Origin of the sequence: Brevundimonas mediterranea, assembly GCF_014196125.1 — a bacterium.
Lineage (GTDB): Bacteria > Pseudomonadota > Alphaproteobacteria > Caulobacterales > Caulobacteraceae > Brevundimonas > Brevundimonas mediterranea.
The window spans coordinates 57,672-383,793 of the sequence record NZ_JACIDA010000003.1 but is presented as its reverse complement, the minus strand read 5'-3'; the positions used below and the strand labels follow the sequence as shown (position 1 = coordinate 383,793).

306 protein-coding genes, 3 tRNA genes, 1 other RNA gene and 2 pseudogenes (1 of these 312 running past the window's edge) are annotated in these 326,122 nt (G+C 67.0%); 164 read left to right on the top strand and 148 right to left on the bottom strand.

Annotated elements, in window-relative coordinates; genetic code table 11:
* Nucleotides 1-17: 17 nt before the first annotated feature.
* Nucleotides 18-94: transfer RNA gene (locus GGR11_RS15570), tRNA-Met, on the top strand.
* Between the two features lie 148 nt (nucleotides 95-242).
* Here the strand turns inward: GGR11_RS15570 and GGR11_RS15565 are convergent.
* Both GGR11_RS15565 and GGR11_RS15560 read right to left on the bottom strand, forming a co-directional pair.
* Nucleotides 243-1,538 (bottom strand): trypsin-like peptidase domain-containing protein, encoded by a 1,296-nt coding sequence (locus tag GGR11_RS15565; RefSeq protein WP_183198471.1) that lies wholly within the window; start codon nucleotides 1,536-1,538, stop codon nucleotides 243-245.
* 4 nt (nucleotides 1,539-1,542) lie between these two features.
* Nucleotides 1,543-2,439, bottom strand: coding sequence for a hypothetical protein (locus tag GGR11_RS15560; protein ID WP_183198469.1), 897 nt, complete (start codon nucleotides 2,437-2,439; stop codon nucleotides 1,543-1,545).
* A 179-nt stretch (nucleotides 2,440-2,618) separates the two neighbouring features.
* Here GGR11_RS15560 and GGR11_RS15555 point away from each other — a divergent pair, with 179 nt between their 5' ends.
* Both GGR11_RS15555 and GGR11_RS15550 read left to right on the top strand, forming a co-directional pair.
* On the top strand, nucleotides 2,619-3,443 hold the full coding sequence (locus GGR11_RS15555; RefSeq protein WP_183198468.1) for an alpha/beta fold hydrolase: 825 nt from the start codon (nucleotides 2,619-2,621) through the stop codon (nucleotides 3,441-3,443).
* Nucleotides 3,440-5,017: a c-type cytochrome gene (locus GGR11_RS15550; RefSeq protein WP_183198466.1), complete on the top strand. Its 1,578-nt coding sequence runs from the start codon at nucleotides 3,440-3,442 to the stop codon at nucleotides 5,015-5,017. Before GGR11_RS15555 ends, GGR11_RS15550 begins: the two co-directional genes overlap by 4 nt.
* A 1-nt stretch (nucleotide 5,018) precedes the next feature.
* On the opposite strand, the gene GGR11_RS15545 is transcribed toward GGR11_RS15550, so the two are convergent.
* From GGR11_RS15545 to GGR11_RS15520, 6 genes are all read right to left on the bottom strand, one after another.
* Nucleotides 5,019-5,987 (bottom strand): nitroreductase family protein, encoded by a 969-nt coding sequence (locus GGR11_RS15545; protein ID WP_183198464.1) that lies wholly within the window; start codon nucleotides 5,985-5,987, stop codon nucleotides 5,019-5,021.
* Nucleotides 5,984-7,108, bottom strand: a complete 1,125-nt coding sequence (locus tag GGR11_RS15540) for a GNAT family N-acetyltransferase (protein ID WP_183198462.1) — start codon at nucleotides 7,106-7,108, stop codon at nucleotides 5,984-5,986. The genes GGR11_RS15545 and GGR11_RS15540 overlap by 4 nt, the downstream gene beginning before the upstream one ends.
* Entirely contained in the window at nucleotides 7,105-8,298 is a 1,194-nt protein-coding gene (locus GGR11_RS15535; protein ID WP_183198459.1) for a hypothetical protein, read from the bottom strand. The genes GGR11_RS15540 and GGR11_RS15535 overlap by 4 nt, the downstream gene beginning before the upstream one ends.
* Nucleotides 8,295-9,185, bottom strand: a complete 891-nt coding sequence (locus tag GGR11_RS15530; protein WP_183198457.1) for a HesA/MoeB/ThiF family protein — start codon at nucleotides 9,183-9,185, stop codon at nucleotides 8,295-8,297. The genes GGR11_RS15535 and GGR11_RS15530 overlap by 4 nt, the downstream gene beginning before the upstream one ends.
* Entirely contained in the window at nucleotides 9,173-10,108 is a 936-nt protein-coding gene (locus GGR11_RS15525; RefSeq protein ID WP_183198454.1) for a hypothetical protein, read from the bottom strand. Before GGR11_RS15525 ends, GGR11_RS15530 begins: the two co-directional genes overlap by 13 nt.
* A gap of 153 nt (nucleotides 10,109-10,261) precedes the next feature.
* A complete protein-coding gene (locus tag GGR11_RS15520; protein ID WP_183198452.1) occupies nucleotides 10,262-11,536 on the bottom strand; it encodes an MFS transporter in 1,275 nt (424 codons plus the stop codon).
* Nucleotides 11,537-11,688: 152 nt separating this feature from the next.
* On the opposite strand from GGR11_RS15520, the gene GGR11_RS15515 reads away from it, so the two are divergent.
* The 3 genes from GGR11_RS15515 to GGR11_RS15505 all read left to right on the top strand — a co-directional run bounded on the left by GGR11_RS15515 (nucleotide 11,689) and on the right by GGR11_RS15505 (nucleotide 16,478).
* Nucleotides 11,689-12,054, top strand: coding sequence for a hypothetical protein (locus GGR11_RS15515; RefSeq protein ID WP_221205341.1), 366 nt, complete (start codon nucleotides 11,689-11,691; stop codon nucleotides 12,052-12,054).
* Between the two features lie 105 nt (nucleotides 12,055-12,159).
* Entirely contained in the window at nucleotides 12,160-13,311 is a 1,152-nt protein-coding gene (locus GGR11_RS15510) for an efflux RND transporter periplasmic adaptor subunit (RefSeq protein ID WP_183198448.1), read from the top strand.
* A 2-nt stretch (nucleotides 13,312-13,313) separates the two neighbouring features.
* On the top strand, nucleotides 13,314-16,478 hold the full coding sequence (locus tag GGR11_RS15505) for an efflux RND transporter permease subunit (RefSeq protein ID WP_183198446.1): 3,165 nt from the start codon (nucleotides 13,314-13,316) through the stop codon (nucleotides 16,476-16,478).
* A 35-nt stretch (nucleotides 16,479-16,513) separates the two neighbouring features.
* On the opposite strand, the gene GGR11_RS15500 is transcribed toward GGR11_RS15505, so the two are convergent.
* The 6 genes from GGR11_RS15500 to GGR11_RS15475 all read right to left on the bottom strand — a co-directional run bounded on the left by GGR11_RS15500 (nucleotide 16,514) and on the right by GGR11_RS15475 (nucleotide 25,162).
* Nucleotides 16,514-19,870: an error-prone DNA polymerase gene (locus GGR11_RS15500; protein ID WP_183198444.1), complete on the bottom strand. Its 3,357-nt coding sequence runs from the start codon at nucleotides 19,868-19,870 to the stop codon at nucleotides 16,514-16,516.
* The gene (locus GGR11_RS15495; RefSeq protein WP_343051158.1) at nucleotides 19,867-21,435 is read right to left on the bottom strand and encodes a Y-family DNA polymerase; all 1,569 of its coding nucleotides are present in this window, start codon (nucleotides 21,433-21,435) and stop codon (nucleotides 19,867-19,869) included. Before GGR11_RS15495 ends, GGR11_RS15500 begins: the two co-directional genes overlap by 4 nt.
* On the bottom strand, nucleotides 21,326-21,970 hold the full coding sequence (locus tag GGR11_RS15490; RefSeq protein WP_343051157.1) for a hypothetical protein: 645 nt from the start codon (nucleotides 21,968-21,970) through the stop codon (nucleotides 21,326-21,328). The genes GGR11_RS15495 and GGR11_RS15490 overlap by 110 nt, the downstream gene beginning before the upstream one ends.
* A 202-nt stretch (nucleotides 21,971-22,172) precedes the next feature.
* On the bottom strand, nucleotides 22,173-22,760 hold the full coding sequence (locus tag GGR11_RS15485; protein ID WP_183198440.1) for a hypothetical protein: 588 nt from the start codon (nucleotides 22,758-22,760) through the stop codon (nucleotides 22,173-22,175).
* Nucleotides 22,761-22,826: 66 nt separating this feature from the next.
* Nucleotides 22,827-23,234: a CBS domain-containing protein gene (locus GGR11_RS15480; RefSeq protein WP_008259009.1), complete on the bottom strand. Its 408-nt coding sequence runs from the start codon at nucleotides 23,232-23,234 to the stop codon at nucleotides 22,827-22,829.
* An 89-nt stretch (nucleotides 23,235-23,323) separates the two neighbouring features.
* Nucleotides 23,324-25,162, bottom strand: coding sequence for a YfbK domain-containing protein (locus GGR11_RS15475; protein ID WP_183198438.1), 1,839 nt, complete (start codon nucleotides 25,160-25,162; stop codon nucleotides 23,324-23,326).
* 161 nt (nucleotides 25,163-25,323) lie between these two features.
* Between GGR11_RS15475 and GGR11_RS15470 the strand changes: the two genes are divergently transcribed.
* Nucleotides 25,324-27,186, top strand: a complete 1,863-nt coding sequence (locus GGR11_RS15470) for a monovalent cation:proton antiporter-2 (CPA2) family protein (RefSeq protein ID WP_183198436.1) — start codon at nucleotides 25,324-25,326, stop codon at nucleotides 27,184-27,186.
* Nucleotides 27,187-27,190: 4 nt separating this feature from the next.
* Here GGR11_RS15470 and GGR11_RS15465 read toward each other — a convergent pair whose 3' ends face one another.
* The gene (locus GGR11_RS15465) at nucleotides 27,191-27,817 is read right to left on the bottom strand and encodes a DUF4168 domain-containing protein (protein ID WP_183198434.1); all 627 of its coding nucleotides are present in this window, start codon (nucleotides 27,815-27,817) and stop codon (nucleotides 27,191-27,193) included.
* Nucleotides 27,818-28,035: 218 nt separating this feature from the next.
* Here GGR11_RS15465 and GGR11_RS15460 point away from each other — a divergent pair, with 218 nt between their 5' ends.
* From GGR11_RS15460 to GGR11_RS15445, 4 genes are read left to right on the top strand one after another with little or no spacing between them, the layout of a single operon-like run.
* Nucleotides 28,036-29,052: a phospholipase C/P1 nuclease family protein gene (locus tag GGR11_RS15460; protein WP_183198432.1), complete on the top strand. Its 1,017-nt coding sequence runs from the start codon at nucleotides 28,036-28,038 to the stop codon at nucleotides 29,050-29,052.
* Complete coding sequence (locus GGR11_RS15455; RefSeq protein WP_183198430.1) at nucleotides 29,052-30,521, top strand: tetratricopeptide repeat-containing sulfotransferase family protein; 1,470 nt, start codon at nucleotides 29,052-29,054, stop codon at nucleotides 30,519-30,521. The genes GGR11_RS15460 and GGR11_RS15455 overlap by 1 nt, the downstream gene beginning before the upstream one ends.
* Nucleotides 30,522-30,531: 10 nt before the next feature.
* Nucleotides 30,532-31,347, top strand: a complete 816-nt coding sequence (locus GGR11_RS15450) for an RNA methyltransferase (RefSeq protein WP_183198428.1) — start codon at nucleotides 30,532-30,534, stop codon at nucleotides 31,345-31,347.
* A complete protein-coding gene (locus tag GGR11_RS15445) occupies nucleotides 31,344-31,670 on the top strand; it encodes a YnfA family protein (protein WP_183198426.1) in 327 nt (108 codons plus the stop codon). Before GGR11_RS15450 ends, GGR11_RS15445 begins: the two co-directional genes overlap by 4 nt.
* 863 nt (nucleotides 31,671-32,533) lie before the next feature.
* Here GGR11_RS15445 and GGR11_RS15440 read toward each other — a convergent pair.
* On the bottom strand, nucleotides 32,534-33,370 hold the full coding sequence (locus GGR11_RS15440; protein ID WP_246331929.1) for a hypothetical protein: 837 nt from the start codon (nucleotides 33,368-33,370) through the stop codon (nucleotides 32,534-32,536).
* Between the two features lie 377 nt (nucleotides 33,371-33,747).
* On the opposite strand from GGR11_RS15440, the gene GGR11_RS15435 reads away from it, so the two are divergent.
* Nucleotides 33,748-34,299, top strand: coding sequence for an OmpA family protein (locus tag GGR11_RS15435; RefSeq protein ID WP_183198425.1), 552 nt, complete (start codon nucleotides 33,748-33,750; stop codon nucleotides 34,297-34,299).
* A 60-nt stretch (nucleotides 34,300-34,359) separates the two neighbouring features.
* On the opposite strand, the gene GGR11_RS15430 is transcribed toward GGR11_RS15435, so the two are convergent.
* Nucleotides 34,360-35,061, bottom strand: coding sequence for an NAD-dependent deacylase (locus tag GGR11_RS15430; protein ID WP_183198423.1), 702 nt, complete (start codon nucleotides 35,059-35,061; stop codon nucleotides 34,360-34,362).
* A gap of 196 nt (nucleotides 35,062-35,257) precedes the next feature.
* Nucleotides 35,258-36,133, bottom strand: a complete 876-nt coding sequence (locus GGR11_RS15425; RefSeq protein ID WP_183198421.1) for a LysR family transcriptional regulator — start codon at nucleotides 36,131-36,133, stop codon at nucleotides 35,258-35,260.
* A 166-nt stretch (nucleotides 36,134-36,299) separates the two neighbouring features.
* On the opposite strand from GGR11_RS15425, the gene GGR11_RS15420 reads away from it, so the two are divergent.
* From GGR11_RS15420 to GGR11_RS15400, 5 genes are read left to right on the top strand one after another with little or no spacing between them, the layout of a single operon-like run.
* Nucleotides 36,300-37,406: an S-(hydroxymethyl)glutathione dehydrogenase/class III alcohol dehydrogenase gene (locus tag GGR11_RS15420; RefSeq protein WP_183198419.1), complete on the top strand. Its 1,107-nt coding sequence runs from the start codon at nucleotides 36,300-36,302 to the stop codon at nucleotides 37,404-37,406.
* An 18-nt stretch (nucleotides 37,407-37,424) separates the two neighbouring features.
* Complete coding sequence (locus tag GGR11_RS15415) at nucleotides 37,425-37,811, top strand: VOC family protein (RefSeq protein WP_183198417.1); 387 nt, start codon at nucleotides 37,425-37,427, stop codon at nucleotides 37,809-37,811.
* Nucleotides 37,811-38,644: an S-formylglutathione hydrolase gene (fghA, locus tag GGR11_RS15410; RefSeq protein ID WP_183198415.1), complete on the top strand. Its 834-nt coding sequence runs from the start codon at nucleotides 37,811-37,813 to the stop codon at nucleotides 38,642-38,644. Before GGR11_RS15415 ends, fghA begins: the two co-directional genes overlap by 1 nt.
* Before the next feature lie 2 nt (nucleotides 38,645-38,646).
* On the top strand, nucleotides 38,647-39,615 hold the full coding sequence (locus GGR11_RS15405) for a DUF4350 domain-containing protein (RefSeq protein ID WP_183198413.1): 969 nt from the start codon (nucleotides 38,647-38,649) through the stop codon (nucleotides 39,613-39,615).
* A gap of 15 nt (nucleotides 39,616-39,630) precedes the next feature.
* The gene (locus GGR11_RS15400) at nucleotides 39,631-39,858 is read left to right on the top strand and encodes a hypothetical protein (RefSeq protein WP_183198411.1); all 228 of its coding nucleotides are present in this window, start codon (nucleotides 39,631-39,633) and stop codon (nucleotides 39,856-39,858) included.
* Nucleotides 39,859-39,867: 9 nt separating this feature from the next.
* Here the strand turns inward: GGR11_RS15400 and GGR11_RS15395 are convergent, their stop codons facing one another.
* Entirely contained in the window at nucleotides 39,868-40,164 is a 297-nt protein-coding gene (locus GGR11_RS15395) for a hypothetical protein (RefSeq protein ID WP_183198409.1), read from the bottom strand.
* Between the two features lie 146 nt (nucleotides 40,165-40,310).
* Here GGR11_RS15395 and GGR11_RS15390 point away from each other — a divergent pair, with 146 nt between their 5' ends.
* A complete protein-coding gene (locus GGR11_RS15390; protein ID WP_183198407.1) occupies nucleotides 40,311-40,922 on the top strand; it encodes a superoxide dismutase in 612 nt (203 codons plus the stop codon).
* 81 nt (nucleotides 40,923-41,003) lie between these two features.
* A complete protein-coding gene (locus GGR11_RS15385; RefSeq protein WP_183198405.1) occupies nucleotides 41,004-41,939 on the top strand; it encodes an MBL fold metallo-hydrolase in 936 nt (311 codons plus the stop codon).
* 21 nt (nucleotides 41,940-41,960) lie between these two features.
* On the opposite strand, the gene GGR11_RS15380 is transcribed toward GGR11_RS15385, so the two are convergent.
* Nucleotides 41,961-42,173, bottom strand: coding sequence for a hypothetical protein (locus GGR11_RS15380; RefSeq protein ID WP_183198403.1), 213 nt, complete (start codon nucleotides 42,171-42,173; stop codon nucleotides 41,961-41,963).
* Between the two features lie 251 nt (nucleotides 42,174-42,424).
* Here GGR11_RS15380 and rpsD point away from each other — a divergent pair, with 251 nt between their 5' ends.
* Together rpsD and GGR11_RS15370 are read left to right on the top strand one after the other, a co-directional pair.
* Nucleotides 42,425-43,042 (top strand): 30S ribosomal protein S4, encoded by a 618-nt coding sequence (gene rpsD / locus GGR11_RS15375; protein WP_008260153.1) that lies wholly within the window; start codon nucleotides 42,425-42,427, stop codon nucleotides 43,040-43,042.
* 182 nt (nucleotides 43,043-43,224) lie between these two features.
* A complete protein-coding gene (locus GGR11_RS15370) occupies nucleotides 43,225-43,599 on the top strand; it encodes a hypothetical protein (RefSeq protein WP_183198401.1) in 375 nt (124 codons plus the stop codon).
* Nucleotides 43,600-43,606: 7 nt separating this feature from the next.
* Here the strand turns inward: GGR11_RS15370 and GGR11_RS15365 are convergent, their stop codons facing one another.
* A complete protein-coding gene (locus GGR11_RS15365; RefSeq protein WP_183198399.1) occupies nucleotides 43,607-44,704 on the bottom strand; it encodes an NADH:flavin oxidoreductase/NADH oxidase in 1,098 nt (365 codons plus the stop codon).
* Between the two features lie 272 nt (nucleotides 44,705-44,976).
* On the opposite strand from GGR11_RS15365, the gene GGR11_RS15360 reads away from it, so the two are divergent.
* Complete coding sequence (locus GGR11_RS15360; RefSeq protein ID WP_183198396.1) at nucleotides 44,977-45,360, top strand: hypothetical protein; 384 nt, start codon at nucleotides 44,977-44,979, stop codon at nucleotides 45,358-45,360.
* On the opposite strand, the gene GGR11_RS15355 is transcribed toward GGR11_RS15360, so the two are convergent.
* The 7 genes from GGR11_RS15355 to map form a co-directional block, all read right to left on the bottom strand.
* On the bottom strand, nucleotides 45,344-45,781 hold the full coding sequence (locus GGR11_RS15355) for an acyl-CoA thioesterase (protein ID WP_183198395.1): 438 nt from the start codon (nucleotides 45,779-45,781) through the stop codon (nucleotides 45,344-45,346). The genes GGR11_RS15360 and GGR11_RS15355 overlap by 17 nt on opposite strands.
* The gene (gene grxD / locus GGR11_RS15350; RefSeq protein WP_183198393.1) at nucleotides 45,781-46,134 is read right to left on the bottom strand and encodes a Grx4 family monothiol glutaredoxin; all 354 of its coding nucleotides are present in this window, start codon (nucleotides 46,132-46,134) and stop codon (nucleotides 45,781-45,783) included. The genes GGR11_RS15355 and grxD overlap by 1 nt, the downstream gene beginning before the upstream one ends.
* Before the next feature lie 81 nt (nucleotides 46,135-46,215).
* A complete protein-coding gene (locus GGR11_RS15345) occupies nucleotides 46,216-47,124 on the bottom strand; it encodes an aldo/keto reductase (RefSeq protein WP_183198391.1) in 909 nt (302 codons plus the stop codon).
* A gap of 4 nt (nucleotides 47,125-47,128) precedes the next feature.
* Nucleotides 47,129-47,371: a BolA family protein gene (locus GGR11_RS15340; protein ID WP_183198389.1), complete on the bottom strand. Its 243-nt coding sequence runs from the start codon at nucleotides 47,369-47,371 to the stop codon at nucleotides 47,129-47,131.
* A gap of 56 nt (nucleotides 47,372-47,427) precedes the next feature.
* Nucleotides 47,428-47,976: a GNAT family N-acetyltransferase gene (locus tag GGR11_RS15335; protein WP_183198387.1), complete on the bottom strand. Its 549-nt coding sequence runs from the start codon at nucleotides 47,974-47,976 to the stop codon at nucleotides 47,428-47,430.
* Nucleotides 47,973-48,704, bottom strand: a complete 732-nt coding sequence (radC, locus tag GGR11_RS15330; RefSeq protein WP_183198386.1) for a RadC family protein — start codon at nucleotides 48,702-48,704, stop codon at nucleotides 47,973-47,975. Before radC ends, GGR11_RS15335 begins: the two co-directional genes overlap by 4 nt.
* 54 nt (nucleotides 48,705-48,758) lie before the next feature.
* The gene (gene map / locus GGR11_RS15325; RefSeq protein WP_008263795.1) at nucleotides 48,759-49,577 is read right to left on the bottom strand and encodes a type I methionyl aminopeptidase; all 819 of its coding nucleotides are present in this window, start codon (nucleotides 49,575-49,577) and stop codon (nucleotides 48,759-48,761) included.
* Nucleotides 49,578-49,902: 325 nt separating this feature from the next.
* Between map and GGR11_RS15320 the strand changes: the two genes are divergently transcribed.
* Nucleotides 49,903-51,249, top strand: a complete 1,347-nt coding sequence (locus GGR11_RS15320; RefSeq protein WP_246331927.1) for an OmpP1/FadL family transporter — start codon at nucleotides 49,903-49,905, stop codon at nucleotides 51,247-51,249.
* 116 nt (nucleotides 51,250-51,365) lie between these two features.
* On the opposite strand, the gene GGR11_RS15315 is transcribed toward GGR11_RS15320, so the two are convergent.
* The 5 genes from GGR11_RS15315 to GGR11_RS15295 all read right to left on the bottom strand — a co-directional run bounded on the left by GGR11_RS15315 (nucleotide 51,366) and on the right by GGR11_RS15295 (nucleotide 56,894).
* Nucleotides 51,366-52,898, bottom strand: a complete 1,533-nt coding sequence (locus tag GGR11_RS15315; RefSeq protein ID WP_221205340.1) for a DEAD/DEAH box helicase — start codon at nucleotides 52,896-52,898, stop codon at nucleotides 51,366-51,368.
* A 233-nt stretch (nucleotides 52,899-53,131) separates the two neighbouring features.
* Nucleotides 53,132-54,769 carry a phosphoglucomutase (alpha-D-glucose-1,6-bisphosphate-dependent) gene (gene pgm / locus GGR11_RS15310; protein WP_183198384.1) on the bottom strand — a complete coding sequence of 546 codons (1,638 nt, stop codon included), beginning with the start codon at nucleotides 54,767-54,769 and terminating at the stop codon, nucleotides 53,132-53,134.
* A gap of 103 nt (nucleotides 54,770-54,872) precedes the next feature.
* Nucleotides 54,873-55,727, bottom strand: a complete 855-nt coding sequence (ypfJ, locus tag GGR11_RS15305) for a KPN_02809 family neutral zinc metallopeptidase (RefSeq protein ID WP_183198382.1) — start codon at nucleotides 55,725-55,727, stop codon at nucleotides 54,873-54,875.
* Between the two features lie 62 nt (nucleotides 55,728-55,789).
* Nucleotides 55,790-56,188, bottom strand: a complete 399-nt coding sequence (locus GGR11_RS15300) for a hypothetical protein (RefSeq protein ID WP_246331925.1) — start codon at nucleotides 56,186-56,188, stop codon at nucleotides 55,790-55,792.
* A 55-nt stretch (nucleotides 56,189-56,243) separates the two neighbouring features.
* Nucleotides 56,244-56,894: a class I SAM-dependent methyltransferase gene (locus GGR11_RS15295; protein ID WP_183198378.1), complete on the bottom strand. Its 651-nt coding sequence runs from the start codon at nucleotides 56,892-56,894 to the stop codon at nucleotides 56,244-56,246.
* Between the two features lie 127 nt (nucleotides 56,895-57,021).
* Between GGR11_RS15295 and GGR11_RS15290 the strand changes: the two genes are divergently transcribed.
* From GGR11_RS15290 to GGR11_RS15280, 3 genes are read left to right on the top strand one after another with little or no spacing between them, the layout of a single operon-like run.
* A complete protein-coding gene (locus GGR11_RS15290; RefSeq protein ID WP_183198376.1) occupies nucleotides 57,022-57,429 on the top strand; it encodes a hypothetical protein in 408 nt (135 codons plus the stop codon).
* On the top strand, nucleotides 57,426-57,626 hold the full coding sequence (locus GGR11_RS15285) for a helix-turn-helix transcriptional regulator (RefSeq protein WP_183198374.1): 201 nt from the start codon (nucleotides 57,426-57,428) through the stop codon (nucleotides 57,624-57,626). The genes GGR11_RS15290 and GGR11_RS15285 overlap by 4 nt, the downstream gene beginning before the upstream one ends.
* Nucleotides 57,627-57,665: 39 nt before the next feature.
* The gene (locus GGR11_RS15280) at nucleotides 57,666-58,595 is read left to right on the top strand and encodes an alpha/beta fold hydrolase (RefSeq protein ID WP_183198372.1); all 930 of its coding nucleotides are present in this window, start codon (nucleotides 57,666-57,668) and stop codon (nucleotides 58,593-58,595) included.
* On the opposite strand, the gene GGR11_RS15275 is transcribed toward GGR11_RS15280, so the two are convergent.
* The 5 genes from GGR11_RS15275 to GGR11_RS15255 form a co-directional block, all read right to left on the bottom strand.
* Nucleotides 58,596-59,429 carry a DUF3298 and DUF4163 domain-containing protein gene (locus tag GGR11_RS15275; protein WP_183198370.1) on the bottom strand — a complete coding sequence of 278 codons (834 nt, stop codon included), beginning with the start codon at nucleotides 59,427-59,429 and terminating at the stop codon, nucleotides 58,596-58,598.
* An 11-nt stretch (nucleotides 59,430-59,440) separates the two neighbouring features.
* Nucleotides 59,441-60,472, bottom strand: coding sequence for a UbiA family prenyltransferase (locus GGR11_RS15270; protein ID WP_183198367.1), 1,032 nt, complete (start codon nucleotides 60,470-60,472; stop codon nucleotides 59,441-59,443).
* 728 nt (nucleotides 60,473-61,200) lie between these two features.
* Nucleotides 61,201-61,983, bottom strand: a complete 783-nt coding sequence (locus GGR11_RS15265; protein ID WP_183198365.1) for a GIN domain-containing protein — start codon at nucleotides 61,981-61,983, stop codon at nucleotides 61,201-61,203.
* Nucleotides 61,980-62,585, bottom strand: coding sequence for a DUF1700 domain-containing protein (locus GGR11_RS15260; RefSeq protein WP_183198363.1), 606 nt, complete (start codon nucleotides 62,583-62,585; stop codon nucleotides 61,980-61,982). Before GGR11_RS15260 ends, GGR11_RS15265 begins: the two co-directional genes overlap by 4 nt.
* Nucleotides 62,582-62,968, bottom strand: a complete 387-nt coding sequence (locus GGR11_RS15255) for a helix-turn-helix transcriptional regulator (RefSeq protein WP_183198361.1) — start codon at nucleotides 62,966-62,968, stop codon at nucleotides 62,582-62,584. The genes GGR11_RS15260 and GGR11_RS15255 overlap by 4 nt, the downstream gene beginning before the upstream one ends.
* A 274-nt stretch (nucleotides 62,969-63,242) precedes the next feature.
* On the opposite strand from GGR11_RS15255, the gene coxB reads away from it, so the two are divergent.
* The 12 genes from coxB to GGR11_RS15195 all read left to right on the top strand — a co-directional run bounded on the left by coxB (nucleotide 63,243) and on the right by GGR11_RS15195 (nucleotide 73,348).
* Complete coding sequence (gene coxB / locus GGR11_RS15250) at nucleotides 63,243-64,289, top strand: cytochrome c oxidase subunit II (protein WP_221205338.1); 1,047 nt, start codon at nucleotides 63,243-63,245, stop codon at nucleotides 64,287-64,289.
* 15 nt (nucleotides 64,290-64,304) lie between these two features.
* Complete coding sequence (gene ctaD, locus GGR11_RS15245) at nucleotides 64,305-65,984, top strand: cytochrome c oxidase subunit I (protein ID WP_183198357.1); 1,680 nt, start codon at nucleotides 64,305-64,307, stop codon at nucleotides 65,982-65,984.
* An 87-nt stretch (nucleotides 65,985-66,071) separates the two neighbouring features.
* Nucleotides 66,072-67,055, top strand: a complete 984-nt coding sequence (cyoE, locus tag GGR11_RS15240) for a heme o synthase (protein WP_183198355.1) — start codon at nucleotides 66,072-66,074, stop codon at nucleotides 67,053-67,055.
* 3 nt (nucleotides 67,056-67,058) lie between these two features.
* Nucleotides 67,059-67,229: a hypothetical protein gene (locus GGR11_RS15235; protein WP_183198353.1), complete on the top strand. Its 171-nt coding sequence runs from the start codon at nucleotides 67,059-67,061 to the stop codon at nucleotides 67,227-67,229.
* Complete coding sequence (locus tag GGR11_RS15230) at nucleotides 67,226-67,774, top strand: cytochrome c oxidase assembly protein (RefSeq protein ID WP_183198351.1); 549 nt, start codon at nucleotides 67,226-67,228, stop codon at nucleotides 67,772-67,774. The genes GGR11_RS15235 and GGR11_RS15230 overlap by 4 nt, the downstream gene beginning before the upstream one ends.
* Before the next feature lie 4 nt (nucleotides 67,775-67,778).
* Complete coding sequence (locus GGR11_RS15225; protein ID WP_183198349.1) at nucleotides 67,779-68,198, top strand: NUDIX domain-containing protein; 420 nt, start codon at nucleotides 67,779-67,781, stop codon at nucleotides 68,196-68,198.
* 264 nt (nucleotides 68,199-68,462) lie between these two features.
* Nucleotides 68,463-69,371 (top strand): cytochrome c oxidase subunit 3, encoded by a 909-nt coding sequence (locus tag GGR11_RS15220; RefSeq protein ID WP_183198347.1) that lies wholly within the window; start codon nucleotides 68,463-68,465, stop codon nucleotides 69,369-69,371.
* The gene (locus tag GGR11_RS15215) at nucleotides 69,368-69,763 is read left to right on the top strand and encodes a DUF983 domain-containing protein (RefSeq protein ID WP_183198345.1); all 396 of its coding nucleotides are present in this window, start codon (nucleotides 69,368-69,370) and stop codon (nucleotides 69,761-69,763) included. The genes GGR11_RS15220 and GGR11_RS15215 overlap by 4 nt, the downstream gene beginning before the upstream one ends.
* Nucleotides 69,760-70,473 (top strand): SURF1 family protein, encoded by a 714-nt coding sequence (locus tag GGR11_RS15210; RefSeq protein WP_183198344.1) that lies wholly within the window; start codon nucleotides 69,760-69,762, stop codon nucleotides 70,471-70,473. Before GGR11_RS15215 ends, GGR11_RS15210 begins: the two co-directional genes overlap by 4 nt.
* 50 nt (nucleotides 70,474-70,523) lie before the next feature.
* Complete coding sequence (locus GGR11_RS15205; RefSeq protein WP_183198342.1) at nucleotides 70,524-71,738, top strand: M16 family metallopeptidase; 1,215 nt, start codon at nucleotides 70,524-70,526, stop codon at nucleotides 71,736-71,738.
* A gap of 63 nt (nucleotides 71,739-71,801) precedes the next feature.
* Complete coding sequence (locus GGR11_RS15200) at nucleotides 71,802-72,359, top strand: NADPH-dependent FMN reductase (RefSeq protein ID WP_183198340.1); 558 nt, start codon at nucleotides 71,802-71,804, stop codon at nucleotides 72,357-72,359.
* Between the two features lie 125 nt (nucleotides 72,360-72,484).
* The gene (locus GGR11_RS15195) at nucleotides 72,485-73,348 is read left to right on the top strand and encodes an alpha/beta hydrolase family protein (protein WP_183198338.1); all 864 of its coding nucleotides are present in this window, start codon (nucleotides 72,485-72,487) and stop codon (nucleotides 73,346-73,348) included.
* Between the two features lie 97 nt (nucleotides 73,349-73,445).
* Here the strand turns inward: GGR11_RS15195 and GGR11_RS15190 are convergent.
* Nucleotides 73,446-73,586 (bottom strand): annotated as a pseudogene (locus GGR11_RS15190) (cold-shock protein); the annotation flags it as partial.
* A 106-nt stretch (nucleotides 73,587-73,692) separates the two neighbouring features.
* On the opposite strand from GGR11_RS15190, the gene GGR11_RS15185 reads away from it, so the two are divergent.
* Nucleotides 73,693-74,154, top strand: a complete 462-nt coding sequence (locus GGR11_RS15185; RefSeq protein WP_183198336.1) for a hypothetical protein — start codon at nucleotides 73,693-73,695, stop codon at nucleotides 74,152-74,154.
* A gap of 115 nt (nucleotides 74,155-74,269) precedes the next feature.
* Here GGR11_RS15185 and GGR11_RS15180 read toward each other — a convergent pair whose 3' ends face one another.
* Complete coding sequence (locus tag GGR11_RS15180) at nucleotides 74,270-74,482, bottom strand: cold-shock protein (protein ID WP_008260410.1); 213 nt, start codon at nucleotides 74,480-74,482, stop codon at nucleotides 74,270-74,272.
* Between the two features lie 237 nt (nucleotides 74,483-74,719).
* Between GGR11_RS15180 and GGR11_RS15175 the strand changes: the two genes are divergently transcribed.
* Entirely contained in the window at nucleotides 74,720-74,914 is a 195-nt protein-coding gene (locus tag GGR11_RS15175) for a hypothetical protein (RefSeq protein WP_008262034.1), read from the top strand.
* 16 nt (nucleotides 74,915-74,930) lie between these two features.
* Here the strand turns inward: GGR11_RS15175 and GGR11_RS15170 are convergent, their stop codons facing one another.
* Both GGR11_RS15170 and GGR11_RS15165 read right to left on the bottom strand, forming a co-directional pair.
* Nucleotides 74,931-76,109 carry a DUF1501 domain-containing protein gene (locus GGR11_RS15170; RefSeq protein ID WP_183198334.1) on the bottom strand — a complete coding sequence of 393 codons (1,179 nt, stop codon included), beginning with the start codon at nucleotides 76,107-76,109 and terminating at the stop codon, nucleotides 74,931-74,933.
* A complete protein-coding gene (locus GGR11_RS15165; protein ID WP_183198332.1) occupies nucleotides 76,106-77,527 on the bottom strand; it encodes a DUF1800 domain-containing protein in 1,422 nt (473 codons plus the stop codon). Before GGR11_RS15165 ends, GGR11_RS15170 begins: the two co-directional genes overlap by 4 nt.
* A gap of 115 nt (nucleotides 77,528-77,642) precedes the next feature.
* Between GGR11_RS15165 and GGR11_RS15160 the strand changes: the two genes are divergently transcribed.
* The 3 genes from GGR11_RS15160 (at nucleotide 77,643) to GGR11_RS15150 (ending at nucleotide 80,448) form a co-directional block, all read left to right on the top strand.
* Nucleotides 77,643-78,245 (top strand): GNAT family N-acetyltransferase, encoded by a 603-nt coding sequence (locus GGR11_RS15160; protein WP_183198329.1) that lies wholly within the window; start codon nucleotides 77,643-77,645, stop codon nucleotides 78,243-78,245.
* 13 nt (nucleotides 78,246-78,258) lie between these two features.
* Nucleotides 78,259-79,926 (top strand): putative bifunctional diguanylate cyclase/phosphodiesterase, encoded by a 1,668-nt coding sequence (locus GGR11_RS15155; RefSeq protein ID WP_183198327.1) that lies wholly within the window; start codon nucleotides 78,259-78,261, stop codon nucleotides 79,924-79,926.
* A gap of 63 nt (nucleotides 79,927-79,989) precedes the next feature.
* Nucleotides 79,990-80,448 (top strand): hypothetical protein, encoded by a 459-nt coding sequence (locus tag GGR11_RS15150; RefSeq protein WP_183198325.1) that lies wholly within the window; start codon nucleotides 79,990-79,992, stop codon nucleotides 80,446-80,448.
* Nucleotides 80,449-80,521: 73 nt separating this feature from the next.
* Here the strand turns inward: GGR11_RS15150 and GGR11_RS15145 are convergent, their stop codons facing one another.
* The gene (locus GGR11_RS15145; protein WP_183198323.1) at nucleotides 80,522-80,875 is read right to left on the bottom strand and encodes a VOC family protein; all 354 of its coding nucleotides are present in this window, start codon (nucleotides 80,873-80,875) and stop codon (nucleotides 80,522-80,524) included.
* A 155-nt stretch (nucleotides 80,876-81,030) separates the two neighbouring features.
* Here GGR11_RS15145 and GGR11_RS15140 point away from each other — a divergent pair, with 155 nt between their 5' ends.
* The 3 genes from GGR11_RS15140 (at nucleotide 81,031) to GGR11_RS15130 (ending at nucleotide 84,261) form a co-directional block, all read left to right on the top strand.
* Nucleotides 81,031-81,552: a TetR/AcrR family transcriptional regulator gene (locus tag GGR11_RS15140; RefSeq protein ID WP_183198321.1), complete on the top strand. Its 522-nt coding sequence runs from the start codon at nucleotides 81,031-81,033 to the stop codon at nucleotides 81,550-81,552.
* 19 nt (nucleotides 81,553-81,571) lie between these two features.
* A complete protein-coding gene (locus GGR11_RS15135) occupies nucleotides 81,572-83,293 on the top strand; it encodes a bifunctional protein-serine/threonine kinase/phosphatase (RefSeq protein WP_183198319.1) in 1,722 nt (573 codons plus the stop codon).
* A gap of 134 nt (nucleotides 83,294-83,427) precedes the next feature.
* The gene (locus GGR11_RS15130) at nucleotides 83,428-84,261 is read left to right on the top strand and encodes an outer membrane protein (RefSeq protein WP_221205337.1); all 834 of its coding nucleotides are present in this window, start codon (nucleotides 83,428-83,430) and stop codon (nucleotides 84,259-84,261) included.
* An 81-nt stretch (nucleotides 84,262-84,342) separates the two neighbouring features.
* On the opposite strand, the gene GGR11_RS15125 is transcribed toward GGR11_RS15130, so the two are convergent.
* Together GGR11_RS15125 and GGR11_RS15120 are read right to left on the bottom strand one after the other, a co-directional pair.
* Nucleotides 84,343-84,795, bottom strand: a complete 453-nt coding sequence (locus GGR11_RS15125; protein WP_035309906.1) for a chemotaxis protein CheW — start codon at nucleotides 84,793-84,795, stop codon at nucleotides 84,343-84,345.
* A 125-nt stretch (nucleotides 84,796-84,920) separates the two neighbouring features.
* Entirely contained in the window at nucleotides 84,921-85,490 is a 570-nt protein-coding gene (locus tag GGR11_RS15120) for a YqgE/AlgH family protein (RefSeq protein ID WP_183198317.1), read from the bottom strand.
* Between the two features lie 115 nt (nucleotides 85,491-85,605).
* Here GGR11_RS15120 and GGR11_RS15115 point away from each other — a divergent pair, with 115 nt between their 5' ends.
* Nucleotides 85,606-86,091 (top strand): peroxiredoxin, encoded by a 486-nt coding sequence (locus tag GGR11_RS15115; protein WP_008263696.1) that lies wholly within the window; start codon nucleotides 85,606-85,608, stop codon nucleotides 86,089-86,091.
* Nucleotides 86,092-86,139: 48 nt separating this feature from the next.
* Nucleotides 86,140-86,574, top strand: a complete 435-nt coding sequence (locus GGR11_RS15110) for a very short patch repair endonuclease (RefSeq protein ID WP_183198315.1) — start codon at nucleotides 86,140-86,142, stop codon at nucleotides 86,572-86,574.
* On the opposite strand, the gene GGR11_RS15105 is transcribed toward GGR11_RS15110, so the two are convergent.
* From GGR11_RS15105 to GGR11_RS15085, 5 genes are all read right to left on the bottom strand, one after another.
* Entirely contained in the window at nucleotides 86,547-88,439 is a 1,893-nt protein-coding gene (locus GGR11_RS15105) for an ATP-binding protein (RefSeq protein WP_183198312.1), read from the bottom strand. The two genes, GGR11_RS15110 and GGR11_RS15105, sit on opposite strands and share 28 nt — an antisense overlap.
* Nucleotides 88,440-88,511: 72 nt before the next feature.
* Complete coding sequence (locus tag GGR11_RS15100) at nucleotides 88,512-89,561, bottom strand: quinone-dependent dihydroorotate dehydrogenase (RefSeq protein ID WP_183198310.1); 1,050 nt, start codon at nucleotides 89,559-89,561, stop codon at nucleotides 88,512-88,514.
* The gene (locus GGR11_RS15095; RefSeq protein WP_183198308.1) at nucleotides 89,558-89,902 is read right to left on the bottom strand and encodes a DUF952 domain-containing protein; all 345 of its coding nucleotides are present in this window, start codon (nucleotides 89,900-89,902) and stop codon (nucleotides 89,558-89,560) included. The genes GGR11_RS15100 and GGR11_RS15095 overlap by 4 nt, the downstream gene beginning before the upstream one ends.
* Nucleotides 89,899-90,402, bottom strand: coding sequence for a SixA phosphatase family protein (locus GGR11_RS15090; RefSeq protein ID WP_183198306.1), 504 nt, complete (start codon nucleotides 90,400-90,402; stop codon nucleotides 89,899-89,901). The genes GGR11_RS15095 and GGR11_RS15090 overlap by 4 nt, the downstream gene beginning before the upstream one ends.
* A 59-nt stretch (nucleotides 90,403-90,461) precedes the next feature.
* On the bottom strand, nucleotides 90,462-91,211 hold the full coding sequence (locus GGR11_RS15085) for a class I SAM-dependent methyltransferase (RefSeq protein ID WP_183198304.1): 750 nt from the start codon (nucleotides 91,209-91,211) through the stop codon (nucleotides 90,462-90,464).
* A gap of 46 nt (nucleotides 91,212-91,257) precedes the next feature.
* On the opposite strand from GGR11_RS15085, the gene gloB reads away from it, so the two are divergent.
* Nucleotides 91,258-91,986, top strand: coding sequence for a hydroxyacylglutathione hydrolase (gene gloB / locus GGR11_RS15080; RefSeq protein WP_183198302.1), 729 nt, complete (start codon nucleotides 91,258-91,260; stop codon nucleotides 91,984-91,986).
* Here gloB and GGR11_RS15075 read toward each other — a convergent pair.
* The 8 genes from GGR11_RS15075 to GGR11_RS15040 all read right to left on the bottom strand — a co-directional run bounded on the left by GGR11_RS15075 (nucleotide 91,976) and on the right by GGR11_RS15040 (nucleotide 100,034).
* Nucleotides 91,976-92,692, bottom strand: a complete 717-nt coding sequence (locus tag GGR11_RS15075) for a DUF4908 domain-containing protein (RefSeq protein ID WP_246331941.1) — start codon at nucleotides 92,690-92,692, stop codon at nucleotides 91,976-91,978. The genes gloB and GGR11_RS15075 overlap by 11 nt on opposite strands.
* A gap of 100 nt (nucleotides 92,693-92,792) precedes the next feature.
* Complete coding sequence (phbB, locus tag GGR11_RS15070; protein WP_035310400.1) at nucleotides 92,793-93,518, bottom strand: acetoacetyl-CoA reductase; 726 nt, start codon at nucleotides 93,516-93,518, stop codon at nucleotides 92,793-92,795.
* 119 nt (nucleotides 93,519-93,637) lie between these two features.
* Nucleotides 93,638-94,699 carry an NAD(P)-dependent alcohol dehydrogenase gene (locus tag GGR11_RS15065; protein ID WP_183198298.1) on the bottom strand — a complete coding sequence of 354 codons (1,062 nt, stop codon included), beginning with the start codon at nucleotides 94,697-94,699 and terminating at the stop codon, nucleotides 93,638-93,640.
* An 84-nt stretch (nucleotides 94,700-94,783) separates the two neighbouring features.
* Complete coding sequence (locus tag GGR11_RS15060) at nucleotides 94,784-95,533, bottom strand: DUF72 domain-containing protein (protein WP_183198296.1); 750 nt, start codon at nucleotides 95,531-95,533, stop codon at nucleotides 94,784-94,786.
* Nucleotides 95,534-95,840: 307 nt separating this feature from the next.
* Nucleotides 95,841-96,290 carry a response regulator gene (locus GGR11_RS15055; protein WP_183198294.1) on the bottom strand — a complete coding sequence of 150 codons (450 nt, stop codon included), beginning with the start codon at nucleotides 96,288-96,290 and terminating at the stop codon, nucleotides 95,841-95,843.
* Nucleotides 96,291-96,557: 267 nt separating this feature from the next.
* Entirely contained in the window at nucleotides 96,558-97,322 is a 765-nt protein-coding gene (locus GGR11_RS15050) for a prephenate dehydrogenase/arogenate dehydrogenase family protein (protein ID WP_183198292.1), read from the bottom strand.
* Between the two features lie 145 nt (nucleotides 97,323-97,467).
* Complete coding sequence (locus tag GGR11_RS15045; protein WP_183198290.1) at nucleotides 97,468-98,799, bottom strand: dihydroorotase; 1,332 nt, start codon at nucleotides 98,797-98,799, stop codon at nucleotides 97,468-97,470.
* A gap of 251 nt (nucleotides 98,800-99,050) precedes the next feature.
* A complete protein-coding gene (locus tag GGR11_RS15040) occupies nucleotides 99,051-100,034 on the bottom strand; it encodes a glycosyltransferase family 9 protein (RefSeq protein ID WP_183198289.1) in 984 nt (327 codons plus the stop codon).
* A gap of 99 nt (nucleotides 100,035-100,133) precedes the next feature.
* On the opposite strand from GGR11_RS15040, the gene GGR11_RS15035 reads away from it, so the two are divergent.
* The 4 genes from GGR11_RS15035 to GGR11_RS15020 all read left to right on the top strand — a co-directional run bounded on the left by GGR11_RS15035 (nucleotide 100,134) and on the right by GGR11_RS15020 (nucleotide 103,413).
* Nucleotides 100,134-100,364, top strand: a complete 231-nt coding sequence (locus tag GGR11_RS15035) for a hypothetical protein (protein ID WP_183198287.1) — start codon at nucleotides 100,134-100,136, stop codon at nucleotides 100,362-100,364.
* Nucleotides 100,365-100,449: 85 nt separating this feature from the next.
* The gene (locus GGR11_RS15030; protein ID WP_183198285.1) at nucleotides 100,450-101,298 is read left to right on the top strand and encodes an aspartyl protease family protein; all 849 of its coding nucleotides are present in this window, start codon (nucleotides 100,450-100,452) and stop codon (nucleotides 101,296-101,298) included.
* A 12-nt stretch (nucleotides 101,299-101,310) separates the two neighbouring features.
* Nucleotides 101,311-101,859 (top strand): hypothetical protein, encoded by a 549-nt coding sequence (locus GGR11_RS15025; protein WP_183198283.1) that lies wholly within the window; start codon nucleotides 101,311-101,313, stop codon nucleotides 101,857-101,859.
* A gap of 123 nt (nucleotides 101,860-101,982) precedes the next feature.
* Nucleotides 101,983-103,413 carry a hybrid sensor histidine kinase/response regulator gene (locus tag GGR11_RS15020; protein WP_183198281.1) on the top strand — a complete coding sequence of 477 codons (1,431 nt, stop codon included), beginning with the start codon at nucleotides 101,983-101,985 and terminating at the stop codon, nucleotides 103,411-103,413.
* A gap of 38 nt (nucleotides 103,414-103,451) precedes the next feature.
* Here GGR11_RS15020 and GGR11_RS15015 read toward each other — a convergent pair whose 3' ends face one another.
* Complete coding sequence (locus tag GGR11_RS15015) at nucleotides 103,452-105,023, bottom strand: ATP-binding protein (RefSeq protein WP_183198279.1); 1,572 nt, start codon at nucleotides 105,021-105,023, stop codon at nucleotides 103,452-103,454.
* A gap of 114 nt (nucleotides 105,024-105,137) precedes the next feature.
* Between GGR11_RS15015 and GGR11_RS15010 the strand changes: the two genes are divergently transcribed.
* Complete coding sequence (locus tag GGR11_RS15010; protein WP_183198277.1) at nucleotides 105,138-105,899, top strand: hypothetical protein; 762 nt, start codon at nucleotides 105,138-105,140, stop codon at nucleotides 105,897-105,899.
* Between the two features lie 2 nt (nucleotides 105,900-105,901).
* On the opposite strand, the gene GGR11_RS15005 is transcribed toward GGR11_RS15010, so the two are convergent.
* Nucleotides 105,902-107,263, bottom strand: a complete 1,362-nt coding sequence (locus GGR11_RS15005) for a glutamate--cysteine ligase (protein ID WP_183198275.1) — start codon at nucleotides 107,261-107,263, stop codon at nucleotides 105,902-105,904.
* Between the two features lie 146 nt (nucleotides 107,264-107,409).
* Here GGR11_RS15005 and GGR11_RS15000 point away from each other — a divergent pair, with 146 nt between their 5' ends.
* Genes GGR11_RS15000 through GGR11_RS14990 form a run of 3 tightly spaced genes read left to right on the top strand, consistent with a single transcriptional unit; the run spans nucleotide 107,410 to nucleotide 108,627 of the window.
* A complete protein-coding gene (locus GGR11_RS15000) occupies nucleotides 107,410-107,763 on the top strand; it encodes a VOC family protein (protein WP_183198273.1) in 354 nt (117 codons plus the stop codon).
* The gene (locus GGR11_RS17040) at nucleotides 107,760-108,047 is read left to right on the top strand and encodes an ArsR/SmtB family transcription factor (RefSeq protein ID WP_183198271.1); all 288 of its coding nucleotides are present in this window, start codon (nucleotides 107,760-107,762) and stop codon (nucleotides 108,045-108,047) included. Before GGR11_RS15000 ends, GGR11_RS17040 begins: the two co-directional genes overlap by 4 nt.
* Complete coding sequence (locus GGR11_RS14990) at nucleotides 108,037-108,627, top strand: hypothetical protein (protein ID WP_183198269.1); 591 nt, start codon at nucleotides 108,037-108,039, stop codon at nucleotides 108,625-108,627. Before GGR11_RS17040 ends, GGR11_RS14990 begins: the two co-directional genes overlap by 11 nt.
* 3 nt (nucleotides 108,628-108,630) lie before the next feature.
* Here the strand turns inward: GGR11_RS14990 and GGR11_RS14985 are convergent, their stop codons facing one another.
* From GGR11_RS14985 to GGR11_RS14935, 11 genes are all read right to left on the bottom strand, one after another.
* Nucleotides 108,631-109,350, bottom strand: coding sequence for a 16S rRNA (uracil(1498)-N(3))-methyltransferase (locus GGR11_RS14985; RefSeq protein WP_183198267.1), 720 nt, complete (start codon nucleotides 109,348-109,350; stop codon nucleotides 108,631-108,633).
* Nucleotides 109,351-109,354: 4 nt separating this feature from the next.
* On the bottom strand, nucleotides 109,355-109,609 hold the full coding sequence (locus tag GGR11_RS14980; RefSeq protein ID WP_183198265.1) for a Txe/YoeB family addiction module toxin: 255 nt from the start codon (nucleotides 109,607-109,609) through the stop codon (nucleotides 109,355-109,357).
* Nucleotides 109,606-109,851 carry a type II toxin-antitoxin system Phd/YefM family antitoxin gene (locus tag GGR11_RS14975; protein WP_246331923.1) on the bottom strand — a complete coding sequence of 82 codons (246 nt, stop codon included), beginning with the start codon at nucleotides 109,849-109,851 and terminating at the stop codon, nucleotides 109,606-109,608. The genes GGR11_RS14980 and GGR11_RS14975 overlap by 4 nt, the downstream gene beginning before the upstream one ends.
* Nucleotides 109,852-109,902: 51 nt before the next feature.
* A complete protein-coding gene (locus tag GGR11_RS14970; protein ID WP_183198263.1) occupies nucleotides 109,903-110,133 on the bottom strand; it encodes a hypothetical protein in 231 nt (76 codons plus the stop codon).
* A 31-nt stretch (nucleotides 110,134-110,164) separates the two neighbouring features.
* Nucleotides 110,165-111,328: an acyl-CoA dehydrogenase family protein gene (locus GGR11_RS14965; protein ID WP_183198261.1), complete on the bottom strand. Its 1,164-nt coding sequence runs from the start codon at nucleotides 111,326-111,328 to the stop codon at nucleotides 110,165-110,167.
* Between the two features lie 98 nt (nucleotides 111,329-111,426).
* Nucleotides 111,427-113,211, bottom strand: coding sequence for an acyl-CoA dehydrogenase C-terminal domain-containing protein (locus GGR11_RS14960; RefSeq protein WP_183198259.1), 1,785 nt, complete (start codon nucleotides 113,209-113,211; stop codon nucleotides 111,427-111,429).
* A gap of 3 nt (nucleotides 113,212-113,214) precedes the next feature.
* The gene (locus GGR11_RS14955) at nucleotides 113,215-113,694 is read right to left on the bottom strand and encodes a MerR family transcriptional regulator (RefSeq protein ID WP_008261152.1); all 480 of its coding nucleotides are present in this window, start codon (nucleotides 113,692-113,694) and stop codon (nucleotides 113,215-113,217) included.
* A gap of 181 nt (nucleotides 113,695-113,875) precedes the next feature.
* Nucleotides 113,876-114,292, bottom strand: coding sequence for a DoxX family protein (locus tag GGR11_RS14950; protein WP_183198257.1), 417 nt, complete (start codon nucleotides 114,290-114,292; stop codon nucleotides 113,876-113,878).
* Nucleotides 114,293-114,511: 219 nt separating this feature from the next.
* On the bottom strand, nucleotides 114,512-114,733 hold the full coding sequence (locus GGR11_RS14945) for a helix-turn-helix domain-containing protein (RefSeq protein WP_183198255.1): 222 nt from the start codon (nucleotides 114,731-114,733) through the stop codon (nucleotides 114,512-114,514).
* Nucleotides 114,734-114,743: 10 nt separating this feature from the next.
* Nucleotides 114,744-115,262 carry a DUF2975 domain-containing protein gene (locus GGR11_RS14940; RefSeq protein WP_035310772.1) on the bottom strand — a complete coding sequence of 173 codons (519 nt, stop codon included), beginning with the start codon at nucleotides 115,260-115,262 and terminating at the stop codon, nucleotides 114,744-114,746.
* A gap of 117 nt (nucleotides 115,263-115,379) precedes the next feature.
* Nucleotides 115,380-116,837 carry a protein adenylyltransferase SelO family protein gene (locus GGR11_RS14935; RefSeq protein WP_183198251.1) on the bottom strand — a complete coding sequence of 486 codons (1,458 nt, stop codon included), beginning with the start codon at nucleotides 116,835-116,837 and terminating at the stop codon, nucleotides 115,380-115,382.
* A gap of 216 nt (nucleotides 116,838-117,053) precedes the next feature.
* Between GGR11_RS14935 and nhaA the strand changes: the two genes are divergently transcribed.
* The 3 genes from nhaA to GGR11_RS14920 all read left to right on the top strand — a co-directional run bounded on the left by nhaA (nucleotide 117,054) and on the right by GGR11_RS14920 (nucleotide 122,135).
* The gene (gene nhaA, locus GGR11_RS14930) at nucleotides 117,054-118,247 is read left to right on the top strand and encodes a Na+/H+ antiporter NhaA (RefSeq protein WP_183198249.1); all 1,194 of its coding nucleotides are present in this window, start codon (nucleotides 117,054-117,056) and stop codon (nucleotides 118,245-118,247) included.
* A 264-nt stretch (nucleotides 118,248-118,511) separates the two neighbouring features.
* Nucleotides 118,512-121,148, top strand: a complete 2,637-nt coding sequence (locus GGR11_RS14925; protein ID WP_183198247.1) for a TonB-dependent receptor — start codon at nucleotides 118,512-118,514, stop codon at nucleotides 121,146-121,148.
* Between the two features lie 504 nt (nucleotides 121,149-121,652).
* Nucleotides 121,653-122,135 carry a hypothetical protein gene (locus GGR11_RS14920; RefSeq protein ID WP_183198245.1) on the top strand — a complete coding sequence of 161 codons (483 nt, stop codon included), beginning with the start codon at nucleotides 121,653-121,655 and terminating at the stop codon, nucleotides 122,133-122,135.
* A 69-nt stretch (nucleotides 122,136-122,204) separates the two neighbouring features.
* On the opposite strand, the gene GGR11_RS14915 is transcribed toward GGR11_RS14920, so the two are convergent.
* Both GGR11_RS14915 and GGR11_RS14910 read right to left on the bottom strand, forming a co-directional pair.
* On the bottom strand, nucleotides 122,205-125,297 hold the full coding sequence (locus tag GGR11_RS14915) for an efflux RND transporter permease subunit (protein WP_183198242.1): 3,093 nt from the start codon (nucleotides 125,295-125,297) through the stop codon (nucleotides 122,205-122,207).
* Nucleotides 125,298-125,306: 9 nt separating this feature from the next.
* Complete coding sequence (locus GGR11_RS14910) at nucleotides 125,307-126,437, bottom strand: efflux RND transporter periplasmic adaptor subunit (protein WP_343051155.1); 1,131 nt, start codon at nucleotides 126,435-126,437, stop codon at nucleotides 125,307-125,309.
* Nucleotides 126,438-126,631: 194 nt separating this feature from the next.
* Between GGR11_RS14910 and lepA the strand changes: the two genes are divergently transcribed.
* Nucleotides 126,632-128,440, top strand: coding sequence for a translation elongation factor 4 (lepA, locus tag GGR11_RS14905; protein WP_183198240.1), 1,809 nt, complete (start codon nucleotides 126,632-126,634; stop codon nucleotides 128,438-128,440).
* A 274-nt stretch (nucleotides 128,441-128,714) separates the two neighbouring features.
* Nucleotides 128,715-129,479 carry a hypothetical protein gene (locus tag GGR11_RS14900; protein WP_183198238.1) on the top strand — a complete coding sequence of 255 codons (765 nt, stop codon included), beginning with the start codon at nucleotides 128,715-128,717 and terminating at the stop codon, nucleotides 129,477-129,479.
* Between the two features lie 228 nt (nucleotides 129,480-129,707).
* On the opposite strand, the pseudogene GGR11_RS17035 reads toward GGR11_RS14900, so the two are convergent.
* Together GGR11_RS17035 and GGR11_RS14890 are read right to left on the bottom strand one after the other, a co-directional pair.
* Nucleotides 129,708-129,924 (bottom strand): annotated as a pseudogene (locus GGR11_RS17035) (DUF559 domain-containing protein); the annotation flags it as partial.
* A gap of 151 nt (nucleotides 129,925-130,075) precedes the next feature.
* Nucleotides 130,076-131,032: an HNH endonuclease gene (locus tag GGR11_RS14890; protein ID WP_221205336.1), complete on the bottom strand. Its 957-nt coding sequence runs from the start codon at nucleotides 131,030-131,032 to the stop codon at nucleotides 130,076-130,078.
* A 238-nt stretch (nucleotides 131,033-131,270) separates the two neighbouring features.
* On the opposite strand from GGR11_RS14890, the gene GGR11_RS14885 reads away from it, so the two are divergent.
* Nucleotides 131,271-131,855: a hypothetical protein gene (locus GGR11_RS14885; protein WP_183198236.1), complete on the top strand. Its 585-nt coding sequence runs from the start codon at nucleotides 131,271-131,273 to the stop codon at nucleotides 131,853-131,855.
* 32 nt (nucleotides 131,856-131,887) lie between these two features.
* Here the strand turns inward: GGR11_RS14885 and uvrB are convergent, their stop codons facing one another.
* The gene (gene uvrB, locus GGR11_RS14880; protein ID WP_183198234.1) at nucleotides 131,888-134,230 is read right to left on the bottom strand and encodes an excinuclease ABC subunit UvrB; all 2,343 of its coding nucleotides are present in this window, start codon (nucleotides 134,228-134,230) and stop codon (nucleotides 131,888-131,890) included.
* 313 nt (nucleotides 134,231-134,543) lie between these two features.
* Between uvrB and GGR11_RS14875 the strand changes: the two genes are divergently transcribed.
* Nucleotides 134,544-137,543 carry a TonB-dependent receptor domain-containing protein gene (locus GGR11_RS14875; protein WP_183198232.1) on the top strand — a complete coding sequence of 1,000 codons (3,000 nt, stop codon included), beginning with the start codon at nucleotides 134,544-134,546 and terminating at the stop codon, nucleotides 137,541-137,543.
* Nucleotides 137,544-137,638: 95 nt separating this feature from the next.
* Here the strand turns inward: GGR11_RS14875 and GGR11_RS14870 are convergent, their stop codons facing one another.
* On the bottom strand, nucleotides 137,639-140,605 hold the full coding sequence (locus GGR11_RS14870) for a DNA methyltransferase (RefSeq protein ID WP_183198230.1): 2,967 nt from the start codon (nucleotides 140,603-140,605) through the stop codon (nucleotides 137,639-137,641).
* 129 nt (nucleotides 140,606-140,734) lie between these two features.
* Between GGR11_RS14870 and GGR11_RS14865 the strand changes: the two genes are divergently transcribed.
* The 3 genes from GGR11_RS14865 to GGR11_RS14855 all read left to right on the top strand — a co-directional run bounded on the left by GGR11_RS14865 (nucleotide 140,735) and on the right by GGR11_RS14855 (nucleotide 144,060).
* Nucleotides 140,735-141,067, top strand: a complete 333-nt coding sequence (locus GGR11_RS14865; RefSeq protein ID WP_008261789.1) for a PadR family transcriptional regulator — start codon at nucleotides 140,735-140,737, stop codon at nucleotides 141,065-141,067.
* Between the two features lie 26 nt (nucleotides 141,068-141,093).
* On the top strand, nucleotides 141,094-142,206 hold the full coding sequence (locus GGR11_RS14860; RefSeq protein ID WP_183198228.1) for an HAAS signaling domain-containing protein: 1,113 nt from the start codon (nucleotides 141,094-141,096) through the stop codon (nucleotides 142,204-142,206).
* A gap of 78 nt (nucleotides 142,207-142,284) precedes the next feature.
* Nucleotides 142,285-144,060, top strand: a complete 1,776-nt coding sequence (locus GGR11_RS14855) for an SLC13 family permease (protein ID WP_183198227.1) — start codon at nucleotides 142,285-142,287, stop codon at nucleotides 144,058-144,060.
* A gap of 37 nt (nucleotides 144,061-144,097) precedes the next feature.
* On the opposite strand, the gene GGR11_RS14850 is transcribed toward GGR11_RS14855, so the two are convergent.
* Both GGR11_RS14850 and GGR11_RS14845 read right to left on the bottom strand, forming a co-directional pair.
* Nucleotides 144,098-144,421, bottom strand: coding sequence for a hypothetical protein (locus GGR11_RS14850; protein WP_183198225.1), 324 nt, complete (start codon nucleotides 144,419-144,421; stop codon nucleotides 144,098-144,100).
* A gap of 103 nt (nucleotides 144,422-144,524) precedes the next feature.
* Nucleotides 144,525-147,155: a M14 family metallopeptidase gene (locus GGR11_RS14845; protein ID WP_183198223.1), complete on the bottom strand. Its 2,631-nt coding sequence runs from the start codon at nucleotides 147,153-147,155 to the stop codon at nucleotides 144,525-144,527.
* A 113-nt stretch (nucleotides 147,156-147,268) separates the two neighbouring features.
* Between GGR11_RS14845 and GGR11_RS14840 the strand changes: the two genes are divergently transcribed.
* The 7 genes from GGR11_RS14840 to GGR11_RS14810 all read left to right on the top strand — a co-directional run bounded on the left by GGR11_RS14840 (nucleotide 147,269) and on the right by GGR11_RS14810 (nucleotide 154,440).
* Nucleotides 147,269-147,970 carry a hypothetical protein gene (locus GGR11_RS14840; protein ID WP_183198221.1) on the top strand — a complete coding sequence of 234 codons (702 nt, stop codon included), beginning with the start codon at nucleotides 147,269-147,271 and terminating at the stop codon, nucleotides 147,968-147,970.
* Between the two features lie 44 nt (nucleotides 147,971-148,014).
* Nucleotides 148,015-148,698, top strand: coding sequence for a hypothetical protein (locus tag GGR11_RS14835; protein WP_183198220.1), 684 nt, complete (start codon nucleotides 148,015-148,017; stop codon nucleotides 148,696-148,698).
* The gene (locus GGR11_RS14830) at nucleotides 148,688-148,897 is read left to right on the top strand and encodes a helix-turn-helix transcriptional regulator (RefSeq protein WP_154726509.1); all 210 of its coding nucleotides are present in this window, start codon (nucleotides 148,688-148,690) and stop codon (nucleotides 148,895-148,897) included. The genes GGR11_RS14835 and GGR11_RS14830 overlap by 11 nt, the downstream gene beginning before the upstream one ends.
* Nucleotides 148,898-148,954: 57 nt before the next feature.
* Nucleotides 148,955-150,037: a bifunctional transcriptional activator/DNA repair enzyme AdaA gene (locus GGR11_RS14825; RefSeq protein WP_183198218.1), complete on the top strand. Its 1,083-nt coding sequence runs from the start codon at nucleotides 148,955-148,957 to the stop codon at nucleotides 150,035-150,037.
* Nucleotides 150,030-150,560: a methylated-DNA--[protein]-cysteine S-methyltransferase gene (locus GGR11_RS14820; RefSeq protein WP_246331921.1), complete on the top strand. Its 531-nt coding sequence runs from the start codon at nucleotides 150,030-150,032 to the stop codon at nucleotides 150,558-150,560. Before GGR11_RS14825 ends, GGR11_RS14820 begins: the two co-directional genes overlap by 8 nt.
* 65 nt (nucleotides 150,561-150,625) lie before the next feature.
* Nucleotides 150,626-151,024, top strand: a complete 399-nt coding sequence (locus GGR11_RS14815; RefSeq protein WP_183198216.1) for a baeRF12 domain-containing protein — start codon at nucleotides 150,626-150,628, stop codon at nucleotides 151,022-151,024.
* A 239-nt stretch (nucleotides 151,025-151,263) separates the two neighbouring features.
* A complete protein-coding gene (locus tag GGR11_RS14810) occupies nucleotides 151,264-154,440 on the top strand; it encodes a TonB-dependent receptor domain-containing protein (protein ID WP_183198214.1) in 3,177 nt (1,058 codons plus the stop codon).
* Between the two features lie 58 nt (nucleotides 154,441-154,498).
* On the opposite strand, the gene ilvA is transcribed toward GGR11_RS14810, so the two are convergent.
* Nucleotides 154,499-156,013, bottom strand: a complete 1,515-nt coding sequence (ilvA, locus tag GGR11_RS14805; RefSeq protein WP_183198212.1) for a threonine ammonia-lyase, biosynthetic — start codon at nucleotides 156,011-156,013, stop codon at nucleotides 154,499-154,501.
* A gap of 209 nt (nucleotides 156,014-156,222) precedes the next feature.
* On the opposite strand from ilvA, the gene nadA reads away from it, so the two are divergent.
* From nadA to nadC, 4 genes are read left to right on the top strand one after another with little or no spacing between them, the layout of a single operon-like run.
* Nucleotides 156,223-157,302 carry a quinolinate synthase NadA gene (nadA, locus tag GGR11_RS14800; protein WP_183198210.1) on the top strand — a complete coding sequence of 360 codons (1,080 nt, stop codon included), beginning with the start codon at nucleotides 156,223-156,225 and terminating at the stop codon, nucleotides 157,300-157,302.
* Nucleotides 157,303-157,324: 22 nt separating this feature from the next.
* Entirely contained in the window at nucleotides 157,325-158,218 is an 894-nt protein-coding gene (locus GGR11_RS14795; RefSeq protein WP_343051153.1) for a metalloprotease, read from the top strand.
* On the top strand, nucleotides 158,215-159,747 hold the full coding sequence (locus GGR11_RS14790) for an L-aspartate oxidase (RefSeq protein WP_183198208.1): 1,533 nt from the start codon (nucleotides 158,215-158,217) through the stop codon (nucleotides 159,745-159,747). Before GGR11_RS14795 ends, GGR11_RS14790 begins: the two co-directional genes overlap by 4 nt.
* Nucleotides 159,744-160,604: a carboxylating nicotinate-nucleotide diphosphorylase gene (nadC, locus tag GGR11_RS14785; protein ID WP_343051152.1), complete on the top strand. Its 861-nt coding sequence runs from the start codon at nucleotides 159,744-159,746 to the stop codon at nucleotides 160,602-160,604. Before GGR11_RS14790 ends, nadC begins: the two co-directional genes overlap by 4 nt.
* Before the next feature lie 45 nt (nucleotides 160,605-160,649).
* Here the strand turns inward: nadC and GGR11_RS14780 are convergent, their stop codons facing one another.
* Nucleotides 160,650-161,810, bottom strand: a complete 1,161-nt coding sequence (locus tag GGR11_RS14780) for a cell wall hydrolase (protein ID WP_246331919.1) — start codon at nucleotides 161,808-161,810, stop codon at nucleotides 160,650-160,652.
* Between the two features lie 443 nt (nucleotides 161,811-162,253).
* Between GGR11_RS14780 and GGR11_RS14775 the strand changes: the two genes are divergently transcribed.
* Together GGR11_RS14775 and GGR11_RS14770 are read left to right on the top strand one after the other, a co-directional pair.
* Entirely contained in the window at nucleotides 162,254-162,439 is a 186-nt protein-coding gene (locus GGR11_RS14775; RefSeq protein WP_035310966.1) for a hypothetical protein, read from the top strand.
* A 232-nt stretch (nucleotides 162,440-162,671) separates the two neighbouring features.
* A complete protein-coding gene (locus tag GGR11_RS14770) occupies nucleotides 162,672-163,028 on the top strand; it encodes a DUF6481 family protein (RefSeq protein WP_183198206.1) in 357 nt (118 codons plus the stop codon).
* A 77-nt stretch (nucleotides 163,029-163,105) separates the two neighbouring features.
* Here the strand turns inward: GGR11_RS14770 and GGR11_RS14765 are convergent, their stop codons facing one another.
* Nucleotides 163,106-166,843 (bottom strand): PAS domain S-box protein, encoded by a 3,738-nt coding sequence (locus GGR11_RS14765; RefSeq protein ID WP_183198204.1) that lies wholly within the window; start codon nucleotides 166,841-166,843, stop codon nucleotides 163,106-163,108.
* Between the two features lie 134 nt (nucleotides 166,844-166,977).
* Here GGR11_RS14765 and GGR11_RS14760 point away from each other — a divergent pair, with 134 nt between their 5' ends.
* The 4 genes from GGR11_RS14760 to GGR11_RS14745 all read left to right on the top strand — a co-directional run bounded on the left by GGR11_RS14760 (nucleotide 166,978) and on the right by GGR11_RS14745 (nucleotide 171,156).
* Nucleotides 166,978-167,457: a Dps family protein gene (locus GGR11_RS14760; RefSeq protein WP_183198202.1), complete on the top strand. Its 480-nt coding sequence runs from the start codon at nucleotides 166,978-166,980 to the stop codon at nucleotides 167,455-167,457.
* Nucleotides 167,458-167,555: 98 nt separating this feature from the next.
* On the top strand, nucleotides 167,556-168,653 hold the full coding sequence (locus GGR11_RS14755; protein ID WP_183198199.1) for a cell wall hydrolase: 1,098 nt from the start codon (nucleotides 167,556-167,558) through the stop codon (nucleotides 168,651-168,653).
* 49 nt (nucleotides 168,654-168,702) lie between these two features.
* Nucleotides 168,703-170,679 carry a PAS domain-containing protein gene (locus tag GGR11_RS14750; RefSeq protein WP_183198197.1) on the top strand — a complete coding sequence of 659 codons (1,977 nt, stop codon included), beginning with the start codon at nucleotides 168,703-168,705 and terminating at the stop codon, nucleotides 170,677-170,679.
* A 69-nt stretch (nucleotides 170,680-170,748) separates the two neighbouring features.
* Nucleotides 170,749-171,156: a response regulator gene (locus tag GGR11_RS14745; RefSeq protein WP_183198195.1), complete on the top strand. Its 408-nt coding sequence runs from the start codon at nucleotides 170,749-170,751 to the stop codon at nucleotides 171,154-171,156.
* Nucleotides 171,157-171,201: 45 nt separating this feature from the next.
* On the opposite strand, the gene trxB is transcribed toward GGR11_RS14745, so the two are convergent.
* Nucleotides 171,202-172,209: a thioredoxin-disulfide reductase gene (trxB, locus tag GGR11_RS14740; RefSeq protein ID WP_183198193.1), complete on the bottom strand. Its 1,008-nt coding sequence runs from the start codon at nucleotides 172,207-172,209 to the stop codon at nucleotides 171,202-171,204.
* A gap of 70 nt (nucleotides 172,210-172,279) precedes the next feature.
* On the opposite strand from trxB, the gene GGR11_RS14735 reads away from it, so the two are divergent.
* The gene (locus GGR11_RS14735; RefSeq protein ID WP_183198192.1) at nucleotides 172,280-172,558 is read left to right on the top strand and encodes a glycine zipper domain-containing protein; all 279 of its coding nucleotides are present in this window, start codon (nucleotides 172,280-172,282) and stop codon (nucleotides 172,556-172,558) included.
* A 151-nt stretch (nucleotides 172,559-172,709) separates the two neighbouring features.
* On the opposite strand, the gene GGR11_RS14730 is transcribed toward GGR11_RS14735, so the two are convergent.
* From GGR11_RS14730 to GGR11_RS14705, 6 genes are all read right to left on the bottom strand, one after another.
* The gene (locus GGR11_RS14730; RefSeq protein WP_343051151.1) at nucleotides 172,710-173,696 is read right to left on the bottom strand and encodes a mitochondrial fission ELM1 family protein; all 987 of its coding nucleotides are present in this window, start codon (nucleotides 173,694-173,696) and stop codon (nucleotides 172,710-172,712) included.
* Nucleotides 173,693-174,115 (bottom strand): VOC family protein, encoded by a 423-nt coding sequence (locus GGR11_RS14725; protein WP_343051150.1) that lies wholly within the window; start codon nucleotides 174,113-174,115, stop codon nucleotides 173,693-173,695. Before GGR11_RS14725 ends, GGR11_RS14730 begins: the two co-directional genes overlap by 4 nt.
* Before the next feature lie 4 nt (nucleotides 174,116-174,119).
* Complete coding sequence (gene greA / locus GGR11_RS14720) at nucleotides 174,120-174,593, bottom strand: transcription elongation factor GreA (protein ID WP_183198187.1); 474 nt, start codon at nucleotides 174,591-174,593, stop codon at nucleotides 174,120-174,122.
* A gap of 146 nt (nucleotides 174,594-174,739) precedes the next feature.
* Entirely contained in the window at nucleotides 174,740-174,940 is a 201-nt protein-coding gene (locus GGR11_RS14715; protein ID WP_183198186.1) for a hypothetical protein, read from the bottom strand.
* 51 nt (nucleotides 174,941-174,991) lie between these two features.
* Nucleotides 174,992-175,657 carry a glutathione S-transferase family protein gene (locus tag GGR11_RS14710; RefSeq protein ID WP_183198183.1) on the bottom strand — a complete coding sequence of 222 codons (666 nt, stop codon included), beginning with the start codon at nucleotides 175,655-175,657 and terminating at the stop codon, nucleotides 174,992-174,994.
* A 59-nt stretch (nucleotides 175,658-175,716) separates the two neighbouring features.
* Nucleotides 175,717-175,917, bottom strand: a complete 201-nt coding sequence (locus GGR11_RS14705) for a cysteine protease (protein WP_183198181.1) — start codon at nucleotides 175,915-175,917, stop codon at nucleotides 175,717-175,719.
* Nucleotides 175,918-176,043: 126 nt separating this feature from the next.
* On the opposite strand from GGR11_RS14705, the gene GGR11_RS14700 reads away from it, so the two are divergent.
* On the top strand, nucleotides 176,044-177,339 hold the full coding sequence (locus GGR11_RS14700; protein ID WP_183198179.1) for a dicarboxylate/amino acid:cation symporter: 1,296 nt from the start codon (nucleotides 176,044-176,046) through the stop codon (nucleotides 177,337-177,339).
* A gap of 7 nt (nucleotides 177,340-177,346) precedes the next feature.
* On the opposite strand, the gene GGR11_RS14695 is transcribed toward GGR11_RS14700, so the two are convergent.
* The 5 genes from GGR11_RS14695 to GGR11_RS14675 all read right to left on the bottom strand — a co-directional run bounded on the left by GGR11_RS14695 (nucleotide 177,347) and on the right by GGR11_RS14675 (nucleotide 184,507).
* Nucleotides 177,347-178,666, bottom strand: a complete 1,320-nt coding sequence (locus GGR11_RS14695) for an amidohydrolase (protein WP_183198177.1) — start codon at nucleotides 178,664-178,666, stop codon at nucleotides 177,347-177,349.
* 76 nt (nucleotides 178,667-178,742) lie between these two features.
* Nucleotides 178,743-180,038 carry a glycosyltransferase gene (locus GGR11_RS14690; RefSeq protein ID WP_183198175.1) on the bottom strand — a complete coding sequence of 432 codons (1,296 nt, stop codon included), beginning with the start codon at nucleotides 180,036-180,038 and terminating at the stop codon, nucleotides 178,743-178,745.
* Nucleotides 180,038-183,337 carry a carbamoyl-phosphate synthase large subunit gene (gene carB / locus GGR11_RS14685; protein WP_183198173.1) on the bottom strand — a complete coding sequence of 1,100 codons (3,300 nt, stop codon included), beginning with the start codon at nucleotides 183,335-183,337 and terminating at the stop codon, nucleotides 180,038-180,040. Before carB ends, GGR11_RS14690 begins: the two co-directional genes overlap by 1 nt.
* A gap of 25 nt (nucleotides 183,338-183,362) precedes the next feature.
* Nucleotides 183,363-183,680 carry a ribonuclease E inhibitor RraB gene (locus GGR11_RS14680; protein ID WP_008261382.1) on the bottom strand — a complete coding sequence of 106 codons (318 nt, stop codon included), beginning with the start codon at nucleotides 183,678-183,680 and terminating at the stop codon, nucleotides 183,363-183,365.
* A 125-nt stretch (nucleotides 183,681-183,805) separates the two neighbouring features.
* Nucleotides 183,806-184,507: an HAD family hydrolase gene (locus GGR11_RS14675; protein ID WP_183198171.1), complete on the bottom strand. Its 702-nt coding sequence runs from the start codon at nucleotides 184,505-184,507 to the stop codon at nucleotides 183,806-183,808.
* A 41-nt stretch (nucleotides 184,508-184,548) separates the two neighbouring features.
* Here GGR11_RS14675 and GGR11_RS14670 point away from each other — a divergent pair, with 41 nt between their 5' ends.
* Together GGR11_RS14670 and GGR11_RS14665 are read left to right on the top strand one after the other, a co-directional pair.
* Complete coding sequence (locus GGR11_RS14670; protein ID WP_183198169.1) at nucleotides 184,549-185,259, top strand: SDR family NAD(P)-dependent oxidoreductase; 711 nt, start codon at nucleotides 184,549-184,551, stop codon at nucleotides 185,257-185,259.
* 50 nt (nucleotides 185,260-185,309) lie between these two features.
* Nucleotides 185,310-186,584, top strand: coding sequence for a S41 family peptidase (locus GGR11_RS14665; protein WP_246331917.1), 1,275 nt, complete (start codon nucleotides 185,310-185,312; stop codon nucleotides 186,582-186,584).
* A 1-nt stretch (nucleotide 186,585) separates the two neighbouring features.
* Here the strand turns inward: GGR11_RS14665 and GGR11_RS14660 are convergent, their stop codons facing one another.
* The gene (locus tag GGR11_RS14660) at nucleotides 186,586-186,819 is read right to left on the bottom strand and encodes a YbdD/YjiX family protein (protein ID WP_425485679.1); all 234 of its coding nucleotides are present in this window, start codon (nucleotides 186,817-186,819) and stop codon (nucleotides 186,586-186,588) included.
* Nucleotides 186,812-188,899, bottom strand: a complete 2,088-nt coding sequence (locus GGR11_RS14655) for a carbon starvation CstA family protein (protein WP_183198165.1) — start codon at nucleotides 188,897-188,899, stop codon at nucleotides 186,812-186,814. The genes GGR11_RS14660 and GGR11_RS14655 overlap by 8 nt, the downstream gene beginning before the upstream one ends.
* 278 nt (nucleotides 188,900-189,177) lie before the next feature.
* Here GGR11_RS14655 and murC point away from each other — a divergent pair, with 278 nt between their 5' ends.
* From murC to lpxC, 10 genes are all read left to right on the top strand, one after another.
* A complete protein-coding gene (gene murC / locus GGR11_RS14650; protein WP_183198163.1) occupies nucleotides 189,178-190,590 on the top strand; it encodes a UDP-N-acetylmuramate--L-alanine ligase in 1,413 nt (470 codons plus the stop codon).
* Nucleotides 190,591-190,655: 65 nt separating this feature from the next.
* Nucleotides 190,656-191,003 (top strand): DMP19 family protein, encoded by a 348-nt coding sequence (locus GGR11_RS14645; protein ID WP_183198161.1) that lies wholly within the window; start codon nucleotides 190,656-190,658, stop codon nucleotides 191,001-191,003.
* The gene (gene murB, locus GGR11_RS14640) at nucleotides 191,000-191,911 is read left to right on the top strand and encodes a UDP-N-acetylmuramate dehydrogenase (RefSeq protein ID WP_183198159.1); all 912 of its coding nucleotides are present in this window, start codon (nucleotides 191,000-191,002) and stop codon (nucleotides 191,909-191,911) included. Before GGR11_RS14645 ends, murB begins: the two co-directional genes overlap by 4 nt.
* Nucleotides 191,904-192,395, top strand: coding sequence for a DUF5946 family protein (locus tag GGR11_RS14635; protein ID WP_183198157.1), 492 nt, complete (start codon nucleotides 191,904-191,906; stop codon nucleotides 192,393-192,395). Before murB ends, GGR11_RS14635 begins: the two co-directional genes overlap by 8 nt.
* A gap of 37 nt (nucleotides 192,396-192,432) precedes the next feature.
* Nucleotides 192,433-193,374 (top strand): D-alanine--D-alanine ligase, encoded by a 942-nt coding sequence (locus tag GGR11_RS14630; protein ID WP_183198155.1) that lies wholly within the window; start codon nucleotides 192,433-192,435, stop codon nucleotides 193,372-193,374.
* Nucleotides 193,362-194,246 carry a cell division protein FtsQ/DivIB gene (locus tag GGR11_RS14625; protein ID WP_221205335.1) on the top strand — a complete coding sequence of 295 codons (885 nt, stop codon included), beginning with the start codon at nucleotides 193,362-193,364 and terminating at the stop codon, nucleotides 194,244-194,246. Before GGR11_RS14630 ends, GGR11_RS14625 begins: the two co-directional genes overlap by 13 nt.
* A gap of 58 nt (nucleotides 194,247-194,304) precedes the next feature.
* The gene (gene ftsA, locus GGR11_RS14620) at nucleotides 194,305-195,597 is read left to right on the top strand and encodes a cell division protein FtsA (RefSeq protein WP_183198498.1); all 1,293 of its coding nucleotides are present in this window, start codon (nucleotides 194,305-194,307) and stop codon (nucleotides 195,595-195,597) included.
* Between the two features lie 365 nt (nucleotides 195,598-195,962).
* Nucleotides 195,963-199,016 carry a TonB-dependent receptor domain-containing protein gene (locus tag GGR11_RS14615; protein ID WP_183198154.1) on the top strand — a complete coding sequence of 1,018 codons (3,054 nt, stop codon included), beginning with the start codon at nucleotides 195,963-195,965 and terminating at the stop codon, nucleotides 199,014-199,016.
* Nucleotides 199,017-199,306: 290 nt separating this feature from the next.
* Nucleotides 199,307-200,902, top strand: a complete 1,596-nt coding sequence (ftsZ, locus tag GGR11_RS14610) for a cell division protein FtsZ (RefSeq protein WP_183198152.1) — start codon at nucleotides 199,307-199,309, stop codon at nucleotides 200,900-200,902.
* A gap of 189 nt (nucleotides 200,903-201,091) precedes the next feature.
* Complete coding sequence (gene lpxC / locus GGR11_RS14605) at nucleotides 201,092-201,991, top strand: UDP-3-O-acyl-N-acetylglucosamine deacetylase (RefSeq protein WP_183198496.1); 900 nt, start codon at nucleotides 201,092-201,094, stop codon at nucleotides 201,989-201,991.
* 58 nt (nucleotides 201,992-202,049) lie between these two features.
* Here the strand turns inward: lpxC and pgeF are convergent, their stop codons facing one another.
* From pgeF to GGR11_RS14585, 4 genes are all read right to left on the bottom strand, one after another.
* Entirely contained in the window at nucleotides 202,050-202,820 is a 771-nt protein-coding gene (gene pgeF, locus GGR11_RS14600) for a peptidoglycan editing factor PgeF (RefSeq protein ID WP_183198150.1), read from the bottom strand.
* Nucleotides 202,817-203,902 carry a class I SAM-dependent methyltransferase gene (locus tag GGR11_RS14595; RefSeq protein WP_183198148.1) on the bottom strand — a complete coding sequence of 362 codons (1,086 nt, stop codon included), beginning with the start codon at nucleotides 203,900-203,902 and terminating at the stop codon, nucleotides 202,817-202,819. Before GGR11_RS14595 ends, pgeF begins: the two co-directional genes overlap by 4 nt.
* The gene (gene lgt, locus GGR11_RS14590) at nucleotides 203,899-204,768 is read right to left on the bottom strand and encodes a prolipoprotein diacylglyceryl transferase (RefSeq protein WP_183198146.1); all 870 of its coding nucleotides are present in this window, start codon (nucleotides 204,766-204,768) and stop codon (nucleotides 203,899-203,901) included. The genes GGR11_RS14595 and lgt overlap by 4 nt, the downstream gene beginning before the upstream one ends.
* A 63-nt stretch (nucleotides 204,769-204,831) precedes the next feature.
* Nucleotides 204,832-205,125, bottom strand: coding sequence for a hypothetical protein (locus GGR11_RS14585; RefSeq protein WP_183198144.1), 294 nt, complete (start codon nucleotides 205,123-205,125; stop codon nucleotides 204,832-204,834).
* A 155-nt stretch (nucleotides 205,126-205,280) separates the two neighbouring features.
* On the opposite strand from GGR11_RS14585, the gene GGR11_RS14580 reads away from it, so the two are divergent.
* From GGR11_RS14580 to GGR11_RS14570, 3 genes are all read left to right on the top strand, one after another.
* Complete coding sequence (locus GGR11_RS14580; protein WP_183198142.1) at nucleotides 205,281-205,580, top strand: accessory factor UbiK family protein; 300 nt, start codon at nucleotides 205,281-205,283, stop codon at nucleotides 205,578-205,580.
* A 76-nt stretch (nucleotides 205,581-205,656) separates the two neighbouring features.
* Nucleotides 205,657-206,160 carry a type III secretion system chaperone family protein gene (locus GGR11_RS14575; RefSeq protein ID WP_008260608.1) on the top strand — a complete coding sequence of 168 codons (504 nt, stop codon included), beginning with the start codon at nucleotides 205,657-205,659 and terminating at the stop codon, nucleotides 206,158-206,160.
* A complete protein-coding gene (locus GGR11_RS14570) occupies nucleotides 206,160-206,966 on the top strand; it encodes a pyrroline-5-carboxylate reductase family protein (protein WP_183198140.1) in 807 nt (268 codons plus the stop codon). The genes GGR11_RS14575 and GGR11_RS14570 overlap by 1 nt, the downstream gene beginning before the upstream one ends.
* 48 nt (nucleotides 206,967-207,014) lie before the next feature.
* On the opposite strand, the gene GGR11_RS14565 is transcribed toward GGR11_RS14570, so the two are convergent.
* From GGR11_RS14565 to GGR11_RS14555, 3 genes are all read right to left on the bottom strand, one after another.
* Nucleotides 207,015-207,491 carry a hypothetical protein gene (locus tag GGR11_RS14565; RefSeq protein WP_183198138.1) on the bottom strand — a complete coding sequence of 159 codons (477 nt, stop codon included), beginning with the start codon at nucleotides 207,489-207,491 and terminating at the stop codon, nucleotides 207,015-207,017.
* A 123-nt stretch (nucleotides 207,492-207,614) separates the two neighbouring features.
* Nucleotides 207,615-208,982 (bottom strand): ATP-binding protein, encoded by a 1,368-nt coding sequence (locus GGR11_RS14560; protein ID WP_183198136.1) that lies wholly within the window; start codon nucleotides 208,980-208,982, stop codon nucleotides 207,615-207,617.
* 16 nt (nucleotides 208,983-208,998) lie between these two features.
* On the bottom strand, nucleotides 208,999-209,730 hold the full coding sequence (locus GGR11_RS14555; protein WP_369733943.1) for a response regulator: 732 nt from the start codon (nucleotides 209,728-209,730) through the stop codon (nucleotides 208,999-209,001).
* Between the two features lie 88 nt (nucleotides 209,731-209,818).
* On the opposite strand from GGR11_RS14555, the gene GGR11_RS14550 reads away from it, so the two are divergent.
* Nucleotides 209,819-210,697: a branched-chain amino acid aminotransferase gene (locus tag GGR11_RS14550; protein WP_008262906.1), complete on the top strand. Its 879-nt coding sequence runs from the start codon at nucleotides 209,819-209,821 to the stop codon at nucleotides 210,695-210,697.
* 7 nt (nucleotides 210,698-210,704) lie between these two features.
* On the opposite strand, the gene GGR11_RS14545 is transcribed toward GGR11_RS14550, so the two are convergent.
* The gene (locus GGR11_RS14545; protein ID WP_183198134.1) at nucleotides 210,705-211,340 is read right to left on the bottom strand and encodes an NrsF family protein; all 636 of its coding nucleotides are present in this window, start codon (nucleotides 211,338-211,340) and stop codon (nucleotides 210,705-210,707) included.
* Complete coding sequence (locus GGR11_RS14540; protein ID WP_035305656.1) at nucleotides 211,330-211,872, bottom strand: sigma-70 family RNA polymerase sigma factor; 543 nt, start codon at nucleotides 211,870-211,872, stop codon at nucleotides 211,330-211,332. The genes GGR11_RS14545 and GGR11_RS14540 overlap by 11 nt, the downstream gene beginning before the upstream one ends.
* Nucleotides 211,873-212,024: 152 nt before the next feature.
* Here GGR11_RS14540 and GGR11_RS14535 point away from each other — a divergent pair, with 152 nt between their 5' ends.
* The 7 genes from GGR11_RS14535 to GGR11_RS14505 all read left to right on the top strand — a co-directional run bounded on the left by GGR11_RS14535 (nucleotide 212,025) and on the right by GGR11_RS14505 (nucleotide 217,008).
* A complete protein-coding gene (locus GGR11_RS14535; RefSeq protein WP_183198133.1) occupies nucleotides 212,025-212,318 on the top strand; it encodes a BufA1 family periplasmic bufferin-type metallophore in 294 nt (97 codons plus the stop codon).
* Nucleotides 212,318-213,166: an MNIO family bufferin maturase gene (gene bufB / locus GGR11_RS14530; protein WP_183198130.1), complete on the top strand. Its 849-nt coding sequence runs from the start codon at nucleotides 212,318-212,320 to the stop codon at nucleotides 213,164-213,166. The genes GGR11_RS14535 and bufB overlap by 1 nt, the downstream gene beginning before the upstream one ends.
* On the top strand, nucleotides 213,163-213,933 hold the full coding sequence (locus GGR11_RS14525) for an HvfC/BufC family peptide modification chaperone (protein WP_183198129.1): 771 nt from the start codon (nucleotides 213,163-213,165) through the stop codon (nucleotides 213,931-213,933). The genes bufB and GGR11_RS14525 overlap by 4 nt, the downstream gene beginning before the upstream one ends.
* Entirely contained in the window at nucleotides 213,930-214,358 is a 429-nt protein-coding gene (locus GGR11_RS14520) for a DoxX family protein (RefSeq protein ID WP_183198127.1), read from the top strand. Before GGR11_RS14525 ends, GGR11_RS14520 begins: the two co-directional genes overlap by 4 nt.
* An 83-nt stretch (nucleotides 214,359-214,441) precedes the next feature.
* Nucleotides 214,442-215,716 carry a NupC/NupG family nucleoside CNT transporter gene (locus GGR11_RS14515; RefSeq protein WP_183198125.1) on the top strand — a complete coding sequence of 425 codons (1,275 nt, stop codon included), beginning with the start codon at nucleotides 214,442-214,444 and terminating at the stop codon, nucleotides 215,714-215,716.
* Between the two features lie 26 nt (nucleotides 215,717-215,742).
* Nucleotides 215,743-216,363, top strand: coding sequence for a glutathione S-transferase family protein (locus GGR11_RS14510; protein ID WP_183198123.1), 621 nt, complete (start codon nucleotides 215,743-215,745; stop codon nucleotides 216,361-216,363).
* Nucleotides 216,364-216,369: 6 nt separating this feature from the next.
* Complete coding sequence (locus GGR11_RS14505; RefSeq protein ID WP_183198122.1) at nucleotides 216,370-217,008, top strand: DUF1275 family protein; 639 nt, start codon at nucleotides 216,370-216,372, stop codon at nucleotides 217,006-217,008.
* On the opposite strand, the gene GGR11_RS14500 is transcribed toward GGR11_RS14505, so the two are convergent.
* Complete coding sequence (locus GGR11_RS14500) at nucleotides 216,992-217,426, bottom strand: PaaI family thioesterase (RefSeq protein ID WP_183198120.1); 435 nt, start codon at nucleotides 217,424-217,426, stop codon at nucleotides 216,992-216,994. The genes GGR11_RS14505 and GGR11_RS14500 overlap by 17 nt on opposite strands.
* A 47-nt stretch (nucleotides 217,427-217,473) precedes the next feature.
* On the opposite strand from GGR11_RS14500, the gene GGR11_RS14495 reads away from it, so the two are divergent.
* The 10 genes from GGR11_RS14495 to flhA all read left to right on the top strand — a co-directional run bounded on the left by GGR11_RS14495 (nucleotide 217,474) and on the right by flhA (nucleotide 227,651).
* Nucleotides 217,474-217,776 (top strand): DUF3253 domain-containing protein, encoded by a 303-nt coding sequence (locus GGR11_RS14495; protein WP_035305639.1) that lies wholly within the window; start codon nucleotides 217,474-217,476, stop codon nucleotides 217,774-217,776.
* Nucleotides 217,766-218,374: a uracil-DNA glycosylase family protein gene (locus GGR11_RS14490; RefSeq protein ID WP_183198118.1), complete on the top strand. Its 609-nt coding sequence runs from the start codon at nucleotides 217,766-217,768 to the stop codon at nucleotides 218,372-218,374. The genes GGR11_RS14495 and GGR11_RS14490 overlap by 11 nt, the downstream gene beginning before the upstream one ends.
* Nucleotides 218,371-219,414, top strand: a complete 1,044-nt coding sequence (locus tag GGR11_RS14485) for an alpha/beta fold hydrolase (protein WP_183198116.1) — start codon at nucleotides 218,371-218,373, stop codon at nucleotides 219,412-219,414. Before GGR11_RS14490 ends, GGR11_RS14485 begins: the two co-directional genes overlap by 4 nt.
* A gap of 96 nt (nucleotides 219,415-219,510) precedes the next feature.
* On the top strand, nucleotides 219,511-221,148 hold the full coding sequence (gene fliF, locus GGR11_RS14480) for a flagellar basal-body MS-ring/collar protein FliF (protein ID WP_183198494.1): 1,638 nt from the start codon (nucleotides 219,511-219,513) through the stop codon (nucleotides 221,146-221,148).
* On the top strand, nucleotides 221,148-222,182 hold the full coding sequence (gene fliG, locus GGR11_RS14475; RefSeq protein WP_008262778.1) for a flagellar motor switch protein FliG: 1,035 nt from the start codon (nucleotides 221,148-221,150) through the stop codon (nucleotides 222,180-222,182). Before fliF ends, fliG begins: the two co-directional genes overlap by 1 nt.
* A 1-nt stretch (nucleotide 222,183) precedes the next feature.
* Entirely contained in the window at nucleotides 222,184-222,831 is a 648-nt protein-coding gene (locus tag GGR11_RS14470) for a FliH/SctL family protein (protein WP_183198114.1), read from the top strand.
* Entirely contained in the window at nucleotides 222,831-223,163 is a 333-nt protein-coding gene (gene fliN, locus GGR11_RS14465; RefSeq protein ID WP_183198112.1) for a flagellar motor switch protein FliN, read from the top strand. Before GGR11_RS14470 ends, fliN begins: the two co-directional genes overlap by 1 nt.
* A 69-nt stretch (nucleotides 223,164-223,232) precedes the next feature.
* Nucleotides 223,233-224,651 carry a sigma-54-dependent transcriptional regulator FlbD gene (gene flbD, locus GGR11_RS14460; RefSeq protein ID WP_035305627.1) on the top strand — a complete coding sequence of 473 codons (1,419 nt, stop codon included), beginning with the start codon at nucleotides 223,233-223,235 and terminating at the stop codon, nucleotides 224,649-224,651.
* Nucleotides 224,652-224,665: 14 nt separating this feature from the next.
* Nucleotides 224,666-225,550, top strand: a complete 885-nt coding sequence (gene bla / locus GGR11_RS14455; protein WP_183198110.1) for a class A beta-lactamase — start codon at nucleotides 224,666-224,668, stop codon at nucleotides 225,548-225,550.
* Nucleotides 225,551-225,557: 7 nt separating this feature from the next.
* Nucleotides 225,558-227,651 carry a flagellar biosynthesis protein FlhA gene (flhA, locus tag GGR11_RS14450; RefSeq protein ID WP_183198492.1) on the top strand — a complete coding sequence of 698 codons (2,094 nt, stop codon included), beginning with the start codon at nucleotides 225,558-225,560 and terminating at the stop codon, nucleotides 227,649-227,651.
* A 9-nt stretch (nucleotides 227,652-227,660) separates the two neighbouring features.
* On the opposite strand, the gene GGR11_RS14445 is transcribed toward flhA, so the two are convergent.
* Nucleotides 227,661-228,416 carry a hypothetical protein gene (locus GGR11_RS14445; protein ID WP_246331915.1) on the bottom strand — a complete coding sequence of 252 codons (756 nt, stop codon included), beginning with the start codon at nucleotides 228,414-228,416 and terminating at the stop codon, nucleotides 227,661-227,663.
* A 93-nt stretch (nucleotides 228,417-228,509) separates the two neighbouring features.
* On the opposite strand from GGR11_RS14445, the gene GGR11_RS14440 reads away from it, so the two are divergent.
* From GGR11_RS14440 to GGR11_RS14420, 5 genes are all read left to right on the top strand, one after another.
* Entirely contained in the window at nucleotides 228,510-230,036 is a 1,527-nt protein-coding gene (locus tag GGR11_RS14440; RefSeq protein WP_183198108.1) for a sensor histidine kinase, read from the top strand.
* Nucleotides 230,033-230,458, top strand: coding sequence for a response regulator (locus GGR11_RS14435; RefSeq protein WP_231492442.1), 426 nt, complete (start codon nucleotides 230,033-230,035; stop codon nucleotides 230,456-230,458). Before GGR11_RS14440 ends, GGR11_RS14435 begins: the two co-directional genes overlap by 4 nt.
* A complete protein-coding gene (locus GGR11_RS14430; protein WP_183198106.1) occupies nucleotides 230,455-231,495 on the top strand; it encodes a histidine kinase dimerization/phosphoacceptor domain -containing protein in 1,041 nt (346 codons plus the stop codon). Before GGR11_RS14435 ends, GGR11_RS14430 begins: the two co-directional genes overlap by 4 nt.
* Nucleotides 231,496-231,508: 13 nt before the next feature.
* The gene (locus tag GGR11_RS14425) at nucleotides 231,509-231,952 is read left to right on the top strand and encodes an NUDIX domain-containing protein (protein WP_183198105.1); all 444 of its coding nucleotides are present in this window, start codon (nucleotides 231,509-231,511) and stop codon (nucleotides 231,950-231,952) included.
* 85 nt (nucleotides 231,953-232,037) lie between these two features.
* The gene (locus GGR11_RS14420) at nucleotides 232,038-232,217 is read left to right on the top strand and encodes a CsbD family protein (protein ID WP_183198103.1); all 180 of its coding nucleotides are present in this window, start codon (nucleotides 232,038-232,040) and stop codon (nucleotides 232,215-232,217) included.
* Between the two features lie 74 nt (nucleotides 232,218-232,291).
* Here the strand turns inward: GGR11_RS14420 and GGR11_RS14415 are convergent, their stop codons facing one another.
* Genes GGR11_RS14415 through GGR11_RS14405 form a run of 3 tightly spaced genes read right to left on the bottom strand, consistent with a single transcriptional unit; the run spans nucleotide 232,292 to nucleotide 234,564 of the window.
* Complete coding sequence (locus GGR11_RS14415; protein ID WP_183198102.1) at nucleotides 232,292-232,792, bottom strand: hypothetical protein; 501 nt, start codon at nucleotides 232,790-232,792, stop codon at nucleotides 232,292-232,294.
* Nucleotides 232,793-232,837: 45 nt separating this feature from the next.
* Nucleotides 232,838-234,016 (bottom strand): vWA domain-containing protein, encoded by a 1,179-nt coding sequence (locus GGR11_RS14410; protein ID WP_183198100.1) that lies wholly within the window; start codon nucleotides 234,014-234,016, stop codon nucleotides 232,838-232,840.
* A gap of 20 nt (nucleotides 234,017-234,036) precedes the next feature.
* Nucleotides 234,037-234,564 carry a GNAT family N-acetyltransferase gene (locus GGR11_RS14405; RefSeq protein WP_183198098.1) on the bottom strand — a complete coding sequence of 176 codons (528 nt, stop codon included), beginning with the start codon at nucleotides 234,562-234,564 and terminating at the stop codon, nucleotides 234,037-234,039.
* A gap of 73 nt (nucleotides 234,565-234,637) precedes the next feature.
* Between GGR11_RS14405 and GGR11_RS14400 the strand changes: the two genes are divergently transcribed.
* Genes GGR11_RS14400 through GGR11_RS14370 form a run of 7 tightly spaced genes read left to right on the top strand, consistent with a single transcriptional unit; the run spans nucleotide 234,638 to nucleotide 241,037 of the window.
* A complete protein-coding gene (locus GGR11_RS14400) occupies nucleotides 234,638-235,558 on the top strand; it encodes a histone deacetylase family protein (protein WP_183198489.1) in 921 nt (306 codons plus the stop codon).
* 40 nt (nucleotides 235,559-235,598) lie between these two features.
* Nucleotides 235,599-236,261: a histidine phosphatase family protein gene (locus tag GGR11_RS14395; RefSeq protein ID WP_183198487.1), complete on the top strand. Its 663-nt coding sequence runs from the start codon at nucleotides 235,599-235,601 to the stop codon at nucleotides 236,259-236,261.
* 48 nt (nucleotides 236,262-236,309) lie between these two features.
* A complete protein-coding gene (locus tag GGR11_RS14390; RefSeq protein WP_035305608.1) occupies nucleotides 236,310-236,561 on the top strand; it encodes an exodeoxyribonuclease VII small subunit in 252 nt (83 codons plus the stop codon).
* Nucleotides 236,558-236,899 carry a tRNA-binding protein gene (locus GGR11_RS14385; protein WP_183198097.1) on the top strand — a complete coding sequence of 114 codons (342 nt, stop codon included), beginning with the start codon at nucleotides 236,558-236,560 and terminating at the stop codon, nucleotides 236,897-236,899. Before GGR11_RS14390 ends, GGR11_RS14385 begins: the two co-directional genes overlap by 4 nt.
* A 5-nt stretch (nucleotides 236,900-236,904) precedes the next feature.
* Nucleotides 236,905-237,810 carry a polyprenyl synthetase family protein gene (locus GGR11_RS14380; RefSeq protein ID WP_183198095.1) on the top strand — a complete coding sequence of 302 codons (906 nt, stop codon included), beginning with the start codon at nucleotides 236,905-236,907 and terminating at the stop codon, nucleotides 237,808-237,810.
* 60 nt (nucleotides 237,811-237,870) lie between these two features.
* On the top strand, nucleotides 237,871-239,781 hold the full coding sequence (dxs, locus tag GGR11_RS14375; RefSeq protein WP_183198093.1) for a 1-deoxy-D-xylulose-5-phosphate synthase: 1,911 nt from the start codon (nucleotides 237,871-237,873) through the stop codon (nucleotides 239,779-239,781).
* 11 nt (nucleotides 239,782-239,792) lie between these two features.
* Complete coding sequence (locus tag GGR11_RS14370; protein ID WP_183198090.1) at nucleotides 239,793-241,037, top strand: MFS transporter; 1,245 nt, start codon at nucleotides 239,793-239,795, stop codon at nucleotides 241,035-241,037.
* Here GGR11_RS14370 and GGR11_RS14365 read toward each other — a convergent pair.
* From GGR11_RS14365 to GGR11_RS14330, 8 genes are all read right to left on the bottom strand, one after another.
* Nucleotides 241,021-242,715: an alkaline phosphatase D family protein gene (locus GGR11_RS14365; RefSeq protein WP_183198088.1), complete on the bottom strand. Its 1,695-nt coding sequence runs from the start codon at nucleotides 242,713-242,715 to the stop codon at nucleotides 241,021-241,023. The genes GGR11_RS14370 and GGR11_RS14365 overlap by 17 nt on opposite strands.
* A 10-nt stretch (nucleotides 242,716-242,725) precedes the next feature.
* The gene (locus GGR11_RS14360) at nucleotides 242,726-245,233 is read right to left on the bottom strand and encodes a TonB-dependent receptor (protein WP_183198086.1); all 2,508 of its coding nucleotides are present in this window, start codon (nucleotides 245,231-245,233) and stop codon (nucleotides 242,726-242,728) included.
* A 184-nt stretch (nucleotides 245,234-245,417) separates the two neighbouring features.
* The gene (locus GGR11_RS14355) at nucleotides 245,418-246,458 is read right to left on the bottom strand and encodes a LacI family DNA-binding transcriptional regulator (protein ID WP_183198084.1); all 1,041 of its coding nucleotides are present in this window, start codon (nucleotides 246,456-246,458) and stop codon (nucleotides 245,418-245,420) included.
* Between the two features lie 66 nt (nucleotides 246,459-246,524).
* Complete coding sequence (locus GGR11_RS14350) at nucleotides 246,525-248,069, bottom strand: tryptophan halogenase family protein (RefSeq protein WP_183198082.1); 1,545 nt, start codon at nucleotides 248,067-248,069, stop codon at nucleotides 246,525-246,527.
* A gap of 8 nt (nucleotides 248,070-248,077) precedes the next feature.
* Nucleotides 248,078-249,622 carry a tryptophan halogenase family protein gene (locus GGR11_RS14345; RefSeq protein ID WP_183198080.1) on the bottom strand — a complete coding sequence of 515 codons (1,545 nt, stop codon included), beginning with the start codon at nucleotides 249,620-249,622 and terminating at the stop codon, nucleotides 248,078-248,080.
* A gap of 72 nt (nucleotides 249,623-249,694) precedes the next feature.
* Complete coding sequence (locus GGR11_RS14340; protein ID WP_246331913.1) at nucleotides 249,695-252,826, bottom strand: TonB-dependent receptor; 3,132 nt, start codon at nucleotides 252,824-252,826, stop codon at nucleotides 249,695-249,697.
* A 49-nt stretch (nucleotides 252,827-252,875) separates the two neighbouring features.
* The gene (locus GGR11_RS14335) at nucleotides 252,876-255,164 is read right to left on the bottom strand and encodes a beta-glucosidase family protein (protein ID WP_183198078.1); all 2,289 of its coding nucleotides are present in this window, start codon (nucleotides 255,162-255,164) and stop codon (nucleotides 252,876-252,878) included.
* A gap of 448 nt (nucleotides 255,165-255,612) precedes the next feature.
* Nucleotides 255,613-256,404, bottom strand: a complete 792-nt coding sequence (locus GGR11_RS14330; RefSeq protein ID WP_183198483.1) for a PhoH family protein — start codon at nucleotides 256,402-256,404, stop codon at nucleotides 255,613-255,615.
* A gap of 311 nt (nucleotides 256,405-256,715) precedes the next feature.
* On the opposite strand from GGR11_RS14330, the gene GGR11_RS14325 reads away from it, so the two are divergent.
* A complete protein-coding gene (locus tag GGR11_RS14325) occupies nucleotides 256,716-257,243 on the top strand; it encodes a gamma carbonic anhydrase family protein (protein ID WP_035305583.1) in 528 nt (175 codons plus the stop codon).
* 18 nt (nucleotides 257,244-257,261) lie between these two features.
* Here the strand turns inward: GGR11_RS14325 and GGR11_RS14320 are convergent, their stop codons facing one another.
* The 4 genes from GGR11_RS14320 to tipF all read right to left on the bottom strand — a co-directional run bounded on the left by GGR11_RS14320 (nucleotide 257,262) and on the right by tipF (nucleotide 260,913).
* A complete protein-coding gene (locus GGR11_RS14320) occupies nucleotides 257,262-258,191 on the bottom strand; it encodes a bifunctional riboflavin kinase/FAD synthetase (protein ID WP_183198076.1) in 930 nt (309 codons plus the stop codon).
* Nucleotides 258,191-258,652: a MaoC family dehydratase gene (locus GGR11_RS14315; protein ID WP_183198074.1), complete on the bottom strand. Its 462-nt coding sequence runs from the start codon at nucleotides 258,650-258,652 to the stop codon at nucleotides 258,191-258,193. The genes GGR11_RS14320 and GGR11_RS14315 overlap by 1 nt, the downstream gene beginning before the upstream one ends.
* 39 nt (nucleotides 258,653-258,691) lie before the next feature.
* The gene (locus GGR11_RS14310) at nucleotides 258,692-259,561 is read right to left on the bottom strand and encodes a TIGR01459 family HAD-type hydrolase (protein ID WP_183198072.1); all 870 of its coding nucleotides are present in this window, start codon (nucleotides 259,559-259,561) and stop codon (nucleotides 258,692-258,694) included.
* A 77-nt stretch (nucleotides 259,562-259,638) separates the two neighbouring features.
* Nucleotides 259,639-260,913 (bottom strand): flagella assembly cyclic-di-GMP phosphodiesterase TipF, encoded by a 1,275-nt coding sequence (gene tipF / locus GGR11_RS14305; protein WP_183198070.1) that lies wholly within the window; start codon nucleotides 260,911-260,913, stop codon nucleotides 259,639-259,641.
* A gap of 108 nt (nucleotides 260,914-261,021) precedes the next feature.
* Here tipF and GGR11_RS14300 point away from each other — a divergent pair, with 108 nt between their 5' ends.
* Together GGR11_RS14300 and GGR11_RS14295 are read left to right on the top strand one after the other, a co-directional pair.
* Nucleotides 261,022-261,792, top strand: coding sequence for an SDR family NAD(P)-dependent oxidoreductase (locus tag GGR11_RS14300; protein WP_183198068.1), 771 nt, complete (start codon nucleotides 261,022-261,024; stop codon nucleotides 261,790-261,792).
* 79 nt (nucleotides 261,793-261,871) lie between these two features.
* Entirely contained in the window at nucleotides 261,872-262,801 is a 930-nt protein-coding gene (locus GGR11_RS14295) for an LpxL/LpxP family acyltransferase (RefSeq protein ID WP_183198066.1), read from the top strand.
* Here the strand turns inward: GGR11_RS14295 and GGR11_RS14290 are convergent.
* From GGR11_RS14290 to GGR11_RS14265, 6 genes are all read right to left on the bottom strand, one after another.
* Entirely contained in the window at nucleotides 262,744-263,253 is a 510-nt protein-coding gene (locus GGR11_RS14290; RefSeq protein ID WP_035305571.1) for a response regulator, read from the bottom strand. The genes GGR11_RS14295 and GGR11_RS14290 overlap by 58 nt on opposite strands.
* A gap of 68 nt (nucleotides 263,254-263,321) precedes the next feature.
* Nucleotides 263,322-264,209, bottom strand: a complete 888-nt coding sequence (locus tag GGR11_RS14285) for a M23 family metallopeptidase (protein ID WP_183198065.1) — start codon at nucleotides 264,207-264,209, stop codon at nucleotides 263,322-263,324.
* The gene (locus GGR11_RS14280) at nucleotides 264,206-264,403 is read right to left on the bottom strand and encodes a DUF2093 domain-containing protein (protein ID WP_008261088.1); all 198 of its coding nucleotides are present in this window, start codon (nucleotides 264,401-264,403) and stop codon (nucleotides 264,206-264,208) included. Before GGR11_RS14280 ends, GGR11_RS14285 begins: the two co-directional genes overlap by 4 nt.
* A gap of 43 nt (nucleotides 264,404-264,446) precedes the next feature.
* On the bottom strand, nucleotides 264,447-265,715 hold the full coding sequence (locus GGR11_RS14275) for a cation:proton antiporter domain-containing protein (protein WP_183198063.1): 1,269 nt from the start codon (nucleotides 265,713-265,715) through the stop codon (nucleotides 264,447-264,449).
* 853 nt (nucleotides 265,716-266,568) lie between these two features.
* Nucleotides 266,569-268,008: a right-handed parallel beta-helix repeat-containing protein gene (locus tag GGR11_RS14270; protein ID WP_183198060.1), complete on the bottom strand. Its 1,440-nt coding sequence runs from the start codon at nucleotides 268,006-268,008 to the stop codon at nucleotides 266,569-266,571.
* A gap of 18 nt (nucleotides 268,009-268,026) precedes the next feature.
* Nucleotides 268,027-269,529 (bottom strand): tetratricopeptide repeat protein, encoded by a 1,503-nt coding sequence (locus tag GGR11_RS14265; RefSeq protein WP_183198058.1) that lies wholly within the window; start codon nucleotides 269,527-269,529, stop codon nucleotides 268,027-268,029.
* A 250-nt stretch (nucleotides 269,530-269,779) separates the two neighbouring features.
* On the opposite strand from GGR11_RS14265, the gene GGR11_RS14260 reads away from it, so the two are divergent.
* The 4 genes from GGR11_RS14260 (at nucleotide 269,780) to GGR11_RS14245 (ending at nucleotide 273,230) form a co-directional block, all read left to right on the top strand.
* Nucleotides 269,780-270,277 carry a GAF domain-containing protein gene (locus GGR11_RS14260; RefSeq protein ID WP_183198056.1) on the top strand — a complete coding sequence of 166 codons (498 nt, stop codon included), beginning with the start codon at nucleotides 269,780-269,782 and terminating at the stop codon, nucleotides 270,275-270,277.
* Nucleotides 270,278-270,313: 36 nt separating this feature from the next.
* Nucleotides 270,314-270,991, top strand: coding sequence for an SDR family NAD(P)-dependent oxidoreductase (locus GGR11_RS14255; RefSeq protein WP_183198054.1), 678 nt, complete (start codon nucleotides 270,314-270,316; stop codon nucleotides 270,989-270,991).
* Nucleotides 270,991-271,836 (top strand): HpcH/HpaI aldolase/citrate lyase family protein, encoded by an 846-nt coding sequence (locus GGR11_RS14250; protein WP_183198051.1) that lies wholly within the window; start codon nucleotides 270,991-270,993, stop codon nucleotides 271,834-271,836. The genes GGR11_RS14255 and GGR11_RS14250 overlap by 1 nt, the downstream gene beginning before the upstream one ends.
* Before the next feature lie 68 nt (nucleotides 271,837-271,904).
* Nucleotides 271,905-273,230, top strand: coding sequence for an Hsp70 family protein (locus GGR11_RS14245; RefSeq protein ID WP_183198050.1), 1,326 nt, complete (start codon nucleotides 271,905-271,907; stop codon nucleotides 273,228-273,230).
* Between the two features lie 21 nt (nucleotides 273,231-273,251).
* On the opposite strand, the gene GGR11_RS14240 is transcribed toward GGR11_RS14245, so the two are convergent.
* Together GGR11_RS14240 and GGR11_RS14235 are read right to left on the bottom strand one after the other, a co-directional pair.
* A complete protein-coding gene (locus tag GGR11_RS14240) occupies nucleotides 273,252-274,127 on the bottom strand; it encodes a hypothetical protein (protein WP_183198048.1) in 876 nt (291 codons plus the stop codon).
* 85 nt (nucleotides 274,128-274,212) lie between these two features.
* A tRNA-Ile gene (locus tag GGR11_RS14235) sits at nucleotides 274,213-274,288 on the bottom strand.
* Nucleotides 274,289-274,522: 234 nt separating this feature from the next.
* Here GGR11_RS14235 and GGR11_RS14230 point away from each other — a divergent pair.
* A complete protein-coding gene (locus GGR11_RS14230; protein WP_183198046.1) occupies nucleotides 274,523-275,272 on the top strand; it encodes an SIMPL domain-containing protein in 750 nt (249 codons plus the stop codon).
* Between the two features lie 99 nt (nucleotides 275,273-275,371).
* Here the strand turns inward: GGR11_RS14230 and panD are convergent, their stop codons facing one another.
* The gene (panD, locus tag GGR11_RS14225) at nucleotides 275,372-275,728 is read right to left on the bottom strand and encodes an aspartate 1-decarboxylase (RefSeq protein ID WP_008263195.1); all 357 of its coding nucleotides are present in this window, start codon (nucleotides 275,726-275,728) and stop codon (nucleotides 275,372-275,374) included.
* A 222-nt stretch (nucleotides 275,729-275,950) separates the two neighbouring features.
* On the opposite strand from panD, the gene sppA reads away from it, so the two are divergent.
* The 3 genes from sppA to GGR11_RS14210 all read left to right on the top strand — a co-directional run bounded on the left by sppA (nucleotide 275,951) and on the right by GGR11_RS14210 (nucleotide 278,941).
* Nucleotides 275,951-277,729: a signal peptide peptidase SppA gene (gene sppA, locus GGR11_RS14220; protein WP_183198044.1), complete on the top strand. Its 1,779-nt coding sequence runs from the start codon at nucleotides 275,951-275,953 to the stop codon at nucleotides 277,727-277,729.
* A 115-nt stretch (nucleotides 277,730-277,844) separates the two neighbouring features.
* Nucleotides 277,845-278,168 (top strand): hypothetical protein, encoded by a 324-nt coding sequence (locus GGR11_RS14215; RefSeq protein ID WP_183198043.1) that lies wholly within the window; start codon nucleotides 277,845-277,847, stop codon nucleotides 278,166-278,168.
* An 11-nt stretch (nucleotides 278,169-278,179) separates the two neighbouring features.
* Entirely contained in the window at nucleotides 278,180-278,941 is a 762-nt protein-coding gene (locus GGR11_RS14210) for a peptidoglycan recognition protein family protein (protein WP_183198041.1), read from the top strand.
* Here the strand turns inward: GGR11_RS14210 and GGR11_RS14205 are convergent.
* Nucleotides 278,922-279,905 (bottom strand): hypothetical protein, encoded by a 984-nt coding sequence (locus GGR11_RS14205; RefSeq protein WP_246331911.1) that lies wholly within the window; start codon nucleotides 279,903-279,905, stop codon nucleotides 278,922-278,924. The genes GGR11_RS14210 and GGR11_RS14205 overlap by 20 nt on opposite strands.
* A gap of 10 nt (nucleotides 279,906-279,915) precedes the next feature.
* Between GGR11_RS14205 and rnpB the strand changes: the two genes are divergently transcribed.
* The 13 genes from rnpB (at nucleotide 279,916) to GGR11_RS14140 (ending at nucleotide 292,515) form a co-directional block, all read left to right on the top strand.
* An RNA gene (gene rnpB / locus GGR11_RS14200) (RNase P RNA component class A) lies at nucleotides 279,916-280,305 on the top strand.
* Nucleotides 280,306-280,734: 429 nt separating this feature from the next.
* Nucleotides 280,735-281,211 carry a division/cell wall cluster transcriptional repressor MraZ gene (locus GGR11_RS14195; RefSeq protein WP_183198039.1) on the top strand — a complete coding sequence of 159 codons (477 nt, stop codon included), beginning with the start codon at nucleotides 280,735-280,737 and terminating at the stop codon, nucleotides 281,209-281,211.
* On the top strand, nucleotides 281,208-282,176 hold the full coding sequence (gene rsmH, locus GGR11_RS14190) for a 16S rRNA (cytosine(1402)-N(4))-methyltransferase RsmH (RefSeq protein ID WP_183198037.1): 969 nt from the start codon (nucleotides 281,208-281,210) through the stop codon (nucleotides 282,174-282,176). Before GGR11_RS14195 ends, rsmH begins: the two co-directional genes overlap by 4 nt.
* Nucleotides 282,173-282,604, top strand: a complete 432-nt coding sequence (ftsL, locus tag GGR11_RS14185) for a cell division protein FtsL (protein WP_050771666.1) — start codon at nucleotides 282,173-282,175, stop codon at nucleotides 282,602-282,604. Before rsmH ends, ftsL begins: the two co-directional genes overlap by 4 nt.
* A gap of 38 nt (nucleotides 282,605-282,642) precedes the next feature.
* Nucleotides 282,643-284,373: a peptidoglycan D,D-transpeptidase FtsI family protein gene (locus tag GGR11_RS14180; protein ID WP_343051159.1), complete on the top strand. Its 1,731-nt coding sequence runs from the start codon at nucleotides 282,643-282,645 to the stop codon at nucleotides 284,371-284,373.
* Nucleotides 284,370-285,827, top strand: a complete 1,458-nt coding sequence (locus tag GGR11_RS14175) for a UDP-N-acetylmuramoyl-L-alanyl-D-glutamate--2,6-diaminopimelate ligase (protein ID WP_183198033.1) — start codon at nucleotides 284,370-284,372, stop codon at nucleotides 285,825-285,827. The genes GGR11_RS14180 and GGR11_RS14175 overlap by 4 nt, the downstream gene beginning before the upstream one ends.
* Nucleotides 285,820-287,250: a UDP-N-acetylmuramoyl-tripeptide--D-alanyl-D-alanine ligase gene (locus tag GGR11_RS14170; protein WP_183198031.1), complete on the top strand. Its 1,431-nt coding sequence runs from the start codon at nucleotides 285,820-285,822 to the stop codon at nucleotides 287,248-287,250. The genes GGR11_RS14175 and GGR11_RS14170 overlap by 8 nt, the downstream gene beginning before the upstream one ends.
* 10 nt (nucleotides 287,251-287,260) lie before the next feature.
* Complete coding sequence (gene mraY / locus GGR11_RS14165) at nucleotides 287,261-288,370, top strand: phospho-N-acetylmuramoyl-pentapeptide-transferase (protein ID WP_183198029.1); 1,110 nt, start codon at nucleotides 287,261-287,263, stop codon at nucleotides 288,368-288,370.
* A 4-nt stretch (nucleotides 288,371-288,374) separates the two neighbouring features.
* A complete protein-coding gene (gene murD / locus GGR11_RS14160; protein WP_183198027.1) occupies nucleotides 288,375-289,778 on the top strand; it encodes a UDP-N-acetylmuramoyl-L-alanine--D-glutamate ligase in 1,404 nt (467 codons plus the stop codon).
* Nucleotides 289,775-290,953, top strand: coding sequence for an FtsW/RodA/SpoVE family cell cycle protein (locus tag GGR11_RS14155; RefSeq protein WP_183198026.1), 1,179 nt, complete (start codon nucleotides 289,775-289,777; stop codon nucleotides 290,951-290,953). The genes murD and GGR11_RS14155 overlap by 4 nt, the downstream gene beginning before the upstream one ends.
* A gap of 120 nt (nucleotides 290,954-291,073) precedes the next feature.
* A complete protein-coding gene (locus GGR11_RS14150; protein WP_183198023.1) occupies nucleotides 291,074-291,775 on the top strand; it encodes a DUF4870 family protein in 702 nt (233 codons plus the stop codon).
* Nucleotides 291,776-291,785: 10 nt separating this feature from the next.
* A complete protein-coding gene (locus GGR11_RS14145) occupies nucleotides 291,786-292,169 on the top strand; it encodes a hypothetical protein (RefSeq protein WP_183198021.1) in 384 nt (127 codons plus the stop codon).
* Between the two features lie 61 nt (nucleotides 292,170-292,230).
* On the top strand, nucleotides 292,231-292,515 hold the full coding sequence (locus GGR11_RS14140; protein WP_183198019.1) for a GNAT family N-acetyltransferase: 285 nt from the start codon (nucleotides 292,231-292,233) through the stop codon (nucleotides 292,513-292,515).
* Between the two features lie 65 nt (nucleotides 292,516-292,580).
* Here GGR11_RS14140 and GGR11_RS14135 read toward each other — a convergent pair whose 3' ends face one another.
* From GGR11_RS14135 to msrA, 6 genes are all read right to left on the bottom strand, one after another.
* Nucleotides 292,581-293,567 (bottom strand): SDR family oxidoreductase, encoded by a 987-nt coding sequence (locus tag GGR11_RS14135; protein ID WP_183198017.1) that lies wholly within the window; start codon nucleotides 293,565-293,567, stop codon nucleotides 292,581-292,583.
* 67 nt (nucleotides 293,568-293,634) lie between these two features.
* A complete protein-coding gene (locus tag GGR11_RS14130) occupies nucleotides 293,635-293,952 on the bottom strand; it encodes a hypothetical protein (protein WP_183198016.1) in 318 nt (105 codons plus the stop codon).
* Between the two features lie 131 nt (nucleotides 293,953-294,083).
* On the bottom strand, nucleotides 294,084-296,048 hold the full coding sequence (gene mdoH / locus GGR11_RS14125; RefSeq protein ID WP_183198014.1) for a glucans biosynthesis glucosyltransferase MdoH: 1,965 nt from the start codon (nucleotides 296,046-296,048) through the stop codon (nucleotides 294,084-294,086).
* Between the two features lie 151 nt (nucleotides 296,049-296,199).
* A complete protein-coding gene (locus tag GGR11_RS14120; protein ID WP_343051148.1) occupies nucleotides 296,200-298,047 on the bottom strand; it encodes an acyltransferase family protein in 1,848 nt (615 codons plus the stop codon).
* An 85-nt stretch (nucleotides 298,048-298,132) separates the two neighbouring features.
* On the bottom strand, nucleotides 298,133-299,458 hold the full coding sequence (locus tag GGR11_RS14115; RefSeq protein ID WP_183198010.1) for a VOC family protein: 1,326 nt from the start codon (nucleotides 299,456-299,458) through the stop codon (nucleotides 298,133-298,135).
* 94 nt (nucleotides 299,459-299,552) lie between these two features.
* A complete protein-coding gene (msrA, locus tag GGR11_RS14110; RefSeq protein ID WP_183198008.1) occupies nucleotides 299,553-300,203 on the bottom strand; it encodes a peptide-methionine (S)-S-oxide reductase MsrA in 651 nt (216 codons plus the stop codon).
* 139 nt (nucleotides 300,204-300,342) lie between these two features.
* Here msrA and GGR11_RS14105 point away from each other — a divergent pair.
* Nucleotides 300,343-300,432: transfer RNA gene (locus tag GGR11_RS14105), tRNA-Ser, on the top strand.
* A gap of 96 nt (nucleotides 300,433-300,528) precedes the next feature.
* On the opposite strand, the gene GGR11_RS14100 is transcribed toward GGR11_RS14105, so the two are convergent.
* From GGR11_RS14100 to GGR11_RS14090, 3 genes are all read right to left on the bottom strand, one after another.
* A complete protein-coding gene (locus tag GGR11_RS14100) occupies nucleotides 300,529-301,392 on the bottom strand; it encodes a tyrosine-type recombinase/integrase (RefSeq protein ID WP_183198005.1) in 864 nt (287 codons plus the stop codon).
* Between the two features lie 143 nt (nucleotides 301,393-301,535).
* Nucleotides 301,536-301,784 (bottom strand): helix-turn-helix transcriptional regulator, encoded by a 249-nt coding sequence (locus GGR11_RS14095; protein WP_183198003.1) that lies wholly within the window; start codon nucleotides 301,782-301,784, stop codon nucleotides 301,536-301,538.
* Nucleotides 301,781-302,431, bottom strand: a complete 651-nt coding sequence (locus tag GGR11_RS14090; RefSeq protein ID WP_183198001.1) for a MerR family transcriptional regulator — start codon at nucleotides 302,429-302,431, stop codon at nucleotides 301,781-301,783. The genes GGR11_RS14095 and GGR11_RS14090 overlap by 4 nt, the downstream gene beginning before the upstream one ends.
* 112 nt (nucleotides 302,432-302,543) lie before the next feature.
* On the opposite strand from GGR11_RS14090, the gene GGR11_RS14085 reads away from it, so the two are divergent.
* The 4 genes from GGR11_RS14085 (at nucleotide 302,544) to GGR11_RS14070 (ending at nucleotide 305,556) form a co-directional block, all read left to right on the top strand.
* The gene (locus GGR11_RS14085; protein ID WP_183197999.1) at nucleotides 302,544-302,993 is read left to right on the top strand and encodes a hypothetical protein; all 450 of its coding nucleotides are present in this window, start codon (nucleotides 302,544-302,546) and stop codon (nucleotides 302,991-302,993) included.
* 2 nt (nucleotides 302,994-302,995) lie between these two features.
* Nucleotides 302,996-303,760 carry a hypothetical protein gene (locus GGR11_RS14080; RefSeq protein WP_183197997.1) on the top strand — a complete coding sequence of 255 codons (765 nt, stop codon included), beginning with the start codon at nucleotides 302,996-302,998 and terminating at the stop codon, nucleotides 303,758-303,760.
* 344 nt (nucleotides 303,761-304,104) lie between these two features.
* Nucleotides 304,105-304,281 carry a hypothetical protein gene (locus GGR11_RS14075; protein ID WP_183197995.1) on the top strand — a complete coding sequence of 59 codons (177 nt, stop codon included), beginning with the start codon at nucleotides 304,105-304,107 and terminating at the stop codon, nucleotides 304,279-304,281.
* A 795-nt stretch (nucleotides 304,282-305,076) separates the two neighbouring features.
* Nucleotides 305,077-305,556 carry a hypothetical protein gene (locus GGR11_RS14070; protein WP_221205330.1) on the top strand — a complete coding sequence of 160 codons (480 nt, stop codon included), beginning with the start codon at nucleotides 305,077-305,079 and terminating at the stop codon, nucleotides 305,554-305,556.
* 220 nt (nucleotides 305,557-305,776) lie between these two features.
* Here GGR11_RS14070 and GGR11_RS14065 read toward each other — a convergent pair whose 3' ends face one another.
* From GGR11_RS14065 to GGR11_RS16920, 7 genes are all read right to left on the bottom strand, one after another.
* Nucleotides 305,777-307,645 carry a DUF262 domain-containing protein gene (locus GGR11_RS14065; RefSeq protein WP_183197991.1) on the bottom strand — a complete coding sequence of 623 codons (1,869 nt, stop codon included), beginning with the start codon at nucleotides 307,643-307,645 and terminating at the stop codon, nucleotides 305,777-305,779.
* Nucleotides 307,646-307,712: 67 nt separating this feature from the next.
* Entirely contained in the window at nucleotides 307,713-309,263 is a 1,551-nt protein-coding gene (locus tag GGR11_RS14060; RefSeq protein WP_183197989.1) for an AAA family ATPase, read from the bottom strand.
* A gap of 57 nt (nucleotides 309,264-309,320) precedes the next feature.
* A complete protein-coding gene (locus tag GGR11_RS14055; RefSeq protein ID WP_183197987.1) occupies nucleotides 309,321-313,337 on the bottom strand; it encodes an Eco57I restriction-modification methylase domain-containing protein in 4,017 nt (1,338 codons plus the stop codon).
* Nucleotides 313,334-316,420, bottom strand: a complete 3,087-nt coding sequence (locus GGR11_RS14050) for a helicase-related protein (RefSeq protein WP_221205329.1) — start codon at nucleotides 316,418-316,420, stop codon at nucleotides 313,334-313,336. The genes GGR11_RS14055 and GGR11_RS14050 overlap by 4 nt, the downstream gene beginning before the upstream one ends.
* A gap of 368 nt (nucleotides 316,421-316,788) precedes the next feature.
* Nucleotides 316,789-317,886: a Fic family protein gene (locus GGR11_RS14045; RefSeq protein WP_183197983.1), complete on the bottom strand. Its 1,098-nt coding sequence runs from the start codon at nucleotides 317,884-317,886 to the stop codon at nucleotides 316,789-316,791.
* 110 nt (nucleotides 317,887-317,996) lie between these two features.
* Nucleotides 317,997-318,671 (bottom strand): helix-turn-helix domain-containing protein, encoded by a 675-nt coding sequence (locus GGR11_RS14040; RefSeq protein ID WP_183197981.1) that lies wholly within the window; start codon nucleotides 318,669-318,671, stop codon nucleotides 317,997-317,999.
* 216 nt (nucleotides 318,672-318,887) lie between these two features.
* Nucleotides 318,888-319,016, bottom strand: a complete 129-nt coding sequence (locus GGR11_RS16920) for a hypothetical protein (RefSeq protein WP_281380245.1) — start codon at nucleotides 319,014-319,016, stop codon at nucleotides 318,888-318,890.
* A gap of 122 nt (nucleotides 319,017-319,138) precedes the next feature.
* Here GGR11_RS16920 and GGR11_RS14035 point away from each other — a divergent pair, with 122 nt between their 5' ends.
* From GGR11_RS14035 to GGR11_RS14020, 4 genes are all read left to right on the top strand, one after another.
* Complete coding sequence (locus tag GGR11_RS14035; RefSeq protein WP_183197979.1) at nucleotides 319,139-320,179, top strand: LacI family DNA-binding transcriptional regulator; 1,041 nt, start codon at nucleotides 319,139-319,141, stop codon at nucleotides 320,177-320,179.
* Between the two features lie 93 nt (nucleotides 320,180-320,272).
* On the top strand, nucleotides 320,273-321,688 hold the full coding sequence (locus GGR11_RS14030; protein WP_183197977.1) for a glycoside hydrolase family 30 protein: 1,416 nt from the start codon (nucleotides 320,273-320,275) through the stop codon (nucleotides 321,686-321,688).
* Nucleotides 321,689-321,809: 121 nt separating this feature from the next.
* Entirely contained in the window at nucleotides 321,810-324,701 is a 2,892-nt protein-coding gene (locus GGR11_RS14025) for a TonB-dependent receptor (protein ID WP_183197975.1), read from the top strand.
* 92 nt (nucleotides 324,702-324,793) lie between these two features.
* Nucleotides 324,794-326,122, top strand: partial view of a glycoside hydrolase family 3 protein gene (locus GGR11_RS14020; protein ID WP_183197973.1) — the 5' portion only. 627 nt of this gene lie beyond the right edge of the window; 1,329 of the gene's 1,956 nt are visible here — the first part of the coding sequence; the start codon lies at nucleotides 324,794-324,796; the stop codon falls past the right edge of the window.

The window sequence follows — 326,122 nt, the reverse complement described above, 5'->3', positions numbered from 1 at the left end:
TCTCGACTACCGCTTGCCGCGGGATGGAGCAGCCCGGTAGCTCGTCAGGCTCATAACCTGAAGGTCGTAGGTTCAAATCCTACTCCCGCACCCAAACAAAAAGGCCGCTGAGCATAACGCTCGGCGGCTTTTTGCTGGGTGAAATCCGCCTGCGAGGATGTCCCCGACGATGAGTTGGGGGTTCGAGCGAGGCTCTACCAGGAGTTTTTTGGCTAAATCCGGGTGATCGATCGCCGTAAAGCTCAGAAAGAGACCGGTGCAGGCGGGGGGCGTCTCTCGAGGACAATCTCGGCGCGCCGATTAAGGGGATCGGGCGTCAAGAGCCCGGCGACCATCGGTTGGGTCACGCCCTTCCCTTCAAGCGAGACGAGCGCGCCATTCACACCCATTGCCACAAGCGCGTCCGCGACGGTGCGCGCACGGCGGTTCGACACGCCCAGCGTATAGGAAGCGGTCCCGTCTCGCGGGTCTCCATGACCGACGATCAAGACCCGCGTCACCGTCGGATCCGCCTTGATCCGATCCGCCAGGGCCCTGACCAGTAGCTGCGCCTCGGCAGTGAGGTCGGTCCGGTCCCAGTCGAAGAAGACAAGGTTGGGCGCCGGCGCGACGGACTTGATGTCCTTGCAATACGGTCGATACGCATCGGGCTCGCAGGCCACCGCTGAGAGATAGGCGCTGGCTTCGATGATGGCGGACAGGGAGACGGCGATATTAACGTCGTTTGGATTGGCGAGACCGCCAGGCGTCCCGGACGAGTGCAAACCCACGGCAATGAAGTTGCGGACGCCTGCGGCCTCACCCTCAGCCTCGCCGTACAACAAGACGGGCGCGCCGGAGCTGCCGCCGCGCGTATCGCAGCGGTGGTAGAGATAGATGTCGAGACCGGAGGGCTGGTCGAACACCCGGCAGGACGCGTCCTTCAGTAACAGTTTGGAGTGACCGTAGGCGTGGTGGATCATGAACAGAGGCGTCCCCGGCGTCGCGCCCCCACCCCGCGCCACCCGGATGACCCCAAGTCGCTCGCCCGGCGCGGGGGCGTTCGCCGCGATCGGGAGCAGTCGCGCCAGAGTGTAGTCGAGGTCCGGGTTGGCTTCGAGCACCTGCCCGACCGTGTACCGGGTGCCTGTGGCGCCGATCTCGTCGAACTGAAAGGTGATTGTGGCCGAGACGTATCTGAACCCGGCTTCCCGCGTCGCGCGTGGAAGGCCGGGAAGGCAGTGCCAGGCGGTCATGATCACATCAGGTCCCACCAGCCAGGCCGTGCAGGGGATGGTCTGCGGGCCCATTGTGAGCGGTCCCCGCGCGATGACCTCAAGATAGCCGACGGGCTGGCCGGCCTCCGCGAACCACGTGCCCTGATAGGCGGGGATTTCCTCGGACTGCATCTGAACGCCGAGGATAAGGGGGCTGTTCGGCAAGGCCACCTGTGGCGTCATCGCCGGCCCTTGCACGGCGAGACCTTGTGGATCTGCCTGAGCCAAGGCAGCGGATGCCAACGTCCAGAAACTAGCCGCAGACGCCAGGGTCAGACGCATCAGCTCAGCGCCGGAGGAGTTTGACGTCGACGACCAACGAGGTCGCATTGTCGACCCCGCCGGTGGTCAGCACCGCCGCCTGGGCGCCCGTGGACGCATTGACCGGTGCGAGCTGGACCTGGGGCCTGCGGAACAGCCCGTCATTCTCGGCGGCCGGATTGAAGGTCCCACTCGGGAATGGGCAGGTGGGCAGGCTGCTGGTCATGGATACGACCGCCGGCGGCGTCTGCGCCGCAACCTGTGCGGCGACATATGCATTGGAGGTGAACTCCAGCGCCTGATTGGAACTGTGACGGCAGGGGAGGAACCTGAGCCGAAGCGTGTCCGTGCCGCCGCTGGTGGTGAATCGATAGAAGCCGTTCCGGGCCTTTTCGGGAAGGGTCAGGGCGCTGGCTGTCGAGCCGCTGAGGAGAACGCCCTCTAGCAGGGTCTCCGAGGTGTCGTCGATCGACCAGATCTGCAGATAGCCCGGAGCGTTATAGGCCATGAAAAGGATGACGCCTTCGTTCTGGGCGTACTGGGTGTCGGGTGTGGCGGCCGTCACCGTCGTCTGCGCGCCGGTCCCGGAGACCTTGAGGATCTTGAACTGGAGGCCGGGCTTGGCGGCGTCCACCCCAGCCTGGGCGGGGAAGGGAGCTGTTCCGCCGGTCGGCGCCGACGCCGCCGGGCAGAGGCCGGCGCTCCTCGCCATCGCGGTCACCGTTGCGGCGGATTGGGGACCCGTCACGGCCTCGATTGCGACCCCGCCCAAGGTGCAGAAGACCTGTCGGAAGTCGATGCCGAGCGCCTGCTCGACCTGTTCCGGCTGCGCTTGCAGAGCGAGCGTTTGAGCGGCCGCCGGAGTAGCGAAGGCCAGTACAAGAAAGGCGATGCAGCGTGAACGCGTCCAGAAATGTCTCATCAGACTCCCCTCCGATAGTCTTGATATATGAGATGGCATTCAGCTTCAGCGCAAGCACTCACGGTTGTCCCTACGTGTTCCGGACTGGAACAGCTGGGGCGTTGGCAACCGGCGTTGGGAGGCGCGGGCTTCACATTCCATCAGCATCGGTGAGCTAGAAGGGGGTGGTGACGCCGAATATGATCAAGCTCGCCAATGGCCTGAAGACGCGGGTGCTCGACACGCGCGGCGACAAGCCGACCCTGGTGCTGATCCACGGCCTCGCCAACGCGATCGAGATCTGGAGCCGGGTCCTGCCTCGGTTGACGGAACGCTTCCGCGTGATCGCCTTCGATCTGCCGGGGTTCGGTCAGGCGGACCGGCCTGTCGCGGCTTATGATTCGGCGTTCTTCGTCGAACAACTGAAGGCCTTGCTCGATACGCTCCAAATAGGCCGTGCGCACCTCGTGGGCAGTTCCCTCGGAGCCAGCGTGATCGTGCGCTTTTCCGACGAGAACCTGGAGCGGATCGACAGGGCCGTGCTGGCCGCGCCCGGCGGTTTCGGGCGTGAGACTCATCCGGTGATGCGATTTCCGGCCTTGCCGGTCGTCGGCGACTGGTTGGGCCGGCCGACCCCCGCCAACAATGCGCTCACCCTGCGTCTTGCGATCCACGACAGGCGCAAGGTAACGCGTGAGTTGATCGAGCAAACCAATCAGTATGCCCGCGTGCGCGGGAGTGATCTATCGTTCGTGCGGACGCTTCAGACGGGGGTGGGCTTGCTTGGGGTACGGGAGCGCGACAGTTTTGAACGGCTGGCCCGCCGGTTCGCCCGTCCGGCCCTCGTCGTCTGGGGACGCCAGGATCGTGTATTCCCGACGCGCCAGAGCGAGCGCGCCGCGATGCTGTTGCCCCTCTCGGAGCGGCTTCTGATCGACCATTGCGGTCATTATCCGCATTGGGAACAGCCCGAGGTGTTTGCAACTGCGGTTGACCGCTTTCTCAGCAAGGGGGCTCAAGCATGAAGGCGCGTATCGGTCTGAGCCTGTGCCTTCTGCTTCTGGCGGCGTCCGCGCCGCTCGAGAGGGCGCCGGTCAGCGGGGCTGAGATCTTCGCTCTGGACGATTTCGGGGCCGTGAACTTCAGGTCGTTGAATACGGTGGCGGTGCCGTGGAAATTGGTCGCGGCGGCCTTGGTGCTGGACGATCCTGAGGGCGGAGACGTCAGTCAGGCGCACCTCAGGGGGCGGCTTCAGACGTTCGGCTTTCTTTGGCCGGACCGGATCGACGGCGCTGATGCGCCGATCATGCCCAGCCGCGATCATCCGCTGGGAATCAGCGTCGGTGAAGTCACGCCGGGCCTGCCGCCCGTAAAGGTGACGGTCGCCAATCTGGGGTGTGCTTCATGCCATGCCGGGCCTGCCTATGCCGCCGACGGTTCGCCGCGACCGGCGATCGCTTGGCTGGGCGCGCCGAACACCAGTCTGGATCTGGAAGCCTACACCCGGGCCGTGACCTCAGCCCTCAAACGCCGGACGGGCGATGACGCCGAGCTTCTCAGGGCGGTTAGGACGCTCTTTCCCGAGACCGATACGTGGGAGATGGCCAGCCTGCGCTGGGCGGTCGTCCCGCTGGCCCGCCATCGACTGGCGACCGTGAAGGAGGGCGGCAGTCCCCTCCCGTTCGTCAACGGCTCGCCGGGTCTGACGAATGGGGTGGCTGCGCTCAAGCTGCAGGGCCACGCGCCATCCCATGAGGTCGAGGCAGGTTTCACCTCGATCCCGGACCTCGCGGACCGGAGTTTCCGCTCGGCGTTGCTCTATGACGGAGCCTATGCGCCTCAGGGGCGGCCGCGCTGGCGGCCGATGGGGCGCAAGGATCTGACGCCGGCGCATCGGGACCGGCTTGCGGCCATCACCAGTTTCTTCACCGTGCCCAGCATGGGGCAGGCACCGCGAGCGGCCCATCGCGAGATTCCGAAAGCGGAGCGCGCCTTCATGTGGCTGGAGACGCGGCGACCACAGGCATTTCCAGGTTTGATCGATCGCGCTGGCGCAGCCAGGGGGGCGGTGGTCTATGCGCGTGCTTGTTCCTCCTGCCACGGCGCCTATTCGGGGCCGGTGGAAAGCCCGCGTCTTACACATTTTCCGAACTGGCACGGCAAGGTGGGTTCCGACGCGGCACGTGCGGCCGCCTTCACGACCGATCTCACGCGCTATGCCTCCACGGGAGGTTATGGTGAGGTCATGGACGCAAGGCCGACCGGCGAATACGCCGCCACGCTCCTTTCCGGCATATGGGCGACCGCACCCTATATGCACAATGGCTCTGTCCCCACCTTGGCGCAGTTCCTGTTGCTGGAACCTCGCTCCGAACGGTTCCTCGTGGGCGGTCATCGGCTGGACTTCGAGGCCGTAGGCATCGCCGGACAGGAGCAAGGCGGGGTCCGCGCCTATCCTGCAGGCTACCAGCCGTGGTCGCAGCCAGCCCTGTTCGACACCCGCATGCCCGGCCGATCCAATCGCGGTCATGAAACCCAGGTCGAAGGCCTGACGGTCGCGGAGCGCCAAGACCTGATCGAATATCTAAAGGGCCTCTAGCTCAGACGATCAGGGCATCCAGTCCAAGGCGGGGCTTGGCCGCCAGGTCGCGAGCCGGCGCGACCCCCAGCCGGAAGGCGGTGATCAGGCGACGCTCGCCGCCGATGCCGAAATCCGCCTGCAGGCTTTCGCGCGCCTTTGTATCGTCCGCCAGAACCGCCATCGGTGCGGCCGACAGTCCGGCCTGGGTGAAGCTGAGCCAGACGCGATGAAACCGTCGCCCTGTGTCGAACGGCGCCTCGTTCGCGGGCCGATGAAACAGGGCGACGGCAGAGGCGCTCCGCACCACCGCCGCTTCGGCGACCAGGGCGCCCGCCAGCCCGATCCGGTCCAGAGTCTCGAACACGCCAGGCCTCAGCACGAGTCCGGCCCCAGTAGCCTCGATGCCGGACATTTCCATGGCCTCGGCGTTCAGTCCATCGAGCGACCAGGAAGGATGACGTCGCGACAGCCGCATCCACGACACCAGTTCCGCCCGATAGGGGACATTGCGGAACCAGCGCAGGCCGGCCTCGTCATAGAGGCGCGCCAGTTCGGCGACGTGGTCTGGGTCTTGAGCGACGATCAGGTCCTCGCTCTGCTCGAATCGCGCCATCGCGGCGTGGGCGACAGCGCCGCCTTCGAACTTCCCACGATAAGTGCGCCGCTGCGTCAGGAACGCCGCCAGCGGATCGGAAACCCCGCCAAGCCGGACAGTCAACTCCGCGACGTGGACGCCGTCATGCCCGACATCGACGACTAGGCCGCGCCGCCCGGCGGCGAGACAGAATCCCTCCACCGCCGAGCCATGGCTGACGTTCAGGTCGCGGCCTTCGGGATCGCCGACGGGCAGCCTGCGGCTTTCGTCCTCAAGCACCTGGACCCGGCCGTCCGGCCCCAGCCGCCATCGCGTCGGTTGAGTATTGTGGACGCTGGGAGAAAGGGAAGCCTCGGTCACCAGCGCCCGGAACGTCTCTGCATCCAGCGTCATCCCAGGCCTTTCCTGAACAACTCCAGTCGCTGCAGCCGTCGCGCGCCCAGCTTTTCCATCTGGCGGAGCGAGGCGGTGTTCTCGTCGGCAATCCAGGTCACGCCGCATCGCCTGTAGCCGCCTGCAAACAGGGCCTTGATCACCCGGTGCAGCATGGCGCCGTTCAAACCCTGACCATGCAGGGCGCGCTTGACTGAATAGAAGATGATGACCGCGCGTCGTCGCCTCAGCCGCTCGCGCATGAAATGGATCAAGGTGAACGGCCCCATCCGACCCCGCGTCGCCTTCTGGAACGGGTTCAGATCCGGGATGCAGATCACCACCCCCGCAGGCTCGCCCTTGTAGTGGACGACGCAGGCGATGCGGGGATCCACGATCCACATCATCTCGCCAGCTTGGAAGTCGAACTCGGCCGGTGTCAGGGGCACGAACATCGGGTTGTCGTTGAAGCCGTCGTTGAGGCATTGTCGGGCCTCATCGAACCGGGCCTTGAAGTCGCTGCGGCTGATGGGCTTCCAGCTCCAGTCGGGATCCGACAGCACCGCGCGCTGCTTGTCGCCCAGCAGGGCATCGGCGGTCTCCGGCCCGACATCGAACTCGAAAGTCGACATCGGAAACACGGGCGCATAGCCGCACGCCTCCAGCAGGCGCGGTAGATGCGGAGCGCCCCAGATCATGTCGGTATAGGGCTGGTTATCGAAACCCTCGGTCAGGATTCCCGCTTGTTGCATGGCCGTCAGATTGAAGGCGCCGACCAGTTCATCGCAGCCCTGGCTTCGGGCGAAGGTCTCGGCCGCATCAAACAGACACCGCGCGGTTTCGAGACTATCCTCGCAGTCGAAATAGCCGAACTGACAGCGTTTCGTGCCGTGACGCGCGTTCGAGGACGGATGGGTGTGGGCTGTCAATCGCCCCACCGGACGGCTGTCACGCCAGGCGGTGAAGAAGGTCAGGCGGCCGTCGTCGTCGCGCATCAGCGGGTTGCGAGCCGAATCTAGATATCGCTCCAGATCCGCGCGCATAGGCGTCACATAGGGGCTGTCGGGAGGATAGATCTCGAACGGAACCCGGAAGAAGCCATCCAGATCGCCCTCGCGAAGGGTCACGGTTGAGGCGGTCATGGACGCCTCTCCGTCGTCAGCCGCGCCATTCGGAAGGCGAGGCCGAGATCGATCTCGGCTTCGGTGTTGCGCAGAAGATCCGGCAACCGGACCAGACCGATCCGAACCGGCGACCGGCTCAGAAGCCCGACGTGGGTGGCGTCCGATCGCGCCAGAAGATCCAGCAGCGGCTCGCGTTCGGCCTCATCGATCGTCCCCACACCGGCCTGCAGGGAGGCGGCGCTCCACAGAGGCTGACGATCCAGTGTCTGCGCCATCGCTGCGGGGCGATAATCGGCAAGATCGTGTTCGGACAGCACCGCCAAGTCCTTCAGCATCGGCTCCTTCGTCAGGTCGCCCAGGAAACCGTCGAGGGATTGGATGTTCGCCGAGGCCATGCGCTGACGCAGACTGGTGCGCCGACCGGCGGCGCCGAACGGCTGGATACGGACCACCAGGGTCATGGTGATCAGCGCCGCGCCCACCAGGGCGAAGAGACGAACCCGGTCATCGAGGGAGTCGACATGAAGCTGTTCGATCACGCCGCAGGTCAGGGCCAGGGTCGTCGCCACGATCACGGCGGCGTCGATCCAGACGTCACGCGCATCGCTGACCCCGTTCGACAGGGCCAGCAGGACGATCACGAGGGCGGCGATGGGGCTGAAACCGATGGGCGAGGCCACCAGTTCGGAAAAGTCCGTGCCGATCAGCGGAATGACGATGGCCAGGCCGACGCCGAGGCGGCGAACAGCGGCGTTCTCCGCCCGCGACAGGGTCTTGCTGTCCCGGGCCCATAGCAAGATCAGTATGGCGACCAGCGAAGAAAGGATGATGACGGCCAGCGCGATGCGGGAGCCGAAGGCGACATGGCTGGTCGTGAAGAGGGCGAAACCCAAACCCAAGGCGGACGCCACGAAGATGGCGATCTTCATCGCACGCGGCGCATGGCGTCGAAGAAGCCCTTCGGCCAGCAGCAGAGCCGCAAGGGGGGCGAGCGATATGGCGGCGTATGTCGCGCCTTCAAAGATCGGCAGCCCCGTCCGGACGGCCAAGCTTCGGACGCCGTAGAACACCGACATGACCCCGAACAGGAACACCAGCCGCGGCGTCAAAGGACCGCCGGCGCGGCGCACGAGCAGGGCTGCGACATAGGCCGCGAGTCCCGCCGCCGCGAAGCCGTCGAGCAGGGCCTGGGTTTCGACGCGGATCATGCGGCGCCCTTCAGCAGCCGGGTCATGAAGGCCCGCACGACCATGCCCTTCATGGCCGCGACGGGCGCCCACAGCGGCCGTTCGGTCCTGCCCGCGAGCGCATTGAGGAACCAGCCTCGGCAATCGGTCCGGGATCGGCGACCCATCAGCAGCCATAGCGCCTCATAGGCCATCAGGCAGCCGGTCGAGATCACCATCGGCGCGAAAGACATTCGCTTGGCCGTACCGGCGGCGAGGGCGGCTGCAGCGCCGAGATCGACGTGACGGGCCGACGACGAATGGACCATGACGTATTCAAGCTCCTTCATGAAGCTCGCTCGCAGATCGTCGGGTTGGATCGCGTCCAGCGCCTTGCCGCGCGTTGGATATTTCAGACGTTCCTCCGGACGCGGGTCGGAAGGGAGCACCACGATCACCGAGGGCAAGGGAGAGGCGTAGGCGTCGATCACGGTCGCGCCCGCAGCCTTGGCCGCGCGATACAGGGCAATGCCGGCGGCGATGTCGTCGGTGCCGTTGACGATCACCGGATAGCGCGCCGCCAGGTCCGCGACCTGATCGACCCACTCTGCGCCCAGGCGCTCGATCTCGACCTCGGGGTTGATGCGCCGCGCCGCCGCGCAGGCGACCTCGGCCTTGTCCTGCCCGACGGTGTCGGTGAAGGCGAAGACCTGACGGTTCATGTTGGAGGTTTCGAAGACGTCGATGTCGCAGACGGCGAACCGTCCGACGCCCGCGCGGACCAGGGCCAGGAAACAGGCGCCCCCCATGCCGCCGACGCCCGCGACGAACACGGCGCCCTCTCGTAGGGCGGCCTGTTCCGCTTCGGTGACGAAGCCCAGATTGCGGGTGGTGAACTCGGCGTAGTCGAAGGCTGTCACGTCTTCCATGCGCGCAAACTTCCCCAGGGTTGAGTGTGGTCGAGCCAGTGCACCAGCGGCAGTAGGGCGGCCTGGATCGTCAGCAGAGCGAATCGACCGAGCAGGCCGGGAACGGTGTCAGGCGAGGCCACCTTGGCGAGATAACGGCTGGCGGCGCGCATATCGATCTGACCGATCTGAAGCAGGTCGTCGCCCCGGCCGTAGTCCAGTTCTGCGGCGCAGAGGTCGTTGTAGATCGCGTCGCGATGTTTGGCGGCGGTCTCCAAGGTCTTCTTCAGCTCGTCCGAACCACCGGTGTAGGCGTCGGTGATCACGAACCGATCCGCGTCGAACCCGGCCTCGTCACCGACCCCGAAGGCGTGACGCCAGCGGCCCATGATCTGCTGGGCCAGTCTCTCGTGCTGGAAAGAGCGTCGAGCGACCGGCCTGCCGGGATAGACGTCGGAAAAGGTCTCGGCGACCATGCCGACGACGGCCGGCACCTGGGTCACGCTGGACACCCAGACGGCTCGGCACTGTCGGCGCACGAACAGCAGGACGCAGGTCAGCCCATAAAGCGTGGCGGACAGGCCTTTTCCACGCACATCCGGGCGCACCATGACCAGGCCCAGGTGCAGGATCTCGACTGACCGCCCGCCCAGGTCGGCGTCCAGAATGGCCAGGGCGTTGAACGCGACCGGGCGTCCGCCTCGCTTCTCATAGACCACGGTCAGCACTGTCCGAGACAGCGTCTCTGGATCGCCGGAGAATATTCCATAGGTCAGGTCGCGATCATCCAGCACGCTGCTGGCGATGGATCTCACGTCCTCGACCAGGGCGACGAGATCGGCCTCCGCCAGACCCATGCCCGGCCGCTCGACAATACGCGAGCGCAGGCCCGGGCCTGCATCCACGGTCGTGTCCAGCAATCGGAGCGTCACAGGCTTGCTCATAGGGGGGCGATCTCGCTTCAGAACTCGCTTCTAAACACGTGCGACCTTCGCCTTTATGAACATCGAACGGACTGGCGACCGCCAACAGTCCTATTCCATGCGGGGCTGGCCGTGGCTCGTCGGGAACCAGGGCGTCAGACCTGATGTGGGCGTTCAGGCGTGGACGACGGCCGCGCTTCGATCCGGACGGCGTGTGGCCCGTTGCGCCAGGATGATCATTCCGATTGACGTCAGGACGGGGCCGGCGGCCATGAAGCCGCGCAGCCGTTCCGCTGTCGCATCCGGATGGATTACAACGGCGACGATCAGCACCCCCAGCGCCAGAGTGATCTTCGCCAAGGCGCTGAAAACGGCGAAAGCCAGGCCTTGGCGGTCGGCCGGAAGACGAGACGCCAGGTCGCTGAAACTGGCCCACTTCGCCATCCCCAAACCGCCGTTGCCCAGGCCGAACAGCCAGGCGCCGACGATGAAGGCGATCGGCGCGTCGAACGGCGCCAGAACGAAGACGACGGCCCCGGCGGCCTGCAGCAGAGCCGAAACCATGAACAGGGCGACACGGCGCGCCGGAGGAAATAACGCGAGCCAGAGCGGCTGGCCGCAGCAGACGCCCGCGGCGGCGGCGGCGATCAGGGCGCCGCCCGTCGTCGATGAGACGAAGGCTCGGGTCGCGAAATAGGGCTCCAGCTTCTGAAACAGAGAGGGGCCCGACATCATCAGGACCATCATGGCGAACAGGGGCCATAAGGCCGCCAGACCGAGGCCCGATCCTTTCAACGGGACCGGCACGTCCAGAACGGCTGTATCCGCCGAGCGCCGCAGGCGCCAGTTCAGCAGAACCGCCGTCGTTACGGCGACCAGGGCGGCGAGCAGCGACAGGCCGATGAGCATGACGCCCCCGCCGCCGCGCCGCTCGGCGGCGATCAAGGGACCGACGACGGCGGCGACGCTGAGATTTCCCAGGCCGCTGGCGAAAATACGCGTGACCGCCACCCGCGACCGCGCCTCGGCTTCCAAGGTCGCATTGGCCATCAGGGAGTTCTGAGAGACGTCGTAGACGGCGAAGGCGAGGCGAAACAGGACGCCGGTCGCCAGGGCCCAGGCGACGCGCATCGGTTCCGGAAGCAGGGCGGTGGCGACCACGCCCACCAGGGCGACGCCGCTGAAGATCGCGCCCAGGGCTTGCAGGCCGGCTGCGCGCCTCATGCCCGCCGGCCGGCGAAGCAAGAGACGGCCCGCCTGAAAGTCAAAGGCTGCGCTGACAAGAAAGCCGGCCGCCAGGACGCCGGCCATATGGATGGGGGGCAGGCCCGCCACCTCGGTCAGGAAAAAGGCGAACAGGATCTCGCCGCCGTACCAGAACAGGCTCTTGCCGTAGTGAGCCGCACCATAGGCGGCGGTCGTGGTCCATCCGTCGCGCCTGCCGAGCACTGAAACGCCCCATCTTCCAGAAGCTTTCCAGAAGCTCTCGCTCTTACCAGCCGCTTGTGACGGTCCAACGTCAGACGGCGGGCGCTAGCCGAAGAAGTGGGCCTTCAGCGGCAGCGATATCCGACCGGCGCAAGGCGGCGACGACTTTGCTGATGATCGGTGATAAGAACACGTCAATGCTCACACCTCTGCGGGTCATGGTCAGTCGATTTGGCTTCGTCAGCGTCCTGCTGCTGACGCTGGCCTTTGCCGTGCCCGCTTTCGAAACCCACGCCTGCGCGCTCCAACCTGCATCCGTCGAAGCCGCATCTCTGGCCGACGGCGCCGGCGATCGCCAGTGCCCCGACTGCGGGCCTGCGTGCGCCAACGGCTGCTGCCACGCGCCGCATTCGGCCGTGTCCAACGACATGGCCACGCCGCGTTTCATTGCGGTCTTCGGCCAGCCCCACGCCTGGAGCGACAGCGTCGCCTCACCGCTTGGGCGGCCTGACGGTCCTGAGCGGCCTCCCAGAATCTGATCCTCGGCCGGACCCGGCGTCCGGCCCTGCTTGAGCCCTGCGCGCGGCGGCGACGCCGCGCGTCCTGAACTCTGGGCCCGGCCGTGCGCCGGGCGAGGATCGATCATGACCTTGAAGAAACACTGGCTGATGAGCGGCGCCGCCGTCGTCATCGCCCTGGGCGCGGGCTTCGGCGCCGCCCGACTTATGGAGCGCCCGCCCGCCGAGGCCGACCACGCAGAGGCGGACGGACATGCCGACCCATCCGCCGAGGCGGCTTTCGTCGCCCTGACGCCCCAGGCGGCCGCGCGGGCCGGCGTCTCCGTCGTCGCCGTTCAGCGGGGCGGCGGGGCCGAGCTGAAACTGCCGGGCCGGGTCGCCTTCGCGCCCGGCGCCGAGGCGGTCGTGGACGCCCCTCTGGGCGGCGCCGTCGTGCGCGTCCACGTCGGCCTGGGCGATCGCGTGGCCGCCGGTTCGCCGCTGATCACCGTGCGCAGCCCGGACGGCGCAGCCTCCCGCGCCGACGCCGACGCGGCCGGGGCGACGGTCGAGGCGGCCCGCGCGGCCGAACGCCGCGACCGCACCCTGTTCGAACAGGGCTGGGTCTCGCAGGCCCGGCTGGACGTCACCGCCGCCGAGACCCGCCGCGCCGAGGCCCAGCATCGCGCCGCCCGCGCCCGCGTCGGCGCTTTCGGCGCGCCGGGGTCCGACGGCCTGACGGTGGTCCGCAGTCCCATCGCCGGCGTCGTCACCCGCCTGAGCGCCGCGCCGGGCCAGGTGCTGCACGAAGAGGCGTTGCAGGTCGCCGCCGTCGCCGATCCGGGGCGCGTCGAACTGCTGTTCGAGGCGCCGCCCGCGGCCGCCGCCATCCTGAAGGTTGGCGACAGGCTGGAAAGCACAGTCGCCGGATCACGCGTCGTGTCGGGCGTCGTCATCGCCATCGCCCCGGCCAATGCGAACGGCGTCGTCATCGTTCGCGCCCGCCCGTCGGGCGACGCGCCGCCGGCGGGATCCGTCGTCTCGGCTCGCGTCTCGGCCGGCGCCGGGACGGGAACGCCCGTCGCGCCGCTGGACGCGGTGCAGACCCTGGAGGGAACGCCGTCCGTCTTCGTGCAGGAGAATGGAGGGTTCCGCGCCCGGCCTGTCGTGACCGGCCGAACATCCGATGGTCGCATCGAGATCGTGTCCGGCCTGACGGACGGCGAGCGTATCGCCGGCGCCGGGGCCTTCCTGCTCAAGGCCGAACTGGCCAAGGGCGAAGCCGAGCACGGACACTGATCATGCTGAACCGGATCATCGACGCCTCGGTGCGTTTCCGCTGGCTGGTCGTCGGACTGGCCGTGGTGCTGGCCATCCTGGGCGGACGCGAACTGCTGCACCTGCCCATCGACGCCGTGCCCGACATCACCAACCGTCAGGTGCAGATCACCACCGTCGCCCCGGCGCTGGGGCCGGAGGAGGTCGAACGCCAGGTCACCTTCCCGCTGGAGACCGCGCTGGCCGGCCTGCCGGGTCTTACAGAGACGCGGTCCCTGTCACGCCACGGCTTTTCCCAGATCACCGCCGTCTTCACCGACGCGACGGACATCTATTTCGCCCGCAACCTGGTCAACGAACGGCTTCAGGCGGCGCGCGAGGACCTGCCCGCAGGGCTTTCACCGTCGATGGGGCCGGTCGTGACGGGCCTGGGCGAGGTCTATATCTGGACGCTGGAACTGACCGGCCCGGCGGCGCGGCCCGGCGCCGCCTATGTCACGCCCGAGGGCGAACGTCTGGTCTCCGATCAGGAGAAGGCCACCTATCTCCGCACGATCCAGGACTGGCTCGTCGCCCCCCAGTTGAAGACCGTTCCCGGCGTCGCCGGCGTGGACGTGCTGGGCGGCTATGTGAAGGAGTATGCGGTCCATCCCGACCCCGGTCGCCTCGCGGCCTACGGCGTGGGTCTGGTGCAACTGGTCGAGGCGCTGGAGCACGCCAACCGCATCGCCGGCGCGGGCTACGTCAACCGCGCGGGAGAAGCCTATATCGTCCGCGCCGACGCCCGGCTGAAGAGCCTGGACGATCTGGCCCAGACGCCCATCCTCAATCGCGGCGGCCAGGTGATCCGCGTCTCCGACGTGGCGACGGTCGAGATCGGCCGCGCGCCCCGCCTGGGCTCGGCCAGCGCCGACGGCCGCGAGACCGTGGTCGGCACGGCGCTGATGCTGCAGGGCGAGAACTCGCGCGAGGTGGCCCGCCGCGTCGGCGCACGCCTTCAGGAAATCACGCCCAGCCTGCCGCCCGGCGTGCGCCTGCGGCCTGAACTGGACCGGACCGAACTGGTCGAGGCGACCGTCCGCACCGTCGAGCACAATCTGCTGCTGGGCGCCCTGCTGGTCGTCGCCGTGCTGTTCTTCGCCTTGGGCAATGTCAGGGCGGCGATCATCACCGCCCTGGTCATTCCGCTCAGCTTCCTGTTCGCCGCCTCGGCGATGAACCGGTTCGGCATCAGCGCCAATCTGCTCAGCCTCGGCGCGCTCGACTTCGGCCTGATCGTCGACGGGGCCGTGGTGGTGATCGAGAACACCCTGCGCCGGCTCGGCCTCAAGAGCGCAGAGAAGGGGCGCGCCCTCACGACCGCCGAACGTCTGTCCATCGCTGCGGCCTCGGCGCGTGAGATGGCCCGGCCGGCCGCCTTCGGCCAGGCGATCATCCTGCTGGTCTACGCCCCCCTGCTGATGTTCGAAGGCGTGGAGGGCAAGATGTTCGGACCGATGGCCGCGACCGTGATGCTGGCCCTGGCCGCCGCCTTCGTTCTCAGCTTCACCTTCGTGCCGGCCATGGCGGCCCTGCTGGTCAGGGAGCCCAGGGCGGATCACGAGGAGACGCGCCTGACACGCGCGGCCAAGGCCCGCTATCAGCCGCTGCTGAAAGGAGCCATCGCCCGGCCCCGGCTGGTGCTGATGGGCGCGGGGATCGCCCTGATCGCGGGTCTGGTCGCCTTCCTGACCCTGGGTCGCGAGTTCGTGCCCCAGCTCGACGAGGGCGACGTGCTGGTCCAGGCCCTGCGCGTGCCCTCGACCTCGCTGGAACAGAGCCAGGCGATGCAGTTCCAGGTCGAACGCACGCTGAAGGCCATGCCGCAGGTCGAGCGGGTCTTCACCCGGACAGGCACCGCCGAGGTCGCGTCGGACCCCATGCCGCCGTCGATCTCGGACACCTTCGTCATCCTGAAGGACCGCCGCGACTGGCCTGAACCGGGACTGGCCAAGGCCGATCTGGTGGCGGACATGGAGGAACGGCTGTCGAGCCTGCTGGGCAACAATTACGAGTTCACCCAGCCCATCGAGATGCGGTTCAACGAGCTGATCGCCGGGGTCCGGTCGGACGTGGCGGTCATGATCTATGGCGACGATTTCGCCGCCATGGACCGCACGGCCCGGCAGGTGGCCGGCGTATTGAACGGCATCGAGGGCGCGGCCGATGTGCGGGTCGAACAGGTGTCTGGCCAGCCGACCATCACCGCCAGTGTCGATCGCACTGTGGCGGCGGCGCAGGGCGTCCATGCGTCCGACGCCGCCGACGCCCTGGCCATCGCCTTCGCCGGCCGCTCCGCCGGCCAGGTCAACGAGGGCGATCGACGCTTCGACGTCGTCGTGAGGCTGGACGACGCCTTGCGCGCAGACCCTACGGTCATGGAGCAACTGCCGGTCATGCCGGAGAACGCCCAGGCCGGCGCCCCGACCGTGCCCCTGTCCTCGGTCGCCCGTTTCGACGTGGCCGAGGGGCCGAACCAGATCAGTCGCGCCGACGGAAAGCGTCGCATGATCGTCCAGGCCAATGTGCGCGGTCGCGACCTGGGCGGCTTCGTCGCCGAGGCGCAAGCCAGGGTCGCCGCTCAGGTCCAGCCGCCGCCGTCCGGCTGGATCGACTGGGGCGGACAGTTCGAGAACCTGCAGCGTGCCTCGGCCCGCCTGGCCCTGATCGTGCCCATCGTCTTCCTGACCATCGGCGGCCTGCTGGTCCTGGCCCTGCGGTCGTGGAAGGACGCGGCCCTGGTCTTCGCGGGCGTGCCCCTGGCCCTGGTCGGGGGGGCGCTGGCGCTTGCGCTGCGCGGCATGCCGCTGTCGATCAGTGCGGCGGTCGGCTTCATCGCCGTGTCAGGCGTTGCGACCCTGAACGGCCTGGTGCTGATGCAGGCCATTCGCCAACGCCTGACGGATGGCGACCCGCCGGGCGAGGCCGCGCTTCACGGCGCCGTCAGCCGTCTGCGCGCCGTCCTGACGACGGCCCTGGTGGCGGTGCTGGGGTTCGTGCCCATGGCGTTCGCGGCGGGGGCGGGGGCCGAGGTGCAGAAGCCGTTGGCCACGGTCGTCATCGGTGGCCTGACCACCGCGACGGTGCTCACACTGATCGTCCTGCCCGTTCTTGCGGCGCTGTGGCGAGAGGTTCCGGAGCACGAATGACCTGAATCGAACGGAGTATGCCTGGGCGGCGGAGCTCAGTGGAAATCTCGCGAGCCCGGCAGGATGCGGACGTCCCGGGGGTGGCTGTGTGGGGCGTGACGGGGCGGTTGGGGATTGGCGACAATGTCCGCGCGGGCCAGTTGGACGGAGGTGTCGTGGTCTTCGGACAGGCGTGACAGTTCGCTGGAGCGGTCGATGACGCGGCGGGCGACCAGGTGGACGACGCCTTCCGGGCTTTTTTCCACGACGCCTTCGACCTCCATCAGCCGGGCGGCCATGACCTCGCGGCGGAACTGTTCGAACATCCGCGCCCACAGGACGACATTGGTGATGCCGGTCTCGTCTTCCAGGGTGACGAAGATGGCGTTGCCCTTGCCCGGCCGCTGACGAACCAAGACCACGCCGGCGACCCGCACCAGGGCGCCGCCGCGTTTCGCCTCGGTCTGGGCGCAGGTCAGCATCCGCTCGGCGTCGAACAGGGGGCGCAGGATGCTCATCGGATGCGCCTTCAGGGACAGGCGCAGGGTCTGATAGTCGGCGGCGACATGCTCGCCCAGCGGCATGGTCGGCAGTCTGGCGTCGGGTTCGGCGCCCAGCTCGCGGGCATCGGCGGCGGCGAACAACGGCAGGGGCGCATCGTCCGGCAGACGGCGCACGGCCCACAGGGCCTCGCGTCGATCCAGGCCCAGCGAGCGGAAGGCGTCGGCGTCCGCCAGCTTGCGCATGGCGGCGGCGGGCAGGGCGGCGCGTCGCGCCAGAGTCTCGACGTCGCAGGGGCGGGCGGCGGCGCGAGCGGCGACCAGCGCCTGGGCCCAGTCCTCGCGGAATCCGTCGATCTGACGCAGGCCGAGCCGCAGCGCCGGCGCGCCCTTCGGGCCTTCCAGGCTGTTGTCCCAATCACTGCAGGAGACATCGACCGGGCGCACCTCGACCCCATGCTCCTGGGCGCCTCGCACGATCTGGGCCGGGGCGTAGAAGCCCATCGGCTGGCTGTTCAGCAGGGCGCAGGCGAAGGCCGCCGCATGGTGGTGTTTGATCCATGATGATACATAGACAAGCTGCGCGAACGAGGCGGCGTGGCTTTCAGGAAAGCCGTAGGATCCAAACCCCTTGATCTGGTCGAAGCAGCGTTGGGCGAAGGTCGGGTCATAGCCACGCTCGATCATGCGGCCGACCATCCGGTCTTCGTAGGTGTGCAGGGTTCCGTCGCCCCGGAAGGTGCCCATGGCCTTCCTCAGGCCGTTGGCCTCTTTCTCGGTGAACTCGGCGGCGACCATGGCGACCTTCATCGCCTGCTCCTGAAACAGAGGCACGCCCAGGGTCTTCTCTAGCACCCTCTCCAACTCGTCCTGTGGGTATTTCGGCCCCGGTTTGGAATAGTCAGGCTGCTCCAGCCCGTTGCGACGGCGCAGATAGGGATGGACCATGTCGCCCTGGATCGGACCGGGCCGGACGATGGCCACCTGAATCACCAGATCATAGAGTTTGCGCGGCTTCAGCCGGGGCAGCATGTTGATCTGCGCGCGGCTCTCGACCTGGAAGACGCCGATTGAGTCGCCCTGGCACAGCATGTCGTAAACGCCGGCGTCATCGGCCGGGATGGTATGCAGCGCCCAGTCCTCCTCCGAATGGGTGCGGATCAGGTCGAAGGCCTTGCGGATGCAGGTCAGCATGCCGAGCGCCAGCACATCGACCTTCATCAGGCGTAGTTCGTCGATGTCGTCCTTGTCCCATTCGATGAAGGTGCGGTCGGCCATGGCGGCGTTGCCGATGGGGACCAGTTCGTCCAGCCGGTCCTGGGTCAGGACGAAGCCGCCGACGTGCTGGGACAGGTGGCGGGGAAAACTCAGCAGCCGCGTCGCCATCGCCACGGCGCGCCGGATCATCGGATTGGTTGGGTCTAGCCCGGCCTGTTCGACATGGCGGTCGCCGATCTCGCTGCCCCAACTGCCCCACTGGCTGGAGGCCAGACGGGCGGTGACGTCCTCGGTCAGGCCCAGGGCCTTGCCCACGTCGCGGATGGCGCTCTTGGGACGATAGCGGATGACGGTGGCGGCGATGCCGGCGCGTTCGCGGCCATAGCGCGTGTAGATGTGCTGGATGACCTCCTCTCGCCGCTCGTGCTCGAAATCGACATCGATGTCGGGCGGTTCGCCTCGGTCCGACGACAGGAAGCGTTCGAACAACAGGTCGGATTCCGCCGGATCCACCGCCGTGATGCCCAGCACATAGCAGACGGCGGAATTGGCCGCCGAACCGCGCCCCTGACACAGGATCCGCTTGTCGCGCGCCACCCTCACGATGTCGTAGATGGTCAGGAAGTAGGGTGCGTAGTCGGCCTTTGCGATGAAGGCCAACTCCTTCTCCAACAGCACCCGCACCTTGTCGGGGACGCCCTGGGAATAGCGTATCTCGGCGTGCAGCCAGGTCAGATGTTCCAGCCAGGCCTGCGGCGTCTGGTCGGGCGGGGTCGTCTCCTCGGGGTACTGATAGCTGATGTCGCTGAGGTCGAAACTGACGCGGGCCAGCAGGTTCGCGGTCTCGGCGACGGCCTCGGGCGCGTTGCGGAACAGGCGGGTCATTTCGGCGGGCGGCTTAAGCCAGCGTTCGCCGTTGGCGTTCAGACGCCGCCCCGCCGCCTCCACCGTGACGCCTTCGCGGATGCAGGTCAGCACGTCCTGCAGGTCGCGCTGGTCGGCGTCGTGATAGAGGACGTCGTTGACCGCCAGCAGCGGGACGCCGCTCTGTTCCGCCAGCGCCTTCAGCCGCGCAAGCCGCCGCCCGTCGTCGCCGCGCCGGCTCATGGCGACGCCCAGCCAGACCGCGCCGGGCGCTGCCTCGGTCACACGCTCAAGCGTCCGGTCCAGACCGTCCAGCCGGGCGTCCGGCATGAGGATCAGCAGCAGATCCTCCGGTGCGGCGAGCAGGTCGCGCAGCCCGATTTCGCACTGGCCCTTCACGGCCCGGCGATTGCCAAGGGTCAGCAGCCGCGTCAGCCGCCCCCAGCCGGCCCTCGTCTCGGGATAGGCGATGATGTCGGGCGTTCCGTCGTTGAACGCCAGACGCGCGCCGGTCGCCAGTTTGAAAGTCGCGGCCCGTCGTCTGACCTCTTCCGACAGGGCCGGATCGTTCAACCGATCCTCGACATAGGTCGCTTCGCCAGGCCCTGCGCCGTCGCGCACGACATCGGGCGGCGACAGGCCGTCTTCGCGCAGGCTACGCAGGGCGCTCCAGGCCCGCACCACCCCGGCGACCGTGTTGCGGTCGGCCAGGCCCAATCCGGAATGACCGCGCAGGATCGCGGTCAGCACCAGATCCTTCGGATGCGACGCCCCGCGCAGGAAGGAGAAGTTGCTGGCGCTGGCCAGTTCGGCATACTCAGGCGTGCTCATGCGAACAGGCCGTGTACGAACCAGCGCGGCTCGTCGGTCTCGCCGTACAGCCCCTGACGGAACAGCCAGAACCGGCGGCCTTCGCGGTCTTCGACGCGATAGTAGTCGCGCGTCTTCTGATCCGGCGCGCGCCACCATTCGCCGCCGATCCGCTCCGGTCCTTCGGCGCAAGCCACCTCATGCAGCACCCGGCGCCAGCGGAAGCGCAAGGGCGAGCCGTCGGGCACCTCGGCCAGGGTCTCGACCGGCTGGGGCGGGTCGAACATCTGCAAGGGGCGTAACGGCGGATCGTCAGGCGTCAGATCCGGCCAGTCCTGGGCCGCTCGCCCGACCTTCATTGTCGCCGGGACCATCCGTACGGCGCGCTCGGGAATGTGCGACCCCAGAGGTTCGAATCGCAGCACGGCTTCAGGCCCCAGCCGCGCCGTCAGCCGGTCGATCAGGCGGCTGAAATCCTCGCCGTCCGGTCTGTCGCCGTCCAGGCTTCGCTGGTCGGGTTTCAGCGTCTGGGTCTCGAGAACAGACAGCCTGATCTGATCGAAGCCGAAGCCGGGGTCCAGAGGATTGGCCAGGGCCGCGAGCCTTTCACGGAACAGACGAAGCACCGCGATCCGGTCGCGCGTGGCCCGGCCGGTCCGCACGACGATACGTCGGATCTCGCCATCGACGCGGTAGAAGCCCGCCTCAAAGGCCCGGCCGCCCTGGCTTGCCTGATCCAGTCGATCCGCAGTCTCGATCAACAGATCGGACAGGACGCGTTCCATATCCGCGTCATCGACGATGGGTTCGAAGAAGATGCGGTCGACGGTGATGGGCGGCGGCGGCCGGTGCGGCGTGATGCGCATGTCCTCGTCACCCAGGATCCGCGCCAGCCGGGCGGAAAAGTCGGCCCCGAAGCGCGCGGCTAGCGGCGCGCGCGGACGATCGTCCAGATCGGCGATCCGCTTCAGACCCGCGCGCTGCAGGGCCTGGGTCTCGCGTTGCGAAAGTTCCAGCGCCGCGACCGGAAGCCGACGCACCTCCTGTCGATCCTGTCCCGCTTCGAACCGTCCGCCCGGCCCGAAACGGGCCAGAGCGCGCGCCGCCTGGGGCGTGGACGCCAGGGCGCTGCGGATCCCCAGGCCGATACGCCCCGCACGCTCATGCGCCGCGCGGACCAGTCCGGGTTCGTCGCCGAACAGATGGGCGCAGCCGGTCACGTCCAGCATAAGCCCGTGTGGCGCATCCTCGGCGATCATGGGCGTGAAGCGGCCGAAATCCTCCATCACCTGCAGCAGCAGGGCCGCGTCCATATCCGGTCGATGAACGATGGTGCGCAAGGCGGGCGTTCGGGCGCGGGCGTCGGCCAGCGTCAGGCCGGGGACCAGTCCCGCCGCAGACGCCGCCGGATCGACGGCGGCCAGCCGCAGCGCGCCGCCGATCTTCTCGACCAGGACCACAGGCCTCGGATCGGGCTCAGGCGACCCGTCTGCGGAACGGGTGCGACGCTTCAGCCGGTCGCTGGGCAGCCAGGGGAACCACAGCGCCAGATAGCGGCGCCGGTTCGCGGAACGATCGCGCGTCACGATCCCACTCCATGATCCAGGTTCTGGGCCCGCCCCCGCCGCGTCGCCGAAGCAGGGTGGCGGAAAAAGACGGTCTGCCCGGCGCTCCGCCCTCGAGCGGCGCGGACGCCACGGCGCGCACCGACCATCGGCTTTCGGCGGCGCTGGGCGCCGGGGCGGCGCCGGCCCTCGCCAGGAACAGCGTCCCGTGACCTCCCCCGGCCGCAAGCGCCAGCCGCCGACTGGCCGTCAGGGACAAGGCCCTGGCCTCGCCCCAGGCGCTGAGCAGCACGGCGCCCACCGCCGGTGTCCGTAACGCCTCCTCGCCGATAATGAGCAGCGTCTGAATGTCGGGCGCTCGCACCAGCAGCATGTCCGACGGCGCCAGCCCCATCTCATGCAGCCCCGGTCCATGCGGCCGCCCCGCCTCCAGCCCCATCATGTCGTGAAGCCCCCAGACGATGGCGCGTCCGTCCGCCGCCTGAAGCGCGGCGCCCAGGCCGAAGGCGTTGATCGCCACAGCGTCGGCCGGTGTTTCGGCGTACAGGTCATGCACTGCCCCGCGCGCCCAGCAGGATGGAAAGACGCTGGCGTCCCGTGTGTGGCGGGGAGCAAGCGAAAGGGTGCAGGCATTGAGTGATTCAAGCCGCGTCCTCAAGGCGGCCAAACGGTCATCAGGTCCAATGTTCTCCATTTGTTCCAAATGGCGCGCGATGCCGTGCGGAGTCAAGCGGGGCGATCTGAGCCTGCGCTCCTGTTCAGCGTTCCGCCAGGCTGGCTTCCGCACCCGGCATGACGCCGCTCGCCCGGGCCGGCGCCGCTTCCAGAATTTCCGTCACAGGTTGAAGCGTGTCGCGGGCCTGGCGCGCCAGGGCCAGAACGGCGGGCGGCGCGTCGTCGGGGCTCTCGGCCACGAGGTCCATCAGGCTTTCAGCCAACTGCATCAGACGCGGCGCGGCGGCGATCAGCCGGGACTGGAATTCAATGCGCTGGGGGTCGCGGTCATATTCCGCCCCGGGCACGCGCCAACCGCCCCAATCGGCGGTGTCAGTGACGACGACCGGATAGGTGCCGGGCTGGGGGTGGTGCAGGCAGTCCTCCTCCGCCTGCCACTTGTTGCGGGCCCGCAGAACGCGCCAGTCGCCGACCTCGGCCCCGGCGGCGTCCGCGGCGGCCATCATCAGTTCGGCGGCCGCGAACTCACGTCCCAGGCCGACGTCGTAGGTGACGCGCACCGGCTCGTCGAAACCCTTGGCCCAGACCGGCTGAACCTTCTCGATGGTCGCCCAGGCGCCCACGCACTCGACCCAGACCTTCTGACCCTTCTGGAACTGCGCGCGCGCCATTCTGATCTCCCACCGTTCAGGGTGCAGGATGACGGACGCCGGTTAGCGCGTGGTGAGGGGGGAGGGTTAACGCGAGATGCTCTCCAGCGTCTCGCCGGCGTATTTCTCCTTCACCCGGGTCGACAGGTCGCCCAGCGAGATGACACCGACGATGCGGCCATGCTTGTCCACCACCGGAGCACGGCGGATCTGGCGCGACCCCATCAGGTCCAGCACGGATTTCAGGTCGTCGGTGTCCAGCACCGTCTGCGGGTCGCGGGTGATGTATTCGACCACGGGCGCGGACGGGGCGGCGCCGGCCGCCAGGGCGCGCACGACGATGTCGCGGTCGGTGATGGCGCCGATCAACTGGTCGCCATCGGCCACGGGCACGAAGCCGAAATCCCCCTTGGCCATCCGGGCGGCGACCTCCTGGAGCGTGTCGCCGGGGCGGGCGAGGTGGACATCCTTGGTCATGACGTCGCGGATCTTCATGGCGGTCTCCTGGGGTGTAGCGTCACCGTGAAAACCCGCCGCGCACGGCGGGGTTCCGCCGCCGTGCGCCCGCTTGGCGCCGCTCGGCTTTAAGGCGCGCGGCGTTCAGGCAGGTCCTTGGCCGCGCGCACCAACTGGACGAACTCGGCCCGGTCGCCCCATGGATCCTCGCCCCGCGCGCCCTGGGCCTGGGCCAGCACCTGGTCCCAGCCATAGTCGGCGTTCATCCACGGGTCGTTGCGCAGCTTCTGGCCGAAGGCGGCCACAGCCAGGGCCCAGCGTGTGGCCTCGGGCGGTTGGGCGCTGACGGGGCCGGCGGCGCGATTGGTCAGAGGCTGCTGGATCAGGTCCGACCGGCTGCCGCCCGGCTGTTTGTAGCGGACCTGGATGAAGCCGATCTCACCGTTCGGATCGCCGCCCCCCACGCCGATCCGGTTGTCGGGATAGCGGCGCTCGGGAACCTGGGTCGGACCGCCGACCGGGGTGATCTCGTACAGGGCCGTGACGCTGGCCCCCGATCCGACCTCGCCCGCGTCGATCCGGTCGTTGGCGAAGTCCGCCTCGTTCAGAAGCCGGGTCTCGTAGCCGATCAACCGCCATTCGGCGACGCGGGCGGGATTGAACTCGACCTGGATCTTGACGTCGTCGGCGATGGGGAAGGCGCCCTTGTCGAACATCGGGCCGAACAGGCGCCGCGCGTCGCGCAGGTCGCCCACATAGGCCGCCACCCCATTGCCCGCCTGGGCGATGCTCTGCATCCGGGCGTCCTGGTAGTTGCCGCGCCCGAAGCCATAGACCGACAGATAGACGCCGGTCCCGCGCTTTTCGGCGACATAGTCTTCCAGCCGCTTGTTGTCGGTCACGCCGACGTTGAAGTCGCCGTCGGTGAACATCAGGATGCGATTGACCTTGTCGCGGGCGAAACTGGCCTGGGCCTGGTCATAGGCGTTGGTCATCCCGGTCGCCCCGGCCGTGCCGCCCGAGGCGCGAAGGCTGGCGACGGCGCAGCGCATCTTCAGCTTCTGATCGCCGGGCGTGGGCTGCAGGGTCGTGCCCGCGCCCTCGGCGTAATAGGTCACGGCCAGGCTGTCCTGCGGCCGCAGCCGGTCAATGGCCAGGTTCATCGCCTGTTTGGCCAGGTCCAGCTTATCCGGGCTGCGCATCGAGCCCGATACATCGACCAGGAAGGTCAGGTTCAGCGGCCGCTGCTCGCCCTGCGGCAGCTCATAGCCCTGCAAGCCGATGTGGACGATCTGGCGGCCGTCCGCCCAGGGCGAAGCGGCGACCGCGGTGGTGACGGCAAAAGGTCGAGCCTGGGAGGTCGGGCGGGCGTAGCCATAGTCGAAGGCGTTGATCAGCTCCTCGACCCGCACCGCGTCCGCCGGGGGGCTGCGGCCCTCGTCGATGAAGCGGCGGACATTCGAATAGGCGGCTGTGTCCACGTCGATCGAGAAGGTGGAGACCGGCTGGTCCGCCGTCCGCTTGACCGGATTGGGCGTGGCGTCGGGATAGGTTTCGGTGTCGGACGGGACCGGGGCGCCGGGCATGATGCGCGATCCGGTCACGACCACGGCGTTGAGTGGAGCCTGCTCCGGTGCGGCGGCGACCACCGCCGGCCGCATGGGTGCTGGCGGGGCCGGCGGCGGCGGGGGAGGAGGGGGCGGAGGGGGCGGAGGCGCGCCGCCCTCGACGCGGCTCTGGGACGGGGCCGTGATCGGCGTCGGTCGGGCTGGAGTGGTCAGACGTCGCATCGGTTCGGCCGGTGGCGACAGGACAAAGCCCAAGGGCGCACAGGCGGCCGGCGTGGCTTCTCCGTCCAATGACGGGCTTTGGGGCTGGGCCGAGGCGAAGGTGGGAACCGCGACGGGCGGCGCCGCGACGGACAGGCCCAGGGTGGCGGCGACGGCGATCTTGACGAGACGCGACATGGCTTCCTCCGGTTGTTCTAGACGCTACTCCGCTTGTCGGCTGAGGCGAAACTGTGGCGATCCAGTTGCTTGTTTCTGCTACATTCGCGATCGCGTCGTCGGCGCCATCTCGCAATCCGACGGCTTCGCCCCCACAATGGAGGTCGAGCGAAGGGGTGACGATGGCCGAGGCGACGACGGGACTGGATCTGGGCGCGGCTGCGGCCCTGCTGGCGGCGGGCGTTATCGCGGTGCCGGTGTTCAAACGGGTCGGTCTGGGCTCGGTGCTCGGCTATCTGGCGGCGGGTCTGGCCATCGGGCCGTTCGGCCTGAAACTGTTTCAGGAACCCGAGACCATCCTGCATGTCGCCGAGTTCGGCGTGGTCATCTTCCTGTTCATCATCGGGCTGGAGATGCGGCCCAAACGCCTGTGGGGGCTTAGGAAAGAGATCTTCGGCCTGGGCGCGGCCCAGGTTCTGTTCTGCGGCCTGATCCTGACCCTGACGGCCATGTTGGCGGGCTTTTCGGCGCCGGTCGCCTTTGTCGGCGCCATGGGCTTCGTCCTGTCATCGACGGCCGTCATCATGCAGATGCTGGAGGAGCGGGGCGAGATCGCAGGCGGGCCTGGCCAACGGTCGGTGTCTATCCTGCTGCTGGAAGATCTGGCCATCGTACCCCTGCTGGCGATCGTCGCCATCCTGGCCTCCGTCCTGGGTGTGGCGAACGAACAGGCGCCGCCCCTATGGCAGACCATCGGGTTTGCGGTGGCGGCGGTCGCCGGGGTGCTGACGGCCGGCAAATATCTGGTCAATCCGATCTTCCGCCTATTGGCGCGGTACGGCGGTCGCGAGGTGATGACGGCGGCGGCCCTGCTCGTCGTGGTCGGCGCCGCCTGGGCCATGTCGCTGGGCGGACTGTCGATGGCCATGGGCGCCTTCCTGGCCGGGGTGCTGCTGTCTGAATCCACCTTCCGTCACCAGCTGGAAGCGGATGTGGAGCCTTTCCGCGCCATCCTTCTGGGCCTGTTCTTCCTCAGCGTCGGCATGTCGCTGGATCTGTCGGTGGTGGTCGCCGACTGGCGTCTGGTCGTCGGCGGCGTGGTCGCCTTCATGGCGGTCAAGGCGCTGGGCATCTATGCCGTCGCTCGCCTGTTCAAGGCCTCGCACCACGAGGCGGTCGAGCGGGCGGCCCTGTTCGCGCAAGGCGGCGAGTTTGCTTTCGTCCTTTACGGTGCGGCGGTGACGGCGGGTCTGTTCGACGCCCAGGTCGGCGCCATGCTATCGGCCATCGTCATTCTGTCCATGGCCCTGACGCCGCTGACCAGTCTGTTGACCCAACGCCTCCTGCCCAAGCCGACGCTGTCGGCCGAGGACGCCGAGGGGGTGGACTTCGCCAAGGACCTGCGCGGTCAGGTGCTGATCATCGGCTTCGGCCGGTTCGCCCAAGTCGTGTCCCAGCCCTTGCTGGCGCGGGATGTGGACGTCTCGATCATCGAGAACGACGTGGAGATGATCCAGGCCGCCTCGCAGTTCGGGTTCAAGGTCTATTATGGCGACGGCGCCCAGCTGCACACGCTGCGGGCCTCGGGTGCGGACGAGGCCGAGATCGTCCTGGTCTGCGTCGACAAGCCCGAGGTCGCCGACCGCATCGTCGAACTGGTCAAGTCCGAGTTTCCGACCACCAAGATCATGGCCCGGGCCTTCGACCGGGGGCATTCCATGCGGCTGATCCAGGCCGGCGTCGACTACCAGATCCGCGAGACCTTCGAGTCGGCGCTGAAGTTCGGCGAGCGCGCCTTGATCGAACTGGGCATGGACGAGGGTCAGGCGGAAGAGGCCATCGGCGACGTCCGCCGCCGCGACGAGGCGCGTCTGGATTTGCAACTGACGGGCGGAATCAAGGCCGGGCGCCAGCTGATGCGCGGCAATATGCCGACGCCGCAACCCGCTCCCTATGTGAAGCCGCGTCGCGAAGGCCGACTGCTGAACGAGGACGAGGCGGGTCCGGCCGCACCGGACACACGGCGCGAACCCGCCGAGACCTGACGCCCTATTGGGCGCCGGCCTCCTGTTGTCGGGCGCCGATCAACTCGGCTCGGGCCCGCAGGCCGACGTCCTGGGACACGGCGGTGGCGACGGCGTTGAAACGGTCCACCGCCAGGCCGGACCCCTCGACGGCCGCCGTCAGCTGGGCGCTCTGTTCCGGGGTGGCCTGGCCGTTCTGGACATTGGCGGTGACGGCGCGAATCTGGGTCATGGCTTCGACGAACTGGCGCAGTTCCGCATCGCTGACGCCGGCCGCGACCGATCCGGGGGCGGGCTTCGGCGCCTTCATGGCGTTGATGCGGGCGTTGATCACCGGGCTCTCGGCGGCAGCGGTGGAGATGGCGTTGAAGCGCAAGACCTCCAGCCCGGAGTCCTGGACTGCAGCCGCCATTTCGGCCTGTTGTTCCGGCGTCGGCTGGGCGCCGTTCAGGGTGTCGCTGACCGCGCGGACGCGGGTGATGGCGGCATCGTATTTGCGCAATTCTTCGTCGGTGAAGTCGGCTGCGCCCGGGGCAGGCGCCGCAGTCGGGGCGGTCTGGCCCGAGGCTTCATAAGGGGTTTGGGCGTGTGCGCCGGCGGCGGTCAACAGAGCGGCGGCGGAAGCAAAAAGAGCGAGGCGGGGCGCGCGCATGGTGCGTGGTCCTTTCGATCTGGCGTCCACTTATGCCGTGCAAGGACGGCGACGACGCAATCACGTCATCGCTCCCCGATGGCTGTGGCGCCTGCAAGGATAAAGGGGCGGGGAGCCCGCTTAATCTAGGCGTTCGCGGCGTGATCGCCACCCCGGCGGGCTGGAGAGCCGATCAAGGATACGTTAGACGGGCGTGATCTCACTGAGGTTTGTCCGTCATGAAACGTCTCGTCATCGCCGCCCTGGCCCTCGTCGCCGTCGCAACCCCCGCCGTGGTCGACGCCTGGGGCAATACCGGCCACCGGCTGATCGGGATCGCCGCGATGCGCGCCCTGCCGGCCGACATGCCGGGCTTTCTGAAGACGCCCGGCGCCATCGCCGATGTCGGCGAGCTGGCCCGAGAGCCCGACCGCTGGAAGGGCGCCGGTCAGCCGCATGACCGTGAACGCGACACCGCCCATTTCATTGACCTGGACGACGACGGCCATGTCTTCGACACGCGCGGCATGCCCCTGGCCGAACTGCCGCGTCTGAAGTCGGAATATGACGCCGCCCTGACCAAGGCCGGTCTGGACGTCGACGACGCCGGCTATCTGCCCTACGCCATGATCGACGCCTGGCAGAACCTGGGCCGCGATTTCGCCTACTGGCGCGTGCTGAACGCGGCCGAGAGGCGCGAGACCAATATGGAGCGCCAGGCCTGGTACAGGGCCGACCGCCTGCGCCGCGAGGTCCTGATCCTGCGCGACATCGGGGTCATGGGCCACTATGTCGGCGACGGGTCGCAACCCCATCACACGACGATCCACTACAACGGCTGGGGCGAGTTCCCGAACCCCGAAGGCTTCACCAATTCGCGCCAGACCCACGGCCTGTTCGAAGGCGCCTTCACCAGCCGCGTCGCCCGCCTGGACGCGGTCGAGGCCGCCATGCCGGCCGCCGATTTGGACGGCTTCGACGTCAAGGCGCGCACCGTCTCCTATCTGACCACCACCTTGGGCACGGTCATCCCCTTCTACCGGCTGGAGAAAGCCGGGGCTTTCCGCGACAGCGATCCGCGCGGCGCCGCATTCGTCAATGAGCGTCTGGCGGCCGGCGCCGCCGAGCTGCGCGACTTCATCGCCACCGCCTGGACCGCCTCGGGCAGCGCCTCCATCGGCTGGCCTGCCGTCAAGGTGGCCGAGGTCGAGGCCGGGACCGCCGATCCCTGGATCGCCATGGTCGGTGAAGACTGATGTCCGACGCGGGCCAGGTCCGCCTGGCGCAAGGCGCCGCCCTCGAGCGCCTGGGGCGTATCCCCGAGGCCGTGACCCTCTATCAATCCGTCGTGGCCGAGCGACCGGAACTGGGCGACGTTTGGTACGATCTGGGGCGGCTTCTGCGGCGCATGCGTCGCCTGGACGACGCCCTGGCCGCCTATGACCAAGCCCTGGCCCAGCGCGCACGCGATCCGCAGGAAATCCACCTGAACCGCGCCGTGATCTTCGCCGAGGATCTGAACCGGCCCGATGCGGCCGAAACCGAGCTGAAGACGGCGCTCGCCCTGGCGCCCGCCTATGCGCCCGCCTGGCTCAACCTGGGCAATCTGCACGAGGACGCCGGGCGGCGGGACCAGGCTCGAGAGGCCTACGAGGCCGTCCTGGCTATCGATCCATGCCATGTAATGGCCTTGGCGCGGCTGGCGGGTTTGCAGACGGCGACGCCGCCGGATGATCCCCTGATCGGTCGGTTGAGGTCCGCCCTGGCCGCCACCCCGGAAGGGCTGGAACAGGCGGACCTGGGTTTCGCCCTGGGGCGGATTCTGGATGCGGCGGGCGAGTATGACGCCGCCTTCCAAGCCTATGTCGCCGCCAACCAGACCAGCGCAGCCCTGGCTCGCGCCAAGGGCGTGGTCTACGATCCGGCCCTGGCCGAAGCCTATGTTGATCGGCTGATCGCGGCGACGCCGGCCGCGGTTGCGGCGCTGGACGACGACGATCCCGAGGCGGCGCCGATCTTCATCTGCGGCATGTTCCGGTCCGGTTCGACCCTGGTCGAGCGTATTCTGGGCGGCCACAGCGGCGTGCGTGCGGGCGGAGAGCTGGATCTGCTGCCGACCCTGGCCGCCAATGTCTTCAACCCCTTCCCCGAGGCCCTGGGCGTGTTCGACGACGCCAGCCGGCGCAAGATTCGCGACGTCTATCTGAACGCCGTGCGTGAGCGCGTGCCCGGCGCCGGCGTGGTTACGGACAAGCGCCCGGACAACATCCTCTACATCGGCCTGGCCAAGACCCTGTTCCCCAAGGCCCGGATCATCCACACCGTGCGTAATCCGATCGACAACGCCCTGTCGGTCTTCTTCCTGCACCTGTCCTACGACATGGCCTATGCGCTGGATCTGGAACACGCCGCCCATTGGACGGCCCAGGAACGAAGGCTGGCTGCCCACTGGAAGTCCGTCTGGCCGGACGACGTGCATGAGGTCGACTACGACGACCTGGTGGCGCGGGGCGAGCCGGCCGTGCGCGATCTGGTGGCGGCCTGCGGCCTAGCGTGGGAGCCGTCGGTGATGGATTTCCATCGGCGCCAGGGACCCGTGCGCACCGCCAGCGTCTGGCAGGTGCGCGAGCCTCTGTACGCTCGCGCATCGGGACGGTGGAAGAATTATGCGCCGCATCTGAACGATCTGCGCACCGCTCTGGCTCGTTACGGTCTGGACGGGTAGGGAGGCGGCCATGTCCGCTTCTTCCGAATTCGCCGCCGCTGATTTCACGCCCCCCGCCGTCGTCCTCGACAAGTCGCAGATGGCCGAGAATATCGGAGCCGTGGCGCGCGTGATGGCCAACTTCGGCCTGACCGACCTGCGGCTGGTCACGCCGCGCGACGGCTGGCCCCAGGAGCGGGCCTGGGCCACGGCCTCGGGCGCCGACTGGGTGCTGGAAGGGGTGCGGGTGTTCGACAGCGTCGCCGAGGCGGTCGCCGACCTGAACACCGTCTTCGCCACCACCGCCCGCCCGCGCGAGACGCGCCAGCCGGTCCGCACCCCGCGCGAGGCCGGCCGCATCCTGTATGACGACACCGCCTCGGGCCTGAAGACCGGCCTGTTGTTCGGCGGCGAGCGGGCGGGGCTTGAGACGACCGACATCGCCCTGTGCGCCGGCATCGTCACCATTCCCATCGACCCGAAACACCACTCGTTGAACCTGGCCCAGGCGGTGGCGATCAACGCCTATGAGTGGCGCACCCTGATCCTGGACGCCCCGCCGCCCCGTTTCCGCGACAGCGAGCCGCCGGCGTCGAACGACCTGCTGGTCGGCATGTACGAACATCTGGAGGCGGAGCTGGAGCACGGCGGCTTCTTCTATCCCCCCGAGAAGAAGCGTTCGATGAGCCAGAACCTGCGCGTCATGCTGGGCCGCGCCGCCTTCTCCGAACAGGAGGTCGCCACCATGCGCGGCGCCATCCACGCCCTGGCCAAAGGGCGGGGCCGCGTCCTGGCCAAGCTGGCGGCGGAACGGGCGGCGAAGTCGAAGACGGACGCACCCGAGTGAAGTCCCTGCTGATCTATCCGCTGGCGGCGCTGGCGGAGATCGGCGGCTGTTTCGCCTTCTGGGCCTGGCTGAAGTTGGATCGCTCGCCGCTGTGGCTGGCGCCGGGCGTGGTTTGCCTGATCGCCTTCGCCGGACTGCTGACCCTGGTGCCCAGCGACGCGGCCGGTCGGGCCTTCGCCGCCTATGGCGGGGTCTATATCTGCGCCTCTCTGGTCTGGATGGCGGTGGTCGAGAAGGCGACGCCCGACCGCTGGGACCTGATCGGCGGGCTGGTCTGTCTGGTCGGGGCGGGAATCATCCTGTTCGGGCCGCGAAATCTCTAGGATTGTGGCCGAGCTTGCACGCCGCCTCTTCCCAAGTCGGACAAGGCGTGGCTCATTCGGCGAATGAAATTTCGAGCGATATTTTCCTGCGTTCTGGGGTTGGCGTCGTGTCTGTTCGCCAGCAATGCGCTCTCCCAATCCTACCGCGCTAATACGCCCATGTCGCTGAGCGGGCTGCTGGATGGGGCGTCACCAGAAGCGGCAAGCCTGTTCGAAGTTGTGGATGGTGGATTGCGTCACAAGGCGAGCGGGTTTGTATGTCCGTCGCTTGGCTCTGGAGTGGTGCTGTCTGCGGTGGCGACGGGAGCCTTGCCGGGGCAGGCGCAAGGGGGCGCTGCTTTCTGCGAATATTCTGACGGAGCCAAACCTGTCGCAAAGGTGGTGTTCAATCGACCCCCGCTAGGCGAGCCGCTTCTGAGGCCTGACTTCTGCCAAGGCCTGGCGCGCGGGTTGAGGTTGCCGTTGGGGCCGGGAATCGTGCCGGGCGTGAGCCGTATCGACGGGCCGGCGCAAATGCAGAGTTTGCCGACCCTGCCGATCGATGGTGAGGCGAAGCCTCTCTCGCGCTGCTCTCATCTAAGAGCGCCGCTCGACCGTCCGATTATCGTATTCGATGTCGTTGCAATACGGGCGCCCAGTGGTTGGGCGGTAACGGTTTTGCATACACCGCCGGCGCCGCCTTGCTGTGGCGGCTATAGGGGAATTATGAGTACGAGCTTCTTTCTACTCCCCATCGACCTCCTTCGGCAGGTCGCCAAAGTGCCCGCGTCCGCGCTGCCGAGTTCATTCGAAGGCATTGAGAGTTTGATGCCTGGGCGATGGATGCGGCCAAACGAGGGGCGTTAAGAGGGCGTCAAGGCGCTTTACCTCGCCCCCAGCAAATCCGACCAGCGCCAGCTGCCCTTGCCCAGGGCGATCCGCGCTCCGTCGACGCCGTCCTCCAGTTTCAGGACGGCGAGGCCGGTCATCCGCTGGTTCTTGCACTCGGCCGGAGCGAAAGCGACCTCCAAGGCGATGGCCTGACGCACGCCGGCCAGGCCCTTGCCGGACTGGTTGCGGCTTTGCAGCCAGTCGCCGTTCCAGACCAGGATGGCGCGGCCCGAGGCGTTCATCTCCTCGCTGGCGGCGATGACGGCGCGGCGCACGGCGGCGTCGTCGCGCACGGCGTCCTGAACCCAGCGGACCATGTCGCAAGTCCCGCCGCCCGAGCCGGATCCGGCGCCGGATCCGCCCGTCCCGCCGGCCCCGCCCACGCCGTTTCCAGCGCCGCCGCCCGGACCCGATCCGACCGTCGCGGCGCCGGCCAGCTGCGCCGCGCCCAGCAGGGGCAGGGGCGGTCCCGGCGGCGCGGGGGCGGCGGGCAGGGGCTCGACGTCCGGCGGCGGCTGGGCGACGATTTTTCGAGGACGCGCGGCGGCCACGGCGGGCGGGCGAAGCTGGGGCGCGGGTTTGGGCGGCGCCGGGGTCTGAGCCGCTGCGGCCGGCGCGTCGGGCGTCGGCGCCGGATCGGGCGCGGGGATGGGAGCAGGCGGGGGCGGCGGTTCGACCAGTTCGACCATCACCGGCGCCGCTTCATGGGGCGTCGGGAGCGGTTCCGGCCGCGCGGCTGTCATGACCAGCACCAGGGCCGCATGGCCGGCGACGACGCAGGCGGCCGCCAGGGGCCAGCGCCGGGTCCGGTCGGGACGCTCGCCGCTCAATCGTCGATCCGTGACGTGTCGAAGATGATCGGTCGCATGGTCATCCGTCGCCAACCCCTGTAAAAAATCACGACGACCTGTTGAAAACATTCGGTCGCGGCAGGAAGGTGGCGTGGTTGTGAATACAACCGGTCGCTGTTCAAGATCAGCGATAGATCAGGGCGTCCGCCACAGGGCGAAGCCTGTTGGCGGGCTAACGTCCCGGCTCGCGCTCCGGTTCCGAGATGGCGCAATAATCGTGCGAAATCGGTGCTAATTATACGGCTAAGCTGACATTTTCCGGCCAAAAGCACGTCATTACTCCGCCTTGTCGCCTACGCCATTTTCATCTGGCGCATGAACTGGGTGTGGCGCCCCCGGCAAGAAGGAGACAGAACTTGAGCAGATCGAAACTCAGGACGGCGGTCGTCGGCGGCGCCCTCATCGCCCTCGGCTTTGCGGCCAGCGGCTGCGCCAGCCATCGTTTCGTGCGTGATCAGGTCGAGGTGGTGGACACCCGCGTCACCGGGGTCGAAGGCACGGCGGGCCAGGCCCTGCAACGCGCCAACGACGCCCACAAACTAGCCGAGGGCAAGTTCCTCTATCAGGTCGTCCTGTCGGACGATTCCGTGAAGTTCCCGACCGACGCCTCGGCCCTGTCGCCCGAGGCCGAGCAGCGCCTGGCCCAGTTCGCCCAACGTCTGCGCGACGAGAACAAGAACGTCTATCTGGAAATCCAAGGCTATACCGACGCCACCGGCCCCGTCGAACACAACAACCAGCTGGGCGAGCAGCGCGCCGAGGCCGTGCGTCGCTTCCTGAACCGTCAGGGCGTCGCCCTGAACCGCATGTCGACCATCTCCTACGGCCCGCAAGAGCCGGTCGCCTCGAACGATACCCCCGAGGGTCGGTCGCAGAACCGCCGCGTGACCATCGTGGTCCTCGCCTAAGGTCTCGCAGACCTGAAGACCCGAACGGCGGCCGCTTCGCAGCGGCCGCCGTTTTCGTATCTACAACGTCTCGAAGAAGGCTGGCACGGCCTGGGTTGCCGGGCCGTACACCCCCTCGTCGAACAGGCGCGCACCCTGCGTCGGCTCCAGGTTGATCTCGACCGTCCGCGCCCCGGCGTATCGCGCCGCCTGTACGAACCCCGCCGCCGGATAGACCGCGCCCGAGGTGCCGATGGAGACGAACAGGTCACAGGTCTCCAGCGCCGTTTCGATCCGCTCCATGGCCAACGGCATCTCCCCGAACCAGACGATGTGCGGCCGCATCCGCCCCTGCGGATGATGGGGCGAAGCCTCGTCCGCCGCCATGTCGCCGGGCCAGTCCATCACCACCCCCGACCGGGTGCAGCGCGCCTTCAGCAGTTCGCCGTGCATATGGATCAGTTCGAACCCCGCCGTCGGCGGGACCTCGGCGTGAGCCCGGTCGTGCAGATCATCCACGTTCTGCGTCACCAGCAGGAAATCGCCCAGCCAGCGCGCCGCCAGCTCGGCCAGGGCGCGATGGGCGGCGTTCGGCTGAACCTGCGCCAACTGCCGCCGCCGCTGGTTATAGAAGTCCTGCACCAGGGCGGGATCCGCCGCATAGCCCCCCGGCGTCGCCACAGCCTCGACCCGATGCCCGCACCACAGACCGTCTTCGGCGCGAAATGTGGGCACGCCGCTTTCGGCCGATATGCCGGCGCCGGTCAGGACGACGAGGTTCATGATGCGATTGTTTGCCTGACCTGCGGCTCGGTCAGCAAGCGCCAAAGTTCGCCAGATAGGCGGCGTAGTCGGGCCGGCCAAGAATCCATCGGCGCGCGATGTTGTTCCAGCCGTTCCGGGTCCTCTGTCGGCGCAGGGACCCCCCGCGGCTGGATCAGACGATCGTTGCGCGTGGACGATGCAGGCCCGTGATGTGTCAAGCCGCCAGGCTGGCGCGCAGATGGTCGATCATCAACCGCACCTTGGGGGGGACATGGCGGCGGTGCGGATGGACGGCCCAGACGCCTTCATCGGGCGGACGGTGCTCGGTCAGCAGGGCGGTCAGGGCGCCGGCGCGTAGCGGTTCGGTGACATAGAAGTCCGGCAGTTGGCACAGGCCCAGCCCCTGGACCGCAGCATCCAGCACGGCGGCGCCCGAGTTGCAGCGCCATCGGCCCTGGGGACGGAAACTGGTTTCGCGCCCCGCCTCGCTGAAGCGCCAGTGTTCCGATGATCCGGTCAGCAGATCGTGGGCCGGCAGTTCGGACAGGTCCCGCGGCGCGCCCCGCCGGGCCAGATAGGCAGGCGCGGCGCACAGGATCAGCCGTCGCGACGCCAGTCGTCGGGCGATCAGTCGCGAGTCCGTCAGATGCCCGAACCGGATCGCCAGATCATAGCCGTCGCCGACAAGGTCGCGCAGCCGGTTGTCCAGGTCCAGCTCGATCGACAGCTCGGCATGATCGCGCGCGAAGCGGTTGACCGCCGGGGCCACGAAGCGTTCTCCATAGGAGACGGAACAGGTCATCCGCAGCAGGCCGCGCGGGGCGCTGTCATCCGGCTGAACGGCCGCCAGGGCCTCGTCCCTTTCGTCGATCAGTCGGCGACAACGCGCCAGGAAATCGCGGCCGGCGTCGGTCAGTTCGACCCGGCGGGTCGTCCGGTTCAGCAGCCGGGTCTGCAGTCGGTCCTCCAATCGCGCGATCTCTCGGCTGACCGCAGAGGTGGAAAGGCCCAGCCGCTTCGCCGCCGTCGAGAAACTGGCCTGTTCAGCCACCGCCGTGAATTCGTCGATCCCGTCCCAACGACTGCTCATACGGAAGGTGCAACACGATTGTCCCTGCCTGGCAATAATGTTTTGCGTTTATCGCCGTTTCATCGATGCCGGGAGCGGCCTAGAACAGGATCACATCATCCAGCCTGTTCCTCATGTAGCAAGCCGCCGCGCGGCGAGCGGTAGGGACGTCCGAAGGACCAGAATTATGAAAACCCGCGCCGCCGTCGCCTTCGAGGCCAAACGTCCGCTCGAGATCGTCGAGGTCGATCTGGAGGGGCCGCGCGCCGGCGAGGTGCTGATCGAGATCAAGGCCACCGGCATCTGCCACACCGACGCCTATACGCTGGACGGTCTGGACTCCGAGGGCATCTTCCCCTCGATCCTGGGGCACGAGGGCGCCGGCGTGGTGGTCGAGGTGGGGCCGGGCGTGACCTCGGTCGCGGTCGGGGACCATGTCATTCCCCTGTACACGCCCGAATGCCGCCAGTGTAAGTCGTGCCTGTCGCGCAAGACCAACCTGTGCACCTCGATCCGCGCCACCCAGGGCAAGGGGCTGATGCCCGACGGCACCAGCCGCTTCAGCTACAAGGGTCAGGCCATCGCCCACTACATGGGCTGCTCGACCTTCTCGAACTATACGGTCCTGCCCGAGATCGCCCTGGCCAAGATCCGCAAGGACGCGCCGTTCGACAAGGCCTGCTACGTCGGCTGCGGCGTGACCACCGGCGTCGGGGCCGTGGTCAACACGGCCAAGGTCGAGCCAGGCGCCAACGCCGTGGTCTTTGGTTTGGGCGGCATCGGCCTGAACGTCATCCAGGGGCTGAAGATGGTCGGGGCCGACATGATCGTCGGCGTCGATCTGAACCCCGACAAGGAAGAGTGGGGCCGTCGCTTCGGCATGACCCATTTCGTCAATCCGAAAGAGGTCTCCGACGTGGTGGCCCATCTGGTCGAACTGACCGGGGGCGGCGCCGACTACACCTTCGACTGCACCGGCAACACCGTGGTCATGCGCCAGGCGCTGGAGGCCTGTCATCGCGGCTGGGGCGAGAGCATCGTCATCGGCGTGGCCGAGGCCGGCAAGGAGATCTCCACCCGCCCCTTCCAGCTGGTGACGGGCCGGGTGTGGCGCGGCTCGGCCTTCGGCGGCGCGCGCGGCCGCACCGATACGCCGAAGATCGTCGACTGGTACATGGACGGCAAGATCGAGATCGACCCGATGATCACCCACACCTTCGGTCTGGAGGACATCAACAAGGCCTTCGACCTGATGCACGCCGGAGAGAGCATCCGGTCTGTGGTGGTCTTCTAGTTCAAGGGAGAGAGACGCATGTTCACCCACGTCACCGTCGGCGCCAACGATATCGAGGCGTCGCGCCGCTTCTATGACGCCGCTCTCGGCGCTCTCGGCATCGACTCCGCTCAGGGGCCGGATCCCAAGGGCCGCTACTGGTGGCGCACGGCGCACGGCGCCTTCGCCGTGGGCAAGCCGATCGACGGCGAGCCGGCCTGTCACGCCAACGGCGGCACCATCGGTTTTGCGGCCAAGGACACGGCCATGGTCGACGCCTTCCACGCGGCAGGCGTCGCGGCCGGCGGAGCCACGATCGAGGACCCGCCCGGCCTGCGCCAGGGCGCGTTCGGGAAACTGTATCTCGCCTATCTGCGCGATCCCTCGGGCAACAAGATCTGCGCCATGCACCGGGTCGTCGACTGATGCAGACCACCAAGACCCACATCGTCCACGGCGGAACCCTGCGCTATCTGAAGCACGACAGCGCCGTGACCGGCACGCCCATGACCTTGTCGGTCTTCGTTCCGGGCGGGCAGGGGCCGTTCCCGGTGCTGATCTGGCTGTCGGGCCTGACCTGCACCGAGGACAATTTCACCACCAAGGCCGGCGCCTATCGCGCCGCCGCCGAGCACGGCGTCATCATCGTCGCGCCCGACACCTCGCCGCGCGGCGAGGGTGTGGCCGATGATCCGGCCTATGACCTGGGCCAGGGCGCGGGCTTCTATGTCGATGCGACCCAGACGCCCTGGGCTCCGCACTTCCGCATGGAGTCCTATGTCACGGACGAACTGATCGCCCTGATCGACGCCGAATTCCCCACTACAGGCGTCCGGTCGATCTCGGGCCATTCCATGGGCGGCCACGGGGCCCTGACCCTGGCGCTGAAACACTCCGACCTGTTCCGCTCTGTCTCGGCCTTCGCCCCCATCTGTTCGCCGACGCGCTGCCCCTGGGGCGAAAAGGCCTTCACCGCCTATCTGGGCGAGGACCGGGCCGAATGGGACCGCCACGACGCCGCCAGACTGATCGAGGCCGGCGCCGCCAAGTCTGTCTATGACGACATCCTGATCGACCAGGGCGACGCCGACAGCTTCCTGACCGACCAGCTCAAGCCCGAACTGCTCCAGGCCGCCGCCGACGCCGCCGGTCAGAAGGTCACCATCCGGCTGCAGCCCGGCTACGACCACTCCTACTTCTTCATGACCAGCTTCATCGCCGACCACATCGCCTTCCACGCTGAACGGCTGAAGGCCTGAGGATGATGCGCCTCGGCTCGGTCCTGATGCTGGGGCTGCTCGTGGCCTTAAACGCCTCTTTGGCCGCAGCGCAGGAACAGGTGGGCGATCTCGACTGGCGTCCGCAGGTCGCCGTTCCAGCCTATACGGCTGATGGACCCCTGATCCGTGTCGATCAGGGGCATGGAAGCCTTCAGACTATCGACGGCCGATATGCCGGGTTTGCCGCCCTTATGCGGGCCGACGGCTATGGGGTTGAAGCGGGGCGCGGGCGACTGGATGCGCCGGGCGCGCTGGATGGGGTCGCGGTGCTGGTGATCGCCAACGCCGCCAGCCCCGAGAACGGCTCTCGCGTTTCGGCCTTTGACGAGGCCGAGATCGAGGCCATGGCGCGGTGGGTCGCACTGGGCGGTTCCCTGCTGCTTGCAGTCGATCACGCGCCGCATGGAACGGCGGCCGAAGCGCTGGGCGCACGGTTCGGCGTGACGATGGGCAAGGGCTACGCCTTTCAATCTGTTCGCAACGACGTCACGGCCAATCTGGTCTTTCCGCGACAGGCGCTGGGGGATCACCCGATCATCGCCGGTCGTGGGGGCGGCGAGGGCGTGCAGATCGTCAACACCTTCACCGGCCAGTCCCTCAAGGGGCCCGACGGATCGACCGTGTTGCTGGCGATGAGCGACAACGCGTTCGAAGCGCCGGATCTCGCCACCCTTCAGGCCATTCGGCAACGCCTGCGCGCGGGCGAGGATGTGGATGTCGTGACGGCGGAGCTGGCGCGGCCCGCCCTGCCGGCCCAGGGGCTTGCCTTCCCGTTCGGCGCGGGCAGGGTCGTGGTGCTGGGTGAAGCCGGCATGCTGACTGCGCAGATCGTGCGTTTCCCTGACCAGCCGGACCGCGAACCCTATCATTTCGGCCTGAACACCGGCGGCCATGACGACCAACAGTTCGCACTGAACCTGATGCACTGGCTGTCGCGTCTCATCCCCTGATGCTAGAGGGGCGTGATGAGCGCCACCGATCCCTATGAGCCGATGTTTTCCGCCCTGTGCCGCGAGGTGGGCTTCTGTCTGCATGAGAAGGGGCAAAAGCGCGTGATCGCCGCCCTGCCGGCCGGGCTGGACGCCGCCGTCCGCGCCGTCTTCGCCGCCGAGGGCGTGGACGAGCCCAATGCGCCGGGCGACGTCAAGCGCGCCGTGCGCGAATGCCTGAAGGCGAACTTGCCCGTCGGCTGACTTGATCCCTTACGGCGTCGGCACGATCTCGGTCGTTGTTCCCGACGGCGTCGTGACGGTGCGGGTGGTGACGGGCTCCTTGCCTGTTTCCTCTACGGTCGTGGTCGTGGTCGTTGAGGACCGAACGGTATGAGTGATCGTGCAGGTCTTGCCGCCATAGTTGTCGATGCCGACTGCGGGTTCCTGGGTGCAGGTCGGCGTCTGGTTGGCCAGATCGGTCGCGGCCTGATCCAGCGCCCGCAAACTGGTGCAACCGCTTCCGGAAACGGCCAGCGCCGTCAGGGCGATGAATCCGATGCGCGACATGACAGCCTCCGATTGACGTATGGACAATCGTTCGTCTTGTCAGGCAATGCAAATGGCCAAGCTGAACAAAAACTGGATTAATTCGCTTGGGTCAGACGCCACAGCCCCTAAATGGGGTTCAGAACAACCGTCTTCAGGAGACAGACATGGCCTTCACCTTGCCCCCGCTGCCCTACGCCTATGACGCGCTGGAGCCGGCCATCGACAAGGAGACGATGACCTTCCACCACGACAAGCACCACCAGACCTATGTCGATAACCTGAACAAGGCGGTCGATGCGGACGCGGACCTGCAGGGCAAGTCGCTGGAGGAGATCTTCACCAGCATCTCGACCGCCCCCAAGGCCGTGCGCAACAATGGCGGCGGTCACTGGAACCACAGCCTGTTCTGGGAACTGCTGGCCCCCGCCGATCAGACCGGCGAACCCTCGGCCGAACTGGCCGCCGCCATCGACAGCGACCTGGGCGGGATGGACAAGTTCAAGCAAGACTTCAACGCCGCCGGCGCCGCCCAGTTCGGCTCGGGCTGGGCCTGGCTGATCGTCCAGAACGGCAAGCTGAAGATCACCTCCACGCCGAACCAGGACAATCCGCTGATGGATGTGGTGGAAGAGCGCGGCGAGGTCGTCCTGGGCGCCGACGTCTGGGAACATGCCTATTATCTGAAATACCAGAACCGCCGCGCCGACTATTTGAAATCCTTCTGGTCGGTGGTGAACTGGAACAAGGTCAACGAACTGTACGCCGCCGCCGTCTAAGCCCGGCCTAAGCAATAAGACGATGCCCGCCGGAACCTCCGGCGGGCGTTTTCGATTCAGCCTGCACACAGGAGTGAAACGATGCGGATTCTTATGGCGACGGCGGCCGTGACGGCCCTGACCCTGGCGGCCTGCTCCCCGGCGGCGAACGATCAGAAATCCGGCGAGCCTGCGCCGCCGAACCCGACCTCGACGGTCGCCGCCCCGGCGGAGAAGCCGGTCTATCGGTTCAAGATCGGCGCCCTGGACGCCATCGCCCTGTTCGACGGCCAGAACCCCGTGCCGAACGACAACAAGGTCTTCGGCGTGGGCCTGACGCCCCAGGCGGTCGCCGCCCCCCTGACCGCCGCCGGACAACCGGCCGATCCCATCATGCTGGAGATCCATCCGCTGCTGGTGCGGAACGGCGCCCGGACCATGCTGTTCGACACCGGTCTGGGCGGGGGCAAGGGGCAGTTGATGCAGAGCCTGCAGACGGCGGGCGTCGATCCGGCCAGCATCACCGACGTGATGATCTCGCACGGCCACCCCGATCACGTGGGCGGCCTGGTCGCCGACGGCGCCCTGGCCTTCCCCAACGCCGCGATCCGGATGTCGGACGCGGAATGGGCGTCGATCCGCGCCAATCCCCAAATGGCGGACCTGGTTCGCGTGATCACGCCCAAGGTCCAGACCTTCCGTCCGGGTGACGAGGTCGCGCCAGGCGTGGAGACCCAGGACACGGCCGGCCATACACCGGGTCACGTCGCCTATCTGATCGCCGACGGACAGAACCAGCTGCTGTATACGGGCGACCTGATGCACCACTGGGTCCTGTCGGTGGAACATCCGGACTGGACCGTCGGCTATGACAACGACCCGGTTGCGGGCAAGAAGGCGCGTCTGGATCAGATCACGGCCCTGAGGGCTTCGGGCGCACACATCTACGCCTATCATTTCCCCTTCCCCGGCCTAGGGAAGGTCCAGACCCGTGAGGGCCGGGCGATGTTTATCAGCGAGGCGCAGCCGGCCGCCTGATCGTGGCCTGGCGTTGTGGCCTCAGCTCAGCGACGCCAGGCGCGCGCGTTCCGTCATGCGTTCGGCGTGGTGTTGCCGCAGGGTGCGTCGCTGGCGCAGCAGTTCGTGGATCCCGTCGGCGAGATCCAGCAACTGGCTGTCGGACAGCGGTTCGACCAGGTCGATCAGCTTGTGCTTCAAGGTTTCGAAGGCCGGTTCGGACAGGCCGACGGTCGTGGGGGGCGATGACTCCATGGTTTCCTCCGCAGCGGGGTCTAGACAGACTCCGCCGATGACGAAAAGACCAGGAAAGGTCCGGGGTTCCCGGCCATCGTGCTTAACGCGCGGCGCGGCTTGACTCCGGAGGCCTGTGTGGCGATAAGCGCCGCCTTCCACGCTTCCGGTTCGCCGGACGCGGGATTGATGACGGAAGATGCGTGGACCGCCGTTGAGATCGCATTCCCAATCGAGGGGATGCCGGGCCGCATCGTCGAAAAGAGAATAGAATGTCCAAGCGCCACAGCGCCAAATACAAGATCGACCGGGCCATGGGTGAGAACCTGTGGGGCCGCGCCAAGTCGCCGGTCAACAAGCGTTCTTACGGTCCCGGCCAGCACGGTCAGCGTCGCAAGTCGAAGGTTTCGGACTTCGGTCTGCAACTGAAGGCCAAGCAGAAGCTGAAGGGCTACTACGGCAACATCACCGAGAAGCAGTTCGCCAAGACCTATGACGAGGCGGCTCGTCGCAAGGGCAACACCTCGGAAAACCTGATCGGCCTGCTGGAATCGCGTCTGGACGCCATCGTCTACCGCGCCAAGTTCGTCCCCACCGTCTGGGCCGCCCGCCAGTTCGTCAGCCACGGCCACGTCCTGGTCAACGGCAAGAAGGTCGACATCTCGTCCTACCGCGTGAAGCCGGAAGACGTCGTCACGGTGAAGGAAAAGTCGCGCAACATGGCGCTGGTCATCGAGGCCCAGCAGTCGTCGGAACGGGACGTGCCGGATTATCTGGAACTGTCCGACCGTTCGTTCTCGGTCCGTTACGTCCGCGTGCCGGAACTGACGGACGTGCCGTATCCGGTGAAGATGGAACCGAACCTAGTCGTCGAATACTACGCTTCGTAATCGAAGCCTTCTCTGGCGCGGCGATCATCCTTGGAGCGATCTGAGCGACAGCAGAAAATTGAGTTGGAAGGGCCCCGGATCCGTCCGGGGCCCTTCGTTTATCGGCCTGTTCCCTTCCGGGGCGAACAGGCGCATTCTCGGGCTGTTCAGGGTTCGACGGAGCAGGGGAGGCCGCCTAAGCGATGCGCGCCGTCTTCAAATCTATGGCGTTTATCGCCGCTGTGTCGGGCGTGTCCGCCTGCGCCGGGGTGGATGCGCCCAGTGTTTCGACCGCGGGCATGCCCGGCGCGCTTGAACCAATCCACGCCGCCGCCTTCACCAAGGACGCGGCCGTCTTCTGGGTCAGTTCCAACGGCTGCACCCGCAAGGAAGACCTGATCCCCATCGTCAGCATCAAGGGCGCCGATGCGGTCATAACCCTGCGCCGCATCGACGAGGACACCTGCAAGGAGCCCCTGATCGACGGGGTCGAGCTGAAGTGGTCGTTCGAGGAACTGGGCCTGGCGCCCGGCTCGCCCGTCAGCGTCAACAACCCCTATCAACTGCCCCAGACCTGAAACGGTCTTAGCGGCCGTAACCCGGCCAGTGCGCCTTGCCCGCCCGTTCATACTGGGGCGGCAGACCCTCGCCCTGACCCAGGGCCGCGGCGGCGTGGTGGGGCCAGTTGGGATCGTCCAGCGCCGCGCGGGCGATGGCGACGATGTCGGCCTGGCCCGAGGCGATGATGTCCTCGGCCTGTTGCGGATCGAAGATCATGCCCACGGCCATGACGGCGGCGTCCGGCACGGCCTGTTTGACCGCCTCGGCGAAGCGGACCTGATAGCCCGGCTCGGCGCCCGGAATCTCGGCGCGGGCGACATTGCCGCCCGAGGTCAGGTGCAGATAGTCGTAGCCCATCTGATGCAGGGCGCGTCCGAAGGCGATCACCTCGTCCAGCGTCACCCCGCCTTCGACCCAGTCAGACCCGTTGAAACGCACGCCCAGGGCCTTGGTCCTGGGCCAGGCCTCGCGCAGAGCCTGGGCCACGCGCAGGGGGAAGCGCATCCGGGCCTCGGCTGAGCCGCCGTACTGGTCCGCGCGGTGGTTCGACAGGGGCGACAGGAATTCGGTGAGCAGATAGCCGTGGGCGGCGTGCAGTTCCACCAGGTCGAACCCGGCGCGGTCGGCGCGGCGGGCCGCGTCCTCAAAGGAGGCGACCACCCGGTCCATGTCCGCCTCGGTCATTTCGGCGGGGGTATGCCAGTCGTCGCGGAAGGGCAGGGCCGATGGGCCGTAGGTCTGCCAGGCGCCTTCGTCCAGGCCCAGGGCGCGGCCGCCCTTCCACGGGGCCGAGGTCGAGGCCTTGCGACCCGCATGGCCCAACTGCACGCCGATGGGGGTGTGGGAATAGGTCCGGATGCCTTTCAGGATTTCCGCGAAGGCGGCCTCCTGTTCGTCGTTCCACAGGCCGGTGTCGTCGGGCGTGATCCGGCCGGCGGCCTCCACCCCCGTGGCCTCGATGATGACCAAGCCCGCGCCCGACAGCGCCAGACGTCCGATATGCTGGATATGCCAGGGCTGGGGCACGCCGTCGATCGCGGAATACTGGCACATGGGCGCGATGGCGATGCGGTTCTTCAGCGTCAGGGGGCCGATGCTGCGCGGTTGGAAGAGCTGGCTCATGGGGATGTCCGGGGGAGGGGCAGGACGGTAGCTATGCCGGTTGCAGTCGCGATCAAGACCTGACCTTTCCGATTGTTCACCTGGCTTGCCGAAAATTCACGTGCCTGCACGCCCGCCACGCGCCACAAAAGCGTCAAGCTTCATTAGGGGATCACACCAATGCTTCGTCTCGCTCTCGCCATCGCCATCGCAGCCCCGTTGCTGTCGGGCTGCATCATCGTCTCGACCGAAAAGCCGACCACGCGGGTCGTCACCGCCCCGGCGTCGGACCAATGATGCGCGGCCTGCTGAAGGGTCTCGCGGTCGCGGCGTTCGTCGCGCCTCTGCTGTCGGCCTGCGTCATCTATGACAGCGATGCGGGTGAAAACGTCTCGGTCAACGTGACCCGCAACGACGCCCCGCCGGCTGAAGCCATTCGGGAGGCCCGTTTCATGAACGGCGCCCTGGTCGTCCGGGTCGATTCCAACGGCTGCACCCAGGCCGCGGACTTCGAGGTTTCGGTGTCGGACAATACGCCGACCGAGATCACCCTGCGTCGCACCAAGCCGGACCTTTGCAAGGCCTTGGTCCCCGATGGCGTGGAACTGCGCTGGACCTATGCCGACCTGGACCTGGAGCCTGGAACGCCGGCGCGGATCCTCAATCCGCTGAAGTAGTCTCGAACACCTTCAGCATCGACGACGGTATGCGCTGCGGCCTAAGGGTCGCAGCGTCCACCAGGCACCATTCCGAGACGCCTTGGGCGCAGACCCGGCCCTCGGCGTCCTCGATGCGGACATAGCGGTTGAAGCGCGGTCCCTGCGGGTCGCCCACCCAGGTCCGGGCCACGACCCCGGTCGCGCCGGGTGCGATGGCGCGCAGATAGTCGATCTCGTGCCGCAGGGCGACCCAGGAGCATCGCGAACGGGTCTCCGCGTCGAAGCGGGCGTTCCAATGGGCCGTGCCGACGTCCTGAAGCCAGCCGACATAGACGACATTGTTGACGTGGCCGTTGGCGTCGATGTGTTCGGGACGGACCTCCAGCGGCACGACGAAGACCTCACGGTCCTCGCGTGGCGTCAGGACCGGGCGAGCCATCAGGCTTCGCCGAGCGCAACGCCCTTCTCGGCCATCAGAGCCTGAAGTTCGCCGGCCTGGAACATTTCGCGGATAATGTCGGATCCGCCGACGAATTCGCCCTTCACATACAGCTGGGGAATGGTGGGCCAGTCGGTGAAGCTCTTGACGCCCTCGCGCAGGGCTTCGTCCTGCAGCACGTCGACGCCGACGAAGGACGCCCCGACATGGTCCAGTATCTGGACAGCCAGCGAGGAGAAGCCGCAGCGGGGCTGGTCCGGCGTGCCCTTCATGAACAGCACGACGTCATGCTGGGCGACGGTGTCGCCGATGAAGGCGTGGACGGGATTGGCGGCAGGAACGGTGTCGGTCACGGGAGAGGGCCTTTCGTGAAGGTCGTCAGCTAGGGAGAGGCGACGGCCGGGTCAAGGCGTGGTCGTGTCTATGCTTCGAGATCAGGCCGCAGCCGAGGCCGTGACCCGGCCCATTTCGATCTGGGCGGCCAGGCCCGGGGGCAGGTCGCGTTCCGGCGTGGCGGCCAGCATGCTCAGCCGTTCCCCGTCATTGGCGTGTATGATGACGCTGGAGATGGTCGGATCGGTCAGAACATAGCTGAGGCAGATCGCCTCGGCCGGCCAGTTCGGTGTGCGATACAGGAAGCCGAAGGCGTCGCTCTGTCGCGATTGGGGCGGGCGTTTAGGCGCGCCGCCCAGGCCGAAGAAGCCCTTTTTCGCAACAGGCTCGGTTCCACGCGGTTTGGCGCGGCGGTCGGTGAAATAGTCGTAGGCGAAGACCGACATATCCTGTTCGCGGGCGGCGCGGATACGATTGCGCAGCCGCCAGTCGGCGTTGATGTCGAAAGGGGTGAACAGGGCGTCGAAGGCGCCGGTGGAGACATAGGTGTCCATGACTTCGCCGCCGCCCGCCACGCCCAGCAGCTTGATGCGGCCGGTGGCGCGCAGGGCCTTGAGCGCGTTCAGCGACGACTGCGGCAGTTCGTGTTCGCCCGGCTCGTGCAGCACCGCGACGTCGATCCAGCCCAGGCCCGAGAAATGCAGAACCCGGTCGATGGCGGCGGTCATGCCCTCGGCCGAGAAATCCCGTTCCGCCTCGCGTCCCGCGCCGACCCCCAAGGTCAGGCTGACACAGACCAGTTTGCGGTCCACATGGGTCAGGGCTTCGCCCAGCACCTCGGCCGCAACCGGATCGGCGGTCTCGAGCCGATAGGAATTCACCCCGGCTTCCAGGGCGGAATACAGCAGGTTCAGCGCGCCCTCACGACCGCGCGCCAGATTGTCCAGCCCGAAACTGAGGGTCAGGTTGGAAATGGCGGCGCCGGACACGCCGAAGGGGCGATAGCGCATGGGGTCAACCCTCCTTGGGCGGGGCGGCGGTTTCCAGCGCCAGGGCGTGCAGTTCGCCGCCCATCTGTCCCTTCAGCGCAGCATAGACCAGCTGGTGCTGGCGCACGCGGGGCATGCCTTCGAAGGCGCTGGAGACGATACGGGCGCGATAATGGTCGCCGTCGCCGGCCAGGTCGTCGATGGCGATCTCGGCGTCGGGAAAGGCCTCGATCAGGTGCTGGCGCAGGGCTTCGACGGACATGGGCATGGGCGGGGCTCTCGGATCGTTCCCCTTCAGCATGCCCGATAAACCTTAATGGCGGGCTACGTCTCGTCCGCGCCGGGCGCCGCGCCGGGGCGGGGGCGTTCGAACAGCTGAACCGGATGGTCCTTGTAGGTCGCGGTCGCATAGGGACGGAATCCGACGCGCGCCGCCAGTTTCAGCGAAGCCAGGTTCTCCGGCGCGATCATGCAGACGCTTCGCGCCGCCGCCAGGGATCCATCGACCCAGGCCAGGGCTGCGCTCAAGGCCTCGGCGGCGTAGCCCTTGCCCTGGAAGGCGGGCGCGACGCCCCAGCCCAATTCCGGCGCATCGAACGGCGGCGTCAGGTCGCGGCGATAGTCGAACACCCCGACGCTGCCCAGATAGGTTCCGCCGTCCCTCAGCCGGATCGTCCAGTTGCCGTGGCCCAGGGCCGCCCAGTGACCCAGGTCGCGCAGCAGACGGAACCAGACCTCTTCCGTCGACAGGGCGCGGCCCATGATGTGGCGGGTGAAGTCCTCGTTCAGCCACAGGGCCGACAGGTCGTTGAAGTCGGTCGCGGCGACCGGCGTCAGCACCAGTCTCTCGGTCGTCAGAATCTCAGCGTTCACATCAGGCCCAGTTGCTTGAAGCTGGCCACCCCGTCGCGGCCGACGACCAGATGGTCGTGAACCTCGACGTTAAGGGCTCGTCCGGCCTGCACAACCTGTTTCGTGATCTCGATGTCGGCGCGGCTGGGGGTGGGGTCGCCGGACGGGTGGTTGTGAACCAGGATCAGGGCGCTGGCCGACAGTTCCAACGCCCGTCGCACCACTTCGCGGGGATAGACGGGGGCGTGATCGACGGTGCCGCGGTTCTGGATTTCGTCCAGGATCAGCTGGTTCTTCTTGTCCAGGTAAAGGACGCGGAACTGCTCGCGCGGCTCGTGTTGCAGCGCCACCCGCACATAGGCCAGCAGGGCGCTCCAAGACGAGATGACCGGCCGTTTCGCCGTCGGCTCGCGCGCGATCCGGCGCGTCACGTCGAAGATCAGCTGCAGGTCCAGCGCCACTGCCCGCGTCGCCTTGCCGGGCGCATAGGCCAGGGTCCGCGCCACTTGATCCTCGACGGCCTCGTGACTGGCGGCGCCTATGCCCTCCAGCCCGCCGAACCGGGCCAGCAGATCCTTGGCCAGCGGTTTGACGTCCTTGTAGGGGATGGAGCGGAACAGCAGCAGTTCCAGCAGCTCATAGTCGGGCAGGGCGCCCAACCCGCCCTTGGCCGCCCGCTCGCGCAGCCGGTCGCGATGACCGCTGTGACGCGGCTTCGGTTTGGGTTCGGGTGTCAGGTCGTCCAGCATGTCCCCTGCCTTTCCCGCCGCAACCTGTGCGGAAGGCGAGGGGGGATCAAGGGTTCAGTTGGGGCGGAACAGTCCGGCCGGGCTGACGGTGAAGATTTCCAGCCCGTCTTCCGTCACCCCGATGGTGTGTTCGCACTGGGCCGACAAGGACTTGTCGCGCGTCACGGCGGTCCAGCCGTCCGACAGCACCTTCACGTGCGGCTTGCCCAGGTTCACCATCGGCTCGACGGTGAAGAACATGCCCGGCTTCAGCACCGCGCCCTCGCCCTTGCGGCCGTAGTGCAGGACATTGGGGCTGTCGTGGAAGACCCGGCCGATGCCGTGGCCGCAGAAGTCGCGCACCACGCTCATGCGCTGGGCCTCGACGAATTTCTGGATGGCGAAACCGATGTCGCCGAAAGTATTGCCCGGCTTGACCTGTTCCAGGCCCAGATCCAGCGACTGATAGGTCACGTCGATCAGCTTTTTGGCGCGGGCGTTGATCTCGCCGACCGCATACATCCGGCTGGAATCGCCGTGCCAGCCATCGACGATGACCGTGTGGTCGATATTGACGATGTCGCCGTCCTTCAGCACCCGGTCGCCCGGAATGCCGTGACAGACCACGTGGTTGATCGAGGTGCAGACCGTCTTCTCATAGCCCTTGTAGCCGAGGCAGGCCGGCAGGCCGCCGTGGTCCAGGGTGAATTCGCGGATCAGGTCATCGATGGTGCTGGTCAGCACGCCCGGCTGAACATGCGGCGTGATCATGTCCAAGGCTTCGGCGACCAGACGGCCGGCCTTGCGCATGCCCTCGAAGTCCTCCGCCTGGTGAATGCGGATGGCGCTGGTGCGGACCAGGGCGTCGGTTTCCAGATCGGGCGTTTCGTACATGGTTCAATCAGCGGCGGCGAGGGATTTTCAGATGACCATCCTATCATGGATACGCAAGGCGATTGTGCGGCGGTCAAGGATTCCTTACCCAGCGTCATGCCCGACTGTGTGTTGCACGACACTGTCACCTGACGGAATGAACCTGCCGCTGCGTAACCTCTCGCCGGTGTGATCGTGTGCAGTTTTTCCGACACAGTTTCGCCCGTTTCCCGGCGGAGAGCGGCCATGCATGCAACGTTTTCCTGACGAAAGCGCTGCCGTGCACAACCCTCCCCGATACCCACCGCCGCGGTTGATGGCGGGGGCAACACTATAGGAATGGCTTATGACTCCCAGGAATCTCGCTCGTATGGGCGGCATCGCCCTGACCACCGTCCTGCTGGCCGGCGTCGCCGCGCCTGCCATGGCCGGTTCGTTCTACGTGCAGGAACAATCGACCCGCGGCCAGGGCCGCGCCAACTCGGGCGAAGGCGCCGACAAGGGCGTGCAGTCCCTGTGGTGGAACCCCGCCGCGATCGCCGGAACCCAGCGCCAGGTCTACACCGGCATGCACGGCCTGATCCTGGACTCAGACGTCGATGATCGCGGCTCCAGCCTGACCTACAACGTCCCCACCCCGGCCATCGTCAGCCGGACTGCGCCGGTCAACGGCGATCCGCACGTCCATGACGTGGTCGAAAGCGGCATCATCCCGAACTTCGCCGTCTCCATGCCGATCGGCGACCGCTTCAACGTCGGCATGGCCGTCCAGGCGCCGTTCAACTTCACCACCAAGTACGAGCCGACCGATTTCGCCCGCTACGACGCCCTGACGTCGGAACTGCGCTCGGCCAACGTCAGCCTGGTGGCCGCCATGACGGTCACGGACTGGCTGGACATCGGCGCCGGCTTTGACGCCCAGTACGCCAAGGCGACCCTGAGCTCGGCCCTGCCGAACGTGGCCATCCCCGGCGTCTTTGCTCCGACCTATGCCGTCTCGCCCAGCACCGACGGCCGCAACCAGCTTGAAGGCGACGGCTGGGACTACGGCTGGAACGCCGGCGCCCAGATGCATTTCGGCAAGCTGGACCTGGGTCTGTCCTATCGCTCCAAGATCGAGCACGAGTTGGAAGGCGCCGTGAACATCTCGGGCCTGACGGGCGTTCTGGCGGCCGCCAACGTCTCGGCTGACGGCGTCGCCAGCTTCACCACCCCCTGGTACGCCACCGTCTCGGCCCGTTACGCCGTCAACGACCGCCTGACGCTGAACGCCCAGGTCAACCAGATCGGCTGGAGCGAGTTCGACGCCATCCGCGTGACCTACGGAACCTCCGGCTCCTCGACCATCGTTCAGGACTATGACGACGTCACCTCCGGCGCGATCGGCTTCGACTACAAGATCGATCCGACCATGACGGTCCGCGCCGGCCTGGGCTACGACCCGACCCCGACGCCGGACGATCACCGCACCGCCCGTATCCCGGACGGCGACCGGTTCCTCTACACCGCCGGTCTGTCGAAGAGCGTGGGCTCCATGACCTTCGACGGCGCCGTGACCTATATCGACATCGATACGGCCACGATCAACGACACCCGCGACGTGTATGGCAACGGCCTGGTCGTCTCCACCCTGCGCGGCGAGGCCAAGGGCCACGGCGTCGGCTTCTCGATGGGCGCGACCTGGAACTTCTAAGGTCCACAGCCATCGGCTGAAACAGGAACGGCGGCTCCTGCAAAGGAGCCGCCGTTTTTTATCGCCGATTTCCGGTCCGCCACCCTCGGGGCAAGCCCGAGGGTGGCGAGCGGAGATCAGGCCTTGGCCGCGCCGCCGTAGCCCTTGCCGCCGTTCGACGGACGGCGACGGGGGCGGCGCTTCATTTCGCCTTCCGCAGGCTTGGCGTTGTCGTTGATCGAGGGCACGCGCTCACCGGCCAGGGGGTTGTAGGCGCGCTCGGGACGCGGAGCCGCCGGAGTCTCGCCGGGACGGGCGCGGCGCTGACGATGCGGCTGACCGCCGCCTTCCGGACGGACGCCGTCGCGGTGCGGCACGCGGCTGCGCCCACGACCACCCCGGCCGCCTTCGTTGCGCTCGCCGCCTTCGCGTTCCGGCATGGTCGCCTTCTTGCCGACGCCGGTCGCCATGATGGTGGCGTCCAGCTGGCCCAGGGCCTTGTCGTTGCGGCGGTCGATGGCCGGGATCTTCTGGCGCGTGACCTTCTCGATATCCTTCAGCAGCTTCATCTCGTCGCCGGCGACGAAGCTGACGGCGGTGCCGTCCTTGCCAGCCCGCGCGGTGCGGCCGATGCGGTGGACATAGCTTTCCGGCACATGGGGCAGCTCGAAGTTCACGACGTGCGAGACGCCGTCCACATCGATGCCGCGCGCGGCGATGTCGGTGGCGACCAGGACGCGCAGCTTGCCTTTCTTGAAGGCTTCCAGCGTGCGTTCACGCTGGGGCTGGGACTTGTTGCCGTGGATGGCGCCGGCTTCGACCCCGCCCGCTTCCAGATAGGCCGCGACCTTGTCGGCGCCGTGCTTGGTCTTGGTGAAGACCAGGCAGCGCGTGTACTCGGGATCGCTGAACATTTCGGTCAGCAGGGCGCGCTTGCGGCCCTGTTCGACATGGACGACCGACTGGCTGATGCGCTGGACGGTGGTGGATTGCGGCGTGACCTGGACCTTGACCGGGTCCTTCAGCAGCTCACCCGCCAGCTTGCCGATCTCGGTCGGCATGGTCGCCGAGAAGAACAGGTTCTGGCGCTTGGCCGGGATGCGGCTGACGATCTGACGGATCGGCTTGATGAAGCCCAGGTCCAGCATCTGGTCGGCCTCGTCCAGGACGAAGATCTCGGTCGAGGACAGGTCCAGGTTCTTCTGCTGGATGTGGTCCAGCAGACGGCCGGGCGCCGCGACCAGGATGTCCAGACCCTGTTGCAGGGCCCGCTCCTGGGCGCCGTATTTCACGCCGCCGAAGATGACCGCGACCCGGAAGCCCAGGTGGGCGCCGTAAGCCTTGAAGCTGTCGCCGATCTGGGTGGCCAGTTCACGCGTGGGCGACAGGACCAGCACGCGCGTCGTGCGCGGCTTGGGGGCGATGCGGTTCTCGGCTAGGCGATGCAGGATCGGCAGGGCGAAGGCGGCGGTCTTGCCGGTGCCCGTCTGGGCGATGCCCAGCAGGTCCTTGCCCTGCATGACGTCGGGGATGGCCTTTTCCTGGATCGGGGTCGGCTTGGTGTAGCCTTCCGACGCCAGCGCCTGAAGAAGGGCCTTGTTCAGGCCCATGGATTCGAATGTGGTGCTCACAGCAGTGTCTTTCGCGTGCGGCAGGGCGCTTTCAGCCATGGCATGACGCCTTAGGGCCGCGCACCGCCAGTCCCGGCCGGGCTTCGGAGTGAAGCCTGCGGGGTGGATCGGGCGCCGCCCCGCGTGTCCGGGCAGCGAATGAACTTGAGGGGCCGGCGGCTTCTACAGACAGGTCCGAGATGGACTTACACGCGCTGGAGACGCCGGAGATCGCGATTGTGCGACGCAGCGCAAATGGACGTTCGCGGACATAAAGTCAAGCCTCAAGCCCTTCAGCCCGCCAGGGCGGCGGCCACGAGCGTCTTGGCCTCGGCCTGGACCTGGGCCAGGTGATCCGCTCCCAGGAAGGACTCTGCGTAGATCTTGTAGACGTCCTCGGTGCCCGACGGACGGGCGGCGAACCAGGCGTCGGCGGTCACGACCTTCAACCCGCCGATGGCCTCGCCATTGCCGGGGGCCTTGGTCAGGATGTCGGTGATCGGCTGGCCGGCCAGGGTGGTGGCGGCGACGTCGGTGGGGCTGAGCGCGGCCAGGCGCGCCTTTTGCGTCCGGTCAGCGGGGGCGTCGATCCGGGCATAGGCGGGAGCGCCGTATTGTTCGGTCAGGCCGGCATAGAGCTGGCTGGCGCTCTGGCCCGTGCGGGCCTGGATCTCGGCCGCCAGCAGACACAGCAGCAGGCCGTCCTTGTCTGTGGACCAGACCGTGCCGTCGCGCCGCAGGAAGGAGGCGCCGGCCGATTCCTCACCGCCGAAGCCGACGGTTCCGTCCAGAAGGCCGGGCACGAAATGCTTGAACCCGACTGGCGTCTCCAGCAGGCGGCGGCCCATGCCGGCGACGACGCGGTCGATCATTGAAGACGAGACCAGGGTCTTGCCCACGGCCACGTGTGGGCCCCAGCCGGGACGGTTGGCGAACAGATAGGCGACGGCCGCCGCCAGGAAATAATTGGGGTTCATCAGGCCGCCGTCGGGGGTGACGATGCCGTGGCGGTCCGCGTCGGCGTCATTGCCGAAGGCCAGATCATAGGCCGATCCGCCCTGCATCATCTGGATCAGATTGGCCATGGCGCTGGGCGACGAACAGTCCATGCGGATCTTGCCGTCGGCGTCCAGCGGCATGAAGGCCCAGCGCGGATCGACGACGTCGTTGACCACGGTCAGGTTCAGCCGATGCCGGTCGGCGATTTCGCCCCAATAGGCCACGGCCGCCCCGCCCAGCGGATCGGCCCCCATGCGGACCCCGGCGTCGCGGATGGCGTCCAGGTCCAGCACGCTGGGCAGGTCGTCGATATAGGCGCCCATGAAGTCGAACCGGCCGGCCGTGGCGTAAGCCCTGTCGAACGGAACGCGCTTCACCTCGGCCAGGCCGCCCTCGATCAGCTGATTGGCGCGGGCGGCGATGGCGCCGGTGGCGTCGCTCCCGGCCGGACCGCCGGAGGGGGGATTGTATTTGATGCCGCCGTCGCGGGGCGGATTGTGCGACGGGGTGATCAGGATCCCGTCGGCCTGGCGCGTGTTGGCGCGGTTGTAAGCCAGGATGGCGTGGGACACGGCCGGGGTCGGGGTGAAGCCGTCACGGGCGTCGATCAGCACCTCGACGCCATTGCCGACCAGCACTTCCAGCGTCGTGCGCCAGGCGGGTTCGGACAGGCCGTGGGTGTCGCGCCCGACGAACAGCGGGCCGTCGATCCCCTGCGCCGCGCGATATTCGGCGACCGCCTGGGCGATGGCCAGGATGTGGCTCTCGGTAAAGGCGCTGTCCAGAGCCGAGCCCCGGTGGCCCGAGGTGCCGAACACCACCCGCTGGGCCGGGTCGGCCATGTCGGGCCGGCCGGATCCATAGGCGCCGATCAGGGTGTCGAGGTCGATCAGGTCTTCCGGAAGGGCCTGGCGGCCGGCGCGAGCGTGCATGGGAATGTATCCGTCGGTCTGTGCGTCGCTGGGGCGCGCTAGGCGGTGTTAGGGGCGCGGGACCAGACCCGCAACCCGCAGAATCCGTCACCGAAAACCTTGTTCAGGCGCCGCTGAAGGTGTCGCAGACGGCCGGGTCGCCCGACTGATAGCCGCGTTGCAGCCACTCGACCCGCTGGGCTGCGGAGCCGTGGGTGAAGCTCTCTGGCGAAACGCGGCCGCCGCCCCGGCGTTGCAGCGTATCGTCGCCGATGGCCTGGGCGGTCTTCATGCCTTCCTCGATGTCGCCGGGCTCCAGGGCGACCTGGCCGTTCGAGACGGCCGAGGCGTTCCTGGCCCAGACGCCGGCGTAGCAATCGGCCTGAAGCTCCAGCGCGACGGAATACTGGTTGGCTTCAGCTTCCCCTTGCGCGCGCTGCTGGGCCTGACGGACCTGGGCCGAGGTTCCGGTCAGGGTCTGGACGTGGTGGCCGAACTCGTGGGCGATGACATAGGCGCGGGCGAAGTCGGCGCCCGAGGCGCCCAGTTGCGTCTCCATCTCCTGCCAGAAGCCCAGGTCCAGATACACGGTCCTGTCGGTCGGGCAATAGAAGGGCCCCATGGCCGATTGGCCATAGCCGCAGCCGGTCGATGTGCCCTGTTCATAGATGACCACCTTGGGCGGTTCGTAGCCGTTCAGCTTCTGGGTCCAGACGTCGTTGATATTGCCCCCGACGACATCGACGAACCGACCGGCCTGATCTTCAGGCGTCCCGACCTGACCCTGCTGCTGCTTGGCGCCGACGCCGCCGAACTGGCTGGCCAACTGGGTGGTGGTCGCCGGGTCTATGCCGAACACCAGATAGCCGATGATGGCCAGCACCCCGACGCCGATGCCGCCGCCCGCCAGCGCCCCGCCGCCGAGGCCTCGCCGATCCTCGACTCCGCCGCCGCCTGTCCGTCCGCCCTGCCAACGCATGTCCGTCCCCTGAGTCCCATCATGAAGCTAGGCCGGAACGCGGAGAGAAGGGAAGGGATGCGTCAGTTCGGCCGATCCAGCCAGTCATCGATCTGGGTCACGCCCTGGCGGGTCTGTTGGCGACGAGCGGCGGCGCCTTCGCGCAGGCTGCGCTCTTGGGCGACGTCATACAGGGGGCGGGCGGGGACGGCCGGCGATACGGTCGGTTCGCGCGCGGCCTCGATCTGCATCAGGCGCTGACGGGTTTCGATCTGCTGCTGTCGGGCCAGGGCGGCGTTGGCCTCGGATTGTCGCCGCAGCCGGTCGTTTTCATAGCGATGCTGGTCGGCGATCGCCGCAGGACCGCCGCCGGGATAGGCGCCGTAGGGCGCGGTGTAAGGCGGGACATAGGGCGGGGTTTGCGCCACGGCGCTGGAGGCCATGGCGGCGATCACTACGGAAAGGGTCGCGATCGGTCTCATGTTCTTGAAGATGGGCGGCGACGGCGCGAGGGGCAAGCGCGGCCGCGCCGTGACCTCACGGCATGGCCCAGACGGAGGACCGCTTGATTTCCAGGTCCTCCAGCTCTCTGGTCGTGGGCACGCTGTATTCCGCCAGGAAATCCAGGCCCGAGCGGGGAAAATAGGTGCGGCCGGGATCGCCGATCAGGACACGGGTTCCGGCGGCGCGGGCCTGGCCCAGCCAGGCCAGCACGGCCTCGGTCATCGGCTTTTCGTAGCAGATGTCGCCGGCGCAGATGACGTCCACGGCCGGCGGCGGGGCGTCCAGCAGATTGAGCGGAGTGAAGTCCAAGACCACGCCGTTGGCCTGGGCGTTGGCGGCGACGGCGGCCTGGCAGAAGGGATCGATGTCGGCGCACAGCACCGAGGCGGCGCCGGCCCGCATGGCCGCCACCCCGACCAGGCCCGAACCGGTCGCGAAGTCCAGCACCCGTTTGCCCGCCACCTCGTGCGGATGATCCAGCAGATAGCGGCTCAGCGCCTGCCCTCCGGCCCAGGCGAAGGCCCAGAAGGGCGGCGGCAGGCCCAATTCGCCCAGCTCCTCTTCCGTCATGCGCCAGATCGGCGTGATCTCGTCCGCCAGCCAAAGCGAGATTTCCGGTGCATGCGGCACGCTCTGAAGTCGCGTGTTGGCGCGGATGAAAGCGGCGGGATTGAGGACGGTCATGGCGGCACCCTAAGGGTGCGGGCTGCGTCGGCAAAGCACGGGATGAATGTGGGGCGCGCCTGACAAAAAGTCAGGTTGACATGACATGTAGTTGGTGTCAGGTTGTCCTTACACAAGGAGGTCCAAGATGTTTACTGCCTGGAGAAACGGAACGCCCGCGCATCGGCGTTATATCATTCGCACGATGGCGTTTTCCGTGCCCTATGTCGCGATCTGCATTTCGATGATGACCACAGACGCGTTCGACGAGATCATTGGCAAGCCAGTGGCGTGGGGGCTGGCGGCGGTGTTGTCAGCGCCGGTGATCGGTCAGATCTGGGCCACCCTTGCGCTGATGCGCGAGAGCGATGAGTTCGTGCGCGGCGTGACCGCCAAACAGTTCATCGTAGCGGCGGGCTTGGCGATGGCCGTGGCGACGTTCTGGGGCTTTGGCGAGACTTTCGCCGGGGCGCCTCATATCCAGACCTGGCTGATCGTGCCGTTGTTCTGGGCGATGTACGGCATCGTGTCGCCCTTCATAAAGACCAGCCGATGAAGAACCGTCTGAAACTGCTGCGCGTCGAGCGCGGCTGGACCCAGGAACAGTTGGGCCAGGCGCTGGGCGTGTCGCGACAGGCGGTGATCGCCCTGGAGACCGAGCGGCATGATCCGTCGCTGGACCTGGCCTATCGCATCGCCGCCGCCTTCGACCGCCCGGTCGAGGACATTTTCGAGAACCCGCACGCGGGCTGACCCCAAGGTCAGAATAACCTTACATTTGGAGAGACTGTCATGATGTTCGCGCATTGCCGCGCGCGCCCGATGCTGCGCGCCCTGCTTCTGGCCTCCGTGGTCGCCCTGTCTGCGGGCGGCGCGGCCTCCGCCGCCCCCATCCAGGCCCCGGCGGGCGCTCCGGCCTTTATTTCGGACCGGCTGTCGGTCGAGGTGGTCGGCGCCGGCCCCGATGTGATCCTGATCCCCGGCTATAGCTGCTCGCGGGAGGTGTGGCGGGCGACGGCGGATCGGCTGAAGGCGACGCACCGGGTGCATCTGGTCCAGTTGGCGGGCTTTGCCGGGGAGGCCTGGACGCATGGGGACGGACCTCTGCTGGAGCCGGCGGTCGAGGCCCTGGCGGGATATGTGCAGTCGGCGGGGCTGAGCAAGCCTGCGGTCATCGGCCATTCGATGGGCGGTCTGTCGGCCCTGATGCTGGCGCAGCGCCATCCCGAGGCGGTGGGGCGGGTGATGGCGGTGGACAATCTGCCCTTCTTCTCGGCGCTGTTCGGTCCCCAGGTGACGCCGGCGACGGCCCGGCCCTTCGCCGACCAGGCGGCCCAGGCTCTGCTGATCCAGGACGACGCCGCGTTGCGCGCCGCCCAGCAGCAGGGGGCGGTCGGTCTGGCGCGCGATCCGGCGACGCGGGCGGCCATGGTCGAATGGAGCCTGGCCTCGGACCGTCAGGCCCTGGCGACCGCCATCCGCGAGGTGATGACCACCGACGTTCGGCCCAATCTGGCGGCCATGGCGACGCCGGTCACGGCGCTGTACGCCTCCGACGCCGACGGCGGCGCGCCGGCCGCTATGGCCGACGCGCTGTGGACGCGGGAGTATGCGACCCTGCCCGGCGTCAAGCTGATCCGCGTCGACGGCAGCCGGCATTTCATCATGGCCGACCAGCCCCAGCGGTTCGCCGAACTGGTGGATCAGTTCCTGACCGACTGATCAGCCGTTCTTCGGCGTCACGTCCCCCGCCTTGACCGGCGCGCCGGCGAACTCGTCGGCGTAGGCGGGGTTCAGCAGGGAGCGGAAGACCGACTGGGGCAGGGCGATCTGGTAGGGGCCGTCCGAATAGGGGCCGATCTGATAGGCGCCCAGCAGGAAGGTGATCCCGCCCGCCTTGCCCGGCGTCGTGCCGGGCGTCAGGACGAAGGGGGTGGCGACGGCCTTGGGGCAGGTCCACATCTTGCCGCCCAGGGTCGCGGTCTCGGACCCCGGCGAGCGGGCCTGTTTGGCGGCGTTGGCCGCGTCGCACAGGGCCTTGTCCAGGCCGGACAGATCGACGCCGGGGCGGAACAGGTCGGCGAAACCCAGCCGCTTCTTCATCGCCTTGTCCCACAGGACGGCCGAGAAGCTGGTGTTGGGATGGGCGCCGCCGGTGAACTCGAAATCGGTGCGGGCCAGGCTGAACAGTTTGCCGGTCTCGGCGCCGGGGTCGAAGGCGATGGTCTTCTCGTAGCCGCCGGGGCCGCCGCCGGCCTCGGACAGGTCGGCCTGGGCGCCTTCGGAGAACTGGCGCAGGTCGCGCACGGCGGCGGCGTAGAGGGGGGCGTGCAGGTCGGGCTTGGACTTGATCGCGTCCGGCAGGGTCAGTTTGACCGTGGCGTACTGGGTCTTGGAGTCGAAACTCATCGGCGCGCCGGCTGCGGCCGGGTTGACGGGCGCGGGCGCGGCCGGGGCGGGGGCCGGAGCCTCGACCTTGTCGTCGCGGCGCTGACAGGCGGCGACGGTGGCCGCGACGGCGACGGACAGCAGCAGGATGCGAACGGAACGGTTCATGGGAGACTCCTTCACAGGCCGATGGATCCGAGGGCGAGGGCGGCCAGCAGGATGAAGCCGGCCTCTCGGTTGGACTTGAACAGTTTCAGCGCCAGGGCGCCGTCGGTGCGGTCGAGGCGGACGACCTGGCGGGCCAGGTGGGCGGCGTAGAGGCCCAGGCCCAGCCAGAACAAAGGGCCGAGGCCGGCCGACAGACCGACCAGGACGGCCAGGACCAGGCTGACGACATAGAAGACGGCGACGCCGGGACGCACGGCCGAAGCCAGGCGGCGGGCCGAGGATTTGACCCCGATCATGGCGTCGTCCTCGATGTCCTGCAGGGCGTAGATGGTGTCGTAACCTAGGGTCCAAAAGACGCCGCCGAGCCAGAGGAGGACGGCGGGGATATAGGCCTGCCAGACCAGGGTGACGGCGTGGTCGCTGTCGCTGGGGGCGGACCAGAGGAAGGGGCGGAACTCGCCCAGGATGTCGGCTGGCAGCAGCAGGGCAGCGGCGGCCAGGGGCAGGGCGGCGGCGAAGCCCATCAGGGCACCCCAGTTGAAGGTCAAGCCCAGCCAGGCCTGGGGCCACCAGGTGATCCGCTTCATGAAGGGATAGGCGGCGACCAGGGCCAGGGAGCCGACGCCCAGCAGGATGGCGACGACGGGCAGGGTCAGCAGGATCAGCAGGCTGATCAGGCTGCAGCCGACCACGAAGGCCCAGGCCTGTTTGACGCTGATCAGGCCGGCGGGAATGGGGCGCCGCGCGGTGCGGGCGACCTGGGCGTCGAAGTCGCGATCGACGATGTCGTTGAAGGCGCAACCGGCGGCGCGCATCAGACAGGCCCCGATGCCGAAACCGACGAACAGCCACAGGTCATAGAGGCCGGGCGCCTGCCGATACTGGGCCAGGGCCAGGACGATCCCCTGCCAGCCGGGCAACAGCAGCAGCCAGACGCCGATGGGCCGGTCGAACCGACCCAGCTTCAGCCAGGGCTTCATCCGCTGCGGCGCATGGCGGTCCACCCAGTTGGCGCCGGCGTCGGGAAGAGGGGCGGTGGTCATGGGCATGGCTTAGCGGGAATGAAGGGCAGGGTGAAGGCGTGACGAAACGCTCCGTCCCTTCGGCGGAGTTTGAGGCCCTTTGGAAGCGGAGGGCTGGGCGGGGCGCCGGGCCTTCGCCCGGAGTTTGGAGTGTTGAGTACCGTTTCGACGAAGGTTTGACGCCCCGCGCGGGTGGTTGGCCTGCAAGCTCGGGGCGCCGAGCGGTGGCGGTCTTATCGCCTAACCCCATAAGCCTGCGACGGGTCGGCAGGGTCTGCGAACCCTGTCCCGAGTGCGGCCGAGTATCCCCCTCGACCCTCCGGCGGCGCACCATGTGTCGCCGCCGGCGCGGGGGAGTTGCACCCCCGCTCCCGTTCCATCCGCTCTCGCCGCCGCAAGGTCGCAGGCCAAGCGAGCCCTCCAAGCGACGAGACCGGGAGTGATTATAGGGGGTGGGGAAACCCTGGCGCGGAAGTCGGGGCGAGAAACTGACAAGCTGTTGGAATTGCTGGAGTGAGACCAGCGTCATTGTGACAGTTGGGGCCGTTCGGGCCCCCTCCGTCTCGCCGGCTTCGCCGGCGATCCACCTCCCCCAAGGGGGGAGGATTTCGGTGTTCGCATTCCTCCCCCCTTGGGGGAGGTGTCGCGGCGCAGAGCGCCGTGACGGAGGGGGCCTGTAAGGTTCAGCCCCGCACCACGTTCATGCAGTCGCGGACCCTCCCCCGCAAGCGAGGGAGGGTCTGGTCCTTTCAGTTCTGATAGACGTCGCCGGAGCCGGCGATTTCGCTGGTCAGCTTGGCTGGACGGGTCGCCAGGCTGACGTCGCCGGAGCCCGCGATGCTCACCTCGACGTCGCCGGTGGGGGCGATGTCGGCGTCGCCGGAGCCGGCGATGTCGATCCTGGCGTCCTTGGCGTCCAGGGCCCGCAGATCGGCGTCGCCCGAACCGGCGATGTTGAGATCCAGGGCGTCGGTGCGGCCCGAGGCGGTGACATCGGCCGAACCGGAGATCGACAGGGCCATCGAGGGCTGGTCATAGGCGGTGATGTCCAGGTCGCCCGAGCCGTTGGAGGCGAAGCGGCGGACGTTCGGGGCCGTGACGACGACGCGCAGTTCGTCGCGTTCCGACCGGGCGGAGAAGTTGCCGCTGTCCCAGCCCCACACGATCCGTTCGTCGCCGTCGCCCAGGGACAGGCGGCCGTCGGTCAGGGTGACGCGGTCGGTCAGCCCCTTGGGACCGGTGACGACCACGGTGTTGGCCGGGCCCTGGACATATTCGACATTGATGCTGGATTCGACCGTCAGGGCCTCGCCGCCGGTCCAGGCCAGGGTGCGGGTGGTGAAGGGGCCGAGATCGTCGGTCCCGCCGCCCTTGATCCGTTCGAAGCGGATCGACTCGCCGTCCCGGTCCTTGATGGTCCAAGCCCAGCCGTGGCGTTGCAGGTCGTGGCCGCCGAGGGCGATGGCCCCGCCCAGGGTGACCATGCAGAGCACCAGGGCGGCGCCGGCGATGATGAACAGTGTGCGGATCATAGCGAGCCTCCGGTGCTCGTCGTTTCGGACTGGGTTTCGGATTGGGGTTCAAGCGCCGGCTTCAGCAGCCGGTAGTGCAGGCGGGCGAACCAAACGATGCCGTTGACCAGCCAGATGGTGACGATGGTCAGAAGGGCGCCGATGAAGACGGCCCCGGCCATCAGGCCCAGACCCATCAGGATGGCGGCGAACGGGCCGCCGGGGAAGCCGGCGAAGGGACCGGCCACCATGACGCCGCCGCCCGAGATGAACAGGGCGATGGCGGCGATGAAGAAGCCGAAGATGGTCCCGATTACGCCCATCAGAATGGGCAGGAGGATCAGGATGTCGATGGCCCCCAGGCCCAGGACGGCGAAGACGGCGGCGGCGGCGGCGGAGGGGTTCTTCTCCTGACGCCAGCGCTGGATCCCGGCCTCGGCCTTCAGTTCGCGGGCCAGCCGGCCCGGATCGCCCAGAGCGGCGGCCACCTCGGCCTCGGTGCGGCCGGCGGCCAGGCCGTCGGCGAAATGGGTCTCATAGTCGGCGATGATGTCGGTCGCCGTGGCGGTCGGCAATCCGACCAGGCCGCTTCTGAGACGGGCGATGAATTCCGCGCGCGTCATTGTTCCTCTCCCTCCGGTTGAGTGTCGGCAGCCTGGGGCTCCGGCGTCTGGATCGTGGTTGCGTCGTTCGCCAGGACGGCGTCGACCGCTTGGGTGAAGGCCGACCATTCGACGGTCTGGGCGGCCAGGGCCGTCCGTCCGGCGTCGGTCAGGCGATAATATTTGCGGGACGGGCCGGACGAGGATTCGACCAGATAGGTCTCGACCTGTCCGTCCGACTGCATCCGCCGCATCAGGGGGTAGATTGTGCCTTCCCCCATATCGATCGCGTCCGACAGACGGCTGGCGATTTCGTAGGCGTAGCTGTCCGCCCGGTTCAGGAGCGCCAGGACGCACAGTCCCAGAACCCCCTTCTTCAGCTGTATCTCGATGGTTTCTGTCACCTCGATCTCTCCTCTGATGGGGATTGACTACGACAAGGTACCTTGTGACGCAAGGTACCTGTTTAAACATGACGAAGGTTTAATCCAACGCGGTTCGATGAGGGGGCGGACGGGTTTGGGGCGAGTTTGCGGCGGATGGAGCGCCGGATCGCTTGGCAAGCGAAGGGCGATCCGATAGGGACTCAAGGAAGTGACGGGTGGAGAACATGCCCGCGCGAAGACTTGAGATTCGTTCTCAAGTCTCTGCTGAAAAACGATATTGTGGGGACTTCGTATGGGAATGGGGACGCGAGCCCTGGGAAGAGCGAAGGCAGGAGCGACGGCGGCGACGACAGCCGTCGGGATCGCCCTGTTCTCCGCCGCGCCGACGTGGGCGCAGGATCTGATGGGCCAGCCGACGCCGGGCGGCATCGATCTTCAGCCGGCCGCCGCGCCGCTGAAGCACGACGCCATCTGGTTCCATGACATCGTCCTGATGCCCGTCATCACCGGCATCACCCTGCTGGTGCTGGGCCTGCTGGCCTGGATCGTGTTCCGCTACAACAAGAGATCCAATCCGACGCCCGCGCGCTGGAGCCACAACACCACGGTCGAGATCATCTGGACCGTCCTGCCGGTGGTGATCCTGGTGGGGATTTCGCTGTTCTCCTTCCGCCTGCTGTTCGCCTATCACGACATGCCCGAGCCGGACCTGACGGTGAAGGTCACGGGCAACCAGTGGAACTGGGCCTACGAATATCCCGACCAGGGCGTGGCCGAATATATCTCCAACATGGTGCCCGAGGCCGAGCTGGCCGAGCGCGGTCTGTCGCACAGCGTCTATCGCCTGGCCGCCGACGAGCCGATGGTGGTGCCGGTCGGCAAGACGGTGCGCCTGCTGATCACCGCCTCGGACGTGATCCACGCCGTGGCCCTGCCGGCCTTCGGGCTGAAGACCGACGCCGTGCCCGGCCGGGTCAACGAGACCTGGTTCAAGGCCGAGCGTACCGGCGTCTTCTACGGCCAGTGCTCGGAACTGTGCGGCGTCGACCACGCCTTCATGCCGATCCAGATCAATGTCGTGACCCAGGCCGAGTTCGAACGCTGGATCGCCTCCAAGGGCGGCTCCATGACGCCGAAGACGGCCGAGGCCGCGCCCGGCGGAACCACCGCCCAGGTCGAGGCCGGCACGACCGGCGCTCCTGTGGTCGGCACGGCGACGACCGGACCCGAAGCCGGCGCCCAGACCGGCGTCCCCACCGCCCAGACGGCGACGACGCCGACTGCGCCGACCGTTCAACCCGCTCCCGCCGCGGCCTCCGCCGCGCCGGCCGCCCAGTAAGAGGCGAGCAGTTCCATGGCTGACGCAACCGTTTCGACCCGCGACGTCCTTCCCGCCCACGACGCCCACCACCACGACGATCACAAGGTGGGCTTCTTCACGCGCTGGTTCCTGTCCACCAATCACAAGGACATCGGCACCCTGTATCTGATGTTCGCCATCATGGCGGGCATCGTGGGCGGGGCGCTGTCGGGCCTGATCCGCTGGGAGCTGGCCGAGCCGGGAATCCAGATCTTCAGGGAAGGCTCGTCGATCCAGCTTCTGGGTCTCGTGGAGCAGTCCAAGCACGGCTATAATGCGGTGGTCACCGCCCACGCCCTGATCATGATCTTCTTCATGGTCATGCCCGCCATGATCGGCGGCTTCGGCAACTGGTTCGTGCCGATCATGATCGGGGCGCCGGACATGGCCTTCCCGCGCATGAACAACATCTCCTTCTGGCTGCTGGTCGCCGCCTGGTGCCTGTTGATCCTGTCGATGTTCACCGACGGCGGGCCGGGCAAGGGCTTCGGCGGGGGCTGGACGGCCTATCCGCCCCTGTCGACCACCGGCCACGTCGGCCCCGCCTTCGACCTGGCCATCTTCGCCCTGCACGTGGCGGGCGCCAGCTCGATCCTGGGGGCGATCAACTTCATCACCACGATCCTGAACATGCGGGCGCCGGGCATGACCCTGCACCGGATGCCGCTGTTCGCCTGGTCGGTGCTGATCACCGCCTTCCTGCTGCTGCTGTCGCTGCCCGTCCTGGCCGGCGCCATCACCATGCTGCTGACCGACCGTAACTTCGGCACCCACTTCTTCGACCCGGCCGGCGGCGGCGACCCGATCATGTACCAGCACCTGTTCTGGTTCTTCGGCCACCCGGAGGTCTACATCCTGATCCTGCCGGGCTTCGGCATCATCAGCCACATCGTCTCGACCTTCAGCCGCAAGCCGGTGTTCGGATACCTGGCCATGGCCTACGCCATGGTGGCCATCGGCTTCGTCGGCTTCGTCGTCTGGGCGCACCACATGTACACGGTCGGAATGAGCGTGAACCTGCGCGCCTATTTCATCGCCGCGACCATGATCATCGCCGTGCCGACGGGGGTGAAGATCTTCAGCTGGATCGCCACCATGTGGGGCGGGTCCATCAGCTTCAAGACGCCCATGCTGTGGGCGATCGGCTTCATCTTCCTGTTCACCGTCGGCGGGGTGACGGGCGTCGTCCTGTCCAACGCCGGCATCGATTACAGCCTGCACGACACCTATTATGTCGTGGCCCACTTCCACTATGTGCTGTCGCTGGGCGCCGTCTTCGCCATCTTCGCGGGCTTCTACTACTGGTTCGAGAAGATGTTCGGGGTGAAGTACAACGAGTTCCTGGGCGCGACCCATTTCTGGATCATGTTCGTGGGTGTGAACCTGGTGTTCTTCCCGCAGCATTTCCTGGGCCTGCAGGGGATGCCGCGCCGCTACATCGACTACCCGGACGCCTTCACCCTGTGGAACCAGATTTCGTCGATCGGTTACGCGATCACGGCCGTGGGGGTGCTGGTCTTCCTGGTCATGCTGGCCGAGGCCGCCATTCGCCGCCGTCCGGGCGTCGCCAATCCGTGGGGCGAGGGCGCCACGACCCTGGAGTGGACCCTGTCGTCGCCGCCGCCGACCCACCAGTTCAACGAACTGCCGGTGGTCAAGGGCGACGAGCACTGATCCCGGGCTGACATCCCGAACGGCGGGCCGCTCTTTCCACGGAAGGGGCGGCCTTCTGCTTTGGGGTATGCTATGCGGCCCTCACCCATGACACCCGAACCCATGACCCAGGACGTCCAGACCCGCCCCGCGCTCTCGACCGCCCAGCCGGAAGACTTCTTCCAGCTGCTGAAGCCGCGCGTCATGTCGGTGGTGGTCTTCACCGCCGCGACCGGGCTGGTCATGGCGCCGGGGTCGATGAACCCGCTGGTCGCCGCCATAGCCATCCTGTGCATCGCCGTGGGCGCGGGCGCCGCCGGGTCGCTGAACATGGCGCTGGAGGGCGAGACCGACGCCCTGATGCGGCGCACACGCGGCCGGCCGGTGGCGGCGGGGCGTGTCCGAAAGAATGACGCCATGGCCTATGGCGTCATCCTGAGCCTGTTCTCGGTCATGCTGCTGGGGATGAACACCAACTGGTTTGCGGCCGGGCTGCTGGCCGTGACCATCGTCTATTACGCCGGCTTCTACACCCTGCTGCTGAAGCGCAGGACGCCCCAGAACATCGTCATCGGCGGGGCGGCGGGCGCCTTTCCGCCAGTGATCGGCTGGGCGGCGGCGACGGGCCAGGCGCCGTGGCAGGCCTGGCTGCTGTTCCTGATCATCTTCCTGTGGACCCCGCCGCATTCGTGGGCCCTGGCCCTGTATTCGGCCGGCGATTACGCCAAGGCGGGCATACCGATGATGCCGGTGGCGCGGGGCGCCAAGTCCACGCGGTTGCAGATCATGATCTATTCGCTGGTCTTCATCGCCTCGGCCGTGGCCCCGGCCCTGGTGGGCATGGGCGGGCTGATCTACGCCGTGGTGTCGGTCGCCGGGGGGCTGGGCTTCCTCGGTTTGGCCTGGCGGCTGTACCGCTCGCGCGCCGGGGACGAGCCGGACAAGGCCGACACGGTGGGACGCGAGGCCGCATTGTATGATGTGAAGGCCCAGGCCAAACCGGCGCGTGACCTGTTCGCCTTTTCGATCCTGTATCTGGTCGCCCTGTTCTCGGCCTTCCTGGTCGAGGCGGTGGCGGGCCTGGGAGCCTGAACCATGCGTCTGAGCCCTGAGGAACTGCGCGCCCGCAAGCGGCGCAACGTCTGGATCGCGACGGCCCTGGTGGCCTTCATCGTCCTGATCTTCACCACCACGGTCCTGCGCCTGCAACAGAACCAGGCGGCCGAGCGCGCCCTGCTGCAAGAGGCGACGGGGGCGCCGCGATGAACAATCCCGGCCGCAAGAACCTGATCGCCATCGTCTGCGTCCTGGGCGTGATGGGGATGACGGGCGCGGCCTTCGCGGCCGTGCCGCTGTATCGGATGTTCTGCCAGGTCACGGGCTTCGACGGCACGGTGCGTCGCGCCGACAAGGCGCCGGACACGGTGCTGGATCAGACGGTGCTGGTTCGGTTCGATACAAACGTGCGCGGCCTGCCCATGACCTTCCGCGCCGAACAGACGACCCAGAGGGTGCGGATCGGCGAGACGGGCCTGGCCTATTTCGACGTCACCAACACCTCGGACCAGCCGATCCAGGTGCGGGCCGGGTACAATGTCGTGCCCGAATACACCGGCCCCTATTTCCAGAAGCTGCAATGTTTCTGCTTCTCGGATCAGACCCTGGCGGCGGGCGAGACGCGCCAGTTCCCGATGCAGTATTTCATCGCCCCCGAACTGGCCACGGACCGCGAGGCCAAGGGCGCCCGCGAGATCACCCTGAGCTACACCTTCTACCCGTCGGTCGACGCGCCGACGGGTCCGAACGCCTGATTCGATGGCCCGACCGGGCGTGGATTTCCCTGGCGTGGGCTGTGGGCTGGTGATCCAGCGCGCCGATGGCTGGGTGCTGCTGTGCAAGCGGCTGAAGGCGCCTGAGGCGGGACACTGGAACATCGTCGGCGGCAAGGTCGATCACATGGAAATCTCCGCCGAGGCCGCGCGTCGCGAGGCCGAAGAGGAGAGCGGGCTGAAGATCGGCGCGATCGAATTCCTGTGCCTGTCGGAAGAAATCATTCCGGCGGACGGCCAGCACTGGGTGTCGCTGATCTATGTGACGCGGGACTTCTCCGGCGAGCCGCAGCTGACCGAGCCGGACAAGCTGTCGGAGATCGGCTGGTTCGATCCGACCGATCCGCCGCAACCCTTGTCGGTGTTCTCGAAGACGGCCTTTGAGGCCCTGAAGGCGCGGGTGTAGCGCCACAACCCCGTCACCCTCGGGCTCCCCGAGGGCCCACGTCTAGTGCGATTACAAGCTGTGGAGTTGAGACACCGGACCCTCGCCCGACCTGAGGTGCGGCGGACAGGTGGGCCCTCGGGACGAGCCCGAGGGTGGCGCGTTTGGGAGCAGCCCGGAGATCGCGGCGGAAACACGGCGGCGCACTGGCGCGACGCAAAAGCGGCGGTTATAGCTGGACGCATAAGGCGAGTTCATCGCCAGCCCAATATAGAGATGAAACGCATGGCCGACGCGCACGCCGCTCCGCACCACGACTATCACCTCGTGCCGCCCAGTCCGTGGCCGCTGCTGTCGTCCATTGCGGCGACCATCATGTTCATCGGCGCCGTGATCTGGATGAAGGGGCTGGCGCCGGCCGAGAACGGGCCGATCGCCGCCAACTTCCTGGCCGAGGGCAAGCCGGGCGTCTTCTTCGCCGGTCTGGCGGGGGTTCTGCTCTCGGCCATCGGCTGGTGGTCGGACGTGATCAAGGAATCCAAGGCGGGCGACCATACGCCGGTCGTCTCGATCGGCCTGCGCTACGGCATGATCCTGTTCATCGCCTCGGAGGTGATGTTCTTCGTCGCCTTCTTCTGGATGTTCTTCGACATGGCCCTGTTCCATGAATCGCGGGCCCTGACGCCGGAAGTCGGGACCTGGGCGGACACGGCCAAGGCCTGGTCCACCTGGCCGCCCAAGGGGGTTGAGGTTCTGTCGCCCTGGCAGCTGCCGCTGCTGAACACCGTCACCCTGCTGCTGAGCGGCTGCACAGTCACCTGGGCCCACCACGCGATCCAGGTCGGCGACCGCAAGGGCGCCAAGATCGCCCTGGTCATCACCGTGGCCCTGGGCGTCTTCTTCACCAGCGTTCAGGCCTACGAATATCAGCACATCCTGCACGAGCATCTGTTCTTCAACGAGGAAGCCGCCAACTCGGGCCTGTATGGGTCGATCTTCTTCATGGCGACCGGCTTCCACGGCTTCCACGTCCTGATCGGCACCATCTTCCTGGCGGTCTGCCTGATCCGCCTGCTGGCCGGCGATTTCACCCCGCAGAAGCATTTCGGCTTCGAGGCGGCGGCCTGGTACTGGCATTTCGTGGACGTGGTCTGGCTGTTCCTGTTCGCCTTCGTCTACGTCGTCTTCGGTTGATCCCGGACACCACCGACAAGATCGAGACGGCGGGGGACGAGGGATCGTCTCCCGCCGTCGCCGTTTCCGCCGTGCGGGCGGGCCTTAAGGGGCGGTGCCCGCGCTGCGGCCAGGGGCGGCTGTTCGCCGGTTTCCTGAAGGTGCGGGCGGGATGCGAGGCCTGTGGGCTGGACTACGCCACCATCCAGACCGGGGACGGGCCGGCCAGTTTCATCATGCAGATCGCCGGCTTCCTGGTCGGGTTTTCGGCTTTGGCGGTGGAGATCAAATTCCATCCGCCCATGTGGCTGCACCTGATCGTCTGGCTGCCGCTGGTCGCAGCCCTGTCGCTGGCGCTGATGCGGCCGGGGCGGGGGCTGATGATCGGCCTGCAGTACAGGAACCAGACATGAGGCGGTTTCCCTGGATATTGACCCTGCTGACGGTCGCGGCCTTGGTCCTGCTGATCGGTCTGGGCCTGTGGCAGGTCGAGCGGCTGAAGTGGAAAGAGGGGCTGATCGCGTCGTCCGAGGCGGCGGCGGCGAAACCGCCCGCGCCGCTGGAACAGGTGCTGGGGGCCGATCCGGACGGAGGCGATCTGGAGTTCCGCAAGGCGTTGATCGTCTGTCCGGGGCTGGCGACCGCCCCCTATGTCGAGCTGCAGTCCATCCATGACGGCGTGGCGGGGGTGCGGCTGATCTCGGCCTGCCGGCCCGTCGATGCGGATTTCAGCCTGCTGATCGACCGGGGCTTCGTGGCCGACGAGATTTCGGGCCGGCCGCGCGTGGCGGAGTCCACCCTGCCGCTGGTGCTGATCGGCGAGTTCCGCCGCTTCGATCCGCCGGGCGGCATGACGCCGCCCCCGACGAACGGCCGCTTCTATGGCCGCGACACGGCGGCCATGGCCAAGGCCCTGGAGGTCCAGGGGCCGGTGCGGCCCGAGGCGGTGTTCGCCGTCAGCCCGACCAATCCCGAGTTCGGCGCCCTGAAGCCGTCCGCCCCGCCGGCGGCCTTTTCCAACAATCATTTCGGCTACGCCCTGACCTGGTTCGGGCTGGCGATTGTGCTGGCGGGCTTCTATGTGGCCCTGCTTCGAAGACGCCTGAAGAAAGACACCCCCTGACCGCCACCCTGCACACCCTGTCCAACGGCGTTCGCGTCATCTGCGACCCCATGCCCGGCCTGAAGACCCTGGCCGTCGTCGTCACCGTCAAGGGCGGGGCGCGGTGGGAGGCGGAGGATCGTTCCGGCTGGTCGCACCTGCTGGAGCATCTGGTGTTCAAGGGCGCCGGCGACATGGCCGCGCGCGAGATCGTCGAGCGGATCGAGGCCGAGGGCGGCACGATCAACGCCTCCACCGGCTATGAGCGCACCAGTTTCGAGGTGCGGGGCCTGGAAGGCACCCTGGCGCTGAACCTGCAGGTGCTGTCGGACCTGGTGTTCCGCCCCACCCTGGATCCCGCCGAGATCGAGCGCGAGAAGGACGTGGTGGCCCAGGAGATCGCCGAGGCCTTCGACACGCCCGACGACCATGTGTTCGAGATGGTGCAGACGCGCGCCTTCACCGGCCAGCCGCTGGGGCGGCCGATCCTGGGTTCGGTCGACAGCCTGAAGCCCGCCGACAAGGCCAGCGTCGAGGCCTGGCGCGCGCGGCTCTATTCACCCGACCGGATGGTGGTGTCGGCGTCCGGCGCGGTGGAGGAGGGCGAGCTGCTGGCCCTGGCCGAGCGCTGGTTCGGCGACGCGGTGGCGACCCCGGTTCCGGCCCCGTCGCCGGCGGCCTTCGTCGGCGGGCACGCGACCCTGACGCGCAAGATCGAACAGGCCAATCTGGTGTTCCAGCTGCCGGCGCTTTCGGCGACCGACCCGGCCCTGTCGTCGATGCGGCTGTTCGGCGAGATCCTGGGCGGGGGCATGGCCTCGCGCCTGTTCCAGAGCGCGCGCGAGGAGCGGGGCCTGGCCTACGCCATCGACGCCTATCAGGAGCCGTATGAGGATACGGGGGTGCTGGGCATCTATGCGGGCGCGGCGGCGGATCGGGCGAAGGAGCTGGCCCAGGTGGCGGCGGGCGAGGTGCGGGCCCTGGCCGAGACCGGGCCGACCGAAAAGGAACTGTCGCGAGCCAAGGCGGTGATGAAGGCCGGTCTGTGGATGTCGGACGAGAATCCGATGAGCAGGGCTGGCCGCAACGCCGCCCAGACCCTGATCTTCGGCGCGCCCCGGTCCAGCCTGTCCATGACCGAACAGCTGGAGGCCCAGACGGTCGAGGACGTGCGGGCGGTCGGCGGTCGGATCCTGGCGGGCGGCCAGGCGGCCAGCGCCGTGCTGGGGCCGAAGTCGGCGGCGCCGGCGGGGGAGGCGTTCGCGGCGGCCTTGTTCAAGGCCTGACGGAACGTCGAGCGCGCGCATCGGTTATGCTGGCGCTTGAACCCGTCCAGCCCGGAGACTCCCATGCCCGTCCGCGTCGCCCTGATCGTCGGCAGCCTGCGTAAAGGCTCCTATTCCCGCGCCATCGGGCTGGAGATGAAGGCCCTGGCCGCGCCCGAGCTGGAGCTGGAGTTGATCGAGATCGGCGACCTGCCGCTGTATAATCCCGACCTGGATACGGAGACGCCGCTGGCCGCCTGGTCGCGCTTCCGCGAGGAGTTGGCGACGACCCAGGCCGTGCTGTTCGTGACGCCGGAATACAATCGCTCCATCCCCGGCGCACTGAAGAACGCTCTGGACGTCGGCTCCCGCCCCTATGGCCAAAGCGTCTGGGCGGCCAAGCCCGCCGCCATCGTCAGCGTCTCGCCCGGCGCCCTGGCCGCCTTCGGCGCCAACCACCACCTGCGCCAGCCTCTGGTCTTCCTGAACATGCCGACCATGCAGCAGCCCGAAGCCTATATCGGCAATGTCGCGGGCCTGCTGAACGAGGAGGATGGGACGCTGAAGAACGACGGGACGCGGGAGTTCCTGAAGGGGTTCATCGACGCGTTTGCGGGGTGGATCGAGAAGACGAAGGGGTGAGCTTACCGCCGATTTAAGCGCGTGAAATCATTGTCATGAGCAAACGGTAAGCTGTACCTTTACGCCCGATATGCCACTGAGCCTTGGACTGCCTCTTGTTCGCTCTTGCGGGTTGAGAGCGGAGTTTGAACAAGGACACGTATGACATGAAGGCTTTGATGATCGCGCTTGGGGCGGCTCTGCTGCCTGGCTTGGCCCTGGCCCAGGAAGCGCCCCGGGACGTTTCGATACCTTCCGGCGACGCCGCCATGTCGGCGCGGCTGCTGCAAGGCGTAGGCGAAGGCGCACGGCCGGCCGTCGTGCTGTTCAACGGTTTTCCCGCCGGACCGAATATCCCACGCATCGCCACGGACCTGCAGAAGGCCGGTTACACGGTGCTGCTTCCCCAGTATCGCGGCACTGGCGCGTCCGGGGGCGCGATCAGCCTGCAACATTCGCGCGAAGACGGGGCTGCGGCCGTGGCCTGGTTGAAGACCGATCCGGCCAGCGGTGTGGACGCAACCAAGATCGGCGTGATCGGTGTGAGCTACGGCGGTTGGGTCGCTTTGCAGACGGCGGCGGCGGACCACAGCGTGCGCTGCGCCGTTGCCTTGGTTCCCGCCGACATGGGCGTGATTGGTGCGCGTTGGGGCGCGGATGCGGACTATCGCGCGGCCTGGAAGACGGATCTGGACAGCTTCGCCGCCGAGCCTGAGACGACGCGTTTCGGCCCCGACGGCGTGGACGGCTTCATGAATGCGATCACGCGCGACGCCGCCACGTCCGGTCTGGCGCAGCGGGCGGCCGATCTGGCGGATCGTCCGATCTTCGTCGCCGGTGGTCGCAAGGATCCGGCAGCGCCATTTACGGACCACTATGCGCCTCTGGTCGAGGCGCTGCGTGTCGCCAAGGCGCCGTTCGCCGCGCTGGAGTTTGACGGCGGGCACAATCCTTCAGAGGCCTCGGCCGCTGCTCAAAGCTTCATCGAGCGGACCTGCTTCGGGCGATAAGCGGGCGGCGGACTATGGTCCCGACCGGGACCTGCCCCAATTGAAAACGGCGGCTCCTTTCGGAGCCGCCGTCGCCAAATCAGCTGTGAAGCTGAAATCAGCCGATGGTTTGCAGCTGGCCAGCGGATTCCTTGCCCGAACGCTTGTCGCGTTCCTGCTCGTAGGAAACCCTCTGGTTTTCATCCAGGCCGCGCAGGCCAGCGCCTTCGACGGTGGAGATGTGGACGAAGACGTCCTTGAGTGTCGGGTTTAGCATCGATGCCGTAAGCCCCCTTCGGACGACCCATATAGGGATCGTTAAACCTGTCCAGATATGCGTAATTTCAACTCAGGGGGGAGTGGGTATGGGCCTGGTGACTTGGACGGCGGTGTTTGCTCTGCCCAACCTTCGTGACGCCCCGGAGGACGTGGCGGCTTCGCTTAACGGTCTTATCGGCGCTGACCTTCAAAGAAAGGTGAGGCCACTTCTCGCCCAATCGGGCTGGAACTTCGAGGAAGCATGGCCTGAAGACCACGGGTGGCACTCAGAGGCTGCCGTCATTGATGAGGGCAAGACCATCGTCGCCTCTTTCGTGACGAGCCCCGAGGTTGAAACGGTCGAGCCGAATGATCGCGCTCCAGATGATCGTTGGCGTATCGTTATCGGCCTTGACGTCGGCATGTTCGCCAAGACGAAGGCCCGCCGGTCTGATCTTCTTCGCGCCCTTGCCCGAGACGCGGAAACGGCTTGCTGCACGGCGGGCGCGAGGGGGTTCGTCTGGGAGTATGGCGGATCTGAAACTTCAGGTCTCGCCAAGGCTTGGTAGCCACTTTCGTGATCCGGTCGGCCGATACATTTTCGTTCGGCATCAATCGACGCCCCAATTGAAAACGGCGGCTCCTTTCGGAGCCGCCGTCGCCAAATCAGCGGTGAAGCTGAAATCAGCCGATGGTTTGCAGCTGGCCAGCGGATTCCTTGCCCGAACGCTTGTCGCGTTCCAGCTCGTAGGAAACCTTCTGGTTTTCATCCAGGCCGCGCAGGCCAGCGCCTTCAACGGCGGAGATGTGGACGAAGACGTCCTTGCCGCCGTCGTCGGGTTGGATGAAGCCGTAACCCTTGGTGGGGTTGAACCATTTGACAGTGCCGGTAGCCATTTTGAGACCTCCGTTAGAAGTTGACCGAGGGAACGTCCCTTCGGCCTGTCGGGTCTGAATGGGAGCGGCCTTGACTCGTGCGTTCGCAGAGAGAGTGGGCGTTACGCAGAGAGATCGACGAAGTCTATGTACTCAGGTCTTTGTGACAAATGCAAGCGCGGCCGCAACAAGGATTTTACAGCCGATGGAACGGTCCAGCTTGGAGCGCGTTAGATTGGTACACGCAAAGGCTCTACCATGAACCGCATCCACGTTGTGGAGCGCGCCTACCAGCTCGCCCGCACTCCTGACTGTCTGAACACCGGCGACGTCGTCAAGGCCCTGTCCGCAGAAGGCTATTCCGGCGCCGAGATGTCCCATTTCCAGGGCAGCTCCATCCGCGCCGACCTGAACCGCATCTGCAAGATCCCGGTCGAGACCGAAGTCGCCTGATCAGGCCACCCCTAGATCAGGCCAGCCCGCCCAAGGTCGGCGCCTCGGCCGCGCTGTCGGGGAAGACTCGGGTGTCCAGGGCCGCGCGATCAAGACCCATATGATCGCGCAACAGGCCCTTGAACACGGATCTGATGTCCAGGGTCGGGGTCAGGTCGCGACCTTCGAACAGGCGATTGTCCGCCAGGGTCGGCCAGTCGCCGATCAGGCCGCCGGGCTTGAGCCCGCCCCCCGCCAGCAACAGGGACGACCCCGTGCCGTGGTCCGTGCCCTGGGTGCCGTTGGCGCGGGCGGTGCGGCCGAATTCGGTGGCGACGACCACGATGGTGCGGGGCCACTGGTCGGCCAGCCCGTCCTTCAAGCCTGAAATCAGCTGATCCAGACCGGTCAACCGCGTCTGGAGCTGTGCGCGTTGACCGGCGTGGGTGTCCCAGCCGTCCAGGGAGACAGCGACGAGGTCGGCCCCCTCGGCCCCCGTCATCAACCTGGCGACGGCGCGACCCAGGGCCTCGACGTCGTTGCGGCGGACGGTCTGGCCCGAACCGTCGGCGACCAGGGCCTCGGTCGCCAGGCCGCGCGCCAGGTTCTGCCCCAGCATCGGATCATCGACATAGAGGTCCTGCAGCAGGGAGGCGATCCGGTCCTCGCCCCTGACGCGGCCGCCCGGCGCCCAGCTGGAGACGGGGGCGTCGCCGCGCAGGATCAAGGGCGTCTGGGCGCCGATCGACAGGCCCTGCAGCCGCGCGCCGCCCGCCGCGACAATGGCGCGGTTCAGCCAGCCGTCCTCGCGTTGGCGCAGCGCCTCGCCGCCGTTCTCGAGGATGTCCTGGGCCTCGAAATGCGAGCGGATTCGCACCGGCAGGGCCACGGCGGCGGCGAACCGCATCTGACCCTGTTCATGCAGTTGGTGCAGCCCGGCGAGGGCGGGGTGCAGGCCGAACCCTTCGGCGAGATCCAACGCCCCGTTCGGTTCGCCCGGCGCCGCCAGCGCCAGGCCGCCGCGCAAGGGGACATAGTCGGGATCGGCGTAGGGAATGGTGACGGACAGGCCGTCCATGGCGCCCCGGGCGATGACCACCACCAGTTTGGCGCGGGAGGAGCCGGTCTGGGCGGCGACACGCCCGGCGAAGGCCAGGCCCATGCCGGCGGTCGCTGCGCCCAGCAGGGTGCGGCGGTCGAGGGTGAGACGGGTCATCGGCGCTGGAACTCCGGCGACATCAGGAGAAGGGTGAGGGCCTCGGTCCGGCTTTCGGCGCGGGCGACGGCGAGGCGCGTGCGTTCGGACAGCCGGTCGCCCAGGGCGTCGCGCGCCGCGGCGGCGATGTCGGCGGTCCGGGCGGTTTCGGCGGCGGTCCGCGCCCAGTTCAGGCGTTTGACCAGGGCGTCGGGACCGGCCCAGTCGGCCGCCGTGTCGGGCCAGCCCTCGGGCGACGGCGCAGCGAACGGGGGCTGGCCCATTTCGACCAGGGCCTGACGCAGGGGTTGGATCCGCTGGGGCGGGACGTCCAGGGCCCGATGGGTTGAGACGATGAACTCGTAGGGCGTCTTGATCTTGGTCGGCTGGGGCGTCCAGGTCTCGGGCGCCTCGATCAGGGCGCGCGCGACCTGGCCCAGGTCGCCGTCGGATCGGGTCCAGGCCCGCTCCAACCGCGCTACAAGCGTTTCGGGCGGCGTGTCCGAGACGAAATGGGCCGCGATCCGGCGCGACAGACGCCGGGCCGTGGCCGGATGCCGGGCCAGGTCCCGCAGGATGGCCTCGCCTTGGGCCGCGCCCCTCTGCACATAGGTCCGGCCCATCACGGTGCGGGGGCCGGGTTCATGAATATTGGCGCGGAAGACGAAGCCGTTCGGGCCGGGTTCAACCGCCAGGGCCGCCCGGCGGGCGCGGTCCCTTCCGGGAGCGGCCTGGCGATCCTGAGGCCGGGGGATCGACCAGCCGGTCAGGGCGCGGGCCAGTTCTGTGACGTCGGCCTGAGTATAGCCGGCGTCGGCGCCCACGGTGTGAAGCTCCAGCATCTCGCGGGCCAGATTCTCGTTCAGGCCGACCTTGCGTCGCGTCCCCGCCGGGCTGTCCGGCCCGGTTGACCGCGCCTGGTCGAGGTACAGAAGCATGGCCGGATGCTGTTCGGCGGCGACCACCAGGTCCGCGAACCGGCCGAAGACGTTCGGTCGGACGGCCTCGCGCTCATAAAGGTCGATGAAGGCGCCGCTGTCGAACTTGACCGCCGACACGGTCAGGGCGTTGGCCCAGAACAGGGCCCAACGCTCGGCGAATCCATCCGCCGTCGTGGCGCCCAGTCGGGCGCGCGTCAGAAAGGCCTGGGCGGTGTCGTCGGTGAGCGCGCGACGGGCCGCCTGGCGCGCCGTCCGCACCGCCTCGGCGTCCGCAGATGCGCCGGCCCGCTGGCCCCGATCGCCCTGATAGTCGAGGAAAGCCGCCATTCGCTGGCCGGAATCAGCGAAGGGGCCGGCCGGTTGAGGCGCGCCTTCGGGGCGGATCTGGTCCAGGGCCCAGGCGCGCGGATCGGCCGCGACGCGCGCGATCTCACCGGGGCGGGCGCCGAGGCCCAGTCGGGTCACGGCGATGGCGGCGTCGGTCGAAGATGCGGCCATGAAGGGCTCCTGATCGTCGGTCTCAGTGTAACGCCTCGGAAACAAAACTCCGTCGCGGATCAGATTCGCGTGCATCTGTCGCCAAGCGGGCGGCGGCGCGCTAGGTTGTGTTTCGATGGCCCTCCTGGACTGGATGAGCGATGTAGCCGGACCCGTGGTCCGGGGCGACGGCGTGCTGTTGAAGCCGCCGCGGGCGTCCGATTATGCGGCCTGGTCCGCCCTGCGCGACGGATCGCGCGACTATCTTCAACCGTGGGAGCCGGCCTGGCCGGACGACGATCTGAGCAAGGGCGCGTTCCGGCGTCGGCTGTCGATCTATGCGCGGGAGATGGAGCTGGGCAACGCCTGGCCGTTTTTCGTCTTCGTCGATGGCGGCAAGACCCTGGCGGGCGCCGTCACCCTGTCGAACGTGCGTCGCGGCGTCGCCGAGACCGGCACCCTGGGCTACTGGATCGGCCAGCCCTACGCCGGGCGCGGCTATGCGACGGCGGCTATGCGGGCGGTGGTCGCCTACGCCTTCGACCGGCTGAAGCTGCACCGGCTGGAGGCGGCCTGTCTCCCGACCAACCAGGCCTCGCGCCGGGTGCTTGAGAAATCCGGCTTTCGAAACGAGGGTCTGGCGCGGGCTTATTTGAAAATTAACGGCGAGTGGGCAGATCATCTGCTGTTCGGCCTCGTCGAGGACGAGATTGATCGCGGCGGCCGGACGCCGTCTTGAGAGGGCGACAGCTTTGACCGCGCGACCCCGATCCCTGGCCTGGGACGCCACGAGCGCCATCGAGGCGCTGGCGGCCGCCGACACGGCCCTGTGGGTCTGGACGCCGTCGCAGGATCAACTGCGGTTCACCGGCGCGACGCGCGTCCTGGGCCTGGGGCCGCTGGCGCCGGAATGCTCGGGCGCCGGCTTCGTCGCCTCGACCCTGCCGCAGGACCGGTCGCTGGCCGAGAAGATGCTGAAGCCCCAGGACGAAGGGACCGAGGTCGCGGTGCGCCTGCGCATGCGCGGATCCGACACCTGCATGTGGCGTGGGGTCTGGCTGGAGGACGGGCTGCGCGCCGCCGGGGTGGTGGCGCTGGAGACCAAGTTCGCCGGGTCGGACCGGGATGCGCTGACCGGCCTGCTGGATCGCCGGGCCTTCATCACGCGGGTCGGCGAGGTCCTGACCCAGGCCGGCGAATACGAGATCGTGGTCGGCGACGTCGATCGTCTGAGGCGGCTGAACGAGGCCCTGGGCCACGAACGGACGGATCTGGTGCTGTCGGCCCTGGGGTCGCGCCTGGCGGCGGCCTTCTCCAAGGAGGCCTCGCCTGCGCGGATCGGCGAGGACGAGTTCGCCGTCATCATCCCCAAGACCGCGTCCCACGCCAGCTATCGCCTGCGCGAGGCGCTGGAGCAGCCGCTGCGGGTCGCGGGCTTCGACATCTATCCGACCGTCTCCATCGGGGCCGTGGTCGTCGAGGGCGGGCCGGACGCGCCGGACGCCTCCGAGCTGCTGCGCCGGGTCGAACTGGCGGTCGAATCGGCCAAGGGCGCCGGGCGCGGCGGATCGGCCGCCTATGGCCGGGCGCTGGAGAGCGACAGCCTGAGCCGTCTGGCCCTGGAGGCGGATCTGAGGAACGCCTTCGTGCGCGGCGAGATCGTGCCCTTCTTCCAGCCCATCGTGAACCTGAAGACCGGGGCGGTGGCGGGCTTCGAAGCCCTGGCGCGCTGGCGTCACCCCAAGCGCGGCCTGGTCCCGCCGGACGAATTCCTGGGCCTGACCGCCGACCTGGGCATGATGAACGAGCTGGGCCTGCTGATGATGACCCAGTCGGCGCGGCAGCTGGCCGAATGGATTCAGCGCCACCCCCTGGCCGGCAAGCTGTTCTGCAGCGTCAACCTGTCGGTCGGCGAGATCGAACGCCCGCACCTGTGCGAGGACGTGGCCCGGATCATCAAGGAAAGCGGCCTGCCCAAGGGGGCGCTGAAGCTGGAAGTGACCGAGGGCGACATCATGCGCGACACCGCGCACGCCGCCGAGGTGCTGCAGTCGCTGAAGGACGTCGGGGCGTCGCTGGCGCTGGACGATTTCGGCACCGGCTTCTCGTCCCTGTCGTACCTGGCGCGCCTGCCGTTCGATACGCTGAAGATCGACCGCTATTTCGTCCTGACGATGAACAAGGACGAGGGCTCGGCCAAGATCGTCAAGTCGGTGGTCAACCTGGGCCGCGACCTGTCGCTGGAGGTCGTCGCCGAAGGAGTGGAGAACGCCGAACTGGCCGCCCTGCTGCTGGAGGCCCAGTGCCACTACGGCCAGGGCTTCGGCTATGCGCCGGCGCTCCCGGCCCAGGAGGCGGAGGTCTATCTGGCCGAGAGTCTGGCGGACGGCACGGCGCCGCTGAAGCAGCGGTCGGCTTAGGAGCTCTCGTTCATCCGCGTTAGATCGTCTAAGGGCGTCGCCTATGGAACGGTTGGGGCTACTATGACGCGGGTGACAGGCTTGGCTGCGGCCTCGTTGTTAGGCTTTTTCCTAGTCATATTGTCGGGAGGCGACGCTGGCAGCCCGCTTCGTACCGCATTCTATCTGGCGGGAAGCACGCTCTCTTTCGGTTCTGTCGGAATATTCTGCCTGACGGTCAGGGCGCCTGGGGGCAAGGCGAAGATAAGACCTGAAGCGATTCTTCTGGGGCTTACCCTAGTCTCCAATCTGATCGTCGTATCGGGCGTCCATTTCGGCTGGGCGCAAGGTGAGTTTCTGAAGTTTCTGAAATTCCTTCCGGCATTCGGTTATTTCGGCTTGCTTCAGCTGACAGCGGTCAGTCTTTCTGGGTTTGGGCGCTCTGGAGAGCGCAGCTTCATGATGCTGGTGAAGCTGCTCTTTTTCACCTTCTGCGCTGCGGATCTGGAGCGGGCTCGCGTCAGATCTGCACTGGGCCGCTGACGTCGCGAGAGAGGGTCTGGCCGAGAGTCTGGCGGACGGCGCGGCGCCGCTGAAGCAGCGGTCGGCCTAGGGCTCAGTCCGGTTGTCGACCCACACGGACGAGCGCGCCGTTGGGATCGCTGACGGCGAACTCGTACATGCCCCACGGCTTCATTTCCGGTCCGGCGCCGATGATGAGTTCACGCACCTTTTCGGCGGCGGCGTCCACATCCTCGACATAGAGGTAGAGGCCGAGGGCGTTGTCCTCGATCCTGGCGGGCCAGCCGGGTGTGAGGTTCAAGTGAAGACGTCCTCCGCGCCCATCGTCCAGCAGACGATAATCGCCATAGTCGCTGACGACCGTGAAGCCGAGCCGGCGATAGAAGGCTTCGCTGACGTCCATGTCGCGCGCCGGCACGATGGCGACGACGTGATGTTGTGCGGTCATTGGCGGCTCCGATTAAGGGTCGATGATGCCGTGTGTCCGATCCTCGCGAAACCCGCGCGTCCCGCTATTCGGCCGTTTCCGAACAGTCGGTCCATCTTGTCCGGAAACCCTGGAAAGCCCTGACTGCTGCGCCTCGGGTCGTCTAGGTTGTCGGCATGATCGAAGACGAGACGCAAGATGGCGACGGGCGCCGCAAGAAGACGCGGCAGGCGATCACGGACGCCCTGATCCGCCTGATGTCTGATCGGCGGTACGCCGCCATCCGGACGACGGATTTGATCCAGGCCGCCGGCGTCGGCCGGTCGACCTTTTATGAGCATTTCCCCAGCAAGACGGCGGTGCTCGAAGCCGTCGTGGAGCCGATCCTCGCGCCCTTGGCGCTGGCCGGCGCAGGACGGGGCAATACCGCGCGCTTGCGTATTATGCTGGATCACCTTTGGGAAAGGCGCGCGCTCGTTCGTCACCTTTTCGAGCCCCCATTGTCGGCGCGGCTTCAGCGCAGACTGGCCGCGATGATAGAAGGGTTTGCCGAATCCCGTGTCGCTGAGGGGGTTCCTGCGTCGCTTGCCGCCAGAGGTGCAGCGGCCCGCCAACTCGTTATGTTGCACACATGGCTGGTCGGCGAAGTTTCTTGCGGTTCAGACGCCCTCGCCAAGGCCCTTGTCGGCGTTCGTTGAACGGGGAACAGTGAGACCCATGACCGACGCCAGACTGGAGATCGCCGCCGGTTTCGCCACTGCACAGGGGCCGAAGGCGGACAATCAGGATTTCGGCGGCGTGCATCTGGGCACGCCGGCCGAGCAGCGCGAGCATGGGGTCGTGGCGGTCATCGCCGACGGGGTGTCGGGCTCGAAGGCCGGGCGGATGGCGGCCGAGCTGACGACGCGCAGCTTCATCGACGGCTATCTGGACCAGAATCCGCTGAACGGCATCGCCGCCAATGGGATCAAGGCGCTGCGGGGCTTCAACCGCTGGCTCCATGCAAGGGGCAAGATCGATCCGATCATGGAGGCGGCGGCGACCACCTTCACCGCCCTGATCCTGCGGGGGCGGGAGGCTGTGGCCCTGCACGTGGGGGACAGCCGGGCCTGGCATTTCCGCGACGGAGTGCTGACCCGCCTGACCGAGGATCACACCCGGGCGCAGCAAGGGCTGAGCCATGTGCTGTACCGGGCCGTCGGGATCGAGGCGGACGTCAAGCTGGACGTGCGCCATGTCGGTCTGGCGCCGCACGACCGGCTGCTGCTGACCACGGACGGGGTTCACGGGGTGCTGACGGACGAGGCGCTGGCGAGGCTGCTGGCGCGGCGCGGATCGCCCGACGCCGACGCCCAGGCCATTCTGGCCGAGGTGGCCGAGGCGGGGGCGCGGGACAACGCGACCGTCCTGGTCATCGACGTCATGGGGATCGGGGCGCCCGACTGGGAGGCGATCACCGCCGAGGCCGAGGGCCTGGCCATCCTGTCGCCGCCGAAACAGGGCGAGACGGTCGACGGGTTCCATCTGGAGCGGCTGGTGGCGGACGGCCGCTACACCCGGCTGTTCCTGGCGCGGTCCGTGGACGCGCGGTCCGGCGACGCCCGATCCAGCGACGAAAGGGTGGTGCTGAAGTTTCCCAAGCCTGCAGCCGTGTCGGAACGGGGCGCGCGGACGGCCTTCCTGCGCGAAGCCTTCATCGGGCGGCGCATCGACAGCCCCTTCGTCGGCAAGGTGCTGAGCCTGGATGCGGGACGACAAAGCCGGCTCTATATCGTCCAGCCCTTCTATCAGGGTCAGACCCTGCATGCGCGGCTGGCCGAGGACGGGCCGTTCGAGATCGCCGAAGGGATCGGCGTGGCCCTGAAACTGGCGCGGGGCGTGGCGGCCCTGCACCGGGCGGGGGTGACGCACCGCGACATCAAGCCGGACAATGTGATCCTGGAGGCGAACGGCGGGCTGAAGCTGGTCGATCTGGGCGTGGCGCGGCTGAAGCGGGCCGAGGAGTTCGCCGAGGCCGAGGCGCCAGGCACCCCCGGCTACAAGGCGCCCGAGATGTATGACGGCGAGAGCGGGAACGCCGCCACCGACCAGTTCGCCCTGGGCGTGACCCTGTACCGGCTGTTCACCGGCGCCTATCCGTGGGGCGAGGTGGATCCGTCGGACGCGCCGCGTTTTGACCGCGCGCCCGTATCCTTGGGCCGTCGCCGGCCGGACATGCCCGCCTGGCTGGAGGCCGCCGTCATGCGCGCCGTCGCCGTCGATCCGGATGAGCGGTTCGAGGACGTGGAGGAACTGATCCATGTGCTGGAGACGGGCAGCGCCGCCGCCGCCCCCGCGCCGCGCCCGTTGTCGTTGATCGAGCGTGATCCGGTGCGGTTCTGGCAGGGGCTGTGCCTGGTCCTGGTCGTGCTGCTGATGGTGTCGCTGGCGACGCGATAGGGCCGGCTACGTCGGACTCTGTGCGCCGGATGCCGTGACATTTGGCGACATGACGGGTGAGGAACATAGGCCGACGCCAGGCTTTCCGGCTGCCGCGGGGACTTTCGAGCCCGCGTTTGCACGAAGGAATTCCCATGATGAAGCTCGCCTGTAGCGCCCTGGCGCTGGCCCTGGTCTCGACCCCGGCCCTGGCCCAATCCACAGCGCCCGACTGGTCCGGTCCCTATGTCGGAATCTTCGGCGGCTATAATCAATCGAACGACGACGGCGACGAGATCCTGCGTTTCGACCGCAACCTGGATGGAAACTACGGCGACCCGGTCACGACGGCGGCCGGCGAGAACGCCTTCAGCCCCGGCTTCTGCGGCGGCGCGGCGACCAGCACCGGTCCGGACACAGGCTGCAAGGACGACAATGACGGCGTCGAAGCGGGCGTGCGCGGCGGCTATGACATGCAGTTCGGCAATATCGTCGTCGGCGCCCTGGCCGAATACACCGTCAACAATGTCCAGGACACGGTGACGGGCTTCAGCACCACCCCGGCCTTCTACAGCTTCACCCGCGAACTGGAGAGCACGGCGGCCGTGCGCGCCAGGCTGGGCTACGCCATGGGTCCGGCGCTGATCTACGCCACCGGCGGCTACGCCTACGGCAAGTTCGAGAACAAGTTCCGCACCTCGAACACCGCCAACAGCTTCACCGAAACCAGCGAGTCCGATGACGGCGACGGCTGGCAGGCCGGGGGCGGCATGGAATACGCCCTGGGTCGCGGCCTGACTGTCAGCGGGGAATATCTCTACACGTCGCTGGACGTGGACAGCCCGGTGATCCGCGTCGGCAACACCGGCACGACGCCCGCCGCCAACCCGTTCATCCTGGCGCCGAACACCACCGGCACCGACATGACGCGCGGCAACGGCCGATTCGGAAATCACGCCGTTCGTATCGGGATGAACTACCGCTTCTAGGTCCGGCGATCGCCAGACATGACGACGGCCGGGGAGCGATCCCCGGCCGTTTTCAGATCTGCTCTAGCGGCAGGTCAGGATTCAGGCGGCTTCCGCCAGCGGCGGCAGGACATTGTCCAGGTCCAGCAGGCTGATCATCTCGCCGTCGACGGCGAATATGCCGGCGATCACGCCGGGGCCGCCGTCGTCGCCCATGTCAGGCGTCTGTTGGCGCATCCCGTCGTCCAGTTCGACGATGTCCGACACGGCCTCGACCAGAAGGCCGACGGTGCGCGAGCCGCATTTCACCACCATGATGGCGTGACGGGCCGAGGGTTCCTTGGTCGGCAGGCCGAGACGCGCCGCCAGGTCGATTATGGGCAGGACGACGCCGCGAAGATTCACGACGCCCTTCATATAATCCGGCGCGCGGGGCAGGGGCGTGGTGGGCGTCCAGCCCCGGATTTCCAGCACCGATGTGATGTCGATGCAGAAGGCTTGCTCGCCGACGCGGAAGCCGACCAGTTCGCGACGATCACCCTTGGAAATCAGCATCACAAATTCCTCCCGACCCGGGCCAGACCGATTGGCTGATCCCGAGGCAGACCCCAGTCTCGCGCACCAGCCTAGCGATTTCGTTAATGCGGACGAAGTTTCGGATGGCGTGGCCGAAGCCGGTTTCAGGCCCGCCCGCCCTGGCTGGAAAGCCGGCCCGCATCGACGCCCATGCGGGCCAGGGCGCGGGCCCATTTGGACTCGTGGTCGCCGTCGAAAATCAGATCCAGGTCGGCGTCAGCGGTCAGCCAGACGTTTTCGGCCAGTTCATCCTCCAACTGGCCCTCGCCCCAACCGGCGTAGCCGAGCAGCAGGGCCGACCGCCGGGGGCCGGACACGGCGTCGGTCATGGCGGCCAGGGCTTCGCGCGTTCCGGTCATGGCCAGGCCGTCGCCGAAGGGCAGGGTGTCGTCGCCCGTGCTCCAGTCGTCGGTGTGCAGCACGAAGCCCCGTTCACGTTCGACAGGCCCGCCGATCAGGACCACCCGACCGATGGAATCTTCCGGCGCCGGCGCGTCCAGCTTGTCCAGAACCGTCTTCAGATCGACGCCGGGGGCCGGGCGGTCGATCCGCAGTCCCATGGCGTGATCCGGCCCGTGCGCGCAGATCAGGATGACGGCGTGTTCGAACCGGGGGTCGCCGATGCCGGGCATGGCGACCAGGAGACGGCCCGTTAAGGATGAGGCGTCGGTCATGATGACCCATCATCGGGCGTGAAACGGGCGGGCGCAAGGCGTTGACGCTTGCGATGACGGCGGCGACGTCTATCTGTCGCGGGCGCACCCAACCAACCCGCGCGGAGAGAGCCCCATGACCATCCAGATCGGCGACCGGATTCCGAACGCGAGCTTCGCCCGGGCGACGGCCGAAGGCCCCAAGCCCGTCAATACGGCCGACATATTCGCCGGCAAGACGGTGGCCCTGTTCGCCGTGCCGGGCGCCTTCACCCCCACCTGCTCGGCCCGCCACCTGCCGGGCTTCAAGGACAATCTGGAGGCCATCAAGGGCAAGGGCGTGGACGTGGTCGCCTGTATCTCGGTCAACGACGCCTTCGTCATGAAGGCTTGGGCGGAAAGCCAGGGCATCGACGACGAGTCTATCGTCATGCTGGCCGACGGCAACGGCGACCTGACCCGCGAACTGGGTCTGGTGCTGGACGGCTCGGGCTTCGGCCTGGGTCAGCGGTCGCAGCGTTATTCCATGCTGGTCAAGGACGGCACGGTCACCCAGCTGAACATCGAACAGGGCGGCGAGTTCAAGGTGTCTTCGGCCGAGCACCTGCTGGCCCAGCTCTGATATTGGTTGGTCCAGGCTACCGCTTCGCGACTTGAGACTGGATCAATCATGAGCACCGACGTCTTCAGCCCTGAACAGCGCAGCGCGGTGATGCGCAGCGTGAAGGGGCGGGACACGTCGCCGGAACTGGCCGTGCGCAGGATCCTGCGCGCGGCCGGGATCGGGTATCGGCTGGGAGGCCAGGGCCTGGCCGGTCGGCCGGATGTGATGATGAAGGGGCGCAAGATCGCCGTCTTCGTCCACGGCTGTTTCTGGCACGGCCACGACTGTGCGCGCGGATCGCGAAAGCCCAAGGCCAACGCCGAATACTGGAGCGGCAAGATCGATCGCAACCGGGTCCGCGACGCGCGGGTGACGGCCCAATTGCGGGATGACGGCTGGCGAGTTCTGACGGTTTGGGAGTGCGACCTGCGCACGCCGGGCTTCGCCGAGCGGCTGGTCGCGGATGTCCGGGATCAGGCGGCGGCGATCTCGGCCGCCTGAGCGGAGTCGTCCAGTACATGCTGCAACGCGCCCAGCAAGGCCGGGGGAGTCAGGGGTTTGGACACGAAATAGGCCATGCCTGCGGCCTGACAGGCGGCGACGTCTTCGGGGGCGGTGTCGGCGGTGACGGCGACGACCGGCGTCCGGGCGTTGGGGCCGCCCTCGGCGCGCAGGCGGCGGGTGGTCTCTCGCCCGTCCAGCTCCGGCATGCGGACATCCATGAAGATGACGTCGAAGACCGTTTCGGCGCAGCGCTCCAGCGCGATCATGCCGTCGGCCGCCGTGACGATGTCGCAGCCGAGGGGCTGCAGGATCAGTTGGACGGCGCGACGGTTGATGTCGTGGTCATCGACCACCAGCAGGCGCAGCGGACGCTCGTCGTCGGTCTGGTCGGCGGTTTCGGCCGTCGTCGAGGCGTCGGTGTGCTGCGGGACGGCCGGCGGCGTTCCGGCGTCCGGCTCCGCAGGCAGAGGCCTGGCCGCCAGGGCCAGGGCGATGTCCAGACGGCTGTCGTCGCCGGGAACCAGGATCGGCGCGGCGTCCTCGCCGAAGGGCAGGCTCAGGGAAACGGTGAAGCTGGCGCCCTGGCCCGGCGTGCTGCGCGCCGTCAGGCGGCCGCCCATCAACTCGACCAGGTCGCGGCTGATCGCCAGGCCCAGGCCCGAGCCGCCATACCGGGCGCTGACGCCTTCGGCCGTCTGGTCGAACGGGTTGAACAGGCGCGCCAGCTGATCGCCCGTCATGCCGGGGCCGGTGTCCTGAACCTCAAGCAGAACACAATAGCCGGAGGGGTCCTCGGCCCAGGCGTCCAGGCGCAGGATGATCTGGCCCTGGGGCGTGAACTTCACCGCATTGGACATCAGGTTGTTCATCACCTGACGGATCCGCATGGCGTCGCCCTTGACGCTGCGGGGCATGCGCGCGGCGCCCTCGACGCGCAGCTTCAGGCCCTTGGCCTCGATCGGTCCGCGCCACAGGCGCAAGGTCTGGGCCAGCGTGGCGCGCAGGTCGAAATCGACGGCCTCGACCGTCATCCGGCCGGCGCCGATCTTGGAGTGATCCAGCAGGTCGTCCAGCAGAGCCTTCATCATCAGCCCGGCGTCGGTGATCAGATGGGCGTTGGATCGCGAGTTCGCGTCCAGCGCCTGCAGCTCGGCGGCGCCGGTCAGTATGGCGCCGATCGGGGTGCGCAGATCGTGGCCGATGGCGGCGAGGAAGGCCGTGTGGGCGACCAGGTTCTCTTCGGCCTTCACACGCAGGCGCTCGGCCTCGGCGTGGGCGCGCATCTGGTTTTCGGCCGCCTCGCTCATCTTCTGCCAGCTGATGATGGTGAAGAAGATGACCAGGACCACGGCTGCGGCGGCCGTCATCACCAAGGGCGGCGGCGCTCCGAACCAGGCGGCCAGGAAGGGAACCGCCAGCAGATACAGCATCGGCGGCGTCAGGGAGGAGACCAGTATCGATTTCGAGCGCGGCGAATTGATCATCGAGAAGAGCATCAGGGCCGGCAGCATCAGGGCCGCGCAGACCCCGCCCAGCGGACCGCCGATCAGCCACATCGGAATCGACAGACTGCCGAACAGCGAGGCGCTGGCGAACAGGCTCAGGCAGGCCGTCACCCGGCCCCACAGGGGGATCTTCCCGTCGCCCTCACGATTCACGCGCGCGAAGGCGAGCAACTCCAGGCCCTGCATCAGGCCATAGGCCGCGAACCAGGCCAAACAGATCCGCCAGCCGATCATGGGCGTCACGACAAGGGCCACGGCGGCCCCCAGTGCCAAACGCTGCAGCAGATTGCTGCGGCGATGGCGGGCGGCCACGGTCCAGCCGCTTGTGGCGGTGTCGGCTGCGGTCGTCTTGGACATCCAGCTTCCCGGCAATACGAACCGTGGTCGTTCGCTTGGCGGTACTAGACGCAGATCGAGGCTAACGCTCTGTCAACGCGAGGCCCCGATAGCAGCCGAAATTGAGGAAAAACCATCGGCGCGCAGTCGCGCCGCCAGATCACGCTTGATGCGGGTGATCAAACCGGGCCCGTCGTAGATCAAGGCGGAATAGACCTGAACGGCGCTGGCCCCCAGACGGATGCGGGCATAGGCCTCGGCCCCGCTGTCGATCCCGCCGACCGCGATCAGGGGCAGGCGTCCCTGGGCGGCTTCGGCGGCGGCGCGCAGAGCCTTTTCCGCGAACGGGCGGATCGGGGCGCCCGACAGGCCGCCCGTCTCATGCGCATCGGGGGATCGCAGGGTCTCGGGCCGTTCCAGGGTGGTGTTGGAGACGATCAGGCCGTCGATCCGGTGCGCCAGCGAGGCCTCGACGATCATGCCGATCTCGTCGGCGATCAGGTCGGGCGCGATCTTCAGGAAGACCGGCACGCGGGCGGCGGGGTCGGCGGGGCGGGCGGCGTCGATCCGGCCCAGCAGGTCGTCCAACTGTTCACGCCCCTGCAGGGCGCGCAGACCGGGCGTGTTGGGCGAGGAGATGTTGACGGTGAAGTAGGAGGCGCGGCCGGCCAGCCGCTGCAGGCCGGCGACATAGTCGGCGGCCTTGTCCTCCGTATCCTTGTTGGCGCCGAGATTGGCGCCGACCACCACGCCCGACGGGCGGCGGTCCAGACGGGCGGCGAAGGCCTCCAGGCCTTCATTGTTGAAGCCCATCCGGTTGATGATCGCCCGGTCCTCGCTCAGGCGGAACAGGCGGGGCTTGGGATTGCCGGGCTGGGGGCGGGGCGTGACCGAGCCGCATTCGACGAAGCCGAAACCCAGTCGCGACAAGCCGCGCAGGGCCTCGCCATTCTTGTCCAGACCGGCGGCCAGGCCGACGGGATTGGGCAGGCTGAGCCCCGCCAGCGTCGTGTGCAGGATCGGATCGTCGTCCGCAGGGGCTGGCAGGGGGGCGAAGGCCAGGCCCTTGATCGCCATCTGGTGGGCGGTCTCGGGATCGAGGCGGCGAAGGGCGGCGGCGCCCCAGTCGGCCAGCGGGCTCATGCCGGATCCTCGAACAGCATGGCTCCGTCCTCGGCGACCGAGAAGGCGCGCAGGGCGGTGACGGCGGCGACGGGCAGGGGCGCATACAGATGCGGGAACAGGTCGCCGCCGCGCGACGGCTCCCACACCAGATCTGCGCCGAACCGGGTCAGATCGACCGTCAGCAGCATCAGATCGTCGCGGCCCGCGTAATGGCGGCGCGCGGTCTCGACCAGTTGCTCGCCGGTGGACATGTGGATGTAGCCGTCCGCCAGATCGACGGCGGAGCCTTCATACCGGCCCTCGGCCACGGCGGCGCGCCATTCCTCGGCGGCGACGATCTTGTAAGCGGTTCCGGTCATGCGGCGCCCAGGTCGCGCGGGGTCAGGAAGCCTTCGAAGACGCAGCGCCCCGCGACATCGACGGTGAACAAGGCGGCGGCGGCCGTCGGGAAACCCCCGGCCAGACGGTCCAGAATGGCGGGAGAGGCGGCGCTTTCGGACAGGTATTCGGTGGCCAGCACATGGACGCCAGGGTTATGGGCCAGCAGCAGCAGGCAGCCGGCCTCGTCCTCGCAGGCCTCGACGAAGCGACGCAGCACGTCGGACGGCGCATTGTACAGGCGCGGCTCGTCGCGGACTTCGACGTCGCCGAAGGCGTCGTGCATCTGGTCCCAGGTCTGGCGCGTGCGGACGGCGGACGAGACCAGGGCCAGGTCGGGCTTCAGTCCGCGCTCGGCCAGGGTCCGGCCCATCCGCAGGGCCTCCTTGCGTCCGGTGTTGGACAGGGGGCGGGCTTCGTCGCCGTCGGACGGGCTGGAGGCCTCCGCCTGGGCGTGCCGCATGAGGATCAGTCGATGCATGAGGCTCGCCATAAGGCCGTTCGCGCCCGACGAACAGATGGGACGATCTCAACTCCCTGTCAGGGGTGCGGACGGGGCGTCGGGGACGAGGTCGAGGCGACGGGCTGGGGCGTCAGCGCCGGCCGGGCGGGAACGCGCTGGGCCAGGCCGCTGGGACGGATGCGCGCATAGGCCTGTCGCGACGCCTCCAGCAGGATCACGCCCGCGGTGTTCGGCGCGATGCGCCGCCCGACCTGTTCGAAGCCGTCGGCCAGGGGCAACAGCGGCGTCCAGGGCGGGACATACAGGGTCTGGGACCAGGCCGCCGGCTCCAGCCCCGCCTCGCGCACCAGCCGTTCCAGCTGGCCCCGCGTGAAGGGGCGGCCGTGGCCGAAGGGGGTGTTCTCGGCTCGCGCCCACAGGCCGCCGCGCGCGGCCGCCGCCAGGATGATGCGCCCGGTCGGGGCGAGAGCCCGCACCGCCTCCAGCAACAGGGCGGAGGGATCGTCGGCCTCTTCCAGGGCGTGGACCAGCAGGATGCGGTCGAACGACCCTGCGGCGAAGGGCAGGCGGCGGTCGTCGACCAGAAGCGTGCGGTTGCGCCCCACGCTGGGCCAGTGTTCGACGCCCTGTCCGCCCGGCATGGCGGCGACCACGCGGCGGGCGCCGACGAAGGCGTCCAGCCAGGGGGTGGCGTAGCCGACGCCCAGAACGTCGCAATCAGGCGCCTCGCCCCAGGCGTCGTCGAGGCGCCGGGCCAGCAGACGGCGCACCAGGGCGCCGGTCGGCTCGCCGTAGAAGGTTCGAAGCTCGTCGATGCTGCGCCGCATGGGGTCCACCATAGGCCCGCCGGGGCCGTCCTGCTAGAATGACCGCATGACCCTGGATGTTCACCTGTTTCCGTGCCGCAGCGACAATTACGGCTTCCTGATCCGCGATACGGCGACCGGCGTGGTCGCGGCGGTGGACACGCCCGATGCGGGGCGGATCCTGGAAGAGCTCGAGACCCTGGGCTGGGGTCGGCTGGACCTGATCCTGAACACCCACTGGCACCCGGACCACACCGAGGGCAACGAGAGGCTGAAGGCCGAGACGGGCTGCGAGATCGTGGGGCCGCTGGAGGTGCGTCGTGTCGCGCCGCTGGACCGGGTGGTCGTGGACGGCGACGTGGCGATGGTCGGCGAGACGCGGTTCGAGGTCACGGCCACGCCGGGCCATACGCTGGGCCATGTGGTCTTCCGCTCGGTCGAGAACCAGCTGGCTTTCGTCGGCGACACCCTGTTCGCCCTGGGCTGCGGGCGGTTGTTCGAGGGGACGCCGGAGCAGATGTGGGCCAGCCTTCAGACCCTGGCCGCCTGGCCCGAGGCGACCGTGATCTGGTGCGCCCACGAATATACGGCGTCCAACGCCCGCTTCACCCTGAGCCTGGACGACCGGCCCGAGACCCTGGCCCACGCCGAGGCGATCTTTGCGGCGCGGGCGCGGGGCGAGCCCACCGTGCCGACGACGATAGGGACGGAGCGGCGGTTCAATGCGTTCCTGACGGCGGTCGATGCGGCCGAGTTCGCCGCGCGTCGGGCGGCGAAGGACGGCTTCAGCGGCTGAGGACGTCGTCCGCCACCACGCGGACGATCCGGGCCGAGGATGGCCGGCCGGCCACGCCGGCGCGCGGCTCGATGACGATACGCAGGGTGCCGCGCGCGAAGATCACCTGGCTGCGGCCCTGATCGACGATCTCGATGCGGCGGATCTTGTCCGCCTCGCGGCGCAGAGCCGGCGAGCGGGCCATGCGGGCGATGGCGTCCACGGCGGTCGACAGGGCGTCGGCGGCCACGGCTTCCGAGCCCGGCTGAATGTCCACGTCCACGACCACCAGTCGACCCAGGGCGCGGCTGGCCCGGTCGCTCTGGCGGATGATGTAGTTCCACAGCTGGACGGCCGTCAGGGCCGGGGCCAGCAGGGGCGCGGCCTCGCCCGACGGCGAGACGGGCGAGCCCTGGGGCGCCGTGGTGGTGTACAGGGTCATGCCGCCGTCGGCCGTGACGCGCAGCACCTGGTCGCCGTTGTCGTTGCGATAGACGATGTCGCCGCGCGGAGCGGGGGCCGGACGCAGCACCCAGATTTCGGTCGAACGGTCGAACCGCAGCAGGGGGCGCGACCCGGTCACGTCCAGCACGAACCCCTGGCCCGTGCCGGCCACATAGCGGGCCGAAGGCGGCAGGTTGCGGCGCGACTGGGCGTGGCAGTCCGAGGGCAGGACCGCAGGCGCGGCCACGGACAGACCCACGGCCACGACGGCCGCAAGCGCCATCGCGGTCACGCGAGGCGATTTTTTCGCCCAGTCCGTTTCCGTCAACTTCATGAGACTGTGGATGAAACCGTCACGCGGCGGATTTTGGGCGAAGCCGCCTTCACCCGACCAGGTATTGACCGCCGTTCAGCGAGAGGGTGCAGCCTGTGACATATCCAGCACGCTCTCCGACCAGCCAGGAGACCATGTCGGCGATCTCCTCGCCCTTGCCCAGGCGGCCGACGGGGATCTGGGCGACGATGGATTCCAGCACCTTGGGGTCCATGGCGCCGACCATCTCGGTGTCGATATAGCCGGGGGCGATGCAGTTGACGGTCACGCCCTTGCGGGCGTTCTCCAGCGCCAGGGCCTTGGTGAAGCCGATCATCCCGGCCTTGGCGGCGGAATAGTTCGTCTGGCCGACCTGGCCCTTCTGGCCGTTGATCGAGGAGATGTTGACGATCCGGCCGTGGCCGCGGTCGCGCATGCCGTTGATGACCTGGCGGGTGGTGTTGAAGACGCTGTCCATGTTCACCCGGATCACGTCCGACCACTGATCATGGCTCATCTTGTGGAAGAAGCCGTCGCGGGTGATGCCGGCGTTGTTGACCAGGATGTCGACCGGCCCCAGCTCGGCTTCGACCTCCTGCACCGCGCGCGCGCAGTCTTCGAAGCTGCCGACATTGCCCTTCACCACGAAACAGCCGGTGGCCCTGGCCGTGGCCTGGGCGGCTTCGTCATTGCCGGAATAGCCGGCGGCGACGCGGACGCCGTCCTCGCTGAGGCGCTGGACGATCGCCCTGCCGATGCCCCGGGTGCCGCCGGTCACGAATGCCACACGCGCCATGATCGTTTCCTTGTCCCTTTGGTCCGTCTGCTGCGGACCGTGGATAAAAGGTGTAGCGACGCCTCGGCCGCAGGCAAGCCCGATTTCCGCGGGGGAAACCGGGCTTGATGTCGCACGGATCAGGCCGCCAGCTTCTCCATGTCGATGACGAAGCGGTAGCGGACGTCGGATTTCAGCATCCGCTCATAGGCCTCGTTGATCTGGTTGGGGGCGATGGTCTCGATGTCGCAGGCGATGCCGTGCTCGGCGCAGAAGTTCAGCATCTCCTGGGTCTCGGCGATGCCGCCGATCAGCGAGCCGGCGATGCGGCGACGACGCCACAGCAGGGGCACGGCATAGACCGGCAGGCCCTCCGTGGTCAGGCCCAGCATGACCATGGTGCCGTCGCGGGCCAGCAACTGGACTTGGCTGGAGATCTCGTGCGTGGCCGAGACGGTGTTGATGATCAGGTCGAAGCTCTCGGCCGCGGCCTTCATCGCCGGCTTGTCCGAGTTGATCAGGAAATGTTTGGCGCCCATCCGCTCGGCGTCGGCCTTCTTGCGGTCCGAGGTGGACAGGACCGTGACCTCGGCGCCCATGGCGGCCGCCAGTTTGACGGCCATATGGCCCAGACCGCCCAGGCCGATGACCGCGACCTTCGAGCCCGGACCGACGCCCCAGGTCTTCAGCGGCGAATAGGTGGTGACGCCGGCGCACAGCAGGGGGGCGGCGACGTCCAGCGGCAGGCTGTCGGGGATGGACAGGACGAAATGCTGATCGACGGTGATGTGGTCGGAATAGCCGCCCTGGGTGATGGTCTCAGCCGTGCCGCCCTTCCTGTCCTTGCCGCCGTAGGTGCCGGTGAAGCCAGGGACGCAATACTGCTCCAGACCTTCCTGGCAGGACGAACATTCGCGGCAGCTGTCGACCATGCAGCCGACGCCGACGCGGTCGCCTTCCTTGAAGCGGGTGACGTTGGCGCCGACGGCCGCCACCACGCCGGCGATCTCGTGGCCCGGGACCAGCGGGTAACTGGCCGCGCCGGTTTCGCTGCGGGCCATGTGCAGGTCGGAATGGCAGATGCCGCAGTACTTGATGTCGATCAGCACGTCGTCGGGGCCGGGATCGCGCCGTTCGAAGCTGTAGGGGGTCAGGGGCTTGTCGGCGGCTGTGGCGGCGAAGGCGCGTGTGGCGATCGGCATGGGGAAGTCCTTAGGGCTTTGGGCAGGCTTTGGGGCGTGGGCGACAGATGTGGCCCTGGTCGGCAGGCCGCAAGGCGGCCGGCGTCATTTCAGCTGGGCGATCAGCGCCTGGGCCGCCGCCGGGTTCCGCACCTTGGCGCCCGATATGAAATAGGCGAAGACCTCGCCGCGTTCGGCCCAGGCGCGGGCCTGGTCGGCGACGGCGGACAGTTCGGCGGCGGTCATGCCTGTGGGCTCGTCCTCGCGGCTGGACATCAGCCGGGCATAGGTGAAGTCGGCGGTCGCCTCGTCGATCTGGGGCCAGGTCGGCTCCTCGTCATCGACGGCGTAGACGATGGCGACGCCGTATTTGCGGGCCAGGTCATAGAACTGTTCGGTGGCGAAGGTGGGGTTGCGCACCTCCAGGGCATGGCGCAGGCGCAGGCCGTCCTTCTCGGGCGGCAGCAGTTTCAGGAAGCCCTCGAAATCCTCGGGGTCGAACTTCTTGGTCCCCATGAACTGCCAGTTGATCGGGCCCAGCTTGTCGCCCAGTTCGGTCAGGCCCTGGGAGAGGAATTTCTCGAAACTCTCGCCGCCGTCCGACAGCACCTTGCGATTGGTGCAGTAGCGGCTGGCCTTGACCGAGAAGACGAAGCCGTCCGGCGTCTCGTCACGCCATTTGCGCCAGGAGTCGGGTTTGAACGTCGAATAATAGGTGCCGTTGATCTCGATACTGGTCAGTTTCGACGCCGCGTATTCCAGCTCGCGCTTCTGCACCAGGCCCTCGGGATAGAAGACCCCGCGCCACGGCTCGAAGGTCCAGCCGCCGACGCCGATATGGATGGGGTGGGTCATGTGTCGGGGTCCTAAGCGTCGATGCTCGCGTGGCGGGAGTTTCAGACTGTGCGGCGAAAAAACAGAGTCTGAATAGTCTGAATTGTCTGAAATCGGGGCGGGACGAAATTGCACGGCGTCCTCGAACCCAGGGCAAGGCGCCGGAATTTGCGATTGAATGGACCTCCCTTCCGATGCCGACGACCGGGAGTGTAGGCCCGCTGGAAAGGGCGGCAGTTGGCGCCGGAATTTTTCAGTCAGGCGGTTGTTTCGCTGACAGAATATTTGCGGAATTAGAATGGCTGGCGCCCCCAGCCGCGCGGCGATCCTAGGCCGCTGGGGCGAGCCCGAAATTGTCTTCGTCGAACACTTCGAGTCCCCTCGGCTTCGCCAGTGAGGCGCGCCCTTGAAGGCGATCCAGGAGGTAGGTTACGGCAAGCACCATGTCTGCGGCGTCATAGGGCTTCGGCAGCGAGGCGATTGCAACCGTCCTCGCCGACCGCGCGCGGCTGACCTGCCCGCTGATCAGCAGGACAGGAATGCCCAGGGCCTTCAGTTGCTCGGCCAGTTCGATGCCGTCGTCGTCGGCGGCGAGCTGGATATTGACCAGCGCCAGATCCGGCTGGCTCGCCTTGGCGACTTCCAGCGCTGCAGCGACGCGGTCCGTCAGATCAAGGATGTGATACCCGGCATCTTCCAGCTCGGACCTGAGGACGGTCGCGACGAGCACTTCGTCCTCGACGATCATCAGGGTTTTGCCAACTTGCGGTGTCGTCATCGTCTTCTCTCGGCAGGCAAGCCACGATTGCAATGGGCGTGCCGCACGCCAGGCCCGACATCGGTCGCCTGACTTCACAAAGCTTCAAGTCTTGCAAGGTTGCGTCGGCCGGTTCTTCCACGGTCGAGAGCCGTCCGTGCGCTATGCCGGAAAGCAGGTCTGCCGAGAGGCTCGGACGGGGCGTCTTGCGAAATCGCCGCCGGGTCGAAAGCGGATATCCGGAGCTGGGCGCTTACTCGCGATTCAGGGTCCGACAGGCATGTTCGATCAGACCGTCCCCCGCTCACCCGCATCCAGATCGCCCCGCGCCGCGTCCGCCAGGGCGAAGAAGCGGTTGCGGACTTCGGCGGCGAAGGGGTTGTCGCGTTCGATGGCGCGGAAGACGGCGGGGCTGTCGTGGCGGACCATGTCGACGGCCTGCATCAGCCGGTCGAAACTGGCGGTGGTCATGCGGGTGGGCAGGGGCTCCATGGCCAGGAGCAGGCGGGCGATCAGATGGGTCAGGCCCTGGACCGTGGCGGCCTCGCGGTCGTGATCCTCGGGGCTGACCTGAAACACCTTCAGGGCCAGGGCGCGGCGGCAGAAGGCGGCGACGCGGCGGGCGTCTCTGCGCGCATCGGGGGCGTCCCGCACGGCGCAGACGGCTATGCGCAGGCCGGCGATGCCGTCCTTGCCGCTCTGGGGGCCGAACAGGGGGTGGGTTCCAACAATCCGCACGCCGGGGGGCAACAGGTCCTCCATAAGCCGGGCGGGTTTGACCTTCACCGAGCCGACGTCGATCACCAGGGCGTCGGGGCGCAGATGCGGACGGATGGCCGTCAGCGTCGCTTCCAGCGCCTCGACCGGCACGGCCAGGATGATCGTGGGGCAGGCGGCGGCTGTGGCCAGGTCGGTCAGGGTGGCGTGGCCGTCGCTGTCGGTCGCCGCTGGATCATGGGCGTAGATGTCGAACCAGGGCGACAAATGCCGCGCCGTCAGCCGCCCGAAGGCGCCGAAGCCGATCAGGCCGAGTTTTTCCTTTTCCCCCGTCATCCTCGGGCTTGACCCGAGGACCGGAGGGTCCGCCGCAGTGCGCCAGCGGCGGGCGCACAGCCCGATCCGCGCCCGGTCCTCGGGTCAAGCCCGAGGATGACGGGGGTGGGGGTGGAGCGGGTGACGGATTGTGTGGAGGCCGGCCTCACAACGTCTCCATGAACCGCACCGGCCGGCCGTGGGCCGCGCCGATCAGTTCGCCGTCCTGCATCACCACCCGGCCGCGCACGAGGGTCGCCATGGGCCAGCCGGTCGCCTCGACGCCGTCGAACGGGGTCCAGCCGCAGCGCGACGCCTGCTGGTCGTGGGTGATGGTGCGCTTCGCCTTCAGGTCGACGATGGTCAGATCGGCGTCGTAGCTGACGGCCATCCGCCCCTTGTTGGCGGTGCCGAACACCCGCTGGGCGCCGGCCGAGGTCAGGTCGATGAACCGCTCCAGGCTGAGCCGTCCCTGGGCCACATGGGTCAGCATCAGGGGCACCAGCGTCTGGACCCCCGGCATGCCGGACGGCGAGGCCGGATAGGGTTTGGCCTTCTCCTCCTTGGTGTGGGGCGCATGGTCGGACCCCAGCACATCGGCGACGCCCTGCTGCATGCCCCACAGCCACAGGGCGTCCACATGCTCCTGCGACCGGATCGGCGGGTTCATCTGGGCGTAGGCGCCCAGCCGCTCATAGGCTTCGGGGGCGGCCAGGGTCAGGTGCTGGGGCGTGATCTCGACGGTGGCGACATCCTTGTGAAAGCGCAGGAACTCCATCTCGTCCTTGGTCGTGACGTGCAGGACGTGGATGCGGGCGCCCGTCTCCTGGGCCAGGCCGACCAGGCGGCGGGTCGAGCGGATGGCGCTCTCGGCGTCGCGGACCTCGGGGTGGCTGGTCCAGTCGCCGGTGCGGGCCAGGCCGCGGCGTTCGACCAGACGGTATTCGTCCTCGGAGTGGAAGGTGGCGCGACGGCGCACGTTCGACAGAACCTTGCGCACCCCCTCGTCGTCGGCGATCAGCAGGTCGCCGGTCGAGGCGCCCATGAAGACCTTGACCCCGCAGCAGCCGGGCAGCCGCTCCAGCTCGCCCAGATAGTCGGCGTTCTCGTGCGTGCCGCCGACATAGAAGGCGTGGTCGGTCCACATCCGGTCCTTCGCCCGAACCAGCTTGTCGGCCATGGTGTCCGGGTCGGTGGTGTTGGGATTGGTGTTCGGCATCTCGAACACGGCGACGACCCCGCCCAGGGCGGCGGCGCGCGAGCCGGTCTCGAGGTCTTCCTTCCACTCCAGGCCGGGTTCGCGGAAATGGACCTGGGTGTCGATGACGCCGGGCAGGACGGTCAGGCCCTTGGCGTCGAAGGTCTCGCCGGCCGAGGCCTGGGACAGGTCGCCGATGAAGGCGATCTTGCCGTCGATCACGCCGACGTCGGCCCGGCCGCGCCCCGCGTGGTTGGCTACCTCGCCGCCACGGACGATCAGGTCATAGGTCTGGGTCATGGGGGCGGCTCCTAAGGCTGGTTTGCGAGCTTCTAGCGGATGCGGCACGGGTCGCGAAACGGCTAAACCTCTCCCTCCCCGTCCGGGGAGGGTGGCCGAGCCGTAGGCGAGGACGGGTGGGGCGGGCAGGGCGACACAGCGCGGTCTGTCGAGACGGCGTCGGCTCGCTCCCCTTCTCGCTCGCCTTCGCCTGGCCGCCCCCACCCGGCCGCTGCGCGGCCCCCCTCCCCGGACGGGGAGGGAGATTGTCGTCAGCCCCGGTCCTTCAGCAGCCGCACCGAGGCCTTCAGCACCCGTTCCCAGGGCAGGTCCATCATGTGCTGGATCGCCTGGTTCAGCCGGGGGTCCAGGGTCTTGAACTCGTCGAAGCTGCGGGGGCCGCGCACGGCGACGCCGTTCCAGGGGCCGCGCGTCGCTTCGTCGGAGGGACCGAAGGCGGCCACGACGGGCACGCCCGAGGCGACCGCCAGATGGGTCCAGATCGAGTCCGCGCCGACGTAGAGGCTGGCTTTGGACAGGGCCGCGACGGTCTGGAGCCGGGTCAGTTTGCCCTGGAGTTCGATGACGCGGGCGCGGGGAACGGCATAGCGGATGGTGTGGGCCGCTTCGCGGTCGATCTCCTCGCCCACCAGCATCAGCCGCCCGCCCGCCAGGGGGCCGTCGTCGGCCAGCAGCTTCGTCGCCACCTTGGCGTAGCGTTCGGCGGGCCAGCGTCGGCCCATCCATTCGACGCCGGGGCCGATCGCCAGAATGGGCCGATCCTTTTCAGAATTGGCGCCGCCGGATACGGGGATCAGGGCCTCGACCTGGGCGCGCGTCTGATCCGAGACATGGAGGCGGGGGGCCGGAACCTCGTGCGGCTCCAGCTTCAGCACCGCGGCCGCCGCCTCGACCGCATGCAGACCGGGCTGCGGGGTCTTGTCGCGCACCGCCCGCTTCAGACGGCGCAGCCTGCCCGACAGGTCCGAGCCGCGCATGTCCACGATCAGGCCCCATCTGGTCCCGCGCACTTGGTTCCACAGGGCGATCCAGTCGAACCGCCCCTCGCGCTCCAGCACCAGCAACCGCTCCAGACGCGGGGTGTCGGCGAACAGGGGGGCGCTGGCCGCCGATCCGACGATGGTGAAGGTCGCCTCCGGCAGGCTGTCGATCAGATGCGCCAGCACGCCCGAGGACAGTACGGCGTCCTCGGCGTCGGCCTCGGCGATATAGAGGATGGGGAAACGCCCGATCATCCGTGGACCTCATACAGGGATTCTGGCCGGGGTTCAGCGTCAAACGCCCGTATCCACAGGCGGTTTCCCCTGGAGGCGCGATGGGCTAGAGCCACGGCCATGAGCAAGACCCCGAATTCGGCCCCCGATCCCGCCGCCCAGGCCGCCCTGGAACGCTTCAAGACGCAGCGGGTGACGGCCATCTATCGTCTGGATCTGATCGCCCAGGGCGCGACCATTTCCTATGAGGACGGGACGCCGGTGGACATGGCGTCGGAGAAGACGCGCTTGGAGGCCGTGGTCGCCGACATGGACCGGCGCATCGCCCAGCTGGAGCGGGCTGCGGGATAGATCGCCCGTCGCCGGTGGGGACATGACCAAGGCTTAACTTGTCGCTCACGTCCCGTCGTGGCTCTCCTGACCTCGGAGGACGCCTATGTTCGCACTCGCCACAGCCCTGATGTTCGCCGCGCCAGACCCGTCCTGCCTCGCGCTGGAGCGCGGCGACGGCGGCAGTCCCGTTATTAGGGCGCACGTCAACGGACGCGGACCGTTCGCCTTCGTGCTGGACACGGCCTCCAGCGGCACCACCCTGGACGCCCCGCGCATCGCCCTGCTCCATCCGCCGCGCGAACCTGCGCCGGAGCAGGCCCAGGGCATGGGCGGGGCGATGCAGGTCGATCTCTATCGCATCGCCGACTTCGACGCCGGACCCGTCCGGATGCGTGATTTCGTCTCGCCCGAAATTCCACCGCCCGCCTTCGACAGCCACGACATCGCCGGCCTCGCGGGCGTCGATCTGTTCGGCGAGGCCATGGCCGTGTGGCGGCCGGGCGAAGCCTGTGTGTCCGTCCGTCCCAGCGGCGCCTCGGAGGCGGACTGGACCCCCGTCGAGACGGACTGGCAGCGGCCGTGGCGCATCCTGCTGCCTATCCGCATCGGCGACGCTGCGGGCTGGGCCCTGTTGGACACCGGGGCCCAGCACACCACGCTCAACCCGGCCTTCGCCGCCGCCCTGGGCCTGAAACCCGACACCCTGCCGTCAGGCGGACAGATCACCGGCATCGACGGGGCGCCGCTGGACCTGGGCCAGACCCGGATCGAGGCGGCGCAGGTCGGGCGCTGGCGCTGGCGAATGATCCCGGTCAAGGTCGGCGCCCTGCCGGTCTTCGACCGCCTCGGTCCGCCTGACGCGCCGCTGGCCGTGCTGGGCGTCGACTGGTTGGGCGACAGAGGCTTCGCCATCGACTATGGAGCACGAAAGGTCTGGCAGACGCCGGACTGAGATCCCGGCGCGATGACCTCACTTCCCCTTCTGCCCGACCGGACCTGCGGGGCTTGCGTCGAATGCTGTCGCGCCATTCCGCTGGACCTGCCCGAACTGGCCAAGCCGACCGGCGAACTGTGCGCCTATTGCGTCGAGGCCGCCGGCTGTTCGGTTCATGAGATCCGGCCCCAGACCTGCCGGGTCTGGTTCTGCCTGTGGCGGGTGGTCGAGCTGTCCGACGACTGGCGGCCCGATCTCAGCGGGGTGATCGTGCGGCCGGACGGGATCGAGGACGGGGTCATAACCCTGTATGTGATCCGGCCCTCGGACTTCCTCGCCTCGTCGGACTTCTTCGCGACGGTCGCCGGCTGGATCGCCGAGGGGATCGAGGTAGCGCTGAGCATTCCCGGCCCGGTCGGGACCTATCCGGCTCGCGCGGTCGTCACCGACTGGTTGCGCCCGGCGGTGGAGGCGGGCGATCCCGCCGCCTTCCTGGGGCGGGTGCTGCGGTCGCTGGACAAGCTGGCGGAGCATGATTTCCAGCCGGATGGGGTCGTAGCGCGCTACGCCGTGGCCTGATCTGACGGCTTTGGGACTCGCGGCGCATAGGGGGTTTCCGCAGGTTCGACTTAGCCGGTTCTTAACAGCGTTCCGTCAGTGATCGTCCTACAATAATCGTCGTCCAGAAAGGGCGCCGCAGCTATGCAAGAATGGGACGCCCTACGTCGCCCGATCTGGTTGTTCGATCCGGTCAACCGGCGCGGCGTCTACGCCAATCCGGCCGCGCTGGAGCTATGGGAGGCGGACAGTCTGGAGGCCCTGCAGGCCCGGGACTTCGGTCAGCTGTCGCCGGCGGCCGTAGCGCGCGTCGAACGGCTTGCACGCGAGACCGCCGACGGGTCGGTCGTCTGCGACCAGTGGACCTTCTACCCCAACGGCCACCCGGTGACGGTGGCGACGGTGATCTCGACCTATATTCTGGAAGACGGGACGCCGGTGCTGCTGGTCGAGGCCTCGCCCATTGCGGCGGACGGCGACGAGAACCGCGCGACCGAGGCCCTGCGCCATACCTCGACCCTGATCAGCCTGTTCGACCCCGAGGGGCGGCCGATCTTCTCCAATCCGGCGGCCTTCGCCGCCTATGGCACGGCGACAGACGGGTTCGAGGCGCGGTTCGCCGAGCCGGAGCGCGCGCCGCCGCTGCTGGCCGCCGCCCTGGCCGGAAACGCGGTCACTGACGTCTGCCAGGTCGTCACGCGTGACGGGCTGCGCTGGCATCAGCTCGACGTGCGGCCGGTCACGGACCCGGCGACCGGCCAGATGAGCGTGCTGCTGGACGAACGCGACGTGACCGCGCGTGTCCAGGCCCAGAACGCCCGCGCGGCGGCCGAGCAGAAAGCCGCCATGGCCGAGGCGCGCCAGGCCTTCCTGACCGAAATGTCGCACGAGCTGCGCACGCCGCTGAATACGGTGATCGGCTTCTCGGACCTGTTGGCCACGTCCAGTCTGAATGTCGAACAGGCCGACCATGTGGGGCGGATCAACAACGCCGGTCAGCGCCTGTTGGCGGTGGTCAACGAGATGATCGACCAGTCGGTCAGGGACGCTTCGGAAGGCGAGGCCGCGCCCGCAGTGACCGGTCTGACCGTCGTCGAGTCAGAGGTCGGGGCAGAGGTTTCCGGGGCGACCTGCGACGCCATCGAGAGGGAAGCGTCGGGTCCGACGCCCAGGATCCTGTATGTCGATGATCACGACTGCAACCGGGCCCTGGTGGTCGCGGTGCTGGAGGCCCAGGGCATCGCCTGCGCCACGGCCGAGGACGGCGCCCAGGGACTGGAAGCCGCCCGTACCGGCGACTGGGACCTGATCCTGATGGACATCCAGATGCCGGTCATGGACGGGGTCGCCGCCACCCGCGCCATCCGCGCCCTGCCGGGCCATCGCGGCGCCACCCCCATCGTCGCCCTGACCGCCAACACCCTGGCGGAACAGAAGGCCGAATATTTCGCCGCGGGCATGGACGACTGCATGGCCAAGCCGATCAACATCATAGAGCTGACCCACATGGTCCTGAGCTGGACCAGCAGCGACTGGCGCCGGAACGGGCCGCCGCTGATCGCCGCTGTCGCCTGAGACGCGTCCCCGAGGCGCGCTCTTCTTGCAGGTGGTCTTCAGGTCTGAAGGACAGCCTGGATGCCCGCCAGCAGACTGGCGGCGGTGATGGGCTTGGGCACATGGATGTCGGCGCCGGCCTTGATCGCCTGCTCGCGGTGCTGGGCCATGGCGTTGGCGCTGAGCATGATTATCGGCGTGTGGATGTTGGCGGCCCGCGCCGCTTCCAGTTCGCGGATCGTGCGGGTCGCCGTCAGCCCGTCCATGACCGGCATCTGCATGTCCATCAGGATCACGTCGAAGCTGCCGGCCTGGAAGGCGGCGACGGCCTGGGCGCCGTCCTCGACGGTGATCAGTTCGACAGGGTGTCCAGCCAGGATCAACTGAACCACGCGCTGGTTGGTCGGATGATCTTCCGCCAGCAGAACCCGGATCGTGTGCATCGGCGCCGCGACCTCGGCCGCTCTGGCGCGTTCGCCGGCGACATAGTCGGACAGGGAGGTGCTGCGAGCCACGGGGATTTCGACCCTGAAGCGGCTGCCCAGGCCGGGCGTCGATTCCGCAGTGATCCGCCCCCCCATCATCTCCACCAGGGCGCGGCAGATCGACAGACCCAGGCCCGTGCCCCCGAAGCGCCGGGTGATGGTGGCGTCGGCCTGGCTGAAACGGTCGAACAGGCGGGGGGCGTGTTCGGCGTCGAAGCCGACGCCTGTGTCCTGGATGTCCAGAACCAGCTGGCACAGGCCGTCGTGGTCTTCGTCCAGGGCGATCCGGATGGTGACGCCGCCCTGGTGGGTGAATTTCACCGCGTTGGACAGGAGGTTGCCGACCACCTGACGGATGCGGGTGCTGTCGCCGACGAAGACGCCGCGCGCCTCGTCGTCGCGGATGACGTCGAACCTCAGACCCTTTTCGTCGGCGCGGACACGCATCACCTCCAGCGGCGCGTCCAGGGCCTCGTCCAGGTCGAAGGGGCGGGTTTCCAGGGTCAGTTCGCCCGCCTCGATCTTGGAGACGTCGAGGATGTCGGACACCAGCCGCTCCAGGGTGACGCCGGACGCCCGAATCAGATTGACCATCTCGGTCTGGGTGGGATCCAGGGGGGTGCGGGACAGCGCATCGACAATGCCGATCACCCCGTTCAGGGGTGTGCGGACTTCGTGGCTCATATTGGCCAGAAAGTCGGACTTGGCGCGGCTGGCGGCCTCGGCGGCGGCCTTGGCCTCGATCAGGGCCTGTTCGGCGGCGACCTTGGCCGTCACGTCGCGCGCGACCGCATAGATACGGTCGCCGAACCGCTGGGCGCGCCATTCCAGGGTGACGTAGTGGCCGTCCTTGTGCCGATAGCGATTGACCTGGCCCAGGACCGGGTCGCCGGGACGGCGGTTGGTGACCTCGAGGATGGATGTCTGTGTGGCGGACAGGTCGTCGGGATGCACGAGGCGGGGCAGGACCTGACCGACCAGTTCATCGGGCCGATACCCCAGGACCGAGAACCAGGAGGCGCTGGCCTTGACCACCGGCCCGTCCAGCTCACGCACGACCAGAAGGTCCAGCGACACGTCGAAGAAGGTGTCCAGATCCACGTCGGGCGGGGGGGGGCGCAGCGCCTCGGCGGGCGAACGGATCATTGCAGCAATTCCTCGCGAAGTGATTCAGCAGTACGCGAGATCGGTTAAGGCCGCATTTGCGTGCACGAGGTTGTTTCAACTGGCCTGATACGTCGCGTCGTCTAGGGTGAGATCATGATCGCCACCCTGTTTCTGTTCGCCGCCCTCCAGACCTCGCCCGCCGTCCCTGCTGAGGATCGGTGGGAGGATCTGGTCCTGACCGACAACCGGGCCTGCACGGCCGACGGCGCCTGGTGCGTCAGCCTGGTTGAGGAGGTGTGGGAGGGCGAGGTCGTGGTTGCGCCGGTCGTGCGGGCCGCCGGCGATCCGGCGCCGGGCGGCGAGATCAAGGCGGGTGACATCGAGACCTATCAGCCGTGGACCGGCCTGGTGCGGCTGGCGGACGGCGGTTTCCTGGCCGGGGTCGAGGCGGGCGCCCGCAGCATGTATTCCGGCGGCGGGGGACAGGCGTCGGAACTGCGGCTGTATCGCCTGGATGCAGCCGGGGCGGCTGAAGCCGGGGAGTATGGGGCCGCGCCGGTCCTGACCGTGCCGCTGCGGGGGTCGCTGATGATCCGCGCCTGTTTCAGCGAGGCGGACATGAAGCAGCGGGCCGGCGCCTGTCACGACGAATACAGTTTCGACGCCACCCTGAAGACGGCGGGCGGCTCGGACGCCCTGCCCATGCTGGATTATGAGACCGTCGCCACCGCCTTTCCGCGCGGGGTCTCGCGGTCCGAGGACTCGCTGGAGAAGGCGCCCCTGACCAAGGCCGATCTGGTGGCGGAACGGGATCCGAAATGCAGCTACCAGCGGCGCTTCGTGTTTGACGCGGCGGCGGGCGTCTATCGCCCGGACCAGCCGCTGCCGGACTGTTCGGACTATACGATCCCGTAGGTTCAGTAGGCGAAGTCGGCGTAGATTCGTTTCACGTCGCCCTGCCAGGCTCCATGATACAGGTCCAGCAGGCGTTCGGCCGGGGTGATCCCGCTGTCGGCGATGTCTTCCAGTTCCGACAGATAGCCGCGCTCGTCCACCATGCCGCCCGAGAAGCGCGCCCGGTTCTTCAGACCCTGTTTGGCGATGTTGACCAGGTCCACGGCGATGTCGCGCACGCTGCGGCCCGCCACCTCGGCCTTCAGGCCCAGGCGGGTCACGTCGCGGCGCAGGCGTTCGTGGTCGGCGATGTCCCAGTCCTTGACCAGGTCCCAGGCGGCCGCCAGCGACGGGGCGTCGTACAGGACGCCGGCCCACAGGGCAGGCAGGGCGCAGATCCGGCTCCACGGGCCGCCGTCGGCGCCGCGCATCTCCAGATAGGCCTTAAGCCGCACCTCGGGGAAGAGGGTGGTCAGGTGGTCGTTCCAGTCCTTGATCGTCGGATATTCGCCGGGCAGGGCGGGCAGTTTGCCGGCCTGGAAGTCACGGAACGACTGGCCCGAGGCGTCGACGTACTTGCCGTCGCGCTTGGCGAAATACATCGGCGTGTCCAGCGCATAATCGGCGTAGCGTTCGAAGCCGAAGCCGTCCTCGAACACAAAGCCCAGCATGCCGGTGCGGTCGGCGTCGGTATCGGTCCAGACGTTGGCCCGCGCCGACAGGAAGCCGTTCGGCCGACCCTCGGTGAAGGGCGAACAGGCGAACAGGGCGGTGGCGATCGGCTGCAGCGCCAGCGAGGTGCGGAACTTGGCCACCATGTCGGCTTCGGAATCGAAGTCGAGGTTCGCCTGGATGGTGCAGGTGCGCAGCATCATGTCCAGGCCCAGGGTCCCGACCTTGGGCATATAGGCGCGCATGATGTCGTAACGGCCCTTGGGCATGACCGGCACCTGTTCGCGCGTCCACAGCGGGTCGAAGCCGGCGCCGAGGAAGCCGACGCCCAGCTGGTCGGCCACCTGCTTGACCTCCATCAGGTGCTGACCGGTCTCGGAACAGATGTCGTGGATGGTCTTCAGCGGTGCGCCGGACAGTTCGAACTGTCCGCCGGGCTCCAGACTGACAGAAGCGATGAAGCCCTCGTCGTTCTGGCGCTCCAGCCCGATCAGGACGCCGTTCTCCTCGACGGGCGCCCAGCCGAACCGTTGTAGGCCTTCCAGCATGGCCTTGATGCCGTTCGGTCCTTCGTAGCCGGGGCGGGCCAGGGTGGTCTTGTCGAAGCCGAACTTCTCGTGCTCGGCGCCGATCCGCCACTGGTCCTTGGGTTTGGCGCCCTTGGACATGGCCTCGATGAGGACGTCCCGGCTCAGCGGCGCGTTATCGGTCATGCGTCAGATCCCCTCCGGCGCATCTGTGAGCGACCGTGTGTCGCGGCTAGATGGGCGAGGTTGGGGGCTGGCTCAAGGGGGGCGCTCGCATGGGTTTACATTTCGGATTATTACGAAATAATGCGATGAAAGAACGAGGGCGGGCTATGGTCGGGCAAACTGGGAATCTGCGGACCGCGAACGCGGTCTGTCATATTGATATCGCTGGACCGGATATCGGTGTCCTGGGCGCATTCTACGGCGCGGTTCTGGGCTGGACGGTCGCGCCGCGAGGGCCCGGCTACAGTCAGCTCAAGACGCCGACCCTGGACGGCGCCCTGGTCGAGTCGCAGACGGCCAGTCTGACGCTCGGCGTGGCGACGCCCGACCTGAACGCCGCCCTTGAAGCCGCAGTGGCGGCGGGCGGCGAGGTCGTGATGCCGCTGACCGACAACGGCTGGGTCAAGAAGGCCCAAATTCGCGACCCCGCCGGCAATCTGATGACGCTGATCCAGGCGTGAAGCTGGACGACGGAACGCTTGACGAAGGCTTGCGCGCCTTGGCGCATCCCGACCGCCGGCGATTCTGGAAAGCCTGTCTGGATCAGGAAAGATCCGCAGGGGACCTGGCCGCCTTGTCGGACCTAGCGCTCGCCAGCGTGTCGGAACATTTGAAGGTGCTTCGCAAGACGGGTCTCCTGACCTTGGAGAAGCGAGGTCGATTTTGGTTCTATCGTGCGGATCGCCCGGCCTTGGCCGCGGTCGTCGAAAGCTTGCGGCTGTTGGAGGGCGACGATGGGACGTGAGGCGCTGACGCAGGCTGAGGTCGGCCGAGACGCGGGGGAGGTTCGCGTCCTGCTGGAAGCGCGCGAGATGGTTCTGCGCGGCGATATCCGTCGGCGTTACGCCCTTGCGGATGTGTCGGGCGTCAGCGTCGCGGACGAGGTTCTCCAATTCACGGTCAACGGCGAGATGGTGCGGCTGTTCCTGGGCGCTCTGACGGCTCGCAAATGGGCCGAGGCCCTGCTGAAACCACCGCCCAGTCTGGCGCAAAAATTGGGCCTGACCTCGGGACGTTCGGTATGGCTGCTGACTCCGGTCGACGATCCCGCCCTGGTGGAAGCCATCGGCGAAGCGGCCGCCGAAGAGGCGCAGGCTGACATGGCTCTGGCCGTCGTGGAGTCCGACGCGGTGCTGGAGACGGTGCTGACGGACCACCGCCGCCGGCCGGGAACCGCGCTTTGGCTGGTCTATCCAAAGGGCGGCAAGGGGTTTGGAGACGCGGCGGTGCGTCAGCGTCTGCGCGACGCCGGCTATCGCGATTCCAAATCCTGCGCCGTGTCCGAGCAATGGACCGCGACCCGCTACGCCTTGCCCAAGGTTTGAGGATCAGCGTTCCCAATCGCCCACGGCCGCCTGCCACAGGGTCATGGCGGCGATGGCGGCGGTGTCCGCCCGAAGGATCCGGGGGCCCAGGGAAACGGCGGTGGTGAAGGGCAGGGAGCGCAGCCGTTCGCCCTCTTCCGGCGAGAAGCCGCCCTCTGGGCCGATCAGGATGGACCAGGGGCCTTCTCCGGCTTCGCGCAAGGCGGACCCGGCGGGCGCGCCGCCCGTCTCGTCGCAGAACATCAGCCGGCGGCCGGCCTCCCAGCCGTCCAGCAGGGCGTCCAGCTTGATGGGATCGTCGACGGGGGGCACGTCCATGCGGCCGGTCTGTTCGGCGGCTTCTTCCGCAATGGCGTCCAGCCGGTCCAGGCGGATGCGGTCGGCGTTGGTCCGCTTGGTCAGGACCAGCCGCACCCGCCGCGCGCCCAGTTCGGCGGCCTTCTCGACGATGGTCTCGACCCGGGCCTTCTTCACCACGGCGACGATCAGCTCCAGATCGGGGCCGAGGGTCTGGGGCCTCACCTGTTCCTCGGCGCGCAGGATGACGCCCTTTTTCAGCACTTCGGCGATGGTGCAGCGCCATTCGCCGTCGCGGCCGTTGAAGACCAGCAGTTCGTCGCCGAGCTTCAGCCGCATGACCTGGGTCAGATAGCGGGATTGGTCGAGGGTGGGGGCGACGGGGGCGGCGGCTTTGATATCGCCCTTCACATGTAAACGTATCATCGGCTCAATAGTGATAGCGGCATTGGATGATTTCCAAGCCGGTTTCGGTCATGCGGTAAACGAGGCGATGTTCCTGGTTGATGCGTCTGGACCACCACCCCTTCAGGTCGCCTCTCAGCGGCTCGGGCAGGCCCGATCCCGTGAACGGGGTTCTGGAGCATTCCTTGATCAGGGCGTTGATCTTGGCGACAAGCTTTCGGTCGGTTTCCTGCCAGTGGAGATATTGATTCCAAGCGCGGCCAGAGAAGACGACATTCACTCGATAAGCTCGCGCACTTCACCGCCGCCCGCTTCGAGCTCGGCGATGGACGCCATCAGTTCTTTGCGATTGGCCGGGCTGCGCAGCAGATAGTCCGTCTCCTGCCAGGAGGCGAAATCCTCTAAGGACATCAACACCGCCGCAGGCTTGCCGCCCTCGCGGGTGATGATGGTGTAGTCGTGATCCGCCGTCACCCGGTCGATGGCCGAAGCGAGGTTTTTACGGAGTTCGGTGACGGACATCGCGTTCATGGTTTGAACGTACATAATATCGTACATTCTGGCAAGTCGGCGTCAATCGTCCGCCGGCGACCCTTCCCGTCCCGCTTCTTCCAGCGTCTTGGCGCGCTGCGCCTCCACCAATCGCTCCGTCGACGGGCTGACAATCTTCTGCAGTTCGAGCAAGGCGCCGCCAAAGCCGCTGGAGGTTGGCCCTCTTCTGCGGCGCTTCATGCTGTCCACCAGCACGGGCATGAGCAATAGCGCCGCGATCAGTATTATCGCGGCTGCGATCCATGCCATCATCGTCACATCCCCATTTGATCGGGGGAAATGGTTACAGCGTCCGCGCGATCAAGAGTTTCATGATCTCGTTGGTGCCGCCGTAGATCCGCTGCACCCGCGCGTCCTTGTACAGCTGGGCGATGGCGTATTCGTTCATATAGCCATAGCCGCCGTGGAGCTGCAGCATCTCGTCGATGGTCTCGCCCTGGATGTCCGTGACCCAGTATTTGGCCATGGAGGCGGTGGCGGCGTCGAGTCGGCCCTTCAGGTGCAGGCCGATACAGTGATCGACGAAGACCTTGGCGACGGTCAGCTTCGTCTTGACCTCGGCCAGTTTGAACTGGGTGTTCTGGAAGTCGATCACCCGCTTGCCGAAGGCCTTGCGCTCCTTGACGTAGGCCAGGGTCGCCTCCAGCCCGCGTTCGGCGGCGGCGACGCCCTGGACGGCGATGTTCAGCCGTTCCTGGGGCAGTTGCTGCATCAGCTGGACGAAGCCCTGGCCCTCGCCGCCGCCGATGATGTTGTCGCCGGGTACCTTCACGTCATTGAAGAACAGTTCGGAGGTGTCGTTCCCCTCCATGCCGATCTTGTGCAGGTTGCGGCCGCGTTCGAAGCCTTCCGCCCCGTCCGTCTCGACCACGATCAGGGACGTGCCCTTGGCGCCCTCGGCCGGGTCGGTCTTGGCCACGACGATGATGAAGTTGGCCAGTTGGCCGTTGGTGATGAAGGTCTTGGAGCCGTTGACGACATAGCCGTTGCCCGACTTGACCGCCGTGGTCTTGACCCCTTGCAGGTCCGACCCCGCGCCCGGTTCGGTCATGGCGATGGCGCCGACCAGTTCGCCGGACTGGAGCCGCGGCAGCCAGCGCGCCTTCTGCTCTTCGGTGCCGTAGTGCCAGATGTAGGGGGCGACGATGGCGTTGTGCAGGCTGATGCCGAAATGGTCCGCGCCCTTCCAGCCCAGCTGGCGCATCAGCACCACCTCGTGCCGATAGTCGCCGCCCATGCCGCCGTCTTCTTCCGGCATCGACAGGCCCAACAGGCCGTCGGCGCCGGCCTGGCTCCACAGTTCGCGCGGCACGGACGAGTTGGCGATCCAGGACTGGACCTTCTCGGGCGGGGCGTGCTCGTCGATCCATTTGCCGACGCTGTCGGAAAAGAGGGTGATCTCCTCTTCGCGCATGAAATCGGGGTCGGGGCTGCCCAGCACGTTCATCGGTTTCGTCCCTGTGATCCGAGGGCTTCGCGCCCTTCTGGTCTAAAGAAAAAACGGGCCGGCGAAGTCAGCCGGCCCGTTCCATCGTCAGTCTAGGCTCAGAACGCTTCGGCCGGCATGGCCATCAGCACGTCCGCGCCGGTCTTCAGCTTGGCCAGGTGGGCGCCGGCGTCGGGCAGGATGCGCTCGACGAAGTAGCGGCCGGTCTGGAGTTTGGTGGCGTAGTAGGGGTCGGTCGAGCCGGCCTCGACCTGGGCTTGCGCGACCTTGGCCATCTGCGCCCACATATAGGCCAGGGCCGTCAGGCCGAAGACGTTCAGATAGTCGGTCGAGGCGGCGCCGGCGTTGTCCGGATTGGCCATGCCGTTCTGCATCAGCCACATGGTGCCTTCCTGCAGCTTCTTCTTGGCGTCGGCCAGGCCGTCGACGAAGGGCTTGATCGCCTCGTTCGATCCGTTCTCGGCCACAAAGGCGTCGATCTCGCCAAACCAGGTCATGATGGCCCGGCCGCCGTTGGCCGGCAGCTTGCGGCCGACCAGGTCCAGCGCCTGGATGCCGTTCGTGCCCTCGTAGATCATGGTGATGCGGGCATCACGCAGATACTGGCTGGCCGGGAAGTGTTCGGTGTAGCCCGAACCGCCGTGGACCTGCATGGCCAGCGACGCGACGTGGAAGCCCTTGTCGGTCAGATAGGCCTTCAGCACAGGGGTCAGCAGGCCCATGTAGTCCTTGGCCTTGGTCGCCACGGCCTCGTCTTCCGACTTCTCCAGATCGGCGTGCAGGGCGGTCCACAGGATGAAGGCCTGGCCGCCTTCGACGAAGGCGCGGGCCTCCAGCAGCATGCGGCGCACGTCAGGGTGGACGATGATCGGATCGGCGGGGCCTTCGGGGTTCTTGGGGCCGGTCAGGCTGCGGCCCTGCAGGCGATCCTTGGCGAACTCGGCGGCGGCCTGATAGGCGGCGGTGCCGATGGCCAGGCCCTGCAGGCCAGTGCCCAGGCGGGCCTCGTTCATGACCACGAACATGTTGTTCATGCCACGGCCTTCTTCGCCCAGCAGCCAGCCCTTGGCGCCGTCATATTGCATCACTGCGGTGGCGTTGCCGTGGATGCCCATCTTGTGCTCAAGCCCGGCGCATTCGAGGCTGTTGCGCTCGCCCAGCGAGCCGTCCTCGTTGACCAGATATTTGGGCACCACGAACAGGGACAGGCCCTTGATGCCCGGAACCGCGCCTTCGATGCGGGCCAGGACGGTGTGAATGATGTTGTCTGAGAAGTCGTGTTCGCCCGCCGAAATCCAGATCTTCTGGCCGGTGATCGAGAAGCTGCCGTCGTCGTTGCGCACAGCCTTGGTGCGGACCATGCCCAGGTCCGTGCCGCACTGGGGCTCGGTCAGGTTCATGGTGCCGGACCACTCGCCCGACACCATCTTGGGCAGGTATTTGGCCTTGATCTCGTCCGAAGCGCTGGCGTGGATGCCGGCGTAGGCGGACGACGTCAGGCCCGGATACATGGAGAAGGCCGCCGAGGCGCCGGCGGTCATCTGACCGAAGGCCGAGGCGACGATGCTGGGCATGCCCTGGCCGCCGTAGGCCGGGTCGGCGGCCAGCGCCATCCAGCCGGCTTCAGACATGGCCTTGTAGGCTTCCTTCCAGCCCTTGGGACCGGTGACGACGCCGCCCTCGGACCAGTGGCAGCCTTCCTTGTCGCCCGGATTGTTGATCGGGGCGATGACCTCGTCGGCGAACTTGCCGCCTTCTTCCAGGATCTGGCCGACCAGGTCCGAAGACACGTCCTGGAAGCCGGGCTGGTTGGTGTAGCGGTCGATCTCCAGCACTTCATTCAGGATGAAGGTGAAATCGCGGACGGGCGACTTATAGGCCATGGGTCAGGCTCTCGCTTTGAAGGGGTGATGGTCGTGGTTGAGGCGTGCGCGCAGCAGCTTCTCATAGTCTTCCGCGCCGGGCAGCAGGTCCGGCCGGTGTTCGCCCAGCTTGGACTCCATCCAGGCGCAGGCGTCTTCCGCCGTCTGGATGGCGCCTTCGATGTCTTCCAGCTGCTGTTTCAGCGCCGCGATCTGGGCGCGGTGGCGACGCAGGGCCACCGCCATCTGATGAACGTTGTGATCCTTGCGGTCATACAGGTCCAGCATCTCCTGGATTTCCTGCAGGGTGAAGCCGATGCGGCGGCCTCTCAGGATCAGCTTCAGCCGCGCGCGGTCGCGGGAATCATAGACGCGCGTCTGTCCCTTGCGGGCTGGCGTCAGCAGGCCCTTGTCCTCGTAGAATCTGAGGGCGCGGGCCGTGGCGTCGAACTCGCGGCACAGCTGGCGAATGGAATAGGTGCGGTGATCGTCGGCGGTGGCCATGCGGGCACCATAACTTTACGTGCGCGTAAAGGAAAGGCTTTACGTGCGCGTAAGGGTAAGCTTTCGCCGAGATGGACGGCAGACAAAGAAAAGCCCGGAGCCAGGGGGGAGAAGGCTCCGGGCGCGACACACCGGGACAGGAGGGGGGAGAGGGTCCCGGCGATCGATCTTCAGGGGCGGGTCAGGCCGTGCGGCGACCCAGCAGAACCGGGATGGTGAAGCCCAGCAGAATGAGGTTGACCACGGCCAGGCCGATGTCCTGGCTGAGGGCGTGGATGATCAGCATGGTCGATTCCAGCACGATCAGGCCGGCGGCCGAGGTCAGCAGCAGGGGCCGTCCGACGCGCCACGAGATCAGCGGGGCCAGGACGCCCAGCGCCAGCACCAGTTCGACCATGCCCAGGCCGCGCACCATGTTCTCGGGCGCGACGGCGGGCCAGCCCATCAGGGTGATGAGGTTGGTCATCGGCTCCGTCAGCTTGGCGTAGCCGGCGGCGATGAAGAACATCGCGATCCAGCCCTGCAGCGTCCACAGGGTGATGTTCTTGTAGGCGGCGCGGCTGCGGGCCTGGGCGACGGGCAGATGGGTTGTGGTCATTGGGGAGGGACCTGATTGGTAACAGTTGCGATATCGGATTGAGCGGCTCCGTTCGCAAGGGGGGATGTAGAGGCCCTTTCGCCTTTTGTCATCAGGCGATGACATCAATCGATGACATCAGTTGATGACTTTATGTTTCAGGGGCGGCGCGAGTGACCCGATTCGCGCCGCCCCTGCAACGGGTTCGGACGATATTTCGACCGATCAGGGTTCGTGCGGTCAGGACTCTTCAGGCTGGGGTCCCGGCGTCTGGACGATCAGGTCGCCGGGCTGGCAGTCCAGTTCGCGACACAGGGCGTCCAGGGTGGAAAAGCGGACGGCGCGGGCCTTGCCGGTCTTGAGGATCGACAGATTGGCCAGGGTGACGCCGACGCGGTCGGACAGTTCGGTCAGGGACATGCGGCGTTCGAGCAGCAGCCGGTCCAGCTGGATCATGATCATGGCGCGTCTCTCAGACCGTGGTCAGCTGTTCGTCGCGCATGGCCGACCCCTGGCGGAAGACCTCGGCCAGGATGAAGACCACGAGGATCCCCAGCCAGGATCCGAGGTCGAAATCATAGTCCGAGGCCGACTGGCCGATGGCCTGGGGTGCGACGATGGACAGCATCAGGGCGGTCAGTTGAATACCCAGCAGGCCGAAACCGACGGCCTGGAGCCGTTTGACATTGGCGAACTCGAAGGCGTCGCCCTGGTTCACCGAAAGCAGGATGCGCCGCAGCCGGTTGATGATCCACCAGGTGAAGCCGCAGGCCAGGAAGGCGCCCAGCAGGGTCAAGCGGCCGGTCAGCTCGTAGTTTCCGTCAGGATCCGTCGCCCCATCGCGCAGCGCGTCCATCCAGTCGACGCCGATGATCATGCTGGCGACTAGGAGGACGCCCGCGGCGACGGCTCCGATCATGACGAAGACGTTGAAGAAGCCCAACAGCCAACGCAGTGCGCTGGCGGCCGAATATTTGCCCACGAGTTTCATCCGATAGCCCTCCATTGGGTCGCCCTCCGCGACACTTGGCGACTATCGATATGGATTTATCGATAAACGGGCAAGAAAATTATCGATAAACGAGATGAAGCTTTCGTAAGGTTCGGCTCAGGCGGTGAAGCCCCAGGCGGTGCGGGCGGCCTCCAGCCGCGCCAGCTTGGCCTGGAACGGCCCCCAGTCGTCGGCGGCGTCGATGGCGGCCCATATCGCCTCGACATCGTCAATCAGCATCTCCTCCGGTTCGCGGGCGGCGAACATGGGATGTTCCAGCCGTTCGATCCGGTCGGGCTCATGTTCCATCAGGGCGAAGCGGAAAACGTCGAAGGCCTCGCCCTGGTACAGTCTGGCGCGCGGCCCCGACAGGGCGCGCGCCGAGGAGGCGAAGCCGCCGAACCAGTCGAAGAACAGAGGCTCCCAGCGCAGGGCCTCGCCGCCTTCCCGCAACAGGGCCAGGGTCGCATCGACCAGCCTCTGGTCCGCCGCCTCGCCCAGGCTCAACACGCCCAGCCGCATCAGGAAGGCGGCGCGCAGTTCGCGGATATAGGCGGGGCCGAAACTGTTCAGGGCGTCGGTCAGGGGCTCGGCCTCGGCGACCAGTTTCAGACAGCCGGCTAACTGGGTCAGGTTCCAGAACACCGCCTCAGGCTGGCGGGCGAAGGCGTAGAGACCGGTCTGGTCGAAATAGGCGGCGGTGAAGGCCGGGTCGTATTCGGGCAGGAAGCGCCAGGGGCCATAGTCGAAACTCTCGCCCGTGACGTTCAGATTGTCGGTGTTCAGCACGCCATGGACGAAGCCGGCCGCGATCCAGCGCGCCGTCAGTTTCGCCGAGGCCTCGACGACGGCGCGCAGCAGGCCGGGCGCGTCCCCGGCGGCGACCGTCGGGTGATAAAGAGTGCGGACGTGTTCGATCAGGGTCTCGATCTGATCGGCGCGACCCAGATAGGCGGCGCGCTGGAAGGTTCCGAAGCGGATATGGGAGTGTGACAGGCGCACCAGCACGGCCGACCGGGTCGGCGACGGCTCGTCGCCGCGCTCCAGCGCCTCGCCGGTCTCGATCAGCGAGAAGGCGCGGCTGGTGGGGACGCCCTGGGCCTCAAGCATGGACGCGGCCAGCACCTCGCGCACCCCGCCCTTCAACGTCAGCCGCCCATCGCCGCCGCGCGACCAGGGCGTCTGACCCGAGCCTTTTGTTCCCAGGTCGAGAAGTCGACCTGGGGCGCTATCACTCGCGACGCGGTCGCTCGTTACTTGAGCGCGCGGCGTTTCGCGCATCTGCGCCGCCAGGAAGCCGCGCCCGTCGCCCAGGTCGGGATTGTAGTGGCGGAACTGATGGCCGTGATAGCGCATGGCGAGGGGGCCGGGCTGGCCGGGCAGGGGCTCGAACCGGCCGAAGGCGGCGATCCATTCGGCGTCGCTCAGCCCGTCCAGCCCCACATCCGCGGCGGCGCGGTCGTTGCGGAACCGCAGCACGGCCTGGGGAAAATCGGCCGCCTGGACGGCGTCGGCGAAATCGGGGCCCAGATCGAAGACGCGCGCTTCGGGGCGATAGGCGGGGGAGGGGGGCATGGGGGCTAGGTGCGACCGCCGCATGTGTTTCGCAAGTCGCCTATGGTGACGGTTTCGGTTGAACCTCTGGGCCCATGCCGTATTCTTGTCGGCAGACATCAGGCCGCGCTTGCGGCCAGGCCGGCGCCGTCTTCACACGATGAAGCGGCGAATCCGGTCCGACGCCCGTCGATAACCTGGCGTCACGACAGCTCATCCTTTCGACTGGAGGCCGCCGTGGCGCGCAAACTGACTCTCGACTTCCTCAAGACCGAGGCCGCATCCGGCTCGGCCCTGGCCCTGGCGGCCATCGCGGCGGTGCTGGTGGCCAACTCGCCCTGGTCGGCGGACTATTTCACCTGGCTGAAGAGCTATCATGTGCTTCAGATCGGTCCGATCCGGCTGGAGGAATCGATCTCCGACTGGATCAAGGAAGGCCTGATGGCGATCTTCTTCCTCGTCGTGGGGCTGGAGATCAAATACGAGATCGTGCGCGGCGAACTGAGCGACCCGCGCAAGCTGGCGACGCCGGTGCTGGCGGCCCTGGGCGGCATGGCCGGGCCGGCCGCCGTCTATCTGCTGCTGTCGGCGACGATGGGAGCGCCCCATGCGGGCTGGCCCATTCCCTTAGCCACCGACATCGCCTTCGCCCTCGCCATCTTCGGTTTCGTCGGCAAGGGGCTGCCGTCGTCGCTGCGGGTCTTCCTGCTGACCTTGGCCATCGTCGACGACCTGGGCGCCATCGCCCTGATCGCCGTCCTGTTCAGCGAGGGCGCCAACTGGGCGCCGCTGTTCTGGGCCCTGGGCCTGATCGCCGTGGGCGGCCTGGTGGCGCACCGGATCCGCATTCCGACGCCCTTCTGGGTGCTGGGCTTTGCGGCGGTCTGGTATCTGACGGTCCTGTCGGGGCTCAGCACCTCGCTGACCGCCGTGGCCTTCGCCATGATCGTGCCGATCGCGGCCCGCAAGGAAGATCGCCAGAGCCCGCTGAAGGAGGCGATGCACGACCTGCATCCGTGGAACGCCTTCCTGGTCCTGCCCCTGTTCGCCTTCGCCAAGGCGGGGGTGTCCTTCGCCGGTCTGACGATGGATCAGGCCTTCGCGCCCCTGGTCGTCGCCATCGCGCTCGGCCTGTTCTTCGGCAAGCAGATCGGCGTGCTGGGCATGGCCTGGCTGGCCTCGGCCCTGAGGATCGGCGCCCGGCCGACCGACGCCACCTGGCTGCAGGTCTATGGGGTGTCGCTGCTGTGCGGCGTGGGCTTCACCATGAGCCTGTTCATCGGCGTCCTGGCCTTCCCCGGCGCGGTCGATTCGCCCAAACAGGTCGAGGTCAAGCTGGGCGTCATCGGCGGCTCGATCCTGTCGGCCGTCGCGGCGGCCGTCGTTCTGGGTCTGGCGGGCCGGACCCGGCCGAAGGTCGGGGGCGAATAGCCCCCGATTTCTCCGGGAAAGCCGCGACTGCGGTGCAAAAACTGACCTAGCGTAAGCGTTTTCTGTCTCTTCCTTGTCACAGGAAGGCCGAACTGCGGCGAAAAATCGTCGCGGGTAACAACGCTCGCTTGTAGCTCACGCCCAAGCGGGCTTAGCCTCTGCGGTACTGAACGCGTCTCCACGCAGAGGCGCGTCGATTGGGAACTAGGAAACGCTGCGGTCGCGCTCCGCGTGACCGGGCTTCAGAGCCGGGAGGACGCTTTCATGCGCCACACTAACCGCTATCTCCGGACCACCGTGTCCGCCGCCGTCGTCGGCGCCGCCGTGTTCGGCTTCGCCGGCATCGCCGCCGCCCAGGAGGCGCCCACCAGCGTGGACGACATCATCGTCACCGCCCAGAAGCGCGAACAGAGCCTGCAGGACGTGCCGATCGTGGTCACGACCCTGTCGCAGGAAGTGCTTGACGGCGCCGGGGTGCAGGACATCAAGGATCTGCAGATCCTGACGCCGGGCATGACCGTGACCTCGACCCAGTCGGAAGCCTCGACCACGGTCCGCATCCGCGGGGCCGGCACCGTCGGCGACAACCCCGGTCTGGAATCCTCGGTCGGCGTCGTGATCGACGGCGTCTATCGCTCGCGCAACTCGGTCGGCTTCGGCGACCTGGGCGAGCTGAGCCGCATCGAGGTGCTGAAGGGACCGCAGGGGACCCTGTTCGGCAAGAACACCTCGGCCGGGGTCATCAACATCATCACCGAACGCCCGTCGTTCGACCCGTCGGTTTCGGCCGAACTGACCGCCGGCAACTTCGGCGCCATCGGCGGCTCGGTCTCGGCGACCGGCCCGCTCAGCGACATGATCGCCGGCCGCATCTTCGTGGCGCATCGCGAGCGCGACGGCTTCTATGACGTCAACGTCGGCGACGGCCCGCGCACCCTCACCGAAGACAACACCCAGGATTACTGGACCGGTCGCGGCCAACTGCTGATCCTGCCCAGCGACGAGGTGTCGATCCGCCTGATCGCCGACTACACCAAGCGCGACGAATTCTGCTGCTCGGCGGTTCAGACCCGCGTCGGCCCGACCCAGGCCTTCATCGCCGCCCTGACCGCGCCGAACGGCCCCGGCCAGCGACCGCCCGTCGCCGGCTTCGGCACGGTGCCCTTCAGCCGCACCGCCTATTCGAACCGCGAGACGCCTCAAGAGATCGAGGACATGGGCCTGTCGGCGGAAGCCACCATCGACCTGCCCAGCCTGAACGCCACTCTGACGTCGCAAACCTCGTGGCGCGACTGGTCGTTCCAGCAGGGGATGGACCTGGACTATACGGGCGCCGACATCCTTCACCGCGAGAATGACGGGTCCAACGGCTACGGCGTCGACAACCTGACCCAGGAATTCCGCCTGGCGGGCACGACGGACAAGTTCGACTGGCTGGTCGGCCTGTTCGCCACCAAGGAAGGCGTCTATCGCGACGACTCCTATTCCTACGGCGCGGACTACAACGGCTTCGCCTCCTTCCTGCTGACGGCGACCCTGCCGGCTTCGGTCGGCGGCCCGAGCCCGAGCCGACTGGGCTGTTTCACCAATCCGCAGGGCTTCCTGGTCACCGCCGCCGCGCCGAACACCCCGCTCTGCGTCGTCGGCGCCGTGGCGCCCAGCGCCGCCGCCCCGACCTTCGCGGCGGGCAAGGCCTATGAGGACCACTATTCCCAGAAAGCGGAGTCGGTGGCCCTGTTCACCAACAACACCTGGCGGGTGACGGAAGCCTTCGACCTGAACCTGGGCCTGCGCTACACCTATGACAGCAAGCGTCTGCTGGGGGTTCAGGACAATCTGGGAAGCAATGGCGCGGCCTGCGGCGGCGCCCTGGCGAACCAGATTCCGGCCAACCGAGCGGCGTCGGCCATTCCCGGCACCGTCAATGTGGGGACCCCGGCCGCGGCTGTGGGCCTGCTGTGCCTGCCCTGGTCGAACCCGTTCTATGACAATCGCCGGATCCAGGAGAAGTTCAGCGACACCGACATCAGCGGCACGTTCAAGGGTTCCTACCGGTTCAACGACGCCGTCATGGCCTACGCCTCCTATGCGCGGGGCTACAAGGGCGCGGGTTACAACATGGACCGGGTGCAGACGGGGGTGACGCCGGACGCCTCGCTGTTCTTCGACGCCGAGACGGTGGACAGCTATGAGATCGGGGTGAAGACGACCCTGTTCAATCGCTCGATGCTGCTGAATGTCACCTACTTCGATCAGAAGTTCGAGAACTTCCAGCTCAACACCTTCCTGGGCACCGCCTTCGTGGTGGAATCCATCCCGGAACTGACCTCGCGCGGCGTCGACGCCGACATGGTCTGGTTCACCCCGGTCGAGGGCCTGATGTTCCAGGGCGGCGTCACCTATACGGACGCCAAGTACAACGACTTCACCGCCGCCGACCTGTCGAACCCGGCGCGCTTCCCCGCCCTGTCCCTGCTGCCGGGCGCCCGCGCCTCGTTCGCTCCGGAATGGTCGCTGACCGGCGCCCTGGCCTTCGACCGCTCGCTGGGCGGCGGCCTGCGCGGCGGCTTCAATCTGTCGGCCAAATATTCGACCGATTACAACACCGGCTCGGACCTGCTGCCGTACAAGGACCAGGAGGCCTTCACCGTCGTCAACGGCCGCATCACCATCGGGTCGGAAGACGAACGCTGGACCATCGACGTCTGGGGCCAGAACCTGCTGCAGGAAGAATACACCCAGGTCGGCTTCGCCGCTCCGCTGCAGGGCACGGCCTTCACCAACACCACCACGCCCCAGGCGGACGGCACCTACTATAATATCGCCACCGACACGGCGACCTACAACGCCTACCTGGGCGCCCCGCGCACCTGGGGCGTGACGCTGAAGGTCAAATACTGATCGTCCAGCCGCCCGGGCCGTAAGGCTCAAAGGGGGGAACGACGAAGGGCCGACCGGGAAACCGGTCGGCCCTTTTTCTTGGATGTCTGGTCAGGGGAGGGCGGGAATGTCTTGTGTCAGACGCCGTCTTCAGTTCGCCTTTCGACACTTAGCGGTCATTGAACGAGTCTGCTTATGACGACGATAACGATGCTATGTAGCTGACATGACCTAGCCAACAGGGACTAGGCTTGAGCGCTCGACGAGGTGACGTCCCGAATGGGCGGTGAGATCATATTCATAATTCCAGCCGTGATCGGCTTCGCCGCTATGGCGACGATCGGCGGCACCCTCTTGCTCTGGCTTGTGTGGATCGCAGCGCGCCGATGGGGTCCTCGCTCATCGCGAGCGGCTTCTCTACGCTTCCCGGTCGGCGCGACAGCTGCGGTGCTGCTTACCATATCTTTGCCTGTCGGTTGCTTCCGAGCTTGCCAGCCTGTTCCGCAATCCGAAAGCGCTAAGACAGTGGCGGCTTTCGAGGTGCCGCTGACCACGGCGGTGGACCGGGCCGACTTCCTGACCATCCTCCAAGCTGAGGCGGCTATTGAGGGGCTAGACCTCAATATCGAGACGGCAGAGGAAATGGAGCGCTGGGCCGAGATGGCACCCGAGCTTCGCAAGTCGATCGAAGTAACTGTTTATCGCGGCGGTGAAGTCCGCCAAAGCGAAGCTCGCGTCTCGGACCAGTCTCACCTCGGCCATGTGTGGATATCGTTCGAGAGAGGTGAAGACCCATCACTGGCTCGGCGCTTTCGCGAGCGGCTAATGTCACGGATCGTTGAGCGCTGGCCCGGTACCCTGAGCGTGCCGGTCGCCCAGACGGGCTCCCTCCCGCACAAGGAGGATTTGCGCCGGGGCGACCACGGCTATGAAATCGACCCATCCAGAATAGCGGGATACATCTGCGGGACCGCTCCCGGTAACGCCCCCAAGTCGGCCTGCGACTAAGCGACCGAAAGCTGATGTCTGCTAACCACCCGTTGAAGACCCTCCGAAGGTCTGCAACGGGCTTCAGCCTCACTCCACCAACGGACCCTGCCTCGGCTTGGCCAGCTCCCGCTGCCCCGCCGTCGACCGGCGCAGGATACGCCGCGCCCACTGGGCCACGTCGTCGACGATGGTGAAGATGGCGGGGATGTAGAGCAGGGACAGGAAGGTCGAGGAGATCAGCCCGCCCAGCACGGCGATGGCCATGGGCGAGCGGAACTGCACGTCGGCCCCGATGCCCATGGCGATGGGCACCATGCCCGCCCCCATGGCGAAGGTGGTCATCAGGATGGGGCGGGCGCGCTTGTGCGCCGCGTCCATGATGGCCTCGTGGCGCGGCATGCCGTCCCGCTCGGCCATGATGACGTAATCGACCAGCAGGATGGAATTCTTGGCCGCGATCCCCATCAGCATCAGCACCCCGATCAGGGCCGACATGGAGAAGTTGGCGCCGCCTATGGCCAGGGCGATGAAGGCGCCGCCGATGGCCAGGGGCAGGGCCGCCATGATGGTGATCGGATAGGCGAAGCTCTTGAACAGCAGGGTCAGCACCGCATACATCAGCAGAATGCCCGAGGCGAAGGCGATGCCGAAGCCGGTCAGCATCTCCTGGATGAACTCCTCGTCGCCGGCCGGCACCTGGCGCACGCCGGCGGGCAGCTTCTGGACCGAGGGCAGGCGGTTGACCGCCACGCTCGCCGCGCCCGTGGTGATGCCGTCCAGTTCGGCGCTGATCGAGGCGATGCGCGACCGGTCCTGACGGGTGACGGTGGCCGGACCGGCGCCGAACTGGATGTCGGCGACGGCGCTCAGCGGCACCGAGGCTCCGCCCGTCGCCGGCACACGCAGGTTCTCCAGCACGCTCAGGTCCTCGCGCGCCGCTTCGGTCAGCTGCAGTCGGATCGGGATCTGTCGATCCCCCAGATTGTACTTGGGCAGGTTCTGCTCGACATCGCCGATGGTGGCGACCCGCACCGCCTGGGAGATGGCGCCGGCCGACACGCCCGCCAGGGCGGCCTCGTCCGGACGCGGCGTGACCAGGATTTCGGGACGCGCGATGGCGGCCGAGTTGACGACATTGGCCAGACCCGACACGCCGCGCATTTCTTCTTCCACCTTGCGCGCCGCGGCGTTGAGGGCGACGGGATCGTCGCTCAGGATCGAGAAGGTGTAGGTGGTGCCGTCGCCGGGGCCGCCGCCCTGCTGGCTGATGCCGGCGCGGATGCGGGCGCCGGGGATCTGCTTCATCTCGTCGACCATGACCCGCGCGAAGGCCTGCTGGCTCAGCTCGCGGTCGCCCTTGGGCACCATGTCGGCGTAGATATTGGCCTGGGTCACGTCCTGGCCGCCGACGGCGGCATAGACCGAGGTGACCTCGGGGCGGGCCTCCAGCTTGCGGGTGATCTGCTGCACCACGGCGTCGGTCTGGCGCAGGGTCGAACCCGGCGGCAGCTCAACCTGGAAGGCCGCGCGCGCCGTGTCGCCGGGCGACATGAACTCGAACGACATCTTGGCCACGACCGAGGTCGCGATCGACCCGACCAGGAACAGGATGCCGATGATGAAGACCTTCCACCGATTGCCCAGCGACCAGCGCAAGGCCTTCAGATAGCCGCCCATCCAGAACGGGTCGCGATCCTCGTGGTGGGAGTGTTTCAAGATGAAGGCGGCCATCAGCGGCGTCAGGGTCCGCGCCACCAACAGCGAGAAGGCCACGGAGACGCAGGCCGCCAGGGCGAAGGCCTTGAAGAACTGGCCGATGATGCCGGGCATGAAGCCGACCGGCGCGAAGACGGCGATGATGGTGGCCGTGGTGGCCACGACCGCCAGACCGATCTCGTCCGCCGCCTCCAGCGAGGCGTCATAGGGCGGCTTGCCGTCGCGCATGTGGCGGACGATGTTCTCGATCTCCACGATGGCGTCATCGACCAGGATGCCGATGGTCAGGGACAGGGCCAGCAGGGTGACGACGTTCAGCGACTGGTCCAGCGGGCCCAGGATGGCGAAGGTCGGGATCAGCGACATCGGCATGGCCGTCGCCGCGATCAGGGTGGCGCGCCAGTCGCGCAGGAAGATGAAGACGATGATGACGGCCAGGACGGCGCCCAGCAGCAGGGCCTCCAGCGAGGCCAGATAGCTCTCTTCGATCTCCTCGACGCTGGCCGTGACCTGGCTGATGGTCAGCTCGGGATGGGCCTCGTCGATCTTCTTGACCTCCTCGCGGACCTTTTCGGCGACCTTGACCTCGGAGGCGGTGCGCGAGCGCAGGAAGTTGAAGGTCACGGCCTCCTGGCCGTTGTAGCGGGCCAGGCGGCGCGGTTCGCTCCACTTGTCCTCGACCGTGCCCAGATTATCCAGTCGCACGGTCTTGCCGTCGCCCAGCGGCACCAGGGTCTCGCGCAGCTGCGCCACCGAGGTGGCGGCGCCCAGGGTGCGGACGGCGCGCTCGGACCCGGCGATGGTGACGCGGCCGCCGGGCAGGTTGTTGTTGACGTTGGTCAGGGCCTGGCTGACCTCGGCCGCCGTGACGCCGTAGGCGGCCAGCCGCTGCGGATCCAGCTCGACCCGCATTTCGCGGTCCACCCCGCCCGAGCGGTTGACCTGGCCCACGCCGCCCAGGGCCAGCAGGGCGCGGCTCATCTCATTGTCGATGAACCAGCTGATCTGTTCCGGCGTCATGGTCGGCGAGCGGACCACATAGGTGATCAGGGCGTCGCCGGTGATGTCGATGCGCTGGACCCCCGGCTCCTGCATGTCCTGCGGCAGGCTGGCGCGCAGGCCGGTCATGGCGTTGCGCACGTCATTGGTCGCCCTGTCGGTGTCCGTGCCCAGTTCGAACTCGATCACCGTCGTCGAGACGCCGTCGCTGATGTTGGAGGTGATGTGGCGCACGCCCGACAGGCCGGCCAGCGAATCCTCGATCAGGCGGGTGACCTGAACCTCCATTTCCGCCGGCGCCGAGCCGGGGCGGGCGGCGGTGACATTGACCAGCGGGAAGTCGATGTCGGGGTTCTGATTGATCCGCATCCCCATGAAGCCGACCACTCCGCCGAGGGTCAGCAACAGGAACAGCAGGATGATCGGAATCGGGTTCTTGATCGCCCAGGACGAGATCTGGTTCATGGGTCGGTCCTACTTTGCCGCAGGCTGGGCGGCAGGTCGGGCGCCGCCGGGGGCCTGGGCGACGTTGACGCGGTCGCCCTCGTTCAGGAAGCCGGCGCCGTCGACGATGACCTGGGCGCCGACATTGACGCCGGTGACGGCCGTCTGGGTGTCGGTCCGCGAGAGGATGACGACCGGCTGGAAGTGAACCCGGCCGTCGGCGACCAGGCTGAACACCCCCGGCTTGTTGTCGCGATACAGGACCGCGCCGGTGGGCACGGTGGTGGCGGGCTGGTCGCCGACGTCGATGTCGGCGCGGGCGAACATGCCCGGCCGCAACTGGGCGCCGGGCGACAGCGAGATGCGCGCCAGGCCCAGGCGGGTGCTGGCGTTGACCTCGGGCGTGACGATCCGGACCGTGCCGCTGGTCGTTCCCGCCTCGCTGGAGGTGACGGTCGCCGACTGGCCGGCGCGAACCTGGGCCAGTTCGGTCTCGGGCACCTGGGCGTCCAGTTCCAGCCGGCCGTCGCGGACCATGCGGAACAGTTCGGTCCCGGCCGAGATGATCTGGCCCTTGGTCACGCTGCGGCTGATGATCAGGCCGGCGACGGGGGCGCGGATGGTGGCCTGGGACAGTTGGGTCTGGGTCTGGGCCAGGGTGGCGCGGGCGGCGGCCAGATTGGCGTTCGACGCCCGCTGGTTGGCCAGGGCGGTGTCCAGCGAGGCCTGAGACAGGAAGCCGCGTTCCTTCAACTGCTGGGCCCGGCCCAGGGCCGCGTCGTCGCGCGCCACATTGGCCTCGGCCAGCTGCACCTGGGCCTGCTGCTGACGCAGCTGGGCGCGCAGCAGGACGTCGTTCATCTGCACCAGGACCTGGCCCTGACGCACGTAGGAGCCTTCATCGACATAGACGGCGACGGCGGTCAGACCGCCCGTCTCGGCCGCCACCGGCACTTCCTCCCAGGCGGAGACGGTGCCCGAGGCGGTGACGGTGCGCCGCAGATTGGTCTGGGTCACGGTGGCGGCGGTGACGGTCTGGCGCGAGCCGCCGGCGGCCTTTTTCTCGGTCTTCTCATCGCCGTGCCCGCCGCAACTGGCCAGCAGGAAGGCCGACAGGGCCATGGCGCCGAGGTTGAGAGCGGTTCGGGTCGTCTTGGACACGGGGAGTTCCTCGGTTGCAGGCGAAGCGGATCGCCGGCTCGCGCCGGTTATCGGGAGGCGCGACCCATACCGCGTCCGCGACCCGTTCTCAAACGCCGATACATATTGTTGCAAAGGCTTAATCTGACACCGTCAGAGGCGCGGATCGCCGCGCCCGCTGGTCCCGGACCTCTACGCGTGATAGGGGCGCGCGGATGACGACTCCCCCTATCTCGAACATCCGGAACTTCAGCGTGGTCGCGCACATCGACCACGGCAAGTCGACCCTGTCCGACCGACTGATCCAATTCACCGGCGGCCTGACCGCGCGGGAGATGAGCGAGCAGGTGCTCGACAATATGGATATCGAGAAGGAGCGGGGGATCACGATCAAGGCGCAGACGGTGCGCCTGAACTACAAGGCCAAGGACGGGCAGGACTATGTCCTGAACCTGATGGACACTCCGGGGCACGTGGACTTCGCCTATGAGGTGTCGCGCAGCCTGGCGGCGTGCGAGGGCTCGCTGCTGGTCGTGGATGCGTCGCAGGGGGTCGAGGCGCAGACGCTGGCGAACGTCTATCAGGCCATTGATAACAACCACGAGATCGTCCCCGTCCTGAACAAGGTCGATCTGCCGGCGGCCGAGCCCGAGCGGGTCCGGGCCCAGATCGAGGACGTCATCGGCATCGACGCCTCCGAGGCCGTGCTGTGCAGCGCCAAGTCCGGCATCGGCATCGAGGACGTCCTCGAAGCCATCGTCACCAAACTGCCGCCCCCCAAGGGCGACCCCGACGCCCCGCTGAAGGCCATGCTGGTCGACGCCTGGTACGACCCCTATCTGGGCGTCGTCGTCCTGGTGCGCGTCTTCGACGGGGTGTTGAAGACCGGCATGCGGGTCAAGATGATGCGCAACGGCTCGACCCACCTGATCGACCGCGTCGGCGTCTTCCTGCCCAAGAACACCCCGGTGGACCAGCTGGGCCCCGGCGAGGTCGGCTTCATCACCGCCCAGATCAAGGAAGTCGCCCACGCCGCCGTCGGCGACACCATCACCGATGAAAGAAAGCCGACCACCGAACCGCTGAAGGGGTTCAAGGAGGTCCAGTCCGTGGTCTTCTGCGGCCTGTTCCCGGTGGACGCCGCCGATTTCGAGGACCTGCGCGCCGCCATCGGCAAGCTGCGTCTGAACGATGCGTCATTCACCTACGAGATGGAATCCAGCGCCGCCCTGGGCTTCGGCTTCCGCTGCGGCTTCCTCGGTTTGCTGCACCTCGAGATCATCCAGGAACGGCTCAGCCGCGAGTTCAATCTCGACCTGATCGCGACCGCCCCGTCGGTGGTCTACAAGATCGGCCTGCGCGACGGCTCCGAGATCGACCTGCACAACCCGGCCGACCTGCCCGACGTGATGCAGATCGAGACCATTTCCGAGCCCTGGATCAAGGCCACCATCCTGACGCCCGACGAATACCTCGGCAGCGTGATCAAGCTGTGCCAGGACCGCCGCGGCTCGCAGGTCGAACTGTCCTACGTCGGCTCCCGCGCCATGGTGGTCTACGAACTGCCGCTGAACGAGGTGGTGTTCGACTTCTACGACCGGCTGAAGTCGATCTCGAAGGGCTATGCCTCGTTCGACTACGAGATCACCGAATACAAGGTCGGCGACCTGGTGAAGATGTCCATCCTGGTCAACGCCGAACCGGTGGACGCCCTGTCCATGCTGGTCCACCGCGCCCGCGCCGAGACGCGCGGCCGGGGCATGGTCGAGAAGATGAAGGAACTGATCCCGCCCCACCTGTTCGTCATCCCGATCCAGGCGGCCATCGGCGGCAAGATCATCGCCCGCGAGACCGTGCGCGCGCTCCGCAAGGACGTGACCTCGAAATGCTACGGCGGCGACGCGACGCGGAAGAAGAAGCTGCTGGAGAAGCAGAAGGCCGGCAAGAAGAAGATGCGTCAGTTCGGCAAGGTCGAAATCCCGCAGGAAGCCTTCATCGCCGCCCTGAAGATGGACGAGGACTGATCCCGGATCTTCCCCCGCTTGCGGGGGAAGTGTCAGGCCGTGGCGCGCAGCGACACGCCTGACGATGGGGGAAGTCTGCGTCAGGCGACACTTCCCCCTCCGACCCTGGTCCGCTGCGCGGACGCCGGGCCACCTCCCCCGCAAGCGGGAGAGGGTCTGGTTATGCGCGCTGGGGGCTGTAAACTGGCGCCGCGATTGCTGTAAATTCAGACGTTTGACCTGTAAATTCGGTCAGTTTCTCGCCTGATCATCCGCATGATTCATGATGCGATGCATGGAACAGCGACGGAAATACAAAATTCAGCCGCCCTCGATCTGGGAGCTGGTGCGCCGGGATTATCTGGCCGGGGACGGTGCCCGGCAGGTGGCCGCCCGGTACGGCGTCGGGACCGAGGCCCTGCGCGCCCGAGCGTCACGCGAGGGCTGGTCGCGGTATCTGCAGCCGCAGACGGAGCCGAAGGGCGAGGCGGCGACCGACAAGGGGAGCTGGTTCGACGGCTTGCCGGATGAGGGGGCGGAAACGCCTGACGACCCCGCCGTCCTGGCCCGCACCGCCACCGTGGCCTCGGGCCGGGCCATGCGCGCCCGCGCCTGGACCGAGGCCCGCACCCTGGCCGGCCTGGCCGAGGCCTATCACAAGCTGGCCGAGCGCGCCGACCCGGCCCGCAACGGCCTGACGGCGGAAACCGCGCCCCTGGAACTGGTCCTCGACATCCTGACCATGGACCGCATCGCCCTGGAGGACCGGTTCTGGCGCAAGCCGGACGAGGTCGATCCGGTCAAGGCGGCCTATCACGAGTGGCGGCGCCAGGGTTCGCTGCGCCGCCGGGCCCACGAAGAGGTCAAGACGCGCCGCCGCTCCGCCACCGAGGCGCGGGTCGAGGCGCTGGAGGCGCAACTGGCCGGACGGGGTATCCCGCCGGTGGAGGAGGATGAGCGGGCGGCCCGCGTGCGGTTGGGGATCGATGTCATTGCGCCTGACGGCGCGGGGACGCGGCAGATGCCGGCGGCGGAGTTCAGGGTGAGGCTGGAGGATTGAGCGGGTCTTCCTTCTCCCCTTGCGGGAGAAGGTGGCCGAGCGCAGCGAGGTCGGATGAGGGGTCGGTTCGGCGTGGACCGTCAGGGCCGGTGAAACCCCTCATCCGTCAGCCTTCGGCTGCCACCTTCTCCCGCAAGGGGAGAAGGAAGCCTCAGTCTCGCGTCAGGCCTTCCTCCGTCGCCGCCACAATGGCCGACAGCACCTCTTCCCGCTGGTTCCCGATCATCCCATTCGCAAACCGCAGCACCCGGAACCCCTGTTCGCGCAGCCAGGCGTCCCGCTCGGCGTCCTCGATCCGGTCGTCATGCTGCGGCCCGTCCGCCTCGACGATCAGCCGATGCCTCAGACAGACGAAGTCGACGATATACCGCCCGATCACCATCTGCCGCCGAAACTTCAGCCCCGCCAGCCGCCGATCCCGCAACAGGCCCCACAGCCGCCGCTCATAATGGACGGGCTCGCGGCGCATCTGTTTGGCGCGGGATTGCAGCCAGTCGTCCATATCCAGATTGTGCGAAACACTCGCCAAGATTGCAACCCCTTCCTTCTCCCCTTGCGGGAGAAGGTGGCCGAGCGCAGCGAGGTCGGATGAGGGGTCACACTAACGCTGGCGTTGGCTTCTTGCCCTCAAACACAAGCGTTCGTTCCAACAATCGCTGCCGGATCGTCTCTGGTGATGACGCTTTGGAAATGGAAATGCTCTGACCGCTCAGTTCTGCATAGATGCTGTTTCGGAGGCTTTCATCCAACTCGACCTTCAGCGTTTCGGGATTGATCGACAGCAACTGCTGATCGAACAGCGTGTGAAGATCAGCCCTCAGCAACAAGGCGTTGTCGGCCGCATTGGTGTGGGCGCCGAGGTAGGGGACAATATGCGCCGCCTCCAAAACGGGCCACACATCACAGCCGGAAATGGCGCATCGGCCGTCGAAATTGCGCAGCGCCGCTTTACGAAAGGCGCCGCCGCCTTGGCGGACGTAGATCTGCTGCTCAATACGCCGTCGAGAATCTTCAAAGTCGAGGGGAGGGCCGGGTTCTGCGAGGTCTGAATATTGGGTGTGCGGCGAAGGGTAGGGAAGGTTTGGAGTCAGTTCGCCGGACTTCGAATAGCCGATCAGATCGAAATAGCCTGTGTCCCAAGAGGCTACCTTGGCCAATCCCCAAACCCGATAACGAACCTTGGGTTTGGCTTGCTCTTGAATGAGCACAGCCACCGGCACATCGTCCGTCAGACAGGCCATCAGGCCTCTATTGGTGGCGTGTTTGTCTCGCGTTTGTGGATCCGCGCCTTCCTGAAAATAGCGATAGGTCCAACCGTCGTTGATCGAGCCGATGGGAGGCTGGTCGGCATAGGGGGCCTTTAGGGCTTGCCGAACGCTAAGCGTGTGGGTCCAGCCCTTGGGCTTGTGAATGCCCTTGGGCCGGTTCACCAAGAACAGCCCATTCAAGGGCTCGGGCCAAGGGATCAGGTCGCCCTGCCTCGCCCAAAACCATTCAAGCGCTTCACGATGCTCCGGCGGCAGCGCTGCCAGCCGATTTGACAGCGTGCTCACGCCCTAAGTCTCCAACTCGGCGACAGTCATCATGCCATCCATAAGTTGGTGAGTCGTGGCGATGACCTACTTGGAGTTTAAGTGTCGCCCTTCCTTCTCCCCTTGCGGGAGAAGGTGGCCCGCAGGGCCGGATGAGGGGTCGGTTCGGCGTGGATCGTCAGGGCCGGTGAAACCCCTCATCCGACCTCGCTGCGCTCGGCCACCTTCTCCCGCAAGGGGAGAAGGATCGTGTTGGGCATTGGCGATGTCTTCTTACTCGGGCAAGGTCAAGGCGCTCAGGCATGGCCTGATATTGAGCCGGGGGGCTTCATTGAAAATAAGAAATGCTGGGTTGTTCGCCTTGTTGAGCGGGACGATCCTTGTAACGCCGGCTGTCGCGAATGAGACGCTCGACGCGATGTCGGTCGGCATGGCGCGCGAACTGGCGGTAGAAAGCGGGGGCAAGGTCGTTGAGGTCGAGGATCTCGACGACGGCACCTATGAGATGAAAATCCACTATCCGGACGAGGCGCCTGTTTATCTGCGCGGCTATGAATGCAGAGGCGTCGGCGACGCGAAGCGGTGTGAGGACTTCAAGCTCTCGGCGTGGTTCGGTCTGGATTCCGAGGCTGAAGCGCTCGCTATGGAACACACGGTCGATATCGTCTGGCTTTCGGACATGCAGGACGGCGACGAGTTGCGCATCTGGCGGTATGAATTCGTCAGCGGCGCCACGCGGGAGCGGCTGCTGAAAACCTTCCGCACCTTCGTCGACACCATGTGGGCCGCTTACGACATCATCTACCCCAAGAGCCCGGACGCGGGAGCCCAAAAAGCCGGCTGACAAGATCGGTCCGGTTTCGTCCAGGCATAGCCCTACAACCGCCCCTTCCTAAACGCCTCCGCCTTCTCCGCCGCCGCTTCCGCGCGCCACTTCTTCGGCGCCGACCGGTCCACCTCTTCGCCCGCCCCCGTCAGGGCCTCGTTGGCGAATTCCAGGTCCAGCAGCTTCATGCGCTTGATCTCGTCGCGCAGACGGCCGGCTTCCTCGAACTCCAGGTTGGAGGCGGCTTCGCGCATGCGGCCTTCCAGGTCCTTGAGGGCGGCCTGGAAGTTTGAGCCGACGAAGGGTTTGGAGGCTTCGGCGACGCCGGGGCGGGTCAGGCGGTCCATCTCGCGGGACTCATAGGGGCTGTCCATCAGCTCCTTGATGTCGCGCTTGACGCTTTCGGGCGTGATGCCGTGTTCGGTGTTGTAGGCCATCTGGCGTTCGCGGCGGCGGTCGGTCTCGGCGATGGCGCGCTCCATACTGCCGGTCATGCGGTCGGCGTACAGGATGACGCGGCCGTCGATGTTGCGGGCGGCGCGGCCGATGGTTTGGATCAATGAGGTCTCGGAGCGCAGGAAGCCCTCCTTGTCCGCGTCCAGGATGGCGACCAGGCCGCACTCGGGGATGTCCAGCCCCTCGCGCAGCAGGTTGATGCCGATCAGGCAGTCGAAGGATCCCAGACGCAGGTCGCGCAGGATTTCGATCCGCTCCAGGGTGTCGACGTCGGAGTGCATGTAGCGGACGCGGATCCCCTGTTCATGCATGTATTCGGTCAGGTCCTCGGCCATCTTCTTGGTCAGGGTGGTGACCAGGCTGCGGTAGCCGGCGCGGGTGGTGGCCTTGACCTCGTCGATGACGTCGTCGACCTGGTTGCGGGTCTGGCCACTGACCGGGCGGATCTCGACGGGGGGGTCGATCAGGCCGGTGGGGCGGATGACCTGTTCGACGAAGACGCCGCCGGCCTGGTCCATCTCCCAGGCGCCGGGGGTGGCTGACACGTGAACCGTCTGGGGGCGCATGGCCTCCCATTCCTCGAACTTCAGCGGGCGGTTGTCGATGCAGGAGGGCAGGCGGAAGCCGTATTCGGCCAGGGTGGATTTGCGGCGGTAGTCGCCGCGGAACATGCCGTTGATCTGGCCGATAGTGACGTGGCTCTCGTCCACGAACAGCAGGGCGTTGTCGGGGATATATTCGAAGAAGGTGGGCGGGGGTTCGCCGGGGGCGCGACCGGTCAGCCAGCGGGAGTAGTTCTCGATGCCGGCGCAGCTGCCGGTGGCCTCCATCATCTCCAGGTCGAAACGGGTGCGTTGCTCCAGGCGCTGGGCCTCGAGCAGTTTGCCGTTCTCAATCATCCAGTCCAGCGTCTCCTTCAGCTCGGCCTTGATGCCGGCGGCGGCCTGGTTCAGCGTCGGGCGCGGGGTCACATAGTGGCTGGCGGCGTAGACGGTGATCTCGTTCAGGTCGGCGGTCTTTTTGCCGGTCAGGGGGTCGAACTCGGCGATGGACTCGATCTCGTCGCCGAACAGGGAGACGCGCCAGGCCCGGTCCTCCTGGTGGACGGGGAAGATCTCGATGGTGTCGCCGCGCTTGCGGAACATGCCGCGGTCGAAGGTCAGGTCGTTGCGCTTGTACTGTAGCGCGATCAGATCGGCCCGCAGCTTCGACTCGTCGATCTGATCGCCCACCTTCAGCGTGAAGGTCATGGCCGTATAGGTCTCGACCGAGCCGATGCCGTAGATGCAGCTGACGCTGGCCACCACGATCACATCATCCCGCTCCAGTATCGCCCGCGTCGCCGAGTGCCGCATCCGGTCGATCTGCTCGTTGATCGACGAGTCTTTTTCTATATATGTATCAGTCCGTGGTACATATGCTTCCGGCTGGTAATAATCGTAGTAGCTTACAAAGTATTCGACGGCGTTATCGGGAAAGAATGACTTGAATTCGGAGTACAGTTGCGCCGCCAGGGTCTTGTTGGGGGCCAGGATCAGGGCCGGGCGTTGGGTCTGTTCGATGACCTTGGCCATGGTGAAGGTCTTGCCCGAGCCGGTGACGCCCAGCAGCACCTGATCCCGGTCGCCCGCCTCGGCCTGGGCGACCAGTTCGGCGATGGCGGCGGGCTGGTCGCCGGCGGGGGTGTATTTGGTCTCGAGCCGGAAGCGGCCGCCTTTTTTCTTTCCCTCCTGCGAGGGGCGATGAGGGACCCAGTCGGCGGGCGCGGCGACGGGCTCCTCCGGCGTCAGGCGCGGGCCGGCGACGGGGGCGAACATCGGCATCTTGCCCGTATCCCGCTTGAAGGCGGCGGCGGCCTCGCGCACGCCGGGGTCTGGCGTGTGGACGGGCTTGGCGGGCTTGGCGGCGGCGGGCTTCGGCGTCGAAGAACGGTTCATGAACAGAACTTAGTGCGCGCGAAGCGGCGGCGCCAGAGAGGGGCTGGTCGCGGTGAATGGCCGGTTCAAGGCCTAAAAAGGGCGACAAAGCGGCGTAATGTGGAAATATAATGCGTCAACGAGTCGCGACATGTGACGTTTTGCGTCAAATTTCTCCATTTTTCGTACAATTGTGCGACTTTGTGGTTGCGATGTGTAAATCGTGTGCCTAACAAGGTCATAGAACGGATGTATTTACCATACCTTTGGTATATATCCGTGATATCTAGCTGTTTTTCCAAGTATTGTTCAATACTGTTTGTGAATGAGGCGTATGCGTACTCGTAAAAATTACCTTCTGTCGTCGACTGTGGTCGGCGGAATTGTGGCGGCTTCGCTGTCCATGCTTTCAGCGCCTGTCGCGATGGCCCAAGACGCCACCGTTACTCAGGCCGACGAGACCGCAAGCGTCGAAGACATCGTCGTCATCGGCTCTCGTATTCGCCGCGACAACTATAACGCCCCGTCGCCGACCCAGGTCGTGACCCGTGAAGAGGCGACCCTGCAGGGCTTCGCCTCGACCACGGAAGCGCTGCAGAGCACGGCCGTCACCGGCGGCACCTCGCAGATCAACAACTCATACGGCGGCTACGTCACCAACGGCGGCCCCGGCGCCAATACGATCGGCCTGCGCGGCATGAGCCCCAGCCGCACCCTGGTGCTGCTGAACGGTCGTCGCGTCTCGCCGGCCGGTTCGCGCGGTTCGGTCGGCGCAGCCGACCTGAACGTGCTGCCGACCGCCATTATCGACCGCGTCGAAGTGCTGCGCGACGGCGCTTCGTCGGTCTATGGCTCGGACGCCGTCGCCGGCGTGGTCAACATCCAGACCCGCAACAACTTCGAAGGCGTCACCTTCGAAGGTCAGCGCAACGAGCCGCTGGAAGCCAATGGCGCGGGCGGTTCGACCCGTCTTTCGCTGACGGCGGGCGCCAGTGGCGACCGCTGGCGCGCCGCCGGTTCGGTCGAACGCTATGAGCGTGACGAACTGACCCTGCGCGACCGTGAGTTCACCCGTTGCCAGACCGACGGCTTCCGTAACGGCCAAGACTTCATCGATCCGCTGACCGGCCAGTCGAAATGCTATCCGATCACTACGACAGGCTCGAACGGCGTGACGATCAACACCGTTTCCCTGGGCGTGGAGGGCGCCCCGAGCGCCAGCGGCGCCCGGACGTTCGTCGGCACGGCCGGCGTCGGCGCGCCCGGTTCTGTCGGGACCGTGTTCAACCGTTGGCGGCCGAACGCGGGCGTCGCCGGCGGCGTGCCCGGGTTTGAAGGCGTGGGCGGCCCCGGCAACGACCTCAACGTTCGCGACACCTTCGAAGACCGTATGCTGAACGAGTCGCTGATCTCGCCGGTCGAGATCACGACCCTGTACGGCGAAGTCGGCTACAATCTGCAAGCCCTGGGCAATGCGGAGATCTACGGCGAAGCCCTGTTCAACCAGCGCAAGTCGTCGCAGACCGGCTATCGCCAGCTCTCGCTGGACTATGCCAAGGGCAGCCCGCTGATCCCGGACAGCCTGGCGTTCAGCACGGTCTCGGGCGACCAAGGCCTGAACAAGGGCCAGGATGTCGGCGCCCGCGCCTTCATCGGCTTCGGAAACGACTATTCCGAACAGGAAGTGGACTTCGGCCGCTATGTCGCCGGCATCAAGGGCGACCTGTTCCTGCCGGAATGGCGCTATGACGCCTACGTCAGCTATTCGCGGTCCAAGTCGACCTACACCAGCGAACAGTTCCTGACCGATCGCATGATCGAGTCGCTGGACGTGGTGGAAACGGCGCCTGGCCAGTTCCAGTGCGCCGAACTGGCTTCGAACCCCGGCTGCGTCGCCGCACCCGCCCTGAACGCCCAGACCGTCCGTGGCGCCTTGCCGCAGGACTGGGTCGACTATGTCTTCCGTCCGGTGACCGGCACGACCGAGTTCACCGAAAAAGTGGTCAGCATCGGCATCGACGGTCCGCTGTTCAGCCTGCCTGCCGGCCGCGTCATGGGCTTCTTCGGCGCCGAATGGCGTGAGTCCGAAATCGACGACACGCCGGGCCTGGATAGCCAACTGGGCAACACCTACAACTTCTCGACCTCGGCCATCACGCGCGGCTCGGACTCGGTGAAGGAAGTGTTCGGCGAAATCGAAGCGCCGATCCTGGTCGACCTGCCGGGCGTCCGCGAACTGACCCTGAACGGTTCGTTCCGCTATACCGACTATGACTCGTACGGCGACGACACGACCTACAAGGTCGGGCTGGTCTATCGTCCGATCGACTGGGTCACGGTTCGCGGCACCTACGGCACCTCGTACCGCGCCCCGGCGCTGTTCGAACAGTTCGTCGGCGCCACCACCGGCTTCCTGTCGAACACCAACGACCGCTGCAACAACTACGGCGCGCCGGGCGTGAACCCGAACCGCGTCGCCAACTGCACGGCCGAAGGCCTGGCGGGCGACTTCCAGTCGACCAACAGCGTCGAAGTGATCACCGCAGGCGGCGCTGACGCCGGCCTGGCGGCCGAAACCTCGACCAACATGACCGTCGGCCTGGTCATCCAGCCGCCGCTGCCCTCGGGCTGGGGCGATCTGGCCTTCGCCGTCGACTATTACGAGATCGAGGTCGAGAACGGCGTGTCGCGCACCGGCGCAGGCGAAATCCTGACCCGCTTCTATGACTCCAACCCGGCCGACTTCGCGGCCGACGCCGGCTTCTGCCGCCTGATCACGCGCGATGCGGCGGACAACAGCCTCACGGTCCGCGACAGCTACGTCAATCTGGCGACGGACAATGTGAAGGGGCTGGATTACACCGTCCGTTATCGCAAGGACGTCGGCCCCGGCACGGCGCTGTTCAACCTGGCGATCACCCAGTACACGGAAATCTCGAACAAGCTGTTCGCCGAAGATCCGCTGGAAGACTACACCGGCATGATCGACAATCCGGAGTTCACCGGAACGGCCGACGTCTCCTACGCCTGGGACAAGTGGCGCGTGCGCTACGGCGTTGAGTGGATCCAGGGCACCGACAGCTACGACTTCTATGGCGAAGATCCGGCCACGTCGGACTACGACCTGGCGACGGACGACTACTGGCTGCACAACACCTCGGTCCAGTATGCGTCCGACGGTTGGACCGCCACGGTCGGCGTTCGCAACCTGTTCAACGACAACCCGCCGACCATCTCGTCGGGCGTGTACAACCGGGTCGGCAACGCGCCGCTGTACTCGGGCTATGACTACCTGGGCCGCACGGCCTTCGTGAACCTGACCAAGTCCTTCTAAGGACGGCGGTCAGTTCGATTTGAAGAGGGCGGCGGACTTCGGTCCGCCGCCTTTTTCGTGTCTGGAGAGAGGATTGCGGGTGGCCCGGAGCGCCGCTAGCGGCCGGCCGCCGCGCGGTCCTGATTGAGGGCGAACAGGTGTTCCAGGACGGCGTCGTCGCTCAGGTCAGCGGGCCAGCCGTAGGCGGCGGCGACGGCGGCGTCGAGGCGGCGGTGGGCCATGGCCAGCCATTCCGGGCGCTGGTTGTAGAGGTTGGTCAGGGTGCGGGTCTTCAACACCTTGGCCGCCTCGTCCGAGATCGGCAGGATACGGTCGGGATAGCCGGGCACGACCTCGGGCTCGATCCGCACCAGATCGGCGGGGTTCAGCCAGGCCTCGCGCTTGGCGTTCAGGTCGCGGGCGGCCTCGGCGATGGCTACGGCGCGGGGATCATCGGCATAGTCGGCGGCGGGGATGTTCGGGGTCAGGCCTTCGGGGAAGGGGAAGGTCTCGAAGGTGGTGGACGGGGTGTAGCGCGGGTCGTTGCCGACGCCGAGCCATGTGCCCATGCGTAGGGACCAGAGCTCGTGGAAGCGGGAATGGAGTATGCCGAAGCTGGTGTCGTCGTCGCGGGCGATGGCATCAAGCAAGTTTGACGGCCAGTCAGACTTCGCAAGCCAAACAAAAACACGGTGCTTTGTGACTACGGGCGTCGCGATATAGCGCGATAGCAGATGGATTCGTCGCCTCATCTCTGGGCGACTCCGATGGTGGAGCCACCAGTGAGTCCGGTTGCGTTCAACGACGCTGATGGCCCTTTCAGGTTTCACATTCCGGAGTAGGTATTCGAAAGGCGCTTCATATTCCGCAGCATCTGCTTCGGTCGTGCCGTCAGGGTAGATAACAACCCACGTGTCGGACCGCCGTCGCGCAACGTCCATCCCATTCCAGAGACGTCTTAGAATGTCGCTGTTAGGTTTCCCGTTGGGGTTGCCTGTCATCTTAAGCCAGGTTCGTGCTTGGTCTCCGGTAATGTCGAACGCGCCAAATTTTTGGCCACCCTCGAAACAGGCCTCAAGGTTCTCAGTGAGTCGGTCAGCCTTCGTTAAGTCGAATACTTCACCTGTCAGGTCGGCCTGAATTTGCACAGAGTCCCGCCCGTCCAAACGGCGCGCTAAGAACCCATTTCCAAAACCGACTAACGACACACGGACGGCGGCTCCCGACAAAGTCCAGGGCTCATCTGCCCAAGCCTCCCAAATGGCGTCGGCGTCGGCGATCGGATCAAGCACACGTCGGCTCGCTCCACCTCTCACTGAATTTGTCGCGACGAAACCAGCGCGCTGCGCTCTACCAGCTTGGATGTCGTTCCAAGCGTGCGCGAACCAGTAAGTTACGAAATCTGCTGCTGCGGGAACCGATTCATAGACCTTCCTTAGATCGTGAACTGACTCGACCTGAGACAACATCTTTTTGCCATCCAAGAACGGCGGATTGCCGATGATGGCGTCCACTGCAGGCCATTCCGCCTCCGTCCCGTCGGGGTTCAGCAGGGCGTCGCGGTTCTCGATCTGGTCGAGCTTGGCCAGGATGGGTTTGGGCCAGTTGCGGTAGCCGTTCTTCAGGCTCCATTGCAGGTCGCCGATCCATAGGGTGACGCGAGCCAGTTCGGCGGCGTAGGGCTCGATCTCGATGCCGCGCACGGCGTCCAGGGTCACGCGCGGTCCCGGCGATTGCAGGCCGGTCAGGCGTTCGGCCTCGATCAGGGCCTTGAGCTCCAGATCCTTCAGCGCGTGGAGCGCGACATAGAGGAAGTTGCCGGAACCGCAGGCGGGGTCGAGGACGCGGTAGGCGCCGAGCCGTTGCAGGAAGGCTTCCAGTCGATCACGGGCGCGGTTGAGCGCCAGGGTGCGGTCACGGTCGGCCTGGGTGACGGCCTTGCGGCGCTTGGCTTCGTCACCCTTGCCCTGGCCGGCTTTCAGCGCCTCGCCCGCCTCTTCGAAGATGGCCTGACGACGCTCCTGGGCGGCGCGGGCGTCGTCGGCGGCGGCGGCGATGTCCGCGCGGGCGGCGTCCCATTCGGCCTCCAGCGGCCAGACGATGACGGGATCGACGATCTTCAGGATCTTGGCGCGATCGGTGTAGTGGGCGCCGAGCGCGGCGCGCTTGCGGGTGGCCTTCAGCGCCTCTTCGAACATGGTGCCGAAGATGGCCGGGTCGATTTCAGACCAGTCATGCTCGTCGGCGGTGTCGGCGACCAGTTTCAGGTCGGGCGCTTCCAGCAGCAGGGGCTCGGCGCCGTCGAACAGGCCGCCGTTGAACCAGTTGATGACCCCGACGCCGAGGAAGAAGCGGTCGTCTTCTTCCTCGCTGGCCATGGCCTTGAACAGGCTGGCGAGGGCCTTCTGAGCCAGGGCGGGGCGGGTCTGGACGCCCTTGACCGTCTTGGTGAACAGCTTGTCGGGCAGAAGCCGCGCGTCTTCGGCGAACATGCAGAAGACGAGCTGGTTCAGGAAGTGGGCGATGGCGCGCGGATCGTGGAGCGGCGTGTCGTCCTTGGTTCGGCGATCCTGAAGTCGGCGACCCAGTTCGGCGAAGCGTTCGACGGCCTTGGCAGTCAATTCCTGTGGGCTGACGGTCGGCTTGAGCTTTTCCGAGCCTTCGAAAATCTGGCGTAGCAGGTCGCGTTTGGCCGGGTCGCGCAGGTCCTCCAGCGCGAACTCGTGGACCGCCGTCACGGTGTTGGTGAAATTGGTGCGGACGATGATCCGCGACATGTCCGACGTGACCAGATAGGGCGGATTTTCCAGGTCCGAGACATAGGTCGCCAACTGGCGGAAGGCCTTGTCCAGATCCTTGTGAGGCCCCTTGTATTCCCAGGCGAAACAGCCCCGCCGCCAGACATCGGCCCACCCGTCGTCGCCGCCCGCCTTGGTCGCGCCGCGCTCGAAACAGTAGCGGTCGGGATCGGTCGGTTGAGGCTGATCCAGCAGGGCGCAGAGGTCGAGGAAATGCATCTGCGAGCCCTGCCGCTCGCGCAGGGTCGCGTCGCTCCATTTGGCGATAAAATCTGCGGCGTTCACGTCTGCTCCCTCGGGCTATAGCTCCCTTCGCCCGCTTCGACGCGGGGTGCAAGCTTGACTCCCTCACACAGTATGCCGCATACACTGTGCGTCACACACTATACGACGTCGTGGATCGGGAGGGCGGGTTTGAGTCAGGATGAGGAGCTGCTGTTCGAGAGTCTGCGGCTGGAGCTGCGGCGGGGGTCGTTGATCCTGGCCGTGCTGGCGAGCTTGCGGCGCGAGCAATACGGCTATTCGCTGCGGGTCGCGCTGGGCGAGGTCGGGGTCGAGATGGAGGAGAGCACCCTGTATCCGCTGCTGCGTCGGCTGGAGAGCCAGGGGCTGCTGGACAGCGAATGGCGCGAGGAGGAGCGGCGCAAGAAGCGGTTCTACCGCCTGTCGCCGCGCGGGGAGGCGATGCTGGCGCGGCTGGCGGCCGAATGGCGGGGCCTTTCGGCCTCGCTGGAGAAGATGCTGTGAACATCGGGAAAGAGGGAGAGCGTGGGATGGACCTGGTTGAATCCTATCTGAAGGCCGTGGCGGCCCAGCTGCCGAAGGCGACGCGCGAGGACATCGTCGCCGAGCTGCGCGACGAGATCATGGGGCGGCTCGAGGCGCTGGAAGAGCGGCTGGGCCGGACGCCGAGCGACGACGAGGTCGAGGCCCTGCTGCGCGAGGTCGGCCATCCGCTGACGGTGGCGGCGCGCTATCGGTCGGGGCCGCAGGCGCTGATCGGGCCGGAGTTGTATCCGTGGTGGCTGTTCGCGGTGAAGACGGCGCTGCTGGTGATGGCGTGCGTCACCCTGATCGGGTTGGCGGCGCGGGTTCTGGGCGGCGATGTCTATGCGGGGCAGGCCATCGGTCAGGCCTTCGCCGGCCTGTTCAGCGGGGCGGTGACGGTGATCGGGGTGGTGACCCTGATCGGCTTCGTGCTGGAGCGGCAGGAGAAGAAGCCCGACTTCATCGCCAAATGGCGGGTCAAGGATCTGGGCCTGTTCGAACTGGGCGGGGATATCGACGCCGAGACCTGGGGACAGAGGCTGGCGCGCGGCGGGGCGACGCTGCGTGAAGGCGCGGCCGCCAAGTCGGGGCCGGAGGTGCGCAAAAGCGCGGAGATGTCGCCGGTTGCGCGGGCGGTGTCCAGCGCCATCGCCTGGGCGGTGCTGCTGCTGTGGTGGACCGGTCTGCTGCCGGTCGCCTCGATCCGGCCCGACGAGGTGGCGGGGGTGCTGGACGGCGTCGATTACGGCCGGATCCTGGCCGAGGTGGAGGCGGCGGCCTACTGGCCCGTGACCCTGTTCGCGGCAACCAAGGTGGTGTTCGACCTGATGCGGGCGGCGGCGGGCGGCGATGTGCGGCTGACGGCCCTGGGCGACATCGGCTTCGGGGCGGCGGCGGCCTGGGGCCTGCTGTGGCTGTGGTTCTGGTCGCCGCTGACGCCGGTGATCTGGGTCGGAACGGTGACGGAGTTCGCCGAGCGCCTCCAGTCGACCTTCCATCGGACGGCGGGCGACGGCGGCGGGCTGGCGGCGATCCTGATGCTGATCGTGGTCTGGGCCTTCCTGGGCGAAATCTGGCGGATGGTGCGGGCGGCGGGGCGACTGGTCGCGGGACGTTGAAGGGGCGTTGAACCTCCGGCCGGTTTCGCCGTTGCTGTCCATCGGCGGCGCTGGGCGGCCGGGGGCGAGAGCGACTGAGTGACTTTACAACAGGGTTTGGCCTTTGGCCTGGTCGGCCTGACGGTCGCGGCCTTCATCTGGGGCCGGTTCCGGTATGATCTGGTCGCGGTGGCGGCCCTGGTGGCGGGGTTGGCCATCGGGGTGATCCCGGCCGAGGCGGCGTTCGAGGGGTTCTCCAACGATGTGACGGTGATCATCGCCTGCGCCTTGATCGTGTCGGCGGCCTTCGCCAAGTCCGGCATCGTCGAAATGGCCCTGAAGCGGATCATGCCGTATCTGAAGACCGAACGGTCCCAGGTGCCGGTGCTGACCACGGCCGTCACCCTGTTGTCGATGGTGACGAAGAACGTCGGCGCCCTGGCCATCATGATGCCGGTCGCGCTGCAGGTCAGTCGGCGCACGGGGACCAAACAGTCGCGGCTGCTGATGCCCATGGCCTTCGGCGCCATGGCGGGCGGGATGGTGACCCTGGTCGGAACCGCGCCCAATATTCTGGTCGCCGAGGTGCGTCAGGACATGGTCGGGGCGCCGTTCCAGATGTTCGACTATGCGCCGGTGGGCCTGATCCTGACCGGGGTGGCCCTGGTGTTCCTCGCGTTCGGCTATCGGCTGCTGCCCAAGGACCGGACGGGGACCATCGGCCTGTCGGCGGCCCTGTCGGCCAACGCCTATCTGACCGAGGCGCGCGTGCCCGACGACTGGACGCTGGAGACCAAGCCCATCAGCGCCCTGAAGGCCATGGCGCCGGACGACATCCAGGTGATGGCCCTGATCCGCGACGGCAAGCGCAAGACCCGACCGCGCGGCAACACCTTGGTCCGGGCCGGCGACACCCTGCTGATCAAGGGCGATCAGGAGGCGCTGGAGGGGTTTATCGACGCCACAAAGCTGAAGCTGGTGCGGGGCGACCGCCCGGTGCTGCTGGAAGAGGCCAAGGACGAGGTCCATCTGGTCGAGGCGGTGATCGGGGCGGACTCGCTGCTGATCGGACAATCGGTGCGGTCGCTGGACCTGTACGGCCAGCATGGGCTGAACCTGCTGGGCGTGTCGCGTAGCGGCTATGAGCTGACACAGCATCTGCGGACGGCCAAACTGCAGGCGGGGGATGTGCTGTTGCTGCAGGGGTCCGAGGCCGGCCTGCCGGGGCGGCTGGCGACCCTGGGTCTTTTGCCCCTGGCGGAAAGGGACATGCGGCTGGGCGGCCAGCGACGGAAGTTCCTGCCGGCCGTGGTTCTGGCTGTCGCCATGGTGATGGTGGGGTTCGGCCTGATCCCTGTGGCCATCGCCTTCTTCGGCGCGGCGGTGGTGATCGTGGCCCTGGGCGGGCTGAAGATGCGCGAGGCCTATGCCGCCCTGGACGGGCCGCTGCTGGTGCTGATCGCCGCCCTGATCCCGGTGTCGGACGCGATCCAGCAGACCGGCGGGGCGGATCTGATCGCCGGGGGGCTGAAGTCGGTGTTCCAGGGCATTCCGCCTGTGGTGGCGGTGGCGGGCATGATGTTCGCCGCCATGGCGGTGACGCCCTTCCTGAACAATGCGGCGACGGTCCTGGTGGTGGCGCCCATCGCCGCGACCCTGGCCCAGCAGCTGGGCTATCGACCCGACCCCTTCCTGATGGCGGTGGCGGTGGGGGCGGCGTGCGACTTCCTGACCCCCATCGGGCACCAGTGCAATACGCTGGTCATGGGGCCGGGCGGGTACAAGTTCTCGGATTATCCCAAGCTGGGGGCGCCGCTGAGCCTGCTGGTGCTGGTGATCGGTCCGCCGGCGATCCTGCTGTTCTGGCCCATGTAATCAGGCCGGCCCCGGCGCGTCCGGGGCCGGTTGAGCGTCAGCGTATGCGGGCAGCGGGCGCCACGTCGCAGGTCAGGCGGCCGTTGTCGTTGCGGACCTGGGCGCCGCGGCAGGCGCGGACGCTGAGGGTCGAGGCGACCGACTGGCCGTCCTTGGCGATGCAGCGGGCCCGCAGCCGATCCCCGTTCAGGGAGATGTTGCGGCAGGTCTCGCGGTAACTGCCGACCGGCAGGGCGCGGCCGGAAGCGGCCGGTTGGGGATCAGGACGGCTCTGGGCGACGGCGCCCACGGCGAACAGGGCGGCGGCGGCCCCGACTGAGGCGCCGATCGAGACGAGTTTGGAAACAGACAGACGAACCAAGGCGTAACTCCCATTTTTCTATTTGCGCCTCTGCGGGCGAAAAACGAGGTTATGCCCGTCTGAGCCTGTGTCCAGCCCTGATCGCGATCAGGCGTCTGTGACGTCACCAGCGCGGCGAGACGTGGGCCGGTCCCTTGAACACCGCATTGGCGAACAGGGGCTTCAAACCTTCCAGATAGCCGCGCACCGTCGGGTCCTGGGTGAAGGCGATCAACTGGCCCGATCCCAGGGTTTCCACCATGACGACCGGCTTGTAGCCGAGCTGGGCCTGGTTCTCGGCCCAGAGCTGGCCCGAGGCCAGCAGGGTGTCCGAACCTTCGAACCGCACGGCGTTGACGCCCTCGCCGCGCTTCAGCGGGGCGTAGATGTCGGCGCCGCGCACCAGGACGTTCAGCGTCTCGGGCAGGCCGGCGCCGATCCAGTGGTCGGGATCGACATGGGCGCGGGCCAGAACGCCGGCGACCGAGTCCGGGCCGTGGTCGCTGTGGGCCAGTAGGGCGGCGTAGTCGGTCTGGTTGGCGATCCGGGCGGGGGCGGCGGGCTTGTCCTCGTCCTTGTCCAAGGCGCCGGTCTCGCGGCGCGAGGCCAGCATGTCGCTGTCGGGGTCGGTCAGCAGGCGGGTGGCGGTTCCCAGGCTGATCAGGGTGCCGCCGCGCGAGACCCAGTCGTGCAACGCCTTGACCCCGGCCTCGCCCAGGACGGAGGCGTAGTCGCGGCCCTCGGGCAGGATGAGGACCTGATAATGGGCCAGGTCGGCGTCGCCAAAATTGGCGGTGCGGATGGGGGTGACCGGATAGCCCAGGTCGCGTTCCAGCATCCACCGGGTCGCGCCGGCGGCGTCGGGGGCGGCGGGGCTGTCCCAGGCCAGGGCGATGCGGGGCGCGCGCAGCCGCACCACATCGCTGGAGCCGAAGCCGGCGCCGCGCTCGACCCAGGATTCGTCAACGCCGGTCACTTCGGCGCCCGTGTCGGCGGCGAGGCGGTTCAGGGTGGCGATCAGGTCGGCGGGGGCGCCGGCTTTCGGCAAGACCAAGGTGCCGGCGGGCCAGTCGCGGCCGTTCTGGGTGAAGGGCTGATCGGCGGAATTGACCGTCAGGCCGGCTTGCAGGGCGGCGGCCAGGAAGCGGGGCTGGGCCGAGCCGGGGGCGACCAGGAAGCCGTAGCGGGCTTCTGCGTTCTGAACGGCGGCGGGCGTGACCAGTTCGGGCCCGCGCGCCTCGACGGCGACGCCCGGGGCGCTGTCGCAGCGGGTTGCATCGACGCCGAACATCAGGGGCAGGGACCAGGCGGTGACATCATAGATCTCGTCGCCCAGGCCGCGGGCGCGACGGCGCTCCTGCTCGGCCAGGAAGGCAGGCGGGATGGGCACGTCGCGGGTCAGCAGCACCTCGGCCATCCGGCGCTGGGGTTGGGCCAGGTTGACCACATAGTCGCCCGCACGGTGTTGGCCGGCGCAGGCGAAGGCCTGGCGCGCGACCCCGACCTCGATCCCCGAACGGACCAGCAGTCCCGCCAGACGGTCGGCGGCGGCGGGGTCCGACGCCCGCGACAGGACATAGGCGCCGCGTCCCGCCACCCCGTCGCGGTGATAGGCGTAGAAGTCGTTCAACAGCCGGTCGTGATTGCGCGAGGCCGTCTCGATGGTGGCCAGCGTGGCGGTCAGGTGGGCGCGGACCGTGTCGGCGTAGGTGAAGACTTCGCCCGAGCTGCGGCGGGCGGCCAGGCCCCGCGCCGAACCGGCTTCGTAGGTCATGGAGACGGCGCCGAGATAGCCGGGCCAGCCGTCGCCATAGCCGGGGTAGAAGGCGTCATAGACCTTGCGGTTGAAGTAGGGCAGGCCCGCCGCGTCGAACCGGGCGCCGGTGTTGCGGCCGAACAGGGCGCGGTTCTCCAGGGTGCGCGGCCAGATCCACGGGTTTAGCGGCTCGGCCTCTGGCGGGAAGAAGAAGGTTTCGTCCGAGCCCATCTCGTGGCTGTCGACGACCACCTGGGGCCGCCAGTCGCGGACCAGGGCGGCGTGACCCTGGGTCTCGGGCTGGGTCTGGATGAACCAGTCGCGGTTCAGGTCGAACAGATAATGGTTGTAGCGACCGCTGGGCCAGGGCTCGTCCCGCTCGGCCGAGGCGGGGTCGGGATTGGGCAGGGAGCCGCGACCTGAGGCGAAGCTGTTGAGGAAACGCTCGCGCCCGTCCGGGTTCTGGGTCGGGACGAAGACCACGACGGTGTTGGCCAGCCAGGCCTGGGCGGTCGGATCGGTCAGCAGGCGGCGGGCGGCCTGCATGGCGGCGTCGGCGGGGCTGATCTCATTGCCGTGGACGGAATAGGCCATCCAGACCAGGACCGGCTGATCCGCGATCAGGGCGGCGGCCTGCTGGGGCGAGGTGCGGCGCGGATCGGCCAGGGCGCGGGCGTCGGCCTTGATCTGGTCCAGCCGGGCGATGTTGGCGGGCGAGCCGACGGCGGCCCAGAACAGGGGCCGGCCCTCCCAGGTCGTCGCATAGTCGCCCATCGCCATCCGGTCGGGAGCGGCGGCGCGCAGGGCCTCGAAATAGCGGCGCACGTCGGCGGCCCGCGTGATCTCCTGACCGCTGTCATAGCCCAGGGTCTGACGCACCGTGGGGATGTCGGCGCCCGTCTGGAACGCGGCGGCGGGCTGAACCGCCAGCAGGGCGGCGGCGCAGGCGCCGGCCAGGCTGAAGGCGAGCGGACGCACGGAACGACGATGACTGGACATGAACTGAACCCCCCGGGAGAGGGACACCTTAGTCGGGACACGGAAAAAGAAAACGGTCTTGACGTGTAACCTATAGGTGATATGTCACCTCAAGGTTACGTCAGGAGGGCGACATGAGCAACAGCGACGATCAAGCGATCCAGCGCGTGAAACTGGAAAGAAAACGATGCTGGTGGACGGCCCTCACCCTGACCGCCGTCGGGGCGGCGGGCATGGTCGGCGGCGCGGGGTTCGCGTTGGTTTCCGGCGCAGAAGGCGACCAGGCGACGGCGGCCGGTGTGGCGACGGGGGTCGGATTCGCCCTGACCCTCATCGGCGCGATCTGGGCGTGGAGTTCGCGTCCGGGCCAGTCGATCACTGTGGCGGCGAGCGGCGAGGGGGCGCGTCGTGACAAGTTGGAGCGCGCGCGCACCCAACAGCTGGTGATGCTGCCCGTCGTGCTGCTGCTCTTCATGGCGCAGGCGCATCAGGCGATGGGCAGGATCCTGGGCGGGGACCATAATCTGGGCGCCTATGTGCAGGTGCTGCTGCCGGTTCTGTATGGCTGGCTCATCCCGCTTGTCGTCATGGGGTGGGACGCGCACACACGCAAGAACCGCCGGTTCCTGGAGGACGAGCTGACCCAGCTGATGCGGGCCAGATCGATGATCCTGGCCTTCGTCGTGCTGATGACGGGGCTGACCGTGGCCCTGGGTCTGGGGCTGTGGCGTCCACAGTACGGGGTCATGGCCTTGCCTTATGTCCTGGCCTTGGGCGGGGCCTCGGCGGGGCTGCGGTTCGCCTGGCTGGATCGGGAGGCCGGTCGCGATGGGTGATCTGCAATCGGATTGCGGGCCGAGAGTCTTGAGGAGCGGCGTCCATGGATGAGGATGAAAAGCAGGCGGCTCTGGCGCGTGAGCGCCGCCGCCGCCGCCGGCACGGGTTCGCCTTGGTGCTCTTCACGCTGGGCATGATCGGGATCGCCTCGCTGGCCGCCAGCGAAGGTAGTGCTGACGCGCAATGGGCCATGGCGGTCGCAGCGGCGGGCGGCGTCGCCATGCTGGTCGGGGCGATCCTGGCCTGGTTCAGCAAGCCCGGCGAAGATCGACGACGCCTGGACGCGATCATGACTTATCGGGACCGCGTTCAACGGAACAGGACCATCCAGCTGTTCACCATGAGTCTGGTGGTGCTGATCGAGGGGATCATGATCATCGGCTTTTCGGATCATCTGCTCGCCGGGCGTGTCAGTGAGGCCATTGTGCCGTTGCTGATGGCCGCCACCGTCAGCTGGACCATCATTATGACCGTGATGGCGTGGGACGGCGGCTCACGGAAGATGAAGAAGTTCCTGGACGACGAACTGTCGCGCCATATCCGGGCGCGCGCGACGGGCCTGGCCTTCATCGTCCTGATGGCGGGCGCCACCCTGGCGCTGGCCGCCAGCGTGTGGGCGCCGAACTGGACGCCGCTGGTGCTGGCCTTCTCGCTGCTGACTTCGGCGGGGGCGGCGGCCTTGCGGTTCGCGCTTCTGGATCGAGAGGCGTCCGGCGATGGGGAGTAGTCGGCTGGGATTGAGGCTGAAGGAGGTCCGCACGGCGGCCGGCCTGACCCAGGCCCAACTGGCAGACGCCGCCAAGGTGTCGCGCAAGACGATCAATACGGTGGAGAACGGGGTCTTCATCCCCTCGACCATCGTGGCCCTGGATCTGGCGCGTGCGCTGAACACGACGGTCGAGGCGATCTTCTATCTGAAGGACTGAGCATCCATGTCCGAAAACCGCGAGACATCGCCGGGCTGAGCCGCCATCCTGCCGGCCATGGAACAGACGCTGGATCAGGAGGCCTGCTGGAGAGCCTTGGGGGCGCGGGACGCCCGGTTCGACGGGCGGTTCTTCACGGGCGTGACCTCGACCGGCATCTATTGTCGGCCGGTCTGTCCCGCGCGGACGCCCCGGCGCGAGAATGTGGTGTTTCACCCCACGGCGGCCTCGGCCGAGGCGGCGGGGTTTCGCGCCTGCCTGCGCTGCCGCCCCGAGACGGCCCCCGAGATGGGGGCGTGGCGCGGCACGTCGAACACGGTCAGCCGGGCCCTAGCCCTGATCGAGGCGGGGGCGCTGGACGGGGGCGATGCGGACACTCTGGCGGCGCGGCTGGGGGTGGGCGAGCGGCATCTGCGACGGCTGTTCCGCCAGCACCTGGGCGCGGCGCCGGTCAGCGTGGCCCAAACCCGGCGCGTCCTGCTGGCCAAGCAGCTGATCCACGAGAGCGACCTGTCGATGGCCGAGGTGGCGATGGCGTCCGGCTTCGGCAGCGTCCGGCGGTTCAACGAGACCTTTCGGGCCCTGTATGGCCGTCCGCCGTCGGAATTGCGGCGGCGCAAGGCGGAAGGCGAGGGCGGCGGGGCGGTGAAGCTGGGCCTGGCCTATCGCCCGCCCTATGACTGGAGCGCGATGATGTCGGCCCTGACGGTGCGGGCCGCCCCGGACGAGGCGGTGGCCGAAGGGGTCTGGCGGCGCAGGCTGCGGGCGGCGACGGACGGGACGGACGGCGAGGTTTCCGTGCGGTCGGGGTCTGAGGGCAAGGCGGCGGTCGAGGCGCGGGTGGACGAGCTGAAAGCCCTGCCGGGCGTGCTGGCGCGGGTGCGGCGGGTGTTCGACCTGGCGGCTGATCCCGAGGCGATCCGGCGGGACCTGTCGGCGGATCCGGACCTGCGTGCGGCGCTTGAGGCCTGGCCAGGACTGCGACCGGCGGGCGATTGGATCGACGCCGGAGAGGATGCCCCCAGCGACCGGCTTGCGACCGTGGATGCGGCCCTGGCGGCGCGGGCCGAAGCCTGGCGCCCCTGGCGCGCCTATGGCGCCCTTTACTGGAACCGTGTGACGGAGACGGCCGATGCCTAGACAATCAACGCCGATGACCCTGACCCTGGATCGGATCGCCTCGCCGGTGGGCGAGGTGCTGGTGGCGACCGACGCCGAGGGGGCGGTGCGGGCGCTGGATTTCCATGACTACGAAGACCGGATGCGCCGGCTGCTGCACCGCCACTACGGCCCGGTCGAACTGGTCGAGGGGCTGGCGCCGGAGGCGGTGCGTCGGGCGGTCGAAGCCTATTTCGGCGGTGATCTGACGGCGTTTGATGCGGTGGTGGTGAAGACGGGCGGGACCGTTTTCCAGCAGGCGGTGTGGGCCGCGCTGCGGGCCATTCCGGCGGGGGAGACGCGCAGCTACGGGCAGCTGGCGGCGGCGATCGGATCGCCCAGAGCGGTGCGGGCGGTGGGTCTGGCCAACGGCTCCAACCCGGTCGGGGTGATCGTGCCCTGCCATCGGGTGATCGGGGCGAACGGGACCCTGACCGGCTATGCCGGGGGGCTGGAGCGGAAACGCTGGCTGCTGGCGCACGAGGCCGGCGGGCGGCTGCTCTGATCGGCGAGGCAACGGCATCGGTCCCCGACCGTTACCCAAGGCCACAGACCGAAAGAGTATCGACGATGAAACTATCCAATGGCGCCCTGGTGGCGGTGGTCGACGGCGAGAAGCTGGTCCTGTTCAAGAACACGAACGCCCAGGAAATCCGGCTGTCGCCGCTGGAGATTCCGGCGATGGAGGATCGGGTTTCCGGCTCGTCCGGCCGCCGTTCCAGCGAGGCCAACCCGGACAACGACACCCAGGCCGAGGACGGCTTCGCCATGGGCGTGGCCGAGGTGCTGAACAAATGGTCGGTCACGAACAAGATCGACGAACTGCTGGTGATCGCGGCGCCCAAGACCCTGGGGGAACTGCGCAAGCACTGGCACAAGGATCTAGAATCCAAGCTGGCCGGCGAAATCGCCAAGGACCTGACGGGGCATAGTACGGATCAGATCGCGGCGGCTATCGAAAAAGCCTGACCTAAAAGGTTCGTCCGCCATGCCGCCTCCTTTCGCCATGGCGGGCGACCACTCGGGTTCAGTGGATCTGAGGGTGAGTTTTGATGTCAAAAACGAGGCGTTCGCCTCAGGTTTGTGGCCTAACTGTGACAGTTCTTAGGCAAACATGTCGCCAACCGCTGTTTGGCGATTGACCCTCGCTGCATTGCAGCAAAATCTTCCCCTTATCGCGACTCCTCTCGCGATTTTTGGGGGTAATCATGCGCAACAAAGCGGTTTTCCGCTCGATCCTGCTTGGCGGGTCTATACTTAGCTGCCTGTCGGCGCCGGCATTCGCACAGTCGGCGCCGGACCCGACCCCCGAGGTGGACGAGATTGTCGTCACAGGCTCGCGTCTTTCGTCGTCGTCGGCGACCCAGGCCGCCCAGCCGGTTCAGTTAGTGACTGCGGAGGCGATCGAGACGCAGGGCGTGACCCAGGTTTCTGACCTGCTGGATCGGATTCCCGCGCTGCAGTCGTCCGCCAGCTCGGCCCAGGCGAACGGCGGGGCGGCGACGTTGAATCTGCGCGGCATGGGATCGTCGCGCACCCTGACCCTGGTCAACGGCCGTCGGTATGTCGCCGGGGTGCCTGGCTCGGCCGCCGTCGATGTCAGCAGTATTCCGGCAGGTCTGATCGAGCGGGTCGAGGTCCTGACCGGCGGCGCATCCGCTGTTTATGGATCCGACGCCGTGACCGGCGTGGTCAATTTCATTCTTAAGGACGATTACGAAGGCACCGAAATGACGGTGCAGGGCGGGCTGTCCGGCGAGGGCGATGCGGAGGAGTTCTACGTCTCTCTGCTCCACGGCCGCAACTTCGACAATGGACGCGGCAACTTCACCATCGGCGTCCAAGGCAATGAGCGCTCCGAACTCTATTATGGCGACCGCAGCTATTCGAAGAACAACGGGACCTACGACGACTACACCAATCCGGCGCTCTACTTCCAGGCCGGCGACCCGCTGCCGCCGGGACGGACCTTGGCCAACACGCGCGGGCGGACCATCTTGCTGGGCGGCGCGCCGCGCTACGCTGGGACGGATGCGTCGCTGATCGCACGGGCTCAGTCGGCGACGCCTCGCGCCTTCATCGCCGATCCGCGCTTTTCGATCTCCAGCACGAGCGGTCTGATCGGCATTGATCTGGATGGCGACGGCTACGCGGAACCGGCCAACTTTTATTCCAATCCCCAGGTGGTCGCCGACTGCAACACAAACCGAAATGGCCAACTTGGCTACGGTTGCTACACCGTCGATCCGGTCACCGGACAGTTTCGACCGTTCCAGGACGGCCTGTATGCGGGCTCGTCCAACCAGTCGGGCGGCGACGGTGCGGCCCAGGTGTTCGATAACCAGAGCCTGCTGCCCAAAGAGTCCAGCTATTCGCTCAGCTTCACGGGCAACTACAATCTCTCGACCTTCTTCAATCCCTTCGTCGAATTGACCGCGTCGTGGAGCAAGGGGACGACCTACAATCCATACAACACCTATGACGACTCCATACCGATCTCGCTCGACAATCCTTTCATTCCGGCGGCGCTGAGGGCTCTGGTTGATGCGGAGATCGCGGCGGATCCCAGCATCGCCGATACGGCTCAGATTGCGCTGTCGCGCGACCATATCGACATCTTCGATCCCAAGGCTGAGAACGAGCGGCGCACCTATCGCGCCGTTGTCGGTACACGCGGCGAATTGGACTTGGGCTGGAACTACGAACTGTCGTTCAACTATGGCCGGACTGAGCAGGACAGCACCTACGCGGTTCGTCTGGAGGATCGGTTCTTCGCCGCCATTGACGCAGTGACGGATCCGGTGACGGGCGAGGCGGTTTGTCGCTCAACCCTGGATCCGACGGCGGCCCCGCCCATCTCGGGGCTCTATCCCGAGTTCGGCGGACCTGTTCCCAACCCCTTCCAGACCTTTACGCCGGGCGCAGGCTCCGAGTGTCGTCCGTTGAACCTGTTTGGTTTGGGCAATGTCAGCCCGGAGGCCTCCGCCTTCGTTGGTCCGCTGGTGACTGACACTTCGCTGATCCAGCAGACGGTGGTGTCCGGCTTCCTGGCCGGCGATCTGGAACGCTGGTTCAGTCTGCCGGGCGGTCCGGTCAGCTTCGCGATCGGCGGCGAATATCGCAAGGAACAGAGCGACTTCAATCCGAACGACTATGACGAGCAGGGCGTGACCTTCCGTTATGCGACCACGGCGGCGGTGGCGGGCGAGTTCGAGGTTTCGGAAGGCTTCGTGGAGATCAGCCTGCCGCTGCTGGCTGATCTGCCGTTCGCCGAGACTTTGACCCTGAATGCCGCCGCGCGGTTCGGCGACTACTCCAATATCGGCAATACCGAGACCTTCAAGGCCGACATGGTCTGGGCGCCGGTGTCGGATCTGCGGTTCCGCGGCGGCGTGTCCAAGGCAGTCCGCGCGCCGAACATCGCCGAACTGTTCACACCGCTGCAGACGTCCGGCTTCCGTCCCATCGATCCTTGCTCGGCGGAGAACATCACCCAGGGCTCCAGCTCCCGCGAGGCCAACTGCCGCGCCGATCTGGCCCGCTACGGCGTGACGGTGGGATCGACCTACGACTTCGCCGATCCGCTGACGGCCCAGTTCTTCGGCGCGTCGGGCGGCAATCCGGATCTTCAGGCGGAGACCTCTGACTCCTGGACGGCGGGTCTGGTGGTGCAGCCCCGGTTCCTGTCCGGGTTCACGTTCACGGCCGACTACTGGAACATCAAGATCGAGAATGCGATCGCCTCGGTCTCGGCCCAGGACATCGTCAACAGCTGCTATGATGCGCCCGACATCAACAACCAGTACTGCGCCCTGATCAGCCGCGACGACCGTCCCGGCTCGTTGACCCAGGGCGGCCTGGACTATCTGCAGCAGAGCTCGGTCAACTTCGCCGGGCTGGAAGCCTCGGGCGTCGATTTTGACGTCAGGTATCGCCTGGACATGGACATGTTCGGCAAGCCGGAATGGGGTTCGCTGGCGTTGGGCGTGGGCGGAACCTGGCTGGAGGATCGCAACGACTATCCGTTCGTGGCGGATGCGTCCCTGGCCAATCCGGTCAAGGAACAGCTGAACTCTCCGGAGTGGGTGCTGAACACCTCGGTACGGTGGAGCGTGGGCGATTTCACAGCCGGACTGTTCTCCAACTATCAGACCAAGCAGACCCGGTCGGGCGTCGAGATCGAGAACGTGGTCTCGTATGATGCGCCGTGGAACGATCCGATCTGGACCCATGACGCCTCTCTGTCGTGGGACATCGATGGTGAAAGCGATCTGATCGTCGGTGTGAACAACCTCACGGACGAAGAGCCCTTCCTGAGCACGGTGGCGACGCCGGTGTCGGCGCGCGGCCGTTACTTCTTCGTGCGTTTCAGCAAGAAGCTCTGATATTACAGGGATGTAAGAAGGGGGGGCGACCGGCGACGGTCGCTCCCTTTTTCGTGGCTCAGGCCCCGTCCAGGAACAGGCGGCAGGCAGGGTTGGCGGTTTCGTCGACGTAGGGGTAGCCCAGGTCGGCGAGGGCGGCGGACAGCTGGGCCTGTTCTTCGGGGGGGACGCTGACGCCCGCCAGCACCCGGCCGACGTCGTCGCCGTGGTTGCGATAGTGGAACAGGGTCAGGGCCCAGGCGGGCTGGAGGCTGTTGAGGAAGCGCAGGAAGGCCCCCGGACGTTCGGGGAACTGGAAGCGCAGGATACGCTCGTGGGGCAGGCCGACGGTGCGGCCGCCGACCATGTAGCGGACGTGCAGTTTGGCGGTCTCGTTGTCGCTCATGTCCTCGACGGCGTAGCCGTTGGAACGGAGGGTCGCGATCAGGTCGTCGCGCTCGTGCGGACCGTTCCTCAGGGCGACGCCGACGAAGATCTGGGCCTCGCCGTCGCCGGACCAGCGGTAGTTGAACTCGGTGACCGAACGGCCGTCGAGACTGTCGAGGAAGCGGCGGTAGTCGTCGCGGTCGTCCTTCATAGCCACGGCCAGCAGGGCCTCGGCGCCCTCGCCGATCTCGGCGCGTTCGGCGACGTGGCGCAGCCGGTCGAAGTTCAGATTGGCGCCCGAGTTGACGGCGATCAGGGGGGCCGCGCCGGGATGGGCGGCGGCCCAGGCCTTGAGGCCCGCAAGCGCTACGGCGCCCGAGGGTTCGGCGATGGCGCGGCTGTCGTCGAAAATGTCCTTGATGGCGGCGCAGATGGCGTCGGTATCCACCAGGACGATCTCGTCCAGCAGATCCTTGCACAGGCGGAAGGTGTGGTCCCCGGCGCGGCGCACGGCCACCCCGTCGGCGAACAGGCCGACCTCGTTCAAGGTCACCACCTCGCCGGCGTCGATAGCGGCCTTCATGGTGGGGGCGTCCACCGGCTCGACGCCGATGACGCGGGTCTCGGGGCGCAGGAATTTGAGGATGGCCGCCATCCCGGCGGCCAGGCCGCCGCCGCCGATGGGCACGAAGACGGCCTCGATGGGGTCGGCGTGCTGACGGGCGATCTCCAGCCCCACCGTGCCCTGGCCGGCGATGACCTCAGGGTCGTCGAAGGGGTGGATGAAGGCGGCGCCGGTCTGGCTCTCCAGATGGCGGGCGTGGGCGTAGGCCTCGTCGAAACTGTCGCCGTGCAGGACCACTTCGCCGCCCAGGGCGCGGACGGCGGCGACCTTGATGCCGGGGGTGGTGGTCGGCATGACGATGACGGCGGGGACGTTGCGGCGGGCGGCGGCCAGGGCCACGCCCTGGGCGTGATTGCCGGCCGAGGCGCAGATGACCCCCTTGGACAGTTCGGCCTGGGTCAGGCCGGCGATCTTGTTGTAGGCGCCGCGGATCTTGAACGAAAACACCGGCTGCAGGTCCTCACGCTTCAGCAGCACGGGGCGGTCCAGCCGCGCCGAGAGGCGACGCAGCGGATCGAGGGGCGTTTCCTCCGCCACGTCATAGACGCGGGCGGTGAGTATGCGGCGGATGGTGTCTTGCATCAAAATGTCAGGCGAAGCGGGGGTGAGGAAATGAAGTCGCCGTCCGTCTAAGCGATATTGCCCCGTTTGTGAAAGGTTCGTGCGCTGATGGCTGGAAACTCTCCCATGCTTGAGAGGCGCGCAATGGATTTCTCTTGCGCGCGGCCCCCATCGGCCTACATTGGTTGTGCTTATGCTAACTTTGAGCATAAGGGTCTAGGGAGACGGTCATGGCGGACGGCGCCTTTGGTCTGACGAAGGAACTGGAGCGGGAGACCGCCGGGGTGTGGGCGAAGGTCAAGGACCATGTCACGCCGCTGGAGTGGCCCGAACAGGCGCGGCTGATCAGCGAGATCAACCGGCTGAAGCGCGAGCGCGACGCCGTGATCCTGGCCCACAACTATATGACGCCCGAGATCTTCCACGGGGTCGGCGACTACGTCGGCGACAGCCTGGGCTTGGCCAAGGAGGCCGCACGGTCGGACGCCAAGGTGATCGTCCAGGCGGGCGTGCACTTCATGGCCGAGACGTCGAAGATCCTGAGCCCGGAAAAGACCGTGCTGATCCCCGATCTGCGGGCGGGATGCTCGCTGGCCTCGTCGATCACGGGGGCGGATGTGCGGCTGATCAAGCAGCGCTATCCGGGCCTGCCGGTCGTGACCTATGTGAACACCACGGCCGATGTGAAGGCCGAGACAGACATCTGCTGCACCAGCGCCAACGCCGTGCAGGTGGTGGAATGGGCGGCCAAGGAATGGGGCGTGGATCGGGTCATCCTGATCCCCGACGAATATCTGGCGCGCAACGTCGCGGCCCAGACGACGGTCGGCATCATCGCCTGGAAGGGCCGCTGCGAGGTGCATGAACGGTTCACCGTGGACGACATCGCCGAGATGCGCGCCGCCTATCCGGGCGCGGAAATCCTGGCCCACCCCGAATGCCCGGAAGACGTGCTGGCGGCGGCGGACTTCGCCGGTTCGACGGCGGCCATGACCGACTATGTCGAGGCGCGTCGGCCCAAACAGGTGGTGATGATCACCGAATGTTCGATGGCTGCGAACGTCGCCGGGGACGTGCCGGGCGTGCAGTTCATCGGGCCGTGCAACCTGTGCCCGCATATGAAGCGGATCACGCTGGAAAACATCCGCGACTGCCTGCTGCACATGCAGTTCGAGGTGACGGTTCCGGCCGACATGATCGAACGCGGACGGCTCGCCGTGCAGCGGATGATCGACCTGCCCCCGCCCGCCGTTCCGGCGCGCTATGATCTGGTCAAGGCGCGGCATCACGTCGATGTGGAGCTGATCTGAGCGTGACGCGGCGATCGGTCTCGTGGTCGGGACCGGTTGCTGCGCCCATCTGGACGCCATGAGCAATATCGACACCCCGAACCGCACGCCCGATCGCATCCCCGGCCCCTGGGATCCCAAGCCCGAAGACCCGGCTTTGCGCGCCGCCCCCGCAGCCCCGGCCGAGATTCCGGTCGAGAACGATCAGAGCCTGGTCTGGGCCCTGCTGTCCACGGCCCTGATGGGCGGCTTCCTGTGGTGGATCACCGGCAGCGCCATTGTGGCGGGCGCCGTGCTGATCGGCCTGTTCGTCCATGAGGCGGGGCACGCCCTGGCGATGAACCGGATGGGGATGGGGCCGGCGCGAATCTACATCATTCCCTTCCTGGGCGGGCTGGCCAAGGCGCGGCGGGAGCCGAAGAGCGAATGGGACGGGGTGCTGGTTTCGCTAGCGGGTCCGGCGTTCGGTCTGTTGGCCATGATCCCGTTTGTCGGGGTGTGGATGGCGACCGGGCAGGGCGAATGGCTGATGGGCGCCTTCTTCATCGCCATGCTGAACCTGGTGAACCTGGTCCCGGCGCCGCCTCTGGACGGATCGAGAGCCCTGGGGCCGGTGCTGACGCGGGTGCATCCGCGGCTGGAGCAGATCGTACTGCTGGTCATCGGCGTGGCCGTGGTCTGGTGGGGACTGTCCACCGGGCGGTTCATCCTGGCCGCCTTCCTGGCCCTGTCGGTCTTCGCCCATCTGAAGCGGGGCGTCTGGCGCGCGGCCTGGGGCACGCTGAGCTGGCCCGAGGCGGGCAAGAGCCTGGCCCTCTATCTGCTAACCCTGGTCGTGTGCGCGGCGGCGGCCCTGGGCGCATTGCTGCCCATGGTCGGGGGCGATCCGGCCGGGGCGGTGAGCCTGGGCCTGAACTATCTGGGAGTCGGGCGATGAACCGAACGCGACATGACGGGCCCTTGATCGTCGGCGCTGGTCTGGCGGGCCTGTCGGCCGCGCTGGAAGCGGCGCGGGCGGGGGCTGAGGTTCTGGTCCTGACGCCGGAGCCCCTGCTGAACGCCTGTTCGTCCGCCTGGGCGCAGGGCGGGATGGCGGCGGCGCTGACGGCTGTGGATTCGCCGGAGCTGCACGCGAAGGACACCGAGGCGGCGGGCGCGGGCCTGGTCGAGCCCACGGCGACGCGGGCCTTGACCGAAGCGGGGCGCGAGACGGTGGAATGGCTGGCGGCCCTGGGCGCGCCGTTCGACCGGGATGCGGACGGCGGCTTCGTGGTCAGTCTGGAGGCGGCCCATTCGGTGGCGCGCGTGGCGCGGGTCGGCGGCGACGGGGCCGGACGGGCCATCCTGTCGGCCGTGGTCGCGGCCGTGCGGGCGGAGAAGCGGATCACGGTCTGGGAAGACGCGCGGCTGAAGGCGCTTGTTCAGGACGCCGACGGCCGGGTGGTCGGGGCGGTGGCGGCGCGCGGGCCGGGCGGGCGTCTGGTCGAGATCACGGCGACGGCGGTGGTTCTGGCCACCGGCGGGGCGGGCGGACTGTTTGCGGCCACCACGACGCCGGCGGCGCTGAAGGGCGAAGGCTTGGCGCTGGCGGCGCGGGCAGGTGCGGAAATTCTGGATCCCGAGTTCGTGCAGTTTCACCCCACCGCCATCGACGTGGGGCTGGATCCCGCGCCGCTTGCGACTGAAGCCTTGCGCGGGGAGGGCGCGCGGCTGATCGACGGCGAGGGGCGGTTCCTGCTGGGCGCGGCGCCCGATGCGGACCTGAAGGCGCGCGACGTGGTGGCGCGGGCGGTTCATGCGGCGCGGATGGAGGGGCGAGGCGCCTATCTGGATGCGCGCACAGCCATCGGCGAGGCTTTTCCGCACGAGTTTCCGGCCGTCTTCGCCGCCTGTATGCGCAGCGGCCTGGACCCGCGCATCAGTCCGATCCCGGTGATGGCGGCCTGCCACTATCATATGGGCGGGATCGCCGCCGACGCCGACGGGCGCACCACGGTGGCGGGCCTGTATGCGGTCGGCGAGTGCGCGGCGACGGGCGTGCATGGGGCGAACCGGCTGGCGTCCAACTCCCTGCTTGAAGCCGCGACCTTCGGGCGACGTGCGGGACAGGCGGCGGCGCTGGAGACCGGCGGCGGACGGCCATTACCGGTCGAGATCACGCCGGACCTGCCCGAGGCGGTCCTGGCGGAGCTGAGAACCGCGATGACGGCCCATGCGGGGGTGGTGCGGGATGAGACGGGCCTGTCGGGCCTGATCGCCCTGATCGACCGGCTGGAGGCGCAGTATGGCTCGGCGGCGGTGCTGGAGGCGGCGCGTCTGGTCGTGCAGGCGGCGCTGGATCGGCGTGAGAGCCGGGGCGGTCATTACCGGGCGGATTATCCGCAGACGGCGGCTGTGGCGGACCATACGCGGGTGCGGAATGTGCGCCCGGCGACGCGTCCGGCCGTGCTGGAGCCCGCCGCGTGAGCCGGTCCTTGCCGGATGTGCTGATCGAGCCGGTCGTGCGGATGGCCCTGGCCGAGGATCTGGGCCGGGCGGGCGATGTGACGGCCATGGCCTGTATTCCCGCAGACGCGCGGATGAAGGCGGGCTTTGTGGCGCGCAAGCCCGGCGTATTGGCGGGAATCGACTGCGTACGGCTGGCGGTGCTGGCCATGGATCCGAAGGCGTCGGTCGATCTGCGGCTCAAGGACGGCGCGGCCTTCGAGGCCGGGGCGGTGCTGGCGGTGGTCGAGGCCGAGGCGCGGGCGTTTCTGTCGGCTGAACGGACGGCGCTGAACCTAGTCGGGCGGCTGAGCGGCGTGGCGACCCTGACGCAGGCCTATGTTCAGGCGGTGGACGGGACCAAGGCGCGGATCGCAGATACGAGGAAGACCACGCCGGGCCTGCGGGCGCTGGAGAAACATGCCGTGGCGTGCGGCGGGGGGATGAACCATCGCTTCGGCCTGGATGACGCCATCCTGATCAAGGACAACCACGTCGCCGTGTGCGGCGGCGTGGCCGAGGCGGTGCGCCGGGCCAAGGCCTTCGCCCCTCATCTGATGAAGGTCGAGGTCGAGGTGGACGGGCTGGATCAGCTGGACGCCGTGCTGGGCCTGATCGCCGAGGGCGTGGCGCCGGACGTGGTCATGTTGGACAACTTCGGCCTGGAGGACCTGAAGACCGCCGTGGCGCGGGTCGCGGGGCGGCTGACGCTGGAAGCTTCGGGCGGGGTTAATCTGACAACCGTGCGGGGCATCGCCGAGACCGGGGTGGACGTGATCTCGGTCGGCGCCCTGACCCATTCCGCGCCGGTGCTGGACATCGGACTGGACGCGCTGTGAGGGCGTAGCGCGGGAGCGGCTTCGAAAAGACGCTCCCGGCTGCGATCAGACCGGGTTGGAAGCGTTCGTGACCTCGACCTTGGCGGAGGTGGACACGGGCCGAGCCGTGCGGGCGGCGGCTTGGTTGGCCGGCTGCGACGCGGGCTGGGCGCGCGGCGCGGTCGTTTCGGCTTGAGGCGTCGTCTGCGGGCGCGGCTGGGGCGCCAGGGCGGTCGGTTCCGGCGCGGTCAGGCCTTCCTGGGCCAGGACCAGGGAATAGGCCACGGCCTGGCCGGCCTGGCGTGCGGCCTCGACCGGATCGAGCCCGGCCTGGATCAGGCGGGGCTGGTCGCCCGAGGTCGAGGGCCGGGCGGCGTAGGTGAAGGCCCCGCTGGCGCCCGAACGTCCGCCGAAGCGATAGAAGAGATGGCTTCCGACCTGGTTCACCCGGATCAGAGAGTTGCGCCACACCGGCGACACGCCGGTGGTGTGGAAGTGGGTGGCGTTGCCGACGGCCGAATAGACCGATCCCGACAGAGCGCCCGAGGCGATGCTCTTGGCGCGGTTCCAGGCCGTCGAGTTGACCCGACCGCGCATCGCGCCGTTGCAGGTGAACGAGAACTGGCAGCCGGTGCGGCGCGCGGCGCCCTGATAGACGACGCCGCAGATGGTCTTGGGGAATGCGGGGTGGCGGACGCGGTTCAGGACCACCTGGGCCACTGCCTGCATGCCGTCGCGGCCTTCGCCACGGGCTTCATAATAGACGACCTGGGTCAGGCAATCGAGATCGCGGCTGGCGTCCAGGGCGTTGGCCATGCGGAACGGCTTGGCGCCGACCGGCGTGGTCAGATTGGCGCGACGCAGGTTCGGGTCGCGGTTGTCGTTCAACTGGTCGAGGCGGGCGGCCAGGAGTTCCGCCTGGCGGTCGCGCTGGGCGGCGCCCGCGCTGGTGTAGGGATCGTGTCGACGTGCGATCGAGAGCGCGCTGGCGTCCAGGCCGCCGGCGGCGGCCGAGAGCGCTTCTTCGGTGAAGCCGGCGGCGGTGGCGCCCTGAATCCGTTCGGCTTGGGCGCGCAGCGTATTCGCCTGCGCCAAGGTTCCGCCCAGATAGGCGCCGCCGATCGCCAGTCCCACCAGACCGCCAAAGGCCGCTGCAGCCGTCATGGGCTTGATCTTCGCCACACGATCGGCGCGCGACGCGGCGCGCGTCTGAGAGGAATGCGACAACGAGTTAGTCCTGTTCAGCAGGGCGAGAAACGCTGCCCCCGGGTAGTCTCGCCTGCTGGGCGACTCTGACGGTCGCGTTCCAACTGCGTTCAACGCTCGGCTCACTGTGCCCGACGTCGAGGACGGGCCTATATAGCGAAGTTTGTGACCTGAATGTGGCTGATTCGCAAGCCTGCGGTTAAGGCGTCGAAACGATTAGGTATTTTCACTGTATCGCACGGGGGGGATGACAATCCGGGCTGGAATGTGACAGTCGTGACGACGAATACTGTATTTTATTGCAGTAGGTCTTCATTCGCAAATGTGACAGCCTGCGATATCAGCTAAAGCGTATGCCGGGTTCTGTTCATTTTGCGATCAGAGGGCGTATTCGCGACTTGCCACCGGGGAGGGAACCTGCGCGTTGCGGTCGCGTTGAAGCGTGACCTTTGGAGAGAAGCCCCATGTCGAGACCCCTTGTGATGGCGGCTGTCGCCGCCGCGACCTTGGCCCTGGCCGCCTGCGGAACCACGATCGAACAGAAGGCGGCGAGCGGCGCGGTGGCCGGCGCTGTCGTCGGCGGACCGGTCGGCGCGGCTGTCGGCGGCGCCGCCGGGGCCGTCGTCGGCCAGGCCCAGAAGCCCAACTAGAATGCGTCGCGCCCTTGTTTCGACTGGGGCGCGACCTATCTGCATCACTGGACGGGCGATGCGCGGCATATGCGCATCAAATCGTGCGTCCGTCCGATTTCGCTGCGGTGAACCTTGCTTTTGGCGCGCGTATCGGCTTTGTGCGGCCCGCTTCTGGCCGTGCGTTTCTTCGTCGCCGCCTGATCCCCGATAGCCGCCCCTGGCTGTTCACAAGGAACCCTGACGCTTTCGCATGAAAGATCTGAAGACCGGATTTTCCGACCGCATTACCGCCCAGCAGGAGGCCAAAAAGGCCCTGCTCGCCAAATTCAAGCCTAAGGTTGCTGCGCCCGACCCTGAATTCGAACGTCTGGCTGAAAAGCGCGCCGCCGAGAAGGAAGCCCTGCGCCAGCAGCACGAGTTGGCCAAGGCCGAGCAGCGCCGTGAAAAGGCCGAGAAGGATGCAGCCCGCATGGCCGCCGATCTCGAAGCCCAGGAAGCTGTCGAAGCCGAGAAGCGCGCCGACCGCAAGGCGCGTAAACAACTGACCAAGGAAGAGCAGAAGGCCAAGCGCGACGCCCGCTACGCCGCCCGCAAGGCGCGTCGCTAAGCCTCTCAAGGCTCTGCACTGAAGATCGACGCGTCGCGGGTTTCTGCGGCGCGTTTTTCTTTGGCCGGCGGCCGGGCCTATTCGGCGGGAAGCGCGGCGCGGCCGTCGATGATGCTGCGCAACTGGTCCGTCGAATAGGGTTTGCGCAGGAAGGGCCAGGGGGTGTCGGCCAGAACCTGGTCCACGTCGTCGCCGACATAGCCCGAGGTCAGGGCGATGCGCATGTCCGGCCAGTCTCGGGCCGCCTGCCGGGCCAGATCGACGCCGCTCATGCCGCCCGGCATGACGATGTCGGTCAGCATGATGTCGAAGCGCGCCGCCTGTAGCGCCTTTAAGGCGTCGGGACCGCTTTCGGCCAGCACCACTTGGAGGCCGAAACTCTCCAGAAGATCCAGAGCCACGGCCGCAACGCTGGCGTCGTCCTCGACCAGAAGCATGCGGCCGCCCTTGGCGAAGGCGACGTCCGCGCTGACGGGAACGGGGGCGGGGGGCGCGGTCTCCTGGGGCTGGAGGGGCGGCAGATAGAGACGGATTTCGGACCCGCGCCCGACCGTGGAGGCGATATGGACCCCGCCGCCCGACTGGCGTGCGAAGCCATAGACCTGGCTGAGCCCCAGTCCCGTGCCCTTGCCGACGGGTTTGGTCGTGAAGAAGGGTTCGAAGACGCGGTCGATGACCTCGGCCGGCATGCCGGATCCGTTGTCCGACACCGACACGCAGACATAGTCGCCGGGCGCCAGTTCGGCGACCTGACCGCGTTCGACCGAACAGGTCATCGTCTGGACGGTGATCCTCGCTCCCTCGCGGACCTGCGCGGCCGGGGGAGCGCCCATTGGGGCGCCGTCGCGCATGGGGCCGCCGGTGACGTCGCCCAGGGCGTCGCGGGCGTTGACGATCAGATTCAGCAGGGCGGCCTCGAACTGGGCCGGATCCACGTTCGCGCGGACGCCCCCGCGCTTCAGCTTGACCTTGAAGTCGACCGCCTCGCCGACGGCGCGACGCAGCAGGGGCTCGCCCTCGCGGATCAGGCCGTTCAGGTCGATGGCTTCGGGGCGCAGGGCCTGGCGGCGCGAGAAGGCCAGCAACTGGTGGGTCAGGCTCTCGCCGCGCCGAGCGGCGGCCAGGGCGGCCTCGCCCAGCTTCTTCTTCTTGGCCGGGTCGTCCGAGCGCAGGATGATGTCCAGGGCCCCGATGACGACCGTCAGCAGATTGTTGAAGTCGTGGGCCACGCCTCCGGTCAGCCGGCCCACGGCCTCCATCCGCTGGGTATGCATCAGGTGGGCTTCGGCGGCGGCCTTTTCCGTCAGGGCCTCGGCCACCCGGTCCTCGAGCAACTCATTGATGCGTTTCAGGTCGTCCTCGGCCCGTTTGGCGTCGGTGACGTCCAGGCTGGCGCCGACATAGCCCTGGAAGACGCCCGAGGCGTCGAAGCGCGGCACGCCCTCGGTGCGGATCCATCGCAGGCCCAGCGTGGGATGATTGACCCGGCTGAGCGCCTCGAACCGGTCCCGGGCCTGGAAGGCGCGGGCGAAGGCGGCGTCGAACACCGTCTCGTCGTCTGGATGGATCAGGCGCCGCCAGGCGTCGGCCAACTGCCGGTTCGAACGGATGCCGCAAAAGATGCGATAGCGTTTGTTGCCGAAGATGATCGACGGCGTGGCGTCGGTCATCCAGATCAGGGCCGGGGCGCTGTCGGCGACCGTGCGGAAGCGGATTTCCGATTCGGTCAGCCGCGCCTGGGCCTCGCGCATGTCGGTGACGTCGAAGGCGACGCCGACGAAACCGACCACCGCCTGTCCCGTCAGGCGGGGACGCGAAAAGGACTTGAGCCAGCGCCATTCGCCGTCATGGCGACGATAGCGGGCCTCCATGGAAAAGGGCTGGCCGGTCGCCTCGCCGTCGGCCGATTCCTGGACGATGCGGTCGACGTCGTCGGGATGGAGGGACGAACGCCAGTCTGCGGCCCGCGCCGATTCATAGTCGGCGCCGAAGAAGTCGACATAGGCCTGGTTGACGAAGGAGCGCTGGCGATCCTGATCAGTGACCCAGATCAGCACCGGCGCCGTATCGGCGATGGCCCGGAACCTCTGCTCGCTCTCGCGGGTCTGGATCTCGGCGCGGGCGCGCTCGATTTCGGTCCAGGTGCGGGCGGCGACCTCTTCCAGAAGGCGCGCCTCGGCCTCGGTCCATCGACGGGGACCAGAGGCGTGGACAAACAGGAAGGCGCGCAGACGGCCCGCGCGGATCAAGGGCGCACGGATCAGGGCGCGAGTCCCGATGGCGTCGAAGGCGTCCGCGGCCTCGGCGGTGCGCGGATCCTCGTACACGTCGTCGATCCGGACGGTGCGGCCCTGGGCCAAGTCGGCGATCAGGCCCTCGCCAAAGGCGTCAAGGCTGATCCTGTCCCGAACGGCCCCGTCGTCGGCGGCCCACTGGCCGGTCACTGAGATGAGGCCGGTGTCCGGATCGATCTCGCCGTAGCCGACACGGTCGGCCGAGATCAGACGTCCGATCGACGCCTCGACCTCGCTCATGATGAGACCGGGATCGGACAGATCGCGCAGCCGGTCGCTGAGGCCCAGAAGGAAAGCCTGCTGCCGTTCCGCGCGGGCGGCGGTCTCCAGCGCCTCACGGTTCTCGGTGGTGTCGAAGGAGATGCCGGCATAGCCGAGAAAGACGCCGGCCTTGTCAAAGCGCGGCTCCACGGCGACGCGCATCCAGCGCCACGCCCCGTCGTGACGCCGGAACCGAGCCTCGAACCCATAGGGGCGAAGATTAGGCCGGGCTGCGGCCTGGGCGGCCTCGACCTGCGGCTGATCGTCGGGATGGATGGTCTGTTTCCAGCCGTGGCCGCTCAGGGAGGCGGCCGTGCCGCCGTAGAATTCGGTCAGGGCGATATTGGCGAACTCGACCGCGCCATCGACATCCGTCAGCCAGATGGGCGAAGGGGCCGTGTCCGCCAGAAGACGGAACCGGGTTTCGCTGTCGCGCAGGGCGGCCTCGGCGGCGCGGGCCTCGGTGACGTCGATGTTGACCCCGATCATGCCCATGAAGCGGCCGTCGGCGTTCAGACGAGGCCGGGCTTCGCTGCGCAGGACGCGCCATTCGCCGTCGTGGCGACGGTGACGCCCCTCGACGACATAGGCGACATGGTCCCGATCAGCCTGACGGCAGACGGACAGCACATGGTCCCGGTCGTCCGGGTGAAGGAAGGCGTCTGCGTCGAAATCGCTGGGATCGTCCAGCCCGCCCCAGAACAGGCGCTGGTCGTTGTTCAGATGGATGACGCGGCCGGTCTCGTCTGTCATCCAGAGCATGACGGGGGCCAGTTCGCTGACGATCTGCAACCGTCCTTCGGTCTCGTCGATGCGCGCGTTGGACAGGGACAGCGCCGAGACGACCGCATCCAGCCGCGCCAGCGCGCCGCGCAGGGAGGCGCCCAGCCAGGCGCAGAACAGGCCGACCACGATGAAGTTAAAGGTCGCGACGATATTGAGACCGGGAAGCATCCCCGGACCGGACCCGCTGCTCAGGATCACCAGGGTCCAGCCCCCGACCAGGCATGCGGTCAGCGCCGTGACGCCTGACAGCCTGCCCCCCGCCAAGGCCGCCAGGATGACGCCCGGCAGAAGGATCATGAAGCCGGTGATTTCGCCGTAGAAGGCCGCTCCGGCTGCGCGCAGCAACAGGGCGGCGCCGGCCCCGATCAGTCCGATGAAAATCCGGGTCCAGACCGAACCCGGCTTGAGCCGGGCGAGCGCCAGCAGACCGCCGTCGGCGTCCCGAAGTCGCCTGAAGACCACGGCTGGGTCCATGCTTCGCCCGCTCCCGACGCGTCGTTCTAAAGTGACGCTTGTTCATGCAACGCTCGCTCGCGCTTCGCGTTCCTGACAGCCATATTCGACCGGACCCGCGCCGGCGTAAAGTTAATCACCCCATGGAGCGCAACATGACTGACACGATCGACACCGGCCTGTCCCAGACCGAGCGTGGCGACGTCGCCGAACAGCTGACGCGCGTTCTCGCGGACGCCTACGCCGTGTATCTGAAGACCCACGGCTATCACTGGAACGTGCGGGGGCCGGAATTCTTCGCCCTGCACAATCTGCTGGAGCAGCAGTATCGCGACCAGTGGGAGGCGTTGGACGACATCGCCGAACGTATTCGGGCGCTGGGCGAGTTCGCGCCTCAGGGCTATGGCACCTTCGCCAACCTGACCAGCATCCGCGACGGCGACCCGGAAAAGGACGCGCCCGAGATGCTGCGCGAGCTGATGCGCGATCATGAGACCCTGATCGCCACCATGCGCGCGGCTCTGGACGTGGCCGACGGCGATGGAGACGACGTGACGGTCGATCTGCTGACCCAGCGCCTGGGCTCGCATGAGAAGTTCGCCTGGATGCTGCGCTCCACGCTCGGCGGGCGATAACGTCGGTCTGCGGGCGCCCGAAAACGGCCCCGAAGTCCGCGCATAGGGCTGACGACGACGCTCCGGCTCCCGTAGCGTCGTCTCCTTTCTGGATTTGAATGACACTGGCCCACTGGAAGATGATCTGGACGGCGCTGAAGCGCTCGGCGGCGGCCCTGCCTGCGGCCGGCGCTGTGCTGGGCGTCGCCATGGCCGCCGGGTCCAGCGTGCGTCCCGACGCCGACCGCACGGCCGAGGCTGTGGCGCGGATCACCGGCGGGGACATGAGCGCCCCCGGCCTAGACGCCGTGAAGGGGCGTTTGACCCCTTCGCAACTGGCCCTGGCCCAGCGTCATGACCCAAGCCTGCTCCAGCCGGCGGCCTATTCTACAGACGGGGCGATCCTGGCGACCGGCGCCCTGCGTCCCGCCCAGTCCTTTGTTTTCAAGGGCAGCGCCGAGGACCGGCGCCGCGCCCTGCGATGCCTGACTCAGGCCGTCTATTTCGAGGCGGCCCTGGAGCCGGACGCCGGTCAGGCCGGCGTGGCCCAGGTGGTGTTGAACCGGGTGCGCGATCCTAACTACGCCAACACCGTATGCGGCGTGGTGTTTGAGGGCGCCGAGCGGACCACGGGCTGCCAGTTCAGTTTCACCTGCGACGGCTCCCTGTCCCAGACGCCGGTCGCCTGGGCCTGGGAGCGGGCGCGCAAGGTGGCGGAGAAGGCGCTGAACGGCGCGGTCGCGCAGCAGGTCGGGACGGCCACCCATTATCATGCCGACTATGTGAACCCCTGGTGGGCGCCGTCGGTGGCCCGGGTCAACAAGATCGGCTTGCACGTCTTCTATCGCTGGAAGGGTCTCTACGGCGAAACCGCCGCCTTCCGCACCTTGTACAAGGGCCATGAGCCGGTGATCGACGAGGCGCGGTTCTCGCGGCCGCGCCCGGGCGTCCAGCCCGGTCAGGCGACCGGCGGCGCCGATCCCGACACTCTGGCGGCGCCGGGCGGGGATGCACCGATCAAGACTGTCGAGATCAACGGCCAGCAACGCGTCGTCGGCGTGGTCAGTCTGGGCGGCCGTCGCCTGCCCACTCAGGAGGAAGTCGTGGCCATAAACGCCCGGCTGCGCACGCTGGAACAGCCGGCTCCGGCCGTCGCGGTCGCGCCTGAAGGCGTGGCGGACATGCCGGTCGAGGAAGTCGGGCGACCGGCGTCCTGAAACGAGCCGCCTCGCACATTGAAACGCTTCGCGGGTTCAGAGCATTCACATGATCGACCGGAACGACCGGCCCAGCGAGGACGCCTGCTTGACCCACGCCGATAAAGACAGTCTGCGGTGGGACGAGTCCAAGCGCCTGGCGACCCTTCGGGACTACGGGGTTCTGGACACCGACCGAGAGGCCGCCTTCGACGACATCGTCGCCCTGATCGCGCGCATATGCGAGGCGCCCATCGCCGTGGTCAATCTGATCGACGCCGACCGCCAGTGGTTCAAGGCCGAGACGGGGCTGGGCGTGCGCGAGACGCCGCTGGCCACCTCCTTCTGCGCCCATACGCTGTTGCAGGCGGACAGAATGGTGGTGTGCGACGCATCCCTGGACCCGCGCTTCGCCGCCAATCCCCTGGTGACGGGCGAACCCCATCTGCGCTTCTACGCCGGACGACTGTTGAAGACTCAGGACGGCCTGCCGCTGGGCACTCTGTGCGTGCTCGACACCAAGGCCCGTCCAGAAGGGTTGACCGATCTGCAGGAGATGGCGCTGCAAACCCTGGCCGACCAGGTCATGTCCCAGCTGGAGCTGCGCCGCGTTCTGCGCCAGCGCGAGGAAAGCGAGGACACCACCCGTCGGGCGTTGCAGGCGTCGAACTATGTGGGCGCCTGGGATTGGGACGTCGTGGCGGACCGGGTCGTCGCCGACGAACGGTTTGCGGCCATGTACGGCGTCGATCCCGTCGTGGCCCGCACGGGCGCGCCGATCGCCGACTTCACCCGATCCGTGGATCCCCAGGACGAAGCACGGGTCCAGGCCGAGATTCAGGCCGCCATGTCCGGGGAGGGCCGTTTCCATAGCGAATACCGGGTGCGCGACGCCCAGGGCCAGGCGCGCTGGATCGTGGCCCGCGGCCAGGTCTATTTCGATCAGGACGGCGCGCCCGTGCGGTTTCCGGGCGTCGTCGTCGATATCACCGACCGGAAACAGGCGGACGCCGAGCTGGAGGCCATCGCCGCGCGGCTCAGCGCCAGCGAGGCCCAGTTCCGGGTCCTGGCGGACGCCATGCCGCAGATGGTGTGGTCGACGCGACCGGACGGTTTCCACGACTATTACAATGCGCGCTGGTACGAGTTCACCGGCGTGCCCGCCGGATCGACCGACGGCGAGGGCTGGAACGACATGTTCCACCCGGAGGACCAGCCGAAAGCGATGGAGCGCTGGAAGCGGTGCCTGGCGACCGGCGAGCCCTATGAGATCGAATACCGGCTGAAACACCATTCCGGCGTCTATCGCTGGACCCTGGGGCGGGCGGCTGCCGTGCGGAACCCCGACGGCGAGATCACCCGTTGGTTCGGCACCTGCACAGACATTGATGAGCTGAAGCGGCTGGAGCAGGGGCGGGAACTGATCAGCCAGGAGCTGAGCCACCGCATCAAGAACATCTTCGCGGTCATCACAGCCCTGGTGGCCCTGTCGGCGCGGCAGTATCCGGAGGCGCGAGCGTTCGCCGCCTCCTTGCGGACGCGGATCACGGCCCTGGCGCGCGCCCACGAGTTCGTGCGGCCGCACACCGAGACGTCGCAGCCGACGGTCGGCGCCAATACGTTGCACGCCTTCCTGTCGGACCTGTTTCAGGCGTATGCCGATGACGCAGGCGCGGCCCGGGTCCATCTTGCGGGCGATGATGCGGTCTTCGACGATCAGGCGGCGACGTCTGTGGCCCTGCTGTTCCATGAACTGGCGACCAACGCCGCCAAGTACGGGGCCCTGTCTCGGACGGGGGGGCGGGTGGATCTGGCGACCCGGCGGGAAGAGGACCGGTTCATCCTGACCTGGACCGAAACCGGCGGTCCCCCTGTGTCCCAGACGCCGACACGAACGGGCTTCGGATCGTCCCTTGCCTCGCTGTCCGTCGAAGGCCAGCTGGGCGGGCGGCTGGTTCGGGATTGGCGTCCCGCTGGCCTTCGAATCCTGGTGGATCTGCCGGCCACGGCGCTTTCCCGTCGCCGGGCGGCCGAAAAGTCGCATTAGATCGCTGTGGCCTGAAACCGATCCCTTCCGTCTGCGTTCTGTTCGTTCCCGCACACAAGTTCAGTATCCATGACCGCGCGTATCCTCATCATCGAAGACGAAGCCCTGGTCGCGATGGAACTGCGCTTCGTCCTGGAGGACCTGGGTCATGAGGTCGTTGGTGTGGCCGCGACGGCCAAGGGCGCGCGCGACATGGCGCGAGAGATCGATGTGGATCTGGCCCTCGTCGATATCCACCTGTCCGACGGCCCCACCGGCATCAGTCTGGGGCGGGAACTGGGTCAGGACATGGGCGTGACCGTCCTGTTCATGACGGCTAATCCCGGCATGGTGCGCGACGGCGTGGCCGGCGCCATCGGCGTCCTGTCGAAGCCGACCGACGAGCGATGCGTGCAGACGGCGGTCGATTACGCCCTACGCTGCAGACAGGGCCAGCCGGTGGAATACGCGCCTCCGGGCCTGCAACTGTTCGCCTGACGTCCTCTCGGCCTCTGAGATTTCAGACGACCGGGCGGCAGGCGTTCACCAGACCCCTATCTTTTCCGCTTCCTTGTGGCTGATCGGATGGTGAGCCTTGGCGTGGTCTTCCTCGGCCAGGAAACGGCTGACCTCCAGCGCGGCCATACAGCCCATTCCGGCGGCGGTGACGGCCTGGCGATAGACGTCGTCGGTGACGTCGCCGGCGGCCCAGACGCCCTCGATGGCCGTCGCGGCCGTGCCCGGCTTGACCCGCAGATAGCCGCCCGAGTTGGTTTCGAGCTGGCCCTTGAACAGTTCCGACGACGGAGCGTGGCCGATGGCGATGAAGACGCCGTCCGCCGGGATTTCCTGGGTCGAGCCGTCCTGCACGTTCTTCAGCCGCACGCCGGTGACGTTCTTGGCCATGCCGTCCACGACGCCGACGATTTCCTCGATCGCCGTGTTCCAGATCACCTCGACCTTGGGGTGGGCGAACAGGCGGTCCTGAAGGATCTTCTCGGCGCGGAACTCGTCGCGGCGGTGGACGACCGTGACCTTCGACGCGAAGTTGGTGAGGAACAGCGCCTCTTCCACGGCGGTGTTGCCGCCGCCTACAACCACGACATTCTTGCCACGATAGAAGAAGCCGTCGCAGGTGGCGCAGGCGGAAACGCCGAAGCCCTGGTAGGCGGCCTCTGACTCCAGGCCCAGCCACTTGGCCTGGGCGCCGGTGGAGATGATGATGGTCTCGGCCAGGATCTCGTCGCCGCCGTCCAGCTTCAGCCGGAACGGGCGCTGCGACAGGTCGGCCGAGGTGACGATGTCATGGATGACCTCGGTCCCGACGTGCAGGGCCTGGGCCTGCATCTGCTCCATCAGCCAGGGGCCCTGGATGGTCTCGGCGAAACCGGGGTAGTTCTCGACGTCGGTGGTGATGGTCAGCTGGCCGCCGGGCTGGATGCCGGCGATGACGACGGGGTTCAGCGAGGCGCGGGCGGCGTAGATGGCGGCGGTCCAGCCGGCGGGGCCGGAACCGATGATGGCGACGCGGACGGTACGAGCTTGGGTCATGAGGCCTATTTAGGGGCTGATTCCCGTTTGCGCGATGTTAGTCTCGCCTCGGGTGCAAAGGGAGGCGGGGATGAGCGACAACAAGGCGGCTTTCTTGCCGGTCGGCATGGGCGTGGGGATTGCGATCGGGGTCGCGCTGGGGGTGGCTCTGGACAATCTGGCCCTGTGGATCGGGGTTGGAGTCGCCATCGGCGCTGGGCTGGGCGTGGCCTTCAGCGCGAAACCCAAGTCGAAGAGAGGCGAGGGTTCGGACGGCGGCGGGCCAGTGATTTTCGACGGAGGGGACACGCATCATCACGGCCATGACGGGGGGGACGGCGGCGGCGGAGACGGCGGAGGCGGGGACTGACGAGACCATCTTCCGTTCATCCCGGCGAAAGCCGGGACCCCGTTCTTTCGCTCGGCAGTGCGCTGGATCAAAACTGGTGGGCCCTCCCCATATCTGAACGCCCAAAGCCCTGGGTCCCGGCTTTCGCCGGGATGAGCGGAACGTAGTTGGCTTAGCGCGTCCCCATCGCTTCCAGCACAGCCCGCGCCGCGCGCTCGGTTTCTGCCAGGGGGCCGTAGGTCCAGCCGTCCAGTGTCCCGTCGAACGGACGGGTGGCGCCGCGTTCGGCCAGGTCGTCGTGCAGCCGGGCGAACTTGTCGCCGGACTTCAGCGCAATCATGGGCAGGACATGGACGGGCTTGCCGGTCGAGGCGGCCTCGGCGGCCATGTTGGCGCTGTCTTCGGTGACCAGGATATCGTCGGCGAAATGCAGGAAGCCGAACAGGGGATTGTCGCCGGTCCCGTCCCAGATCCAGCCCGGCAGGTCCGACAGCCGCGCCATCATGACGGCCTTGGCGGCGTCGGGCGTGCGGCGTGAGAAGGTCAGCATCAGCGAACCTCCGGACGCGCGGACGGCGTCCGCGATCTGGTCGGCCAGATCCGCCGCGTGGGCCTCGGTCAGGTCGAAGGCCTTGGACCGGCCGCCGATCAGGACCGCGACCCGGGGGTGGGGCAGGGGGGCGATATGGTCCGCGAAGGCGGGGGCGGCCTGGGCGATCCGCTCGGGCGTGATGCGGTGGGGCGAGCCGGTGATCTCGAAGACATTGTCGCCCGACAGGCCGTCGTGTGCGGGGGCGACGACCATGTCGTAACGTTCCGTCGCCCAGCGCGGGTCCTGGGTCTGGACCACGAAGGTGCGGTTCTGGCTCCAGGCCTTGACGCGGGTCGAGAGCGGCAGGGTGGCGCGGCCGGTGGCGATCCACAGATCGGGCCAGGGCGCGGTCAGCGGGTCGGACGTCGGCGCCAGCATGGCTGGGGTCTTGAAGGCCGATGGCAAGCGGTCGAACAGGGGGCGCCAGCGGATGTGTTTGACGGCGATCTCGGCCGGGGTCAGGCGTTCAACCGCCTCGGCCAGGCCCAGGGCCTGGTTCTCGATGCCGGCGCGGCCGTCCGAGACGACCCAGATGGTCAGGACGCGGGAAGACGAGGGGGCGGTCACGCGTCGATCGACGCCGGCCTGACCCATGTCATGGCCTCGAGCTTGTTTCCGTCAGGGTCGCGCAGGAAGGCGGCGTAGTAGCCTGGCGCGTAGTCGGGCCGGAAGCCGGGGGCGCCGTCATCGCGGCCGCCCGCCGCCAGGCCCTGGGCGTGGAAACGATCAACGGCGCCCCGATCGGATGCGGCGAAACAGACATGCACGCCATTGCCGGCCGAGCATGGCTGGCGATCATGGGGGATGGAGGCCCAGAACTCGGGAAAAGCGCGGCCATAGGCCACGCCCATGACATGCTCCATGACCCTGTTGATCCCCAATGCGCCGAGCGCAGCGTCATAGAAGGCGGCCGCCTTCACAAGGTCGGAGACGCCCACAGAAACATGCGACACCAAAGGCGGGCGTGTTCCTGCGGCGTCGGTCACGATCTTACTTCCACTCGACCTTGAGGATTTCGTAGGCCTTGACGCCGCCGGGGGTGTTGACCTCGACCACGTCGCCGACTTCCTTGGAAATCATGGCGCGGGCGATGGGCGAGGCGATGGAGACCTTGCCCTTCTTCACATCGGCTTCGTGTTCGCCGACGATCTGATAGCGGGCCTCATCCTCGGTGTCCTCGTCCACCACCGTGACGGTGGCGCCGAACTTGACCTGGCTGCCCGACAGTTTCGACACGTCAATGACCTGGGCGCGGCTGATCTTGTCCTCGATCTCGGCGATCTGGCCTTCGATCCAACCCTGACGCTCCTTGGCGGCATGGTATTCAGCGTTTTCGGACAGGTCGCCATGCTCGCGGGCCTCAGAGATGGCCGCAATGACGCTCGGCCTTTCGACCGACTTCAATTGCTTCAGTTGATCGTCGAGGGCGCGATAGCCCTCGGCCGTCATCGGCACTTTTTCCATTGGTGTCGTGATTTTTCTGGTTCGCCCGGAGACTGGAAAGACGCGGAGTAGGCACACAAAAGGCCGCGGGGCGGGCGCGGCCGGGCATCAATATTAGGGTTTCTCGTTCAGGAATTCAAGAGCGAGGCCTGTTATCGATGGAGGCGTCAAGCGCGGGCGGGCGGTTCGGACTTGTTGTCGCGGCGCAGAACGCCCTTGATCAGGCTGTAGGCCAGCCAGGCGACGGCGGCCAGACCGGCCAGCATGAAGAGGCCCGACACAAGGGCGGCGCCGGCCGCCATGAAGGCCAGGACGAAGGCTACCGCCGCCGTCAGGCCCGCTACGATCTGGATGGTTCGAAACTGCATGGACTCCTAACGTCCGGCAGGGCGCGGGGTTGCGTCCGACGCCCCTTCGCCTCAGGCGTAGCTGTAGGCCCCGCCCCGTTCCAGCGCGCGGCGGTAGGCCGGACGGGCATGGATCTTGTCGAGGAAGGCCTTCAGCCGGGGCTTGGTCGCGGCGTCGAAGGCCCGGTCGGCGCCGGCCTCGACAGGGAAGCTCATCATGATGTCGGCGGCGGTAAACTGGTCGCCGGCGAACCATTCCGACCGACCCAGTTCGCTCTCCCAGAAGCCCACATGGGTGCGAAGCTGGGGATCGACGAAGCTCTTCAGGGCCTTGGCCGCGATGCTGTTGACCAGAGGCTTCAGCAGGGCGGGCGCGCGACGCGGCAGCATGGCGAAGACCAGCTTCAGCAGCAGGGGCGGCATGGCTGAGCCCTCGGCATAGTGGAGCCAGTAGGTAAAGCGCCGCCCATCCTCGGTTCCAGCGGCGGGGCGAAGCCGGCCGGCGCCATAGGTTTCCAGCAGATACTCGACCACGGCGCCGGTTTCGGCGACCTTGACCCCGCCGTCCTCGATCACGGGGGACTTGCCCAGCGGGTGAATGGCCAGCAATTCGGGCGGCGCCAGGCGGCTGGACGCGTCGCGTTCGTAACGGATCACCTCATAGTCCAGGCCCAGTTCTTCCAGCAGCCACAGCACGCGCTGAGAGCGGCTGTCGTTCAGGTGGTGGACTTTTATCATGGAGGGACTCCGTTCGAACGGCGACGACTATTCCGCGCCGCCGCCGGGGAAGTCCAGACCTATCGCGGGGTGCGGCCGCTCCAGCGGGTGCGGGGTTGCGGGCGCGCCTTGGGGGCTGCGCCTTCGCGGCGATTGCGCCAGACCTCATAGGCCAGGGTGGCGAGCGCCAACTTGCCGGCGTGCCGTCCAGCGACGCGGCGGCCGCCCCGTGACAGAAGCAGGCCGCCGAGCAGCGGGACGAGTTTGTTCAGACGGGACATGGAAATCTCCTTCGTCGGCTCAACGCGTCGGTGGGCGTCGCGTTTCGGCCTGCGACGACATGAACTGAAAAGCGTCCGGTGAAGGTTTGGCGCGCACGACGGCGAAAGCGGTGCTAGCCCTGCGTTATGAACAGATCTCGCGTCGTCGCCTTCTTCACCTCTCTGAGCTTCTTCGTCATTGCGGCCCTGGTCGCCGGGGTCGTCGTCGGCGCCCTGGCCCAGGAGGCGGCCGCGCCGTGGCTGACGGCGTCGCTGGGCGTGGTCGAGAGCCTGGGCCAGGTGTGGCTGAACGCCCTGCGGATGACCGTCATTCCCCTGGTGTTCAGTCTGCTGGTGACGGGCATCGTCTCCATCGCCGACGCGGCGGCGACGGGGCGGATCGCGGTGCGGTCGTTGATTGTGTTCGGCGTGCTGCTGGTCGGGGCGACCGTCTATGCGATTCTGGCGGGCCTGGGTCTGCTGGCCCTGTGGCCGATCGATCCGGAGGCGGGGCGGGCGCTGTTGGCCGGGGTTCCGGCGGATTCGCTGGCGACCGTGGGCGAGGCGGCGCGGACCGACGGGCTACGGGCCTTCCTGGCCAGTCTGGCGCCGGCCAATCTGATCAAGGCGGCGGCGGACGACGGGGTGCTGGCCGTGGTGGTCTTCGCCCTGGCCTTCGGTTTCGCCGCGACCCGGATCAAGGCCGAGCTGCGCAGGCCCCTGGCGGGCTTCTTCGAGGCGGTGGCCGAGACTCTGGTGGTGATCGTCCACTGGGTGCTGCTGGCCGCGCCGTTCGGAGTCTTCGCCCTGGCGCTGGGCGTGGGCTTGCGAGCCGGCATCGGGGTTGCGGGCACCCTGGCCCATTATGTCGCCATCGTCTGTCTGAGCCAGATCGGCCTGATCCTGCTCATCTACGTCGTCGCGACGGTCTGGGGGCGGATTTCGCTGGGCCGGTTCGCGCGCGCCGTGGCCCCGGCCCAGGTGGTGGCGGTCTCGACCCAGTCGTCGCTGGCCAGCCTGCCGGTGATGATCGAGCGGGCGCGCGACTGGCTGGGCGTGCCCCAGACCTCGGCCGGCTTGGTCCTGCCGCTGGCGGTGGCGGTGTTCCGCATCACCAGCCCGGTCGCCAACCTGGCGGTCTGTCTCTATGTCGCCCAGCTGAACGGGGTGGAGCTGAGCTTGGCCGCCCTGATCGCAGGCGGTTTGACCGCGATTGCCGTGTCCATCGCCTCGGTCGGCCTGCCGGGTCAGGTCAGCTTCTTCGCCAGCGTCGGCCCCATCTGCCTGGCCATGGGCCTGCCGCTGGGGGTGCTGCCGCTGCTGCTGGCGGTCGAGGTCATCCCCGACATCTTCCGCACCGTCGGCAATGTCACCGGCGATCTGGCCGCGACGCGGATCGTGGCGGGCGAGGATGGGGAAGAGGAGGCGGCCGAAGCCGCCTAGTTCGCCTCTAGTTCGTCCGGGGCATCAGCCCCTCGGCCGCCGCGACCGAGGCCTCGACGCCCAGGGTGACGGCCGGTTCAGGGGTGATCTTGAACAGGGGCGAATGGTGGCCGGCGGCTTGCTCCAGCTCGGCCTCGGGCGTGCCGCCGACGCTGAAATAGACGCCCTTCACCCCGGTCTCGGGCTGGACGAAATAGGCGAAGTCCTCGGCCCCCATGCCGGTGCGCGGGCTGTCGCGCAGCACGTCCGGCCCGAAGGTCGAGGCGAAGATGTCGCGCACCCGCTGGGCGGTCTCGCGATCGTTGATGGTGGCCGGCGTGGTCTCGGTCGCCGAGCGGGTCACGACGGGCAAGCGGTCCTCCGGCACGTTCAAGGCCAGGGCCGTGTTGCGGGCGACCCGGTCGATGCCGTCCAGCAGGGTGGTGCGAACCTCGGGGCTGTCGGCGCGGACGGTCAGTTGCAGATCGACCTGTTCGGGAATGATGTTGTGCTTGATGCCGCCGTGGATCGATCCGACGGTGACGACCGCCCCCTCCAGAGGATTGACCTCGCGGCTGCGCAGGGTCTGGAGCGAGACCACGATCTGGGAGGCGACCAGGACGGGATCGACCCCCATGTGCGGATAGGCGCCGTGCGTGCCCACGCCGCGCACCGCGATGTCGACGCTGTCCGAACTGGACGAGGTGATGTCCAGCGGGGCCTCGATCTTGCCGGTCGGGGTGTCGGCCGAGACGTGGAAGGCCAGGGCGTAGTCCGGCTTGGGGAAGCGGGAATAGAGGCCGTCCTGCATCATGGCGCGGGCGCCGAAGATCCGCTCCTCCGCCGGCTGGCCGATCAGGACCAGGGCGCCGGACCAGTTGGCCTTGCGCGCCGCCATCTGGCGGGCCGTGCCGACCAGGGCCGTGATGTGCACGTCATGGCCGCAGGCGTGCATGACCGGCTTGTCGACCCCGTCGGCGTCCAGCTGGCGCGCCGTCGAGGCGTTGGCCAGGCCCGAGCGTTCCTGCAGCGGCAGGCCGTCCATGTCGGCGCGGATCATGACCGTGGGGCCGACGCCGTTCTTCAGCACGGCGACCACGCCCGTGCCGCCGACGCCGGTCGTGACCTGATAGCCGAGCGCCGTCAGCTCGCGCGCCAGCCGCGCCGAGGTCTGGGCCTCCTGCCCCGACAGTTCGGGATTGCGGTGGAACCAGTCGAACAGGGTCGCGAGATTGGCGTCATAATCCGCCTTCACCGCCGCCTTCAGAGCGGCGTCCTGCGCCAGGGTGGGCGTGCCGCAGGCCAGGGCGAGAACCATCGCCGTCGTCGTCAGTATCGCGCGTTTCATGTTCGATCCCCCATTTCCCCGCAGAGACCTTAGACCCGGATCGCGGCGAGGCAAGGGGCGTCCCGTTGAGGTTTGCTCACGAGGGGCGGAGGAGGGCGCTGATGCGCGCGGCCGCGGCGGCAGCGCCGTCCTGGGCGCGGACCTGAGGGGCGACCGCCTCGGCGCGGGCCGAAACCAGCGGATCCTCCGCCAGCGCGCGAAGGGCCGCCGCGACCGTGTCAGACCTGTAGCGAGGTCGCGCCAGCGACCGACCGCAGCCCAGCCGAACCACGCGGGCGGCGTTGTCATACTGATCGCCGAGGTGAGGCACGACCAGTTGCGGGCGACCGCTGCTCAGGGCCTGATGGACGGTGCCGATCCCGCCCTGATGCACGATCGCCGCCGCGCGGGGGAACAGAAGGGAGAAGGGGGCGTAGGCCGCGACATGGATTTTGGCGTCGGCTTTGGCCAAGGTTTGGTCGCCGTCAGGCCCCACCAGCAGGACGGCGCGATGGGCCAACCGGCGGGCGGCCTTGAGGCTCTCGACATAGAAGTCGCCGGGGATGTTCACCGCCGCGCTGCCGAGGGTGAAGACCAGCGGCGGAGGCCCGCCCTTCAGGAAGGCCTCGAGGTCGGGAGCAAGGGCGGAGGGCCCCCCGGTCTCGCTGTCGTAGGCGGCGTAACCGACGACGGCGAAGTTGGGAGCGGCGTCGGCTTGGCGGGGGCTCAGCAGGGGCGAATAGAGGCCCAGATACAGGTCCGCCGAACGGCCTGCGTCGAAGACGATGTTGTCCTTGGTCTGCGGCAGACCCAGCGAGGCGCGGATGGCGTTCATCGGCGCGGTCCAGCGGGCCGTGCTCATCCGACCCAACGCCCTGGTGAGATCATTCAGCCAGAGTTGAGGCCCGCTGGTCGCCGGTTTCAGCCAAGGCGCGGCGGGGAGGAAGGGCGGGTCGTAACGCGAGAAGACCATTGTCGGCTGGAGCGACACCGCCACGCAGGGAATGCGCCAGTGCTCTGCCGCAAACTGCGCCCCGATGGCGAGGGTGGAGCCCACGACGGCGGCGGCGCCTTCTGTGACGGCGATCAGCTGTCGGGCGGCGTCTTCGGCCCGAGGCAGCAGGATGTCGCCGAACAGGAAGCGATCAGATTTGGCGATGGCGGCGGTGAGGGCCGACAGGTCCATGCCGGTGTCGCGCGTCAGGTCGGCGATGCTGGGGCCGACCTGATGAAAGGTCAGACCCGCAGCCTCGATCTTGTCGCGGTAGTCGACTGCCGTAGCGATCCCGACCTTATGGCCGAGCGATTGCAGGGCGCGGCCCAGCGCTATGAAGGGATGCAGATCCCCCAGGGAGCCGCCGGTCGCCAGAACAATGCGACCGGCGTCAGGCATCAGGCGTAATCCTGGATCGGTCGGACATCCAGGTCGCCGGCCTTGATGGCGCCGATGGCCTGGGCCGCGGCCAGGGCGCCGGCGGTGGTGGTGTAGTAGGGGATCTTCATCATCAGGGCGGTGCGGCGCAGGCTGAAGCTGTCCTGAAGCGACTGTTTGCCCGAGGTGGTGTTGAAGACCAGGTGAACCTCGCCGTTCTTCATGGCGTCGACGATGTGGGGGCGGCCTTCCAGCACCTTCTTGACCAGGCCGACTTCGATGCCCTGCGCAGCCAGATAGTCGCGGGTGCCGCTGGTGGCGATGATGGAGAAGCCCTCGGACAGCAGGGTCTTCACCGCATCGATGATGAAGGGCTTGTCGTCCTCCTTGACCGAGACGAAGGCGCAGCCGGCCGTGGGCAGGGTGGTTCCGCCGCCGATCTGGGACTTGGCGAAGGCGCGGGCGAAGGCGGGGGCCATGTCGGCCTCGCCCTCACGCTTCCAGTCCAGGCCCATGACCTCGCCGGTCGAACGCATTTCCGGGCCCAGGATGGTGTCGACCCCGGCGAAGCGGGCGAAGGGGAAGACGGCTTCCTTGACCGCGATATGGTCGTAGGGCTTGTCGGTCAGGCCGAAGGATTTCAGCGGCACGCCAGCCATGACCTTGGCGGCGATGGCGGCGATCGGCTGGCCGATGGTCTTGGCCACGAAGGGCGCCGTGCGGGACGCGCGCGGGTTCACTTCCAGCACGAAGATGCGCGGGTTCTCGCTGTGCGGTTCTTCGATAGCGAACTGGACGTTCATCAGGCCGCGCACCTTCAGGGCCTTGGCCATTTCGGTGGTCTGACGCTTCAGCTCGGCCACCGTCTCGGCCGACAGGGACCAGGGCGGCATGGAGCAGGCGCTGTCGCCCGAGTGGACGCCGGCTTCCTCGATATGTTCCAGCACGCCGGCGACGAAGACCGTCTCGTCGTCGCACAGGGCGTCCACGTCCACCTCGGTCGCGCGGTTCAGATAGTGGTCGATCAGGACGGGGTCGGAGCCCGAGACGCGCATGGCCTCGTGGACGTAGCGGTCCAGTTGTTCGCGGTCGTGGACGATCATCATGCCGCGGCCGCCCAGGACGTAGGAGGGGCGCAGCACGACGGGATAGCCGACCTCTTCCGCCTTCTGGGCGGCCTCTTCGGCCGAACGGGCCAGGCCGTTGGGCGGCTGTTTCAGGCCGATGGCCTCCAGCATCTGCTGGAAGCGCTCGCGGTCCTCGGCCAGGTCGATGGAGTCGACGCTGGTGCCCAGGACGGGGATATTGTCCTCTTGCAGGGCGTGGGCCAGCTTCAGCGGGGTCTGGCCGCCGAACTGGACGACGCAGCCGATCAGGTCGCCGTTCGAACGTTCGACCTCGATCAGCTCCAGCACGTCCTCGGCCGTCAGCGGCTCGAAATACAGGCGGTCGGAGGTGTCGTAGTCGGTCGAGACGGTCTCGGGGTTGCAGTTGACCATGATCGACTCGACGCCGATGTCGTCGAAGGCGAAGGCCGCGTGGCAGCAGCAGTAGTCGAACTCGATCCCCTGGCCGATCCGGTTGGGACCGCCGCCCAGGATGATGGCCTTCTTCTTGTTCGTCGGCTGGGACTCGCACTCGGGGATCTGGCCCAGGGCGCCGGTCTCATAGGTCGAATACATATAGGCGGTGGCGCTGGCGAACTCGGCCGCGCAGGTGTCGATCCGCTTGAAGACGGGGCGGACGTTCAGGCCGCGACGGGCCAGACGCACGGCCTTTTCGGTCGCGCCGGTCAGCTGGGCCAGACGGGCGTCGGAGAAGCCCTTGGCCTTCAGGCGGCGGAACTCGGTCGGGTCGGTCGGCAGGCCCTTGACCCGGACATGGCCTTCCTCGCGCACGATGTCGGCGATCTGGCGCAGGAACCAGGGTTCGTAGGAACAGGCGGCGTTGACCTCTTCCACCGTCAGGCCGTGGCGGAAGGCTTGGGCGATGACGCGGATGCGGTCCGGGGTGGGGATGCCCAGGGCGCGGACCACGGCGGCGCGGGCGGCGCCGGCGTCCTCGACGTCGGCGACGCCTTCGATCTCGATCTCGTCGAAGCCGGACAGGCCGGTCTCAAGCCCGCGAAGGGCCTTCTGCATCGATTCCTGGAAGGTGCGGCCGATGGCCATGACCTCGCCCACAGACTTCATCGAGGTGCCCAGCAGGGGCTCAGAGCCCGGATATTTCTCGAAGGCGAAACGCGGGATCTTGGTGACGACATAGTCGATGCTCGGCTCGAACGACGCCGGCGTGACCTGGGTGATGTCGTTGGTCAGTTCGTCCAGAGTGTAGCCGACCGCCAGACGCGCGGCGACCTTGGCGATGGGGAAGCCGGTGGCCTTGGACGCCAGGGCCGACGAGCGCGACACGCGCGGGTTCATCTCAATCACGACCATGCGGCCGTCGGCGGGGTTGATGGCCCACTGGACGTTCGATCCGCCGGTCTCGACGCCGATCTCGCGCAGGACGTTGATCGAGCCGGTCCGCATCCGCTGATATTCCTTGTCGGTCAGCGTAAGCGCAGGGGCGACGGTGATGGAGTCGCCCGTGTGGACGCCCATCGGGTCGATGTTCTCGATCGAGCAGATGATGATGCAGTTGTCCGCCGTGTCGCGGACGACCTCCATCTCGTATTCCTTCCAGCCCAGCACCGATTCCTCGATCAGCACCTCGGTGGTCGGCGACAGGTCGAGACCGCGCAGGACGATTTCCTCGAACTCCTCGCGGTTGAAGGCGATGCCGCCGCCGGTGCCGGCCAGGGTGAAGGACGGACGGATCACGGCGGGCAGGCCGACGAACTCAAGCCCGTCAAGCGCCTCTTCCATCGAATGGGCGGCCTTGGAGCGGGGGCTTTCAAGGCCCAGCTTGTCCATGGCGTCACGGAATTTCTGGCGATCCTCGGCCTTGTCGATGACCTCGGCTTTCGCGCCGATCATCTCGACGCCGTACTTCTTCAGCGCGCCCGAGGCGTCCAGGGCCAGGGCGGTGTTCAGCGCGGTCTGGCCGCCCATGGTGGGCAGAAGCGCGTCGGGGCGTTCCTTGGCGATGATCTTCTCGACCATCTCGGGCGTGATCGGCTCGATATAGGTGGCGTCGGCCACCTCGGGGTCCGTCATGATGGTGGCGGGGTTCGAGTTGACCAGGATGACCCGATACCCTTCCGCCTTCAGCGCCTTGCACGCCTGAACGCCGGAATAGTCGAACTCGCACGCCTGGCCGATGACGATCGGGCCGGCGCCGATGATGAGGATGGACTTTATGTCTGTGCGCTTGGGCATCGCCAGCTCTTCTTCTTATTGAACGCTAATGGGTCACGACCGCGCATTCCCAGCCGTCGTACTCCAGCTGGAAGGCCGCGGCCCAGGTCTGCATCATGGACGAGACGGGAGCGAAACTCTCCGCATCGACGGCCATGGTGGTCTCGAGAATCGTCATGTCGCCGTCGCCGCGCGCGATGAAGCCGGCGCGCCGCGCCACCTCGCACAGATCGCCGTGGGCGTCTTCGTCGCCCAGGAAGAAGAACAGCGTGTGGCGCGGCGTCACGCCGCTGTCGCCCTGCTCGGCCAGCGCCGCACGCACCATGGCGTCGCGTTCGTCATGACTGATGTCCGAGGCGTCCAAGGGGCGACCTGATCCTTACGTAGTTTGCGCGCGCGTAGCCGCCGCAGGGCGTCGCCATGCGGAGGTCGCGTCGGGTTGTCGGTTAAGCGGCCCGTTTAGAGAGGGAGGGGCGGGGGGGCAAGAGCTTATCCATTGGCGATGGCCGCAATCCAGTCCGGCAGTTCGCCGATGCGGGACAGGGAGACGTAGCGGGGTTCGTTCACCGGGGCGTCGGCCAGCTCGTGGGCCCAGGTGACGTGATAGGGGATGTGGACGCCGAAGGCGCCGGCGGCGATGGCGGGCAGGACGTCGGACTTCATGGAGTTGCCGGCCATGACGGCCTCGGCCGCGCCGGTGCCGTGGCGGGCGAAGACGCGGTCGTAGGTGGCGCGGTCCTTTTCCGAGACGATCTCGACCGCCGCGAACCGGTCGCCCAGGCCTGAGGCCGCCAGCTTGCGCTCCTGGTCCAGCAGGTCCCCCTTGGTGATCAGGATCAGGCGGTAGTGTTCGGCCAGTTCGGAGACCACCTCGTCCACGCCGGGCAGGGTCTCGACCGGGTGGGCCAGCATTTCGCGGCCGGCGGCCAGGATCTCGCGCACGACCTCGGGCGGGGCGCCGCCGTCGCACAGCTCCATGGCCGTCTCGATCATCGACAGGGTGAAGCCTTTCACGCCGTAGCCGTAGAGCCGCAGATTGCGCTGCTCGGTCTCGGCCAGCCGCGCCTCGATGGTGGCGGCGTCGCCGTGATCGTCCAGCAGATCGACGAACCGCGCATGGGTCAGGCGGAAGATGGTCTCGTTGTGCCAGAGGGTGTCGTCGGCATCGAGGCCGACCGTGGTGATGTTCATGCCGCGCCCCTATCATGGGACGAAACGCGAGGGGAGACGGGATGAACGGATCGGCGGTGGTGATCGGGGCGACGGGCGGCGTCGGTCGAGCCTTGGTCGATCGCCTGATCGCGCAGGGGACGCACCAGACCGTCTGGGCGGTGTCGCGAACCGGGGGCGAGGTTGCGGGCGCACAGGTCCTGGCGGCCGATCTGGAGGACGAGGCCAGTCTGGCGGAGGCGGCGCAACGAATCGGCCAGGGCGCGGCGCCGACGCTGATCGTGCTGGCGACGGGCGTGCTGCATGACGGGTTTCAGCCCGAACGGAGCCTGCGGCAGCTTGAGGCGGATCACATGCTGAGGGACTATCGCGTCAACGCCGTGGGGCCGGCGCTGGCGGCGAAACACCTGCTGCCGCTGACGCCGCGCGATCAGCGGGCGGTGTTCGCGGCCCTGTCGGCGCGGGTGGGGTCGATCGGCGACAACCGGTTGGGCGGATGGCACAGCTATCGGGCGTCCAAGGCGGCGCTGCACATGATCCTGCGCAATCTGGCGATCGAGATGGCGCGCAGTCATCCGATGGCCGTGATCGCGGGCCTGCACCCCGGCACGGTCGATACGGGCCTGAGCGCGCCGTTCCAGAAGGGGGTGGCGGAGGGACGGCTGTTCACGCCCGACTATTCGGCTGAGCGGCTGCTGACGGTCATGGCGGCGCTGACGCCGGCCGACAGCGGCGGGGTGTTCGCCTGGGACGGGGCGCGTATTCCCGAATAACGCATATTCGTGACTTGAGAACCGCGCCGGTCTTGCGTCACATGGCCGGCATGTCCGTCAAAGGTTCCGCCCGGCTTTTCAGCCTCTTGTTGCTCAGCTTGCCGCTTTGCGGCGGGCCGACGGCCCTGGCTTACGCCGAGACCCCGACGGCGGCGGTCGTGGCCGCGCCCAGCCGGGAGCGGACGCGGATGAACCAGCGGGTGTTCGACACGGTCTGGAGCGAGGTGCGGCGCGGCTATTACGATCCTGATCTGCATGGGGTGGACTGGGGCGCGGCGCGCGATCGGTTCCGGCCTCAGGCCCTGGCGGCGGCCGACGACCGGGCGCTGTACCGGGTCGTCAACACCATGCTCGACCTGCTGGACGACGGCCATGCGGGCGCCAGTCCGCCGGCCGCCGTGCGCCGCCAGGACGCCCAGTATGCGCGCCGGGCCGTCATGGGCATGACCCTGATGCGGGGCGAGGATCCCGATCTGTGGACGGTGGAGCGGGTGCGCGACGGCTCTCCGGCTCAGGCGGCGGGGGTGCAGCTGGGCTGGACCCTGGACAGCGTCGACGGCCGGCCCTGGGGACCAGACGTGGAGGTGCAGGAGGGGACGCCGGTCCATCTGGTCCTGACGGACGAAACCGGGGCGCGCCGCGACACCATCCTGACCCCGCAGCTGATGGACGGGCCGCAGCCGTTTACGGCCGACAAGTCTAGGCCGGGGGTTCTGGTGCTGACGGTGGAGCAGTTCGATGCGGGACTGGGGCGCTGGCTGGGCGGCGAGTTGGACGGCCTGCCGTCGGATGTGGACGTGATCCTGGACCTGAGAGCCAATCCCGGCGGCCGGCTGTGGGAGGCGGAGTCGGTGTTGACCTGTTTCCTGCCGCGCGATCAGGTCTGGGCGACCCGGACCGGACGGAACGGGCGGCCCGTGACCCTGCGGGCTTCAGGCGATTGCGGCGACCGCAGCGCGCCCGTGGCCAATCCGGTCGCGGTCCTGGTGGATCGGGGCAGCCGCAGCGCGGCCGAACTGACGCCCGCGGCCCTGCAGGAGGCCGGGCGGGGCATAGTGGTGGGCGAGAAGACCATCGGCTCGGTCCTGATCGCCCAGGAGACGGACCTGCCGGACGGCGGCAAGCTGACGCTGAGCCGGGCGAACTTCGTCACGGCGGGCGGGGTGCGGCTGGAGAAACACGGCGTCACCCCGGATATAGCGGCGCCCCGCACCGTGGGCCAGCGCCGCGCGGGCGAGGACCCGACGCTGGAGGCGGCCATCGCCGCGCTCCAGGCCCGTGGGGCGGACCGGGTCCGGTCGGCCGACCAGCCCGCCGGGCTTTAGATCAGCAGCATTTGAATGAGCCCGATCCGCCGAAGCGACGCTGTTCGTGCAGGCGGAAGAAGGCGATCTTGTCCAGCGGCGGCTGGTCCGGATGGGTCGTGGCCGCGTGGCGGACATAGGCGTCGTAGTCGGGCTGGCCGATCATGGCCCCCCCCGTCCGCCTGACGCCGCGACCCCACCGCAGGGCGGTGTCGCGGCACAGGCAGAGCAGGTCCTCGTTCGAGGGGTTAGGCACGGGCGATATCAGCCGCGTCGTCGGCCGCCGTCAGGTCGTGCGCCTCGGGGTATTCGCGCACGGTCGGCCGGTTGTTGCGATAGGCCTTGAGGCAGGCCAGGACGCCATAGACCACCATGGTCACGACCACGAACAGGAAGGCCGCCGTCAGGGTCGAGTTGACGTAGTCGTTGACGATGATGCGGTGCATGTCGCCCACGGTCTTGGCCGGGGCGATCAGTTCGCCGGCGCCCAGAGCCTCCTGATACTTGCGGGCGTGGGCCAGGAAGCCGATGCGGACTTCGGGGTGGAACAGCTTCTGCAGGCCGGCCGTCAGGGTGCAGATCAGCAGCCAGGTCGCCGGGACGACCATGACCCAGGCGAACTTCTCGCGCTTCATCTTGAACAGGACGACCGTGCCCAGGATCAGGGCGATGGCGGCCAGCATCTGGTTGGCGATGCCGAACAGGGGCCACAGGCTGTTGATGCCGCCCAGGGGATCGACCACGCCGGTGTAGAGGAAATAGCCCCACAGGCCGACCGTCAGGGCCGTGGCGACGACATTGGCGCCCCAGGACTTGGTTTCGCGCATCTTGGGCACGGCGACGCCCAGCAGGTCCTGGATCATGAAGCGGCAGACGCGGGTGCCGGCGTCGACCGTGGTCAGGATGAACAGGGCCTCGAACAGGATGGCGAAGTGATACCAGAAGGCCATCATGGCCTTGCCGCCGATCACGCCAGACAGGATGTGGGCCATGCCCACGGCCAGGGTCGGGGCGCCGCCCGCGCGCGACAGGATCGAGTGCTCGCCCACGTCGCGGGCCAGTTGCTCCAGCTCGCCGGGGGTGATGTGGAAGCCCCACTGGGCCACGGCGGCGGCGGCCGAGACCGCATCGTTGCCGATGATGGCGACCGGGCTGTTCATGGCGAAATAGACGGCCGGGTCCAGCACCGTGGCGGCGATCAGGGCCATGACGGCGACGAAGCTTTCGCACAGCATGGCGCCATAGCCGATCAGCGGGATCTGGCTCTCGTTCTCCAGCAGCTTGGGCGTGGTGCCCGAGGAGATCAGGGCGTGGAAGCCCGACACGGCGCCGCAGGCGATGGTGATGAACAGGAAGGGGAACAGGGCGCCGGCGAAGACCGGGCCGGTGCCGTCGATGAAGGGGGTGACGGCCGGCATCTGCAGATGCGGGCGCACGATCAGTATGCCGATGGCCAGGGCGACGATGGCCCCGATCTTCAGGAAGGTCGACAGATAGTCGCGCGGCGCCAGCAGCAGCCAGACCGGAATGACCGAGGCGATGAAGCCATAGACCATCATCAGTATGGCCAGGGTCGGGCCGGTCAGGGTGAAGGCCGGGCCCCAGAACGGGTCGGCCGCGACATGGCCGCCGCCGATGATGGCCAGGATCAGCAGGACGACGCCGATGACCGAGACCTCGCCCACGCGGCCGGGCCGCAGATAGCGGGTGTACAGGCCCATGAAGATGGCGATGGGGATGGTGGCGGCGACGGTGAACGTGCCCCACGGGCTTTCAGCCAGGGCCTTGACCACGACCAGGGCCAGGACGGCCAGGATGATGACCATGATCATCAGGACGCCGACCTGGGCGATGATGCCAGGGATATTGCCCATTTCGGTGCGGATCATGTCGCCCAGCGACTTGCCGTCGCGCCGGGTGGACATGAACAGGACCATCATGTCCTGCACCGCCCCCGCCAGCACGGCGCCGACCAGGATCCACAGCACGCCGGGCAGATAGCCCATCTGGGCGGCCAGCACAGGCCCGACCAGCGGTCCGGCGCCGGCGATGGCGGCGAAGTGGTGGCCGAACAGGACGTTGCGCGGCGTGGGCACATAGTCGAGGCCGTCGTCGCGCCGCACGGCCGGGGTCGGGCGCGAGGGCTGCAGCTGCATGACCTTGTTGGCCAGGAAGCGGCTGTAGAAGCGATAGGCGATGGCATAGGTGCAGACCGCCGCCACCACCATCCAGACCGCGCTGATGCTCTCGCCCTGGTGCAGGGCGATGACCCCGAGGGATATGGCCCCCAGAATGGCGATGACGCCGAAGATTATGGGGGTGCCGAGTTTGCCCACGACTGTACTCCTGCCTGACCGCCTGACGGTCCCTGAACGCCTGTTTGCACGACAAGCTTCCGCAAGGCCAATCGACTAAAGTCGTAGAAGGCCGTTGGGCGACAGTTTCAGACCCTGGGGCCGAAAAAGACGGTCTGAATGGTATGAATCGTCTGAAATCGATCGAACCGCGTTCTTTATCATGCGGTCCTCCTGCATGCCGCCTATCATGCCCCGACGTCGGAATTGGACGCAGACACCCCCGTGCATTCCGCCCGATCCCTTGCTAAGCGCATTGGATGATCGCTCGCCTTCGCCCCGTCCCGTTCGACCTCGGTCCCGTCCATTTCGTCGGCATCGGCGGCATAGGCATGAGCGGCATCGCCGAGATCATGCTGAAGATCGGCTATTCGGTTCAGGGTTCGGACGCCAAGGCCAGCGCCAACACCGAACGGCTGGAGAAACTGGGCGCCCGGATCTTCATCGGACATGACGCCGCTCACGTCAGCGAGGGCGTGTCGGCGGTGGTCTATTCGACGGCGGTCAAGGCCGACAATCCCGAGATGAAGGCCGCGCGCGAGCGCCGCATCCCCCTGGTGCGCCGGGCCGAAATGCTGGCCGAGCTGATGCGGCTGCAATTCTCGATCGCGGTCGGGGGCACCCACGGCAAGACCACGACGACCTCGATGGTCGCGGCCCTGCTGGATGCGGCCGGCCTGGACCCGACGGTGGTCAACGGCGGCATCATCAACGCCTATGGCACCAACGCCAAGGTCGGCGATGGCGACTGGATCGTGGTCGAGGCGGACGAGAGCGACGGCAGCTTCCTGCGCCTCAAGTCGACCGTCGCCATTGTGACCAATATCGACCCGGAACATCTGGACCATTACGGCGACTTCGACGCGGTGCGGAAGGCCTTCGTCGATTTCGTCGAGAACATCCCCTTCTATGGTTTCGCCGCTGTCTGCCTGGATCATCCCGAGGTCCAGAAGCTGGTCGCCTCCATCGATAACCGGCGGCTGGTGACCTATGGGATCAATCCTCAGGCCATGGTGCGGGCCGACAATGTGGAGATGGGGCCGGATGGCGCCCGGTTCGACGTCGTAATTCAGAACGGCGAGACCCACCGGATCGAGAACCTGCACCTGCCGATGGCCGGCTGGCACAATGTCTCCAACGCCCTGGCCGCCATCGCCGTGGCGCGCGAGCTGGACGTGTCCGACGAGGCGATCCGCGAGGGTCTGGCCGGCTTCGGCGGGGTCAAGCGTCGCTTCACCACCACCGGCGTCGTCAACGGCGTGCGCATCGTCGACGACTATGGCCACCATCCGGTCGAGATCGTCGCCGTGCTGAAGGCCGCGCGCCAGGTGACTGAGGGCCGGGTCATCGCCGTGGTCCAGCCGCACCGCTACACCCGGCTGCGCGACCTGATGGACGACTTTTCGACCGCCTTTTCCGACGCCGACAGCGTGATCGTCGCCGACGTCTATCCGGCGGGCGAACAGCCGATCGAGGGGGTGGACAAGCACGCCCTGACCGACGGCATCCGCCGCTATGGCCACCGCCATGTCCAGGCGCTGGAGAACGCCGCCGTCCTGCCGCGCCTGATCAAGGAAGAGGCCCGGCCAGGCGATGTGGTCGTGCTGCTGGGCGCCGGCGACATCACCAGCTGGGCCTATGGCCTGCCGGCGCAGCTGGAGGCGTTGGGGTGAGCTATTGGGACTTAGTTGGACCGTACTGGGACGACGTCCGGATACATGACGGTCCAAAGACGTTCTTGGCTCAGTTCGCGAGACTACCGATAGCTTCCCAACATCTGTTTGCGACCCACTGGACGCAATCCGAAGTTCAGAATGGGGGGCTCGGTCAGTTCTTCTGCAACTACACGGGCGTTCTCGGTCCTGAGGCCGTCGTGGGTTTCAGGGCGCTCGGAATGCCGGAAACCTCGGCCCAACTTGCGCAAGCCATGCGGATATTCGGAGAGCCATATCCGAGGGAGCGTGCCGCTCGTGAACTTGCGATACCCCCTATAGAAATCGAAAACCGTTTTGCGGAATTGTTGGAAACCGAGGCCGGAGGCTTTTGGGAAGCAGCCGACCGTTTCGCGATGAAGAACTCTCAATGACCTGGCGTGACAATCTCCCCTCTGTGCGCGGCAAGCTGCTGCGCGACGAACCCCTGGCGCCCTTCACTTGGTTCCGGGTGGGCGGGACGGCCCAGGCCCTGTTCATTCCGGCGGACGCCGAAGATCTGGCTGATTTCCTGAAGGCGCTGGACCCGTCCGTCCCCGTGACCGTGCTGGGCGTCGGATCGAACGTCATCGTCCGCGACGGCGGGGTCGAGGGCGTGGTGATCCGTCTGGCGGGTCGGTCCTGGGCGCAGGTGACGACGGACGGCGACATGATCACGGCCGGCGCAGGCGCGCTGGACTCCATGGTGGCCAAGGCGTCGGCCAAGGCGGGGCTGGCGGGGCTCGAGTTTTACGCCGGCATCCCGGGCACCGTCGGCGGCGCCCTGACCATGAACGCCGGCTGCTACGGCGCCGAGACCAAGGATGTTCTGGTCTCGGCATGGGGCCTGACGCGGTCGGGCGAGCGGGTCGACTACGCCCTGGCCGACTTCGGCTACACCTATCGCCATTCGCAGGCGCCGGCCGAGATTATCTGGGTCGAGGCGACTTATCGCGGCACGTCGGACGAACCCGCCGCTGTGCAGGCCCGGATCGACGAGATCACCAGCCGCCGCGAGACGACCCAGCCGATCCGCGAAAAGACCGGCGGTTCGACCTTCAAGAACCCGCCCGGCCATTCGTCATGGAAACTGGTCGACGAGGCCGGCTGGCGCGGCAAGCTGCACGTGGAGACCGGAGGAGGGGCCATGTTCAGCGACCTCCATTCCAACTTCATGATCAACCCCGGCGAGGCCACCGCCGCCGACATCGAAGGCCTGGGCGAAGCGGTGCGCGCCGATGTCTTGTTGAAGACCGGCGTTCAGCTGGAGTGGGAGATCAAGCGGATCGGCCGAGGTGGCTGAGTTCCAGACCTGCCCCGGATGCGGCTCGTGTCTTCCGGGCGTCGATGGACCGACCCACGCCTATATGACCTCCAGCCCGGCCTGCTGGGCGGCGTTCAACGAGGTCATCGGCCGTGAGTTCTCGAATCCCGACCTGATGCCCATCCATCGTCTCAGCGTCGACGCCTGGGCCGTGCAGCACCCGGGCGACGGCTCGCGCCGGGCGATCCAATCGGTCGGTCTGCATCTGGCGGGGCTTTGGGTGCAACTTGAACAGGGCTTGTCGGGCGAAGAGGCCAGTTCCGCCATGCAGGCCTTCGCCGCGCGAAAGGCTGAACTGCCCGAACTTCCAGCGCGCCGGGCCTATATCCTGACGGTGGCGGATGTGGCGGGCGCCGCCGAGCCGGAGGCGCATCGGGCCGCGGTCCGTCGCTGGGCCGAGGCGACATGGGCCGATTGGTCGGATCAACACCAATTTATCCAGGGCTGGGCGCGTCAGGGTTGACGGCCTGTTAAACATCTCGGCCGCAATCGGAGAGCCCATGACCCGCGCTTTCAAAGACCTTCATGTCGCCGTCCTGATGGGCGGTCTTTCCGCCGAGCGGGAGGTGTCGCTGACCTCCGGCGAGCAGTGCGCGCAGGCGCTGGAGCGGCAGGGCGTGCGCGTCAGCCGGGTGGACGCCGGGCGCGACCTGGCCAACGTCCTGTCGGGTTTGATCAAGCCGGACGTGGTGCTGAACTGCCTGCACGGGGCCTGGGGCGAGGACGGCTGCGTCCAGGGGGTGCTGGAGACCCTGCGGATCCCCTATACCCATTCAGGCGTGCTCGCGTCGGCCCTGGCCATGGACAAGGATAAGTCCAAGGCGGTGTTGAAGGCGGCGGGCGTCAAGGTGCCCGGCGGCGGCTTGTACGACCGGCATGAGGTGGCGTCGCGCCACGTGATCGAGCCCCCCTATGTGGTCAAGCCGAATGCCGAAGGCTCGTCCGTCGGGGTCTATCTGGTGAGCGAGGGGGCCAATCGGCCGGTCGCCGAGGTGGGCGAGCCCGGCTGGGCCTATGGCGAACAGGTGATGGTCGAACCCTATATCGCCGGCAAGGAGCTGGCCGTCGCCGTGATCGGCTATGCGGCCGGGCCGCGCGCCCTGACCGTGACCGACATCACCCCGACCAAGGGCTTCTATGACTACGAAGCCAAATATGCGCCCGGCGGTTCGGTCCACGTCCTGCCCGCCGTCCTGCCGCCCGCCGTGTTCGAGGCGGCCCTGCGTCAGGCGGAGGCGGCGCACGTCGCCATGGGTTGCCGAGGCGTGTCCAGAAGCGACTTCCGTTATGACGATGTTAAGGACGATCTGGTTCTGTTGGAGGTCAACACTCAGCCGGGCATGACCCCGACCTCGCTCGCTCCCGAGCAGGCCGCCCATACCGGAATGAGCTACGAAGACCTGGTACGGTGGATGGTGGAGGACGCCTCATGCCCGCGGTAGTTCGCGGCGGTCGGCGACAGAGTTCGGGTTCCTCGCGTGGCGTCGCCTCCAAGAAGGGCGGGCGGCCACGCGGCGGCGCGCCCAAGCCCGCGTCCGCCATCCCCGGCAAGATGGCCGCCATCGGCCGTATCGATGTTTCACCCCGCACCGTCATGATCGCCCTGGGCGCCAGCGCCCTGCTGGTGATCGGGGTTCTGGCGACCGGCGCCCGCGCCGAACGGATCGGCCAGTCGGTCTCCCACGGGATCGACGGTCTGACCACCGGCATGGGGCTGACGCTGAAGCGGGTTCATATCACCGGCGCCTCGGCCGAGGCCGAACCGGCCATCCAGCAGGCGCTGGGCCTGTATTCGGGCCAGCCGATCACCAGCCTGGACCTGAACGCCATCCGCGAACGCGTGCAGGGCGTCGGCTGGGTGCGCGAGGCGCGCGTAGTGCGCCTGCTGCCCGACACCCTGATCGTCGAGATCAAGGAACACGATCGTCTGGCCGTCTGGCAGGACGCAGGCCAGATCAAGGTCATCGACGCCCAGGGCCAGGTGATCCAGGGCGCCGACGCGCGCCGCTATCCGACCCTGCCCCTGGTCGTCGGCAAGGGCGCCGACCTGGCCGCCGGCGAGGTCCTGCCTCTGCTGGCCCAGCGCCCGCGCCTGATGAGCCGGATCGACGCCCTGGTGCGGGTGGACGAGCGCCGCTGGGACCTGCGTCTGAAGGACGGCAGCCTGATCCAGCTGCCCGCCGTCGAACAGGAGGCGGCCCTGATCCGTCTCGATGCGCTGGATCAGCGCGAACGCCTGCTCGACCTGGGCTTCGCCCGGGTCGATCTCAGAACGCCGGACGAGGTCGCGGTGCGACCCGCCGCCGACGCTTAAGGACCAGTAAGACATGTCGGGCAAACAGCGCGGATCGGCGAATGACCAGGGCCGGGGCATGGACCCCCGCGCCGGCCGCGCCCCTGTGATCGCTGCGCTGGACATCGGCCAATCCAAGGTCTCGTGCTTCATCATGAAGCCGGACGGCGTGCGTCACGCCGACCGCACTATCCGCGTCGCCGGCGCCAGCCATGTCCAGTCCAAGGGCGTCAAGGGCGGCGCCATCATCAATATGGACGAGGCCGCCCAGGCTATCGGCCACGCCGTCGAACGGGCCGAACGCGCGGCCCAGAGCCCCGTCTCCGGCGTGGTCGTCACCACCGCCATCGGCCAGATGGCCAGCCACCGGGTTCAGGCCCGGGTGTCCCTCGGCGCCAATCCGGTGGGGGACGCCGACCTGGCGCGCGCCATCGGCATGGCCCTGGCCCAGATCCGCCTGCCCAACCGTCGGCCCATCCATGTTCTGCCCATCGCCTGGTCGGTGGACGGGGCGCGCGGCGTCCATGATCCGCGTTCGATGCGCGGGGGCTCGCTGGGGCTCGATCTGCTGGTCGTCTCCATGGCCGAGAACGTCTTCACGACCCTGAGCCACTGCCTCGAGCTGGCGCACCTGGACCTGCAGGGCGTGGCCGCCGCGCCCGTCGTCTCGTCGCTGGCCGCGCTGGAAGAGGACGAGATGGACCTGGGCGCCGTCTGCATCGACATGGGCGGCGGCTCGACCAGCGCCGCGGTCTGGGGCGGCCGGTCCCTGTTGCATATCGAGAGCCTGAACGTCGGCGGCGACCATGTCACCTCCGACATCGCGCGCGGCCTGTCGACCTCCAAGGCCGGCGCTGAACGACTGAAGACCCTGCACGGCTCGGCCATGGCCAGCGCCAACGAGGACCGCGAAATGCTGGAGGCCCCGCCGCGCGGCGAGGACGCCTCGGCCGGCCCGGTCATCGTCCCGCGCGCCATGCTGAAGACGGTCATCGCCCCGCGCGTGGAAGAGACGCTGGAACTGCTGCGCGACCGGCTGAAGAACGCCGGCGTGGGCCTGGAGCCCGGCGCAGGCCTAGTCCTGACCGGCGGGGCCAGCCAGCTGAACGGCGTACGCGAACTGGCGGTGCGGGTGTTCGACCGCCCGGTCCGCCTGGGCAAGCCCCAGCGCGCGCCCCATTTGGCCGACGCCGCCTCCGGTCCGGCCTTCTGCGCCACCGCCGGAGTCCTGCTGCGCGCCGCCTACGGCCCGCGCGAGGCCGTGTCGGCCAGGAAGCTGATGGCGCGGCAGATCACGGCGGCGGACGCGCCTAAAATCCATCGCGGAAATGTGGTGGGGCGTGTCGCGGGATGGTTGCGGGACAACCTCTAGCGCTTTCAGGCCATATTTGACGATTGTTGTGCGTCGATGTGGTCGTGCAACAGGCTGTTGCGTACGGATAGTGCGGGTGTGCGATTTTATCGAACGTCTCTCATTGACTGCCGATCTAATAAAAAGATAGCAAAAACAAACGCTTGTGGTGGGCTGGGGAAATTTCTCGAGCCGCTGTCCGTTCGCAGACACCGCTGTCGTCCCAATATGAAACTGTTGCCGGTCTGTAACAGTCTCGACGCATGCTGGCCGGATTTCGGTCACAAAGCTTGTCGTTCGGTAGGAATCGACTAGACCTGAAACTCAAGCGCACATCCGGGAGTGGGGTGTGGATTGCTGCTTGCTACATCCATTGGGGCCACAAAATGCATTTGAAACGACAATATCTGTTTGGGACGACGATCCTCGCCGGCGTGCTCGCCGTTGCAGCGCCTTCGTTCGCCCAGTCCGACTCGGGTAACGCTACCGAGGTCGGTGAGATCGTTGTGACGGGCTCGCGCATCGTCCGACCGAACCAAGACTCCCCCACTCAGGTGCAGGTCGTTTCGGCCGAGGCCATCGCCAACACGGGTGAAGTGAACCTGGGCGAAATCCTTCGCACCCTGCCGGCTGCCGGCGTTTCGTCGCTGACGCCGACCAATTCCAACTTCTTCACGCAGGGCAACGGCGTCGCCACCGTCAACCTTCGCAACCTCGGTGAAGACCGCACCCTCGTTCTGGTGAACGGCCGTCGTTTCGTCGCCGGTCTGCCGGGCACGCAAATCGTTGACTTCAACAGCCTGCCGACCGAGTTCATCGACCGCGTTGACGTCGTCACCGGCGGCGCCTCGTCGATCTACGGTTCTGACGCCCTGGCTGGCGTGGTGAACATCATCACCGACAAGGACTACGAAGGCTTCCAGCTCTTCGGTCAATACGGCATCACGGATCGTGGCGACCGCGAAAACTACAAGGTCGGCACCAAGTTCGGATCGAACTTCGCTGACGACCGGGGCAACTTCGTCGGCACCCTGTCCTATCAGGACAACAAGGCTGTCTACGCCCGCGACCGCGCCGATCGCGGCATGGATCGTGACGGCCTGGGCGGTCTGAACTTCGCTGACGGCACCTTCGGCGAAACCCGCTATTTCTACGGCTCGAGCTTCATTCCCCGCGGCGTGGCGATCGTCCCCGGCATCGGCCTGAACAACTCGAACCGCGTCTATGAGCCGACGACCGGCGCCCAACGCCCGTATGCTGCGGCCACGGACGGCTTCAACCGTCAAGCCAGCCGTCAGCTGTATGTCCCGAACTCGGCCCTTCAGTTCTCGGGGCAGGCGCTTTATGACTTCAACGACAACAACCGCTTCTTCTTCGAAGGTTCGTACTACCGCGGTCAAACCAAGAGCGACATCGAGGCGAGCCCCGTCAGCGGCGCGGACATCTTCCGCGATGCGCAAGATGTGGGGTTGAATCCGCAGTGCTCGGCGACGGGCTGCCTGTACGGCATTCCGCTGGTCAGTGCGATCGTTCCTGAATCCATTCGTCAGGCCGTCCGTGATCGCACGCCCGGCCTGACCGATGCTCAACGGGTCGTCGGGTTCCAACGTCGTATGACTGAGTTCGGCAACCGACAGAACGAAGCTACGCGGGACCTCTTCCGGGTCGTCGCCGGCTTGAATGGCGAACTGCCGGGTTCAATGAACCTCAAGTATGAAGTCAGCGCCAACTGGGGCCGCAGCTCGGAACAGCAATTGACGCAGGGCGGCATCCTCAAGGATCGCCTGATCAACACGCTTGATGTCGTCGATACCGGCGGCGGCGTGTTGGCTTGCCGGAACATTGCAGAGCGAGCACGGGGTTGTACGCCGTTCCGCATCTTTGAAGAAGGCGGCGCGTCGCAAGGCGTTCTGGACTACATCGCGGTTCAGAACTCGTTCGATTCGTTTGTCGATCAAAAGGTGCTGAACGGTTTCCTGAGCGGCGATCTGTTTGAGTTGCCAGCCGGCTCGATCCAGTTCGTCGTGGGTTCTGAATATCGTCGTGAAGAGTCGCGCAACACACCCGACGCAACCCTTCAGCAAGGCTTGGCCAGCGGCAACATCGCCCCTGAAACCATGGGTGACTTCAAGGTCATCGAAGGTTTCGCCGAGCTGCGTATCCCGCTGCTGCGCGACCTGCCCTTCGCTCATCAGTTGGACCTGAACCTGTCGGGCCGTCTGTCGGACTACTCCACCGTCGGCAACACCGAAGCCTGGGCTGCTTCGCTTGAATATATGCCTACGGACTGGCTGAAAGTGCGTTCGCAGTATTCGGTCGCCGTTCGGGCGCCGAACATCAGCGAACTGTTCTCGGGGCGTTCGCAAACCTTCCCGACCAACCTTGATCCCTGCCGTGGTCTGACGACTTCGGGTGGTCAAGCCGCGTTCACCAACACTCGTGTGGACATCGCAAACCCGGGCAACGTCGCCGCCAGCGGCGTCAATGCAACGACGATCGGAAGCGACACGGCGCGGGCCTGCTTGGCCGATCCCACCCTGGCGGCGCGTGTCGCTCGCGACGGCGTGTTCGCTCAGACGCAAGCCGAGGCACAAGGCACGGGGGGCTTCAACAGCGGCAACCCGAACCTGAGCCAGGAGAAGAGCACCAGCATCACCGGCGGCATTCTGTTCAATGCTGATTGGTACGACTGGCTGTCGCCCTTCTCGATCTCGGTGGACTACTTCAACATCGAAATCGACGACATCATCGCCAACCTGGCGCGCGGCACGAGCTTGAACGAGTGCTACGCCAACAGCGGCGGCGTCTATAATGCGTCGAGCCCCTTCTGCCAGTCGATCATTCGTTATGCGAGCGGTACGGCGCAGGTCGGCGCGATGCGTGAGCTGAACTCCCAGACCCAGAACCTGGGAAGCTTCAAGACCAGCGGTATCGACGTTCAGGCCAGCTATACGTTTGATTTCGACAACTTCCCCGTCACCCGCAACTTCGGCGGCAACTGGGGCACGCTTGTCGCCAGCCTGACCTATCAGCACCTCGACGAATACAAGACGTCGCCGCTGCCGGGCGCTGCGCTGGTCGAGTCGGCAGGCACCACCGGCCTGTCCAAGAACAAGGCTCAACTGGACCTGCTGTATCGTCGTAATGCTCTTACGGTATCGTGGCAGACCCAGTTCGTCGGCGAGAGCTGCTACTTCTCGTTGGACGATTGCGCCGACGACGACATCAGCGGTTACATCGGCCTGACGACCTTCTCGGATCTGCAGGTTCGCTACGCCGTCACGCCGAAGGCCACGGTCTTCGCCGGCGTCGATAATATCTTCGACGAATATGTCTACATCGGCCAAGGCTACGGCCAACCGACCGGTTGGACGACTGAACCGGCTGTCTATGACGGTCTGGGACGTCGCTTCGTGATGGGAGCACGCGTCAGCTTCTAAGTCGTCGCTGTATTTGAAAGGTGGGCGGAAGGCGGAAACGTCTTCCGCCCATTTTCAATTCCGGACCGGCCAAACGTCATGACAATTCCGATGTCGGGACAATCTAGCAAATTTCGACGAATCGACGGTCAAGCTTTTGGTTTGTGCTGTTCTTCTGGCCGACTCACATTATCGCCGTAACCTTCTCTTAACCCTCATGGGTGCAATCCTTAACACGCTCATAACCAATGTGATTCGGCGGGGCGGTCGCATCGGTTTGAAGGGGTCAGGGTCGGAAGGTCGGAAAAGAAATGTCGCTCTCATTGGTCAAGCCGCAACACACTGAACTGAAGCCCCGTATCGTCGTGTTCGGCGTCGGCGGCGCCGGCGGCAACGCCGTGAACAACATGATCGACGCCGGCCTCGAAGGGGTCGAGTTCGTCGTGGCCAACACCGATGCGCAGCACCTCAGCTTCGCCAAGACGGATCGCCGCATCCAGTTGGGCGAAACCATCACCCAGGGCCTGGGCGCCGGCGCACACCCCGAAGTCGGCATGAACGCCGCCGAGGAATCCGCCGACGAGATCCATCAGCACCTCGAAGGCGCGCACATGGTGTTCATCACCTGTGGCATGGGCGGCGGCACCGGCACCGGCGCGGCCCCCGTCATCGCCAAGTGCGCGCGTGATCGCGGCATCCTGACCGTCGGCGTCGTGACCAAGCCCTTCACCTTCGAGGGCCGTCACCGGATGCGCCTGGCCGACGCGGGCGTCGCCGAGCTGCAACGCTATGTCGACACCCTGATCGTCATTCCGAACCAGAACCTGTTCCGCGTCGCCAACGAACGCACCACCTTCGCCGACGCCTTCGGCATGGCCGACCAGGTGCTGCACTCGGGCGTGCGTTCGATCACCGACCTGATGATCCTGCCCGGCCTGATCAACCTGGACTTCGCCGACGTGCGCGCCGTCATGTCCGAAATGGGCAAGGCGATGATGGGCACGGGCGAGGCCTCGGGCGATGACCGCGCCCTGCTGGCCGCCCAGAACGCCATCGCCAACCCGCTGCTGGACGAGACCTCGCTGAAGGGCGCCAAGGCTGTGCTGGTGAACATCACCGGCGGTCTGGACATGACCCTGCTGGAAGTCGACGAGGCAGCCAACGCCATTTCGGCCGAGGTGGACGGCGACGCCAACATCATCTTCGGCGCCGCCTTCGATCCGGCGCTGGACGGCAAGATCCGCGTCTCGGTGGTCGCCACCGGCATGGACGAGAGCGGCGTGCAACGCGCCGAACCCTCGGCTCCGGCTGCGCCCTCCCAGACCGCGCCCCTGGCGGATCACGGCGCGCGCCGTTCCGCCGGCGGCCTGTACGGAACCCAGACCTCGCGTGCGCCCGAGCCCGCCCGCGAACCCTACCGTGAGCCGGTCCGCGCCGAACGCGCCCCGGAACCGCGGCCTGAGCCCCGGATCGAGGCGGCCCCCGTCGTCCCCACCTTTCAGGCCCCTCCCGCGCCGGAGCCCCGGCCCGAGCCGGTGATCCGCGTCGCGGAACCGACCTCGCGCGCCCTAGACCCGATCGTCGATCCGTGGGTCGAGGAGTACGAAACCACCCGCGCTCCGGCCCCGCAAGCCACACGCGCGCCGGAGCCCCAGGGCGACCTGTACGCCGCCCGCTCGCCCGAGCCGGCCGTCGACGACTATGACGACCGCGATCACCGTCGCAGCGGCTGGAGCCTGTTCGGTCGCGGCAAGCGCGCCCAGCCGCAGCCCGAGCCGACCTACAGCCCACGCCCGACCTCGCAGATGCGGTCGGCCACGCAACCTCAGGCCCAGGCCGAGCCCGAGACGGGCCATGCCGACGACGATCTGGAGATCCCTTCTTTTCTCCGCCGGCTCGCAAACTGACCGGCTGAAATTCTGAAAGTCGCGCCCCGAAGCCTCTGGTTTCGGGGCGTTGTCAATTGCGACGGTCCCATAACGAAACAATCCGAAACCCGACTTTCATTTCGAGCTTGCGAGGGGCGGGCTAGATCAGTCGTGGGGCGTAATCCGCACTTAGAGGCGGGACGCAATCAGATTGAAGCGAGTATGAGTTTGTCGGTCAGAAACGACCATCACGAGCGCACCATTGTCGCGCCGGCCATCATCGCCGGCGTGGGCGTGCACACCGGCCGCCGGGTGCGGTTGGCGGTTCGTCCTGCGCCTGCGGGGGCGGGGATCGTCTTCGTGCGCACCGACGTGACCGACCGCGACAACCGCATCCCCGTCTCGGGCGACGCCGTGGTGGACGCCCGCCTGAACACCATGATCGAGAACGGCGCTGGCGTGCGGCTGTCGACCATCGAACATCTGATGGCCGCCTTCTGTGCGCTCGGCGTATCGAACGCCGTGGTCGAGGTGGACGGACCGGAACTGCCGATCCTGGACGGGTCGGCGCTGGAGTTCGTGCGTCTGCTGGACCGGGCCGGTTTCCGCCCCCAGGCCACGCCGCAGCGCTATATCGAGATTCTGGAGACGGTCCACGTCACCGAGGGCGACAAGCACGCGGCCCTGATGCCGTGCGACCGTTACGAGATGCGGTTCGAGATCGACTTCCCTTCGGCGGTGATCGGCAACCAGATCATTGATTTCGTCGTGGACGAGCCGACCTTCCGCAAGGAAATCATGGCCTGCCGCACCTTCGGTTTCGCCCATGAGGTCGAGGCCCTGCGTCAGGCGGGTCTGGCCCGCGGCGGCTCGCTGGAGAACGCCGTGGTCATCGACGGCGACGAGATACTGAACCCCGGCGGCCTGCGCATGGAACGCGAGTTCGTGCGCCACAAGGCGCTGGACGCCATCGGCGACCTGTATGTCCTGGGCGCGCCCCTGCTGGGCCGTTACGAAGGCTACAAGGCCGGGCACGCGGTCAACAACAAGCTGGTCCGCGCGCTTTTGGCCGCGCCCCATGCGTGGCGCGAGGTCACACGCGTGCCGGAGATGGCGCAGGCGGGCTGACAAGCGCATCAGCCTTTCCCTCCCCGAGCGGGGGATGGAGAGTTCGCGAGGCCCTGAGTCAGACCCCGATCACGCTGATCAATCGGCCGAAGTCCGGTTCGCCCTGCTGAAACGCCCGGCGGTTGGAGTAGAACCGCGCCGCGTCGGCGCAGGTGTCGTGGCCGGTCCAGACGGCCTGGCCGACGCCGGCCTGTTGCAGGCGCCACAGGACGAAGCCGGGCAGGTCGAACCTGCGTTTGTCGTCGGTCTCGCCCGGATGGAAGAAGCGTTCGCTGCCGGGGTCGTGGTGGGCGAAACGGTCCTGGAAATCGACGCCGACCTCATAGCTGGCGGGAGCGATACAGGGGCCGACAACGGCGCGGATGTGACGGGGATCGGCGCCCAGGGCCTGTATGGCCGCGACAGCGGAATGGACCACTCCGCCCAAGGCGCCCTTCCAGCCGGCGTGGACGGCGGCGACGATCCGCGTCTCGGGATCGGCCATCAGAATGGGGGCGCAGTCGGCGGTCAGGACCGAACAGAGCAGGCCGGGCTCAACGGTGACGACGGCGTCGCCCTCGGGTCGGTCGCCCTGCCAGGGGCCGTCGGCGACGCGGACGACGGCGGAATGGATCTGGTAGCAGCCGTTCAGATGATTGACGTCGGCGCCGAAATGGGCGGCGACGCGACGGCGGTTCTCGGCCACGGCGGCGGGATCGTCCTTCGAACCGACACCGGTGTTCAGGCCCTCATAGATGCCGGTCGAGACACCACCGGCGCGGGTGAAGAAGCCGTGGTCGAAGCCGGCGGCGGTCAGCAGCGGATGGGTGATGGGGGTCAGGTCGCTCACAGGTCCCACCCCGGCACGATCAGGGCGCGGGGGGAGAAGATCGCGGCGGCCTTGAACAGGTTTCCCATCTGGTCCTCGGCGGTCAGGCGGTGCAGTTGGCGGTCGATCACAGGGGCGGCGTCGGGCCGTCCAGCCTTCAACCGTTCAGCGCGCGCTTCGATCCCCAGCCGTCGCAGGAACTCACCCTGGGTCAGGCAACCGGTGACGTCGGCGCCGGCGCGGACGGCGGCCTCGAGCACGCGCGGAAAGTCGGCCCATTGGGTCAGGTCGGCCTCGCCCGGCGTCGCCAGGGGATCGACCTTCTGGTGGCGGCGCAGGGCCTGAAGCGTGTCGCCGGCCTCGGGTCGGGCGCGGCCGTAATCGATGAGCAGGGCGGCGCCCGAGGCGGCCTTCATCAGCCCGGCCAGGTCGCGGCCGAAGATCGCCTGCTGTTCGGAAATCTCGAACACGCCGCCGGGCTCGATCTCGAAGGCGGGTTTTTCGAACCCGCCCGAAATCGCAATCAGGCCGAAGATCAGGTCATTGTCGTCGGTGACGCCGATGCGGCGTTCGGCCCAGCCGCCCTCGGTGCGGACGAACTGGCGCGCGGGCAGACAGTCCAGAACCTCGTTGGCGATCAGGATGACCGGGGCGTCGGTCTCGATCCGCGTCAGGTCGCGCACCCAGCGGGGCGACAGATCGGCGCCCGCCAGGGCCTTGGCCTGGAGTTCGCGCAGGGGCGGGCTGGGTTCGATCAGCACAAGGTCGCAGGCTTCGAGGAAGCCGGGAACCAAGCGGGCGGCGCGCAGGGCGTCGCTCATCAGGGTTCCGTCGCCGGGCCCCACCTCGACCAGGCGGAACCGCTCGGGCGCACCCAGCCGGTTCCAGGTCTCGACCGCCCACAGGCCGATCAGTTCGCCGAACATCTGGCTGACCAGGGGCGCGGTGATGAAGTCGCCGCCTTCGCCCAAGGCCGGGCGAGAGGCGTAGTAGCCGCCCTTGGGATCATGCAGGCAGCGGGTCACATAGTCGGCGACCGTCATCGGACCCGTCAGGGCGATCTCGCGCGCCAGACGGGTCTTCAAAGTTTCGGCCGCGCTCATCCGGCGACGGGCGGCCGGTTCCAGGCGCGCCAGATCAGCCAGCCGCCGATCAGGATCATCGGTATGGACAGCATCATCCCCATGGTCAGGCCTAGCGGGAAGTCGGGCATGCCGTAGTCGGGCTCGCGCACATTCTCCAGCGCGGCGCGGCAGACGCCGTAGCCGACCAGGAACAGGCCGGTGATATAGCCCGGCTTTTTCAGCAGATCGAACTTCCAGATGCCCAGCGACAGGATGGACAGCAGCACGATCCCCTCCAGGCCGGCCTCATAGAGCTGGCTGGGGTGGCGAGGCGCGTCGCCGGCGGGGCAGAAGCCGTACATCTGCTGGATGCGGGCGTTGCAGAAGCGGATGGCCCAGGGGACGGTCGTCTCGCGACCCCACAGCTCGCCGTTGATGAAGTTGGCGAACCGCCCGAACATCAGGCCGATGGGCACGACCGGGGCGACGACGTCGCCGAGCCGCAGCATGTCGATCTTTTGGCTGCGGGAATAGAGGACGATGGCCAGGCAGACGCCCAGGAAGCCGCCGTGGAAGCTCATGCCGCCGGTCCAGAGCTGGAACAGCTCGAACCGCTCGCCCAGGGTCTGGCCGGTGAACAGCTGGGCGTACATGATCGGCTTGTAGAACAGGGCGTAGCCCAGGCGGCCGCCCAGGATGATGCCCAGCACGATCCACAGGACCAGGTCGTCCAGCTGCGTGGTGTTGATCGGCGGCTTGCCCGGCGCCCACAGGCGTTCGGTCTTGACCAGACGGGCGGCGTACCACCAGCCCAGGACGATGCCGGCGACATAGGCCAGGGCGTACCAGCGGATCGGAAGCGGTCCGAGATGGATCAGGACTGGATCGAATTCGGGAAAGGGCAAGGGGCGTTCCTCATGAATACGCCCTCGCTTTAGCAAGCTCGACGAATGACGTCGTCGTTGATTTTACCACTGACCATTGAGCGCCTCGGACACACGGCCAGGATTCACGTTCAGGCGTCCTGCGATCTCGGCTGTGGATAGATTCGACGCGGCTGCGATCCGTCTCGCGCGGTTTCCCAATCGCTTGGTCATCTTGACGGACTTCTTCTGGATTTGGCGAGCTGGTTGAGCTCGAAACATCTGTGGAATCACCACGTTATCGATCTCATCGGCTGCGTCTGCAGGCGTGATGGTTCCCATTCGAAGTTCATCCGCCAACAAAACGAGGCGGCGTCTAGCAGAAGCAATATCGCTCATTCCCAAAATCCTGAGTTCACCGAACCTAGATTTACATGGGTCGCGCTGCACAGCTTTCAAGGGTCCTTGATGGCGCCCCCGAAGCAGCAGAAAGAAAGGTTTCGTTCACCATGATTGGTGATCCTGTCTTAACGACGTTTGAGTCGGAGCCTTCGATGCAGACCCGCAACCCCATTCTGGACGAGTTCGCCAAGCTGACGACGGGCGCCATGGGCCTGGCCCAGGCGGCCGGAGAAGAGGCCAAGACCGCCTGGCGCGCCCAGACCGACCGGATCGCCGCCGAGATGGACCTGGTCCGCCGCGACGAATTCGATGTGCTGAAGGACGAGATCGCCGCCCTGCGGGCCGAGATCGCCGAACTGAAGGCGGCGAAGAAGCCGGCGGCCAAGGCGTCGAGCAAGCCAGCGGCGGGAACGTCCACAGATGGAACTCAACCCGGGGACGCAGCCGGTTGAGCCGAATCCGCGAACAGGCTTACCACTCTGTTAACGGCCGCGATTCTCGCGGACGCAGCGCGAATCGAGAGACTTGATGGACATCGCCCGGCCCGAGGAAATGGACACGCCCTTCGACCCGCTTGAGGTCGTCGAGCATGTCCTCACGGCCGAGAACCTCCCGTTCGACCGCACCGACGATGGCGACCTGGCCTTCGCCCTGGCGGGGGACTGGAAGGATTACGAGCTCTGGTTCGCCTGGCGGCCCGAGGGCGATTGTCTTCAGCTGTGCTGCGCCCTGGATCTGCGTGTGGCCAAGAGCCGCAAGACGGCCGCCTATGAACTGGTCGGCCTGATCAACCAGCGCACCTGGATGGGGCATTTCGAGGTCTGGGCCGAGGACGGCGAGATCGTCTTCCGTCATTCGCTGGCCCTGCCGATGGGCGAGCGCCCGACTCTGGCCCAGGCGGCGTCGATGATCGATGCGGCCATCGAGGCGGCGGATCGCTATTATCCCGCCTTCGACTTCATGGTGCGCGGGAACAAGAAGCCGCAGGAGGCCATCGACGCCTGCCTGTTCGAGACCGTCGGCAACGCTTGATGGCGGGGTCCGTCCGGTCCGGGGGACCTGTCGTCCTGGTCGGCTGCGGCCGGCTGGGCTCGGCCATTCTGGAAGGCTGGCTGCTGACGGAGACGGTCGCGCCGGCCGATCTGATCATTCTCAGTCCGTCGGAAAAGCCCGCCGCCGAGGCCGCGCGGGCCCAGGGCGCGCGGATCAATCCGCCGCTTGAGGCCTTGACCGGGGCGAGCGTGATCGTGCTGGCGGTCAAGCCGGCGATCTGGCGCGAGGTGGTGACCCCGCTGCTGCCCTTCCTGAACGATCAGGCCGTGATCCTGTCGGTCATGGCGGGGGTGACGGCGCCCACACTGGCCGAGGGGATCGGCGGTTGGCCCATCGTGCGCGTGATGCCGACGACCGGGGTGTCGCGGGGGCGCGGCGTGGCCTCGGTCTGGTCGGCGGATGATCGGGCGCAGGCTTTGGGGCGGGCCTTGTTCGAGCCGATGGCCGAGACGGTCGTCCTAGCGGGCGAGGCCCTGATGGATGCGGCGACGGCGGTGGCTGGATCGGGCGCGGCCTATTTCTACGCCTTCACTGAAGCCCTGGCGCGGGCCGGTGAGTCGGCCGGTCTGGATTCGGCGACCGCCGACGTCCTGGCGCGGGCCACCCTGCGGTCGGCGGCGGATTCGATGGGCGACGATGATCTGGAGGCCCTGATCGGCCGTATCGCCTCGCCGGGCGGCTCGACCCGCGCCGGGCTGGACGCCCTGGCGAAGGACGGCCGCCTGACGCGGATGCTGGGCGAGACGGTCGCGGCGGCCGTGCGGCGAAACCGCGAGATGGGCTGAAACCCGGCGCTTCTCTCCCGTCGCGAAACGGGAGAGAAGCCTACGGGATCAGAAGCGGCCCTGTTCGATCTGGTCGCCTAGACGTTCGAAGGCGCGGTCCGCGTCGCGCCAGACGCCGTAGCCCCAGACGTCGCGGATGTTCGGCGAGAAGTAGGAGAAGTCCACCGGCAGGGACCGGCCGTCGGCGGTGACGATGTCGCCCTTGATCGCCGCGCCGCCGATGGACACGCTGCGGATCGGGTCCAGGCCCGGCGTCTGGCGGATCTGTTCGAAGGTCGGGCGGTTCGGCTTCAGATCTTCTAATACCAGATTGGCGGTGGCGCCGGGATAGCGGCGCTCCAGGGCCTGGCCCACTTCGGTCTTCAGTTCGTCGATCTGTTCATTGACCTCGCGTTCGCCGAGCTTCTCGATCTGGCGTTGCAGTTCGGGGCCGACGGTGACGTTGACGGTGGGGGTTTGCGCCTGGGCCATGGCGGCGACGGCGACCGCCGCAGCCAGGGGGGCGAAGAAGGCGAGTTTACGCATCGTGTTTTGTCTCCATGCCCTGTCGGCATGAAGATGAGCCTTCCCGCACGGTTCCGCTAGACGCCGGATATCCAAATCTCGCTCCGTCCGCCCGTTTCAGCGCCCTGGTTCAAAAACAGGCCGTCAGGCGGCCGGAACGACGGTCGCCTGGCCCGGTACGCGGATGATCGCCTTCAGTCCGCCCAGGTCGCTGCGGTCCAGGGTGACGTCCCCGCCGTGGCCGCGCGCCACGTCGCGGGCGATGGCCAGGCCCAGGCCGACGCCCTTGCGGTTCTGGTTGCGGGACTCGTCCAGACGGGAGAAGGGGCGGAAGGCCTCGTCATACATGTCTTCGGGAATACCTGGGCCGTCGTCCTCGACCGTGATCTCAAGCCCGCCCGATGCGAGGGACCGGCCTGACAGGCGCACATGTTCGCCGTGGGCGGCGGCGTTGCCGGTCAGGTTCACCAAGGCGCGCTTGAAGGCGAGGGGACGAAGCGAGGCCGTCAGGCCCTCGGTCACCGCAAGCTCGACCTCGGCGCCGGCGCGTTTCGCGTCCTCGCCGGCCGCCTTCAGCAGATCGGCGATGGATACGGGCTGAGGCGGTTCGCCGGCCTCGCCGCGGGCGAAGTCCAGATATTCGTCGATCATATGCTCCATCTCGTCCAGGTCGCCGCGCATGGCGGTCTGACGCTTGAACGGCGGCGCCAGGGCCAGCTCCAGCCGGAGCCGGGTGAGGGGGGTGCGCAGGTCGTGGCTGACCGACGCGAGCAGGGCTGTGCGCTGGTCGATGTGGCGCTGGATCCGGTCGCGCATGGCCAGGAAGGCGACGGCGGCGGCGCGAACCTCGCGCGCGCCGTGCGGCTTGAACCGGGGCACGGTCTCGCCCCGGCCGAATGCCTCGGCGGCGTCGGCCAGGCGTTCGATGGCCCGCACCTGGTTGCGGATGAACAGGATGGCCACCCCCATCAGCAGGACGGTGGCGATGGTCAGCCACAGGACGAAGATGTGGGCCTGGGTCGCCACGGCGCGCTCGCGCGGGGCGATGATGCGCAGCACGCCCTGGGGTTCCTGCACCTGAATGTCGACATAGGAGGGGTAGCGGGTGGTGTCGAACCAGTAGGGCCGGTCCAGTCGCGCCGCCAGCGCCTTGTCCAGCACGCGGTCCACCACTCCGATGGGGCCGCGCCTCTGTTCCGTCGGCAGGGTGCGACCGTCCTGCAGCGCGATGGACAGGGACATGGAGCGTTCGGCCCGGTCGGCCAGACGTTCCAGATTGCGAGGACTGGGGTCGTCCTCATAGCTCTCGACGGCCCAGGCGATGTCGCCGGCCAAGCCCTCGGACAGGCGCGCGGTCACGGTCTGCCAGTGGGCGTCGAAGAAGATCCAGGTCACCACCACCTGCATGACCAGCACTGGCAGGACGATGATCAGCAGCGACCGTCCCCACAGCGAGGTCGGCAGACGCCGCTTCAGAAAGCGCGGCCAGAGTTGGGCGGGCAGCAGCCGCATGGCGTTCGTCGCCGGCTCAGTCGGGCGCGAGCATATAGCCCACGCCGCGCACGGTCTGGAGGTAGCGCGGGTTCTTGGGGTCGGCTTCCAGCTTGCGGCGCAGGCGGGTGACCTGAACATCCACGGCGCGGCCGGTGATGTCGGCCGTGTCGGGCGACAGGCTCATGCGTTCGACCGGGGCGTGGGCGTGAAGCGCCAGGGTCTTCAGCAACTGGGCCTCGGCCTCGGTCAGGCGCTGGGGTGCGCCGTCGCGGATCAGCTCCAGCCGCTCCATGTCGAACACGGCTGTGCCCAGCTTGATCTCGCGCGGGCCGATGGGCTTGCCGCCCGTGCGGCGCAGGATGGCCTCGATCCGAAGCACGAGTTCGCGCGGTTCGAACGGCTTGGACATATAGTCGTCGGCGCCCCGCGACAGCCCCTCGATCCGATCCTCGGGATCGCCGCGCGCGGTCAGCAGCAGGACCGGCGTCTTCGAGGTCTCGGCCTTGGCGCGAACCCAGGAGGTCAGGTCCAGGCCGCTCTCGCCCGGCATCATGACGTCCAGCACGACCAGGTCGAACTCGATCAACTCCATCATCCGCTTGGCCGCCGCCGCGTGGGCGGCGCCGGTGACGCGATAGCCTTCGCGTGACAGATATTCCTTCAGCAGTTCGCGGATGCGGTCGTCGTCGTCGACGATCAGCAGATGGCGCCCGACGCCGGGCCCGGCGATCGGACCCGAGCGGCCATATGCGCGCGTTTCGGCCATGCTCATCCGCAATTCTCCCGATCCCGGCCGTTGACCTGAGCGATTCGGGGAGCTCTAACAGACAGACTTCTGTAGGAGACGTGTTTCAATGGCCTTCGTTCCTTTCGACGATCGTGATGGATGGATCTGGTTTGACGGCGATTTCGTGCCCTGGCGGGAAACGAAGACGCATATTCTGACCCATGCCCTCCACTATGGCTCGTCGGTATTCGAGGGTGAGCGTATGTACGGCGGCGAAATCTTCAAGCTGACGCCGCATTCGGAGCGCCTGAAGCGGTCCGCGAACCTGCTCGATTTCGAGATACCCTACAGCGTCGCTGAAATCGACGCCATCTGTAACGAAACCTGCGCCAAGAACGGCTTGCAGGACTGCTACGTGCGCCCGGTCGCCTATCTCGGCCCGGAACAGACCAGTGTTTCGGCCCTGAACAACAAGGTCCATCTGGCGGTGGCCGTCTGGGACTGGCCCAGCTATTTCGACCCCGAGGTCAAGGCGCGCGGCCTGCGTCTGGAATGGTCCAAGTGGCGTCGCCCCGATCCGAGGACGGCGCCGACGACCGCCAAGGCGGCCGGCCTGTACATGATCTGCACCATGTCCAAGAACACGGCCGAGCGGAACGGCTTCGCCGACGCCCTGATGCTGGACTGGCGCGGCTATGTGGCCGAAGCCACCGGCGCCAACGTCTTCTTCGTCAAGGACGGCGTGCTGCACACGCCCAAGGTCGAGCACATCCTGGACGGCATCACCCGCCAGACGGTGATCGAGATCGCCCAGGCCAAGGGGATCGAGGTCGTGGTGCGCGACATCCTGCCGGAAGAACTGTCGGACTTCTCGGAGTGCTTCCTGACCGGCACCGCCGTCGAGGTGACGCCGGTGGCCGAGGTGGGCGACTATCGCTTCACGCCGGGCGCCCTGTCGCTGGACCTGATGGAGACCTACGGCCGGCTGGTGCGCCGCCAGGCCTGAGGCGGCGTCACCAACGCAGGGCGAAGCGGCCGACGGCGGCGCCGATCAGGCCGGCGGCCGCGACCCCCAGCGTATACCAGGTGGCGACGAAAGCGGCGGTCGCCTCGCCACAGTGCAGCAGACCATAGGCGGTGGCGGCGATGCCGCCCGTCGCCAGGCCCAGCGCCAGACCGGCCGCCGTCGGCCGGGTCGGCGCCAGCCGCCGCGCCGACAGGAAGACCACGGGCGCGGCGAAGGCGGAGACCAGAAGGATGTTTCGTCCGCAGATGTCCCAGGTCTGGCCCAGCCAGCCGGCCATCCGTTGGTCCGGCGGCGTTAGAACCGTCTCGATCCCGCCCCACGCCACGGCGATCCCGACCACAGCCAGCAGGGCGAACAGGGCCGGCCGCGGGTCCAGGCCGGGCCGTCCCAGCCGCGTCGCCAGCCAGATCGCCGTCTGGGCCAGGGCGGCCGTATAGATCGCCTTCAACCAAGGCGTGGGCGCCTGCAGCGCCTGGGTCAGGTCGGACCGCGCCCCCAGCAACAAGATGACCGCCACAGCAGCCGCGCCGCCGGCCCAGGACAGCAGCGCCGGGTCCAGTCGGGCGGGGCGCACGGGCTCTATACCGGCGGCCAGGGCGTCGATCAGGTCGTCAGTCTTCATTTGGGTTCACGCTGGCGACCAGCGTCTTCATGGAGCGGTGGACGCTGACCTTGGCCGCACCCTCGGTAAAGCCGTTGCGCTGTGCGGCTTCGGCCAGGCTGAAACCGCCGACGCGGACATCCTCGATAAGGCGGCGCTGGCGCAGCGGCAGGATGGACAGGACCTTCTTCAGATCCCGGCGGACGACGCCGTCCTCGACCGTGTGATCTGCCAGCAGGACCGACGCCTCCTCCAGCGGCACGTCGTGACGGCGGCCCTGGCGGCGGAAATGATCGATCAGTTTGTAACGCGCGATCGCATAGGCCCAGGCCGTGAAGGGCAGCGACCGGTCATAGGTCGCGCGCTTGGCGTGAATGGCGATCAGGCAGTCCTGCACGAGATCCTCCGCATCGGCTTCGCAGCCGGTCAGCCGACGTTTGAAGAAGGGGGTCAGGGCGCCGCGCATTTCGGTCAGCAGGGCGCGCCAGGCCACGGGGTCGCCGTCGAGACCCCGTAACATCAGACGTTTGAGCTCGGCTTCCTTGTCGACCACGCAGCATCCCATTCGCGTCGGACGGGGCGAAGGTTACACGCCTGGCGGCGGACGACGACGAAATATTTCTCGTAACCTTCACCGCGCCGGGACCGAAACCTCTGCTGTCAGGCCGCTCCGCCCCGGACGGCTGTCACACAGGAAATCGTCCCATGAATATCTCCGCCAAGATCCTGGTCGGCGCCGGCGCCTTGCTGGCCCTGGGCGCCAACGCCGCCGCCGCGCAGAACCGGCCTACGGCCCAGCAGGAAAACGCCATGGAGAAATGCTATGGCGTGGCCAAGGCTGGCCAGAACGACTGCGCCGCCGGGCCCGGCACCACCTGCGCCGGCACCTCGGTGCGCGACTATCAGGGCAATGCCTGGAAACTGGTCGCCAAGGGCACCTGCGCCTCGATCCAGACGCCCAAGGGCCATGGCTCGCTGACCCCGATCGCGAACCGCTGATGCCCTCGCTTCCGACCGCCGGACTGGGTCTGAAGCCCCAGCACTATTCGGAGGCCGCGGCCTGTCCGGCGGCCGGAGCCCAGCGCGGCCTGTGGTTCGAGGTTCATCCCGAGAACTACATGGTCGCGGGCGGGCCCCGTCTGAGCTGGCTGGAGACGGTGCGCGCCGTTCGCCCGCTGTCGCTGCACGGGGTGGGCCTGTCCCTGGCTGGAGATGAACGCCCGGACCGCGAACATCTGGCCCGTTTCCGCGCCCTGATCGACCGGTTCGAGCCCTTTGTGGTGTCCGAACACCTAGCCTGGTCGCGGCGCGGCGGCGTCTATCATCCCGATCTACTGCCCGTCCCGCGCAGCCGCGAGATGCTGAACCTGGTGTGCGACCATGTCGACGAGGCGCAACAGGCCCTGGGGCGGCGGCTGCTGATCGAGAACCCGTCCGCCTATCTGGCCCTGGCCGGACATGAGTGGGACGAGGTCGAGTTTCTGGTCGAGATCGCCCGGCGGACCGGGTGCGGCCTGCTGATCGACGTCAACAATGTCCATGTCAGCGCCTCGAACATGGGCTTCTCCGCCGAGGCCTGGCTGGACGCCGTACCCGGCGAGCTGGTGGGCGAAATCCATCTGGCGGGTCATCGCCCCGATCCGGTCTGGGGCGAGGCCCTGCTGATCGACAGCCACGACGCCCCCGTGTCCGAGACCGTCTGGACGCTCTATGACCGTCTGATCGCGCGCATCGGCCCTCGGCCGACCCTGGTCGAGCGCGACGGCGATGTTCCCGAATTTCCGGTTCTTTTGATCGAACAGGCGCGCGCCGCCGCAGCGATGACCGCCGTGGAGGCCGTGGCGTGACCGGGTTTCACGCCGCTTTCGACAGGGCGCTGACCGGCGATCTGGAGCCTTTATGGCCGCACCTGGAGCCGGGCGACCGGACGCTGGGGGCGCTGGCCGTCTATCGCAACACGACGATCAAGGGGCGGATCGACGCCCTGGAAGCCAACTATCCCACCGTGTTGCAGATGGTCGGCGAGGACTGGTTCCGCGCCGCCGCCGCCGCCGCCGCCTTCGTCGCAGAACAGCCGGGCGATAGGCCGGTCCTGGTTGACTACGGCGCAGGCTTTCCCGACTGGCTGGCCCGCTTCGAGCCGGCGCGGGACATGACCTATCTGGCGCCCTGCGCCCGGCTGGACCGGGCCTGGACCCAGGCCCATCTCGCGGAGGATGTGGCGCCGTTAGAGGCGCAGGAGGCCGCCGCGCTCGGACCCGCCCTGGCGGGGGCGACGGCGGCTCTGCACCCATCGGTCCAGCTGTTCTGGTTCGAGTGGACGGCGCCCTCGCTCTGGCTCGCGCATCGCTATCCGTCCGCGGACGCGTCTCTTGAATGGCGGGCCGAGGCGGAAGGCCTGCTGGTGCATCGCTCGGGCGCCGAGGTGCAGGCGCGGCTGTTGAGTCGCGCGGAATGGGTCTTTCTGGACGCCTGCCGCCTCTACCGGCCGTTCGGCGTCGCTGCGGCTGCGGCCCAGGCCGCCGCGCCCGGCCTGGATCTGTCCGCTTTTTTCGCCGCCCTCATCGCGCTCGGCGTCTTCACCTCACCCTCGATCCCGAAGGACCGATCATGAACCGCATCGCGGATATTCACCGAAGCATCAGCGCCGCCGTACCCGAGGCCGGTCTCGCCCTGTTGCTGCGCGTGGGCGTCGCCACGCCCTTCTTCCTGTCGGGACGGACCAAGGTCGAGGGGCTGCTGACGATCACGCCTTCCACGCGCTACCTGTTCGCCGAGGAATACCGCCTGCCCCTGCTGGCGCCGGACCTGGCGGCGCATCTGGCGACCTATTCCGAACATCTGGCGCCGATCCTGCTGGTGCTGGGTCTGGCGACCCGGCCGGCGGCGGCGGGCCTGCTGTTCATGACCCTGGTGATCCAGCTCTTCGTCGAGCCGGGCGGGTGGCCTGTCCACCTGCTTTGGGCCGGACCGCTGGCCTATCTGATCGCGCGCGGGCCGGGTGCGATCAGTCTGGACCGTGTGCTGAAGATCGACTGATACGCGCACGCCCCTTGTCAGCCGCGTCACTTTGTCCTTGAAGCGGATGAAGCCGGCGCGGGCCGGTCAGGGATCCGTCTTTCATGTTCAGCCTTCTGAACCTCCAGAGCCTGTTGGGCCTGGTCGTCATCATCGCCCTGTGCTGGGCGATTTCGGAGAACCGGCGGGTCTTTCCCTGGAAGCTGGCCCTGGGCGCCGTGGCGGTTCAGGCGGGGCTGGTGCTGGCGTTGTTCGGGATTCCGGGGTCGCGCACAGTGCTGGCGGCGGTGACGGGCGCTATCGACGGGCTGGCGGTTGCGACGGCCCAGGGGACGCGGTTCGTGTTCGGCTATCTGGCCGGCGGGGATCAGCCCTATGCCGTCCAGAACGAGGGGGCTCTGTTCACCTTCGCCTTCAACGTCCTGCCGCTGATCATGGTGATCTCGGCGCTGTCGGCCCTGTTGTGGCACTGGAAGATCCTGAAGTGGTTGATCCGCGGCTTCGGCCTGCTGTTCCAGCGCACCATGGGCCTGGGCGGCGCCTCGGCCCTGGCGGTGGCGGCCAACATCTTTCTGGGCACGATCGAGAGCCCCATCGTCATCAAGGCCTATCTAGACAAGCTGAGCCGGTCCGAAATCTTCCTGATGATGACGGTGGGTCTGGCGACGGTCGCCGGCTCGACCATGGTCGCCTACGCCAGCATCCTGTCCCAGACCCTGCCCAACGCCGCCGGCCACGTTCTGGTCGCCTCCATCGTCTCCGCCCCGGCCGGGGTGCTGCTGGCGCGGATCATCGTGCCCGAACCGGACAAGGAGGCCATCCAGTCGATCAGCTATGACTCGGCCCTGAAGTACGACAGCGCCATCGACGCCATCTCAAAGGGCACCTCGGACGGCCTGATGGTGGTGCTGAACATCTCGGCGGTGCTGATCGTCTTCGTGGCCCTGGTGGCCCTGGTCAACATCATGCTGGGCGGGTTCATCGTCTTCGGCGAGCCCCTGACGGTCGAGCGGATCCTGGGCGTCCTGTTCACCCCGTTCGCCTGGCTGATCGGGATTGAGGCGCGCGAGGCGGCTCTGGGCGGCTGGCTGCTGGGCGTCAAACTGACCCTGACCGAATTCGTGGCCTTCATCGACCTGGGCAAGATCCCGGCCGAGGCCATGACGGAGCGGACGCGGATGCTGATGACCTACGCCCTGTGCGGCTTCGCCAATATCGGCTCGGTCGGCATCACCGTGACCGGCCTGTCGGTGCTGATGCCCGAACGCCGCCATGAAGTGCTGAGCCTGATCTGGAAGGCCCTGTTCGCCGGCTTCATGGCCACCCTGATGAGCGCGGCCGTCGTCGGCGCCTTGCCAGCGGCGGTGTTCGGGCAGTAGGTTTTTCAAAAGAACGGAGGCGTCCGATGAAGCTCTACACCTCGCACCGCGCGCCCAATCCGCGCCGGGTCCGCTGGGTCATGGCCGAGAAGGGCGTCGAGGACGTCGAACTGGTCGAGGTCGACATCCTGACCGGTGATCACAAGAAGCCGGAATATCGCGACAAGGTCGGGGTGCCCCACCTGCCAGCGCTGGAGCTGGACGACGGCACGACCATTTCGGAATCCGTGGCCATCGGCCGCTACCTGGAGGCCCTGTATCCGGAACCCAATCTGTTCGGTCGCGATGCGCGCGAACAGGCGGTGGTCGAGATGTGGACCCGCCGGTGCGAATTCTATCTGTCCAACCCGATCATGCTGAACGTGCGCCACTCGCATCCGGCCCTGGCGGCGCTGGAGGCGGTGCAGATTCCGCAGGTGGCCGACTACAACCGGCTGTCGGCAGAGCGGTTCATGAAGACCCTGGACCGGCATCTGGCCGAGCGGGAGTTCATCGCCCTGGACCGGTTCACCATCGCCGACATCGTCGCGGTGGTCGGCCTGGATTTCGCGCGGATGGTTCGCTATCGCCCCCCGGCAGAGTTCGAGAACCTGCACCGCTGGTTCGACGCCTGCCGAGACCGACCGGCGGCCAAGGCCGGGGTCTGAACGGCCTTGCGGTTGCTGACGCCGTCGGATCGTTGGCTGGCCCTGCTGCTGGCGGGGTTGGCGGGCTATGTGGACAGTCTGGGCTTTCTGCATCTGGGCGGCGTCTTCGTCTCCTTCATGAGCGGAAACTCTACCCGGTTCGCCGCCAGCGTGGCCGAGGGACAGTGGCCGGCGGCGGCGCATCTGGCCGCCATACTCGGCCTGTTCGTTCTGGGATCCTTCGCCGGCGCCCTGGTCGCGGGCGGCGAGGACGCACGCTCGCGTAGTCGGGTGCTGATGTTTGAGGCCTTGCTGCTGACGTTGGCCGCCGCCGCGGCGGGCGCGGGGCTGACGCCTGCCGCCGTCGGCCTGATGGTCATGGCCATGGGCGCCGAGAATTCGGTCTTCCTGAGAAACGGGGAGGTCGGGGTCAGCCTGACCTATATGACCGGAACCCTGGTCAAGCTGGGGCAGGCCTTGGCAGGCGCAGTAAAGGGCGGGGACCGATACGCCTACAAAGCCTATCTGACCCTGTGGGCAGGGCTGAGCTTCGGGGCGGTGCTGGGCGCCCTGACCTTCGGCCGTCTGGGACTGGCGGCCCTCTGGCCCGCCGCCGGATTCGCCCTGCTGATGGCCCTGATGGTGCGGCTCAACCGCGCGGCGTGAACTTGCGGATGACGCCCGAGAAGGTCATCAGCAGCCGCTCCCCCGTGTTGATCTGGCCGCGCACGAAGATCAGGCTCTTGCCCGCCTTGGTGACCTGGCCGGTCGCCTCGATCAGTTCGCCGACATAGGCGCCGTCGATGAAGGTGGAGTCCAGCTGGACCGTGACGCCCGAGGCGCCCTCCATCTCCTGATAGGCGATCTGGAACATGGCGATGTCGGCGAAGGTCATCAGACATCCGCCATGCATCCGCCCGCCGGCGTTCATGTGTTTCTGTTCGGCGCGGAAGGCGCAGCGCATGTGGCCGTCCGGGTCCAGTCGGCCGTAGAAGGGGCCCACCACCACGTCGAAGGTGTCGTGGAGGTCATAGGTCTGCCAGCCGGCGAATTCGCCCTCGGTGACGGTGATTTTCTTCGGCATGACGACTCGGCCTTACTTCTGGTCTCGCTGTGCAGCATATAGGCGCAATGAGCGATCCGATCGAAACCGCAATCCTGAACAAAATCGCCGGGCTGGAGCCCGGCAAGAGCATCGAGCCGGCGGAAGTGGCCAAAGAGCTACAGCCGGAGCAGTGGCAGCGCATGCTGCCCAAGGTGCGCGCCCTCGCCCTGAGCCTGATGCGCCAGGGCAAGCTGACCATCACCAAGAAGGGCAAGCCGGTCGATCCGGACAATTTCCGAGGGGTGACGCGTCTGCGCCAGCCGACCGAGGAAGAGACGGCCCTGGCGCTGAGCCGCCGTCCGCCGGTCGTCGAGGATGATGACGACTGATCTCGACGCAGTCCTGAGCGACATCCGCGCCTGCCGCGCCTGTGCGGGCATGCTGCCGCATACGCCGCGCCCGGTGGTGCGGGTATTTCCCGAGACGCGGCTGCTGATCTGCGGCCAGGCGCCGGGGCGGCGGGTGCATGAAAGCGGCCTGCCGTTCACCGATCCGTCGGGCGACCGGCTGCGCGACTGGATGGGGGTGGATTACGACACCTTCTACGCCGACCGTCGCATCGGGGTGGCGGCCCAGGCCTTCTGCTATCCGGGCACGGCGCCGAAAGGCGGCGACTATCCCCCGCCGAGCCGGTGCGCCGACCTGTGGCGGCCGTCGTTGCTGGAGGCGCTGCCGCAGATGGAGCTGACCCTGCTGGTCGGCGGCTACGCCCAGGCCTGGGCGCTGGGTGACCGGGCGAAGCGGAACATGACCGAGACGGTGCGAGCCTGGCGGGACTATGCGCCGGACCTGCTGGTGCTGCCGCATCCGTCGTGGCGCAATACGGCCTGGCTGCGGAAGAACCCCTGGTTCGAGGCCGAGGTGGTTCCCTATCTGCGAGATCGGGTGTGTTCGATCTTAACGTCCCCCGCAAGGCTGTGCGCATGAAACCCGTGTTCCCCGTCGCCGCGCTCGCTTTGACTTTGGTGACGGCTGCCTGCGCCACGCCCCATGTCCAGCCGCCCATGACGCCGCCGCCGGGTTTCGTCGGCGCCCACGTCGAGGATCGCGCCCTGGTCATGTCGGACGGGGCGCGGCTGCCCTATCTGCGCTGGGGGCCGGCCGGTCAGGCGCCCTGGGCGGTGATCGTGGCCTTGCACGGGATGAACGACCACGACGCCAGCTTCCGCCTGGCGGGGCCCTGGTGGGCCGAACAGGGGATCGAGACCTGGTCCTATGACCAGCGGGGCTTCGGCGCGGCGCCGGGGCGGGGCGTCTGGGCTGGGCAGGCGCGGATGACCGACGACCTGCGCGAGGTCACGGCCCTGGCCCGCGCCCGCTATCCGAACGCCGTCATCGCCGTGGTGGGCGAGAGCATGGGCGGATCGGTGGCGGCGGCCGCCTTCGGTTCAGACAATCCGCCGGACGCCGACCGGCTGGTGCTGCTGGCGCCGGGGGTCTGGGGGTGGTCGACCCAGGGGCCGCTGAACAGCGTGGCCCTGAACATCGCGGCGCGCGCGCTCGGCGATGTGGCGCTGGAGCCGCCCGAGTTCATCACCCGCGACATCCACGCCTCCAGCAATACGCTGGAGCTGATCCGCAACGGGCGTGATCCGATGAGCATTCTCGCGACCCGGTTCGACACCGTCTATGGCCTGGTCGATCTGATGGAGACGGCGTCGCGCAGCCTGGGCCGCATCCGGGGCGCCGCCGTGTTGATGTATGGCGCGCACGACGAGATCGTGAAGCGGGGGCCGATGCGTCTGGCCCTGGAGCGGGCGCAGGCTGACGGCGGCGCCCTGAAGACGGCCTGGTATCCGAACGGCTGGCATCTGCTGAACCGCGATCTGGACGCCGAGATCGTTTACCGGGACGTCGCCGCCTGGCTGAAAAATCCCGACGCGGCGTTGCCGTCGGGCGCGCCCGCGGTGCTGCCGGAGCTGGAGAAGCCGGCCGCTCCCGATGGCCGAGCGGCGAGCTGGCGGTGACCCCGTAAACGTCTCTTAACGTGACGTTTACCATCCAGGCGGCATTTTCTGCCTAGCGGGGCGTCAGTGTCTCCCGCGAGTTTGGGGCGGGAACGCGTGGGCGGCTTTACGGCGGCGTTGCAGAAGTTCGGGATCGGTCGTCTGGCTGCGGTCCTCGGCGTCGCCGCAGGCGTGACCGCCGTGCTGGTGGCCGTCATGCTGCGCATGGGCCAGGCCCCGGACGCCCTGCTGTATTCCAACTTGGATCTGCGTGAGGCCGGGGAGATCACCTCGGCCCTGCAACAGGCCGGCATCAAATACACCTCCAAGGGCGACGGCTCGACCGTGATGGTGAACCGCGACGACGTCGGCACTGCGCGGATGCTGATTGCGGAAAAGGGTCTCGTGACTTCGGGATCCGTCGGTTACGAAATCTTCGACAACCAGTCGGTGCTGGGTCAGACCGAATTCCAGCAGCAGTTGAACGAGCAGCGCGCCCTTCAGGGCGAGCTGTCACGCACCATCATGTCCATGCGCGGCATCACCGCCGCTCGCGTCCACATCACCATGCCGCGTCGCGAGATGTTCACCGCTGCGGCCGGAGATCCCACAGCGGCCGTTCTGGTCGGGCTGGGCGGTCGGGATCTGACGCCGGACCAGGTGCGGGCGATCCGCAACCTGGTGGCCTCGTCCGTGCCGAACCTGAAGCCTGACCGCGTCACCGTCGCCGATCAGAACAACCGCACCCTGGCGGCCGGGTCCGATGACGGAACCTTCTCGTCCGCCTCGGCCGCCGAAACCAAGGGCAATACCGAGGCCCAGTTGCAGGCGCGGATCAAGGATATCGTCGAGGGTGTCGTCGGCATCGGCGCTGCGCGGGTTCAGGTCACGGCCGATATCGATCAGAGCCGCTCGACTACCCAGGAGCAGAAGTTCGATCCGGACGGCCAAGTGGTGCGCTCGACCACGGCCAACGGCTCGCAATCGTCGGATACGACGGGCGACGCCAACGGCGGCGTCACCGCCGCCAACAACATCCCCGGCGGCGCGCCGCCCGCCACCTCCCCCGCCGGCGCGACCAGCGCTGAAAACGCCGAGACCACCAACTACGAAATCTCGAACACCACCACGACCACGACCAAGGAGCCGGGCGAGGTCAAGAAACTGGCGGTCGCCGTGGCGGTCGACGGCAAGTGGACGCCTGCCGCCGACGGCAAGGGCGAAGCGACCTATGCGCCGCGCAGCGCCCAGGAAATCGCCCAGATCAAGTCTCTGGTGGCCGCCGCCGCCGGCATCGACGAGGCGCGGGGCGACAAGATCGAGGTGATCAACGTCCGCTTCAACCACGACACCGGCATCGCCGGCGGCCTGGAAGGCAAGTCCTCGCTGCTGGACTTCTCGCGCACCGACGTCATGCGGCTGATCGAACTGGGCATCCTGGCCGTCGTGGCGCTGCTGCTGATCTTCTTCGTGCTGCGTCCGCTTCTGAAGACGGCGGGCGGCGGGGCGCCTGGGGGTCTGGCCGCAACCCCCGCCGGTCTGCCCGTGGCCACGGTGACGACGACCGTCATCGGCGCCGACGGTCAGCCGCAGTTGGTGCAACTGCCGGCCCCGAACGAGATGGATCAGAAAATCGACATCGCCCGTATCGAGGGTCAGGTGAAGGCGTCCTCGGTCAAGAAGGTCGCGGATTTCGTCCAGGCGCACCCGGATGAGGCCGCCGGGATCCTGCGCAACTGGGTGGCCGAAGGCTGATGGCCAAGCTCGTGACCAAGAAGCTGTCGATCGACGATCCCAACAAGCTGACGGGGCCTGAAAAGGCGGCCGTCATCCTGCTGGCTCTGGGCGAGGAGCACACAGCCCTGTGGGAACGGCTGGACGACGAGGAAGTCAAGGAGATCTCCCAGGCCATGGCCACCCTGGGCAATGTCACCGCCGAGGCGGTCGAGGCCCTGATGATCGAATTCGTCTCGGGCCTGGCCGGCTCGGGCTCGGTCATGGGCAGTTACGAACAGACCCAGAGGCTGCTGGCCGCCTTCCTGCCCAAGGACCGCGTCGATGGCCTGATGGAGGAGATCCGGGGTCCGGCCGGCCGGACCATGTGGGACAAGCTGGGCAATGTGAACGAGGCGGTTCTCGCCAACTATCTGAAGAACGAATACCCGCAGACCGTCGCCGTCATCCTGTCCAAGGTGCGTTCGGACCACGCCGCCCGCGTGCTGACCGCACTGCCGGAAGATTTCGCCCTGGAATGCGTGCAGCGGATGCTGCGCATGGAGCCGGTCCAGCGCGAGATCCTGGACAAGATCGAGGCGACCCTGCGAACCGAATTCATGTCGAACCTGGCGCGCACCTCCAAGCGCGACAGCCACGAGATGATGGCCGACATCTTCAACAGTTTCGATCGCCAGACCGAGGCGCGCTTCATCGGCGCCCTGGAAGAGCGCAGCCGCGAATCCGCCGAACGGATCCGCGCCCTGATGTTCGTGTTCGAGGATCTGTCCAAGCTGGACCCCGGCGGCGTCCAGACTCTGCTGCGGGCTGTGGACAAGGACTCCCTGGGCCTGGCCCTGAAGGGCGCGTCGGAGCCGCTTCGCGAGATGTTCTTCTCCAACATGTCCGAACGCGCCTCCAAGATCATGCGCGAGGACATGGAATCCATGGGGCCGGTCCGGCTGAAGGACGTCGACACCGCTCAGATGGCCATGGTGCAGGTGGCCAAGGATCTGGCCGCCCGCGGCGAGATCATGCTGGCCGGCCAGGGCACCGACGACGAGTTGATCTACTGACATGAGCACTCCCTTCGCCTTCGATACCGAGTTCGACGCCGACGGTTCGGTGGTGCGCGAAAGCACCTGGAAGCCGACCAAGCGCAGCTATCTGCCGGCCGAGGTGGACGCCCTGGTCGCCCATGCGCAGCTCGAGGCGCGCCAGCAGGCGCTGAACGAGATCGAGAACATCCGGGCCATGGCTCTGACCAATATCGCTCAGGGCGTGGCGGCGGCCTTGCCCTCGCTGAGGAACGTGGCCCAGACGCATCGCGAACAGTCGGCCGACCTGGCCCTGGCCGCCGCCCGGGCCATCGGCGGCGCGGCGCTGGAGCGTTTCCCCCAGGCCCCCTTGCGCGCCGCCCTTGAGGCGCTGGCCCAGGAGATCGACGCTTCGCCGCGTCTGGTCGTGCGTGCAGCCGGTCTGGACGACGAGGGCCGCGCCCAGATCGAGCGGGCCTGCGCCGACAGCGGTTTCACTGGCGTCGTCGCCTTCCGGGACGAGCCGGGCATGGGTTTTGCGGCCTTCCAGCTGGAATGGGCCGATGGTCGCGCCGACCATGATCCGGAAGGCTCGGCCACACGCGTGGCCGAAGCCCTGACCGCCGCCCTGGCCGCCGAGGCCGGGCATGCCGAACCCCCTATCAATGCTGACCGGAGTGATTTCTGATGGCCTCCGACGATCTTTCGCTCGAGGAATTCCCGGACTCCACCGCCCTGGCCATGGTCGATGATCATGGCGACAAGACCGCCGCCGACCTGGCCACGGTCTTCGAGGTGCCGGTGAACATCTCGGCCGTGCTGGGCAAGTCGCACATGTCGGTGGCCCAGTTGCTGAAGCTGAACAAGGGGTCGGTGCTGGAGCTGGACCGCAAGGTCGGCGAGGCCATCGACATCTTCGTCAACAACCGTCTGATCGCGCGCGGCGAGGTCGTCGTCGTCGACGACCGGCTGGGCGTGACCATGACGGAAATCATCAAGACCGAGGACTCGGGGAGCTGAGGCGACGCCGCGCAGGCTCTGCGCGGCGGAACGACAGCGACCCGGATGAAAGTTTAGAGGAGAAGAACAATGCGTCTTCTGGTGGTAGGCAGACTGAGCGGACAGCTCGCTTCGGCGGTAAAGATGGCCATGGCGCACGGCGCCAAGGTCAGCCACGTGGAGCGCGCGGATCAGGCGACGGAGCAACTGCGACGAGGGCAGGGCGCCGACCTGCTGATGGTCGATTACCAGCTCGACATCGCCGCCCTGATCGCCGCGAACGAGGCCGAACGGATCACGGTGCCGGTGGTGGCCTTCGGCGTTGACGCCGATGCGCGCGAGGCCGCGGCGGCGATCAAGGCGGGGGCCAAGGAATTCATTCCCCTGCCGCCCGACGCGGAACTGATCGCCGCCGTCCTGGCCGCTGTCGCGGACGACGAGAAGCCGATGATCTCGGCCGATCCGTCGATGAAGGCGGTGCTGCAGCTGGCCGACCAGGTGGCGCGCTCGGAAGCCTCGATCCTGATCACCGGCGAAAGCGGCGTCGGCAAGGAGGTGATGGCGCGCTACATGCACGACAATTCGCGCCGGTCGGAACGCCCCTTCATCAGCGTCAACTGCGCCGCCATTCCCGATAACCTGCTGGAATCCGAACTGTTCGGGCACGAGAAGGGCGCCTTCACCGGCGCCGTCGCGCGCCGGATCGGCAAGTTCGAAGAGGCCGACGGCGGCACCCTGCTGCTGGACGAAATCTCGGAGATGGACGCCCGGCTTCAGGCCAAGCTGCTGCGCGCGATCCAGGAACGGGTCATCGACCGCGTCGGCGGCTCCAAGCCGGTGTCGGTCAATATCCGCATCATCGCCACGTCCAACCGCGACCTGGCCCGCGCCGTGTCGGAAGGCACGTTCCGCGAAGACCTGCTGTACCGGCTGAACGTCGTCAATCTGCGCCTGCCGGCCCTGCGCGAGCGGCCGGGCGACATCGGGGTTCTGGCCGAACATTTCATCAAGAAATACGCCGCCGCCAACGGCGTGCCGGTTCGGCCGATCTCGGCGCGCGCACGCCAAGCCATCAGCGCCCACCGCTGGCCCGGCAACGTCCGTGAGCTGGAAAACGCCATGCACCGGGCGGTGCTGCTGGCGACCGGGCCGGAGATCGACGTCGACGCCATCCGCCTGCCGGACGGTCAGCCCCTGACCCCGGCTTCGGGCATGATGGGCGCGGCCTCGACGGGTCAGGAAAACCCCTACGGCGGCGGCGTCGCGGCGCGGGCGGCCCAGGCGGCCGATGCGGTGACGCGCAGCTTCGTCGGTCAGACGGTGGCGGCGATGGAGAAGACCCTGATCCTGGACACCCTGACCCACTGCCTGGGCAACCGGACCCATGCGGCCAACATCCTGGGCATCTCGATCCGCACCCTGCGCAACAAGCTGAACGAATACGCCGACGAGGGCACGACCATCCCGGCGCCCCAGTCGGGCGTCTCCGCCTCGGGCTACGCAGCCTGAGCATGGGGCGCGGTGTGGACAGACGGAAGCTGATCGCCGGCGCCGGTGCGCTGGGCCTTGCCGCCTGCACCCCGCGCACACAGGACGAAATCCCGGCCGAAAAGGCGCCGGACTTCTTCCTGAACGATCTTGAGGCGCGTCACGGCGGCCGGCTCGGCGTCGCGGCCCTGGACGTCGGCAGCGGCAGGCGCGTGCTGTGGCGCGGCCAGGAGCGGTTCGCCTTCTGCTCGACGTTCAAGGCCTTTCTGGCCGCCGCCACCCTGGAGCGGGTGCAGCGCGACGAGGAGAGCCTGGATCGCGCCGTCGCCATCACCCGCGCCGATATGATCCCCCATGCGCCGGTGACCGAAAAGGCCGTCGGCCGCACGCTGACGATCCGCGAACTGATGCAGGCGGCGGTGGAGGTCAGCGACAATCCGGCGGCCAACATCCTGATCCGCGAAATGGGCGGAATCGCCGTATGGCGTTCGTGGTGGCCGACCTTCGGCGACACCACCACCGTCATCTCGCGACTGGAGCCGGATCTGAACACCGCCCTGCCCAACGATCCGCGCGACACCTGCCTGCCCGAGCAGACGCTGGCCAATATCCGCGAGATGGCGTTCAGCGAGCGGCTGACGCCGGAGAACGACGCCATGCTTCACGGCTGGCTGACGGCCTCCCCGACCGGTCCGAACCGGATCAAGGCCGCCGCGCCCGAAGGCTGGACCGTGGCCCACAAGACCGGGACCGGCGCCAACGGCACGGCCAATGACATCGCCATGCTGACGCCGTTGAGCGGTTCGCCGGTCATCATCGCCGCCTATTTCACCGGCGCGACCGAGGCGACCGACGATCAGCGCGACGCCGTGATCGCCGAGGCGACCCGCCGCGCCCTGAAGGCGCTGGGCCGTGACTGATACGCCCATGATGATGAAAGACGGCATGGCGCGCCCCACCGGGCGCGACGTTCTGGGCTGGGTAAACCGCGGCGAAGTGCTGATGGCCGTCGGCGTGATCGGCGTGATCATGCTGCTGATCCTGCCGGTCCCGAAGATGCTTCTGGACCTGCTGCTGGCGATTTCGCTGGTGTCCAGCGTGCTGATCCTGATGACGGCCGTGATGATGAAGCGGCCGTTGGACTTCGCCATCTTCCCGACGGTCCTGCTGGTCTCGACCCTGTTCCGCCTGGGCCTGAACCTGGCCTCGACGCGCCTGATCCTGACCCACGGCCAGGAAGGCCACGACGCGGCGGGTCAGGTCATCAACGCCTTCGGCCAGCTGATGATGGGCGGCAACTTCATCATCGGGGTGATCATCTTCGCCATCATCCTGGTGGTGAACTTCGTCGTCATCACCAAGGGTTCGACCCGGATCGCCGAGGTCTCGGCCCGCTTCACCCTGGACTCCATGCCGGGCAAGCAGATGGCCATCGACGCCGATCTGTCGTCGGGCCTGATCACCGAGGATCAGGCCAAGCTGCGCCGCAAGGAACTGGAGCAGGAATCGACCTTCTTCGGCGCCATGGACGGCGCGTCCAAGTTCGTGCGCGGCGACGCCGTGGCCGGTCTGATCATCACCTTCATCAACGCCATCGGCGGCATCCTGATCGGGACCTTGCAGCATGGCATGCCGGCGATGGAGGCTGCCAACACCTATGTGCAGCTGACCATCGGCGACGGTCTGGTGACGCAGGTGCCGGCCATCATCATCTCGATCGCCGCGGGCTTCCTGGTGTCCAAGGCAGGCGTCGAGGGCACGGCGGACAAGGCCATGGTGACCCAGCTGGCGACCAACCCGGTGTCGCTGGGCGTTGTGTCCGGCGCCGCCGGCCTGATCGGCCTGATCCCCGGCATGCCGCTGATCCCCTTCGCCGCCTTGGCGATCGGTTCGGGCTTCATGGCCTGGAAACTGGGACGCAGCCGGCTGAAGCCGCAACCGACGGAGGCCGAGGTCGCTGCTGCGGCCAAGCCCAAGGAGGAGGTCGAAGAGCCCATCTCCAGCATTCTGACCATCGACGAGGTGAAGATCGAGCTGGGCTATTCGTTGCTCAGCCTGATCAATGATCTGGAGGGGCGTCGCCTGACCGACCAGATCAAGGCCCTGCGCCGGTCGTTGGCCCAGGAATATGGCTTCGTCATCCCCCAGGTGCGCATCCTCGACAATATGCGCCTGCCGACCCAGGGCTACGCCATCCGCATCAAGGAGATGGACGCCGGGGCGGGCGAGGTGCGTCTGGGCCATCTGATGGCGATGGATCCCGCCGGCCGCCAGGTGGAGCTGCCGGGCGAGCACATGCGCGAACCCGCCTTCGGCTTGCCGGCCACCTGGATCAACGAGAACCTGCGCGAGGAAGCCACCTTCCACGGCTACACCCTGGTCGATCCCTCGACGGTGCTGACGACCCACCTGACGGAGATCCTGAAGGAGAACATGGCCGACCTGCTGTCCTACAGCGAGGTGCAGAAGCTGCTGAAGGAACTGGGGGTCGAGGAGAAGAAGCTGGTCGAGGAACTGATCCCCAGCGTCGTCACCGTCACCACCCTGCAGCGGGTGCTGCAGGCGCTGCTGCGCGAAAAGGTCTCGATCCGCGACCTGCCGGCGATCCTGGAGGGCCTGGCCGAGGCGGCGCCCCACAGCACGAGCGTCACCACCCTGGTCGAACACGTCCGCGCCCGCCTGGCTCGCCAGCTGTGCTGGCAGCACCAGGGCGGCGACGGCGCCCTGCCCATCGTCACCCTGTCGCCTGAGTGGGAAAGCGCCTTCGCCGAGAGCCTGGTCGGCGGCGGCGAGGACAAGCAACTGGCCATGGCGCCGTCACGGCTTCAGGACTTCATCCGCTCCGTGCGCGAGACCTTCGAACGGATCGCCATGTCGGGCGAAAACCCCGTCCTGCTGACCGGACCCCAGACCCGCCCCTATGTCCGCTCGATCATCGAGCGTTTCCGGGGGCAGACCGTGGTGATGAGCCAGAACGAAATCCATCCCCGCGCCAAGCTGCGCACCTTGGGGCAGGTTTAGGGTCTCGGCCTAGTTCGCGACGGTCCAGCCGCCGGCGGAAGCATTGCGCGCGACGTCGTTGACTGGGCGGGCGACCAGGCCCGACTGGGTGATCCAGACCTCGTAACGGGCGCCGTCGGCCATCGGCATATAGGCGGCCGAGCCGTACAGGGTGTCCGCAGCATCGACATAGCGCCGGTAGCGGCGGATGGCGTTCCAGGCCTCGACCTTGAAGGGGACGGCGCCGTTGCGGGCGTTGGTCTCGGCCGCCGCCAGGTCATAGGCGCTGCGTTCGCCGTGCAACTCCTGTTCGATGGCCCGATACCGGCCTGACAGCCGGTCCAGCCGGTATTGCGCATCCAGCCCCAGAACATTGGCCCAAGGCTTCCACTTCAGGACCTGGGCCTCGATCCGCCAGTCGTCGCCGTGAACCGCATAGAGGGCGCCCGCAGCGGCGGCCTGGCCCTCGCGCGGGGGCTGGACCAGGTTGATCTCGTAGTACTGCGGCCCGATCTGGCGCAGCGTCAGGGTGGCGACCGGACGCTCGTAGGTCAGGCGGGCGTAGGTCTGAATATTCATGCCGAACAGGGCGGCCAAACAGGCGGCCCAGAGAATGGCCCCGCCGAAGACTGCACCCAGGCCCCCGCTCAGAGGCTTGCCGCCGAACAGGGCCCGCAAGCCCCGGATCAACAGAACCAGCCCGATCAGCGCCACCGCCGTCGGCAAAATCCACCACCACCCGATCATCGGCCCGTCCCCGATTAAGCCCCGCCCCAGCAAGGTCATGCCAGGCCATATTAACCACAAGCCGCGAAAAGCCCGCAGGTTTCGTGCAACAGGCGTTTGACGCACGCCTCGGCGCCGCTAATGCTCCGTGGCATGACACCTCGACAAAGCCAGAACTGGTCGCGTTTCAGCACCTTCCTGCGGACGCCGTCGCTTGTGCGATCCGTCTCGGGTTTGCTGATCCTGGCCTTCGTCCTGCTGCTTACGGTGAATATCTCGACCTTCGTCATGATCCGGCGCACCGCGACGGTGAACGACACGATCGAACACGCGCAGCAGATGCGGCGGGCGTCGCGCACCGTCCTGATCTCCATGCTGGACGCCGAGACGGCGCAGCGCGGCTTTCTGCTGACCGGACGGAGCGACTTTCTGCAGCCCTTCGAGGCCGCAAGGGCGCAGCGAGAGCCGGCCCTGAGCTTCCTGGAGCAAGGCGTGGTCGGCGACCCCGTCCTGCAGGAGCCGGTGGCGCGCATACGAGGCCTGGCGGACGCCAAAATGCGAGAGATGGAGGGCACGCTGGCCTTGGCGCGCGCGGGTCGCATAGGGCAGGCGATCCAGTCCGTGCGCTCCGGCGAAGGCAAACGCTACATGGACGAGCTGCGCGTGGCCATCGACGACTTCGACGCCCTCAAGTCCGCCCGCATCGCCGACCGCACCCATGCCTCCGAGCGATCCGCCTTCGTCACGGTGTTGATGAACGCCCTGACCGGCCTTCTGGTGCTGATTCTGGCCCTGCTGTCGGCCTGGATGGTGCGTCGCTACGTCGGCGAGATCCAGAGGGCGCGCGAGGAACTGGATGCGGTGAACGCCGGCCTGGAGGACACGGTCCGCGACCGCACCGCCGCCCTGACCCGCGCCAACGACGAGATCCAGCGGTTCGCCTATATCGTCAGCCACGATCTGCGCGCGCCCCTGGTCAATGTCATGGGTTACACCTCCGAACTGGAGCAGGCCGGCAAGGTGATTGATGCGGCGATCCGCGAGGCGGAGGCCGAACGCCCTGTCAGCGCCGACGTCGTTACGGCCGTGCGCGAGGACATGCCGGAGGCCCTCGGCTTCATTCGGGCCTCCACGGAAAAGATGGACCGGCTGATCAACGCCATCCTGAAACTGTCGCGCGAGGGCCGACGCAACTTGACGCCAGAGCGGCTGGACATGACGGCCATGGCCCAGAACATCGCCGACAGCGTCCACCATCAGACCGAGGCCTCGGGCGCAAGGATCGTCGTCGAAAGCCTGCCGCCGATCGAGAGCGACCGTCTGTCTATGGAACAGATCCTGGGCAATCTGATCGACAACGCCGTCAAATATCTGGACGCTGGCCGGCCGGGCGAGATCGTCGTCTCGGGCGAAGAGGTCCCCGGCGGCTGGATCGTCTATCGGGTCGCCGACAATGGACGCGGCGTCGCGCCCAGGGACCATGAACGAATCTTCGAACTGTTCCGCCGTTCGGGCAAGCAGGACCGCGCCGGGGAGGGACTGGGCCTGGCCTTCGTGCGCAACAGCGTGCGACGGATCGGCGGGGTCATCGATATCGAGTCCGAGCTTGGCAAGGGCTCGACTTTCCTTCTGAAATTCCCCAAACGACTGATCCTGTCGGAACCCGGAGGCGTGCTGTGACGCAACCCGTCAAAATCATCATGGTCGAAGACGACCACGGTCATGCCAAACTGATCGAGAAGAATATTCGCCGTGCGAATATCAGCAACGAGATCAAGCATTTCGATGAGGGCGGCGCGGCGCTCGACTATCTGTTCAGTGCGGAAATCCTGGCCAACGGCCCACTGCTGATCCTGCTGGACCTGAACCTGCCGGATATGTCGGGCACCGACATTCTGGAAAAGGTGAAATCCGACGACCGACTAAAGCGCGCGCCCGTCGTGGTTCTGACGACCACGGACGACAAGGTCGAGATCCAGCGTTGCTACGATCTGGGCTGCAACGTCTACATCACCAAGCCGGTCGATTATGAATCCTTCGCCGGCGCGATCCGCCAACTGGGTCTGTTCCTGTCGGTGATGCAGGCGCCGGAGATCGAGTGACCGCAATCTCCGGCGCCATTCGACTGCTCTATATCGACGATGACCGCGGCCTGTCGCGGCTGGTCGAGAAGGAGTTGAGCCGCCACGGCTTCGCCGTCACCTGCGCGCCCGATGGCGACGCCGGGCTGGCGCTGCTTGCGGCCCATGAATACGACGTCTGCGCCCTGGACCACTATATGCCCAGCCGCGACGGGCTGGATGTTCTGCCGGACATCCTGACCCTGAACGCGCCGCCTCCGGTCGTTTACGTGACCGGCGCCCAGGAGGGCCGGATCGCTGTGGCCGCCCTGCGTGCGGGCGCTGCGGATTATGTCATCAAGGACGTGTCGGAAGACTTCACCTCCCTGTTGCGGTCGGCCCTCGAAGACGCCGTGCTGCGTCGCCGGCTGCAGCGTGAGAACGAGATCGCGCAGGAGGAAGTCCGTCTGGCCCGTGACCGTGCCGAGGCCATGTTGCGCGAGGTCAATCATCGGGTCGGCAATTCGCTGCAACTGGTGTCCAGCTTCATGTCCCTGCAGATGCGCCAGATCACCGACGAGGGGGCGCGCGAGGCCTTGCGGGAATGCCAGGCGCGGATCGAGGCCGTGGCCCACGTCCATCGCCGTCTCTACACCTCGGGCGACATGAGCCGGGTGGCCATGGATGAATATCTCGAAGGCCTGATGCACGAACTGTCCAAGTCCGTCGGTCCGGGCGAAGGCTCGCCGCGCCTGGTCGTGGACGCCGCGCCGATGTGGGTGACGACGGATCAGGCCGTGTCCCTGGGCGTCGTCGTGGCTGAACTGGTCACCAACGCCGTGAAATACGCCTATCTGCCGGGCCAGGGCGGCGAAATCCGCATCAAGCTGCAGCCCGAGGGCGAACATCGCGCCATATTGACGGTCGAGGACGACGGGCCGGGCCTGGGCGACGGCGCGCCCAAGGGCACGGGCCTGGGCGGCAAGATCATCTCGGCCATGGCCTCGGGCCTGCGTTCGGCCGTCGAGTTCGACGCCGCCCACAAGGGCGTGCGCGCCAGGCTGGCCTTCGACCTCTAGGGTCGGCACAATCATGCTTCAGTTCGGCGTTCGCAATCCAGCAATCGACTACCGCCATCGGGCGACGGCGTTCGGCGTCGTCGAACGCGACGGTCTGATCGCCTGTGTGCGGGTCGAGCGGACAACCGGACCCTATTTCGATCTGCCCGGCGGGGCCGTGGACGGGGAGGAGACCGAGGTTCAGGCCCTGGTGCGAGAATTCGTCGAGGAGACCGGCCTGGACGTCAAGCCGCTGAACCGCATCGCCGAGGCGGGCCAGTATCACCTGAAAAGCAATGGCGAGCCGCTGTGCAACATCGGCGGTTTCTGGACCGGCTTGGTCACCGGCGAAAATCCTGACGCCAAATGCGAGGACGATCACACCCTGGTCTGGCTGGATCCGACCGTCGCCCTTTCGCGCCTGCGACATGACGCCCACGCCTGGGCTGTGGCGGTCTGGCTGCGTCGCGCAAGCTGAGCCTTACGGAACAAGCCCGGCGGCTTTCCCGTTTCTTCTGCAAGTCGCGACGTCATGACGACGTCGCTCGAACAGGAGAATTAGCATGGCCGATCATGACCGTATCGAAGGCTCCGCCAAGAATATGGGCGGCAAGATCAAGGAAGCCGCCGGCAAGGTGACGGGCGATTCCAAGCTGCAAGCCGAAGGCAAGGCCGATCAGGTCGAAGGCAAGGTCCAGAACGCCGTCGGCGGCGTCAAGGACAGCTTGAAAGACGACAAGTAAGCCTTCCCCCGATCTGTAAACGCCCGAACGCCGTCCGCGAAAGCGGGCGGCGTTTCGGTTTGGGCGTCCCTTTTTCAGTCGTCCTTGCCGCCCCAAAGACGTAGCGACAGACCCTTGCTTTCGGCCTCATCGACCGGCCTGCACTCGGAACTGAAACCGCCTTCGACGGGACGGGGGCGACAATCCAATTCCTGTGGGGTGGACGACGCAGCGGGCGTCCGCGACTGCGGCCCGCATTGCAGGCCATAGGGCGATCCGCGCTCCGTCGCCTGCGTCATCTGGCAATCGCCCGCCATGCCGACGGGTCGCAGCGCATCCGGCAAATCCTCGTCCAGAGCCAAGGCGAGTTGTCCACGCACCTCGGCCTGACAGTCCTCCAGCGTCCTGGCGCCGCGCAGTTGGGGGCTGCAGCGCGCGCGCTCATAGCCGAAGGGATCCGCCAGGCCCCATTCCGGCACCGTATGTGAAGGCGCCGCGATCGGCGTTTCCGTCCCAGGTTCGGCGGCGGGCGCTTCCCACACGACGGAGGGGGCGGTCTGTTGCAGCAAGAGCAGGGCGAAGGCGGCGGCGATCATCGGTCAGGCCCTTCGTAATGGGCGCGTTCGCTTCAAACGCGAAATCTACCTTGTCAGGGCGCGCATCGCCTTGTCGAGGCCTTCTAGCGTCAGGGGGAACATCCGGTCGTCCATGACCTCGCGCAGCAGGCCGACCGAGGCGGTGTAGCTCCAGTATCGTTCCTGCACCGGGTTCAGCCAGATCGACTTCTCCCACTGCTGCCGGGCGCGTTTCATCCAGACCGCGCCCGCCTCCTCGTTCCAATGCTCGACCGAACCGCCGGGCATGGTGATCTCATAGGGCGACATGGTCGCGTCGCCGACGAAGATGGCCCGCCAGTCGCCGGGATATTTGTTCAGCAGGTCCCAGGTCGCGATCCGTTCGGTGTGCCGCCGCCGGTTGTCCTTCCAGACGCCTTCGTACAGGCAGTTGTGGAAGTAGAAGAACTCCAGGTTCTTGAACTCGGTCTTCGCGGCCGAGAACAGTTCCTCCACCAGCTTGATATGCCCGTCCATCGAGCCGCCGATGTCGAGGAACAGCAGGACCTTGATCGTGTTGCGGCGCTCCGGCCGCATCTGGATGTCCAACCAGCCCTGGCGGGCCGTGCCGTCGATGGTGCCGTCGATGTCCAGTTCCTCAGCCGCCCCCTCACGCGCGAACCGGCGCAGGCGACGAAGCGCCACCTTGATGTTGCGCGTGCCCAGTTCGACCGTGTCGTCCAGGTTCCGGAACTCGCGCTTCTCCCACACCTTGACCGCCCGGCCATGCTTGCCGGGCCCGCCGATGCGGATGCCTTCAGGATTATAACCGCCGTGGCCGAAGGGGCTGGTCCCGCCCGTGCCGATCCATTTCGACCCGCCGGAATGACGTTCCTTCTGCTCTTCCAGCCGCTGTTTCAGCGTCTCCATCAGCTTGTCGAAGCCGCCCAGCGCCTCGATCTGCGCCTTCTCCTCGTCGGTCAGGTATTTTTCGGTCAGCAGCCGCAGCCAGTCCTCGGGGATGTCGGTCGTCAGGTCCTCGCCCGCGCCGACCGACTCCACGCCCTTGAACACGGTCCCGAACACCTGGTCGAACCGGTCATAGTGTTTCTCGTCCTTGACCAGCACCGCACGCGACAGGTGATAGAAGGCCTCGATCTCGCGCCCGGCCAGGTCGCGATCCATGGCCTCCATCAGATGGAGCCATTCCTTCATCGACACCGGAACCTTGGCGTCGCGCAGGGCGGTGAAGAAGGGCAGGAGCATGGAAAGGATGTGAACCCGGATCAGCCGCGCCGCAAGATGAACTCGTGGTCGCGCCAGGCGCCGACCGGGTATTCGTAGTCGCCCGCCTTCTCGAACCCATAGGCGGCGTACAGGCGCTGGGCCTTTTCGTTGCCGCTCCAGACGCCGATCCACAGCGGGCAGTTGGTGTTGGCCTCCATCCAGTCCAGCGACAGGGTCAGCAGGCGCGTGCCCAGGCCCAGGCCCTGCGCGGCCTTGGACACATACAGACGCCGCAGCTCCATATGCTCCCGGCGCGCCTCGGGATGGGGCAGGCCGTTGGGACCGGCGTTGGCGAAGGCCAGCAACTCGCCGTCCCGCTCGGCCACCCACCAGGCGCAGCCGGGCTCCGCCAGCTTCTTCAGCGTCGGCTCGGGATCGAAACTGGCGTCGAGGAAGGCGTTCAGGTCGTCTTCGGGATAGGGAATGCCGAAGCCGGTCACGAAGGTGTCGATGAAGGTCTGGCGACCGAGGGCGCCCAGGGCTTCGGCGTCTTCGAGGCGGGCAGGGCGGATCAGGGTCTCGGTCATGATCCGGCTCTACAATGGGGCGAGGCGCGCGTCACCGGCGACAAGGCGGAGGCGGCGGCGTATCGTGACTGAAATGTCCGTGCCCCTGTTCACCCATCCGTCGATGCTGGCCCATGCGCCGGGTGTCGGTCATCCCGAAAGCCCCGCGCGCCTCAAGGCCGTGCTGGACGCTTTGGACGATGCGGGTCTGGCCGGGGATCGGCGCGCGGCGACCCTGGCGGAAGTCACCGACCTGGAGCGGGTGCATCCGGCCGCCTATGTCGCGCGCCTGCTGGACGCCTCGCCGGCGCAGGGGCTGAACCCGCTCGACGCCGACACCGTGCTGTCCCCCGGCAGCGTCCCGGCGGCGCGGTTGGCGGCGGGGGCGGCGATCGACGCGGTGCGGGCTGTGGCGCGGGGCGAGATGAACCGCGCCTTCGCCGCCGTCCGCCCGCCCGGCCACCATGCTGAGCCGGATCGCGCCATGGGCTTCTGCCTGTTCTCCTCCGTGGCGGTCGCGGCGCGGGTCGCCCAGTCCGAGGGCATGGCCCGGGTGGCGGTGGTCGATTTCGACGTTCACCACGGCAACGGCACCCAGGCCGGGTTCGAGCATGACGACAGCCTGTTCCTGGCCTCCATCCACCAGATGCCGCTGTACCCCGGCACGGGCGCGGGGGATGAGGTCGGCGTCGGCAATATCGTCAATGCGCCGGTGGCGCCCCATGTGGCGCGCGAGGTGTGGCGCGCGACCTTCGCCGGCGGCCTGATGCCGGCGCTGGAATCTTTCCGGCCGGACCTGATCCTGATCTCGGCCGGTTTCGACGCCCATCGTCGCGACCCGCTGGCGCACCAGTCGCTGGAGGCCGAGGATTTCGCCTGGGCGACCCGCGCTGTTCTGGAAGTCGCGCGCCGGACCTGTTCAGGCAAGGTTGTATCCGCGCTCGAGGGCGGTTACGACCTTGAAGGACTAGGCCGCTCCGCGGTCGCACACGTCGCCGCGCTCGGGGAGGAATAGGACGTCTAAAGCCTTGAAACTTAAGGGCCGTCCGATCGCCATGTCATCCCCCGCCCTGTCCCTCGATTCGACCGATCAGCCTGCGCCGCAGGCCGCAGGATCGACTGAGTCCGGCGCTGTAACGGCTCTGCGCCCGGGCGCCATCACCCTGACGCGCCACGGCGAGCCCGCCCTGTCGCGCAAATGCCTGATCACCGCGCGTCAGTACGGCGACTGGTGGGCGAAGTACGAGATCGGCGGCCTGTTGGCCGGCCAGACTCCGCCGCCCGAGCTGGTCGCCACGGCCCAGGGCGCGGGCGCCATCTACGCCTCGACCCGTCAGCGCGCCCAGGAAACCGCAGCCGCCGTCGCCGCCGGACGCGAGGTGATGTCGGACGTCCTGTTCATCGAGGCGCCCCTGCCGCCGCCGCCGATCCCCGACTGGATCAAGCTGTCGCCGAAATGGTGGGGCGTGGTGTCGCGCTTCTGGTGGCACGCCTTTGATCACCACGGCGGCCAGGAAACCCGCGCCCAGGCCGAGGTCCGCGCCGAACAGGCGGCGCGCAAACTGATCGCCCGCGCCGAAACCGGCCAGGACGTGCTGGTCTTCGCCCACGGCTATTTCAATCACATGGTCGGCGCCCGTCTGAAGGCCGACGGCTGGAAACTGGTGCATAATCAGGGCTTCAAATACTGGTCCCAGCGCCGATACGAGAAGCGATAGCCGCATCCACCGTTGATGCAGGCTTCGCCCCCCTCTAGGGTCCGCGTCATGACCGATACCGCCGCCGCCATCCCCGCCGATCTCAGCTTCGAAGACGCCCTGCAGCGCCTGGAGACCATCGTCTCGCGCCTGGAGTCCGGCCAGGCTCCTCTGGAAGAATCTATCGCCCTGTATGAAGAGGGCGCGCGACTGAAAGCCCACTGCGAGGCCCGGCTGAAGGCCGCCCAGCTGCGCGTCGAGAAGATCGTCGTGGGACCGGACGGCCAGGCCAAGGGCGTCGAGGCGGCGTCGTTCGAATGACGCCGACCATCGCCTTCGACGACTTCATGAAGGTCGATATTCGCGTCGGCCGGATCGTCAAGGCCGAGCCGTTTCCTGAGGCGCGCAAGCCGGCGTTCAAGCTCCAGATCGATTTCGGTCCCGAGATCGGCGTCAAGAAGTCCTCGGCCCAGATCACCCGCCATTACACCATCGAACAGCTGGAAGGCCGCAAGGTCGCCGCCGTCGTCAACTTTCCCCCGCGCCAGATCGGGCCGGTGAAGTCCGAGGTGCTGACACTCGGCTTTCCCGATGCGGACGGCGAGGTGGTGCTGGTCGGGGTGGACCGCGACCTGCCCCTGGGCGGGCGACTGTTTTGACCCCTATGCTCGCCGCCAATTCGCCCGAACAGGCCGTGATCGACCGGGTGGCCGAGGTCGCCGATCTGGTCACGGTCGCGCTGGACCAGCTTCTGCCGCGCGCCGACGGACCGGAAGCCCGCCTGACCGAGGCCATGCGTTACGCGGCCCTGGGCCCCGGCAAACGGCTGCGCCCCTTCTTCGCGCTTGAGGCCGCGCGCCTGTTCAATATCGACGAACGGTCCGTGCTGCGCGCCGCCTGCGCCCTGGAATGCGTTCACGCCTACAGCCTGGTGCATGACGACCTGCCGTGCATGGACGACGACGACATGCGGCGTGGACGCCCAACGGTCCACCGCGCCTATGACGAGGCGACTGCGGTCCTGGCCGGCGACGCGCTCCAGACGGCGGCCTTCGACATCATTCTGCACGAAGATACCCATGAGGACGCGGCCGTGCGCTGCGAACTGGCGGCGCGGCTGTCGCTGGCGTCCGGTGCGCGGGGCATGGCGGGCGGTCAGATGATCGACCTGCTGGGCGTGCGCGACGATCTGGGCGGGGTGGCCCGGATGCAGCGGCTGAAGACGGGCGCCCTGTTCGCCTACGCCTTCGAGATTCCGCTGATCATCGCCGACGCCTCGGCCCAGCATCAGCACGCCTTGATCAGTTTCGCCCACGACGTCGGACTGGCCTATCAGATCGTCGATGATCTTCTGGATGCGGAAGGTTCGCCCGAGGAAATGGGCAAGGCCGCCGGCGGCAAGGACGCCGCCCTGGGCAAGACCAATTTCGTCACCCTGCTGGGTCTGGACGCCGCGCGACAGAGGGTCGCGCACCTGTCTGACCAGGCCAGGGCTCACCTGGAGCCGTTCGGACACGAGGCGGAAATCCTCAAGGCGAGCGTGGACTTTGTGCTAAAGCGCCGGTCCTGATACGAAACGTCGATCTCCCTCAGGGGTTGATCGATCAGACTTCCAAGGTTTTCCCGGCAGATGCCCGACACCCCGCTTCTCGACACCGTCAAGTTTCCCGCCGATATGCGGGGCTTCGACATCGCCCAGCTGAAACAGCTGGCGCAAGAAGTGCGGGCCGAGACCATCGACGCCGTCTCGGTTACGGGCGGCCACCTGGGCGCGGGACTGGGCGTGGTCGAGCTGACTACGGCGCTTCACCATGTGTTCGAGACGCCCAAGGACATCCTGATCTGGGACGTCGGCCACCAGTGCTATCCGCACAAGATCCTGACTGGCCGTCGCGACCGCATCCGCACCCTGCGCCAGCCCGGCGGCCTGTCGGGCTTCACCAAGCGTTGTGAGAGCGAATACGACCCCTTCGGCGCCGCCCACGCCTCGACCTCGATCAGCGCCGCCCTCGGCTTCGCCGCCGCACGCGACCAGAAGGGCGAGAAGAACAAGGTCGTGGCGGTCATCGGCGACGGGTCCATGTCGGCCGGCATGGCCTATGAGGCGATGAACAACGCCGCCGAGGCGACCAATGGCCAGCTGATGGTCATCCTGAACGACAACGACATGTCCATCGCCCCGCCGGTCGGGGGCATGAGCGCCTATCTGGCCGGTCTGGTGTCCGGCGGCGCCTATCAGAACGTCCGCCGCCTGGGCCGTTCGGTCGCCCAGCACCTGCCGCGGCCGTTCCGTAACGCGGCCAAGAAGGCCGAGGAATACGCTCGTGGCATGGTCACCGGCGGCACCCTGTTCGAGGAGCTGGGCTTCTACTACGTCGGCCCCATCGACGGGCACGACATGGAGAATCTGGTCCCCATCCTGAAGAAGGCGGCGGCCATCGAGGACCGGCCGGTGCTGGTCCATGTCGTCACGCAGAAGGGCAAGGGCTACGCCCCGGCCGAGAGCAGCGCCGACAAGCTCCATGCGGTGGTCAAGTTCGACGTGGTCTCGGGCAAACAGGCCAAGTCGGTCTCCAACGCCCCCAGCTATACCAAGGTGTTCGGGACCGAGCTGATCAAGCACGCTGCCCTGGATCCCTCGATCGTGGCCATCACCGCCGCCATGCCCTCGGGCACCGGACTGGACCTGTTCGGCCAGGCCTTCCCCGACCGCACCTATGACGTCGGCATCGCCGAACAGCACGCCGTCACCTTCGCCGCCGGCCTGGCCGCCGATGGGATGAAGCCGGTCTGCGCCATCTATTCGACCTTCCTTCAGCGCGGCTATGATCAGGTGGTCCACGACGTGGCGATCCAGTCGCTGCCGGTGCGGTTCGCTATGGACCGGGCCGGTCTGGTCGGCGCCGACGGGGCGACCCACGCAGGCTCATTCGACATCGGCTTCATGGGGGCCTTGCCCGGCATGGTGCTGATGGCCGCCGCCGACGAGGCCGAACTGGCGGGCATGATCTCGACCAGCCTGGCCATCGACGACCGCCCCAGCGCCTTCCGCTATCCGCGCGGCGACGGCGTGGGCGTCGAGATCCCGGAACTGGCCGCCCCGTTCGAGATCGGTCGCGGCCGGATCGTGCGCGAGGGGACCTCGGTCGCCATCCTGTCCCTGGGCACCCGACTGCAGGAATCGCTGAAGGCCGCCGAACTGCTGGCCGCCAGAGGCGTATCCGCCACCGTCGCCGACGCCCGCTTCGCCAAGCCGTTGGACGCCGACATGATCCTGCGCCTTGCGCGCGAGCATGAGGCCCTGATCACGGTGGAGGAGGGGGCCATGGGCGGCTTCGGCGCCTTCGTGCTGCAACTGCTGGCCGAAAAGGGCGCGCTGGATCGCGGCCTGAAGGTCCGCACCCTGAACCTGCCTGATGTCTTCCAGGACCAGGATGCGCCGGCCGCCATGTACGCCCTGGCCGGCCTGAACGCCGAGCAGATCGCCACCGCCGCCCTGCGCGCCCTCGGCGTCGAGGCCAGCCGAGCCGCCCGGGCCTGAGAGATCATCCCATGACCGCCGGCGTATCTCCCCGGCCGGTCGGGACGGCCTTTCTGGTCGGCTATGCGGTCGCCTATATCGGCGCCTTCATCGGCGTCGCGCCGCTGTTGCAGGTGCTTGCACCCCTTCACGCCGAGCTTATCGACGGCGAGGCCAAGGGGGCTTTGCTCAGCCAGGCCCTGTTCTGGGGCTGTATGGCCGCCGGGATCGGCAATATCATCGGCGGCGCCCTCAGCGACCGGACCCGGTCGCGGCATGGACGGCGGCGGCCCTGGATCGTCGTCGGCGCCGTGCTGACCGTCGGCAGCTACGCTCTGATCCAGCAGTCTTCGACCCCGCTAGGTCTGGTGCTGGGCCTGGTCAGTTTCCAGCTGACCTTCAATATTCTGCTGGCCCCGCTGATCGCCCTGTTCGCCGACCGGGTGCCGGAAAACCGGCGCAGCGCCATGTCCGCCGTCATGGGCATGGGCTATCCGCTGGCCGCCATGATCGGCTCGGTCGTGATGGCCTGGGGGCCGCAAGGGGAGGTGGCGCGGTTCGCGGTGCTGGCGGCCGTCGTCGTCGTGGCGACCGTGCCCTTCGCCCTGCTGTCGCGCGAGGATCCCGTGTCCCCCGACCAGGTGCGCGCGCCCCTGTCAGGGTTTTCGCTGCCCAGTCTGCTGCGGCCCTTCGCCGTTCGCGACTTCAGCCTGGCCTGGACCTATCGGTTCCTGGTGGTGACGGGCTATTCGCTGGTGGCCTTCTACCTGCTCTTCTACATCGCCGACGCCATCGGGTTTCCGACCCTGTTTCCCGGCCGCTCGGCCGAGGCCGGCCATTCGCTGCTGACCGCCATCGCCGTGGTCGGCGTGGTCGCGGTCAGCACCATCGTCGCCATGGGCGGGTCGCGGATCACGCGGCGCAAGCCGCTGGGCGTCGCCGGCGGCGTGCTGTTGGCCATTGCTGCCGCTCTCCTGGCGACCACCCAGGACTGGACGACGGTGGTCATCGCCTTCGCTCTGTATGGCGTCGGCCAGGGCTGCTACGGCGCCATCGACATCGCTTTGATGACCGACGTCCTGCCGTCGGTCGAGGACCGGGGCAAGGATCTGGGCCTGATCAATCTGGCCGTGACCCTGCCTCAGGCCATCGCGCCCCTGGTCGCCCTGGTCCTGCTGGAGACCCTGGGTCTGGATTTCCGCAGCCTGTTCCTGGCCGCCGCCGCCTGTTTCGGCGGGGCGACCCTGGCGGTGACGGCGATCAGGCGGGTGAGGTGACGTCTTCCAGCGGGCCCAGGCCCGTCTCGGTCCGCGCCACGCGATAGCGTTTCACCGTCTTGTTCTCATACGGCTTGGCGAAGATGGTGGAGACTGTGCGCAGGTCGCCGACCGCCTGATCGCGATCCAGCGTCAGCAGCACATAGCCCTTGGCCGCCTGGTCGCAGAACTTGACCTCGGGATTGGCGGCTTCCAGCGCCAGACCCAACGGCAGGCCGCCGACCATGTCGCCCGGCGACGGGCTGGAAATGGACGAGGTTCCGAACTCGACCGCCCGACGCTGGCCGCCGTTGTCGTACAGTTCGTTCACCCAGAAGGCGTGGCTGTCGCCGGCCAGGACGATGGGCTCGACCCCGGCCTGTTTCATCGTCTCGTACAGGCGCTCGCGCCCGGCCGGATAACCATCCCAGCTGTCCAGGTTGAACGGCAGACCCAGTTTGAACAACTGGATCGCGGCCTCGACCTGGGGCCGGACGTCGGCGGGCAGGCTGGCGACCATCTGGGCCACCTGGGCCGGGGGCAGCATCTGTTCAATGTTCGGTCCCTTGACCCGCGCCATGACCACCTGGTTGCCCAGGATCTGCCACGGACGCCCGGCGGCCTTGGACTGGCTCATGGCCTCGCCCAGCCAGCGGCGTTGACCTTCGCCCAGCAGGTCGCGCGACGGCTCCTGGCGCTGGGCCTCGAAGGCGGCGATGTCGGGACGGCCGTCGGCCGTCTTGGGGATGTTGGCGAAATCCATCTGCTCGTTGCGGGCCAGCAGCCGGGTCTCGACCATGTGCAGGCTGGCCAGATCGCCGAAGTGGAAGCTGCGGTTGATCGCTTCCTTCATGGCGCCGGCCTTGGCCTCGCGGATCGGCATCCATTCGTAATAGGCGCGAAGGGCGGCGGCCTTGCGCATCGCGAAGTCGCCTTCGGTCGCCGGCTGATGGTTCTCGGCCCCCATAATCCAGACGTCGTTGGCGACCTCGTGGTCGTCCCAGACGCAGATGAAGGCGGCGCGGGCGTGGGCGGCCTGCAGATCGGGATCGGTCTTGTATTGGGCGTGGCGCGTCCGATAGTCGGCCAGGCTGACGATTTCGTGGGGCGGCAGGGGCGCCCGGTTCAGCGGCGCGCCGGTCGCCATGCCGTAGTCGCCCGGCGCCGCGCCGTATTCGTAGATGTAGTCGCCCAGGTGAACGACCGCGTCCAACCGGTCCAGCTGCGAGATGGCCTCATAGGCGTTGAACAGGCCGCCCGGATAGAGCTGGCAGGACACCACGGCCAGGTTGACCTGCGGCGTCGCGCCCTGGGGCAGGGTGCGGACCCGACCCGCCGGCGAGGTCACGCCATTGGCGATGAAGCGATAGAAATACTCCCGACCCGGCTCCAGGCCGCGACCGTTCAGGTCGTGCTTGACGGTGAAGTCGCGCTCGGCCCGGGCGGTCAGGTCGGGGAAGCGACGCACCATGTCGGTGAAGTCGGCGTCCCTGGCCACTTCAAGAACCACCGCAATCTCCCCGACCGACGGATCGGCCGGGGTGACGCGGGTCCAGAAGACCGCGGAATGCTGATCCGGATCGCCGCTGGCCACCCCGTGAAGGAAGGCGACCTGACCGGCATGGGCGGCCTGGGCGACGGCGGGCGTCGCCGCCCCCGCGCCGATCAGTCCCAGAAGGCTGCGGCGATCCAGATTCATCGTTCGATCCTCAGAGTTTCAGTTTGAACACCAAGCCGTACGCCGCCGGGCGACCGGCGATGAAGGTCGGCATGCCCAGGGCGTCGCCGGTGTTGCCGGCGTCCTTGATGTATTCCTCGTCGAGAATGTTCTCGCCGAAGGCTTCGACGCCCCAGTTGGTCGAGTCCGGGGTGTAGCGGATACGCAGGTTCAACAGACCGTAGGCGTCCTGATATTCGTCCTGGATCAGGTCGGCGACGAAGTTGGCCGTCTGCAGCGCCGGGATGTCGTTGTCGTCGCTGAAGAAGACCTTGGACTGCCAGGTGTAGGTCGGCTGGACCTCGATCTCGCCGCCGGTCACCGGCAGGCGCCAGGTCGCGCCGATCGAGGCGGCGTTGTCTGGCGACAGGCGGAACTGGTTGCCGTCGTAGATGCCGTTCTCGAAGCGCGAGTGGTTGTAGGCGTAGGTGGCGAACAGGTCGAGCATCGAGGCCACGGCGAAGTTGGCCTGGCCCTCGAAGCCGTAGGACTTGGCTTCGCCGGCGTTGGTGGTGATGAACTGCGTACCTTGCTGGATCGTCGTCTGGAAGTTTTCGTAGTTGTACATGAAGACCGCGCCGTCCACGCGCAGGCGCCCGTCCAGCAGGGCCGATTTGGCGCCGATCTCGTAGCTGTCGACCGTTTCCGCATCGACCGGGCTGAAGCGCGCCGCGCCGCCGGGGGCGGACGGACCCGAGGCGCTGATCACTTCCGGACGCCGACCCCGTGCATAGTTGGCGTAGACATTGGTGTCGTCGGTCAGTTCGTAGCGGGCCGTGACCCGCCAGGTGACGCCGTCGTCCTCCGAGTCATAGTAGGAGAAATCGCCGTTGTTGGCCGTCGGCTGCGATGTCAGGCCGAACAGCGGGAAGACGCTGGCGGGCAGGTTGGCGAAGGCAGGATTGGCCATGGCGGCCAGGAAGGCCGGCACCTGGGCCGCCGGGATCGCGCCGGCCTGGATCGCCAGCAGGGCGCCGAGGGCCGACCGGCTATCGACCGAGCTGGCATAGCCGGTGGTCTTGTCGTCGCGGGTGTAGCGGACGCCAGCCGACATTTCGAACTTGTCGGTGAAGGCGTAGGTGGCGTCGGCGAAGACGTCATAGGACGTCAGTTCCGAGCTGTTGGTCGAGGTCTCGATATGGTTCGAGTCGAGATTGGCGGTGATCGGAGCAGCGTAGGCGCCGGCGCCCAACGGCGTCAGCATAGAGGTCAGCACGTTGCGCGCCACCGTCGGATAGACCGACAGCGGCAGGGTGTTGTCGCCGACCGCCGTCGGCGATCCGTCCAGCAGCCCGGCCAGTTGGGCCAGAACCAGACGTTCGTCGAACTGGGCCGGGGCGCGCTGGTAGCCTTCCTCGTGGAACCAGCCGGCGCCGACGAAGCCCGTCAGGCGACCGCCGTTGTCGAAGCCCAGGCGCAGGTCCTGGCTCCATTGTTCGCCATGGGTCTCCTCCGCCGCCGTCAGGATGGGCAGGGAGACGCCGTCCGCGTCGAAGGTCTCGTAGTTGTCGAACTCGCGATAGGCGGTGGTCGAGTTCAGGGTCCAGGCCGAATTCAGATTGATCCGGGCCAGACCCGTCACGCCCCAGACTTCGCGGCTCAGGCCCAGCGTCTTGCCGCCGTCGAAATCGCCGCCCGGCGTCAGGGCCGCGCCCTCCCAGGGCTCCTTGCCGCCCAACACCGCGCCGGTGTTCGGATCGGCCGGTTCGTAGGCGATCGACTTGAACGAGGTGCCCGAGGCGTGGTCGTTCTGATAGTTGCCGATCACGTCGAACCGCATGGCGTCCGACGGCGCCCAGGCGCCCGACAGACGCACGGCCTTGGTCTCGATGGCGTTATAGTCTTCGCCGCCCAGCAGGTTCTCGACCGAACCGCCGCGCGTCTTCAGGCGGGTGGCGAGGCGCAGGCCGCCCGTCTCGCCGACGGGCAGGTTCAGCGCGCCCTCGACCATCCGATAGTCTTCGTTGCCGGCCTCGATATTGGCGTAGGCTTCGGTCTCACCCGGCTGTGCGCGATTCTGGACCAGATTGACGGCGCCGATCAGGGCGCCGCGGCCGTACAGGGTCGATTGCGGACCCTTGGCGATCTCGACACGCTCCAGGTCGAACAGTTCGACATAGGAGCCGCGCGATTTGGAGATCGACACGCCGTCCTGGAACACCGACACGCGGGGTTCGGCCGTGGCGGCGCCCGAGTCCGAGGTGATGCCGCGCATCACGAAGCCGGGGTTGTTCGGCGACTGGTTCTGCACCAGGAAGCCGGGCACGAAGGCCGACAGCTGTTCGAATTCCTGGATGCCCAGGTCCTCGAGGAACTGGCCGGAATAGGCGGTCAGGGCGAACGGGACCTCGATGGTCTTCTGTGCGCGCAGTTGGGCCGTGACGATGATCTCGTCCAGCGTCGCCGGTTCCGCCGACTGGGCCTGGGCCCCGTGCGCCACCGCCATCACGCCGGTCAGCGCCGCCGCAGCCATAAGCCGCGTCTTGAATTCATTCGCCATCGTTTTTCCCCAAGCTTGGCCTGAACGGCGATCAGTAACCGGCGGCGATGTCGCTGAGGCGACGCTGGGAATGCTGATGCATGACGTTGAGGCGGCGGATGAAAGACATTCAAGCCGTGTACGTTTCATTAATCGCCTGGATCGCCTCGCGGCCGGCGTTAGCCCGAGCGGAGTCGCGGGCGAATTAGGTCTTCAGCGGCGCCGTGGAGCCTCTGGGGGCGAAGCCGAAATCGACCATGCTCTGCCGGGGCAGTTCGGCGTCGCCAGCCGTGGAGCGGATCAGCAGTTCGGCGGCGACCGAACTCATTTCGGCGATGGGCTGAATGACGGCGGTCATGTCGGCGAACCGGGCCAGGGGCGTGTTGTCGAAGCTGATGACCGACAGGTCGGCAGGGACCGCCAGGCCGTTCCGTCTGGCCGTGCGCAGGGCCGCGTGGGCCATGCGGTCGTTGCTGGACAGAACTGCGGTGGGCCGCGACGGCAGGGCCAGCAGGGTCTCCATGGCGGCGACGCCGGACTCGTAGGAAAAATCGCCGCGCGCGACCAGCGTCTCGTCCAGGCCGTGCGCCGAGGCCGACATGGCGCGGCGATACCCCTCCAGCCGCGCCCCGCTGACGGCATATTCCTCGCTGCCGGTGATGAAGCCGATGCGGGCATGGCCCAGGCCCAGCAAATGGTCGGTCGCAAAGGCGGCCGCCTTGGCGTCGTCCATCGACACCGCGAATCCGTCGCCTTCGGCGATCGAGGCGATCCGCGCGAAGGGCAGGCCCAGCTGGCTCAGCAGCCCGGTGATGGCCGGGTTCTCAGAGTGGGGCGGGGTCAGGATGACGCCGTCGGGGTGCAGGGCGGCGATAGCCCCGCGCACCGCCGCATCGACGTGGTCCGAATGGGTGTCGACCAGTTCGAAGATCATCCGATAGCCGTGGGCCTCGCACTTCAGCATGCCGCCCATCAGCATCTGGTCGACCCAGTCGGTGCCCTCGCCGGACTTCCAGCCCTCGATGGTCCGGTCCCGGTCGTTCAGCGCCATCAGCAGATAGGACCGCGAGCCGCCCATCCGCCGCGCCGCCAGACTGGGGACATAGCCCAGCTTGGCAACGGCGGCCCGCACCCGCTCTTGCACCACGGGGCGAACGTTTGGCTCGTTGTTGATGACTCGCGACACGGTCTGCAGCGAAACGCCCGCCTCGGCGGCGACGTGTTTGATGGTGACGGCGCGGCGCAAACTCTGATCCTTTTATCCCCGGCGCATACTGTCAGCCTTGGTTGCGCCAAGGCAAGCGCGCCGGTATCAGGCCGGGACAGCAAATGGCGCGGGCAGGTCCACTGACGGGGCCTGGCAGTGGGTGTCGATGAAGGCCTGGTGTGTCGGCAGGTCGGCGACGAAGGCGTTCAGAATATTGGCGGCGCGGTCCATCTCGTCGGTCAGGCCGGCGAAGTCGATCCGGTCCACCAGCGGCGGATAGGACCGGGGCCTCACCCCCATGCCGTCCATGACCGCATACCAGCTGACATTGCGGAACAACGGATCCAGCGCCTCGACCAGGCTGCCGTTGGCGCGGAAGACCTCCAGCTTGTGCTGTAGGCCCTCGGGCAGGACCATGTCGCGGCATTGGCGCCAGAAGGCCGTGTCGTCCCGCCGCGTCAGGGCATAGTGCAGGATGATGAAGTCGCGGATCTCCTCATAGTCCACCGTCATCCGCCGATTGTACTCTGCCGCCAGGTTCGGATCGCAATCAAGGTCCGGCATCAGCCGGAACAGGAAGTCCATGCCGCGATAGATCAGGTGGATGGCCGTCGACTCCAGCGGCTCGATAAAGCCGCTGGCCAGACCCAGCGACAGGACGTTCTTGTCCCAGATCTTCTCACGCACCCCGGTCTTGAACGGCACCACCATCGGATTGACCACCGGCCGCCCTTCGACCTGTTCCAACAGGCGCGCCGTCGCCTCGTCGTCGGACATATAGCGGCTGCAGAAGACATGGCCGTTCCCGGTCCGGTGTTGCAGCGGGATCCGCCAGCGCCAGCCGCAATCCTGAGCCTGCGCCAATGTATAGGGCTTGGGCGGCCCCACATTCTCGGTCTGGACGGCGATGGCCCGGTCGCACATCAGCCATTCGGACCAGTCCGTATAGCCGACCCCAAGGGTCTTTCCGATCAGCAGGGCGCGGAAGCCGGTGCAGTCGAGGAAGAAGTCGGCCTCGACCGTCTGGCCCGATTTCAGCTTCAAGCCGCTGACGAAGCCGTCGGGCCGCGTCATCACATCCTCGACGATCCCCTCGGTGCGTTTCACCCCCCGCGCCTCGGCGAAGTCGCGCAGATAGCGGGCGACCCGTTTTGCATCGACGTGAACGGCGTAGGACGCGCCCCCGACCGGGGTGCGCTGGGCCTTGAACGGCAGCATGAACCGGCCCTGGGCCGCCATCCGCGCGGCCGCCGCGAAGTCCATCAGCGGCCGGTCATAACCGTTCATCCGCGCCTTCAGCCAGATCGGATAGAAGTCGCTGATATCCACCGGAACGCCAACGGCGCCGAACGGGTGGAAATAGCTCTCGCCCTTCTGCGTCCAGTCCTCGAACTGGATCCCCAGCTTGAAGCTGGCCTGGGTCTTCTGGATGAAGTCTCGCTCGTCGATACCCAGCCGCTTCAGCATTTCCAGGAAGGGCGGCACGGTGGATTCGCCGACGCCGATCGTGCCGATGTCGTCAGATTCGACCAGTTCGACCTCGGCCATCCGCCCCTTGAAATGTTCGGCCATCAGGGCGGCGGCGACCCAGCCGGCGGTGCCTCCGCCGACGATGCAGATTTTCTTCAGAGGGCGGCGGGGCTGGTCCATGTCGGATCTCATGCGGCTGAGGCGGGGGCGGCGGAGGCGGCGGGATCGAGCCCCGTCAGGAATTGGGCGTGGTCGGGGGTGCGGGCGACGAAGTCGGCGATATTGGCCCGCATCTCGGCCAGGCTGCGCGCCAGATAGGCGGGGTCCATGGCGTCCACGGCGGGATCGTGATGGTCGGGATACAGGCCGAAGCCGTCATAGATGGCCAGCCAGCTGGCCGGGTGGAACATCTCCCACCGATAGCGGACGAACTGACCGCGCGCGGTCCACAGGGCGATCTTGCGCTCCAGCGTCTCGGGGACCGCCATCGCGCGGCAGTCGCGCCAGAAGTCGGTGTCGGTCCGCCGGTTCAGCTTGTAGTGCAGGATGATGAAGTCGCGGACCCGCTCCATCTCGCGCGCCGTCTGATCGTTGAACTCGTCCAGGATCGGCTGGGCGAAGCGGCGGTCGGGGAACAGGGCCTTCAGTCGTTCGATCCCGGTCTCGATCAAGGCGATACTGGTGCTTTCCAGCGGCTCCAGGAAGCCGGACGACAGGCCGATGGCGACGCAGTTCCTGGCCCAGGCCTGGGCGCGCCGACCGGGGCGGAAGGGAATGCGCCGCGCCTCCGTCAGCGGATCGCCCAGCAGATGAGGCATCAGCTCGGCCAGGGCCTGATCATCGCTCAGATGGGCGCTGGAAAACACCAGCCCGTTGCCGGCCCGGTGGCGCAGCGGAATGCCCCACTGCCAGCCGGCTGACCGGGCGGTGACACGGGTGAAGGGGGCGGGGGCGTCGCCCGGCCGGTTCTCGCTCTGCACCGCATAGGCGGCGTCGCACGGCAGCCAGCGGCCCCAGTCCTCGAACCCGACGCCCAGCGCCTCGCCGATCACCAGCCCCTTGAAGCCCGAGCAGTCGACGAAAAGATCGCCCTCGACCTCGCGTCCGTCGTCCAGGGTCAGGGCGCGGACGAAACCGTCCTCGGGCCGCAGTTCGACCGCGCGAATACGCGCGTCGATCCGGGCGCAGCCGCCAGCCTCGGCGTAGGCGCGCAGATGCTGGGCGAACAGGCCGGCGTCCAGATGCAGGGCCCAGTCGAAAACCGACAACTGCGACGGCGGATTGGGCGAGGGCTGGACGAACTTGCCCCCGGCGGCCAGGGACGCGCCCAACGAATAGGCCGCCAGCGGCGCGGCGTCGCCCGCGCGGCGCTGTTTCAGCCAGTAATGATGAAAGCCGATCCCTTTCACGTCCTGACCGTACAGGCCGAAGGGATGGATGAAGTCCGAGCCCGGCCCGGACCAGTCCAGGAACCGAATGCCCAGTTTGCAGGTCGCCTGGGTCGCGCGCATCACGTCGTCGTCGCGCAGCCCCAGCTGCCCATAGAACCGACGGAGGGTGGGAATGGTCGCCTCGCCCACGCCGATCGTGCCGATGTCGGACGACTCGACCACGGTGATCTTCAGCGGGGTGGTGCGGAAGTGCTGAACCAGGGCCGCAGCCGTCATCCAGCCGGCGGTGCCGCCGCCGACGACGACGACAGAACGGATGCGAGGATCGTCGATCTCATCCATGGCCGAATACCAATACGCGAAAAAAAGAGGCCGGCGACACGAGTGTCGCCGGCCAGTCTGCTCAGGAAGAGATCAGAACCGAGCGCGCACGCCGATGGTGTAACGCGGCTCGAACTCGTTGCGGCTGTGGAACTGCTTCGCGCCGTCCTTGAACTCGAGATAGTATTCCTCGATCTCACCCAAGACGTTGGAGCCGTTGGCGTAGACCGTCACCATCTCGTTGACGTCATAGGTGACGTTGACGTCTACATACTGCGACGTGTCCTGATAGATCGGGATGCTTCCGAAGGTGCTGTTCAGGCGCGGCGTACGATAGTTCCAGGCCACGCGGGCCTGAAGCTTGTCGCCCTGATACCAGACAGCGGCATTCAAAGACTGCTCGGAGTTGTCTTGGAAGGGCAGAAAATCTCCGTTCAACGCTGTGTCGTTCGACGAACTATCGGAGAAGGTGTAGCTGCCATCGAAACCGAAGTCAGACCAGATCGGGGTGTCGATGAAGTCGGACAGGCCAATCTTCGCGCCTAACTCGATGCCCTGCAACTCACCGCCGTCGGCCTGGATCGGACGGTTGACATCCACACAACGACGGATGACGCCGTCGCCGTCCGGGTATTCAGCGCCGCAGGTCACGGTGCCGCGACGGACGAAGCTGTCGATGTTCAGGCGGAAGGCCGCAATGTTGAACATCGTCGCGGGGCCGTAATAGTACTCCAGCGCCAGATCGAAGTTGCTCGAGCGCCATGGATCTAGGTCCGGGCTGCCGGCCAAGGTGGCGCCGGTCACGCGACGGATGCCGCGTGGCGGAGCCGTCGGATCCAATGGCGTCGGGCCGTTGGAATCGGCGGTCGAAATGGTGACGCCGCCGCCGTAACTTCCGAGGTCCAGCGGGATCATCGTCTTGGCGTAGGCGGCTCGCAGACGCAGCTTGTCGCTGAAGTCATAGGCCAGGTTCACCGACGGCAACCAGTCCGTGTAGCTGCGGCTCGCGATCGTATCGCCGATGTCGTTGTTCGTGTCGCCATAAGCGCGGACGTCGCCGGTCTGGTTCTGGCGGACTCGCAGTTCGGTGCGGACCATACGCACGCCGACGTCGCCGTGCAGTTGGCCGAACTCGATCGCCCCGTTCACATAGGCGCTGTCCTCATAGAGGTCGACGTCATACGAGTTGCCGGGGATGATCACGTCATAGGCGTTGCCGAACACCCGCTGCTGGAAGGCGCGGGGATCGTCGAAATCGCGCGGATCGGCCACCCACACCCCGGGAATGCCCGAGGCGACCGAACCGAAGTCGGTCAGGAAGTAGGTGTTGTTGTTCTCGCGCAGCAGCGTTGGCCGATTGACCGTATAGCCCTGGAAGCAGGTTGGGGTGTTGGCGACCGTGCCGGCGGTGCAACTGCTGGGGGTGGCGTCGACCGCGAGGGCTGCGTTGAAGCCGGGGTTGGAGACGAACTCCCCTGCCTGGCACTGCGGATTGTCCATGACGACGTCGATGGCTTTCCACTGCGCCGAACAACCCGCCTGGTTGCCTGCGCCCTTTCCGGCGTAGAAGTCCGAGAACAGGTGGAAGTTGGTGACCTCGACCTCGCGGCCGCTGTGGCGGACGCCGGCGTCGACGCGGGTCAGGAAGCCGAACGCCGGCGCCTCCTGGAACTCGTACGACCCGTCGAACCGGACCACAGTCAGGTCCGAGTTGTTGCGCTGGTTGCCTTCCGACGAATAGGCTCCGACTGTATAGGAGTCCAAGTTCGACATATATTGGCTTAGCGGGACGTTGCCCAAACCGCCGACGATGTTGTTCTCGAAGCCGCTCCAGGCCAGCTTCGAGCCGCCGGTGTCGATATGCAGTTGGGGGTCCGCTCCATAGCCTAGCGGGTTGGGGTTGATGTAGCGGCCGCCCTGGCTGCCCACGACGCCGTTTGAGTATTGTGAGGCCGGGTACATGGCGGCGATGGAGGCGGGGTAGAAGGTGCCGCGCGTTCGGTCCGCGCCCTGACGGAACAGGGTGAAGGCCCTGTCAGATCCGTACTGCCAGTTCGACAAGTCGCCCTGCACCTGGCCGTTCATGCTCAGCAGCGAGGCGTCGGCCTTGACGGCCCGGGCGTTGAAGGTGAAGGGGCCGCCCTTGTCGTAGTCCAGCTCCAGGTTGAAGTTCTTGGACTCGTTGTTGGTGACACGGTTGACGGTGAAGGAGTTCACCCACCAGGCGTCGACGTCGTATTCCTCGACGTCCAGCCAGCCCAGGCCGGTGTCGGTCGACTCGGTCGGCGTCAGCCAACCCAGGCCGCTCCAGCGGTTGGAGACGTTCAGGCCGGCGGCGCGGTTATACTCGTCCTGCTTGGTATAAAAGGCCTCTGCCGTCAGACGGATGCCGTCCTCGATATCGAACTGGAAGGCGGCGTTCAGGCCGACCCGCTCGCGCTCGACCACGCGGTTGAACATTTCATAGCCGTGAGGCGCGAGCCAGGCGTTGCCCGACCCGCCCCAGTCATTGCTGCCGAACAGGCTGCCCGCGACCCCGGCGTAGTTGTTGCCCAGGTTCGACTTGCTCATGACGCCCGAGACCATCACGCCCATCCGGTCGCCGCGCCAGTTCAGCAGGCCGTTGATCAGATAGTCGTCCTGACGGGTGCGTTCGCCCGTTTGGTATTCGGCCGCGCCCGTGACGGTCGTGCCGTAGCTGAAGTCCATCGGCCGGCGGGTGCGCAGGTCGATCGTGCCGGAGATGCCGGACTGAGCGTTCGTCACGTCTTGCGACTTGAAGACGACGATCGAGCTCATCAGCTGCGACGGCACGTCGTTCAGGTTCGGCTCGGCTCTCCCCAGGTTGCCGGGGCTCAGATATTGTTCGCCGTTCAGCAGGGTCACGACCTGCGGCAGGCCGCGGATGTTGACGGTCGAGCCTTCGCCGGCGGTGCGTCGGATCTGGATGCCCGCGATGCGTTGCAGGGCGTCGGCCACGGTGACGTCGGGCAGTTTGCCGATGTCTTCGGCCGAGATCGCATCAACCAGCGCCGTCTCGTTGCGCTTGACGTTGATCGACTGGGTCTGCGACGCCCGGATGCCGGTGACGATGATCTCGCCGACCTCGGTCGGGTCTTGGGGCGCCGGGATCGGCGCCTGTTCCGCGGTTTGGGCATAGGCCGGCGCGACAAGCGCCGAACTCGCCATCAAGGCCGCCAGCATGGGCCTCTTGTGGATTCTCATCTCGTTCTCCCTCCTCATTGGCGCCGCGTTTTTGTTGTGCGGCATTGGCTCAAGGCTTGATGATCGACCCTGAAAGCGTGACGTTCGCGCTCAACCCCGCCTCGGCGGCGTCGCGGGTGACGGTGATGCGGTAATCGCCCGGCGCGATGCGCCAGCCGGGCAATGCGGTGTCGTATTCGGCCAGGATGCGCGGCTCGGCCGTCAGCACGACCCGGCGCGTCTCGCCCGGCGCCAGGGTGACGCGCGCAAAGGCGGCCAGGCGACGGGGCTGATCGGCTGAGGCGACATAAAGCTGCGCCACCTCGGCCCCCGCCCGGTCGCCGCTGTTGGTTACATCGACGGCGACGCTAAGACCTTGCGTGTTCGACACCGCCAGGTCGGCGTAGGCGAAACTGGTGTAGCTGAGGCCGTGACCGAACGGGAACAGGGGCTTGCGGCCCTTGCGTTCGTACCAGCGATAACCGACGTCCGATCCTTCCGGATAGTCGACGTGGAAGGGCTGCAGCTCCGCCCCCTGTGGCGCACCGGGATTGGCGGCGGCCGCGGCGTCCACGGCCTTCATCTCCGCCAGACCCGGGGGCGTCGGGCGCGGCGCCTGGTCGGCCGAGGCGGGGAAGGTGATCGGCAGGCGGCCTGACGGATTGACCTCTCCGAACAGGATGCGGGCGATGGCCTCGCCGCCGCGCTGGCCGGGATACCAGGCCTGGATCACCGCCGGGGTCTTCTCCAGCCAGGGCATCAGCACTGGCCCGCCGGTCTCCAGCACCACCACCGTCCGGGCGTTGACCCCAGCCACGGCCTCGATCAGGCTGTCCTGATCATCGGGCAGCGACAGGGTTTCGACGTCCTGGGCCTCGGTGGTCCATTGGGTGGCGAAGACCACGGCGATGTCGGCGGTCTGCGCCGCAGCGGCCGCTGCTGCGGGGTCCCTGCCGTCGACATAGGTCACGGTCGCATCCGGCGCGACGGCGCGGATGGCGTTCAACGGCGAGGACGCGTGCCAGGTGATCCGGGCGAACGAGGCCGCAGCGCCCGAGGTCAGCGGGATCTCCACCGGCGCCCCGCCGACCGACCGCACCTGGGACGAGCCGCCGCCCGACAGGACGCCGACATCGGCATGGCCGCCGATCAGCACGATCCGCTTCGCCGTCTTGGCCAGCGGCAGGACCCCGCCCTGGTTCTTCAACAGGACGATCCCCGCCTCGGCCGCGCGCTGGGCGACCTCGGCGTTCCGGGCGTAGTCGATCGGCTGTTCGGTCGTGACCACCGGCGCATCCAGCACCCCGGTCTCGATCAGGCCGACCAGCAGGCGGCGCACCATGTCGTCCAGCCGCGCCTCGGGGATCCGACCGGCGTCCAGCGCCGCGCGGAACGGCGCGTCGAAATACAGGGCTCGGTCCAGTTCCTGGCCCGAGGCCTGATCCAGCCCCGCCAGCGCCGCCTTCTCGGTCGAGTGGACGGCGCCCCAGTCCGACATGACCCAGCCGTTGTACTGCCAGTCACGCTTCAACACCTGGTTCAGCAGGAAGTCGTTCTCGCAGGCCCAGTCGCCGTTGATCTTGTTGTAGGCGCACATGACCGAGCCGGGATTTCCCCGCTCGATGGCGATCTGGAAGGCCAGCAGGTCGCTTTCGCGCAAGGCCGCCTCATCCAGCCGCGCGTCCATGATCATCCGCCCGGTCTCTTGCGCGTTGAAGGCGAAATGCTTGATGGTCGAGACGATCCGGTTGGACTGGACGCCGCGGATATGTTCGCCGGCCATGACCCCGGCCAGCAGCGGATCCTCGCCCAGATATTCGAAATTCCGTCCGTTCCACGGGTCGCGCGTCAGGTTCACCCCGCCGGCCAGCAGGATGTTGAAGGTCTTGGCCCGCGCCTCGGAGCCGATCATGGCCCCGCCGGCATAGGCGATCTCTGGATCGAAGGTGGCGGCCGTGGCCAGGCTGGAGGGCAGGGCGGTGGCGACGTCGCCCTTGCGCTGCTCGACCTGGTTGGCGACGCCCAGGCTGGCGTCGCTTTCGCGCAGGGTCGGTATGCCCAGGCGCGGAATGCCGGGGATATGGCCCGCCGAGGGAATCATGTCGGCGACGGGGGCGCCGGGCGTCCGGGCGGCCATCGGCGGGAAATAGCCGTGGATCAGCTGCAGCTTCTCGTCACGCGTCATCCGGGCCAGCAAGGCGTCGGCACGGGCGGCGACTTCGGTTGCTACGGGCGTGGCCGAGGCGGATTCGCTCGAGTCTGGCCGACCGGCCGTCTGGGCGAAGACCGCAACAGGCGTCATGCCGACGGCCGTCGCCAGGGCGAGACGACTGATCAGCGACAACGAGAGGAAATTCATGCCGGCTCCCAAACTCATCCAGAGACGGCGACGGCCGTCAGAACAGAAGTTGGGACGCGGCGCACACCATCGGGGATGACGGCGGACAGCCGACATCGTTGCTCGCCGAGGCGAGCTTTTCGATCATGTTTGCGGATGGCGTTTGTCGCGCCGTGGTTCGCCGGCCCGAATGGCCGAGGATCGTTCCGCTCCCTGCACGGGGGATCTTCGTCCCCTCGCAGGCAAAGGAAAGCACGGATTGAGAGCGTTCACAATACGAAATGGATATGATGGAACGGTGTTCTGCGTGGTTGCCGGATCACAAGTCGTTTCAGTCAGAGGTCCAATTAAACGTCGCAGCGCAAGTCGGCGCGGGCGCACCCAAGCGTAAAACCCAGGCGCGCACTGCGCCTGGGTTTGCCGGTCCGTCTGACGACATAGAGAAGCTTGGATGCAGGGCGGTTCGGGCTCAGATCACCCCGATCATAGAGGCCACCAGCGGGTGGCGCACGATGTCGCGTTCGGCGAGGCGCACCACGGCGATCTCGTCGATGGCCTCCAGACGGGCCGAAATATCGGCCAGGCCGGAAATGCCCGGCAGCAGGTCGGACTGCTGCGGGTCGCCCGTGACCACCATGGTCGAATGCCAGCCCAGCCGCGTCAGCAGCATCTTCAGCTGCACATAGGTGCAGTTCTGGGCCTCGTCGACGACGATGAAGGCGTTGTTCAGGGTGCGGCCGCGCATATAACCGATGGGCGCGATCTCGATCAGGCCCTCCGCCATCAGGGCCTTGACCCGTTTCATGCTCAGCCGGTCCGAAAGGGCGTCGTACAGCGGGCGCAGATAGGGGGCCAGCTTGTCCTCCATGTCGCCGGGCAGGAAGCCGATCGACTCCCCGGCCTCGACGGCGGGGCGGCTCAGCACGATGCGGCCGACCTTGCCGGCCTCCAGCGCCTCGACCGCCTTGGCCACGGCCAGATAGGTCTTGCCCGTGCCTGCCGGGCCCAGCGCCATGACCAGATTGTGCGCGTCGATGGCCGCCATCATTTCCGTCTGGCCTTCCGACTTCGGCTTCAGCGTCTTCAGATAGCCCTGCTCGCGGTCGTCGTTCGAGGAATGGGGAGACCATCCCGACCGTTCGTTATGGGGGGCGTGGAGCCGACGCACCTTCGACTCCTCGATGAACTCCCGCGAATCCAGGATTCCGCTTTCACGGGACTGACGCTTCATTGCCGCACGCTTTGTCATGGACGTCTCCAGGGCATGAAAAAAGGCGGACCCATACGGGTTCCGCCTTGGCTGGTCTTGGGGAGGAAAAGGCCGTGGCCTGCATCGCAGCAACCGCCCGGATCCACAGCTTGGCCGTCAGAAACGGGATGGACCCGCCGCCGAACAACCGAACCCGGATCCCAACGCGCCACGCGAAGCCCCGACTAATGACCGGATCGGGCTTGATCCGGCTTCGGATCCGGGGCCGAAATGGCGACCCACGAATCGCATCAACACTCTGATGCTAACGTGGTTAGAAATCTGTTAAAGCCCTCGTTTTTAGAAGATTAGGCGGCGTTCTGATGACCATTTACACATTGGGCGACAGCAAACCGCAGTTTCCCGCGCCCGGCGAATACTGGGTCGCGCCGAGCGCATCCGTGATTGGGAACGTGATTCTGCACCCCAACGCCAGCGTCTGGTTCGGCGCGGTGCTGCGCGGCGACAACGAGCCGATCACTGTGGGGCCTGACAGCAACATCCAGGACGGCAGCGTCCTGCACACCGACATGGGCTCGCCCCTGACCCTGGGCCGGGGCGTCACGGTCGGCCACCAGGCCATGCTGCACGGCTGCGAGGTCGGCGACTACAGCCTGATCGGCATCGGCGCGGTGGTGCTGAACGGGGTCAAGATCGGCCGCAACTGCATCATCGGCGCGAATGCGCTGCTGACCGAGGGCAAGATCATTCCCGACAACAGTCTGGTCGTGGGCCAGCCGGGCAAGGTGGTTCGCGAACGCGATCCCGACCAGATCGCCGTCCTTCAGATGTCGGCCGAACACTATGTGCAGAACTGGAAACGGTTCGCGGCGGACCTGCGCGCCCTCTGATGCCGAGATGAGCGGAGATTAGGAGGCTAAGATCTGTCGCGCCGCCGCCGCATCGGCGTCGATCTGGGTCTTCAGGGCGTCCAGGCCGTCGAAGCTTTCCTCGCCGCGCAGCCAGGCGACCAGTTCGGTCTCGACCGTCTGGCCGTACAGGTCGCCGTCGAAGTCGAACAGCCAGACCTCCAGCAGCGGGGTCTCCAGCGCATACATGGGCCGCACGCCCAGACTGGCGACGCCGTTGACGACCCTGCCGTCAGCCAGCCGGCTGCGGGTCGCATAGACGCCGAAGGCGGGGCGCATATAATCGCCCAGCGCGATGTTGGCGGTCGGCACGCCGATGGTGCGGCCGCGCTTGTCGCCGTGGATCACCTCGCCCCGAATGGCGAAGGGGCGGCCCAGGATGGCGGCGGCCCGGTCCATGTCCCCGGCCTTCAGGGCTTCGCGCACGGCGCTGGACGACAGTTTCAGCCCGTCGGCGTCGTCCAGCCGCTCGGCCACGGAAACCGAAAAGCCCAACCTTTCACCATAGGTGCGCAGAGCCTCGGGCGAGCCGGAACGGCCCTTGCCGAAGGTGAAGTCGAAGCCGACGGCGGCGTGGCGCACGCCAAGCCCCCGCGCCAGCACCTGTTCGGCGAAGTCCGCGTCGCTCATGCCCGCCATCTGGGCGTCGAAGGGCAGCAGATACAGGATCTCCACCCCCAGAGGCGCCAGGGCCTCGGCCATCTGGTCCGGCGTCATCAGGCGAAAGGGTGCGGCCTCAGGCTGGAACCAGCGGCGCGGATGGGGATCGAAGCTGACGACGCCCAGTGGCGCGCCCAGGCGTTCGGCGGCCGCTCTGGCGCCGGCGATGACCGCCTGGTGGCCCCGGTGGACGCCGTCGAAGGCGCCGACGGCGACCGCCGCACCCTTCAGGGCGTCGGGAACGTCGCGCCAGTCGCGGACGATCTGCATCAGCGCTGGGAGGGTTTGCGCCGGCGCGGAACGCGGACGACGGCCACGCCGTCCATGATCATCACGTCGTTGACAAAGCCCTCGCAACTCAGCTTGACCCGCGCGCTCTCGGCTTCGACCTCGATCACCGTAATCAGGATGCGGACGACATCGTCGATCCGCACTGGCTGATGAAAGGCCAGGGTCTGGGAGATGTAGATCGACCCGGCGCCCGGCAGCATGGTGCCGACCACGGCCGATCCGAACGAGGCGCTCAGCAAGCCATGCGCGATCCGGCCGCGATAGGCGGTCTTGGACGCAAAGGCCTCGTCCAGGTGGACAGGGTTGAAGTCGTCGGACGCCTCGGCGAACAGCCGAATCCGGTCCTCCGTGGCGACCACGATTTTCTCGGCGGCCATGCCGACGTGAAGTTCGTCCAGGATGTAACCACCGGACGGATGCTGCTGTACCAATTCGACCATGCTGCAGGCTTTAGCTGCGGTGCGACAAAATGGCGAGCCTTACCAGGCGAGTTCGAGCGCGGCGTATCGCGCATATGTTGTTTCAGACTTCAGCAGATCGCCGGCGCGGCCGGGATCCAGCGTCCCGTCCTCGCCCTTGGCCTGGTCCCCGTGAATGCCCTGGGCGACGAACAGGCAGTCCAGGGCTTGGGCGTTGGCCCCCATGACGTCTGTGACGACGCCGTCGCCGATGCACAGGACGCGCGACCGATCGATCGGCCGGCCCAGCAGCGTCTGCGCCTCCTTGATCGCCAGATCATAGATCGGGGCATAGGGCTTGCCCGCCATGACGACCCGGCCGCCCAGCGACTCGTACAGGTCGGCCAGCGCCCCGCCGCAGTAGATCAGCTTGTCGCCGCGCTGAACCACCCGATCGGGGTTGGCGCAGATCAGCTCCAGATCGCGCGCCGCGCCGACCGCGAACCGCTCGCGATAGTCCTCGGGCGTCTCGGTCGTGTCGTCCACGGGGCCGGTGACGGAGATGAAGGCGGCGGCCTCTGCGCCGGCGGCGCGGTCCAGCCCCAGCCCGGCGTAGAGGGGGGCGTCACGCTCTGGTCCGACGATCCAGGCCGGGCCGGGCGCCCGCTTGGCCAGTTCGGCGCGCGTGGCGTCTCCGGAGGTGACGAAGGCCTTCCACGCCTCGCGCGGCACGCCCAGGCCGTCCAACTGGGCGATCACGTCCGAGGCCGGCCGGGGCGAGTTGGAGATCAGCACCACATGCCCGCCCTCGCGGTTGAATCGCGTCAGAGCCTCGCACGGCCTCGCCCAGCTTTCGCGCCCGTTGTGGATCACCCCCCAGACGTCGCAGAGCAGAATGTCATAGTCGTCGGCGACGGCGCCGAGGTGGGGCAGGGCGTGGGGGAGGGTCATGGACGTTTGAGTAGCCGCTCGGACGCCATGACGAAAGTCTCCTCCCCATGAAATGAGGAGGAGGCAGATAGGGCGGTTCAGCTGAACCGACGCCTTTGTTCGGCGCTGCGCAGGGTGGAGCGCAGGAAGTCGGCGGGCGGGTCGGTCTCGGCCAGGACCTGTTCCTTGATGGCGCGGGGTTCGCCGAACAGGTGGCCCTGGCCCATCGCGACGTCCAGCTCGAGGATGTCGACCACCTGACGCTCGTTCTCGACCTTTTCGGCGATGACCTCGACGCCATAGCGGCGGGTCAGGGCGGCGAAGTCGGCGGCCTGGATGTCGGGCATGGAGCGCAGCGGCGCCCCGCCGTCCAGATCCAGAAGCTGTTCGATCAGCAGATCGGCCGACACCTTGATGAACTTGACGTCCGCCCGCTGCAGGTCGGCAAAGTCGAGGTCCAAGGTCTGGACCTTGTCCAGCGAGAAGCGGAAGCCCATGTCGGCCAGCCGCGCCATGTTGCGCGCCTCCACGGCGCCGCGCGCGTCGAAATTGGCCTGACCCAGCTCGAAGATCAGGGCCTGGTTCAGGTCACGGTTCTCGCTGAGGAATTCCAGGAAACGCGGGAAGAAGGTCTCGTCGCCCAGCGAGGTGAGGGCCACGTTGCAGAAGACCCCGACCTTGCGGTCCTGGCGCGCCAGCCGGCGCACGATCTGGGCGCAGCGGAACAGCAGCAGATTGTCGATGGCGGGCACCAGGCCCTCGCCCTCGGCCAGGGACAGGTATTCGGCCGGCATCATGACCCGGTCGGTCGCATCACGCAGGCGGGTGAAGCTCTCGTAAAAGATCGTGCGGCGCTGGGGCAGGGATACGACGGGCTGGAGATAGAGGTCCACCCGACCCTCGCTGAGCGCCTCGTGGATGGTGCGCAGCAGGACGTTCGACTGGGCCATGCGACGGCCTTCGAAGGTTTCGACGCCGATACTGGGGGCGGCCGACAGCCGGTGGTCGATGCTCTCGCTCATCTGCTGGACCAGGGTCTCCAGCATTCGCACTTCGCCGGTCAGGGCGTCGGTGTCTGACAGGGCGCCGCTCTCGATGGCGTGGGCCAGTTCGGTCAGGGCGCCCTGGGTCGACTCCATCGCATCGGCCAGCAGGCGGTGCGCCTCGCGGACCTGATCGATCTCCTTCTTCAGGGCGCGACGGGCGGCGACCCCCGTGACGATGCCATGGAATGCGCCCAGCAGACCCAGCGCCCCGAGCGCGCCCGCCACGCCCGCGCCGGCGCCCAGGCCTGCACGCCACAGGAAGGCCCCCACGGTCATGCCGAGGAACAGATAGGCGAAGTACAGAAAGCCCGTGGTCAGGTTACGCATCGGCTGGCGGTGGCCACTCCCGGATGGAATCGCCTGAGTATCAGGCTATCAATGTCGTTCGGCTAGAGCCGGGGCGCAAATAACCCGGCGGAACTCAAGGGAAACCCAATGGAACTGTTCGATCTCACCGGCAAGGTCGCCATCATCACCGGCTCGTCGCGGGGCATAGGCAAGGCGATCGCCGAGCGGCTGGCCGAACACGGGGCCAAGGTGGTCATCTCTTCACGCAAGGCCGGGCCGTGCGACGAGGTCGCGGCCGAGATCAACGGCAAGTACGGCGAGGGCCGGGCCATCGCGGTTCCGGCCAACATCGCCTCCAAGGAGGATCTGCAGCGGCTGGTGGACGAGACCAGCGCCGCCTTCGGCCAGATCGACATCCTGGTCTGCAACGCTGCGACCAATCCCTACGCCGGGCCGATGGGCGGGATCGCCGACGATCAGTTCGAGAAGATTTTGCAGAATAACGTCATCTCGAACCATTGGCTGATTCAGATGGTCGCGCCCCAGATGGTGGAGCGCCGAGACGGGGCGATCCTGGTGATCTCGTCCATCGGCGGCCTGCGCGGCAACGCCCTGATCGGCGCCTACAATATCTCCAAGGCGGCCGACATGCAGCTGGTGCGGAACCTGGCGGTGGAGTGGGGACCGTCGAACGTGCGGGTCAACTGTATCGCGCCGGGCCTGGTCCAGACCGATTTCGCCAAATATCTGTGGGAGAATCCCGAGCTGCTGAAGACGGTGACGGAGCCCGCGCCGCTGAAAAGGATCGGCCAGCCGGATGAAATCGCCGGCACGGCGGTCTATCTGTGCAGCCCCGCCTCGGCCTATGTGACGGGGCAGACCCTTGTGGTGGACGGTGGATTGACGATTGCCTGGTGAAAACACGCGAGAAGAGCCGAAGTTTGAACGCGCCACAGAGGCGCGCTCAAACAGCCCGAAGGGCGGTAGCGCCACAAGCGTGCGGCAGGATCTGATCTGGCGCCTGCAGGCCGTCGCCTTCCAGGCCCTGTTTTCGTTCCTCCGTCTGCTCGGGGTCGAGCGCGCCTCGGGCCTGGGCGGGTGGCTGTTGCGGACGCTGGGACCGAAGACGGGCACCCAGAAGACGGTGATGCGCAATCTGCGCATCGCCTTTCCCGACATGCCGGACGCCGAGCGCGAGGCCCTGGCGCTGGAACAGTGGGACCGGACGGGGCGGACCTTCGCCGAGCTGGCGGTCATGGACCGGCTGACGCCCGAGGGCGGGCGGGTCGAGGTGGTCGGGATGGAGCGGCTGCACGCCCTGCGTGACAGCGGCAAGGCGGCGGTGCTGATCTCGGGCCATCTGGCGAATTTCGAAGTCATGGCGGCGGTGATCATGGCCTCGGGCCTGCCGTGCCAGGTGACCTATCGTGCGGCGAACAATCCCTATGTGGACGCCCTGATCCGCCAGAGCCGCGAGCGCTACGGCATCCGCCTGTTCGCGCCCAAGGGCGACGGGACGCGCGAGCTGATGGCGGGGATGAAGCGGGGCGATTCCATCGCCCTGCTGGTCGATCAGAAATACAATCAGGGGCCGGAGGTCGAGTTCTTCGGTCAGCCGGTCAACGCCTCGCCGGGGGCGGCGCGGCTGGCGCTGAAGTTCGGGGCGGTGATTCAGCCCCTGTCGGTGGTGCGTCTGCCCGGCGTGCGGTTCCGGGTGACGGCGCATGAGCCGATCATGATCCCGGAGACCGAGGACAAGGCGGCTGACGTGCTGGCGGGCGTCCAGGCGGTGAACCGCTTCGTCGAGGATCGGGTCCGTGAGGTTCCGGAGGACTGGTTCTGGGTTCACCGGCGCTGGCCGGACAGGGTCTATGCGGCCCTGGGCGATCGCCTGGAATCGGCCGCGCGGCGGAACGGCCCGGCATAGGCCTCGACGTCGCGACGTCGGCGGCACGGACCGCAGTAGGCGCTCGTCTTGATGAAGGCGCGGGGCTTGAGGATGACCGCGTTTATCCGGTCGAGGATGGCCTTGGCGGTGATCGGCTTGACCAGGAATTCGGTGACGCCGGCGTCGCGGGCCGCATAGATGCGGCTCTTTTCGGCATGGCCGCTCATCATGATGATGGGCAGGTAGATGTTGGCGCTGTCCGGGCCGGTGCGGACCAGCCGCGTGAACTCGACGCCGTCCAGCGGGAACATGTTGTAATCGACGATGGCCAGATCGACGGGCTGGTGGCTGAGAATGTCCAGGGCCACGGCGCCGTCGGGCGCTTCGTGAACCTTGTGGATGCCAGCGGAATTCAGCACGGCCGAGGTGATGGCGCGCATATGCTGATTGTCGTCCACCAGCAGAACGGCCAGCGATTGAAGCGATGACATCGGAGCCCCCCGAAGCGAGGCGGGGAAACTACGTGTTTATCCTTACTCTCGCAAGCTGAACCATAAAATCAGGCCGGACGCCGGGGCGCGCGGGCGCCAACCAGCAGGGACGGGTCCAGATTGCGGTCGCGCCATTTCAGGCGCCAGCACAGATGGGGGCCGGTGGCGCGGCCCGTCATGCCGACGCGGCCCAGGGGATCGCCACGCCGGACGGGCTGGTTCGGGGTCACGTCCAGTTGCGACTGGTGCAGATAGGCGCTGATCAGGCCCTGGCCGTGGTCGATCAGGGTCAGGCCGCCCTCGAAATGCATGTTCGGGCGGGTGAAGACGATGCGGCCGTCGGCCGGGGCGCGGATCACGGTGCCGGCCGGGGCGGCCAGGTCGACGCCGTAGTGGGGCCGCGCCGGGGTGCCGTTCAGGATACGCTGGGCGCCCCATTCGCTGGAGATGCGGTAGGTTTCGAGCGGCCAGATGAAGCCGTCGCGGAAGTCGTCGGCCTCGGCCCGGCTGGCGAAGGCCTCGGTCTTGACGGCGACCTCCTGGCGGATGCGGTCCAGAAGCGCCGGATCGCTGGGTTCGACCGTGGCGGGCGGCAGGCCGTCCACGCGGGTCGAGGGGAAGGCGTAGGGCGCGACGTCCAGGACGCGGCGGGTGGATCGGGCGCCGGATCGGGCTTCGATCTCGGCCAGGGCGGGGGCGTCGCGGTCGAAGCCGACGATGAAGAGGCCGTCGGTCGAGGCGGTCGACAGGGCCTCGCCGTCCACGAGGATCAGGGCGCGCGGCTCGGTGCGGCCCAGGGCGTAGCCGCCCTGACGCCAGGCGCCGTTCAGGACCAGATCGACCGCGCCCTGAGCCGCGCCCTGAGCCGAGCCCTGGGGCAGAGCCGAGGCGCCCAGCATCCGAGGGGTCGCCAGGGCCGCGCCGAAGCCGAGCAGCAGCGGGCGGCGGCCGATCAAGGGGCGGTCATCCGGGCGATGAATTCGGCCGGGCCGAAATAGGCCTCTTGCCGGGTCGGGCTCCAGTAGCGCAGCACCTCCAGCGGGATCGGCTTTTCCGTGACGGCGCAGCGCACGAACCGTCCCGGTTTCAACACCGCGAATTCGCCGTCGCCATAGTGGAGGGCGGCCTGTGTCGTGTTCGTCGCGTCCATGGGGTCAGTTAACGATGATCGGGGTTCGAGGCCAAGGGGAGTTTCACGACGTCGCCGGGTTGGGGCCGGCCATTTCGGCCTTGTGATCGATGGCGGCCTGTTTGGCCTCGAGCGAGCCCGAGACCGGCGGACGGGGCCGGCCGCCCATCCGGTCGGTGAACAGGAAGACGAAGGGGTTCAGCGAGATCGACAGCAGGGCGGCGGCCAGGATCAGGTCGTGGGTCTCGCGGCTCATGGCCCCCAGGCTGACGCCCAGGGCGGCCAGGATGAAGGAGAACTCGCCGATCTGGGCCAGGGAAGCGGCGACGGTCAGGCCGGTGGACCGGTCCAGCCTGAAGACGCGGACGATGGCCAGGGCGGCCAGCGACTTGCCGATGATGACGATGCCGAGGACCCCCAGAACGGCCCAGGGCTGGCGCACCAGGATCATTGGGTCGAACAACATGCCGACCGAGACGAAGAACAGCACGGCGAAGGCGTCGCGCAGGGGCAGGGACCGTTCGGCGGCGTTGTGGCCCAGGGGCGAAGCGTTCATCACCAGGCCGGCTAGGAAGGCGCCGAGCGCGAACGAATGGAACAGATAATAGGCCAGCCAGGCGATGCCCAGGGCGATGGCCAGGACGCCCAGGGTGAAGAGCTCGCGCGACCGGGTGTGGGCGATGCGGACCAGCAGCCAGGGGATCAGCTTGCCGCCGACGACCAGCATGCCGGCGACGAACAGGGCGACCTTCAGCAGGGTCCAGCCGATGCCCATGCCCAGGGCTGCGAGATCGGTCTGGGTTCCGGCGGGCACAATGATCATGGGCAGCATGACCAGGGCGATGACGATGACCATGTCCTCGACGATCAGCCAGCCCACGGCGATGCGGCCGACCTCGCCCTTGACCTGTTTGCGCTCCTCCAGCGCCCGCAGCAGGACCACGGTGGAGGCGACCGACAGGGCGAAGCCCATCAGCAGGGCCTCGACGTCGCCCAGACCCAGCACCGCCCTGCCCAGGGCCCAGCCCAGGACGGTGGCGACGGCGATCTGGACCAGGGCGCCGGGCACGGCGACCTTGCGCACCTGCATCAGATCCTTGGGCGAGAAATGCAGCCCGACCCCGAACATCAGCAGGATGACGCCGATCTCGGCCAGTTGCGGCGCCAGTTCTGTGTCGGCGACGAAGCCGCCCGTATAGGGGCCGACGGCCACTCCGGCGACCAGATAGCCGACCAGGGGCGACAGCTTCAGCCGATTGGCCAACATGCCGAACACGAAGGCGAGGACGAATCCTCCGACCAGGGTGAGAATCAGGCTGTCGGCATGCGGCATCGAGGCTCCTGTCGCGGGGGAAGGGGTGATTTTTGGATAGCTTCAGGTGGGGCGCTTTGCCCCGTCTGACAAGATGACGCAGTGTCGCGTCGGGCATGCGTCTTCGCCTTCGCCGGTTTCGCAGCGAAGTTGGGGAGGGCGTGGGACGCCGGGTCTGCACCCGGTGTTTGAGGTTTTAAGTACCGTTTCGGCGCAGTCGTCGTCCCACGCGGTCGTTTTCCACACGCGCTCCGGCTGGCGGCCCTCGTCTTCGAGCCTTGCCGGATCGGCGGGCCGCCTCGCGACGGCTTCGCCGGGGCGGACATGCCGACAAGGATCGACAGCGGCCCGCTTTCCTAGGCGTGCGGCGAGCAGGAGGCGGCATCCATCGCCGCCCCTAAGGACCCCGGCGGTCTCCTTCCCGCCGGCTTCATCGCTCGACCACAGCCCCGCCGCCGTCAGGGCGCTGGATCCGACGCCCTCCCCATCGGCGGGGATGAGAGGATGATACGGGCGCCGGCGGGCATGGCGGGGAAATAGGGTCGAGAATCTTTTAGGGCGTTGAAATCGTTCAATTCAGACCAGCGTCATTGTGACAGTTGGCCTAGGTTGTCGATCATCACTTTCGTCATTCCGGGCGGAGGGCCGCCTGGCCCGCAGACCCGGAACCCAGCGGCGCCGAAGGCGAAATCTATCCGCCGCACCGCTTCTGGAGACTGAGTCCGCGACAACTTCGCGCTCTCGCGCGCCGCTGGGTTCCGGGTCTCCGCTGCGCTTCGCCCGGAATGACGACAGAGAAGATGGTCACCTCTCCGCGCGCGAAAGCGCGGGGGAGGACAGGTCGCCTTCGCGAACGGGAAGGTGAGCGTGATCCCTAGAACCAGCCGCCGCGGCGCCAGCGGTCGTCGCCGCGGTAGCGGTCGTCGGGGATGTAGCGACCGTCGCGGTCGTACCAGCCGTAGCCCTGGCTGTAGCGGTCGTAACCGTCCAGGGCGTAGGCCTGGTCGAAATAGGGACCGTCTTCCACCTCCCACCAGTCGCGGGGGTAGGGGGTCTGCTGGCAGTCGTAGCCGCCATCGTTTCCGTTCCACGACGGGGCGTAGCGGTCGCGGTAGCGGTTCTCGAAGCGGGGGCGGCACAGATCGCGGGACCAGACGCTGTTGCCGCGCGCCTGGATGGTCGCGCGTTCCTCGGCGTAGATGGCGTCGCGGACGCCGGCGAAACTGTTGCCCGTGACCACGGCCCGGCCCGAGGCGGCCGCGACCCCGACCTGGTTCACGCGGACGCGGTTTTGATCGAACAGCAGCTCGCCGTTATAGAGGACGGCGCCCTTGTCGCCCTTGCAGATCCGGCTGTTGGAGACCGAGACCGAGGCGCCCTCGACCGCCACCCCCTCGACATAGCCGCAGATCTTGGCGTTGCTGACGGCCACCTGGCCGTAGTCGCGCGCGGCGCGGACGATGACGCCGATGGCGCGGGGGCCGAAATTGTTAGGCTGTTCCGAGCCGATCAGGGTGACCGAGGTCAGGGTGGACGGGGCGCCCGATCCCGGCGTCAGATCGACGCCCGACTGGGCCCCGGCGACGGCGGTCTCATACAGGGTCACGGCGGCGCCGTCGGCGACGATTGCGGCCGAGACGGTGCGGGCGTCGATCAGGACGTCGCGCAGGTCCAGCAGGCCGCCGTCGACATAGATGGCGGCCTCGTCGCCGACGTGGCGGAAGCCGACCCGGTTCATGACGATCTCGGCGTCGTAGCCGACCACGCAGGCGGCGTCGCCGGCGCGGGGCGAGGCGAAGACCAGGTCGCGGACCTCGACCCGGACGCCGGGCGCGACGGTCAGGCAGGGCAGGCCGTCCGGGGCCTGGAGGGTCGGGGTCGCCGCATCCCAGCGGCGCGGATCAAAGCCGCTGTCGCCGATGATGGTCATCGGCTTGTCGATGTTCAGCCAGCCGACGCAGGCGCCGGTCCGGGCGCGGATGATCAAGGTGCCGCCGGGGCGCACGCGCTGGACTGCGCTTTCGATCGCGCCCGAACCGGGATTGCCGCCGCAATCGACCAGGACGACTTCTTCCTGATGAGGGGGACGGGGCAGGGGACGCCAGTCGGGGCCGCGATACCGGCCGTAGTCGTAGCGGCGATGGGCGCGCGGCCGGCTGCGGGTCGGCGGGTCCAGCAGGACGCCGAAGTTCGGCCGGGTCTGGGCCTCGACCTTGGCGGCCACCTGAGCTTGAACCGTGTCAGGCAGGACTGCCGGGGTCGAAAAAGCGAAGGCCGCGAGGAGCGAGACTTTCGCGAGCGAGCGGATGTTCATGCGACCAGACCCTCCCTGTTAACGGCGCTGTTGTTGGGCGCGGGACACCTGGGACAGCAGGGCCTGCAGACGCGAGGCCGAGGGGCCGAAGCCCGACAGCGCGGATTCAATGCGGAAGGCGACGGCGTCGGCCTTGTCCTGATCCGCCACCCCGGCGACGCCGAGGGCGAAATAGGTGGACATGGCGAACTTGGCCTCGGGGCTGCCCTGGCGGGCCGCCTCGCTGAACCACTTGAACGAGCGGGCGTAGTCGGCGGGCAGGCCGATCCCCTCGGCGTACATGACGGCCAGGACCAGCTGGGCCTCGGACGAGCCGTTGACGGCCGCCAGCTGAATGGCGCGGACCCGTTCGACCGGGGACAGCCGGCTTTCGGTCGCATGGCCGATCATGGCCTCGAAGGCCTCGATCTGTTGCCGGGACAGTTGCTCGGGGGCGGTGACTGTCTCCTGGGTCACGCCCAGATAGCGCAGGGCGCGGCCGACATGGACGAAGGGCAGTTCGCCCTGAAGCCGCGACAGGGCGTATTCATAGGCGTCGCCGCGCGGCCGGGATTCATCCGAGAAGGGCACGCCAGAGGCGGGGGCTTCAAGCGGGTAGAATTCGAACGGCGGCGTCCACTGGCGGGCCTTGGCCTCGACGAAGCCGGCGTACTGGGCGCGGCCGGGCGACGAGCGTTCGAAATCCTTCATCAGCACATAGGCGCCGACGTCGCCGGTCTGAACCGCCAGATAGTTGTAGAGGTAGGCGTCGACGTCGTTGCGCTGGAACAGGTTGATCGCCGCCCAATAGCCGCCGCGGGGACGCTTCTGGCCGAGGCCCTGGCCGTCGGGCGCGCGGCCCAGGGCCTCGCGCGCCTCGGGATTGTCCTCGGGCTCGCCGAACGGGCCGTACAGGCCGTCGTGCAGCCGGGCCAGGGTGCGATAGCCCTCGGCGTCCTGGGTCGACAGGATGTAGATGACCCGGTCGCGCACCGCCTCCTGCTCCTGGCGGCTCATCCGCGACAGCTGGCGGTCCAGCACCTGATAGGCGCGGTGGCGTTCGAAGGCGCGGCAGTCGTCGTATTTCGACAGGGGGCGCAGGCCGCCGCCGAACACGCCGCCCTTGCGATCGACCCCATTGATAGGGGCGTAGCCCTCGTCATTGGCCAGGGCCATGGCGTACCAGACCGCGCTTTCGATCGGGTCCTCGATATTCTTGTCGGTGGCGCGGACGGCGGCGTAGCGCGAGCCTAGCTCCAGCTGGGCGAAGACGTCGCCGCGGAAGGCGGCGCGGCGCAGGGCCCGCAGACCGGCCTCCTGGGCGTTGAATTCGGACCCAGTCACCGAGGCGGGGCGGGGGCAGGAGAGGGCGGCTTCGTTCTGGCCGCCGCGACGCCAGAAGCCCGGCCGGCCGTCGCCGCAACTGGCCAGGAGCAGAACGGCGATCAGAAGGACCACGATCGCTAGGGCGCCGCCGGCCAGGGGCGTGCGATGCCGCTGGAGACGGAAGGGGTCGTGCGCCGTTTTGTCGTGCTCCTTCATCAGTCGCCGTCGCCCCCGATAATCCTGTGTACGCCATGACGCAGGACGACGCCCACGCGCGCCGACAGGTCCGATTATTCATCATGGTTAACGCTGTTTTGCGACAAAGCTGTGCGGCAGCAAGCCCCTATTTTCGGACTGAAGAACCTTGTTGTGTGATTTCCGACGTTTAGAAATTTCGGCGCTGAGGCGAAAGCTCGCGTTGGAGGCGACCGCCCCCTATATCGGCTGCGAATCGAAGGAGCCGCCCATGTCCTATGTCGCCCGCGACGACCGCCCCGCCGACAAGGCGGACCGTTACGCCGAGGTCGAGGCCGAGGTGCTGGCCGTGCTGGACGGGGAGCCGAATGTGACGGCGCGGATGGCGACGGTGGCCTCGATGCTGGCCGACGCCTTCGACCATTTCTTCTGGACGGGGTTCTACGTCGTGGCGCCGGACAAGGCCGACGAACTGGTGGTCGGGCCGTATCAGGGGACGCTGGGCTGCCTGCGCATCGCCTTCGGACGCGGGGTGTGCGGGACGGCGGCGGCGAAGCGGCTGACGCAGATCGTCGAGGACGTCCACGCCTTCCCCGGCCATATCGCCTGCGACAGCCGCTCGGCCAGCGAGATCGTGGTGCCGGTGCTGGACGCGGCGGGCGCGCTGATCGCCGTGTTCGACGTGGATGCGACCACGCCGGCCGCCTTCGACGCGGTGGACCAAGCGGGGCTGGAGCGGCTGATGGCCAAGGTCTTCGCCGCCGGTTGAGCTGAAGAACAAGAGGGGGAAGGGATGGAGGACGAGATGACGCAACGGGTGATGGTGATTACCGGCGGGCACGGGGTGCTGGGCCGGGCCGTTCTGGAGGCCGCGCGGGTGGCGGGGCTGGCGGTCGCTGTCATCGACCATGCCGAGGGTCATCCGGTTCCGGCCGGGGTGCTGGAGATCGGCGGGGTGGACCTGACCGACGCGGCCCAGGCCGAGGCCGCCTTCACCGCCGTGATCAGCCGGTTCGGGCGGCTGGATGTGCTGGCGAACATCGCCGGGGGCTTCGTCTGGCAGACGACGGACGACGCGGCGCCGGCCTGGGACCGGATGCAGGCGCTGAACCTGACCACGGCCCTGAACGCCAGCCGCGCGGCCCTGCCGTATCTGAAGGCGGCCTCGGACGGGCGGATCGTCAATGTCGGCTCGGCCGCCGCGCTGAAGCCCGGCGCGGGCATGGGGGCCTATGGGGCGGCCAAGCTGGGCGTCCACGCCCTGACCCAGGCCCTGGCGGAGGAGCTGAAGACGACGTCGGTGACGGTCAACGCCGTCCTGCCCTCGATCATCGACACCCCGGCCAACCGCAAGGACATGCCGGACGCCGATCCGGCGACCTGGGTGGCGCCGGCCGATCTGGCGGCGGTGATCCTGTTCCTGGCCTCGCCCGAGAGCCGGGCCATGACCGGGGCCCTGGTGCCTGTGACCGGGCGCGTCTGATGCGGGGCGATCTGGTCCGCAGCGTCCTGTATCTGCCGGCGTCGAACGCGCGGGCGGTGGAGAAGGCGCGGGGTCTGGACTGCGACGTGGCGATCCTGGACCTGGAGGACGCGGTGGCGCCCGAGGCCAAGGGCGAGGCGCGGGCGGCGGCGGTCGCGGCGGTGAAGGCAGGCGGGTTCGGGCCACGGCTGGGCGTGCGGATCAACGCCCTGGACACCGACTGGGGCGAGGATGATCTGGACGCGTTGGCGGAGGCGGGCGTCGGCCTGATCGTCGCGCCCAAGGTGGAGACGGTCGAGACGGTCCACGCGATCTCGGCCCGCGCGCAGGGCGCCGACTTGTGGGCCATGATCGAGACGCCGCGCGGCCTGATCGCGCTGCACGATATTGCGGCGGCGGGCGGGCGGCTGGACGGGCTGATGCTGGGGGTCAACGACCTGGCCAAGGCCCTGGGGACCGGCGCAGCGCCGGACCGCGAACCGTTCAAGCCGTGGCTGGCGGCCCTGGTGGTGGCGGCGCGGGCGCATGGGCTGCTGGCGATCGACGGGGTGTTCAACCGGATCGAGGATGCGGACGGTCTGGCGGCCGAGGCGGCGCAGGGGCGGCTGTACGGGTTCGACGGCAAGAGCCTGATCCACCCGTCGCAGATCGCCGCCGCCAACGCCGCCTTCTCGCCGTCCGAGGCCGAGGTCGCTGAGGCCCGCGCCGTGGTGGAGGCCTTCGCGGCGCCGGAGGGCGGGGGACGTGGCGCGATCCGGGTCGGGGGCGCCATGGTCGAACGCCTGCACCTGGACCAGGCCGAAGCCTTGCTGGCGCGACACGCCGAGGCGACGAACCGCCGGTAAAGCTCCGATCCGGCGTTTCCTATTGCGCCCGGACGCTGTAGGAAGCCCGCCCTTCGAGGAGCCGGGTCATGACCACGCCACAGCCGCTGACGATCGGCATAGATTTCGGCACGACCAATTCCGTCGTCGCCCTGGCTGACCCGACGACCGGCGCCGTCCTGGTGCAGTTCGCGATCGAGGACGGCGAGACCGCCACCTTCCGCTCGGCCCTGAGCTTCCAGTTCCACGCCGCCGAGGGCGAGGGGCGGCCCGAACGGATCGTCGAGGCCGGGCCCTGGGCCATCGAGGCCTATGTCGAGGATCCGCACGACACCCGGTTCATCCAGTCGTTCAAGACCTTCGCCGCCAGCGCCGCCTTCACCGAGACCCGCATCCACGACCGCCGCTATACGTTCGAGGACCTGCTGTCGGCCTTCCTGCTGAAGCTGCGCCACCATGCGCGCGCCGCCATGGCCGACCTGCCGCCGCGCGTCATCGTCGGCCGGCCCGTCACCTTCGCCGGCGGCCGGCCCGACGAGGCCCTGGCCCTGTCGCGCTACGAGACGGCGTTCAAGCGGCTGGGGTTCGAGGACGTCCGCTACGCCTATGAGCCGGTCGGCGCCGCCTTCTATTTCGCCCGCACACTGGAACAGGACGCCACCGTCCTGGTCGCCGACTTCGGCGGGGGCACCAGCGACTTTTCGATCATCCGTTTCGAACGCACGCCCGACGGGCTGAAGTCCACGCCCCTGGCCCGGTCGGGGGTCGGGGTGGCGGGCGACGCCTTCGACTATCGGATCATCGACAATCTGGTGTCGCCGGAACTGGGCAAGGGCAGTTTCTACACCAGCCTGGGCAAGACCCTGCCGGCGCCCCAGCGCTATTATTCCGCCTTCGCCCGCTGGGACCAGCTGGCCCTGCTGCGGGCCTCGCGCGACATGCGCGACATCCGGGGCCTGGCCTCGACCTCGCTGGAGCCCGAGAAGATCGAGCGGCTGATCGAGGTGCTGGACGACAACCACGGCCACGCCCTGTACCGCGCCGTCTCGACCCTGAAACAGGACCTGTCGCGGGCCGAGACGGCCCAGTTCTCGTTCGTGGCCGGCGACGTGCGGATCGAGAAACCGGTCACGCGCGCCCAGTTCGAGGCCTGGATCGCGCCGGAACTGACCGCCATCGAGACCGCCCTGGACGAGGCGCTCCAGGCCTCGGGTCTGCCGCTGGAGGGGATCGACCGGGTCTTCCTGACCGGCGGCACCTCCCTGACCCCCGCCGTCCGCGCCCTGTTCCACCGCCGCTTCGGCCCCGACCGGATCGAGACCGGCGGCGAGTTCGAATCCATCGCCGCGGGCCTGGCCCTGATCGGGCTCCAGCCGGACGTGGAACGGTGGACCCGCACGACGACGCCCGACTGACGGCGACCGCCGCCGCGACAATCAGCGGCGGACGCGCGCTTCCAGCTCGCCGATGCGACGGGTCAGATAGGCGGCCTCGTCGGATGACGGCGTGTAACGCGAATAGGCAGCATCCAGCCGCTGCAAATCGCCCAGTTCGACCCGCACATCGGCGGCCTCAGAGCGCGTGATCGCGCCCGCACGTTCGGCGCCGGCCAACGACGTTTCGAGGGTCGTCAGACGCGCGCGCGGCGTCTGCTTGGTGGGCTGAGACGCCGGGCCGTCGCCGACGCGGGCGTCGAGCGCATCCAGTCGCGCGTCCAGATCGGCGCGCTCGGTCGCGGTTATCGATCCGTCGGCCTGATACCGGCTCTCGACCTGGATGAGGGCTTGATAATCGGTCTTCAACCGCGTGGCTTCGGTGCGGCTTATGCGACGGGCCGCAACGGCGGCGTCGACACGCGCCCCGAAGGCGGCGCGCCCCTGGGCCACGCTGTCGGCCTGCCCGTAGTCAGCCGGACTCGATTCCAAGTTTTGGGTCAGGGCGTTATAGCGCGCGTTAAGGTCGCTTCTTTCGTCGGTCGAGATCCGGCCGTCGGCCGCGTAGCGCGTTTCAAGATCGACCAAGGCGACGTAGTCGCTGCGAAGCCGCGCGGCCGCCGAACTCGAGACCGCGCCCGTGCGCAGGCTGGCGTCGATACGGGTCGTAAACTGGGCCTGACCGTCCCTGAGCGGGCGTCCCCCGCGCAGCCAGGCCTGGTCCATGGCGGAAAGGCCGAGACGATCCCCGAACAAGGCGCCGACGACGGCGCCCAGCCGGTCCTGGGTCGTCTGAGCGCCGGTGGATTGAGCCTGGGCAGCACCGGCGACCAGGGTGGCGGCGGCTGCGACGAGGGCGAAGCGGGAGGCTTGGGGCATGGGCGTTTCCTGCGGATAATGGTTCGGCAGGCAGAACGGCGGGCGATGAACATGGTTGCCCGGCCCATGGGGCGTCTGGAAGGAGTGGTAGGCCCGGAGGGACTCGAACCCCCAACCAGACCGTTATGAGCGGTCGGCTCTAACCATTGAGCTACAGGCCCCCAGGACGCGACGGGACCGGCGGTCCTGGCGCGCGGCGTGGCGGGAGGAACCGCCTAGCAGGGGTTGGCGCGGCTTGCCAAGGGGCGCGGGGTCGTCAGACAGCTTTCGGCGAATTCATGAAGATGAACGGAAACCGCATGGAAGCGCGGGCGTTGGTTCAGGCATAAAAGGCCAAGGTTGCGGCCATGGATCGACGAACCTGTCGGTCGGGATCGTTCTACGGAGACTACCCCATGAAAAGCGCGTTCAAATCCCTGATGCTGGGCAGCGCCCTGACGGCCGCCGTCGCCCTGAGCGCGGTCGCGCCGGCCATGGCCCAGACCGTGCAGCCGGTGCAGATGATGCAGCCGGCGCCCTCGCTGAACCTGTCGGCCTATGGCGAGGTCAAGGCCGCGCCGGACATGGCGACCATCAGCTTCGGCGTCCAGACCGAGGCGGCGACGGCCCAGGAGGCCATGCGCGACAATGCGACCCGGATGACCCAGGTCATGGCCGCCCTGCGCCGCGCCGGGATCGCCGAGCGCGACGTCCAGACCTCGGGCCTGAACCTGTCGGCGCAATATGACTATGTGCAGAACGAACCGCCCAAGCTGCGCGGCTATCAGGCGGTGAACCGGGTGACGGTGACGATCAACGACCTGACCAAGGTCGGGACCACCGCCGACGCCGTGGTGTCCGCCGGGGTGAACCAGATCGACGGCATCAGCTTCGGCCTGAAGGATCCGACCGCGGCCGAGGATCGCGCGCGTCAGCTGGCCGTGCGGGCCCTGCAGGCCAAGGCGCAGCTGTACGCCCAGGCCCTGAACGTCCAGCTGGCCGGCATCCGCAACCTGAGCGAAGGCGGCGGCTATTCGCCCGCGCCGCCGCAACCGATGTTCGCCGCGCGCGCCATGGCGATGGAAAGCCGCGACAGCACTCCGGTCGCCGCCGGCGAACTGACGGTTCGGGTCGACATCACCGGCGTCTACGACATCGCCCGCTGATCCCCGGCTCGGAATGAAGAAAGGCCCGCCGGCGACGGCGGGCCTTTTTTGCATTCGGCGTGAGGGGCGATCGTTTCCCTGGTGGGAAAGGGGCGGGCGTCAGCCGGCGCGCTTGATCTCGTTGGCGTCGTCCAGCAGGACGACGTTCGGCGTCCACTGGCGGGCTTCTTCCTGGGGCAACTGGCCGTAGGTGACGACGATCACCTTGTCATTCTTCTGGACCAGGCGGGCGGCGGCGCCGTTGACGCCGATGACCCGGGAGCCGCGCGGGGCCTCGATGGCGTAGGTGGTGAACCGCGCGCCGTTGGTGATGTTCAGCACATCGACCTGCTCGTGCGGGAAGATGCCCGCCGCATCCAGCAGGTCCATGTCGATGGCGATCGAGCCTTCGTAATCGAGGTCGGCCTGGGTCACCGTGGCGCGGTGCAGCTTGGATTTCATCAGGGTGACCAGCATGGGGCGGTCTCCGGTCTATGGCGCGGGGCGACAGGCCCCCGCTCGCTTGCGGCTCATATAGGGATTTCCAGCACGCGCATCAATCGTCGCGCGGCGCCGCAACAGGAACGGGTGCGGCGCCGAAGACCCTGTCCCGGTTGCAGGACGTTCATTTGACGGTGACCGTTCCGAGGCTATGGTGAAGCCGAGCCATTTTCGGCCCTTGCGAGCGCGCCTTCTCCCATGAAGCAATTCTTCCTGACGGTCCTGGGTGTCTTCACCGGACTGATCCTGTTCGTCGTCGTCATTCCGGTGGTGCTGTTGACCGTGGCGATCGCCGGCTCGTCCAAGCCGACGGCGCCCGCGACCTCGGTGCTGGAGCTGGACCTGCGCGAGGGCGTCAGCGACCAGCCCTCGACCAATCCGTTCGCGGCCTTCGGCGGGTCCGGCCTGTCGGTGACCCAGGTGGTGGACGGCCTGGCCCAGGCCGAGGACGACGGGAACGTCAAGGCCCTGCTGATCCGCCTGCCGGAAAGCGGCATGACCCCGGCCACGGCCGACGAGCTGCGCCAGGCGATCCGCCGCTTCCGCGCCTCAGGCAAGCCGGTCATCGCCCACAGCCAGGGCTTCGCGCCCATGGGGGCGGTGATGTCCACCTATATGGTCGGGGCCTCGGCCTCGGAACTGTGGATGCAGAACACGGCCGGCTTCCAGGCCACCGGCTTCTCGGCCGACAGCGTATTCCTGGGGCGGGCGTTCGAGAAATACGGGGTGCGCGCCGATTTCGAGCAGCGTTACGAGTACAAGAACGCCGTCAACGAATACACCCAGAGCGATTATACCGGCCCGCACCGCGAGGCCATGACGGCCTGGATGACCTCGCTGTATGACAGCGCCCTGGCCAATGCGGCCCAGGACCGCAAGACGACGCCGGCGGCGCTGAAGACCGTGATCGAGGCCGGCCCCTATTCGGCCGAACAGGCCCTGGCGAACAAGCTGATCGACAAGATCGGCCAAGCCGAGGAGGCCGAGGCCGAGATCAAGCGCCGCGCCGGCAAGGGCGCCGAGATCGTCGAGTTCGGCCAGTACACCTCGGACAAGGGCGAGCGCACCGGCTCGGGCAAGAACGCCATCGCCATCGTCGGCGGCGAGGGCGCCATCGTGACCGGACGCAGCGACGGCGGCGGTTTCGGCGGCGGCTCTTCGATCCATTCGGACGACACGGCCGAGGCCATCTATGACGCCATCGAGGACAAGGGCGTGAAGGCCATCGTCTTCCGCGTCTCGTCGCCGGGCGGATCGCCCGAAGCCTCGGAACAGATTCTGGCCGCCGTGCGCGCGGCCAAGGCGGCAGGCAAGCCGGTGGTGGTCTCCATGGGCGCCTATGCGGCCTCCGGCGGCTACTGGATCAGTTCGGAAGCCGACTGGATCGTGGCCCAGCCCTCGACCCTGACCGGCTCCATCGGCGTGTTCGGCGGCAAGTTCGTGATCGCCGACGCCCTGGGCCGGTTCGGCGTGGACATGCGCGAACTGACGGTGGGCGGTCCCTACGCCGACGCCTTCTCGCCGACCCAGTCCTTCACCAACAGCCAGCGCGCCGCCTTCGCCGGCTCGATGGACCGGATCTATGACGACTTCATCACGCGCGTGGCGACGGGCCGCAAGCTGGAGCCGGCCCGCGTGCGCGAGATCGCCAAGGGCCGGGTCTGGACCGGCGCCCAGGCCCTGCCGCTGGGCCTGGTCGACCAGCTGGGTGGCCTGACCGAGGCAGTGGCCAAGGCCAAGGCCCTGGCCAAGATCCCCGCCGGAGAATCTGTCCGCTTCAAGCATTTCCCCAAGTCGAAGTCGCCGTGGGAAGCCCTGTCCGAGATGTTCGGGGTCCAGAGCGAGGCGGCCCAGGCCCTGGTCATGCTGGGCGGCGTCATGGCAGATCCCCAGGCACAGGCGGTCATGCGCCGCATCGAAGGCGAGCGGATGCGCAGCGAGGGCGCGGTGGTCCTGGCCGACCAGCCGATGTTCTGAGGCCGACAGTGACGATCCATCGCACGCAGGCTCGAAGGGTGATCCATTGACCGCGAGGCCTGATGGACCGACATTGCGGGATGGGCGTTCTTCGGGACGCCTGAAAGGATGACCCATGTTCCAGCCTGAACGTCTCGCCACCATCGGCATCGCCGCCCGTCGCCGGCCCAACGGCCTCGTGGCCTCGGTGATGTGGATCGCCGGCCTGATCGCCGGCGTCGCGGCTCTGGCCGTGGGCGCGGTCCTGGCCGTGTTCACCGCCGCCGCCGTCGCGGTGATCGCCCTGTTCGCCGGGGTGCTGGTCTTCCTGGCCGGTCTGGCCATGCGCGCCCGCCGCAACCTGGCGCCGCGTCGCCGCGCCGGGGATCCGGACGTGATCGAGGCGCACAAGGTGGACGGGACCTGGGTCGCCTACGGCTGGGAGCGCCACGGCCGCTGAGGCCTGAAGCCATGGTTGATCTGATCGCGGCGCCCTCGCCGAACTTCGACGCGCGGCGCGGGCCGCCCGACATGCTGGTGCTGCACTATACCGGCATGGAGACGGGCGAGGCCGCCCTGGCGCGGCTGCGCGACCCCGAGGCCAAGGTCTCGGCCCATTATCTGGTCGAGGAAGACGGCCGAATCTTCCAGCTCGTGCCCGAGGAACGGCGCGCCTGGCACGCGGGGGCGGGGGTCTGGCGCGGCGAGGACGACTGCAACGCCGCCTCCATCGGCATAGAGATCGTCAACCCCGGCCACGAGTTCGGCTATCGGCTGTTTCCCGAGGCCCAGATCGCGGCGGTCATCGCCCTGATCGGCGACATCCGGGACCGCTGGACCATTGCGGACAACCGCATCATCGCCCATTCCGACCTGGCGCCCGAGCGCAAGACGGATCCCGGCGAGCTCTTCCCGTGGAAACGGCTGGCCGAGGCGGGACACGGCCAGTGGTTTGAACCTGCCGCCGAACGGATCAAGGCCCTGGGCGGCCTGCTGCAGAAGGGCGACCAAGGGATCGGGGTGGTGGTGCTGCGCGCCGGCCTGCACCGGCTGGGCTATGGGCTGACGCCCGGCGGCGACTATGACGCCGAGACCGAAACCACAGTCCGCGCCTTCCAGCGCCACTGGCGTCCCGACCGCGTCGACGGCGTCGCCGACGGCGAAACCCGCGCCCGCCTGGTCGGCCTGCTACAACTGGCCAGCGTCGAGAGCGTCACGGGCGTGCTGGACTAGGGGGCGGTCTGCGGTGCAGTGCGGCCAGCAGGCCCACGCCCAGCCAGGCGCCCAGAATGGGGCTCATGCCGACCCCGACGAGGGGGATGGGGAAGGCGCCGAACATCGGCGTGACCACCCACAAGGCCAGGCAGAGGCTCAGCGCTCGGCCGCCCAGGCGCAATCTGTCGTCAGACCGGATCAGAGCGGCTGGAACCGCGACGAAGGCGAGCTGGGCGATCAGTGTCAGACCGCCCAGGGCGGGCGATAGGCCGAAGGCCATCCCCACGATCTCCTCCACTTCCGCGACCGGTTGGAGCGGGTCTGGCCGGATCCAGGCCAGCATGGCTAGCAAGCCCACGCCGACGATGGCCACGGCCTTTGTGGAGCGGTTATGCAGCCTGACGGCGGCGACCAGGGCGATCACCCCGGCCAGGGCCGTGGCCTGGGAGGCGTCCGGCTGAGCGACCAGCAGCACCAGGGCGGCGAAGGCCGCGACCCAGACGGTCCAGCGATCCGCCGCCATCGCCAGGGCGACCGCCGCACACGGCAGCACGACCATGGCGACATTGACGTGCAGCGGCCCGGCGTCAACCCAGCGATGCACGCCGTCCTGGGCAGGATTGAAGAAGGTCGCCGCCAGCCCGGCGACCGCGAGCCAGGGCACGGCCGTCAGGACAGCGAACCGCACTGTCGCCGCCATCCCCGCCGCAGCCAAGGCGCCGATCAGCCAAGCCGCCAGATTTCGCGCCCAGGATCCCGTCGGCACGCCGCCGGCGGCGCAAACGACCGCACCGACGCCGACCGCCGCCAGCGAGGCGGCGCCGAAGATGAGCAGCAGTCGCGCGCCTTGGTTGAACTGTCCATTCGTCATGCCCGCCCCCACCTCCGACACGCTCATCAGCCACGGAGATCTAGCCTCGTCAATCGACCGTCCGAGACCGTCTCCCAGCTTGTTGTTGACCTGCGGGGCGCGGCGGCGCATCTAGCCCCCGCCAGACGGCTGGGCGGTCGCGGCGGGACTTGATCCCGTCGAGGAAAGTCCGGGCTCCACGGTGAAAAGGCGGCGGATAACTTCCGCCCGGGGCGACCCGAGGGATAGCGCCACAGAAAGCAAACCTCCGGCCTTGCGAGGCCGGTAAGGGTGAAAGGGTGGGGTAAGAGCCCACCGCGTCCCTGGCAACAGGGACGGCATGGCAAGCCCCGCCTGGAGCAAGACCAAATAGGGACATCGCGCGGGGTTCGCCTCGCGGGGCTCACCGCCTCAGATGTCCGGGTAGGTCGCGAGAACCGTTCAGCAATGGACGGTCCAGAGGAATGATCGTCGTCGTTCCAGGTTTCGGCCTGGGGCGGAACAAAACCCGGCTTACAGGCCGTCTGGCATTTTTTAAGGCCTATCGCGCTTCGCGCTACTTGAGGCCGGTTTTTCTCGGGCCTATCGGCCTTCTTGAGCCCGTGGGGTGGGACGCCGGCGCCTCCCCATTGCGCGTCGCCTGGTCCGAGTTCGGATTATCCCCGCATTTCAGTGTTCTGGCGACGCTCCCGCAGTTTTGCGGTCGTTAACCTGTTGACGGGTCAGGGAAGGTTAGAACGCCCCACAGCCTGTGAATACTAGGCGTGTTCCGTGTATGTTCTGTATGTTCAAGCGTGCCTAAGTCGTCACATGTCAAAACATGGTTAAATCTTGGCTTCGATCCCATTGAGACCCATTTCGTCCCATGCTATCCCAGTCGCATGATTTGGGGCTGAGAGGCGGGCGCGTCGGGCGTTCGCTAGGCATCTAGGGGCGGGCCGAAGGGTTCGATTGGCAGGGCGTGTTTCTCTCGACCTACGAGAAGCAGCTGGACGGCAAGCGCCGTCTCCTGATCCCGAACGATTTCCGCACGACCGAAAACGGCGCAGCCGGCGGCGTGTTCATCTTTCCCTCCATCGAGGCGGACTGTCTGGAAGCGGGCGGCGACCGCCTGTTCGCCGTCTACGCCGAGATGATCGAGTCCCTGCCGTTCGGCTCGGAAGAGCGGTCGGCGCTGGAGTGGCAGGTGATGGGCGAGCAGGTGCGCCTGGCCTATGACTCCGGCGGCCGCATCACCCTGCCGGAGGGTCTGTGCGCCGAGGCGGGGCTGGAGGACACGGTCATCATCGTCGGCCTGAACGACCGGTTCCAGATCTGGTCGCGCGAGAAATGGGCGGCCCGTCGCGCCGAACAGCGCGCCCTGGCCAAGGCCGGCATGGCCCAGATCGGCGCCCTCAAATTGGCGGCCCAGATGAAGCTGGCGGGGGGCGGATCGTGAGCGAAGCGCCCCACGCCCCCGTCCTGTTGGCTGAGGTGATCGAGGCTCTGGCGCCCGGTCCCGGCGACGTCGTGATCGACGCCACCTTCGGCGCCGGCGGCTACACCCGCGCCATCCTGGCGACCGGCGCCCAGGTGATCGGTCTGGATCGCGACCCGACGGTTCAGCCGCACGCCGATGCGGTCGCCGTCGACTTCCCCGACCGGTTTCAGCTGGTGCGGACGCCCTTCTCGGGTCTGGCCCAGGCCTTCGCCGACAGCGGCAAGGCGAAGCTGGACGGCGCCGTGTTCGACATCGGCGTCTCGTCAATGCAGCTGGATCAGGCCGAGCGCGGCTTTTCCTTCATGCGCGACGGGCCGCTGGACATGCGGATGTCGGATGAGGGCGAGACGGCCGCCGACATCGTCAACAGCTGGGACCACGGGCCGCTGGCCCATATCTTCAAACTGTACGGCGAGGAACGCCAGTCGGGCCGCGTCGCCACCGCCATTCTGCGCCGCCGCGTCGAACGGCCTTTCGACCGCACGCTGGATCTGGCCGAGGTGGTCGAGAAGGCCCTGGGCGGACGTCGCGGCGCACCGATCCATCCGGCGACGCGGGTGTTCCAGGCCCTGCGCATCGCGGTGAACGACGAACTGGGCGAGCTGGAGCGCGGGCTGGAGGCGGCCGAGGCGACCCTGGCGCCCGGCGGCCGCCTGGCGGTGGTCACCTTCCATTCGCTGGAGGACCGGATCGTCAAGGCCTTCCTGACCGAGCGGACCGGCAATACGCCGGCCGGATCGCGTCACGCCCCGATCGCCGTCGATCCGCGCAAGCCCAGTTTCACGCTTCAGTTCAAGGGTGCGCGCGAAGCAGGGGAGGGGGAACGCTCGACCAATCCCCGCGCCCGCTCGGCCAAGCTGCGCGCCGCCGTCCGCACCGAGGCGCCGGCCTGGGGCCGGATCGGCGGGAGGGCTGCGGCATGACCACGGCGCCCTTCTTCACCTATTCCCGCACCGCGCTGCATCGCCTGTTCGACTGGAAGGTGCGCGGCGTGCGCTGGATCGAGATCATCGGCGTGGCCCTGGTCGCCGTGATGATCGTCTCGGTCTATGCGGCCAAGGCGGCGGCGGCGCGCGAGAGCAGCCGCATCGCCCAGCTGGAGCAGGACATCCGCGAGAACGGCCAGCGGGTCCGTCTGCTGCGCGCCGAGGTCGCCCGGCTGGAGCAGCCGGCGCGGCTGGAAAGCCTGTCGCGTCAGATCGGCCTGGCGCCGGTCGAGGTGCATCGCCAGGCCAAGGAAGACCAGCTTCCTGCGCTGAAGGCTGCGCCCGCCCCAGCGCCGGCCACGCCCGCCGTCGCGCAGGCGGCCCCCGCCGAGGTCGCCGCCGCTGCGCCGGAGGCGGTGCAGTGAGCGTTCAGGATCATCGCTATCATCGTCCCGCGCCGGGCGTGGACCTGCAGGGCCGGCTGTCGCCCTTCTGGCGCGGCCTGTCGGAACTGGTCTGGCGGCTGGAGCACGGATTCGAGCGGGCGCGCGCCGATGGGCGGCCCGAAGAGGACACGCGGGTCCGCATCTTTCTGATCCTGATCGTCTTCTCGTGCGTCTTCGCCGGTCTGGCCATCGGCGCCTCCTACAAGGCCCTGTTCGGCGAGGCGGGTGGCCGCTGGGCCGGGGCCAATCCCGACGCCCTGGTGCGCGGCGACCTGACCGATCGCAACGGCGAACTGCTGGCGACCAATATCGTCCACTATGGCCTCTATCTGGACCCGGCCGAGATCTGGGATCGCGACCTGGCCTTCCGTCAGCTGCGCCGCGCCCTGCCGCGCCTGCCGGCGGCGCGGCTGCGCAAGGTGCTGGACGGGGATCGCCGCCTGATCGTGCTGACCGGCCTGACGCCGCAGGAGAAGGCGGCGGTTCACGACCTGGCCCTGGGCGGCGTGACGTTCGAGCCGGAAGACCGCCGCGCCTATCCGCTGGGAACCTCGGCGGTGCATCTGATCGGCGACGCCGACACGGGCGGGCAGGGGGTCTCCGGCGCGGAACTGGCCTTCAACGACGAAATCCGCGCGGCGGGCCAGCGGGGCGAGAGCTTCCCCCTGTCCATCGACCTGCGCGTCCAGGGCGTGCTGGAAAACGAGCTGGCCGCCGCCGCGATCAAGAACCAGGCCAAGGGCGCGGTCGGCATCGTCACCGACGTCCAGACCGGCGAAGTCCTGGGCATGGCCAGCTGGCCGAACTTCAGCCAGTCCAATCGCGGCGCCGCGCCCGACGGGGCGACCCTGAACCGCGCCGTCTCGGGCCACTATGAGATGGGGTCGGTGTTCAAGACCTTCACCGTGGCCGCCGGGCTCGACACCGGGCGGGCCGACATGAGCACCCTGTTCGACGCCTCGCAGGCCTTCCAGATCGGCGACCGCAAGATCAAGGACTTCCACGCCCAGAACCGCGTGATGACGCTGGAAGAAGTCTATCTGCACTCGTCCAACATCGGCACGTCGCAGCTAGCGGTGCAGATGGGGCCGGACACGATGCGCGACTATTTCCGCCGTCTGGGCCTGCTGGACGCCGCCGGGATCGAGCTGAAGGAATCGGCGCGTCCGGTCGTGCCGCGCCGTTGGGACAGTTCGACCCTGGCCTCGCTGTCGTTCGGCTACGGCATCATGATCACCCCGGCCCAGATGGTTCAGGCCATGGGCGCGCTGACGAACGGCGGGCGGATGGTGCCCCTGTCCCTGCGTCGCGGCGGCGCGTGGGGCGCCCAGCCGCAGCAGATCGTCACCGAAGAGACGTCGCGCGCCATTCTGGAGCTGATGCGCAGCAATGTGGTCAAGGGGTCGGGCGGGTTCGCCGATGCGCCGGGCCTGCGGGTCGGAGGCAAGACGGGTTCGGCCAACAAGCTGGTCAACGGCCGTTATGATCCCAGCCGCGCCTTGGGCTCGTTCGCCGCCGTCTTCCCGGTCGATGGCCCGCTGGACGCCAAACGCTACGCAATCTTCATCCTGATGGACGAGCCGGGCGCCTATCCCAAGACCGGCGCCTATGTGGCCGCGCCCGCCGTGCGCAATATCGCCGACCGGATCGCCGGCTTCCTGGGCGTCGAGCGGCGCGACGACCGCTGGCGCACGGCCACCGGCGAAAAGATTCCGGAATATCAGGACGTGCAGGGAGACGGCCTGTGAGCGCCCTGCACCTGTCCGACCTGCTGCGCCGCGACCTGGCGTCCGATCCGATCATCACCGGCGTGACCTCCGACAGCCGCAAGGTCGCGCCGGGCGCCCTGTTCGTCGCCCTGCCGGGGACGGCGGCGGACGGCCGCGCCTTCATTCCCCAGGCCCTGGCCCAGGGAGCGGCCGCCGTGCTGGCGCCGACCGATACGCCGGACAGCGCCGCGCCGGTGCTGGTGACCTCGGGCGACGTGCGCCGGGCCTACGCCATCGCGGCGCGCGGCTTCTACGGCGCCCAGCCCAGGACCTGCGTGGCGGTGACGGGCACCAACGGCAAGACCTCGGTCGCCGCCTTCTGCCGCCAGATCTGGGCCGGCCTGGGCCACAAGTCGGCCAGCATGGGCACCCTGGGCGTCGTCGGCCAGAAGGGCGACAGGACCTACGCCCTGACCGGCCCCGGCCTGACCAGCCCCGACGCTGCCGAGGCCGCGCGCCTGATGGCCGAGCTGGCCGCCAAGGACGTGACCCATGTGGCGGTCGAGGCCTCGTCCCACGGCATCGACCAGCGGCGTCTGGACGGGGTGGCGCTGAAGGCGGCCGCCTTCACCAACCTGACCCAGGACCACCTCGATTATCACGGCACGATGGACGACTATCGCGCCGCCAAGATGCGTCTGTTCGAGGCCCTGCTGCCGCGCGGGCGCACGGCGGTGCTGAACGCCGATTCCGACGCCTATTCCGCCTTCGCCGCCGCCTCGATCATGGCCGGTCTGGGCGTGATGGGGGTAGGCGAGCGCGGGCGCGACCTGACCCTGATCGGGCGCCGCGCCACGCCGGAGGGTCAGCGTCTGACCCTGGACGTGCGGGGCGAGGTTCGCGACATCCTGCTGCCGCTGGCCGGCGCCTTCCAGGCCTCGAACGCTCTGGTGGCGGCGGGCCTGTGCATCGCGGCGGGCGACCGACCCGATGCGGTGATCGGCGCCCTGGAAGGCCTGACCGGCGCGCAAGGCCGCCTGCAACGCATCGGCGCCGAGACGGGCCGCGGCGAGGTCTATGTCGATTACGCCCATACGCCGGACGGGCTGGAGACGGTGCTGACCGCCCTGCGGCCCCATGCGACGGGCCGGCTGATCGTGGTCTTCGGCGCCGGCGGCGATCGGGATCGCGGCAAACGACCCCTGATGGGCGAGATCGCCGGACGTCTGGCCGACGTGGCCATCGTCACCGACGACAATCCGCGCGGTGAAAATCCGGCCGAAATCCGCGCCCAGGTCCGCGCCGGCTGCCCCGAGGCGCTGGAGATCGGCGACCGTCGCGCGGCCATCGAGGCGGCGATCGAAATGATGCGCGACGGGGATGTGGTGGTCATCGCCGGAAAAGGGCATGAACAGGGCCAGATCGTCGGCGGGACGACTCATCCGTTCGACGACGCCACCGTCGCGTCCGAGGCCCTGTCGCTGAATGCCTGAATCCACCGCCCGCCCGCTCTGGACGGCCGCCGAAGTCGCCGCCGCCACGGGCGGCGTGCTGCACGGCGACGACCGCCCGATTACGGGCCTGACCTACAACAGCCGCGAGATCGTGGCCGGCGACCTGTTCCTGGCCCTGAAGGGCGCGCGCGACGGGCATGAGTTTGCGGCCAACGCCTTTGCGGCGGGCGCTGCGACGGCCCTGGTCGAACATCCTGTCGAGGGCGGGGCCTATGTGGTCGTGCCCGACACCCTGCACGGGCTGGAGGCGCTGGGCGTCGCCGCACGCGAGCGGGCGCCCCATGTCAAACGCGGCGCCGTCACCGGCAGCGTCGGCAAGACCAGCGTGACCCAGGCGATCAAGGCGGGGCTGGATCTGGCCGGTCCGGCTCATGCTTCGATCAAGAGCTACAACAACCATATCGGCGTGCCCCTGACCCTGGCGCGGATGCCGGTCGAGACCCAGCGCGCCGTGTTCGAGATCGGCATGAACGCCCCGGGCGAGATCGCGCCCCTGTCGCGCTTCGTCGTGCCCCACGCCGCCTGTGTGACCACGGTCGGCCCGGTCCATATCGAAGCCTTCGCCGACGGCGAGGCCGGGGTGGCGCGCGAAAAGGCCGCCATCTTCCAGGGCCTGGTCCCCGGCGGGACGGCGGTGGCGAACGGCGACGTGGCCTTCGCCGGCGTCCTGTGCGACGCGGCCAGGACGGTCGGGGCGCGGCTGGCCACCTTCGGGACCGATCCGGGCCATGACGCCCGGCTGCTGGACTTCCGCCCGGACGCGGAAGGGGCGACCGTCTTCGCCGAACTGTTTGGCAAGTCGCTGGAGTACCGCCTGGCCCAGTCCGGCGCCCACTGGGGCCTGAACAGCCTGTGCGTCCTGCTGATGCTGAACGCCCTGGACGTCGAACTGGACACGGGCCTGCAGGCCCTGGCCGGCTTCCAGCCTCTGGCGGGGCGGGGGCAGACGCGCACCGTCGCCGTGCCCGGCGGCGCCTTCACCCTGATCGACGAGAGCTACAACGCCAATCCCCTGTCGATGACCGCCGGGTTCAAGAGCCTGGGCGCCCGCCCGACGACCGGGCGCCGGATCGTGGTCCTGACCGACATGCTGGAACTGGGCGACCAGAGCCGCGCCCTGCACGAGGGTCTGGCCCAGCCCATCGAGGCCGCCGGCCTGGATCTGGTCCATGCGGCCGGCCCCGAGATGCGGCGCCTGTACGACGCCCTGCCAGCCTCGCGACGCGGCCTGTGGCGCGAAACCGCCGCCGAACTCGCCGCCGAGGCGTCCATGCTGGCGGCGGCCGGCGATATCGTCATGGTCAAGGGATCGAACGGATCCAAGGCGTCCCTGGTCGCCAAGGCCCTGGCCGAGCTGCAGACCGCCTCTTCAAGCCCCGACGCGCCGCGCGCGACCCGATAGAGACCCCCGCATGTTCTACCTTCTGTATCTCTATTACGCCGACGTCGCGCACCAGTATCCGCTGCTGAACCTGATCCAGTATCAGACGGTCCGCACGGCCCTGGCCCTTGCGACGGCGGCCATTGTGGCTGTGGCCATGGGCAGCCGGTTCATCAACTGGATCCGCACCAAACAGGGCAAGGGCCAGCCGATCCGCGAAGACGGTCCGGTGTCGCACCTGTCCAAGGTCGGCACCCCCACGATGGGCGGGCTGATGATCCTGGCCGGCATCGGTGTGGCGGTCTTCCTGTGGGGCGACCTGACCAATCCCTATATCTGGATCGTCTCGGGCGTGACGGCGGCCTTCGGGGTGCTGGGCTTCATCGACGACTACGCCAAGGTGACGAAACAGACCTCGGCCGGCCTGACCTCGAAGCAGAAGCTGCTGGCCCAGACGGTGGTGGCGGTGATCGCCGGGGTGCTGACCGTGCTGTGGATGACGGCCTCGCCGACCTCGCCGGGGCTTGAGACCTCGATCGCCTTCCCCTTCTTCAAGGCCGTGCTGCTGAATATCGGCTGGTTCTATGTGGCCTTTGCGGCCTTCACCATCGTCGGCTTCTCCAACGCCGTGAACCTGACCGACGGGCTGGACGGGCTGGCGACGGTGCCGGTGATGATGGCGGCGGGGGCGTTCGGCGTGATCTCCTACCTGGCCGGCAACTTCGTCTTCGCCCAGTATCTGCAGGTCCACCATGTTCCGGGCGCCGGCGAATTGGCCATCTTCTGCGCCGCCATGATCGGCGGGGGCGCGGGCTTCCTGTGGTACAACGCCCCCCCGGCCAAGATCTTCATGGGCGACACGGGTTCGCTGGCCCTGGGCGGGGCGCTGGGCGCCATCGCCGTCACGACCAAGCACGAGCTGGTGCTGGGCATCGTCGGCGGCCTGTTCGTGATGGAGGCCGCCTCGGTCATGATCCAGGTCGGCTATTACAAGCTGACCAAGAAGCGCATCTTCCTGATGGCCCCGATCCACCACCATTTCGAGAAGATGGGCTGGCCGGAATCGACCGTGGTCATCCGGTTCTGGATCATCGCCGGGGCGCTGGCGCTGGTTGGCCTGTCCACGCTGAAGCTGCGTTGATCCGATGATCCCCGTTCCCGGCTATGAGGGCAGGCGGGTCGCGGTCTTCGGCCTCGGACGGTCGGGGATCACGGCGGCGCGCGCGCTGAAGGCCGGGGGCGCGACGCCGATCCTGTGGGACGACGGGGTCTCGGGCCGTATGCAGGCCCAGGCCGAGGGCTTCGTGGTCGAGGATCTGACGACCGCCGACTGGTCCGGTTTCGCCGCCCTGGTCCTGTCGCCCGGCGCGCCCCTGACCCATCCGAAACCGCACTGGACCGTGGACAAGGCGCGCGAGGCCGGCGTTCCGGTTGTCGGCGATATCGAACTGTTCGCCCGCGCGCTGGACGCCCTGCCGGAAGGCCGGCGTCCCTGGGTGATCGCCATCACCGGCACCAACGGCAAGTCCACGACCACGGCCCTGATCGGGTGGGTGCTGCAGCAGGCGGGTCTGACCGTCCATGTCGGCGGCAATATCGGCATCGGCGTACTGGCCCTGCCGGAGCCGACACCGGGCGCCGTCTATGTGATCGAGGTCTCCAGCTATCAGCTGGACCTGACGACCCGCTTCGCGCCCGACGCGGCGATCCTGACCAACATCAGCCCCGATCACCTGGACCGTCACGGAGGGATGGAGGGCTATGTCGCAGCCAAGCGGCGTATATTCCAGTCGCGAAAGACCGCGCCCTATGTGGGGATTGACGATCCCTACGGCTTCGCCATCTGGCAGGAACTGAAAGCGGAGGGGAGAGCTGTCGATCCTGTCTCGGTGGAGCGGCCGATGGATGACGACCTCGGCATGTATCTGATGGACGATTGGCTGACCTATAATGCGGGCGGTCGTCCCGCCCCCATCGTCGATCTGTCGAAGGCTCGTTCCTTGCCGGGTCGGCATAACGCCCAGAACGCAGCCTTCGCCTTTCTCGCCGTGAATGACATGGGCATTCCCGAGGAGACGGTGGTCAAAGGCCTGCTGACCTTCCCCGGCCTGGCCCATCGGATGGAGGCAGTCGGCCATATCGGCCACGTTCGTTTCATCAACGACTCCAAGGCCACCAACGCCGACGCCGCGCGTCAGGCCCTGGCCTCCTATCCCAAGGTCTTCTGGATCGCGGGCGGCAAGCCCAAGGAGGGCGGCATCGACGATCTGACCGACCTCTTCCCGCGCGTGGCCAAGGCCTATCTCATCGGGGAGGCGGCCGAAGCCTTCGCCGCCACCCTCGGTGACACGCCCCACGTCATCTCAAAGACCATGGACGCCGCCGTGGCCGCCGCCGCCGCAGACGCCGCATCCGCCGGCGGCGACCAGATCGTGCTGCTGTCGCCCGCTTGCGCCAGCTTCGACCAGTATCCCGATTTCGAGGTGCGCGGCGAGGCGTTCCGCGCCGCCGTGCTGAACCTCGGGGCCAGTCCGGAGACAGCCCGATGAGCGCCTCCTACACGCCCCCCTTCTCACGCAACGACCAGAGCCATGTGGCCCAGTGGTTCTGGACCGTGGATCGCGGCCTGCTGGGCGCGGCGCTGGCGCTGATGGGCCTGGGGGTGGCGCTGAGTTTCGCCTCCAGCCCGGCCGCCATCCTGGCCGATGAATCGATCACCGATCCCTTCCACTATTCCTGGCGGATGATGGTCTTCTCGGGCGCGGGCTTGGGCCTGATGCTGACCAGTTCGCTGCTGTCGCCGCGCGGGGTGCGGCGGATCGCCGTCCTGGCCCTGTTCGGCGCCATTGTGGTGATGATGGCCCTGCCGTTCATCGGCGATACGGTGAAGGGGGCCGCGCGGTGGGTGAATTTCGGCCCCTTCAGCCTGCAACCGTCCGAGTTCGCCAAGCCGGGCCTGATCGTCTTCGCCGCCTGGATGTTCGCCGAGGCGCAGAAGGGGCAGGGGGTGCCGGGCGTGACCATCGCGTTTGGCTTCTACGCACTGACCGTCTGCCTGCTGCTGATCCAGCCGGACATCGGCCAAACGCTTCTGATCACCACCACCTTCATGGCCGTCTTCTTCATGGCCGGGGTGCCGTTCAAATGGATGGCGGTCCTGGCCAGCGCGGGGATGGCGGGGCTGGTGTCGCTGTATTTCGTGTTCGGCCACATGCGCGACCGCCTGAGCCGCTTCTTCTCGCCCGAGACGACCGACACCCATCAGATCGACGCGGCCTCGGAAGCCATTCGCGCCGGCGGCCTGGTCGGACGCGGCATCGGCGAAGGGGTGATGAAACGCCACGTCCCCGACCTGCACACCGACTTCATCTATTCGGTCGGCGCCGAGGAGTTCGGCCTGGTGCTCAGCCTGACCATGATCGGGCTGTACGCCTTCATCGTCGTGCGGGGGATGCGCCGGGCGATGAAACTGACCGACCCGTTCGAACAGACGGCGGCGGCGGGCCTGTTCATGCTGATCGGGCTTCAGGCCTGTATCAACGTCGCGGTGAATCTGAACCTGATCCCGACCAAGGGCATGACCCTGCCCTTCATCAGCTACGGCGGCTCGTCCATGCTGGCCATGGGCCTGACCATGGGGTTCGCCCTGGCACTGACGCGGCGCAGGCCGGGGGCCTATGAACCGGGGGCCAGCCTGGCGCGGCCGGGGCGACGGCTGCTTTAGACCCGGTCGCGTATCCGATTGACGAAAGGGCGAGGGTCAGGTTGCGTCCATGCTCGCGCACGGCCATTGTCGGTCGCGAATCCAGTCGCTGCTGCGGCGTGAGAGAAGCGTTCGAGAGTCATGGCCGAACCCGGCGATCCGACAGGCCCAGGGGCCGCGCAAGACGACCACGATCACGACGCCCATGTCGGCTTCGTCTCGCCCGCGTCGCTGGCGGGTCGTCCCCGAGCGCCAGAGCCCGCGCCCGCGCCTCCGCCCGCTCCGTCCAAGCCTTTGGAGCGTGAGCCGGATCTGTTCGACCCGCCGGAACCTGCGCCGGTGTCGCCTGTGTCCGCTGCGGAGGCCCGCCCCGAGCCCCGGCCTGAACCAGGACCTTTCGACCGCACCGAGCCCTTCACTGCTGCGCGCGAACCCCGGCTTTCGGCCGGGCGCGAGCGAGCGGCCAAGGACGCTCAGCCCCCCCGACGCGAACCCGTGGGCCGCAACGCGCCGCAGACCGCGCCCATGAGCCTGTACGCCGTCTATGTGCTGATCCTGTTGGCGGTGCCGACGCTGGGCGTGGCGGCCGTCCTGGCCCTGCTGGCGGTGACGGGCCGCGACGGGCCGCAGGAGCCCGTGGCCGCCAGCCACTTCATCTATCAGCAGCGCACCCTGTGGAGCGCGGCCGTGGCCGTGGTGCTGGGCGCCCTGCTGGTGATCGTCAATATCGGCGTCTTCGTCCTGTTCCTGCTGGCCCTGTGGGTGCTGGCGCGCGGCGTCTTCGGCGTCATGCGGCTGAAGGCCGGGCGGCCGATCGACAATCCTCGCACCTGGCTGTTCTGAAAGGACGATCATGACGACCGAGCCGAACTTCACTGCAGGCCAGGAGCCTGAAGGCAAGGTCGCCGCCCTGATCGCCTGGGCCCTGTTCATCCTGTCGATCCCCAGCGCCAATGTGCTGGTGCTGGTCGGGTTGGTCGTCTCCTATGTGGCGCGCGGGACAGCGGTGGGCGTCGCGCGCCAGCATATCGACAGTCAGATCCGGCTTTTCTGGTCGGTCATCTGGTGGACGGTCGCGCTCTGGATCGGAATTATCATCAGCATCCCTCTCGCTGCGATCGGCATAGGCATAATCACCGGCCTGCTATGCGGCCTGGCTCTGTTCCTGCTCAGCGTCTGGTTTACGGTGAAGAGCGTGCTGGGCTTGATCAATCTGCTGCAAGACAAGCCGATCTGACGCACCCGACCGATGGAACATCCCGCCCGCCCAAGCTGTTGAAGGCAAAAGGGAGTTGAGTATGGGACCGTTCACCGACGCGACAAACGAGAACCGCTTCGAGCAGGAGTTCGACAGCGAGGCAGGGCACGGTAGGGTCTGGGCCGACTACGCTGTGCGCGGCGGGGCGCGGATGATTCTGCATGTTGAGGCCGAACATAGCCTGCGCGGCTCGGGCGCGGCCGGCCGCTTCATGCAGTCGATGGCTGAATATGCGCGCGAGAAGGGGCTGAAACTGTTTCCGCGCTGCAGCTACGCCGTGGTCTGGCACAAGCGGCACCCCGATTACGACGATGTGCTGGCGTAAGGTTCCCAGCAGATGCGAACGCCGCCATCCTGTCAGGAAGGCGGCGTCGTCAATTCAGCCTCAGGTCAGCCGCCCGAATAGCCGCCGATGATGGGCAGGATCTCGCCGGTGATGAAGCTCGACATCTGGGGCGAGGCCAGGAAGACGTAGGCGGGGGCGATTTCCTCGGGCTGGGCAGGGCGTTTCATCACGGTCTGGGCGCCGAACTGCGACGTGGCCTCGGCGTCCTTGTCCGCCGGGTTCAGCGGGGTCCAGACCGGGCCGGGCGCGACCACGTTCACGCGGATGCCGCGCGGCGCCAGATGCGTGCCGAGCGAGCGGGCGTAGGCGTGGATGCCGCCCTTGGTCATGGAGTAGTCCAGCAGGGCCTGACTGCCCATCAGCCCGGTGACTGAGCCGGTCATGACGATGGCGCCGCCGGATTTCATGTGCGGAACCGCCGCCTTGGTCATGTTGAAATAGCCGTAGAGGTTGGTCTTCAGCGTCCGGTCGAAATGCTCGTAGGTCAGGTCCTCGAAGGCGCCTACATGCTCCTGGAAGGCGGCGTTGGGAACCAGGACGTCCAGGCGGCCGAAGGCGTCCAGCGTGGCCTTGACCGCCGCCTCGGCGAAGGCCGGATCGGCGACGTCGCCCTTCAGCACCAGGGCGCGGCGGCCTTCGGCTTCGACGGCGGCCTTGGTGGTCTCGGCGTCGGCCTGCTCGTCCAGATGGCAGATGACGACGTCGCAGCCCTCGCGGGCGAACAGGACGGCGACCGAACGGCCGATGCCGGAATCGGCGCCGGTGATCAGGGCCGCGAAACCCTCAAGCTTGCCCGAGCCCTTCCAGAAGGGGGCGTCGTACATCGGCGCAGGATCCAGGGCGGCTTCGTCGCCGGGCTTGGTCTGGTGCTGTTTGGGGAAGGGCGGCGCGGGATAGGGGCGGGCGCCGGCCTGGACGGCGCCGGAGGATTCATCGCCGCCGGACTGCTGGTCCTTGGCGTCGATGTCGCGCTGGATGGCGCGCTCCTGGTCGGCGATGTCGTCGGCGTGGGCGTTGAAGCGGTCGTCCATGACGGGTCTCCTGAAGACTGGGGGGGTCTTCAGGAGAGCGATCCAGGCGGCGAGCCGTTCCCCGTCTTTAGCCGACCCGGCCGACGATGGTGCGGATGGTCTCGGCCCGGGGGGGCAGGTCGGCGGCGAGGCGTGCAGCGATTTCACGCACGCCAACGGGATAGGCGTCGCCGCCCGAGGCGATGTCCTTGGCCTTTTCGGCGGCCTGGGTCAGGAGTTTCTCGAACTGCTCGATCTCTTCCAGCGCCAGGGCGTGGGCTTCGAGCTGGAGGCGTTTGACCCGTTCGCCCGTGGTCTCGGGCGCGCGCATCAGATCATAGACGGCGGCCTCGGCGCCGACGAGCCGCAGGTCGGGTTTGGAATCGGCGCCGGTCTTCTTGGTCATGGAATCGGGTCCCCAGCAGAGCTGAGGATCGAAAATGGCGGCTGCGTTCCGGCGCGTCGAGCTTGACCGTAGCGGTTATGGCGGCGCTGTGGCCGCCATGCATCGGTTTTCGCCGGCTTAAAAGCCGGGACCTACAGTTCGGGGGCGCGGGCGGGGACCATGGCCGGGGCTGCGACCGGGGCCAGGACGCCGCCGGCGACCGCCCGCAGGGGCGAGCGCGGCGTGTGCAGGACGGCCGGGTTGACGCTGACGCCGTCCTGGGCCGGGGTGACGAGGAAACCCTTGGCCGCCAGCTTGTCGCCCGAGCGGACGCGCGAGGTCCAGACCGCGATCGGGGCGGCCAGCAGCAGCGGCAGAACGATCGGGGCGAACCAGGTGGCCAGGTCGGGGCGGACGCACAGGGGCAGGATGAAGCCGACGCCGGCGACCATCTGCCAGCGCATGGCGCGGAAGGCGTCGGACCAGGCCAGGCCGTCGGCCTCGCGCTGTTGGGTGGTCCAGCCGGTGTCGTGGCCCGACAGGATCTGGATGAAGGCCTTGGTGTTGGCGACCATCAGGATGGGGGCCAGGATGGCCGACAGGGCGATCTCGGCGGCCATGCCCTTGGCGATGGCGCGACGCCCGCCGAAGGCCCGCAGCTCGGCCGGACGGCTGAGGACCAGGGCGGCGCCCATGAACTTGGGTCCGATCAGCAGGACGCCCGACAGGAAGGAGGCCAGCATGAAGGGGGTGAACTGGGGGTTCAGGATGTAGAAGAAGCTGGTCCAGTCGACCGGATAGAACATCTGGATGAACAGGCCGACCATCAGCGACGCCAGCCACAGGGGCGAGGACAGATAGGCCATGCAGCCCATGGCCAGTTGCAGGCGGCTCATCGGCGACAGGCCCTTGGCGCCGATCAGGCCCAGGTGCTGCAGATTGCCCTGGAACCAGCGGTGGTCGCGGCGGATGAAGTCGGTGATCGACGGAGGCGTCTCTTCCCAGGATCCGTCCAGGGCGGCGCTGACGTGAACGGCCCAGCCGGCGCGGCGCATCAGGGCGGCCTCAACGACGTCGTGGCTCATGATATGGCCGCCGAAGGGCTTGCGACCCTTCAGGTGGGGCAGGCCGCAGCAGGCCGCGAAGGCGCGCGTGCGGATGATGGCGTTATGGCCCCAGTAGCTGGATTCCGAACCGGTCCAGTAGGCCAGGCCCGCAGCGGCGACGCGGCCGTACAGGCGCACCGAATACTGGGATACGCGGGCGAAGATGGTGCGGGCCTTGATGATGACCGGGGCGGTCTGGATCAGGCCGATGCCGGGATTACGCTCCATGGCGTCGACCATGCGCAGCAGGGTCTCGCCGGCCATGGTGCTGTCGGCGTCCAGGACGATCATGTTTTCATAGGCGCCGCCGAAACGACGGACCCATTCGGCCAGGTTGCCGGCCTTGCGCTCGGCGTTGTCCGAACGGCGGCGGTAGAAGGATCTGCAGCCGGCCGTCAGCCGGAAGGCCTGGAAGACCGAGCGTTCGGAGGCCGCAGCCTCTTCCTTGGTCGAATCGCTCAGCACGAAGATGTCGAAGGCCGAGGCGGCGCCCAGGCGGGTCAGCGACTGGTCGATCATCGCCAGACGGGCGAAGGAGGCGCGGGCGTCCTCATTGTACAGCGGCATCAGCAGGGCTGTGCGCGTGCGCGGCAGGGCCGGATGGGGGGCGAAGGCCAGATCGGCCTGATCCTTGCCGCGCAGCATGACGGCCAGGCCCATCAGGCCGCTGACGAACCAGCAGGAGATGGCGGTGATCAGCAGCATGAAGATGCCGAAGGCCAGCATCTCGGTCGGGTCCCAGCCCTTGCGGGCGTACAGGTAGAAGGGGGTGATGGCGGACAGGCCCGTCAGGGCTACGGTGCCGGCCAGCAGCATCAGGCGACGCAGGGCGACCGTGCGCGGGGCGGTGGCCGGGGTCGTATCGGCGACGGCGTCAGGCGCGGCCAAGGATTGAACCGGCATGGCCAGCGGCGCCTCGTCAGGCAGCCAGGACCACGACGGCCCTTGAGCCGCCTGGTTCGTCGTCTCGAAATCAGCCTGTTCGACAGGCCGGATCGCCAGCTTGTTCATGCCGCTCTGGACGCCCCCGTGTTGACCGACCCCGCTTCCGAAGGCAGGAAGGGGGCGGCGCGCTGCACTGCAGCACGAGCCCTATAGTCGATCACATTCGCGCGACTTTCAATCACGCAATGTTGATATGGGCAAAAAATATCGGGAATCTTTACCCGGGTTTGACCGCCGGGGCGGCGTCAGGCAGGCGCTGCGGCAATTTCACCGCGTCCTGCAGCAGTTTACGGTCCAGAACCCAGGCCGCGATCCCCACCCAGCACACCAGAACAATGGCGTAGGCGCGCTCCCACCAGCCGACATTGTCGTCGTTGACCGTGCCGGGGAAGACGAGGTGTTTTGTAACAACCGTCAGAATCGCCATGATGACAAAAGTGGCGGCCAGGAAGATTTTCAGCCGGGGCACGTCCCGGCGCGACGCCAGCCCCCACAGCAGCAGAACCGGCGCCAACTGGATGCCCAGGGCCAGGTTGATGATCATGTGGCGCGGATCGGGCCAGGGATACAGTGTCGAGGCTGACATGCCCGCCCCGGCCAGGACGAAGACCATTGCGATCACGGCGGCGGCGATCCGCTTTTCCGTCAGGGCGTAGACGGCCAGGCCGAAGCCGATCCCCGCCAGGGCCGCCATCACCCCGGCGACGAAGACCCCGCCGTTGAAGATGATCGGCGCCGGGGCCGTCGCCCCGCCCAGTTCGCTCAGATACTGGGTGGCGTTGTCGAAACCGGGATAGGCGGCGATGGCGGCGGCCACCACCGTCAGGGCCAGAAGCGGTGCGGCCACGCCGATGGCCAGCAGACGCCGACGGCGGTGATAGCGGGCGGGCGGACGTCGCAAGGCCGCCAGGTCCACCGGCCAGGGCCGGCCGTCCAGCGGCTTCAGCCCCCACAGGGGGCGGATGGCGGGGATTCGCTTGACGACCTCGAAGACGGCGAAACTGCCCACGAAGGTGATCAGCAACAGCGACAGGGCTTCCAGCCCGACGGGCAGGCGTGCGGGCCGGATGATCCAGACGGCGGCGACCAGGATGGTCTGGTGCGCCAGATAGAGGGGGAAGGTGGCCTCGGTCAGGTATTTCAGCACCGGCCCGCCGCGCGACCGAAGATGTTTGCTGCCGAAGCCCAGGATGGCGACGATCACCGCCCACTGGTCCAGGCCATAGACCATGGCCTTGGGCACGCCCCAGAAGGCCCGGCCTCCCGGATGCCAGACCTGGGCCATCATGACCGGCAGGGCGACCGCGGCCAGACCCAGGGCGACCCAGCGATACCGCTCCATATCGCGCCAGATCGTCTCGCGCCCGACGATGCAGAAGCCGAAGACGAAGGCGCCCAGCGACAGGGCGTGATTGTACCAGTCCCAGTGCAGGATGTTCGTCACCCCGAACCAGGGGAACAGCAGGATGCGGATGGCGATCAGATAGAGGATCGGCAGGATCAGGACGCGCGGCCCCGCCAACGCCTTCTCCAGCCACGCGCCCATCTGGTCGATCAGGCCCGGCCGGCGCCATAGCAGCACGGTGACGACGCTGTAGGCGGCGATATAGACGATGAACCACAGGTGGTTGACCGGAACCCCGTCGGCCAGGCCGCTGAAGCTGAACTCATGCACCATCCAGGCGGCGAAACCGGCCAGGCCGCTGGGCCAGCCGGCCTTGTCCATCGCCTCGATCCACGACTGGATCGGCACCAGGATCACCGCGCCGAAAAGCAGGGGCGGGACCAGCCGCTCGAACCGGGCGCGGGCCACTTCGCGCGGACTGCGCCGGAAGGTCATGAACCGCAGCGCCGCCCCGGACACCAGGAACAGCAGGGTCAGCCGCCAGGGATTGGTGATGAGAATGGCTTCGCGCATCCACTCGAAAGTGTGGACGCTGTGCACGTGCCAGCCATAGACCCCGTACACCAGGCCGACATGATACAGGATCAGCAGGCCGAACGCGCCGACACGGATCCAGTCCAGATCATAGCGGCGCACGGACGGGGGGGCGGACGGGTTCACGGCCGCGTCTATGATCCGGCGGATCGGTTCAGGCAATACGGCGGATGGTCTCGGGGGCATTCCCTGAGATCAGTGCAAGCAGAACTCAAGCCGTCGCGGTCGTCAGCCCCAGCGCCTTCAGGGTCGCGGCGACCGAGGCGTCCTGCTCGGCCTGGTAAAGCGCCATTTCGTCCAGCACCAACCGGCCCAGGGCCTGTTCGAAATCGGCCTTGGCCGGGTCCACGGCATAGGCGGTCCCGCGCGCCTCGGCTCCCAGGTTGGACTGGAAGATGCCCGCCGCGCTGACGGGCAGGAAATCCTCATAGGTGATGGGTTCGGCGACCACATGGCCCAGGGCGATCAGATCCTCCAGATCGGCGGTCTCGGCGCGGGCGGCCAGGCCCTGCGGCGTGGCGCGATAGCGGAACCAGGCCAGGCCGTTCCGGCGCAGGGCGGTCCAGTCGTCAGGCAGGGCCGCGAAATCCCTGGTCGCCAGGGCCGTGTCGTACAGGGCCCGGCCGGTCGGGGTCAGGGCGCATCCCCGCTGTTCGATCTCGCCGAAACGGGCGGTGTGGACGCCGGCGACCACGGCGTCGCCCGACGGGAAGGCGATGGCCTCCTCCAGCGCCTTGAAACTGGTCTGGCGCAACAGGATGGGGCAGGCGCGGGCGGGCGGGCCCTCGATCGTTTCCTTGGGCGTGATCCCCCGTTCAGGCATGGCGGCCTGGGCGGCGTCGATGTCCAGAGTGCGCGGCGTCAGGTGGTTGATGTGCGGCCCCTTGAAACTGACCACGTCCGCGATCAGCCGGTGGGCGGCCACCAGCCGTTCATAGGTCTGTGCGCTGACCGTCGCCTGGGCGTGCCAGCGGAAGGTCTCCAGCAGTTCGGACACGAACCGGTCGGCCTGATCCTCGTCCAGGCCGCCGGCGGTCTCGGCCGTTTCGATCAGGGTCCGGGCGCACGGGGTGAAGATGTCGCGCCGGGCCAGGGCGGCGGCGGCCTCGGCCCTCAGGGCCTCGTCCTCGATCAGCTCCAGCCGCAACAGGGAGCAGAAGACCCGGAACGGATTGCGCGCCAAAGCCGCAGGCTCGACGGGACGGAAGGCGGTCGAATGAACCGGCACCCCGGCCGGGGCCAGATTGTAGTAGCTGACCGGCGCCATGCCCATGACCGCAAAGGCGCGGGCGATGGTGGCCAGTTCATCCGCCGTGCCGACGCGGATTGCGCCGTGCCGTTCTTCCGACAGGCGGGCCAGTTCGCCCGCAGCGGCCAGACGCTCGGCCCCGGTCGGATCGGCCTTCAGCACCCGCGAATTCACCTCCGACACCAAGGCTAGCAGTTCGCCGTACTGCGGCACCTCCGCCCGGTACATGGCGGACAGGGCGGCCGAGAAACGGCTGCGGATCTCATCGGGGTGGACGAAGGCGGACATGAGCGGCTCCCTGGACCTTTTCGCCGTTCCCTACGCCTGTCGGCCGCCGACGCCTAGCCGGCGGCCGCAGGACATTTCGCCCGATACCGGGTGATCAGGCCTCGACGCCGACCCCGATGGGGCAGACCACGCCGGTGCCGCCGATGCCGCAGTAGCCGGCCGGGTTCTTGGCCAGATAGCCCTGGTGATAGGCCTCGGCGTAGAAATATTCGCCCGCCGGTTCGATCTCGGTGGTGATCGTTCCACGTCCCGCCGCCGTCAGCGCTGCCTGATACGCATCGCGCGACGCCTCGGCTTCGGCCTGCTGTTCGGCGTTCAGGGTGTAGATGGCCGAGCGGTAGGTAGTGCCCACGTCATTGCCCTGGCGCATGCCCTGGGTCGGGTCGTGGTTCTCCCAAAAGGCCTTCAGCAGTTCGGCATAGGAGATAGCCTTCGGGTCGAACACCACCTTGACCACCTCGGTATGGCCGGTACGGCCGGTGCAGGTCTCTTCATAGGTCGGATTGGGGGTGATCCCGCCGGAATAGCCGGCCGAGGTCACCCAGACGCCGGGCAGGGACCAGAAGATCCGCTCCACGCCCCAGAAACAGCCCATGCCGAAAATCGCGGTCTGGAACCCGTCCGGATAGGGGCCCTGCAGCGGGTTGCCGCTGACAAAATGGTTTCCGTCGGTCGCCAGGGCCTCGGCGCGGCCGGGCAGGGCGGTCTCTGCGGTCGGCAGTTCGGCGCTTTTCTTGAACAACATCGGGGGCTCCTCGGACGAAAAATGACTTCGACGCCTATATGGGGATGTCAGAGGCGCTTGCCGAGGGGGCGAGTGTGTTCTATCAGGCCCGCCTCCCGCCGGATCGACCTCCGGCGGCGCGCAAGACGTGGCGTGAAACGGACAGGTGGCGGAGTGGTCGATCGCGCACGCTTGGAAAGCGTGTGTAGGTGAAAGCCTACCGAGGGTTCGAATCCCTCTCTGTCCGCCACCCACTTAATTTTTCCAAGCATAATCAATCTGTTAGCTCCTCATATGTCTAACCCGCATGGTCGTTGTTAGACAAGGCTGTTCTTGTTTCGTTGGCTCAGCCGATCCGCTTCATGGCGGAATCGGCGAGATTGCGTCGGCCAGCCTCGCGCGTGTAGCGCTCGACCTCCTTGAGGCTTTGGTGGCCGGTGATCGCCATGATTTCATGGGCTGAGCATCCGGCTTCCGCCAATCGGCGGGCCGCCGCTTTACGAAGGCCGTGGGCCGAGCAGTGCGGCAGGCCGGCGCGTTCCGCCGCCTTGCTCACCCAGTTTCCGAACCCCTTCTCTGTGAAGGGCTTGCCATATTTGGTCGTCAGCAGCGCCAGGTGCTCGATCTTGTGCGCCGCCAGCGAGGTTTGAAGCCGTGGGTGAAGCGGTATGTCGACCAGCTGTCCCGTCTTTTCCTGGCGCACCAGGACACGGCCGTCGCGAACCTGGTGGACGGTCATCTGACGCACGTCACCTGAGCGCTGAGCCGTGTAGAGCAGCAGGTCGAACCCAAGCCGCTCCTTGCTGCCGACGGGCCACTTGGCCTCAAAGGCGGCAACTTCCAGCTCTGTCCAGGTGTGGAAGCCCTCGCTCCTGTATCGAAGCATTCGGACGCCGCTCGTGGGGTCGGTACGAACAATCCCTCGATCCACCGCAAAGCGCATCACGGCCCGAAGCACCTTCAGCATGTTGTTGGCTGCGGCGGGCGTCGCTGCCATGGCGTCCATCTGCCCGCGAATATGCCTGGGCTCGAGGAGTGCGACCGGTTTGGCGCCGTACTTGTCGCGATAGCGGTCGAAGATGCCCTTGTAGGTTCGCTGGGTTGTCGGCCTGAGCCCGTTGAAATCGGCTGACGCGTAATAGGCGACGCCTAGCGCATGGATGGAGCCGGGCGTGCTTCGGTTTGACGCAACCGGCTCGGGTTGAGCCATGGATGCGGCGGCGTACCACGTCCACCACGCTTCCGATCCGAACGGCTCAGTCGTTTGTGACTCGGGACAGCGGACGCGCCGATATCTCCATCGGAGTTTGCCGTGTGCGTCGCGATAGCAGCTGACGTGGCTCGGCTTTTTCTTCACGCCGGTGCGTCCCAGGGATTGTCGTTGCGGTCAGGGCCATCGTCTGGAAGAGCCCAGAATGCGGTGTCCAGCGCATGCCGATCCCAGATTTTCCGAGCGTCGATCCGTTTGGGCGCCGGCATTCGGCCGTCGTGGACGAGCTGATCGAATTTGGAAACGCTGATGCCGACGTAGAGGCTGGCTTGCTCGCGGTTCAGGCCGCGGGGTTCCAGAATGGTGGGTCGCGCTGGAATGCGCCTGCTCATAGCTTGTCGAGATCCCACTCTTGCCCGATGGCTTTCAGAGCCTTTTGGGCCGCCTTATCGCCATTCACCGCAGCGTTTTGCGCCGCAGTTATGTTGTGCATCCCGGGGCCAGAGCTGACGTACCAGAGCGGCTCGCCAGCCTTCGCCGCGATACTTAATCCGATCGACCTAATGTCGATTAGAGCGATGCCGACCCGCTCATCGTCCCCCGTTAGCACTGCACGTAGGTCATCGTAGTCAGCGGCAAGTTCAAGCGGCGTATCCACCTGCCAAGATCTAATCGCATACGCATACCGAAACCGGGGTTCATCGATGAACGTTGAGCGGGGATAGACCGAGGGCTCCAGGCCATCATTATAGCCAATGGAGCCCGGGTACGTTGCAGCCCAAGCTTGTGTAGCGGTCGCTACGTCCCGCAAATCGATCGCCGGGTCGGTATGCGGTAGGCCGAGCAGCCGCATTGCATCCCTGAGCGCGACATGAACGAGGTCATCAGGCGAGAAGCGTGCCCATCCCTCGGCCTTCGATAAAAGACCTCGTTTCCGCCAGTCTCTCTGAACAGGTTGATTAACTTCGGTAATACGGCAAGCCGCTGATGCGGTGAATGACGAATTCCACAGGTGGGCTGGGGGAAAATATGCGCTCATAGGACGAAACCCTATGCACGCGATGTCCGAGCGTCAATCTCAAAAATCCAATTGTAATCTAGTTTTGTCCGTGGTGCTTAGGTGGACCACTTCCCACTATCGCAGGACGCATATGCCTATTGGCCCTAGACCTTCCCGAAAGCTGCATAAGCACCGCCTGAACCTCCGTCTGTCGGAGGAAAGTGCAGACTTCCTTCGCCGCTATTCCGCGAAGTCCCACTGCACGATCAGCGAGCTCGCCGAGCTCATCATCCGGGAATATCGCGCTACGGAGGAGAACTACTTCACCAAGAGCGCCGCCTATTTCGGCTTCGTGAACACGAGCCTGTCGCTGCTGATCGCGGCGAAGATCTTTGAGCCGGAATTGGCCCCGACGCGACCGCTCACTGAAATCAAGGAGGACATCACCAAGGGCGCAGCGGAAATGTTTGGCCTACAACCGCCGTCACCTTTCAGAAGGTTTTATCCCGATGGCGATGAACGTCTCTGGGGCCTCTACAATGCCTTTGTCGCGCATCACCTGAAGCGCGAAGACCACCTGAATTCCCTGAACGGTCGCTGACCATGCGGTCCTACGTCGTCACGAAGCGCCAGGCCACACGGTGGCTGCGCGGAGGGTTGGTGGTGGTCTGGGTCGTCGTGGCGTGGCGTACGGGGGCGACGGCGATCGGCTTTAGCCTCCGCGCATTTGAGGCCGATCTTCAGTCGCTCCTGAGCAGCGCGCCGCTCCATACCGATCCGCTTCGCCATCCCTACGGAGGGGTGGTCGAGCTCACCGCGGAGGAGCTGCGATCCGCCTATTGGATCGCGCCTCACCTCGACTGGGCCGGCCTCTGCTTCGTCCAGGGCGCTTGGCTGTCGGTTCTGATCTGGCTGGGGTCGCTCGTGTATTTGGGGCGACAAAGATCAAAGACGGATCCGCAGTTTCGTGTCCGCATCGACCGCGCCCTCGACCAATTCGAAGCGGGTGTTGCGGGCGCCGTAAACGGGTTGTTGCGTCTCGGGTCGGTCGCAGTCGTAGGGGCGCGATCAAAGGTCCTGCGGCGCCAGGGTAGGGGCCAGGGCTATGCTCCATTGCCGCCGGAGGTCTTGGTCGAAGCAACTGGACCTTTGGAGCCGGCTGCGGAGCCGCCGAGCCCTGCGCCGAGGACGGAGGTCGTCCAAACCGACACGGCCGAGGCGCCCAATCAAACCGTCCCGGAACGTTCGGAGCATGAGGGGGAGGGTATCCCTGCGGACCTTACGTCCCCGATCCCGGAAACGGCCTCGAAAGAGGTCGCGCCAAAGCCAGAGCTGGGCTACCTGCCGTCGTTTTTTACGCGCTTCTAACGCAGTGATCTGCAGCGAAGTTGGCGCCAACTTGGCGCTGCTCAAATGCATGACTTTGCTGAGCTATTCGGAATATGACGGAAACGCGACGGTGCTGGCGCCACTTTGGTGTCGGCTGCGCCCGAGTTTTTCCATTTTAAAACAAATGTTTAGGTAGGCCGCAGGTGTGCGTAAGGTGTGCATCATCCTCCACAGGATGATATTCCTAATGGTCCCCAGCTGGGGTCAGGCGTTTTTGTTGTCGGGATTCATTGTCTCGGACACAGGGCTATTGCCCCCTAGGCTGTGTTTAGGATGGCGCTCGAGACGGAATATTGGCAGCCCTACCAGTCAGGAGAACGACGATGAACGACGCCCAGCTGCATGCCCTTCAGATGAACTTTCTGCAGATGCTTTTGATGTTCTCGGTGTCCATTGTCGCGATCCTCGCCATCAAGACGGTGATCTCCAAAATGGTGCGAGCGCTGTGTGATCGAAAAGCCCGCGCCGGCGATCATGACGAGCCAAGCACGTCCTCTTGACCTAAGTCTCACGCGTCGATCCGGCTGCGGTCGTTCAGGAGGCGCGGGGCTACCGCAGCGAGGCGTGCACATCCTCCGTGCCGAAAGAACGCGCGGGCGCGATATCTACCGACACTCGGAGCCAGCCGCTAATCCGACTTGTCTTTATTCCGCCTGGTCCCACCGTTCATACCTTCGATGAGCCCTCCGATAATGGGCTTCACTAACCAGCCTATGACCAATGCCGTGACCCCACCGGCCATGAACACCAGAACATCCATCATAAGGCGCCTCCCAGCGAACCCTGTGGCTCTCGTATACCGGAACATCCGGCGCTACCAAAGCTAGGCGGCCACGCGGCCAGATGCGCACGCTTCTGAAAATCGGACTTCTCCCGGCGCCAAATGTAAGTGGCCGCTATGGAGCAACTGCACCTTAGACGCCGATAGCGGTTTGCTCAGTGCCTCTGTTCGATACGGGTCGTCTCTGTAAGTCAGCCGTTCCGCTGCCCTGCTTGAGGCTGCGCTTATCGGCCGGCGCTAATTCCAAATCTGACCACGCCAAGATTTTCGTGGCCCTTAGAGGTGCGCGAAATCGCGTCATCGGCGCATTATTTTTACGCATAACGGGAATCGCTCTAGAAAATGCAGACTTTCATCGACGAATGGTGGCGTCATGCCTCTCCTTCGAGTCGTGCAACTTATTCTTGATCGATCCGTAGCCGAAAGGAGGATCTTGGAGTTGTGCCGGCTAAATAGGGAAGGACTTCTTCGTCCTTGGGAGAGTAAATTTGCCTTGAGGGTCGAGGAGCTCTCTTTGAATGAGCCCCTATCGGTGCGTCGCGCAGCAAAGATTCTAGAAATTATTCAGGCGAGGCGGAAGATAACGTCTAATGACGGCATAACCGTTATTGAAATCATGGTCTTGTTTAAAGAAAATTTGCTCGATTTGGACCAAGACGATCAGGAATTCGTCGAGCAGTTCTGGCAAGATCCTCGGGATTACGCCCAGCTCCACGAGATCAACCGAATGCACCTCATCGCAGCTCGCCTTGGGCGGCATTTTCCCAAAATCAGGGCGGTCCGATATCAGCTCAATGAGGATGAGATTTTGGAGGTGAAAAGTCTCGTATGGGAGGAGCTCGAGCATCGGAAAAATGCGAAGCGGAGGGCATTCTACACTAGATCTTCCCCTTCGAAGACGGCTCGGCGTGGATGCGGAAATGACCTCACGGCCATGTTCGAAGCGCTCAACAAACTCGAGCTTGCTGTGATGAAATCAGTGACGTGCTCCTAAGGGCGACCTGAATCCCAGTGTTTGTCACGCTTCTCAGCGTGGTGTGAGCAACAGGTGCGGCCGCGCAGCTTTCAAGTCGCGCAGCGGGACGGCCTGTTGCTGCCAGGCTCGCGGCATAGGCAGCAGGGAGCATCGTTATGTAAGCCGGCTGAAGTGGAGAAAAGTTAGCGTTAGACTGACGGCACCAACGCCGCTAGTCGGCTGCACAAAAGGCACAGCCTCACCCGCCGCCAGCAGCGATAGTCTCAACCGCAGCTTCCCGTGACAGTGGGCCTCGCCAAACCTGCTTGGCGATCTCGAACATGGCCTCGCCGCGATGCAAGATCGATGTTTCATCCCAATGATCATAGCTATGCAGCTCTCTGTTCAGAGCTAGGCTCGCGTGTGCACGCACCGCCGGCATCTTCAGCGCGAATGGACCATTCGATACCGTCGAGTTCAGCGACTGAGTCAGCAACGTCAGATTGCCCAATTTGTTGACGGCCTGATCCCGCTCCAACTGCCTGGCAAAGTGATCCTGGTCAAACTCGCCTTCCGGCACGTGATCGAAACCGGGCACGGGCCAATGGGTGCGCCATTTGTCGGGCATCACATGCTCGATCGTCAGCTCAGACTTGATCTCGATCTCTTCGCTGAGCGCTGAGCGCTTGGCCATCTCGATAGCCTGGAGCAGGTGACGAAGACGGGGTTGGCGATTGTTCTTGTATTGATCCCGTCCCAGCCAGTTCTGCTTCCACTCCGCGTCGTTCGGCCAGCGTGTCAGATCGCTGTCGCTTATGGACAGGTGCGCTTCGAGCGCCTTCAGCGTGGGCAGTCCCGACTTCCGGATTTTGTCGAGTACATCGACGAACTGGCGATTATAGTTCTTCGTGGTCAGCCCGCAGATATCACGGCGGAGGATGTAGGCCTCGATCATGTCGAGCGCCGGCGCGAGATCACCGCCAATCTCGGCGTCGGTCGCCAGATACAGCACCAGGGGCATCGCGGTTGATACGTCAAAGGCTCGCGCGAAGCGGCCGAAGCGACCCAGAGGATCGTCTGACTTCATCTCAACAAGGCGACGGTGGGCTTCCGCGCTTCGAGAAATTGACCGGAGCTCCGCCTCGACGGTGTCAAAAGGGCGCTCGTCGAAAATCCAGCGGCGATAGCTGTCGAAAAGATTGTCGACGGATACGATCTCCGCCTTCTTCATCGACAGATGATCGACGAGCAGCCAGTCCAGCCGAGGCTTATTCTGGCGCCCCCGCGAATCTTCTATGCGCCAGAACCAGCGATCAAGCGGCAACCAGTGGTCGGCGTAGAGTTTATCGACCTTCAGTGAACCGTCTTCTTGGCCGAGGCCCTTGGCACGCTGGAAGATGAAGTTGCGCATCAGGTCGCCGGCGGTCAGATCGACGCCCCGGCTGTTCAAGGTTTCGAAGATGGTCTGCGGATCATCGCCACCCTCAAGTTCGATTGAGACCGCCGCAAGGCCGTCGCGTAGGGCCTCGAACAGCTTCTCCATTCGGAACTGGTCGAAGGCGCCATCGGCGATGACATGCTCTTCAACCCTGGCCTTGAACCAGGCATGGGCGGCGGCGGCGGGGCGTACAACGCCGTCCTCGTCTTCCGGCGCCTTACTGATCGCCGAAAGGTCCGCAGCGGGGTCAGTCATGAAAACGAAGGCGCGACGGTCCGTCAGCGTAGGCCAAAGTTTGAAGCGCTCGACCTCGGGCGTCTCCATGACGCCGTCGTTGAACAGCAGCTTGTTGATCTCCTGGGCGTAGTCCGAGCCGTGGGCGGCGGCCACATCGCGAAGCGCCGCCAACAGGATCTGGAATGTCGTGAGCCGCTGCTGACCGTCGATGACTTCGAAGGCCTGAACCTGCTTCCCGAAGGTCTTAATCTGGGCGATCACGATGGCGCCCATGAAGTGCGGCGTGGCGCTCTGGCGGTCCTCAGCCAGCCGTATCACCGCCCGCTCAATGTCCTCCCACAGCAGTTCCAACTGCGGCGACACGCTCCAGGCGTATTGCCGCTGATACAGCGGGATCAGATACCGCTTCTTGCCGTCGAACAGCTCGACGATCGACCGCGTGTAAGGTCTCATTGTGCTCCCCCGAGCGTCATTAGGATCGACATCCTCAACTACTGCGGGAAATCGTCAAGGTGGTGTGTCAGGGAAGTTGAGTTCCCAGCTCAGTGTGAAGTGCTTCGACGGCGTCGATAGCCGCTTCTATCTCACCTCTAACCAAGGTGACCGGGGTCGAGTGCGCGAAGGCGTTAAGAACGACACGTCTAGCCGCTTCGACAGTGGCGATGCGCGGATCCAGAGCGACTTTCTGGGGGGCTCGCCTCGGGTCCGCAAGCCAAGTCTTCAGGCCTTGGAGCAGGTCTTGTGTCGTCAGATAGCGAGGGTCCGACCTGAAAGCGATGGGCACGCTCTTTCGGTCGCATACCTTCTTGAGTGCCTGTTCAAACGCCATGCGAGCATGGACCGCAGCAGCCTTTTCATGGTGAGCGACAAGGAAGCTTCGAGCGGTTCCAATATTCCCTAACACCGGGTCGAAATTATCCAGCGGTCGAAGCACAGGATGCGTCCCGCCAGAAGCGTCGACGCCCTCGAAAATCTCAATCCCGGCCCACCCGCCGTCACCCGTGGGAGGAAGAGTTGCGCGTGCCATCTCGAACCAGACGCGATCGTGTGTCAGCAGAACGATCTGCCAGTCAGAGAACTCGGCCTGCAGCAGCCTTAAAACGGGAAGCCGATTGGATTGGTCCAGACCGATTAGGACATCGTCCAAGACCAAAAGTTTGGGTGCCGTCGCCTGCATGGTTGCCGCCATGATGGTACGACCGGCCAGATATAGTGCCAAGGCCAGGCCTGATTGACGCGCTTCGTTCAGAAACTGATGCGGCTCGTCGATCGTCACAGTCCGTTGCGTCAGCGTGAAAAAGATCTCCTGACCCTGGATTGATCGGTCGGCCAAGGGGGAGGACCAGGGCACGGACAGGTGCGAGAAGCTGAAAGTTTCGATCTCCAGATCGCTCCAATCCAGCGCTCTGAGAAGTCGATTGGTCTCAATCCTGAGAGGCTCAAGCATTAGATCGATTGCGCTGTTTACTGCGTCCAACTGATCATTGATCGCGGTTACCCTGCTGGGCGCATGCCTCAAGGCAAACTTCGAGACGACGGCCTGCCAGAGGTCAATCAAACGCTCTTGGGTACCGCCGATCGGGACGGCCATGTCTCGAGCGATGACGGATGTAAACGCGTCGAACAGGTTGATCCGCCCGCCCAGGTGTCGATAGTTCACGGCGAGCAGGGACCGGTAGTCTAGCATGGCCTTGCCGTATGCTGCTTCGACCACGAATGTCGTGCCCGTCTGGTCGAGGGGATGGCTAGCCTCCGTCCAGCTGATCGGCTGAATCGTTCCCGCAGGCGCGTCCATGAACTGCACGGAAATCAGCGTATCTGCGGGAGGCAGTCCGCTGAATACGTTTGTTTCCCGCTGGATGAGGGCCTGTCGACTCAGAGCGTCGGGCTCAGCCACGGAAAACAGCTGGTCTAAGGCGTGGAAGATAGAGGATTTCCCTGAGCCGTTCTCGCCGTAGATCAACAGATTCTTGCCGCCAAAACGGATCTCGGGATTCCCCAGCCCTGGGAAGCCACGAAAGTTCTGGATCGAGAGTCGGTCGATCCGGGGACGAGGCGGAATTGCGGCCACGATTGGAGCGGGTGCAGTAGGTGGTATGGCCAAGGTCCCCCCGGATTGGCTGATGATCTAAACCTTGCCTTCGATGATCCGGACCACGTCGAGGGTCTGGAGGTCGGACAGCATGACACGCAGAGGCTGTCCTGGCGCGAGGTGAGTTTTGACAAAGGCGGCGACGGCGGCGGATAGGGCCTCGCCACCAAGGTTGGACATCGTGCCGAGACCGGCCTGCTCGGCGGTGTCAAACAGCCGCAAGCCACGGGCGTGGAGATCGTCAGCGAAGTAGAGTTCGTAAACCAGTCCGCTGAGAAGTTGCTCGATCACCGGGTTTGCGTCGCTGGTCGAGAGCACTTGGGCGATCGGCTCTATCAGCGCCTTGGCCCGCGGGTCCGCCCGCGGGATTGGGAACTGCGCGACATACATGGGTTTGAACTCAAAGAACCCGCCCTGCCGTCCAGCATAGGTGGTCTGCGCCACCCACCATGAAACCGGCGAGTTCAGACATGCGACCAGATAGCGCCAATCTTCCGAAGCGACGATGCTCGTTTTGTCGTTGCTAAAGTAGCCGAACATATCAGGTGCGTAAGCGACCGTCTTCTCAATCGCCGGGATGATGATCTTCGGGCCCAGGAATTCTTCCCAGTATGCGACGTTGTCCTGGATCTCGAACCACTCATACGAGCCCGCCTTTCTTCCGGGCCAAGGAGCATCGCCCCAGTCGCGAGGTTTGGGTTCAAGCGCCTCTCGGAATCCTTCTAAATGACGCTTGACGGCGGGGTATCTCTCGATGTCGGTGCCTTTACGCGTGAAGATCAGCCACAAATCCTGCGGCTGGACTCGCCACCGTTTGACGTCGCGCCCACGCAAGAAGGGCTTGATGATCTCATCACTTTTCGGATCGGCCTTGATTAGCGCTGCGCGGGTGGCGCCGTCGATGACGAAGGCCTCGTTGAAGCCCGTCAAAACGCCACGATACAGCCGCCCCTCGACATAGTCGGTCAGGGGCACGCCGGCAGCGCGGATGCGGGCCAGGAGATCGCGCTTGATCATCGGCTCGATCTGCCAGCCGTCTTTTTCCAATGCGGTCTGGGGCATGTCGAACCCGGCGGTTCGCACCAGATCAGGGAAGGTTTCAATCTCGGCCTTCTCGCCCAGGTCCTGCCAGTTCAGGGCGCGGAAGGTTCGGTCAGCCGCTGTCGGACCGCGCCGCATCTCATCGCGGCGTTCAGCAATCAGGATGGTCGGATAGGCGATGGCGTCGAAGACGTCGGCGTCGCCAAAGTCGATCAGGGTCTCGATCCGGGCGTTGACGTTGAACCAGTGTCGCAGGTTCTCCCCGTATTTCGCTCGGTACCATTTGTTCGACGTGATGTAGGCAAAGGCGCCGCCCGGCTTTAGCAGCCGGAGACCCCGCTCAATGAAATAGACGAACAGGTCCGCCGTGCCGGCGTAGCTGCCCAAGGGCACGCCCTTCTTATCCTTACCGCCATAGTGGGCCTGTAACACCGGCTTCTGCTCGGTGATCTTCTCCTGACGCACGTAGGGCGGGTTGCCGATGACGATGTCGAATCCGTCGTGGAGCTGGAACATCCACAGGGGATCAAAGAAGGGGGCGCTGGCCTGCTGATCGAACGGATCCCAGCAGGCCGCCATTCGAGCATCGTCGTGCGGCAGCGAATGTTCGGTCTCCAGAATTTCCGCCAGCTCGTCGCGATGCTGAAGGATGAGGTCGCGATACTTCCGCTTGGTGCGCATGCTTCGCGCGGCAAAGTGGCGCTGGGTTGCATCCTCGATCAGCCGTTCCAGTTCGCCAATCCGCTTGTTTTCGAACAGGTCGGCCTGAGCACCGCGACGCAGGGGTACGAGGCTGTTGGCCGCGACCAGCTTGCTCTCTAGATTGGGCAGCGGCTTGATGCCGAGGTTGTCGCCAAGCCTGTCCGGATCGGGGGTCTGCTCCACTGCCAGGCTGATGAAGAACCTTAGCTTGGCGATCAGAATGGCGATCGGTTGAATATCGGAGCCGTAGAGGCAGCGCTCGATCAGGTGCAGCTTGCGGACGTAGTCCGCCAGGTCGTTGTCGGCGAACTCATCGTCGAACGCCTTCAGAGCCGCTTCGGCCTCGTCCATTTCGGCTTCACGACGGGTGACGTCATACTTCGGCGCGTCAGCCAAACGTCGCTCCAGCGGCGCGCGGAGTGCGGCCTTCCACTTCTCATTTTTCGGATCAAGCCGTTTCAGCGCATCCATCAGCGCCTGGAGCATGCCCATTGGAAAGGCGCCGGAACCGCAGGCCGGGTCCAGCACCTTCAGGTCCTCGATCGTTGCGATCAGAACGTCCCGTTCCCTATCCGAAAAGTCAGGCGGAGTCAGCGTCGGATCGAGCAATGCCTGAAGACGTGGATCGACGGTTTCGCTCGTCTTTCGTGGTTCTGGAGACGGCGGACGCTCGATCGCCAGCTCGCCGGGGGCGGGTCCAAAATCGAGGGCTTCGGATTGCGACCGAAGTCCTCCATTGTCCTCCGGCAACGACCGTTTGAGCGCAGCCTGGAACTGGTGCGTTAAGGTCTCGCGGACCATGTAATCGACGACGTAGCGGGGCGTATAGAACGAGCCCGACATCTTGCGGGCCGTCGAGCTGGTTTCGGGGTTGTAAGACGCCAGAAGGTTTTCAAAGACCTTTCCAAGCAGCTCTGGGTCAAGCGCCACCTCTTCTTCGACCGATGTGTTTTCCTCGACGGTGAACACATAGCTGTCGAACAGGGTGAAGAGACCAGAGGCCTTGTAGCTTCGGCCGTTGGTCTCATAGGCGTTATTCAGATCGACGTCCTGAAGCTCGCCGAAGAAGACCTTGTTCGGCACATGAAGCGGGTTCTTTGCATGGTCGGAGAAGCCATCGACACGAAGCCGCTTGCCATCGCTGATCCTGGCAAGTTCCGGGTTCCGCTCCAGGTCGCGTTGGGTCAGCTCGCGATCGAGGCATTCGAAGAGGCCACCGTTCAGGAACGGCACCTTGCGGAATAGCTTAAGCGCCGCGTCGGGATCAGCGAACATATCCTCGTAACGGTAAACGCTATGGATAAGGTGATGCCCATCCTGCCCGCCGCCAGAGCTGCGACTGCGCCATTTCCGGTTCTCGCCCATCTCGGTGTTCAAGGTGGCGAAAAACAGGTTCTGAAGGATCGCCTTGTAGTAGTTGTCCCCGTCCGGAGCCGTGCCTGGATCAGTCTTCAGCAAGCTCCTGACATCTTCCAGCCGGAAGACCTCTGCCGGGATCAGCCCGCGCTCTTTGATGAACCAGCAGAAAATAACCCGCGTCAGCAAGCGGATCAGGGGAACTTCAGGCTTATCGCCAGCACCAACCGGGAATTTAACGATATCGCGCGACCAAAAGAACCAGTTGGCGAGCTCTCGGTAGAAGGTCTCATTCAGGGTCTTGGTCGAGAGCGCCGACTGCCATCCGTCATACAGGTCGGTGAAGTTGGACGGACGAGAGCGCATTGCCCGCCAGTCTAGCTTGGAGAGGATCGTCAGGTGGCCGCGGTGCGGCCGCTGGGTATCGACATTCAAAACGATCGTCACGCGACCCGTCTGGACGTCTCGCGCCGCATCTCGCTTGTGCTGACGTCTCTCGCTAGCGGCCAGTGAAAACCGCTGGCCGTGCCGGAACAGAATGATCACCGGCATGGGGAACAGGCTGTTTACCGCCCGCGTGATTTCCGCGAGCGTAGCACGCTTCCAGCCGTCACCCTCCAGGTCAATGGCCAGAAAGACAAAGCTATCGACGATGCTCTTACCGTAACGCTCGGCAAGGTTCGTCGCGCTGAGCTCGCGGCCCAGCATCGGGATCTCGTCATTCGTCAGCTGGAAAAGGAAGCGTACCTCGCGCCATTTACCCAAGTGTGCCGAGGCGTGCTGGAGCTTTCCGTCAGGATCAACCTCCCGTGCAAACGAGCTGGGTCGTCCGTCGAGTTCGATCGTCTTGGCGCTGCGATAGCCAAGAACGTCCAGCAACCTGTGGCCTGCGGTCTCTAACGGGAGCTGGGCGAACGCCCGCACTGCGGCGTCGATGGCCGAGAAGTTAGTCATGCCGCGACGCGCCCCGGCCGAATGATAAGCCAGGTGATCAGGTCGTAGTCGAGGCTAGTCCGGGCTTGGGCGCCTTCGTCCGGCACGCGGGCGCTGCGGGAGCCTGTCAGCGAAGCTAGAGTCCGGGAGGCCGAGGTTTCTCCTACAGAGGCGACCGCGGCACGGATCAGCCCGTCGTAACGGTCCATCGCTTCACCATAATTGGTTTCATCATCGAACGCATTGCATAGCGTTTCAAATGGTTCGCTGCGGCCGAGGCAGAGAGCGCGATAGGCCTCCAAGATCGGCTTGGGTTGGCCAAAGCCGACCCGCACCGAGCCATCGTCCTTCAACTGAACGAGATAGTGCGGATCGAGCGGATTGATTTTGGCTTGCTCCGGATTGGGATCGGCCGGGCGACGCCGCAAGCAGAAGATCACACCGGGGTCGATCACTCCGCCTTCGACCTCGTTTGGCACGAGAGCGTGGAGGCCCAGCGGCGCGTCGCGGAGGGCCTGTTCATTCGCCCTGGCGAAGCCGAGAAGTTCGGCTCGAAAGTCGTCGAGCGCAAAATCGGCGAGCGTGACCCCGCCGGCGGACTCTTCCAGTTCAAACACCTCGTCCTTAAGTCGGATGAGTTGATCGTCGCGCCAGCGCGCGTCGCCCTCGGCTTCCGCGCGTGCGTTCAGCAGATCGTCTTCGCCAGTGGCCGACAGATCGACGAGCGCCATACGCGCCTCGACCCTGTCCTTCAGGCGCAGATACTTATTCAAATCCTCCGTCGGCCAGAAGTTGACCATCCGGATCGAAGTGTTGCGACTGCCGATTCGATCAATGCGCCCGAACCGCTGGATGAGACGTACAGGATTCCAGTGGATATCGACATTGACGAGGAGATCGGCGTCCTGAAGGTTCTGGCCCTCGGAAATGCAGTCGGTGGCGATCAGCAGGTCGATTTCACCGCCCGTCTGGGCATTGCGCATGTCCGCACGCCGCTTGGCCCTCGGCGCGAAGTTCACCAACACGTCTTGGAATCGCGCTGGCCCGAACGTGGTTTTGCAGCCATCGCCCGTGACTAGGGCGGCGTGAATGCCGCACTCACGCGCAAGCGGAAGCAACTCGTCGTAAAGATAGCGTGCCGTGTCAGTGAAGGCCGTGAACAGGATGACTTTGCGATTGGCCTCGCCGTCGCGGTTTGTTGATGGATCACTCGCTTTGGCGCGCACAATAGCCTTCAACCGGTCAAGCTTTGCGTCACGATCAGGCGTGATCTTGCGGGCTTCGTCCGCCAGGGCGGCGATACGCTCGCGATCCCTCAGAAGCGCCGCCTTCCAGCCCTCGCGGTTAAGATGGGCGAGATTGTACTTGAGGGCGCCGCCGACCTCGAAGGCGTCCTCAAGCTCGTCTTCAAATTCCTCTTCATCCGGCACGGGCGTCTCGAACGCCGCCGCCGTCTCAAATGTTTCGAGGTCACGCAGACGCTGGTCTATGCGCGCAATCATCCGGTCCATCGTCTGCCGGAACGAGCTCACGGAGCTTTCAAGACGCTTGAGGAAGCCAACCTTCATCATCGCGATCAGGTACTTTTCGCGATTGGCCTGATCGAAGTTCCCACCCTTGTCGTAAAGCGCCCGATGCTGGTCGAGCACAAAGGACAGCGGGCCATAAAGAGCTAGCTCCAGCTTGCTGATGGCCGCGTCCACATCCTCAAATGCAGGGAACGAACCCGACGTATCGATGGTGGTGAAAATAGACTCCGGCGCGGCACGCGTGGGGAAGGCTCCAATTTTCTCCATTGAAGCCGCGTAGTGCCGTTCGACGTGCTTGCGCGACCGCGCGATCGTTACCCCATCCAACAGGCCAAAGAGGGCGGGGGGCAGCTTGCTCAGCAACAAGCTTGTGTTGCGGTTTCCGGTTTTGGCCCATTCAGCGAACTGCTTTTGCGCGCTGCCGATGAGCGTTCCTAAGTTTGGCACGCCCAAGTCATTGAACCCGTCGCCTCGGTCAGCGGAGATGAGGTCAAGCTGCGCCTTCAGATCACGTAGGTCGTTGTTCACAGGCGTGGCTGAGAGGAGGAGAACCTTAGTCTTCAAACCCGACTTGATGACATCGTCCATCAGTCGTTCGTATCGACTACGGCGCCCACCAGCCGTCTTGTTACGCGCGGCGCTTCGGAAATTGTGGGACTCGTCGATCACCACCAAATCGTAGGCGCCCCACTCGATTCGGTTCAGGTCGATGTCGCCTACGCGGCCTCCCTCGCGCGATAGATCGGTATGTGACAGTACCGTGTAGCCGAACCGGTCCTCTCGCAGCGGATTCATCTCGCTGTTGTTGGTTGCAAGAAACTCCGTCCAATTCTCGCGCAGTTTCTTGGGACAAAGCACTAGAACGTTCTTATTTCGCTTCTCAAACCACTTGATGACTGCCAGCGCAGTGTAGGTTTTTCCGAGGCCGACGCTGTCCGCGAGGATGCACCCCCCGTGCTTATCGATCTTTGACAGAACGGCGCGCAGCCCATCTCGCTGAAAATCGAACAGCGCGCGCCAGATCGCGGTTTGCTCGAATGCCGTCTGTTGGATGAGGACGTCTTCTTCCGCCCGATCGACCAGAAAATCGTCAAACAGGTGCAGCAAGGTCTTGAAGTAAACGAATTCCGGGGAGACGTGCGCATAGTTGGCCTCAAGCGCACGCAATACCTCTTCCCGAACATCTTCGGTCAGTTTCTGGTCGGACCACAACTCGTTAAACCAGACATGCAGATCTTCACGATCACGATCACTGTCGACAATCAGATTTAACTCTATGTTCGGCGTCTCTCCCAAGCCGAGGCCGTTAACTGTAAAGTTTGAACTTCCGAGAACTGCGTGGTGGCGGCGACCGTCATCGATATGGATCAGCTTCCCGTGCAACAGTCCAGATCGCTTGACGGATCGGATTTCTACCTTGTCTCTGATCCATCTGGCGCAGCGAAGTGCAGCCGCCCGTCGCCGAATTTGCTCGGTTAGATGTAAGCCGGACTCATCGATCGAGAACGCGGGTGGCTGAAGTTTGGCATTGTCGGCGTGTCGCAGGAACCGTGGCTCACCAAACAGAAAACGCATCTCCTTGACGTCGTCTAATATGTCGCGCTGCCGATCATACGCAAAGGTCGTAAAGTAGGCTGAAACGACTGATAGACGACTTCCAGGTTTAGCTCGATCTGAGAGAAACTGGCGAATACTGCCCCGTTGTCGATTGTCGCGAATTCCCGAACCGTTCAACTAGGCAACCCCCTGCTGGTGTGAGGGCACCAGCGGTCCTCAGCGTAATCCGTTGTATGCGACTGTCACGCCGGGCGAAAGTCGCAGAGTAGCCCGAAATTGCCTCGCTCCGAAGCGACGCGGTCACAAAAGCTGCAGCATCGCTATCGCCGGAGCAAGTTTGGCATATGCGTTGGGCTGAGACGGCATCAGCCTGCGTTTCTCTGGATTCAGAGGGTGAGCGAATAGCTCGTGCTGCGCCCGCCTCTGGCATCTCTCGCCAAGACGCCTTGGGCCACAAGGTCGTTTATATCCCGCAGCGCCGTATCCGAAGACGTCTTCGCCAGCGCGGCCCACTTGGCATTGGTCAGCTTGCCTTCGAAGCCGTCGAGCAGGCGGTTCAGTACCTTCCTCTGGCGTTCGTTCAGCGGCTGATCGGCCAGGGCTTCCCAGAAGCGGGCCTTGCGTACGACGCTGGCTAGGATGGTCTCGGCACCGTCGAAGGCGCGGTCAAGGCAGGCGATAAACCACAGCAGCCAAGCGGTGACGTCCAGGTCGCCTTTCTGGGTCGCCTCCAGCGCCTCGTAATAGGCCTTCCGTTCGGCGCGGATCTGGGCGGACATGCTGTAGAAGCGCTGGGGCGTGCCTTCGGCGCGGGCGAGGGCGAGGTCGGCGATGGCGCGGGCGATGCGGCCGTTGCCGTCGTCGAAGGGGTGGTTGGTGACGAACCACAGGTGGGCGACGCCGGCCTTGAGCACCGGGTCGGGCGTGGCGGTCTCGAACCATTGCAGGAAGGCCGTCATTTCGGCGTCGAGACGGTCGGCAGCGGGCGCTTCGTAGTGGACGCGTTCGCGGCCGACCGGGCCTGAGACGACCTGCATCGGGTCGCCGTCCGGGGTGCGCCAGGCTCCGACGGTGATCTTGGTCATGCCGCTGCGGCCCGTCGGGAAGAGGGCGGCGTGCCAGCCGAACAGGCGGTCGGCAGTGAGCGGCTGGGCATAGTTCTGGGTGGCGTCGAGCATCATCTCGACGACACCCTCGACGTTGCGATCCGCCGGAACCAGGCCGATGACATCCATGCCCAGGCGGCGAGCTATGGAGGAGCTGACTTGGTCTCGGTCCAGGACTTCACCCTCGATCTCGCTGGACTTCAGCACGTCCTCGGTCAGGGTGCGGAGGACAGCTTCCTCGCGGAGCGGAAAGCCCAAGGCCTCCATCCGTCCGATCAGTCGGCCCTGGCGATGGCGGACAGCGGCGAGCGGTTGGGCGAGGGCGCCGTCGTCCCAGGTCAGGTTGGGCCAGTCGGTCAGTTCATGGATGTAGGTCATATTTGCCGCGCTTTCTGCGGTGAATGTGTAGGCTATTCGCCGCAAGGGCAAGATGTAATCGACGCAAGTTGTGCGGTGATTGTCGGGTGTACTCGCCGCATCACTTTCGATCAGGCCGCGAGCTGTCGGGGTCTGCAGGGCTGCAATGCGATGGACACGCCTTTCGCCGCGAGCGGCCGACCGACGAGGTCCTTCAGTCGGGCGAAGGCTGTCTGGCTGGTGCAGAGGATGCGCCGTTCGTCGGGCTCCCATCTGGCGTGATCCAGGTAGCTTACCGCCGCGCCTTCTCCCGCGATCTGCACGACCGCCTGGCGGATGTCGGTCTGGGCGAACGGAAGGAGCCGCGCCGGCGTCCCGGCGCCGCCATCTGGTCGTCGGTTTTCGGCGGCGCGAAATCTTTTAATGGGTTCATAAAGGTATTGTCGGTCACCGGTGACCGGTTTTCGTGTCGCTGATGTCCGGTTTTGCGGCGCCTCGGCCACCTCGCCGGGCAAGGTTGCGCGGCAGATGTTGGTGCGGCCGCGTCCCCGGCGGACCTCGACCTCCAGATAGTCGGCGGTCTGAAGCTCTTCGAGCAGGCGTCGCAGTTGGCGCGGGCTGACGCCCAGGCTGGTCGCCATGCTTTCCTGGCCGCGCCAGGCGCCGCCCTCGCAGGGGTTCAGGTCGTGGAGGATGAAGCCGGCGACGGCCTTGGCCTGAAGGCTGATCTTGGGATCGCTGGCGATCCGCTGATGCCAGGCCAGTTTTTCGGCGACGAAGTTCTCGGGGGCGAGGCGGCGGCTCATGAGCGAACCTCCGACGTTGCGACCGGGTAGGACAGGGGGTAAGATGCCTGCGGCCTTGAGTGTTTTGCCAAGCCCATTCGAACCCCGTCGAGCGCTGCAACGCTGGCGGGGTTTTTCGTGTCCGAACGGCGTCCCGAGGGGTTAGCCAAACGGGAAAAATCCCTAGGGATATCAATATGCGTCATATACCCCGTTAGACGAGGCAAGGTGTTGAATTCACGAGAAGAAACGACTTCCTCTCTGTTCGCCGCTCGTTTCGGTTTGTGTAACGTCAGGATCTTTAGACAGCATGGTGAGCGCTCCCAGCTCTGCACCAAAAGCAAGTTTGAGTGAAACTTGGTTCATCAGATCGTGGCTCTCCCAAAGAAGGTGGGGGGCGGCGTGTTGCGGATAGGAGGCGGCTGCGGTTGCTTGCAGTCCCCGGCGTCGTGGGCCATCCAGAGATCATGTGGAAATCGGAGCACGGCATGTCGGCCAGAAAGCCCACGATCGACGATGTGGCGCGTCTGTCCGGCGTGGGACGGACGACTGTTTCGCGGGTGCTCAACGGCGGGCCGAACGTTCGGGAGCCCGTGCGGCGAAAGGTGCTGGAGGCGGTGGAGGCCCTGGATTATCGGGTCAATCCACAGGCGCGGTCCCTAGCCGGAGGCGGCAGTCGCGTGCTGGCCTTGGTGCTGGCGTCGGATCTGGATGCGGAGCCCAACTCCTTCTACGCCTCGGCGCTGGAACTGGGGGCGGTGCGGGAATGCCTGCAGTCGGGATTTCAGCTGTTCACGCGCCATGTGCCGCAGGACGACCCGGCTGCAGTGCAGCAGGTGATCGACATCGCGGTCAACCAGAGGTGCCAAGGGGTGATCCTGACCCCGCCGTTCTCGGACAACGCCGACCTGATACAGCAGCTGAGGGCGCGGGGCGTCCATTTGGCGGCCATCTCGCCGGGCGGCGGCGGTCGGGGCCTGGTTGATGCGGTCGGCATCGACGACGAGGCCGGGGGGCGCGACATCGCGCGGTATCTGCTGGAGTTCGGCCACCGCCACATCGCCTATCTCGGCGGAATCGCCGGGCACCTATCGGCCGAAAGTCGGCTGGACGGCGTCAGGCGGGCGATGCGGGAAATGGGGTTGCCTGACGACGCCCTTACCGTGGAGCGTGGAGACTTCACCTTCCGGTCCGGAGGCTTGATCGCCGCGCGCGTGCTGGCGCTTTCGCCCCGACCCACCGCGCTGATCTGCGCCAACGACGACATGGCGGCGGGCGCGCTGTCGGTCGCTCATGCCCGCGGCCTGCAAGTGCCCGGCGACCTGTCGATCTCCGGTTTCGACGACACGCCGGTCTCCGCGATCGTCTGGCCGCCACTAACGACCGTCCACCAGCCGCTGAAGGCGATGGGCGGTGAGGCGGTACGCCTGGTGTCGGAGCGCATCACCGGCGCCGCCGGGGACTGGGCGTTTCGGACCTTGCCCCACGCCGTTGTCGTGCGGGAATCCGCCGGCGCCTGGCACGCGTAACAACGCAGACGCTTGACGACCTCGCTCGCGGCGCCATTATGGAAGCGCTTCCAATTTTAAGGGCGCGTCTGAGACGTCCGCAGGGAGGAAAGCATGAAACGACGGGATCGACTGCGGGCGAGAGCCTGCGTCCTGGCTTTGGCCACGCTCGCCGCCGCCGGATGCGCGTCGGCGCCGGACCGTGCCTGGGTGACGTCGGGCGACCAGTCGCAACTGCTTTCGCCGGAGCGGCTGGTGATGAAAGCCGAGGTCGCGGGCGCGGCTTCGCCGACGGTTTTGCTTGATCCGGATGCGCCGCTTCAAACCATGGTTGGATTCGGCGCCGCCGTGACGGATGCGACGGCGCATCTGATCCAGACCCGGATGACGAGGCAGCAGCGCGACGCCCTGCTCCGCGATCTGTTCGGACGGGAGAACGGCGGCCTCGGCTTTGATTTCACGCGGGTGACGATCGGGGCGTCGGATTTCTCGTTGAGCCACTACAGTCTGGCGGACGCCGAAGATCCTTCGCTGGCCGGCTTTTCGGTTGCACCGATGGCGGCCGAGGTCTTTCCGACGGTGCGCCAGGCGCTGGCGATCAATCCCGAGCTCAAGGTGATGGCCACGCCCTGGAGCGCGCCGGGCTGGATGAAGACCACGGGGGCGATGATCCAGGGCGAACTGAAGCCGGAATACTATTCCACCTACGCCGACTATCTGACCCGCTATATCTCGGCAGCCGCAGCCGAGGGCGTCCCCACCGACTATATCAGCATCCAGAACGAGCCGGACTTCGAGCCGGATTCCTATCCCGGCATGCGCTGGGGGGCCGAGGGCAGGGCGCGCTTTATCGGCCGCGATCTGGGGCCCCGACTGCAACAGCACGGTCTGGAAACGAAGATCCTCGACTGGGATCACAACTGGGACAAGCCGGAGCAGCCCCTGAGCGTGCTGAACGACGCCACTGCGCGGTCCTATGTGTCCGGCGTGGCCTGGCATTGCTACGCCGGCGACGTGGCCGCCCAGTCCCGGGTGTTCGACGCCCATCCCGACAAGGACGTCTTCTTCACTGAGTGCTCGGGCGGCGACTGGGCGCCCGGCTTCAAGGACAGCTTCGTCTGGACGATGAAGTCCCTGATCATCGGTTCGGTCGAGAACCATGCGCGCGGCGTGCTGATGTGGAACATCGCCCTGGACGAGAACCATGGCCCCCACGCCGGTGGATGCAGCGACTGCCGTGGCGTGGTCACGATCGACAGCCGCACGGGCGCGGTTCAGAGAAACCAGGAATACTATGCCTTCGGGCACGCCAGCAGGTTCGTACGCCAGGGCGCGCGCCGCGTCGCCGTCTCGAAACCGGAGGGGCTTGAGGCGGTCGGCTTCGTCAATCCTGACGGCCGGCGTGTGCTGGTGGTTCTCAACGCGTCTGACGCCGAGGCGCGGTTCGAAATCGGCGAAGACCGGCTGAGGGCTGCGGTCGCCTTGCCGCCGGCAAGCGCCGCGACCTACGTCTGGAGCGGGCCCCGCTAAAGCCTGTGTTGCCAAAAACCAATTACGCGGTATGGTGTTGGAAGCGCTTCCAACATGGCGCCAAGAAGATGGACGCGCGGCTCAAAGGGCCCGCGCCAAGGGAAACGTGAGGGGAGATCACATGCGCAGCGCATTTGCTGGGTTTCATTCAATTCGTCCGCGCGCAGGCGCGCTTCACCTGACGGCTTCGGCCTTGGCTTTGGCCATGGCGCTGCCGGCGGTCGCCGTCGCCCAGACGGCGCCTCAAGCCGAGGATAGCGCGACCGAGGTCGAGGAGATCGTCGTGACCGGGCTGCGGCGCGGCCTGGCGGACTCCATCGCCACCAAACGCCGGGAGACCTCCATCGTCGAGGCGGTCTCGGCCGAGGACATCGGCAAGCTGCCGGACGTGTCGATCGCCGAGTCCATCGCCCGCCTGCCGGGTCTGGCGGCGCAGCGCGTCAACGGTCGGGCCCAGGTCATCTCGATCCGCGGCCTGGCGCCGGACTTCACCACCACCTTGCTGAACGGTCGTCAGCAGGCCAGCTCGGGCGACAACCGGGCGGTGGAGTTCGACCAGTATCCGTCCGAGCTGCTGTCCGGGGTGGTGATCTACAAGACGCCGGACGCCGAGGTGTCAGGCATGGGGCTGTCGGGTACGGCCGACTTGCAGACCGTTCGGCCGCTGGCGTTCGGCCAGCGCGCCCTCGCCGTGAACCTGCGCGGAGAGATGACCGAAGGCGACAAGCTGAACGACGACGTCCGCAACTACGGCGGCCGTTTCTCGATCAGCTATATCGATCAACTGGCTGACGGCACGCTTGGGCTGGCCCTTGGTTACGCGCATCTGGATTCGCCTTCCCAGAACAAGCACTACAAGGCTTACGGCTATGAGGCTTTCGGCGGCGCGTGCGAACCGAGCGCGCCCGGCGCGACCTGCACCGTGGACTCGGTCCAGCCCGACAGCGCCGACACCGCGCTTCTGCTCAACGGCCAGGAAGTGTTCGCCACGTCACGCCTGAACCAGCGGGACGCCGTCATCGGCATCGTGGAATGGCGTCCGAATGATCGGCTGCACTCGACCCTCGATGTCTATTATTCCAAGTTCGAGCAGGAAGAGACGACGCGGGGGGCCCAGTGGTTCTCCAACCCGTATGCCGACGGCGCCTACTTCACCGACGTCGTGACCGAGGACCGGGGCGGTTCGCTGTTTGGCCGCAGCGGCACGGTCAACAACGCCGTGCCGATTCTGCGCAACGACTACAATACTCGCGAGGACGAAATCTTCTCGATCGGCCTCAACACCGAATATGAGATCAACGACCGGACGCGGATCGTCGCGGACCTGTCCTATTCGAACAATCGGCGGCGCGAGACCATTCTCGAGACCTACGCCGGCTATGGCCGAGGCGTAGGCGGTGTGACGCCGGCCACGCCCGATATCGGCCGCACCTATGATGTGATCGGCTTCACGATCAACGACGACGGCTATCCCTCCTATTCGGAAGGGCTGGACTACGCCGATGCGTCACAGGTGACGCTGGGCGATCGCGCGCCCTGGGGCGGCTGGGGTCACGACGGCGCCATCCGCTTCCCGGACGTGGAGGAAAGCATCACTTCGACGGATCTGAAGATCCAGCGCGACATGGACGGCTTCTTCACCACCTTCACCGCCGGCGTGAACTACGCCAAGCGCGAGAAGTCCAAGCGCGTCGATGACTATGATCTCTTCCTGAAGAACGGCCGCCAGCAGGTCTATGTGGACGCCCAGTATCTGGAAACGCCAGTGTCCTTGGCCTGGGCGGGCTTCGGCGACGTGCTCGCCGTCGACATGAGCCGGGCGCTCGACGTCTACTACGACCGCGCCCCGATCCTCGACGCCAACTATTTCGACAAGAACTGGGACATCGAGGAGGAGGTCACCACGGCTTTCGTCAAGCTGGACTTCGAAGGCGGTCGCTGGCGCGGCAATGTAGGCATGCAGGCGGTGGTTCAGAACCAGGAATCGACCGGCGTCGTCATCAACGGCACCGAGCCGGGCGCGCCCATCGATCCAATCTCGGTGACCAAGGGCGCCGAGTATCTGGACATTCTGCCCAGCCTTAACCTGATCTACGACCTCGGCGGCGGCCATCGGCTTCGTTTTGCGGCCTCTCGCACCATGGCGCGACCGCGGATGGACGAGATGCGCGCCAATGTGACGCCGGGCTTCAACTCGCTGGTCTGTTCGGGTCAGCCCTGTCCGCCGGGGTCGACCGTCAATCCGTGGTCGGCGTCCGGCGGCAATCCGGAACTTGAGCCGTGGCGCGCCAACGCCTTCGACCTTGCCTACGAATGGTACGTCGATTCGACGACCTATCTGTCGATCGCCGGATTCTACAAGGATCTGGAGACCTACATCTACACCCAGAACGGCACGTTTGATTTCACCGGCATCCCCTTGCCATCTACGGCGTCTTCGATCCCGGCCGACGTCATCGTCAGCCCTATTGGTCAGATCAGTCTTCCGGCCAATGGCGACGGCGGCACCGTGCAGGGGCTGGAGGTCAGCGGCGCCCTGAACTTCGGCACCGTCTGGGAGCCGCTGGACGGTCTGGGCGTGCTGGGCAGCATCTCCTTTACCGAGTCGGACCTGAACCCGGCGCCGGACGGCCAGAATGTGCGTATCCCAGGCCTGTCGGGCACGGTCTACAATATGACCGCCTACTACGAGCGCGGCGGCTTCCAGGCGCGGATCAGCAAGCGGTTCCGCGAAGCCTTCAAGGGCGAGGTCGTGCAGTTGTTCGCCACGCGCGGCTACACCGAGATCCTGGATGACGAACAGATCGACGCCCAGATCGGCTACACCTTCGAACAAGGCCCGCTGGAAGGCCTGGGGGTGTTGTTCCAGGTCAACAATCTGACCAACTCGCCCTACCGGACCCGCCTGGGCCTAGACAGCGGCGGCACGACCACGGCGGACGGCGGATCGTTGCCGGAAACCTATGAAGAGTACGGCCGGCAGTTCCTGTTCGGCGTCAACTACCGGTTCTAGGGCGTCCCTCTCCGAGCCCTTAGCCTCCGGGGCGAGGCGGCCATGCCGTCTCGCCCTCTTTTTTTGTCGATACCTGTAACCGAGAGACGGCCATGACCTTCCGCAAGACCAAGCTTCTCCCGCTGCTGCTGCTGGCCGGATGCGCCCTGGCGCCGATGAGCGCCGCCGCTCAGCAGGAACGGACGGATTGGCCGGCCCTGACTGCGGCCCACGCTCCAGACGCCGCGATGGAGGCGCGGATCGCCCGGATCGTCGCCGGCATGAGCCTGGCGCAGAAGGTGGGGCAGATGACCCAGCCGGACGTCCGCTACATCACGCCGGAAGAGGTGACGCAGTATTACATCGGCTCGGTCCTGAACGGCGGCGGCGCCTGGCCGGCCATGAACAAGCACGCGACTGTCGCGGAATGGGCCGCCCTGTCCGACCGCTATCACGACGCCGCTCTCGCCGCCGACATGACGGTGAAGATCCCGCTGATCTGGGGCACGGACGCGGTCCATGGCCACAACAACGTCTCCGGGGCCACGCTCTTTCCGCACAACATCGGCCTGGGCGCCGCCCATGATCCCGAACTGATCGAGCGGATCGGCCGGGCCACGGCGCGTCAGGTGCGCGCCACCGGCATCACCTGGGTCTTCGCCCCGACCTTGGCTGTGGGCGAGAACCGCCGCTGGGGCCGCACCTATGAGAGCTATTCCAGCGATCCTCAGCTGGTCGCCGAATACGGCGAGGCCCTGGTGCGTGGGCTGCAAGGGGATCTGACCGGGGACGGCGACGTGGTCGCCACGGCCAAACACTATATGGGCGACGGCGGCACCTTCAACGGCCAGGACCAGGGCGAGGCCCGTGTTACCCGCAGCGAGATGATCAATCGCCACGGCGCCGGCTATTATTCGACTATCGAGGCCGGCGTGCAGACCGTCATGGCGTCGTACAGCAGCTGGAACGACGTCGCCGCCGGTCACGACTACGGCAAGATGCACGGCAGCCGCGAGATGCTGACCGACGTGCTGAAGGACCGACTGGGCTTCGACGGTCTGGTCGTGTCCGATTGGAACGGGATCGAGCAGGTCCCCGGTTGCACCAAGGCCGAGTGCGCCCAGGCGATCAACGCCGGCATCGACATGATCATGGTCCCCGAAGACTGGAAGGCCTTCATCGGCAATACCATCGCCGACGTTGAGGCCGGGCGCATCCCGATGTCCCGCATCGACGACGCCGTAACACGGATCCTGCGGGTCAAGATGCGCTCCGGCCTGTTCGATCATGCGCCTTCGGAAAGCCGCTACAACGGGCAGGCCGAGGCCGTGGCCGCGACCGATCTGGCGCGGGAGGCGGTGCGCAAGTCGGTCGTCCTGCTGAAGAACAACGACCGCGCCCTGCCGCTGGTTCAGGGCGAGAAGATCCTGGTCGTGGGCGAC

Coding starts and splice junctions, on each gene's coding strand:
- GGR11_RS14970 (WP_183198263.1), bottom strand. CDS start 110,133: ATGATGGCATGGATCGCAGCCGCGATAATACTGATCGCGGCGCTATTG.
- GGR11_RS14935 (WP_183198251.1), bottom strand. CDS start 116,837: ATGCCCCCCTCCCCCGCCTATCGCCCCGAAGCGCGCGTCTTCGATCTG.
- GGR11_RS15095 (WP_183198308.1), bottom strand. CDS start 89,902: ATGACCGGAACCGCTTACAAGATCGTCGCCGCCGAGGAATGGCGCGCC.
- GGR11_RS14710 (WP_183198183.1), bottom strand. CDS start 175,657: ATGATAAAAGTCCACCACCTGAACGACAGCCGCTCTCAGCGCGTGCTG.
- GGR11_RS14940 (WP_035310772.1), bottom strand. CDS start 115,262: ATGAAACTCGTGGGCAAATATTCGGCCGCCAGCGCACTGCGTTGGCTG.
- GGR11_RS14135 (WP_183198017.1), bottom strand. CDS start 293,567: ATGGACGACCGCTTCAACGCCCACGCCGACGACATCGCCGACCAGGAG.
- GGR11_RS14520 (WP_183198127.1), top strand. CDS start 213,930: ATGAACCGCATCGCGGATATTCACCGAAGCATCAGCGCCGCCGTACCC.
- GGR11_RS15130 (WP_221205337.1), top strand. CDS start 83,428: ATGATGAAGCTCGCCTGTAGCGCCCTGGCGCTGGCCCTGGTCTCGACC.
- GGR11_RS14440 (WP_183198108.1), top strand. CDS start 228,510: ATGACACCTCGACAAAGCCAGAACTGGTCGCGTTTCAGCACCTTCCTG.
- GGR11_RS14250 (WP_183198051.1), top strand. CDS start 270,991: ATGCGGGGCGATCTGGTCCGCAGCGTCCTGTATCTGCCGGCGTCGAAC.
- GGR11_RS14760 (WP_183198202.1), top strand. CDS start 166,978: ATGACTGACACGATCGACACCGGCCTGTCCCAGACCGAGCGTGGCGAC.
- flbD (WP_035305627.1), top strand. CDS start 223,233: ATGCGTCTTCTGGTGGTAGGCAGACTGAGCGGACAGCTCGCTTCGGCG.
- GGR11_RS14595 (WP_183198148.1), bottom strand. CDS start 203,902: ATGAGCGCGGCCGAAACTTTGAAGACCCGTCTGGCGCGCGAGATCGCC.
- GGR11_RS14830 (WP_154726509.1), top strand. CDS start 148,688: ATGGGGAGTAGTCGGCTGGGATTGAGGCTGAAGGAGGTCCGCACGGCG.
- GGR11_RS15165 (WP_183198332.1), bottom strand. CDS start 77,527: ATGGCCGCATCTTCGACCGACGCCGCCATCGCCGTGACCCGACTGGGC.
- ftsL (WP_050771666.1), top strand. CDS start 282,173: ATGACCACGGCGCCCTTCTTCACCTATTCCCGCACCGCGCTGCATCGC.
- GGR11_RS14260 (WP_183198056.1), top strand. CDS start 269,780: ATGTCCTATGTCGCCCGCGACGACCGCCCCGCCGACAAGGCGGACCGT.
- GGR11_RS14390 (WP_035305608.1), top strand. CDS start 236,310: ATGACCGATACCGCCGCCGCCATCCCCGCCGATCTCAGCTTCGAAGAC.
- pgm (WP_183198384.1), bottom strand. CDS start 54,769: ATGCACGCTCGCGCCGGCCGCCAGGCCCTTCCGGAAGACCTGATCGAC.
- GGR11_RS14085 (WP_183197999.1), top strand. CDS start 302,544: ATGCCTATTGGCCCTAGACCTTCCCGAAAGCTGCATAAGCACCGCCTG.
- GGR11_RS14615 (WP_183198154.1), top strand. CDS start 195,963: ATGCATTTGAAACGACAATATCTGTTTGGGACGACGATCCTCGCCGGC.
- tipF (WP_183198070.1), bottom strand. CDS start 260,913: ATGCGTAACCTGACCACGGGCTTTCTGTACTTCGCCTATCTGTTCCTC.
- GGR11_RS15100 (WP_183198310.1), bottom strand. CDS start 89,561: ATGAGCCCGCTGGCCGACTGGGGCGCCGCCGCCCTTCGCCGCCTCGAT.
- GGR11_RS15135 (WP_183198319.1), top strand. CDS start 81,572: ATGACCGACGCCAGACTGGAGATCGCCGCCGGTTTCGCCACTGCACAG.
- murD (WP_183198027.1), top strand. CDS start 288,375: ATGATCCCCGTTCCCGGCTATGAGGGCAGGCGGGTCGCGGTCTTCGGC.
- GGR11_RS14210 (WP_183198041.1), top strand. CDS start 278,180: ATGGTTGATCTGATCGCGGCGCCCTCGCCGAACTTCGACGCGCGGCGC.
- GGR11_RS14205 (WP_246331911.1), bottom strand. CDS start 279,905: ATGCGCCGCCGCGCCCCGCAGGTCAACAACAAGCTGGGAGACGGTCTC.
- GGR11_RS14080 (WP_183197997.1), top strand. CDS start 302,996: ATGCGGTCCTACGTCGTCACGAAGCGCCAGGCCACACGGTGGCTGCGC.
- GGR11_RS15465 (WP_183198434.1), bottom strand. CDS start 27,817: ATGCGCGCGCCCCGCCTCGCTCTTTTTGCTTCCGCCGCCGCTCTGTTG.
- lepA (WP_183198240.1), top strand. CDS start 126,632: ATGACGACTCCCCCTATCTCGAACATCCGGAACTTCAGCGTGGTCGCG.
- ypfJ (WP_183198382.1), bottom strand. CDS start 55,727: ATGCGTTGGCAGGGCGGACGGACAGGCGGCGGCGGAGTCGAGGATCGG.
- GGR11_RS15535 (WP_183198459.1), bottom strand. CDS start 8,298: ATGATCCGCGTCGAAACCCAGGCCCTGCTCGACGGCTTCGCGGCGGCG.
- GGR11_RS14900 (WP_183198238.1), top strand. CDS start 128,715: ATGGAACAGCGACGGAAATACAAAATTCAGCCGCCCTCGATCTGGGAG.
- GGR11_RS15380 (WP_183198403.1), bottom strand. CDS start 42,173: ATGGAGTCATCGCCCCCCACGACCGTCGGCCTGTCCGAACCGGCCTTC.
- GGR11_RS15460 (WP_183198432.1), top strand. CDS start 28,036: ATGAAACGTCTCGTCATCGCCGCCCTGGCCCTCGTCGCCGTCGCAACC.
- GGR11_RS14445 (WP_246331915.1), bottom strand. CDS start 228,416: ATGACCTTGCTGGGGCGGGGCTTAATCGGGGACGGGCCGATGATCGGG.
- GGR11_RS14695 (WP_183198177.1), bottom strand. CDS start 178,666: ATGAAACGCGCGATACTGACGACGACGGCGATGGTTCTCGCCCTGGCC.
- GGR11_RS14510 (WP_183198123.1), top strand. CDS start 215,743: ATGAAGCTCTACACCTCGCACCGCGCGCCCAATCCGCGCCGGGTCCGC.
- GGR11_RS14230 (WP_183198046.1), top strand. CDS start 274,523: ATGAAAAGCGCGTTCAAATCCCTGATGCTGGGCAGCGCCCTGACGGCC.
- GGR11_RS15125 (WP_035309906.1), bottom strand. CDS start 84,795: ATGCTGATTTCCAAGGGTGATCGTCGCGAACTGGTCGGCTTCCGCGTC.
- GGR11_RS15065 (WP_183198298.1), bottom strand. CDS start 94,699: ATGCCGATCGCCACACGCGCCTTCGCCGCCACAGCCGCCGACAAGCCC.
- fghA (WP_183198415.1), top strand. CDS start 37,811: ATGCAGACCACCAAGACCCACATCGTCCACGGCGGAACCCTGCGCTAT.
- GGR11_RS14290 (WP_035305571.1), bottom strand. CDS start 263,253: ATGTCATCGCTTCAATCGCTGGCCGTTCTGCTGGTGGACGACAATCAG.
- GGR11_RS15475 (WP_183198438.1), bottom strand. CDS start 25,162: ATGTCGCGTCTCGTCAAGATCGCCGTCGCCGCCACCCTGGGCCTGTCC.
- GGR11_RS14820 (WP_246331921.1), top strand. CDS start 150,030: ATGCCTAGACAATCAACGCCGATGACCCTGACCCTGGATCGGATCGCC.
- carB (WP_183198173.1), bottom strand. CDS start 183,337: ATGCCCAAGCGCACAGACATAAAGTCCATCCTCATCATCGGCGCCGGC.
- GGR11_RS15085 (WP_183198304.1), bottom strand. CDS start 91,211: ATGCGGCGCAGCATCGACGAGCTTCGAACCTTCTACGGCGAGCCGACC.
- GGR11_RS15230 (WP_183198351.1), top strand. CDS start 67,226: ATGAACAATCCCGGCCGCAAGAACCTGATCGCCATCGTCTGCGTCCTG.
- GGR11_RS15340 (WP_183198389.1), bottom strand. CDS start 47,371: ATGCCCATGTCCGTCGAAGCCCTGCGCCAGCACCTGATCGAGGCCTTT.
- GGR11_RS14300 (WP_183198068.1), top strand. CDS start 261,022: ATGGAACTGTTCGATCTCACCGGCAAGGTCGCCATCATCACCGGCTCG.
- GGR11_RS15420 (WP_183198419.1), top strand. CDS start 36,300: ATGAAAACCCGCGCCGCCGTCGCCTTCGAGGCCAAACGTCCGCTCGAG.
- GGR11_RS14925 (WP_183198247.1), top strand. CDS start 118,512: ATGCGCCACACTAACCGCTATCTCCGGACCACCGTGTCCGCCGCCGTC.
- GGR11_RS15550 (WP_183198466.1), top strand. CDS start 3,440: ATGAAGGCGCGTATCGGTCTGAGCCTGTGCCTTCTGCTTCTGGCGGCG.
- ilvA (WP_183198212.1), bottom strand. CDS start 156,013: ATGCAAGACACCATCCGCCGCATACTCACCGCCCGCGTCTATGACGTG.
- GGR11_RS14915 (WP_183198242.1), bottom strand. CDS start 125,297: ATGAACCAGATCTCGTCCTGGGCGATCAAGAACCCGATTCCGATCATC.
- gloB (WP_183198302.1), top strand. CDS start 91,258: ATGACCCTGGATGTTCACCTGTTTCCGTGCCGCAGCGACAATTACGGC.
- GGR11_RS15005 (WP_183198275.1), bottom strand. CDS start 107,263: ATGACCGATAACGCGCCGCTGAGCCGGGACGTCCTCATCGAGGCCATG.
- GGR11_RS14950 (WP_183198257.1), bottom strand. CDS start 114,292: ATGACCACAACCCATCTGCCCGTCGCCCAGGCCCGCAGCCGCGCCGCC.
- GGR11_RS14985 (WP_183198267.1), bottom strand. CDS start 109,350: ATGATACGTTTACATGTGAAGGGCGATATCAAAGCCGCCGCCCCCGTC.
- GGR11_RS14345 (WP_183198080.1), bottom strand. CDS start 249,622: ATGGATGAGATCGACGATCCTCGCATCCGTTCTGTCGTCGTCGTCGGC.
- GGR11_RS15285 (WP_183198374.1), top strand. CDS start 57,426: ATGAAGAACCGTCTGAAACTGCTGCGCGTCGAGCGCGGCTGGACCCAG.
- GGR11_RS15415 (WP_183198417.1), top strand. CDS start 37,425: ATGTTCACCCACGTCACCGTCGGCGCCAACGATATCGAGGCGTCGCGC.
- nadA (WP_183198210.1), top strand. CDS start 156,223: ATGGCGGACGGCGCCTTTGGTCTGACGAAGGAACTGGAGCGGGAGACC.
- mdoH (WP_183198014.1), bottom strand. CDS start 296,048: ATGAACAAGCTGGCGATCCGGCCTGTCGAACAGGCTGATTTCGAGACG.
- GGR11_RS14420 (WP_183198103.1), top strand. CDS start 232,038: ATGGCCGATCATGACCGTATCGAAGGCTCCGCCAAGAATATGGGCGGC.
- GGR11_RS14690 (WP_183198175.1), bottom strand. CDS start 180,038: ATGCCTGACGCCGGTCGCATTGTTCTGGCGACCGGCGGCTCCCTGGGG.
- murB (WP_183198159.1), top strand. CDS start 191,000: ATGACCTGGCGTGACAATCTCCCCTCTGTGCGCGGCAAGCTGCTGCGC.
- GGR11_RS14370 (WP_183198090.1), top strand. CDS start 239,793: ATGACCGCCGGCGTATCTCCCCGGCCGGTCGGGACGGCCTTTCTGGTC.
- GGR11_RS15345 (WP_183198391.1), bottom strand. CDS start 47,124: ATGCGCTATCGCCCCTTCGGCGTGTCCGGCGCCGCCATTTCCAACCTG.
- GGR11_RS14405 (WP_183198098.1), bottom strand. CDS start 234,564: ATGACCGAGACCCTGATCCGCCCTGCCCGCCTCGAAGACGCCGAAGCC.
- GGR11_RS14955 (WP_008261152.1), bottom strand. CDS start 113,694: ATGGCCACCGCCGACGATCACCGCACCTATTCCATTCGCCAGCTGTGC.
- GGR11_RS15315 (WP_221205340.1), bottom strand. CDS start 52,898: ATGGCTGAAAGCGCCCTGCCGCACGCGAAAGACACTGCTGTGAGCACC.
- GGR11_RS15200 (WP_183198340.1), top strand. CDS start 71,802: ATGCCCGTCCGCGTCGCCCTGATCGTCGGCAGCCTGCGTAAAGGCTCC.
- panD (WP_008263195.1), bottom strand. CDS start 275,728: ATGCTGGTCACCCTGATGAAATCCAAGCTGCACCGCGCCACGGTGACC.
- GGR11_RS14625 (WP_221205335.1), top strand. CDS start 193,362: ATGCCCGCGGTAGTTCGCGGCGGTCGGCGACAGAGTTCGGGTTCCTCG.
- GGR11_RS14170 (WP_183198031.1), top strand. CDS start 285,820: ATGCCTGAATCCACCGCCCGCCCGCTCTGGACGGCCGCCGAAGTCGCC.
- GGR11_RS14215 (WP_183198043.1), top strand. CDS start 277,845: ATGTTCCAGCCTGAACGTCTCGCCACCATCGGCATCGCCGCCCGTCGC.
- GGR11_RS15015 (WP_183198279.1), bottom strand. CDS start 105,023: ATGATCCGTTCGCCCGCCGAGGCGCTGCGCCCCCCCCCGCCCGACGTG.
- msrA (WP_183198008.1), bottom strand. CDS start 300,203: ATGTTGTTCAAGAAAAGCGCCGAACTGCCGACCGCAGAGACCGCCCTG.
- GGR11_RS15425 (WP_183198421.1), bottom strand. CDS start 36,133: ATGAGCAGTCGTTGGGACGGGATCGACGAATTCACGGCGGTGGCTGAA.
- radC (WP_183198386.1), bottom strand. CDS start 48,704: ATGCTGGACGACCTGACACCCGAACCCAAACCGAAGCCGCGTCACAGC.
- GGR11_RS14560 (WP_183198136.1), bottom strand. CDS start 208,982: ATGCGGCTGCTGCCCGCCCAACTCTGGCCGCGCTTTCTGAAGCGGCGT.
- GGR11_RS15140 (WP_183198321.1), top strand. CDS start 81,031: ATGATCGAAGACGAGACGCAAGATGGCGACGGGCGCCGCAAGAAGACG.
- ftsA (WP_183198498.1), top strand. CDS start 194,305: ATGGACCCCCGCGCCGGCCGCGCCCCTGTGATCGCTGCGCTGGACATC.
- GGR11_RS15145 (WP_183198323.1), bottom strand. CDS start 80,875: ATGACCGCACAACATCACGTCGTCGCCATCGTGCCGGCGCGCGACATG.
- GGR11_RS15115 (WP_008263696.1), top strand. CDS start 85,606: ATGACCATCCAGATCGGCGACCGGATTCCGAACGCGAGCTTCGCCCGG.
- GGR11_RS14875 (WP_183198232.1), top strand. CDS start 134,544: ATGCGTACTCGTAAAAATTACCTTCTGTCGTCGACTGTGGTCGGCGGA.
- GGR11_RS15395 (WP_183198409.1), bottom strand. CDS start 40,164: ATGTCGCGCATCGGATTCATCGCCCTGACGGCGCTGGCCGTTTCCGGA.
- GGR11_RS15480 (WP_008259009.1), bottom strand. CDS start 23,234: ATGAAGATCCGCGACGTCATGACCAAGGATGTCCACCTCGCCCGCCCC.
- GGR11_RS14340 (WP_246331913.1), bottom strand. CDS start 252,826: ATGAGAATCCACAAGAGGCCCATGCTGGCGGCCTTGATGGCGAGTTCG.
- trxB (WP_183198193.1), bottom strand. CDS start 172,209: ATGACCCAAGCTCGTACCGTCCGCGTCGCCATCATCGGTTCCGGCCCC.
- mraY (WP_183198029.1), top strand. CDS start 287,261: ATGTTCTACCTTCTGTATCTCTATTACGCCGACGTCGCGCACCAGTAT.
- phbB (WP_035310400.1), bottom strand. CDS start 93,518: ATGGCGCGTGTGGCATTCGTGACCGGCGGCACCCGGGGCATCGGCAGG.
- GGR11_RS15055 (WP_183198294.1), bottom strand. CDS start 96,290: ATGACGACACCGCAAGTTGGCAAAACCCTGATGATCGTCGAGGACGAA.
- GGR11_RS15405 (WP_183198413.1), top strand. CDS start 38,647: ATGATGCGCCTCGGCTCGGTCCTGATGCTGGGGCTGCTCGTGGCCTTA.
- ftsZ (WP_183198152.1), top strand. CDS start 199,307: ATGTCGCTCTCATTGGTCAAGCCGCAACACACTGAACTGAAGCCCCGT.
- GGR11_RS14150 (WP_183198023.1), top strand. CDS start 291,074: ATGGCCGAACCCGGCGATCCGACAGGCCCAGGGGCCGCGCAAGACGAC.
- GGR11_RS14155 (WP_183198026.1), top strand. CDS start 289,775: ATGAGCGCCTCCTACACGCCCCCCTTCTCACGCAACGACCAGAGCCAT.
- GGR11_RS15060 (WP_183198296.1), bottom strand. CDS start 95,533: ATGACCCACCCCATCCATATCGGCGTCGGCGGCTGGACCTTCGAGCCG.
- GGR11_RS14565 (WP_183198138.1), bottom strand. CDS start 207,491: ATGCGTAAACTCGCCTTCTTCGCCCCCCTGGCTGCGGCGGTCGCCGTC.
- cyoE (WP_183198355.1), top strand. CDS start 66,072: ATGACACCCGAACCCATGACCCAGGACGTCCAGACCCGCCCCGCGCTC.
- GGR11_RS15025 (WP_183198283.1), top strand. CDS start 101,311: ATGACCTCACTTCCCCTTCTGCCCGACCGGACCTGCGGGGCTTGCGTC.
- GGR11_RS14705 (WP_183198181.1), bottom strand. CDS start 175,917: ATGTCCCGTCTGAACAAACTCGTCCCGCTGCTCGGCGGCCTGCTTCTG.
- GGR11_RS14335 (WP_183198078.1), bottom strand. CDS start 255,164: ATGAATTTCCTCTCGTTGTCGCTGATCAGTCGTCTCGCCCTGGCGACG.
- GGR11_RS14550 (WP_008262906.1), top strand. CDS start 209,819: ATGGCCTTCGTTCCTTTCGACGATCGTGATGGATGGATCTGGTTTGAC.
- GGR11_RS14570 (WP_183198140.1), top strand. CDS start 206,160: ATGGCGGGGTCCGTCCGGTCCGGGGGACCTGTCGTCCTGGTCGGCTGC.
- GGR11_RS14535 (WP_183198133.1), top strand. CDS start 212,025: ATGAATATCTCCGCCAAGATCCTGGTCGGCGCCGGCGCCTTGCTGGCC.
- GGR11_RS14810 (WP_183198214.1), top strand. CDS start 151,264: ATGCGCAACAAAGCGGTTTTCCGCTCGATCCTGCTTGGCGGGTCTATA.
- GGR11_RS14470 (WP_183198114.1), top strand. CDS start 222,184: ATGAGCACTCCCTTCGCCTTCGATACCGAGTTCGACGCCGACGGTTCG.
- GGR11_RS14860 (WP_183198228.1), top strand. CDS start 141,094: ATGGACCTGGTTGAATCCTATCTGAAGGCCGTGGCGGCCCAGCTGCCG.
- GGR11_RS14485 (WP_183198116.1), top strand. CDS start 218,371: ATGAAACCCGTGTTCCCCGTCGCCGCGCTCGCTTTGACTTTGGTGACG.
- GGR11_RS14770 (WP_183198206.1), top strand. CDS start 162,672: ATGAAAGATCTGAAGACCGGATTTTCCGACCGCATTACCGCCCAGCAG.
- GGR11_RS14360 (WP_183198086.1), bottom strand. CDS start 245,233: ATGGCGAATGAATTCAAGACGCGGCTTATGGCTGCGGCGGCGCTGACC.
- GGR11_RS14700 (WP_183198179.1), top strand. CDS start 176,044: ATGAACAGATCTCGCGTCGTCGCCTTCTTCACCTCTCTGAGCTTCTTC.
- GGR11_RS14825 (WP_183198218.1), top strand. CDS start 148,955: ATGGAACAGACGCTGGATCAGGAGGCCTGCTGGAGAGCCTTGGGGGCG.
- GGR11_RS15320 (WP_246331927.1), top strand. CDS start 49,903: ATGACTCCCAGGAATCTCGCTCGTATGGGCGGCATCGCCCTGACCACC.
- GGR11_RS15510 (WP_183198448.1), top strand. CDS start 12,160: ATGACCTTGAAGAAACACTGGCTGATGAGCGGCGCCGCCGTCGTCATC.
- GGR11_RS14545 (WP_183198134.1), bottom strand. CDS start 211,340: ATGAAGACTGACGACCTGATCGACGCCCTGGCCGCCGGTATAGAGCCC.
- GGR11_RS15565 (WP_183198471.1), bottom strand. CDS start 1,538: ATGCGTCTGACCCTGGCGTCTGCGGCTAGTTTCTGGACGTTGGCATCC.
- GGR11_RS15105 (WP_183198312.1), bottom strand. CDS start 88,439: ATGTCCAAGACGACCGCAGCCGACACCGCCACAAGCGGCTGGACCGTG.
- uvrB (WP_183198234.1), bottom strand. CDS start 134,230: ATGAACCGTTCTTCGACGCCGAAGCCCGCCGCCGCCAAGCCCGCCAAG.
- GGR11_RS14515 (WP_183198125.1), top strand. CDS start 214,442: ATGTTCAGCCTTCTGAACCTCCAGAGCCTGTTGGGCCTGGTCGTCATC.
- GGR11_RS15355 (WP_183198395.1), bottom strand. CDS start 45,781: ATGGCTCGCCCGGTCCTGACGCCACGCGAGGACCGTGAGGTCTTCGTC.
- GGR11_RS14245 (WP_183198050.1), top strand. CDS start 271,905: ATGACCACGCCACAGCCGCTGACGATCGGCATAGATTTCGGCACGACC.
- coxB (WP_221205338.1), top strand. CDS start 63,243: ATGGGAATGGGGACGCGAGCCCTGGGAAGAGCGAAGGCAGGAGCGACG.
- GGR11_RS15040 (WP_183198289.1), bottom strand. CDS start 100,034: ATGATCGGGCGTTTCCCCATCCTCTATATCGCCGAGGCCGACGCCGAG.
- GGR11_RS15555 (WP_183198468.1), top strand. CDS start 2,619: ATGATCAAGCTCGCCAATGGCCTGAAGACGCGGGTGCTCGACACGCGC.
- GGR11_RS14960 (WP_183198259.1), bottom strand. CDS start 113,211: ATGGCCTATAAGTCGCCCGTCCGCGATTTCACCTTCATCCTGAATGAA.
- GGR11_RS14350 (WP_183198082.1), bottom strand. CDS start 248,069: ATGGACCAGCCCCGCCGCCCTCTGAAGAAAATCTGCATCGTCGGCGGA.
- GGR11_RS14365 (WP_183198088.1), bottom strand. CDS start 242,715: ATGAATCTGGATCGCCGCAGCCTTCTGGGACTGATCGGCGCGGGGGCG.
- GGR11_RS14040 (WP_183197981.1), bottom strand. CDS start 318,671: ATGAGCCGCCGCCTCGCCCCCGAGAACTTCGTCGCCGAAAAACTGGCC.
- GGR11_RS14325 (WP_035305583.1), top strand. CDS start 256,716: ATGACCATTTACACATTGGGCGACAGCAAACCGCAGTTTCCCGCGCCC.
- GGR11_RS15300 (WP_246331925.1), bottom strand. CDS start 56,188: ATGAGACCGATCGCGACCCTTTCCGTAGTGATCGCCGCCATGGCCTCC.
- murC (WP_183198163.1), top strand. CDS start 189,178: ATGATCGCTCGCCTTCGCCCCGTCCCGTTCGACCTCGGTCCCGTCCAT.
- GGR11_RS14815 (WP_183198216.1), top strand. CDS start 150,626: ATGAAACTATCCAATGGCGCCCTGGTGGCGGTGGTCGACGGCGAGAAG.
- GGR11_RS14835 (WP_183198220.1), top strand. CDS start 148,015: ATGGATGAGGATGAAAAGCAGGCGGCTCTGGCGCGTGAGCGCCGCCGC.
- GGR11_RS14240 (WP_183198048.1), bottom strand. CDS start 274,127: ATGCCCCAAGCCTCCCGCTTCGCCCTCGTCGCAGCCGCCGCCACCCTG.
- GGR11_RS14845 (WP_183198223.1), bottom strand. CDS start 147,155: ATGTCCAGTCATCGTCGTTCCGTGCGTCCGCTCGCCTTCAGCCTGGCC.
- GGR11_RS15185 (WP_183198336.1), top strand. CDS start 73,693: ATGGGCCTGGTGACTTGGACGGCGGTGTTTGCTCTGCCCAACCTTCGT.
- GGR11_RS15045 (WP_183198290.1), bottom strand. CDS start 98,799: ATGACCCAGACCTATGACCTGATCGTCCGTGGCGGCGAGGTAGCCAAC.
- GGR11_RS14670 (WP_183198169.1), top strand. CDS start 184,549: ATGAACGGATCGGCGGTGGTGATCGGGGCGACGGGCGGCGTCGGTCGA.
- GGR11_RS14270 (WP_183198060.1), bottom strand. CDS start 268,008: ATGAACATCCGCTCGCTCGCGAAAGTCTCGCTCCTCGCGGCCTTCGCT.
- GGR11_RS14775 (WP_035310966.1), top strand. CDS start 162,254: ATGTCGAGACCCCTTGTGATGGCGGCTGTCGCCGCCGCGACCTTGGCC.
- GGR11_RS14385 (WP_183198097.1), top strand. CDS start 236,558: ATGACGCCGACCATCGCCTTCGACGACTTCATGAAGGTCGATATTCGC.
- GGR11_RS15505 (WP_183198446.1), top strand. CDS start 13,314: ATGCTGAACCGGATCATCGACGCCTCGGTGCGTTTCCGCTGGCTGGTC.
- GGR11_RS14755 (WP_183198199.1), top strand. CDS start 167,556: ATGACACTGGCCCACTGGAAGATGATCTGGACGGCGCTGAAGCGCTCG.
- GGR11_RS15050 (WP_183198292.1), bottom strand. CDS start 97,322: ATGACGGGGGAAAAGGAAAAACTCGGCCTGATCGGCTTCGGCGCCTTC.
- GGR11_RS15075 (WP_246331941.1), bottom strand. CDS start 92,692: ATGGCGCTTGCGGCCGTCGTGGCCGTGGGTCTGTCCGTGGCCGCGCCT.
- GGR11_RS15120 (WP_183198317.1), bottom strand. CDS start 85,490: ATGACCGACGCCTCATCCTTAACGGGCCGTCTCCTGGTCGCCATGCCC.
- GGR11_RS14675 (WP_183198171.1), bottom strand. CDS start 184,507: ATGAACATCACCACGGTCGGCCTCGATGCCGACGACACCCTCTGGCAC.
- GGR11_RS14265 (WP_183198058.1), bottom strand. CDS start 269,529: ATGAAGGAGCACGACAAAACGGCGCACGACCCCTTCCGTCTCCAGCGG.
- map (WP_008263795.1), bottom strand. CDS start 49,577: ATGTACGAAACGCCCGATCTGGAAACCGACGCCCTGGTCCGCACCAGC.
- GGR11_RS15170 (WP_183198334.1), bottom strand. CDS start 76,109: ATGACCCGTCTCACCCTCGACCGCCGCACCCTGCTGGGCGCAGCGACC.
- dxs (WP_183198093.1), top strand. CDS start 237,871: ATGCCCGACACCCCGCTTCTCGACACCGTCAAGTTTCCCGCCGATATG.
- GGR11_RS15035 (WP_183198287.1), top strand. CDS start 100,134: ATGAGCAAGACCCCGAATTCGGCCCCCGATCCCGCCGCCCAGGCCGCC.
- GGR11_RS14140 (WP_183198019.1), top strand. CDS start 292,231: ATGGGACCGTTCACCGACGCGACAAACGAGAACCGCTTCGAGCAGGAG.
- GGR11_RS14790 (WP_183198208.1), top strand. CDS start 158,215: ATGAACCGAACGCGACATGACGGGCCCTTGATCGTCGGCGCTGGTCTG.
- GGR11_RS15265 (WP_183198365.1), bottom strand. CDS start 61,983: ATGATCCGCACACTGTTCATCATCGCCGGCGCCGCCCTGGTGCTCTGC.
- GGR11_RS14025 (WP_183197975.1), top strand. CDS start 321,810: ATGCGCAGCGCATTTGCTGGGTTTCATTCAATTCGTCCGCGCGCAGGC.
- GGR11_RS15010 (WP_183198277.1), top strand. CDS start 105,138: ATGATCGCCACCCTGTTTCTGTTCGCCGCCCTCCAGACCTCGCCCGCC.
- GGR11_RS15225 (WP_183198349.1), top strand. CDS start 67,779: ATGGCCCGACCGGGCGTGGATTTCCCTGGCGTGGGCTGTGGGCTGGTG.
- GGR11_RS14115 (WP_183198010.1), bottom strand. CDS start 299,458: ATGTCCGCCTTCGTCCACCCCGATGAGATCCGCAGCCGTTTCTCGGCC.
- GGR11_RS15290 (WP_183198376.1), top strand. CDS start 57,022: ATGTTTACTGCCTGGAGAAACGGAACGCCCGCGCATCGGCGTTATATC.
- GGR11_RS14575 (WP_008260608.1), top strand. CDS start 205,657: ATGGACATCGCCCGGCCCGAGGAAATGGACACGCCCTTCGACCCGCTT.
- GGR11_RS16920 (WP_281380245.1), bottom strand. CDS start 319,016: ATGAACCAAGTTTCACTCAAACTTGCTTTTGGTGCAGAGCTGGGAGCG.
- GGR11_RS15370 (WP_183198401.1), top strand. CDS start 43,225: ATGCGCGCCGTCTTCAAATCTATGGCGTTTATCGCCGCTGTGTCGGGC.
- GGR11_RS15515 (WP_221205341.1), top strand. CDS start 11,689: ATGATCGGTGATAAGAACACGTCAATGCTCACACCTCTGCGGGTCATG.
- GGR11_RS15090 (WP_183198306.1), bottom strand. CDS start 90,402: ATGCATCGACTGATCCTCATGCGGCACGCCCAGGCGGAGGCCTCCAGC.
- GGR11_RS14585 (WP_183198144.1), bottom strand. CDS start 205,125: ATGAGCGATATTGCTTCTGCTAGACGCCGCCTCGTTTTGTTGGCGGAT.
- ctaD (WP_183198357.1), top strand. CDS start 64,305: ATGGCTGACGCAACCGTTTCGACCCGCGACGTCCTTCCCGCCCACGAC.
- GGR11_RS14715 (WP_183198186.1), bottom strand. CDS start 174,940: ATGCAGTTTCGAACCATCCAGATCGTAGCGGGCCTGACGGCGGCGGTA.
- GGR11_RS15530 (WP_183198457.1), bottom strand. CDS start 9,185: ATGGAAGACGTGACAGCCTTCGACTACGCCGAGTTCACCACCCGCAAT.
- GGR11_RS15390 (WP_183198407.1), top strand. CDS start 40,311: ATGGCCTTCACCTTGCCCCCGCTGCCCTACGCCTATGACGCGCTGGAG.
- flhA (WP_183198492.1), top strand. CDS start 225,558: ATGATGATGAAAGACGGCATGGCGCGCCCCACCGGGCGCGACGTTCTG.
- GGR11_RS14580 (WP_183198142.1), top strand. CDS start 205,281: ATGCAGACCCGCAACCCCATTCTGGACGAGTTCGCCAAGCTGACGACG.
- sppA (WP_183198044.1), top strand. CDS start 275,951: ATGAAGCAATTCTTCCTGACGGTCCTGGGTGTCTTCACCGGACTGATC.
- GGR11_RS15365 (WP_183198399.1), bottom strand. CDS start 44,704: ATGAGCCAGCTCTTCCAACCGCGCAGCATCGGCCCCCTGACGCTGAAG.
- GGR11_RS14095 (WP_183198003.1), bottom strand. CDS start 301,784: ATGAGCAGGCGCATTCCAGCGCGACCCACCATTCTGGAACCCCGCGGC.
- GGR11_RS14315 (WP_183198074.1), bottom strand. CDS start 258,652: ATGGTCGAATTGGTACAGCAGCATCCGTCCGGTGGTTACATCCTGGAC.
- GGR11_RS15470 (WP_183198436.1), top strand. CDS start 25,324: ATGGCCGAGGCGACGACGGGACTGGATCTGGGCGCGGCTGCGGCCCTG.
- GGR11_RS15235 (WP_183198353.1), top strand. CDS start 67,059: ATGCGTCTGAGCCCTGAGGAACTGCGCGCCCGCAAGCGGCGCAACGTC.
- GGR11_RS14320 (WP_183198076.1), bottom strand. CDS start 258,191: ATGCAGATCGTCCGCGACTGGCGCGACGTTCCCGACGCCCTGAAGGGT.
- GGR11_RS15220 (WP_183198347.1), top strand. CDS start 68,463: ATGGCCGACGCGCACGCCGCTCCGCACCACGACTATCACCTCGTGCCG.
- GGR11_RS15270 (WP_183198367.1), bottom strand. CDS start 60,472: ATGACCACCGCCCCTCTTCCCGACGCCGGCGCCAACTGGGTGGACCGC.
- GGR11_RS15295 (WP_183198378.1), bottom strand. CDS start 56,894: ATGACCGTCCTCAATCCCGCCGCTTTCATCCGCGCCAACACGCGACTT.
- GGR11_RS14765 (WP_183198204.1), bottom strand. CDS start 166,843: ATGGACCCAGCCGTGGTCTTCAGGCGACTTCGGGACGCCGACGGCGGT.
- GGR11_RS15210 (WP_183198344.1), top strand. CDS start 69,760: ATGAGGCGGTTTCCCTGGATATTGACCCTGCTGACGGTCGCGGCCTTG.
- GGR11_RS14100 (WP_183198005.1), bottom strand. CDS start 301,392: ATGGCTCAACCCGAGCCGGTTGCGTCAAACCGAAGCACGCCCGGCTCC.
- GGR11_RS14745 (WP_183198195.1), top strand. CDS start 170,749: ATGACCGCGCGTATCCTCATCATCGAAGACGAAGCCCTGGTCGCGATG.
- GGR11_RS14145 (WP_183198021.1), top strand. CDS start 291,786: ATGACGACCGAGCCGAACTTCACTGCAGGCCAGGAGCCTGAAGGCAAG.
- GGR11_RS14990 (WP_183198269.1), top strand. CDS start 108,037: ATGGGACGTGAGGCGCTGACGCAGGCTGAGGTCGGCCGAGACGCGGGG.
- GGR11_RS15020 (WP_183198281.1), top strand. CDS start 101,983: ATGCAAGAATGGGACGCCCTACGTCGCCCGATCTGGTTGTTCGATCCG.
- GGR11_RS14255 (WP_183198054.1), top strand. CDS start 270,314: ATGACGCAACGGGTGATGGTGATTACCGGCGGGCACGGGGTGCTGGGC.
- GGR11_RS14030 (WP_183197977.1), top strand. CDS start 320,273: ATGAAACGACGGGATCGACTGCGGGCGAGAGCCTGCGTCCTGGCTTTG.
- GGR11_RS15260 (WP_183198363.1), bottom strand. CDS start 62,585: ATGACGCGCGCGGAATTCATCGCCCGTCTCAGAAGCGGCCTGGTCGGA.
- GGR11_RS15275 (WP_183198370.1), bottom strand. CDS start 59,429: ATGAACCGTTCCGTTCGCATCCTGCTGCTGTCCGTCGCCGTCGCGGCC.
- fliG (WP_008262778.1), top strand. CDS start 221,148: ATGGCCAAGCTCGTGACCAAGAAGCTGTCGATCGACGATCCCAACAAG.
- GGR11_RS14090 (WP_183198001.1), bottom strand. CDS start 302,431: ATGAGCGCATATTTTCCCCCAGCCCACCTGTGGAATTCGTCATTCACC.
- GGR11_RS14275 (WP_183198063.1), bottom strand. CDS start 265,715: ATGCCGCATGCCGACAGCCTGATTCTCACCCTGGTCGGAGGATTCGTC.
- GGR11_RS15525 (WP_183198454.1), bottom strand. CDS start 10,108: ATGAGCAAGCCTGTGACGCTCCGATTGCTGGACACGACCGTGGATGCA.
- bufB (WP_183198130.1), top strand. CDS start 212,318: ATGCCCTCGCTTCCGACCGCCGGACTGGGTCTGAAGCCCCAGCACTAT.
- GGR11_RS15545 (WP_183198464.1), bottom strand. CDS start 5,987: ATGACGCTGGATGCAGAGACGTTCCGGGCGCTGGTGACCGAGGCTTCC.
- GGR11_RS15180 (WP_008260410.1), bottom strand. CDS start 74,482: ATGGCTACCGGCACTGTCAAATGGTTCAACCCCACCAAGGGTTACGGC.
- GGR11_RS15485 (WP_183198440.1), bottom strand. CDS start 22,760: ATGGCGCGCGCGCAGTTCCAGAAGGGTCAGAAGGTCTGGGTCGAGTGC.
- GGR11_RS15385 (WP_183198405.1), top strand. CDS start 41,004: ATGCGGATTCTTATGGCGACGGCGGCCGTGACGGCCCTGACCCTGGCG.
- GGR11_RS14075 (WP_183197995.1), top strand. CDS start 304,105: ATGAACGACGCCCAGCTGCATGCCCTTCAGATGAACTTTCTGCAGATG.
- fliN (WP_183198112.1), top strand. CDS start 222,831: ATGGCCTCCGACGATCTTTCGCTCGAGGAATTCCCGGACTCCACCGCC.
- GGR11_RS14555 (WP_369733943.1), bottom strand. CDS start 209,730: ATGGCCGAAACGCGCGCATATGGCCGCTCGGGTCCGATCGCCGGGCCC.
- GGR11_RS14130 (WP_183198016.1), bottom strand. CDS start 293,952: ATGACCAAGAAGACCGGCGCCGATTCCAAACCCGACCTGCGGCTCGTC.
- GGR11_RS15205 (WP_183198342.1), top strand. CDS start 70,524: ATGCCCGGCCTGAAGACCCTGGCCGTCGTCGTCACCGTCAAGGGCGGG.
- GGR11_RS15455 (WP_183198430.1), top strand. CDS start 29,052: ATGTCCGACGCGGGCCAGGTCCGCCTGGCGCAAGGCGCCGCCCTCGAG.
- GGR11_RS14310 (WP_183198072.1), bottom strand. CDS start 259,561: ATGACCCTCCCCCACGCCCTGCCCCACCTCGGCGCCGTCGCCGACGAC.
- GGR11_RS15030 (WP_183198285.1), top strand. CDS start 100,450: ATGTTCGCACTCGCCACAGCCCTGATGTTCGCCGCGCCAGACCCGTCC.
- GGR11_RS14630 (WP_183198155.1), top strand. CDS start 192,433: ATGACCCGCGCTTTCAAAGACCTTCATGTCGCCGTCCTGATGGGCGGT.
- GGR11_RS14735 (WP_183198192.1), top strand. CDS start 172,280: ATGAGCGACAACAAGGCGGCTTTCTTGCCGGTCGGCATGGGCGTGGGG.
- GGR11_RS14665 (WP_246331917.1), top strand. CDS start 185,310: ATGTCCGTCAAAGGTTCCGCCCGGCTTTTCAGCCTCTTGTTGCTCAGC.
- GGR11_RS14400 (WP_183198489.1), top strand. CDS start 234,638: ATGTCCGTGCCCCTGTTCACCCATCCGTCGATGCTGGCCCATGCGCCG.
- GGR11_RS14050 (WP_221205329.1), bottom strand. CDS start 316,420: ATGCGTTTTCTGTTTGGTGAGCCACGGTTCCTGCGACACGCCGACAAT.
- GGR11_RS14035 (WP_183197979.1), top strand. CDS start 319,139: ATGTCGGCCAGAAAGCCCACGATCGACGATGTGGCGCGTCTGTCCGGC.
- GGR11_RS15560 (WP_183198469.1), bottom strand. CDS start 2,439: ATGAGACATTTCTGGACGCGTTCACGCTGCATCGCCTTTCTTGTACTG.
- GGR11_RS14055 (WP_183197987.1), bottom strand. CDS start 313,337: ATGACTAACTTCTCGGCCATCGACGCCGCAGTGCGGGCGTTCGCCCAG.
- GGR11_RS15150 (WP_183198325.1), top strand. CDS start 79,990: ATGACGCGGGTGACAGGCTTGGCTGCGGCCTCGTTGTTAGGCTTTTTC.
- GGR11_RS14945 (WP_183198255.1), bottom strand. CDS start 114,733: ATGATCATGATCCAGCTGGACCGGCTGCTGCTCGAACGCCGCATGTCC.
- GGR11_RS14500 (WP_183198120.1), bottom strand. CDS start 217,426: ATGCCGAAGAAAATCACCGTCACCGAGGGCGAATTCGCCGGCTGGCAG.
- GGR11_RS14410 (WP_183198100.1), bottom strand. CDS start 234,016: ATGCTCCTGCCCTTCTTCACCGCCCTGCGCGACGCCAAGGTTCCGGTG.
- GGR11_RS15110 (WP_183198315.1), top strand. CDS start 86,140: ATGAGCACCGACGTCTTCAGCCCTGAACAGCGCAGCGCGGTGATGCGC.
- GGR11_RS15000 (WP_183198273.1), top strand. CDS start 107,410: ATGGTCGGGCAAACTGGGAATCTGCGGACCGCGAACGCGGTCTGTCAT.
- GGR11_RS15175 (WP_008262034.1), top strand. CDS start 74,720: ATGAACCGCATCCACGTTGTGGAGCGCGCCTACCAGCTCGCCCGCACT.
- GGR11_RS14045 (WP_183197983.1), bottom strand. CDS start 317,886: ATGACCTACATCCATGAACTGACCGACTGGCCCAACCTGACCTGGGAC.
- GGR11_RS14965 (WP_183198261.1), bottom strand. CDS start 111,328: ATGAACGTGCTGGGCAGCCCCGACCCCGATTTCATGCGCGAAGAGGAG.
- GGR11_RS14975 (WP_246331923.1), bottom strand. CDS start 109,851: ATGTCCGTCACCGAACTCCGTAAAAACCTCGCTTCGGCCATCGACCGG.
- GGR11_RS14840 (WP_183198221.1), top strand. CDS start 147,269: ATGAGCAACAGCGACGATCAAGCGATCCAGCGCGTGAAACTGGAAAGA.
- GGR11_RS14490 (WP_183198118.1), top strand. CDS start 217,766: ATGACGACTGATCTCGACGCAGTCCTGAGCGACATCCGCGCCTGCCGC.
- GGR11_RS15400 (WP_183198411.1), top strand. CDS start 39,631: ATGAGCGCCACCGATCCCTATGAGCCGATGTTTTCCGCCCTGTGCCGC.
- GGR11_RS15280 (WP_183198372.1), top strand. CDS start 57,666: ATGATGTTCGCGCATTGCCGCGCGCGCCCGATGCTGCGCGCCCTGCTT.
- GGR11_RS14750 (WP_183198197.1), top strand. CDS start 168,703: ATGATCGACCGGAACGACCGGCCCAGCGAGGACGCCTGCTTGACCCAC.
- GGR11_RS15450 (WP_183198428.1), top strand. CDS start 30,532: ATGTCCGCTTCTTCCGAATTCGCCGCCGCTGATTTCACGCCCCCCGCC.
- GGR11_RS14495 (WP_035305639.1), top strand. CDS start 217,474: ATGAGCGATCCGATCGAAACCGCAATCCTGAACAAAATCGCCGGGCTG.
- GGR11_RS14415 (WP_183198102.1), bottom strand. CDS start 232,792: ATGATCGCCGCCGCCTTCGCCCTGCTCTTGCTGCAACAGACCGCCCCC.
- GGR11_RS15430 (WP_183198423.1), bottom strand. CDS start 35,061: ATGAACCTCGTCGTCCTGACCGGCGCCGGCATATCGGCCGAAAGCGGC.
- GGR11_RS15360 (WP_183198396.1), top strand. CDS start 44,977: ATGATGCGCGGCCTGCTGAAGGGTCTCGCGGTCGCGGCGTTCGTCGCG.
- greA (WP_183198187.1), bottom strand. CDS start 174,593: ATGGAAAAAGTGCCGATGACGGCCGAGGGCTATCGCGCCCTCGACGAT.
- GGR11_RS14425 (WP_183198105.1), top strand. CDS start 231,509: ATGCTTCAGTTCGGCGTTCGCAATCCAGCAATCGACTACCGCCATCGG.
- GGR11_RS14280 (WP_008261088.1), bottom strand. CDS start 264,403: ATGGACGCGACGAACACGACACAGGCCGCCCTCCACTATGGCGACGGC.
- rpsD (WP_008260153.1), top strand. CDS start 42,425: ATGTCCAAGCGCCACAGCGCCAAATACAAGATCGACCGGGCCATGGGT.
- GGR11_RS14395 (WP_183198487.1), top strand. CDS start 235,599: ATGTCATCCCCCGCCCTGTCCCTCGATTCGACCGATCAGCCTGCGCCG.
- GGR11_RS14380 (WP_183198095.1), top strand. CDS start 236,905: ATGCTCGCCGCCAATTCGCCCGAACAGGCCGTGATCGACCGGGTGGCC.
- GGR11_RS14065 (WP_183197991.1), bottom strand. CDS start 307,645: ATGAGACCTTACACGCGGTCGATCGTCGAGCTGTTCGACGGCAAGAAG.
- GGR11_RS15160 (WP_183198329.1), top strand. CDS start 77,643: ATGGCCCTCCTGGACTGGATGAGCGATGTAGCCGGACCCGTGGTCCGG.
- GGR11_RS15500 (WP_183198444.1), bottom strand. CDS start 19,870: ATGAGCACGCCTGAGTATGCCGAACTGGCCAGCGCCAGCAACTTCTCC.
- GGR11_RS15540 (WP_183198462.1), bottom strand. CDS start 7,108: ATGACCGCCTCAACCGTGACCCTTCGCGAGGGCGATCTGGATGGCTTC.